This is a genomic window from Bacillus sp. JK106 (genome assembly GCF_053663355.1).
Genome location: NZ_JBSJQC010000002.1, coordinates 59,492 through 511,585 on the forward strand (window position 1 = coordinate 59,492; position 452,094 = coordinate 511,585).

Annotated in this window: 476 protein-coding genes, 1 tRNA gene, 11 pseudogenes, 10 riboswitches and 2 other annotated features (2 of these 500 only partly in view); of the genes and pseudogenes, 312 read left to right on the plus strand and 176 right to left on the minus strand. The window is 46.9% G+C overall.

Translation table 11 applies throughout. The features are described from left to right. The 6 genes and pseudogenes from glpK to ACWJJS_RS05835 form a co-directional block, all read left to right on the plus strand. Nucleotides 1-170 carry the 3' portion of a glycerol kinase GlpK gene (glpK, locus tag ACWJJS_RS05810; protein ID WP_007610291.1) on the plus strand. The gene continues 1,321 nt to the left of window position 1, outside the view, so 170 of the gene's 1,491 nt are visible here — the last part of the coding sequence; its start codon lies beyond the left edge, outside the window; the stop codon is at nt 168-170. A 138-nt stretch (nt 171-308) separates the two neighbouring features. After that, the gene (glpD, locus tag ACWJJS_RS05815; protein WP_003155341.1) at nt 309-1,976 is read left to right on the plus strand and encodes a glycerol-3-phosphate dehydrogenase; all 1,668 of its coding nucleotides are present in this window, start codon (nt 309-311) and stop codon (nt 1,974-1,976) included. Between the two features lie 139 nt (nt 1,977-2,115). Then, on the plus strand, nt 2,116-3,858 hold the full coding sequence (locus tag ACWJJS_RS05820) for a phospho-sugar mutase (protein WP_071392057.1): 1,743 nt from the start codon (nt 2,116-2,118) through the stop codon (nt 3,856-3,858). 145 nt (nt 3,859-4,003) lie between these two features. Beyond that, nucleotides 4,004-5,140, plus strand: coding sequence for a GAF domain-containing sensor histidine kinase (locus ACWJJS_RS05825; protein WP_454023400.1), 1,137 nt, complete (start codon nt 4,004-4,006; stop codon nt 5,138-5,140). Next, nucleotides 5,140-5,787, plus strand: a complete 648-nt coding sequence (locus tag ACWJJS_RS05830; protein ID WP_176283217.1) for a response regulator — start codon at nt 5,140-5,142, stop codon at nt 5,785-5,787. The genes ACWJJS_RS05825 and ACWJJS_RS05830 overlap by 1 nt, the downstream gene beginning before the upstream one ends. Beyond that, nucleotides 5,784-6,307: pseudogene (locus tag ACWJJS_RS05835) on the plus strand (NADPH-dependent FMN reductase). The gene ACWJJS_RS05830 and the pseudogene ACWJJS_RS05835 overlap by 4 nt, the downstream one beginning before the upstream one ends. A gap of 13 nt (nt 6,308-6,320) precedes the next feature. Here ACWJJS_RS05835 and ACWJJS_RS05840 read toward each other — a convergent pair. Further along, the gene (locus tag ACWJJS_RS05840; RefSeq protein WP_454023401.1) at nt 6,321-6,563 is read right to left on the minus strand and encodes a YhdB family protein; all 243 of its coding nucleotides are present in this window, start codon (nt 6,561-6,563) and stop codon (nt 6,321-6,323) included. A 191-nt stretch (nt 6,564-6,754) separates the two neighbouring features. On the opposite strand from ACWJJS_RS05840, the gene ACWJJS_RS05845 reads away from it, so the two are divergent. After that, a complete protein-coding gene (locus ACWJJS_RS05845) occupies nt 6,755-7,078 on the plus strand; it encodes a DUF3889 domain-containing protein (protein ID WP_003155332.1) in 324 nt (107 codons plus the stop codon). Nucleotides 7,079-7,120: 42 nt separating this feature from the next. Here the strand turns inward: ACWJJS_RS05845 and ACWJJS_RS05850 are convergent, their stop codons facing one another. From ACWJJS_RS05850 to ACWJJS_RS05860, 3 genes are all read right to left on the minus strand, one after another. Continuing rightward, nucleotides 7,121-8,566, minus strand: a complete 1,446-nt coding sequence (locus tag ACWJJS_RS05850) for a C40 family peptidase (protein ID WP_077721993.1) — start codon at nt 8,564-8,566, stop codon at nt 7,121-7,123. 179 nt (nt 8,567-8,745) lie between these two features. After that, on the minus strand, nt 8,746-9,180 hold the full coding sequence (gene nsrR / locus ACWJJS_RS05855; RefSeq protein ID WP_007610306.1) for a nitric oxide-sensing transcriptional repressor NsrR: 435 nt from the start codon (nt 9,178-9,180) through the stop codon (nt 8,746-8,748). Nucleotides 9,181-9,314: 134 nt separating this feature from the next. Continuing rightward, complete coding sequence (locus ACWJJS_RS05860) at nt 9,315-10,829, minus strand: mechanosensitive ion channel (protein WP_146276418.1); 1,515 nt, start codon at nt 10,827-10,829, stop codon at nt 9,315-9,317. 169 nt (nt 10,830-10,998) lie between these two features. Here ACWJJS_RS05860 and ACWJJS_RS05865 point away from each other — a divergent pair, with 169 nt between their 5' ends. Then, nucleotides 10,999-12,405 (plus strand): SpoVR family protein, encoded by a 1,407-nt coding sequence (locus ACWJJS_RS05865; RefSeq protein WP_060562081.1) that lies wholly within the window; start codon nt 10,999-11,001, stop codon nt 12,403-12,405. A gap of 37 nt (nt 12,406-12,442) precedes the next feature. Here ACWJJS_RS05865 and ACWJJS_RS05870 read toward each other — a convergent pair whose 3' ends face one another. After that, nucleotides 12,443-13,822: an alkaline phosphatase gene (locus ACWJJS_RS05870; protein WP_077721994.1), complete on the minus strand. Its 1,380-nt coding sequence runs from the start codon at nt 13,820-13,822 to the stop codon at nt 12,443-12,445. A 458-nt stretch (nt 13,823-14,280) separates the two neighbouring features. Here ACWJJS_RS05870 and ACWJJS_RS05875 point away from each other — a divergent pair, with 458 nt between their 5' ends. Continuing rightward, nucleotides 14,281-15,105, plus strand: coding sequence for a C40 family peptidase (locus tag ACWJJS_RS05875; RefSeq protein ID WP_024085067.1), 825 nt, complete (start codon nt 14,281-14,283; stop codon nt 15,103-15,105). A 68-nt stretch (nt 15,106-15,173) separates the two neighbouring features. Here the strand turns inward: ACWJJS_RS05875 and ACWJJS_RS05880 are convergent, their stop codons facing one another. Then, complete coding sequence (locus tag ACWJJS_RS05880) at nt 15,174-16,049, minus strand: LysR family transcriptional regulator (protein WP_003155320.1); 876 nt, start codon at nt 16,047-16,049, stop codon at nt 15,174-15,176. A gap of 109 nt (nt 16,050-16,158) precedes the next feature. On the opposite strand from ACWJJS_RS05880, the gene ACWJJS_RS05885 reads away from it, so the two are divergent. From ACWJJS_RS05885 to ACWJJS_RS05900, 4 genes are all read left to right on the plus strand, one after another. Continuing rightward, complete coding sequence (locus ACWJJS_RS05885) at nt 16,159-17,262, plus strand: citrate synthase/methylcitrate synthase (RefSeq protein ID WP_024085068.1); 1,104 nt, start codon at nt 16,159-16,161, stop codon at nt 17,260-17,262. A gap of 79 nt (nt 17,263-17,341) precedes the next feature. Next, nucleotides 17,342-18,211: an SDR family oxidoreductase gene (locus ACWJJS_RS05890; RefSeq protein ID WP_454023402.1), complete on the plus strand. Its 870-nt coding sequence runs from the start codon at nt 17,342-17,344 to the stop codon at nt 18,209-18,211. 310 nt (nt 18,212-18,521) lie between these two features. Continuing rightward, nucleotides 18,522-19,925, plus strand: a complete 1,404-nt coding sequence (locus ACWJJS_RS05895) for an amino acid permease (RefSeq protein ID WP_454023403.1) — start codon at nt 18,522-18,524, stop codon at nt 19,923-19,925. 114 nt (nt 19,926-20,039) lie between these two features. Next, a complete protein-coding gene (locus tag ACWJJS_RS05900; RefSeq protein ID WP_454023404.1) occupies nt 20,040-21,395 on the plus strand; it encodes a sodium-dependent transporter in 1,356 nt (451 codons plus the stop codon). 36 nt (nt 21,396-21,431) lie between these two features. On the opposite strand, the gene ACWJJS_RS05905 is transcribed toward ACWJJS_RS05900, so the two are convergent. From ACWJJS_RS05905 to sigM, 3 genes are read right to left on the minus strand one after another with little or no spacing between them, the layout of a single operon-like run. Next, complete coding sequence (locus ACWJJS_RS05905) at nt 21,432-21,722, minus strand: anti-sigma-M factor (RefSeq protein ID WP_003155315.1); 291 nt, start codon at nt 21,720-21,722, stop codon at nt 21,432-21,434. Then, nucleotides 21,710-22,786 (minus strand): anti-sigma factor, encoded by a 1,077-nt coding sequence (locus ACWJJS_RS05910; RefSeq protein ID WP_154021541.1) that lies wholly within the window; start codon nt 22,784-22,786, stop codon nt 21,710-21,712. Before ACWJJS_RS05910 ends, ACWJJS_RS05905 begins: the two co-directional genes overlap by 13 nt. Next, nucleotides 22,776-23,267 carry an RNA polymerase sigma factor SigM gene (gene sigM / locus ACWJJS_RS05915; protein ID WP_003155312.1) on the minus strand — a complete coding sequence of 164 codons (492 nt, stop codon included), beginning with the start codon at nt 23,265-23,267 and terminating at the stop codon, nt 22,776-22,778. The genes ACWJJS_RS05910 and sigM overlap by 11 nt, the downstream gene beginning before the upstream one ends. 238 nt (nt 23,268-23,505) lie before the next feature. Here sigM and ACWJJS_RS05920 point away from each other — a divergent pair, with 238 nt between their 5' ends. Then, entirely contained in the window at nt 23,506-24,105 is a 600-nt protein-coding gene (locus ACWJJS_RS05920) for a lysophospholipid acyltransferase family protein (protein WP_003155309.1), read from the plus strand. A gap of 45 nt (nt 24,106-24,150) precedes the next feature. Here the strand turns inward: ACWJJS_RS05920 and ACWJJS_RS05925 are convergent, their stop codons facing one another. Together ACWJJS_RS05925 and ACWJJS_RS05930 are read right to left on the minus strand one after the other, a co-directional pair. Continuing rightward, complete coding sequence (locus tag ACWJJS_RS05925; protein WP_017417354.1) at nt 24,151-25,485, minus strand: hemolysin family protein; 1,335 nt, start codon at nt 25,483-25,485, stop codon at nt 24,151-24,153. Between the two features lie 61 nt (nt 25,486-25,546). Continuing rightward, nucleotides 25,547-25,972: a MerR family transcriptional regulator gene (locus ACWJJS_RS05930; RefSeq protein WP_014304704.1), complete on the minus strand. Its 426-nt coding sequence runs from the start codon at nt 25,970-25,972 to the stop codon at nt 25,547-25,549. Between the two features lie 179 nt (nt 25,973-26,151). Here ACWJJS_RS05930 and ACWJJS_RS05935 point away from each other — a divergent pair, with 179 nt between their 5' ends. From ACWJJS_RS05935 to ACWJJS_RS05945, 3 genes are all read left to right on the plus strand, one after another. Beyond that, nucleotides 26,152-27,336 carry a pyridoxal phosphate-dependent aminotransferase gene (locus ACWJJS_RS05935; RefSeq protein ID WP_070082696.1) on the plus strand — a complete coding sequence of 395 codons (1,185 nt, stop codon included), beginning with the start codon at nt 26,152-26,154 and terminating at the stop codon, nt 27,334-27,336. A gap of 32 nt (nt 27,337-27,368) precedes the next feature. Next, a complete protein-coding gene (locus ACWJJS_RS05940; RefSeq protein ID WP_070081567.1) occupies nt 27,369-28,613 on the plus strand; it encodes a beta-ketoacyl synthase N-terminal-like domain-containing protein in 1,245 nt (414 codons plus the stop codon). 229 nt (nt 28,614-28,842) lie between these two features. Next, entirely contained in the window at nt 28,843-30,231 is a 1,389-nt protein-coding gene (locus ACWJJS_RS05945) for a hemolysin family protein (protein ID WP_454023405.1), read from the plus strand. Between the two features lie 13 nt (nt 30,232-30,244). Here the strand turns inward: ACWJJS_RS05945 and crcB are convergent, their stop codons facing one another. Genes crcB through ACWJJS_RS05960 form a run of 3 tightly spaced genes read right to left on the minus strand, consistent with a single transcriptional unit; the run spans nt 30,245 to nt 31,714 of the window. Further along, a complete protein-coding gene (gene crcB, locus ACWJJS_RS05950; RefSeq protein WP_046341233.1) occupies nt 30,245-30,604 on the minus strand; it encodes a fluoride efflux transporter CrcB in 360 nt (119 codons plus the stop codon). Then, entirely contained in the window at nt 30,601-30,996 is a 396-nt protein-coding gene (locus tag ACWJJS_RS05955; RefSeq protein WP_070081569.1) for a fluoride efflux transporter FluC, read from the minus strand. The genes crcB and ACWJJS_RS05955 overlap by 4 nt, the downstream gene beginning before the upstream one ends. A 1-nt stretch (nt 30,997) precedes the next feature. Next, nucleotides 30,998-31,714: a glycerophosphodiester phosphodiesterase gene (locus ACWJJS_RS05960; RefSeq protein WP_454023406.1), complete on the minus strand. Its 717-nt coding sequence runs from the start codon at nt 31,712-31,714 to the stop codon at nt 30,998-31,000. A 169-nt stretch (nt 31,715-31,883) separates the two neighbouring features. On the opposite strand from ACWJJS_RS05960, the gene ACWJJS_RS05965 reads away from it, so the two are divergent. The 3 genes from ACWJJS_RS05965 (at nt 31,884) to ACWJJS_RS05975 (ending at nt 34,062) form a co-directional block, all read left to right on the plus strand. Further along, nucleotides 31,884-31,988, plus strand: coding sequence for a YhdX family protein (locus tag ACWJJS_RS05965; RefSeq protein ID WP_003155299.1), 105 nt, complete (start codon nt 31,884-31,886; stop codon nt 31,986-31,988). Between the two features lie 163 nt (nt 31,989-32,151). Beyond that, on the plus strand, nt 32,152-33,267 hold the full coding sequence (locus ACWJJS_RS05970) for a mechanosensitive ion channel family protein (protein WP_003155296.1): 1,116 nt from the start codon (nt 32,152-32,154) through the stop codon (nt 33,265-33,267). A 24-nt stretch (nt 33,268-33,291) separates the two neighbouring features. Continuing rightward, complete coding sequence (locus tag ACWJJS_RS05975) at nt 33,292-34,062, plus strand: NAD-dependent protein deacylase (RefSeq protein WP_411859589.1); 771 nt, start codon at nt 33,292-33,294, stop codon at nt 34,060-34,062. A gap of 33 nt (nt 34,063-34,095) precedes the next feature. Here the strand turns inward: ACWJJS_RS05975 and ACWJJS_RS05980 are convergent, their stop codons facing one another. After that, a complete protein-coding gene (locus ACWJJS_RS05980; protein ID WP_025649537.1) occupies nt 34,096-34,944 on the minus strand; it encodes a polysaccharide deacetylase family protein in 849 nt (282 codons plus the stop codon). A gap of 256 nt (nt 34,945-35,200) precedes the next feature. On the opposite strand from ACWJJS_RS05980, the gene dat reads away from it, so the two are divergent. Beyond that, nucleotides 35,201-36,052 (plus strand): D-amino-acid transaminase, encoded by an 852-nt coding sequence (gene dat, locus ACWJJS_RS05985; RefSeq protein WP_077722003.1) that lies wholly within the window; start codon nt 35,201-35,203, stop codon nt 36,050-36,052. 42 nt (nt 36,053-36,094) lie between these two features. Here the strand turns inward: dat and ACWJJS_RS05990 are convergent, their stop codons facing one another. Continuing rightward, nucleotides 36,095-36,679 carry a TetR/AcrR family transcriptional regulator gene (locus ACWJJS_RS05990; RefSeq protein WP_454023407.1) on the minus strand — a complete coding sequence of 195 codons (585 nt, stop codon included), beginning with the start codon at nt 36,677-36,679 and terminating at the stop codon, nt 36,095-36,097. Between the two features lie 108 nt (nt 36,680-36,787). Here ACWJJS_RS05990 and ACWJJS_RS05995 point away from each other — a divergent pair, with 108 nt between their 5' ends. Continuing rightward, on the plus strand, nt 36,788-37,339 hold the full coding sequence (locus ACWJJS_RS05995) for a hypothetical protein (RefSeq protein ID WP_060657740.1): 552 nt from the start codon (nt 36,788-36,790) through the stop codon (nt 37,337-37,339). Between the two features lie 38 nt (nt 37,340-37,377). Here ACWJJS_RS05995 and ACWJJS_RS06000 read toward each other — a convergent pair whose 3' ends face one another. Further along, complete coding sequence (locus tag ACWJJS_RS06000) at nt 37,378-37,878, minus strand: universal stress protein (RefSeq protein WP_003155289.1); 501 nt, start codon at nt 37,876-37,878, stop codon at nt 37,378-37,380. Between the two features lie 421 nt (nt 37,879-38,299). Between ACWJJS_RS06000 and ACWJJS_RS06005 the strand changes: the two genes are divergently transcribed. Then, entirely contained in the window at nt 38,300-40,057 is a 1,758-nt protein-coding gene (locus ACWJJS_RS06005) for an ABC transporter ATP-binding protein (protein WP_071392047.1), read from the plus strand. Continuing rightward, on the plus strand, nt 40,054-42,075 hold the full coding sequence (locus ACWJJS_RS06010; RefSeq protein ID WP_454023408.1) for an ABC transporter ATP-binding protein: 2,022 nt from the start codon (nt 40,054-40,056) through the stop codon (nt 42,073-42,075). Before ACWJJS_RS06005 ends, ACWJJS_RS06010 begins: the two co-directional genes overlap by 4 nt. 40 nt (nt 42,076-42,115) lie before the next feature. On the opposite strand, the gene ACWJJS_RS06015 is transcribed toward ACWJJS_RS06010, so the two are convergent. The 6 genes from ACWJJS_RS06015 to ACWJJS_RS06040 form a co-directional block, all read right to left on the minus strand. Next, nucleotides 42,116-42,736 carry an NAD(P)-dependent oxidoreductase gene (locus ACWJJS_RS06015; RefSeq protein ID WP_003155285.1) on the minus strand — a complete coding sequence of 207 codons (621 nt, stop codon included), beginning with the start codon at nt 42,734-42,736 and terminating at the stop codon, nt 42,116-42,118. 28 nt (nt 42,737-42,764) lie between these two features. Continuing rightward, entirely contained in the window at nt 42,765-42,890 is a 126-nt protein-coding gene (locus ACWJJS_RS06020; protein WP_003155283.1) for a hypothetical protein, read from the minus strand. A 101-nt stretch (nt 42,891-42,991) separates the two neighbouring features. Then, entirely contained in the window at nt 42,992-43,198 is a 207-nt protein-coding gene (locus ACWJJS_RS06025; protein ID WP_003155280.1) for an alpha/beta-type small acid-soluble spore protein, read from the minus strand. A gap of 224 nt (nt 43,199-43,422) precedes the next feature. After that, nucleotides 43,423-43,638 carry a YheE family protein gene (locus ACWJJS_RS06030; protein ID WP_012117190.1) on the minus strand — a complete coding sequence of 72 codons (216 nt, stop codon included), beginning with the start codon at nt 43,636-43,638 and terminating at the stop codon, nt 43,423-43,425. Nucleotides 43,639-43,720: 82 nt separating this feature from the next. Further along, nucleotides 43,721-45,079 (minus strand): YheC/YheD family endospore coat-associated protein, encoded by a 1,359-nt coding sequence (locus ACWJJS_RS06035; protein ID WP_071392045.1) that lies wholly within the window; start codon nt 45,077-45,079, stop codon nt 43,721-43,723. Beyond that, on the minus strand, nt 45,069-46,160 hold the full coding sequence (locus ACWJJS_RS06040) for a YheC/YheD family endospore coat-associated protein (protein WP_033574471.1): 1,092 nt from the start codon (nt 46,158-46,160) through the stop codon (nt 45,069-45,071). Before ACWJJS_RS06040 ends, ACWJJS_RS06035 begins: the two co-directional genes overlap by 11 nt. Nucleotides 46,161-46,397: 237 nt before the next feature. Here ACWJJS_RS06040 and ACWJJS_RS06045 point away from each other — a divergent pair, with 237 nt between their 5' ends. Together ACWJJS_RS06045 and ACWJJS_RS06050 are read left to right on the plus strand one after the other, a co-directional pair. Continuing rightward, the gene (locus tag ACWJJS_RS06045; RefSeq protein ID WP_071392044.1) at nt 46,398-47,531 is read left to right on the plus strand and encodes a DUF445 domain-containing protein; all 1,134 of its coding nucleotides are present in this window, start codon (nt 46,398-46,400) and stop codon (nt 47,529-47,531) included. Nucleotides 47,532-47,616: 85 nt separating this feature from the next. Further along, entirely contained in the window at nt 47,617-47,967 is a 351-nt protein-coding gene (locus ACWJJS_RS06050; protein WP_007409239.1) for a YlbF family regulator, read from the plus strand. A 38-nt stretch (nt 47,968-48,005) separates the two neighbouring features. Here ACWJJS_RS06050 and ACWJJS_RS06055 read toward each other — a convergent pair whose 3' ends face one another. Beyond that, complete coding sequence (locus tag ACWJJS_RS06055) at nt 48,006-49,145, minus strand: DNA alkylation repair protein (RefSeq protein WP_369614354.1); 1,140 nt, start codon at nt 49,143-49,145, stop codon at nt 48,006-48,008. A gap of 383 nt (nt 49,146-49,528) precedes the next feature. Here ACWJJS_RS06055 and ACWJJS_RS06060 point away from each other — a divergent pair, with 383 nt between their 5' ends. The 3 genes from ACWJJS_RS06060 to ACWJJS_RS06070 all read left to right on the plus strand — a co-directional run bounded on the left by ACWJJS_RS06060 (nt 49,529) and on the right by ACWJJS_RS06070 (nt 53,402). After that, the gene (locus ACWJJS_RS06060) at nt 49,529-50,395 is read left to right on the plus strand and encodes a Cof-type HAD-IIB family hydrolase (protein WP_031378450.1); all 867 of its coding nucleotides are present in this window, start codon (nt 49,529-49,531) and stop codon (nt 50,393-50,395) included. A 112-nt stretch (nt 50,396-50,507) separates the two neighbouring features. Further along, nucleotides 50,508-52,010, plus strand: coding sequence for a coproporphyrinogen III oxidase (locus ACWJJS_RS06065; protein ID WP_031378451.1), 1,503 nt, complete (start codon nt 50,508-50,510; stop codon nt 52,008-52,010). A gap of 102 nt (nt 52,011-52,112) precedes the next feature. Then, nucleotides 52,113-53,402 (plus strand): lysine N(6)-hydroxylase/L-ornithine N(5)-oxygenase family protein, encoded by a 1,290-nt coding sequence (locus ACWJJS_RS06070; protein WP_003155267.1) that lies wholly within the window; start codon nt 52,113-52,115, stop codon nt 53,400-53,402. 26 nt (nt 53,403-53,428) lie between these two features. On the opposite strand, the gene ACWJJS_RS06075 is transcribed toward ACWJJS_RS06070, so the two are convergent. The 3 genes from ACWJJS_RS06075 to ACWJJS_RS06085 are packed head-to-tail and all read right to left on the minus strand — an operon-like array spanning nt 53,429 to nt 55,529. Beyond that, nucleotides 53,429-54,643 carry a cation:proton antiporter gene (locus tag ACWJJS_RS06075; RefSeq protein WP_454023409.1) on the minus strand — a complete coding sequence of 405 codons (1,215 nt, stop codon included), beginning with the start codon at nt 54,641-54,643 and terminating at the stop codon, nt 53,429-53,431. A gap of 7 nt (nt 54,644-54,650) precedes the next feature. After that, on the minus strand, nt 54,651-55,148 hold the full coding sequence (locus ACWJJS_RS06080) for a cation:proton antiporter regulatory subunit (protein ID WP_003155265.1): 498 nt from the start codon (nt 55,146-55,148) through the stop codon (nt 54,651-54,653). Nucleotides 55,149-55,175: 27 nt separating this feature from the next. Beyond that, on the minus strand, nt 55,176-55,529 hold the full coding sequence (locus ACWJJS_RS06085) for a hypothetical protein (protein WP_007610381.1): 354 nt from the start codon (nt 55,527-55,529) through the stop codon (nt 55,176-55,178). A gap of 184 nt (nt 55,530-55,713) precedes the next feature. Here ACWJJS_RS06085 and ACWJJS_RS06090 point away from each other — a divergent pair, with 184 nt between their 5' ends. After that, nucleotides 55,714-56,481, plus strand: coding sequence for an enoyl-CoA hydratase (locus ACWJJS_RS06090; protein WP_015239501.1), 768 nt, complete (start codon nt 55,714-55,716; stop codon nt 56,479-56,481). Nucleotides 56,482-56,505: 24 nt separating this feature from the next. Here ACWJJS_RS06090 and ACWJJS_RS06095 read toward each other — a convergent pair whose 3' ends face one another. Further along, the gene (locus ACWJJS_RS06095) at nt 56,506-56,691 is read right to left on the minus strand and encodes a YhzD family protein (RefSeq protein WP_003155259.1); all 186 of its coding nucleotides are present in this window, start codon (nt 56,689-56,691) and stop codon (nt 56,506-56,508) included. A 105-nt stretch (nt 56,692-56,796) separates the two neighbouring features. Between ACWJJS_RS06095 and ACWJJS_RS06100 the strand changes: the two genes are divergently transcribed. The 6 genes from ACWJJS_RS06100 (at nt 56,797) to ACWJJS_RS06125 (ending at nt 64,518) form a co-directional block, all read left to right on the plus strand. Beyond that, on the plus strand, nt 56,797-57,693 hold the full coding sequence (locus tag ACWJJS_RS06100) for an ABC transporter ATP-binding protein (protein WP_003155257.1): 897 nt from the start codon (nt 56,797-56,799) through the stop codon (nt 57,691-57,693). After that, on the plus strand, nt 57,686-58,945 hold the full coding sequence (locus tag ACWJJS_RS06105) for an ABC transporter permease (protein WP_454023410.1): 1,260 nt from the start codon (nt 57,686-57,688) through the stop codon (nt 58,943-58,945). The genes ACWJJS_RS06100 and ACWJJS_RS06105 overlap by 8 nt, the downstream gene beginning before the upstream one ends. 110 nt (nt 58,946-59,055) lie before the next feature. Beyond that, complete coding sequence (locus ACWJJS_RS06110; RefSeq protein WP_102421685.1) at nt 59,056-60,279, plus strand: metallophosphoesterase family protein; 1,224 nt, start codon at nt 59,056-59,058, stop codon at nt 60,277-60,279. Continuing rightward, nucleotides 60,276-63,158: an AAA family ATPase gene (locus ACWJJS_RS06115; protein ID WP_454023411.1), complete on the plus strand. Its 2,883-nt coding sequence runs from the start codon at nt 60,276-60,278 to the stop codon at nt 63,156-63,158. Before ACWJJS_RS06110 ends, ACWJJS_RS06115 begins: the two co-directional genes overlap by 4 nt. Before the next feature lie 73 nt (nt 63,159-63,231). After that, nucleotides 63,232-64,176 (plus strand): 3'-5' exoribonuclease YhaM, encoded by a 945-nt coding sequence (gene yhaM / locus ACWJJS_RS06120; RefSeq protein WP_003155251.1) that lies wholly within the window; start codon nt 63,232-63,234, stop codon nt 64,174-64,176. A gap of 114 nt (nt 64,177-64,290) precedes the next feature. After that, nucleotides 64,291-64,518 carry a sporulation YhaL family protein gene (locus tag ACWJJS_RS06125; protein ID WP_353574848.1) on the plus strand — a complete coding sequence of 76 codons (228 nt, stop codon included), beginning with the start codon at nt 64,291-64,293 and terminating at the stop codon, nt 64,516-64,518. 40 nt (nt 64,519-64,558) lie between these two features. Here the strand turns inward: ACWJJS_RS06125 and ACWJJS_RS06130 are convergent, their stop codons facing one another. After that, the gene (locus ACWJJS_RS06130) at nt 64,559-65,410 is read right to left on the minus strand and encodes a peptidylprolyl isomerase (protein WP_101562859.1); all 852 of its coding nucleotides are present in this window, start codon (nt 65,408-65,410) and stop codon (nt 64,559-64,561) included. A 158-nt stretch (nt 65,411-65,568) separates the two neighbouring features. Between ACWJJS_RS06130 and yhzE1 the strand changes: the two genes are divergently transcribed. Next, complete coding sequence (gene yhzE1 / locus ACWJJS_RS06135; protein WP_017417375.1) at nt 65,569-65,655, plus strand: sporulation protein YhzE1; 87 nt, start codon at nt 65,569-65,571, stop codon at nt 65,653-65,655. A 124-nt stretch (nt 65,656-65,779) separates the two neighbouring features. Continuing rightward, complete coding sequence (gene yhzE2 / locus ACWJJS_RS06140) at nt 65,780-65,866, plus strand: sporulation protein YhzE2 (protein ID WP_003155248.1); 87 nt, start codon at nt 65,780-65,782, stop codon at nt 65,864-65,866. A gap of 56 nt (nt 65,867-65,922) precedes the next feature. Here yhzE2 and ACWJJS_RS06145 read toward each other — a convergent pair whose 3' ends face one another. Both ACWJJS_RS06145 and ACWJJS_RS06150 read right to left on the minus strand, forming a co-directional pair. Continuing rightward, a complete protein-coding gene (locus ACWJJS_RS06145; protein ID WP_003155245.1) occupies nt 65,923-66,141 on the minus strand; it encodes a hypothetical protein in 219 nt (72 codons plus the stop codon). Nucleotides 66,142-66,201: 60 nt separating this feature from the next. After that, nucleotides 66,202-66,732, minus strand: a complete 531-nt coding sequence (locus ACWJJS_RS06150; RefSeq protein WP_007409225.1) for a DUF3267 domain-containing protein — start codon at nt 66,730-66,732, stop codon at nt 66,202-66,204. A gap of 210 nt (nt 66,733-66,942) precedes the next feature. Between ACWJJS_RS06150 and ACWJJS_RS06155 the strand changes: the two genes are divergently transcribed. Further along, entirely contained in the window at nt 66,943-67,284 is a 342-nt protein-coding gene (locus ACWJJS_RS06155) for a YhaI family protein (RefSeq protein WP_003155243.1), read from the plus strand. Here the strand turns inward: ACWJJS_RS06155 and ACWJJS_RS06160 are convergent. Both ACWJJS_RS06160 and ACWJJS_RS06165 read right to left on the minus strand, forming a co-directional pair. Next, entirely contained in the window at nt 67,281-67,892 is a 612-nt protein-coding gene (locus ACWJJS_RS06160; protein WP_454021631.1) for an HTH-type transcriptional regulator Hpr, read from the minus strand. The genes ACWJJS_RS06155 and ACWJJS_RS06160 overlap by 4 nt on opposite strands. A gap of 179 nt (nt 67,893-68,071) precedes the next feature. Beyond that, on the minus strand, nt 68,072-68,428 hold the full coding sequence (locus ACWJJS_RS06165) for a YtxH domain-containing protein (RefSeq protein WP_007409224.1): 357 nt from the start codon (nt 68,426-68,428) through the stop codon (nt 68,072-68,074). Between the two features lie 117 nt (nt 68,429-68,545). Between ACWJJS_RS06165 and ACWJJS_RS06170 the strand changes: the two genes are divergently transcribed. Further along, complete coding sequence (locus ACWJJS_RS06170; protein WP_003155235.1) at nt 68,546-68,737, plus strand: hypothetical protein; 192 nt, start codon at nt 68,546-68,548, stop codon at nt 68,735-68,737. 57 nt (nt 68,738-68,794) lie between these two features. Here ACWJJS_RS06170 and ACWJJS_RS06175 read toward each other — a convergent pair whose 3' ends face one another. The 3 genes from ACWJJS_RS06175 to ACWJJS_RS06185 all read right to left on the minus strand — a co-directional run bounded on the left by ACWJJS_RS06175 (nt 68,795) and on the right by ACWJJS_RS06185 (nt 71,087). Beyond that, a complete protein-coding gene (locus ACWJJS_RS06175) occupies nt 68,795-69,313 on the minus strand; it encodes a tryptophan transporter (protein ID WP_003155234.1) in 519 nt (172 codons plus the stop codon). A gap of 120 nt (nt 69,314-69,433) precedes the next feature. Then, nucleotides 69,434-70,513: a 3-phosphoserine/phosphohydroxythreonine transaminase gene (gene serC, locus ACWJJS_RS06180; protein WP_033574481.1), complete on the minus strand. Its 1,080-nt coding sequence runs from the start codon at nt 70,511-70,513 to the stop codon at nt 69,434-69,436. Between the two features lie 136 nt (nt 70,514-70,649). After that, nucleotides 70,650-71,087 (minus strand): HIT family protein, encoded by a 438-nt coding sequence (locus ACWJJS_RS06185; RefSeq protein WP_057080120.1) that lies wholly within the window; start codon nt 71,085-71,087, stop codon nt 70,650-70,652. A 489-nt stretch (nt 71,088-71,576) separates the two neighbouring features. Between ACWJJS_RS06185 and ecsA the strand changes: the two genes are divergently transcribed. The 3 genes from ecsA to ACWJJS_RS06200 are packed head-to-tail and all read left to right on the plus strand — an operon-like array spanning nt 71,577 to nt 74,286. Beyond that, nucleotides 71,577-72,320, plus strand: a complete 744-nt coding sequence (gene ecsA / locus ACWJJS_RS06190) for an ABC transporter ATP-binding protein EcsA (protein ID WP_003155231.1) — start codon at nt 71,577-71,579, stop codon at nt 72,318-72,320. Next, entirely contained in the window at nt 72,313-73,539 is a 1,227-nt protein-coding gene (locus ACWJJS_RS06195; RefSeq protein ID WP_007409219.1) for an ABC transporter permease, read from the plus strand. Before ecsA ends, ACWJJS_RS06195 begins: the two co-directional genes overlap by 8 nt. Nucleotides 73,540-73,581: 42 nt before the next feature. Beyond that, complete coding sequence (locus ACWJJS_RS06200) at nt 73,582-74,286, plus strand: EcsC family protein (protein ID WP_058906677.1); 705 nt, start codon at nt 73,582-73,584, stop codon at nt 74,284-74,286. Nucleotides 74,287-74,306: 20 nt separating this feature from the next. On the opposite strand, the gene ACWJJS_RS06205 is transcribed toward ACWJJS_RS06200, so the two are convergent. The 3 genes from ACWJJS_RS06205 to hmoB form a co-directional block, all read right to left on the minus strand. After that, entirely contained in the window at nt 74,307-75,494 is a 1,188-nt protein-coding gene (locus ACWJJS_RS06205) for a M20 family metallopeptidase (protein WP_173612616.1), read from the minus strand. Between the two features lie 68 nt (nt 75,495-75,562). After that, nucleotides 75,563-76,948 carry a hypothetical protein gene (locus tag ACWJJS_RS06210; RefSeq protein WP_182068759.1) on the minus strand — a complete coding sequence of 462 codons (1,386 nt, stop codon included), beginning with the start codon at nt 76,946-76,948 and terminating at the stop codon, nt 75,563-75,565. A gap of 118 nt (nt 76,949-77,066) precedes the next feature. Then, the gene (gene hmoB, locus ACWJJS_RS06215) at nt 77,067-77,567 is read right to left on the minus strand and encodes a heme-degrading oxygenase HmoB (RefSeq protein WP_017417382.1); all 501 of its coding nucleotides are present in this window, start codon (nt 77,565-77,567) and stop codon (nt 77,067-77,069) included. Between the two features lie 122 nt (nt 77,568-77,689). Here hmoB and ACWJJS_RS06220 point away from each other — a divergent pair, with 122 nt between their 5' ends. From ACWJJS_RS06220 to ACWJJS_RS06245, 6 genes are all read left to right on the plus strand, one after another. Then, nucleotides 77,690-79,831 (plus strand): transglycosylase domain-containing protein, encoded by a 2,142-nt coding sequence (locus ACWJJS_RS06220; protein WP_033574485.1) that lies wholly within the window; start codon nt 77,690-77,692, stop codon nt 79,829-79,831. A gap of 123 nt (nt 79,832-79,954) precedes the next feature. Continuing rightward, nucleotides 79,955-81,016 (plus strand): uroporphyrinogen decarboxylase, encoded by a 1,062-nt coding sequence (hemE, locus tag ACWJJS_RS06225; protein WP_032875175.1) that lies wholly within the window; start codon nt 79,955-79,957, stop codon nt 81,014-81,016. Nucleotides 81,017-81,091: 75 nt separating this feature from the next. Further along, nucleotides 81,092-82,027: a ferrochelatase gene (hemH, locus tag ACWJJS_RS06230; RefSeq protein ID WP_003155221.1), complete on the plus strand. Its 936-nt coding sequence runs from the start codon at nt 81,092-81,094 to the stop codon at nt 82,025-82,027. 27 nt (nt 82,028-82,054) lie between these two features. Then, nucleotides 82,055-83,488 carry a protoporphyrinogen oxidase gene (hemY, locus tag ACWJJS_RS06235; protein WP_003155220.1) on the plus strand — a complete coding sequence of 478 codons (1,434 nt, stop codon included), beginning with the start codon at nt 82,055-82,057 and terminating at the stop codon, nt 83,486-83,488. 148 nt (nt 83,489-83,636) lie between these two features. Then, nucleotides 83,637-84,209 carry a TetR/AcrR family transcriptional regulator gene (locus ACWJJS_RS06240; RefSeq protein WP_003155219.1) on the plus strand — a complete coding sequence of 191 codons (573 nt, stop codon included), beginning with the start codon at nt 83,637-83,639 and terminating at the stop codon, nt 84,207-84,209. A gap of 74 nt (nt 84,210-84,283) precedes the next feature. Next, nucleotides 84,284-86,617 (plus strand): YhgE/Pip family protein, encoded by a 2,334-nt coding sequence (locus tag ACWJJS_RS06245; protein ID WP_454023412.1) that lies wholly within the window; start codon nt 84,284-84,286, stop codon nt 86,615-86,617. 51 nt (nt 86,618-86,668) lie between these two features. Here the strand turns inward: ACWJJS_RS06245 and fabHB are convergent, their stop codons facing one another. Both fabHB and ACWJJS_RS06255 read right to left on the minus strand, forming a co-directional pair. Continuing rightward, a complete protein-coding gene (gene fabHB / locus ACWJJS_RS06250) occupies nt 86,669-87,646 on the minus strand; it encodes a beta-ketoacyl-ACP synthase III FabHB (RefSeq protein ID WP_003155217.1) in 978 nt (325 codons plus the stop codon). Between the two features lie 137 nt (nt 87,647-87,783). Then, entirely contained in the window at nt 87,784-88,005 is a 222-nt protein-coding gene (locus tag ACWJJS_RS06255; RefSeq protein ID WP_454023413.1) for a hypothetical protein, read from the minus strand. Nucleotides 88,006-88,136: 131 nt separating this feature from the next. Here ACWJJS_RS06255 and ACWJJS_RS06260 point away from each other — a divergent pair, with 131 nt between their 5' ends. Beyond that, nucleotides 88,137-89,168, plus strand: coding sequence for a M42 family metallopeptidase (locus ACWJJS_RS06260; protein WP_015388474.1), 1,032 nt, complete (start codon nt 88,137-88,139; stop codon nt 89,166-89,168). Between the two features lie 40 nt (nt 89,169-89,208). On the opposite strand, the gene ACWJJS_RS06265 is transcribed toward ACWJJS_RS06260, so the two are convergent. Together ACWJJS_RS06265 and yhfH are read right to left on the minus strand one after the other, a co-directional pair. Continuing rightward, on the minus strand, nt 89,209-90,498 hold the full coding sequence (locus ACWJJS_RS06265) for a cation:dicarboxylate symporter family transporter (protein WP_003155211.1): 1,290 nt from the start codon (nt 90,496-90,498) through the stop codon (nt 89,209-89,211). A gap of 234 nt (nt 90,499-90,732) precedes the next feature. Next, nucleotides 90,733-90,873 (minus strand): protein YhfH, encoded by a 141-nt coding sequence (gene yhfH, locus ACWJJS_RS06270; protein ID WP_012117221.1) that lies wholly within the window; start codon nt 90,871-90,873, stop codon nt 90,733-90,735. A 151-nt stretch (nt 90,874-91,024) separates the two neighbouring features. On the opposite strand from yhfH, the gene ACWJJS_RS06275 reads away from it, so the two are divergent. The 4 genes from ACWJJS_RS06275 to ACWJJS_RS06290 all read left to right on the plus strand — a co-directional run bounded on the left by ACWJJS_RS06275 (nt 91,025) and on the right by ACWJJS_RS06290 (nt 95,165). Next, nucleotides 91,025-91,759: an MBL fold metallo-hydrolase gene (locus tag ACWJJS_RS06275; protein ID WP_454023414.1), complete on the plus strand. Its 735-nt coding sequence runs from the start codon at nt 91,025-91,027 to the stop codon at nt 91,757-91,759. A 12-nt stretch (nt 91,760-91,771) separates the two neighbouring features. Next, entirely contained in the window at nt 91,772-92,767 is a 996-nt protein-coding gene (gene lplJ, locus ACWJJS_RS06280; RefSeq protein WP_003155205.1) for a lipoate--protein ligase LplJ, read from the plus strand. Nucleotides 92,768-92,847: 80 nt separating this feature from the next. Beyond that, nucleotides 92,848-93,492, plus strand: a complete 645-nt coding sequence (locus tag ACWJJS_RS06285; RefSeq protein ID WP_454023415.1) for an SDR family oxidoreductase — start codon at nt 92,848-92,850, stop codon at nt 93,490-93,492. A gap of 131 nt (nt 93,493-93,623) precedes the next feature. Continuing rightward, nucleotides 93,624-95,165, plus strand: a complete 1,542-nt coding sequence (locus ACWJJS_RS06290; protein WP_007409202.1) for a fatty acid--CoA ligase family protein — start codon at nt 93,624-93,626, stop codon at nt 95,163-95,165. Between the two features lie 47 nt (nt 95,166-95,212). Here ACWJJS_RS06290 and ACWJJS_RS06295 read toward each other — a convergent pair whose 3' ends face one another. Then, a complete protein-coding gene (locus ACWJJS_RS06295; protein ID WP_063174170.1) occupies nt 95,213-95,608 on the minus strand; it encodes a hypothetical protein in 396 nt (131 codons plus the stop codon). A 154-nt stretch (nt 95,609-95,762) separates the two neighbouring features. Here ACWJJS_RS06295 and ACWJJS_RS06300 point away from each other — a divergent pair, with 154 nt between their 5' ends. Further along, complete coding sequence (locus tag ACWJJS_RS06300) at nt 95,763-97,013, plus strand: M48 family metallopeptidase (protein ID WP_454023416.1); 1,251 nt, start codon at nt 95,763-95,765, stop codon at nt 97,011-97,013. 44 nt (nt 97,014-97,057) lie between these two features. On the opposite strand, the gene ACWJJS_RS06305 is transcribed toward ACWJJS_RS06300, so the two are convergent. Beyond that, the gene (locus ACWJJS_RS06305) at nt 97,058-98,206 is read right to left on the minus strand and encodes a S8 family peptidase (protein WP_077722018.1); all 1,149 of its coding nucleotides are present in this window, start codon (nt 98,204-98,206) and stop codon (nt 97,058-97,060) included. A 487-nt stretch (nt 98,207-98,693) separates the two neighbouring features. Between ACWJJS_RS06305 and ACWJJS_RS06310 the strand changes: the two genes are divergently transcribed. Continuing rightward, nucleotides 98,694-99,572, plus strand: a complete 879-nt coding sequence (locus tag ACWJJS_RS06310; RefSeq protein WP_377803066.1) for an ABC transporter substrate-binding protein — start codon at nt 98,694-98,696, stop codon at nt 99,570-99,572. Between the two features lie 15 nt (nt 99,573-99,587). Here ACWJJS_RS06310 and ACWJJS_RS06315 read toward each other — a convergent pair whose 3' ends face one another. From ACWJJS_RS06315 to ACWJJS_RS06345, 7 genes and pseudogenes are all read right to left on the minus strand, one after another. Further along, complete coding sequence (locus tag ACWJJS_RS06315) at nt 99,588-100,163, minus strand: histidine phosphatase family protein (protein ID WP_007610462.1); 576 nt, start codon at nt 100,161-100,163, stop codon at nt 99,588-99,590. Nucleotides 100,164-100,213: 50 nt separating this feature from the next. Continuing rightward, entirely contained in the window at nt 100,214-101,305 is a 1,092-nt protein-coding gene (locus tag ACWJJS_RS06320; RefSeq protein ID WP_377803067.1) for an acetyl-CoA C-acyltransferase, read from the minus strand. Next, nucleotides 101,293-102,729 (minus strand): acyl-CoA synthetase, encoded by a 1,437-nt coding sequence (locus ACWJJS_RS06325; protein ID WP_369614341.1) that lies wholly within the window; start codon nt 102,727-102,729, stop codon nt 101,293-101,295. The genes ACWJJS_RS06320 and ACWJJS_RS06325 overlap by 13 nt, the downstream gene beginning before the upstream one ends. An 11-nt stretch (nt 102,730-102,740) precedes the next feature. Further along, nucleotides 102,741-103,298: a biotin transporter BioY gene (locus ACWJJS_RS06330; protein ID WP_102421696.1), complete on the minus strand. Its 558-nt coding sequence runs from the start codon at nt 103,296-103,298 to the stop codon at nt 102,741-102,743. Nucleotides 103,299-103,428: 130 nt separating this feature from the next. Continuing rightward, nucleotides 103,429-103,944: a methyl-accepting chemotaxis protein gene (locus ACWJJS_RS06335; protein WP_369719112.1), complete on the minus strand. Its 516-nt coding sequence runs from the start codon at nt 103,942-103,944 to the stop codon at nt 103,429-103,431. Nucleotides 103,945-104,187: 243 nt separating this feature from the next. Beyond that, a pseudogene (locus ACWJJS_RS06340) lies at nt 104,188-104,928 on the minus strand (protoglobin domain-containing protein); the annotation flags it as partial. Next, complete coding sequence (locus tag ACWJJS_RS06345) at nt 104,844-106,367, minus strand: FAD-dependent oxidoreductase (RefSeq protein ID WP_454023417.1); 1,524 nt, start codon at nt 106,365-106,367, stop codon at nt 104,844-104,846. The gene ACWJJS_RS06345 and the pseudogene ACWJJS_RS06340, both read right to left, overlap by 85 nt. A gap of 124 nt (nt 106,368-106,491) precedes the next feature. On the opposite strand from ACWJJS_RS06345, the gene ACWJJS_RS06350 reads away from it, so the two are divergent. Further along, the gene (locus tag ACWJJS_RS06350; RefSeq protein WP_007610477.1) at nt 106,492-107,349 is read left to right on the plus strand and encodes an SDR family oxidoreductase; all 858 of its coding nucleotides are present in this window, start codon (nt 106,492-106,494) and stop codon (nt 107,347-107,349) included. Nucleotides 107,350-107,379: 30 nt separating this feature from the next. On the opposite strand, the gene ACWJJS_RS06355 is transcribed toward ACWJJS_RS06350, so the two are convergent. Then, nucleotides 107,380-107,613, minus strand: a complete 234-nt coding sequence (locus ACWJJS_RS06355; RefSeq protein WP_003155181.1) for an IDEAL domain-containing protein — start codon at nt 107,611-107,613, stop codon at nt 107,380-107,382. 315 nt (nt 107,614-107,928) lie between these two features. Here ACWJJS_RS06355 and ACWJJS_RS06360 point away from each other — a divergent pair, with 315 nt between their 5' ends. From ACWJJS_RS06360 to ACWJJS_RS06370, 3 genes are all read left to right on the plus strand, one after another. Further along, nucleotides 107,929-108,507: a competence protein ComK gene (locus ACWJJS_RS06360; protein ID WP_003155179.1), complete on the plus strand. Its 579-nt coding sequence runs from the start codon at nt 107,929-107,931 to the stop codon at nt 108,505-108,507. 145 nt (nt 108,508-108,652) lie between these two features. Then, a complete protein-coding gene (locus ACWJJS_RS06365) occupies nt 108,653-109,021 on the plus strand; it encodes an iron chaperone (protein WP_032874384.1) in 369 nt (122 codons plus the stop codon). Between the two features lie 26 nt (nt 109,022-109,047). Further along, nucleotides 109,048-109,419, plus strand: coding sequence for an iron chaperone (locus ACWJJS_RS06370; RefSeq protein ID WP_077722024.1), 372 nt, complete (start codon nt 109,048-109,050; stop codon nt 109,417-109,419). Nucleotides 109,420-109,552: 133 nt separating this feature from the next. Here ACWJJS_RS06370 and ACWJJS_RS06375 read toward each other — a convergent pair whose 3' ends face one another. Beyond that, nucleotides 109,553-110,263, minus strand: coding sequence for a YrpD family protein (locus ACWJJS_RS06375; protein WP_003155170.1), 711 nt, complete (start codon nt 110,261-110,263; stop codon nt 109,553-109,555). A gap of 195 nt (nt 110,264-110,458) precedes the next feature. On the opposite strand from ACWJJS_RS06375, the gene ACWJJS_RS06380 reads away from it, so the two are divergent. After that, a complete protein-coding gene (locus ACWJJS_RS06380; RefSeq protein ID WP_003155168.1) occupies nt 110,459-110,728 on the plus strand; it encodes an excalibur calcium-binding domain-containing protein in 270 nt (89 codons plus the stop codon). A gap of 33 nt (nt 110,729-110,761) precedes the next feature. Here ACWJJS_RS06380 and ACWJJS_RS06385 read toward each other — a convergent pair whose 3' ends face one another. From ACWJJS_RS06385 to ACWJJS_RS06400, 4 genes are all read right to left on the minus strand, one after another. Next, the gene (locus tag ACWJJS_RS06385) at nt 110,762-111,079 is read right to left on the minus strand and encodes a YbjQ family protein (RefSeq protein ID WP_003155166.1); all 318 of its coding nucleotides are present in this window, start codon (nt 111,077-111,079) and stop codon (nt 110,762-110,764) included. 40 nt (nt 111,080-111,119) lie between these two features. Beyond that, nucleotides 111,120-112,589, minus strand: coding sequence for a sodium:solute symporter family protein (locus ACWJJS_RS06390; RefSeq protein WP_102421700.1), 1,470 nt, complete (start codon nt 112,587-112,589; stop codon nt 111,120-111,122). Continuing rightward, entirely contained in the window at nt 112,586-112,786 is a 201-nt protein-coding gene (locus ACWJJS_RS06395) for a DUF3311 domain-containing protein (protein ID WP_003155162.1), read from the minus strand. The genes ACWJJS_RS06390 and ACWJJS_RS06395 overlap by 4 nt, the downstream gene beginning before the upstream one ends. A 120-nt stretch (nt 112,787-112,906) precedes the next feature. Beyond that, nucleotides 112,907-113,266 carry a hypothetical protein gene (locus ACWJJS_RS06400; protein WP_012117241.1) on the minus strand — a complete coding sequence of 120 codons (360 nt, stop codon included), beginning with the start codon at nt 113,264-113,266 and terminating at the stop codon, nt 112,907-112,909. A 152-nt stretch (nt 113,267-113,418) separates the two neighbouring features. Between ACWJJS_RS06400 and ACWJJS_RS06405 the strand changes: the two genes are divergently transcribed. From ACWJJS_RS06405 to ACWJJS_RS06420, 4 genes are all read left to right on the plus strand, one after another. Beyond that, entirely contained in the window at nt 113,419-114,045 is a 627-nt protein-coding gene (locus ACWJJS_RS06405) for a TVP38/TMEM64 family protein (RefSeq protein WP_003155159.1), read from the plus strand. Next, nucleotides 114,042-114,557, plus strand: coding sequence for a signal peptidase I (gene lepB, locus ACWJJS_RS06410; protein ID WP_077722026.1), 516 nt, complete (start codon nt 114,042-114,044; stop codon nt 114,555-114,557). Before ACWJJS_RS06405 ends, lepB begins: the two co-directional genes overlap by 4 nt. Before the next feature lie 145 nt (nt 114,558-114,702). Further along, nucleotides 114,703-116,184 (plus strand): monooxygenase, encoded by a 1,482-nt coding sequence (locus ACWJJS_RS06415; RefSeq protein ID WP_454023418.1) that lies wholly within the window; start codon nt 114,703-114,705, stop codon nt 116,182-116,184. A gap of 89 nt (nt 116,185-116,273) precedes the next feature. Then, nucleotides 116,274-116,795, plus strand: coding sequence for a MarR family transcriptional regulator (locus tag ACWJJS_RS06420; RefSeq protein ID WP_012117244.1), 522 nt, complete (start codon nt 116,274-116,276; stop codon nt 116,793-116,795). Nucleotides 116,796-116,831: 36 nt separating this feature from the next. On the opposite strand, the gene ACWJJS_RS06425 is transcribed toward ACWJJS_RS06420, so the two are convergent. The 5 genes from ACWJJS_RS06425 to ACWJJS_RS06445 all read right to left on the minus strand — a co-directional run bounded on the left by ACWJJS_RS06425 (nt 116,832) and on the right by ACWJJS_RS06445 (nt 121,556). Continuing rightward, on the minus strand, nt 116,832-117,989 hold the full coding sequence (locus ACWJJS_RS06425; RefSeq protein ID WP_014304750.1) for an AbrB family transcriptional regulator: 1,158 nt from the start codon (nt 117,987-117,989) through the stop codon (nt 116,832-116,834). Between the two features lie 167 nt (nt 117,990-118,156). Beyond that, nucleotides 118,157-119,353, minus strand: coding sequence for an MFS transporter (locus tag ACWJJS_RS06430; protein ID WP_454023419.1), 1,197 nt, complete (start codon nt 119,351-119,353; stop codon nt 118,157-118,159). Between the two features lie 15 nt (nt 119,354-119,368). After that, nucleotides 119,369-119,989 carry a TetR/AcrR family transcriptional regulator gene (locus ACWJJS_RS06435; RefSeq protein ID WP_070081597.1) on the minus strand — a complete coding sequence of 207 codons (621 nt, stop codon included), beginning with the start codon at nt 119,987-119,989 and terminating at the stop codon, nt 119,369-119,371. 251 nt (nt 119,990-120,240) lie between these two features. Beyond that, entirely contained in the window at nt 120,241-120,768 is a 528-nt protein-coding gene (locus tag ACWJJS_RS06440; protein WP_168237127.1) for a ferritin-like domain-containing protein, read from the minus strand. A 74-nt stretch (nt 120,769-120,842) separates the two neighbouring features. Then, on the minus strand, nt 120,843-121,556 hold the full coding sequence (locus ACWJJS_RS06445; protein WP_077722028.1) for a DUF421 domain-containing protein: 714 nt from the start codon (nt 121,554-121,556) through the stop codon (nt 120,843-120,845). Nucleotides 121,557-121,697: 141 nt separating this feature from the next. Here ACWJJS_RS06445 and addB point away from each other — a divergent pair, with 141 nt between their 5' ends. The 5 genes from addB to ACWJJS_RS06470 all read left to right on the plus strand — a co-directional run bounded on the left by addB (nt 121,698) and on the right by ACWJJS_RS06470 (nt 133,824). Then, entirely contained in the window at nt 121,698-125,198 is a 3,501-nt protein-coding gene (gene addB / locus ACWJJS_RS06450) for a helicase-exonuclease AddAB subunit AddB (protein ID WP_454023420.1), read from the plus strand. After that, nucleotides 125,185-128,889, plus strand: a complete 3,705-nt coding sequence (gene addA / locus ACWJJS_RS06455; RefSeq protein ID WP_454023547.1) for a helicase-exonuclease AddAB subunit AddA — start codon at nt 125,185-125,187, stop codon at nt 128,887-128,889. Before addB ends, addA begins: the two co-directional genes overlap by 14 nt. A gap of 64 nt (nt 128,890-128,953) precedes the next feature. Beyond that, nucleotides 128,954-130,126 (plus strand): exonuclease subunit SbcD, encoded by a 1,173-nt coding sequence (gene sbcD / locus ACWJJS_RS06460; RefSeq protein WP_454023421.1) that lies wholly within the window; start codon nt 128,954-128,956, stop codon nt 130,124-130,126. After that, nucleotides 130,123-133,515 (plus strand): exonuclease subunit SbcC, encoded by a 3,393-nt coding sequence (sbcC, locus tag ACWJJS_RS06465; RefSeq protein ID WP_454023422.1) that lies wholly within the window; start codon nt 130,123-130,125, stop codon nt 133,513-133,515. Before sbcD ends, sbcC begins: the two co-directional genes overlap by 4 nt. A gap of 15 nt (nt 133,516-133,530) precedes the next feature. Beyond that, complete coding sequence (locus ACWJJS_RS06470; RefSeq protein ID WP_070081602.1) at nt 133,531-133,824, plus strand: hypothetical protein; 294 nt, start codon at nt 133,531-133,533, stop codon at nt 133,822-133,824. Between the two features lie 43 nt (nt 133,825-133,867). On the opposite strand, the gene ACWJJS_RS06475 is transcribed toward ACWJJS_RS06470, so the two are convergent. From ACWJJS_RS06475 to ACWJJS_RS06505, 7 genes are all read right to left on the minus strand, one after another. Then, a complete protein-coding gene (locus ACWJJS_RS06475) occupies nt 133,868-134,086 on the minus strand; it encodes a spore germination protein (RefSeq protein ID WP_003155143.1) in 219 nt (72 codons plus the stop codon). A 39-nt stretch (nt 134,087-134,125) separates the two neighbouring features. Further along, on the minus strand, nt 134,126-134,521 hold the full coding sequence (locus tag ACWJJS_RS06480; protein ID WP_070081603.1) for a spore germination protein GerPE: 396 nt from the start codon (nt 134,519-134,521) through the stop codon (nt 134,126-134,128). Next, nucleotides 134,521-134,697: a hypothetical protein gene (locus ACWJJS_RS06485; RefSeq protein WP_003155141.1), complete on the minus strand. Its 177-nt coding sequence runs from the start codon at nt 134,695-134,697 to the stop codon at nt 134,521-134,523. The genes ACWJJS_RS06480 and ACWJJS_RS06485 overlap by 1 nt, the downstream gene beginning before the upstream one ends. Then, nucleotides 134,694-135,311: a spore germination protein GerPC gene (gene gerPC, locus ACWJJS_RS06490; RefSeq protein WP_031378472.1), complete on the minus strand. Its 618-nt coding sequence runs from the start codon at nt 135,309-135,311 to the stop codon at nt 134,694-134,696. The genes ACWJJS_RS06485 and gerPC overlap by 4 nt, the downstream gene beginning before the upstream one ends. 35 nt (nt 135,312-135,346) lie before the next feature. Continuing rightward, nucleotides 135,347-135,583 carry a spore germination protein GerPB gene (locus tag ACWJJS_RS06495; RefSeq protein ID WP_003155138.1) on the minus strand — a complete coding sequence of 79 codons (237 nt, stop codon included), beginning with the start codon at nt 135,581-135,583 and terminating at the stop codon, nt 135,347-135,349. A 12-nt stretch (nt 135,584-135,595) separates the two neighbouring features. After that, complete coding sequence (locus ACWJJS_RS06500) at nt 135,596-135,817, minus strand: spore germination protein (protein WP_003155135.1); 222 nt, start codon at nt 135,815-135,817, stop codon at nt 135,596-135,598. Between the two features lie 189 nt (nt 135,818-136,006). Next, nucleotides 136,007-136,216 carry an aspartyl-phosphate phosphatase Spo0E family protein gene (locus ACWJJS_RS06505; protein ID WP_025649564.1) on the minus strand — a complete coding sequence of 70 codons (210 nt, stop codon included), beginning with the start codon at nt 136,214-136,216 and terminating at the stop codon, nt 136,007-136,009. 217 nt (nt 136,217-136,433) lie between these two features. On the opposite strand from ACWJJS_RS06505, the gene ACWJJS_RS06510 reads away from it, so the two are divergent. Both ACWJJS_RS06510 and ACWJJS_RS06515 read left to right on the plus strand, forming a co-directional pair. Further along, nucleotides 136,434-137,339 (plus strand): fumarylacetoacetate hydrolase family protein, encoded by a 906-nt coding sequence (locus ACWJJS_RS06510; protein ID WP_454022357.1) that lies wholly within the window; start codon nt 136,434-136,436, stop codon nt 137,337-137,339. A gap of 93 nt (nt 137,340-137,432) precedes the next feature. Next, nucleotides 137,433-137,789 (plus strand): YisL family protein, encoded by a 357-nt coding sequence (locus ACWJJS_RS06515; RefSeq protein WP_003155128.1) that lies wholly within the window; start codon nt 137,433-137,435, stop codon nt 137,787-137,789. Nucleotides 137,790-137,825: 36 nt separating this feature from the next. Here the strand turns inward: ACWJJS_RS06515 and ACWJJS_RS06520 are convergent, their stop codons facing one another. Then, on the minus strand, nt 137,826-138,005 hold the full coding sequence (locus tag ACWJJS_RS06520) for a hypothetical protein (protein ID WP_229873590.1): 180 nt from the start codon (nt 138,003-138,005) through the stop codon (nt 137,826-137,828). A 35-nt stretch (nt 138,006-138,040) separates the two neighbouring features. Next, a complete protein-coding gene (locus ACWJJS_RS06525; protein ID WP_454023548.1) occupies nt 138,041-138,583 on the minus strand; it encodes a DUF2777 family protein in 543 nt (180 codons plus the stop codon). A gap of 175 nt (nt 138,584-138,758) precedes the next feature. On the opposite strand from ACWJJS_RS06525, the gene asnB reads away from it, so the two are divergent. Beyond that, nucleotides 138,759-140,600 (plus strand): asparagine synthase (glutamine-hydrolyzing), encoded by a 1,842-nt coding sequence (asnB, locus tag ACWJJS_RS06530; protein WP_165408886.1) that lies wholly within the window; start codon nt 138,759-138,761, stop codon nt 140,598-140,600. Nucleotides 140,601-140,685: 85 nt separating this feature from the next. After that, nucleotides 140,686-141,426, plus strand: a complete 741-nt coding sequence (locus ACWJJS_RS06535) for a squalene/phytoene synthase family protein (protein WP_173612630.1) — start codon at nt 140,686-140,688, stop codon at nt 141,424-141,426. Between the two features lie 35 nt (nt 141,427-141,461). On the opposite strand, the gene ACWJJS_RS06540 is transcribed toward ACWJJS_RS06535, so the two are convergent. After that, entirely contained in the window at nt 141,462-142,829 is a 1,368-nt protein-coding gene (locus ACWJJS_RS06540; protein WP_003155121.1) for an MATE family efflux transporter, read from the minus strand. 122 nt (nt 142,830-142,951) lie between these two features. On the opposite strand from ACWJJS_RS06540, the gene ACWJJS_RS06545 reads away from it, so the two are divergent. From ACWJJS_RS06545 to iolG, 3 genes are all read left to right on the plus strand, one after another. Next, nucleotides 142,952-143,815: an AraC family transcriptional regulator gene (locus ACWJJS_RS06545; protein ID WP_454023423.1), complete on the plus strand. Its 864-nt coding sequence runs from the start codon at nt 142,952-142,954 to the stop codon at nt 143,813-143,815. Nucleotides 143,816-143,850: 35 nt separating this feature from the next. Continuing rightward, entirely contained in the window at nt 143,851-144,873 is a 1,023-nt protein-coding gene (locus ACWJJS_RS06550) for a LacI family DNA-binding transcriptional regulator (protein ID WP_454021907.1), read from the plus strand. A gap of 225 nt (nt 144,874-145,098) precedes the next feature. Beyond that, nucleotides 145,099-146,130, plus strand: a complete 1,032-nt coding sequence (gene iolG, locus ACWJJS_RS06555; RefSeq protein WP_454023424.1) for an inositol 2-dehydrogenase — start codon at nt 145,099-145,101, stop codon at nt 146,128-146,130. Nucleotides 146,131-146,175: 45 nt separating this feature from the next. Here iolG and ACWJJS_RS06560 read toward each other — a convergent pair whose 3' ends face one another. Continuing rightward, nucleotides 146,176-146,670, minus strand: coding sequence for a DinB family protein (locus tag ACWJJS_RS06560; RefSeq protein WP_058906695.1), 495 nt, complete (start codon nt 146,668-146,670; stop codon nt 146,176-146,178). A 54-nt stretch (nt 146,671-146,724) separates the two neighbouring features. Next, complete coding sequence (locus ACWJJS_RS06565; protein ID WP_454023425.1) at nt 146,725-147,333, minus strand: LysE/ArgO family amino acid transporter; 609 nt, start codon at nt 147,331-147,333, stop codon at nt 146,725-146,727. 125 nt (nt 147,334-147,458) lie between these two features. On the opposite strand from ACWJJS_RS06565, the gene pdxR reads away from it, so the two are divergent. Beyond that, complete coding sequence (gene pdxR / locus ACWJJS_RS06570; protein WP_317461365.1) at nt 147,459-148,901, plus strand: MocR-like pyridoxine biosynthesis transcription factor PdxR; 1,443 nt, start codon at nt 147,459-147,461, stop codon at nt 148,899-148,901. Nucleotides 148,902-148,908: 7 nt separating this feature from the next. Here the strand turns inward: pdxR and ACWJJS_RS06575 are convergent, their stop codons facing one another. The 4 genes from ACWJJS_RS06575 to ACWJJS_RS06590 form a co-directional block, all read right to left on the minus strand. Further along, entirely contained in the window at nt 148,909-149,535 is a 627-nt protein-coding gene (locus ACWJJS_RS06575; protein ID WP_317461366.1) for a pentapeptide repeat-containing protein, read from the minus strand. 198 nt (nt 149,536-149,733) lie between these two features. Further along, a complete protein-coding gene (locus ACWJJS_RS06580; RefSeq protein ID WP_007409151.1) occupies nt 149,734-150,174 on the minus strand; it encodes a GNAT family N-acetyltransferase in 441 nt (146 codons plus the stop codon). Nucleotides 150,175-150,255: 81 nt separating this feature from the next. Then, the gene (locus ACWJJS_RS06585) at nt 150,256-152,097 is read right to left on the minus strand and encodes a bifunctional homocysteine S-methyltransferase/methylenetetrahydrofolate reductase (RefSeq protein ID WP_070081610.1); all 1,842 of its coding nucleotides are present in this window, start codon (nt 152,095-152,097) and stop codon (nt 150,256-150,258) included. Between the two features lie 89 nt (nt 152,098-152,186). Then, nucleotides 152,187-152,309: riboswitch (SAM riboswitch) on the minus strand. A gap of 100 nt (nt 152,310-152,409) precedes the next feature. Further along, entirely contained in the window at nt 152,410-152,901 is a 492-nt protein-coding gene (locus ACWJJS_RS06590; RefSeq protein WP_012117263.1) for a YajQ family cyclic di-GMP-binding protein, read from the minus strand. Between the two features lie 99 nt (nt 152,902-153,000). Between ACWJJS_RS06590 and ACWJJS_RS06595 the strand changes: the two genes are divergently transcribed. The 3 genes from ACWJJS_RS06595 (at nt 153,001) to ACWJJS_RS06605 (ending at nt 156,692) form a co-directional block, all read left to right on the plus strand. Beyond that, nucleotides 153,001-153,897 (plus strand): CvfB family protein, encoded by an 897-nt coding sequence (locus ACWJJS_RS06595; protein WP_169539338.1) that lies wholly within the window; start codon nt 153,001-153,003, stop codon nt 153,895-153,897. Nucleotides 153,898-154,068: 171 nt separating this feature from the next. Next, on the plus strand, nt 154,069-155,046 hold the full coding sequence (locus ACWJJS_RS06600; RefSeq protein ID WP_265210065.1) for a BMP family lipoprotein: 978 nt from the start codon (nt 154,069-154,071) through the stop codon (nt 155,044-155,046). Continuing rightward, nucleotides 155,043-156,692, plus strand: a complete 1,650-nt coding sequence (locus ACWJJS_RS06605; RefSeq protein WP_454023426.1) for a methyl-accepting chemotaxis protein — start codon at nt 155,043-155,045, stop codon at nt 156,690-156,692. Before ACWJJS_RS06600 ends, ACWJJS_RS06605 begins: the two co-directional genes overlap by 4 nt. 60 nt (nt 156,693-156,752) lie before the next feature. On the opposite strand, the gene ACWJJS_RS06610 is transcribed toward ACWJJS_RS06605, so the two are convergent. Next, nucleotides 156,753-156,875, minus strand: coding sequence for a hypothetical protein (locus tag ACWJJS_RS06610; RefSeq protein WP_003155105.1), 123 nt, complete (start codon nt 156,873-156,875; stop codon nt 156,753-156,755). A 48-nt stretch (nt 156,876-156,923) separates the two neighbouring features. Further along, nucleotides 156,924-157,775 (minus strand): DegV family protein, encoded by an 852-nt coding sequence (locus ACWJJS_RS06615; protein WP_014304769.1) that lies wholly within the window; start codon nt 157,773-157,775, stop codon nt 156,924-156,926. A 124-nt stretch (nt 157,776-157,899) separates the two neighbouring features. Between ACWJJS_RS06615 and ACWJJS_RS06620 the strand changes: the two genes are divergently transcribed. Then, nucleotides 157,900-158,742, plus strand: coding sequence for a YitT family protein (locus tag ACWJJS_RS06620; RefSeq protein ID WP_003155101.1), 843 nt, complete (start codon nt 157,900-157,902; stop codon nt 158,740-158,742). Between the two features lie 14 nt (nt 158,743-158,756). Further along, on the plus strand, nt 158,757-159,218 hold the full coding sequence (locus tag ACWJJS_RS06625; protein ID WP_003155099.1) for a BsuPI-related putative proteinase inhibitor: 462 nt from the start codon (nt 158,757-158,759) through the stop codon (nt 159,216-159,218). Nucleotides 159,219-159,255: 37 nt separating this feature from the next. On the opposite strand, the gene ACWJJS_RS06630 is transcribed toward ACWJJS_RS06625, so the two are convergent. The 3 genes from ACWJJS_RS06630 to ACWJJS_RS06640 form a co-directional block, all read right to left on the minus strand. Beyond that, a complete protein-coding gene (locus ACWJJS_RS06630; protein WP_353574859.1) occupies nt 159,256-159,453 on the minus strand; it encodes a DUF3813 domain-containing protein in 198 nt (65 codons plus the stop codon). After that, entirely contained in the window at nt 159,453-159,602 is a 150-nt protein-coding gene (locus ACWJJS_RS06635) for a hypothetical protein (RefSeq protein ID WP_003155094.1), read from the minus strand. The genes ACWJJS_RS06630 and ACWJJS_RS06635 overlap by 1 nt, the downstream gene beginning before the upstream one ends. Before the next feature lie 85 nt (nt 159,603-159,687). After that, nucleotides 159,688-160,500, minus strand: coding sequence for a Cof-type HAD-IIB family hydrolase (locus tag ACWJJS_RS06640; protein ID WP_039252027.1), 813 nt, complete (start codon nt 160,498-160,500; stop codon nt 159,688-159,690). Nucleotides 160,501-160,620: 120 nt separating this feature from the next. On the opposite strand from ACWJJS_RS06640, the gene ACWJJS_RS06645 reads away from it, so the two are divergent. Further along, on the plus strand, nt 160,621-161,388 hold the full coding sequence (locus ACWJJS_RS06645) for a prolyl oligopeptidase family serine peptidase (protein WP_077722046.1): 768 nt from the start codon (nt 160,621-160,623) through the stop codon (nt 161,386-161,388). A gap of 62 nt (nt 161,389-161,450) precedes the next feature. Then, nucleotides 161,451-161,759 (plus strand): metal-sulfur cluster assembly factor, encoded by a 309-nt coding sequence (locus tag ACWJJS_RS06650; RefSeq protein ID WP_003155088.1) that lies wholly within the window; start codon nt 161,451-161,453, stop codon nt 161,757-161,759. A gap of 107 nt (nt 161,760-161,866) precedes the next feature. Here ACWJJS_RS06650 and fosB read toward each other — a convergent pair. Next, nucleotides 161,867-162,288, minus strand: a pseudogene (gene fosB / locus ACWJJS_RS06655) (metallothiol transferase FosB). Between the two features lie 341 nt (nt 162,289-162,629). On the opposite strand from fosB, the gene ACWJJS_RS06660 reads away from it, so the two are divergent. The 10 genes from ACWJJS_RS06660 to ACWJJS_RS06705 all read left to right on the plus strand — a co-directional run bounded on the left by ACWJJS_RS06660 (nt 162,630) and on the right by ACWJJS_RS06705 (nt 174,423). Then, on the plus strand, nt 162,630-164,066 hold the full coding sequence (locus ACWJJS_RS06660) for an FAD-binding oxidoreductase (protein WP_454023427.1): 1,437 nt from the start codon (nt 162,630-162,632) through the stop codon (nt 164,064-164,066). Continuing rightward, complete coding sequence (locus ACWJJS_RS06665; RefSeq protein ID WP_176283246.1) at nt 164,063-164,605, plus strand: MFS transporter; 543 nt, start codon at nt 164,063-164,065, stop codon at nt 164,603-164,605. Before ACWJJS_RS06660 ends, ACWJJS_RS06665 begins: the two co-directional genes overlap by 4 nt. Before the next feature lie 166 nt (nt 164,606-164,771). Next, on the plus strand, nt 164,772-165,809 hold the full coding sequence (gene argC, locus ACWJJS_RS06670; RefSeq protein WP_265210068.1) for an N-acetyl-gamma-glutamyl-phosphate reductase: 1,038 nt from the start codon (nt 164,772-164,774) through the stop codon (nt 165,807-165,809). A 22-nt stretch (nt 165,810-165,831) separates the two neighbouring features. Beyond that, a complete protein-coding gene (argJ, locus tag ACWJJS_RS06675) occupies nt 165,832-167,049 on the plus strand; it encodes a bifunctional ornithine acetyltransferase/N-acetylglutamate synthase (protein ID WP_232213419.1) in 1,218 nt (405 codons plus the stop codon). Nucleotides 167,050-167,063: 14 nt separating this feature from the next. Next, nucleotides 167,064-167,840, plus strand: coding sequence for an acetylglutamate kinase (argB, locus tag ACWJJS_RS06680; protein WP_454023428.1), 777 nt, complete (start codon nt 167,064-167,066; stop codon nt 167,838-167,840). Further along, entirely contained in the window at nt 167,837-168,994 is a 1,158-nt protein-coding gene (locus ACWJJS_RS06685; protein WP_070081616.1) for an acetylornithine transaminase, read from the plus strand. Before argB ends, ACWJJS_RS06685 begins: the two co-directional genes overlap by 4 nt. Before the next feature lie 68 nt (nt 168,995-169,062). After that, nucleotides 169,063-170,121, plus strand: coding sequence for a carbamoyl phosphate synthase small subunit (locus tag ACWJJS_RS06690; RefSeq protein WP_156735205.1), 1,059 nt, complete (start codon nt 169,063-169,065; stop codon nt 170,119-170,121). After that, nucleotides 170,114-173,209: a carbamoyl phosphate synthase large subunit gene (locus ACWJJS_RS06695; RefSeq protein ID WP_454023429.1), complete on the plus strand. Its 3,096-nt coding sequence runs from the start codon at nt 170,114-170,116 to the stop codon at nt 173,207-173,209. Before ACWJJS_RS06690 ends, ACWJJS_RS06695 begins: the two co-directional genes overlap by 8 nt. Further along, complete coding sequence (gene argF / locus ACWJJS_RS06700) at nt 173,197-174,168, plus strand: ornithine carbamoyltransferase (protein WP_063174200.1); 972 nt, start codon at nt 173,197-173,199, stop codon at nt 174,166-174,168. Before ACWJJS_RS06695 ends, argF begins: the two co-directional genes overlap by 13 nt. Before the next feature lie 75 nt (nt 174,169-174,243). Continuing rightward, nucleotides 174,244-174,423: a YjzC family protein gene (locus ACWJJS_RS06705; RefSeq protein WP_003155070.1), complete on the plus strand. Its 180-nt coding sequence runs from the start codon at nt 174,244-174,246 to the stop codon at nt 174,421-174,423. A 36-nt stretch (nt 174,424-174,459) separates the two neighbouring features. On the opposite strand, the gene ACWJJS_RS06710 is transcribed toward ACWJJS_RS06705, so the two are convergent. Continuing rightward, nucleotides 174,460-174,645 (minus strand): YjzD family protein, encoded by a 186-nt coding sequence (locus ACWJJS_RS06710; protein WP_032874447.1) that lies wholly within the window; start codon nt 174,643-174,645, stop codon nt 174,460-174,462. Between the two features lie 260 nt (nt 174,646-174,905). On the opposite strand from ACWJJS_RS06710, the gene ACWJJS_RS06715 reads away from it, so the two are divergent. The 4 genes from ACWJJS_RS06715 to ACWJJS_RS06730 all read left to right on the plus strand — a co-directional run bounded on the left by ACWJJS_RS06715 (nt 174,906) and on the right by ACWJJS_RS06730 (nt 177,536). After that, nucleotides 174,906-175,640 carry a lipase family protein gene (locus tag ACWJJS_RS06715; protein WP_070081619.1) on the plus strand — a complete coding sequence of 245 codons (735 nt, stop codon included), beginning with the start codon at nt 174,906-174,908 and terminating at the stop codon, nt 175,638-175,640. A gap of 82 nt (nt 175,641-175,722) precedes the next feature. Further along, nucleotides 175,723-176,289, plus strand: a complete 567-nt coding sequence (locus ACWJJS_RS06720; RefSeq protein ID WP_454023430.1) for a hypothetical protein — start codon at nt 175,723-175,725, stop codon at nt 176,287-176,289. An 89-nt stretch (nt 176,290-176,378) separates the two neighbouring features. Further along, complete coding sequence (locus ACWJJS_RS06725) at nt 176,379-177,332, plus strand: BMP family ABC transporter substrate-binding protein (protein ID WP_070081621.1); 954 nt, start codon at nt 176,379-176,381, stop codon at nt 177,330-177,332. A gap of 12 nt (nt 177,333-177,344) precedes the next feature. Beyond that, entirely contained in the window at nt 177,345-177,536 is a 192-nt protein-coding gene (locus tag ACWJJS_RS06730; RefSeq protein ID WP_003155061.1) for a ComZ family protein, read from the plus strand. Between the two features lie 29 nt (nt 177,537-177,565). On the opposite strand, the gene ACWJJS_RS06735 is transcribed toward ACWJJS_RS06730, so the two are convergent. Beyond that, complete coding sequence (locus ACWJJS_RS06735) at nt 177,566-177,784, minus strand: hypothetical protein (protein ID WP_454023431.1); 219 nt, start codon at nt 177,782-177,784, stop codon at nt 177,566-177,568. A 167-nt stretch (nt 177,785-177,951) separates the two neighbouring features. Between ACWJJS_RS06735 and ACWJJS_RS06740 the strand changes: the two genes are divergently transcribed. The 9 genes from ACWJJS_RS06740 to ACWJJS_RS06780 all read left to right on the plus strand — a co-directional run bounded on the left by ACWJJS_RS06740 (nt 177,952) and on the right by ACWJJS_RS06780 (nt 187,725). Continuing rightward, nucleotides 177,952-178,890: a beta-ketoacyl-ACP synthase III gene (locus ACWJJS_RS06740; protein WP_007409122.1), complete on the plus strand. Its 939-nt coding sequence runs from the start codon at nt 177,952-177,954 to the stop codon at nt 178,888-178,890. A 22-nt stretch (nt 178,891-178,912) separates the two neighbouring features. Then, on the plus strand, nt 178,913-180,151 hold the full coding sequence (gene fabF, locus ACWJJS_RS06745; protein WP_003155056.1) for a beta-ketoacyl-ACP synthase II: 1,239 nt from the start codon (nt 178,913-178,915) through the stop codon (nt 180,149-180,151). 83 nt (nt 180,152-180,234) lie between these two features. Then, on the plus strand, nt 180,235-181,020 hold the full coding sequence (locus tag ACWJJS_RS06750) for a DUF2268 domain-containing protein (RefSeq protein ID WP_012117278.1): 786 nt from the start codon (nt 180,235-180,237) through the stop codon (nt 181,018-181,020). Nucleotides 181,021-181,193: 173 nt separating this feature from the next. Further along, nucleotides 181,194-182,180, plus strand: a complete 987-nt coding sequence (locus ACWJJS_RS06755) for an ABC transporter ATP-binding protein (protein WP_029325950.1) — start codon at nt 181,194-181,196, stop codon at nt 182,178-182,180. Then, nucleotides 182,177-183,166: an ABC transporter ATP-binding protein gene (locus ACWJJS_RS06760; protein WP_025851953.1), complete on the plus strand. Its 990-nt coding sequence runs from the start codon at nt 182,177-182,179 to the stop codon at nt 183,164-183,166. The genes ACWJJS_RS06755 and ACWJJS_RS06760 overlap by 4 nt, the downstream gene beginning before the upstream one ends. A gap of 77 nt (nt 183,167-183,243) precedes the next feature. After that, nucleotides 183,244-184,872, plus strand: coding sequence for a peptide-binding protein (locus tag ACWJJS_RS06765; RefSeq protein ID WP_454023432.1), 1,629 nt, complete (start codon nt 183,244-183,246; stop codon nt 184,870-184,872). A gap of 66 nt (nt 184,873-184,938) precedes the next feature. Then, on the plus strand, nt 184,939-185,889 hold the full coding sequence (locus ACWJJS_RS06770; RefSeq protein WP_003155051.1) for an ABC transporter permease: 951 nt from the start codon (nt 184,939-184,941) through the stop codon (nt 185,887-185,889). 21 nt (nt 185,890-185,910) lie between these two features. Beyond that, the gene (opp4C, locus tag ACWJJS_RS06775; protein ID WP_003155049.1) at nt 185,911-186,825 is read left to right on the plus strand and encodes an oligopeptide ABC transporter permease; all 915 of its coding nucleotides are present in this window, start codon (nt 185,911-185,913) and stop codon (nt 186,823-186,825) included. A gap of 147 nt (nt 186,826-186,972) precedes the next feature. Further along, complete coding sequence (locus ACWJJS_RS06780) at nt 186,973-187,725, plus strand: YjbA family protein (RefSeq protein WP_014304784.1); 753 nt, start codon at nt 186,973-186,975, stop codon at nt 187,723-187,725. Between the two features lie 34 nt (nt 187,726-187,759). Here the strand turns inward: ACWJJS_RS06780 and trpS are convergent, their stop codons facing one another. Then, nucleotides 187,760-188,752 (minus strand): tryptophan--tRNA ligase, encoded by a 993-nt coding sequence (gene trpS, locus ACWJJS_RS06785; RefSeq protein ID WP_454023433.1) that lies wholly within the window; start codon nt 188,750-188,752, stop codon nt 187,760-187,762. A 55-nt stretch (nt 188,753-188,807) separates the two neighbouring features. Further along, nucleotides 188,808-189,019, minus strand: a binding site (T-box leader). A 476-nt stretch (nt 189,020-189,495) separates the two neighbouring features. Between trpS and ACWJJS_RS06790 the strand changes: the two genes are divergently transcribed. The 8 genes from ACWJJS_RS06790 to spx all read left to right on the plus strand — a co-directional run bounded on the left by ACWJJS_RS06790 (nt 189,496) and on the right by spx (nt 197,656). Then, nucleotides 189,496-191,130 carry a peptide ABC transporter substrate-binding protein gene (locus ACWJJS_RS06790; RefSeq protein WP_039062894.1) on the plus strand — a complete coding sequence of 545 codons (1,635 nt, stop codon included), beginning with the start codon at nt 189,496-189,498 and terminating at the stop codon, nt 191,128-191,130. Nucleotides 191,131-191,236: 106 nt separating this feature from the next. Then, nucleotides 191,237-192,172, plus strand: a complete 936-nt coding sequence (locus ACWJJS_RS06795) for an ABC transporter permease (RefSeq protein WP_003155043.1) — start codon at nt 191,237-191,239, stop codon at nt 192,170-192,172. 3 nt (nt 192,173-192,175) lie between these two features. Beyond that, nucleotides 192,176-193,093 carry an oligopeptide ABC transporter permease OppC gene (oppC, locus tag ACWJJS_RS06800; protein ID WP_003155041.1) on the plus strand — a complete coding sequence of 306 codons (918 nt, stop codon included), beginning with the start codon at nt 192,176-192,178 and terminating at the stop codon, nt 193,091-193,093. A 12-nt stretch (nt 193,094-193,105) separates the two neighbouring features. Next, nucleotides 193,106-194,182: an ABC transporter ATP-binding protein gene (locus ACWJJS_RS06805; protein WP_061890535.1), complete on the plus strand. Its 1,077-nt coding sequence runs from the start codon at nt 193,106-193,108 to the stop codon at nt 194,180-194,182. Beyond that, nucleotides 194,175-195,092, plus strand: a complete 918-nt coding sequence (gene oppF, locus ACWJJS_RS06810) for an oligopeptide ABC transporter ATP-binding protein OppF (protein ID WP_017417453.1) — start codon at nt 194,175-194,177, stop codon at nt 195,090-195,092. Before ACWJJS_RS06805 ends, oppF begins: the two co-directional genes overlap by 8 nt. A gap of 106 nt (nt 195,093-195,198) precedes the next feature. After that, nucleotides 195,199-196,395 carry a putative glycoside hydrolase gene (locus tag ACWJJS_RS06815; RefSeq protein WP_454023434.1) on the plus strand — a complete coding sequence of 399 codons (1,197 nt, stop codon included), beginning with the start codon at nt 195,199-195,201 and terminating at the stop codon, nt 196,393-196,395. Between the two features lie 108 nt (nt 196,396-196,503). Then, entirely contained in the window at nt 196,504-197,082 is a 579-nt protein-coding gene (locus ACWJJS_RS06820; protein WP_454023435.1) for a GNAT family N-acetyltransferase, read from the plus strand. 178 nt (nt 197,083-197,260) lie between these two features. Further along, the gene (gene spx / locus ACWJJS_RS06825) at nt 197,261-197,656 is read left to right on the plus strand and encodes a transcriptional regulator Spx (RefSeq protein WP_003155034.1); all 396 of its coding nucleotides are present in this window, start codon (nt 197,261-197,263) and stop codon (nt 197,654-197,656) included. Between the two features lie 57 nt (nt 197,657-197,713). Here spx and ACWJJS_RS06830 read toward each other — a convergent pair whose 3' ends face one another. Further along, on the minus strand, nt 197,714-198,370 hold the full coding sequence (locus tag ACWJJS_RS06830) for a TerC family protein (protein WP_454023436.1): 657 nt from the start codon (nt 198,368-198,370) through the stop codon (nt 197,714-197,716). A 275-nt stretch (nt 198,371-198,645) separates the two neighbouring features. Here ACWJJS_RS06830 and mecA point away from each other — a divergent pair, with 275 nt between their 5' ends. The 3 genes from mecA (at nt 198,646) to pepF (ending at nt 202,670) form a co-directional block, all read left to right on the plus strand. Continuing rightward, nucleotides 198,646-199,302, plus strand: a complete 657-nt coding sequence (gene mecA, locus ACWJJS_RS06835; protein ID WP_003155032.1) for an adaptor protein MecA — start codon at nt 198,646-198,648, stop codon at nt 199,300-199,302. A 150-nt stretch (nt 199,303-199,452) separates the two neighbouring features. Continuing rightward, nucleotides 199,453-200,613: a competence protein CoiA family protein gene (locus ACWJJS_RS06840; RefSeq protein ID WP_454023437.1), complete on the plus strand. Its 1,161-nt coding sequence runs from the start codon at nt 199,453-199,455 to the stop codon at nt 200,611-200,613. Nucleotides 200,614-200,840: 227 nt separating this feature from the next. After that, nucleotides 200,841-202,670 (plus strand): oligoendopeptidase F, encoded by a 1,830-nt coding sequence (gene pepF / locus ACWJJS_RS06845; protein ID WP_003155028.1) that lies wholly within the window; start codon nt 200,841-200,843, stop codon nt 202,668-202,670. Nucleotides 202,671-202,707: 37 nt separating this feature from the next. On the opposite strand, the gene ACWJJS_RS06850 is transcribed toward pepF, so the two are convergent. From ACWJJS_RS06850 to ACWJJS_RS06870, 5 genes are all read right to left on the minus strand, one after another. Further along, a complete protein-coding gene (locus ACWJJS_RS06850; RefSeq protein ID WP_165408905.1) occupies nt 202,708-202,875 on the minus strand; it encodes a hypothetical protein in 168 nt (55 codons plus the stop codon). A 285-nt stretch (nt 202,876-203,160) separates the two neighbouring features. Further along, nucleotides 203,161-204,063 carry a protease adaptor protein SpxH gene (spxH, locus tag ACWJJS_RS06855; protein ID WP_003155024.1) on the minus strand — a complete coding sequence of 301 codons (903 nt, stop codon included), beginning with the start codon at nt 204,061-204,063 and terminating at the stop codon, nt 203,161-203,163. Further along, nucleotides 204,060-204,458: a globin domain-containing protein gene (locus ACWJJS_RS06860; RefSeq protein WP_003155023.1), complete on the minus strand. Its 399-nt coding sequence runs from the start codon at nt 204,456-204,458 to the stop codon at nt 204,060-204,062. The genes spxH and ACWJJS_RS06860 overlap by 4 nt, the downstream gene beginning before the upstream one ends. A gap of 228 nt (nt 204,459-204,686) precedes the next feature. Beyond that, complete coding sequence (locus ACWJJS_RS06865; protein WP_454023438.1) at nt 204,687-205,361, minus strand: lytic transglycosylase domain-containing protein; 675 nt, start codon at nt 205,359-205,361, stop codon at nt 204,687-204,689. Nucleotides 205,362-205,365: 4 nt separating this feature from the next. Then, nucleotides 205,366-205,941, minus strand: a complete 576-nt coding sequence (locus tag ACWJJS_RS06870; RefSeq protein ID WP_146283634.1) for a CYTH domain-containing protein — start codon at nt 205,939-205,941, stop codon at nt 205,366-205,368. 124 nt (nt 205,942-206,065) lie between these two features. Here ACWJJS_RS06870 and ACWJJS_RS06875 point away from each other — a divergent pair, with 124 nt between their 5' ends. From ACWJJS_RS06875 to ACWJJS_RS06890, 4 genes are read left to right on the plus strand one after another with little or no spacing between them, the layout of a single operon-like run. Further along, the gene (locus tag ACWJJS_RS06875) at nt 206,066-206,431 is read left to right on the plus strand and encodes a UPF0738 family protein (protein ID WP_070081630.1); all 366 of its coding nucleotides are present in this window, start codon (nt 206,066-206,068) and stop codon (nt 206,429-206,431) included. A gap of 27 nt (nt 206,432-206,458) precedes the next feature. Next, entirely contained in the window at nt 206,459-207,094 is a 636-nt protein-coding gene (gene yjbM / locus ACWJJS_RS06880; protein ID WP_003155019.1) for a GTP diphosphokinase, read from the plus strand. A gap of 17 nt (nt 207,095-207,111) precedes the next feature. Beyond that, nucleotides 207,112-207,912, plus strand: coding sequence for an NAD kinase (locus ACWJJS_RS06885; protein ID WP_003155018.1), 801 nt, complete (start codon nt 207,112-207,114; stop codon nt 207,910-207,912). 14 nt (nt 207,913-207,926) lie between these two features. Continuing rightward, a complete protein-coding gene (locus ACWJJS_RS06890) occupies nt 207,927-208,820 on the plus strand; it encodes an RluA family pseudouridine synthase (RefSeq protein WP_070081631.1) in 894 nt (297 codons plus the stop codon). A gap of 32 nt (nt 208,821-208,852) precedes the next feature. Here the strand turns inward: ACWJJS_RS06890 and prpE are convergent, their stop codons facing one another. Continuing rightward, nucleotides 208,853-209,602 carry a bis(5'-nucleosyl)-tetraphosphatase PrpE gene (gene prpE / locus ACWJJS_RS06895; protein ID WP_077722060.1) on the minus strand — a complete coding sequence of 250 codons (750 nt, stop codon included), beginning with the start codon at nt 209,600-209,602 and terminating at the stop codon, nt 208,853-208,855. A gap of 227 nt (nt 209,603-209,829) precedes the next feature. Here prpE and ACWJJS_RS06900 point away from each other — a divergent pair, with 227 nt between their 5' ends. From ACWJJS_RS06900 to ACWJJS_RS06945, 10 genes are all read left to right on the plus strand, one after another. Next, a complete protein-coding gene (locus ACWJJS_RS06900; RefSeq protein ID WP_369614318.1) occupies nt 209,830-211,674 on the plus strand; it encodes a monovalent cation:proton antiporter family protein in 1,845 nt (614 codons plus the stop codon). Between the two features lie 53 nt (nt 211,675-211,727). Continuing rightward, nucleotides 211,728-211,836: riboswitch (TPP riboswitch) on the plus strand. A gap of 87 nt (nt 211,837-211,923) precedes the next feature. Continuing rightward, entirely contained in the window at nt 211,924-212,631 is a 708-nt protein-coding gene (gene tenA, locus ACWJJS_RS06905) for a thiaminase II (protein ID WP_454023549.1), read from the plus strand. Further along, nucleotides 212,609-213,226, plus strand: coding sequence for a thiazole tautomerase TenI (gene tenI, locus ACWJJS_RS06910; protein WP_061890947.1), 618 nt, complete (start codon nt 212,609-212,611; stop codon nt 213,224-213,226). The genes tenA and tenI overlap by 23 nt, the downstream gene beginning before the upstream one ends. After that, nucleotides 213,210-214,319 (plus strand): glycine oxidase ThiO, encoded by a 1,110-nt coding sequence (gene thiO / locus ACWJJS_RS06915; protein ID WP_454023439.1) that lies wholly within the window; start codon nt 213,210-213,212, stop codon nt 214,317-214,319. Before tenI ends, thiO begins: the two co-directional genes overlap by 17 nt. Continuing rightward, nucleotides 214,316-214,519 carry a sulfur carrier protein ThiS gene (gene thiS / locus ACWJJS_RS06920; protein ID WP_103695012.1) on the plus strand — a complete coding sequence of 68 codons (204 nt, stop codon included), beginning with the start codon at nt 214,316-214,318 and terminating at the stop codon, nt 214,517-214,519. The genes thiO and thiS overlap by 4 nt, the downstream gene beginning before the upstream one ends. Then, nucleotides 214,516-215,286: a thiazole synthase gene (thiG, locus tag ACWJJS_RS06925; protein WP_088005363.1), complete on the plus strand. Its 771-nt coding sequence runs from the start codon at nt 214,516-214,518 to the stop codon at nt 215,284-215,286. Before thiS ends, thiG begins: the two co-directional genes overlap by 4 nt. Next, a complete protein-coding gene (gene thiF, locus ACWJJS_RS06930; protein WP_003155005.1) occupies nt 215,283-216,293 on the plus strand; it encodes a thiazole biosynthesis adenylyltransferase ThiF in 1,011 nt (336 codons plus the stop codon). Before thiG ends, thiF begins: the two co-directional genes overlap by 4 nt. A gap of 22 nt (nt 216,294-216,315) precedes the next feature. After that, nucleotides 216,316-217,128 (plus strand): bifunctional hydroxymethylpyrimidine kinase/phosphomethylpyrimidine kinase, encoded by an 813-nt coding sequence (thiD, locus tag ACWJJS_RS06935; protein WP_003155003.1) that lies wholly within the window; start codon nt 216,316-216,318, stop codon nt 217,126-217,128. Between the two features lie 130 nt (nt 217,129-217,258). Next, nucleotides 217,259-218,035, plus strand: coding sequence for an enoyl-ACP reductase FabI (gene fabI, locus ACWJJS_RS06940; RefSeq protein ID WP_003155001.1), 777 nt, complete (start codon nt 217,259-217,261; stop codon nt 218,033-218,035). 97 nt (nt 218,036-218,132) lie between these two features. Then, nucleotides 218,133-218,741, plus strand: a complete 609-nt coding sequence (locus tag ACWJJS_RS06945; protein ID WP_025851919.1) for a CotO family spore coat protein — start codon at nt 218,133-218,135, stop codon at nt 218,739-218,741. 58 nt (nt 218,742-218,799) lie between these two features. On the opposite strand, the gene cotZ is transcribed toward ACWJJS_RS06945, so the two are convergent. The 5 genes from cotZ to ACWJJS_RS06970 all read right to left on the minus strand — a co-directional run bounded on the left by cotZ (nt 218,800) and on the right by ACWJJS_RS06970 (nt 221,353). Beyond that, nucleotides 218,800-219,243, minus strand: a complete 444-nt coding sequence (cotZ, locus tag ACWJJS_RS06950; protein WP_003154997.1) for a spore coat protein CotZ — start codon at nt 219,241-219,243, stop codon at nt 218,800-218,802. 145 nt (nt 219,244-219,388) lie between these two features. Then, nucleotides 219,389-219,871 carry a CotY/CotZ family spore coat protein gene (locus ACWJJS_RS06955; protein WP_003154995.1) on the minus strand — a complete coding sequence of 161 codons (483 nt, stop codon included), beginning with the start codon at nt 219,869-219,871 and terminating at the stop codon, nt 219,389-219,391. A gap of 150 nt (nt 219,872-220,021) precedes the next feature. Next, a complete protein-coding gene (locus ACWJJS_RS06960) occupies nt 220,022-220,522 on the minus strand; it encodes a spore coat protein (RefSeq protein ID WP_003154994.1) in 501 nt (166 codons plus the stop codon). A gap of 92 nt (nt 220,523-220,614) precedes the next feature. Then, complete coding sequence (locus ACWJJS_RS06965; RefSeq protein ID WP_070081638.1) at nt 220,615-220,929, minus strand: spore coat protein; 315 nt, start codon at nt 220,927-220,929, stop codon at nt 220,615-220,617. Nucleotides 220,930-220,966: 37 nt separating this feature from the next. Continuing rightward, nucleotides 220,967-221,353 carry a spore coat protein gene (locus tag ACWJJS_RS06970; protein ID WP_003154992.1) on the minus strand — a complete coding sequence of 129 codons (387 nt, stop codon included), beginning with the start codon at nt 221,351-221,353 and terminating at the stop codon, nt 220,967-220,969. Between the two features lie 170 nt (nt 221,354-221,523). On the opposite strand from ACWJJS_RS06970, the gene ACWJJS_RS06975 reads away from it, so the two are divergent. From ACWJJS_RS06975 to ACWJJS_RS06990, 4 genes are all read left to right on the plus strand, one after another. Beyond that, nucleotides 221,524-221,880 carry a DUF1360 domain-containing protein gene (locus ACWJJS_RS06975; protein WP_412838478.1) on the plus strand — a complete coding sequence of 119 codons (357 nt, stop codon included), beginning with the start codon at nt 221,524-221,526 and terminating at the stop codon, nt 221,878-221,880. 287 nt (nt 221,881-222,167) lie between these two features. Further along, a complete protein-coding gene (locus ACWJJS_RS06980) occupies nt 222,168-222,365 on the plus strand; it encodes a hypothetical protein (RefSeq protein WP_070081639.1) in 198 nt (65 codons plus the stop codon). Nucleotides 222,366-222,456: 91 nt separating this feature from the next. Beyond that, on the plus strand, nt 222,457-222,615 hold the full coding sequence (locus ACWJJS_RS06985) for a YjcZ family sporulation protein (protein ID WP_070081640.1): 159 nt from the start codon (nt 222,457-222,459) through the stop codon (nt 222,613-222,615). A 166-nt stretch (nt 222,616-222,781) separates the two neighbouring features. Further along, complete coding sequence (locus tag ACWJJS_RS06990; RefSeq protein WP_003154986.1) at nt 222,782-223,036, plus strand: stage VI sporulation protein F; 255 nt, start codon at nt 222,782-222,784, stop codon at nt 223,034-223,036. 68 nt (nt 223,037-223,104) lie between these two features. Here ACWJJS_RS06990 and ACWJJS_RS06995 read toward each other — a convergent pair whose 3' ends face one another. Continuing rightward, a complete protein-coding gene (locus ACWJJS_RS06995) occupies nt 223,105-225,393 on the minus strand; it encodes an ATP-dependent helicase (protein ID WP_454023440.1) in 2,289 nt (762 codons plus the stop codon). A gap of 120 nt (nt 225,394-225,513) precedes the next feature. On the opposite strand from ACWJJS_RS06995, the gene ACWJJS_RS07000 reads away from it, so the two are divergent. Continuing rightward, on the plus strand, nt 225,514-225,768 hold the full coding sequence (locus ACWJJS_RS07000; protein ID WP_070081642.1) for a hypothetical protein: 255 nt from the start codon (nt 225,514-225,516) through the stop codon (nt 225,766-225,768). A gap of 68 nt (nt 225,769-225,836) precedes the next feature. Further along, nucleotides 225,837-226,586, plus strand: coding sequence for a subclass B1 metallo-beta-lactamase (gene bla / locus ACWJJS_RS07005; RefSeq protein WP_369614314.1), 750 nt, complete (start codon nt 225,837-225,839; stop codon nt 226,584-226,586). Nucleotides 226,587-226,626: 40 nt separating this feature from the next. Here the strand turns inward: bla (ACWJJS_RS07005) and ACWJJS_RS07010 are convergent, their stop codons facing one another. The 6 genes from ACWJJS_RS07010 to ACWJJS_RS07035 form a co-directional block, all read right to left on the minus strand. Continuing rightward, on the minus strand, nt 226,627-227,349 hold the full coding sequence (locus ACWJJS_RS07010; protein ID WP_369614313.1) for an ABC transporter permease: 723 nt from the start codon (nt 227,347-227,349) through the stop codon (nt 226,627-226,629). Next, on the minus strand, nt 227,342-228,079 hold the full coding sequence (locus ACWJJS_RS07015) for an ABC transporter ATP-binding protein (RefSeq protein WP_060675068.1): 738 nt from the start codon (nt 228,077-228,079) through the stop codon (nt 227,342-227,344). Before ACWJJS_RS07015 ends, ACWJJS_RS07010 begins: the two co-directional genes overlap by 8 nt. Then, entirely contained in the window at nt 228,080-228,313 is a 234-nt protein-coding gene (locus ACWJJS_RS07020; RefSeq protein ID WP_003154973.1) for an AbrB/MazE/SpoVT family DNA-binding domain-containing protein, read from the minus strand. 160 nt (nt 228,314-228,473) lie between these two features. Then, a complete protein-coding gene (locus ACWJJS_RS07025) occupies nt 228,474-228,905 on the minus strand; it encodes a GNAT family N-acetyltransferase (RefSeq protein WP_077722072.1) in 432 nt (143 codons plus the stop codon). 4 nt (nt 228,906-228,909) lie between these two features. Beyond that, nucleotides 228,910-229,425, minus strand: coding sequence for a YjcG family protein (locus tag ACWJJS_RS07030; RefSeq protein WP_003154969.1), 516 nt, complete (start codon nt 229,423-229,425; stop codon nt 228,910-228,912). A 25-nt stretch (nt 229,426-229,450) separates the two neighbouring features. After that, entirely contained in the window at nt 229,451-230,173 is a 723-nt protein-coding gene (locus ACWJJS_RS07035; RefSeq protein ID WP_060675072.1) for an esterase family protein, read from the minus strand. A 174-nt stretch (nt 230,174-230,347) separates the two neighbouring features. Next, nucleotides 230,348-230,473, plus strand: a riboswitch (SAM riboswitch). A 69-nt stretch (nt 230,474-230,542) separates the two neighbouring features. Between ACWJJS_RS07035 and ACWJJS_RS07040 the strand changes: the two genes are divergently transcribed. From ACWJJS_RS07040 to ACWJJS_RS07050, 3 genes are all read left to right on the plus strand, one after another. After that, nucleotides 230,543-231,664, plus strand: a complete 1,122-nt coding sequence (locus ACWJJS_RS07040; RefSeq protein ID WP_052585709.1) for a methionine biosynthesis PLP-dependent protein — start codon at nt 230,543-230,545, stop codon at nt 231,662-231,664. Continuing rightward, on the plus strand, nt 231,657-232,832 hold the full coding sequence (gene metC, locus ACWJJS_RS07045; RefSeq protein WP_082997850.1) for a cystathionine beta-lyase: 1,176 nt from the start codon (nt 231,657-231,659) through the stop codon (nt 232,830-232,832). The genes ACWJJS_RS07040 and metC overlap by 8 nt, the downstream gene beginning before the upstream one ends. 137 nt (nt 232,833-232,969) lie before the next feature. After that, nucleotides 232,970-233,042: transfer RNA gene (locus ACWJJS_RS07050), tRNA-Val, on the plus strand. A 288-nt stretch (nt 233,043-233,330) separates the two neighbouring features. On the opposite strand, the gene ACWJJS_RS07055 is transcribed toward ACWJJS_RS07050, so the two are convergent. Together ACWJJS_RS07055 and ACWJJS_RS07060 are read right to left on the minus strand one after the other, a co-directional pair. Next, on the minus strand, nt 233,331-233,621 hold the full coding sequence (locus ACWJJS_RS07055) for a contact-dependent growth inhibition system immunity protein (RefSeq protein WP_015417243.1): 291 nt from the start codon (nt 233,619-233,621) through the stop codon (nt 233,331-233,333). Nucleotides 233,622-233,637: 16 nt separating this feature from the next. Then, nucleotides 233,638-235,521 carry a T7SS effector LXG polymorphic toxin gene (locus ACWJJS_RS07060; protein WP_454023441.1) on the minus strand — a complete coding sequence of 628 codons (1,884 nt, stop codon included), beginning with the start codon at nt 235,519-235,521 and terminating at the stop codon, nt 233,638-233,640. Nucleotides 235,522-236,040: 519 nt separating this feature from the next. Between ACWJJS_RS07060 and ACWJJS_RS07065 the strand changes: the two genes are divergently transcribed. From ACWJJS_RS07065 to ACWJJS_RS07105, 9 genes and pseudogenes are all read left to right on the plus strand, one after another. Then, nucleotides 236,041-236,403 (plus strand): hypothetical protein, encoded by a 363-nt coding sequence (locus ACWJJS_RS07065; RefSeq protein WP_094247046.1) that lies wholly within the window; start codon nt 236,041-236,043, stop codon nt 236,401-236,403. After that, a pseudogene (locus ACWJJS_RS07070) lies at nt 236,403-236,829 on the plus strand (hypothetical protein). Before ACWJJS_RS07065 ends, ACWJJS_RS07070 begins: the two are co-directional and overlap by 1 nt. Nucleotides 236,830-236,839: 10 nt before the next feature. Continuing rightward, nucleotides 236,840-237,010: a hypothetical protein gene (locus ACWJJS_RS07075; RefSeq protein WP_164672394.1), complete on the plus strand. Its 171-nt coding sequence runs from the start codon at nt 236,840-236,842 to the stop codon at nt 237,008-237,010. Between the two features lie 126 nt (nt 237,011-237,136). Continuing rightward, on the plus strand, nt 237,137-237,745 hold the full coding sequence (locus tag ACWJJS_RS07080; RefSeq protein ID WP_454023442.1) for a hypothetical protein: 609 nt from the start codon (nt 237,137-237,139) through the stop codon (nt 237,743-237,745). Nucleotides 237,746-238,003: 258 nt separating this feature from the next. Continuing rightward, nucleotides 238,004-238,131: pseudogene (locus ACWJJS_RS07085) on the plus strand (hypothetical protein). A gap of 13 nt (nt 238,132-238,144) precedes the next feature. Further along, entirely contained in the window at nt 238,145-238,567 is a 423-nt protein-coding gene (locus ACWJJS_RS07090; RefSeq protein WP_254068275.1) for a hypothetical protein, read from the plus strand. A gap of 196 nt (nt 238,568-238,763) precedes the next feature. Further along, nucleotides 238,764-240,092: a Kelch repeat-containing protein gene (locus tag ACWJJS_RS07095; RefSeq protein WP_454021652.1), complete on the plus strand. Its 1,329-nt coding sequence runs from the start codon at nt 238,764-238,766 to the stop codon at nt 240,090-240,092. 320 nt (nt 240,093-240,412) lie between these two features. Next, nucleotides 240,413-241,333 (plus strand): class A beta-lactamase, encoded by a 921-nt coding sequence (bla, locus tag ACWJJS_RS07100; protein ID WP_454023550.1) that lies wholly within the window; start codon nt 240,413-240,415, stop codon nt 241,331-241,333. A gap of 110 nt (nt 241,334-241,443) precedes the next feature. After that, nucleotides 241,444-241,725 carry a putative quinol monooxygenase gene (locus ACWJJS_RS07105; RefSeq protein WP_077722075.1) on the plus strand — a complete coding sequence of 94 codons (282 nt, stop codon included), beginning with the start codon at nt 241,444-241,446 and terminating at the stop codon, nt 241,723-241,725. Between the two features lie 99 nt (nt 241,726-241,824). Here ACWJJS_RS07105 and ACWJJS_RS07110 read toward each other — a convergent pair whose 3' ends face one another. The 9 genes from ACWJJS_RS07110 to lacG form a co-directional block, all read right to left on the minus strand. Next, nucleotides 241,825-243,237 (minus strand): MDR family MFS transporter, encoded by a 1,413-nt coding sequence (locus tag ACWJJS_RS07110; protein WP_454023443.1) that lies wholly within the window; start codon nt 243,235-243,237, stop codon nt 241,825-241,827. Nucleotides 243,238-243,369: 132 nt separating this feature from the next. Next, entirely contained in the window at nt 243,370-243,843 is a 474-nt protein-coding gene (locus ACWJJS_RS07115) for a MarR family transcriptional regulator (protein WP_070081651.1), read from the minus strand. A gap of 285 nt (nt 243,844-244,128) precedes the next feature. Continuing rightward, nucleotides 244,129-245,241, minus strand: a complete 1,113-nt coding sequence (locus ACWJJS_RS07120) for a glycoside hydrolase family 53 protein (protein ID WP_102421798.1) — start codon at nt 245,239-245,241, stop codon at nt 244,129-244,131. Between the two features lie 51 nt (nt 245,242-245,292). Then, a complete protein-coding gene (gene galT, locus ACWJJS_RS07125) occupies nt 245,293-246,792 on the minus strand; it encodes a UDP-glucose--hexose-1-phosphate uridylyltransferase (protein WP_454023444.1) in 1,500 nt (499 codons plus the stop codon). A 1-nt stretch (nt 246,793) separates the two neighbouring features. Beyond that, on the minus strand, nt 246,794-247,786 hold the full coding sequence (galE, locus tag ACWJJS_RS07130) for a UDP-glucose 4-epimerase GalE (RefSeq protein ID WP_454023445.1): 993 nt from the start codon (nt 247,784-247,786) through the stop codon (nt 246,794-246,796). A gap of 3 nt (nt 247,787-247,789) precedes the next feature. Further along, the gene (locus ACWJJS_RS07135; RefSeq protein WP_070081654.1) at nt 247,790-248,959 is read right to left on the minus strand and encodes a galactokinase; all 1,170 of its coding nucleotides are present in this window, start codon (nt 248,957-248,959) and stop codon (nt 247,790-247,792) included. A 15-nt stretch (nt 248,960-248,974) separates the two neighbouring features. Further along, nucleotides 248,975-250,681, minus strand: a complete 1,707-nt coding sequence (locus ACWJJS_RS07140; RefSeq protein WP_454023446.1) for a PTS lactose transporter subunit IIBC — start codon at nt 250,679-250,681, stop codon at nt 248,975-248,977. Nucleotides 250,682-250,692: 11 nt separating this feature from the next. Further along, on the minus strand, nt 250,693-251,007 hold the full coding sequence (locus ACWJJS_RS07145; RefSeq protein ID WP_063636834.1) for a PTS lactose/cellobiose transporter subunit IIA: 315 nt from the start codon (nt 251,005-251,007) through the stop codon (nt 250,693-250,695). Between the two features lie 62 nt (nt 251,008-251,069). Next, a complete protein-coding gene (gene lacG, locus ACWJJS_RS07150) occupies nt 251,070-252,470 on the minus strand; it encodes a 6-phospho-beta-galactosidase (protein WP_454023447.1) in 1,401 nt (466 codons plus the stop codon). Between the two features lie 252 nt (nt 252,471-252,722). On the opposite strand from lacG, the gene ACWJJS_RS07155 reads away from it, so the two are divergent. Next, nucleotides 252,723-253,484, plus strand: a complete 762-nt coding sequence (locus ACWJJS_RS07155; protein ID WP_003154937.1) for a DeoR/GlpR family DNA-binding transcription regulator — start codon at nt 252,723-252,725, stop codon at nt 253,482-253,484. Nucleotides 253,485-253,501: 17 nt separating this feature from the next. Continuing rightward, a complete protein-coding gene (locus ACWJJS_RS07160) occupies nt 253,502-254,185 on the plus strand; it encodes an HAD family hydrolase (RefSeq protein ID WP_182068788.1) in 684 nt (227 codons plus the stop codon). Between the two features lie 188 nt (nt 254,186-254,373). Here the strand turns inward: ACWJJS_RS07160 and ACWJJS_RS07165 are convergent, their stop codons facing one another. Beyond that, complete coding sequence (locus ACWJJS_RS07165; RefSeq protein ID WP_070081658.1) at nt 254,374-254,721, minus strand: DUF3147 family protein; 348 nt, start codon at nt 254,719-254,721, stop codon at nt 254,374-254,376. Continuing rightward, complete coding sequence (locus tag ACWJJS_RS07170) at nt 254,705-255,130, minus strand: MarR family winged helix-turn-helix transcriptional regulator (protein WP_060386880.1); 426 nt, start codon at nt 255,128-255,130, stop codon at nt 254,705-254,707. The genes ACWJJS_RS07165 and ACWJJS_RS07170 overlap by 17 nt, the downstream gene beginning before the upstream one ends. 361 nt (nt 255,131-255,491) lie before the next feature. Between ACWJJS_RS07170 and ACWJJS_RS07175 the strand changes: the two are divergent. Further along, nucleotides 255,492-255,888 (plus strand): annotated as a pseudogene (locus tag ACWJJS_RS07175) (MgtC/SapB family protein); the annotation flags it as partial. A gap of 282 nt (nt 255,889-256,170) precedes the next feature. Here ACWJJS_RS07175 and ACWJJS_RS07180 read toward each other — a convergent pair. The 4 genes from ACWJJS_RS07180 to ACWJJS_RS07195 all read right to left on the minus strand — a co-directional run bounded on the left by ACWJJS_RS07180 (nt 256,171) and on the right by ACWJJS_RS07195 (nt 257,753). Next, nucleotides 256,171-256,353 carry a hypothetical protein gene (locus ACWJJS_RS07180; protein ID WP_071543315.1) on the minus strand — a complete coding sequence of 61 codons (183 nt, stop codon included), beginning with the start codon at nt 256,351-256,353 and terminating at the stop codon, nt 256,171-256,173. 113 nt (nt 256,354-256,466) lie between these two features. Beyond that, nucleotides 256,467-256,640, minus strand: a complete 174-nt coding sequence (locus ACWJJS_RS07185; protein ID WP_012117340.1) for a YjfB family protein — start codon at nt 256,638-256,640, stop codon at nt 256,467-256,469. A 43-nt stretch (nt 256,641-256,683) separates the two neighbouring features. Further along, nucleotides 256,684-257,085 (minus strand): ribosomal maturation YjgA family protein, encoded by a 402-nt coding sequence (locus tag ACWJJS_RS07190; RefSeq protein WP_102421805.1) that lies wholly within the window; start codon nt 257,083-257,085, stop codon nt 256,684-256,686. 98 nt (nt 257,086-257,183) lie between these two features. Then, the gene (locus tag ACWJJS_RS07195; RefSeq protein ID WP_071391972.1) at nt 257,184-257,753 is read right to left on the minus strand and encodes a YjgB family protein; all 570 of its coding nucleotides are present in this window, start codon (nt 257,751-257,753) and stop codon (nt 257,184-257,186) included. A 122-nt stretch (nt 257,754-257,875) separates the two neighbouring features. On the opposite strand from ACWJJS_RS07195, the gene fdhF reads away from it, so the two are divergent. The 4 genes from fdhF to ACWJJS_RS07215 all read left to right on the plus strand — a co-directional run bounded on the left by fdhF (nt 257,876) and on the right by ACWJJS_RS07215 (nt 263,977). Beyond that, a complete protein-coding gene (gene fdhF, locus ACWJJS_RS07200; RefSeq protein ID WP_454023448.1) occupies nt 257,876-260,833 on the plus strand; it encodes a formate dehydrogenase subunit alpha in 2,958 nt (985 codons plus the stop codon). Next, the gene (locus ACWJJS_RS07205; protein ID WP_012117344.1) at nt 260,826-261,368 is read left to right on the plus strand and encodes a DUF1641 domain-containing protein; all 543 of its coding nucleotides are present in this window, start codon (nt 260,826-260,828) and stop codon (nt 261,366-261,368) included. The genes fdhF and ACWJJS_RS07205 overlap by 8 nt, the downstream gene beginning before the upstream one ends. Before the next feature lie 207 nt (nt 261,369-261,575). Then, nucleotides 261,576-262,796, plus strand: coding sequence for a cytochrome P450 (locus tag ACWJJS_RS07210; protein ID WP_454023449.1), 1,221 nt, complete (start codon nt 261,576-261,578; stop codon nt 262,794-262,796). Continuing rightward, complete coding sequence (locus ACWJJS_RS07215; protein ID WP_063636824.1) at nt 262,793-263,977, plus strand: macrolide family glycosyltransferase; 1,185 nt, start codon at nt 262,793-262,795, stop codon at nt 263,975-263,977. Before ACWJJS_RS07210 ends, ACWJJS_RS07215 begins: the two co-directional genes overlap by 4 nt. A 38-nt stretch (nt 263,978-264,015) precedes the next feature. On the opposite strand, the gene ACWJJS_RS07220 is transcribed toward ACWJJS_RS07215, so the two are convergent. Continuing rightward, nucleotides 264,016-264,201, minus strand: a complete 186-nt coding sequence (locus ACWJJS_RS07220; protein WP_003154919.1) for a hypothetical protein — start codon at nt 264,199-264,201, stop codon at nt 264,016-264,018. A 175-nt stretch (nt 264,202-264,376) separates the two neighbouring features. Between ACWJJS_RS07220 and ACWJJS_RS07225 the strand changes: the two genes are divergently transcribed. Next, the gene (locus ACWJJS_RS07225; RefSeq protein WP_063636823.1) at nt 264,377-265,195 is read left to right on the plus strand and encodes a uroporphyrinogen-III synthase; all 819 of its coding nucleotides are present in this window, start codon (nt 264,377-264,379) and stop codon (nt 265,193-265,195) included. A gap of 24 nt (nt 265,196-265,219) precedes the next feature. Here ACWJJS_RS07225 and ACWJJS_RS07230 read toward each other — a convergent pair whose 3' ends face one another. The 3 genes from ACWJJS_RS07230 to ACWJJS_RS07240 are packed head-to-tail and all read right to left on the minus strand — an operon-like array spanning nt 265,220 to nt 267,729. Further along, nucleotides 265,220-265,981: an ABC transporter permease gene (locus ACWJJS_RS07230; RefSeq protein ID WP_017417582.1), complete on the minus strand. Its 762-nt coding sequence runs from the start codon at nt 265,979-265,981 to the stop codon at nt 265,220-265,222. Nucleotide 265,982: 1 nt separating this feature from the next. Then, nucleotides 265,983-266,720: an ABC transporter ATP-binding protein gene (locus tag ACWJJS_RS07235; protein ID WP_003154913.1), complete on the minus strand. Its 738-nt coding sequence runs from the start codon at nt 266,718-266,720 to the stop codon at nt 265,983-265,985. A 25-nt stretch (nt 266,721-266,745) separates the two neighbouring features. Next, on the minus strand, nt 266,746-267,729 hold the full coding sequence (locus ACWJJS_RS07240; protein WP_182068794.1) for a DMT family transporter: 984 nt from the start codon (nt 267,727-267,729) through the stop codon (nt 266,746-266,748). A gap of 129 nt (nt 267,730-267,858) precedes the next feature. Here ACWJJS_RS07240 and ACWJJS_RS07245 point away from each other — a divergent pair, with 129 nt between their 5' ends. From ACWJJS_RS07245 to ACWJJS_RS07280, 8 genes and pseudogenes are all read left to right on the plus strand, one after another. Next, nucleotides 267,859-268,356, plus strand: a complete 498-nt coding sequence (locus ACWJJS_RS07245; protein ID WP_071391968.1) for a cupin domain-containing protein — start codon at nt 267,859-267,861, stop codon at nt 268,354-268,356. Nucleotides 268,357-268,742: 386 nt separating this feature from the next. Beyond that, a complete protein-coding gene (locus tag ACWJJS_RS07250) occupies nt 268,743-269,159 on the plus strand; it encodes a DUF1641 domain-containing protein (RefSeq protein WP_003154908.1) in 417 nt (138 codons plus the stop codon). Nucleotides 269,160-269,198: 39 nt separating this feature from the next. Continuing rightward, complete coding sequence (locus ACWJJS_RS07255) at nt 269,199-270,377, plus strand: NAD(P)/FAD-dependent oxidoreductase (protein ID WP_003154907.1); 1,179 nt, start codon at nt 269,199-269,201, stop codon at nt 270,375-270,377. Nucleotides 270,378-270,563: 186 nt separating this feature from the next. Beyond that, a complete protein-coding gene (uxaC, locus tag ACWJJS_RS07260) occupies nt 270,564-271,961 on the plus strand; it encodes a glucuronate isomerase (RefSeq protein ID WP_172614613.1) in 1,398 nt (465 codons plus the stop codon). A 24-nt stretch (nt 271,962-271,985) separates the two neighbouring features. After that, nucleotides 271,986-273,377 (plus strand): MFS transporter, encoded by a 1,392-nt coding sequence (locus tag ACWJJS_RS07265; RefSeq protein ID WP_049589350.1) that lies wholly within the window; start codon nt 271,986-271,988, stop codon nt 273,375-273,377. A 70-nt stretch (nt 273,378-273,447) separates the two neighbouring features. Beyond that, entirely contained in the window at nt 273,448-274,446 is a 999-nt protein-coding gene (locus ACWJJS_RS07270) for a LacI family DNA-binding transcriptional regulator (RefSeq protein WP_172614614.1), read from the plus strand. A gap of 75 nt (nt 274,447-274,521) precedes the next feature. After that, nucleotides 274,522-275,955, plus strand: a pseudogene (locus tag ACWJJS_RS07275) (tagaturonate reductase); the annotation flags it as partial. Between the two features lie 9 nt (nt 275,956-275,964). After that, entirely contained in the window at nt 275,965-277,458 is a 1,494-nt protein-coding gene (locus tag ACWJJS_RS07280; protein WP_454023551.1) for a UxaA family hydrolase, read from the plus strand. A 33-nt stretch (nt 277,459-277,491) separates the two neighbouring features. On the opposite strand, the gene ACWJJS_RS07285 is transcribed toward ACWJJS_RS07280, so the two are convergent. After that, nucleotides 277,492-278,256, minus strand: a complete 765-nt coding sequence (locus tag ACWJJS_RS07285; protein ID WP_015388360.1) for a sulfite exporter TauE/SafE family protein — start codon at nt 278,254-278,256, stop codon at nt 277,492-277,494. Nucleotides 278,257-278,404: 148 nt separating this feature from the next. After that, nucleotides 278,405-278,872 (minus strand): DinB family protein, encoded by a 468-nt coding sequence (locus ACWJJS_RS07290; RefSeq protein ID WP_017417598.1) that lies wholly within the window; start codon nt 278,870-278,872, stop codon nt 278,405-278,407. 204 nt (nt 278,873-279,076) lie between these two features. Between ACWJJS_RS07290 and ACWJJS_RS07295 the strand changes: the two genes are divergently transcribed. From ACWJJS_RS07295 to ACWJJS_RS07305, 3 genes are all read left to right on the plus strand, one after another. Continuing rightward, on the plus strand, nt 279,077-280,213 hold the full coding sequence (locus tag ACWJJS_RS07295; protein ID WP_087920760.1) for a Rap family tetratricopeptide repeat protein: 1,137 nt from the start codon (nt 279,077-279,079) through the stop codon (nt 280,211-280,213). Further along, the gene (locus ACWJJS_RS07300) at nt 280,203-280,337 is read left to right on the plus strand and encodes a PhrA family phosphatase inhibitor (protein ID WP_003154881.1); all 135 of its coding nucleotides are present in this window, start codon (nt 280,203-280,205) and stop codon (nt 280,335-280,337) included. Before ACWJJS_RS07295 ends, ACWJJS_RS07300 begins: the two co-directional genes overlap by 11 nt. A gap of 141 nt (nt 280,338-280,478) precedes the next feature. Next, nucleotides 280,479-281,432 carry an N-acetylmuramoyl-L-alanine amidase gene (locus ACWJJS_RS07305; protein WP_003154880.1) on the plus strand — a complete coding sequence of 318 codons (954 nt, stop codon included), beginning with the start codon at nt 280,479-280,481 and terminating at the stop codon, nt 281,430-281,432. Between the two features lie 38 nt (nt 281,433-281,470). Here the strand turns inward: ACWJJS_RS07305 and ACWJJS_RS07310 are convergent, their stop codons facing one another. Then, complete coding sequence (locus ACWJJS_RS07310; protein ID WP_007610770.1) at nt 281,471-281,848, minus strand: PH domain-containing protein; 378 nt, start codon at nt 281,846-281,848, stop codon at nt 281,471-281,473. A gap of 109 nt (nt 281,849-281,957) precedes the next feature. Between ACWJJS_RS07310 and ACWJJS_RS07315 the strand changes: the two genes are divergently transcribed. Next, the gene (locus ACWJJS_RS07315; protein WP_102421813.1) at nt 281,958-282,563 is read left to right on the plus strand and encodes a poly-gamma-glutamate hydrolase family protein; all 606 of its coding nucleotides are present in this window, start codon (nt 281,958-281,960) and stop codon (nt 282,561-282,563) included. A 153-nt stretch (nt 282,564-282,716) separates the two neighbouring features. Here ACWJJS_RS07315 and ACWJJS_RS07320 read toward each other — a convergent pair whose 3' ends face one another. Together ACWJJS_RS07320 and xre are read right to left on the minus strand one after the other, a co-directional pair. Then, nucleotides 282,717-283,307, minus strand: a complete 591-nt coding sequence (locus ACWJJS_RS07320) for an ImmA/IrrE family metallo-endopeptidase (RefSeq protein WP_003154873.1) — start codon at nt 283,305-283,307, stop codon at nt 282,717-282,719. A 148-nt stretch (nt 283,308-283,455) separates the two neighbouring features. After that, complete coding sequence (gene xre, locus ACWJJS_RS07325) at nt 283,456-283,794, minus strand: HTH-type transcriptional regulator Xre (protein WP_003154871.1); 339 nt, start codon at nt 283,792-283,794, stop codon at nt 283,456-283,458. Between the two features lie 191 nt (nt 283,795-283,985). On the opposite strand from xre, the gene ACWJJS_RS07330 reads away from it, so the two are divergent. From ACWJJS_RS07330 to ACWJJS_RS07505, 36 genes are all read left to right on the plus strand, one after another. Continuing rightward, complete coding sequence (locus tag ACWJJS_RS07330) at nt 283,986-284,165, plus strand: hypothetical protein (protein ID WP_104843288.1); 180 nt, start codon at nt 283,986-283,988, stop codon at nt 284,163-284,165. Beyond that, nucleotides 284,155-284,982: a phage portal protein gene (locus ACWJJS_RS07335; RefSeq protein WP_167860068.1), complete on the plus strand. Its 828-nt coding sequence runs from the start codon at nt 284,155-284,157 to the stop codon at nt 284,980-284,982. Before ACWJJS_RS07330 ends, ACWJJS_RS07335 begins: the two co-directional genes overlap by 11 nt. Beyond that, nucleotides 284,882-285,682, plus strand: a complete 801-nt coding sequence (locus ACWJJS_RS07340) for an ATP-binding protein (protein WP_167860069.1) — start codon at nt 284,882-284,884, stop codon at nt 285,680-285,682. The genes ACWJJS_RS07335 and ACWJJS_RS07340 overlap by 101 nt, the downstream gene beginning before the upstream one ends. Then, entirely contained in the window at nt 285,682-285,849 is a 168-nt protein-coding gene (locus tag ACWJJS_RS07345) for a hypothetical protein (protein ID WP_095836059.1), read from the plus strand. The genes ACWJJS_RS07340 and ACWJJS_RS07345 overlap by 1 nt, the downstream gene beginning before the upstream one ends. 97 nt (nt 285,850-285,946) lie before the next feature. Beyond that, nucleotides 285,947-286,288: a hypothetical protein gene (locus tag ACWJJS_RS07350; RefSeq protein WP_039251797.1), complete on the plus strand. Its 342-nt coding sequence runs from the start codon at nt 285,947-285,949 to the stop codon at nt 286,286-286,288. Further along, nucleotides 286,278-286,481 (plus strand): XtrA/YqaO family protein, encoded by a 204-nt coding sequence (locus tag ACWJJS_RS07355; RefSeq protein ID WP_003154859.1) that lies wholly within the window; start codon nt 286,278-286,280, stop codon nt 286,479-286,481. Before ACWJJS_RS07350 ends, ACWJJS_RS07355 begins: the two co-directional genes overlap by 11 nt. Before the next feature lie 113 nt (nt 286,482-286,594). Further along, nucleotides 286,595-287,107: a sigma-70 family RNA polymerase sigma factor gene (locus tag ACWJJS_RS07360; protein ID WP_017417605.1), complete on the plus strand. Its 513-nt coding sequence runs from the start codon at nt 286,595-286,597 to the stop codon at nt 287,105-287,107. Between the two features lie 112 nt (nt 287,108-287,219). Then, nucleotides 287,220-288,017 carry a terminase small subunit gene (locus tag ACWJJS_RS07365; RefSeq protein WP_025851819.1) on the plus strand — a complete coding sequence of 266 codons (798 nt, stop codon included), beginning with the start codon at nt 287,220-287,222 and terminating at the stop codon, nt 288,015-288,017. After that, on the plus strand, nt 288,014-289,312 hold the full coding sequence (locus ACWJJS_RS07370; protein ID WP_454023450.1) for a PBSX family phage terminase large subunit: 1,299 nt from the start codon (nt 288,014-288,016) through the stop codon (nt 289,310-289,312). The genes ACWJJS_RS07365 and ACWJJS_RS07370 overlap by 4 nt, the downstream gene beginning before the upstream one ends. A 48-nt stretch (nt 289,313-289,360) precedes the next feature. Further along, nucleotides 289,361-290,752 carry a phage portal protein gene (locus tag ACWJJS_RS07375; protein ID WP_088005490.1) on the plus strand — a complete coding sequence of 464 codons (1,392 nt, stop codon included), beginning with the start codon at nt 289,361-289,363 and terminating at the stop codon, nt 290,750-290,752. Nucleotides 290,753-290,771: 19 nt separating this feature from the next. Beyond that, entirely contained in the window at nt 290,772-291,617 is an 846-nt protein-coding gene (locus ACWJJS_RS07380) for an XkdF-like putative serine protease domain-containing protein (protein WP_454023451.1), read from the plus strand. Nucleotides 291,618-291,643: 26 nt separating this feature from the next. After that, nucleotides 291,644-292,579 carry a phage major capsid protein gene (locus tag ACWJJS_RS07385; RefSeq protein ID WP_007407274.1) on the plus strand — a complete coding sequence of 312 codons (936 nt, stop codon included), beginning with the start codon at nt 291,644-291,646 and terminating at the stop codon, nt 292,577-292,579. 16 nt (nt 292,580-292,595) lie between these two features. Then, on the plus strand, nt 292,596-292,979 hold the full coding sequence (gene yqbG, locus ACWJJS_RS07390; protein ID WP_003154846.1) for a protein YqbG: 384 nt from the start codon (nt 292,596-292,598) through the stop codon (nt 292,977-292,979). Further along, entirely contained in the window at nt 292,976-293,332 is a 357-nt protein-coding gene (locus tag ACWJJS_RS07395) for a DUF3599 family protein (RefSeq protein WP_007610806.1), read from the plus strand. The genes yqbG and ACWJJS_RS07395 overlap by 4 nt, the downstream gene beginning before the upstream one ends. Beyond that, the gene (locus tag ACWJJS_RS07400; protein WP_043867016.1) at nt 293,329-293,832 is read left to right on the plus strand and encodes an HK97 gp10 family phage protein; all 504 of its coding nucleotides are present in this window, start codon (nt 293,329-293,331) and stop codon (nt 293,830-293,832) included. Before ACWJJS_RS07395 ends, ACWJJS_RS07400 begins: the two co-directional genes overlap by 4 nt. After that, nucleotides 293,829-294,275, plus strand: a complete 447-nt coding sequence (locus ACWJJS_RS07405; protein ID WP_454023452.1) for a phage portal protein — start codon at nt 293,829-293,831, stop codon at nt 294,273-294,275. The genes ACWJJS_RS07400 and ACWJJS_RS07405 overlap by 4 nt, the downstream gene beginning before the upstream one ends. After that, nucleotides 294,272-294,481, plus strand: coding sequence for a hypothetical protein (locus ACWJJS_RS07410; protein ID WP_003154839.1), 210 nt, complete (start codon nt 294,272-294,274; stop codon nt 294,479-294,481). Before ACWJJS_RS07405 ends, ACWJJS_RS07410 begins: the two co-directional genes overlap by 4 nt. Continuing rightward, nucleotides 294,481-295,878, plus strand: a complete 1,398-nt coding sequence (locus ACWJJS_RS07415; RefSeq protein ID WP_454023453.1) for a phage tail sheath family protein — start codon at nt 294,481-294,483, stop codon at nt 295,876-295,878. Before ACWJJS_RS07410 ends, ACWJJS_RS07415 begins: the two co-directional genes overlap by 1 nt. Nucleotide 295,879: 1 nt before the next feature. Continuing rightward, nucleotides 295,880-296,323 carry a phage tail tube protein gene (locus ACWJJS_RS07420; protein WP_003154837.1) on the plus strand — a complete coding sequence of 148 codons (444 nt, stop codon included), beginning with the start codon at nt 295,880-295,882 and terminating at the stop codon, nt 296,321-296,323. A gap of 75 nt (nt 296,324-296,398) precedes the next feature. Continuing rightward, nucleotides 296,399-296,845, plus strand: coding sequence for a phage tail assembly chaperone (locus ACWJJS_RS07425; protein ID WP_032874591.1), 447 nt, complete (start codon nt 296,399-296,401; stop codon nt 296,843-296,845). Between the two features lie 41 nt (nt 296,846-296,886). Continuing rightward, nucleotides 296,887-297,039 (plus strand): hypothetical protein, encoded by a 153-nt coding sequence (locus ACWJJS_RS07430; RefSeq protein ID WP_015239684.1) that lies wholly within the window; start codon nt 296,887-296,889, stop codon nt 297,037-297,039. Then, nucleotides 297,027-301,910 carry a transglycosylase SLT domain-containing protein gene (locus ACWJJS_RS07435; RefSeq protein ID WP_454023454.1) on the plus strand — a complete coding sequence of 1,628 codons (4,884 nt, stop codon included), beginning with the start codon at nt 297,027-297,029 and terminating at the stop codon, nt 301,908-301,910. The genes ACWJJS_RS07430 and ACWJJS_RS07435 overlap by 13 nt, the downstream gene beginning before the upstream one ends. Further along, nucleotides 301,903-302,562 (plus strand): LysM peptidoglycan-binding domain-containing protein, encoded by a 660-nt coding sequence (locus ACWJJS_RS07440; RefSeq protein WP_070081677.1) that lies wholly within the window; start codon nt 301,903-301,905, stop codon nt 302,560-302,562. Before ACWJJS_RS07435 ends, ACWJJS_RS07440 begins: the two co-directional genes overlap by 8 nt. A 13-nt stretch (nt 302,563-302,575) precedes the next feature. Beyond that, nucleotides 302,576-303,553, plus strand: coding sequence for an XkdQ/YqbQ family protein (locus tag ACWJJS_RS07445; RefSeq protein WP_039251762.1), 978 nt, complete (start codon nt 302,576-302,578; stop codon nt 303,551-303,553). Then, nucleotides 303,553-303,819: a DUF2577 family protein gene (locus ACWJJS_RS07450; RefSeq protein WP_070081678.1), complete on the plus strand. Its 267-nt coding sequence runs from the start codon at nt 303,553-303,555 to the stop codon at nt 303,817-303,819. The genes ACWJJS_RS07445 and ACWJJS_RS07450 overlap by 1 nt, the downstream gene beginning before the upstream one ends. A 103-nt stretch (nt 303,820-303,922) precedes the next feature. Next, complete coding sequence (locus tag ACWJJS_RS07455) at nt 303,923-304,348, plus strand: DUF2634 domain-containing protein (RefSeq protein WP_454023455.1); 426 nt, start codon at nt 303,923-303,925, stop codon at nt 304,346-304,348. After that, entirely contained in the window at nt 304,341-305,387 is a 1,047-nt protein-coding gene (locus tag ACWJJS_RS07460; RefSeq protein ID WP_070081679.1) for a baseplate J/gp47 family protein, read from the plus strand. Before ACWJJS_RS07455 ends, ACWJJS_RS07460 begins: the two co-directional genes overlap by 8 nt. After that, the gene (locus tag ACWJJS_RS07465) at nt 305,371-305,949 is read left to right on the plus strand and encodes a YmfQ family protein (RefSeq protein WP_007407262.1); all 579 of its coding nucleotides are present in this window, start codon (nt 305,371-305,373) and stop codon (nt 305,947-305,949) included. Before ACWJJS_RS07460 ends, ACWJJS_RS07465 begins: the two co-directional genes overlap by 17 nt. Then, a complete protein-coding gene (locus ACWJJS_RS07470; protein ID WP_003154822.1) occupies nt 305,946-306,218 on the plus strand; it encodes a hypothetical protein in 273 nt (90 codons plus the stop codon). The genes ACWJJS_RS07465 and ACWJJS_RS07470 overlap by 4 nt, the downstream gene beginning before the upstream one ends. 2 nt (nt 306,219-306,220) lie before the next feature. Further along, on the plus strand, nt 306,221-307,843 hold the full coding sequence (locus ACWJJS_RS07475; protein WP_146276585.1) for a pyocin knob domain-containing protein: 1,623 nt from the start codon (nt 306,221-306,223) through the stop codon (nt 307,841-307,843). 12 nt (nt 307,844-307,855) lie between these two features. Next, a complete protein-coding gene (locus ACWJJS_RS07480; protein WP_070081681.1) occupies nt 307,856-308,227 on the plus strand; it encodes an XkdW family protein in 372 nt (123 codons plus the stop codon). Nucleotides 308,228-308,231: 4 nt separating this feature from the next. Further along, nucleotides 308,232-308,429: an XkdX family protein gene (locus ACWJJS_RS07485; RefSeq protein ID WP_003154819.1), complete on the plus strand. Its 198-nt coding sequence runs from the start codon at nt 308,232-308,234 to the stop codon at nt 308,427-308,429. A 56-nt stretch (nt 308,430-308,485) separates the two neighbouring features. Beyond that, nucleotides 308,486-309,247: a phage portal protein gene (locus ACWJJS_RS07490; protein ID WP_146276587.1), complete on the plus strand. Its 762-nt coding sequence runs from the start codon at nt 308,486-308,488 to the stop codon at nt 309,245-309,247. 51 nt (nt 309,248-309,298) lie between these two features. Then, nucleotides 309,299-309,562 (plus strand): hemolysin XhlA family protein, encoded by a 264-nt coding sequence (locus ACWJJS_RS07495; protein WP_146276589.1) that lies wholly within the window; start codon nt 309,299-309,301, stop codon nt 309,560-309,562. A gap of 13 nt (nt 309,563-309,575) precedes the next feature. Then, nucleotides 309,576-309,839 (plus strand): phage holin, encoded by a 264-nt coding sequence (locus ACWJJS_RS07500; RefSeq protein WP_003154813.1) that lies wholly within the window; start codon nt 309,576-309,578, stop codon nt 309,837-309,839. Nucleotides 309,840-309,852: 13 nt separating this feature from the next. Beyond that, a complete protein-coding gene (locus ACWJJS_RS07505; RefSeq protein WP_024085195.1) occupies nt 309,853-310,731 on the plus strand; it encodes an N-acetylmuramoyl-L-alanine amidase in 879 nt (292 codons plus the stop codon). 34 nt (nt 310,732-310,765) lie between these two features. Here the strand turns inward: ACWJJS_RS07505 and ACWJJS_RS07510 are convergent, their stop codons facing one another. From ACWJJS_RS07510 to ACWJJS_RS07535, 6 genes are all read right to left on the minus strand, one after another. After that, nucleotides 310,766-310,891, minus strand: a complete 126-nt coding sequence (locus ACWJJS_RS07510; protein ID WP_003154809.1) for a hypothetical protein — start codon at nt 310,889-310,891, stop codon at nt 310,766-310,768. 96 nt (nt 310,892-310,987) lie between these two features. Beyond that, nucleotides 310,988-311,158 (minus strand): type II toxin-antitoxin system SpoIISB family antitoxin, encoded by a 171-nt coding sequence (locus ACWJJS_RS07515; RefSeq protein ID WP_003154807.1) that lies wholly within the window; start codon nt 311,156-311,158, stop codon nt 310,988-310,990. Beyond that, nucleotides 311,159-311,905, minus strand: a complete 747-nt coding sequence (locus tag ACWJJS_RS07520; RefSeq protein WP_057079950.1) for a type II toxin-antitoxin system SpoIISA family toxin — start codon at nt 311,903-311,905, stop codon at nt 311,159-311,161. It lies immediately after the preceding gene. A gap of 104 nt (nt 311,906-312,009) precedes the next feature. Then, the gene (locus tag ACWJJS_RS07525; RefSeq protein WP_003154805.1) at nt 312,010-313,008 is read right to left on the minus strand and encodes an inorganic phosphate transporter; all 999 of its coding nucleotides are present in this window, start codon (nt 313,006-313,008) and stop codon (nt 312,010-312,012) included. 12 nt (nt 313,009-313,020) lie between these two features. Further along, nucleotides 313,021-313,638, minus strand: a complete 618-nt coding sequence (locus ACWJJS_RS07530) for a DUF47 domain-containing protein (protein ID WP_003154804.1) — start codon at nt 313,636-313,638, stop codon at nt 313,021-313,023. A gap of 285 nt (nt 313,639-313,923) precedes the next feature. Continuing rightward, nucleotides 313,924-315,240, minus strand: a complete 1,317-nt coding sequence (locus ACWJJS_RS07535; RefSeq protein WP_003154801.1) for an APC family permease — start codon at nt 315,238-315,240, stop codon at nt 313,924-313,926. 322 nt (nt 315,241-315,562) lie between these two features. Here ACWJJS_RS07535 and ACWJJS_RS07540 point away from each other — a divergent pair, with 322 nt between their 5' ends. The 3 genes from ACWJJS_RS07540 (at nt 315,563) to ACWJJS_RS07550 (ending at nt 319,818) form a co-directional block, all read left to right on the plus strand. After that, on the plus strand, nt 315,563-316,513 hold the full coding sequence (locus tag ACWJJS_RS07540; protein WP_077722102.1) for a ring-cleaving dioxygenase: 951 nt from the start codon (nt 315,563-315,565) through the stop codon (nt 316,511-316,513). Nucleotides 316,514-316,696: 183 nt separating this feature from the next. Further along, nucleotides 316,697-318,835 carry a glycosyltransferase family 39 protein gene (locus ACWJJS_RS07545; RefSeq protein ID WP_454023456.1) on the plus strand — a complete coding sequence of 713 codons (2,139 nt, stop codon included), beginning with the start codon at nt 316,697-316,699 and terminating at the stop codon, nt 318,833-318,835. A gap of 11 nt (nt 318,836-318,846) precedes the next feature. Next, complete coding sequence (locus ACWJJS_RS07550; protein ID WP_204530487.1) at nt 318,847-319,818, plus strand: glycosyltransferase family 2 protein; 972 nt, start codon at nt 318,847-318,849, stop codon at nt 319,816-319,818. An 86-nt stretch (nt 319,819-319,904) separates the two neighbouring features. Here the strand turns inward: ACWJJS_RS07550 and ACWJJS_RS07555 are convergent, their stop codons facing one another. Continuing rightward, nucleotides 319,905-320,081, minus strand: a complete 177-nt coding sequence (locus ACWJJS_RS07555) for a hypothetical protein (protein ID WP_454023457.1) — start codon at nt 320,079-320,081, stop codon at nt 319,905-319,907. 100 nt (nt 320,082-320,181) lie between these two features. After that, a complete protein-coding gene (gene htrA / locus ACWJJS_RS07560) occupies nt 320,182-321,531 on the minus strand; it encodes a serine protease HtrA (RefSeq protein ID WP_454023458.1) in 1,350 nt (449 codons plus the stop codon). 286 nt (nt 321,532-321,817) lie between these two features. Between htrA and ACWJJS_RS07565 the strand changes: the two genes are divergently transcribed. From ACWJJS_RS07565 to ACWJJS_RS07610, 10 genes are all read left to right on the plus strand, one after another. Further along, nucleotides 321,818-323,377, plus strand: coding sequence for an MFS transporter (locus ACWJJS_RS07565; protein ID WP_454023459.1), 1,560 nt, complete (start codon nt 321,818-321,820; stop codon nt 323,375-323,377). A gap of 155 nt (nt 323,378-323,532) precedes the next feature. Continuing rightward, nucleotides 323,533-324,357: a M55 family metallopeptidase gene (locus ACWJJS_RS07570; protein ID WP_007407248.1), complete on the plus strand. Its 825-nt coding sequence runs from the start codon at nt 323,533-323,535 to the stop codon at nt 324,355-324,357. Nucleotides 324,358-324,371: 14 nt separating this feature from the next. Then, the gene (locus tag ACWJJS_RS07575) at nt 324,372-325,298 is read left to right on the plus strand and encodes an ABC transporter permease (RefSeq protein WP_044053133.1); all 927 of its coding nucleotides are present in this window, start codon (nt 324,372-324,374) and stop codon (nt 325,296-325,298) included. Between the two features lie 5 nt (nt 325,299-325,303). Continuing rightward, the gene (locus ACWJJS_RS07580; RefSeq protein ID WP_003154782.1) at nt 325,304-326,251 is read left to right on the plus strand and encodes an ABC transporter permease; all 948 of its coding nucleotides are present in this window, start codon (nt 325,304-325,306) and stop codon (nt 326,249-326,251) included. 5 nt (nt 326,252-326,256) lie between these two features. After that, nucleotides 326,257-327,285 (plus strand): ABC transporter ATP-binding protein, encoded by a 1,029-nt coding sequence (locus tag ACWJJS_RS07585; protein ID WP_454023460.1) that lies wholly within the window; start codon nt 326,257-326,259, stop codon nt 327,283-327,285. Continuing rightward, the gene (locus ACWJJS_RS07590) at nt 327,282-328,901 is read left to right on the plus strand and encodes a peptide ABC transporter substrate-binding protein (protein WP_454023461.1); all 1,620 of its coding nucleotides are present in this window, start codon (nt 327,282-327,284) and stop codon (nt 328,899-328,901) included. The genes ACWJJS_RS07585 and ACWJJS_RS07590 overlap by 4 nt, the downstream gene beginning before the upstream one ends. A gap of 87 nt (nt 328,902-328,988) precedes the next feature. Beyond that, entirely contained in the window at nt 328,989-329,924 is a 936-nt protein-coding gene (locus tag ACWJJS_RS07595; RefSeq protein ID WP_454023462.1) for a S66 peptidase family protein, read from the plus strand. A gap of 36 nt (nt 329,925-329,960) precedes the next feature. Further along, on the plus strand, nt 329,961-331,028 hold the full coding sequence (locus tag ACWJJS_RS07600) for a dipeptide epimerase (RefSeq protein WP_454023552.1): 1,068 nt from the start codon (nt 329,961-329,963) through the stop codon (nt 331,026-331,028). Further along, nucleotides 331,025-331,924: a C40 family peptidase gene (locus tag ACWJJS_RS07605; protein WP_173612682.1), complete on the plus strand. Its 900-nt coding sequence runs from the start codon at nt 331,025-331,027 to the stop codon at nt 331,922-331,924. The genes ACWJJS_RS07600 and ACWJJS_RS07605 overlap by 4 nt, the downstream gene beginning before the upstream one ends. Nucleotides 331,925-331,927: 3 nt before the next feature. Next, nucleotides 331,928-332,899 carry an ABC transporter ATP-binding protein gene (locus tag ACWJJS_RS07610; protein WP_007610864.1) on the plus strand — a complete coding sequence of 324 codons (972 nt, stop codon included), beginning with the start codon at nt 331,928-331,930 and terminating at the stop codon, nt 332,897-332,899. Nucleotides 332,900-332,925: 26 nt separating this feature from the next. On the opposite strand, the gene ACWJJS_RS07615 is transcribed toward ACWJJS_RS07610, so the two are convergent. Together ACWJJS_RS07615 and ACWJJS_RS07620 are read right to left on the minus strand one after the other, a co-directional pair. Next, nucleotides 332,926-333,975, minus strand: a complete 1,050-nt coding sequence (locus ACWJJS_RS07615) for a lactonase family protein (RefSeq protein ID WP_454023463.1) — start codon at nt 333,973-333,975, stop codon at nt 332,926-332,928. Between the two features lie 70 nt (nt 333,976-334,045). Next, nucleotides 334,046-334,906 carry a dimethylarginine dimethylaminohydrolase family protein gene (locus ACWJJS_RS07620; protein ID WP_454023464.1) on the minus strand — a complete coding sequence of 287 codons (861 nt, stop codon included), beginning with the start codon at nt 334,904-334,906 and terminating at the stop codon, nt 334,046-334,048. Nucleotides 334,907-335,094: 188 nt separating this feature from the next. Between ACWJJS_RS07620 and ACWJJS_RS07625 the strand changes: the two genes are divergently transcribed. From ACWJJS_RS07625 to ACWJJS_RS07660, 8 genes are all read left to right on the plus strand, one after another. Beyond that, a complete protein-coding gene (locus ACWJJS_RS07625) occupies nt 335,095-335,613 on the plus strand; it encodes an acyl-CoA thioesterase (RefSeq protein WP_003154772.1) in 519 nt (172 codons plus the stop codon). Nucleotides 335,614-335,712: 99 nt separating this feature from the next. After that, the gene (locus tag ACWJJS_RS07630; protein ID WP_317461405.1) at nt 335,713-336,258 is read left to right on the plus strand and encodes a GNAT family N-acetyltransferase; all 546 of its coding nucleotides are present in this window, start codon (nt 335,713-335,715) and stop codon (nt 336,256-336,258) included. 12 nt (nt 336,259-336,270) lie between these two features. Further along, nucleotides 336,271-336,379: riboswitch (guanidine-I (ykkC/yxkD leader) on the plus strand. A gap of 66 nt (nt 336,380-336,445) precedes the next feature. After that, nucleotides 336,446-336,784 carry a DMT family transporter gene (locus tag ACWJJS_RS07635; RefSeq protein ID WP_071391946.1) on the plus strand — a complete coding sequence of 113 codons (339 nt, stop codon included), beginning with the start codon at nt 336,446-336,448 and terminating at the stop codon, nt 336,782-336,784. After that, nucleotides 336,784-337,098: a DMT family transporter gene (locus ACWJJS_RS07640; RefSeq protein ID WP_003154765.1), complete on the plus strand. Its 315-nt coding sequence runs from the start codon at nt 336,784-336,786 to the stop codon at nt 337,096-337,098. Before ACWJJS_RS07635 ends, ACWJJS_RS07640 begins: the two co-directional genes overlap by 1 nt. 73 nt (nt 337,099-337,171) lie before the next feature. Then, a complete protein-coding gene (purU, locus tag ACWJJS_RS07645; RefSeq protein ID WP_168237138.1) occupies nt 337,172-338,074 on the plus strand; it encodes a formyltetrahydrofolate deformylase in 903 nt (300 codons plus the stop codon). 86 nt (nt 338,075-338,160) lie between these two features. Next, nucleotides 338,161-338,374, plus strand: a binding site (T-box leader). A 69-nt stretch (nt 338,375-338,443) separates the two neighbouring features. Beyond that, nucleotides 338,444-339,556 carry a glutamate 5-kinase gene (gene proB / locus ACWJJS_RS07650; protein ID WP_198863666.1) on the plus strand — a complete coding sequence of 371 codons (1,113 nt, stop codon included), beginning with the start codon at nt 338,444-338,446 and terminating at the stop codon, nt 339,554-339,556. After that, the gene (proA, locus tag ACWJJS_RS07655) at nt 339,553-340,800 is read left to right on the plus strand and encodes a glutamate-5-semialdehyde dehydrogenase (RefSeq protein ID WP_278071782.1); all 1,248 of its coding nucleotides are present in this window, start codon (nt 339,553-339,555) and stop codon (nt 340,798-340,800) included. Before proB ends, proA begins: the two co-directional genes overlap by 4 nt. Before the next feature lie 113 nt (nt 340,801-340,913). Then, nucleotides 340,914-341,339, plus strand: a complete 426-nt coding sequence (locus tag ACWJJS_RS07660) for an organic hydroperoxide resistance protein (protein WP_070081698.1) — start codon at nt 340,914-340,916, stop codon at nt 341,337-341,339. Nucleotides 341,340-341,366: 27 nt separating this feature from the next. Here ACWJJS_RS07660 and ACWJJS_RS07665 read toward each other — a convergent pair whose 3' ends face one another. After that, nucleotides 341,367-341,813 carry a MarR family winged helix-turn-helix transcriptional regulator gene (locus ACWJJS_RS07665; protein WP_070081699.1) on the minus strand — a complete coding sequence of 149 codons (447 nt, stop codon included), beginning with the start codon at nt 341,811-341,813 and terminating at the stop codon, nt 341,367-341,369. A gap of 137 nt (nt 341,814-341,950) precedes the next feature. Between ACWJJS_RS07665 and ACWJJS_RS07670 the strand changes: the two genes are divergently transcribed. The 4 genes from ACWJJS_RS07670 (at nt 341,951) to ACWJJS_RS07685 (ending at nt 344,740) form a co-directional block, all read left to right on the plus strand. Then, on the plus strand, nt 341,951-342,361 hold the full coding sequence (locus ACWJJS_RS07670; protein WP_003154758.1) for an organic hydroperoxide resistance protein: 411 nt from the start codon (nt 341,951-341,953) through the stop codon (nt 342,359-342,361). 140 nt (nt 342,362-342,501) lie between these two features. Beyond that, a complete protein-coding gene (locus ACWJJS_RS07675; RefSeq protein ID WP_454023465.1) occupies nt 342,502-343,122 on the plus strand; it encodes a hypothetical protein in 621 nt (206 codons plus the stop codon). A gap of 21 nt (nt 343,123-343,143) precedes the next feature. Beyond that, nucleotides 343,144-343,608 (plus strand): hypothetical protein, encoded by a 465-nt coding sequence (locus tag ACWJJS_RS07680; protein WP_167860079.1) that lies wholly within the window; start codon nt 343,144-343,146, stop codon nt 343,606-343,608. Nucleotides 343,609-343,612: 4 nt separating this feature from the next. After that, on the plus strand, nt 343,613-344,740 hold the full coding sequence (locus tag ACWJJS_RS07685; protein ID WP_071391940.1) for a glycosyltransferase: 1,128 nt from the start codon (nt 343,613-343,615) through the stop codon (nt 344,738-344,740). A gap of 20 nt (nt 344,741-344,760) precedes the next feature. Here ACWJJS_RS07685 and ACWJJS_RS07690 read toward each other — a convergent pair whose 3' ends face one another. Further along, nucleotides 344,761-345,813, minus strand: coding sequence for a BclA C-terminal domain-containing protein (locus tag ACWJJS_RS07690; RefSeq protein ID WP_454023466.1), 1,053 nt, complete (start codon nt 345,811-345,813; stop codon nt 344,761-344,763). Between the two features lie 296 nt (nt 345,814-346,109). After that, nucleotides 346,110-347,294 (minus strand): MFS transporter, encoded by a 1,185-nt coding sequence (locus ACWJJS_RS07695; RefSeq protein WP_454023467.1) that lies wholly within the window; start codon nt 347,292-347,294, stop codon nt 346,110-346,112. An 81-nt stretch (nt 347,295-347,375) separates the two neighbouring features. Between ACWJJS_RS07695 and yeiL the strand changes: the two genes are divergently transcribed. Next, nucleotides 347,376-348,047, plus strand: a complete 672-nt coding sequence (yeiL, locus tag ACWJJS_RS07700; protein WP_146276616.1) for a transcriptional regulator YeiL — start codon at nt 347,376-347,378, stop codon at nt 348,045-348,047. A gap of 48 nt (nt 348,048-348,095) precedes the next feature. On the opposite strand, the gene metE is transcribed toward yeiL, so the two are convergent. Further along, nucleotides 348,096-350,384, minus strand: a complete 2,289-nt coding sequence (gene metE, locus ACWJJS_RS07705; protein WP_017417632.1) for a 5-methyltetrahydropteroyltriglutamate--homocysteine S-methyltransferase — start codon at nt 350,382-350,384, stop codon at nt 348,096-348,098. Nucleotides 350,385-350,467: 83 nt separating this feature from the next. Continuing rightward, nucleotides 350,468-350,622, minus strand: a riboswitch (SAM riboswitch). Between the two features lie 139 nt (nt 350,623-350,761). Continuing rightward, entirely contained in the window at nt 350,762-351,721 is a 960-nt protein-coding gene (locus ACWJJS_RS07710; protein WP_025851741.1) for a S8 family peptidase, read from the minus strand. 219 nt (nt 351,722-351,940) lie between these two features. Here ACWJJS_RS07710 and ACWJJS_RS07715 point away from each other — a divergent pair, with 219 nt between their 5' ends. Further along, entirely contained in the window at nt 351,941-352,774 is an 834-nt protein-coding gene (locus tag ACWJJS_RS07715) for an STAS domain-containing protein (RefSeq protein ID WP_146276620.1), read from the plus strand. A gap of 45 nt (nt 352,775-352,819) precedes the next feature. Here the strand turns inward: ACWJJS_RS07715 and ACWJJS_RS07720 are convergent, their stop codons facing one another. The 3 genes from ACWJJS_RS07720 to ACWJJS_RS07730 are packed head-to-tail and all read right to left on the minus strand — an operon-like array spanning nt 352,820 to nt 355,779. Continuing rightward, nucleotides 352,820-353,581, minus strand: coding sequence for an energy-coupling factor transporter transmembrane component T family protein (locus ACWJJS_RS07720; RefSeq protein ID WP_146276622.1), 762 nt, complete (start codon nt 353,579-353,581; stop codon nt 352,820-352,822). Next, nucleotides 353,556-355,193 (minus strand): ABC transporter ATP-binding protein, encoded by a 1,638-nt coding sequence (locus ACWJJS_RS07725; protein ID WP_454023468.1) that lies wholly within the window; start codon nt 355,191-355,193, stop codon nt 353,556-353,558. Before ACWJJS_RS07725 ends, ACWJJS_RS07720 begins: the two co-directional genes overlap by 26 nt. Continuing rightward, nucleotides 355,180-355,779 carry an ECF transporter S component gene (locus tag ACWJJS_RS07730; RefSeq protein ID WP_003154744.1) on the minus strand — a complete coding sequence of 200 codons (600 nt, stop codon included), beginning with the start codon at nt 355,777-355,779 and terminating at the stop codon, nt 355,180-355,182. The genes ACWJJS_RS07725 and ACWJJS_RS07730 overlap by 14 nt, the downstream gene beginning before the upstream one ends. 181 nt (nt 355,780-355,960) lie before the next feature. After that, nucleotides 355,961-356,074, minus strand: a riboswitch (TPP riboswitch). A gap of 148 nt (nt 356,075-356,222) precedes the next feature. Between ACWJJS_RS07730 and ACWJJS_RS07735 the strand changes: the two genes are divergently transcribed. From ACWJJS_RS07735 to mgtE, 3 genes are all read left to right on the plus strand, one after another. Next, the gene (locus tag ACWJJS_RS07735; protein ID WP_182068809.1) at nt 356,223-357,485 is read left to right on the plus strand and encodes a glycoside hydrolase family 18 protein; all 1,263 of its coding nucleotides are present in this window, start codon (nt 356,223-356,225) and stop codon (nt 357,483-357,485) included. A gap of 90 nt (nt 357,486-357,575) precedes the next feature. Further along, a complete protein-coding gene (locus ACWJJS_RS07740) occupies nt 357,576-357,713 on the plus strand; it encodes a transcriptional regulator SplA domain-containing protein (protein ID WP_003154740.1) in 138 nt (45 codons plus the stop codon). Nucleotides 357,714-357,819: 106 nt separating this feature from the next. Next, a riboswitch (M-box (ykoK) riboswitch) is annotated at nt 357,820-357,985 on the plus strand. Nucleotides 357,986-358,219: 234 nt separating this feature from the next. Then, nucleotides 358,220-359,575 (plus strand): magnesium transporter, encoded by a 1,356-nt coding sequence (gene mgtE, locus ACWJJS_RS07745; RefSeq protein ID WP_014304888.1) that lies wholly within the window; start codon nt 358,220-358,222, stop codon nt 359,573-359,575. A 35-nt stretch (nt 359,576-359,610) separates the two neighbouring features. Here mgtE and tnrA read toward each other — a convergent pair whose 3' ends face one another. Further along, nucleotides 359,611-359,943: a MerR family transcriptional regulator TnrA gene (gene tnrA / locus ACWJJS_RS07750; protein ID WP_003154734.1), complete on the minus strand. Its 333-nt coding sequence runs from the start codon at nt 359,941-359,943 to the stop codon at nt 359,611-359,613. Nucleotides 359,944-360,136: 193 nt separating this feature from the next. On the opposite strand from tnrA, the gene ACWJJS_RS07755 reads away from it, so the two are divergent. The 4 genes from ACWJJS_RS07755 to ACWJJS_RS07770 all read left to right on the plus strand — a co-directional run bounded on the left by ACWJJS_RS07755 (nt 360,137) and on the right by ACWJJS_RS07770 (nt 361,903). Further along, nucleotides 360,137-360,292 (plus strand): hypothetical protein, encoded by a 156-nt coding sequence (locus tag ACWJJS_RS07755; protein WP_003154733.1) that lies wholly within the window; start codon nt 360,137-360,139, stop codon nt 360,290-360,292. Between the two features lie 88 nt (nt 360,293-360,380). Continuing rightward, nucleotides 360,381-360,563, plus strand: coding sequence for a stress protein (locus ACWJJS_RS07760; RefSeq protein WP_454023469.1), 183 nt, complete (start codon nt 360,381-360,383; stop codon nt 360,561-360,563). 142 nt (nt 360,564-360,705) lie between these two features. Further along, nucleotides 360,706-361,170 (plus strand): MarR family winged helix-turn-helix transcriptional regulator, encoded by a 465-nt coding sequence (locus ACWJJS_RS07765; protein ID WP_007610911.1) that lies wholly within the window; start codon nt 360,706-360,708, stop codon nt 361,168-361,170. 178 nt (nt 361,171-361,348) lie between these two features. Continuing rightward, complete coding sequence (locus ACWJJS_RS07770) at nt 361,349-361,903, plus strand: YkoP family protein (protein ID WP_003154727.1); 555 nt, start codon at nt 361,349-361,351, stop codon at nt 361,901-361,903. A gap of 9 nt (nt 361,904-361,912) precedes the next feature. Here the strand turns inward: ACWJJS_RS07770 and ACWJJS_RS07775 are convergent, their stop codons facing one another. Further along, the gene (locus tag ACWJJS_RS07775; RefSeq protein ID WP_454023470.1) at nt 361,913-363,748 is read right to left on the minus strand and encodes a DNA ligase D; all 1,836 of its coding nucleotides are present in this window, start codon (nt 363,746-363,748) and stop codon (nt 361,913-361,915) included. Nucleotides 363,749-363,750: 2 nt separating this feature from the next. After that, nucleotides 363,751-364,632, minus strand: a complete 882-nt coding sequence (gene ku, locus ACWJJS_RS07780) for a non-homologous end joining protein Ku (RefSeq protein WP_025851726.1) — start codon at nt 364,630-364,632, stop codon at nt 363,751-363,753. 662 nt (nt 364,633-365,294) lie between these two features. Between ku and ACWJJS_RS07785 the strand changes: the two genes are divergently transcribed. The 4 genes from ACWJJS_RS07785 to ACWJJS_RS07800 all read left to right on the plus strand — a co-directional run bounded on the left by ACWJJS_RS07785 (nt 365,295) and on the right by ACWJJS_RS07800 (nt 369,100). Beyond that, complete coding sequence (locus tag ACWJJS_RS07785; RefSeq protein WP_025851722.1) at nt 365,295-365,864, plus strand: DedA family protein; 570 nt, start codon at nt 365,295-365,297, stop codon at nt 365,862-365,864. 246 nt (nt 365,865-366,110) lie between these two features. Further along, the gene (locus tag ACWJJS_RS07790) at nt 366,111-366,893 is read left to right on the plus strand and encodes a TerC family protein (protein ID WP_025851720.1); all 783 of its coding nucleotides are present in this window, start codon (nt 366,111-366,113) and stop codon (nt 366,891-366,893) included. 276 nt (nt 366,894-367,169) lie between these two features. After that, a complete protein-coding gene (gene sigI, locus ACWJJS_RS07795; protein WP_003154719.1) occupies nt 367,170-367,925 on the plus strand; it encodes an RNA polymerase sigma factor SigI in 756 nt (251 codons plus the stop codon). Next, on the plus strand, nt 367,922-369,100 hold the full coding sequence (locus ACWJJS_RS07800; RefSeq protein WP_070081713.1) for an anti-sigma-I factor RsgI family protein: 1,179 nt from the start codon (nt 367,922-367,924) through the stop codon (nt 369,098-369,100). The genes sigI and ACWJJS_RS07800 overlap by 4 nt, the downstream gene beginning before the upstream one ends. A gap of 6 nt (nt 369,101-369,106) precedes the next feature. Here ACWJJS_RS07800 and ACWJJS_RS07805 read toward each other — a convergent pair whose 3' ends face one another. Further along, nucleotides 369,107-369,301 carry an alpha/beta-type small acid-soluble spore protein gene (locus tag ACWJJS_RS07805; RefSeq protein WP_003154717.1) on the minus strand — a complete coding sequence of 65 codons (195 nt, stop codon included), beginning with the start codon at nt 369,299-369,301 and terminating at the stop codon, nt 369,107-369,109. Between the two features lie 134 nt (nt 369,302-369,435). Next, nucleotides 369,436-370,137 (minus strand): DUF1836 domain-containing protein, encoded by a 702-nt coding sequence (locus ACWJJS_RS07810; RefSeq protein ID WP_025851714.1) that lies wholly within the window; start codon nt 370,135-370,137, stop codon nt 369,436-369,438. 148 nt (nt 370,138-370,285) lie between these two features. Here ACWJJS_RS07810 and htpX point away from each other — a divergent pair, with 148 nt between their 5' ends. The 4 genes from htpX to ACWJJS_RS07830 all read left to right on the plus strand — a co-directional run bounded on the left by htpX (nt 370,286) and on the right by ACWJJS_RS07830 (nt 373,633). Then, nucleotides 370,286-371,179: a protease HtpX gene (htpX, locus tag ACWJJS_RS07815; RefSeq protein ID WP_007407207.1), complete on the plus strand. Its 894-nt coding sequence runs from the start codon at nt 370,286-370,288 to the stop codon at nt 371,177-371,179. A gap of 159 nt (nt 371,180-371,338) precedes the next feature. Next, nucleotides 371,339-372,691 (plus strand): TrkH family potassium uptake protein, encoded by a 1,353-nt coding sequence (locus ACWJJS_RS07820; protein ID WP_032871309.1) that lies wholly within the window; start codon nt 371,339-371,341, stop codon nt 372,689-372,691. Between the two features lie 95 nt (nt 372,692-372,786). Next, on the plus strand, nt 372,787-373,461 hold the full coding sequence (locus ACWJJS_RS07825; RefSeq protein WP_326374949.1) for a DUF421 domain-containing protein: 675 nt from the start codon (nt 372,787-372,789) through the stop codon (nt 373,459-373,461). Between the two features lies 1 nt (nt 373,462). Beyond that, nucleotides 373,463-373,633, plus strand: a complete 171-nt coding sequence (locus tag ACWJJS_RS07830; protein WP_003154711.1) for a hypothetical protein — start codon at nt 373,463-373,465, stop codon at nt 373,631-373,633. A gap of 39 nt (nt 373,634-373,672) precedes the next feature. Here the strand turns inward: ACWJJS_RS07830 and ACWJJS_RS07835 are convergent, their stop codons facing one another. Further along, on the minus strand, nt 373,673-374,695 hold the full coding sequence (locus ACWJJS_RS07835) for an acyltransferase family protein (RefSeq protein ID WP_071391925.1): 1,023 nt from the start codon (nt 374,693-374,695) through the stop codon (nt 373,673-373,675). A gap of 255 nt (nt 374,696-374,950) precedes the next feature. Between ACWJJS_RS07835 and ACWJJS_RS07840 the strand changes: the two genes are divergently transcribed. Further along, nucleotides 374,951-377,170 (plus strand): PAS domain-containing sensor histidine kinase, encoded by a 2,220-nt coding sequence (locus ACWJJS_RS07840; RefSeq protein WP_070081716.1) that lies wholly within the window; start codon nt 374,951-374,953, stop codon nt 377,168-377,170. After that, nucleotides 377,167-377,664 carry a methylated-DNA--[protein]-cysteine S-methyltransferase gene (locus tag ACWJJS_RS07845; RefSeq protein ID WP_077722126.1) on the plus strand — a complete coding sequence of 166 codons (498 nt, stop codon included), beginning with the start codon at nt 377,167-377,169 and terminating at the stop codon, nt 377,662-377,664. Before ACWJJS_RS07840 ends, ACWJJS_RS07845 begins: the two co-directional genes overlap by 4 nt. A 241-nt stretch (nt 377,665-377,905) precedes the next feature. Here the strand turns inward: ACWJJS_RS07845 and mtnA are convergent, their stop codons facing one another. The 3 genes from mtnA to ACWJJS_RS07860 all read right to left on the minus strand — a co-directional run bounded on the left by mtnA (nt 377,906) and on the right by ACWJJS_RS07860 (nt 381,295). Further along, the gene (gene mtnA / locus ACWJJS_RS07850) at nt 377,906-378,967 is read right to left on the minus strand and encodes an S-methyl-5-thioribose-1-phosphate isomerase (protein ID WP_003154704.1); all 1,062 of its coding nucleotides are present in this window, start codon (nt 378,965-378,967) and stop codon (nt 377,906-377,908) included. A 6-nt stretch (nt 378,968-378,973) separates the two neighbouring features. Then, nucleotides 378,974-380,158 carry an S-methyl-5-thioribose kinase gene (mtnK, locus tag ACWJJS_RS07855; RefSeq protein WP_003154703.1) on the minus strand — a complete coding sequence of 395 codons (1,185 nt, stop codon included), beginning with the start codon at nt 380,156-380,158 and terminating at the stop codon, nt 378,974-378,976. A gap of 110 nt (nt 380,159-380,268) precedes the next feature. Then, a riboswitch (SAM riboswitch) is annotated at nt 380,269-380,424 on the minus strand. Between the two features lie 91 nt (nt 380,425-380,515). Then, entirely contained in the window at nt 380,516-381,295 is a 780-nt protein-coding gene (locus ACWJJS_RS07860; protein ID WP_167860087.1) for a carbon-nitrogen family hydrolase, read from the minus strand. Between the two features lie 92 nt (nt 381,296-381,387). Here ACWJJS_RS07860 and ACWJJS_RS07865 point away from each other — a divergent pair, with 92 nt between their 5' ends. From ACWJJS_RS07865 to ACWJJS_RS07890, 6 genes are all read left to right on the plus strand, one after another. Next, entirely contained in the window at nt 381,388-382,560 is a 1,173-nt protein-coding gene (locus ACWJJS_RS07865) for a pyridoxal phosphate-dependent aminotransferase (RefSeq protein WP_094246995.1), read from the plus strand. A gap of 60 nt (nt 382,561-382,620) precedes the next feature. Further along, nucleotides 382,621-382,720, plus strand: a riboswitch (SAM riboswitch). An 81-nt stretch (nt 382,721-382,801) separates the two neighbouring features. Next, on the plus strand, nt 382,802-384,016 hold the full coding sequence (gene mtnW, locus ACWJJS_RS07870) for a 2,3-diketo-5-methylthiopentyl-1-phosphate enolase (RefSeq protein ID WP_146283588.1): 1,215 nt from the start codon (nt 382,802-382,804) through the stop codon (nt 384,014-384,016). Beyond that, entirely contained in the window at nt 384,013-384,717 is a 705-nt protein-coding gene (gene mtnX / locus ACWJJS_RS07875; protein WP_146283587.1) for a 2-hydroxy-3-keto-5-methylthiopentenyl-1-phosphate phosphatase, read from the plus strand. The genes mtnW and mtnX overlap by 4 nt, the downstream gene beginning before the upstream one ends. After that, nucleotides 384,675-385,304: a methylthioribulose 1-phosphate dehydratase gene (locus ACWJJS_RS07880; RefSeq protein WP_069473372.1), complete on the plus strand. Its 630-nt coding sequence runs from the start codon at nt 384,675-384,677 to the stop codon at nt 385,302-385,304. The genes mtnX and ACWJJS_RS07880 overlap by 43 nt, the downstream gene beginning before the upstream one ends. A gap of 15 nt (nt 385,305-385,319) precedes the next feature. Further along, nucleotides 385,320-385,856 carry a 1,2-dihydroxy-3-keto-5-methylthiopentene dioxygenase gene (locus tag ACWJJS_RS07885; protein WP_069473373.1) on the plus strand — a complete coding sequence of 179 codons (537 nt, stop codon included), beginning with the start codon at nt 385,320-385,322 and terminating at the stop codon, nt 385,854-385,856. Between the two features lie 280 nt (nt 385,857-386,136). Then, on the plus strand, nt 386,137-386,397 hold the full coding sequence (locus tag ACWJJS_RS07890; RefSeq protein ID WP_003154690.1) for an aspartyl-phosphate phosphatase Spo0E family protein: 261 nt from the start codon (nt 386,137-386,139) through the stop codon (nt 386,395-386,397). A 210-nt stretch (nt 386,398-386,607) separates the two neighbouring features. On the opposite strand, the gene ACWJJS_RS07895 is transcribed toward ACWJJS_RS07890, so the two are convergent. Further along, entirely contained in the window at nt 386,608-388,125 is a 1,518-nt protein-coding gene (locus ACWJJS_RS07895) for an ATP-binding protein (RefSeq protein ID WP_050556563.1), read from the minus strand. A 198-nt stretch (nt 388,126-388,323) separates the two neighbouring features. Here ACWJJS_RS07895 and ACWJJS_RS07900 point away from each other — a divergent pair, with 198 nt between their 5' ends. Then, on the plus strand, nt 388,324-388,770 hold the full coding sequence (locus ACWJJS_RS07900; RefSeq protein WP_077722130.1) for a MarR family winged helix-turn-helix transcriptional regulator: 447 nt from the start codon (nt 388,324-388,326) through the stop codon (nt 388,768-388,770). Between the two features lie 36 nt (nt 388,771-388,806). On the opposite strand, the gene motB is transcribed toward ACWJJS_RS07900, so the two are convergent. From motB to clpE, 3 genes are all read right to left on the minus strand, one after another. Beyond that, nucleotides 388,807-389,592 carry a flagellar motor protein MotB gene (gene motB, locus ACWJJS_RS07905; RefSeq protein ID WP_069473375.1) on the minus strand — a complete coding sequence of 262 codons (786 nt, stop codon included), beginning with the start codon at nt 389,590-389,592 and terminating at the stop codon, nt 388,807-388,809. After that, entirely contained in the window at nt 389,564-390,379 is an 816-nt protein-coding gene (gene motA, locus ACWJJS_RS07910; RefSeq protein ID WP_003154684.1) for a flagellar motor stator protein MotA, read from the minus strand. The genes motB and motA overlap by 29 nt, the downstream gene beginning before the upstream one ends. A 168-nt stretch (nt 390,380-390,547) precedes the next feature. Then, nucleotides 390,548-392,644 carry an ATP-dependent protease ATP-binding subunit ClpE gene (gene clpE, locus ACWJJS_RS07915; protein ID WP_070081723.1) on the minus strand — a complete coding sequence of 699 codons (2,097 nt, stop codon included), beginning with the start codon at nt 392,642-392,644 and terminating at the stop codon, nt 390,548-390,550. 401 nt (nt 392,645-393,045) lie between these two features. Here clpE and ACWJJS_RS07920 point away from each other — a divergent pair, with 401 nt between their 5' ends. The 6 genes from ACWJJS_RS07920 (at nt 393,046) to queF (ending at nt 397,889) form a co-directional block, all read left to right on the plus strand. Further along, nucleotides 393,046-394,083: a YkvI family membrane protein gene (locus tag ACWJJS_RS07920; protein ID WP_326360039.1), complete on the plus strand. Its 1,038-nt coding sequence runs from the start codon at nt 393,046-393,048 to the stop codon at nt 394,081-394,083. 97 nt (nt 394,084-394,180) lie between these two features. Next, nucleotides 394,181-395,302 carry a hypothetical protein gene (locus ACWJJS_RS07925; RefSeq protein ID WP_257988936.1) on the plus strand — a complete coding sequence of 374 codons (1,122 nt, stop codon included), beginning with the start codon at nt 394,181-394,183 and terminating at the stop codon, nt 395,300-395,302. A 109-nt stretch (nt 395,303-395,411) separates the two neighbouring features. Beyond that, nucleotides 395,412-395,456: riboswitch (PreQ1 riboswitch) on the plus strand. Between the two features lie 96 nt (nt 395,457-395,552). Beyond that, nucleotides 395,553-396,212 (plus strand): 7-cyano-7-deazaguanine synthase QueC, encoded by a 660-nt coding sequence (gene queC, locus ACWJJS_RS07930; RefSeq protein WP_003154679.1) that lies wholly within the window; start codon nt 395,553-395,555, stop codon nt 396,210-396,212. Then, nucleotides 396,213-396,653, plus strand: coding sequence for a 6-carboxytetrahydropterin synthase QueD (queD, locus tag ACWJJS_RS07935; protein ID WP_025650398.1), 441 nt, complete (start codon nt 396,213-396,215; stop codon nt 396,651-396,653). Further along, complete coding sequence (gene queE / locus ACWJJS_RS07940; protein WP_003154676.1) at nt 396,646-397,377, plus strand: 7-carboxy-7-deazaguanine synthase QueE; 732 nt, start codon at nt 396,646-396,648, stop codon at nt 397,375-397,377. Before queD ends, queE begins: the two co-directional genes overlap by 8 nt. A 17-nt stretch (nt 397,378-397,394) precedes the next feature. Further along, entirely contained in the window at nt 397,395-397,889 is a 495-nt protein-coding gene (gene queF / locus ACWJJS_RS07945) for a preQ(1) synthase (protein WP_003154673.1), read from the plus strand. A 221-nt stretch (nt 397,890-398,110) separates the two neighbouring features. On the opposite strand, the pseudogene ACWJJS_RS07950 reads toward queF, so the two are convergent. Next, a pseudogene (locus ACWJJS_RS07950) lies at nt 398,111-398,319 on the minus strand (helix-turn-helix domain-containing protein). A gap of 286 nt (nt 398,320-398,605) precedes the next feature. On the opposite strand from ACWJJS_RS07950, the gene ACWJJS_RS07955 reads away from it, so the two are divergent. The 3 genes and pseudogenes from ACWJJS_RS07955 (at nt 398,606) to ACWJJS_RS07965 (ending at nt 399,912) form a co-directional block, all read left to right on the plus strand. Next, nucleotides 398,606-399,085 (plus strand): GNAT family N-acetyltransferase, encoded by a 480-nt coding sequence (locus tag ACWJJS_RS07955; protein ID WP_454023471.1) that lies wholly within the window; start codon nt 398,606-398,608, stop codon nt 399,083-399,085. A gap of 142 nt (nt 399,086-399,227) precedes the next feature. After that, nucleotides 399,228-399,323, plus strand: a pseudogene (locus ACWJJS_RS07960) (hypothetical protein); the annotation flags it as partial. 313 nt (nt 399,324-399,636) lie between these two features. After that, complete coding sequence (locus ACWJJS_RS07965; RefSeq protein WP_014304904.1) at nt 399,637-399,912, plus strand: DUF3219 family protein; 276 nt, start codon at nt 399,637-399,639, stop codon at nt 399,910-399,912. Between the two features lie 72 nt (nt 399,913-399,984). Here ACWJJS_RS07965 and ACWJJS_RS07970 read toward each other — a convergent pair whose 3' ends face one another. Continuing rightward, nucleotides 399,985-400,170, minus strand: coding sequence for a YkvS family protein (locus ACWJJS_RS07970; RefSeq protein ID WP_003154669.1), 186 nt, complete (start codon nt 400,168-400,170; stop codon nt 399,985-399,987). A 163-nt stretch (nt 400,171-400,333) separates the two neighbouring features. Here ACWJJS_RS07970 and ACWJJS_RS07975 point away from each other — a divergent pair, with 163 nt between their 5' ends. The 6 genes from ACWJJS_RS07975 to ACWJJS_RS08000 all read left to right on the plus strand — a co-directional run bounded on the left by ACWJJS_RS07975 (nt 400,334) and on the right by ACWJJS_RS08000 (nt 406,804). Continuing rightward, nucleotides 400,334-400,528: a hypothetical protein gene (locus ACWJJS_RS07975; protein ID WP_014304905.1), complete on the plus strand. Its 195-nt coding sequence runs from the start codon at nt 400,334-400,336 to the stop codon at nt 400,526-400,528. Between the two features lie 273 nt (nt 400,529-400,801). Next, a complete protein-coding gene (locus ACWJJS_RS07980; RefSeq protein WP_070081729.1) occupies nt 400,802-401,425 on the plus strand; it encodes a cell wall hydrolase in 624 nt (207 codons plus the stop codon). A 115-nt stretch (nt 401,426-401,540) separates the two neighbouring features. Next, complete coding sequence (locus ACWJJS_RS07985; RefSeq protein ID WP_039251635.1) at nt 401,541-402,881, plus strand: polysaccharide biosynthesis protein; 1,341 nt, start codon at nt 401,541-401,543, stop codon at nt 402,879-402,881. Between the two features lie 62 nt (nt 402,882-402,943). Beyond that, nucleotides 402,944-403,438, plus strand: coding sequence for an endospore biogenesis thiol-disulfide oxidoreductase StoA (gene stoA / locus ACWJJS_RS07990; protein WP_039251632.1), 495 nt, complete (start codon nt 402,944-402,946; stop codon nt 403,436-403,438). A 243-nt stretch (nt 403,439-403,681) separates the two neighbouring features. Further along, nucleotides 403,682-405,595, plus strand: coding sequence for a heavy metal translocating P-type ATPase (locus ACWJJS_RS07995; protein WP_454023472.1), 1,914 nt, complete (start codon nt 403,682-403,684; stop codon nt 405,593-405,595). A 114-nt stretch (nt 405,596-405,709) separates the two neighbouring features. After that, nucleotides 405,710-406,804 (plus strand): M24 family metallopeptidase, encoded by a 1,095-nt coding sequence (locus ACWJJS_RS08000; RefSeq protein ID WP_007611047.1) that lies wholly within the window; start codon nt 405,710-405,712, stop codon nt 406,802-406,804. Nucleotides 406,805-406,861: 57 nt separating this feature from the next. On the opposite strand, the gene ACWJJS_RS08005 is transcribed toward ACWJJS_RS08000, so the two are convergent. Further along, entirely contained in the window at nt 406,862-406,987 is a 126-nt protein-coding gene (locus ACWJJS_RS08005) for a hypothetical protein (RefSeq protein ID WP_003154659.1), read from the minus strand. Between the two features lie 97 nt (nt 406,988-407,084). Between ACWJJS_RS08005 and ACWJJS_RS08010 the strand changes: the two genes are divergently transcribed. The 9 genes from ACWJJS_RS08010 to ACWJJS_RS08050 all read left to right on the plus strand — a co-directional run bounded on the left by ACWJJS_RS08010 (nt 407,085) and on the right by ACWJJS_RS08050 (nt 417,856). Then, nucleotides 407,085-408,050 carry a LacI family DNA-binding transcriptional regulator gene (locus ACWJJS_RS08010; protein WP_115996278.1) on the plus strand — a complete coding sequence of 322 codons (966 nt, stop codon included), beginning with the start codon at nt 407,085-407,087 and terminating at the stop codon, nt 408,048-408,050. Nucleotides 408,051-408,100: 50 nt separating this feature from the next. Continuing rightward, entirely contained in the window at nt 408,101-408,967 is an 867-nt protein-coding gene (glcT, locus tag ACWJJS_RS08015) for a glucose PTS transporter transcription antiterminator GlcT (protein ID WP_012117426.1), read from the plus strand. A gap of 230 nt (nt 408,968-409,197) precedes the next feature. Then, nucleotides 409,198-411,294 (plus strand): glucose-specific PTS transporter subunit IIBC, encoded by a 2,097-nt coding sequence (ptsG, locus tag ACWJJS_RS08020; RefSeq protein ID WP_070081734.1) that lies wholly within the window; start codon nt 409,198-409,200, stop codon nt 411,292-411,294. Nucleotides 411,295-411,390: 96 nt separating this feature from the next. Then, a complete protein-coding gene (locus ACWJJS_RS08025) occupies nt 411,391-411,657 on the plus strand; it encodes a phosphocarrier protein HPr (RefSeq protein WP_003154654.1) in 267 nt (88 codons plus the stop codon). Continuing rightward, nucleotides 411,657-413,372: a phosphoenolpyruvate--protein phosphotransferase gene (gene ptsP, locus ACWJJS_RS08030; protein ID WP_007409600.1), complete on the plus strand. Its 1,716-nt coding sequence runs from the start codon at nt 411,657-411,659 to the stop codon at nt 413,370-413,372. Before ACWJJS_RS08025 ends, ptsP begins: the two co-directional genes overlap by 1 nt. A gap of 87 nt (nt 413,373-413,459) precedes the next feature. Continuing rightward, nucleotides 413,460-413,699: a transcriptional regulator SplA domain-containing protein gene (locus ACWJJS_RS08035; RefSeq protein WP_003154646.1), complete on the plus strand. Its 240-nt coding sequence runs from the start codon at nt 413,460-413,462 to the stop codon at nt 413,697-413,699. Nucleotides 413,700-413,785: 86 nt separating this feature from the next. After that, nucleotides 413,786-414,814, plus strand: coding sequence for a spore photoproduct lyase (gene splB, locus ACWJJS_RS08040; protein ID WP_003154644.1), 1,029 nt, complete (start codon nt 413,786-413,788; stop codon nt 414,812-414,814). Between the two features lie 127 nt (nt 414,815-414,941). Then, entirely contained in the window at nt 414,942-416,909 is a 1,968-nt protein-coding gene (locus ACWJJS_RS08045) for a methyl-accepting chemotaxis protein (RefSeq protein ID WP_044053153.1), read from the plus strand. An 80-nt stretch (nt 416,910-416,989) separates the two neighbouring features. Then, nucleotides 416,990-417,856 (plus strand): NAD(P)-dependent oxidoreductase, encoded by an 867-nt coding sequence (locus ACWJJS_RS08050; RefSeq protein WP_003154640.1) that lies wholly within the window; start codon nt 416,990-416,992, stop codon nt 417,854-417,856. Nucleotides 417,857-417,891: 35 nt separating this feature from the next. Here ACWJJS_RS08050 and ACWJJS_RS08055 read toward each other — a convergent pair whose 3' ends face one another. Beyond that, nucleotides 417,892-418,668: a CAP domain-containing protein gene (locus tag ACWJJS_RS08055; RefSeq protein WP_173612706.1), complete on the minus strand. Its 777-nt coding sequence runs from the start codon at nt 418,666-418,668 to the stop codon at nt 417,892-417,894. 339 nt (nt 418,669-419,007) lie between these two features. Here ACWJJS_RS08055 and ACWJJS_RS08060 point away from each other — a divergent pair, with 339 nt between their 5' ends. Together ACWJJS_RS08060 and ACWJJS_RS08065 are read left to right on the plus strand one after the other, a co-directional pair. Continuing rightward, nucleotides 419,008-421,140, plus strand: coding sequence for a peptidoglycan D,D-transpeptidase FtsI family protein (locus ACWJJS_RS08060; protein WP_070081737.1), 2,133 nt, complete (start codon nt 419,008-419,010; stop codon nt 421,138-421,140). Nucleotides 421,141-421,317: 177 nt separating this feature from the next. After that, on the plus strand, nt 421,318-423,138 hold the full coding sequence (locus ACWJJS_RS08065; RefSeq protein ID WP_003154628.1) for a PAS domain-containing protein: 1,821 nt from the start codon (nt 421,318-421,320) through the stop codon (nt 423,136-423,138). On the opposite strand, the pseudogene ACWJJS_RS08070 reads toward ACWJJS_RS08065, so the two are convergent. Both ACWJJS_RS08070 and ACWJJS_RS08075 read right to left on the minus strand, forming a co-directional pair. Next, nucleotides 423,114-424,333, minus strand: a pseudogene (locus tag ACWJJS_RS08070) (aminotransferase A). The gene ACWJJS_RS08065 and the pseudogene ACWJJS_RS08070 sit on opposite strands and share 25 nt — an antisense overlap. A gap of 200 nt (nt 424,334-424,533) precedes the next feature. Then, entirely contained in the window at nt 424,534-424,695 is a 162-nt protein-coding gene (locus tag ACWJJS_RS08075; protein WP_367069849.1) for a hypothetical protein, read from the minus strand. A gap of 188 nt (nt 424,696-424,883) precedes the next feature. On the opposite strand from ACWJJS_RS08075, the gene cheV reads away from it, so the two are divergent. Then, nucleotides 424,884-425,795, plus strand: a complete 912-nt coding sequence (gene cheV / locus ACWJJS_RS08080) for a chemotaxis protein CheV (protein WP_003154623.1) — start codon at nt 424,884-424,886, stop codon at nt 425,793-425,795. A 42-nt stretch (nt 425,796-425,837) separates the two neighbouring features. Here the strand turns inward: cheV and ACWJJS_RS08085 are convergent, their stop codons facing one another. From ACWJJS_RS08085 to ACWJJS_RS08100, 4 genes are all read right to left on the minus strand, one after another. After that, on the minus strand, nt 425,838-426,302 hold the full coding sequence (locus ACWJJS_RS08085; RefSeq protein ID WP_003154622.1) for a YkyB family protein: 465 nt from the start codon (nt 426,300-426,302) through the stop codon (nt 425,838-425,840). Between the two features lie 122 nt (nt 426,303-426,424). Further along, nucleotides 426,425-427,717: an MFS transporter gene (locus tag ACWJJS_RS08090; RefSeq protein WP_172614648.1), complete on the minus strand. Its 1,293-nt coding sequence runs from the start codon at nt 427,715-427,717 to the stop codon at nt 426,425-426,427. Between the two features lie 75 nt (nt 427,718-427,792). Beyond that, complete coding sequence (locus tag ACWJJS_RS08095) at nt 427,793-428,287, minus strand: L,D-transpeptidase family protein (RefSeq protein ID WP_088037173.1); 495 nt, start codon at nt 428,285-428,287, stop codon at nt 427,793-427,795. A 74-nt stretch (nt 428,288-428,361) separates the two neighbouring features. Continuing rightward, nucleotides 428,362-429,225: a metallophosphoesterase gene (locus ACWJJS_RS08100; RefSeq protein WP_077722139.1), complete on the minus strand. Its 864-nt coding sequence runs from the start codon at nt 429,223-429,225 to the stop codon at nt 428,362-428,364. 143 nt (nt 429,226-429,368) lie between these two features. Between ACWJJS_RS08100 and fadH the strand changes: the two genes are divergently transcribed. The 14 genes and pseudogenes from fadH to ACWJJS_RS08170 all read left to right on the plus strand — a co-directional run bounded on the left by fadH (nt 429,369) and on the right by ACWJJS_RS08170 (nt 439,666). Next, complete coding sequence (gene fadH, locus ACWJJS_RS08105) at nt 429,369-430,133, plus strand: 2,4-dienoyl-CoA reductase (protein WP_003154618.1); 765 nt, start codon at nt 429,369-429,371, stop codon at nt 430,131-430,133. Nucleotides 430,134-430,243: 110 nt separating this feature from the next. Further along, a pseudogene (locus tag ACWJJS_RS08110) lies at nt 430,244-430,792 on the plus strand (hypothetical protein). A 144-nt stretch (nt 430,793-430,936) separates the two neighbouring features. Beyond that, complete coding sequence (locus ACWJJS_RS08115; RefSeq protein WP_003154615.1) at nt 430,937-432,157, plus strand: EAL domain-containing protein; 1,221 nt, start codon at nt 430,937-430,939, stop codon at nt 432,155-432,157. 444 nt (nt 432,158-432,601) lie between these two features. Beyond that, nucleotides 432,602-432,841, plus strand: coding sequence for a YkuJ family protein (locus tag ACWJJS_RS08120; RefSeq protein ID WP_003154613.1), 240 nt, complete (start codon nt 432,602-432,604; stop codon nt 432,839-432,841). Nucleotides 432,842-432,963: 122 nt separating this feature from the next. Beyond that, nucleotides 432,964-433,482, plus strand: a complete 519-nt coding sequence (locus tag ACWJJS_RS08125) for a ribonuclease H-like YkuK family protein (protein WP_020955744.1) — start codon at nt 432,964-432,966, stop codon at nt 433,480-433,482. Nucleotides 433,483-433,622: 140 nt separating this feature from the next. Further along, nucleotides 433,623-433,814 (plus strand): antirepressor AbbA, encoded by a 192-nt coding sequence (abbA, locus tag ACWJJS_RS08130; protein WP_007409618.1) that lies wholly within the window; start codon nt 433,623-433,625, stop codon nt 433,812-433,814. Between the two features lie 143 nt (nt 433,815-433,957). After that, nucleotides 433,958-434,401: a cyclic-di-AMP-binding protein CbpB gene (cbpB, locus tag ACWJJS_RS08135; RefSeq protein ID WP_454023473.1), complete on the plus strand. Its 444-nt coding sequence runs from the start codon at nt 433,958-433,960 to the stop codon at nt 434,399-434,401. Nucleotides 434,402-434,541: 140 nt separating this feature from the next. Then, a complete protein-coding gene (ccpC, locus tag ACWJJS_RS08140) occupies nt 434,542-435,423 on the plus strand; it encodes a transcriptional regulator CcpC (protein ID WP_007611101.1) in 882 nt (293 codons plus the stop codon). A 111-nt stretch (nt 435,424-435,534) separates the two neighbouring features. Next, a complete protein-coding gene (locus ACWJJS_RS08145; RefSeq protein WP_003154604.1) occupies nt 435,535-436,008 on the plus strand; it encodes a flavodoxin in 474 nt (157 codons plus the stop codon). Further along, entirely contained in the window at nt 435,998-436,891 is an 894-nt protein-coding gene (locus ACWJJS_RS08150; RefSeq protein ID WP_416406290.1) for a WD40/YVTN/BNR-like repeat-containing protein, read from the plus strand. The genes ACWJJS_RS08145 and ACWJJS_RS08150 overlap by 11 nt, the downstream gene beginning before the upstream one ends. Before the next feature lie 26 nt (nt 436,892-436,917). Beyond that, nucleotides 436,918-437,373, plus strand: a complete 456-nt coding sequence (locus tag ACWJJS_RS08155) for a flavodoxin (protein WP_172614650.1) — start codon at nt 436,918-436,920, stop codon at nt 437,371-437,373. A gap of 81 nt (nt 437,374-437,454) precedes the next feature. After that, nucleotides 437,455-438,165: a 2,3,4,5-tetrahydropyridine-2,6-dicarboxylate N-acetyltransferase gene (gene dapD / locus ACWJJS_RS08160; protein ID WP_007409623.1), complete on the plus strand. Its 711-nt coding sequence runs from the start codon at nt 437,455-437,457 to the stop codon at nt 438,163-438,165. A gap of 70 nt (nt 438,166-438,235) precedes the next feature. Continuing rightward, nucleotides 438,236-439,360, plus strand: coding sequence for an N-acetyldiaminopimelate deacetylase (locus ACWJJS_RS08165; RefSeq protein WP_070081744.1), 1,125 nt, complete (start codon nt 438,236-438,238; stop codon nt 439,358-439,360). Nucleotides 439,361-439,420: 60 nt separating this feature from the next. Beyond that, entirely contained in the window at nt 439,421-439,666 is a 246-nt protein-coding gene (locus ACWJJS_RS08170; protein ID WP_003154596.1) for a YkuS family protein, read from the plus strand. 33 nt (nt 439,667-439,699) lie between these two features. On the opposite strand, the gene ACWJJS_RS08175 is transcribed toward ACWJJS_RS08170, so the two are convergent. Beyond that, a complete protein-coding gene (locus ACWJJS_RS08175; protein WP_060386912.1) occupies nt 439,700-440,506 on the minus strand; it encodes a mechanosensitive ion channel family protein in 807 nt (268 codons plus the stop codon). A 287-nt stretch (nt 440,507-440,793) separates the two neighbouring features. Between ACWJJS_RS08175 and ACWJJS_RS08180 the strand changes: the two genes are divergently transcribed. Both ACWJJS_RS08180 and rok read left to right on the plus strand, forming a co-directional pair. Further along, complete coding sequence (locus ACWJJS_RS08180; protein ID WP_070081745.1) at nt 440,794-441,252, plus strand: redoxin domain-containing protein; 459 nt, start codon at nt 440,794-440,796, stop codon at nt 441,250-441,252. A 451-nt stretch (nt 441,253-441,703) separates the two neighbouring features. Further along, the gene (gene rok, locus ACWJJS_RS08185) at nt 441,704-442,300 is read left to right on the plus strand and encodes a transcriptional regulator Rok (protein ID WP_069473385.1); all 597 of its coding nucleotides are present in this window, start codon (nt 441,704-441,706) and stop codon (nt 442,298-442,300) included. 20 nt (nt 442,301-442,320) lie between these two features. Here rok and ACWJJS_RS08190 read toward each other — a convergent pair whose 3' ends face one another. Further along, entirely contained in the window at nt 442,321-443,313 is a 993-nt protein-coding gene (locus tag ACWJJS_RS08190; RefSeq protein ID WP_369614273.1) for a coiled-coil domain-containing protein, read from the minus strand. Between the two features lie 145 nt (nt 443,314-443,458). Here ACWJJS_RS08190 and ACWJJS_RS08195 point away from each other — a divergent pair, with 145 nt between their 5' ends. From ACWJJS_RS08195 to ACWJJS_RS08245, 11 genes are all read left to right on the plus strand, one after another. Beyond that, nucleotides 443,459-444,061 carry a molybdenum cofactor guanylyltransferase gene (locus tag ACWJJS_RS08195; RefSeq protein WP_369614272.1) on the plus strand — a complete coding sequence of 201 codons (603 nt, stop codon included), beginning with the start codon at nt 443,459-443,461 and terminating at the stop codon, nt 444,059-444,061. 51 nt (nt 444,062-444,112) lie between these two features. Continuing rightward, nucleotides 444,113-445,132, plus strand: a complete 1,020-nt coding sequence (locus ACWJJS_RS08200) for a molybdopterin-synthase adenylyltransferase MoeB (RefSeq protein WP_077722145.1) — start codon at nt 444,113-444,115, stop codon at nt 445,130-445,132. A gap of 17 nt (nt 445,133-445,149) precedes the next feature. Continuing rightward, complete coding sequence (locus tag ACWJJS_RS08205) at nt 445,150-446,442, plus strand: molybdopterin molybdotransferase MoeA (protein WP_063174789.1); 1,293 nt, start codon at nt 445,150-445,152, stop codon at nt 446,440-446,442. Next, nucleotides 446,403-446,924: a molybdopterin-guanine dinucleotide biosynthesis protein B gene (mobB, locus tag ACWJJS_RS08210; RefSeq protein ID WP_369614271.1), complete on the plus strand. Its 522-nt coding sequence runs from the start codon at nt 446,403-446,405 to the stop codon at nt 446,922-446,924. The genes ACWJJS_RS08205 and mobB overlap by 40 nt, the downstream gene beginning before the upstream one ends. Further along, the gene (locus ACWJJS_RS08215) at nt 446,925-447,395 is read left to right on the plus strand and encodes a molybdenum cofactor biosynthesis protein MoaE (protein ID WP_003154579.1); all 471 of its coding nucleotides are present in this window, start codon (nt 446,925-446,927) and stop codon (nt 447,393-447,395) included. After that, the gene (gene moaD, locus ACWJJS_RS08220; RefSeq protein ID WP_007611118.1) at nt 447,392-447,625 is read left to right on the plus strand and encodes a molybdopterin converting factor subunit 1; all 234 of its coding nucleotides are present in this window, start codon (nt 447,392-447,394) and stop codon (nt 447,623-447,625) included. The genes ACWJJS_RS08215 and moaD overlap by 4 nt, the downstream gene beginning before the upstream one ends. A 324-nt stretch (nt 447,626-447,949) precedes the next feature. Then, nucleotides 447,950-448,648: a YIP1 family protein gene (locus ACWJJS_RS08225; RefSeq protein WP_014304928.1), complete on the plus strand. Its 699-nt coding sequence runs from the start codon at nt 447,950-447,952 to the stop codon at nt 448,646-448,648. Between the two features lies 1 nt (nt 448,649). Then, complete coding sequence (locus ACWJJS_RS08230) at nt 448,650-449,786, plus strand: efflux RND transporter periplasmic adaptor subunit (RefSeq protein WP_094246979.1); 1,137 nt, start codon at nt 448,650-448,652, stop codon at nt 449,784-449,786. Then, nucleotides 449,787-450,479: an ABC transporter ATP-binding protein gene (locus ACWJJS_RS08235; protein ID WP_070081750.1), complete on the plus strand. Its 693-nt coding sequence runs from the start codon at nt 449,787-449,789 to the stop codon at nt 450,477-450,479. Then, complete coding sequence (locus ACWJJS_RS08240; protein WP_146283571.1) at nt 450,476-451,669, plus strand: ABC transporter permease; 1,194 nt, start codon at nt 450,476-450,478, stop codon at nt 451,667-451,669. Before ACWJJS_RS08235 ends, ACWJJS_RS08240 begins: the two co-directional genes overlap by 4 nt. 281 nt (nt 451,670-451,950) lie before the next feature. Next, nucleotides 451,951-452,094: the 5' end (the start) of a DeoR/GlpR family DNA-binding transcription regulator gene (locus ACWJJS_RS08245; RefSeq protein WP_014417627.1), read on the plus strand. 612 nt of this gene lie beyond the right edge of the window; the window shows 144 of its 756 coding nt (coding positions 1-144); it begins with the start codon at nt 451,951-451,953; its stop codon lies off the right edge, out of view.

A 452,094-nucleotide genomic window follows, 5' to 3' on the forward strand; every position in this document is an offset into this window, starting at 1 on the left:
GTGCCGCGTATTTGGCCGGAATCGCTGTCGGCTACTGGAAGGACAGCACTGAAATCGCCGATCAGTGGAACCTTGATAAGCAATTCAAACCGGAAATGGAAGATGAAAAACGCGATGAATTGTACGGCGGATGGAAAAAAGCAGTAAATGCAGCTATGGCTTTTAAATAAGATAAAATTATGGTATACTGAAAACAAGTTAATAGGAACGGTCCTGAGATGAGGAGAGACCACAGCACCAAAGTGATGACATGCGCTTTGGCTGTTGTGGTCTCTTTTTCTATACCGTGACAACAAGGAGGAAGCGTAATGATGAATCACCAATTTTCAAGTTTGGAACGGGATCATATGCTGGAAGACATGACTAAAAAAACATACGATCTGTTTATTATAGGCGGAGGTATTACGGGTGCCGGTACGGCGCTTGACGCTGCTTCAAGGGGAATGAAAGTCGCTTTGAGCGAAATGCAGGATTTCGCGGCCGGCACATCAAGCCGATCCACAAAGCTTGTCCACGGCGGTTTGCGTTATCTGAAGCAATTTGAAGTCAAAATGGTGGCTGAAGTCGGTAAGGAACGCGCCATCGTGTACGAAAACGGCCCGCACGTCACGACGCCGGAATGGATGCTGCTGCCGTTTCATAAAGGCGGCACGTTCGGTTCATTCTCTACTTCCATCGGCCTGCGTGTGTATGACTATTTAGCGGGAGTAAAAAAATCAGAGCGCAGAAGCATGCTGTCTGCTAAAGAAACGCTGCAAAAAGAGCCGCTCGTCAAAAAAGACGGCTTAAAAGGCGGAGGCTATTATGTAGAGTACCGGACGGACGATGCGAGACTGACGATTGAAGTCATGAAAGAAGCCGTTAAATTCGGTGCTGAGCCTGTCAACTATTCTAAAGTGAAAGAACTGCTTTATGAAAAAGGAAAAGTTGTCGGCGTTTTAATTGAAGATCTGCTGTCAGGCAAGGAATACAAAGTGTACGCCAAAAAAATCGTCAATGCGACAGGTCCGTGGGTCGACGAACTGAGAGAAAAAGACCACAGCAAAAGCGGAAAACATCTCCAGCACACAAAAGGGGTCCATCTCGTATTCGACCAATCCGTATTCCCGCTTAAACAGGCGGTGTACTTTGATACGCCGGACGGCCGGATGGTGTTCGCCATTCCGCGTGAAGGAAAAACATATGTGGGTACGACCGATACGGTTTACAAACAAAAACTTGAGCACCCGCGCATGACGGTGCAGGATCGCGATTATGTCGTCAGCTCCATCAATTATATGTTCCCGGAACTGAACATTACGGCGGACGATATTGAATCTAGCTGGGCCGGCCTCAGACCGCTTATTCACGAAGAAGGGAAAGACCCGTCTGAGATCTCCCGTAAAGATGAAATCTGGACATCTCAATCAGGCCTGATTACGATCGCCGGAGGAAAACTGACGGGCTACCGTAAAATGGCTGAGCACATTGTCGATCTTGTCCGCGACCGCTTGAAAGAAGAGGGCGGCCAGGACTTCGGCGGCTGCAAGACGAAGACGATGCCGATTTCCGGCGGACATGTCGGCGGCTCTAAAAACTTCGAGTCATTTGTGGAAGCAAAGACAAAAGACGGCTTGAAAATCGGTTTATCACAGGAAACCGCTAAGCAGTTAGCCATCAGATACGGCTCTAACGTTGAAAATGTATTCAGCCGGATTGAAGGCCTGAAAGATGAAGCGGAAAAACGCCAGATTCCGGTTCACATTCTGGCGGAAGCGGCTTACAGCATCGAAGAAGAAATGGCTGCGACACCTGCCGATTTCTTCGTCCGCAGAACGGGAAGACTGTTCTTCGACATCAAATGGGTGCAAACGTATAAAACGGCCGTGATTGATTACATGAGCGACCGATTCCAATGGAATGACGAAACGAAAGAAAAACACACTGAGTGGTTAAATACGCTGCTGCACGACGCGGTTGTTCCGCTCGAACAATAATAACCGGAGGGCTGTGCCGAAAAGGCATGAGCCCTTCTTTTATCTTTTTACATAAAGCATTTGGTTAAGTTATCAAGTGACACGGGCAGCCGCTTCATATTAAAATATGGTCATAAGCTGAAATTATAGGAGGACGAACATGAGTTGGAGTAAGAGTTACGAACGCTGGAATCAGGCCGAACAATTAGATTCAGAATTGAAAAAATTATTGGCGGACGCAGAAGGAAACGAGCAGCTGCTGGAAGATTTTTTCTACAAAAATCTTGAGTTCGGAACAGGAGGCATGAGAGGAGAAATCGGGCCGGGTACGAACAGAATGAACATTTACACGGTCCGCAAAGCATCCGCCGGACTTGCGGCGTATATCGCGAAACAGGGGGAAGACGCGAAAAAAAGAGGGGTTGCGATCGCATACGACTCCCGTCATAAATCTCCTGAGTTTGCGATGGAAGCTGCAAAAACCCTTGCTTCCCAAGGCATTCAAACATACGTATTTGATGAGCTCCGCCCGACGCCTGAGCTGTCTTTTGCGGTGAGAAAGCTGAACGCTTATGCCGGCATCGTCGTGACGGCCAGCCATAACCCGCCTGAATATAACGGATATAAAGTGTACGGCGATGACGGCGCACAGCTGCCGCCGAAAGAAGCGGACATCGTCATTGCGGAAGTGAATGCCATAGAAAATGAATTAACGATTCAAGTTGAAGATGAACAGTCGCTGAAAGAAAAAGGTTTGATTAAAATAATCGGTGAAGAAATTGATAAACCGTATACTGAAAAACTGACTTCCATCTCCGTACATCCCGAGCTTTCGGATGAAGTGGATGTCAGCGTCGTGTTCACTCCGCTGCACGGCACGGCAAATAAACCGGTGCGCCGCGGTCTTGAAGCACTCGGTTACAAAAACGTCACCGTCGTAAAGGAGCAAGAGCTGCCGGACCCGGATTTTTCAACCGTCAAATCGCCGAATCCGGAAGAGCACGCGGCATTCGAATATGCCATTAAGCTCGGAGAAGAACAAAATGCCGATATTCTCGTCGCTACGGACCCGGATGCCGACCGTCTCGGCATTGCCGTAAAAAACAGCGAAGGCAAGTACACAGTGCTGACGGGAAACCAGACAGGCGCGCTTTTATTGCATTACCTGCTTTCCGAGAAGAAAAAACAGGGCACCCTTCCTGAAAACGGTGTCGTCATGAAAACGATTGTCACGAGCGAATTGGGCCGCGCCGTCGCTTCATCGTTCGGATTAGATACGGTTGACACGCTGACAGGCTTCAAATTTATCGGTGAAAAGATCAAAGAATATGAAAAATCAGGCCAATACACGTTCCAGTTTGGGTATGAAGAAAGCTACGGCTACTTAATCGGCGATTTCGCGCGTGACAAAGACGCGATCCAGGCTGCGCTGTTAGCCGTCGAGGTATGCGCCTTTTATAAAAAGCAGGGCATGTCGCTTTATGACGCGCTGCTGTCCATTTTTAAAGAATACGGATATTACCGTGAAGGCTTGAAGTCATTGACGTTAAAAGGAAAACAGGGAGCAGAGCAGATTTCCGCTATCCTGACTTCATTCCGAAACGATCCGCCGAAGCAGATGGCCGGAAAACAAATCACGCAGGCTGAAGACTATTCAACGGGAAAACGGACTGTATTTGCCGATCATCATGAAGAAGATATTGATCTGCCGAAGTCAAATGTCCTGAAATATTTCCTTGAAGACGGCTCTTGGTTCTGCCTTCGTCCATCAGGAACGGAGCCGAAAGTGAAGTTCTATTTCGCCGTGAAGGGAACTTCTTTACAAGACAGCGAACAGCGTCTTGCCGCATTATCTGAAGCAGTCATGAAAACGGTGGATGACATAGTGGAAAAAACGAAATAAACAACAAACCGCCGGAAGCGACATCCGGCGGTTTTTTTATACGCCTCATCCGAAAGTATGAGGAAAATTCATGCTGAAAACAAAGGAATATACAGAAAAGAATTGATATAATATGGATAATTCTGATTGGCCGGAGTGAGGGAAATTGACGAAAACGACGGTAGAAACGTTAAAAACGTTAAAAGCGATTGCGGAAACCTTAAACCAAAACCACGATTTAAAGGAAGCGCTTGATAAAGTGCTCCGCGAACTGCTCAGCCTGACCGGACTGCAGACAGGGTGGATTTTTCTGATTGAGCCGGACGGGTCTTATACGCTCGCCGCATCTGCTTATTTACCGCCGGCTCTCGGTCAGCGGGAAAATGCACTCATGTGCAGCGGGGAATGCTATTGTCTGACCAAATTCAGCAATGGCGGATTGACAAAGGCCGTAAACATAATGAATTGTAAACGGATTGAATTTGCGGAACAGACGACGAACTGCCGCGATACGGAGGGCATTACCCATCATGCGACCGTACCGCTTGAGGACGGCGGCCGGAAGTTCGGTTTATTAAACGTCGCCGCAAGTGAAAAGACATTTTTCAACGAAGAAGAACTGCATCTGCTTGAAGCGGTTGCATTTCAAATCGGAACGGCGATTCAGCGGATGAAATTGGCCGAATTTGAGCAGCAGAACGCCCTGTTGATGGAACGAAGCAGACTTGCGCAAGACCTGCATGATTCCGTCAATCAGATGCTGTTTTCCGTCAGCTTAACGGCAAAAGCCGCAAAGAGCTTTACAGATGATGATCGGCTCCGGCAGATGATTACGTTTATTCAAGAGCTGTCTCAGGATGCGCTAACAGAAATGAGGGCGCTCATTTGGCAGCTGAAGCCGGAAAGCTTAACGAAAGGGCTGTATGCGTCGATCAAAAGCTACGCCGCTCTTATCGGCCTGGAAGCCGTTTGTGAAACGGAGGATGAGCTGGAGCTTACGGATGAACAGGAATACGCGCTTTGGCGGATCGCCCAGGAAGCCTTGAATAACTGTAAAAAGCATGCGGGAACGGACCGGGTTATCATTTCCGCCGTTAAAAAGCCGGGTTACGCTGAGCTTTACATTAGCGACCGTGGAGCGGGCTTCAGCGCTGATGCGCATGCTGTGCTCCCATCGCTCGGCGTGGCCGGCATGAAAGCACGGGCTGAAGCGATCGGAGGCCGCTTTACACTGCAATCCGAGCTTGGCGCCGGAACGATTGTCTCCGTTCGGCTTCCGTTTCGGGACAGGAGGTCTGATTGATGAAAATTGTGATTGCTGATGATCATCATGTTGTCCGCAAAGGACTGCGCTATTTCTTCGCCACTCAGGAAGACATTGAAGTTGTCGGTGAGGCGTCCACCGGTGCTGAAGCGCTTCAGCAAGCTGAAAAGACGGAGCCGGACATCATTCTGATGGATTTATCAATGCCTGATATGGACGGCATAGAAGCGGCAAAAATCGCGGCTGAACGATTTCCGGACATCAGTATCGTCGTTTTGACGAGCTATTCTGATCAGGAGCACGTCATTCCCGCCCTTAAAGCCGGCGCAAAAGCGTATCAGCTGAAAGACGCTCAGCCCGATGATTTAGTGAAAACGCTCCGGGAAGTGTATTCCGGACGTTACCGGCTGTCGGCGGATATTGTGCCTCACGTGCTGACCCATATGGTTCAGGATGATCAGGATAAGGAAAAATATTATCAGCTGACCCCCCGTGAAAAAGATGTTCTTCAAGAAATAGCCAAAGGAAAAAGCAATAAGGAAATTGCGGCGGCCCTGTTTATTTCAGAAAAAACAGTGAAGACCCACGTGTCCAACCTGCTGTCAAAGCTGAATCTTTCCGACCGGACGCAGGCGGCATTGTATGCGGTAAAATATAATGTTTTTGGAAAGGCGGTAAAATCATGAGCATATTAGTGATCAGCGGCACACCGAGAAAAAACGGGCGGACTAGAATTGCCGCTTCTTATATCAGAGATCGGTTTCATACCGATTTTATTGATTTGAGCGAAAGTGAACTGCCGCTTTATAACGGTGAAGAAGAACAGAACGAGCTGTCTTCAGTGCAAAAGTTAAGGCGGCAGGTGAAAAAGTCGGCGGCCGTCGTCTTATTATCTCCCGAGTATCACAGCGGCATGAGCGGCGCTTTAAAAAACGCCATCGATTTTTTAAGCAGCGATCACTGGGCATACAAACCGGTGGCCATCATTGCCGCGGCGGGCGGAGGAAAAGGAGGCATGAACGCGCTGGCGAATATGCGGACGGTCATGCGGGGCGTCTATGCAAATGTCATCCCGAAACAGCTGGTCTTAGACCCGATTCACATCGACATGGAGCGCCGGACCGTACTGAGGATATGGCGGTCAGCCTGAAAGACATGATCGAAGAGCTGAATATGTTCACAAACACAAGAAATCCCGGCGTCTGACGCCGGGATTGTTTTATGTCAGCATGGCTAATTGATCTTCATAAGCGAGTTCTGTCGCATGATCAATATACCCGAGTAGGGAATACAGCTCTTTTTCAAGCACCGCATGATCGTATTCGAAATGATACACGTGCAGAAAGTGCTCAATACGCTTTGATAATAAATCATCTTTGGTACGAACCATCAAAATTAATAAATTGTCCCATTGAGACCGGTGTGTGTAATACAAGGCTTTATCATAATCGGCATGATCCATCTTACGCTTCTCCTTTCAATGAGAAGTTCTCCGTTAGTTTATGCCGCCGAAGCCCGGATGCAACGGGGGAAAACTTGGTGTCCTTATCATTGCGGCATAGCAATATGAGGGAGACATAAAATAAAACCGCATATCCGTCTCTTCTTTGGACACGCTAAGATTGACAAAAAACGACTCAGGAGAACATAAAGATGAAATCCCTTCCATTTGCGCTTGCCCTCTTGTTTTGCGGCATTCTCATTGCCTCTATCGCTGAAAAAGGGCATACAGAACACCTCGATCCGTCAGTTGAAAAATGGGAACAGCTCGCATGGAACCAGCTTGAACGTGAATACAAGGGGGCCGAGCTTACCGATTATTCGTACATGGGCCGTACAAAAGTGAACCGGGAACAGACGAAAGACGTGTTTCGCGTAACGGTGCAAACCGCAAAAGAAACGTTTTCATCCCGTGCTGAAGTGTATTTCCATCCCGTAACAAAACACGTGATCAGCATCAATATTTTCAGACTGTAAAAAAGCTGCACAGCCTTATGCGGCCGTACAGCTTATCAGATATCAGAAGAAACGTTTTGCGCCGAGGTAGCGCTGTTTCCAATAGGAATTGTTCATGCTGGAAATAACGACACCCGAATCGTTGGCATTAATAAACTGGCCGTTCCCGAGATAAATACCGACGTGGGAAGGTCCGGCTTTATAAGTTGAGAAAAAGACAAAGTCACCGACCGCCGGCTGGCTGACTGATGTCATCGTATTCCAGTAGCCTGCGGCTGAAAGTCTGGATACAGAAGTGACCTTATTGAGAACGTAATAAATGAAACCGCTGCAGTCAAAGCCTCTCGGCGTCGTCCCGCCCCATACATACGGTACGCCCAGCTGAGCTTTTGCGGCATCGATCATTACATTAATCTTCGCGCTTGTTGAACCTGTGCCGCCGGACTGATTCGGTGTCGTGTTTGTCTGCTGCCCGGTAATCGTCAGCTTCTGTCCGATTTGTAGAACGTCTGTTTTCAGATTGTTTTTCTCGCGGATCTGCTGGGCGGTTACATTGAACTTTTGGGCGATCACCCATAAAGAATCCCCGCTTTTCACGGTATATGTAGTGGTTTTCCCTGTATTTCCGGACTGGTTCGGAGCTGACGGTGAAGACGAAGAGCCGGAAGAAGACGTTTTGGTCAGCTTCAGCACTTGTCCGACCCGCAGCATGTCTGACGTCAGTTTGTTGATGCTTCTGATTTGCTGAACCGTCATATTGTATGCGTTTGCGATTTTCCAGAGTGAGTCTCCGCTTTTTACTGTATAGGAGGACGTTTGCGTCTGGTTTTTATTTTGGTTTGAATTGTCTTTTGACGGCGTGTTTCCCGAAGAAGACGTTCCTTTTGTTTTCAGGACTTGGTTTACGTAGATCGTATCCGTTTTTAAGTTGTTTAATACTTTGAGTTCCGCAATGGTCATATTGACGCTGTTTGCGATCTTCCATAGGGAATCGCCGAGTTTTACTTTATAGGTCCCGGAAGATGATGACTGATTTTTGCTGCTGTTTGAGCTGCTGCCCGGCGCGGTTTTTTTCTGATCGGTGCTTGAGGAAACTTTCCCCGTCACTTGCAGCTTCTGTCCGGCGCGGATTAAGTCGCTTGTCAGACCGTTCAATTTTTTCAGTTCCTGTACGGACATTTTAAAATCAGATGCGATCAGCCACAGCGAATCGCCGTTTTTCACTGTATAAACGCTTTTAGTCGTGCCGCTGTTCTTTGAAGATGGCTTTTTGCTGCCGGAATCTGATTTGCCGTTAGGGATGGTGAGCGTCTGCCCGATAGAAATAACGGTGGATTTTAGATGATTCGCTGATGTAATGGCATCCACGCTTGTATTGTAGTTTTGGGCAAGCTTCCATAATGAATCTCCGCTTTTAACCTTAATCGTTTGTGCTTCTGCCGGTGTTACAGCTAACGCAGACCCGACGATCGCAGATGCAGTCAAACCGACCGCTACCTTTTTTTTCATAGTGAATCTCCCTTTTCCTGCGATAATTTTTCTATCCCCATTCGTTGCAGCCGCAAGGTGAGGATATCAGTAATGATAATCTTTATATCGGCACTTGTCTGCAATCGTTTATCATATTAATAGAAATAGTCCTTTTTTCTTATGCCGGCATAAAAAAAAGAAGGAATGCGGACATTCCTTCAGCTTCTGAGCAGTCTCATAATCTCCTCTTTGTTTTTGACCAGATCCCTTAACGTATATTTGTCTAAAACGGCCAGGTAAGCTTGCAGGGCTTCATTCAGAAGGTTCTTTAAGTTGCAGGCGGGAGATATGATACAGAGATTTTTTTTGGAGTCAAAGCATTCTACGATGTTAAAGTCGTCTTCTGTATTTCGAACGACTTCTCCAATGTTTATGTCTTCCGGTGTCATTCCTAATCGAATTCCGCCTCCCCGGCCCCGGATCGTTTCGACATACCCGAGCTGGCCGAGACGGTAAATGACTTTCATGAGGTGGTTTTTAGAGATGGAATAAGTATCTGCGATTTCTTTTATGTTGGAAAGTTCGTCGGAATGTCTGGAAGCCAAAAAAATCAAAACGCGTAAAGAGTAATCGGTATAGTTCGTTAATTTCATAGAATGACCTCGAAAAAAGAGATTTTGCTTCTGTTACAGTCTATCATATATGAATCTAAAATGAAAAAAAAGGAATTTGCTCCCTTAACTTTTTAAAAAAAACGTGCGCTCCTTCTGAGCACACGTTTTTTTCGTTAAGACATCGGCGGCTTACGATCGTCAGCCGATTGATGTTTTTCAATTTTGCGATCCAATTTTGCGAGATAACGGGAGGCAAATTCTTTTCCGCCAAGCCCGAATGAAAGTCCGAAGGCAAGCGCGAAACCGCCCAGAATCAGAATAAACGCGGCATTTACGATCGTGTCGGCGACACCGAGCTGATCCAGCGCCATAAAGATTGAGAGAGTGATAATGGTATATTTCGCAAGCGGCGCCAGGAATCTGAATTCCTTTCCGCTCAGCATGCCGGCAAGCAGCCTGCTGACGAGCTGTCCGGCCAAAAGTCCGATTCCGAGAATAAATACAGCGGCCAGAACATTAGGCAGGTAAGCGATAATACCGGTTGCGATAACGACGAGAAATTCGAGATGAACAAGCTGCAGCGCCTCTGCCGTAAAGAGCAGGACGATGATGATCTGAACAATCATGCCGACCGTCTGAGAAAGCGTCAGCTTCGGGGTGCCCGCCTGTTCAAAGCCCATTTTACCGAGAAGAGAGTCGAAACCGGCCCGGTGCAAGAGCCCGGATACAATGCTGTTGACCCATTTTCCGACCCAGATGCCGGCGATGATCAGCACAATACCGATGATGATATTAGGTAGCATTGTGAAGACCGTGTGCAGCATGGCTGACGCCGGTTCAGAAATACCCGCCACATCAAGCCGGTCAAGCGCAGAGATAATCACCGGAATGAAAATCAGCACGTAGACAATCGTTCCGATGATTGCCGACAGGCTCGTATCCTTCAGATAAATAGAAAGCCCCATACGTGCGGCGAGCCTTTCCGTGCCGATACTCGCCAGAAAGTTTGTGACGATATCACGGACGAGACGGGCAACAAGCCAGCCAATTAAAACAATCAGCGCCGCGGCGAATAATTTCGGTATAAAGGACAAAACGCTTTGGATCATATTTGTAAACGGCCCTGATACTCCGCTGATTTGGAGAGCGGACAAGACGCCGGGCAGGAACAAGAGCAAGACGAAGTAAAAAACGATTCGTGAAGCGGCCGTAACGGATCTGCTCATCTCCGCTTCTTCAGACACCATTGTCCATTTTCTGAGCCGGGCGTTTTCAGCGAGTTTCATGCCCGCTTTTTTGACGAGATAGCTGAAAAGCGAAGCGGCCGCCCAGCCCACGAGCAGAATCAAGCCGGCTTTTAAGACGCTCGGCACAGCCGCCGTTATCGCCGACAGCATGCTGACAAAAGGCGAAGCCACGGTTGTCAGATGCAGAATGTTAAAGAATAAAATAAAAACGATGATTAATGCGATAAAATAAATGACTTTACTGATGACTTTTTCTGAGGAATAGCGCGCCGGCTTTTTTTCGGCAAAGAGCCTGTCGTCGATTTTTGTTTTTTGCAGGCCTTTGTATACGGCTTTTTCAATGATTTTGGCAATGCCCCAGCCGATAAGCAGGACGAGCAGTGCAATGATCAGATTCGGGAGTTTGCTGAGATACGTCGTAAGCATGTCTGCTGTATTCAAGTAGAATCGCTCCTTTTCTTTTTGGGGTATGGTGTGTGTTTTACCCACTTATATATAAAGCAAACGGGGCGGATGTGCCGAAAGTTTTCAGTCGGAAACCGGCCTGTTATTTCATCTTTTGAGAGGAGGGGTCATACATTATAAATAAGTCCAAGTAGGGGGGATTCGCTTGAACGCGGAGGAGACAAAAGGTTTACAGCGGGCAATTGAGGAAATAACCGATATTGCGAAGGGTTTCGGCCTTGATTTCTACCCGATGAGATATGAAATTTGCCCGGCTGAAATTATTTATACATTCGGCGCGTACGGCATGCCGACGAGATTCAGCCACTGGAGTTTCGGCAAACAATTTCATAAGATGAAACTCCATTATGATCTCGGTTTGAGCAAAATTTATGAACTTGTCATTAATTCCAACCCTTGCTACGCTTTTTTGCTGGACAGCAATTCGCTGATCCAAAATAAATTAATTGTAGCCCATGTTCTTGCCCATTGTGATTTTTTCAAAAATAACTGCCGCTTTCAAAATACGAACCGGGACATGGTTGAGAGTATGGCGGCTGCGGCGGAGCGGATTAAGCATTATGAAAGAATTCACGGGATAAAAGAGGTGGAGTCCTTTTTAGATGCCATTCTGGCGATTCAGGAGCATATCGATCCGTCGCTTGTCAGGCCGAAGCTGCTGTGGAGCGTCGATGACGAAGAGGAGGACGAAGAAGAAACCGCGGCATCGCCTTACGATGATTTATGGGGAATGGATAAGCCGAAGCAGGTGAAAAAGAAAAAAGGGAAAAAACCGTTTCCGCCCCGGCCGGAAAAAGATATTCTGCTGTTTATCGAGGAACATTCGCGGGAGCTTGAACCGTGGCAGCGTGACATTTTAACCATGATGAGAGAAGAAATGCTGTATTTCTGGCCTCAGCTGGAAACGAAAATCATGAACGAAGGCTGGGCATCCTATTGGCATCAGCGGATCATCCGCGAGCTTGACCTGACTTCAGATGAAGCCATCGAATTTGCGAAGCTGAACGCAGGCGTCGTTCAGCCGTCAAAAACGGGAATCAACCCGTATTATTTAGGGCTGAAAATTTTTGAAGACATCGAAGAGCGTTATGACAACCCGACAGATGAAATGAAAAAAACAGGGGTAAAGCCCGGTTCCGGCCGCGAGAAAATGTTTGAGGTCAGGGAAATTGAATCGGATATCTCATTTATCCGCAATTATTTGACGAAAGATCTCGTCATGCGTGAGGATTTGTATTTATTCCAAAAGCAGGGCAGGGACTATAAAGTGATCGACAAAGAATGGAAGGCCGTGCGCGACCAGCTCGTGAACATGCGGGTCAACGGGGGATTTCCTTATCTGACCGTCAATGACGGGGATTACCTGAAGAATAATGAGCTTTATATTAAACATTGGTATGAGGGAATTGAGCTTGATCTGAAATACTTGGAGAAAGTGCTGCCGTATCTGTACCAGCTGTGGGGCAGGAGCGTGCACATCGAATCTGTTCTTGAAGACAGAGAAGTGATGTTCTCGTATGACGGCAAAGGAGTGCACCGGAGATATCTGTAAAAGAAGAAAGGATGCGGGGAAACCCCCGCATCCTTTTTTATTTTCCGTGTTTCAGGATGTGAAAAATCTTTTTGGCCTGGTCCGTGTTGTTTAAAAGCCCCGTAAATGACTCTCTTCCCGGACCGTATGCGTAAACGGGAACTTCTTCGCCCGTATGATCGCCGGTTGTCCAGCCGCTGTTGGTTTTCGCATTAAAAAGCTTAATGATCGATTTGTAGACGCTCTTGTCAGCATCCTGTTTTGCGGCCGTTTCGATCTGTTTAATTTCAGCTTTTGACCATTTCAGGTCTGTATAACGCGCAAGCACGGAAGATACGGATTTGCCCGCTTTGATTTGGTCAGCCATAAATGCCGGGGTTTTCTTGGCGGCAAGAATCGGTTCAACATGCCAGTTTTTATCGTCATTTGCGCCGATCGTCAATCCGCCGGTGGTATGATCAGCCGTGGCAACGACAAGCGTATGTTTGTCCTTTTTGGCAAATGCGATCGCTGCTTTATACGCTTTTTCAAAATCCTTCATTTCACTCATTGCGCCGACTATATCATTGTCATGTCCCGCCCAGTCTATTTGGCTGCCTTCGACCATTAAGAAGAACCCTTTTTTATTCTTGTTCAGCCTGTCGATCGCCGCCGTTGTCATGTCTTCTAATGAAGGGACGGCGTTTGACCGATCGATTGCTTTATCGAGTCCGCCATCGGCAAACAGGCCGAGAATCTTCTTGTTACGATCTTTTTTCAGCTCCTGTTTTGATGTCACATAGCTGTATCCCGCTTTTTTGAAATCCTTTGTTACATTGCGGTCTTTACGGATAAAGTTTGATTTGCCGCCTCCGAGGAGCACATCGACTTTTTGTTTTCCGTTGATGCGGTCATCAAAGTAGCTGCTTGCGATGTCATCCATATTCTTTCGGGATTTGTTATGGGCTCCGAATGCCGCAGGGGTGGCGTGGGCAATCTCCGAAGTTGCGACAAGTCCGGTGGATTTCCCTCTTTGTTTCGCTTCTTCGAGGACGGATTTGACCCGCTTTCCTTTTTTATCGACTCCGATCGCCGCGTTATACGTTTTCACGCCCGTAGCCATTGCCGTGCCAGCCGCCGCGGAATCGGTAATATTGGAATCAGGATCGTCAGGATAAGTCATCATCATACCGGCGAGATTGGGGTCGAATGCCGTCAGTTTCATACCATCCGAAGGCTTTCCTTTGTTAATGACCGAACGGTAGGCGTTCATATAGGGAGCGCCCATTCCGTCGCCGACCATGAAGATGACGTTTCTGATCTCGTTTTTGTCAGGCTGTTTTTTTGCCGCAGCCTGTTCAGAGTGCTGAAACCCCGCGCCCGCAATCAGACCGGCTGTCAGCACAGATACGGCTGCCGCCGGCAGAAGTTTTGATCGAACCTGTTTAAATAGACTCATTCTCACTCGTCCTCCTTTAATCGTGTCTGCATGTCTAATGGTAGGGGGTGTTTGTAAAGAGCGCCTGTTTCTCCTGTAAATTTCAGGTGAAACATTGTTAGAAATGTAAATTCCGGTGTAACTTATGTTTTCAAGAAAGGGTGAAAACCATTCACTTTTTTGAAAAAGACGAGGATTTTTTTAACATGGAGTTATTTGGAAAGTAAACTGCTTTGTTTTTCCAAAATACGAGGATCACAGGAAAAAAACATGACAAATTGACTCGTTTTTCGTCACGTTTGAAATCAAATTGAAATATTTAATACCCTTAAAAACTTTTTTCAAAAACGAATTAGTAAGAAATTTGTCACGGGAAGTCAAGTCTATTTCTAGTGGAAATTGAACCTTATAATAGGAAACAGATAAAAACTTTAAAAAAGAGACACATAAAATAGATAGAATCATTCGGGGAGGAAAATATGAAAAAGCAACTTGTTACAGCAACAACGGCAGTGGTTTTGGGGACGACTTTGTTTGCGGGCGCGGCGTCTGCGCAAACGATTAAGGTAAAAAAAGGCGATACATTATGGGGACTTTCAAATCGGTATGGAACGTCAATTAATTCCATTAAATCTGAGAACAAATTAAAATCGGATATCATTTACATCGGTCAGACGCTTTCGATCAACGGTAAATCATCTTCAGGTTCAAATTCGGGCAGCAAGTCATCATCGTCTACATATAAAGTCGTAAAAGGCGACAGTCTTTGGAAAATTGCGAATAAATATAAAATGACGGTAAACCAATTAAAAAGTTTAAACGGTTTAAAAACGGACCTGATCCGCATCGGGCAAGTGCTTAAAGTAAAAGGATCAACTTCCGGTTCAGCGTCTTCAGGATCTTCGTCATCAAAGAAGCCTTCATCCAGCCATAATATTGCACAGACGAGCCTGAATGTAAACAAGCTGATTTCTGATGCGCAATCTTTAATCGGCACGCCGTATGTATGGGGCGGAACAACGACTTCCGGCTTTGACTGCAGCGGATTTATCTGGTACCTGTTAAACAAACAGACGAGTGTCGGCAGAACAAGCACTGCGGGATACTGGAGCTCAATGAAGAGCGTGTCCAGCCCGTCAAGAGGAGACTTCGTCTTCTTTACAACATATCAGGCCGGCCCTTCACACATGGGTGTGTACATCGGAAACAACAAGTTCATCCATGCCGGTTCTGACGGCGTCACAACAAGTGATCTGAATAACAGCTACTGGAAGCCGCGCTACCTGGGCGCGAAAAGATTCTAGCAGTGAGAGAAACCCGTTCATCCGAACGGGTTTTTTATTTAGACGGGGCAGAGCTCCATTTGTTTCACCTAAAAATGAAAATGTGATAAAAAATCTAAAAAGGTTTTCTTTTTTTCATTTTCATAGAGGGCGATGGCGTACGCGCCCGCGCTCGGCATCTGGGCGAATTCGCACGGAATTTCAATCATGCTGCCTGCGGCGAGTTCGGACCGTACCGCTGACAGCGGCAGAAATGAGACGCCCAGCCCCTCTTTAATAAATCGTTTCGTAATATGCGTCTGTGTCACCTTCATTGTTCTGACGAAAGGGAACTGTATTCTGACCTGGCGGAGCAAATCATCCCAATAGTCAGGATGGTTATGGGTCAAAAGCAGATATTGTCCGAACAGGTCTTTCACTTCATCCGCCTTCCCTGTCCCAGGTTTTCGGCCGGGTGGCGCGACGAGGACAACTGGGTCATTGTACAGGGGGAGGCAAGTGAGGGAAGATGATTGCACCTTTAAGCAGCTCAGTCCGATATCGGCTGAGCCGTTTCTGATTTGAGAGGCGATTTCTTCCGATTCGAAAATGGTGACCGTCATTTCGGTTTCTTTATTGTCCTCTGTATAACGCTTCATGACAGACGGGAGAACGGTGTCGGCGATAAGCGGCGAAACAGCGAGTGTCAGCGTGTGCGAGTAGCCCTGGCGCACCCTGTGCAGCTCCGCCATGCTGTTTTCATAGTCTTCCAAAAGTCTCATGGCAAACGGCACGTATGCTTTTCCTTCTTCCGTCAATTGTATTTTCCGGCCGCTCCGCTGAAACAGCTTGCAGCTGATTTCTTTCTCTAATAATTTTATATGAACGGTGACGGTCGGCTGAGATAAAAAAAGCGTTTCCGCCGTTTTTCTGAAATTCTCGTATTTTGCCGCGGTGACGAAGGTGTGAAGCCATTTAAAATCCATAGATGCACTCCTCTGATTAAAAGTTTTAATTAATTCCCTTAAAAATATTCATTATTTTTTAAATATTATATTTACTATAATAACAGAAAGAGGATAAGGGGGAATGAAATTGATTTATCGTGGATTGAAAGGGATTACTTGTGCAGAAACGGCGATCAGCCACATTGACGGAGAAAAGGGGCATTTAATATATCGCGGCTATGACGCGAAGGATATCGCATTGCAATTCAGTTTTGAAGAAGCGGCGTATCTCATTTTGAACGGGGCGCTTCCTGATGAGCGGCAATTGCTTGCGTTTCAGGAAGAACTTGCAGCCGAGCGCGGGCTTCCGAAACATTTGATCGGCTTACTGGAAACGCTTCCGGATGAAATGGACGACATGGCGGTGCTGAGAACGGCTGTTTCAGGTTTGGGCACAGATTCATTTACATATCCGCCCAAGCCGGAAGAAGCGATTAAACTGATTGCCGTCACACCGACGATTATTGCGTACAGATACCGCCGTAAACAAGGGCAGGAAGCGCTGTCACCCGAGGCGCGATACGGACACGTTGAAAACTATTTGTATATGCTGACAGGCAGGCAGCCGTCCGCAGCCCAAAAGAAAGCGCTTGAGACGTATATGATTCTGGCGATGGAACACGGGATGAATGCATCGACTTTTTCAGCGAGAGTCACGGTTTCGACTGAATCGGACTTAGTGTCTGCCGTCACTGCCGCACTGGGTACGATGAAAGGGCCGCTGCACGGAGGCGCGCCTTCAGGCGTCACGAAAATGCTTGAAGACATCGGGGAAAAAGAAAATGCAGAAGCGTATTTGACAGCGAAGCTTATGAGGGGAGAACGCCTGATGGGCTTCGGGCACAGGGTGTACAAAACAAAAGACCCGCGGGCGGAAGCGCTGCGCATAAAGGCTGAAGAAGTGGCGGGAAATGATCCGTCGCTTGACTTGGCGCTTTATGTGGAGAAGGAAGCCATCCGCTTGTTAGAGCAATATAAGCCCGGACGGAAGCTGTATACGAATGTGGAGTTTTACGCAGCGGCTGTGATGCAGGCCATTGATGTCGACAATGATTTATTTACGCCGACCTTTTCAGCAAGCAGAATGGCAGGCTGGTGCGCACATGTGCTTGAACAGTCCGCTGACAACATGATTTACAGACCGTCTGCGAAATACACCGGCGCTTTTCCCGAAACGGCTCAGCAGCTTTAATTACCGGCATATTTGTCCGTTTAACTCCCCGCACTGCGTGGTATCGTCTCAGTAATACCAATTGCAGGAGTGTGAGAATATGAATCCGATGGACAGACAGACGGAAGGACAAAAGCCGCAGGTGCAAAACCGCCAGCCCGGCATTGAGTCAGACATGGAGCCAAAACCGCTCTTGGAGGACCCGGATGTAAAAGGATCGGGCAGATTAAAAGGAAAAGTCGCCGTCATCACGGGCGGAGACAGCGGCATCGGCGCAGCGGCTGCGATCGCTTACGCGAAGGAAGGGGCGGATCTTGCCATCCTGTACCTAGACGAACATGCCGATGCCGAGAGAACGAAAAAGCGTGCGGAAGAATACCAGGCCGAATGCCTGTTAATTCCGGGAGACGTCGGTGATGAGGCGCATTGTCAGAAGGCGGTCCGGCAAGTCTTAGATCACTACGGAAAAATAGATATTCTCGTTAATAATGCGGCTGAGCAGCATCCGCAAAACGGGATTCTTGATATTACGGCTGAACAGCTGGAGAAGACATTCCGTACAAACATGTTTTCTATGTTTCATATGACTAAAGCTGTGCTGCCTCATCTCAAAAGAGGGAGCGCCATCATTAATACAACGTCGATTACCGCTTATCAGGGAGACACATCATTGATCGACTATTCGTGCACGAAAGGCGGCATCGTTTCCTTTACGCGTTCAATGGCGATGTCATTGGCCGATCAGGGGATCAGAGTAAATGCGGTGGCCCCCGGGCCGATCTGGACCGCCCTGATTCCGGCAACGTTTACTGAAGAAAAGGTGGAAAAGCACGGTCTGGACACTCCGATGGGAAGACCGGGACAGCCTGCGGAACACACCGGAGCTTACGTGCTTCTGGCTTCAGACGAATCTTCCTATATGACTGGGCAGACCATTCACGTAAATGGCGGCAGGTTTATTTCAACATAATACGCAAGTCTTATCCCGCGCTTTTAAAAAGTGCGGGATTTTTATTTGATTACAAATGGAAGTCTCCAGCCGAATCACTAATGTTAATATTTCACAGCAGAGAATCCGCTGAGTTCTGTTTTATGAAAACTGAAATAATATATAGAATTTTCAAAAAAGTCATTTTCATTTTTATATTTTTCGCTATAATATGATGTAGGAGAAAGGAATGATGTGCTGAAACATTTCATGCGAAAAATAAGAATTTAGTCATTATTGCTATTGTTGTCTGAATATTCTAACATATATTGATTTACAAGGAGTGAAGCAGATGAAGGGGAGCATATTCAGAAAGAAAAGCATTCAGGACCTGCTTGCCGCAACGGGCGGGGAAAAGTCGCTGAAAAGAGAGTTAGGGGCCTTTGATCTGACCCTTCTGGGGATAGGGGCCATCATCGGAACGGGAATTTTTGTATTAACCGGAACAGGCGCTGTCACGGCGGGGCCGGGGCTGACCGTTTCATTTGTCATCGCCGCTCTTGCGTGTTTATTTGCGGCTTTGTCATATGCCGAATTTGCTTCAAGCGTCCCGGTTTCCGGTTCCGTCTACACGTTTACTTATGCGACACTGGGTGAACTTCTCGCATTTATCATCGGATGGGATTTAATCTTGGAATATATGCTCGCCGTCAGCGCGGTTTCGGTCGGCTGGTCCGGCTATTTTCAATCATTCTTGGCGGGCTTCGGCATTCATCTTCCGACTGCATTAACGGCCGCGCCGGGATCTATTAAAGGCACGGTCACATTCTTTAATCTCCCCGCATTTGTTATCGTGCTTGCGATTACATTCCTCCTGTACTTAGGCATTAAGGAATCGAAGCGGGTCAATAATATTATGGTCATTTTGAAGGTTCTGGTTGTTCTATTGTTTATCGCCGTTGCGGCCGTATATGTCAAACCTCACAACTGGCAGCCGTTTATACCGATGGGGTTCGGCGGTGTTTTCAGTGCCGCGGCGCTCGTTTTCTTCTCTTTTATCGGTTTTGACGCCGTCTCTTCCGCCGCTGAAGAAACGAAAAATCCGGCGAAGGATCTGCCGAAAGGAATTATCTTTTCATTAATCGTCTGCACTGTGCTGTATGTGACCGTATCGGCGATTATGACGGGCGTCGTTTCGTTTGCCCGCTTTGAAGGCGTTGACCATCCCGTGTCTCTCGTCCTGCAGATGGCCGGACAGAATTGGGTGGCCGGGATTATTGATATCGGCGCAGTGTTGGGAATGACAACGGTGATGCTCGTCATGCTGTACGGCCAGACGAGGGTGATGTTTGCCATGTCCCGTGACGGTTTGGTGCCGGGGGCGCTTTCAAAAGTCCATCCGAAGCATAAAACGCCGCACGTGGTGACATGGGTGTTCGGCATCCTGTCGGCATTACTCGGCTCACTCGTCCCGCTTGATGAGCTGGCGAAGCTGGTGAACATCGGCACGCTTGCCGCATTTGTCCTGATTTCAGTAGCGGTTATCGTATTGAGAAAGAAACAGCCTGATCTGCCAAGAGCTTTTAAATGTCCGGGGGTTCCCTTTATTCCGATATTATCCATTCTGTTCTGCGTATTTTTGATTATTAACCTTGGCGCCACCACCATATTCCGTTTCTTTATCTGGCTGATCATCGGTCTGGTGATTTATTTCTTATATTCGAGAAAGCATTCGAAATTAAACGGGGATTTGTAAGGAGCGGCACCCGCCGCTCCTTTTTATTTTTCGGAATAATGAAACATATTGAAATGGGCTTAAGTTATCGCAGCGAATAAGGGATAATATAGGGCGGAAGGGAAGTGGAAAGTCGTGTCTGACCAAAAAAGGGTTCAATGGGCCTCAAAAATAGGATTTATTATGGCCGCTGCCGGTTCGGCGATCGGCCTGGGAGCCATTTGGAAGTTCCCTTACGTAGCGGGTACGAACGGAGGAGGCGCTTTTTTTCTTGTATTCGTCCTCTTTACCGTACTTTTAGGCTATCCGCTTTTGCTCGGTGAATTTATTTTCGGAAGACGGAGCCAGACAAATGCGATTGATGCCTACAAACAAGCCGCGCCGAAGTCGGTATGGCACCTCACAGGTTATGTGGGTGTGGCGGCCTGTTTTTTAGTTTTGTCTTTTTACAGTGTTGTCGGCGGGTGGATTTTGCTTTATGTGTTAAAAGCTGTTACGGGTTCTTTATCCGGGCTCACTCAGGAGCAGTACGGAACGGTGTTCGGGACGGTCATTGAAAATCCGATCCAGACTCTCGCCGCGCAGCTTGTATTTATGATCATGACCGTGGCGGTCGTCGCAAAGGGCGTGCAGAAAGGGATTGAACGTGTCAGTGCGGTGCTGATGCCGGTTTTATTCGTGCTGTTTCTATTGCTTGTGCTGCGATCAGTCACGCTCGATCATGCCGTTGAGGGGATTAGATTTTTATTGGTTCCGCACTTTGAAGATTTGACGCCGGAATCCATCCTATATGCTTTAGGACAGGCGTTCTTTACATTAACGCTCGGCGTTTCGGTCATGGTGACATACAGTTCGTATCTGCCGAAAACCCAAAACCTTCCGGGATCGGCGGGTTCCATTGTTGTGATGAATGTGCTCGTCACGCTGTTTGCGGGACTGGCCATTTTTCCGGCGGTTTTTTCGTTCGGCTTTAAACCGGATGAAGGGCCTACACTGCTGTTTACCGTACTGCCGGCTGTGTTTGACCGGCTGCCGTTCGGCTCGCTGTTTTTTATCAGCTTTCTGGCGGTCTTTTTCTTCGCCGCGCTGACTTCGGCCTTTTCGATGGTGGAAATTATCGTAGCGACTGTCGGGAAAGGTGATGAAACGAAAAGGAAGAAGCTGTCGTGGACAAGCGGTCTGCTCATTTTCTTAGTCGGAATTCCGTCCTGTTTATCATACGGTGTGCTCGGTGATGTTCATTTGTTCGGAAAAACGTTTTTTGATCTAGCGGATTTCACAGTGAGCAATGTGCTGATTCCGCTCGGCGCTTTATTAATATCAATCTTCATCCCGCTGAAAATACCGAAGCGGGAGCTGTTCGCCGAGATGAAAAGAGGTTCCGCCATCGGCTATCGTTTCTTTCAGGTGTGGTATTTCCTTCTGAAATATCTCGTGCCGCTGGCTATCATCGTCGTATTGCTGCATTTAATCGGCGTTCTTTCATTTTAAAAAAACAGGCCCCCGTAAAAGGGCCTGTTTTTATGTTTAAAAACCGAATTGCAGATTCGTATCAACGGCAACGATCGTATATACACAAACAATGACGAAAAGGTTGAGGATGACACCGAGCAGTCCCGGGCCCGTCCGTCCTTTTTTAATAAACAGCTCAATGATGCCGAACGGCACGGCGGCCATCGCAAACGGCAGCATCTGATAAGAATAGAAAGTCACATTGCTGATGATTGCCACGTTCAAAAGCAGCAGCGACAAAATCGCGGTACCGACTGATATCCAGCCGAAAACATTATGCTCTTTAAAAATTCTTACCAATTCCATAATTCCACCTCACCGATGTTTGCTGCTTTTACTGTTTTATTTTTCAGCAGACGTTCGATTTCTTTTGTCGGCCCCGTCACGACAGAGCCGTATACGTTCATTCCGTGATGTTCAACATAGTCGATTCGGCTGCCAAGATTCATGTCTTTGCGTTTCGATATTGCATGCGCCCATTTTTTATGGCGGGACATAAATTCAAGGGCATTGATAAATTGTTCACGGTCTGTCTGTCCTTGCGTTTCGAAAGAGGACACCATCTTGGAATCTTTCCCGGGAAATCCTAACGGCTCGGCATAAGGACTGTCTTTCAGATTTTTCTCCGTTTCGACCGCGTTCCATAAAAACTTCACATCGTATTTTTTAAAAGTTGAATATACTTGAGAAGAAGGGTAGGCCCGGTCATAAGAAAGATAGACCTCCGCCACGCTTCCTTCAGGCAATTTTTTCAATGTCTGTCCGGCTTTGTCAATCGTGCGTTCCTTTAAGCCGGAAGGATGGGCAAAATAATGCTTTGCCTGTGCCGCTTCTAGATCATAGTAGTTAACGGCAGGCGATTTGACCGTATCTAAAAACATTTCAATCCGTTCTCCGCCGACGGATTTCGTTTTTGTGCCGATCTGCTTTTGCAGCGGAAACTCTGTATTCATCCCAAACAGCTTCACCTGGCTTTTCAGTCCGGAGGTATCGACGAGTACGTTCGGCATGGTGGTCGCCACCGTCACGGCTGCGGTTTCCATTAATTGATTGCCGGTGCTTTCTTTTCCTCCCAAACCGTAATAGAGGTAGCTTCCCAAAGTGCAAAGCGGCAAAATCATCAAGGTGGAGATGACGGCGAGAACTGAAATCCGCAAATACGATTTGCGTTTTCCGTATGACAAAATGGCCTTCTGTTTTTCCGGGCTGATGCCGACGTCCCATTCCCGGTCGTCCTGCATTTCGCTTTCAATCAACTCCTGATAGACTTCAAGCTTTTCCAGCTCTTCTTCAAAGGCGGCCATTTCCCGGTCGCTCATTTCTCCATTTTTGTATTGGTAAAAACGCTTTTTAAATTCTTCATTCATCATTAACACCTCTATTATAAAGTGCTTTCAGCCGCTGTCTGGCACGAAATAAAACACTTTTAAAATTAGCCTCTGAAATATTCATAATATGGGATGCTTCTTTGTAATTCAGTTCTTTTAAATAATACAGTGTTAAGGCCTCCCGATAATTGTCGGGAAGTTCGGACATATACCCTGTCAGCACTTCCTTGATTTCAATCTGATGAGCCGGGCTTTGAACAGCCGTCTGAAAAAGGCTCCCAATTAAGTCATCGGAAATGGTCACTTCCTTTTTATGTTTTCTGACATAATCTATAAACGCATTTCTCGCCACTTGAAAAAGCCATGGCTTTACTTTGCTGTGGTCGTAGGAGTGAATGTGTATGTATGCCCTCATAAAGGTTTCCTGCAGCAAATCTTCAGCGAGATGCTTGTCTTTTGTCATGGAGAGCAGGAACCGGTAAACATCATTCATATACATTTGGTAAATTTCATCGATCGTCACTGCCTTTTCTCCCCTCTATGTTATACACGCATAAGAAAGGTTTAAAGTTGCACGTTCCATGCAAACGGCTTAAATTCATTTTCACCTCATCAAACACCATTTCTCTATAGTACCCAAAATCCGTCATAAAAGATAGAGATCGGCGGAGGAAAAATATATTTATTAGTACCAGGTAATAAAAAATATTGTTATAATAGAGAGAGAACACTTTTGATCATTACAACAAAGGAAGTGCGTTATGTATAAGTTTTGTGCAAATGCCATCAAATTCATTCTTTCTCTGCGCGGAGGAGTCAAAGTATACAATAAAGAGAATCTTCCGTCTGATAAAGGATTCGTTATCGCGTGCACGCATGCGGGCTGGGTGGACGTCCTCACGCTCGGTGTCGGGATATTGCCCCATCAGATTCATTATATGGCGAAAAAAGAGCTGTTTCAGAAAAAGTGGATCGGAAGTTTTTTAAAGAAGATTCACGCGTTTCCGGTTGATCGTGAAAATCCGGGTCCGAGCAGCATTAAAACGCCGATTAAGCTTCTGAAGGAAGGGAAGATTGTCGGGATTTTTCCGAGCGGCACGAGAACTTCTGAAGACGTCCCGCTGAAAAGAGGGGCCGTGACCATCGCCCAAATGGGGAAAGCGCCGCTCGTTCCGGCCGCATATAAAGGGCCGTCTACGGGAAAAGCGCTGTTTAAAAAGGGAAAAATGCGGCTTATCATCGGCGAGCCGATTTTTTTGGAGGACTTTTCCGATCTTGCGCCGAAGGAGAGGCTTGCGGCCATGACAGAAGAGCTGAATGCCAGAATTAAAGAGCTTGAGAAAAAACTTGAACAACTGTAAATGAAAAAAAGCTTGCCGTCTGTATCAGACGCGCAAGCTTTTTTGTTATGCTTCTTTTTGTTCGGCGGTTTCCAGCAGTTCATCAAACGCCAGTTTTTTCACTTCGATATATGCGACGTGGTGGCCGTCAATTTCATTAATGATAAATTCGCAGCCTTCTTCGATAATCGAGTCGTATTGTTCGACGTCGTATTTCTGGGTAAGGAACCAGCCGCCGATGGTGTCGACCTCGTCATTTTCTAAATGGATGCCGAGGAGTTCGTTCACTTGATCAATCAGAACCTTGCCGTCAAGCATGTAATGGCCGTCGCCGAGTTTGCGGATTTCATTGATTTCATCGATATCAAATTCATCACGGATTTCCCCGACGATTTCTTCAATAATGTCTTCAACGGTGACAAGCCCCGCGGTTCCGCCGTATTCATCCGACAGAATCGCCATATGAACCCGTTCCTTCTGCATTTTTACAAGCAGATCATGAATCGGTGCCGACTCAATCACATGGATGATCGGATTGACAAAATCCGTAATCGGCGAGTCGACTGATACTTCGCCGCTGATGCAGGCGGTCAGCACTTCTTTAATGTTAATAACGCCGATAATATTATCTTTGTCACCCTCTTCGACAGGGTACCGGGTATATTTTTCAATCTGAATGATATCCATCATTTCAGAAATTTTGATATCATGCGGCAGACTGACGATTTCCGTACGCGGAATCATGATTTCTTTTGCAAGTCTGTCGTCAAATTCAAAGATTTTGTTCACATATTTAAATTCAGACTGGTTGATTTCACCGCTTTTATAGCTTTCCGATAAAATGATGCGCAGCTCTTCTTCAGAGTGGGCAAGCTCATTTTCAGACACCGTCTCCAGACCGAACATCTTCGTTAAAAGACGGGCGGAGTTGTTCAGAAGCCAGATAAACGGGAACATGATGCGGTAAAACCAAATGAGCGGTTTCGAAAACAGCATTGAAACGGCTTCCGCTTTCTGGATGGCGACTGTTTTCGGCGCCAATTCTCCCACGACCACGTGTAAGAATGTAATGATCGCGTAGGCGAGAATAAATGAAATAATATGCGATAATGAGCTTGGTACGTTTATCTTTGTGAAAAGCGGATGAAGCAAGCGTTCAATCGTTGATTCGCCTAAGACACCAAGACCGATGGAAGTCAATGTTATGCCGAGCTGGCACGCCGATAAATACTCATCTAAATGCGTGGTCACTTTTTTGACACCGATTGCGGCTTTATTTCCTTCTGCTATAAGCTGGTCAACCCGTGAGCCTCTGATTCTGATTATCGCAAACTCAGATGCTACGAAAAATGCCGTCAGCGCGATTAAAACCGCGACTAAAATCAAATTCACAATGTCCAATTAGAACCTTCACTTCTTTTGGGAAGATGAAGGTAACACCTCCTGTTAGTAAGATAATGGTTTAACTTAACAGCAGCATAAATGATTGAAGCACTGCAAGCTTTTCAGGAGCCAGCCTTTTTTTCAGCTGGGCGCGCTCCTCTGGTTCAAGCTTTTCAAACCGATTCAAGATCCCGGAGATGTTTTGATTCATGTGATCAATTTCCGATGCCAGATTTCCAACATCGTCAGGCAGGGCTGAAGAGGGAAACTGGTTCTCCAGTCGATCTTTTATATCAGACAGGGCCAATCGCTGCTTTTTACAAGCGACTATAAACTTTAACCGATTAAGTGCAAGTGTATCGTAGTAACGATAGTTCGAACAAGACCTGTCAGGCTTTAAAAGCCCGAGGTTTGTGTAGTAATCCACCGTGCGTTTCGTTACACCGGCAAGCTCTGCTAATTCACTGATGCGATAAGTCTCAGCCCCATCTAAATCCCTCCCCAACCATCACGTTATAGTTATGAGAATAGTTTAATATATGAAGGGGAGTTTGCACAAGTTTATTGTTTTCCGTCTTTCTCCTGAAACGGGGCGGCAGGCTGTCTGAAAAAGCGTTGACTGCGCCATGTAAATCTTTCATAATCATTGTAAATAGAAACGGCAGAAAAAGACAGAAGGGACAGATGACAGTGGCCGGTTTATCAAGGGAAGTGACACAGAATCTGGAGAAAGGTTCATGGATACGCAAACTATTTGATGAAGGCGCTCGGCTGAAAAAAGAGTTCGGCGCCGATAAGGTGTTTGACTTTTCGATAGGAAATCCGGTTGCGGAGCCGCCTGAAACATTTAAAAAGGCGCTATGCGAAGCGGCTGAAACAGGACGGCACGGATACATACAAAACCAAGGGCTTCCGGAGGCGAGAGAAAAGGTTGCCCGCTTTTTGTCAGAGCGGTTTCAGACAGAAATTTCCGCCAGGCATACAGTTATGACGGTCGGAGCCGGCGGGGCGCTGAATGTCGCGCTGAAGAGCATTTTAAACCCGGAGGAAGAAGTCATCCTTCTTTCGCCTTATTTTGCGGAATATAAAGCGTATGTTGAAAATTACCGCGGCAGACCCGTCATCTGCCCGCTGACTGACTCATTTGAGATTGATATTGAAGCGGTTAAAGGTGCGATCACCCCCCGTACGAAAGGACTGATCGTCAATACGCCGCATAATCCGACGGGGACTGTGCTCAGCCAGAAAAACCTTAACGAATTGGGCGCCTTATTAAAAGAAGCCGAAGAGCGGAACGGCCAAAGCATATTTATTTTATTTGATGAACCGTACAGCCAGCTGATCTACGGAGAAGAGCAGGCGAATCCGTTTCAGGCGTATCACCGCGTGATTTTAGTCAGTTCGTTCAGTAAAGATCTCGGCATTGCGGGGGAAAGGCTCGGGTATATCTCGGCGGACGCCCAAATGCCTGAGGGCGATCTTCTGACGGATGCATTCGTTTTCTGCAACCGGACGCTCGGCTTTGTGAACGCTCCGGTCATGATGCAGCGCGCCGTGGCGAAAATGGATGATCTTTCGATTGACGCTGAACCTTACAGAAAGCGGAGAGACCTTATGGTGGACATCCTCACAGAAGCCGGCTTCGAATTTGAAATGCCGAAAGGAGGCTTTTTCGTCTTTCCGAAATCACCGATTGAAGACGAGGTGGCGTTCTGCATGCATGCCGCACAGAAATACAAACTATTGATCGTACCTGGCAGCGGATTTGGAAAAAGCGGCTATTTCCGATTATCTTTCAGCGTGCCTTCGGAACAGATCAGATATTCGCGCGATATTTTCAAAGCACTGTATCAAGATTTTTCTTCATAGCTTCCAATATATAAAGATGGGAGAACGGACACATGTCGAGGAGAAATAATGGCACATCAGACATCAGCATTACAGGAATCGGAGTCTTAACCGCGGTCGGACAAGGCAAGGAGGCGTTTCTCGCTGCGCTCATGGAGGGGCGGCACGCCTTTGATGTGATGAAACGCCCCGGCCGGCAGAAAGGCAGTTCGTTTATCGGCGCGGAGCTTAGCGAATTAACGCCGCCGGACGCGCTGTCGAAGCGCTTGTACCGAAGGGCCGCATTATCTGGAAAGACGGCGCTTATCGCTTTATATGAAGCGTGGCATGACGCTCAATTAGACGGCGCTGATCACAGCCGCACCGGTCTGATCATCGGCGGGTCGAATATGACGCAGCGCGAATTGCTGCAGGCCTTTGAGAAAAACGGTGAAACGCCGCAATTTGTAAATCCGACATACGGGCTTTCTTTTATGGATAGTGATTTGTCGGGGCTTTGCACGGAGCAATTCGGGATAAAAGGGCCGGCCTTTACGGTCGGCGGCGCGTCGGCAAGCGGCCAGGCGGCGGTTATCCAGGCTGCTCAAGGAATCATAGGAGGCCTGTTTGACCGGTGCATCGTGATCGGGGCGCTGGCCGATCTGTCGTACATGGAGTGTCACGCTCTCCGTTCTTTGGGAGCGATGGGCACTGATACATACGCTGAACGGCCTGAAGCTGCCTGCCGCCCGTTTGACCGGCATACGGACGGGTTTATATTCGGAGAGGCGTGCGGGGCGATTGTGCTGGAACGCGCTGAATCTGCCGAAGAGAGGGGCGCACGATCGTGGGCCGGCTTAAAGGGCTGGGGGATGGCTTCCGATGCGAACCGCAACCCGAATCCTTCAGCAGAGGGCGAAATGACGGTGATCCGCCAGGCGCTGGAGCGGGCCGGTCTTTCAGCGAAAGAGATCGATTACATCAACCCGCACGGCACCGGTTCGCCGATCGGAGATAAGACTGAATGCCGGGCGCTTTCTGAAAGCGGCCTGTCGCACGCGCGGATTAATGCGACAAAATCGATTACCGGACACGGTCTGAGTGCGGCCGGAACGGTGGAAATCATTGCTGTTCTCTTGCAAATGCGGGAAAACAAGCTTCATCCGATCCGAAACTTAACGGAGCCGATTGACGATTCATTTCAGTGGGTGACCGACGGGCCGAGCGCCCATACCGTACACCATGCGTTAAGCTTAAGCATGGGATTCGGAGGGATTAATACGGCGCTTTGTTTAGAAAATCATTTCCGAAGCAGATAACGGCAGCCTTCTTTTTGAAGGCTGTTTTTATATGATGAAAAATCTGAAAATGATGAAAGAATGGAGTTGTGATACAATAAACTATACAAATGACAATCATGCTTTGACTTAGGAGGTGGCAGGATGGGGCCCTCTGTGTAGTCAATCACCCATTTCGTTCCTCTCGCTTAAGAAAAAACGATGAAATCAGGAGGTGACGTCCTTATCCTTCAATTCGGGATAAGGTGAAATGGACGATATTGACAGTTTGATTTTAATCGGTGTGCTCATTGCGTTAACGGCGTTTTTCGTGGCGAGTGAATTTGCGATCGTCAGAGTGAGGAGATCCAGAATCGATCAGCTCATCTCAGAAGGGAACAGACGGGCGGTGCTCGCAAAGCGTATCATTACGGATCTTGATGAGTATTTATCCGCCTCGCAGCTTGGCATTACACTCACATCCATCGGGCTCGGCGTACTGGGAGAGCCTGCATTTGAGCGGATGCTTCATCCTGTGTTTCAGGGCATGGGGCTTCCGGATTCAGCCGAGCATGTGATTGCTTTTGCTGCGGCGTACGGGCTGATTACGTTTTTACATGTCGTCGTCGGTGAGCTTGCGCCTAAAACGGTTGCGATTCAAAAAGCGGAAAAGCTGACGTTATGGATCGCCGGACCGCTTCGGTTATTTTACGTGTTCATGTTCCCGTTTATTTGGGTGCTGAACGGCTCCGCGAGAATTCTGACCGGTTTGGCCGGATTAAAGCCGGCATCTGAGCATGAAGGCTCCCACTCTGAAGAAGAGCTGCGGATCCTGCTGTCAGAAAGTTTAAAAAACGGAGAAATCAATCCGTCTGAATATACATTTGTGAATAAAATTTTTGATTTTGATAATCGGATCGCCAAGGAAATCATGATCCCGAGAAAAGAAATCGCCGCTGTTTCCACTGATATGGACGTGCCGGAAATGCTTGATATGATGCTGAAAGACAAATATACGCGCTGGCCCGTAACGGACGGGGACAAAGACAGTGTCATCGGCATGATCAATACGAAGCATCTCTTTTCAGATCTGCTGTTTATGACAGAAGATGAAAAAGCGGAAGTATCCATCACGTCTTACGTCCGCCCGGTGATTGAAGTCATCGAGACGATCCCGATACACGACCTGCTGATAAAAATGCAGAGAGAACGGATTCATTTGGCGATATTGTCTGATGAATACGGCGGAACGTCCGGTCTTGTGACGACCGAAGACATACTTGAAGAAATCGTCGGCGATATCAGAGACGAATTTGATGAGGACGAACAGCCGCAGATTCAAAAGCTGTCCGAACGCCATTATGTGCTGGACGGAAAGGTTCGGATCGATCAGGTGAATCATCTTCTCGGCGCAGAGATTGAAGAGGAAGTCGACACGATCGGCGGTCTTGTGCTGAAACGGAATATTGACATTTGTGCGGGTGAGTCGATACAAATCGGGGGATACACTGCCCTCATATTAGAAATGGACGGCCGGTTTATTAAACAGCTTGAACTCAAAGGAGAACAGGGCCGCCCGGGCGGTCAGGGGACAATAAACCGCCCGCTGCCCGTGCCGGAAACGGTCATGCTTCATAACGCAACCTTGAGCGAAAAATAAGCTCAAGGTTTTTTTAAATGGATATCATAACAAAGCCGCACCAGAATGCCAAAAGGCTTCCGGCTGCTGAAACAGCGATGTAGAGCAGGCTTTCCTTTATGCGGTTGTTCATCATCAGCTGCACGGCTTCAATACTGAAGGTGGAAAAGGTCGTAAACGCACCGAAAAAGCCCGTCGCGATGATGACGCCGGCAGAAGGATTATCCAGACCCAATCCGGTGAATATGCCGAGGCCGAAGGAGCCGAGCAGGTTGACCGCAGCCATTCCAAGCGGAATCGGAAAACCTTTTGTTCTTTCTGAAATTGTTTTACCCAGCAGAGACCGTAATACCGCTCCGATACCCGCCGCGATAAGCATCAGGACAATCGTCATGGCGTATCATGCCCCCTTCCCGCTGCGTGAAGGGCAATCCGCCGTCCCCAAAAAATGCCGGCGTATGCAAGGGCAAGACCAGCGAATAAAGTCGCGGCAGCATAACAAAAAGCCGCTGCGGGAGACGATTGCAGCAGAAAAATGGTTTCTTTTGCGAAGGTTGACATCGTCGTGAAACCTCCGCAAAAACCGGTTCCTAAAAAGGCGGTCAAAAGAGGGCGTTTAGCCCGAATGATGAAATAACCCGTAATAAGACCGAGTAAAAGGCTTCCCGCCGCGTTTTCGAGGAAAGTGGCACCCGGGAAAGATCCGCTGTGAATGTGCGCGCTCATTTCAAAGCGGAGCAATGCGCCAAGCGCGCCTCCGATAAAAATTGCGATGTATTGTTTCATATCAGCCATCCTTAGAAATAATATCCGGAAAATCAGTTACAATGCCGTCAACTGCCATCATTTGCAGCTTTTCGGCCGTCTTGTGATTTCTGACCGTCCAGGCAAATACTTTCAGGCCGTGTTTGTGAGCGGTGGAAATCAAGAACCGATTCAGGCGGGTATATTTAATATTGACATAATTTGCGGCTGATTTGTAAGCGGCCAGCTGGCTTTTGGAAAACATCCCGAAGCTGGGTCTTGCAATAATTGCAGTCGGAATGGACGGATACATGTCGTGAAAGGTCTGAATCGACTTGAGACTGAATGATTGAACGATAGGATAGATGGAAAAGGTAAACCTGCTTAACAGCTGGCCGACTGCTTTTTCAAGACCGACTTGAGAAATGTGCCCTTTCAGTTCAATTAAAAAACCGATTTCAGAATGATAACGCTCCAGAACCTCTTCGAGCAGGGGAATCCGCTCCCCTTTAAACTCAGCCCCATACCAGCTGCCGGCGTCCAGAGACTGCAGCTTCTTCAGCGTAAAATCTTTTACAAAACCGGAGCCGTCCGTCGTCCGGTCGACTTTGTCATCATGGATGACGACAATCTGGCCGTCTTTTGTGAGCTGGACGTCAAGCTCAATGAAATCAGCGTTCATTTCGGCAGCGATATCAAATGCCGCAAATGTATTTTCGGGCGCGTAACCGGATGCGCCGCGATGAGCGATGGTATACAAGCTTGTCAGCTCCCCTCATGGGCATTTCTGTTATTATATCAGATTCGTATATGCACAGCGATTCAAACTGGTGAATGTGCAAAACAGTATTTTTTTGGAATAAAGATAGTGCTTTTTTCGGTTTACAATCCGCAGTGATGTTTTATAATGGCAAAAAGGAGGCGAGATCATGGGAAAAGGGAGATTGAAAGTGGAAGAAAGAATTAAGGCCGAAACCGATGCTGAAATCCAAAAAGCGACTCTCCTGAAACAGACACAATCAAAGAAGAAATAGTGCCTGACCCTGTTGTATCTGGCTGAAAGATGAACGAATGTGTGAAAAACCCCGGCTGTGTTCTGATGCCGGGGTTTTTCAGGCTGCCTAAAGACAATAAAACAAGCTGATGTCCGAATGTTTTAGTATAATAGATTTTCGACAAGACAAAGGAGCATATGCCATGATGACACAATTTCAGAGCTTTTTTACTCTTGACCATATTTTGCAGATCAGTATCAGCATCGGAATTTTAGCGGCTTTTCTCGTTTTGAGAAAACTGTTTGTCAAATACTTTTTTCAGCTCATTTACAAATTGGCGAACAAGCCGAAAACCGACATATTCAAACAGATTGCCGTAGCGTTTGACAAGCCGGCCAGATGGTTTTTCGTGGCGCTGGGTCTGTTTTTGGCGATTGAGTATTCGCCGTTTTTAGACGGGCAGATGGACATTGTCAAAAAAATGTACCGCTCTTTGATCATAGCGCTGATCGCCTGGGGGCTTTGCAACCTGACATCGGCGTCTTCGTTTTTATTTCATAAAGTCAATCAGCGCTTTGAGCTGGATATGGATGACATTTTGGCGCCGTTTTTATCCAAGGTGCTGCGCTTTGTTATTCTCGCGCTCAGCGTCAGTGTGATCGCGCAGGAATTCAATTATGATGTAAACGGGTTCGTGGCCGGACTCGGACTTGGCGGCTTGGCCTTCGCGCTTGCGGCTAAAGATACGATCAGCAATTTTTTCGGCGGCATTATCATCATTACGGAAAAGCCGTTTACGATCGGCGACTGGGTCGAGACGTCATCTGTGACGGGGGGCGTTGAAGATATCACATTCCGAAGCACAAGGTTCCGGACGGCGCAGGGGGCGCTTGTTACCGTACCCAATTCAACGCTGTCCATGGAAGCCATCACAAACTGGACGAGGATGACGAAGCGCCAGGTCACGTTTTCCGTTCGTGTTTCTTATGCGACGCCGATTGATCGTTTAGAGCGGTGCATCACAAGGCTTAGAGAAATGCTTCGTGAACATGAAGGCGTGCATGATGATACGATTATGGTTAACTTTGACGTGTTTGCGGACAGCTATTACAATCTGTTTTTCAACTTTTACACAAAGACCATCGTCTGGGCGGAAAGCCTGGACGTGCGGCAGGATATCAACCGTCGGATTATTGATATTTTTGCTGAGGAAGGCGTGGAGTTCGCCTATCCGGGCCAGAATGTATTCGTAAAACAGAAGAGCCACGATGATCCGGTTCATGTGAAGGATCATTCCGGAGAAAAAGAACGGGCATAACAGGCGCCGTTCTTTTTTCATGATATGATAAAAAGAAAAGGCGGTGGAAGAGTGGAAGCGTTTATAACATTGATCAATCAGGCTGAACGTATCCTGGTGCTGACGGGAGCGGGAATGAGCACGGAATCCGGCATTCCCGATTTTCGTTCGGCGGGCGGTATATGGACCGAAGACACCTCCAGAATGGAAGCGATGAGCAGGGAATACTTTGAACGCCGTCCGCGTGAATTCTGGCCTAAATTCAAACAGCTCTTTCAGATGAAAATGAGCGGAAGCTATGAGCCGAATGCCGGCCATACGTATTTGGCGGATCTTGAAAAGCGGGGAAAGCAGGTAGACATTTTCACGCAGAACATTGACGGGCTGCATAAGAAAGCGGGAAGCAGCAGTGTCTATGAGCTTCACGGTTCAATTCAGACCGCCGCATGCCCCCGCTGCGGAGCGCGCTACGGGCTTTCTCATCTGCTGAAGGACGAAGTGCCGGAATGTACGGCCGAAGTCGGTGATCATGCGGTATGCGGCACCGTATTAAAAACGGATGTCGTGCTGTTCGGCGATCTCGTTCAGCATTTTGAAACCCTTTATGAAAAGCTTGATAAAGCCGATCTTCTTCTTGTGATCGGCACTTCGCTTGAAGTGGCGCCGGCAAGGTTTGTCCCTGAGGATGCGGGCCGGATTCCCGGTTTGAAGCAGGTGATCATTAACCTTGAGCCGACATATTGCGACCATTTATTTGATCTTGTCATCCATGAGAAGATCGGTGAATTTGCAAAACGGATCAGCGCTTCGACATAAAAAAAGCCGGATCATATACAGATCCGGCTTTTTTTATTCATGGACGGGAATCATTTGATCCGTCAGAACATCAAAGGAGTAGCCCTGGGCTTTCAGTTTTTGAATCAGGCTCGGTAAAGCGTGCACCGTCGCAGGCAGATCGTGCATTAAAATGACATGCGGCCTGCTCGTATGAACGCTTTCCAAATATGCGAGCTGATTTAATACTTCCGGCACGTACCGTGCGTTTTTGTACTTCCAGTCTTCACTGTCTATCGTCCAGTCCCAGTACACGAATCCGCCTTTTTCGAGATTCTTAATCTGGGCATCCGTCAATGACGGTTTACTGCCGTAAGGCGTGCGGACAAGATCCGTTTTTACTCCAGTGATTGCCTCGAGCGTATCGCGTCCCTGCTGCATTTCGTTCAGCGGCGATGTCGGTGTTTGATAAAACAGGTGATTATCGTGCGTCACGCCGTGCAGGCCGAGCGCGATTCCTTCCTGCTTCGCTCTTTGCACGGAATGCTTATAGGCTTTCATCCGCGGTTCAAGCATAAAAAAAGTGGCCTTTGCGCCATTTGCCTTCAATACATTCAACAGCTGTTCAGTATATGGAGACGGCCCGTCGTCGAAGGTTAAATATACCGTTTTTTTCCCTGGGTCACGCTCTTTCTGCAAATGTTTCATTAAGACGTCGGGAGAATCATTTTTCAGCCGCAGGCTTTCTGCTTCATCCCGAAGCTGCCCGTTTGCGGTCACGGTGACCTGTTTGTTTTTTGCGGCGGAAGCGGAATATCCCATTATGACGATTACCAGAAGCAGTCCGCACAAAACTGCTAAACTCGTAAGTTTAAAAGCTAATGAAAACAGAGAAGGGGAAGCACCTTCTTTTGTGTTGCGCATAACAATCTCTCCAGTAGCATAAGTTTCTGCATAATGCCGATAACAGCGGAGGCTTGCGAAGTGCCATAAGTTAACAGCATATGTATGTCGAATCAAGTATACAGGAACAAAACTGGAAAAGACATAGAAAAGATGTCGAATAATAAGATTTTAAGAAAAAAATAAACTCCGCAGCCGGCTCGTTCAGTATGATAGAATAGTTGACAATAACAGCTGAGAATGCACATCACGGCAGATAACGATTAGGAGGGTTTACATGAAGACATTAGTAAACGGCCAGTTGATTGATCGTGAAGAAGCGGCAGTTGATATTGAGGACCGCGGATATCAATTCGGTGACGGTGTGTATGAGGTCATCAGAGTGTATAACGGCGCCTTATTCGGTCTGCGTGAGCATATCGTCCGTCTTTTCAGAAGCGCCGCAGAAATCGGCATCACCCTGCCGTTCTCCGCAGAGGACATAGAATGGGATCTGCAAAAGCTCGTACAGGAAAACAAACTCATTGACGGCGGGGTCTATATACAGACGACGAGAGGGAAGGCGCCGCGGAAGCACCAGTATGACGAAGGTTTGGAGCCGCAGACGACGGCATACACCTTTTCAGTGAAAAAACCGGAAAATGAACAAAAAGCCGGAGCGCAGGCCATCACGGCGGAAGACAAACGCTGGCTGAGGTGTGACATTAAGAGTCTGAATTTACTGTATAATGTGATGGTAAAACAAAAAGCCTATGAAGCAGGCGCTTATGAAGCGGTGCTGATAAGGGACGGGGCGGTCACGGAAGGAACCTCATCCAATGTATACGCCGTCATAAACGGCACCGTCCGGACGCATCCTGCAAATGAGCTGATTTTAAACGGCATTACGCGGATGAAACTGTTAGAGCTGATGAAAGAAAACGGGATTGAGGTGCGGGAGAAGGCTCTTACCGAAGACGAACTCAGAGATGCGGATGAAATTTTCATCTCGTCAACGACGTCTGAATTAATCCCGATCGTAACCCTTGACGGAAAACCGGTCGGAAGCGGCGCGCCGGGACCTGTAGCCAAAACGATTCAGGAGGCATTTCAGTCGCACATTCAGCAGGAGCTCGGCGTTCAGTCATAAGCTGAAAAAAAGGCCGGAACACATCCGGCCTTTTTGCTTCAGTCAGATAAAAAGAGATTCGATATGCTGAACGAGTACACGGGAGATCTTCTCTTTTGAAAGACGATCAGGTTCAAGCATGGCATGCAGCGCCAATCCGTCGGCGATAGCGTACATTTTCTCCGCTTCGGTTTCTTTATCAAGATTTGGTTTCAGAAGCTTATTTTCATCCAGCCAGTCAATCAGGCCGCGGATATATGCCAAGATCCCGTCCTGCTGGGGTTGAAACTCTTCTCCCTTATGTCTGGCATAAGCTGTGAAAGCGAACCACACCTCCATTTCAGCCATCGTTTCTTCATCTGTCGGGATAATTTCAAGCATCAGACGCACCGCTTTTTCTTTCGGCGGCAGATCTTTCATGGAAACTTCGTTAATTCTGGCGGCCGCTTTTTCTTTTACGAGTGTCATCGCATACCCTAAAAGCTCATCCTGGGTGGTGAAATAGTGCCTCAGCGCGCCTAAAGAAAGACCCGCTTCTTGGGCGATGTTTCTCACTGTCGCTCCTTCCATTCCCCGCTCCAAAATCGTCCGCCAAGTGGCTTCGGCTATTTGTTTTCTTCTTTTTTCATGATCGATTATTTTAGGCATGGTTCCAGTGTAACAGGAAATATTTTTTCTTGCAATTTTGTAATACAGTTGTATTAAATAAAAAGCAGTGATACAATGCATTTTAGAAAACGATAAGGGGGAACCGGATTGAACGCGATTGCTTGGTTGATTGTCATTTGTGAGGCTGCTTTTTGGGCGGCTGTCATCTTCGGATTGGCGGCGCGCTATATATTCAGGCGGCAAAAGCTCGGAATGTTTTTTTTCGCTCTCATTCCTATATTGGATGCCGTACTGTTTCTGGCGGCCGCAGCTGATTTATACAGAGGGGCGGCGGCGACTATGGCGCATGCAGTGGCGGCCGTTTATATCGGAGTGTCTGTCGCCTTCGGAAAAAGCATGATTCAATGGGCGGATGAGCGGTTCCGCTATTATGTGGTAAAGGAAGGGGCAAAACCGGTCAAGCGGTACGGACTGGATTATGCCAAACATTATGCAAAAGGATGGGGAAGACATGTATTAGCATTTGTCATCGGCGGCGTTCTTTTAGCCGGAACGGTATTTCTCATTCAGGACGCTTCCCGCACCGAAGCGCTCAGCGGACTGTTAAAGGGCTGGTCTGTCGTATTGTGCATCGATTTTTTGATCATGGCGAGTTTTTTTGTGATGCCGAAAAAAAGAAAAAACAGCCGGGAGCTGTAAAAAAAGCAGCTTTTGATTAAGCTGCTTTACAGAAAGAATTATTTTACGATCAGCACGGGAATATCGGATTTCGATGACAGTTTTTCACTGACGCTTCCGAATAAAAGTTTTTTCAGCCTGTTCTGGTCCCGGCTCCCCATGACGATCAAATCCGCCGATATACGGTCGGCATGCTCGATAATGGCATCAGCGGGATCACCTTCTAAAATGTCGATATCCCCGTCAATCTGGCTGTCGTTCATCAGCATTCTCGCTTCCGCAACGATTTCTTCCGTACGGTCTTCATAAATCATCGGATCAGGGGAGATTCTTTCCGCCTGGAGCGGGTCAGGAACGCTTGCAATCCCGCCGCCGATATACGTTGCCCCGGCTCCCGGCCTCGGGGGATCAACAATCGTCTGGGTATCTTTTGCATTGTGGGAATGTACGACCGTTAAATCCGCGTGAAACGTTTTTGAAAGGTCTATGGCTTTTTGGAGCGCTTTTTTACTATCATCACTTCCGTCAAAAGCTGCTATCAACCGGTCTGCGTGAAACATCAGCCTCATCCTTTCAGTAAAAAAGGTTTGTTTTACAATACCCGTGCGGCAGAAATGTAAAACCCGCATTGACAAAAAAAGGATTTGTTTATATGATGAAGGAACAATATAGGGAAAAAGGAGGTATGGATCATGTCAAAACTAAAGCTTGTCAACTCATCTTCAGCTGAATACCGGCGTGACTCCCATACAGCTTCCGTTTTCTGAACATTTGCTTAAAAACGGGGCAGTCGCGCATAAACGGCGGGTCTGTACCTTATTTATAATAATAAGAGGCATGGAGCTGAGGCTTCATGTCTTTTTTTATACAAAAAAATGAAAGAAAGACAGGTGTGATGCATGTGGCGGCATTAGCGAAAACAATGAAAAACAATCCGGAAAAGCTTGAGGGCGGCTGATTGATGAAAGGGGATGACGGTATTTGTTTACTGTATTAAAAAAGCTCGCGTGGTTTTTTAAAGCCTATTGGCTGCGCTATACGACAGCGATTGTTCTGTTATTGATTGTGAATGTCATTGAGATGTTTCCGCCTAAACTTCTCGGTAACGCAATAGACGATATGAAGGCGGGCGTGTTTACGAAAAGCGGGATGCTGTTTTACATATGTGTTTTTCTCGCATTAACGGCAGCCGTCTATTTACTGTCTTATTTTTGGATGTATCAGCTTTTCGGCGGGGCGAATGTCATGGAGAAGATTCTCCGATCAAAACTGATGGGAAGGCTTCTTCAAATGTCACCGCCGTTTTACGAGAAATACAGAACGGGCGATTTAATGGCGCGGGGGACAAATGACCTGCAGGCCGTCAGTATGACGACGGGCTTCGGGGTCTTAACGCTCGTTGATTCGACGATGTATATGCTGACGATATTTTTGACAATGGGGCTTCTCATCAGCTGGAAGCTGACATTTGCCGCGATTATTCCGCTGCCGATAATGGCGGCTGCGGTCAGCCTGTACGGAAAAAAGATCCATGAGCGGTTTACGGAAGCGCAGGATGCTTTCGGATCATTAAATGACAAGGTGCTGGAGTCGGTATCCGGCGTCCGGGTCATCCGGGCTTTCGTACAGGAAAAAAATGATGTCAGCCGGTTCGGTGATATGACGGCGGATGTATATGAGAAAAATATGAAGGTGGCGTTTATCGATTCACTTTTTGAACCGACTGTGAAACTTCTCGTCGGCCTCAGCTATCTCATCGGTCTCGGCTACGGCGCTTATCTCGTTTTTCAAAACCGGCTGACGCTGGGAGAGCTGGTATCGTTTAACGTGTACCTTGGAATGATGATCTGGCCGATGTTTGCGATTGGAGAATTAATCAATATCATGCAGCGCGGCAATGCCTCCTTGGATCGTGTCAATGAGACGCTTTCCTATGAGCCTGACGTGATCGGGCCCAAGCGCCCCGCCGGCATCAAGGAGCCCGGGCGTCTTGTTTTTGAACAAGTGACTTTCACGTATCCGAGCGGAGCGGGACCGGCGGTTTCCGATGTATCTTTTTCCGTAGAAAAAGGGCAGACACTCGGCATTGTCGGGAAGACGGGAAGCGGAAAGACGACGATCATTAAGCAGCTGTTGCGTGAATATCCGCCCGGGGCGGGAGCAATCACGTTTACAGGCGTTCCGATTCAGGAGATCCCGCTTGAGGAGCTCCGCGGGTGGATCGGCTATGTGCCGCAGGATCATATTTTATTTTCTAAGACTGTAAAGGAGAATCTGCTTTACGGACGGCAGGATGCAAACGAAGAGGAAATCGGCGGCGCGCTGAAAGATGCGCATTTTGAAAACGATATCGGCATGCTTTCCGACGGGCTTGAGACGCTTGTCGGCGAGAAGGGCGTAGCGCTCTCGGGCGGACAAAAGCAGCGCATATCAATTGCGAGAGCGCTTTTGACCGATCCTGACATTCTCATATTAGATGATTCGCTTTCTGCCGTAGACGCGAAAACGGAAGCCGCCATCATTGACAGCATCCGTAAAAAACGGCGGCATAAAACAACGATTATCACCACCCACCGGCTCTCGGCAGTTGAACACGCAGATCTCATTCTCGTCATGGATGAAGGCCGGGTGTCTGAAAGAGGCACGCACCGGGAGCTATTGGAGCAGAACGGCTGGTATCGAAAACAATATGAGAGGCAGCAGCTGTTCTCTCTTGAAGAAGGGGGGACGGGCGCATGAAGACCGGGAGAAGATTATGGAATTACGCGCTTCAATATAAGAAGCTGCTGATATGGGCGGTCGTCCTGCTCATTATTGCGGTCGGCACTGAGCTGACCGGCCCGTTTATCGGAAAAAAAATGATTGACGACCACATTCTCGGCATTGAAAAAACATGGGTTAAAGCCTCTGCGGACGATCCGGGCGCCGTCAGGTTCCGGGGGCATGATTATGTCAGGGAGGACCGGCTCAAACCGGGGGCGGATAAAACCGGAGAGGCGCACATTTATCAAGTCGGTGCGGGCTACTATTTTGTTGACCGTCCCGTCAGTTTTGACGGAAACCGTTCGGTGGCTGACGGCCGGCTGACAATATCAAACGGTAAAGAAAGCAGGTCATATCCCGCCATTACGTTATCAAGACAGGAGATTTTTGAATTTTACCGTCCGGAAATAAAAGGATTGCTGACGTTGACCGCCATTTACGCCGGACTGCTCATGTTTTCCGTATGTTTTCATTACGGTCAGCATTATCTGCTGCAGATGGGAGCGAACCGGATCATACAGCGCATGAGGCAGGATGTATTTTCACACATTCAGAAAATGCCGATCCGCTACTTTGATAATCTGCCTGCAGGAAAAGTCGTGGCTCGTATTACGAATGACACAGAAGCGGTCAGGGATTTATATGTAACGGTGCTGTCGACATTTATCACAAGCGGCGTTTATATGCTCGGTATCTTTACGGCGCTGTTTATGCTTGATGTCAGGCTGGCCGCCGTTTGTCTTCTGATTATTCCGATTTTAATGATCTGGTCGGTTGTGTACCGCAAATACGCATCCGTCTTCAACCAAAAAATCCGTTCCATTAACAGTGACATCAATGCGAAAATGAACGAGTCCATTCAAGGAATGCCGATTATTCAGGCGTTCCGCCGCGAGAAGGAAACGATGAAGGAATTTGAAGAATTGAATGAAGCTCATTTCCGCTACAAAAACAAAATGCTGTCCTTAAATTCCCTCATGTCCCACAGTCTTGTCAATGTGTTGCGCAATCTGGCGTTTGTCGGGCTGATCTGGTATTTCGGAGGCGCGAGTCTGAGTGCGGCCGGAATTGTTTCGATCGGTGTTTTATATGCATTTGTTGATTATTTAAACCGTTTGTTCCAGCCGGTTACGGGGATTGTCAACCAATTTTCGAAGCTTGAATTGGCCCGTGTCTCTGCCGCCAGAGTATTCGAGCTTTTACAGGAGGAGGAAACGGAAGAAGAAGGCGCTCCCGCAGACAGAAAGGCGGAAGGGACAGTGGAATTCCGCGATGTTTCTTTTGGATATCGAAAGGGAGAAGAGGTGCTGAAACACATCAGCTTTACAGCTGAAAAAGGGGAGACGGTCGCCCTCGTCGGCCATACGGGGTCCGGCAAAAGCTCTATCCTGAATCTTCTGTTCCGTTTTTATGATGCCCAAAAAGGGGATATCCTGCTGGACGGAAAAAGCATATACGGCATGTCAAGACAGGAGCTGAGATCCCATATGGGGATCGTGCTTCAAGATCCGTATCTTTTCTCTGGAACGATCGGCTCCAATGTGACCCTCGATGATCAGCGTATTTCTTTGGAGCAGGCGGAAGAAGCGCTTCGCCAAGTCGGCGCCGCAAGTCTTCTGCAATCTTTGCCGAAGGGCATCAGAGAGCCCGTCACTGAAAAAGGCGGCACACTATCCTCAGGCCAGCGTCAGCTGATTTCTTTTGCAAGAGCGCTTGTGTTCGATCCGGCCATTTTAATTTTGGATGAGGCGACGGCGCACATTGACACCGAAACAGAAGCAGTCATTCAAAAAGCGCTGCAAGTCGTTCAAGAAGGGCGCACGACATTTATTATCGCCCATCGGCTTTCCACGATCAGACACGCAGACCAGATTCTCGTGCTGGAAAAGGGCCGCATCATTGAAAAGGGAAGCCATGACGAATTAATGGCGCAAAAGGGGCAGTACCATCAAATGTATGAATTGCAGAAAGGATCGGCGAAGTCCGCGGTGTAATCGGAAAGGGTGAATCTAAAGAGATTCGCCCTTTTTTCATTCAGTAAGCCAGTCCTACCCGTTTTCTGACAAACTGCGGGCTGATCAGCTCGCGGTACAGAAAATGCGCAGTGTCTCCGACTGTGATTTCGGCGCCGTCTTCAGGAAGGCGATCCTGTTCGAACCGGTAAACTCCGGCAGCGTCTCCGTCAGGAAGGTAGGTAGGGCAGATGATCGTCCAGTCAAGATCCTCTGCCAGCAGCATCTCGTATACGCGGGCGTGTTCCTTTGCGGCTCTTGTTGATTTTCGTTTTGATTCTGCCGATTCAAAACGGTATTGATCAGGCATAAGCCGTGATTGAAGGATACCCGCGGTGCCGATCGTAATCAGACGCTGAACATGATGCCGTTTCATGCCGTCTATTATATGGGTCATAGCGGCTGAAAGGGTATCGTCACCGTCCGTGCCGAGACAGCTCACGACTGTGTCCGCTTTGGAAATCAATCGGCTTACATCTTCCCGCCGCCTCGCATTCCCTGTTATGATCTGTTTTTCAGGAATGGGAAGGACTGTTCCGGCTGATCTGACAAGAGCGAAGATCTCCATGTGTCCATGTTTCTGCGCTTCTTTTATAAAAGCCTGTCCGACTCTTCCCGTTGCTCCGAGTAAAGCGATGTTCATGTAAAAAACCTCCTCGCCGCTCATTATATCATTCAAAGCAGCGGGGAAAAGAATGCCTGTGAATAAACGGGAAATGGTGGGCAACATATTCATTGACCAAAGAAACACTTACGAACTGAAACAGCTCCCAATTGACTGAGGCAATGAATGACATGTTTTCCCTCCTTTTTTCCTAGGGTATGTGAAATAGGAAAAAAGGGTGACGGCATAAAAGAAGACGCGGTATCCCGCGCCTTCTGTAAGCCATTTATTGAGTTATTGTACGCCTTGGCCGCCCATGTTCTGCTGTGCGAAAGATACTAAACGTTTCGTGATTTCTCCTCCGACAGAACCGTTTGCACGAGAAGTTGTTTCTCCGCCAAGGTTTACGCCGAACTCAGAAGCAATTTCGTATTTCATTTGGTCGATTGCTTGAGCAGCGCCGGGTACTAATAGTTGGTTTGAAGAGTTGTTGTTTGCCATTTGTATGATCTCCTTTATTAAGTAGTATGGTTGGGTTTGCTGGAATTGCACCAGCCGATGATTTTCGGAATGAAAACCATTGCCAGCTCGGCTTCACCCAATGCTGTTTGCCGCTTTGTACTACGTATTATGGTGAATCAAACGGCATCTCATTCGGAAAACCGGGTGGTAAATAGCGGAAGGAAAAAGAAAAGCCCAGCCTGATGCGGCTGAGCTTTTAGCTTTCAGTCATATATGTGATAAAGCATTAATTCATGCAGCTCTTTTACGAGCGCCGGCTCTTCTTTTCCCGGATGTGTGTGTCCCCATTCAATGTCACCGGACTTATGGTAAATCCCTTCGTAATGCGTACCCTGCCAGTAAAATGAAATCCGCCATCCGGGCAGTTTCTCTTTTTTGAATAACGGTTTCCAGCTGAAGTGCGAAATCATGACGTTCACGCTCCTTGTGGGAAATGTTGATCTTGTTCATTGTAGCTCATCATTCTGTGCCTGTCCCGGGTAAACCCAAAAAAAGACAGCCTCACCGCCAAAGTTTTTCCGGGGCGGTGATGGACCGTTCTGATAAATAGGACGCGTATTCAAAATTTCTCCGTTTTGTCAGGTAATCGACCGATCTCAGCTTCGGATGGGAAAAAATGCTGCGCCCGGGGCGGGAATTGGCTTCAAACATCCAAACTTTCCCTGAATGATCGACGCCGAGGTCAAAACCGATTTCGCCGATAAAACCTTCAATGTGCTCATTTAACACGCGGCTGACCGCCAAGGCGGCTTTTGAAAGTTTCCGCATCATGCCGACTCTCTCTCGCGGATCGCCGTATAATTCAGCTAACGTCCTGACTTCTCCGCCGGTTGCCAGATGCGTCGTGATGCTGTTTTCACCGGAAATTTTTGCCGCGATGGCCGTCACTGTCCATTTCCCCTCGGCGTTTTTATTCGTGTGCACCCTGAAATCGACGGGGCGTCCATCCAGCCGGATCAGGTCAATGCCTTGCTGAATTAAAAATGCGGACGGGTCATTGTTTTCTTTAAATGATTTCATGAAGGATGCCGCATCTGAATACTCTGCCGTCACCACCGTTTTTTCCTCATTCGTGTGTTTGACAGATAAGCCGGCATCTGTTTTTTCCACCTTGTAAATCCCCGTTCCGAGTGCGCCGTCTGCAGGTTTGATATAGACGGTGTCAAATGTGTTGCATAACGTCTCTAACGCTTCTGCATTCGGGTGCAGGACAGATTTTGGCAGAAGTGAAGCGGTGAGACTGTTTTTTTCCAGAAGCTTATGAATGTCCCATTTATTAAAGAATTGAGGATTAAACCACGGAATCTGATAGTCATTCATCAGCCTCTGTTTTGTCTGCTGTAAAAGCGGAACTCCTTCCGTTTTTCGGCTCGGGAGCCTGTCATATACGACATTCGGAAGCGGGACGGCCGTCCGTTTCCAGCTGTTTTCTTTATAAATCAGCGCTTGGACGGTGCCTTCTTCCCAGTTGATCTGATGAGCCCCGAAAACGAAACAATATCCGTTCGCCTGTTCATGAAGTGAGAGCATCTTGGAAAAGAAGGCTGTACGGTCTCTTAACGGGCGGGACGGCGATGATGTGAACCCGGCTGTGAAAACGCCGATCAGCGGTCCGATGTGCACCGTTTGGCCGTGTATGAGAAAGTCAGCCCGGCTTTTATACGGTATCAACAGCTCCTCAAACAAATCTTCAGAAAGGAGCGCGCTTTTTTCAAGTGATTGAGAAAAGGCTACACGGCATTTGACAACCTTGGTCCCGAAGGCAGCGGATAAAAGCCCTTCCCGTTTCATGGAGGAGGGGAGAAACAGCGTATTTTTGCTTTTTTTATCGATGCCGACAATCATCCCTTTATGATTCACGCGGTAATACTCCTTTCCTGCTTTCCTGTGACTGAAGTTCGCGGAAGCGTCTCAGCGGACCCGTATACAAATCCTCTTTCGCCTCCGGAGCCACGCTTAAAATAGCTTTCCGTCCCGGCTTTGAATTGACATCCAAAAGCCAGATGCGTCCGTCTTTGGCATAACAAATATCGAGCCCCAGCTCAAACAGCGGTCCGAACCGTTCATCAAGGAAATAAGGGACGGATTGGGTGATCGAAAAGACATCATCCAATAAAACGGCCTGCTGCTTTCTCGGAATTTCCTCAAACCATGTGTCAAACTTAATCGGTTCTGATCCTCCGGGCAAATGAGATAAAAGACCGTTCTGATAACCCCTTCTGACCGCTTTTCCGACCGTTTCCCAAACGCCTGACTCCGTTTTGCGCATGAAAATGCGGATGTCGCACGGATGCCGTTCTTTATCCTGGATATTTAAGTAGGATTGAAGCAAATAGCGGTGCTGCAGCACTTTTTTGCACCAAGACTTAAAAGACACGTGATTGGAAAATGATTTTGTTTGTTTGTTTTTTCCGATATAGTAAGTGGCCGTAATTGATTTTTTGCCTGTTTCAAGCAGGATGATGCCTCTGCCTCCCGCGCCGAAAGCGGGCTTAAGTATACATGCTTTTTCCTTGGCTAAGTATGATTGCACCTGTTCATAGCGGCTGACTTCGGCCGTTTCAGGAATATAGGGGCTGATCAGATGATGCTTTTGGAGCGCATCCGTGACCGTCCATTTATCAGGAAGCCCCCGCCCGATAAATTCCGTTTTCGGATATTTTTTCAGCCATTCGACGATCGGTTTGGCTTTTTGCGCTTCAGCGGATTTTCCGTAAAAACAGCGGTCGTAAATATATTCGGGAATATCGATTTCCGTTTCGTTCCACTTTCTGCTTTGCGGGTGATAGACGAGCGCTTTCACGCGCAAAGAATCCGGAAATATATCAAACGGTGTAAAGCGGGCTAAGCGCACATTATATTGAGGCGCTCTTTCAGCCAATTCCCCGGCGTAATCTTCTTCGTGCCGGCGGGATACAGACATAAAACCGAGTGTTGTCATATTATTACTCCCCCTTTATTCAAAAAGCCGCTGATGGAACGGCCCTTCCATCCAATAAATATGCTAAGCGCATCATAAAAGATGATCTACTGTAAAGAGTACGAAACAGCATCTTGCCTTATTCCTCACAAACAACAATTCAGGTTCTTCATTTGCCCGCATGCCCGCCAGCCTCTATAATACGAATAGATATATCATCAAGAAAATAGAACATAAGATGGAGGCAGAAGAAAAGGAATGGGCATAGCAGGAACGTTTCTATTTATGATTGTGATCGGAGCCGCGATCGGCGCGGTGACGAATCATCTTGCCATTCAGATGTTATTTCGTCCGTACCGGCCGTATTACCTGTTCGGAAAACGGGTTCCGTTTACGCCGGGGCTGATCCCGAAAAGACGGGATGAATTGGCAAAACAAATGGGGCTCATGGTGACGAACCATCTTTTAACCCCGGAAGGAATAAAAAAGCGGCTTTTATCAGATACCGTTAAAAACCAGGCGCTTCTTTTCGCCGAACAATTCACGCAAAAAATGGCCGCTTCCGAGATGACGGTGCACGAAGCTTTGGCCGCCGCGGGCATCCGGAATCCGCAGGAAAAGACGGATGCCTGGATTGACCGTTTTACCGATGAAAAACTTTCGGACCTGTACCGGAAATATGAGCACCGCGCCATAAAAGACTGGCTTCCTGATGAGCTGCAGGAAAAGCTGGATGAAAAAATCCCGCTGGCCGCAGATTATATCCTGAAGCGGAGCATCGATTATTTTGAGAGCGAAGAAGGGAAAGACAGGCTCGGAAATATGATTGACGACTTTTTGAATTCCCGGGGGATGCTCGGCGGCATGGTGCAGATGTTCCTCGGCAATTCAAGCTTGGCAGACCGTGTGCTGCCTGAGCTGTTAAAGTTTTTGCGCAATGAGGAAACGAAAAAGCTTCTGGCTGATCTGCTTTCTCAAGAATGGGGCAAGCTCAAATCTTATACACTTTATGAGGCCGATGAAAAGTGGAATGCGAAAGATCTGCTGTTCAGCATGAAAAAGCGGGCTTTGGCCGCACTTCAAACCGCGCCCTTTTTCGAATGCCGGCTCGGTGACATCATCTCCCGTTATGAAGGGGAGATTACGGGGACGTACGCGCCGAAGCTGCTTGATGCGGCACTCGGCAGTATTGCCGCTCATTTGGAGGATGTGCTGAAACGGCTGCGTCTTGAGGAAGTGGTCAAAGAGCAGGTTGATCAGTTTCCCGTTGAACGGCTGGAAGAAATGGTGCTGTCGATTTCCAAGAGAGAATTTAAGATGATAACGTATTTAGGCGGTCTGCTCGGCGGGATAATCGGAGCAATTCAGGCTTTGTTTGTCATTCTTTTCTAAGGAAAACATACGCCGATGATGAAAGTCGCTCCGCAGTCTGTTATAGTGGAGTGGTATGTCCGAAAGGAAGAAAGGAGCGGTTACTATGGCAGTTCATTTTTATGATGCAGCATATGATCTTGAAAAAGCTTTGCGAAACAGTGATGAATACAGCCGTCTGAGAGGGCTTTATGATCAAGTAAACGCAGATGAATCCGCAAAACGCATGTTTGATAACTTCCGCAATGTACAGCTGCAGCTGCAGCAGAAACAGATGTCAGGTGAAGAAATCACTCAGGAAGAGGTAGAGCAGGCACAAAAAACCGTTGCTCTCGTCCAGCAGCATGAATTGATTTCTCAGCTGATGGAAGCGGAACAGCGCATGAGCATGCTGATCGGCGAGTTAAACAAAATCATTATGAAACCTCTTGAAGAGCTTTACGGCAGCCCGCAATAAGCTCCACACCCCTCCATCTATGAAATGGAGGGGTTTTTTTATTCAACAGAAAAATCAAGAGAACCTTTTACTGTTCCGTTAATGATGACAGACAGAGTGTGAATTCCCCGATAATGCTTGCGGGTGGTTAAGTCTTTAAGGGAATGGTGTTTGCTGAAGGCTTTTACGTCTCCGTTAACCATGGCGGACTCCGACATCTTAAACACCTTGCGGCTGCGGTGCCCCCTTTTCTTTACAAAATCAATCGCGTATTCAACCCTGACTTTTTGCCGGGCGGATGAGCGGACCTGAAAAGAAAAATGTATGCTTGTTCCGATGGCGGCCGTTTCCGGATTCAGTGTAAAACGTTCCAATGAAATCCGGGAGGCGTCTTCAAACCCGAAAACCGCAAGCGCCTGTTTGTCTCCTCTTTTTAACAGTGTCCTGCAGGCGTGCTTCAAAATCCAATCCGTGTGCGGACAGCTTCCGAACCGCTCGGCTGCGATCTGTGCCAGAACATCCGGATGTGTTTTGGAGATGTCATTCAGGTTATTCGCCACGCTTTTTCTGACATATAACGAGTCATCCTGCATCAAGCGGTCCAGAACAGGGAGAATCGGAGAAGGGTCGTCAAGAAGAGCCGGAATGGAGATTCCCCACGGCAGGCGCGGTCTTGAGCCTTCGCTGGCAAGCCTTCTGACATGTTCGTCCGGATGCTCCGTCCAGGAAAGGAACTCTTTGAACATCCGCTCCCGGTCAAGCCTGATATACGGGCGGACCGCAAATTCGGAAGTGGAAAAACGAGTGAAAAACTGAAGCGCCTTCATTGATTCTTCCCAGTGATCCGTTCCGTACTGTTGGACATAATCGGGAAAAATAATCCCGGCGAGCCCTGTGAAATGGGGAGCTGTCTCATATAAGACGTCAAGCGCCCGTATGTAATCCTTCGGCAGTGTTTCATATAAAGAGTCTGTGATCCGGCGCATCCGCTGTTTTAACGTCAGTCCGGGCCAATCTTCCTGAAACATCAGCGCCCGGCACTTGTCCCGCTCAAAAGCCGGGTACGCCGATTTGATTCTGTTCAGAAGTGCTTCTGCAAATTCTTCGTTATAAATATCTTTTAATAGAGACATGACAGTCACCGCTTTTTTTCTTTTATTATATGCGAATATATGTTCTCTTTCAACTTTATCATACATTCAGCACAGATATTTCCCCTGATTTTTTTAGTTAAAAAAACCCTTGTTTTTTAACAATATTATTGAGATAATAACTCTGAAAGCGCCTACACTTACAGATGATCTAAGGATACGGTCGCCTATACTGCCTGGTATGTTAAGGGGTAGCAACAGAGAGTAAGTGAAACGAGCGCATCAACGGTCAAATAAGGGGTTCCTGATATATTTCGTAAATAGAAATGCACATTGGGGAGAAGGCAGCAAATCGATCGTATCCCAACAAAACGACAGTTCAAAGTCTGCTTGAGGCAGGCTTTTTTGCTGCGGAGAAAAGGTTGTTCTAAACAAAGAGACAGGGTCATATCCTAATGACAAGTACAGTCATCAAGGAGGGGGACTTCTCTGTGTCAAAACAAATGCTGGCGTTAAATATAGACGGAGCGCTTCTTCGCTCCAACGGCAAACTTCATCAGACGACAAAGGATGCCATCGAATACGTCAAGAAAAAAGGGATTTACGTCACACTGGTCACAAACCGCCATTTTCGCTCCGCTCAAAAAGTGGCGAAAATATTAAAGCTTGATGCAAAATTGATTACCCACAGCGGCGCATACATTTCTGAAAAAATAGATGAGCCGTTTTTTGAAAAGAAAATATCAGAAGATCACACGTTTAATATCGTTCAGGTGCTGGAAAGCTATCAATGCAATATCCGGCTTCTTCACGAAAAATATTCGATCGGAAACAAGAAGAAAGTGAACTCCAATCTGGTCGGGAAAACGATGATTCATCCGTCTGACCCGATTTTTTATCCGGTGCAGTTTGTCGAATCATTAAGTGACCTGCTCCTTGATGAGCCGGTTTCAGCGCCCGTCATTGAAGTGCATGCTGAAGATGGCCTGCAGGCTGATATAACGGATACGATAATGAAAGCATTCCCGGCCGTCGATGTGATCCGCGTCAACGGAGAAAAACTGAACATCGTGCCTAAAGGGGTTTCAAAAGAAAGCGGACTTTCGATGGTCGCCGCTGATCTCGGGCTTTCAATGGAAGAGGTTGTAGCTATCGGCCATCAGGAAGATGATCTGCCGATGATCGAGCTGGCCGGTCTCGGCGTCGCGATGGGGAATGCCTCAAATGAATTAAAAAGAAAAGCGGACTGGGTGACAAGGTCAAATGATGAACAGGGAGTCGCCTATATGATTAAGGAATATTTCCGCATGCAGCACCGCAAAGGCTTTCTCGATAAGTTCCATATGAAACGGCCGTAATCAAGAGCCGCAGACGCGAAACGCCGGTCTGCGGCTTTTTCGCGGATTGATTTTAGCCTGTTCTTTCTGTACACTAAAGAAAGTTTTGAATCTGAAAAATAAGGTGATCACATTGCAAATAAAAATAGACGGCATAACGGATGACAGGCTGCATCGTCCGCTGCAAAACATCGCGAATTTATTTTTTGAAGAGTGTGTTCTTGCGTACGGCGAAACGGAGGCATCCTCTGATCTCGTCATCTCACTTGCCATTTCTCAAGATGCAGACAGCGTGTCGGTATCCGGAGAAATCAAAGGAACCGGCGAAAAGGAACATCACACGAAACCGCTTCTTGCCGGATGGAGCGAAAAAGAAGTATTTAAACAGGTGAAAAACACGCTGTCATATGTCTACTTAAATCTTCTTCAATCACATACGGGCATGACACAAAAATGGGGAATCTTAACCGGCATCAGGCCTACTAAACTTCTTCATAAAAAGCTGCAGAGCGGCCTGACAAAAGAAGAGGCGCATGCCGATCTGAAAAAAGATTATCTGATCCATGATGAAAAAATCAATCTGATGCAGGAGATTGTCGACCGTCAGCTCGCTGCGGTTCCCGATCTGTACCGGGTCAAAGATGAAGTCAGCATATATATCGGCATCCCGTTCTGCCCGACGAAATGCGCCTACTGCACGTTTCCGGCTTATGCCATTCAAGGACAGGCGGGAAGAGTCGGCTCCTTTTTATGGGGGCTTCACTATGAAATGCAGAAAATCGGAGAATGGCTGAAGCGGCATGATATCAAAGTGACGACCATTTATTTCGGCGGCGGCACGCCGACAAGCATTACCGCTGAAGAAATGGATCTTTTATATGAAGAAATGGTCCGCTCTTTCCCGGATGTCGCAAATATCAGGGAGATTACCGTTGAAGCGGGCCGTCCCGACACGATTACGGAGGAAAAGCTTGCCGTTTTAAATAAGTATAAGATTGACAGAATCAGCATCAACCCGCAATCTTATGAAAACGAAACGCTAAAGGCCATCGGCAGACACCATACAGTTGAAGAAACCATCGAAAAATACCATCTTTCCCGCAAACACGGCATGAATAATATCAACATGGACCTGATCATCGGCCTGCCGGGAGAAGGGACGGCTGAGTTCAGGCACAGTCTTGAAGAAACGGAAAAGCTGATGCCTGAATCTTTGACCGTTCATACGCTTTCTTTTAAACGGGCGTCAGAAATGACGAGAAACAAGCATAAGTATAAAGTTGCCGACAGGCAGGAAGTATCCCGCATGATGGATGACGCCGTCCGCTGGACAAAAGAGCACGGCTATACGCCGTACTACTTGTACCGGCAGAAAAACATTCTCGGAAACCTTGAAAATGTCGGCTACTCCTTCCCGGGTCAGGAGAGCATCTACAACATTATGATTATGGAAGAAGTGCAGACGATTATCGGTATCGGCTGCGGCGCGGCAAGCAAATTCATTCATCCGGAAACCGGAAAAATCACGCACTTCGCCAATCCGAAAGACCCGAAATCATATAATGACCGATTCGAGCATTATACAGAAGAGAAAATCAAATACTTAGATGAGATGTTCGTCAAATCTGCATTATAATATCAAAAACGGCACGGAATCAGCGTGCCGTTTTTTTTATGTTTAACCGTCTGTAAAAACGGGAAAAAGTTCATCAGACTGTTATTCGCAAGAGGTGTAATTATGTATGATGTCATAGGAGCGGGAATCGGGCCGTTTAATTTAGGGCTTGCCGCATTGTTAGAGGATATACCCGGAACAGACGCTCTTTTTTTCGATAAAAAGAAAGAATTTGCGTGGCATCCCGGTCTATTAATTAAAGGAACGGATTTACAGGTGGCGTTTCTGGCGGACCTGGTCACGCTCGCCGATCCGAAAAGCCGCTACACGTTTTTAAACTTTCTCCATGAACATGACCGGCTGTACCGGTTTTATACGTTTAATGAATTTGATATTCCGAGACGGGAATTTAACGACTATTTAAGCTGGGCGGCTTCAGAAATCAAATCATGCCGTTTCGGCTCAGAGGTAATCGGCGTGAAAAATGCCGGCGGACATTATGAAGTCAGCGTCAAGAACATTGAGGACGGAAGCATCAGTGTCTATCAGACGAAGCATTTCGTCATGGGGACGGGGTCTGAACCGCTTATTCCCGCAGAGATTGATGACGGAGCGCGTCAGGACACGATGGTCAGCACGGAATATTTGTTCCGGAAAGACGAGCTCGCCGGCGCCGAATCAATTACAGTGGTCGGCTCCGGACAGAGCGCCGCGGAGATCTTTTCTGACTTATTGCATGATGAACAATACCGCCGCAGCCGGCTGCAATGGGTGACACGCTCCGCCGGATTTCGAGAATTGGAAACCGCCAAGCTCGGGCAGGAAATGTTTACACCTGATTATGTGGAATATTTTAACCGCCTGCCTTTTAAAGAACGGCTGAACACACTCCCTGAGCTGGACGGACTGCGCCACGGCATTGATTCTGACACACTTGCCGCCATTTACGATGCCCTGTATCACAGATCGATCAGCGGAGGTTCACCTGACGTGTATATTCAGCCGATGGCGGAGCTTGAAAAAATTGAAAAGCAAAACGGGCGCTGCGTACTGAGCTTTCATCAATGGCAGATGGATGAAACCTTTACGGCCGATTCAGAAAAAGTGATATTGGCGACCGGCTTTAAACCTCATATTCCGGAATGGTTTACGGCAATTGCCCCCGATATTGAATGGGAGGATGAGAAACGGTTTAAAGTGACGGCCGATTCCCGTCTTGTCTTTAAGGACGACAGGCGGCATCACTTTTTCACATTAACGAATCTTGATCATGCTCACGGAACGGGCGCTACGAATTTGAAGCTGTCTGTTTACAGAAACCAAAAAATCATCAATACCATTCTGGGAAAAGAGCATTTCTCCATTAATAAAAAAACGGCTTTTCAGCAATTTCTTCCCGCTCAAAAAAACTGACCTCTTATGAAGAGGTCAGCTTTTTTTTATGATTTCTGCGGCTTCTTTTCAGGCGTCTTCCATTTGAATATGCTGTTCAGCAGGAGATATATCCGCTTCGATTCTTTCGTGAGCAAAGGGCCGAAGATGGCCAGTATCAAAACATATAAGGCGGCGAAAGGTTTAAGTGAAGCGGACAGGCCGCCGGCGATGCCGAGATTTGCGACGATAATGGAGAATTCGCCGCGGGACACAATGGTCAGCCCGATATTGGACGATGCTTTATGAGAAAGCCCCGCCCGGCGTCCGGCGATCATGCCGGCGATAAAGTTTCCGGCAATCGTCAGCAGAACGGCGCCGAGGGCGAGCCATACCGCATCTCCGAGTGAAAACGGATCAATGCTGAGGCCGAAGCTGAAGAAAAACATGGCGCCGAAAAAGTCACGGAACGGCACGACAAGATGCTCAATCCTGTCAGAATGGGCCGTCTCCGAAAATACGAGTCCGAGCAAGAGCGCGCCGATCGCTTCAGCGACATGAATCGTTTCGGAAAAGCCGGCAATGAAAAAGAGCGCGGCGAAAATGACGATGACAAATACCTCGTTTGAACGGATATCAAGCAGCTTGTTCAGCAGAGGCGGCAATTTCCGGGCGGCAATGAAAAACAGCAGCATATATCCGAAAGCGATCACGATTGACATCAGCGCGCCCCCGACAGACGTCGAGTCTCCCAGAACAAGCCCGGAAACGACGGACAAGTAAACCGCCAGAAAGATATCCTCAAACATAATGATGCCGAGAATCAGTTCAGTTTCCGGATTGGCCGTGCGCTTTAAATCGACAAGCACCTTTGCGACAATGGCGCTTGATGATATCGTGATGACGCCCGCCAATACAAGCACTTCCAAAAAGGAAAAGCCCGTGATAAAGCCGTAGATCAGCCCTAAACTGAAATTAATCAGAATATAAATCGTTCCGCCGGCGGCGATTGAACGTCCGGATTTGACTAATTTTCCGACCGAGAATTCAAGCCCGAGGTAAAAGAGGAGGAACAGGACGCCCATCCGTCCGAAAAACTCAATCACTTCCCGGCTTTCGATAAACGTCAGGTCAATGATGCCCGCTTGGGGCGCGTGCGGCCCGACAAGCATTCCTAAAATGATCAGGAAGGGGATGATCGAGAATTTAATTTTATTGGCGATGACACTCGCAATGGCCACAAGAACTAACGCCGTACCGACTTCAAATACGAGATGATCCATAAACAGATCACACTCCGTCTCTGGAGAGGAAGTCTTGGATCAGTTTTTTCAGATGCTTTCTTTCACCTGAGAGGACGAGTGTATCGTTTGCTTCAAGGAGCGAATCAGCGCCCGGGTTTAAAAACTTTTTCTGGTCATGCTTAATGATGGCGATAACCGTCACGTCATAGTTTTGGCGCACATCCAGTTCGCCGAGCGTCCGCCCTGCCGCTTTTGCCCCTTTTTCAACTTTAAACCATTCGATAATCAGATCGCTGAACGCCATTTCAATCGATTCAAGCGCCTGCGGTTTGTACACCATCCCGCCGATAATTGCGGCAATCTGTCTTGCTTCCGCATCATCAAGTGAAATGCTTGCCAGAAGCTCATCAGGGTCGCGGTCATCAAATCTGTAAATTTCCCGCCTGCCGTCATCATGAATGATGATCGTCATTTTTTCATGATTTCTCGTTTCGATTTCGAATTTTTTCCCGATGCCGGGCAGATCGTTTTCTTTAATATTCATAAAAAATCCCTCCGGAATATACTGTTTTTACACCGTAAATACAGATTGGCAATGAGAAATGGTCTGATGCCGGAGGTAATTTGACTGGTATTGTATCGGAATGGCGCATGTCCTTTCCATTGTGGAATCAATGAATTGATCAAGAGGTTTGACAGATAACAGGGAGATCATCCGGGATAACGCACCGTATCCTTTTGACAGGCCTTGCGGAGCGGTTTTGGTTTGAACCGGCGTCTTTGCCGATTCCGTTTCCTGCGGGTAAACCGAAATTTGTACATGGCTGTCTGTTTCTGTCACCAATTGGGAAGGAAGAGCGACATCCGAAGGGGGGAACAGCACCATAAAAAAGCTCAGTAACAAGCTGAGTATCACATATTTCATTATCGGTGTTTTTCCCCCCTTTTGTTTTGTATATCAATTTCACTATATAAAAATGTATGTTCAGTTTCAAATGATATGCATTTTTCGGTATCTGTTGACCTTGAAAAATAGAGGAGTTTCGTTTCGGGGGAAGGAATATATCATTTGAACAAAATATGTAAGCGGATTCAAGGAGGGAGTAAACATGAAGTATATTCGTTATGAAGAAAAGGGAAAGATCGCAGAGATTGTGCTGAACCGGCCTGACAGTTACAACGCGCTGAATGAACAAATGCTCCGGGAATTGGAAAATGCATGCGTTATGGCAGCCGACAGTGAAGCGCTTATCGTCCTCTTGCGGGGGGAAGGCAGGGGATTTTCCGCGGGCGGTGATATCCAGATGATGACGTCTGATCATGATTCAGGAGAATATGAACGGCTCATGAAAATGATTGAATCCATTACGCTGACGCTCTATGATATGAAAAAAATTGTGATAGCCGCCATCCACGGAGCCGCGGCGGGGCTCGGGCTGAGTTTCGCGCTGTGCGCCGATGTGGTGCTCGCCGAAGAAAACGCCCGACTCGCGATGAATTTCATCGGCATCGGATTGGTTCCCGACGGTGGAGGCCATTATTTATTAATGAGACGCGTCGGTGAGATCGAAGCGAAAAAACTGATTTGGAGCGGTGAAAAATTGCCGGCTGAAAAAGCGGTGCGGCTCAAGCTTGCCGACGGGCTGTTCAGCGGCGGCCCTGCGGAGGGGGCACAACCGTATATCGACCGATTGCTGCATGCGCCGCTGTCAGCGATGATTGAAACGAAGGCTATTTATCAGAGCCTTCATATCAGCCGGTTAAAAGACGTTTTGTCTCTTGAACGAAAGGCCCAGGAAAATATGAGAAAAACGGATGATCATAAAGAGGGCATCCGCGCCTTTTTAGAAAAACGGACGCCGCAATTTAACCGGTAAAATACAGAAGCCGGAAAGCTTCTGTTATCTGTGGAATAAAATCAGCTTTCCGGCTTCATTTACCAAGCGGTGAGTACTGTTCTCAAGCTTTTTTTCCTTTAACAAAGCCTCTCCGGCGGCCTTCGCCTCCGCCTCATTATCTGCTTCGATCCGTTCATCCAGCAGCGTTTCTCCCGACGCATGGAATGCGGTCAATACATATTGTCCCATCATGTCACCCCCTTTATAGAATGATATTCTGATAAAGAATTTAAAATCCTCCATTAATTTTTACCCATTATTAGTATATAATGGGTCAAGGAAGGAGTTGGATTCGTGCTTACAATTGAAAATGTAACGAAAACATTCGGCAGCTTTACCGCTGTTGACAATTTGAACCTGCAAATACCTGAAAGGGAAATGTTCGGGCTGCTCGGCGCAAACGGCGCGGGAAAAACGACGACCTTTCGGATGATTTTAGGTCTTTTAAGCCTGACTGACGGGCATATCACCTGGAAAGGGAAGCCGGTCAATTATTCCATCAGTGAAAAAATCGGCTATCTCCCGGAAGAGCGGGGGCTGTATCCGAAAGTAAAGGTGAGTGACCAGCTTGTCTATCTGGCGAGATTAAAAGGAATGAGCAAAAAAGAAGCGGAAAAAGAGCTCATGACATGGCTCGAACGCTTCGGCATTACAGATTACAAGAATAAGAAAGTCGAAGAGCTGTCAAAAGGAAACCAGCAGAAAATCCAGTTTATTTCGGCCGTCCTGCATAAGCCTGAACTGCTGATTCTCGATGAACCTTTCAGCGGTCTTGATCCGGTGAATGTCGAGCTGCTGAAAGAAGCGGTTATTTCTTTGAAAAACAGCGGCGTTTCCATCGTTTTTTCAAGCCACCGAATGGAGCATGTGGAAGAACTTTGCGAGAATTTGTGCATTCTCCAGAAGGGAAAACCCGTCGTTCAAGGCAATCTGAAAGACATTAAGCGGTCTTTCGGCAAAAAAAATGTCACCGTTCATTCAGATGATGACCTCAGCTTTTTAAAAACGCATGAAGGTGTCGTGAAATGGAAGGAAACAAATGACGGAATCAGACTGCAGGTTGCGAATGAACCGGTTTCTCAGGATATTTTCCGGGCGCTGCAAGGGAAAGGTTTTATACGGAAGTTCGAATTGGAAGAGCCGTCACTGCATGATATTTTTATAGAAAAGGTGGGGGCCGTATATGAATAAATTTTGGATTATGCTGTTTCATACATATAAAAACAAAATCGCGACAAAGTCATTCATTATTTCGACCGCCATTACCGTTTTATTAGTATTAGCGGTGACCAACCTGCAATCGATTATTTCCGTGTTTCAATCGGATGACGGCAAGCAGCAAATCGCGGTGATTGATGAAACGGGCGGGCTGTACCCGGCGTTTGCAAAACAGCTTAAAGCGGCGGATACAGACAATGATCTGCAGGCAATGGAGACGAAGGAGTCCGAAAAAGATGCCGTAAAGCGTGTCAAAGACGGTGAATGGGACGGACTGTTTATCATCAGACAAGATCAAAAAGGAACGATAACAGGAGCATACAAGGCGCTGACCATTTCCGATGAATCAGCGTATAAACTGCTCAAGCAGGCTTTAACCCAGACAAAAACCGCTGTCGAAACCGCCAAGCTCGGCATTTCGGCAGAAAAAGTCAGCAGCCTCTACACTCCGCCGGAAGTCAGCAAAGACGCGCTGGAAAAAGGGGCGAAATCTGAGGAAGAGCTCGGTCAGGTAATGGGGCTTGTATACATCATGCTGTTTGTCATCTACTTCTCAGTTATCATGTACGCAAGCATGATTGCGATGGAAGTGGCGACGGAAAAATCGTCCCGCGTCATGGAAATTTTAATTTCAAGCATGCCGCCGATTCAGCAGATGTTTGCCAAACTGTTCGGTATCGCGCTCGTGGGGATCACACAGTTTGCGGTGCTGATTGCAGCGGGTTATCTCTCACTGAAGCTGAACCCTCATAATGATGCGTCGTCGCCGATCAGTGCATTTCTCAATTTTACGGATGTTCCTGTCTCGACGATAGTCTATGCCGTCATTTTCTATTTGCTCGGCTATTTTCTTTACGCGACGCTTGCCGCGTTTCTCGGCAGTGTTGTCAGCCGGATAGAGGACGTACAGCAGACGATTCAGCCGATGGTTTTTTTAGTCGTGGCAGGTTTTATGATCGCCATGTTCGGCATCGGTAATCCTGACGCCGGTTTTATTACCGTTACATCTTACATTCCGTTTTTCACGCCGATGATTATGTTTTTACGCGTCGGGATGCTCGATATCCCGTTTTGGCAGGCTGCGGCCGGGATCACCCTGACACTGGTCACTATCGTGATCTTTGCGGCGGTCGGCGCGAAAATTTACAAAGGCGGCGTATTGATTTACGGAAACGCCAGCGGATTCAAAGCGATCAAACAAGCGCTGCGCATCTCCAAAAAATAAGTGAAACAGCCCGGAACAGCCGGGCTGTTTTTTTATTTTGCAGAACGTGCATTCGTATAAAAACGGTGCTAAAATAAGGGTAATTCAATCTGCAGAAAGGGGAGGGCGAGATGGCTGATCTGACGTTTATTCATGCCGCTGACCTGCATCTGGACAGCCCGTTTTACGGCATTTCGAATCTGCCTGAACCGGTATATGCGCGTATTAAAGAAAGCACATTTCACAGCGTCCGCCGTCTGACGGACGGGGCACTCCGGGAGCAGGCAGATTTCATGCTGCTTTCGGGGGATCTGTTTGACGAAGCCAATAGAAGTTTAAAAGCCCAGCTGTTTTTGAGAAAACAGTTTACGAGATTACAGGAAGCGGATATCCAAGTGTTCGTCATATTCGGCAACCATGATCATTTGGGCGGTAAGTGGACGCCGATTGAATGGCCGGAAAATGTACATATATTCACCTCGGGTACACCGGAGGAAAAGTCTTTCTTTAAAAACGGAGAGCTTGCGGCAAGCATATACGGATGCAGCTATCAGGAAAGAAGCGTAACGGTCAATCAGGCGGCCCGTTACCGGAAAATGACCGGCGCGCCTTATCATATCGGCATGCTCCACGGCATGTTATCAGGAGCGGAAGGGCATGACCCGTACTGCCCGTTTACGAAAGAAGACCTTGAAAAAAGCGGCATGGATTACTGGGCGCTCGGACACATTCATAAACGGCAGGTTCTGTCCGCCCAGCATCCCGCCGCTATTTACCCCGGGAATATTCAAGCCCGGCATTTAAAAGAAACCGGGCCTAAGGGATACTATCTCGTCCGGGCGGCAAACGGTGAGATGTCTTGGGAATTCAAAGAAGCGCATGATGTGTTATGGGAGGAAATTGATCTTGATATCTCCGGAGCTGAACATATGACTTCACTTCTGAAAGCCGCATCGGATACATTCTCCGGCTTGCGCGCGGCGGGCCGCCCGGCATGTGTCAGGCTGGTGCTTCGCGGCGCGGCGCCCCGCTTTTGGACGGAGGCGCCCGCAGGCATCGCAGAGGAGTTTCTTTCCGCTTTACAGGAGGAAGAGGCCGAAGAGGAATGTTTCGTCTGGCCGCTCGCGCTTGAGGATCGGACGGATGATACAGACAGCGTGCCGCCCGATCCGTTTTTTAAAGGGCTGCTTCAGGACATAGAACAATGCGCGGACATGAGCGGTGTATTTGAAGCCCTTGAGCGTCACCCCGTATATCGCCGTCAGATCACTTCATTTACAGATGAAGAGATACTGGATATTAAGCAACAGGCTCAAGCCGTTTTAAGACGCCAGATGAAGGAGATTCAGCGATGAAAATAACGGCGATGCATATTTACCAATACGGAAAATTTTCCGACCGAAGTTTTCAGCTGTCAGATTCTCCCGTGCAAGTGATCTACGGATTAAATGAAGCGGGCAAAACGACATTGATGTCCTTTATCAAAAGCGTGCTGTTCGGTTTTCCGAAATCAAAAAAATACGAACCGAAAAACGGCGGGGTTTACGGCGGCACTGTGGAATTGAAGCATGGCGATCACGGTGCCGTCAAAATCGAACGGACAAAAGGCGCTGCCGAAAAAGTCAGAGTGTATACGGCTTCAGGCGAAATCAAGGACGGAGAATGGCTCAAACAGCTTCTTTCCGATACAGATCGGGCGCTGTACGAAGCGATCTATTCGTTCGATGTATTCGGACTGCAGGAGATTCAAGCTTTTAACCGGGACAAAATCGGCGAGTTTCTCCTGTATTCGAGCTTATTCGGGTCGGAAGCGGCGGCAAAGCTTGACGGGCGGCTGGCAAAAGAACTTGACAGGATGTATAAGCCGAACGGGCGGAACCCCCGCTTAAATCAGGAGTTGGATACATTAAAGCGGCTCAGCGCCCAGCTGAAACAGGCGGAAGCTGCGGAAGCGGGCTATCACAGCCTTCTGGAAGAGAAAAAAAGCGCCGGCGGCCGTTTGCAGGATGCTGAAGCACGATTGAAAGACATAACTGAAGAAATCAAAACAGTAAAATCGGCGATAGAAGCAAAGCCGCTCGCAGACAAAAAAACAGCCTTGGAAAGCGAACTTTCTTCTTATCCGGAAGCATTGAAGCAATTCCCGAAGGACGGGATGCATCAGCTTGAAAAATACGAATCGCATCTCCATCCGAAAGCGGCCCGTCTTGAGGGACTTCGGGCAAAAGCGGCTGAACTCAGGCGGCAGGCTGAGCTGCTCGCTCTAAATGAGGACTTGCTGCAAACAGAGCGGCAGCTGCAGGAGCTTTCCGGCGAGCAGCATATGTACGAATCGCGCGGTGAACAGCTTGCCGCCATCCAATCACAGATCCGGCAGACATCTGCCCGCGTTTCGTCAGGATTGCAGCAGCTCGGAAGACATGAGGAAGACGGCATTCTTTCACTGAACACCGATTATGAATATGAATGGCGGCTGCAGGAAGCCGTGCAGAGCGCCGGACAGGCAAGAGAAAGAAAGACACAGCTTGATGCGATTTTCGAACAAGCGCGGCTGGAGCTGGAAGAAGCCGAACGAAAACATGCCTTGACGGCGGAAAACATTTTGGACCCCGCTGTCAGGAAAGAAAAAGAAGCCGCTTTACAATCATATAAGCAAACAGCTGATACAGAAGGAAACGAATGGCAGGCACATATACAGCAGCTGGAAAAACAGCGCGCCAAACAAAAAAAGCTCTTTCTCGGTGCGGGCATTCTGTTCATTGCGATTTTCGCTATGTTAAAGGAATGGCTGCCCGCCGCCCTTTTTACCGGCGCTCTGCTGCTGTATATGCTGTCCGGCATGCAAAAACCGCTGCCGTCAGAAAGAGGAGGGGCCGGTCACAAGAAAAAGAAACCGACGATCTCCAAAGAAGCGGCTGACCTTCTGCAGGAAGAGCTTTGGCGTGACGGCCGGCACCGGCAGCAGCTGATTGCGGATCAAGCCGTGCTTGAACAGAAAGAAGCGGCATATGAAAGAGTCATCCGCCAATATGAAGAATGGGAGGCGGAAATGGCGCCGTCTGAAAAACAGGCGGAACTTTTTATGAAGGAGCTGGGGTTTTCAGGAAGTCCTTCCCATCTTCTTGACGCATATCATGTGATGAAAGATGTCAAAAAAGAAATCCTTAACAAGCATGAGCTGACCATTGAAGCGGGCCGGCTGCAAAAGCTGCAAAGAGCATTTGAGGACCGGGTCAAAAAGCTGAGTCCTTCAGACGGAAGGGAGCTGTCCGTAAAAGAAAGACTGCGCGTTTTGCTGGTACAGGCGGAACGGGCCCGTGAGGAAGCAAAACGAAAGCAGGCGCTCGAAACGGATCTGCTGCATGCACAAGAGCAAATGCGTGAATTAAACGAAGAAGTCCATTACTACGAACAGCAGGTCAAACAGCTTTTCATGGCGGCAGGCGCAAAAAACCGCGAACACTTTTGTGAACTCGCCAGGCTGAATGAAAGCCGCCGGGAAACAGAGCGGCAGCTGCGCGAAATCAAAACGCACTTGTCCGGCATAGGCGGAAAACAGCTTGAGCCGTTTATGAGCCGCACAGTGTCCGAACTTGAACATACAGTCGTTCAGAAGGAAACAGAGAAAAAAACGCTTGAGGAAAAAAGCGCGCAGCTCCGTGAGCAAACCGCTTTATTAACGGTGAAACAAGAGCAGCTGGAGTCCTCGGGGCTTGTATCCGATTTAAAACAGCAGACAGAAATGCAGAAGGAGCGCGTGAAAAAAACCGCTAAAGAGTGGGCCGCATTACAGACGGTCAGACACATCATCAGGGAAAAAATGGAGCGGCATAAAAAAGTGACGCTTCCCCGTCTGTTAGAAACCGCCGGTGCATTATACGGGCCGCTTACGGACGGACGTTACCATAAATTGTATTTCTCCGAGGCGGATGATTCCATTATGGTCATGCGGAAAGACGGAACGGTGTTTTCAGCAGGCGAACTGTCACAGGCGGCATGCGAGCAGCTTTATGCGGCGATCCGTTTCGCCCTTGCGTCAGAGAGGGAATCTGCGGTATCACTTCCGTTTTTACTTGATGACAGTTTTGTCCATTTTGACAGGCAGCGGCTGCAGCGGCTGTTTGATGTGCTGAATCAGCTCTCAGAAGGCGGGCGGCAGATACTTTATTTCACCTGCCATGAGCATGTCAGCCGGTCTTTTCACAGCGGACAAGTCATGCGGCTCCTGTCATAAAAGAGTTTATTTTCAAAAAAGAGGTATGTGCTATACTGGTATTATGTAAGATATGGAGGGAGCTTTTAATAGAATGGCAAAAGGTATTATGCTGCACGAGGTCGGCGAGCAGGTCGATCAATACTTTCTGATTAAATCTTCGACTAAGGGAATCGCAAGCAACGGAAAACCATTCCTGACGTTAATGCTGCAGGACCAATCGGGAGATATCGAAGCGAAGCTGTGGGATGCCAAACCGACTGATGAAGTAACGTACGCGGCGCAGACGATCGTGAAGGTGATCGGAGATGTCCATCACTATCGCGGACGAAACCAGCTTAAGCTGAGAAACATCCGGCCGGCCGGCGAGAACGAAAATGTCAGTATTGATGATTTTCTGGAAACGGCGCCGATTCCGAAAAATGAAATGATGGAAACCGTCACTCAATACATTTTTGAAATGAAAAATCCAAACATCCAGCGGATCACAAGACATCTGGTCAAAAAATATGCGGCGGAGTTTATGGATTACCCGGCGGCGGCTAAAAACCACCATGAGTTCGTCTCCGGGCTCGCGTATCATGTAGTGTCCATGCTGAACCTGGCAAAAGCGATTGCCGATCTGTATCCGTCTCTTGACCGGGATTTACTGTATGCCGGAGTCATTCTGCATGATCTCGGCAAAGTAAAAGAGCTTTCAGGCCCCGTCTCCACGACGTACACCGTGGAAGGGAATCTGCTCGGGCACATTTCGATCATGGTGACAGAGCTTTCAAAAGCGGCCGAAGAGCTTCAGATTGACGCTGAAGAAGTGCTGATTCTGAAGCATTTGATTTTAAGCCATCACGGAAAAGCGGAATGGGGAAGCCCGAAACCGCCGATGGTGAAAGAAGCGGAAATTCTGCACTACATTGACAATCTGGATGCAAAAATGATCATGATGGACAGAGCGCTGGAACGGGTGAAGCCGGGCGAATACACAGAGCGTGTATTTGCGCTTGAAAACCGTTCTTTCTACAAACCGACGTTCCATCAATAAGATAAAAAGGCCGATTCTCTATGATCGGTCTTTTTTACGTTCAGCTCTCATAACTTGTCTTTATCAAGCATAGCTTAGAATAAAGACTCTGGGTGAAAAAGGGAGGAAACCGACGTGCTATTTTTTCCTTGGTGGGTATACCTTTGCATTATCGGAATTATTTTCAGCGCCTATAAGCTTTTCACAACAGCTAAAGAAGAGGAAAAGCTTGACCAGTCGTTTATTGAAAAGGAAGGAAGGGTGTATATTGAACGGATGGAACAGGAACGCGAGCGCCGTATGGCGGCGCCCGCAAGTGAAAACGCGGATACAGAAGAAAACTCCAATCATTCCATCGCATAAAAAAACTGTGCGGCTCGCCGAGAGCCCGCACAGTTTTTTTTTATTTAGATTCAGAAGAAGTTGAAGTGTTAAACGTGTCTTTTAAGTCTTTGTCTTCCACTTTTACGTCAGCTTTTTTCATGACTTTTTGAATTGCCGCCTGTACAGCTGAGTTGTCGTTTAATTTCTGTTTAAGAACTTCTTCTTTCAGTTCTTTTTTCATGTCATCATATTTGCCGCGTTCTTCTGTCTTTTTGATGATATGATAACCGAATTTTGTTTTGACCGGATCGCTGACTTGTCCGACTTTCAGACCGAATGCAGCTTTGCTGAATGTTTCATCCATTGACTTTTTATCGAACCAGCCAAGGTCGCCGCCGTTGTCTTTTGAGTTGTCAGTTGAATATTCTTTCGCAAGCGTTTCAAACTTCTCGCCTTTTTTCAGCTTTTTCTCCACTTCGTCAGCTGTCTTTTTGTCAGCGACAAGGATGTGGCTCGCACGGATTTTACCTTTTAAGCCGTCGTAATATTCTTTCGTATCAGAGTCAGTCACTTTGATGTTGTCTTTCGCCGCTTTTTGTGCAAGCAGTTCGTACTTCACCTGATCTTTCAGGTAATCTTCGCCGTACTGCTGTTTAAGGGCGCTGTACTGATCGCCGAGCTGCGTTTTGTACTCTTTCAGCTTGTTATCGATTTCTTTATCCGATACTTTGTATTTTTTTGCTAATACTTTTTCTTGTACGAGCTGTGTCAGCACACTTGCGCCCGCGGTTTTTTTCATATTCGTGTAGAGCTCGCCTTTTGTTACATTTCCGGCATCCGTCTTGGCAATCACGTCGTTGTCGCCGCTGCTGCAAGCGCTGAGAGCCAGGACGCTCGTTGCCGTAATAGCTGCTATCGCGATTTTCTTCATTCCTTTAAACACTCCTAATCATCCAAATTAAATTGCATATGCGTATCATAACATATTGTGGCTTTCTGTAAAAAGATTTTAAATAAAGGGCATTCGTCTAGTCAAACTTTTTCCTGATACATACAAATATATTGATCATGAAAAGGAGGTAATGAACCATGGGCGGAGGATATTCAAACGGTTTCGCACTGCTCGTAGTATTGTTCATATTGCTTATCATCGTAGGTGCAGCTTACATTTGTTAAGCGAAACGGATCGCTTTTTCTAAAAGCGGTCCGTTTTCTTACCCGGGCGCCTAATCGTTTCAGAAGTAAATTGCATATGATGTAATTGGAAAAATAAAACGTTTTGTAGGAGGTGCTTTTGGAGATGGGTGAAGTATTTGCAGGCGGTTTTGCATTATTGGTTGTTCTGTTCATCTTATTGATCATCATCGGCGCTTCTTGGCTTTATTAAGAAAAAAATATGGCTGTCGGGGGTCAGACCTCCGTCAGCCATATTTTTTTGCCTGTTTACACAGTAAAGGAGATCTCGACGAATGAAGAGATCAGTAAAATTAAAATAGATACATTAATAAAACGGAATACCTTATCCTGCCGGTCTTCAGGAATCTCTCTGACAAGGCATAATGTATTTGTGAGCCTGTTTATGAAATAAAGAATAAACAGGGCAGCCACGATAAAATAGAATAAAATGATGGGAGATTCCCCCTCTCTCTGAACTGCTCCCATATTACATTACCAAATATTTATTAAAAAAGATAGAATGTAACCTGAAAAATCAGCGGGATATCAAGACTCCGGCACTTTTTTTACTAATATATCAAAACCGTCGGATTCCTGGTCAATCAGACATGATTTGGGCGCTTTGACCAGGTGCAGCGCAAACAGAAGATCAGGCAGGCAATAACCCGCATGAATGCTCGAAATCATATAAAAGTAATGAGCGTGTCTCGGAAATGCCAGTCCGGCATAAAACAATAACGGCGTAATGAATAAAAACGGGCTGATCGTAGAAATCAGCATCGTCGTTTTCGGTATGCCTTTCCAAGTCGGCATCCGCAAGAAGTACATTTTCATTTCCTTTTTTCTTTTTTTACAGATCATCGGCAGGACATGTATGACTTTATGTACAAATAAAGTAACAACGAGCAGAACACAAAAAGCAAACACGTGCCCGTCACTTAAACTGATATTCGGACGCAGCAGCCCGAATGCCAAGAAGTTGCATATAAAAAACAGGATCATAAAACCTACAGCAGTCAATAATAAACGAACCGCACCATAATCTTTGATCAGATTAATGGTTTTCCAGCAATTCATCAGAGTCATCCTTCCGTACAAAGATGGAATACAATCTCAAAATAATTTACTCTCTTCAGGAGAAAAAATCAATCCTTTTTTAAAGAAAAAAAATAACCCCGGAAAGGGAAGAACAGAAGAGCTCGGTGAAACATGGAAATGTACGTTTAACCTTTCTTCTCTATTCATTATCAGCTAAAATAAGATTAAAGATAGAAAGAAGTGAAACGGATGGATTCAATGGATCAGCGTATCGGGCGTTTAGAATATTACATACAATTGCTGGTGAAAACGGTGGATATGGATAAGTACCCTTTTTATGCGATGATGATTGAAAAAGGGCTGACCGAAGAAGAAGGAGAAGAGGTCGGGCGGATCTGCCGCGAATTGGAGGACGAGCTGGAGTCGCAAAAAGCGCAAGGCTTTGTGACGTTTGACAAGCTCCTTGCGCTTTTTGCGGGACAGCTGAACGAAAAATTAGATGTTCATGAAACGATTTTTGCTCTGTATGAGCAGGGGCTTTATACAGCGCTGATGGAAGAATTTATTGAGATTATGAAGCACTTTGATTAACTGTTGATCGGTTCCAGCTCTTCAGCCGTTTCATGGACAGCCGCTTCGTCCGTTTTTTTCTTCAGCCTTCCGTCTTCACTATCAAAATCATTGTTTATGTTTGTCAATGATTTCTCGAATATCTCCATAAAATCTTCGCCGTAAATGTGGCGGATGACACAGGTTAATTCTTCAACTTCCGGAAACTTCCCGAATAAGTGGTAGATCGGCTGTGAGCCTTTAAACACCGCGTTTCTCGACGGGTCAAACTCCTCAAGCAGGCTTTCGAATACATTTTCCCCTTCTTCTGTTAACTGAATGTACGTGTTCCGTTTATCATTCAGCCGCTTGGAAAATTTCAGATATCCCCGTTCTTCAAGCTTTTTTGAAAAGTTAAATGCAGTTGATACGTGCATAACGCCGAATTTGGCGATTTCTGAAATAGAAGCTCCTTTAAGCTGATAGGCAATCCATAATATATGATGCTCATTAATATTAAGGTCGTACGGCTTCAGCCAGTTCTGCCAGTCTTTCTCGATAGATTTCCAGAGCGCTTTGGACAGCTGCGCCATTTTTTGGGTATAGATTAAAGCTTCTTTTAGATCGTAAGGCGGTTCAACACGATTCAATACAGATCACCTGCTTCACATTTTCTTTTCCTCTATTATGCCAATAAAATAAAGATTAATAAAGATGAAAATTTAAGAATTTTATAATAAATTCTTCATCCGTTGCTGGGAAAGGCTTTAAACCGCAAAAAAAAGTGCGGAACGCAATATGTCCGCACTTTTTTTGGTTGTATAGGATATTAGTTTTGTAAGGTTTTCTCCAGCTGTCTGATTTTCTCTTCAATATCAGCGATTTCCTTTTGGAGATCCTGCTGGTGCGGCTTGATTTCCTCCTGCCACCTTTTAATGCTGGTCTGAAGCTCTCCGCCTACGTCTTTAATGACTTCTGCGCTTTCTTTCGCCGTTTGGACAAGCTGGTCCTTAAGCGCCATTCCGTCTTTTTTTAACCGTTTGATTGTGTCCTCAATTGAATTGCAATTTGCTTTGATTTTGCCCCGCAGCTCTTTTCCGGATGAAGGAGCCGAAAGTAACACCGCTGCGCCTCCGATCAATCCGCCTACGAAAAGGCCTGTTAAAAGGGAACGTCCGTCAGCCATTTGAAATCACCCCGTTTTTTTTCTCATAACTTTTATCATTTTTGTTCAGAAGAATAAACTTCTATACATAGCTTGCTTTATTTTAGCATATTTTTTAAGGGAAAAGGAGGGAGAAGGTTGTCTGTCTTTATGATTGTTTTATCTTGTATGGCTCTTGTCTTTGCGGCGGGCGCCGTTTATTACCTGAAACTGCTCGGCCAGGCCGCTTCTTATCCGCCGAAGCGGGTCGTCCGCCAAAAGGCCATCGTCTGCTCAGCAGGAACCGCCCTCACATTGTTCCTTATCTTTTTCACAAAACTTCTCGTATAAAACATGCTGAAACACATTAAAAAACCTCTTCCGGCCGGAAGAGGTTTCGGTATGCGGTTATTTCACCGTTTCAATCATATTGGACCGTTTTAAGATCGTCTGCACAATCGGATGCATAATGATAATGGCGATCGCATTCAGCGCAGCCGCCGGAAGGACGACCGCGAGCACCAAGGCGGTGAATCCGCCCGGCAGGCCGACAATCAGAAGGGCCAGCGCCAGAAAGAGCAAACCGGAGATGAAGGTGCCGGCTATCGTAATGACGGCGGCCGCCGCTGTCTTTACGCTCTTTTTCACCAAAAGCGCCAGCGCGAGAAACAGAAACGCCGTTACCGGTTTTTCAATGATATTCGGAAGCTGTCCGCCCGGAAAAGATGTCGTGAGTGCGGAAATGATTCCCGTTACAATCCCGATCATCAGCACGTTTTGCACACGGGGGAATAACAGAATACCCATAAACATCATCACAAGCATCATATCGGGTTTCATTCCGAATAATACCGGCGGCATAATGGAATGAAGCACCGCTCCGATTGCCGCAAACAGGGCCATAATGACTAATTCTTTTGTTTTCATACTAAGCTCTCCTCTGCTAAGCTTTTTCGCCATCCAATAATATGCTCGTCATTTATTGCGATGGCCGGAAAAATTGATATGCAAACAGTATATCAAAGGAACCGTTATGTTAGAAGAAATTTATTCGTTTTCCTGCTGGAACTTTTTCATAAACTGAGCCAGTTTTTCACAATCAGCCAGGCTGACGGCGTTGTAGATAGACGCCCTGCATCCTCCGACTGAGCGGTGGCCTCCGAGTCCGGTCATTTTAGCCGCTTTCGCTTCTTCAACGAATTTTTTCGTGAGACTGCTGTCGCGGAGGGTGAATGTGACGTTCATGTGAGAACGGCTGTCTTTTGCGGCATGCCCCGCGTAAAACCCGCCGCTTGCGTCGATTGTGCCGTACAGGACGTCGGCCTTTTCCTGATTGCGCCGTTCAGCCGCTTCGACACCTCCGTTTTCAGCCAGCCATTCAAGGACGAGGCTCAGCATATAAATCGCAAATGTAGGCGGCGTATTATACAGTGAATCGGCTTTTGTATGAGTGGAGTATTTCAAAATTTTAGGGACGTTGGCGTTTTCGTTTTCAAGCCATGATTTTTTCATGATGACGACCGTGACGCCGGACGGACCGAGGTTTTTCTGGGCGCCGCCATAGATGACATCAAACGTTTTGACATCAATTTTTCTGCTCAGGATGTCGCTTGACATGTCGGCTACGAGCGGGATCGGTGAATTCGGGAACTCTTTCCACTGCGTTCCGAAAATCGTGTTGTTGGACGTAATATGCAGGTAGGCGCCGTCTTTGATTCCTGTGAGGTCCGCTTCCGGTATGTGGTTATGGTTTGAATCTGCGCTTGTTGCCGTGACGGATGTGTTTCCGAACAGTTTCGCCTCGGCGAGCGCTTTTTCAGACCATGCGCCCGTTACGATGAAGTGAGCCGTTTGCTCCGGCGTTAAAAAGTTCATCGGCAGCATGGAGAATTGAAGGCTTGCGCCGCCTTGAAGAAATAAAATATCATAATCGTCGGGAATATCCATCAGTTCTTTCAGAAGGCTTTTTGCTTTTTGATGCACCGCATCATATTCTTTGCTCCGGTGGGACAGCTCCATGACGGACATGCCGGTGTCATTGAAGTTGACAAATTCTTTCTGTGCTTTTTGCAGCACATCCAGTGGAAGGGCTGCGGGTCCTGCATTGAAATTCGTTGTACGTTCCATGTTTACGATCTCTCCCTGTTTTCCGCTTTAGTGTAAGAAATAATACAATTATCCTATCACAATTTTTTGATTTTTTTGATATGAAAAAATATAATTTTATGTTTTTTGTGTTGCCGGACGCAAAAAAACCTCATCTTTAAGATGAGGCAAGCCGTTTTCTGACGGTTGAAGCGATCTCCTGAAGATCGTCAGGCGCATAGTCTTCGGCGTGGGTCTTCCAGACAGCCCCGAAACCGTCGCCTTTTCCGTAACGCGGAATGATATGCATGTGAAAATGGAACACCGATTGGCCCGCTTTTTCACCGTTGTTATTGAGAATATTCAGCCCGATCGGCTCGAATTCATCGCGGATGGCGCGTGCGATTTTCGGCACCGCTTCAAAATATTCTTTAGAAAGCTCAGGCGTAAACTCGTACACGTTTTCGATATGTGTTTTCGGGATCACGAGCGTATGGCCTTTTGTGACCTGGCTGATATCAAGAAACGCCACAACATGTTCATTTTCGTATACTTTTGAAGACGGAATGTCACCGGCAATGATTTTGCAGAAAATACAATCGTCCGCTTTGTGCATAGATGGGTTTCCTCCCTGAAAAGAAATATATGTATATTCTCATCGTACCACAAAAACGGCCAAAACAAAAAACAGGGTGAACGGCTGCGCGTTCACCCTGATGCAGAAGTACGAGCTTTATCACAGAAAATTAAATATGCCTTTTGTAAGCACCTCATTTGTTTTTAAAATGAAGACTTATGGGTCTGCTTAATCATTCCTGGGACAAACACCTCATTTGATTATTTCATCATGAATGAAGAACATCATCAAAGCAGTGTGTGAAGAAATTGTAAGCACAGGACATGTTGATTTTCATCCAACTGTTCTAAGACGTCTTTTATAAACACCTCATTTTCAGTTGATTAAAGCTGTTTCCTTCTACATACATATGATGTCCGCCAAAACGATAACTATGCACGCTTTTCACGTGAGAAAAAAAGGGAATCGTTTCAAATCAGACTTTATTTTTGGTACTATGAAGAAAAACGAATCAGAAGGGGAGAAATTATGTCTCTGCTATCGGTAAAAGACTTAACCGGCGGTTATACGAGAAACCCGGTCTTAAAAAATGTTTCATTCACCCTTGAGCCGAACCAGATTGTCGGACTCATCGGATTAAACGGCGCGGGCAAAAGCACGACGATCCGGCATATTATCGGATTAATGGACCCGCATAAAGGCTCGATCGAGCTGAACGGCAAGACGTTTTCGGAGGATAAGGAAAGCTACCGCTCGCAATTTACGTACATCCCCGAAACGCCGGTGCTGTATGAAGAACTGACGCTCAAAGAGCATCTGGAGCTGACGGCCATGGCGTACGGCCTTTCCAAAGAAACGCTTGAAAAAAGGCTTCCTCCGCTTCTGAAAGAATTCAGAATGGAAAAAAGGCTGAAATGGTTTCCCGCTCACTTTTCCAAAGGGATGAAGCAGAAGGTCATGATCATGTGCGCGTTTCTCGCGGAGCCTTCGCTTTATATCATTGACGAGCCGTTTCTCGGCCTTGACCCGCTGGCGATCAATGCATTGCTGGAGCGGATGGACGCCGCGAAAAAAGCCGGATCAAGCGTGCTGATGTCAACCCATATCCTGGCTACGGCAGAGCGCTACTGTGATGCTTTCATTATTTTACATAACGGCGAAGTGCGGGCAAGCGGCACACTGGAAGAACTGAGAGAGCAGTTCGGCATGAAAGACGCAGCTCTTGATGACTTGTATATTGAACTGACGAAGGAAGACGCCGGCCATGAATAATATGTCTACTATTTGGCAGTCCCGGCTTGAAGAGCATATAAAGGAAACCAGAATGTATATGAAATATATGCTCAATGATCATCTCGTCATTGTGCTGATCTTTTTTATTGCCGGCGCGGCGAGCTGGTACAGCAAGTGGGTCAAAGACATTCCCGTTCATTTTCCCTCATTTTGGGTGATGGCGGTGCTCTTTTCATTTGTGCTGACCGGTTCATACGTCCGGACGCTTTTAAAGGAAGCGGACCTCGTGTTTCTGCTGCCGCTTGAACCGAAAATGGGGACTTACTTTAAGCATTCATTTAAGTACAGCTATCTGTCACAGCTGTTTCCGCTTATTGCTCTGTCGCTTGTATGCATGCCTCTGTTTTTCGCTGTAAGTCCGGGGGCGTCGCTTGCGTCGTATGCCGCCGTATTTATTCAGATGCTAGCGGTAAAAGCGTGGAATCAGGCCATGGAGTGGCGGATGACGTTTATGAATGACAGAAGCATGAAAATGATGGATGCGGTCATACGCTTTATCTGCAATATGCTGCTTTTATACTTCGTCTTACAGTCGTTTTATGTGTACGCTGCCGCCGTCTACATTGTGATGGCCGGCCTTTATGTGTATTTCACATCGGCCGCAAAACATAAATCATTAAAATGGGAAGCTCATATTGAATATGAATTAAGAAGGAAGCAGCGGTTTTACAGAATCGCCAATCTGTTTACCGATGTGCCTCACCTGAAAAAACAGGCAAAACGCCGGGCGTATCTCGACTTTTTGCTCAGAATGATTCCGTTTGAGCAGCGGAAAACGTTCTCCTATATGTATGCGCGGGCCTTTCTGCGTTCAAATGATTATCTCGGCATTCAGGTCAGGCTCACGATTATTTTTATCCTGATTATTATGCTCGTTTCCGCCAATCCGTGGATCACGGCGGCGTTAACCGTATTTACCGTCTTTATTACGGGAATACAGCTTCTTCCGCTGTTCGGGCATTTTCATCATCTTTCTCTGCAGGAGCTTTACCCGGTCAATCAGAAAGCGAAGCTGCAAAGTTTCTTTTCGCTGATGAAATCGGCATTAACCGTGCAGGCGCTGCTGTTCTGTGCAGCGTCAGCCTATGCCGCGGGAGTCAGCGGGGCGCTGTATGCGGCCGTTGCTTCAGCCGTTCTGATTTTTGTGATCATGCCTTCGTATATGGGCGGAAGATTGAAAAAGTACGGCAAGCTGTAATCAATCGGGTTTTTGAAACCTCAATGAAAGAAGGAGACACAGATGACCGACGATCAGCAGCTGATACAGGAAGCACTGCAATGGAAAGCGCGTTTTTTGCGCAAAGATTCCATGCTTGAACGCTTTTCTAAAGGAATGCAGGCGAAAATAAATGAGCGGATTCCCGATAAAATTCATGCCGTCATCACAGAAAGCATTAAAAAAATGACCGAAGCAACAATGACGGGTTCAAATCTGGTGAAAAGCAAGCGGGATACAAACGGTATGACGCTTGCTGAAAAAGATGCCCTCGCCAGACAAACCATCGCATCGTACCAAAAGGTCGCGGCAGCCGAAGGTATCGGTACGGGGGCCGGCGGAATTTTTTTAGGGATGGCTGATTTTCCTTTGCTGCTATCCATTAAAATGAAATGTCTGTTCGATCTTGCCTCCATTTACGGCTATGATGTGAAAGACAGGGATGAGCGATTGTTCTTGCTGTTTATTTTTCAGCTGGCTTTCTCAAGCGGTGAACAGCGGAAACGCATATACTCAATGATTGAACAGTGGGATTCGAAAAAGCATGATGTCGATTGGAGAGTTTTTCAGCAGGAATACCGCGATTATCTGGACGTGGTGAAATTGTTTCAGCTTTTGCCGGTCGTCGGAGCCGCCGTGGGCGGAGCGGCCAATTATAAACTGCTGTCACAGCTCGGTGAGACGGCAAGGCACGTTTTTCATTTAAGAATCACAACAGCCGGTACGTAATGTACCGGCTGTTTTTTATGTCAGCGGGGGTAGCTTACCGCGGCGCCGATAAGCACCTTGGCGGCCGTCAGCATCGCTTTTTCATTAAAATCAAATTTCGGGTGGTGATGAGGATAAATGGTTTCCGCGTTTTCTAAAGCGGCGCCCGTAAAGAAAAAAGCGCCTTTTGTATGCTGCAGATAATAGGAAAAATCCTCTCCCGCCATCTGCGGCTCTCCTTCAATGACCTTCGTAACGCCGTCTGTTTCCGCTGCGGCTGCCGCCGCGTGCGCCGCTTCTTCAGGATGATTGACGACGGCGGGATAGCCGCGTTTGAAACGATATTCATAGGAAGCGGAGTGCATGGAACAGATTCCTTTTACGACGGCTTCTATTTCTGCTTCGAGCAGGCTGCGCACACTTTCGTCAAATGAGCGGACGGTGCCTGATATGACTGCCTGATCGGCAATCGCATTAAACGGATTTTCAGCGGTGAACGAGCCGGCTGAGATGACGGCCGGCTGCACCGGATTTACCCGCCGGCTGACGATATGCTGAAGAGCCGTGACGATTTGTGAGCCGATTAAAACGGCGTCTTTCGTATCGTGAGGGATCGCGCCGTGGCCGCCTTTGCCGATGACTTTAATCGTAAAGCCGTCAGCGGCGGCCATTACTGGGCCCGGGCGGCATAAGACCGTTCCGACGGGTTCAGTCGCCCATAGGTGTGTGCCGAAAATGGCATCGACATGTTCGAGGCAGCCGTCCTCAATCATTGCTTTTGCTCCGCCGGGAGATAATTCCTCAGCGTGCTGGTGGATCATCACAAATGACCCTTTCAGTTTTTCCCGGTTGCGATACAGCACTTTTCCGGCCGCGAGCAGAGCCGCCGTATGGCCGTCATGCCCGCAGGCGTGCATGACGCCGGGAATTTGTGAAGCATAGGGCACATCTTTTTCATCCTGTATCGGCAAAGCGTCAAAATCAGCTCTGAGTGCCACGACCGGTCCCGGTTCACCGCCTTCAATACAGGCTGTGACACCGTTGCCCCCGACATTCGTCCGGATGGGGACGCCGAGCTTTTCATAAAATGAGGCGATGAACGCCGGTGTTTTTTTCTCCTTAAAGGATGGCTCGGGATTCATGTGAAGGTGACGCCTGATTTCAACCATTTCCTCATACAGCCCGTCAAGCTGAGCGTTTAAGCTTTTTTGAAGTGTCGTTAACGTCAAAAGCGATGCCCCCTCGTTTGCTTTTCCCATGATTGTATAGAAAGTGTCAGAAGATTTCAATCTTTTTGCTACGGGAGAATGATGATGGCGGCGATCGTCGTGACGATAAGTCCGGCCGCAACCGGGATAAAGTTTTTCCTGGCAAGCTCAAACGGGTCAACTTTACAAATAGCCGCAGCGGGAATCAGTGCCCAAGGGACCAATGTTCCGCCCCCGACCCAGATCGCTGAAATCTGGCCCAGCGCCGTTAAAACGGACGGGTCCGTATGAAGCGCGGCGGAAAACAGCTTTGCCATCGAGCCTGCAAGAGATATACCGGAAAACCCAGACCCGTCGAGCCCGGTAATCGCACCGACTGCGGCCAGTGCGATGCCGGCGAATTCTCCGGACATCGGAAAAGAATGGGACAGGGCCAGTCCGAGGTCATTGACGATCCCCGCAGACCCTTTCGGCAGCGGGGTGTTCAAAATATTTTTAAACCCCGCGTCACCGAGATAAAAGAAGGCCGCGATCGGAATGACGGGGCCGAATACTTTAAAGCCGAATTGAAAACCGCCGATAAAATACTCGGTGATCTTTTCTAAATGCCGCTCTTTATATACAATGAAATGAATGATCAGGAGAATGCCGATCGCGGTTCCTCCGACGAGTGCCGTCGCATCGTTTCCTTGGAGGCGGTATACGATCATGCAGATAATATCGGCGAGAAAAACAAGCGGAATGAAAACCGCCAGGATCACCCTGAGTTTTTTCGGCAGATACATACTTGTGTCCAAAGAACCGGAGCTGTCCAAGGAGAGGGGGGCCTTCGTTTTTTTTCGATCCCGCATGATGAGGAAGAAAGCGGTGATTGTCGTCGTTAACCCCATGATCAAAACGAGCGGAATACTTGCCTGCATGACATCGCTCACGGGGATGCCCGCGGCGTCGGCCGTTAATTTCGGGGCCGCCTGAATGACGTAATCGCCCGATAAAGCGAATCCGTGGCCGAACAGGTTCATCGCCATAGCCGCGGCGATCGGAGAAAGGCCCGCCCGGATCGCTGCGGGAAGCAGCACAGCGCCGATCAGCGCCACCCCGGGTGACGGCCAGAAAAAAAGAGAGATGGCAAACATCAGACAGCCGATAACCCAATACGCGACAGCCGGCCCTTTCATCAGCTTTGCAAACGGAGAAATCATCGCTTCATTAATACCGGTTTCGGTCAAAAGGCCGCTCATCGCCACGATAAAACAAATGATGAAAATCGTCGGCAGCAATTCTCCGGCGGCATACGTAAAGCTGTGAAACAGGCTGCTGACCGAAGCGGAGAATGAATGCGTCGTCCATAGCGCAATCACAAAAATGCCGGCGAGTGAAATAAAGGTTGTATCTTTTCTGAGAAGCATAAAAACGATAATGGCCGCGATAAAAGCAACATAAAGCAGATGTACCGAGTAGACGCCGATCCCCAATTGAACCACTCCGTTTATAAATAGGATTGCTACAGGGTATTCATAGGCGGGCGGAAGGTGCAAAGAAGGATGCGTAAAATCGGGACATCAAAAAAGCCGGAGAATCTCCGGCGGTTTTTTAGTCTATTGCGTAATAAGCGGTTACATAAGACGGACGGGAAAAAATAGACGTCGTGTCGATGCCGGCAGATGTTCCGCGTTTTTTATGAGCTTCCTGATAAGAGTTTGACTGCTGCCAATCCTGAAAGGCTTTTTCCTCTTCCCACAGGGTCAAAATGACATACGTATCGCCTTCGAGCGGTCTTAATACGCGGATGGCTTGAAAACCGGGTTCATTTTCCACTTTGCCGGCGCGGTTTTTAAACCGGTTTTCAAACAGCGGACGGCCTTCCTGGGTAACGGCGATGTTGTTGAGGACGGCGTAGCCCGGATTTTTGATTTCCCCGACGCTGTCGATGCTTTCATAGGAATGGGGCGCCTGAAAAACGGTTTCTCCATTTGTTTCATGAATTAAAACCGCATTATCCTCCCCTTGCATCAGCACCATATTCTCACTCGGGTGTTTCTTGGCAATCGTCTTTAAAAAATCGGCTGTCCCGTATGTAATATAAACCTTCATATCAGCCACCTCCTGCTTGCTAGTATATCAAAAGAGTGGTATAAGTTTCTATTGGCGACTCATTCTGACATAATTCGAAACAATATTTCCCATACTACAAGTTAAGAAAGGCGAGGTGACTTATGCTGAAAAAGAAAAAAAGATTCTTTATTCCGGCTGTAATTGCGGCGGCAACCGCTTTTCTCGCGTTAATCGGATACATTATCATTATATTTCTCGGCCATTATGTCATCGATGAAAAGAAATTAATACTGCACGCATCTTCAAAAATCGTCGATCAAAACGGTGATGAAATCGCGAGCCTCTATACGGAAAATCGCGAGCCGGTATCCATTCAGCAGGTTCCGGAAGATGTGAGAGATGCCTTTATCGCCGTTGAAGATAAACGGTTTTACGAACATCACGGCATTGATGTGAAGTCTGTCGGCCGGGCGGTGTTCCGGGACGTTTTAGCAGGCGGCAAGGTGGAGGGCGGAAGCACGATCACCCAGCAGCTGGCGAAAAACATTTTTCTGACTCATGATAAAACATTTTTGCGCAAGACGAAGGAAGTCATTATCGCCATCAATCTTGAGCGTGATTACAGCAAGGACAAGCTGCTTGAAATGTACCTGAACCAGCTTTATTTCGGCCATGGCGTTTACGGCATTCAAGCCGCGTCCCACTACTACTTTAATAAAGAAGTAAAAGATTTAACCGTTGCAGAAGGAGCCGTTCTGGCAGCGATTCCGAAGGCGCCATCTCTTTATTCGCCGATTCAGCATCCGGATAAAAATAAAGAACGCCGCGATACGATTCTTGCAATGATGAACGATCAAGGCTATATCAGCGCCAAGGAAGCCGTCAGAGCCCAGGGCCGGACATTGGGGCTTAATGTCAAGAAAACATCAGAAACGCCTTGGTTTGACAGTTATATCGATCTTGTCATCAAGGAGGCGGAAGACCGTTATTCGATGTCAGGAGAACAGCTGCTTCAAGGCGGCTATACGATCCGGACGTCACTTGATTCCAAGCTGCAGAAAACGGCATATACCCTCATGAAGGAAAGCGGCTATTTTCCGGGGACGGATCAGGCGGCAGAGGGAAGCGCCGTCTTTATTGATAATAAAACCGGAGGCGTGCGCGCGGCGGTCGGCGGACGCGACTATGTGGCAAAAGGATACAACAGGGTTACGGCGAAGCGGCAGCCGGGCTCAACGTTTAAGCCGATTGCCGTATACGGGCCCGCCATGCAGGAAGACAAGTTCAAACCGTATTCGCTTCTCCAAGACAAACTGACGTCCTACGACGGGTATGAACCGAAAAATTATGACGGACAGTACAAGGGGGAAGTGACGATGCAGGATGCGATCACTTACAGCATAAATGCGCCCGCTGTCTGGACATTGAAGCAGATCGGCGTGGATACGGGAAAATCGTATCTTGAGAAAAACGGCATGAACATTTCTGACAACGGACTCGCGATTGCGCTGGGCGGTCTGTCTGAAGGCGTCACTCCGCTTCAGCTTGCCGGAGCTTATCATACCTTTGCGGCAAACGGAATGTATACGAAGCCATTTTTTATAGAGAATATTACGGACGAAGACGGAGAAACGTTATCCGGGCCTAAAAACGGCAAAACGCGCGTCTTCAGCGGACAGACGGCATGGAATATGACGAGAATGCTACAGCAGGTCGTAAAAGAAGGAACCGCTTCACAAGGCAGCTATCAAGGCGACCTGGCGGGGAAAACCGGCACGACCACATTTACCGGCATCCCCGGCGCGACAAAGGACGCCTGGTTTGCGGGATACACTCCCGGACTGACGGGAGCCGTCTGGATGGGCTATGACAAAACGGATAAAACCCATTACCTGAAAGGCGGCAGCCAATACCCGGTCAGACTCTTTAAAGATATCGTCACAAAAGCGGGTGAAAACGGCCGGACATTCAAAAAGCCTGAAAATGTGAAGGAACTGGGCAGCCCGATTGAGCTGGAGGCGGTAAAATCCCTGTCGGCCCGTTATACATTTAAGGCGATGGGACTGATTACGGTTCAATTAAAATGGGATATTCAAAAGGATGATCGGGTTGTTTACCGAATATATGAGAAGAAAGACGGAAAAGACAAGCTTCTGGATTCGGTGAAAGGAAAAGGCAGCTTTGACATACCGTACGCCAATCTGTTTTCAGGGGCTTCATACAAAGTCGTTCCATATAATTCACAGACGAATCAAGAAGGAGAGGGAACGGAATACGTTCAGCCGAAGCTTTTTTCTTCTTAATCATGAATTCGGCGATTTTTTGAACATTAAGCCTCAATTCTATACCATTCAGAAAAAACAAGGTATAGTGTAATGGGCGAAGAACACGAACGTATGGTTGCAGGAGGAAAGGTGGAAATTCAGATGAGTAAACGAGAAGCGTTTAATGATACGTTTTTAAAAGCGGCACGGGGAGAAAAAACAAATCACGTCCCTGTCTGGTACATGAGACAGGCGGGGAGGTCTCAGCCGGAATACCGCAAGCTGAAAGAAAAATACGGCTTAGTCGAAATTACGCATCAGCCCGAGCTGTGCGCGTATGTGACGAGGCTCCCGGTCGAGCAGTACGGAGTGGACGCTGCCATTTTATATAAAGATATTATGACGCCTCTTCCTTATATCGGAGTGGATGTTGAAATAAAAAACGGAATCGGCCCGGTGATCGATCAGCCGGTGCGCTCTGCTGCGGATATTGAAAAGCTCGGCGAACTGAATCCCGAACAGGATGTTCCTTACGTGCTGGAAACGATCCGATTACTCGTAAACGAACAGCTGAATGTTCCGCTCATCGGTTTTTCGGGAGCGCCTTTTACGCTGGCCAGTTATATGATTGAAGGCGGACCTTCTAAAAATTACAACAAAACAAAAGCGTTTATGCACAGTATGCCGCAAGCGTGGCAAATGCTGATGGACAAGCTGGCGGACATGATTATCGTTTATGTAAAAGCGCAGATTAATGCCGGCGCAAAAGCCATTCAGATTTTTGATTCATGGGTCGGCGCGCTGAACCGCGAAGATTACCGGCAGTTTATAAAACCGGTGATGGACAGAATATTCCGGGAGCTTTCAGCAGAGCAAGTTCCGCTGATCATGTTCGGCGTAGGCGCAAGCCACCTGGCCGGGGATTGGCATGACCTTCCTCTTGATGTCGTCGGTCTTGATTGGAGACTCGGCATAGATGACGCCAGAAAACAAGGCATTACAAAAACGGTTCAGGGCAATCTTGATCCGTCGCTTCTTCTTGCGCCTTGGGAAGTCATCGAGAAAAAAGCGAAAGCGATACTTGATCAAGGCATGAAAACGGACGGGTTTATTTTCAATTTAGGGCACGGCGTATTCCCTGATGTCAATCCGGCAACGCTGAAAAAGCTGACGGCGTTTGTACATGAATACTCCGCGGCCCAAAAAACGGAACAATCTTCCTGAGCAGATCGTTGGTTATAAGAAGATTTTCCTGTCAAAATCAAGATAGACAGACCATCAAAAGAGGTGTTTAACTAAATGAGCAGCAAAAAGAAAATGGGACTTCTCGTCATGGCTTACGGAACGCCTTACAAAGAAGAAGACATAGAACGTTATTATACACATATCAGACGCGGAAGAAAGCCTGAGCCGCACATGCTTCAAGACTTAAAAGACAGATATGAAGCGATCGGAGGCATTTCGCCGCTGGCAAAAATCACGCAGGAGCAGGCGGAGAAGCTCGCACAGCGTTTAAATGAAATCCAGGACGACGTAACATTCAAAGTGTACATCGGATTAAAACATATTGAACCGTTTATTGAAGACGCGGTGGCGGACATGCATAAAGACGGCATTACAGAAGCTGTCAGCCTTGTGCTCGCCCCTCATTTTTCAACATTCAGCGTCCAGTCATACAACAAACGCGCGAAAGAAGAAGCGGAGAAGCTCGGCGGCTTGACCATCAAGTCTGTTGAAAGCTGGTATGATGAACCGAAATTCGTTGATTATTGGGTCGGCCAGGTGAAAAAAACGTATGAGTCAATGCCGAAAGAAGAACGGGATGACGCGATGCTGATCGTCTCAGCGCACAGCCTTCCTGAAAAAATTAAAGAATACGGCGATCCGTATCCTGACCAGCTGGAGGAATCCGCAAAACTGATTGCCGAAGGCGCCGGAATTACCGATTACGCAGTCGGCTGGCAAAGCGAAGGGAACACCCCTGATCCGTGGCTCGGGCCGGATGTGCAGGATCTCACGCGCGAGCTGTATCAAAAGCATCCTTATAAAGCATTTGTATACGTGCCCGCAGGCTTCGTTGCCGATCATTTAGAGGTGCTTTACGATAATGATTATGAATGCAAAGCTGTGACCGAAGAAGTCGGCGCAAGCTACTATCGTCCGGCCATGCCGAACGCACAGCCTGAATTTATCGACGCGCTTGCAGCGGTCGTGCTGAAAGAGCTGGACAAATAGAATTAAACGGTAAAGAAGGCGATAAAAATGAGTGGCGATAAAAAACATCTGGTCATCATCGGCGGCGGCATAACGGGATTAGCCGCCGCCTTCTACATGGAAAAAGAAATCAAGGAAAAACAGCTGCCGCTTGAGGTCACCCTGATCGAAGCGGGCCCGAGAGCGGGCGGCAAAATTCAGACGGCGCATAAAGACGGCTACATCATTGAGCGGGGGCCGGATTCTTTTTTGGAAAGGAAAAAAAGCGCGCCGCAGCTCGTTAAGGATTTGGGGCTTGAGCATCTGCTCGTCAACAATGCGACCGGCCAGTCTTACGTGCTCGTCAATGAGACGCTTCATCCGATGCCGAAGGGCGCGGTGATGGGCATTCCGACCAAAATCGCCCCGTTCATCTCCACCGGTTTATTTTCTGTTCCCGGAAAAGCGCGGGCGGCGCTTGACTTTGTCCTGCCTGCGAGCAAACCGAAGGAAGATCAGTCTCTCGGTGAATTTTTCCGCAGACGCGTCGGTGACGAAGTCGTTGAGAATTTAATAGAACCGCTATTATCAGGGATTTATGCCGGAGATATTGATAAGCTGAGCCTCATGTCCACGTTTCCGCAATTCTATCAGACTGAGCAAAAACACAGAAGCCTGATTCTCGGTATGAAAAAATCACGTCCGCAGCCTTCGGGACAGCAGCTGACGGCCAAAAAGCAGGGCCAGTTTTTAACGCTGACGACAGGGCTTCAAACGTTGGTGGAGGAGCTGGAAAAGCAGCTTACGCTGACAAAGGTGATGAAAGGAACGAAAGTCACCCATATCGGCCGCGAGGAGAAAGGATATTCCGTGACGCTTGATAACGGCAAAGTGCTCTATGCGGAAGGATGCATAGTGACAGCACCGCATAAAGCCGCGGCGAAAATGCTTTCTGATCTGCCGGCGGTTTCATGTCTCAAAGACATGCATTCTACGTCCGTTGCCAACGTCGCCTTAGGTTTTCCTGAGGGAGCCGTCAAGATGGAGCATGAAGGTACGGGATTCGTTATCTCAAGAAACAGCGATTTCTCCATCACGGCCTGCACATGGACGAATAAAAAATGGCCGCACGCGGCGCCGGAGGGCAAAACACTTCTCAGGGCGTACGTCGGAAAGGCCGGAGATGAATCCATCGTAGATCTTTCAGATAACGAGATCATTAAAATCGTAATGGAAGATTTGAAAAAAGTAATGAAAATAAATGGCGAACCGGAAATGACCTGTGTGACCCGCTGGAACGAAAGCATGCCGCAATACCATGTCGGCCATAAGGAGCGCATCAAAGAGTTCAGAGATGCGCTGAAAGCTTCCTATCCGGGCGTATACGCGACGGGCGCGTCTTTCGAAGGGGTAGGCATCCCCGACTGTATCGACCAGGGAAAAGCCGCCGTATATGATTCACTGGCTTATTTATTTGAAACGTACCAGCCTCCGTTATCGTAAAACGGAGGTTTTTTTGCATGTTCCCGTTCTGTAAAGGGAACACCAATAAAGAGAAAAAACATTTGAATCTTCTTTGCGACTGTGATAAGTTATCTTATGTACAAAATGACTAAAACGTTCAAACGGTCAATTTAACGAGGTGGGAAACATGTCCGTCGATCGGAAAAAGCTCATTCTGGAAGCGGCAACGAAGTCTTTTACACAATTCGGCTACAAAGCAACGACAATGGATCTGGTGGCAAAGCTTGCAAATGTGGGGAAGGGAACCATCTACACGTTTTTCAAAAACAAAGAAGAACTGTTTGATGATATTTTCACCACTATTTTAAGAGAAATGAAGGAACACGCAGACGAAGCGATGAAACCGGAGCTTTCATTTCACGAAAATGTTCACCGGGCGCTTGTCGCGATTTTGGAATTCAGAAAAACACACCAGCTGACTATTAAAATTTTTCAGGAGAACGCCGAGATTGGTACAATAGCCGTTCAGGATGTCATTGCGAAAATGGAGCGGGCCATTCTGTCATACATTAAAGAAAAGATAGAAACAGCCATTGAAAACGGAAGCATTAAACCGTGTGATCCGGAACTGACCGCTTTTGTGATGCTCAAGCTCTACATCGCGCTGATATTTGACTGGGAAAAAAACCATCCGCCTCTTGAAAAAGAGACGATCGCCGAATTGCTGGAAATGTATGTTGGTCAAGGATTATCTAAATAATAGATGATCCTTCACTTTTTAGGTGCCGTGACCGTTTTGTCAAATGAGTCAGTTTGCGGAAGGAGGCAACAGGGTTGAATACAATAAAAAGCCAGTGGAAAGACATTGTAACGAACAAGAAACTGTTAATCCCCATCATTGCCATATTATTCGTTCCGCTGATCTACAGCGGAGTGTTTTTGAAGGCGTACTGGGACCCGTACGGCACGGTGGATCAGCTGCCGGTTGTCGTTGTCAACCAGGATAAAGGGGCGGACTACGAAGGGAAACATCTTCAGATCGGTGACGATCTTGTGAAAGAGTTAAAGAAAAATGATAATTTTGATTGGCATTTTTCAAACGATCTTGATCAATCGTTAAAGGACTTATTAAATGCTAAATATTATTTATTGGTCGAGATTCCTGAAGATTTTTCTAAAAACGCCAGCACGGTAATGGATAAAAATCCGAAGAAGCTGGATCTGAAATATCATACGAATGCCGGATCAAACTATGTCGGCGCGACAATCGGAGAAAAGGCGATCGACAAGCTGAAAGCCTCCGTGTCGAAAGAAGTGACGGAGCAATACGCAAAAGTCATTTTTGACAATTTTAAAGATATTGCCAAAGGACTCGGCAAAGCCAGCAGCGGCGCCAAGAAAATAGACGACGGCACGAAAAACGCGAAAGACGGCAGCGCCAAGCTGAAGGAAAATTTAGCGAAGCTTACTGAAAGCACCGCCACCATCGGCGATAAAACGCAGCAGCTTGCAGACGGAGCGGCGAAAGTGACAAGCGGAATTCAAACGCTTGACAGCTCTATCGCAAAACTTCAGAGCGCAAGCGCCGAAATTCAAGATAAATCAGGACAGATTGCTTCAGGAGGAGGCCTAGTGGCCAGCGGGCTGAAAACGAGCCTTGACGCACAAAAGCAGCTCCAGCAAAAGCTTCCGGATTTAACGAATGGATTAAGCGCGTTAAACAGCAAGGCGCAGGAAGTGTCGCAAAAAGCGGCGGCATTTGAAGATGCGATCAATTCAGTCAACCTCTCAGATATTGAAAAAGCGGTTGGGGAGCTTGAGCAGACTGAAAAGGAATTGCAGCAGTTTAAGAAAAAGCTTTCTGATCTGAAAAACAGCCTGGATGCCCGGGATGACGCGGTCAAAAAGGTGATTAAGGACAGTGATTTCTTAACGGATGAGCAAAAAGCGAAACTTGTTCAGCTTCTGAATGAGAAGCTTCCGAAGGCTGACCTTCCGGATTTAGACAATATCGTCAGCCAGCTTCCGTCCGGCGGAGATATTCAGCTTCCGGATATGTCAGTCATAAAAAGCGCGCTGGCAGATGTAAAAGCGAAGGCTGATCAGCTGAAAGCACTGCCTCAGTCCACATCGAAACTGTATAACGGCGCGGCGGCGGTACAAGACGCGATTAACCAGCTGACGGCTGGAACTGATAAATTGTACAGCGGAGCGCAGACCGTCTTTGAAAGCCAAAACAAATTGACGGCCGGTATCGGCGAATACAACAGCAAGTTCGGACAGCTTAAATCAGGATCAGAAGCGTTAGTGTCAGGGAGCGGCCAGGTGTCAGGCGGCTTAACGAAACTGCTGGACGCGCAAAACAAAATCCATGACGGCTCGTCCAAAATTGAGCAGGGTCAAGCGTCTCTCGGCACCGGTTTAAGCAAGCTTTTAGACGGCACCGGACAATTATCCAGCCAGCTGAAAGATGCGGCTGATCAAACCGGGGACATTAAGACAGATGACAAAACGTACAGCATGTTTGCCGATCCGGTAAAAACGGACGATAACGCGATTCATTCCGTGCCTAACTACGGTACCGGACTGACGCCTTATATTCTCTCTATGGGCTTGTATGTCGGCGGATTGATGCTGACGGTCGTATTCCCTCTGAGTGAAGTTTCAGGGCGTCCGAGAAACGGTTTTGAATGGTTCCTCAGCAAATTCAGCGTCATTCTGCTCGTCGGACTGATTCAATCCGTAATTGTCGCCACGGTTCTGTTAAAAGGAATCGGGCTTGATGTGGAAAGCACTTGGAGATTCTATCTCTTTACGATGATTACCAGCATCGCGTTCCTGTCGATGATTCAATTATTGGCGACAACGATGGGAAATCCGGGACGCTTTATCGCTGTCATCATTCTGGTGCTCCAGCTCGGGGCAAGCGGAGGAACCTTCCCGCTTGAACTCCTGCCGGGATTCTATCAAGTGATTCACGGGGCACTGCCGATGACATACAGCATCAACGGGTTCCGTGCCGTCATTTCAAATGGCGATTACGGCTATATGTGGCAGCAGGCATCCATTCTGTTGGGCATCGCCGTTGTCATGATCGCGCTGACCATTGTGTATTTTACGGTGCAAAGCAAAAAAGAACACAAAACGGAAGAAGAAATAACAGCATAAGAAAAAGAGGCTCTGAGCAGATGCTCAGGGCCTCTTTTTTTTAGATTTCGATTAAAATCCCCATCTCACCAACAGTCCGGTATACGTCAATCCGCCGCCGAACCCGAACAATACCAGCGTCTGGCCTTCCGACAGTTTTTTTGCTTTCACAGCTTCATCCAAAGCGAGAATAATAGAAACCGATGAAGTGTTGCCGTAATATTCAACGCTTGTCAATGTCCGTTCAAGCGGGAAAGGCAGTTTTTCACAGATGGATTCGATCATCCGCATGTTGGCGCTGTGAGGAACGAACCAATCCAGATCGTCTTTTGAAAAGCCGGCTTTTTCTAAAAGGGCATTGCATTCCTCCGGCACGGTTCTGGCCGCCCATTTATATACTTCGCGCCCGTTTTGCACCATATTTCCTCCGCCTTTAAGCGGCTCGCCGTTTAATTCTGCGCTCAGTCCCGTGCGATACAGCACGTCCGCACTGCCTCCCGCTGTTCCTTGCACGGCTGCCAAAAATCCCGGCGCTGATTCGTCGCGTTCCACCAATAGGGCGCCTGCAGCGTCTCCGAAAAGAACGCAGGTCGTCCGGTCAGTATAATCCGTTACCTTTGATAATGTTTCACCGGCAATGACAATCACTTTTTGATGGGAACCGGCGGTAATTAATGCGTCTGCGAGCTGAAGGCCGTAAGTGAGTCCGGCGCATGTGGCGTTAATATCAAGCGCTCCCGTGTGCGGCCAGCCGAAGTAAGCCTGAACGCGTGCCGCGGTGCTTGGAAACGCATAGTCCGCCGTCGTTGTGGCGACAAGGATCATATCGACATCATCAAGAGTTCCGCTGTATCGTTCTGCAAGGTTTTTCACCGCTTCCACACACAAATCCGATGTGAATTCATGTTCGCCGGCAATGCGTCTTTCCTTCATACCGGTGCGCTGGACGATCCATTCATCAGATGTATCGACGATGCGCTCCAAATCCGCGTTTGTTAATCGGCGTGCCGGAGCATATGTACCGATTGCTGTAATTTTAGATTTTGACATGAAAAAATCACTCCTTTATATCAGATTATAACACCTGATATTATTACTTGGTACTAATTTTAATAAAAAAACCCAAGCAGCATCCGCTGTTTGGGGAGCATGAGAAATTTATTTGTAAAACGGGTTTGTGTGAACGATTACCAATGACGGCAGCAGCGGCGGCATGAATGATGATGCTTCTTTTTGTCTTTCTTCTTTTTTCCTTTCTTCTTTTTACAAGGGTCTTCTTTTTTCTTTTTACAGTGATCTTTTTCTTTTTTACAGCACCAGAAGGCTGCACCAGACCAATCATCCTCAAACCAATCCTCAAACCAATCATTATGAAACCTTTTCCGCTTGTGCGGTTTACGGCTGATCATACATTTCCCTCCTATGCTCATGCTCCCTTCATTCTATGAAAAAAGAGCAGGAAAAGATTGGACGGGTTGTGGATCAAAAGAGTATATTTTAAGAAGAATAAAATTGATAGGAGGAATGACCTGTGACAAATATGAAACATACGATGGAACTGATTAAAGAACTGGTGTCGATTCCGAGTCCGACGGGCAATACATACGAGGTTATCGCCTATACAGAAAGTCTTTTAAAAGAATGGGGCGTCTCCTCTTACAGAAACCGTAAAGGCGGTCTTTTTGTCACAATTCCCGGCCGTGATGACAAGAAACACAGATTGCTGACGGCGCATGTCGATACGCTCGGCGCGATGGTAAAGGAAATAAAGTCGGACGGCCGGCTGAAGATTGACTTGATCGGCGGCTTCCGATATCACTCGATTGAAGGGGAATATTGCGAGATCCAAACTTCTTCCGGCAAAACCTATACAGGCACCATCTTAATGCATCAGACTTCAGTGCACGTCTACAAGGACGCCGGCAAGGCAGAGCGGAATCAGGAGAATATGGAAGTCCGCCTTGATGAGCCTGTCCGGACGAAGGAAGAGACGTCCGATCTCGGCATCAGGGTCGGCGATTTCATCTCATTTGACCCGCGCGTGCAGATTACGCCGAGCGGCTTTATTAAGTCCCGGCATCTTGATGACAAAGCGAGCGTGGCTCTGCTCTTGAATTTAATCCGCCGCATCACGGAAGAGAAAATCGAACTTCCGTATACGACGCATTTTCTGATTTCTAATAATGAAGAAATCGGCTACGGCGGCAATTCCAACATTCCTCCTGAGACCGTCGAATACTTGGCTGTTGATATGGGAGCGATCGGCGACGGCCAGTCTACGGATGAATATACCGTCTCCATTTGCGTGAAGGATGCGAGCGGACCGTACCATTATCAGCTCAGAAAACATCTGGCCGGGCTTGCGGAGCGCTATGGCATTGATTATCAGCTTGATATTTATCCGTATTACGGTTCTGATGCCTCAGCAGCCATCCGTTCGGGCCATGACATCGTTCACGGGCTGATCGGCCCGGGAATTGACGCTTCACACGCTTTTGAACGCACGCATGAATTATCGCTTCTTAATACGGCGAAGCTTTTGCACCGGTACGTTCTATCGCCGATGGCATAAAAAACCCTGCGCGGAAATCATTCCGTGCAGGGTTTTCATTTTAACCTGAAATGGTTGTGTTTTGTTCTGTTTTGGCGAGGCTCATGACCTTCGCGCCTTTAACGGGATCATACTGGCCTTCCCATTTTGACATCACAACGGATGCCAGCGCGTTTCCGGTCAGATTGACGACCGTGCGGGCCATGTCCATAATCCGGTCAACACCGGCGATGAATGCAAGGCCTTCTGCAGGAATGTTGAATGCGCCTAATGTCGCAAGCAGGACGACGAAAGAAGTCCCGGGCACGGCAGCCATTCCTTTGGAAGTGACCATCAAGACAAGCACAAGGGTAATCTGCTGCCAAATGGACAAGTCAATGTGGTATACCTGAGCGAGGAATAAAGCGGCGATAGATTGGTACAGCACAGATCCGTCTAAGTTAAAGGTATATCCGATCGGCACAACAAAGGAAACAATACCTTTCGGACAGCCGATTTTCTCCATTTTTTCCATAACGCGGGGGAGTACGGTTTCGGAGCTTGACGTACTGAACGCTAATAAAATTTCATCCTTCATATAGGCGAGGAATTTGAAAATGTTTACTCCGGCAAGCTTTCCGACGATTCCGAATACAACAATGAGAAAGAAAGCCAAAGCTACATATACTAAACCGACCAGTTTACCGAGTGAAAGCAGGGAACTGAGCCCAAATTTGGAAACGGTAACACCAATCAACGCAAAAACACCAAACGGCGCAACTTTCATGACGAGGTTCACAACATGGAACATCGCATGAGAAACACCTTCAAAGAAGGCCAATACGGGCTTTCCTTTTTCACCGATTGCCGAGATGCCGAGTGCAAACAGCACGGTAAAGCAGATGATGGCAAGCAGATCTCCTTCGGCCAATGATTGGAAGAAGTTTGTCGGTACGATATGCAGGAATGTGTCTGCGATAGATTTGTTATTTTGTTCTTTTTCTGTTTCAACATATTGACTGATATCTGTTTTTTGAGCTTCATGTATATTAACGCCTGTTCCCGGATGAAACAGATTCGCCAAAGCCAGCCCGAGAATAATGGCAAAAGTGGTAATGATCTCAAAATACAAAATCGTTTTGAAGCCTAATTTTCCGACTTGTTTTCCGCTTCCCGCGCCGGCAACGCCGATGATTAAGCTGGAGACGACAATTGGAATCACTATCATTTTGATTAAGCGTAAAAACAAATCGCCGATAGGCTGTAAATATGTTGGAATGGCAGGATTGCCGTACCAGATGACACCGACTACAACCCCTAGTATGAGTCCGACGAAAATTTGCGTCGCTAGTCCAAAGCGTAATTTTTTCATAGATTACCTCCCGAAGAAAAAAGTGCAATAAGTATCTAAAAAGATAGCTATTAGAACAAATTATAATAGAAAAGAAAACAATCCGTCTATAGAAAAATATAGATTGAAAATACTGAATCTTTTAAAACGTACAGATAATTGCTAATAATGGTGAATAACTCCCTATTCAGAAAGTATGATGACGGCCGAAAAAAACGGGCGCCGCACAACTTAGAATTGTGCGGCGCCCTATTGTCACATATCCTTAATTTTCAAGCAGTCATTGCACAAATTAATGTGACACTCATACTGCTCAACAATCTCATTTCCGCATTCTTCGCATTTCTTACCGGGTAAATTTCTGAAAAAATCCGACATCTTTTCCAACATACCCATCCCTCTTTCATTGTTTTGTCTCTACATTGTATTATAACAGTTTCGGAAAATCAACGGCTGTTTTGGCACAATGTTTAAAACATGCAATTTGTACGAAAAATAGGTATATTGGAGGAAAGGATCTTTTTATCATAAACATTCGGAGGGTCATATGAAAGTTACAGTTATTGGATGCTGCGGCGGGTTTCCGGCCGCAAACGAAGCAACTTCAGGCTATCTGTTTCAGTCCGGCGGCTATTCTCTGCTCGTCGATTGCGGAAGCGCCGTATTATCAAAGCTGTTTGCCTATGTTCCGGCAGAAGAGCTTGATGCCGTCATTTTGTCCCATTATCACCATGATCACATCGCTGATATCGGGCCGCTTCAATTTGCCAAACAGGTCGGCTCCTTTCTCGGAAAAGGGACGCATGCACTGCCGATTTACGGGCATGATGCTGATATAGAACAGTTTGAGCGTCTTACATATAAAACGCATACAAAAGGAGTGGCCTATCAGCCGGACCGCCCGCTTTCTGCCGGGCCGTTCACCATTACCTTCCTGAAAACGGTGCATCCGGTCACTTGTTATGCGATGCGGATTACTGACGGTGCAGCTTCTGTTGTGTATACGGCTGATTCAAGCTACCAGGACGCGTTTATCCCGTTTGCGGAAAATGCCGATCTGCTGATCTGCGAGTGCAATTTTTACGCGGACCAGGACGGCACGTCAGCCGGCCATATGAACAGTTTGGAAGCCGGACGTATCGCGGAGGAGGCCGGATCGGGGGAGCTGATTCTCACACATCTGCCTCATTTCGGCGAGCACCGGAAGCTGAAAGAAGAAGCGGAATCCGTGTTCGGGGGCGAAGTGACAATCGCTGCTTCCGGATTGAAGTGGGAGAAATAAAGGAGGAGCACCATGTTATTTATCGACAACCAAAACATAACCGACCCGAGGATCAACCTCGCGATCGAGGAATATTGCGTGAAGCATCTCGACCCTGAACAGACATACCTGCTGTTTTATGTCAATCAGCCGTCGATTATCATCGGGAAGAACCAAAACACAATAGAAGAAATCAATACGAAATACGTAGAAGATAACGGAATCATCGTCGTCCGCAGGCTGTCAGGAGGCGGCGCGGTTTACCATGACCTCGGGAATCTGAATTTCAGTTTTATCACCAAGGATGACGGCGACAGCTTTCACAATTTTAAAAAATTCACCGAACCCGTTATTCAGGCGCTGCGCCAGCTCGGTGTGGAAGCTGAATTAAGCGGCCGAAACGACATCGTCGCGGACGGCAGAAAAATTTCCGGCAACGCTCAATTTTCGACGAAAGGGCGTATTTTCAGCCACGGAACATTAATGCTGGATTCCGCCATTGATCATGTCGTGTCAGCCTTGAAAGTGAAAAAAGACAAAATCGAATCAAAAGGCATTAAGTCAATCAGAAGCCGTGTCGCCAATATCAGCGAGTTTCTTGATGACAAAATGACGGCGGACGAATTCAAAAAGCATCTGCTTCACCATATTTTTAATACAAATGATCTCTCCGAAGTGCCGGAATATAAACTGACCGATGAAGACTGGAAAGCGATCCGGAAGATTTCCGAAGAGCGCTATCAAAACTGGGACTGGAATTTCGGCAGGTCGCCCGCATTCAACCTTCAGCATTCGAAACGTTATCCGGTCGGATCGATTGATCTGCGTCTTGAAGTGAAAAAAGGAATCATTCAGGACTGCAAAATTTTCGGTGATTTCTTCGGTGCGAAAGATGTGAGTGAAGTCGAACAGGCGCTGACCGGAAAACAGTATGACAGAACCGCTATCAGGGAGGCGCTGGCCGGAATCGATCTGAAACAGTATTTCGGCAAAATAGAGCTGGAAGATTTCCTCGAGCTGATTTATTAGAACATTTGCCGAACGCATGATTTGAATCAGCGCCCGTTTTTGTGAAATGATAGAACCATAATGAATGGGGAGGGATCATGATGAAAGTATTTCTCATCGGAGCAAACGGACAGATCGGACAGCGTCTGACCGGGCTGTTTCAAAAAGACGGCACGCATACGCTGCGGGCGATGGTCCGGAAAGAAGAGCAGAAAGAAGCGCTTCAAGCCGCGGGAACAGAAGCCGTTCTTGCAGATTTGGAAGGAAGAACGGAAGACATCGCGAAAGCCGCTGAAGGCTGTGACGCGATTGTGTTTACCGCCGGATCAGGAGGAAGCACCGGATACGATAAGACGCTTTTGATTGATCTTGACGGAGCGGCGAAAGCGATAGAAGCGGCAAAGAAAGCCGGCATCAAGCGGTTCATTATGGTAAGCGCCCTTCAGGCTCATAACCGCGACAATTGGAATGAAGCGCTGAAGCCGTATTATGCCGCAAAGCATTATGCGGATAAAATTCTTGAAGCGAGCGGTCTGACGTATACGATTATCCGGCCGGGCGCGTTATTAAATGATCCCGGCACGGGAAATATCAAAGCCGCGGCCGATTTAGAAAGAGGCTCCATTTCAAGAGACGATGTCGCCAAGACCGTTATCGCATCCCTTGATGAACCGAATACGTATGAAAAAGCGTTCGATCTGACAGCGGGCGGCACGCCGGTCAGTGAAGCGCTGAAACAATTATAGTTTCCGGTTTTACGGCACTCGGGGCTTTTTGCCCTTGAGTGTTTTTCTATATTTTTCTATAATAAAAGTGAACGTTTATTCCGGAGAAATGAATGACTATTCATTCATTACATTTTTAAAGGGGTGGGAAAATGAATCTGGTTTCCAAATTGGAAGAAACGGCATCGCAGAAACCGGAAAAACCAGCTTGTCTGTTTCAAGATCAGTACATGACGTATGAGGAGCTGGCAGGTAAAATCAAAGCATTTGCAAACGGCTTGGAGGACAGGGGACTGAAAAAAGGGGATCATCTCGCGCTGCTGCTCGGAAATACGCCTGACTTTGTTATTGCGTTTTTCGGCGCGTTAAAAGCGGGAATTGTCGTCATACCTGTTAATCCGGCATACACACCTTCAGAAATCGCATACATGCTGAAAAACGGCGATGTCAAAGCGATCGCCGGCATCGACCTATTAATTCCCGTATTTGAAAGCCTGCACGGCTCGCTGCCGCTGCTGGAGCATATCATTATCAGCCAGACAGCAGAGAACGCTCCATCGACAGAAGACCCTCAATTGCGCTTAAAAATGACAACGTTTACAAAAATGCTCCGCCCGGCGGAGCGCAGCAGAACTTATCCGACATTGTCCAAAGACGATACTGCCGTCATTTTATACACCTCAGGGACGACCGGAAAACCGAAAGGCGCCATGCTCACCCATCAGAATCTTTTCTCCAATGCAAATGATGTCGCCGGATACTTAGGAATGAATGAGAAAGACAAAATTGTGGCGGCATTGCCGATGTTTCACGTTTTTTGTTTAACCGTTTGTATGAATGCGCCTCTGATGAGCGGAGCGTGTGTCTTAATTGAGCCGCAATTCAGTCCGGCTTCTGTGTTTAAACTGATTAAAAGCCGTCAGGCAACCATTTTTGCCGGCGTTCCGACGATGTATAACTATCTGTATCAATACGAGCACGGCAAGGCGGAGGATTTTGCGTCCGTCAGACTGTGCATTTCAGGCGGGGCCTCCATGCCGGTCGCTCTGTTGCAGACGTTTGAACAAACCTTTGACGTCACCATTCTGGAGGGGTACGGACTTTCTGAAGCGTCTCCGGTTACTTGTTTTAATCCGTTTGATCGGGGGAGAAAGCCCGGCTCGATCGGGACGAATATTTTACATGTCGAAAATAAAGTCGTCGATACGCTCGGACGCGAATTGCCCGACCATCAAGTGGGAGAATTGATCGTGAAAGGGCCGAATGTGATGAAAGGCTATTACAAGATGCCCGAGGAGACGGAGCACGCGCTGAAAGACGGCTGGCTGTACACGGGTGATTTGGCGAAGCGCGACGAAGACGGTTATTTTTATATCGTCGACAGAAAAAAAGATATGATTCTCGTCGGCGGATACAACGTCTATCCGCGCGAAGTAGAAGAAGTGCTCTACAGCCATGAGGGCATTAAAGAAGCCGTGGTCATCGGCGTTCCTGACGCCAAAACGGGGGAAGCGGTGCATGCTTATATAGTGCCTGGGGACGGTGAGCTGACAGAGCAGGCGGTTTTTGATTACTGTGAAACACATTTGGCAAAATATAAGCGGCCGGCGGAAGTGGTTTTTCTTGATGAGATTCCGAAGAACGCGACCGGGAAGCTGCTGAGAAGGGCGGTCCGGGACATGCTTCCGAAATGACGGACGAAAAGCGAAGCCGGGGGCTTCGCTTTTACATGCTGATCCGGTCAGCTCTGCGATTCTTCCTTAATGATGCTTTGCACAAGCTTCGTATCATGCCGGGTCAGTTTGTAATACGTGTTTTTATGCTTGTACATTATATAATTGCCGCTTTCGAGCCACATGCTGAATGAATCAAAACGGTCTTCATGGTATTTGACCGTTCCGTCGTAATCGGGAGACACGCTTTTGGTCAGTTTGACTTGTTTTCCTTGGTTCAAGATATCGAGCATATCTTTTACATTCTGCCTGTCTTTAATTTTGATTTCTTTTTTTCCGTGCTCTGACAGAATAATCAGATCTGCGTTGCTTGATGGAAACACATCGCCGGTCCGGCTGTATACATAGAAGAAAGCAATAACCAAAAGGGCGATTACTACAATAAACGCGATTATTTTTTTCATATTCATCACTCCGTCTTTTAGTCTTTCCCGCTTCCTGTTGTTCCATTCTTTTCTGTTGTGAAAAGATTAACATCCGTTTCGGAGGCTTGGTTCTATTTATTTGCATTTATGCTTACAATAGGAGTAAGTCATAAGGCTAAGGAGGGAGACTTCCATGCGCAAATGGATAGCGGCAGCGGGACTTGCCTATGTGCTGTACGGCCTTTTTTTCTATTGGTATTTCTTTATGACAGGAGACTCCGCCGTCCCGGAGGCCGTAAAGGGAACAAAAGCCGATCCGTCCTCGTTTATGGACCCGGGCCGCCTGGCTGCCGCTGAAAACTTTTCAAATGTAAAGGATTTTTTATTTTTCATCGGAGCGCCGTTAGATTGGTTTTTATTTTTTCTGCTGCTCATTACGGGGCTTGCCAAAAAAATAAAGCATTGGCTGGAAGCAGCGGTGCGCTTTCGGGTGCTGCAAATCGTAAGCTTCGTATTTGTGATTTCACTCATCGTTACGGCGGCTTCACTTCCGCTAGAGTGGATCGGATATCGGGTTTCGCTTGCGTATCATATTTCGACGCAGACAGCAGCAAGCTGGATAAGAGACCATGTCATTGATTTCTGGATCAGTTTTCCGCTGTTTGCCGTGTGTGTGCTTGTGTTTTACTGGCTGATCACAAAGCATACAAAAAAATGGTGGTTTTACGCTTGGTGTCTTACTGTGCCGTTTACCCTGTTTTTGTTTTTCCTGCAGCCGGTCGTGATTGATCCTTTATACAATGATTTCTATCCGCTGAAAGACAAGGAGCTGGAAAGCAAAATTTTGTCGCTTGCCGACAAGGCCGACATTCCGGCCAGCCATGTGTATGAAGTAAATATGTCGGAGAAAACGAATGCGCTGAATGCGTATGTGACGGGCATCGGTTCGAATAAGCGGATCGTTTTGTGGGATACGACGCTTAACAAACTGAAGGATCGGGAAATTTTGTTCATTATGGGGCATGAGATGGGGCACTATGTCATGAAGCACGTGTACATCGGACTGGCCGGGTATTTGCTGCTGTCATTAGCCGGGTTCTATATCATTGACAAGCTTTATAAGCGGCTGTCCAAATTCTTCGGCCGAATGCTTCATATAAAGGGGCCTGAAGATCTGGCCGCCCTCCCGCTGTTATTGCTGCTCATATCTGTTCTCAGTTTTGCTTCTGATCCGATTACGAATGCCGTCTCCCGGTATCAGGAAAACGCCGCCGACCGTTACGGCATCGAGCTGACCGGAAACCGGGTAGCGGCGATTGAGACGTTTCAGGACTTGGCCGATACGGGACTGAGCCGGGTCAACCCGCCGTTTCTCGTCAAAATTTTCAGAGGGAGCCACCCATCGATCATGGAGCGGATTGAACATGCGGAGGAAGAAAAATAATAAAAAAACCGGCGGGGCCATGCCCGACGCCGGTTTTTTATGTTTTACTGAGCTGCCGCCTGTACGTTGATCAGCCCTTTTCCGTAGTAGAAAGCATCACCAAGTTTTGTAGTGGTGTTTTCTAAACTGCTGCGGACTTGAGTGTTTGTCCAGTTCGGGTGCTTAGAAAGAATCAAAGCAGCCGCTCCGGCAACGTGCGGAGATGCCATTGACGTACCATTGTACGCACCGTATTTGTTTCCAGGAAGCGTGCTTTGGATAGAGACGCCTGGTGCCATGACATCAAGCTCAGAACCTACGCTTGAGAAAGATGCTCTTTGGTTGCTGCTGTTAACAGCGCCTACCGCAATGACAGAAGGGTATTTACCAGGGTAGCCCACTGTGCTTGAGCCGCCGGAAGTGCCTTCGTTACCGGCTGCCGCAACCACTACGACGCCGGAAGCAACGGCTTTGTCAACTGCCGCTTTTAACGCTGCAGAACCAGAAGGTCCGCCGAGGCTCATGTTAATAACGTCCATATTGTTTGCGATCGCCCACTCAATTCCGTTAATGATCCAGCTGTACTGGCCGGAACCGTCAGCGCCGAGAACTTTTACCGCGTAAAGAGATGCGCTTGGCGCAACGCCTAATACACCGACTGAGTTATTAAGAGCCGCAACTGTACCGGCAACGTGAGTTCCGTGAGAGTTGTTGTCTTGGAAAGGATTTGTTTCAGAAGGAACCATGCTGGCTCCGCCTGCTACCTTTAAATCAGGATGAGAAGAATCGATACCGCTGTCGATAACCGCTACTTTAACATTTGATCCGGTGAAGCCTTGAGAGTGCAGAGCAGGGGCTTTAATCTGTGATACGCCGTAAGGCACGGACTGCGCGTACGCCTGTGCAACGTGATCTTCTTCAACGTAAGCGACGCTAGGGTCTTTTTTCAGCTCTTTTACAGCTTTTTCATTTAATGTAGCTGAAGCTGCGTCTACATATTTGAATTGCTTTTGCACTTTCCCGCCTTTTTCAGAAATGACATCTTTTTTCTTGGCGGCGCTCATCGTGCTCATTGTCTGCTTAAATCCGACAATATATTTCTTTTCCCCGTTTGATTTCCCTGCAGCCTGGGCAGAAGTCGTGCTGCCGAACGCCATCGTAAAGATTAACGCTAAAGCAAACAGCAAACTGATCCATACCTTTTTGCCTCTCACTCTTTATCCACTCCTTTTTTCATTTGCAGAATAACCAATAGACAGATTATTCTGTGGATTAATTGTATAGTATGGAATAATATTTTAGTAGACCCAATTTTTTTCAGTTTGTTTTATTTCTATTTAGGTATATCATCTCTCTTTCGTTTAATAGGAACCCGAAATATTTAAATTTTAATGGAAAAAACCGATGGAAGGACATGAGTATTTGTACACAGCCGCAATCGCTCTCTTGTTTACTGGGTCGAACGGTTTGATTCCATTTTTGGAAGCTGCGGCAAAAACAGGATAAATGTCACCTTTTGTTGAATGCAGAAGTCTGATGGAAACGAAAGCGGAATGAAATAAAGCGGCCGGCATGAATCAGTCTTTGGCTTTCTTGACGGAGAAAGCTGTGAAACCATTTTATGAAAATAATGATATTGAATATCATTGATACTTATATTGTCAATGATATAATTGCGGAAAAACGAAAGAGGGGGAACAGATGAAACCAATTTTCAGTATGCTGATGATCTTATCCGTTCTCTTCATAACGGCATGCTCAGAACAGGAACATGAAACCGCCGTCAGGCACGATCTGGGGACCGCGCATGTGGCTGCGCACCCGCATCGCATCGCCGTATTGAATGAGGGCTTTATTGACACCCTCCATGATCTCGGCATAAAGCCGGCGGCCGCGGCGGATAACCGGAAAGAGCGAAACGACGGCAGTCCGTCCGTCGGGCCCCCGTCACATCCCGATTTGAAAAAGATCACTTCGTTAAAACCCGATCTCATCATTGCAGACTCAAGCCTGCACAGGGGGATATACCATGAGCTGACAAAGATCGCTCCGACAATCGCTTTGAAAAATGAAGCTGCGGATTATCAGGATGCGGTTGATGCTGCCCTTACCATTGAAAAGGCGGTCGGTAAAGAGGGCATCATAGAGAAACAATTGTCGGCTCAGGAAGAAAAGCTGAATGACATCAAAAGAAAGCTGGATGCAGAAGGCGGCACGATTTTATTAATTGACGCTGCAAATGGCAGCATTTCCGTAAAGGATGATCAGTTTTTTACGTCCCGGCTTTTGGCGCTCGCAGGGTTTACATATGCGGTCCAGACGGATTCCGGCGGGAAATCAGATGCTATCAAAATGACGCCCGGGCAGCTTTTGCAAATCGATCCTGATTACATCGTACTGTTGGACGGTGAGAAAGAACTCGAAAAAAATCACCTCTGGAAACAGCTGACTGCCGTAAAAAACGGCCACGTTTACCGCGCGGACAGGGCGGCATGGACGGAGCGCCGGAGCATTGACGGTGCGGACGCCATATTACATGATCTGCAGAAAAAAATGCTCGCCAAAAAGGCCCAAAACTGAATTCGGGCCTTTTTGTTATGATTCTGATAGGTGGCTGCTTACATTGTAATCTTTGACGCGCCACTTATTTTCAATTCGTTCGATATTGCTCAGGCACGCATTGACAAGCTTTGCGTTTTGTATGTCGGTATCACCGTCAGAAATAGCGGACAAGAGGGCGTGAATGGCTGCGCCGTGAGCGACGATCAGTACTTTTTGCTCAGGAAACCGCTCCTGAACTTTCACTAAACCGGCAAGCATTCTGTCTGTCAGCTCTTCTGCGGTCTCCATATTCGGGTAGTTTTTATCCGGGTAGCGCTTCGACCGTTCCGGTAAAGACATTCCTTCCGCATCACCGTAGCTCCGTTCTCTGAAATCTTCCATGACGACAATGGGAAGATTCAAAAACCCGTTTATAATGTCAGCCGTTTTTCTGGCCCGTTTCATCGGGCTTGAGACGATGACATCCCATTCGGACCCCTTTAAGTACTCTCCTGTTTCTTTCGCCTGACGCTCTCCCGTCGCATTTAACGGAATATCCGATTTGCCTTGAAGCTTCTTTTGGGCATTCCAATCAGTCTCTCCATGTCTTACTAAACAAACGGCAGTCATAAAGTCTCCACTCCGATCATTTTTTATCGATATCATCTATTATACTGCCGTTACGTTAACACTTCAAAGAGAAGCGCCAGTCCGACTCCGCCTCCGCTGCCGATCGCTGCTGCTGCATAGCGGGCATCAGGGCGTCTTTTTGCTTCATAAAAAAGCCGGGTGACAAGCGCCGCCCCGGAAGCCCCGTACGGATGCCCGACGGCCAGAGCGCCGCCCCGGACATTTATTTTAGAATACGGCACTTGAAGCTGCTGTGAAAAAACGCATATTTTGACGGCAAACGCCTCGTTGATTTCGTATATATCAATATCATCCGGTGACAGGTCCCGTTCCTTCAAAAGCTTTTTGACGGCATAAACCGGAGCTGCTGACGGATAATGCGGATGGACGCCGCTTACCGCGCTTCCGATAAAACGCAATCCCGGCTTTAAACCGAGAGACCGCGCTTTTTGTTCTTCCATCACACAAACTGCCGCCGCCCCGTCAGAAATTCCGCAGCTGTTGGCGGCGGTGACAGAGCCTCCGGACTGAAAGACGGGTTTGGCGCGGGCGATGAGAGGCGCCATGTTCCGCTTTTTCAGCATGTTTTCGTCAGCGGCGAATCCGTGGCAGGGGAGAATTTCCCGGCGGTACAAGCCGTCTTCGTGCGCTTTGACGCTCCGTTCATAGCTGAGAAGGGCATATTCGTCCTGCATCTTTCTCGTTACGCCGTAAGCCTGTGCCGTATACTCGGCCGCTATGCCCATATCAGGATCGCCGATGTGTTCAGGAGAAAAGCGCGCCCGGGATGAGAAAGGGGAACGGCTGCTGCTCTCCGCTCCTCCCGCGATGTATGTGCTCCCCGCGCCGGCTTTAACAAAGTGGCACGCGATTCTCACGGCGTCCAATCCGGAACCGCACTGCCTGTCGATGGCCGTACCGGACACGCTCAAAGGAAGCCCGGCGGCCAAGGCTGACAGCCGGGCGAGGTTCCCGCCGCGGCCCGTCGCGTTTCCGAGCAGGACTTCATCAATGTCTTCGGGCATGTTCCGGCTCAAATGTCGGATCAGCAGAGCTGCCAAATCTTCAGGGAGACAGTCTTTTAACAGGCCGTTTTCCCGGGCGAAAATCGTCCGCTTCGCATCCGTAATTACAGCTTCCATTCCATCATGTCCTTTGCCTGCTTTTGTACGGCGGCACGGGCGATCTTTCCGCCGGCTGTTTCCGGTATTTCTGAAAACAGCCATTTTTTCGGGATTTTATATGCCGCCAGCTGCTCGCGGCACTGTTTCTTCAGTTCCTTTACATTTGCATGTCCGTCGATCACCGCAACGGCGATGCTGCCCCAATAATCATCAGGAATGCCGATGACGGCCGCTTTTCTGACGCCCGGACAGCGGTTGAGCACACGTTCTATCTCTTCCGGGAATACATTCAGGCCGCCTGATACGATCATCCCGTTTTCACGTCCTTCGATATAAAGATAGCCTTCATGATCGATATATCCCATGTCATCAACCGTCATCCAGCCGGAATCATCAGGCTTTGCGCCGTTGATGTATCCGGAAAATTTCATCGGGCTGTTCACAAAAATCTTCCCCGTTTCGCCCGGCATGCAGCGTTCCCCGCCGGGCCGGCGGATTTCGATTGTAACATTTTCAAACGGACGGCCCGCCGCGTCAGGCTTTCGGGCGCTGTCTTCAGGCGATAAGAACGCCACGAAACTCAGCTCAGACGTTCCGTAAAAATCATACAACCGCAAATGGGGATAGCGCTCTGACAGCGCTTGTTTAGACGAAGCGGGCCAGTCTGCACCGGAAGAAATCACCTTGAGCGGTGTATCCGGAAACGCCTCTAGTGAGAGCAGGGCGTCCGTCATTGTCGGAACGGTATATAGAACGTCAGCTTGTCTGAGCCGGTCTTTCATTCCGGCCGGATTGAATTTTCTTTGAAGGAGGACGGTTCCGCCGATAAACAAAGTGCTGACAGCGCCGTATAAAAAGTGTGATGAGCGCAGCGTGCCCGGCACCAGCACTTTGTCATCAGGGGAAATGCCGAATTCACGTTTCGTACAAGAAAAGCTCTCCAGCCACGAACGGTGAGAGCGGGTGAAGGCTTTCGGCTTACCGGTCGATCCCGAGGTGAATCCGGTATAAAAGGGCAGGCCGGCGTTTTTGATAAAAGCGCCTTCCGCTTTTTCCGCCTCGATCAAAGGCCTGCATTCATCCCACAGGATGACAGGCGTTTTGATGCCGTCCAGTCTGCCGCTCAGCCGGCGGTCACAGATGACGAGATCGGTTTTGCTGATGTGCAGCTGGTCCGCGAGTTCCGCCGCCGCCGAGCGGGGATCTAACGGAACCGCCGTGCAGCCGGCATGCGCCGCCCCTGCGAAAAGTTGTAAAAAAGGGATGCCGTTCGGCAGTAATAGTGCAATGTTTTCCGGCTTACCTGAAAGGCTGCCAAGCCAGTTTGCGGTTTGGTTTACTAGCCTGTTCCAAGTTTGATAGTTGATCTGTTCTGTTTCTGTCTGAATCGCGATCTGTTCCGGCGCTTGTCCGGCTGTATCTGAATATGATGATGTAATCATGATGACTAAAATCAGCTTCCTTTCGTCGGCAAAAGCCGGCTAGCTTGAAGAGTTTTTCTGATTCTTACGGCTGCGAATGAGGCTGCGGCCGCTTTAAGCAGATCTCCGGGCACATAGATGAGGCTGAGCTTTACGGCAGTCAAGATATCAATGTGCATTATAAAAGCCTGAACGGGAATGCCGATGACATACAAAAACAGCACGCCGAACAAGAACTGTCTGATAAACAAATGGGGGACAGCAGCTGAGCGAAGGCCTTGGATGCTGAGGCTCAGCAGGAATGCCGCCAGCGGATATGCGATGAGATATCCGGCGCTCGGCCCGAAAAAAACCCCGAAGCCGCCTCTTCCGCCTGAAAGGAGAGGCGCTCCGCATGCCACAATCAGCAAAAAAAGCAATTGGCTTAAAAACGCCGCTTTCGGTTTCAGGATGCTTCCCGATAAGAGCACACCGATCGTCTGGAGCGTAATCGGAACCGGCGTAAAGGATAAGAAAAGCGGCGGGAGCAGCCCCAAAAGTCCCATAATGGCGGTAAACACGGCAATATGCATCATTTCTGTCAATTTCATTATGTATTCCTCCAGCTTATCAAAATATGTTTATACAATAAAGCGAGTCTTTACATATGTCAACTCTATTATATTTTAAGTTAACAATAAACCGACCGGCCCTTTATGAAAAAGGCCGGTCGGTTTATCTTTATTCTTCTGTAAGGATAACAAGTGAATCAACGGATGATGCAACGTGGGAAACGGCGCGGCTGACTTCTTGAAGGCCGCCGAGAAAGGCCTGCAAATCAACGTCGATTTTGCCTGTCTGGTCTTTGCTCGTTTTCATGCTTTGGACGATGTCATCAAACAGACGGTTGATCTGCGTCATTTTTTCTTTCGTTTCGCTTACAAGTCCGTTTACATCTTTAATATGTTTGGACACGATGTTGATTTGTGTATTGGTATTGTTCACAAGCTCTGATACGGTGGAAACGGTTTTTTTCGTATCCTCTGAAAGCTTCCTTACCTCCGTCGCCACAACGGCGAACCCTTTGCCGTGCTCCCCGGCTCTCGCGGATTCTATTGAAGCGTTGAGTGACAGGAGATTCGTTTGCTCGGCGATCCCCGTCACGATGCCGAAGATTTTTTCGATCTGTTGGGCGATGTCATTCAGCTTGTCCATTTCTTCTTCAATCTGCAGAAGGCTGGCGTCGATTTTATTCATCTGCTGCTGCTGGCTTTCAAGCTCTTTTTTCCCGCCGATTGATTTTTCTTCGACATGTACGGAAGTGACGGTGCCGGCTTTTGACGCCTCGGAAATGCCCTCGGATTTATCGACCAGCTCCTGCACGGCTCTGCTCGTTTCTGAAAACAAATCAGCGAGTGATCCGGATGTTTCCTGGATTTTCTGATGAAGACGGGCTTTCTTTTCCTCTTGTTCGTCACGCTGGCAGTTATATTCAGTCTGGAATGCTTCAAGGACGAGCTGCTGTTCAAGATTCAATATTTTCGTCGTCGCTTTGATCGCTTTTAAAAGCTCATGCAAATCCGGGATTGTTGCTTCATATATATTCATCATCGACAGAAGCAGATCCTGAAACGCTCCCATATACCATTTCGGTTCAAGGCCGATCCGCAAGTGGATGGAAGCGATGCGCTGTCTTTTTTCAATGAATTCATCATCAATCGTGCCGGCGAACATCTCATGGATATGACGCCGTAATGTTTTTTTCAGTCGCTCAACCGTGCTGTGGTCGTTAATGATCGTCATTAATGATTTTTCGTGATCCAGATTTCGGTAAAAGGAATCGACGATTGTTGAGATATGTTCTTTAATTAACGGCTGCAGCTCTTCAAGCACATGAAGTTCTTCGTTTCCGAGCCTGACCATTTTCAGCTGTTTTTGGACATCTGCATATTGATTTGAAAGCGCGATGCGTTTTTTTCCATCGGCTTCTGAAAAATATGCTGTTTCTTTTTTGCGGTCTTTTTTAAATAACAATATAAGTTCCCCCAGATATTCTCTTTTTCTTTTTATCGGTTTGGAAGGAACTTGAATGAAGGAATCTGATAAAAATATTTTAATGCGGAAAAAAATAAAACCATTCGTACAGAATGGTTTAGTCAATCTTGGGTGAGACGTTTCAGCGGCTTGATGGCGGGACCTTCGGCAACCCCGCCGTCGGGTGTGAACCGGGACCCGTGACATGGACAGTCCCACGTCCGTTCGCCGTCATTCCATTCAACCTCACAGCCTAAATGGGTGCATGTCGTATCGACAAGATGCAGACAGCCTTTTTCATCTTTATAGGCGCCGGCCCGTTTGCCGTTTACCGTTACGATTTTTCCCTCCCCGGGCCCAAGACTCTCAGGTGAAGCGTCCGGCCTCTCAAGTTTGCCCGAGATAAGGTGTTTGGCCACGTCGGCATTATAGGAAATCAGTTTTTTCAGTCCGGGATCTGCGTGGAAGCGTGACGGAATAAACAGGCCGGAAAACGGGTTCTTTTTGTTTTGGATATGATCAGCCAAAAGCTTCGCGGCGAGCGCTGAGCTTGTCATTCCCCATTTTTTAAAACCGGTCGCCGCCAAAATATGTTCTTCATCGCCTGAGATGGGACCGATGAACGGAATTTTGTCAATGGTGACAAGGTCTTGTGCAGACCAATGATATGGGATGCTTTCAACTCCGATTGTGTCTTCCGCAAATTGTTTCAGCGCTTCGTAATGCCCGGACATTTCTTTTCCTTGGCCTGTTTTGTGGCTTTCACCGCCGACAAGCACCAGTTTTTCACCGTTCAAATCGGTGTATCGCAGTGATCTGGACGGCTTGTCTATGCTGAGATACATCCCGTCCGGATACGCTTGTTTCGGTTTTACCGCGAGTACGTAGGATCTGCTGGCATACATTCTGGCGGCATAAAGCCCGCCTCCGTCATAAAAAGGAAAGTGGGAAGCGCAGACAATGTAGCTGCACTTGATGCCGTGTCTGTTCTTCGTGACCACTTCCGGCTGCGGTTCTTTTTTTATGTCGATCGCAGCCGTCTGTTCAAAAACCCGCGCCCCGTTTTTAACGATCTCTTTCACGAGCGCCGCACCATATAAAAGCGGATGGAATTGCGCCTGATTCTTCATGGCGAGGCCGAGCCTGCAATCAACGGAGACGGGAAGTTCTTTCACAAGCTCGTGTTCAATACCGAGCTTGGTATAAGCTTCCTGCTCACTGCGGATTTTTTTGACGCCTGATTCTGTATTGGTGTAAAGATATGCGTCTTGTTCAATCAGTCTGCAGTCAATCGAAAGGTCCTTGATGATCTGCTTCATGTCTTCCATGGCGCGGAGATGGGCTTCGAAATAGAGCCTTGCGCTGGTCAGGCCGATCTGCTGAATAAGATCGGCATAGATGAAATCATGCTGGGCGGTGATTTTTGCGGTCGTGCCCGCGGTCGTCCCGTTTAAAATCCGGTCTGCTTCAATGACAGCGACACGGAAACCTCTTTTCGTTAGTTCGTATGCCGTTGTCAGACCCGTAATTCCTCCGCCGATAACCGCAACGTCGCATTCCGTATCTTCAGTGAGGGCGGGAAAGGAAGGAATGTCAGCTGTTGCTTGCCAATAGGAAGCCGGTTCCTCGTTTGAAAAAGTAGTCAATTCAGATTTACCTCCTCTGTTGTATATTCTTAATTTTTCCAATATGACTCTGTTCATACATGAAATTCGTATAAGATGCTCAAATTACTCATAATATAGTAATTAATGTAAAGGAGTGATCAAAATGGCAAATCAGAAGAAGAAAACCTTGCCGCCGCAGCATCAAAACCGGCAGCCGGGCTTTGAATATGTAATGGACCCGCGCCCCGTTTTTGACAAACCGAAAGCGGCGAAAAAACTTGAAGGAAAAACGGCGATCATCACGGGCGGAGACAGCGGGATCGGCCGCGCCGTATCCGTTTTATTCGCGAAGGAAGGCGCTAATGTGGTCATCGTTTACTTTGATGAGCATCAGGATGCCGAAGAGACGAAGCAATATGTAGAAAAAGAGGGGGCGAAGTGTCTGCTGATCGCAGGGGATGTCGGCGACGAAGCCTTTTGCAACGATGTCATCCGCCAGGCGGGCCAAGCCTTTCCTTCCATTGACATCCTGGTCAATAACGCGGGTGAGCAGCACGTGCAGCCGGGGATTGAGAAAATCACGAGCCACCAGCTCATCAGAACGTTTCAGACGAATATTTTTTCAATGTTTTACTTAACGAAAGCCGCGCTCCCTCACCTGAAAAAAGGAAGTTCAATCATTAATACGGCCTCCATTACCGCCTATAAAGGCCACAAAACATTGATTGACTATTCAGCGACAAAAGGGGCGATCGTCACGTTTACAAGATCTCTTTCCCAATCTCTTGTCACTCAGGGCATCAGGGTAAACGCAGTGGCGCCGGGGCCGATCTGGACGCCGCTGATCCCGGCGAGCTTCTCGGCGAAGGAAGTGGAAGTCTTCGGCTCAGACGTGCCGATGCAGCGCCCGGGAGAGCCTGTTGAAGTGGCGCCGAGCTATTTGTACTTAGCAAGCGATGATTCTTCCTATGTCACGGGACAGACGATTCATGTGAACGGCGGCACCATCGTAAACGGATAATGTAAAAAAAGCCAATCCATATGGATTGGCTTATTCACTCTGTTTGAGAGCGGCATATTCTTTTGAAAGCGTGAGGAACGCTTCTTTATTTTTATCATCAAGCGCCTTATTAATCTGCATTGTCAGCATGGCGATCCGGCGTTTATACAAGGATTCATCAAGCACCATTTGAATGTAAATATCGGCCATTGTCACATCGAATTCGTTTGCTTTTTCCGTGTTGCGGGACTTCATGAGCTCAGTGTACGACTTTTTCTCTTTCATAAAGAATCCCCCCAATGCCTTTTTTATAGTATATGGATAACGGCCGGAAAAATCAATTAATTTTTATAATCTTTAGACAACTAATACTTGGAAATATATCGACATATCCTGCAAATTGACGAAAAAACGAAAATGATCATTGTATAAATGAGGTGAAATGAAAAAGAAAAATAATATTTAAATAGTAATTTAAGACTAAATTACAGCTTTAAAAGGTGATTTTTAGCTATATTCAAAAAAAACCTGTCGTTTTCCAATAACAGATGATAGATTATTAGTATAAATTTTCAAGAAAAGGATTGGAGGCTGCACATCATGTGCCAGAAAACACACGCACCCTTAGAAAGCTATGAAGTAAATCGTTCAACCATCGCTGTTTTGCCTGAGGAAATAGACGGTAAAATGGGGTCGAAGGTCATTGAAAAAGACTGCATTCTGTATGTCAGCATGAAGCCGATTCACATCATCGACAGAAGCTGCCGCTACTTTGGCTCCAGCTATGCCGGGAGAAAAGCGGGAACATATGAAGCGATTAAAATTTCTCACAAGCCGCCGATTATGGTGGACCCTTCAAATCACATCTTTTTATTCCCTACACTTTCTTCTGCAAGGCCTCAATGCGGCTGGATATCTCATGTGCACGTTAAAGATTTTCAACCGACGGCATTTGATGACACAGCGGTCACGTTCTCAAACGGCAAAACGATGGAACTGGAAGTATCCTATCATTCTTTTGAAAATCAGGTTTACAGAACCGCCTATCTCAGAACCACTTTTCAGGACAGGATGGGCAGTCATATCCCGAAGCGGCAGGAATTCATGCTGTATCCGAAAGAAGAGCGGACAAGAATGATCTACGACTTTATTTTGCGGGAGCTGGGGGAGAGATATTAGAGAAAGCTGTGATGTGAAGGGACGGGCCCTTTCCTTTTAGGAAGGGCTTTTTTCGATTTACATGCCCGGATAGAGTTGTATCGTGTCCGTCTGTTGGCTATGATGATGTAAAGAGTAATGATATTTCATTTTAGGAGAGATGGGCATGGATGTGTTTGCAAAATATATATCAGGAATCGATAACCCGGATCACCGTCTCAAAGCAGAGGAAATTTTGTCGTGGACGGCTGACCAATTTCCGAACTTAGAAGCACAGATCAAGTGGAACAAACCGACATTTACCGATCACGGCACCTATATCATTATGTTTGCCGCGGCAAAAAATCATTTGAGCATTTTACCTGAAAAAGAGACGATGGAGCATTTTGCCGATGACATCGCCCAAGCCGGGTACAGCGCTTCTTCACGCCTGTTCAGAATTCGGTGGACTGATCCGGTGCACTATGATCTGCTTAAGAAGATCATCGAATTTAACATCAAGGAAAAAGCTGAAAATCCGGGGTTTTGGCGCTAGCGGACGTGATGTTGAAGGAGGAAGACATGGACGTTTTCAAAGACTATTTATCAAGTATCGACAGCCCTGATCATCGTCTGCGAATGGAGGAAATCCTGTCGTGGACGGCTGAGCAATTCCCGGGTTTAACACCGCAGATCAAGTGGAACACGCCGATGTTTACCGATCACGGCACGTTTATTATCGGCTTTGCGGCAGCAAAGCATCATGTAAGTGTTTCCCCCGAAGAAGCTGGAATTGCGCATTTTGCCGACGACATTGCCCGTGCCGGCTACAGCGCTACTTCCCGTTTGTTCAGAATTCAATGGACTGAACCGGTGCATTATGAGCTGCTTGAAAGCATGATTCAATTCAATATCCAGGATAAGGCGGACTGCTCAGCGTTTTGGCGGAAATAATGAAAGAAATGTTAAAAAACAACCCTGAGGAGGGCTGTTTTTTTATTAAACGTAATCCGAAAAATAAGGGATTTGCGTATCCGGCAGACCCTCACGAAACGCACGATGACAGAAATCGTGCGTTCAAAATTCTTTATTTGACGACAGACATGCTGACGCTGCTGCCTGACACTGTCAATTTGGCAAAATCCTGTGTATCAATCACAGGGGTGACTGCTTTATTGTCGATCGTGATGTTCGTAAAGGCTGTTGAGAAGTTTGATTTGATGTAAGGGCGCTGATCCTCTGATGTGACCGCAACGGTGGCGAGCGCTTTCCATTTTGAGACAGAGCCTACATTTGTTTGGGCGAGTTCTGAGATGATGCGGCCGGTGTATCCGTCATTATTCGTGCCCCAATATGTGGCGCGGGTATTGCCGTTCAGATTTTTGTAAATGGTCAGCTGTACGGTGCTGCCGGGCCGGAAGCCTTTCGTATAAGTGAATTGGCTTTCTCCTTCCAGATACCGGACCTGGCCTTGTCCCTTTGAACCGACTTTCATGATCGGTTTCCATACATGATAGGTGTCACTGTACTGAAGCCCGATATCAGCCTCTGTGCCTCCGGTAAATCCTGAGTAAATATAGGCTGTCCCATTTGACACCTGAATCGAGCTTGGAAGCTGAATTTTCGTGACGAGAACTGAGCCCGTGCTGTTCAGATAGGCCCTTCCGCCGATTCCTTTACTGAGCTGGGACGCCGCTTCCGCCGTATTTGGACTGATCACCCCCGGAATATCCGCCGTACATGCGCCGAATAGAACGGCTGTAGTGAGAACACCCGCAACAAGCCCTTTTTTCATCATCATTTCTCCTCCTATCATCATAGTCAGATAGCGCTATCAATTCATATTATAAAAGGTTTTGGGAAAAATTCCATAAAAGATATACGGGCGGACATAAATTAAAACTATTTTCCTATTTATCTTGTAAATGGAGATTATTTGAACTATGATATGTTCAGCCATACAAGATGATTCAGGAAAGGGGATAGGATAGAAATGAAAAAGACGGCAGCTGTGCTTTTGTCTTTCGGCCTGGTGTTCGGTTGTTCATACGGAGCGGGGCAGACGGCAGAAGCGAAAACAAAGGTAAAAACGTATCAAAACTGCAAGGCGCTGAATAAGGTGTATAAGGGCGGCGTGGCCAAATCGTCGAAAGTGAAAAACAAGGGCGGCAGAACAAAGTACAAGCCGTATGTATCAAAAGCGCTTTACAATGCAAATAAAAGACTTGACCGGGATAAAGACTATATCGCATGTGAGAAATAAAAAAACAAGCCTCTTTAAAGAGGCTTGTTTTTTTTAAATGGATTCGGCGGTGACGGCGGTTCCGTATCCGATTAATTCGGATGTGTTCTGTCCTGCGGTCAGTTCGAACCGCAGGCCGACGATGGCGTTCGCTCCGAGCTGCTCCGCCTCTCTGATCAGCCGCTCTTTCACCGCTTTTTTGGAGTCTTCCAGCATTTCGGTATAGCTTTTTAATTCGCCGCCGACGACAGATTTTAAGCCTGCAAGCAAGTCTTTTCCGATGTGACGGGACTGGACGATACTGCTTGTCACTAAGCCTTTTACTTCCGTAATCTGTTTTCCGGCGACGGTTTCGGTCGTTGTCATGATCATGCGGCTTTCCCCCTTCATGTGTCTTACCGCTATTTTATCATTAAGCCGCCTTTTCGGCTGCGCTGATTTGTTTTTTTCTGACTGCGGCGCTGACTGCAAACATGACGGCAATGTTCAGAACCAGCGCGATGATGCCTGTATTCATATCCTTAACGATCTGCGGAAGAAACGGAAAGAGGGTTCCGACGGTTGATTCGGTCAGCGTAATGAAGGCCACCGTTCCGACCCCGGCCGTTATGCCGGCAAAAGCGCCGTGGCTTGTGATGAAACGCCGCTTCGGCAGGCTGAATAAGAGGGCGGGGAAAAGCTGGGTGACAAGGCTGTAGCCCATTAAAAGCAAGGTGACGATGGTATTTCCGCCTTTCAGCGTAAAATATACGGATATCAGCGCGATGACGGGTACGGCGTATTTTGCGAGCCGTGAGACTTTTTCGTCAGTCGTGCCGGGCCGAATGGCTTTGTACACGTTTTTGGCGAACAGCGTGCTTGAGGCCATTAATATCATTGAACCGGGCACAAGCGCCGTCAGAATGCCCGCCGATCCGATCAGTCCGACAAACCAGGGATCAAAGGTTTTCACAGACAGCTTTAATAAGGCGAGATCCGTGTCCGCCCCTTTTAAACCGGGCACCTGCAGAATCGCCGCAAATCCGGTAAAGATGACAAACAGCAGGACGAGCTGATAAAGAGGCATGATGATCGCATTTTTCCGAAACACCCGCGGATGCTCCGCCGAATAGGAAGCGGCAAAGGTATGGGGCCACATATAAAAGCCGAGGGCGGTCAGCAAAACCGTTGAGCTGAACCAGGAAACGCTGTGTCCGGTTTCCGGCAGCGTGAGAAAACCGGGTTTTGCGGCGTCAATTTGTTTGAACATCTCCGTAAACCCGCCATAGTAATGAATGGGCAGATAAATGCCTAAATACAGGACGATGCCTAAAATCATGATATCTTTGACGACGGATATCCACGCTGAACCATGGATTCCTGAAATCATCACATAAATTGTGATGGAGACAGCGCCGATCCAGACAGCGGCGGAGGGCGGAATCTGTCCGTATGACGTTGCTGAAACAATTAATCCGAGCCCTTTCAGCTGCAGGACGAGATAGGGGATGAGGGATGCGATGCCGACGAGCGATACGAGAATGCCGAGGAGCGGGCTGTTGTATTTTGAAATGAAAAAATCTGATTGCGACATCAGTTTGTGTTGTTTGGCGTAAGTCCACACGGCTGGCAGAAGCCAATATGACAAAATGTAGGCAAGGCAGCCGTACGCGATAATATAAAAGGCCGGGCCTCCTTTTCCGTAAGCCCATCCGCTTCCGCCGAGGAATGTAAAGGTCGTGTATATTTCTCCCGCCATTAATAAAAAGACAAACATCGTGCCGAAGCCGCGTCCGCCCACCGTCCATTGTTCAAGGTCCATATGTTTTCCTTTTCGGGCCCGGATTCCGAGATATACACAAAACAGGAGCACGGCGGCCATTACGGGAAATGCTGCGTTCATTCCGTCTCACCCGCCTTGTTTTCTTTGTCCAATTTGTAAACGGCGGCCATCAGAACGGAAGTCAGCACCGCCCAGATGACGACATATGCGAGAATGAAAGGCATTCCGAAAACATAAGGCGTCACCCGGTTGGCAAATGGAATGCCGGCGAGAATTCCGAAAAAGGGCAGGGCGGCGAGAACATGAATCAGTTTCATAACATTCCTCCTTTTCATTGAAAACAGCGTGTCCCGATTATAAAGAAAATCATGTCGAATGTATAGTGTGAATAGTCTGAAATTTATCAGCTGAAAAGGAAAAGCAGTCCCGGCTGCTTTTTAAATGGTCGCAAGAGACAGGTAATATTCCAATAAGGCGGTTACCTGTTCCCGTATTCTCGGGTTGAAATAACGGTGTTTTTCTTCATAGCCGTTAATGGTGCATATATAAAGCGTAAATGCTTCGTCTCTTTCCGCTTCGTATATTTTAATTTTACGCTTTCTTAACTCTTTTCGAACATCACTCAAATCCTTTTGTGCTAATTTTAAAGAGCAGCTGATAAGCTGTTTATAGGGTTGTTTTAATTTGAACGGGCACGAATCAAGCGCTTCGAGGTCCCGGTTCAGGATGGCAGCCGCCATGGGCAGAAACAGCCCTTTTTCGATGAGATCGCGGGTGCCGCTCCGAATGTCAGGCATAAATACTCCTTCTTTCTTAAAAAAGAGAACATTTGTTCTTATTTTATACTCGCTTACACGATATTTCAAGTCGGAAAATCTCGTAAACATTTTCGTTTTTTGGAGATAATGTGTAGAATAAGGATAGACAAACTCGTTAAGGAGTATAAACGTTGGAGCAATTTTTATCATATTTGACTGAGGAACAGCTGACGGAATGGTTCCAAAGCTATAGAGCTTTCGGCCCGGCGGCTGCGGCTGTACTGCCTTTTATTGAAGCGTTTCTTCCGTTTTTGCCGCTCGTTGTATTTGTGGTGGCGAATACGAATGCATTTGGTTTGTGGGAAGGTTTTTTTCTGTCATGGCTCGGGTCTGCGTCAGGATCGATGCTGATGTTTTATGCCGTCCGCCGTTTCGGACAGAAGAGAGCTTTCGGTTTCATCCGCAGGCATCAGACCATAAGGCGGATGATGCTCTGGGTTGAGCGGCACGGTTTCGGTCCGCTGTTTATTTTACTTTGCTTCCCCTTTACGCCGTCCGCTGCGGTTCATATCGTTGCCGGTCTGTCACGGGTGGGAGCGCTGCAGTTTATATCAGCAGCCGCTATGGGGAAAATGGTTATGATCTTTATGATCAGTTTTATCGGGTATGATCTTCACGCACTCATTACACAGCCTTTCAGGATGGCGGGCGCCATAATGGTGATCGCGGTGCTGTGGTATGCCGGAAAGCATATCGAACGGCGTTTACAGACGAGAATCAGTCAGCATGAGAAAGACGGAGGGAGACAGGAATCTTGAAAAAACGATTTTGGTTTATAGCCGGCGTGCTTATCGTTGTTTTGGCCATACAATTAAAGAATGCCATTTTTATTGATTATAAAGTCGAAGGAATCAGCATGAATCCGACCTTTAAACAAGGAAATGAGCTGATGGTCAACAAGTTTTCCCATCGTTACAAAACGATCCGCCGTTTCGATATTGTTCTGTTTAAAGGCCCGCACCGCAAAGTGCTGATCAAACGTGTCATCGGGCTCCCCGGCGAGACAATCGCATACAGGGAGGATCAGCTGTATGTGAATGGAAAACGGGTGGCGGAACCGTTTTTAAAACCGTTAAAGTCATCATTGTCCGCCGGGAGCCATGTGACCGGTGATTATACGCTGAAGGAAACGACCGGGCGCAAAAGCATACCGAAGGGACAATACTTTGTTATTGGCGACAACCGCATATACAGCCTCGACAGCCGTCATTTCGGTCCGATTAAGGATAAAGACATTGTCGGAGTCATCAGTGAATCAGACGCCAAGTGAACGGCGTCTTTTTTTCGGAAATGATTGTCAAAAAGCAGAGGAAAGACTATAATGAAAATTGTTACGCGTGAAACAAAAAAGAAGGCGTTTATTTTTTAGTGGTTTTGTTACGTGTGAAACAAAAATACGAAAGAGGGCTGATGAAATGAAAACACAGGCTGCCATTATCGGGGGAGGTCCGGTCGGGCTGATGCTTGCATCAGAACTGGCGCTGGCCGGAGTGAAAACGACTGTCATTGAACGATTGAAGAAGACGGTGCCATATTCCAAAGCGCTTATCATGCATCCGCGCACACTTGAGCTTTTTGCCATGAGAGGCATATTGGAACGCTTTGCGGATCAAGGGACGAAGGTGTCTTCCGGCCATTTTTCCATGCTGGATACACGGCTGGATTTTTCTCGGCTGGATACGAAGCAGAATTATTCGTTAATGCTGCCTCAGGCAGAAACGGAGCGGATTTTGGAGGAGTATGCATCAAGTCTCGGCGCAAATATCATCCGCGGGGCGGAAGCGGTGGCTGTCACCCAGACGGATGACGGAGTGGAGACGGTGTTCCGGGACGAAAGCGGAATCCGCACTCTTCACAGCTTATATGCCGCGGGTACAGACGGAGCGGGGAGCATTGTCCGGAAACAGGCGGGCATCGCTTTTTCGGGCACTGATGCCGACTTAACAGGAACCCTTTGTGATGCCGCTTTGAAACATCCGCCCGAATCTTCCTTTTTTTCAACGTGCCGCCTGGAGGGATCGGTTGTGATTATCCCTCTTACGGACGGACTTTTCCGCGTCCTCATCGTTTCTCCGCACGTCCTGCAAAAGCGGAAGGAAGAGCCGGTCACCGAAAATGAGCTGAAAGAAGACCTGCGGCGGATATGCGGCACTGATTTCGGATTGAGTGATCCGGTATGGATGTCGCGGTTCGGCAATGCCGAGCGTCAGGCTGAGCAGTACCGCTCCGGCCGGGTTTTTGTGGCTGGGGATGCGGCGCACATTCATTTTCCCGCAGGCGGCCAAGGCCTGAATACGGGGCTTCAGGATGCCGTCAATCTCGGCTGGAAGCTGGCGGCGCAAATGAAGGGAAAAGCGGCGCCTCATCTTCTGGACAGCTATCATCAGGAAAGGCACAGCACAGGAAAAGAAGTGCTGCACAATATCAAAACGCAGATCAAGCTCATGGATTTTACCGAGTCGGGGATGGCATTAAGAGAAACGATGACCGCTTTGCTGGATTTTCAGGAGTCCAACCGTTTATTGGCGGGAAAAGTATCCGCGCTTGATCTGCATTATGAACCGGATGCGGAGCTGCCGCCGCATACCCTGAACGGAAAACGCCTGCCGGATATCGAACTGACCCTTCATGACGGGCGGCCGGCCCGGCTGTATGATTTTCTCCGCAAGGGCGGCTTTGTGCTTCTGTCATTAAGAGGGAGCATTCCCGCCGGTATTGATACGGAAAGCGTGGCAGCAGTCAGGGCGGAGCTTGCTGAAACACGTGCCGATTGGAACGACGTCCACACCGTTTTAATCCGGCCGGACGGCCATGCGGCATGGGCAGCCGGCGGCTCGGGACGTGAAGCGGAAGAAGCCGTTCTGGCCGGTTTGGAGAGATGGGGATTATTCATCTGATAACCTTTTTATGCGTCTGTGTGATTGTTTCTTGTGTAACAAAACGTTATAGTAAAAGAAACAATCAATACGGAAGGGTGACTCAGCAGTTGGACAGAAGACAGCCAGACCATGCAAAACACATGATTCTTGAAGGGCTGACAGATATTTTTCACGAGCAGGAGAGGTGCCAGGAGGATATCAGGGCGTCGTTGGCCGGACGGATGGATGAACTCCGTGAAGAAAATGGGAAAAAGTTACAATTGACCTTGACGGAAATTCACATTTTGTCGTGTATCGGAGATCATGAACCGATCAATGTCACGTCAATAGCGGAAAAAATGAAGACGACAAAGCCGACCGTGTCGAGAAGCTGCGCGAAGTTTTTGGAAGCCGGCTTCCTGCGCAGAACCCGGCTGAGCGACAATAAAAAAGAAGTCTATTTCCGGCTGACTCCTGCCGGGAAAGAGCTGCATTCCCTTCATCATGAATATCATGAATTGATAAAAAAGCGGCTCTTGGCGTTTTTAGACCGCTATACAGATGAAGAACTGTTATTTGCTGAACGGCTGTTCCGTGATCTTTCAGCAAACTGGCGGTCTGTAAATGGCGGCGGAGAGCTGTTCAAATAAAAAACACGCATATGGATGCGTGTTTTTTTATTCGGATCATGTTCCTCTTTCTGCCCGGCCTCTTTCGCCGTGTGCCCGTTTCAGCTGAGAAAGGTGGTGCAGCAGCCGATAGAAGGGCGGAAGCATGGCGATGACGAGAACGATCCGGATGACCTGAACCGCGACGACGAAAGTCGAGTCTTCGTGCAGGGTGATCGAAGTCGCCGCCATCTCGGCGATCCCGCCGGGAGAAAAGGCGAGAACAGATGTAATCATGGAGATGCCCGTTAATTTAGAAACTGCAACCGCGCTCAGAATCATAGCGGCGATTAATCCGACGGAAGAAATAAATCCGACGGTCAGCACTCTCGTCACGCCGGTGAACATGCTTTTGTACATTTTTGATCCGATTGTGGCGCCGAGAAAAATTTGTGACAGCTGGTTCGCTTCCGGCGGCCACCAGGCCAGCATGTCTTTGCCCGCCAAGGCGGACACGCCGATTTCCGCAGCAGCAACGCCGATCATGCTGCCGAGCAGCCAAGGGGCGGGAAATTTCAGCCGTTTTGCGCCTTTGCTTGCAAGCCAGGCAGCCAAAATAAATCCGGCCGTTAACAAGACGGGAATAAGGCCCGGATGTGAAGCTCCTGCCGAAACGGCTCCGGCTGATGTCTGAGCCGCACCGTTTTGTTTGGTAAATAAGAAAATGACGAGAAACGGTATTGTCATGACGACCAAAAGGACGCGCGTCAGCTGAATAAGGCTTACAATCGCGGTGTTTGCGCCGACTTCCTGGGCGATCCCGGGCATGGCGGATAAACCGCCCGGCGCCGTGCCTACAAAGCTTGTCATCATGTCCGTCCGGCTGAACCGAAAGAGCACATATCCGGAAACAAGCGCCATCACGATAGAGAAAATCAGCATGAAGCCTACCGGAAGCCAATGCTCCCGTAAAACCGACAGAACGGACAGGTTCAGTTTCTGGCCGAGTTCGATGCCGAGGATCATTTGTCCCGCCGCAAGCCATCTGCGGTGAATCCCTCTTCTGTCAGGCGCCATGAACAGCCAGCGGGGCCTCGTCATGGAGAGGATGCAGCCGGCGGCAAGCGTTCCGAGCATCCAGGCGATCGACATCCCTGTAAGCGAAAGAAGAAACCCCCCTGCCGCACTGATGAGAATAAACCAGATATCTGTAAGGAGATGTTTGTCTTTCTTCAATGAAAACCCTTCTTCCTGAAACATTCATATTAAATTGTTAAGCTCGTTAACCTTACTATTACTATAGTATAGATTTTGAGATAAATAAATAATGAATTATTTCTCATAATCCATTCATTTTTCTTATCACAAACATAAAAAAAGCTCCGGAGATGGGTGAGTGCACCCTACTCCGAAACCTCGCCCGCTTTTCCTTTCCACACAAGCGTCAATCCCAGACCGAGAAATAAAACCACACCTGCGAACAGAAATGGGAAGTGAATATTCATATCAAATAAAATACCGCCCAGAGCCGGGCCGAAAATGGTGCCCAAACTCGTGTATGTTGAGTTCATACCGGCAACAAACCCCTGCTGATTTCCTGCGATCTTCGATAGATAAGTAGTCAGTGCCGGGCGCAGTAAATCAAACGCAAGGAAAATGATGCAGGTGACAGCGAGCACGGGCAAAAACCCTGACATCACCGTAGAAACGAAAGCCAGCACAGCGCCGATGATCAGACAAAGCTGAATGACTTTTTTCTCCCCGAGGAAGTTGACAAGTCTGCCGAACGCGAGCACTTGAATGAGGACCGCCACAATGGAGCTGAACGTAATAATAATAGCGATATCCTTTGGCGTGAAGCCGAATTTATGGTTTGTAAATAAGCTGAATACCGTTTCGTACGCCGACAGCCCGAATGCCAAAACAAAGACGATGATAAAGGCGATCAAGTAGCTTGGGTGAATCGACTTTTTCAAATCTTTTAAGAAGGTTGATTCTTTGGCGCTTTCCATCTGCTTTGCGCGTTCTTCTTTAGTTAACGGCTCTTTCAGCATAAAGACAGAGGAAATCACTGCGATAAATGCAATTCCCGCCGCTAAGAAAAACGGCATACGAACGCCGTGATCGGCAATAAATCCTCCTATGCCGGGCCCGATGATAAACCCTGTGCTGATGGCGGCAGATACATAGCCCATCGCCTTCGATCTTTCCTGCACCGTCGTAATATCTGCGACATACGCTGTAACAGCGGGCATGATAAAAGCGGCACTGATGCCCCCCAGCACCCTTGCGAAATATAAAATGGAGACATGTGTGCCCAATCCGAAGGTCAGTTCGGATAATGCGAACAAAAACAGTCCGGCGAGAATCATGATTTTTCTGCCGAAGCGGTCAACCCATCTCCCCGCAATGGGGGATGCAATTAATTGCGCGACGGCGAAGGCAGCGACAAGGTATCCCATTGTGCTGCCCGTCAAGTGCATCACATTCATAAACAGCGGCATAACGGGAATGATCAATCCGATGCCTAAAAACGCAATAAATATGTTGCTTAATAAGATGATGAGTACAGCCTTTTGTTCTCTGATCGGTTTTTGCATGTTGTTTCTCCTTTGTCAGCTGTCATTCTGTTTATCAGCGTTGATCGACCCGTGAATAAACACGGAGATGGCTTCTTTTTGCAATTCGATTCTTTGCTGAATGGTATCGTTTTTATATAACACATCTAAACCGTAGAAGACGGATAGCAGGATTTTTACTTTTGATTCGACATGAGGAATGGACCAGCTGCCGTCTTGATTTCCCTCTTCTAAGATCTCTCTCATCACATCGTCATATTCAATATCAATTTTGTTGAGCCGCTTTACGACCTCCTCTGACGTAAACGCACTCGCATAAAACTCTTCACTTGCTCTCATAAGCGGGTAATTGATGCTCATCCGGCTCAGCAGCTCCGCAAAGCCCGTCAGCTTTTCGGCAGCATCTTTCAAATCGGATTCCATTTCCCTCCACGTCTCGATCATCACGCGGTGATCCTCTTCCATGATATGAAGAAACAGAAACTCTTTTCCTTTAAAATGGTGATATAGATTGCCTTTACTGATCTCGGCCGCCTCTAAAATATCCCGAATCGATGTTTCTGAATATCCTTTTTTTGCAAATAAGTCACGCGAAGCGGATACGAGCCTGTTCTTCGTCTTTTCGCTCTTTCCGGCACCGCCTTTTGTATTTGTCACTTCACACAGATCCTTTCCGCCTCGTTCATATCGTTGTCCCGGCAAAGCGGGGCTCGGTTCGTTTAAAACCGACCAGTTGGTTTATTTTATTATAAAGGGTTTTTGCTGACTATACAATGAAGAAGTTATCCATTGTTTAGTGGAAGTATAAAAACGGCTCGAAAAATAAACCCCATTCTCTCCTGTTGAAAGAACGGGGTTTGTCAGCCGTCTGAAGACTCCCGGCGGGGGAGCGTGATCTGCCTGAATCATTATTTTCCGGTATTTACCTCGGTGTAGCTTGTGTTCGGCGCGTTTGATAACGTTCCCCCTGTATGGTGGAAAGGAGAGTGGGCAGAGTGGGCAGAGTGGGCCATATCGTATAAAAACCAGACGGCATGACGCTGCTCGTCAAATGCCGTGCGGGCAAATAACCGTTTCGCTTCCGGATGCACCGCTCTATCGGATGCCTGCAAATAAAAATCATTCGTTTTCTGCTCATCATAAAACGCCGCCCTCAGTCCTTCTCTGTATGTGTGCGGACAATGCTCCGTCTGTTTCGGCGTCAACTGTTTTCCGGTAATTGACGTATACAGTGAAGAGAAAGCGTGCATGTGGCGCACTTCTTCCTCTCTGATATGTTCGATTCGTCTTCTGATTTCTGCGGTCGGCGCTTTTTCGGCTAATATTGAGTAGCAAATCACAGCGCTGTATTCACCGTTTATGGATTTTACCAGATCCTTTATAAGCACAGAATCGTCACTGCAGATGGCTGTATAATGAAAAAAATTCTCGTGCATTGGACTCACCCCCGGATGTTTATAGGGTATTATACGGCGGCAGCCCGTGACATGTGCGGATGTCATTCTTATTCTTATTCTTGATCCAGCGGCGATGTAATATGGTCGTCGTATGTGTCGACAAAAAGCCGGCCGTTGCTTCCGCGCACAGCGTATACGACGTCTTCCGGTTTGAGGTTTCTCTTGTCCAATTCTTCTCTCAGCCATTTTTCCGATACGTGGTTTTCTTCCAGATTTTTCATCACCAGCCGGCCGTCCATAATCAGCTCAACGGCAAAGTTCTTTTCATGTCCGGCAAAGATGCCGAGATCCTGTCTTGTAACGGGCGCAAATTCCGGTTTGACCTCCACTGACATGCTGCCGTTTGTTTCAATGATGGCAGTCTGAACCTGAGAAATGTCAAATACATCATTTTCACGAAGCTGCTGGTTCAAGTAGTCGAGGGTATAGCGCATCGTTTTCATATTATGCTCAAGTATTTTTCCGTTTTGAATGATAATGGTCGGTTTGCCCGCAAAGAAACCCCTGGCGGTTCTGTTTTTCATAGAAAGATATGCGACGAGATAAATAATGACCACGAAAATCGTGTAAGCACTGACAGTAAAATGAATCGGCAGTTTTGTATTAAACGACAGATTTGCCGTGATGGCGCCGAGGGAGATGGCCGCAATGAAATCAAAAAGCGTCATCTGTGAAATGGTTTGTTTTCCGAGTATACGGGCGCCGATAAACAGAATGCTGAACGACAGAATCGTTCGCACAATCACTTCGAGATATTCTGACATCATATTTAATCCTTTTTTTCTTTAATTTGGTCAAAAACGATATATTTTAAAACAGTCATCCCGTTTTTACCAGCAGATGAGATTGGTCATTTTCGTCAACTTTCGATAAAATGTAGAAAGATAAAAAGAGAGGGGTCTTCTAATTTGGGTGTTGAGTTTTTAGTAGGCAGATCGGGGAGTGGGAAAACGAGGCTGATTATCGACAGCATTCAAGATGAACTGCGCCGGGAGCCGTTCGGGAAACCGATCATTTTTCTAGTCCCGGATCAAATGACGTTTTTAATGGAATATGAGCTTGCTAAAACGCCGGATATCGGCGGCATGATACGCGCTCAAGTGTTCAGTTTTTCGCGTTTGGCGTGGCGCGTGCTTCAGCATACCGGGGGCATGAACCGCCCGTTTGTGACGACGACGGGTGTGCAGATGCTTTTAAGGAAACTGATTGAAGAACATAAGCACGAGTTTAAAGTGTATCAAAAAGCGAGTGACAAAGCTGGATTCACTGAGCAGGTGGAACGGATGCTGACAGAGTTTAAGCGGTACTGTATTGAGCCTGAAGACGTCCGCCGTATGGCGGAAAGCGGAACGGCGTCAGAATATCGCGGAGAGCGGATGCTGTCTGAAAAACTTCATGATTTAGGGATTTTATATCAGCAGATGGAAAGAAGCCTCGCCGGACACTATTTGCATTCAGAGGACTATTTGACGCTGCTCGCTCAGCAGATTCCTTTGGCGGACGTTGTAAAAGGCGCCCGTGTTTACGTCGACGGATTCTATCAATTTACGCCGCAGGAATTAAGGGTGCTGGAGCAGCTGATCATGCATGCTGAACATGTCACATTCTCGCTGACGGCGGACAGCCCTTCGGCGGAACAGGCACCGGATGAGCTCGATCTGTTCAGAATGACGGGAAGCACATACTATAAGCTTTATCAGACGGCAAAGGAATTGAATGCCGATATTTCCTGCAAGGAACTGCATGGCACGAAGCGGCATCTGCATGTGCCGGAGCTTGCCTGTATAGAGTCGCAGTACGATGTGCGTCCCGCCGCGGCGTATACCGGCGGACAGGAAGCTTTTACCGTCATGCAGGCGCAAAACAGAAGAGCTGAGCTCGAAGGTATTGCCCGGGAAATTCAATCGCTTGTCCGGGACGGAGGATACCGGTACAAAGATATGGCGATTCTCATCCGCCAGCCGGAAGATTATAAAGATTTGCTGAAGGAAGTGTTTGCCGATTACGGGCTTCCTTATTTTATTGACGGAAAAGCTTCTATGCAGCATCACCCGCTTATTGAATTCATCCGTTCAAGCCTGGATGTCGTGAAGGGGAACTGGAGATATGAAGCGGTGTTCCGCTGTGCGAAAACCGAACTGTTATTCCCGCTTGATCAGCCGGAGCAGAACATAAGAGAGCAGGTTGATCAGCTTGAAAATTACTGTATCGCCTACGGCATTAAAGGGGAGCGCTGGACGAACGGCGAGCGGTTTGTATACAGGCGCTTCGTATCGCTCGATGAGGATTTCGCGCAGACGGATCAGGAAATCGAGATGGAACACATGCTGAATGAGACGAGAGAGTGGATAGCTGCACCCCTTGTCCGGCTGCAGAACCGGATGAAAAAAGCGAAAACTGTTCAAAGTATGGCGGAGGCTCTTTATCTCTTTTTGGAAGATACCGATGTTCCCCTGAAGCTGGACCGTAAAAGGCAGCGGGCCGAAGAGGCCGGAAACATGATCGAAGCGCAGCAGCACGGCCAGGCGTGGGATGCCGTTATCCAGCTTCTCGATGAGTTTGCCGGCATGATGGGTGAAGATGAAATATCTTTGGCGCTGTTCCAGCAAATGCTTGAAACGGGAACGGAATCGCTTCATTTTTCTTTAATTCCTCCTGCGCTTGACCAAGTATTTGTAGGGAATATGGATCTCTCAAGAATGTACGGCACGTCCTGCACATTCGTCATCGGGGCCAATGACGGCGTTCTTCCGGCGCGCCCGGATGAAAACGGCGTGCTGTCTGATGATGACCGGGAGTGGCTGAAAGCGGTCGGAGTGGAGCTGTCTTCCGCGGGGCGTGAGCGGCTGCTTGATGAGCATTTTCTCATCTATATGGCGCTGTCGAGTCCGTCTGACCGTCTTTATGTGTCATACCCGATTGCTGATGCGGAAGGAAAAACGCTCCTGCCGTCAATCGTTGTAAACAGGCTTGGCGAGCTGTTTCCCGATCATCAGGAAAAGCTGTCAGCGGCTGATCCCGAGCAGGTAAGCGAAGAAGAGCAGCTTCAGTATCTCGTCAATAAACAGGTGGCTCAGACGTATACGGCAAGTCAGCTCAGGCTGTGGACAAGAGAGTACGAGATCAGTGACGTATGGTGGAGCGCATACAATGTGCTGATGAAAGAGTCTGATCACCGGCGTGCGAAAAAGCTGTTTTCAAGCCTGTTTTTCCGAAATGAGGCGAAGCGTCTTGAACGGCCTGTTTCGCGCCAGCTTTACGGCGAGCATATTAAAGGAAGCGTCTCCCGGATGGAGGCGTTTAATGCCTGCCAGTTTTCTCATTTTGCATCTCACGGGCTGCAATTAAAAGAGCGGCAGTTTTTCAAGCTGGAAGCGCCGGATATCGGCCAGCTGTTTCACTCCAGTCTGAAGCTGATTTCAGACCGGCTTCGTGAGCAGAAGTTGGAATGGCGCGATCTGACGAAAGATCAGTGCCGGCATTTCTCCTATGAAGCGGTGGAACGGCTTGCGCCAAAGCTGCAAAAAGAGATTCTGCTCAGCTCAAACAGACACTTTTATGTGAAGGAAAAACTGCAGAAGATCGTCACGCGTGTTTCTGGCATATTAAGCGAGCATGCGAAGGCGAGCGGTTTCGTCCCGGTCGGTCTTGAACTCGGTTTCGGCGGAAGCGGACCGCTGCCTCCGCTCACTTTCACGCTGAAAAACGGCTGTACGATGGAACTCGTCGGACGGATCGACCGCGTGGATAAAGCGGAAAGTTCAAAAGGCCTGCTGCTGAGAATCGTTGATTATAAATCAAGCGACAGGGGGCTTGATCTGGCTGAGGTGTATTACGGGCTCGCTCTGCAAATGCTCACATATCTTGACTTATCGATTACACATTCTGCGGATTGGCTCGGCATGAAAGCGACCCCGGCAGGCGTTTTGTATTTCCATATCCATGATCCGATGATTCAGGCCAGTCTGCCGATGGGGCTTGATGAAATCGAGCAGGAAATTTTCAAGAAATTTAAAATGAAAGGCCTTCTCCTCGGTGACCGGGAGGCGATCAGCCTGATGGACACGACTTTGGAGGAAGGGCGTTCAAATATCGTCAATGCCGGTTTGAAAAAGGACGGGTCTTTAAGATCCGACTCAGCCGCGGTCAGCGAACAGGATTTTCATCTGCTGACAGACCATGTGCGGCGGACATTTGAACAGGCGGGCGAAGCGATAACGGACGGGCTTGTGTCCATTACCCCGTATAAGCTGAAAGATAAGACGCCTTGTACGTACTGTGCGTTTAAATCGGTGTGCCAGTTTGATGAGTCGCTTAAGGAAAATGAATACCGCAGCCTGAAAGCGGAAAAAGACGGCACCATACTGGATTGGCTGAAAAAGGAGGCAGATGATGATGCAAATTCCTAAACCGAAAGACAGCATATGGACGGATGACCAATGGAGCGCAATCGTTTCTTCCGGCCGCGATATTCTTGTCGCTGCCGCAGCCGGATCAGGTAAAACGGCCGTGCTCGTGGAACGGATGATCAGAAAGATAACCGCGGAGGAAGATCCGGTTGATGTTGACAGGCTCCTTGTGGTGACCTTTACAAACGCCTCAGCAGCGGAGATGAAGCATCGGATCGCGGAAGCATTAGAAAAAGAGCTCGCCAAAAATCCGGGATCTCTGCATATCAGACGGCAGCTCTCTCTATTAAATCGCGCGAGCATTTCGACGCTTCACTCTTTCTGTCTGCAAGTGCTTAAAAAATATTATTATATGATTGATCTTGACCCCGGTTTTCGGATGGCTGACCAGACGGAAGGCGAATTGCTCGGAGACGAAGTGCTTGATGAGCTCTTTGAAGATGAATACGCAAAAGGGAATCAGGCGTTTTTTGAGCTTGCGGACAGATATACGACAGACAGGCATGATCTGGATCTTCAAGACCTTGTCAAACGGGTGTACGAGTATTCCCGGTCGCATCCTGACCCGGAAGCGTGGCTGCAGAGCTTTGTCCGCCTGTATGACGTGACGGAAGAAAGCAAAATGGAAGAGCTTCCGTTTTACCAGTATGTGAGAGAAGATGCGGAAATGGCGCTCTTCGGGGCAAAACAAAAGCTTGAGAAGGCGCTTGAACTGACAAAAGCGCCCGGCGGGCCGGCCCCGCGCGCTGATCATTTTCTGGATGACCTTCAGCAGATAGAAGAGCTGATCAGCTGCCGGCATGACTTCGATGCGCTGTATGAACGGGTTCCCGCAGTCTCATTTAAGCGGGCGAAGCCGGTAAAGGGTGATGAATTTGACAAAGCGCTTTTGGACGAAGCGACCGATTTGCGAAACGGCGCGAAGAAACTGATCGAAAAGTTAAAGACCGATTACTTTACAAGAAGTCCGCAAGATCACTTGAAGAGTTTAACAGATATGAAGCCTGTCATCGAAACGCTCGTTCAGCTCGTGATATCGTACGGAAAACGATTTGAAGCGGCGAAACAAGAAAAATCAATTATTGATTTCTCAGATTTGGAACATTACTGCCTGGCAATTTTAACTGCAGTTGATGAAGAAGGCCGGCGGGTGCCGAGCGAAGCGGCCGTTTATTATCAAGACCAGTTTCATGAAGTTCTGGTTGATGAATATCAAGATACCAATCTTGTGCAGGAGTCTATCCTGCAGCTTGTGAAAAGCGGGGATGAACAGGCGGGAAATCTGTTTATGGTAGGCGACGTCAAACAATCGATCTACCGTTTCAGACTTGCTGAGCCGCTGCTGTTTCTCGGGAAATATAAAAGGTTCACAGAAAGCGGGGAAGGCGCGGGGCAGAAAATTGACCTGAACCAAAATTTCCGCAGCCGTTCCGATATTTTGGACAGTACGAATTTCTTGTTTAAGCAGCTGATGGGCGGAAAAATCGGCGAAGTGGACTACGATGAACAGGCGGCATTGAAGCTCGGCGCATCGTATCCGCCGAATGACGCGGCAAAAACGGAACTGCTGCTGATTGACAGCGCTGATGACGCAAGCAGCTCCGAGGATGCCGAAGACTTTGAAACCGTGCATTGGGAAGCGAAAGCGATAGCCGGGGAGATCCGAAAGCTTGTCTCATCTCCGTTTAAGGTCTATGACGGGAAAACAAAAACACACCGGAATATCCAGTACCGGGATATCGTGATTTTGCTGCGCTCCATGCCGTGGGCGCCGCAATTAATGGAAGAGCTGAAAAACCAGGGCATTCCGGTGTACGCCAATTTGACGTCGGGTTACTTTGAAGCCGTGGAGGTGGCTGCGGCGCTTTCAGTCTTGAAGGTGATTGATAATCCGTATCAGGATATTCCGCTTGCTTCCGTGCTGCGCTCGCCCATCGTCGGCTGTGACGAAAATGAACTTGCGCTGATACGCCTTGAAAAGAAAAAAGCGCCGTTTTATGAAGCGCTGAAAGCATATATAGCGAACGGTGACAGGCATGATGAACTGTATCAAAAACTGAGAACCTTTTATGACAGTCTGCAAAAGTGGCGGTCATTTTCGACGAATCATTCGGTGTCTGAGCTGATTTGGGAAGTATACCGCGATACCGGATATTTTGACTATGCAGGCGGCATGCCCGGCGGAAAGCAGCGCCAGGCCAATCTGCGCGTCTTGTATGACCGGGCGCGCTCGTACGAAGCGACGGCGTTCCGCGGGTTATTCCGCTTTTTGCGGTTTATTGAACGGATGCAGGAGCGCGGCGATGATCTGGGGACCGCCCGTGCGCTCAGCGAGCAGGAGGATGTCGTTCGGCTGATGACGATCCACAGCAGCAAAGGACTTGAATTTCCCGTCGTTTTCACCGCCGGACTCGGCAGAAGTTTTAATATGATGGATCTCAACAAATCATACCTGCTTGATAAAGAGCTCGGTTTCGGCACGAAGTATATTCATCCGGAACTCAGAATCAGCTATCCGACTCTTCCGCTTGTGGCGATGAAGAAAAAGATGCGCAGAGAGCTCTTATCCGAAGAATTGCGCGTATTGTATGTGGCGCTGACCAGAGCGAAGGAAAAGCTGTTTCTCGTCGGTTCCTGCAAAAACCGGGAAAAACAGCTGGCCAAATGGCAGGCCCAAGCAGACCGGGCTGATTGGCTTCTTTCTGAATTCGACCGCTATCAGGCGTCATCTTATTTGGACTTTATCGGGCCGGCGCTCATCCGCCACCGTGACATGGAGGCGCACAGGACGCCGGGACTTTCTTCGACTGAGGATATCTTGCGCGACCCGTCGCGTTTTCACATCCGGATGCTTCAGCAAAGTGAATTGCTGGAAGAGAATCCAAAAGAACGTGCTGAAGAAAAGAGCAAACGTCTCAAAGCGATACAGCAGGGCGAGCCGATTCCTGGTTCGTTTTCATTTGATGATGAGGCGCGCCGTCTGCTTGAATGGGAATATCCGTACCGAGAGCTGACGGCTATCAGAACGAAGCAGTCAGTTTCTGAGCTGAAGAGAAAGCAAGAATACGAAGATGAATACAGCGGCCGCTCTCTCATCAAACCGTCAGGAGACACGCTTTTATACAGGCGTCCCGGTTTTATGATGAAAAAAGGGCTGACAGCCGCCGAAAAAGGGACGGCGATGCATACGGTGATGCAGCACATACCGCTGACGCACGTTCCGACTGCCGAAGAGGCAGAGCGGACGGTCCGGATGCTTTACGAAAAAGAGCTGCTGACAGAAGAGCAGCAGGAAGCCATTGATATAGAAGAAATTGTTCAGTTTTTCGGAACTGAAATCAGTAAAGACCTTCTCGGAGCGCTGCGGATTGACCGGGAAGTGCCGTTCAGTATGGCGCTTCCGGCCGGCGAGGTGTACAAGGATGCCGAAACGGCCGGTGAACCGCTGCTCGTGCAAGGGATTATTGACTGCCTCTACGAAACTGCGGACGGTCTCTATTTGCTGGACTATAAAACAGATCGGATAGAGGGGAAATTCCGGAACGGATTTGAAGGCGCGGCTCCGATTCTGCAAAAAAGATATGAAACACAAATCGAATTGTATACAAAAGCGGTTGAACAAATTACAAAAACGAAAGTAAAAGGGCGTGCGCTCTATTTCTTCGATGGAGGTCACGTTCTTACACTGTAACAAGATCCGAAGCTCCTTTTTGGAGCGGATCTTTTTTTCTATCAAAAAGTGAGGTGAATGCGGTATGCGCATTTTACATACAGCTGACTGGCACCTCGGCAAAACGCTGGAAGGCAGAAGCCGGCTGAGCGAGCAGGCCGAAGTACTGGAAGAGCTGAATACCATTGTCAAGGAAGAAAACATTGATGCGGTCATTATGGCAGGGGATGTATTCGATACGGTCAACCCGCCTGCGCTCGCTGAACAATTGTATTACGAAAGTCTTTCCGCGCTTTCTGACGGCGGAAAACGCCCGGTTGTCGTCATTGCCGGAAACCATGACAATCCCGACAGGCTGGCGGCGGCTTCTCCGTTAACAAATGAGCGCGGTATTCATTTAATCGGCTATCCGCGGACAGAACCCGTCCATATTGAGGTGCCGTCGGCGGACGAGCTGTTAGCCGTAGCCGCGCTGGCATATCCGTCAGAGGCGAGATTAAACGAAGTGCTTTCTGATACGTTTGAGGAAAAGCTTCTTCGCGATCATTACGATGTGAAAATCAGAGAGGCGTTTGCTCACATGTGCGGGCTGTGCCGGAACGATGCCGTGAAAATCGCGGCGAGCCACATTTATGTCGCGGGGGGAAATCAGACCGATTCAGAGCGTCCGATTGAAGTCGGGGGCGCTTACACGGTCGCCGCTGACAGCCTGCCGGCTGATGCGGCTTACGTGGCTCTCGGCCATCTCCACCGTCCGCAAACGATCAAGCGCGCCAAGACGGCTGCCCGTTATTCAGGCTCTCCGCTCGCATACAGCTTTTCGGAAGCCGGTTATGCCAAATCGGTGACGGTGGTAGAAGCGAAGCCCGGCGGAGAAGCGAAGTGGGAAGAGATTTTCCTGTCTTCCGGTAAACCGCTCGTCAAATGGAAAGCGCAGGGGCTGAGCGAGGTTCACGGCTGGCTTGATGAAGGGCGTGACCGGAATGCCTGGATCGATCTTGATATCCATTTGACGGATCAGCTTTCTCTCGAGGAAATTCATCGGCTGAGAAAGGCGCATCCCGGCTTTATCCATATCAGGCCGGTTTTTGAAGAAAAAGAGATCGAAAATGACCGGATTGAAGTGAAACACACATCAATTGAGGATCGATTTAAGAAGTTTTATGAAAAACAAACGGGCGGCGGCGAGCCGGATGAGGAGATGGTCAAGCTGTTTTTAGAGCTTGCGTCAGCAGATGATGAGGAGGATGCGACATGAAGCCGATTCTGTTAACGATAAAAGGGCTCCACAGCTTCAGGGAGGAACAGACCATTGATTTTGCCGGACTGTCAGGAGCCGGGGTGTTCGGGATTTTCGGGCCGACCGGAAGCGGAAAATCGTCGATCCTTGATGCCATGACACTCGCTTTATACGGAAAAGTGGAGCGCGCCGCAAATAATACGCACGGCATCCTGAATCATGCCGAAGATCAGCTCGCCGTCTCATTTACATTCGCGCTTCAATCCGGCCACCGGGTTTCCTACAAGGTCGAGCGCGTTTTTAAGAGAACGGATGAAACGAAAGTAAAAACCGCCCTCTGTCGGCTGATTGAAATCAAAGACGAACAAACGGTGCTGGCCGATAAAGCGAATGAAGTGAACAAAAAGGTAGAGGAGCTTCTTGGCCTGACCATTGACGACTTTACAAGAGCCGTCGTGCTGCCGCAAGGAAAGTTTGCCGAGTTTCTGTCGCTTAAAGGCGCGGAAAGAAGACATATGCTCCAGCGCCTGTTTAATCTGGAACAGTACGGGGACAGGCTTGTCAAAAAATTGCGGCGGCGGGCGCAGGAAGCGGCAGCGAAAAAAAATGAAATGCTGGCCGAACAATCCGGCCTCGGAGACGCAGGAGAAGATGCGCTGAAGCAGGCTGAACAGCAGTTTCACGAAGCGAACGAACGGCTTGAAGCAGCTGAGAAGAAACGGGTCCGGGCAAAAGAGCGTTTTGAAAATCACCAGGAAATTTGGAACTTGCAGACAGAAAGAGATGAATATGAGCGCCGGGAGAAAAAGCTTGAGGAAAGACGCCCGTACATCACGGATTTGACTGAGCGTCTTAAAGAGGCGGAAACAGCTCTCGCCCTTGAGCCGTACGCAGACCGCTGCACCGAAGCCGTCCGCCGGAAGCAGCGAGCCGAACAGGAACACGAACTGGCCAAACGGAAATCAGAGGCGGAAACCGTTTCATTTACCCGGCAAAATGAAGCCTATGAAGCATGGCGGGCCCATAAGGCCGAACAGGAGCCGAAACTTGTCAAGGAAGAAGAGCTGTATCAAAGACTTTCAGCCATTGAACAAAAACTGCTTGAAGCGAAAAAAGAAGCGGAAAAAACAAATGCGGAGCACAGCAAAAAAGAGGAAGAATACGAAGCCGCCTCGAAACAGCTGGCCGCAGTGAAAGACCGCCTGACCCGCGGTCAAAACAGGCAGAATGAGCTGAAAGAAGAGCTGAAAGCAGTTCAAGTGACCGCCGATGAACGGAAAAAATGCCAGACCGCAGCACAGCTGGCGGCAGGCTTTCAGCAGACACAGGAACAAATCACGAAAGAGCGGGCCAATCTGACAACGCAGCTGAAAAACGTGGAGAAGCTCAACGGAGAAAGCGAGTCGCTCACAGCGAAAGCGAAAACGGAAGAGGAAGACATTACGCGCGCTTATCAAACGCTGCAAACCGTTTACCATATGGTCTGTGAAACGGAACGTTCACTGAAAGCCGCAGCCGAACGGGCTGAAAAAACGCAAGCCGATCTCCGCAGGCGCTCAGAGGAAGCGAGAACGGCTGCATTAACAAAAGAATTATCGGAAAAACTGATCGAAGGAAAGCCTTGTCCTGTATGCGGCTCGACGCAGCATGACCGCCCGCGTTCCGCTCATGAAACATTCTCGCCTGATACGGCTGTGCAGGAACATTTGGAGCAGGTGGAAGCGCTGCTTTCTGAGGCGGCGGCTCTTTCTCAGGAAGTGCTGACAGCCAAGGTTGCATTAGAAGAACAGTCGGGACGTTTTACCGAAGAATGTCCGTTTCTGCAAAGCGCCCGGGTTCCGGAGCTGGAAGCCGCTTCTTCCATCAGCGGACGTCCGCTTGATGAAGCGTTCAGCGCCGTCCGCTTGGAATGGAAACAAATGAAACAGGATATGCTGTCGGTAAAAGAGAAGGTCACAAGACTGATCAGCGCGCATCAGCAGACGGTGAAACAAGCTGAGCAGCTTGCCGAACGAATCCGCTACGAGGAAAAAGAAGCCGACCGTCTCAGACATTCATTAGAAGAGCTTGAATCGCTGTCAAAAAGCCGATTGAATCAGTACAACGAAGTCTGCGGTGATATTCCGCCAAACCGGATTGACGCCTGGCAGGCTTCGATAGATGAGAAGGACAGACAGGCAGAAGGATGTGAGAAGCGCATTGAAACAAGCATCGCATTCCTCAAGGAACATGAAGAGGAGAAAGAACGCCTGCAGGAGATGAAGCATCGGCTTGAACGGGAACGGCTCGAGCTTCACTATGCGTCTGAGCGCCTGCAGCAGGTGATTGACGGATATGAACAAGAGCTCGGAACAGCAGCTGAAGAAACATCAATTTCCGCAAAGCTTGAAGCGGTGCGGCAGGAATTACAGCTGTTAAAATCAAAAGAACAGTCCCTATTCGATGCGCTGAAGCAGGCGCAGCAATCGCTGAATGACGCAAAAGGCCGGGAATCAGGGAGTCTCATGTCACTCAGGGATGCTGAGGCCTCTCTTGAGAAAGCGCAAAACGACTGGCGCGTGAGGTCAAAAGACACCGGGTTTACCGAACCGGACCAAGTTAAAAAAAGTCTGCTTCCGCAAGGGCGTGCAGAGGAAATGAAAAAAGAAATTGATGAGTTTCTGGACACCTCCAAACAGCTATCGGCAAATATCAGCCGTGTTACTGATAAATTAGCCGAGCGCCGGATATCGGAGGAAGAATGGACAGCATCCGTTTCTCTGCTGAAGCAGGCAGAGGCTGAGTCAGGCGCCGCCATGGAGGAAAAAGGAGCACAGGCAAAAGCCTACGCGGTTATGCAAAAACAGCATAAGCGCTTTAAAGAGATTGAAGCCGAACTGAAAAGCTGGCAGACACAGATTGACAGGCTTGATAAGCTCCAGTCTGTATGTAAAGGCAATACATTCGTCGAATTTTTAGCGGAAGAACAGCTGGAAAGCGTGGCTCGGGACGCCTCTGCCCGTCTCGGAGCGCTGACAAGGCAGCGGTATGCCATATTAGTCGATTCAGAAGGCGGTTTCGTCATGCGTGATGACGCGAACGGAGGCGTCAAACGGCCCGTATCAAGCCTTTCCGGCGGGGAGACGTTTCTGACATCGCTGTCGCTTGCGCTTGCCTTGTCCGCCCAGATTCAGCTGCGGGGGCAATACCCGCTGCAGTTCTTTTTCTTAGATGAAGGATTCGGGACTCTTGACCAAGGGCTCTTAGACACCGTTGTCACAGCGCTCGAAAAGCTGCAATCGGACAACTTATCCGTCGGAGTGATCAGCCATGTGCAGGAGCTGAGAGCGCGTCTGCCGAAAAAATTAATCGTTCATCCGTCCGAACCGGGCGGGAAAGGCACCCGGGTCACATTGGAGATCATGTAGAAAGGAGAAGGAATTATGGCCGATTCTGCCGAGGGCACATGTGAATTATGCGGCCGCCATCATGTGCGGCTGACGGAGCACCACTTAACGCCTAAGGAAGAAGGCGGGACATTCCTTCCGACCGCAATGCTCTGCATCCCTTGTCATAAACAGATTCACGCGCTCTATACGAATCAGGAGCTTGCGGCAAGGCTCGCGGGAATAGAAGAGCTGCGGCGTGACCCGAAACTCGCGCGGTTTGTGAAATGGATCAGAAAACAGCCGCCGGAAAAGCTTGTAAAAACAAAAAAAGCAAATGAACGAAAATAACGCTGAACCAAAAGCAGCCCTCTTCTGAAAGAGCGGCTGCTTTTTAGGCGTTTCCGACCACATTTTGATCGCTGACATCGGGGTCTATATAGTTTGTCGCATTGACAACGTTGTTTAATAACAGGAAATCTCCGGTATTGCCTGCTCCCGAACCGAGCGCAGATTTAGAAGAGCTTTTTGGAGAAAGGTAAAAGGAATCACCAAAGTTTACGACTCCGCCCGATATGGAATTGATAGCTATAGGTCCGGTAATTGCTGGCATAAACGACACCCTTTATAGAAGTCTCACCGTCATTATATGTCAGAGCTGCTGTGATTGTGAGCTTGGCGTGAAGATCTGCCTAATATGTTTCAGCCGCGAATCTCCCAGAACGATCGACGTCGATCCGATTTGAACCACGGACGCTGACGATACCCCTTGAACTTTCACATTCCTTACTCGAATTGAAGGGTTTTCATGGCAGAATGCGCTTTGGACTCCTGTTTCCGGTAACGGCATGACGGCCGGCTGCCGAAAGATCTGGTATTCTTTTTTGTTAAATGAGCCTTCATCATCTCTGTATACAGCAAGACTACGCTGATCGGCCAATACTTTGATCCGCATATTGATTTCATTCGTATCGCCTGCTTGAAAGACACTCGCAATCCCGACTGAATTGATTTTGGCGTTTCGGAGGCGTGAAATGCGCTTTAACATTATTCCGGCGCCAGCGGCACATAAGGCCCGATAATAAGAGATTCCGGAGGCGTGTCAAAGATGGAGGACAGATAGACGGAATCGGTGTCGCCGATTAATAATAAGGAAGAACTGGATACACCGGTAGACCGGATGTCGCCGACTTCAATATTCCGGTTAATCACTGTAAAAATCATGACGGATCATCACCTTTCATTTCACCAGGTATGTGTTTAATAAAGTGCTCGACGGCCCTGACAATATCACGCTTCACATGTTCGGCAATCTGCTCGGCATATTGCGCGGGCGCCGTATTTTCTTCTTTCGGGACATGGGACAGATAATACTGAATCCGGCTGTCCATCTGCTTTCTGATATCTTCAATAATATGATATTTGTTCGCTTCGTCCAGCCTGCTCTCATACTGAGTTTCGAGCTGCTCTAAAAGCGCGGGGATTTCTTCATTCAGGTACATATCGACGTTTTGACGGATTTGCTGCATTTGCTGGCCCGCCTGTTCCTGCTGCATCATTCCGACCTGCGGAGATGTCTGGCCGACTTCGAAGTTTTGCACGGCATTCGGATCAGTCGGATTCAACCCGATATTCAGCGTTCCTTCCAGCCGTTCAATTTTCAGCTGATCAAATTTATACTCGAGCCGATCGATTCTTGTAGATGGCTGCTGCTTCAGCGTTGAAATTTCATTTTGGAATTCTTTCAGCTGCCGTTCGAGCTCCTGAATCTGCTGCGCCTGCTGCTGGACGAAAGAATTTAAATTCTGCAGGTAGGATGAAACGGATTGATCATACATGACATTCACCTCGCGTCTCGTTTCCTTCATTAAAACTACCGGCTTGGCGGCTGGAGCGGTACAAATGATGAGGTGCCGGGACCTCCCCCTGTTGTTACAGCCTGCTGCCCCGCGGTGACAGGCGGCGCCGGCTCAACATAACTCCCTGTGTTGTACAGATTGGAAAGAGATTTAATTGAACCGGCGCTTCCGATTTGCAGTATGGAGGAATTGCTGACAGATTCTACACGCATGTAATTGATATGGATCGACTGATTGACGTAAAAATTCATACGGCGCCTCCTTTATGCGTTTCCTGCCATCGGCTGATCGATTACATCATTATCGTACACATTCGTTGAATTCCTGTAATTCGTCAGTGTGAGATTGTCTCCGGTATTGAAGCTGCCCGCTCCGGCAAATGTCTTAACCTCTGCTTTTGGAGAAATGGTGATGCAGTCGCCTATATGAACGACTCCGCTCGTACCGACGGCATTAATTTTAAACGCTCCGACAATTGCGGGCATACGAGCACATCCTTTTCGTGAAGATTTTCATGACTGCACTCCAGGAGCTTATCTGGGCTGCCTGCCTAAAATAGCTTATGACAAATGCACATTTTTGTGAGCGGAAAAAACTTTAGACGTAAAAACACCGGCGCTTTACGCATGCCGGGTCTTATACATAAATGATACAGATTTATATACATATCACGTTTATGAGAAAGCCTCTTTTTTTTCGCGGCCGTGCTGAATCTGTGCGGCCGGGTTCGGCCCGCTGTCTTTCGTTTGTTGGATGAGCCCGCCCCGGCACCCGTTTAAAAGGCTGTCCAGCTCCTGGCTGCACCTGATGGTCTCCGTCGCATTGATTCCGAATTTTTGCGCTGTCTCGAATAAAGTTAATCTTTTTTCTTCAATTTTGTTCATCGTGTGATCTCCAATTCTCGATTATTTTGGAAAACATAGGATGATAATAGTATAACCCATTTTGGCCAAGAAGGTTTTATTTCGTCAATATGACTAAAAAAGTGACAATTTTTGATACTCTTTTACACTTATTTTCAGCCTGTTTAAAAGAGGGATTTCCCGCCCGGAGGAAGAATACATAAAGGAATGCCAGATTTAAAAATGATGGGGGATTAACATGAAATTTGCGACAGGGGAACTGAACAGCCGGAAATTTGTCGGTCTGATTATTGATGATAACAAAATTTTAGATCTGCAAAAGGCTGAAAAAAAATTGTTTGAACTTGAGACGATTCCGGGTTCGCTGATCGAGTGCATTCAAAAAGGAGATAAGTTTGTCGCGCATGCCGGACAGCTTGCGGAATGGGCGAAAAAACCGAATGACGAGTCGGGTTCATTTATGTATGCGCTGTCTGACGTAAAGCTTTGCGCGCCTATTCCGAGACCTTCAAAGAACGTGATCTGCATCGGGAAAAATTATCGTGATCATGCCGTTGAAATGGGGAGTGAGGCGGATATACCGGAGCATCCCATGGTTTTTACGAAAGCCCCGGCTGCCGTTACAGGACACGGAGAAACAGTGAAGAGCCACTTGGACGTAACGGAGCAGCTTGATTATGAAGGGGAGCTTGCGGTAATCATATCAAAAAGCGGATCGCACATCTCCAAAGAACATGCGCTTGATCATATATTCGGCTATACAATTGTAAATGATATCACAGCACGCGATCTGCAGAAAAAACATAAACAGTTTTTTATCGGCAAAAGCCTCGATACGACATGCCCGATGGGCCCGGTCATTGTACATAAGTCGGCCGTCAGCGATCCGCAAAGCCTGAAAGTTGAAACGCGGGTGAACGGTGAACTGCGCCAATCAGGATCAACGGGTGACATGATATTTCCGATAGCTGAATTAATCGAGACGCTGTCAAAAGGAATGACGCTTGAAGCCGGTGACATTATAGCGACGGGGACGCCGTCCGGTGTCGGAAAAGGATTTAAGCCGCCGAAATTTTTAAAGCCGGGGGACCGTATTGACATTACAATTGAACCGATCGGCACGCTGTCGAACCAAATCGGATAATTGTGTGTCTTTCGCACGATTGATAATGCTCCGATCGGCTTGTTGTGGTACCATAAGTGAGGCAGATTGATCTGATAGGGGGAATTGAACATAATGACACATTGGCATATTACTTCATGGGTCGTTGCGCTTATCCTGGTGTTTGTCAGCTACGGGCTGTACGGTGCCGGAAAAGCGAAGGGCGCAAAAATTACGCATATGATTCTGCGCTTATTCTACATTATTATTATTCTGACCGGAGCTGAGCTTTTTGTCCGTTTTGCGAATTGGAACGGAGAGTACGCCGGAAAAATGCTGCTCGGCATCATTACCATCGGACTGATGGAAATGCTCGTCATCCGTAAGAAAAAAGGCAAATCAACCGGCGGACTGTGGATCGGTTTTATTATCGTGCTCGTCCTGACGGTGCTGCTCGGCCTTCACTTGCCGATCGGCTTTCACGTATTTTAATCAATCGCTTGAAAAACCCGGATGCATCCGGGTTTTTTAGTTGCGCAACTGTGCCGCTGAATGAGAAATGCCGTGACAGGGGGATGTTGATGAGGCGAAGGAGATGTGCAGGATGCCAAAAGCATCAATCACTCTTGTTGCCGTAAAAGCTACGGCTGTGAAGGGTAAAAGCAAACGCCGTTCGTCAATCAGCGTGAAAAACAAAGCTGGATACATCAGGCAGCACCTATTTAAAAGGTGCCGCCTGTTTGTTACGCGGTGCCGTCTTGTCTTGCCGCTGAATACATAATGGAGCGCCGCCCGTCAGATGCCGTCCATTCAAATCTGTCGTGTTTACCCGAGCTGCCGCGGTGATGCTGCAGGGCGCATTGTGCGTCATCCGCCGAGAAGTGATAAAACGAAACGCCTTCACCGGAAAACAGCGCCTGATTGTAGGAAAATACGCAATCATATACAGACAGGCCGAACCCGTGCAGATGGCTGAGAAACAGCAGAAACGTTTCATCGTCCAGCGAATCGAGCAAGGTTAACAGCGGCCGTTTGACCGCTTTTTCATAACGGATTTCTTCCCCGCCGAGCAGGGGGATGGTGTCTGCGCCGATTTCGGCCGCACCGCCGCAAATCCGTGCCGGCTGCCATCGGCCGTCGTGTTTCATCAATACGGCTGCGTTTCCTAGACTGTCTGCAAGCAGGATATCGCCTTCATCGTTTTCGACGAGGCAGATGCCGTCCTCTATCATCAGTGTGCCGTGCCCCCATTTGTTTTTTTCTGAGAAAAGCTGTTTTCGTTTCATAACCGTGCCGGTCTCCTTTGTTTGTTTCTTCTCTTCCGTTCTTTCCAAATCGGGCTTGTCTCATACAACTCTTAGTGGGACAAATCAACTATCTGAGTTTCTTTGCATAAACTGGGTAAAGTGCTGATAGAAACGAATTTGAAACCGACAGAAACGGGATTGGAGCTGATATCACATGTGTGGAATTGCGGGTTGGGTCGATTTTCAAAAGCAGCTCGTCCAAGAGAAACATATTATGAACAATATGATAGACACTCTTTCAAAACGAGGGCCTGATGATTCAAACGTCTGGGGAGAGCCCCATGTTTTATTCGGACATAAAAGACTTTCGGTCGTTGACATTGAAGGCGGCCGCCAGCCGATGGCCTGCACGCATCAAGAGGAAACGTACACCATCATTTATAATGGCGAGCTGTATAACACGGAGGAATTGCGGAAGGAGCTTCAGGCGAGGGGCCACCGTTTTGAGAGGACCTCTGATACAGAAGTGCTGCTGCACAGCTATATTGAGTGGCGGGAGGAGTGCGTGGACCGCTTGAACGGTATTTTCGCTTTTGCCATCTGGGATGAAAAGCGCAAGCGGCTGTTCGGGGCAAGAGACCGGCTCGGCGTCAAACCGTTTTTTTATAAAGAACACGGCTCTTCCTTTCTGTTTGGATCGGAATTGAAAGCCATCCTTGCTCATCCTGATGTGAAAGCCCGCACAGACAGCGGCGGACTTGCGGAAGTATTCGGACTCGGGCCGTCCAGAACTCCGGGCTGCGGGGTGTTTAAAGGAATTTACGAGGTGCGTCCCGCCCATGCGTTCACTTTCTCAAAGGACGGTTTGTCCATATGGCGTTATTGGAATGTAAAGAGCGAAAAGCATACAGACAGCTTCGATGAAACCGCCGCTCACATTCGGTACTTATTTCAGGATGCAGTGACACGCCAGCTCGTATCTGACGTGCCGGTTTGCACATTTTTATCAGGGGGGCTTGATTCGAGCGCGATAACCGCGATAGCCGCCGCTCATTTTGAGAAACAAGGAAGAGATCCCCTTCATACTTATTCAATTGATTATGAGGAGAACAGCAAATTTTTTAAAGCGAGCGCCTTTCAGCCGAATGATGACGGCCCGTGGATCGATAAAATGACAAATGCATTCGGCACACAGCATCATAAGTGCGTGATTACGCAGGATCAGCTGGTTGAACATCTGGAGGAATCCGTTCTCGTCAGAGACCTGCCGGGCATGGCTGATGTTGATTCATCGCTATTATGGTTCTGCCGGGAAATTAAAAAAGATTTTGTCGTGAGTCTTTCCGGAGAATGCGCGGACGAAATTTTCGGCGGATATCCGTGGTTTCACACCGCGGCAGAAGAAGACGGATTTCCTTGGATGAGGTCGACTGAGGAGAGGGTCACGCTCTTGGATGAAAAGTGGCAAAAACGGCTGAATCTTAGAGAATACGTGAATGCGAGATATGAAGAAACCATTGCGGAAACGCCGCTGTTAGACGGTGAGACGGGAACAGATAAAGCGAGACGGCAGCTGTTCTACTTAAATATGCTTTGGTTTATGACAAATCTGCTCGACCGCAAAGACCGCATGAGCATGGGCGCAAGTCTTGAAGTACGGGTGCCGTTCGCCGACCACAGACTTGTGGAATACGTTTGGAATATTCCTTGGGAAATGAAAATGCATGGCAGCCGGGAAAAAGGCATTTTGCGGAAAGCGCTTGAAGGACTGCTTCCTGAAGATATTTTGTACCGCAAAAAAAGCCCTTATCCGAAAACGCATCACCCGAAATACACGCAGGGGGTCACAGAATGGCTGAAAACGATTTTGCAACAGAAAGATTCCGTGCTTCACACCCTGCTTGACAGAAAGAAGCTGGAAATGCTGCTGGAGACAGAAGGTTCATCTTTTCAGGTGCCGTGGTTCGGCCAACTGATGAAAGGCCCGCAGCTGATCGCCCATCTTGCCCAGATCCATACATGGTTTGAGGCGTACCGTATCGATATAGAAGAATAACAGTGCCGCGACCGGTTTCCGCTGAAGGATATCGGTCTTTTTATTGTGAAACATATGGTACACTAAAAAACAGAGGAGTGATACCATGACCGAATATGAAACATGCGCCCAGCTTGCCGAGGCGCACTTTCCTTTATATAAACGGACTTTCTCATCCCTGCCGCCAAAAAACAGGCGGGCCGCATGGGTGGTGCTTGCTTTGTTTCACGAAGCTGATCGGCTTGATGTGCAGGAACTTGGAGGATTTGAACAGGCGGCACAAGACTTTCTGAACGGGGCACGCGCCGACGGCTTTTTGTGGGAGGCGCTCACCGATGTGCGGCAGCAATTTGCGCTTGAAGAAGAGCCGTTGCGTGAGTTTATCGCCGGCCACATCTCTGACAGAGAAAAAGTAACGTATCAAGAGTTTGATGACCTGCTGATGTACGCGGGCCAAACAGGCGGAGCCCTCGGCCTGCTTCTGCTGCCGGTTTGCGCGCGCCGGAACCAAGAGAAACTCCGCCATGCAGCCGTTTCATTAGGAGCAGCCATTCAGCTGACCCGGGTGCTTCTGGGGGTCCATACGGATGAGCGGGCGAAAAAGCGTCTCCCGCGCCAGGTGATGAAGCAATTCGGCTATACGGAAGAAGAGCTGGAGAGCCATACCGTCAACAAAGCTTTTATGAATGTATGGGAGTACATCGCATTTGAGGCCGAGGCGTATTTCGAGGAGGCGTCTGAAGAGCTGGAGCTGTTTCCGTTATACTCAAGGCCTGCCGTTACCGGTTTGCTGGCACATTACCGGTCAGAGCTCGGTGACATGAGAAAACGGCTTTCGCAAGCATAAAAAAACGCCCGGCTTCTTAACGAAGCTCCGGGCGTTTATGCAATCCCTTTTTGAATCCAAATCCGCGACCGCCATCTTCTGTACATAAGAATGCCTCTGACCCATTCATCCGCGATAAATGAAATCCAGATGCCCATAAGCCCCAATCCGAAATGGATGCCGAACAGATAAGCGAGAGGCAGTCCGATACCCCACATGGAAATCATCGCCATGTAGACGGGGAATTTTGCATCTCCGGCAGCCCGCAGCGAGTTGATGATAATGACATTAAATGAACGGCCGGGCTCAAGAATGATCGTCATGGCGATCAGCATGCTCGCCGTCGCAATAATGTCAGGGCTGCTTGTGAAGATTCCGATCAGCTGCTTTGAAAACAAGGTCATGATCACGGATGTCAAAGCGGCAATGCCAAGCGCCCAGTACAGACTTTTCATGCAGCGGTCATAAGCGTCGTCAAACCGTTTGGCGCCGATATATCTGCCGATCAAAATCTGTGTGCCCTGGCTGATCGCCGTTCCGAACAGCAGGATAAACATGGTGATGTTTTGTGTATAAACCTTTGTTGTAAGCGCCTGAGCGCCCATAATGGCGATAAAATAAGTGACAACCATTTGTGAAATGTTGTAAGACAGCTGTTCGCCGGCAGACGGAATCCCGATTTTCAGGAGTTTCCGCAAGTGCTCTTTATGGACGTGAAAAATCTTTTGCCATGTCAGACCGAGTCCGATGCGTTTTTTGACGATTACAATCATCGCGATCAGCCCGATGATCCGCGCAAAGGACGTTGACATCGCAACACCGGCGACGCCTAACACCGGAAGGCCGAGCGGCCCGAAAATGACAAGAAAGTTTCCGGCAATATTTAAAATATTCATCCCGATCGTAACGAACATCGTATCCTTCGTATGACCGTAGCTTTTTAAAATGGCGCTGAACGTCATAATCAAAGCCTGAATGAAGGACAGCCCGCCGACCACCTGCAAAAAGACTTTGGCATCCGGCATCAATTCATTGGAAAGACCCATCACATGAAGCAGCGGAACGGCCGCAAAAAATATGGCGGCGCTGATGGCGAGACTGATGACAAAGTTCGCTCCTATTGATACATAAGCCACTTCCTGCGCCTCTTTTTTCTGTTTAGATCCTAAAAACTGTGAAATCACAATTGTCGTACCCGTTGCGATAAAGCTGAACATCACGATAATTAAATTTAAAATCTGATTGCTGACACCCACGGCCGCCACGCTGTTGTCAGAGTATTGGCTAAGCATAAGAGTGTCGGCGTTTCCCATAAACATATATAATGAAACCTCAATAAATATCGGCCAAGTCAGCGCGTATAATGAGAGTTTGTGATCAGAGGATTGTTTGAATGCAGCCCGTTTTAAAATCGCTTGTTTCATTTCTTTTAACCCCTTTCCTGAAAAAATCAACGTTTAAAAGTGTACCTCCATTTTCTTATAATAAAAAGGGAGAGAAACGAAACTTCTTGCAAAAATCCGACTTAAAAAGGAGGGCCGGAAATATGTCCTTTCTCGAGTTCACAGTCCCTCCGTTCCCGGTCTTTATCGCTGCGGGAGAAGGAGTGTTCAAAAAAGGCGAAACCCATGTGAGACGGGTCTTCCCGGTGTTTGATCTGCTGTATGTGAAAGAAGGCGTCCTCTACATTACAGAAGACGAAAACGCCTTTTCCGTTGAAGCGGGAGAATACATTCTGCTTTCTCCCGGTCTTGAACATTACGGAACAAAAGGCAGTGAAGAAACGACATCTTATTCGTGGCTTCATTTTGAAGGAGCGGATTATGAGATGACGGAAACAACCGGGAACAACTGGTCGGAGCTGAGGCGAAAAAAAGGGAGCTTTGAAGAGCCGTCCCGCTACCGGCTGTCCCTGCCGCAAAAAGGGAAGGTGAGACGCCCGCAGTTTATGGCCGGGCAATTCAGTGTGCTGACAGATGACAGCGCCGAGAACTCCGACCTGCCGCTCAGAAAGCAGATTCTGTTTGAAGAGCTGCTGCTCCATTTTCAGAAAGAAGCGTTCCAAATCCCGTCCGCAAAGGAAAGAGTCGCATGGGAGGCCGCCCGGTACCTGCAGGAGCACTATCAGGAGAAAACAACCATCAAAGCGCTCTCTTCGGCACTTCATTACAACCAAGACTACGTGACCCGCTGCATGCAGCAGGTGCTCGGCGTCACGCCCGGCCAGTATACGAACAAAGTCAGAATGACGGAGGCGAAACGTCTTTTGTCCGCAACCAATGACAAAATGGGGACGATCGCAGACGCCATCGGCATGGAGGACCCAACCTATTTTTCCAAACTGTTTAAACAGATTGAAGGCATTTCGCCGCTTGAATACCGCAAATTCGTAAGCCGGAAAACGGACTGACCTAATACCAGAGAACAGAAGAGGGATCGGTAAGCATGAAAATGACAATTTACGACGTGGCCGAAAAAGCGGGCGTCTCCATCTCGACCGTCTCGCGGGTCATCAACAATACGGGGAGGATCAGTGACAAAACCCGCCGGATGGTGCTCCGTGTCATGGAGGAGATGGACTATCATCCGAATGTTCACGCATCCGCTTTGACGGGCAAAAAGACGAATATGATCGGCCTGATCACCCCGGACATTTCAAACCCGTTTTTCGGGGAACTGGCGAAAAGCATTGAAGACAGCGCCGGTGTACTTGGGTTTCATATCATTATCTGCAGCACCGATTATCAGCCTGAAAAAGAAACGAAGTATTTTTCGATGCTGCGGCAGAAGCAGGCGGACGGCATTATATTCGCGACGGGACTTGATCATGATGACAGCGTCACGGCGCTTGATGATATTGTGAAATCGGGCATCCCGCTTGCGATGATTACGCAGGATAAACCGCTCGCGCCGATGGACGTCGTCATTATCGATGACTTTCTCGGCGGCTATACGGCGGCTGAGCATCTCATATCTTTAGGCCATGAAAGAATCGCCTGTATCGTCGGAAACGGTTCGACCACGGGTGAAAGAGACAGAATCAAAGGTTTTCAAAAAGCGTTGCGGGAAGCGGGGATGACACTAGATGAATCGCTGATCATACCGACGGAATATTCGCTGGAAAGCGGAAAGCAGGCAGCGGGCGAGCTGTTTGACAGAGACCTTCCGACCGCCGTTTTCGCCTTTAATGATGTCTTGTCATGCGCGGCGATACAGGCGGCGCGCTCCCGGGGCATTCGGGTGCCGGAAGACTTGTCCGTCATCGGCTTTGACAATACCGTTCTCGCTGAAATGACGGCACCGCCGCTCACGACGATTTCTCAGCCCATCCGCGAAATGGGGCGGCGTGTCGTTGAACTTCTCATTGATGAGATTCAAGGGAAGAAAAAAACAAAAAGCAAAATCATTTTATCTCCGGAACTCGTCATCAGGCATTCTACCGCACCGGTAACGCGCCCTCAGCAATAAGGCGCGTTTTTTTCTGTGAAAAACATTGTCAAACGAGCGAAAAGCATTGTAAAATTAAAACAGCTTTGGAGAAAGCGCTTGCGCAAAGACTGCGGATTGCAAGCAAAGAAAGCCAACAGCTTGAGTTATAAATAAAGCGCTTTCAAAATAATAATTTCTGTTTAATAAGGGAAACCGCTTGCGCCATTGCGGCATGCGGCCTCAAGAAAAAAGGAGCGGTGATAGATGACAGATCAAGTCAGATGTGCGGTGCTGGGATTAGGACGATTAGGGTATTTTCATGCGAAGCATTTAGCCGGCGAAGTTCGGGGAGCCGAACTTGCGGCCGTCTGTGACCCGATGAAGGGGAAGGCGGAAGCGTGTGCGAAAGAATTAGGAATCGCCAAATGGACGGAGAGCCCGTATGAACTGCTGGAAGATCACACGATTGACGCCGTCATCATTGTCACGCCGACAAGCACACATGCGGAAATGATCATGAAGGCTGCTGAAGACGGCAAGCATATCTTTGTTGAAAAGCCGCTCACCCTGAGTCTTGAGGAATCGATTAAAGTCATGAAAAAAATCGAAGAAACGGACGTCATCTGCCAGGTCGGTTTTATGAGGCGGTTTGATCCGGCATACGCCGACGCGAAAAGAAGAATCGACGCCGGGGAAATCGGCAGACCCATTTATTATAAAGGATTTACAAGAGATCAAGGCGCACCGCCCGCGGAATTTATCAAACATAGCGGAGGGCTTTTCATTGACTGCTCGATTCATGATTACGACATCGCAAGATATCTCATGAATGCCGAGGTTACGTCCGTGAGCGGGCACGGGAGGGTTTTAAAGCACCCGTTCATGGAGGAGTGCGGCGATGTCGATCAGGCATTAACGTATCTTGAGTTTGATTCAGGCGCGGCCGGCGATGTGGAGGCAAGCCGAAATTCTCCGTACGGCCATGACATCCGCGCCGAAATAATCGGGACGGCGGGAAGCATTTTAGTCGGCACGCTGCGGAACAGCCATGTCACCATTTTAACGGAGTCAGGCAGCAGCTACGAAATTATTCCGGATTTTCAAGCCCGCTTTAAAGACGCTTACCGTCTGGAGCTTGAGCACTTTGCCGAATGTGTGAAAAAAGGGGAAACGCCGATTGTGACAGACATCGATGCCGCGATTAACTTAGAAATCGGGATCGCCGCGACGGAATCTTTTAAAACCGGAAGGCCTGTAAAGCTTACCCCGGGCGCCCCCAACTATGCCGGATTATGATAGATTCGAAGTGAAAAAGCAAAGGCACGGGAGGCCTTTGCTTTTTTATGATTCGTATGAGAAAAAAATGTAGTCAGTCGGCACACCTTTATAGCCCATTTGGTGAAGCATCGCGCTTATATTGCCGCGATGGTATGTGCCGTGGTTCACAATATGCCGGATCACATCGGCATATGTCGTCTGGAGCGTTCCCATGCGCGGATGAGAAATGGAGATCGGGCCTTCCGTGTTCTCCAAGTCTCTTAAAAATTCGCTGTATTCTTTGTCCAGTTCAGTCATTCTATGTTCAACCGCCTCAAAATCTCCGTCAAGCTTTTCAAATTGATCAAACTGCGAGACGATTTGTTCGTAAGTTTCTCCGTAAAGCACGTGAAGCCAAATGTAATCCGCCCGGTATATATGCACAAGCACGGCGTTCACAGTCGGAAAAACACTATCCAGTTTCTGCTGTAAGCTTGCCGCGGGCAGGCTCTTCAGATGCTGAATAACTTGCTCATTTGCCCATCTGTGGTAGTGATACAGCTTTAAAATGTCTGACATTCCAATTCCCCCTCTTCCTACCGGTACATTCAACATGACCTGGCCGAATTCCTTTTATCGAAACAAAAGCGCCGCAAAATAAAAAGCAGCACCCCACATCACCAATGCCGAGCATTGATTCAGGATGCCGAGGAGCCGGCCGCCTGTATCCGCCGTTTGGACGAGCCGTCCCGCGAATGCCAGTCCGGCGAACCATACCCAGGAAACCATGATACAAGCACCGGCAAACAGCCATTTATCAATTCCCGGATAGGCGGCGGAGCTTGTGCCGATGACACTGACAGTATCCAAAATCGCATGCGGGGTCAAAAGGGATACCATGGCGGCCGTGACCGCCTGTTTTTTTGCCGTGAAAACTGTTTTTTTCGCCTGTTCGGCCTGCGGTTTGCTTCTCCAAGTCTGCCAGCCTAAAAAACTGAGAAACAAAAAGCCGCCTATAAGCATGACGGTCTGAAAAACGGGAATCTCTGCAATAATCATTGACACGCCTGCGACGGCCGCGCTGATGAGAATCGTATCGCATACCGCCGCGGCAATCACTGCGGGAAACGCCTGCCACACATGTTTTTGCCAGGCTCCCTGCTGAAAAATAAACACGTTTTGCGCGCCCAATGGCAAAATAAGGCCGAAAGCGAGCATCACTCCGTGAAGAATGGCATTCATATCGTAAAACCCTCCAATCGTCAACTACATCTCATTGTAGCCGCACTGTGTGCTGATGTCTCCGGCCATTTGGCTGGTACTTAAACCAGCCAAATGTATAATAAATAAAGAAGGAGGGATGACGTATGAACAGCTGGCGTCCGGATCGGGAGTCGCACATACCGCTTTATCTCCAGATCGAACAGCATATAAAAGAAAAAATACTTCATGGCGAATGGACCATTGGCACGAAAATTCCCTCACAAAGAAAGCTCGCCGAGGAGCTTCAGGTCAACCGAAGCACAGTGACGGCAGCAGTTGATGAGTTAATCGCCCAAGGTCTTCTGGAAGGAAAAAGAGGGGGAGGCACAAAGGTCGTCAACAATACGTGGAGCATCATGGCAGCGGCTAAGCCCCTTGATTGGAGCACGTACGTTACATCGGGGAGTCATCAGCCGAATTCATCCTTGATTCAGGCCATTAATCAAAACGAGCCGCGTCCGGATCTGATCAGGCTGGGGACGGGTGAGCTGAGTCAAGAGCTGCTGCCTGAGCAGGAGATGGGCGAACTGTTCCGTGAAGCGGGAACTAACATTTTGGCGCTCGGCTATGAAGAACCGAAGGGCAGCCTGCAGCTTCGGCAAAGCGTCGCGGAACATTTGAAAACAAAGGGGATTCACGCGTCCCCGGCATCCATCGTAATCGTCTCAGGCGCGCTGCAGGCGCTTCAGCTCATTTCAATCGGGCTGCTAAAACCAAACTCCGTCATGCTGACTGAAAACCCGTCGTATCTCCATTCCCTGCGTGTGTTTCAATCAGCGGGCGTCAGGCTTAAGGGAGTGCCGATGGATGGGAGCGGAATCAAAACGGATCATCTTCCCGCTTACCGTCGGCAATACGAAGCGGGGCTGCTGTACACCATTCCGTCATTCCATAATCCGACCGGAACGGTAATGTCACTCAAGCGGCGGAAGGAACTCATCGCGCTCGCAAGAAATCACCGTCTGCCTGTCATTGAAGATGACGCATACGGTGATATATGGATCGATAAAGAACCGCCGCCTCCGTTAAAATCCATGGACGGTGAGGGGAATGTACTGTATATCGGCACGCTGTCAAAAACCGTAAGCCCGGGTCTGCGCATCGGATGGGTCGTCGCCCCTGAGCCGGTTGCAGACAGGCTCGCCGATATTAAAATGCAGACGGATTACGGCTCCAGCGCTTTATCTCAATGGGCGGCATGTCAATGGCTGTCAAGCGGCCGCTATGAAGAGCGTCTTTTGCGTCTCAGAAAGGAACTCAAAATCAGGAGAGATGCGGCATTGTGTTTTCTTGAAAGATACGCGGGAGATATTGCGGAGTGGCGGGTGCCGGAGGGGGGCTTTTATATTTGGGTCACCTTTCATAAAGCATTTTCCGTTCAGACGCTTTTCACCCGTGCCTTGGAGTCCGGCGTGCTGATCAATCCGGGAGCTCTCTATCTTCCCGAAGACCGGCAAAGCCTGCGTCTTTCCTATTCGTACGCATCTTTACCGGACTTGGAAAAAGGCATTCAAACGATAGCGGATATTGCCCGCCGTTTCGTTTAATAAAAGATCACGTCACAATGGCGCCGAGCGCTTCTGCGAATGTAACGGCATGAGACGGAGAGATGCGGCATCCTTTCAGCTTATCAAGCGAGACGTGCAGATGATCAAATGTGCACGTGCTGATATCCATATTAAAAAGAGACGTGCCGATGAAGTTTGCGCCGTTCAAATCACAGACGTCAAGATCTGTGTATTCAAGAACGGCATCATTCCACTCACTTTCTGAAAGGCCGCACGAGTCAAAACGGACATGCTTCATATTGGAATAGCTGAAGGAGCTGTAATTTGCGAGGCAGTCTTCAAACCGTACATGACGCATGGCGGAATCCGCCAGATTCAAGCCGAGAAGTTTTGAATGCTGAAACGCCGTTCTATGGATGATGCTTCCGCTGAAATCAGCGTTTGAGACATCGCATTTGTCAAACAGGACATCCGTACATTCCATATGTCTGAAAGAGATATCCGTAAAAACGATGTTTCTGAAAATGACTTTTTCGGCACGCAGGCCGTCCAGTTTGCCGTTTACGATGCCGTTTTCAATGATGACTTCTTTGAGCTCCTCATCCTGAAGCGCTTCAGTGAAAGAAAGCACCGGCAATTCTTTCGGGATTTTCGGTTTTTGGATCGTATTCATCTCATACTCCCTTTTCTAAACATAATAGCTGAAATCGGCAATTGGCAGATATCGCTTTCTGCCTGCCATCCTTGCTATTGCGTAATGTACAAAGGGTATTAAAAAAGCGGGAGGGCGTCAATAGTGTCGCATATAAAAGCAGACGTGACATTCAAGGTAATGCCCTTAGAGACATGTGCCCAAGGGCTTTTGTCTGTTTCAGGCGAGTTCTTTATACATGATCACATGCGGGCCGATGCCGGGTATGTCAAAGGGGCTGCCAGTGCTTTTCCAGCCGAGCTTCTCGTAATATCCCTTCACGTGACATCTGGCGTTGCACCAGACAAGCGCCGCCCCCATATCTGCCAGTTTTCGTTCCGCATAGGCGATTAACGTGCTTCCCGCTTTTTGCGTCCGGTATTCTTCAAGCGTCGCCATGCCGCGCAGCTGGTAGGCGGGCGCCGCCTGTAAAGCCTGCTGGTTCTGCGGGTAGAAAGAAGCGATGCTGATCAATGTCCCGTCGTAAAAACCTCCGAGATGAAATGCTCCTTTGACGCTGTCCTGATCATATTTACAATCCTCAATCGTCTGATGGGGGCGCAGCACGCTGTGTCTGATGGCGTATGTGTCTTCTGCGGTGATGGGTTTTACTTCAACCATAAAAAATCCTCCTTTGCTTGATTCTTTTTCTGTATCGTACCATGAAAAAGCCGCCTGTCATATCAGGCGGCCTCTTCCGCGTCAATGCAAATATACATCAGCCCGCTTTTCATCCTTTTGCTTAATATAAGCTGCAAGCTCTGATGTCAAATCAGAACGGAGAAACGGGGTGATTAAATAAATTCCGTTAAACAGTTCGCACGCCGTGTCGAGAAGCGACTTGGCGATGGCGAGGCCTTCGGCTTTCTGCTTTTGCTTGTCTTCGCCGGCGAGCGCCATTTTTTCCCGGATGCTGTCTGACAGCTTAATGCCCGGGATCTCATGATGAATGAACTCTGCATTGCGGCTGCTCGTTAACGGCATAATTCCGATATACACCGGTGTTTTGAGGTGTTTCGTTTCATGATGAATGTCAATGAGCTGCTGCTCCGAGTAGACAGGCTGGGACACGAAGTAGTCAGCTCCGCACTCGATTTTTTTCTCCAGCCGTTTTACTGCTTTATCAAGATGGCGGACATTCGGATTAAATGCTCCGGCTACGGAAAAGTTCGTTTTCTTGCCGAGCGGTTTCCCTGATAAAGAAATGCCCTCGTTGAATTGCTTAATCAGCCTGATCAAGTCAAAGGACGTTAAATCATAGACGGAGGTAGCCCCCGGAAAGTCGCCGATTTTTGAAGGATCACCCGTGATGGCTAAAATGTCGGTGAGCCCGAGCGTATCCAGCCCCATTAAATGTGACTGAAGGCCGATGATGTTGCGGTCTCTGCATGTAATGTGAACGAGAGAACGGATATCAAGGCGTTCTTTCAGCAATGAACCGCAGGCGGCATTGCTGATCCGCGGTGTCGCCAATGAATTGTCGGCGAGCGTCAGCGCTTCTATGCCGGTTTCTTTTAATTCAGCCGCCGCTTGCAGAAATTTGTCAAAATTCAATTTTTTCGGCGGATCAAGCTCTACGATAATTGACCGTTTTTGAGCGGCGATTTCGTTTAAACCAGGCTCGGTCCGTTCATTCCGGACGGAGATGATTTCTTCTTCCCGTCTGATTTTCACTTCTTTATCAGTGACGGGAGAAAGTCCGCGGACCGCTTCAGCCATGGCTCTGATATGGTTTGGCGTCGTACCGCAGCAGCCGCCGATAATGCGCGCGCCCTGAGTGCGGAACTGTACGGCGCTCTCCCGGAAATAGGCATCGTCCGTATCATACACAAGCCGGCCTTCTTCTAAAGACGGAAGGCTGCTGTTCGGGTAGACCGATAAATAAGCGTCACGGAAAATCGGCACTTCGGTGAGCGCTTCAATCATGTGGTACGGGCCGAGCCGGCAATTGATTCCCGTTATGTCAGCGCCGAGATCGGCAATTGACCTGAGGGCTTCCCGAAGCGGCGTTCCGTCCTGCAGCACGCCCTGTTCGTGCATGGATACGTTCAGCATAATCGGAAGTTCCGTTTCTTTTCTCGCTATCTTCAGCACTTCGCGCGCCTCTTCTAAATCATAGTATGTTTCCAGGAGCAGACCGTCCGGCTCTTCGTGAAGCAATAAATAAAGCTGCTCCCGAAAGCTGCGTTTAATCTCCTCCAGGCTGTAGGCGTTTTTGTTAAAGGTGCGGATGCCGCCCATCGTTCCCAATACATAAGCGCCGTCTGAGGAAGCGCGCGCGATTCTGACCGCCTCCTGATTGATTTTTTTCGTTTCATCCTCAAGTCCGTATCTTGAGAGCTTAATAAAATTTGCGCCGTACGTATTTGTCTGGATGATGTCTGCCCCGGCTTCGACGTAAGCCTTATGTATCCGCTTGATTTCCTCGGGCTTTGATACGTTCAGTTCCTCAAAACATCTGTCAATGCCGTAGGAATAGAGGAGAGTGCCCATCGCGCCGTCTCCGATTAAAATCCGTTCTTTTAAGTCTTGTAATAGTCCCATTGTTTGCCTCCTTCGTCACATTCAGCAAGGAAAAAAGAGAAATAAAAAAAGTCTTCTTAAGAAGAAGACTTTGTAATCATTTGTCTCTCTTCTTATCTTCCAAGCTGTTTTTAGCTTGCTGGATTTAGCACCTTGGTCATGGTTTGGGTTAAACCATTACACCGGTTGCTGAAGCGTCGTCGGGCCAGTCCCTCGGCTTCTCTTGATAAGAACGTTCATATAATTGTCATGGGTTTCCAAAACTTAACTGTGAAAATCCCTTTCTCCAAATTTACCGAAAATAGAGACAATAATCAATAGGAATCACATAATTTATCTAAAATTAATAAATTGAACGTCAATCGGCAGGTCTGCCCCGCGGACGGCTGCAATAATCTGCTGCAGATCATCTTTATTTTTTCCGGTGACGCGCACTTGGTCGTCCTGAATCTGCGACTTGACCTTCAAGCCGGAGTTTTTAATCACAGCGTTGATTTTTTTGGCGTTGTCTTTATCAATGCCCTGTACAAGCTTCGCGCGCTGGCGCACCGTGCCCCCTGAGGCATTTTCGATTTTACCGTATTCAATGTTTTTCGTCGGCACGTCCCGTTTGATCAGCTTGCCGCTCAGCACATCTTTGAGCTGATTCAGTTTAAACTCGTCATCAGAAATCAGGACAAGTTCTTCCTTTTCTAAAGTTACATCGCTTTTCGATCCTTTAAAGTCATAGCGCGTGCCGATTTCTTTCAGCGTCATCTGAATCGCATTCTGCACTTCGGGAAATTCAACTTTGGATACAATATCAAAAGAACTTTCTTTTGCCATGAGAAAACCTCCTATAACATTTCACTTATGAGTTGATTATAGTAGAATAAAGAGAAATGTCCAACTGCATAAAGCATGAATTTATGCATATTGGAAAAAATGAGAAAAACATCAGCCCCATACGGGCGAATCAGGAAGGACGATAACATGAGACCAGGGCAGCAGCTCACGCTTAGTATAGATCACCAAACCGATTTCGGTTATTTTTTAACCGACGGCGAGGATACGGTTCTTTTACATAACAGTGAAATTACAGAGGATATTGAAGACAGAGATGAAGTGGACGTATTTATTTACGTCGATCATCAGGAAAGACTCGCGGCGACGATGAAAAAGCCGCTTATCAGCTTTTATGACTACGGATGGGTGGAAGTGACGGACGCTGTGGAGGATATGGGCGTATTCGTCGACGTCGGTCTGTCAAAAGACGCGCTCGTCGCAACGGAGCACCTGCCTCCGTACAAATCCGTCTGGCCGCAAAAAGGCGACAGACTGTATTGCATGCTGAAGGTGACAAGCCGCGGACGCATGTTTGCCAAGCCGGCGCCTGAGGATATCATCAGTGAATTATTTACGGATGCAGAGGAAGACGTCATGAATAAAGACCTGACAGGCACGGTGTACAGACTGATCGCATCAGGCTCTTTTCTGATAACCGATGAAGGCATCCGCGCGTTTATTCACCCTTCAGAAAGAAAAGAAGAGCCGAGACTCGGCAGCCGCGTGACGGGGCGTGTCATCGAGGTGAAGGAAGACGGCTCCGTCAACATGTCCCTGCTGCCGAGAAAGCAGGATGCGCTTTCGGTTGACGCGGAGGAGATTCTGACCTATCTGAGATCAAGAAACGGCGCGATGCCTTACGGAGACAAAAGCGATCCTGACGATATCCGCGAACGATTTCATTTAAGCAAAGCCGCCTTTAAGCGGGCGCTCGGGCACCTGATGAAAAACGGCAAAGTGTATCAGAAAGACGGCTGGACATACGAAAAACAATAAATTTTCTGCAAAAACATCGGTGAACCAAAACCGGTGTTTTTTATTTTCTCAAAAGCTCCTATATCCCTCATTTGTTTATCAACCTGCCGAACATACATATTTTATTGAAATAAAATATTCTGACATCCGAACCGATATATAACTATAGAAAAAAACAAAAGGAGAGTTTCAATGAGAAAAATGGCGATATTTGCGGCTGTACTGCTGCTTGCGCTCAGCACGGCGGGATGTGCCGGCAAATCCGAGGAGACGGCGGCCGAAAAAACGAAAACAATCGGCATCATGCTGACAGACAACGGCCTCGGCGACCAATCATTTAATGATTCAGGCTTTCAAGGTTTGATGAAAGCAAGAGACGAGCTCGGCATCACATTTGATTACAGAGAAATAAAAGACACCGGTACGTACGAAAAAGGACTGACCCAGCTTGTCCGGGAAGGCAATGATGTTGTTGTGGGGCTCGGTTACAGCATGCAGGCGGATTTAGAAAAGGTCGCCAAAAAATATCCGAAGCAGCGGTTTGTGCTGATTGATTCCGTATCAGACCTGGATAATGTCACCTCCGTCACGTTTAAAGAGGATGAAGGAAGCTTCTTAGCCGGAGCGCTGGCGGCTATGACGAGCAAAACCGGCACGATCGGATTTATCGGCGGTTCAGATGCCGATGTCATTAAACGGTTTAAGAAAGGCTATCTGAAAGGCGCGGAATCAGTCAAACCGAACATCCGCGTGCTGTCGGAAATCAGCGGTACGTTTGATGATGATAAGCTCGGGAAGCGCATCGCCCAAAACATGATCCGAAAAAAAGCCGATGTCCTGTTTACGGCGGCCGGCTTCACGGGTGTCGGCGCACTGAAAGAAGCGGAGGCGCGAAAAGTATACGCCATCGGTGTTGACAGCGATCAATATTACACCGCCGAGCACGCCGTTATCTCTTCTTTAGTGAAAAACGTCGACCATGTCATCTATGAATTGGCGAAAGATTTAAAAGACAACAAGGAGATCAAAAGCGGTGAGATCGTTTACGGACTGAAGGAAAACGGCATGGACTTAGCCAAGATCAGAGTTGTCAAAAACGCAGGCGGGCTGACGAAAAAGATCACGGATATGAAAAACAGTCTGATTGAAAAAGGAGGCGATCTGAAGTGACATTACGGACAAGGCTGCTCGTTAACGCAGCCGTTACGATGATTTGCTTCGCCGCCGTCATCGGCTTTACCATCGTAAACATGATGAAGATTCAGGCTTCAAATGAAGATGAAGTGGACGCGCTGTTAAACGTCCAGGAAGCAAAAGCCGACCTTAATACGTTAAAAGAAAGCATCACCGGCTATTCCTATACGCTCGCAGACGCCCAGAAAGAAGATGTACGAAGCTATATGAAAAGCAGCTCAGACAAACTGGCGGCGCTCAAAAAAACGATGAGGGACGATGCGGACAAAGCCGCTTATGACAAACTCGCCAAAAAATACGAATCATGGCAGGCGGAGGCGGACGCTGCCCTTGATTCGAAAAGCCCGGCTGAAGCGACAAGGACGGCGGCCCGCATCAACGGTCTCCTGAATGATATTTATATGCTGAATCTGAAAAGCCGGGATCACTATGAAGACATGCAGAAGCAGACGGCTGACCAGATTCAGTTTATCGTTTACAGCGCAGCCGTGCTGACCATCGTGATACTTGCCGTCACCGTCATATCTTCCATCAGGCTGACGAAGAGAATTGCAGGGCCGATCCGCCGCATGGCTGAAAATGCCCGCCGTATTGCAGGAGGGCACCTTGCTGTTGAAATGCTTGATTATAAAGGGAAGGACGAACTGAAAGAGCTGAATGACTCATTCGGAATGATGGCTGAACAGCTCCGCACCTTAATTCAGGCGATCGGAGAGGTCGGCCGTGAAGTCGAGACTTTTGCGGAAGGTTTGACGAAGGAAAACCAGACGCTGAAGGACATGACCGAGCAGGTGTCCGTATCGACGGAAGAAATGGCGCAAGGCTCCCAAACCATTTCAGAAGATCTGCAGCATGCGGTGCAATTCATTGAACAAATGGATGATCATTCAAAGGCGAACGCCGAACGTTCAAAACAAACGACGAGAAGCAGCGAAGAGACGATTGCTGCGGTGGCTGCGGGGCGAGGTGCTTTAGCCGAGACCAAGCAAGCCATTGATAAAAGCAATGAGACATCAAAAGAGATTTCCGAAGCCGCCGATCTCTTCATAGAGCATGCGGCAGGCATCAGTATGATGGCGCAGACCGTTTCCGACATTGCGGGCCAGACCAATCTGCTGTCCTTAAACGCCGCAATCGAGGCGGCCAGAGCAGGCGAGGCCGGAAAAGGATTTGCCGTCGTTGCCGAGGAGATACGGAAGCTCGCAGACGGATCAGCCAAAGCGACCGCGCAGATTTTCGATATGGTAAAGCAAATTGAAGACGGCATCACATCCATTACCGGAGCTGTCACGACCGGCGTCGCTTTAGCGGACAGACAGCAGGAGCTGATGGAGAAAACGTCAGAATCATTCGCCCATATTGAACAAAAAGCCGCCCATATTAAGGCGGAGCTTACTCAATTGGACGGACGGATCATCGAATCGAAACAGCTTGGTGAGCAAGTGCTGCATCATGCAGAAAGCATCAGCGCCGTCGTTCAGGAAACGGCTGCAGGAAGCGAAGAGATTTCTGCCTCCGCGCTTGAGCAGCTGTCTTCTTTTCATAAAATGGCGGAAAGCGTCAATAATCTGGTGAGCCTGACAGAGCGGTTAAATGATCAGGTCCGCCGGTTTACTTTGTAACAGACATCCGTGCGCAAAAAACAGCCCTCTTTCTTCTAAGACAAGAGGGCTGTTTTGCTTTTACAGATGGTCCGGTTTTTTGGAATTCTGGTTTTTTCCCGCCTGCCGGTTTTTTTCGGCAAGCCGGTTCTTTTTCTGATTTACGGCGTTATTGTCCAACGGTTTTTTGTCATCATCTTTCATGCGGCAAAGCCTCCCTTCTGTCCGTTAGGATGCCCGCCCGCATTGAAATTATGGCTTCAGGAAAAAAATCGCGAGCGTGCCCGGCCCGGAGTGGGCGCCGATCGCAGAGCCGATTGAATGAAGAATGATCTCTTTCGGATGGAACGCTTCTTCAATCATTTCCTTCATCCCAATCGCTGTCTCTTCATTATCTGCATAGCTGATTCCCACGGTTTGATCTGCCCAATCGCCGCCTTCTTCCTTCATCATTTCTATAATCCGTTTAAACAGTTTCTTCTGTCCGCGCAATTTTTCGAGCGGCACGAGCCTGCCGTCATCCACATGCAGAATCGGTTTGATGTTCAAAAGCCCCCCGACAAAAGCGGACGTTTTTGAAATTCTGCCGCCCCGCGCGAGATAGGCGACGTCATCGACCGTAAATATATGTTTCATCCGTGCGCAAAAGTTCTTTACAGACGTTTCGATTTCTTGTATTGTATTCCCGTTAACACAGAGTGTTTGCGCGTGCATCACCGCGAGGCCGCAGCCCAGTGAAGCGCATTTGGAATCTACAATCCGTAAATCAAAATCGGGAAATTCCTCTTTTACTTCATTGGCGATCATTACGGCCGTCTGATAGGTGCCGGAAAGACCTGAGGAAAAGGCGATGTATATCGCCGGTTCTCCCAGTTCTGCGTATTGTAAAAATACTTTTTTTATCGTATCCGGTGATGCCTGGGATGTTTTCGGAACTTTCCCGTCCCGCATCGCTTGAAAGATATGATCCGCCTGAATGGTGACCGCGTCCTCATATTCGTTTCCGTCAAGTGTTACGTGCAGCGGAATGAACCCGATCCGGTTTTCTTCAATATAAGATTTCGGCAGGTCAGAGGCGCTGTCAGCAATAAGGTGAACTGTCATCATAATTCCCTTCTTTCCGGTTGGTGAGAGTATGCCAACTATATCATATAAATTTGGCAAAATAGTGTTCAAAACTTTATTTTAAGGGAAAAGCTAATAATGAAAATGAGCGGAGGAGCAAGCCATGGTACTAGAACAAGTAAAAAAATTAGCAATCGTCGTCATCGGCGCGTTTCTGTATGCGGCGGGACTGAATTTATTCCTGATACCGGCGAATGTATATGCCAGCGGTTTTACCGGTGTCGCCCAGCTGCTGTCAAGCGTCGTTGATCAATACGCCCCCTTTTATATTTCGACAGGAGTTCTCATGTTCCTCTTAAACATTCCCATCGGTGTGTTAGGGTGGCTGAAAGTCGGCAGATCATTCACCGTATACAGCATATTAAGCGTAGCGCTGACGTCCGTCTTTATGGGGATTCTCCCGGAAATGAGACTGTCACACGATATTCTTCTGAATACCGTATTCGGAGGAGTCATCTCAGCTATCGGCATCGGTTTAACGCTGAAATTCGGCGCTTCGACAGGCGGTCTTGATATCGTGTCGATGGTGCTGGCCAAATGGAAGGATAAACCGGTCGGCACATATTTCTTCATTTTGAACGGGATTATCATTTTGACGGCAGGATTATTGCAAGGATGGGAGAAAGCATTATATACCCTTGTCGCTCTGTATGTCACAACAAGGGTGATTGACGCCATTCACACGCGCCACATGAAACTGACCGCCATGATCGTTACAAAAAAAGCTGATGAAATCAAAGAAGCGATTTACGGGAAAATGGTCCGAGGCATTACGACGGTGCCGGCAAAAGGCGCTTACACAAACGAACAGAAAGAAATGATGATCATCGTCATCACGCGGTACGAATTGTATGACCTTGAGAAAATCGTGAAAGAAGTCGACCCGAAAGCCTTCACAAACATCGTGCAAACGACGGGGATCTTTGGTTTCTTCAGAAAAGACTGATAGGAGCGGATAGAATGAAGTGGCTGTTTGGCCTGTTATTGCCGGTCATTTTATTGATCGGATGCAGCAGTCAATCCGGGCAGAAGGAGCCCGCTGAGGAGGTATCCGGAGAGATGAATGAACAGCAAGCGGAATTAGCCGTAAATCCTGTGCAGACGGATCAGCAGATCGAATTTCAAATGTCTTTAAAAAACAAAAGCGAAAGCCCGATCGATTTCACATTCAGCTCAGGGCAGAAATTCGAACTGACCGTACATGACCAACATCACAAAGAACTGTACCGCTATTCAAAAGACAAAATGTTTACTCAGGCGTTTCAGACCGTGACCTTAATGCCGAATGAAACGTATGACTTTTCAGATGTGTGGAAGAACGTGCCCGGTCCGGGAACATACACGGTGACGGTGACGTTTTTAGGGAAGTCCGATCAGATCGGAAAAAGACTGAAAACGGTAAAAACATTTGAAGTAAAATAAAAAAGCGGCGCCCTCATCTCAAACGGGGCGCCTTTTTTTATTGCAATTTCTCCAGCTGATCCTGAAATTGGTGCAGCTGCTGACGTTCTGCATCCGTCGAATTGGCGTACGCGGAAGACACGGCATTTTTGGCGCGTGAGACAGCTTTTTCCTGGTCGCCGTCCTCGAAACCGTTAGCAATCATGATGGCCTGCTGGACAAATGACTTGGCTTGAGAAAACAGTTCGTTTCTCATTAAAAGTCAACCTGCCTTTCAGCCGAATCTTTTGCTGCATCATGCTGTGCTTCCTCTAATGTAGACCGATATGGAAATCTTGCGTCATGAAGACTGACAGAGTCCTTGCCTTGCTGAATAAACCGTTTTGATTTGTTTCGTTTACCCATTGCAATGTCCCCCTTCCATATTTAGACGAGATGAGTCGTCTGTTTTAGTATGGGCGGAAGGCTTTGTGTTATGAGCGGGAAAACCTCACAGGGAGAAATAGGATTTTAAAAATTCGGCGATTCCGTCCGCTTCATTTGAACCCGTGACGCGATCGGCGGCCTGTTTGACTTCATCCGTGCCGTTTCCCATCGCTACGCCGCACCCGGCAAATCGGAGCATTTCAAGATCGTTGTCTTCGTCGCCGAACGCGATGATCCGTTCTCTCGGCACTTGGTAATAGTCGCTGATTTTCTTCAGGCCGACCGCTTTATTCATCCCGTGTTTAATAATTTCAATCACATGCCAAGGAGCCGCCCATCTTCTGTGGTCAATGACCTCGGCGTGCACATCGGATAAATGCGCGCGTATGTCCGCGACGTCCTCTTCCTTCGCGTGAATCAATACGGACGTCACATCCTCTTTGACCGTTTCGCGCAGATCGCCGAATGTGACATTCGCCGTATTCATATGAAACGCCTCAATTAAATGCTCATCATGATAATGGAAGTACACATCATCAATGATCTCAGCGAGCACATTATGTATTTGGTAGGTCTCTGTAAGTTCGGCAAGCTGTCTGACCACATCGACAGATAAAGACGTGTGGTAGCGTCCCCATGACTCGTCTTTCGGGTGGTGGACAAACGCTCCGTTAAAATTGACAATCGGCGTTGTCAGCCCAAGCTCGTCATAATACATCGAACTGGAACGGAAAGGGCGGCCGGTTGAGATGCAGACATGATGGCCCGCTTCTTTCAGCGTCTGAATCGTCCGTGCCGTTTCAGGGGAAATGGTTTTATCATCTTTTAATAAGGTTCCATCCAGATCTAAGGCGATGAGGTAAGGTTTTGTCTCCATAAATAACTCCTTTTGTCATATAATTTGCTGTTTTTCTCTTATGTACAGTGTAGCTTTTTACCATCTTTATTGTCTACATGTTACACTTATGATTATGGTTATCCTAAGGAGGGAGTCAACGTGATTCTTATTGATCATCAAACCGTATCAGGCATTCCGTTTTTACATATTGTAAAAGAAGAAAATCGGGACCGTCCCGCTCCCCTTGTTTTCTTTATTCACGGTTTTACAAGCGCGAAGGAGCATAATCTTCATTTCGCTTACCTGCTTGCTGAAAAGGGTTTCAGAGCCGTGCTGCCGGAAGCTCTTTACCACGGTGAACGCGCTGAACGGCTGTCAGCAGAAGAGCTCGCTGTCCATTTTTGGGACATTGTCTTAAATGAAATCGAAGAGCTTGACGTGCTGAAAAAGGATTTTGAAGCGCGCGGTCTGATTGAAGACGGGCGGATCGGTCTTGCGGGGACGTCAATGGGCGGAATTACGACATTCGGCGCGATGGCTGCGTATGATTGGGTCAAAGCCGGCGTCAGTCTGATGGGAAGCCCGAACTATACGGCATTTTTTCAGCAGCAGATTGACCACATTCAAAAGCAGGACATCGACATTGACGTCACAAAAGAACAGGTCGATGAACTGTTTGCGCGGCTCAAACCGTTCGATCTCAGTCTGGAACCGGAAAAACTCCGCAGCCGCCCGCTGCTGTTCTGGCACGGCGTTCAAGACAAAGTCGTTCCGTATGCACCGACCCGCGGCTTTTATGAAACGATTAAACCTCATTACAGCAGCCGGCCCGACCATCTTCAGTTTCTGAAAGACGAACGGGCTGATCATAAAGTCCCGAGATATGCCGTTTTAGAAACCGTCGCCTGGTTCGATAAGCATTTATAAAGCACAAAGGTGTTAACAAAACCCGCTTTTACGTTATACTGAGGAAAAAGGAGTGATGGAACGTGGAAGAAGCATTAAAAGAAAACATCATGGGCGCCTTGGAGCAGGTTGTTGACCCTGAGCTCGGCGTCGATATCGTCAATCTCGGCCTTGTATACGACGTTGATATGGATGACGACGGCCTGACGCACGTTACGATGACACTGACATCAATGGGGTGCCCGCTCGCTCCGATCATCGTCGACGAGGTGAAAAAAGCGCTCGCCGACATTCCGGATGTAAAAGAGACGGAAGTCCACATCGTCTGGAATCCGCCGTGGACAAGAGACAAAATGTCACGCTACGCAAAAATCGCATTAGGGATTCAGTAATAAGAAAATGCACCTCGGATTTTAGGTACATCCTAAAATCCGAGGTGCTTTTCTTTTGTCTGCATATAAGCGACAGTGAGGGCTTGTTTTGGATTGCAAACAAACCCTCATATATAAAATTTCATATGAGGTTTATCTTTTTTGTAATAGGACAGTCTGTCTTGGAGTGTACCTGTGTGGAATTCAAATTTATGTCCATCGGGATCAGTAAAATAAATTGACTTTTGATCTTGCTTATCCCTAGGACGCCCATTTAATATATTTACATTTAGATTTTTAACCTTTGATGTATTGCATCAAAATCTTTTGGGTCAATTGTAAAGGCTGTATGCGTATAGGATTTATGTATTTCATTTCTTGGTATATCCGCCTCTAAGTTAAGTGCAAGCCAAAGCCCGTTCAGATCAAAATATGCTGTCTTTTGTCCTTTAACCAGAAGTTGTGCATGAAATACTTTCTCATAAAATTCTATTGATTTTTCCAAATCTGAAACAGAAAAAAGAAGATGATTGATCCCTTTTATGTTCATTTTTCCCACCTCATTTAACATCTTTGTTTTAAACAATCCCTTTGGTAATACATCTGTATATATATCGATTATATACTGACTAAAAATCATTTTTAGGGATTTCTGTGTATTTTTTATGCCCGGTGTTTTCCGGATGACCGTTTTGAACTGTACTAAACATGATTCTGCCGGGGCCCGTTTTGTCTGCTTTGTCGCTGCAGACCGGCGTGCGGAAAGAAGGGCAAGTCACTAAAAAAACCAAGTTTCCCGCCATTCGGGGGTTTTTGCGGTATCGGGTTAAAAAGGAAAAAAACGGACGGAGGCATGATATAATAGACCGGCTGCATGCGAGGGAGGAACCCATGAAGAAAAAATTACTTCTCATTATCCTTAGCATTCTTGTTTATACGGCGCTGTTCGCTGTTTCCGCCTTTCACAAAGAGCCGGAGCGGCAGGCAGGGACAATGACGGATGTCAGCCGTCTCATGCCCGTGAAAATTAAGCAGACGGTCAAAGGAAAAGAGAAAGAAACATTGGTCGAAACGATTAAGGAAGCAAAGAGAAAGCATCTGAAGATCTCAATCGCAGGCGCCCAGCACTCAATGGGCGGCCAGACGTATTATGAAGACGGTATCGTTCTCGACATGACGGGCTACAACAAAATACTCGGTCTCGACCGAAAGAAAAAAATCATCAGAGTGCAGGCGGGAGCGACGTGGAATGATATTCAGCGCTATGTCAATCCGTACGGGCTCGCGGTAAAAGTCATGCAATCGCAAAACATTTTTACGATCGGGGGCTCACTGAGCGCCAACGCCCACGGCCGGGATATCCGGTACGGTTCGCTGATTGATACGGTCAAATCGTTTCATCTTTTAAAGGCGGACGGCAAAGTCATCACCGTTACTCCGAAAGATGACCTGTTTTCAGCCGTCATCGGCGGCTACGGCCTGTTCGGGGTCATCCTTGACGCGGATATTGAGCTGACGGATGATGAGCTTTATGAAATGAAAACGAAACGCATGAACGCTGATACATACAGTCAATATTTTACGCAGCATGTTCAGCGCAACCCCGCCGTGCGCATGCATCTCGCGCGGATCGCAACAGGGGATAAAGGCTTTTTACACGATATGTATGTGACTGATTACACACTCTCAGACAACCAGAAAGAATTAAAGCGGCACAATGAACTGAAAGAAGATGAGCATCCGGCGCTGACGAAATTCGCGCTCGGCCTCTCCCGCCGGTATGACTGGGGAAGAAATTGGTTCTGGTCCACCCAGCAGTCTTATTTTCTCAGCCAAAACGGCGTGAAAGTCTCCAGGAACAATGTCATGCGGTCAGAATCGAAGTTTTTGGAATATGAAAACACGGACAACACCGACGTGCTTCAAGAATACTTCGTGCCCGTCGGCGAATTTGCGCCGTACATTCATGATTTACGCAAGACGCTGTCACATGAAGAGCTCAATCTCGTAAATATTACGATCCGCTACGTGCAAAAAAATGAAAAAGCCGATCTGTCATACGCAAAGGAAGACATGTTTTCACTCGTTCTTTTAATCAATGAAGGGTTTTCAAAAGACAGCCAGGCGAGTACAGCGCGGATTGTCAGAAAAATGACGGATACGGCATTGTGCCACCGCGGCAGTTATTATCTGCCGTATATGCTGTATCAAACGAAAGAGCAGATGCGCGAGGCATATCCGAAAAGCGATATGTTCTTTCAGAAAAAACACAAATATGATCCCGATGACTTGTTTATGAATTATTTTTATCAGAGGTACAAATCATGAAACACAACCATTTAAAATGGCTGATCCTGTCTCAGAGCAGTGTCTTTTTTGCCGGCAGCCTGATCTTTCCGTTTTATATTTTATTTATTAAAAACATCGGTTCCAGCTACACGCAATTCGGTCTCTCATACGGCTTGTTCGGCCTGAGCGGCGCATTGATTCATCCGCTGCTCGGCCGGCTGTCGGCAAGACTGGATCCCCGCTGGTTCCTGATGGCGAATTCGTGGGGGATGGCGGTGCTTCTTCTGACGCTCCCGCATATTACCGGCGTGCACCAGGTTTATGTTGTGCAGGTGCTTTTGGGCCTCTTCGGCGCCATGCAAAAACACGGCGAGAAAATCATGATCGCCGATTACACCGACGGCGGGGAGCGGGGGAAAAAAGTCGGCAGCTATCATTTCTGGACGGCCGTATTTTCCGCTGCCGCCATTATTCTCGGCGGGTTTCTCGCTGATTTCTTTACGGTTTATATTATTTTTTACGCCAGCTCCGTGCAGTTTTTTATAAGCGGGCTGATGATGCTGAAAAAAACAGACTGATCCGATCAGCCTGTTTTTCTTATGAAACCCCCTCGATCGAGAGGGGGTTTTTTGTCAGCGAAAACCGATGGAAAATGAATGAAAAAATATTAAATATACAATTGAATTAATTTTTATTCATGTTATAATGTTAAATAATTTCACAAAAACCAAGAAGGTGAACCCGTTGAAAATAGGTATTATAGGCGCGACTGGTTATGGAGGCGCCGAACTTGTCAGGATTCTTAACCATCACCCTTATACAGAAGATTGTATATTATATTCATCGAGCGACGAAGGGAAAGAATATGCCGCTTCATATCCGCATTTGAGGAATATAGCGTCACAATCACTTCAGCCGCTTCATATAGAAACGATTCGAAACGAAATTGATGTCATGTTTATAGCCGCGCCGCCCGGCGTTTCCGGAGAGTGGTCGCCCAAGCTGGCGGAGGCGGGCATCCCGGTCATTGATCTATCCGGTGATCTGCGGATTCAAAACCCGGCCGTGTATGAAAAGTGGTATAAGCGGAAGGCCGCGCCGAAAGGAACGCTTCAAAGCGCGGTTTACGGTTTAGCCGAACTGCAAAAAGAAGAGATTCAGACTGCTAAGCTGATTGCCAATCCGGGATGTTTTCCGACGGCTGTGCTGCTCGGGCTCGCCCCGCTGGCGAAAAATAAGCTTTTACAAGATTCATTTCTGATTGTTGATGCGAAAACAGGCGTATCCGGTGCCGGCCGAAAAGCATCCATGGGCACTCATTATTCTGAGCTGAATGATAATTTCAAAATTTATAAGGTTAATGAGCATCAGCATACTCCGGAAATTGAACAGCAATTGGCGGCATGGCAGCCCGGCACAGGCCCGATCACGTTTTCCGCTCATTTGGCGCCGATGACAAGGGGCATTATGGCGACGATGTACACGGAGGCCCCTCCGGGTATGTCTGCTGCACAGGTAAGAGAATTGTATTCCGAATTCTACAAAGATTCATATTTTGTCAGAATCAGGCCGGAAGGTGAATTTCCGGCGACGAAAGAGGTATACGGCAGCAATTTTTGTGATATCAGTGTCACCGTGGATGAGAGAACAAACCGTGCCACCATCGTTTCTGTCATAGATAATCTGATGAAAGGCGCCGCAGGGCAGGCGGTTCAAAATTTAAATATCATGAATGGCTGGCAGGAAGAAACGGGACTTACGATGACGCCAGTCTATCCATAGAACGAAAGAGGGATTCGAAAATATGATTCAGCTGAGTGAGGAAATCACGAAAATAAAAGGCGGCGTATCCTCGCCGAAAGGGTTTGAGGCAAAGGGCGTCCACTGCGGTCTGCGCTATTCAAAAAAAGATCTCGGAGCGATTATCAGCGAAGCGCCTGCAGTCAGTGCGGCGGTATATACGCAGAGCCATTTTCAGGCAGCGCCCTTGAAAGTGACGCAAGAGAGCTTAAAAAAAGAGGCCGTGCTTCAGGCGGTTATCGTCAACAGCGCGATTGCCAATGCCTGTACGGGAGACCAAGGATTAAAGGACGCCTATGAAATGCGGGACGGCTTCGCGAGCCAGCTCGGCATTGAGCCGGAGCTTGTTGCGGTTTCGTCAACCGGGGTGATCGGCGAGCTTTTAGACATGAAAAAAATTCAGGCGGGCATTGAACAGCTCGGTCAAGCGCCGTCAGTGTCCGGAGCATTTGAAGAAGCCATTTTGACGACGGATACAGTGACGAAACAGACGTGTTATGAACTGGTGATCGGCGGAGACATCATCACGATCGGCGGAGCGGCGAAAGGCTCCGGCATGATCCACCCCAACATGGCGACAATGCTCGGCTTTGTCACAACGGACGCGGCCGTGGAAGAACAGGCGCTCAAAAACGCGCTCAGAGAGATTACGGATGTTTCATTTAACCAAATCACCGTTGACGGAGAAACATCGACGAATGACATGGTGCTTGTGATGGCGAACGGCTGCGCGGGGAATGATTGCCTGACGGAGCAGCACCCTGACTGGCCGGCATTTAAAAAGGGGTTAAAGCTTGTATGCGAAGACCTTGCCAAAGATATTGCCAGAGACGGTGAAGGAGCGACGAAATTAATTGAAGCCAGAGTCGAAGGCGCGAAAAATAACCTTGAGGCGAATATTATCGCCAAAAAAATCGTCGGCTCAAGCCTTGTGAAGACCGCCGTTTACGGCACTGACGCCAACTGGGGGCGTATCATCGGCGCCATCGGGCACAGTGCGGCAAGTGTAACGGCCGAACAAGTGGAAGTTTTCCTCGGCGGTCAGTGTCTGTTTAAACACAACGAACCTCAGCCGTTTTCGGAAACTGATGCCAAGGAGTACTTATCAGGTGATGAAATTACGATTGCAGTCCGCCTGCAGGAAGGCTCCGGCAGCGGCCGGGCATGGGGCTGTGACTTAACCTATGATTATATCAAAATCAATGCGAGCTATCGCACATAGCAAAGGGGAGCGGCATGAAGAAAACCATCGTTTTTAAGTGCGGCGGCAGTGTAATCCGCGAGTTATCCGCCGATTTTTTTCAAAATGTAAAAGAGCTTATGCAATCGGGCTGGAACCTTGCCGTCGTGCATGGAGGCGGCCCGGACATTTCAAGAATGCTGAAAACATTGCAGATTGAAACGGAATTTGTCGATGGACAGCGGAAAACGACCAAACCGGTGCTGGAAACAGCGGAAATGGTCTTGTCAGGGACGATCAATAAATTTTTCGTAACCGAACTCGCGAAAAACGGGCTGAAAGCCGCGGGAATATCAGGAAAGGACGGCGGTCTCCTTCAAGCATCTTACCTTAATCAAGACAAATACGGAGAAGTCGGCGAAATACAAAAAACCGATCCGTCAATCATTCACGCATTAATGAAAGAAGCCATCATTCCCGTTATCGCTCCGCTTTCCATGACAAGTGATTTCGAAACGCTGAACGTCAATGCAGACGCCGCGGCATCGGCCGTCGCTTCAGCCTTACACGCCGATAAACTTTTATTTGTCACGGATGTCGAAGGAATTATGGACGGAGAGAACAGGCTGGATACTTTGACGCCGCAAGAGATTCAGGCCCTCATCGATGACGGCGTGATTTCAGGAGGGATGATTCCGAAGGTAAACTCGGCATTATCGGCACTGAGTGAAGATGTCGCGGAAGTGATGATCGTAAACGGAAAAGGAGCGTTTTTCACCAATCAAGTCTTCCGAGGAACAAAAATCGTCAAAGAAAAGGAGAGCGTGTCATGAGCAGCCTATTTCAAACCTACAGCCGCTGGCCTATCGATATTAAAAAAGCGAAAGGGACAATCGCAGAGGATGAAAACGGAAAAACGTATCTCGATTTTATTCAGGGCATCGCCGTTTCCAATCTCGGCCATTGTCATGATGCGGTGACAGAAGCGGTGAAAGAACAGCTTGACAGCGTATGGCACGTTTCCAATCTGTTTGAAAATGATCTTCAGGAAAAAGCCGCGGCAAAGCTTGCCGGACATAGCGAGGGGGATCTCGTTTTCTTCTGCAACAGCGGAGCCGAAGCGAATGAAGGCGCCATTAAGCTTGCCCGTAAAGCAACGGGAAAAACAAAAATCGTAACATTCCATCAATCCTTTCACGGACGGACCTATGCGGGGATGGCCGCCACCGGACAAGACAAAATCAAGACCGGTTTCGGACCGATGCTTCAAGGCTTTCACTATCTTCCGTTCAATGATCCGTCGGCATTCAGCACGCTTTCAAAAGAGGATGATATCGCCGCCGTCATGCTTGAGACGGTGCAGGGAGAAGGGGGAGTCAATCCCGCCGATCGGGAATTCATCGAAGCCTTACAGACATTTTGCAAAGACAAACAGGCGCTGCTTATCGCAGACGAGATTCAAACCGGAATCGGCCGGACGGGCAAGGCATTCGGCTATGAGCATTTCGGCATTTCCCCGGACATTATCACTGCTGCGAAAGGGCTTGGAAACGGTTTTCCCGTCGGAGCCGTGATCGGCAAAAAGAAGCTTGGCGACGCCTTTACGCCGGGTACGCATGGTACGACTTTCGGCGGCAATAAGCTCGCCATGGCAGCTGTGAAAGCAACTTTGGACATTGTGTTTCAGCCGGACTTTCTCCAGGCGGCGGCAGACAAAGGCTCTTTTTTAAAAGCGCAGCTGAACCGTGAACTGACAGGGCCTTTTGTAAAAGAAATCCGCGGAAAAGGGTTATTAATCGGCATTGAATGCGCAGGTCCCGTGTCCGGCATCATCGGAGATCTGCAGGAACGCGGGCTTCTCGTGCTTCCGGCCGGACCGAATGTCATCAGGCTGCTCCCGCCGCTTACGGTTTCTGAAGAAGAAATGCTGTCGGCCGTCAGTATGCTGAAAGCAGCGATCGAAGCGCATTCGGCAGTGAAACGGTAATTTTTTTCAATATAAAAGTATAAAAATTCATTTTTTTAATTAATTATTCATCAAGAGGTGGGCTTTAGATGAAAGGCTATTTAGTATTGGAAGACGGAACATCATTCGGCGGTGAACTTGAAAAAGAGGCCCGCTGTGTTGGCGAAGCTGTTTTTTTCACCGGAATGACGGGCTATCAGGAAGTGCTTACAGACCCGTCATATAAGGGGCAGATTATCGTCTTTACGTATCCGCTGATCGGAAACTACGGAATTAATGAAAAAGACCTTGAAAGTAAAATTCCTCAAGTCAAGGCTGTTGCCGTCTATGAAGCGTGTGAACATTTTTCTCACCATGAAGCAGTCTCAAGCTTGAGAGAGTATTTAAATAAATGGAACGTCCCGCTCTTAACCGAAGTGGATACACGGGCCGTCGTCAAAACCATCCGCTCCGGCGGCACGATGAACGCTGCCGTGTCAACAACAGGAGAAATTCCCGCAGCATCCGGAACACAAAACCCGGCGGAGCTGGCGCAGTCTGAAGACATCACTTCAATGGGGAACGGAGACCGGCATATTGCGCTGATTGATTTCGGTTATAAAAAATCAATCGCCTCGTCACTTGTAAAGCGCGGCTGTAAAGTAACGGTCATTCCGTATCAGCAGATGGATGCCGTTTATGACATTCAGCCTGACGGAATCGTGCTCTCAAACGGCCCGGGCGACCCGAAAGCGATTGCGCCGTACATGAACCGGATTACATCTTTACTCAGTGATTTCCCCGCACTCGGCATTTGCCTCGGGCATCAGCTGATTGCCCTGGCTTTCGGAGGAAATACGTATAAGCTGCCGTTCGGCCACAGGGGTGCCAACCATCCCGTCATTGACCGGAAAACGAAACGGGTGTTTATGACAAGCCAGAACCACAGCTATGTCGTCGATGAAGCGTCAATTGACGAAAACGAACTATCGATCAGATTTCATCATGTCAATGATACATCAGTGGAAGGGCTCATTCATAAGCGCCTTCCCGTATTAAGCGTCCAGTTCCACCCTGAAGCTCACCCCGGACCGGCTGAGAGCGAGTGGATATTTGATGAATTTCTAGAGAAAGTGATACCAGCAAGGAGAGAAATCGCTCATGCCTAAAGATACAACCATTTCCAGCATATTAGTCATCGGCTCCGGCCCCATCATCATCGGCCAGGCGGCAGAATTTGATTATTCAGGAACGCAGGGCTGCATGGCTCTGAAAGAAGAAGGATACCGCGTTATTCTAGTCAATAACAACCCGGCAACGATTATGACGGATGAGGCGTTTGCCGATGAAATATATTTTGAACCGCTCACAACCGACAGCATCGAGGCCATTATTGAAAAAGAAAAACCCGACGGTCTGCTTGCCAATTTGGGCGGCCAGACGGCATTGAATTTAGCCGTTAAGCTTGAAGAAGCAGGCGTGCTGAAGAAGCATCACGTCAAGCTCTTAGGAACATCGGTGGAAACCATTCAAAAAGGCGAAGACCGGGAGCAGTTCCGCGCTCTGATGAAAGAGCTCGACCAGCCCGTTCCGGAAAGCGAAATCGTCGATAACGAAGAAGACGCCCTCCGCTTCGCTGAGTCTATCGGATTTCCGGTTATTCTGAGACCGGCGTACACGTTAGGCGGAAAGGGAGGCGGAATCGCGAAAACGAAAGAAGCGTTTCAGATGCTTATTAAACAGGCGCTGTTAGCAAGCCCGATCAGCCAATGCCTCGTCGAAAAAAGCATTGCCGGATTTAAAGAAATCGAATATGAGGTCATGCGCGACAGCAATCATACATGCATCACCGTCTGCAATATGGAAAACATCGATCCCGTCGGCGTGCATACAGGAGACTCTATCGTCGTCGCACCGTCCCAGACGTTAACGGATGAAGAATATCAGATGCTGCGTTCCGCAAGCCTGGCGATAATTTCGGCGCTGGATGTGGTCGGCGGCTGCAACATTCAATTTGCGCTGGATCCGTTCAGCAAACAGTACTATGTCATTGAAGTGAACCCGCGTGTCAGCCGTTCATCGGCCCTCGCGTCAAAAGCAACCGGCTACCCGATTGCCAAAATGGCGGCGAAACTTGCCGTCGGCTATACGCTCGACGAACTGAAAAATCCGCTGACGGGCTCTACTTATGCAAGCTTTGAACCGGCGCTTGATTATGTCATCGTCAAATTCCCGCGCTGGCCGTTTGATAAATTTAAACATGCCGACCGCACGCTCGGAACGAAGATGAAAGCGACGGGAGAGGTCATGGCGATCGAAAGAAATATGGAAGCGGCCATTCAAAAAGCGGCGGCCTCCCTTGAACTGAAAACGATCGGCACCCGCCTGCCTGAACTCGGCGGCTGTACGATCAATCAGCTGTGGGAATTAGCGGTAACGCCGGATGACCGGAGATTTTTCGTCGTCATGGAACTGTTAAGCCGCGGTGAAACGATAGAAGATATCCATGCCAAAACGAAAATTGACCCGTTTTTTCTCCATGTATTCCGAAATATCATCACATTGGAAAACAAGCTGATGGAAGAAGGGGATCATCTGTCTGTCCCGCTTTTAAAGCAGGCGAAGGTAAAAGGCTTCACGGATGTCATGATCGCATCTCTCACGGGAAAAACGGAAGAAGACATCCGTGCTCTCAGAAAGAAATCAGGCATCGTCCCGTCGTTTAAAATCGTAGATACATGCGCCGCTGAATTTGATGCCAAGACGAATTATTTCTACTCCACCTACCTTGGGGAAAGCGACGGAGATGTCAGCCGAAAAGAGAAAAAACGCGCTCTCATCATCGGCTCAGGCCCGATCCGCATCGGTCAGGGAGTGGAATTTGATTACAGCGCCGTCCACGGCGTCCTGACCCTGCAAAAGCTGGGATATGAAACGATTATGATCAATAACAATCCGGAAACAGTAAGCACGGATTATGAAATCGCCGACCGGCTTTACTTTGAACCGCTGACGACAGAACATATTTTAAACGTGGCGGAACATGAAAACATTGATTTTGCCATCGTCCAGTTTGGGGGACAGACCGCGATCAATGCCGCTGAACCGCTGGAAAAAGCGGGCATTCCGCTGCTCGGAACATCCTTTGAAACCCTTGATGCGCTGGAGGATCGGGATCTGTTTTATCAGCTGCTTGATGATCTTGACCTCAAACATGCCAAAGGCGAAACGGCTTATTCAAAAGAAGAAGCAACGGAAAAAGCAAGCCGAATCGGCTACCCCGTGCTGATCCGTCCGTCTTATGTCATCGGGGGCATGGGCATGATCATCGTTCATTCAGAAGCGCAAATGTCAGAGCTCCTGGAAAAAGAAGCGGGCATGCCGTACCCGATTTTGATCGATCAGTACATTACAGGAAAAGAATTGGAGATCGATCTGATTTCCGACGGACATGAAGTATTCGTGCCGACTTACACAGAGCACATTGAACGGGCCGGCGTCCATTCGGGCGACAGTTTTGCGATTCTTCCGGGTCCGTCTGTCACACCTGATATGCAGCGGAATATAAAAGAGGCCGCCGAAAAAATCGCGGTAAAACTGGCTTTTAAAGGCATTATGAACATTCAGTTTGTCATTGATGACAAAGGGGATATTCTCGTTCTTGAAGTGAATCCCCGGGCAAGCCGCACGGTTCCTGTCGTGTCTAAGGTGATGGGGGTGCCGATGATCCCGCTTGCCGCCAGATTGCTGGCCGGCGCTTCCCTTAAAGACATCAAGCCCGAGGTTCAAAATCAGCACGGAACGGCAGTGAAATTCCCGGTTTTTTCTTCTCACGCCATTCAGGATGTGGACGTAAAGCCCGGGCCGGAAATGAAGTCGACCGGAGAAGGCATGTGTGTCGCGTTTGACGCAGAAAGCGCTCTGAAAAAAATCTACGCGCACGTCTGGGAGAAAAAAGGCAGCATCTATCTGGAAGGCTGTGATGCGGAATTGGAACGTCAGGCTCAAGAGGCGGGATTTACCGTATGCAAAGATGCATTCCCGGCATGGGCAGAGCGAAAGGATAAAGCGGTCCATATTAATTTCAATCACTCTGAAGAAGCGCGTAAACAACGGATCGAAGCCATGACGCACGGTGTGACGGTCTTTACTGAACCGGAAACCGTAAAGGCATTTTTAGCAAGCGGCTCCGGCAAACCTCAGCCTGTATCGCTCAAAGATCTTTATCAAAAGGAAGTGGCATCATGCACACAATAAAAGCGGAACACACATTAACCCATTTGTACGGCAAAGATTTTCTTTCATTAAAAGATGTCAGCCCGTCAGACATCAATGCGCTTCTGACAGAAGCTTCATTATTAAAACAACATCCGATACAGCCGATTTTCCAAGGGAAAACATTGGCGATGATTTTTGAAAAATCTTCAACCCGCACACGTGTGTCTTTTGAAGCGGGAATGGCCCAGCTCGGAGGAACGGGACTATTTCTTTCAAGCAGCGACCTGCAGCTTGGGCGGGGGGAGACGGTCGCGGATACGGCGAAGGTGCTGTCAGGCTTCGTTGATGCCATTATGATCCGCACCTTTGAGCATGAAAAAGTCGAAGAGCTTGCTGAGCATGCAGACATTCCCGTCATAAACGGGCTGACCGACCGGTATCACCCGTGCCAGGCACTCGCGGATCTGTTAACGATACAAGAAATAAAAGGAAAATTAAAAGGAGTAAAAGTCGCCTATATCGGTGACGGAAATAATGTCGCGCATTCACTTATGATCGGCTGCGCAAAAATGGGCTGTGACATTGCGGTTGCTTCGCCGAAAGGCTATGAAGCAGAGGAAGAGGCGGTGAATGCCGCGAGAGAAGCGGCGGCTGTTTCCGGAGCGAAAATCACCCTTACCGAAAATCCGCAGGAAGCGGTGCGGGATGCAGACGTGATTTACTCTGACGTCTTCACGAGCATGGGGCAGGAGGAAGAGACGCAGCAGCGGCTGAATGTGTTTGCACCGTATCAAGTCAACGCCTCACTCGTCAGTCTCGCCAAACCCGATTATACATTTTTGCATTGCCTGCCGGCGCATCGGGAAGAAGAGGTCACGTCCGAGATTATCGACGGTCCGAACTCTGCGGTATTCCAGCAGGCGGAAAACCGGCTTCACGCGCAAAAAGCGCTCCTGAAAGCTCTTCTATACAAACAGGATGAACAAAAAAACCGCTGAATCTCATTCAGCGGTTTTTGATATTTCTCCGCATACAAGCGCATACTACATAAAAAAGAAAAAGGAGGAAATGACGTGGGACAGCAGCATCAATTCCGCCCGGGACAAAAAGCGCCGAATAACGGTGTGTACGTTGAAATCGGCGAAACGGGAAGCATGGTCAAAAACCCGCAAAAAATCAAGCTTACGGTGGGAGAAATGTTCCCTGAAACTTCAAACCACAACAGATTGTGGACGTACCAGCGAAAACCGTGAACACAAAAAAACCTGCTGAATAGCAGGTTTTTTTATTTAATGCTGGTTTGCATCCTGTTTGACAGGCATGATCTCCGCAAGAACAAAGACTAGCACCGCAATAACCACGGCAATAACGGATGATTGCTTGAAATTGTACGCCGCGCTGTTCATGGAGGCGATCAAATAACAGGCCATATGTGTTAAAAGGAACGTCCAAATAAAACCGATAACTAACCGCACGTTTCCACCTCGTCCTTCATTTTATTCTACGTTGTATCATACCATACATAAAGCGCGGGCGGAAGGTCATTTTCTCATCAAAAAGCGCGCCTGAAACTGACATGTGCCCGCCTGTCCGGCCGTCTGACGGAAAATTCGGTTCCCGTGCTTGGGATAATAGCCAAAACATAGCAGCAAATAGGAGTTTATCCGATCCGTTTTCATTCTTCTTACATATGATAGCCAATAGAGAGATTAGGAGTAAAAGGAGGCGGGCAGGCATGGGGATAACGGAAAGATTTTTCCAATTCGGATCTGAGCTGAACGTCATCCATCTGCCGTATCGGCCGAACGGCTTCTGTGTCTTTATTCTGGGGGACAGAACCCACTTTGTCAGCCGGGACTCAAGCTTTTGGCTCGAACATGAAGGGAGAAACCGGCTGTTAAATACGCTGCTTGACAGAGGGTACACCATTTTCAACAGCAATTTATACGGACGGCATTGGGGTTCGGAAAAAGCCGCCCTTTACGCCAGACAGCTGATTCATTATGTGCTGAAACAAGAAACCCTCAATCCGAAAATACATTTGCTCGCAGAAGGCATGGGCGCCCTCATCGCCGATCAATTGCTGCAGTCTTCACCGGAGCATATCCGTTCAGCCGCAATGTTAGATCCTTGTCTTGATCTTCAAGCCCATTTTGAATCAGAGAAAGAAAATAAGTTTTTTTATAAGCAGTTTCTGAGGGAAACGGCACAAAGCTTCGGTGTTTCTGAAAAAGAGGCAAGCTCACTGAGCTATCAGACCATTACCGGCTGCCGCACCCGCGTGCCGGTACATATATGGCAAAGAACGACCGGAGCGCCGTACCCGTACACCCTGCATGCGAACGCGTATAAAGAAGCCCGGGAAAAGACCGGAAGCAAGACTGATATCACGTATCACCTGCTTGAGAACCCTGCTCGTATTTACAGAGCCATCTGCCGGTTTTTCCGCAGTCATGAAAAAGACCTGTAATGAATAGAATACAACAGCCATCTCTTTTCAGAGGGCTGTTTGGCTTGTGTGTGAATGAAAAACCGGAAAGGCGGCAGATGTGATGAAAACAGCGCTGATCATTGGAGCAGATGAATTTCTCGGCCTTTCATTTTGCGAACGGTTGATGGATGAGGGTGTGCACGTTGATGTCATTTTGGCAGAACCGGAGGATAAAACGAGGCAGCTGTATTTAGAAGAACGTTTAATGTGGCTCGCGAGAAACGGGCTTTTTCAAATAATAGGTGAAATAGGTGAAAAGGAATACGATCTTATCTGCGTTCAATACGGGAGCGGGTGTCTGCCCGAAGAAAGGGCTGAGCCTTTATATTGGATTGTTTACAGTGAGGATCAAGGAGACTGGGAAAAAAACGGTCAGCGGGATACGGCAAAAGCGATTATCCTTCCTCCCCTTTACGGTCCGTGGACGGAAGAAAAAGAAGATGGCGAAAGCAGGATCTTTTTAGAAGACGCGGTCTGCGGGCTGATGAATAAGCTGGAGGCTGACGGCACAGAAGACGAAAATCAGATTATTACCCTGGAAATAAAAGAAAAAACGCAAAAAACAGAAGCGGAAGAAAAAATTAAAGAATGGAAAAGACAATTTTCATCAATATTCGACATTTTTTAAGAAATACCTTCCATGTTATGTGCATTACCGCTACAATAAACGTATATCAATTATATATGTTATGAGTTTGAAAAGGGGTTGAACATGGCTTGATCACCAGGCTTGTCATGATCTTTTCTGTCCTCCTTTTATTGAGCGGATGCGCACAAACTCCGTTTAAAGGAAAAATTGAGAAGGTCGGAATGCTTTTTCCCGATACCATCAGTGACTTGGTATGGGGCACAAAAGGTTACAAAGGTTTATTAGCGATACAATCTGAATTTAACGTTGACGTTTATTATAAAGAAAATATCAGATCCGATGAAGATATTTTAAAAGCGATAGATGATTTTCATAAAAAAGGAGTCAATCTTTTATACGGGCACGGAAATGAATACGAGGAAATCTTCAATATGATCAGCAAGGATTATCCCGACATGGAATTCGTCGTCGCAAACGGAACGGCGAAAAGCGATAATGTCACAAGCGTTCACCTTATGGGAGAAGCAATGGGCTTTTTCGGGGGAATGACGGCCGCCCATATGTCAAAAACCAATGAGGTAGGTGTCATCGCCTCCTTTCTGTGGCAGCCTGAAGTAGACGGCTTTATCAAAGGGGCGAAATATGAAAAGCCTGATATCACCGTCAATACTGAATTTACGGACCACTGGGATAACGGCAATGAAGCGCTGCATCTTTACGAGAAGTTAAAAGCGGAAGGCACGGATGTTGTATATCCGGCCGGAGACGGGTATAATGTTCCTGTCATTCAGCAAATCAAAAAAGACGGGCTTTACGCCATCGGCTATGTCGCCGAGCAATCGAATCTCGGCAAAAACACGGTGCTGACAAGCACGGTGCAAAACGTAGATAAAGCCTATACATTAATTGCCGAGCAATATAATAAAGGTACGCTCAAGAGCGGAGATCACGACTTTGATTTCAGGGAAGGAGTCGTTGAAATGGGGACGTTCAGCCCGCTGGTGGACAAAGCGTTTCAAGACAAAATCTCAGACCTTGTAAAAACGTATAACCAAACAAATGAACTGCCGTCAAATGAATAGAGGTGGATACACATGCAGCATGAAAAGTCTCTTGAATTTATGCAGATCGCGATGAAATACCTGCCGGAAGCAAAGGCGGAGCTTGAGAAATCCGGCATAGATCTGTCTATGGAAATGATTCAGCCGTTTATGGACCTGTTTACATCGGTCATGGCGGAAGCGTATGAGCTTGGCAGATCTGATGCCGGGGAGCTGAATAAATAAAGAGAGCCACTTTTTCATGAAGTGGCTTTTCACATGATTTTTTTCTTTATGGCGGACACCATCGGCGCAAAGTCTTTAAATACGGGCTTTAATTGATCCAGGGAGTTCATGATGGACCCCAGCTGATTCAACACGTGGTTGTAATCGATCTCTTCTTTGTTTTCAGCCTGAGGCTGCTCCGGGTTTTCTTCCGGCTCTTTATCCCGGTCTCTGGAATCGCCGAACATCATTTTGGAGAAAATATCCATAGTGAAGCCTCCTTTCGTCTTCCTTTTATTCTATGAGGAGCAGCGTCCGATAGTTTAGACGAATATATTGCCAACAGAAAAAAAATAGGGTAGAATTAGTACCTGATACTAATAATTGATCATAACTAATTAGTTTTAAATTCATTATAAAAAAGGAGTCTTTTCCAATGAAAGCTGGAATTCTTGGCGTCGGCCGTTACATCCCGGAAAAAGTGCTGACAAATCATGATCTTGAACAAATGGTAGATACATCGGACGAGTGGATTCGTACGAGAACAGGTATAGAAGAAAGAAGAATTGCCGCGGAAGATATGTATTCATCCGGCATGGCCGCCGAGGCTGCTCAAAAAGCGCTTGATCAGGCCGGCATTTCCGCAGAGGAGCTTGATATGATCCTCGTGGCGACGGTTACTCCTGACCAGTCTTTCCCGACCGTTTCCTGTATGATACAAGAGAAGCTCGGGGCAAAAAAAGCGTGCGCGATGGATATCAGCGCCGCATGTGCGGGTTTTATGTACGGTATCGTAACCGCCAAACAATTCATTGAATCGCAAACATACAAACATGTCCTCGTGGTCGGCGTGGAAAAGCTCTCAAGCATTACCGACTGGGACGACCGTAATACGGCTGTGCTGTTCGGAGACGGAGCCGGAGCGGCGGTCATCGGACCGGTCAGCGACGACAGAGGCATACTGTCATTTGAGCTCGGAGCAGACGGTACAGGCGGTCAGCACTTGTACTTAGATGAAAAAGGGCATACAATCATGCATGGAAGAGAAGTATTCAAATTCGCCGTCCGGCAAATGGGTGAATCGAGTGTAAATGTTATTGAAAAAGCCGGCCTCTCCAAAGAGGACGTAGACTTTTTGATTCCGCATCAGGCAAACATCCGCATCATGGAAGCGGCACGGGAACGTTTGGAGCTTCCGGTTGAAAAGATGTCTAAAACAGTCCATAAATATGGAAACACATCCGCAGCATCCATTCCGATTTCATTAGTAGAGGAACTGGAAGCAGGCAAAATTAAAGACGGCGATGTCATCGTCATGGTCGGTTTCGGCGGAGGATTGACATGGGGCGCCATAGCAATACGCTGGGGACGATAAAAAAAGGTGAGGTGCACACAAGATGAGTAAAAAAAGAGTAGTCGTTACAGGGCTTGGAGCCTTGTCTCCGCTTGGAAACGACGCCGAAACAAGCTGGAAAAATGCAATCGGCGGCGTATCCGGAATCGGACCGATCACACGTGTGGAATCGGACGAGTATCCGGCGAAAGTAGCTGCTGAACTGAAAGATTTCAATATTGAAAATCACATGGATAAAAAAGAAGCGCGAAAAATGGACCGCTTCACGCAATATGCAGTCGTAGCCGCGAAAATGGCCGTTCAAGATGCCGGTCTGAACATCACAGACGAGATCGCGCCGAGAGTCGGCGTTTGGGTCGGATCCGGAATCGGCGGTCTTGAAACGCTTGAATCCCAATTCGAAATCTTCCTGACAAAAGGGCCGAGAAGGGTCAGCCCGTTCTTTGTTCCGATGATGATTCCGGATATGGCGACAGGCCAAATCTCAATCGCTCTCGGAGCAAAAGGAGTCAACTCCTGTACGGTGACGGCATGTGCGACGGGAACGAACTCTATCGGTGACGCGTTTAAAGTCATTCAGCGCGGCGATGCCGATGCGATGATTACGGGCGGAACGGAAGCGCCGCTGACAAGAATGTCATTTGCGGGCTTCAGCGCAAACAAAGCCCTTTCTACAAATCCTGATCCGAAGACGGCAAGCCGCCCGTTTGATAAAAACCGTGACGGCTTTGTCATGGGAGAAGGTGCGGGGATCGTCGTGCTTGAAGAGCTTGAGCATGCCCTTGCCCGCGGTGCGAAAATCTACGGGGAAATTGTCGGCTACGGCTCAACTGGTGACGCCTACCACATTACCGCGCCTGCCCAAGACGGGGAAGGCGGTGCGAGAGCGATGCAGGAAGCAATCAAAGATGCGGGCATCAAGCCTGAAGAAATTGATTACATCAACGCTCACGGCACAAGCACGTACTACAATGATAAATACGAGACAAAAGCCATTAAGACCGTTTTCGGTGATCATGCGTACAAGCTTGCCGTCAGTTCGACAAAATCAATGACGGGTCATTTGTTAGGCGCTGCCGGAGGAATTGAAGCAATCTTCTCCGTCATGGCAATTAAAGACGGCATTATCCCGCCGACGATTAACATCGAAACACCTGATGAAGAGTGTGATTTAGATTATGTACCGGACAAAGCGCGCGAGCAGGATGTCAACATCGTTCTCAGCAACTCGCTCGGCTTCGGCGGACATAATGCCACTTTGATCTTTAAAAAATATCAATAATACAGTTTTTGACCGGCTGCCTGAAAAAGGTGGCCGGTTTTTTTGTGCGTGCATATGATAACAACAAGAGGAGGCGAACAGGTATGAGCGTCAAGCAGACATATCAATGGATGGAAAAGGCGGCATCCGTAAATGACCTGGCCCCGCATCTTTTGCCGCTTTTTTCAGGGGCCGATAAGAAAGAGTGGAAGCCGATACTCGGGATGCTGCAAAACCACGGCATGTTCCGCCATCTGAAGGACGGCGTTAGGACCAGTAAACGGCTGAAAGAAAAAGGATGCTACAGCCATATACAAAAGGAGGAAGCCTATTTAAAGGAGAAGTGGAACGGGCCGGACGTGCCGATCGTAGTTTTGCCCGTTGATGAACGAAACCGGAAAATCCGTCAGGAATTCGGATCAAAATCCGGTCTGGCCTTTCGGGACAAAATGTTCCTCTTTCTATCGTCGGATAGTTCCAATTCAGCTGTATCCGCCCTTATGACACATGAATATAATCACGTCTGCCGGTTAGAACATGTGACAAAGGACGAAAAAGATGAGACATTTCTTGATACAATCATGATGGAGGGGCTGGCAGAATATGCTGTATATGAGCGGTTCGGCTCAAGTCTTACGGCGGAATGGACGTCCTACTATACGCCTGAGCAGCTTGACTTTTTGTTTGAAAAAAGAGTCAAGCCGAACCTCCGCTTAACGAGAGACAGCAGAATGTTTTCCCAGCTGTTATACGGAAAAGGATACTTCCCCTCAATGCTCGGCTATGCCGTCGGATTCAATATAGTAAAAAAATATTTAACCGATCATCAAAAAACAGTAAAAGAAGCATTGGCCATCCCTTCAAAAACCTTTCTGGAAGCAACGCTTTAATAGATTAAAAGAATGGAAATTATTTAAGGATATTACATTTATCCTAAAAAATTCTTGCTTTTGTAATAATGATGTAATAATATACAACTATAAAATTTTTCGACTATTCTATATTTTGTGATAGCGAAACGTATGTTTCCCTCTGCTTCAGCGGAATGAGAAAGGGGCGTATCATGAGCACACTATTAGAAGTGAATAATTTAAAGACCTATTTTTTCAGAAAGAAACAGCCGATACCCGCAGTCGACGGGGTTGATTTTCACATTAACAAAGGCGAAACCGTCGCTCTTGTAGGAGAATCCGGCTCGGGCAAAAGCATCACCTCGCTTTCTATTATGGGACTTGTCCAAGGCTCGGGCGGAAAAATTATGGACGGCTCGATTAAGCTAGAAGGCAGGGACCTGGCCTCCTTCACCGAAAACGAATATTGCAAAATCCGCGGAAATGACGTCTCTATGATCTTTCAGGAGCCCATGACTTCCCTGAATCCGGTGCTGACCATCGGCGAACAAATTACCGAAGTGCTCGAATACCATAAAAAAATGAATAAAAGAGAAGCGGCTAAAAAAGCCGTCGAGCTTCTGGAACTCGTCGGATTCTCCAGAGCGGAACAAGTAATGAAAGAATATCCGCACCGTCTTTCCGGAGGGATGAGACAGAGGGTGATGATCGCCATTGCGCTCAGCTGCAATCCGAAGCTTCTGATCGCTGATGAGCCGACGACGGCGCTTGATGTGACGATACAAGCCCAAGTATTGGAGCTGATGAAAGACCTCTGCAAAAAATTCGATACTTCCATTCTGCTGATCACTCATGATTTAGGTGTGGTTTCCGAAGCCGCCGACAGGGTGATCGTTATGTATTGCGGACAAGTCGTAGAGAGTGCGAGTGTGGAGGACTTATTTTTAAACCCTCTTCATCCGTATACCGAAGGGCTGTTAAACTCCATACCGGTGATAGATGGAGAGATTGATACATTAAAAGCGATCAAAGGCAGTGTCCCGACACCGGATAATCTTCCGGAAGGCTGCCGATTTGCCCCGAGGTGTTCAAAAGCGATGGACAAATGCAAAACAGGGCAGCCGGAGCTGATAACGCATGAAAGCGGCCGTTCTGTAAGATGTTTTTTATATGAGGAAGAGGGTGCCCAATCAAAATGACAGCTGCAGACCAAGAAACGATTTTAGAGCTGAAAGACGTAAAAAAATATTTCCCGATCCGCTCCGGTTTTTTTCAAAGGAAAGTCGGTGATATAAAGGCTGTTGACGGCGTTTCTTTTTCACTGAAGCGCGGGGAGACGCTCGGCATCGTCGGTGAATCAGGATGCGGCAAATCAACGGCGGGAAGGACGATGATCCGTTTATACAAGCCGACAGACGGCCGGATTCTTTTTAAGGGTCAGGATATCTCCGGCTTATCTGAAGAAAAACTGAGAAAAAGCGTCCGCAAAAACATCCAGATGGTCTTCCAAGATCCCTTCGCATCCCTTAACCCAAGGAAAACGTTGCGTTCCATTATTAAAGAGCCGTTCCAGACTCACCATATGTACAGCATGAGCGAGCGGAACGAGCGAGTGGAGGAGCTGCTGGCGAAAGTCGGCCTTCACCCGAGCTTTGCAAACCGCTATCCGCACGAATTTTCCGGAGGCCAGCGCCAGCGGATCGGGATTGCGCGGGCTCTGACGTTGAATCCCGAGCTGATTATTGCGGATGAACCCGTTTCCGCACTCGATGTCTCCATTCAGGCCCAGGTCATCAATCTGATGGAGGAACTGCAGGATGAATTCAACCTGACCTATTTGTTTATTTCTCATGATTTGAGTGTTGTCCGCCATATCAGCGACAGAGTCGGCGTCATGTATCTGGGAAAAATGATGGAGCTGACCGATAAACACGAGCTGTACGGCAATCCGCTTCACCCTTATACGCAAGCGCTTTTGTCTTCAGTGCCCGTCACGAGAAAAAAAGACGCCGTCAAGCGGGAACGAATCATCCTGAAAGGAGAACTGCCAAGCCCGGCAAACCCGCCGAAAGGCTGCGTGTTCCACACGCGGTGCCCGATGGCCAAACCGATCTGCAAGGAACAAATCCCGGCATTTGAAGAAGCCGCTCCCGGCCATTACGTCGCCTGCCATTTATATGCCTGAAATGACAAGCATCGAGAGGGGGTATGCCGGATTACATAACCAGTTTGCTGCATATATATCACAAAGGGGGAATTGATATGAAATTACGTAAAAGCGCACTGATGATGCTAAGTGTTTTTATGGCGCTCGCCATCTTCCTGTCAGCCTGCTCCGGCTCAAAATCCACAAGCACCGAATCCAAACCGGCAGGAAAACCGCAAAAAGGCGGAGATTTGGTTGTCGGGTCAACCGGGGAACCCACACTTTTTAATCCACTTTATTCTACCGATGTTGCAAGTTCTGATATTGAAGGCATGATTTACAGCACATTATTGGAAACTGATGAGAAATTAAACGTCAAGCCGTCGCTGGCTGAAAAAGTAACAGAAGCTGACGGGGGATTAACGTATGATGTAAAACTGAAAAAAGGCGTTAAATTCCATGATGGAAAAGAGCTGACGGCCGATGATGTTGTTTTCACCTACAGCATCCCTCTTAACAAGGATTACAACGGTGAGCGTGGCTCGGGTTTTGAGTCCCTTAAATCCGTGACGAAAAAAGGAAAATATGAAATTCAGTTTAAAATGAAGAAAAAAGATGCCTATTTCTATAATGTCGTTCTCGACAGTTACGGCATTTTGCCAAAACATATATTGGGTAAGGTGCCGGTTGCAGATCTGGGAGAGAATGAATTTAACCGTAAAAATCCAATCGGCTCCGGTCCGTTTAAGTTTGTTGAGTGGAAAAAAGGTGAGTATGTCAAACTGGAAGCAAATGATGATTACTTTGGCGTCAGACCTTACCTTGATACAGTGACAGTCAAAACAATTCCTGATTCTAACGCGGCCGTGGCCCAGTTAAAAGCGGGAGATATTGATTTCTTCGTTGTGCCGGGCACAGATTTTGATACGGTTAAAACGTTTGGAAACGTGAAGGTCAAATCTGATCTTGGCTTAAACTACAGCTATATCGGCTGGAATGAGAAAAAAGAGCTTTTTAAGGACAAAAAAGTGCGTCAGGCATTGACTTACGCTCTTGACAGGCAGGCAATGGTGGATCAAGTGCTGAACGGAGACGGTAAGGTAGCGGATGTTCCTGAGAGTCCGCTGTCATGGAATTATCCGAAGTCTAAAGTGCCGACATTTGATTATAATCCGAAAAAAGCAAAGCAGCTGCTAAAAGAAGCCGGATGGGAAGACCATGACGGTGACGGCTACCTTGATAAAGACGGAAAAAAATTCTCATTTGAAATTAAAACGAATCAAGGCAATAAAATTCGTGAAGATTTAGCTGTTGTCGTTCAGCAGCAATTAAAAGAAGTGGGAATCGAGGCTAAACCGCGAATTGTTGAATTCAGTGCGTTAATCGAACAGACAAGTGCCCCTAATTGGGATTATGACGCTCTTCTTCTCGGATGGAGTCTTGCAACATTCCCGGATCAATTCTCTATCTTCCATTCAAGCCAATCGAAAAACGGGCTGAATAATATCTGGTATAAAAACCCGAAAGTCGATAAGCTGCTTGAAGAAGCGAAGACAATTACAGACAGAAAAGAATACCAAAAGAAGTATGAAGAGATATACAAATTGATAGCTGAAGATCAGCCGTACAGCTTCTTATTCTATTACAATTACCACAGAGCGATGCCGAATAATTTACAAGGCTATGTATTCCACCCTAAAAATGACTTGTACAATATTGAAAAATGGTGGCTGGATCAAAAATAGCAAAAGCCCTGGAGAGGGAAGGAGGTTCCTTTCCTCTCTTATCCTATTTAAAAAGGGGACAAGAATATGGTTACATATATTTTACGGCGAACATTAATGTCCTTGCCGATTCTCTTAGGCATTACAATTTTGTCGTTTGCCATCATGAAGGCAGCGCCGGGAGACCCGATGTCACTTATGATGGACCCTACAATCAGTCAAGCGGACAGGGCGAAATTCATTGAAAAATACGGGTTGAATGATCCGGAACCTGTTCAATATGTGAAATGGCTGGGGAATATGCTGCAAGGGGATTTTGGGACTTCTATCGTCAAGAAAGGCACTCCGGTTTCTGAACTTATCTTATCCCGCTTACCGAATACGATTGTGCTTATGCTTTTCTCAACCCTTGTCGCTCTTCTTATTTCTATTCCATTTGGTGTTCTGTCAGCGAAACGTCCTTATTCAAAATTGGATTACGGGATAACTGTTACTTCATTTTTAGGGCTTGCCATTCCGAATTTTTGGTTCGGTTTGATTTTAATCATGGTTTTATCTGTAAATCTGGGGTGGTTTCCCACTGGCGGAGTAAGCACTTTGAATGCTGACTTTAACATATTTGACCGATTGCATCACTTGATTCTGCCTGCTTTTGTGCTCGCCACGGCAGACATGGCAGGGATAACGAGATACACAAGATCCAGTATGCTTGACGTGTTAAAACAGGATTATATACGAACGGCGCGTGCGAAAGGATTCCGAGATAATAAAGTGATTTTTAAACACGGTTTGAGAAACGGACTTCTTCCTGTCATCACTATTTTTGGTTTGATGATACCGTCATTTATCGGGGGAGCAGTAGTGGTAGAACAGATTTTTACTTGGCCGGGTCTCGGCAAATTGTTTATTGATTCAGCCTTTTCGCGGGATTATCCGGTTATCATGGCCATGACGGTCATTTCAGCTGTTTTGGTTGTAGTGGGGAATTTAATTGCGGACATCTTATATGCGCTGGTTGATCCCCGTATTGAATATTAACAAAGAGAGGTGAGAGGTCAAATGTTACAGCCAAATACCGGCACACCCCCCAGCGAAGTGAAATTAAAGGAAAATATTCAATCCAAACCGGAAACAATGACGAAGATTTTTTTCGAAAAGTTCTTTCAAAATAAACTAGCTGTAATCGGAGCCGTTATATTAACCATCATTATCTTGTCAGCTTTATTCGCTTCGGTAATCGCTCCTTACTCTCCGGAGAGTCAATCTCTCATCAATCGTTTGAAGCCGCCGAGCTTAAAACATCTAATGGGAACTGATAAATTCGGAAGAGACATCTTTACGAGGGTTCTGTACGGGGCACGCGTCTCCTTGCTTGTCGGATTCGCTTCTGTGATCGGCGCGATTACAATCGGGACAGTTGTCGGAGCTGTTGCCGGATATTTTAAAGGGTTTGTCGATGCCGTTCTCATGAGAACCGTTGATATCGTATTATCCATACCTGATATATTTTTGCTTATTACACTTGTTACGATTTTTCAGCCCGGAATGGATAAATTAATTTTAATTTTCTCCCTTACAGGCTGGACAACAACGGCACGCCTTGTCCGAGGGGAGTTTTTATCGCTTCGTTCCAGAGAGTTTGTATTAGCTGCAAAGACGATCGGTACAAAAAATCATCACATCATCTTTTCTCATATATTGCCGAATGCGCTCGGACCGATTATTGTCTCAGCCACATTAAAGGTGGGAACGGTTATTTTGGCGGAATCTACATTAAGTTATCTCGGTTTCGGGATTCAGCCCCCGATCGCAAGCTGGGGCAATATGCTTCAGGATGCACAGAACTTTACGCTTATGATTCAGGCTTGGTGGTACCCGTTATTCCCAGGTTTGTTGATCCTTCTTACCGTATTGTGCTTCAACTTTGTCGGAGACGGGCTGCGTGATGCGCTTGATCCGAAAAATGTAAAATGATCTCCCGGACGGAACGGGAGATTTTTTTGTTGCAATGCAGTCAGAAATCCAGCTTCGTAATACGGAAATCTCATATTGAAATGGAATAATTTATCTATCCCTTGCCTATACTGTGGACAACAGTTTTTATAAAGTGAGGGGTCGAATATGTTATTTCTTCATGATGTATGGGTCAATTGGTTTGAAGGGGAAGAAAACGGCTACAATGTATGCCATTTTCATGAATGGCGGAAGGAAGACACGGTTGAGCTTTTGGATCAGACGCCGCTGCTCAGAGTGCCGTCGGTATTATTTCATTACATAGAAAACGACTTATCAGAGCTTCCGAAAGAGCTGCTTGACCAAGTCCACCAGAAGTCATACGTGCGAAAAAATCACGAGCGGACAAAGCTGGAGTACTGTTTTGTCGTGACAGACGGGATCGGCATCATTGCCGTGGATACGATCGGGTATACCATTCCTGTCAGAAAGAGCCGCCTGATTCCGAGACAGGAGCAGCTTGTTTATGAAATGGTAAAGGATGTAGAACCGGAATCGTTTCAATTTGAGCCGTCGCAATTGGAGTCTTCAAAGGAATATCACATTTTGTCATTGGCGCCGGAGCATGTCAGAGGTCTGACGAGAAAAGAGCGGCAGATCAAGCAGCTGATGTTTATGGCGCTCGACCAGCTGAAAGGGCTGAAAAACCGTGCGGAAATTGTGTATTGGTACACGGAATGGAATCCGCATATGTATGAGCAGATCAAACGGATGAGTTTTGAAGAGATCTGGGACATGCTTTACAATGAAACAATTGAAGGCTGGTCGGATAAACATCTTGCGTTCTGTGAAAATTTGATTAAAGGGCAGCCGTTTTTCGAAAAGCTTTGGGAAATGGAACAGGAATCAAAAGTGAACTAAAAAAAGAGGCGGGGATTCTCCCGCCTCTTTTTTTTTATCTTCTTTTCCGTCCGAGACCCATGGCGTTTTCCATTTTCTTCACCATTTTGCCGGCCGTTTTGTTTGCGCGCGCCGCCCCTTCGTCGAGAATGCGGTCAAGCTCGTCGCTCTCAATTAATTCACGGTAGCGCTCTTGGATCGGTGTCAATGCGCCGATAACGACTTCGGCTAAATCGCTTTTGAATTCACCGTACCCTTTGCCTTCATATTTAGCTTCTAATTCTTCAATTGATGTGTTCCCTAAAATAGAATAGATCGTCAAAAGATTAGAAACGCCCGGTTTGTTTTCTTTATCATACTTTACAATGCCTTCAGAATCAGTCACTGCGCTCTTGATTTTCTTCTCGAGCTGCTTCGGCTCATCAAGCAGCGTGATGAATGCCTTTTGGTTCGGATCTGATTTGCTCATTTTTTTGAGCGGATCAGCCAGTGACATGATGCGCGCGCCTGATTCAGGAATTTTCACCTCAGGAATCGTGAAGATGTCATTGTATTTTTTATTAAAGCGTTCCGCCAGGTTGCGGGTCAGTTCAAGATGCTGTTTTTGGTCTTCTCCGACCGGAACAAGGTCCGTTCCGTACAGTAAAATATCGCCGGCCATCAACGGCGGATAGGTTAACAGTCCGGACACGACGGCTTCTTTGCCCTTTGACTTATCCTTAAATTGCGTCATCCGCTCAAGCTCGCCGATATATGCGACGCATTGGAGCATCCACCCCGCCTGGGCATGAGCGGGAACCTCCGACTGGATAAAGAGGGTCGCTTTCTCGGGATCAAGTCCGACGGCCAGGTAAAGAGCCGCGAGATTGCGGATGTTATTCCGCAGCTCAAGCCGATCCTGCGGAACCGTAATCGCATGCTGATCGACAATACAGAAGTAGCCGTTGTAGTCATGCTGCAAATCAACAAATTGCTTCATTGCGCCGATGTAGTTGCCGAGGGTAACGGAACCGCTCGGCTGAATGCCTGAAAAAATCGTTTTCTTCATAGTTCTTACCTCATTTCTTAAAACATAATAAAAAAAGCCCATTCTTCCCGTAGAAAAAAGGGACGAATGAACCGTGGTGCCACCCTGATTATTCCATTACAATGGAATCGCTCGAGACGTTGGTAACGGAGGCTGCTCCGGCTGGGCCTACTAACGTTCGGTCAGCTGCTCAGAAGTCCATTCCACATCGCCCGTTACCTGCTCCCAGCACCGCAGACTCTCTTCAAACGGATGAAAATGTGTACTAATCTTCATCATCGCAATCACAACAAATGTATTTGATTGGTCTATTATAAATCAATTATAGCCAAATGTCATCAGAGGAATACAAGCTTATTTCCAGTTTGCTTTAGGGGGGGAAATCCTCAAAAAGAACTGAAAATGCTTAAATGATAACGTATATCAACATTTCGTATAACGAATATTATATGTAAAAAGCAATATGAACTGGAAATTACATTAAAAAAATTTAGTTAGGTCATGCTTTAAACTATAGAAGTGTATCACCTTTTTGACAGAAAAACTGACCAAATTTAAATATTTTAAATTGAGAAAATAGTATTGCAATAAATTATTCATTTCATTATAATGAACTTGTTCACTCTATTGTTACAGCTTCTTTACATAAAATAATCAGAAAAGACGGAACACAATTAAAGTTTAGAAAAATATTAAGTTATTTTGTCTGATATTTCTGAGTATTTAGTAGTAAAGGCTGAAAAATTTGATTAGGGGGTTAGTGCATGAAAAAGCGTTGGTCTATTGTAGGTTTGATGCTTATCTTCTCGCTTGTATTAAGTGCGTGCGGCGGATTCAGCGGCGGATCAGGCGGCGGTAAAAAAGACACCAAAGGACAGACTTCACTTAATATCAATATTAAAACCGAGCCGTTCTCACTGCATCCGGGTTTAGCGAATGATTCCGTGTCAGGAGGCGTAATCCGACAGACTTTTGAAGGATTGACACGCGTAAACTCCAAAGGTGAGCCTGAAGAAGGAATGGCATCTAAAATTGAAACAAGCAAAGACGGAAAGACCTATACATTTACGATTCGTGACGGTGCGAAATGGTCTAACGGCGACCCGGTGACGGCGCAGGATTTTGAATATGCATGGAAATGGGCGCTTGACCCGAACAACGAATCACAATACGCTTATCAGCTCTACTACATCAAAGGCGCTGAAGCTGCCAATACAGGAAAAGGCAAGATTGATGATGTAGGCGTAAAAGCCGTAAATGACAAAACATTAAAGGTTGAACTGAATAACCCGACACCTTATTTCACGCAATTAACTTCATTCTATACGTATATGCCGATCAACAAGAAAATCGCGGAAAAACATAAAAACTGGAATACAAACGCGGGCGAAAATTATGTGTCAAACGGCCCGTTCAAAATGACGGCCTGGAAACACAGCGGTTCCATCACGCTCGAAAAGAACGATCAATATTGGGATAAAGACGCTGTGAAATTGAAGAAAATCAATATGGTGATGATTAACAATAACAACACCGAACTGAAAAAATTCCAGGCCGGTGAGCTTGACTGGGCAGGAATGCCGCTCGGCCAGCTTCCGACTGAATCTCTGCCGACATTGAAAAAAGACGGATCTCTTCACGTTGAACCGATCGCAGGCGTGTATTGGTACAAATTCAACACAGAAGAGAAACCGCTGAACAATGTCAACATCCGTAAAGCCCTTGCTTATGCGATCGACCGCTCGTCCATCGTGAAAAATGTAACGCAGGGCGAACAAATCCCGGCCATGGCTGCGGTGCCGCCGTCAATGAAGGGATTCAAGGATAACACAAAAGGTTATTTCAAAGACAATGACGTCAAATCAGCTAAAGAATTCTTAAATAAAGGACTGAAGGAATTAGGCGTCAAGAATGCCTCTGACCTTCCGGCGATCAAACTGTCCTACAATACGGATGACGCGCATGCGAAAATCGCGCAGGCCGTACAGGAAATGTGGAAAAAGAACTTGGGCGTCAAAGTTGAGCTTGATAACTCCGAATGGAATGTTTACATCGACAAGCTGCACAGCCAGAATTACCAAATCGCGCGTATGGGCTGGCTCGGCGATTTCAACGATCCGATCAACTTCCTTGAATTGTTCCGTGATAAAGAAGGCGGAAACAATGATACCGGGTGGGAAGATCCTGAGTTTAAAAAGCTGCTGAACCAATCTCAGCTTGAAACGGATCCGGATAAACGTATCGAAGAGCTGAAAAAAGCAGAAAAGATCTTTATGGACGCAATGCCGGTCGCGCCAGTTTATTTCTATACGGATCCTTGGGTGCAGGATAAAAACCTCAAAAATGTGATCTTGACAGGAACAGGCGAAGTTTACTTCAGAAACGCTTCTTTTGAATAAAAGCCGGTTCTGAAAACAAAAGACCCAAGGTATATGGGGAGGATGTCCCCATATACCTTTCTTACTGATTACGTATAAAATTGTAAAAAACATGGAGGTGTTCACCTTGCTGAAATATATCGGTAAACGATTCATTTACATGATCATCACATTGTTTGTGATTGTGACCGCCACGTTCTTCTTAATGCAGGCAGCGCCGGGCGGACCATTTTCCGGCGAAAGAAAGCTGCCGCCTGAAATTGAAGCAAACTTAAACGAACACTATGGTCTGGACAAGCCTCTTTTCGTTCAATATGTCAGCTACTTAAAATCTGTGGCGATGTGGGACTTCGGGCCTTCTTTTAAATATAAAGGCCAAAGTGTTAATGATTTAATCAATTCAGGCTTCCCCGTCTCATTCACTCTCGGTGCAGAAGCTATTCTCCTCGCTTTAGCGTTCGGTGTGCTTTTCGGGGTGCTTGCTGCCCTGTACCATAATAAATGGCAGGATTATACCATTGCGATTTTAACGATCTTTGGGATCTCAGTTCCGAGCTTTATATTGGCGACGATTTTGCAATATATTTTCTCAATTAAATTAGAACTGTTCCCGGTCGCAGGGTGGGAATCCTGGGCATACACCTTTCTGCCCTCCATTGCGCTCGCTTCCATGCCGATGGCGTTCATTGCCAGACTCTCCCGTTCAAGCATGATTGAAGTGTTAAACAGCGATTACATACGGACTGCAAAAGCTAAAGGACTTTCCCGTCCGTCAGTCACCGTGCGCCATGCGCTGCGAAATGCGCTTTTGCCGGTCGTGACATATATGGGGCCGATGGCGGCATCCATTTTAACGGGAAGTTTCATCATTGAATCCATTTTCGGAATTCCCGGTTTAGGCGCGCATTTTGTAAACAGCATTACAAACCGTGATTATACGGTCATTATGGGAGTTACCGTGTTTTTCAGCGTGCTCCTGCTTTTATGCGTATTAATTGTAGACGTGCTGTACGGATTAATCGATCCGAGAATCAAGCTTTCCAAAGCAAAGAAAGGAGCCTAGACCATGCAGAACATTCCTAAAAATATGTTTGAACCAGCTTCAGCTAATGCCGGCGATGCCGAAAAAATAAATAAAAAAAGCCTTTCCCTCTGGAAAGACGCCATGCTCCGCTTCCGCAGCAATAAGCTTGCGATGGTCGGGTTCGTACTGATCGTTCTTATTATTCTGATGGCGATTTTTGCGCCTATCTTTTCAAGATATGATTATGCCACTACCAATCTATTAAATGCGGATAAAGCGCCGTCGAAAGATCATTGGTTCGGCACGGACGACCTTGGAAGGGATATATTCGTCCGGACATGGGTGGGGGCGCGGATTTCCATCTTTATCGGTGTCGCAGCTGCCGTGCTTGATTTATTGATCGGCGTAATCTGGGGCAGCATTTCCGGATTCCGCGGCGGACGCACAGATGAAGTGATGATGCGCATCGCCGACATTCTGTGGGCTGTTCCTTCATTATTAATGGTTATTTTGCTGATGGTTGTCCTGCCGAAAGGATTGCTCACCATTATCGTCGCCATGACGATCACGGGCTGGATCAATATGGCGAGAATCGTCCGCGGACAGGTGCTGCAATTAAAGAATCAGGAGTATGTGCTTGCTTCACAGACACTCGGTGCCAAAACCGGCCGGCTTTTGTTTAAGCATATCGTCCCGAACGCGATGGGCTCTATCCTCGTAACGATGACACTGACGGTTCCGACGGCGATTTTTACAGAAGCGTTTTTAAGTTATTTGGGCCTCGGCGTACCTGCGCCGCTTGCGAGCTGGGGAACGATGGCCTCAGACGGATTGCCTGCATTAACCTATTACCCTTGGCGTCTGTTCTTCCCTGCCGGCTTTATCTGCCTGGCGATGTTCGGCTTTAACGTTGTCGGCGACGGGTTAAGAGACGCGCTGGATCCTAAGTTACGCAAATAAGGAGTGATATGAGTGACACGTTTGCTAGAAGTAAAAGACTTAGCCATTTCATTTAAAACATACGGCGGAGAGGTACAGGCAATCCGCGGGGTGAATTTCCATTTGAATAAAGGAGAGACGCTGGCGATCGTGGGGGAGTCGGGTTCCGGAAAAAGTGTGACCTCCCAAGCGATTATGAAGCTGATCCCGATGCCGCCGGGCTACTTTAAAAGAGGACAGATTCTTTTTGACGGACGTGATATCGTGCCGATGTCCGAAAAAGAAATGCAGACTATAAGAGGAAAGGACATCGGAATGATTTTTCAAGATCCGATGACCTCTCTGAACCCGACGATGAGAGTCGGCAAACAAATTACGGAAGTGCTTTTCAAACATGAAAAAATCTCAAGTGAAGCGGCGAAAAAGCGCGCCATAGAGCTGCTTGATCTCGTCGGAATTCCGATGCCCGAAAAACGGATCGGCCAATTCCCCCATGAATTTTCAGGCGGGATGAGACAGCGTGTCGTCATCGCGATGGCGCTTGCGGCAAATCCGAAACTGTTAATTGCCGATGAACCGACCACAGCGCTTGATGTGACGATTCAGGCACAGATCCTTGAGCTGATGAAAGATCTGCAAAAGAAAATTGATACGTCTATCATTTTTATCACGCATGATCTCGGCGTTGTCGCCAATGTCGCCGACCGGGTCGCCGTCATGTACGCGGGTCAGGTCGTCGAATCGGGCACGGTGGATGAAATCTTTTATGATCCGCGCCATCCGTATACGTGGGGGCTGCTTGCTTCAATGCCCAGTCTGGACAGCACCGATCAGGAAAAACTGACGGCCATCCCGGGCACGCCGCCTGATCTGACGAATCCTCCGAAAGGGGATGCATTTGCGCTCCGCAGCTCATATGCGATGAAAATTGACTTTGAACAGGAACCGCCGATGTATAAAGTGTCTGATACGCATTTTGTGAAATCGTGGCTTCTGCATCCTGATGCGCCTAAGGTCGAGCCGCCTGAAGCGGTGAAGGCTAAAATCCGTCAGCTTCCGAATACGTATCAACATCCTGTTTTAATGAAGGAAGGTGAAAAAAATGACTGAGAAACTTCTCGAAATCAAACACTTAAAACAGCATTTTTTCACGCAGAAAGGAACGGTAAAAGCCGTAGATGATTTGTCATTTGATATTTATAAAGGCGAAACGCTCGGCCTTGTCGGAGAATCGGGCTGCGGTAAATCAACGACGGGCCGCAGTATTATCCGGCTGTATGAGGCAACCGGAGGGGAAGTTCTCTTTAACGGGGAAAATGTCCACGGGAAAAAATCCCGCAAAAAGCTGCTGGAGTTTAACCGGAAAATGCAGATGATTTTCCAGGATCCGTACGCATCTTTAAATCCGAGAATGACAGTCGCCGACATTATTGCCGAGGGAATAGATATCCACCGCCTGGCAAAAACGAAAAAAGAGCGGATGCAGCGGGTTCACGAACTGCTGGAAACGGTCGGTTTAAATAAAGAGCACGCCAACCGCTACCCGCATGAATTTTCGGGCGGACAGCGCCAGCGTATCGGAATCGCCAGAGCGCTGGCGGTTGATCCGGAGTTTATCATCGCGGACGAACCGATTTCGGCGCTTGACGTCTCCATTCAGGCGCAAGTCGTCAATTTAATGAAAGAATTGCAGAAAGAAAAAGGGCTCACTTACCTGTTTATCGCCCATGATTTATCAATGGTCAAATACATCAGCGACCGCATCGGCGTCATGTATTTCGGAAAATTGGTGGAGCTTGCGCCGGCGGATGAGCTTTACGAAAACCCGCTTCACCCATATACGAAATCATTGCTGTCCGCTATCCCGCTCCCTGATCCGGACTATGAAAGAAATCGCATGCGAAAGAAATACGATCCGGCAGTTCATCAGCTCCAAGAAGGAGAAAAAATGGAATTCAGAGAAGTGAAACCGGGACATTTTGTCATGTGCACAGAAGCTGAATTTAAAACCTATCTATAAACGTATCATCCTCCAAGACTCAGTCTTGGAGGATTTTTTTGCGCACATTCAAGTTTATTAAGCCTGCTCCCGTTTTTCTATAATGGAAAAAAAGGGGGAGATCAGTATGAAAACCATTTTGTGCGCCATTTGTGCGGGACTGTTTATCAGTGCAGCCGCTTATCCGGCCCATGCCGCTGTGAAAGAGGAGCAGCCGCTTGTAAAAATAGCGCTGGCTGAAAAAGAACTGCCGAAATCAAATGCACGGTTCGCTTATCCGTCAGGGCTGCATTTTACACATCCTGATAAGGTGCGGGGCATTTACGTCACAGGACATTCAGCGGGAGGAAGCAAATTCGGGGAGCTGACAGACTTTGTGGACAAAACGGAGCTCAATACAATGGTGATTGATGTCAAGGACGACAACGGAAACCTCACCTTTAAGCCGGACGGCCATTCTGAGTATGCCAAAATCGCCAAGCCGTACATCAAAGACCCAAAAAAGATGATGAAAAAGCTGGAGGAAAAAAAGATTTATCCGATCGCGCGTATTGTCGTATTTAAAGACAGCGAACTCGCGAACAAAAAGCCCGAGTGGTCCTTTAAAGAAAAAAACGGAAGTGTCTGGAAAAACGGCCGCGGCGAATCGTTCGTCAATCCGTTTATGAAAGAAGTATGGGATTACAATGTAAAGATTGCAAAACAAGCCGTAAAGATGGGGTTTCAAGAAATTCAGTTTGATTATGTCCGTTTTCCTGAAGGATTTGAAAAACGTGATGACGAACTGACATACGGACACGGCGATTACGGAAAAACAGCAGACAGCAATGTGCAAAAACGCGTTCACGCCGTCACCGATTTTGTCGGTTATGCGAAGAAAAAACTCAAGCCGTACGGCGCGGATGTGTCGGTTGATATTTTCGGCTATTCAGCCACGCTGCCTGAAGCGCCTGGTATCGGCCAGAATTTCAGCAAAATTTCAGACCAGGTCGATGTCATTTCATCCATGATTTATCCGAGCCATTGGACAAGCTATTTCGGCATTGATAAACCGGATCTTGAGCCCTACAATGTCGTCAAAGAATACGCGAAGGTGGAAAATAAAAAGCTGTCCAAGCTGAAACACCCGCCTGTATCGCGTCCGTGGCTTCAGGATTTCACGGCATCATATCTCGGCAGCGGAAATTATCAAAAGTACGGGAAACGCCAGGTGGAAGACCAGGTTAAAGCGCTGCATGATGAAGGAATTGACGAATTTTTATTGTGGGACGCGGCAAACCGTTATACTAAAAACGTCGATTACACACCATTTAAAAAAAATTGAAACCATGTTAAGGGATCACACGTCTTAATAGATGTAAGATTGTTTAAACAATCGGAAATGGGGTATATCTAAAAGTGTGAAGACAACGAACCCATAAGGAGCAAATGAATGAACTGGTACGAAAAGCTGAGTGAATATTTTCCGATTGAAGAAATGAAATCAAAAGCGCATATGGAAGCTCTGTTAAAGGAGCAAAGCGATGTTTATCATAAAGAAGAGGGGCAGTACCACGTGCTGATGTATGCGGAATTTGACTCTTTCATCTTTATTGATTACCTGTTTGTGTCAAAGAAATCCAGAGGACAAGGCTTCGGAAGCAAGCTGATCGGCAGACTGAAAAAGAAGAACAAGCCGATTCTGCTTGAGGTGGAGCCTGTTGACGAGGATGACATGGATACACAGAAACGCTTGCGTTTTTATCAAAGAGAGCATTTCAAGCACGCGCAGTCAATCGGGTATCGGCGCCGGTCATTGGCTACGAATGAAGTGAACAAAATGGAGATTCTGTACTGGTCACCTAAGACGGAATCAGAAGAAGAAATATTTGAAGCGATGAAACAGACATATGAAAACATTCACACTTATAAAGATGAAAAATGGTACGGAGAATCATACGAAAAAACGGATGAAGTTCTCAAAGTCATTGATGAGAAAAAACAAAAAAACATTTTCGATCAGCTGAGCTAATTGAGAATGGGGAAAAATCCGCCAGCCGTAAATTTGCCGGATTGACACATTTTTTTCTCAGGAGACTGTTCACACTTACTTTTTTATAGTATAATACCTATAAAGATTCCTTTTTTAAAGTCATTTCAATTTGAGAATACAAACATGTTCATCCTACTAATTAGAGGAGTGAAGATTAATGGTTACATTATACACATCACCTAGCTGTACGTCATGCAGAAAAGCAAGAGCTTGGCTTGAAGAGCACGAGATTCCGTTTGTAGAAAGAAACATTTTCTCCGAGCCGTTATCAATTGATGAGATCAAGCAGATTCTGCGTATGACTGAAGACGGTACGGATGAAATTATCTCTACCCGTTCTAAAGTATTCCAGAAACTGAACGTAAATGTTGAATCTATGCCGCTTCAAGACTTATATACTTTGATCAATGAGCATCCGGGACTGCTCCGCCGTCCGATCATCATTGATGAAAAACGTCTGCAAGTCGGCTATAACGAAGATGAAATCAGACGATTCCTGCCAAGAAAAGTGCGTTCTTTCCAATTAAGAGAAGCACAGCGTCTTGCCAACTGATATAAGCTTACGATAAGCATGGAAAAAGCCCAAAACCATCGCGGTTTGGGCTTTTTGTTATTTTTCAGTCTGCTGGTAAATCATACTGGCGAGGATAACAAAAACGACGGTCAAAATCGGCAGCATCATCTGTATCATGCCGTGTTCTGCCATGAAAAATGACAGCTTGCTGTCTCCGGCAATCATTTCACCGCCGGTAAATGCGAGAAGGCCGCTCCCGGCATACATCAATAAAGGCATTTTTTCCATGGCGGTATGAACGAGCTTACTGCCCCAAATAATAATCGGCACCGAGATGAAGAGACCGATCACTACTAGTGTCAGCTCACCGTGAGAAGCGCCGGCTACTGCGATGACATTGTCAAGCGACATAAAGATATCAGCCAGAACGATTGTGCGGATGGCTTTCCAAAGAGAAGAACTGCTTTTTACATGCTGCGCATCTTTCTTCTCAATCAGAAGCTGATAGCCGAGATACAATAAAAATACCCCGCCTGCGCATTGTAAAAAAGGAACATTCAATAAATAGACCGCAGCGCTCGTCAGAACGATTCTCAAGACGACTGCAATAAATGTTCCGAAGATGATCGCTTGCTGTCTTTGTTTATGGGCCAGATTCCGGCTGGCCATCGCGATGACGACGGCATTGTCACCGCCGAGAATAAGGTCAATCCCGATAATAAGCAGAAGGGACAGCAGGTAATCGTGCGGCATGGTAACACCTCGCTTATAGATCGATTGCTTGTACAGCTAATATATGAAGCAGTGCGCTATTTATGATGGGAACCGGGAGAAAGCCTGTTTTTCAGTGTGAAAATGCTTTTTTATTTCTTTTATAACTGTTTTATCATAAAATAGAAATATAAAGAATTTGCGCTGTCTTCTATAAGGTTAAGATGTGGACGGAATGGGTAAAGTGTAGTAAAGTACTATTCATCGGGAGCTTAGATGTCCCTTCAACATCTTATAAAGAAGGGAAGGTTGGCAAAATGGAAATAGAAAGAATTAATGAGCATACTGTAAAATTTTATATGTCTTATGGTGATATTGAAGATCGCGGTTTTGACAGAGAAGAAATCTGGTACAATCGCGAGCGCAGTGAAGAACTGTTCTGGGAAGTCATGGATGAAGTGCATGATGAAGAGGAATTCGCTGTCGAGGGTCCTCTTTGGATTCAGGTTCAGGCATTGGACAAAGGACTGGAAATAATCGTAACAAAAGCCCAGCTTTCCAAGGACGGACAAAAACTCGAACTGCCGATCCCGGAAGATAAAAAACAAGAGCCGGCAGATGAAAATCTCGATGCTTTACTTGATGATTTCCAGAAAGAAGAGCAGGCCGAGAGCCGGGAAGATAAGGAGCAAAAGCTTCAGTTCACTTTGCGGTTCGATGATTTTGAGGATCTCATCTCGCTATCAAAATTGAATCTTAACGGAATCAAAACGACCTTGTATTCGTTTGAAGACCGATATTATTTATATGCAGATTTTTATGAGCAAACTGATGAAGAGGTTGAAAATCAGCTAAGCATCCTGTTGGAGTACGCGCACGAATCATCAGTCAGCATTCACCGTCTTGAAGAATACGGCAAATTGGTGATCGCTGATCATGCGTTATATACAATAAAAAAACACTTTGCATCATAACAAACCGATTTCTCTCAGCAGAAATCGGTTTTTTTTGTTCTGAATGACAGGATGAACGGCTGAAAACCGTATAACGGCTCTCATCCGCAAACAGGATTATGCCTTCTTCCTGCTGAATACAACAAGATTCAGGAAAGGAGAAGATGCAACATGTTCAGTGCTGTGACTGCCGACGGACGGCTCATTCAGCTGGCCGGAAGCTATTCAAAGGAAAAAGCGGCGGAGCTGAGAAAGAAACGCTGGTTCTGCCCCGTTTGCAAAAGTGAGCTTGATATCAAACTGGGACGGGAGAAACTGCCGCACTTCGCTCATAAAAAAAGCAGGCTGTGTCCCGGGGAATCCGAACCTGAAAGCGAATACCATCTGGAAGGAAAAAGACAGCTTTTTCTCTGGCTGAAGACACAAAGGTGCTGCGTCAGCCTGGAACCGTATCTGACTTCCGCTGGACTGCGGCCTGACTTGACGGCAGAAAGCGGAGAAGAGAGGCGGGCTTTTGAATTTCAATGTGCGAACCTTTCGGCGGACTCTTTAAAGAGCCGGACGGCAGGCCTGAAAAACGCCGGGTACCGGCCGGTCTGGATCATCGGGGCAAAACGGTTAAAACGGATGGCTGCACAATTTTTCCGGCTTTCTGCTTTTCACTGGCAGTTCTTTGAAGTCAATTCATTTTCCTCCTTAATGTTTTACTGCCCCGACGCCCGCTCCTTTTACAAGCTGCATTCCATCACTCCGTTTTACACCGGCTATTCTTATGCCGGCTTAACCACAATCCCTCTTCACAAAGCAAACCTGAAAGACATTTGTCATCCGGAAGGGCGGCACAGCGTCAGACTTTCCTCGTGGGGGCGTGCCGTTGCCGGATTCCGCAGCAAAGGCGGGCGGTTTTTATCTGAAGATGCCGGTCTTATCCGGCGTCTTTTTTACGAAAGACATCAGGTTGCATTTCCATTTCTCCCCTCTGAAGTGTTTATTCCCGTTTCAGCAGGCTTTGTGTTTGCAAGTCCCGTTTTTGTGTGGCAGGGCCATTTATACTTGCGGCTTGCGGAACTTTTTGAAAAAGGCGCTCCGATCCGATTATCCGGCATGGTTCATGATTTACGGCAAAAAATCAGGCATAAGGAGATCCGGATGCGGTATGGTTCACAAGACAGCCTTATCGGAATGGCGGTAAAACAATATGCTGATTTCTTATGCTTGCAGGATTTTTTAAGGGAAATTGAGAATGAAGTATATATGCCCTCATCTCAGCAGAAGCGCCCTCAAACGGCAGAAGAGCTGCGCCGGCGGGACCTGCTCTTTTTTGGGGAATGAGAATGCTTCATTTCGTTCACCCTAACGTCAAGGTGGTGGCGAATGTGAGGGGCGTACAAGCATTTTGTTTTCGTTTTTTCACTGTATTATTGGTATGCTCGGTCTTATATGCCGCATATGATTTGACAAAAGGCAGTGAAAAGCCGGAAGATAATCACAACACAAGTTTTTGGAGAAACAATCGTTTTTTCAATTGGCTTGAAGTAAAGAAAACGAGGGGGATCACCATGACTGAGGAAAATAAAGCAGCACAGCTGCCTGACAGAAGTGAAGTAAAGGCAGAGCATACATGGAGACTAGAGGATATTTTTCCTAGTGATGAGGCCTGGAATAAAGAATTTCAAGCAGTTAAAGAATTAATTCCGAATTTATCTTCTTTTAAAGGCACGCTTGCTCATTCGGCTGATAATTTATACGCGGCGCTTACAGCACAGGATGAAGTGACGAACCGCCTTGGGAAACTTTATGCATACGCGCATATGCGCTCAGACCAGGATACGGGAAATTCTTTCTACCAAGGGCTGAACGACAAAGCCGCAAGCCTGTATTCTCAGGCTGCCAGCGCGACTGCTTACATTGAACCGGAAATTTTGGCGATTCAGGAAGACAAGCTGCACCAGTTTATTCTGGAAAAAGAGGAGCTTAAGCTTTACTCCCATGCAATTGAAGAAATTACAAAACAGCGTCCGCACGTGCTGAGCGAACAAGAAGAGGCCCTGCTTGCGGAAGCCTCTGAAGCGCTGTCGTCACCTTCCAATACATTCAGTGTTTTAAATAACGCCGATATTACGTTTCCGTCGATTAAGGATGAAAACGGCAAGGAAACTCAAATCACACACGGCAACTTTATTAATTTCCTGGAAAGCAGCAATCGTGAAGTCCGCAAAAACGCATTTGAAGCCGTATATAAAACATACGGACAGTATAAAAACACGATGGCGACTACACTCAGCGGCACTGTGAAAAAAGATAATTTTTACGCCCGTGTGAAAAAATATAAATCAGCACGGGAAGCGGCGTTATCCAATAACAGCATTCCTGAAGAAGTTTACGATAACCTTATCAAAACGATCAATAAACATCTTCCGTTATTACACCGTTACATTGACCTGCGGAAAAAGGTGCTCGGTCTTGATGAAGTCCATATTTATGATCTGTACACACCGCTTGTAAAAGATTCGGGAATGAAGGTCACATATGAGGAAGCGAAAGATTATATGCTCAAAGGACTTGCTCCGCTGGGCGAGGAATACGCGTCTATTTTAAAAGAAGGACTTGAAAACCGCTGGGTCGATGTATACGAAAACAAAGGAAAACGCAGCGGTGCTTATTCGTCCGGTACATACGGCACGAATCCGTACATCTTAATGAACTGGCATGATAATGTCAATAATCTGTTTACGCTCGTTCACGAGTTCGGCCATTCCGTGCACAGCTACTATACGAGAAAATATCAGCCGTATCCGTACGGTAACTACAGCATTTTTGTCGCTGAAGTCGCTTCAACGACTAATGAAGCGCTGCTCGGTGAATATATGCTGAACAGCTTAAAGGATGAAAAACAGCGTCTGTACCTGCTCAACCACATGCTTGAAGGGTTCAGAGGCACAGTGTTCAGACAGACGATGTTCGCTGAATTTGAGCATCTGATTCATACGAAAGCGCAGGAAGGCGAGCCGCTAACGCCTGAACTGCTGAACGAACTTTATTATGATCTGAATAAAAAGTATTTCGGTGACAACATGGTGATTGATAAAGAAATCAGTCTGGAATGGTCAAGAATTCCGCATTTCTATTACAATTATTATGTGTATCAATATGCGACAGGCTACAGTGCGGCCCAAGCGCTGAGCAGCCAGATCTTAAAAGAAGGCAAGCCTGCGGTGGAGCGCTATACCGAATTCTTAAAAGCGGGAAGCTCGGAATATCCGATCGACATACTGAAAAAAGCGGGGGTCGATATGACATCGCCTGAACCGATCGAGGCGGCCTGCAAAATGTTTGAAGAGAAACTGAACGAAATGGAAGAGCTTCTTTCGAAAGTGAACCCTTCGTAATTCAAAAAAGCCTGTGCATTAGATGCGCAGGCTTTTTCTAAAACCCCTTAAACGTTTTTCGGTGATTCAGCCGGTACAAGGCAAACAATATGGACAGAAACAGCAGGGGAGATGTAATGTAAATCGGCAGCATGTGCATCATGGCCAGCAGGTTTAAAAAGAAGAAAAACATAATCATTCCGATGATCAATACGGTGCGGAGCATTGATTTCCCTCCTTGTTTATGATTGATATATTCTATGAAAACAAGCAGTCAGTTATGTTTTGTGACAAAAATATGAACATTAATCTTATGGCTTGTCAAAACTCGACAAGATTTGATATGATAAGGATGTGAAATTGATCACAAACAAACATTACCCCTTTGTTTGACCGTGAAAAATTTCTCCCATCCCCTTTGTTGTCGTTAAGACATATGAAACCGCGCTTATCCCGGCGCGGTTTCTTTATTTGCACAAAAAAAGCCGGCTCCGTAAGGAATCAGCTTTTTTTAATGATCACAACAGGTGACATCCTCCTGGGTGCCGGCCAGAGATTTCCAAAACAGACCGTGCTTTGCTTCCACTCTGGCGACCTTTTTGGCGAATGCCAGTTTTTTCATTTCTTTTTCAACTTCTTCTAGACTCAAATCATAAACGAGTGCGATTTCTTTCGATGCGACAAACCGGAAATATTCAATAAAACATTCCAAAGGCGGCGTTTCAGAAGGCTTCGGTTCATCCCCGAGCATTTCGAATAGGATCTCTTCGTATACGTCATAAGAATAGTTGCCGGGAACCTTCAGCCCTTCATCATCATGCAGGCTGTTAAAGAACGTCAATGTCGGGTTGACGGTGACGTCCATTTCCGCCGCTATTTTCATATCGCACTGAAGCGCTTTTACCGCGCTTTGCGAATGGAGGTCGCGCTTGAATTCTTCAACATCCAATTTCGTCTTTTCAGCAATTTCTAAAAGAACGTCTTCATCCGTAATATTCTGCTTGGAGACAAACAGGCTTTCCTGCATGCTGCGGAGAAACAGAATACCCGCTTTTCTTCCCTGCAGTTCGGCCGCTTTTAAAGCGAGTGCGGCAAGGTAGGGCGATGAAAGAGGCTGATCCTGCTCAAGCCAAAGGCTTCCGTCACAGGGCATCCCGGAACGGTTCGCAATTTTTTCCCAAGCTTCGGCAAGGAGGTGTTTTTTCCGCTTTTGCTTATTCAGCGATGTAATGCTCGCGGACACAATGATCCGCAGCGTAAAAAAACGTCCGTATTTGATTTTTAATTTTTTTATGGCGGGCTCCAGCGACCAGCATTCAGGACATAAAGGGTCGACAAACATGTAAATTTCGAGCGGTTTTTTTGGATGTCCGTGGCAATGGGCGAAGTATTGCTCATGCTGATAATTCGTCAATATGATCGATCCTCCGCTTCTGACTGGTTTACCATATGCCTGGCCGTCAGTTCCAGACGCCCGTACAGAAATTCACGAATATCGCCCTCCAGCCCGACCTGATCCATCGCTTTGCTCATACAGCTTAGCCACGCATCAGCCCTCTCGTCCGTAATCGGAAAGGGGAGATGCCTTGCCCTGAGCATGGGATGTCCGTGCTCTTCAGTATAAAGAGGAGGTCCGCCCAAATACTGGGTTAAAAATTGCTTTTGTTTTCTGGCCGTTTCAGTCAAATCACTTGGAAATATCGGCTTCAGCAAGGGATGAGACGAGACACGCTCATAAAAAGTATCAACAAGTTGCGATAGAAGTTCCTCTCCAATCGCTTCATATGGTGCGTTAAACGATTGTCCCATGTTGACTACTCCTTTATATGGCTAATAGGAATCATAATTCCCATTGCGAATTTATCTTTCAGTTTTACTATCTTTAGTTACTGTATATTTTAGCAATAACATTTTATTTCTACAAACAAAGTGCCTTTCTGTCAGGCGCTTGTATTTCATATCATATCACATCGCCTTCATTCATGTGTAAGATTTCACTCCGCAAAAAAACCAGAGGGCGAAGGAAGCCTCTCTGGTTTACGCGTAATACTGCCGGGTTATGTTTTTGACATATTGCTGTGTTTCCTTAAACGGCGGAATGCCTCCGTACCGATCTACGTTGCCGGGGCCTGCGTTGTAGGCGGCTAACGCGAGAGATACATTTCCGTCGTATTTCGTGAGCATCTGCTTTAAGTACTTTGTGCCGCCCTCAGCGTTCTGGACGGGATCAAGCGGGTTTGACACCCCGAGTGATTCTGCCGTGGAAGGCATGAGCTGCATCAGTCCCATTGCCCCCGTACCGCTGACAGCTTTCGGATTAAAGCCTGATTCCTGTTTAATAACCGCGCGGATCAGCTTTTCGTCCACTCCGTATTTTTCGGCCGCTTTCTGAATGGCGCTGTCTATTGAAAAGTTTCCGGTGCTGATATCAGAAGCCGCATCCGGAGACTTTATGCCCGGGGAAGCTGCCTCGGAACCGGATGAAACGGGAATTCTCGGTGAATATGAAGCGTGAGCGGTCCGCACACCGTTTAAAATCCCTGATTCCGGCTGCTGCCGGACGGCTGTGTCCGTATACTGGCTGAGCAGCGCGCTGAAATTGGCAAGCGGGCTTTCTGAAGATTGTCCGCCTGAATCCGTGCTTGTATGAGAGATTGATTGCAGCGCCATTGACTGCAGCTGGAGAAGGGCCGCCCAATTCGTTATATTCACTGTGTCATTCCACCTTTTTTTGTTTCTGTTCATAAAAACGCTGGATTTTATTTTTCGTGATCCGCTCTGGGATGCCGAATTGCTTGAGCAATTGTTCAAACGCCCGTTTTCCTTCATCCCAGTCAGCAGCCTCGAATTCCAATTCAAAGTCTTCTTTCTCTAAATATCGGCTGTGATCTAAAATGATTAAGCCTTTTTCTGATTCTTTTTCCGCGCGTGCGGTCGACAGCGTCCCGAAATAGCAAATGTGTTCTGAACGGATTCCTAGACCGTCCAGCTGCCGTTTGACGGGGCCATCCGGAATCTTGAAGACGTCAAGATCCGGTGCCGCAGCAAGCTGTTGGTGCGTTTCCAGCAGACCGACCGCGGCAGGTTCTTTTAAAGTCAGAACGAACGAGCCGTCTTTTTCTCGGATGCGGAGTGCTGATTTTTTTTGTTTCAGGGAAAAATCTTTCGTGTCGAAATAATGATTGACCTGCTGTTTAAAATCATGTTCTTTCATGCAGAGTGCTTCACTCAGCTTCAGAAATTCTGATTTTGTCAGCAGGTTTTTGAATTCAATTTCTATTTCTTGGGTCATGACAGTCTTCCTTTCAGGACGAAAAATTGTATAATTCCCATTATCTCTTTAGAGGTTACGTTTATCAATATCGACCTTGATATGATAAAATAAATGCTGTACTTTGTTAAAAAAGGAGAACATTATGCAAAAGAGAATTGAAATCCAGAATGCATCATTAACAGAAGACGCGCTCCGCTTGAAGTGCGGAGAAGACTTAAGCGGAGCGGAACGCAAAGCCTCAGGTCAAATGCTTGTTGATTCCGATCACTTTGCTTTTGTATACATACTTGAATCAGCTGACTCTTTTGAATATGTCATTATAAAAGAACATGTCTGGCCGGATCTGAAAGAAGCCTTAGACCAAGGAAAACCGGCGGTCCTTGAGGCCGGCGGAAAAACGGTTGAACTTTCAGGGCTGCATGAAGAACTCGATTATCTTCTTGAAAATATTAAAGATAATGCAAACTACGGAGATATGGAAGAAAAAGTGAAAAACGTATTTCTTTAGAACAGGTTCGGAATTGGGGGATGTACGATGGATGACAAACAATGGGAGCAATTTCTAGCGCCATACCGCCAGGCTGTTGAAGAATTAAAGGTGAAGCTGAAAGGCGTCAGAACCCTTTATGAGTATGAAGATGACCACTCACCGATTGAGTTTGTGACAGGCCGCGTGAAGCCGGTGGCGAGCATACTTGAAAAAGCGAGACGAAAAAGCATACCGCTTCATCAGATTGAAACGATGCAGGATATCGCGGGGCTGCGTATTATGTGCCAATTTGTCGATGATATCCAGATCGTCAAAAATATGCTGTTTGCCAGAAAAGATTTTACCGTTGTCGATAAGCGGGATTACATAGCAGAGCATAAGGAAAGCGGATATCGGTCTTACCACCTTGTCGTTTTATATCCTTTACAAACAACGTCCGGTGAAAAGCACGTTCTTGTGGAGATACAGATTCGGACGCTTGCCATGAACTTTTGGGCAACCATTGAGCATTCACTGAATTACAAATACAGCGGGAACATTCCCGAAAAAGTAAAGCTGAGGCTGCAGCGGGCCTCAGAAGCCGCATCCCGGCTCGATGAAGAAATGTCAGAAATCCGCGGAGAAATCCAGGAAGCCCAAGCCGCGTTCTCGCGAAAGAAAAAAGCGGGAGACCGCCAGTAGGAAAGGAGGGGAATGGCATGAAATTTGCCGTTTCTTCAAAAGGAGACGAGGTTTCAGATACACTGAAAAGCAAAATACAGGCGTATTTACTCGATTTTGATATGACCTTGGATGAAAAAGAGCCGGAAATCGTTATTTCCGTCGGCGGTGACGGAACGCTTCTTTACGCATTTCACAGGTACAGCGACCGTCTTGATAAAACGGCTTTTGTCGGAGTTCACACGGGGCATTTGGGTTTTTATGCCGATTGGGTTCCGCAGGAGATAGAAAAGCTCGTTCTGGCCATTGCCAAAACGCCGTATCATACCGTGGAGTATCCCCTTCTTGAGGTGATTGTCACTTATCATGATGAAGAGCGTGAGGAGCGGTATCTGGCTTTGAACGAATGTACAATCAAAAGCATAGAAGGCAGTCTCGTCGCTGACGTGGAAATTAAAGGCCAGCTGTTTGAAACGTTCAGGGGAGACGGTTTATGTCTGTCCACGCCTTCCGGAAGCACGGCTTATAATAAGGCGTTAGGCGGCGCGATCATCCACCCTTCCATCAGGGCGATTCAGCTTGCGGAAATGGCATCCATCAACAACAGAGTGTTCAGGACTGTCGGCTCGCCGCTTTTGCTTCCCGATCATCATAACTGTGTCATCAAACCGAGAAACGACGTCGACTTTCAAGTCACAATTGATCATTTAACCTTGCTGCATAAGGATGTCAAGTCCATTCTATGCCGTGTGGCAAATGAAAAAGTCAGATTTGCAAGATTCCGCCCTTTTCCGTTTTGGAAAAGGGTGCAGGATTCCTTTATCGGAAAAGGCGAATAGAAAGAGGAAACGGATTGGACAACTTTTTTATCCAAAAGAACATGACTGCCCGGGAAGCCGGCATGACGGTAAAAGAATATACGGCGCAGCTCGGCATTTCAAAGCGGCTTCTCGCTGACATTAAATTCGGCGGGGGAGACCTGCTTGTGAACGGAGAGCATGTAACCGTCCGCACCGTGTTAGCGGAGGGAGACGTGCTTAAGATTGAATTTCCGAAGGAGCATGTGAGTGAAACGCTTTTGCCTGAGCCGGTTCCGCTTGATATTCTTTATGAAGATGACCATGTGCTTGTGGTCAATAAACAGCCGTATGTCTCCTCAATTCCATCAAGAGAACACCCGTCGGAAAGCATCGCTAACGGAGTGATCAGCCACTACCGAAAAAGCGGCGTGCCATCAACGGTTCATCTTGTCACCCGCCTTGACAGGGATACATCGGGGGCGATGCTCATCGCCAAACATCGGCTTTCCCATTCTCTTTTGTCGGCAGCGCAGAAAAAGGGGCTTGTCAGCAGGCGGTATCTCGCTGTCGTACACGGGATCATGCTGCAGAAGGAAGGAACGGTGGACGCGCCCATCGGAAGAAAACACGACAGTATTATTGAGCGGATGGTAACGCCGGATGGACAACGAGCGGTGACGCATTTTCAAACGGAAAAAGCGGGACATGCGTTTACGCTTGCAGCCCTGCGGCTGGAAACGGGGCGGACGCATCAAATCCGGGTGCACATGAGCTACCTCGGCCATCCGTTAGTCGGTGATACACTGTACGGCGGAAAAAATGAGGGAATTGCCCGGCAGGCTCTTCACAGTGAGCGGCTTTCATTCGTACACCCCATGACCGGAGAAACGCTCGTTTTTCACGCCCCGGTGCCTGACGATATGAAAACATTAATTGAACACATGTAAAGCCCGAACCGTTTATCGGTTTCGGGCTTTTTTCATGCCTGCCTGCCGTGATCCTCGCGAAATCGTGAAGCATCATAGGGCATTGAGCTTTCCACAGAGACGGTTTCATGCTCCGGAAAACGAAAGCCTGTCAGCTGATTGCCGAAGACGCACCCTGTATCAATGTTGATCGTACGGTTGACGATCCGGGGGCGTTTTACCGGGGTATGGCCGTACACAACCCACGCTTTACCTTCATAGTCGGCAGCCCAGTCTCTTCTGACGGGTCTGCCGTCGGGATGCGTTTCACCCGTAATATCGCCGTACAGAACAAATTCTTTTACCTTACGCGAGTATTTACCGATATCGTCAGCTTTTATGCCGGCGTGAGCGACAACGAGATCGCCATTATGTAAAATATCATAAAGCGGCGCTGACTCATATAATCGGATAAATTGTCCGGAGACTTCCGTTCTGTCGGCGGGAGACAGCTCTTTCAGTTCGGCTGCCGTCGTTTCCAGTCCGTGCATCACTTTTACGGGGTTTCCTTTTAAGTAACGATACAGTTTGTTGCAATGATTTCCCGGGACATAACGGACGGCTCCTTTTTCATATGCTTTTGCCACAAAACGCATCACTTCTACGGATTTTGGGCCTCTGTCCGTTAAATCCCCCGCAAAGACAAGCGTTCTGCCTTCAGAATGGACGGGCGTTCCGTCTTTCACTTCATATCCGAGCTTTTGCATTAAGGCGATCATTTCGTCATAACATCCGTGTATATCGCTGATGATGTCGTAAGCCATTCGTGTCAGCCTCCTTATTAACGGTTTTTTATTTATTATGGGGCTAATTCCTATACCTAATTACGCTGTTTTTGCACAAATTAAAAAAGAATTAAAGAAATAAAGCCTTATCACTTTTTTTTCGCGTTCAGCCTTGTTAGAATATGCGTTATGTTTTTAAAAAAAAGTAAGGTTTCGCCCGCTTAAAGCGGGCTTTTATAACCCTTGTTTTAAGGAGGTATTTACAAATGGAACACACATCAGTCGCATCTTTAGTCGTCGTTTTGATCGTCGCTTTTTTGACGCCGCTCCTTTTACATCGGTTTAAGCTCAGCATCCCCGTCGTCGTCGCGGAGATCATCATGGGGCTTATTATCGGAAAAAGCGGCCTGAATCTTGTCGTTCAGGGAGACACGTGGCTGGAGACGCTGTCTGTTCTCGGCTTTATCTTTTTAATGTTTTTAAGCGGCTTGGAAATTGATTTTTCTTCATTTGAGAAAGGGAAGAAAAAACAATTCCTTCCGAACGGCAAGGAAGCGCCCAACACGTTTTCTGCCGCACTGATTATCTTTTTCGGCATCTTTATTTTATCATTGCTGCTGTCCTATGCCTTTGTATTAGCCGGTTTTATACAAAACGCATTTTTAATGACGCTTATTATTTCGACGATATCACTCGGTGTGGTGGTCCCGACTTTAAAAGAAGAACGGATCATGAACTCCAATATCGGCCAGATTATCCTGCTTGTCGCCGTTATCGCGGACTTGGCTACAATGATTCTGCTCGCTTTCTTCTCTTCTCTTTACGGAGAAGACAGCGGAAATATGTGGCTTCTGTTGATTCTCTTTGCCGCGGGGGTCGTGCTGTATTTCTTCGGCAGGATCTTTAAACATCGTTCATTTGTGCAGTCGATGTCTAAAGGCACTGTGCAGATCGGCACGAGAGCCATTTTCACACTGATTATCGTGCTTGTCGCTTTATCGGAATCTCTCGGGGCGGAAAATATTCTCGGCGCGTTTTTGGCAGGCGTTCTGGTATCGCTTCTGTCTCCGAATAAAGAAATGGTGGAACAGCTGGATTCCTTCGGCTACGGGTTTTTAATTCCGATCTTTTTCGTCATGGTCGGGGTGAAATTGGACATTTGGACGCTTTTCCAAGATCCGAAAACATTAACGATGATTCCGCTTCTTCTGCTTGCGCTGTTTATCAGCAAAATGTTCCCGGTGTTTTATTTAAAGAAATGGTACGACAAAAGAACCGTGTTTGCTTCGGGCTTTTTGCTGACGTCCACGCTGTCGCTTGTTATCGCGGCGGCTACGATCGGAGAAAGGCTCCACATTATCAGCGCCAATATGTCCGGCGCGCTGACTTTAGTTGCGGTTATTGCCAGCATCATCACGCCGATCGGCTTTAAGAAATTATTCAAACGGCAAAGCGCGCCGCAGGAAAAAAAGCGCATTACATTTATCGGCGCCAATCAAATGACGCTCCCGGTTACGCTGGAATTGCCAGAGGAGGAATATGAAGTACGGGTCGTCCATGTGTATCAGGAAAATGCCGGGGAAACGCTTGCGGAATCCGTTTTTTCAGTTGACACGATTTCTGATTACGAGCCCGGCACGCTTGAGTCGCACGGTATTTTTAAAACGGATATTCTTGTCGTGGCGACGGGAAATGAAGATGTGAACGCTGAAATCGCCTTACTAGCGAAAGAGAAAGGGACTGAGCGTATCATCGCAAGCGTCGGCTCGGTTGAGCATGAAACAAAACTGAAAGAAGAGGGCATCAGTATTTTTTCTATCCTTATGTCTACAAAAACGCTGCTGCGCGCGTTAATTGAGGCGCCGGGCGTGATGAGCCTCCTGACGAATGAGGAGTCTTCGTTATATCAGATCAATCTGGAAAACCCGGCGTATAACGGCATCATTCTGCGGGAATTTCCGCTGATGGGCGATGTGATTTTCGTCCGGATTTTCAGAGGTGTGGACAGCATCGTTCCGCACGGAGACACGCGGCTGAAAACAGGAGACCGTCTCATCGTCACGGGCTCGCGCAACTACGTGTCGGAACTGAGAAAAATCCTTGAAGCTTGACCAAATTGCAATTCGTGATAATATAGAAGGCATAACAAATAAATCATTAATCGTATGACCACTAGGGGTGTCCTTCATAAGGGCTGAGATAAAAGTGAGACTTTTAGACCCTCATAACTTGAACAGGTTCAGACCTGCGTAGGGAAGTGGAGCGGTATTTTTTTGGGGTTCCTTTTATCCATTTAAATTCCAAACCACTTTTCCGATGCGGGAAAGTGGTTTTTTTATTTTATCAGGGGGGAAGACATGATGACATTTTCTGAAGAATGCAGACAGGCGGCTGCCGAATGGTGGGACGGAAGTTTTGTTCATCCGTTTGTAACGGGAATCGGTGACGGAAGCCTGCCGATTGACCGTTTCAGCTATTACGTGCTGCAAGATTCCTACTATTTGACGCATTTTGCAAAAGTTCAGGCGTTCGGCGCCGCATATGCCGAAGACTTGTTTACGACGGGCAGGATGGCGGGCCACGCTCAAGGGACATATGAAGCGGAAATGGCGCTGCACCGCGAGTTTACGGAGCTTTTAGGAATTACGGAAGAAGAGCGTGCGGCATTTAAACCGGCACCGACCGCCTATTCTTATACGTCTCATATGTACAGATCGGTGATGAGCGGCAATTTTGGAGAAATATTAGCTGCGCTTCTGCCCTGTTATTGGCTTTATTATGAAGTCGGCGAACACTTAAAAGAGTGCAAACCGGAGCATCCGATTTATGAAAAATGGGTCGGTACATACGGCGGAGACTGGTTCAGACAGCAGGTCGAAGAACAGATCAGCCGTTTTGATGAGATTGCTGAAAACAGCACAGAGGAAATCCGTGCAAAAATGAAAGAGAATTTTGTGATTTCAAGCTATTATGAATATCAATTTTGGGGAATGGCTTATCAAAAAGAAGGCTGGTCCGAGAAGGACGGAAAAGAGGTGGAATCCTTTGGAGCTGCACGCGGTAACTGATAATCGCAAACCCGTTGCCGAGCTGGCCGAGGATATTCTATCGATTCAGCGCGAAGTGAGCTTTATCCATATCCGTGAGCGGGATAAAACAGCGGGAGAGATCATGCAGCTTTTGTCCCTTTTGAAAAAGGGCGGTGCGGATAAGGACAAATTGATCATCAATGACAGGGCGGATATCGCGCTTTTTGCCAACATACACCGTGTTCAGCTTCCGTCCCGCAGCTTTTCCGTAAAACAGGTGCGAAGCAGATTTCCCCATCTTCATATCGGACGTTCGGTTCATTCGCTGGAAGAAGCCATCCAAGCTGAAAAGGAAGATGCGGATTATGTGGTGTTCGGCCATATATTTGAAACCGAATGTAAACAAGGACTTGAAGCAAGAGGCATCAGCCTGCTTTCAGAGATCAAACGCACGCTTTCCATCCCCGTTATCGCAATCGGCGGAATGACACTGCAGACGATCGGACACACAAAGCAGGCGAAGCCGGACGGAATTGCCGTCATGTCAGGCATTTTCTCAGCTGAAAATCCTGAGGAGGCGGCAAAACGGTATGCACGCGCGGTAAGGGAGGCCGATTATGAAGAAACACTATGATACGGCGGTGATCGGCGGCGGAATTATCGGGTGCGCCATTTCTTATGAGCTGGCGAAGACGCAGCAGAACGTTGTCTTGTTTGAAGGCGGAGAAGTCGGCCGAAAAACGACAAGCGCTGCCGCGGGAATGCTGGGCGCTCATGCGGAATGTGAAAAACGGGATGCGTTTTTTGATTTTGCCATGCACAGTCAAAGGCTGTATGAAGCGGCGGGGCAAGAGCTTGAGGAAGTTTGCGGCATTGACATCAGGCGCCATAACGGCGGAATGCTTAAACTGGCGTATACCGAAGAAGATATCGCCCGTTTACGGAAGATGGATGATCTGCCTTCCGTCACTTGGCTTTCAGCGGAAGATGCCCTTGAAAAAGAGCCTTACGCTTCAAAAGACATTCTCGGCGCCAGTTTTATAAAAGACGATGTCCATGTCGAACCGTACTATGTTTGCAAAGCGTATGCAAAAGGGGCGCGGCGCTATGGCGCTCACATATATGAGCATACACAAGCCACCTCCGTAAAACGGGTGAACGGAGAATACTGCATCACAACGTCCGGCGGGGATGTTTATGCTGACAAAGTCGCAGTTGCAAGCGGTGTATGGAGCGGCCGGTTTTTCAGCCAGCTCGGCTTGGGACAGCCTTTTTTTCCTGTGAAAGGAGAATGCCTTTCCGTGTGGAATGACGATACCCCGCTGACCAAAACCCTTTACCATGATCATTGTTATGTCGTCCCGAGAAAAAGCGGCCGGCTTGTCATCGGCGCCACGATGAAACAGGGTGACTGGAGCGATACGCCTGACATCGGAGGAATTGAGGCCGTCATTGCAAAAGCGAAAACCATGCTTCCCGCCATCGAACATATGAAAATAGACCGGTTTTGGGCGGGGCTCAGGCCGGGAACAAGAGACGGCAAGCCGTTTATCGGGCAACACCCTGAAGACAGCGGCATCATCTTCGCCGCCGGCCATTTTCGGAACGGCATCCTGTTGGCGCCGGCAACGGCTGAAATGGTGCGGGATATGATCATGGAAAGACAGATTAAACAGGAATGGGAAGAAGCGTTTCGAATCGATCGCAAGGAGGCTGTTCATATATGATCCTTCAGCTGAACGGAAAACAAATTGATTGGAATCGAAAAGAGGGGACGGTTCAGGATTTGCTTGAATTGTACCAGCTTGACCAAAGAATCGTAGTTGTGGAGAGAAATAAAGAAATCATTGAAAAAAAGAATTATGAAAATACAAGTTTGTGTGACCGCGATGTCATAGAAATTGTCCATTTTGTAGGAGGCGGATGAGGATGTTAACAATAGGCGGAAAACAGTTTCGGTCAAGATTGCTGTTAGGAACGGGAAAATATCCGAGTTTTGAGATTCAGAAAGAGGCGGTGGCCGTCTCGGAATCAGATATTTTAACCTTTGCGGTGCGGCGGATGAACATCTTTGAAGAGTCTCAGCCTAACTTTCTCGAACAGCTTGATTTGTCTAAATACACGCTTCTGCCGAATACGGCCGGCGCCGCAACGGCTGAAGAGGCGGTCCGAATCGCAAGGCTTGCCAAAGCTTCAGGGCTTTGTGACATGATAAAAGTAGAAGTCATCGGATGCAGCCGGTCACTTTTGCCTGATCCGGTTGAAACGCTGAAAGCATCAGAACAGCTGCTCGAAGAGGGATTTATCGTGCTTCCGTATACGTCGGATGATGTCGTGCTCGCAAGACGTCTTGAGGAGCTCGGGGTGCATGCCATTATGCCGGGCGCTTCGCCGATCGGTTCCGGTCAGGGAATTTTAAATCCGCTGAATCTTTCTTTTATCATTGAACAGGCGAAGGTGCCGGTCATTGTCGATGCCGGCGTCGGATCTTCAAAAGACGCCGCCTACGCGATGGAGCTCGGGGCTGACGGCGTGCTGTTAAATACCGCTGTGTCAGGCGCAGATGATCCGGTCAAAATGGCCAGGGCGATGAAGCTTGCCGTAGAAGCGGGCCGTCTTTCTTATGAAGCCGGGAGAATTCCGGTGAAAGATTACGGAACTGCAAGCAGTCCGCGAGACGGTCTTCCGGTATGACGGACAGATATTCCAGACAGGAGCTGTTTCAGCCGATCGGTCCCACCGGCCAAGAGAAGCTCCGGTCGTCTCATGCCGTGATTATCGGCGCGGGTGCGCTTGGGACGGCAAGTGCGGAGATGCTTGTCAGAGCAGGGGTCGGGAAGGTAACGATCGCTGACAGAGATTATGTGGAGTGGAGTAATCTCCAGCGCCAGCAGCTTTATACCGAAGACGATGTCAGACAGGAAATGCCGAAAGCCGCGGCGGCTGAAAAACGGCTTCGGTCTATAAATAGCGATGTAGAGGTCGAGGGATTTGTCATGGATGTCACTGCGGAAAATGCACCCGGATTGATTCGTGACGCCTCCCTCATCGTGGATGCCGCCGACAACTTTGAAACGAGACTGATTGTGAACGATGCGGCTGTGCAGAAAGGGATTCCCTTTCTGTACGGCGCCTGTGTCGGCAGCTACGGGCTCTCTTTTACCGTCATTCCCGGTGTCACGCCGTGCCTTCACTGTCTGCTTGAGACATTGCCTTTAGGCGGTATGACATGCGATACGGCGGGAATCATCAGCCCGGCTGTATTGCAGACGGCCGTTTTTCAGGCAGCAGATGCGCTGAAGCTGTTAACGGGCGGATCTATCGAGCATGTTCTCCGTTCCTTTGATTTATGGAAAAATGAACGGTCAGAAATAAACGTCGCCCGTCTTAAGTCGGCTGATTGTCCAAGCTGCGGCACAAACGATTTTCCGTTTTTATCCTATGAAAATCAGACAAAAGCGGCGGTTCTGTGCGGGCGGAACACGGTGCAGATCAGAACGGGGATTTCCGAACAGTTTGATCTGCAAAATCTTGCGGGGCAGCTCAGACGGGCAGGGCTTGATGTTTCAGCCAACCCGTATTTAATTTCGTTTTGCACAGACAATTTCAAGATGGTACTGTTTCGTGACGGCAGAGCATTAATACACGGCACAAGTGATATCAGCAGAGCGAAATCTTTTTATCATAAATGGATCGGATAATGTGAAAGGAGCGAAAAACATCATGAGCATATGCAAAGCATTGACGATTGCCGGATCAGACTCAGGAGGCGGCGCCGGTATACAGGCGGATCTCAAAACCTTTCAGGAGCTCGGCGTTTTCGGGATGTCAGCCCTGACAGCGGTAACCGCCCAGAACACGTTGGGCGTTCACGGCATTTATCCGCTCACCCGGGAGGCGCTGGGCAGCCAGATTGACGCGGTGGCGGAAGATTTGCGGCCTGATGCTGTAAAAACAGGAATGCTGTGGAGCGCGGAAATGATTGCGGAAATTGCGGAAAAAACGGATCAGTACGGGCTTGATCATCTCATCACCGATCCCGTCATGATTGCCAAAGGAGGCGCTTCCCTGCTGCGTGAGGAATCTCAGGCCGCGTTAAAAGAGCTGTTAATTCCGCGCAGCTATGCGGTGACGCCGAATGTTCCGGAAGCTGAGGTATTGACGGGGATGGAAATCCGCACGTTTGAGGACCGGAAAAAAGCGGCCGAACGCCTTTGCAAGCTTGGGGCAAAGCATGTCATCATAAAAGGCGGACATCAGCCTGAACAGGGGAGAATCGTTGATTTATTATTTGACGGTTCGTCTTTTACCCAAATCAGCCACGCTTATATTGACACGAAACACACCCACGGAACAGGCTGCACGTTCGCAGCCGCGCTGACGGCAGAAACGGCAAAGGGGAAAAACATTCAGACCGCGTTTGAGACAGCTGTCAATTTTGTGCGGGAAGCCGTGGAACATACACTCGGCATCGGAGCGGGACACGGCCCGACCAATCATTTTGCCTTTAAAAGGAACAGTCTGCAGACGAGATAAAAAAGAGACCGCTTCAACATCCGCGGTCTTTTTCCCATGCTTTCAATCTGGACAAGGTTATGATATGATAAAAATTAAGATCAGGTACTAAAACTATGTCTTTAAGACGATTACAGGAGGCTTTATACATATGAATTTCTCACTTGAAGGCCGCAACATCGTTGTGATGGGCGTTGCCAATAAACGCAGTATCGCATGGGGAATCGCCCGTTCGCTGCATGAAGCCGGAGCGCGCCTCATTTTCACTTACGCGGGAGAGCGCTTGGAAAAATCAGTTCATGACCTTGCGGCTACATTAGAAAGAAATGATTCCATCATCCTTCCGTGTGATGTGACAAATGACGCTGAGATCGAAACTTGCTTTGCAAGCATTAAAGAGCAGGTCGGCGTGATTCACGGCATCGCGCACTGCATCGCGTTCGCAAACAAAGAAGAGCTTGTCGGCGAATATTTAAATACGAACCGCGAAGGATTCCTGCTTGCGCATAACATCAGTTCTTACTCTCTGACAGCGGTCGCAAAAGCGGCGCGTCCGATTATGACTGAAGGCGGAAGCATCGTTACACTCACTTACCTCGGCGGAGAGCGCGTCGTTTCAAACTATAACGTAATGGGTGTGGCAAAAGCGTCTCTTGATGCGAGCGTGAGATATTTAGCCGCTGACTTAGGAAAAGAAAACATCCGCGTCAACAGCATTTCAGCAGGGCCGATCCGTACGCTGTCTGCAAAAGGAATCAGTGATTTCAACTCTATCCTGAAAGAAATTGAAGAGCGTGCGCCGCTGCGCCGCACGACAACACCTGAAGAAGTGGGCGACACGGCTGCATTCTTGTTCAGTGACCTGTCAAGAGGCATCACGGGCGAAAATCTTCATGTTGATTCAGGATTCCATATTACCGCACGTTAAATAACAAGCAGTCCCTTTCAGGGATTGCTTTTTTCTTTCTTCTGATTTTAATCATTCCGTCATATAAATAAAACATGACAGAATCGGAGGGATGAAGATGTCAAAACAAAACAGAAACGCGGAAAAAAAACCGCTCATGTATATTGTTCAGGCGGATTATTCAGACACGCAATCATCAATGCAGGACATATTAATCAAAAAAAGGAAAGCGCCGCAGCCGCCGGAAGAAGAGCCGATGCATGGAAAGCGGGAGGAAGAATGTAAAACTCAGCCTGAAGGAGCAGTGGCTGTCGAACCAGAAAAGCAAGTACTTGAACAGCACAGCCGCTCAGAAGAAGCCGTTCAAGAAGTTCCGGCGCAAGCGGAGCAGGACACTGCCAAGCCTGAAGCCGCTAAAAAAGAGCCTGAAGCCGCTGAAAAAGAGCCTGAAGCGGTTCACAATGCCGCCCCAGAGGAAAAGGTCCCGCCAAAGCGCGTGAAAAAGCCGATGAGCAGAATGTCCATTCTTGAAAAAATTGATTTCTTAACGAAGCTGCCGCATAATATGCCGCGGACCCTTTGTCTGATAGAAGCCAACGGGAAAACCTACAGAGGCGTAATCGTCGGAAGAAAAAATAATGCGATCTTCCTGCGGACGACAAGCAACGGAGCGCCGGCAGAACTCGCAATAGACGATATCACCTCGCTGCATCCGCTTGGATTTTAACCATACAAAAAGCTGCCTGAATTCTTTAATCCGGCAGCTTATTTTTATGCTTTTTGATTTAAGAATGTGTGCGGTTGATCAGTCTCGGGTTCAGGCAATTGATGGCGCAGAAGCTATGGAGATCGACTTCAACGCAATAGTTCGTTTTTTCTAAACGGAATACATCGCAGAGAGAGTCTTTATCTGTAAAATCAAGAATGTGCTTATGCTCGTCAAAAGCAATAAGCAGGCTTAATGTGGCACAGCCGTCACAGACCCTTTCAACTCTGAAAAAAACGGTGTTAAAACACGGACCGTTATCCAGCTCGCCGACATTTCCGAATGCGGTAAACGGTGATGATTTAGAAGTGAAAAGTACAAACGGCACTGTATCGCCTAATGAAAAACCCGGCGATAAAAGGTTGGAATAGCATCCGGCCGGGCAATCTTCCTCGACCGCATTTTGCAGGTCTTCAATATTTTCTACCGCTTCACGCACACAGTATGTTGTATGCTTGCTCATAATATCCCTCCTGACTTCACGTTTTATATACCGGATTAAACGATATCGGAGAGTCAGCCGCCCGGAAGTCCGGGCGGGCTGATGATTGCATCTGTAATAGAAGGTTGGAAGGGGATTCTTCTTTAGGAAAGATGCGAATCAATGACTATCCGTGATGCTTTTTCTCTTTGTGCGGCTCAGGCCGGTCAACAAGCTCCGGTGAAAGGCATTGAATGGCGCTGAAGCAGCTCAGATCAACTTCAATGCAAAAATCTGTTTTTTCTAAACCGAAGAAATCCGGGTCACAAGGATGGCAGACGCTGAGGGTGTCGCCGTGCACATCTACGGGGCGCAATACTGAAAGCGTTGCGCAGCAATCACAAACTCTTTCTGCCCGGAAGAAAATAGACTCGAAGCACTGGCTGTCATCCGCAAATCCTCCGACGTTCCCGAATGTGGAGAACAAACCGCCTTTTTTATCAAACAAGAGAAACGGGATGGTATCTTTACCGGTAACCGTCGGGCTTAACAGATTGGTATAGCATCCAGTCGGGCATTGTTCTTCAACAGCCTCTTGTTCTGCTAAAATCTTCTCGACTGCATCGCATACACAACTTTCATCTCGGCCATGGTGTTTTCCGCAGCTCATGGATTTCAGCTCCTTCTTTTAGGGTATTTGACTTTTGTCTTTAACAACATATGTACGCGAGCCTCACTTGGTGTGGGTGAACGTCTATATATTCATCATATGCGGAGAAAATAAGAAAAAGCAGAGCATTTTTAGCTCTGCTTTTTCTTTTTAGAGGACAAGGGTGATGACTAAGACGGCAATCAGTAAATTTGTCGCTGTTGAGATCAACACTGCGATATCGGCATCTACTGTTGTCACGTTTACGCCGCGGGAGTTTTCGATGAGCAATTTTTGACGGTTGATTTGTTTGTTAGCTGTTAGCTGCAATAAGTCTTGTGCGACCAATTCAGCGATGACTCCGTCAGCAATTGAAGTGAGAGTGGCCGTTACGACTGCTGCATTAATCGCTGTCATGACTGAAGCGACTGCTTGAACGTCTGTTGACGTTACGTTAATATCACAAGAGTCTCTGATAATAATCGCTTCTTCAGAAACTTGTTTGTTGATATTCGCCTGAGCCAGGTCTTGGTCAAGGAAGGCATTATCTTCGCCAAATCCATGTCCGTTACAGCAAACACTGCATCTTCTTCCTTCTTTTTCTTCTTTTTCTTCTCGCGGATGTTCGCATTCAGGATCAAGTGCAACCCAAGAGTATGGTCTGCTTTCCATATCTATTCCTCCTTTTCTTTTACTATTATTAAATGAGCCGGCCCCTTATTTTGACTCAGGCATCTATCCTGATAAAAATCACTATTTTTTAGTTATTGACCGGGATTTTGGCGTCTTTGCCGGAGCTGTTCGATTAATTGTTCTCTGCGGGTTTGCGGATTTGTCTGCTGTTCTTGCGCTTTTTCCTGCTCTTTTTTCTGTTTCTGGCTTTCAAGAAAAGCTTCTGTTTTTGCCTGCATGTCTTTGACTAATGCGATCAGCATTTCTTTTTCTTCATCAGGGATATCCCGCATTTTATCCTTTGTCACGCCGTGTTTTTTGAAGACATTGCTGACAAGCACCTTTAAAAGCGGATCCACTTCTGGTAGATTTTCGAGTTCTTTTTTTAATTTTTCGTTATCTGCCATTTGTTCTCACCTCTATTTAAATATTTGAAAAGAAAGGTTAAAGGATGTCTAGTTCAGCAAAAAGTATATTTAATAATTGAAACAAAATTTGTACAAAGGCCATGATATCGTCTGCTGTCAGTGTGATTTTAATATTGCGGCTGTTCAGGACTTGAATGACGGTCCTCTTTTTTATTTGGCAATCATCCAGGATCAGCAGTTCGGTTGCGATTTGGTCGGCTGTGTCTTCATCTGCGATCGCGAGCTGTGTCGCGAGGATAATCGCCGTAGTAACTGAGGCTTGTATAGAAAGAGCGGCCGTTATATGTGTTGTATCTATTGTGACATTTTCGCAATCAATCACTTCGATCGTCTGCTCGAATTCGTTGGATAATTGTTCGTATATTTGCGGTTGCAGTGTTTCGACTTTTTCTTCAAACGACATAACCTTCACTCCTTTCTCATTCATACTCTATATAATGCAAATGAAACGCCGAGCGGAATAAGAAAAACAACTAAACCGCACCTATTTTTTTACCGGACAAGGTGCGATTCATGAAGATCAGGGTTTTCGCATATGTATAAAGAGGTCAAGTTTTGAAAAGGAGTGAACAGGTGGTTATCAATTGGCTTTCATTTATTCTGTTATCGTTTGCCGTTTTCCGGCTGGCCAGGCTTTTCGTATTTGACACCATTATGGCGCCGCTTCGGAGCCTTTTTCACGAGGAAAAAACAGAAACCGCACCCGACGGCACGATAGAAACCTACATTGTCATAAAAGGAAAAGGCATCAGGGCATTTATCGGTGAACTTCTCAGCTGCTACTGGTGTACGGGCGTATGGTGCGCCGCCTTTTTAATTGCGGCGCAGATTGTGATCCCCGAGGCCGCGCAATGGCTGATTTTGCTGTTAGCCATAGCCGGCGCGTCCGGGATCATTGAAGCTGCGGTTTCTCGTCTTCTGCAGGAATAAGGCGGTTCCACCAGCAACTTACCGTCACTTTCGGCATAAACTGGCATATATGACATAAGGAAAGGAAGGATCACCATGAATCAATCAAGCAAACCTTCCCAACACTCTCCATACAAATCAACTGTGCATCAGCCTTACGAAAAAAAAATTAAGAAAAAAGGCTGCGGCTGCGGCCAAAAGAAAAAACCGAAATAGCCGTTTTCTAAAAAACCGGAGCTTCCGGTTTTTTTTGTTTTATGCCGAACGCCTGCCTCTGTCCGGCATAGATCATAGGAGGAGGGGATGTTATGAATATATTTGAATCATTCATAAACGGTAAATACCGCCGGCACAATCAAAATCAGCGGGAGCATGACAACTATATCTTATCTATTGAAAAACAGCTGTCTGAGTTTGATGAAGCGGGATCGCGCTTTGAGGAATGGATAGATGTGTTTGCCGCCGAAACAGAAGCGAAATTGAAGAAAAATGAGCATTCTCACTAAAATGAATGAAATCCGCACCGGCCCTATGCATTTATCCAAGCCAAACAAGTCGGCTCACATAGAGTATAGAGAGTAAAGGAGGTGCTTAGATATGGGATTCGGATATGGCGGATTCGGCGGCGGCTACGGTTACGGCGGCTGCGGCGGATACGGAGGCGGCTATGTCGGAGGCGGCTACGGCTCAACATTTGTTCTTGTTGTCGTATTGTTCATCCTTCTGATCATTGTCGGTGCATCCTTTTTTGGCTAAACCTTAGCAAGACTTTGGATAAGCGCGGGACCGTTCAGTCCCGTGCTTCCCTGATGTATGAAGGAGTATAGAGACGGGGCACTCTGAATTTTTTCCTTGTCTTACGGGCACATGTTCCGCTCTTTATTCATACAATATCGTATTACTCCACAAAAGGAGGCACACCATGGATAATCAATTTTTCAAAAATATTGAGAAGAAAACAGGCGTCAGCATGAAGGATGTCATGAACCTTGCAGGATCATTGCAAAATGCCAATTTCAAAGATGAAAACACGGTGAGAGGCGTCATTCAGAAGGTGTCCCAGCTGGCTAACAAGCGTGTTCCGAAAGAATTGGAAGACAAAATCGTTCAATCGATTACAAGCGGTAAAGAGAAACTTGATTTTGGCACCATTTCTAAAATGTTGAACAATAAATAGGCGTCAGCCGGCCTTGCTAAAAAGGCCTTTTTATGTGAGAAAAACCCGGCAGTGATCTGCCGGGTTCTTTATATCCTGAGTGCGCTCCGTCTGTCCGTCCGGAGAAGGGGCTCGAGAAATCTTGAGCTGCGCGCTGTTTTTCCCCGCCTGTACGCGGGACAAGATACATATAAATGCTGCATGGCCCTTGTCATGGCGACATACAGAAGCCGTCTTTCTTCTTCGAGCGGAGCGGGATCGCCCTGTCTCGCCGTCTCAAGCGCGAAGTCATGGGGGATCGAGCCGTCAGCCGCGCCTAAAATATAGACCGTATTGAATTCAAGACCTTTAGAGCGGTGAATGGTCAGCAGTTCGACGCCGTTTTCCTCGGTTTTCTGATTCTCAGCGGCGCGCATATGATCGACATGCGCAAGAAAATCGGGAATGGTTTTGAATTTTTTGGCGGCCACTTTGACATCCCTGAGATCATCAGAGCCTTTTTCCAGTTTGTTTCCCTCATTGCCCCGTTTTTTTAAATACTCGGAAAAACCCATTTTGCTTTCTGCAAAGGTGATGGCTTCAACCGGCTTCATTGTCCGGATGCTTGCGAAAAACGGAACGATCTGCTTGATCTTCCCTATTTGAAAAGGCTTCAGGTCAGGCAGTTTCGTCAGTGCCTTAATCATCGTGCAATCTTCCGTGATTGACAGCGCCTTTAACGTTTGCAGGGCGGATTGCTTTAAAAATAAGGCGGGCAGCAGGTCTTTCACCGCATCCGTATCATCTTCATTCTGACTCGCATATAAGTAGGCGAGGATCTGGCGTACGATTCTGCGGCTGTAGAACGTCTGCACGCCACGGTCGGCATGATAAGGAATCGATGATTGGTGCAGTCTTTCATAAATGGCCCGTCCGGCGCTGTTTGTTCGGTAAAGCACGGCGAAATCGTCAGGACTCGCCCCGTTTTGAATTTTCTCTTTCATATCCGAAACGATCATGGTCGCTTCTTCTTCTTCATCGTAAGGATAAAATATCACGGGATTGTGAACGCCGTCTTTGACGGCAGAAAGTGTTTTTTCATACCGTTTTTTATTTTTCTTTACGACGGCATGAGCGCTTGAGACGATCGGATGCGGCGAGCGGTAATTTGCCGTTAAGTAAATGGTCTTTGCTGCCGGATAATCTTTCTGAAAATCTAAAATGAAAGACGGGCTGCTGCCGCGGAACGCATAAATGGATTGGTCGTCATCACCCACGCAGCACAGGTTATTCTCCGGGCTTGCGATCATTTGCATAATGTTGTACTGGACAGGATTGATATCTTGAAACTCATCAATCAAAATATGAGAAAATCTGTTTTGGTACTGCGCGAGAATATCAGGCCGGCTTTGAAACAGTTCATAACAGCCTTGGGCCATGTCATCAAAATCAAATTGCCGTTTTTTCCGCTTCTGCTGTTCGTAACGTTCGTAGAGCCGGTACACTTTTTTCTCCCAGTCGTCCGCAAGCGGAATGGTCTCATGGGGGAGATATGTGTTTTTCCAGCAGCCGATAAGCTGTAGCGCCTGGTCGACGGGAAACTCTTTTTCATCCAAATTTTCTTCATAAAGCGCCTTTTTCACATATTGCTCTTTTTGCCACTCCATTTTTAAAAGCTGGCTGCCGTTCCATTTTGAAGAATCATAATGATAGAGTATTTTATAGAAAAAACTGTGGAATGTTCCGGTCACGAGACGGGAGACTTTTCCGGCTGCCAGCCCGTACTCATTCGCCATCCGCTCTTTCATTTCGGCGACGGCTTTTGTCGTAAAGGTCACAAGCAGCATATTCTCAGGTGAAATGCCGAGGTGTTCAATCATATGGGCGGCGCGGGCTGTCAGCACCCTCGTTTTTCCGCTTCCCGCTCCGGCGAGCACCAGCAGGGGCCCGTCCGTTTCAGTAACTGCCCGCATCTGTTCGCGGTTCAGGCCGATGCCGGGGAACAAAGATGTATCAGCTGCCTCGGATGTTGGTGAAAACGGTTCGGCCGCAGGCACTTTTTTCGGGCTTTTCCATTCTGAGACGATCGGTTTCGGATTCTCTGAAATCGCTTTTCCTTTCGGCAGGCGGAACATGCCTGCCTCCTTATACTCTTCTTTTTCTTTCTCCTCCGCTTGTGGTTCCTCGGCCGCACATGCTTTTTCACAGGCGGTGAAGTCTCCCTTTTGCCGATGATAAAATGCCGGCTGCTCTAAAATCGAAAGCCGCATCAAGACGGGCTGGTCACAATGTGCGCAAAAAATATTTCCTTTCTGAGCTTCTTCAAAAAGGAATTGGTAATGTTCTCTAGAATATGTATGTAAATGTATCGTTCGGTTATTCAGTCGGGCGCATTTCAAAAAGGGGTCCTCCCATTAAAAGGTGTTCATCCATTTGATAGACAAAGAATATCATAACAAAAGAACCGCGTTTCAAAAAGTAAGATTAAGGGAAATAAAAAGCGAAGGGGAGGGGTACATATGATTTATGCAGGACGGATTCAAAACCAGCAGTATTCTCAATACGCAAACCGGGCAGCGGGTTATAAGCCTGATTACGCCGGTATTACGAAAGCGGCCGCCCTCGCCAATGACAGGGTGTACAGAGAGGTGGAGCGCCGCCAGGAAAACACCGCAGCCGCAGCAAAGAAAGTGCATGAAGAAAAACGTAAGCGCTCTCTTTCCCGTCTGCCGCAAATTATGGGAAAAGGCCGGTTGATAAATCAATACGTGTGAAAAAGCCCGGAAATGTCCGGGTTTTTTTGAGCCGTATATATGAAAGATGCGGAAAGGAATGATTCAATTTGAGAAAGCTTTCATTATTAATTGCGGGGTTATTTCTATTCGGCCTCTTTACTGCCGGAATGAAACCGGCACACGCGGCGGAGAGCTCCGCAGCAAAAGATGTCACTCTTACACAGCTGGCGCCGCATGTCTGGATGCATACAAGCATCGGTACGGCAGACGGAAGTCCCGTCCCTGCGAACGGATTGCTTCTTGAAACTTCCAAAGGAATCGTACTGATTGATACTCCGTGGAATGACAGTCTCACAGAGCAATTAATGACAGAAATAAAACAGCGGTTTCCCGGCAAAAGGATGACCGATGCCATTGTGACACACGCCCATGACGATCGCATCGGCGGGCTGAACATACTGTACAAATACGGTGTAAAGGTGCACAGCACGAAGCTGACCGCCGACTTCGCCCGGCAGCAGGGATATCACCGGCCGCTCGGAGATTTGAAAAACGTGACAAAGCTGCAGTTTGGCGATATGAAAATTGAAACGTTTTATCCGGGAAAAGGGCATACGGAAGACAATATTACCGTCTGGCTGCCTGAGGATAAGCTCTTATTCGGCGGTTGTTTAATCAAGGCTTTAGAAACAAAGGAAATCGTGCCAACTCCGGGCTTTTATCCGGATCAGTGGCCGCGCGCCGTCCGCAAAGTCATGAAAAGATATCAGGACATCAGCATTGTCGTTCCGGGCCATGGCAGTCCGGGGGATGACCGTCTGCTGCCGCATACGATAAGCCTTCTGAAAGAAACGTAAAAAAGAAGACCGGCGCTCCCATTACGGAGTGCCGGCTTTTTTATCTCTTCCTGATTTTTATAAAACTGAGGAAAGCAAGTGCAAGCGCCAAAACGGTATATCCCGCTATCGGCCAAATATGCTGATGAAAGGAAGAATAATCTCCGGATATGACTTCCTGGGCCAGCTCGATCGAGTGAACAAACGGTAAGGCATAAGCGATATGTTTGAATGTGTCACCGAGCAGGCTCACCTCCATCCAAGCTCCGCCCAGAAATTGCACGAGTGTAATATAAATCGTTCCGATACCTGAAATTTGTTTGTCCGTAAACACAGCCCCTAAACATAAACCGAAGAAAACGGACATCATCGCAATCGGCAGCAAGACAGCGATACCTGCGAGAAGATTCATCCACTCGGCGGATAAACCGGCAGCCGCAGCTGCGATAAAACAAATGATGATTTGTAAAATGGCTAACGGCAGCATCGGCATTGCGTAACCGATAACATAATCGGCTGTTTTTAAAGGGGAAGCAAACAAACGGGTCAAAAGGGCGGTCTGTTTGTCTTTTGCGATCAGCAATGCAGAGAACATCGTAAGGAAAGCGAAACCGAAAACAATGAGTCCGGGTGCTAAATGCTGAATTTTAAAGGTATCAAGCGGCGCATTTTTTTCAATCGCCGTAAACAGAAACAATAGAATAACAGGCAGTGCGATTCCAAGAATGATAGATAAGGGATCACGAAAAATCTCTTTGCGGTTGCGAATGGCGAAATCAAGCATAAAGACCCGCCTCTCCGTCACAAATCGCTAAAAAGGCATCTTCAAATGTGGCTGAATGAGTTTGTTTTTTCAGATCCTCCGCCGTGCCCAGTGCTTTTAATGTCCCATTTTCTAAAATGCAAATACGATCTGCCAGTGCTTCAGCCTCTTCTAAATAGTGTGTCGTTAAAATAATCGTCATGTCTCCCTTTAATGTCTCAAGATTTTTCCACAACTCGCGGCGTGAACGGACGTCCAGCCCTAATGTCGGCTCATCTAAGAAATAAATATCCGGTTTTGTAATCATGCCCATTGCGATGCTGAGGCGGCGCTGCATTCCTCCTGATAAGGTTTTGGTTTTTGCTCTTTCTTTCTCTTTTAATTGAAACAATTCGAGCATCTCATCTGTTCTTTTTTTTGCTTCTTTTTTCGGAATTCCGTAGACTCCGGCTATAAACTCTAAGTTTTCCCGTACGGTTAGATGAGGAGCGATGGCTGTTTCCTGCGGGGACATGTTCAATTTCGGTTTTATTTTATCCAAATCAGTCAAAATACTGTGTCCAAGCACTGATGCATCACCCTCATCCGGAGAGAGGAGTCCGCAAAGCATACTGATTAATGTCGTTTTTCCGGCTCCGTTCTCACCGAGTAAAGCGAAAAATTCCCCTTTCTCAACTGAGAACTCAAGACGGTCAACGGCGGCGGTTTCTTTATAATGTTTCGTTAATTGCTTCAGCTCAATCGCGTGCATTTACTCGTCCTCGCTATCTGCGTCGATTTGCTTAGCGTTTAAAATATCTTTTGCAAACTCGAAAAAGAGTTCTTGTTTAACAAGTGCGATACCTTGCTGGTCATCCCCAAGCATAAGCAGTGAATCCCCCGGATTTATATCGAAAACATCTCTTGCTTCTTTAGGAATGACAATCTGTCCTTTTGTGCCCACTTTAACAGTCCCGAATATGTGTTTTCCTTTTGGTGCCGTCATGTTTATCCCTCCGAAATATGAATTGTATTTTTTGTATGAATTGTAATACTTAGTATACTAAACATACATTAACCTTCCATAAAATGCAATAAATTTCATGAAATAGTATGATTTTCATAAAAAAAGCACTCCTGCCATATCAACAGGAGTGCTTTTGATTTTATTGTTTGTATTCCTTTATCATTTCCAGATGGGGGATGCCCGCATCGAGAAATTCTTCGCCGGATGTGACGCGGTATCCTTGTTTTTCGTAAAACGGAACCGCCTGCGTCTGCGCATGTAAGATAAAGCTGCCGGCACCCTTGGCTGCAGCCGCTTTTTCAAGCGCCTGCATCATGATGGCCCCGACGCCTAAAGAACGATGGCTTTTCATTACGCAGATGCGCTCTAATTTTCCATGCCCGTCTTTCAAGCGCCATCTGCCGGCTCCGACCGGCTGGCCGCCGTCATATATGACTATATGCTCTGACGTGTCTTCGAATTGATCAATCTCTTCTTCTTCCGGAACGTGCTGTTCTTTCACAAAGACCTCTTTTCTGACGAAAAAAGCGTCGTTCAGCTGTTTTTCAGTTTTTACGATGATGGATTCCAAGCAGTTATTCTCCTCCGCCTAATAAAAATGTTTCGTACACAGTCCATGAGCCGTTATCCAGCTGATAGAGCAGGTGAAAACGGTCGATGACTTCTTCGTGGGAAATGTCTTGCATTTTCAGCTGTCCGAGTACGTCGGAATGTTCATCTGACGACAGCTTCTGGCCGACCGTGACATGCGGAACGAAGCTGTATTCCGGCTCGCCGGATAATGCTCCTGAGTAGCATTTCTCACTCAGAGATTTTAATTCCTCTGTCGGCTCTGCTTTCATATATATCACATTATTCACAGGAGAAAACGAGCTGTATTTTGTGATTTTCAGAACGAGCGGATGCGACTCTTTCGCCGTCTGTCTCAGCTGTGATACGACCTGCTCGATTTCCTGTTCTGTCGCTTCAAACGGATCTCTTACCGTCAGATGCGGCGGAATGAGCGCGTAGCTCGGGTCGTAGCGTTTCCGGTACGAATTTGCGAGATCCTGTAATTTTTTTGATGGAAATAAAACAATACCGTATTTCATGAAAGTTCCCTCCTTAAATGAATGGTTACAGCATTTTTTTCAGCGCCGGCGTGATGAGCGGCTGCCAGTATGTCCATTTATGATCCCCGTCAAAGGTTTCATACGTGTATTCAGACTGTTTGCTTTCCAGCAGCTGTTTGAGCTCTTCGTTCGGCGCGGTGAAATCAAGCACCTGGCCGTCCGTCGTGTGGACGGCGGTTTCTTTTTCTCCGATTTGATGATAAACGGAAATCTGTTTGAGATCCTCCGACTGCCGGACGGCATCCAGCACGTGCCCGTCAACATACGGAGACTGCATGATGACGTTTCCAAACATGTTCGGATAGTCAATCGCCGTCATGAGCGAGACGGTTCCGCCGAGGGAATCCCCGATCATGGTGCGGCCGTATCCGACTTGATAAGTCGGGTATTCTTTGTCGATAAAAGGAACGAGCTCATTTGCGATAAACCGTTTATATGAGGCGAACTTAGAGCCTTCGGGATGGTATGTGTTTCTTCGCTCCCGCACATTTTTATATGGGACGCCGATAATGATGCAGCGGTCAATTTCCCCTTTTGACATAAGCTCTTCCGCCTGACGCCCGATTCTCCCTAATCTGAAATAATCATGGCCGTCCTGAGCGATGACCGTATGATATTTATACAGGGGGGAGAAGGTGGCGGGCAGATAGACCAAAACGGTCATTTCCTCTTCAAGCTCATGGGAGAAAAGTGTTTTCTCATGAATGATTCCGTTTTTTGATGCCACTTCGCATTCCTCCAGGCCGCGTCTTGTCTTGATGGTTTTTTCCTATTGTACCATGAATTATTAGAAATTTCTTTCTTCAGATGCACTTCTTGCGAGAGTTCAGATAAATAAAAAGTTGTTGAAATCCATTTTATAGTGCGTTAATATAGAACAATCAGAAAATACAAAACAATATTCTTATCACGAGAGGTGGAGGGACTGGCCCTTTGAAACCTCAGCAACCGGTTTGCTTTGCCGCGGGAAGGCAAAGTGCCAAGGTGCTAAATCCAGCAAGCGATTCACATGCTTGGAAGATAAGAGGAAGAGAAAAGCTCCTTCTTCTTATGAAGAGGGGGCTTTTTTATTTTTGAAAAAGGATGGTGCTTACTGATGACGCAGCATGTTGAAACAAAATTAGCCCAAATTGGAAATAGAAGCGAAGAAGCAACGGGAACGGTCAGTCCGCCGATTTATCTGTCCACCGCTTACCGCCATAGAGGAATAGGAGAATCTACAGGTTTTGATTACGTGCGCACGAAAAACCCGACACGCCAGCTCGTCGAAGACGCCATCGCCGTGTTGGAAAACGGTGCGAGAGGATTTGCTTTCAGCTCGGGAATGGCAGCCATTCAAACCATTATGGCTTTATTTAAAAGCGGGGATGAATTGATTGTATCCTCCGATTTATACGGAGGCACGTACCGTTTGTTTGAAAACGAATGGAGAAAATACGGCTTAAGCTTTATTTATGATGATTTCAGCGATGAAGACTGTTTACGCTCCAAAATAACGGAAAACACGAAAGCGGTATTTGTTGAAACGCCGACAAACCCGTTAATGCAGGAGGCGGACATTGAAAAAATCGCCCGGATTACGAAAGAAGCCGGCCTGCTTTTAATTGTGGATAATACGTTTTATACTCCGGTGCTCCAGCGCCCGCTTGAACTGGGAGCGGACATCGTCATTCACAGCGCCACAAAATATTTAGCGGGGCACAATGACCTCCTTGCCGGTCTGGCTGTCGTTAAGGATGAAGAGCTCGGCGACATCATGTTTAATCACCAAAATGCGATCGGCGCCGTTCTCCCGCCGTTTGATTCGTGGCTTTTAATGAGAGGGATGAAAACACTCGGACTCAGAATGCGCCGTCATGAAGAAAACGCCCGTGAACTTGCAGAATTTTTAGAACAGGAAGAGGAAATCGCCGACGTGTTATATCCCGGAAAAGGCGGGATGCTGTCTTTCCGGCTGCAAAAAGAGGAATGGGTCAATCCGTTTTTAAAGGCGCTGAAAACGATCTGTTTCGCAGAAAGTCTCGGCGGGGTGGAAAGCTTTATTACATACCCCGCGACACAGACGCACATGGACATTCCGGAAGATATCCGTATCGCAAACGGCGTCTGCAACCGCCTGCTGCGTTTTTCAGTGGGCATTGAACATGCAGAAGATTTGAAGCGGGATGTAAAGCAGGCATTACAGCAAGTAAAAGAGGGGGCCGTGTCATATGAGTAATCACAATTGGACGCTGGAAACCCAGCTCGTGCACAATCCATTTAAAACAGACGGAGCCACCGGAGCCGTCAGCGTGCCGATCCAGCATGCTTCCACATTCCATCAGTCTTCATTTGAAGAATTCGGGACATATGATTACAGCCGCTCCGGCACACCGACAAGAACAGCGCTTGAAGAAACGATCGCAGGTCTTGAAGGCGGAACGAGAGGTTTTGCTTTCAGCTCCGGTATGGCGGCGATTTCGACGGCATTTCTGCTCTTATCCCAAGGCGACCATGTTCTCGTCACGGAGGATGTGTACGGCGGAACATTCCGCATGGTGACTGAGGTTCTGTCCCGTTTCGGAATCGAACATACCTTTGTCGATATGACGGACACAGAAGCGGTCGCCCGCGCCATCCGTCCGAACACGAAAGCCATTTATATGGAAACACCGTCAAACCCGACGCTCGGCATCACGGATATTAAGGGCGTCGTCAAACTGGCAAAGGATCACGGCTGTCTGACATACCTTGACAATACATTCATGACACCTGCTCTGCAGCGTCCGCTTGATCTCGGTGTAGATATCGTGCTTCACAGTGCGACGAAATTTTTAAGCGGCCACAGTGACGTGCTGTCAGGCCTTGCTGCCGTAAAGGATGAAGAGCTCGGCAATCAGCTGTATAAGCTGCAAAACTCGTTTGGAGCGGTGCTCGGCGTTCAGGACTGCTGGCTCGTATTGAGAGGCTTAAAAACATTGCAGGTCAGACTGGAAAAAGCGAGCCGGACGGCTGAGCGGCTGGCTGCCTATTTTAACGGGCATCCCGCCGTCAAAAACGTTTACTATCCCGGCCTTGCCGGACACCCGGGAGCCGATACCCATAAACGTCAAGCGAGCGGAGCGGGCGCCGTCCTGTCCTTTGAATTGGAAAGCAAAGAAGCCGTCAAAAAGCTGGTCGAAAACGTATCGCTTCCGGTATTTGCCGTCAGCCTCGGCGCCGTTGAATCCATTCTCTCATACCCTGCAGCCATGTCGCATGCCGCCATGCCGAAAGCAGAGAGGGAGAAACGCGGCATCACAGACGGCCTTCTGCGCCTGAGCGTCGGAGTCGAAAACGCCGAAGATTTAGAACGCGACTTCGAACAGGCATTGAAAAAAATAACCCCCGCCCAAGTGAGATCATAAACGAAAAGGGCGCCGTCAATTTTGCGACGCGCCCTTTTTTATTTTAGATAAAAAAAGTGTTGACGAATGAGAAATCAGGATATATAATTATAAATGTCAGAGAGACAACAACATACCCAGCAACACATACATATCATGATTCCGTAGCTCAGCTGGGAGAGCGCTACCTTGACAGGGTAGAGGTCGCTGGTTCGAGCCCAGTCGGAATCATAGCCAAAACCCTTGCGTAGCAAGGGTTTTTTACTTTCTTTTAATATAGCCGGTTTATCAAATTCGTAAGTTGTTCGCAAACTGTTGGCGAACTTGATTTTTTGGCTCGAAATTTATTGGCCGTATCTCTTTTTAGGATCAAAATAGTTGAAAAGTTCAACTAGTGATGCCGTCAAGTAGATCCAAACCGCACTGTCGGTATTGCATTTCTATCCGGATAAAAAAGCCAAAAAATCGGTATCAATATAAAAAGGCCCTCTCATAAAATGGGGGCCTTTCAGTGTTCTTTTAAATAGCCTCTTTTAGTTGTTCTATTACACTTTTCAACCATTCTATAGGTGGTAAGCCAATTGTCGGGAAATATATTTCTGCATTACACTTTATAATGTCTTCCTTTTCTTCTTTAGTTAGATCGCTATTTAGAAACTCTTCGCAATACTTTACTGTAAATAGCAAACCTTCTTTACTAATTTCCTCAATAAATTCGTCTAAGGCGTGTTCAGGGGATTGGATATCTTGATGAAATGTTGCACCTAAAAAATTTTCTAATTCATCTAAGAAATCATACCTTTCATCCATGATACTTCCTCTCTTTCTATTTGGTTGGATATCCTGTAAGGATAAAGTTACCGTTATTATCTTTTTTGAGTACTATTTTTGCGTTTGTAACGTTTTCTACTAGTTCTGAATTTCTTGATACACTTCTGCCGATTATTTCTCCATCGCCCTTGTATCTTAACATTAATTTAGGTTTTTTAGGATCATCAATCCAATTTTCGATTTTCTTTATATTTTTTGGATCGTTTAAAACTGAATTAGCAATTCTTTCAGCGGTAGCCCTATCTTTAAAAGTAGATGAAGCTGTAATATGTGGGTTAGGATCAGTTTGCAGTCTTTCTATTAATTCTTTATCTGTTTTCCCAACATGCCTTTCTATAAGGTGTCCGCCTTTTGCCTCATGAGCAGCTAAGCCACCGCCTGGTGCGAGAGGGGTACTATCACCTTGTTTGACATTACCTATGGCCGTGTTGTTAGAAGTTTCAGATTTTCTGAGCACACTCTCTTTCTGATCTTCAATAATACTTTTCAACAAAGGAGTATTCTTCACATTGTGAGTATTTTCAATATCCTGTGCTATTCCGGCAAGCGCGGGTTGGTACTTGTTTTTTGAAACGGAATTAATATAGTCTTTTCCTTTTTCAATCCCGGTTTTCACATGTTTTGCAGCCGCTTTTTCACCGGCTTCCAATACGTTATCCACTTTGGCGGCGCCTGTTTTGGCGAGCTTGCTTGATACTTTTACAGCTGAGCCGGAACCTTTGAGCCCGACGATGCTCCCGATGGCGTAAGTGATGTAATGGGATCTTGAATACGCATCCCCGTTAACCATTTTATCATTCCACGAATCCGCCAGGTTTGTCCATATGATTTTTGCGTAGGAGGGTGTGTTCAATACAGCCGATATGGTTTTAGCGACTTTTTGTTCATCGGAGAGATGGTAAAAATCCCATGCGCCGACAGCGAGATCTTTGACGCCTGTTATGGTGTCTTTTCCCACATCATAAAGGCCGACGCCTATTCCTTTGACGATATCCCAAGCCGTTTCTCCGACTTCTTCGAGCTGTTTTGCTTGTTCAAGCTGCATCACATATTCCACCTGAGCGGGTTCAAGGTTTTCATAGCCGATCTTCTTCGCGATTTCCAAATACTCATCCGGATCGGTGACACCATCGGCCAGCTTTTTCTTCAGATCCTTGATTTCACGCTCTTTCGCCTCTTCCTTTTTAATCGTCAAATAAGCATCCGAATGTCTTGCAATCTCGCCTTTTTTCTTATGGGTGTCGCTTTCACGGTACGCCTTGGCGTTGTAGTGAAGCGGCGTGGCGTTTTTTCCTTTGCCCGTAGCGTTTTGAAGCTGCTCAAAGTCGGCTTGGATGAACTGTTCGTTCGCTTCGGTTTCTGCGTATTCTTTCGTAAGATCGTGATCAAGTTTGCCGAGTTTATGTATCGTTTCGCTTCTTTTTTTGTCAGCTGAAGACAGCTTTTGATCCGTGCTTTCCGTTGAAAACAGATCAAGCGAGATGATGTCTTCGATCTCTCTGAGGATGGACCCCATGTCCTTTTTTTGCCCTTCCATCATCGCCTTTGATTTGCTGAGGGCGTGGGTGAGCTCGTGCTCCAGAAATGATTCCTCCACATGTGAACTGGAAAGTCCGGCATCTTCGACCTTGCCGGGAAGGCTTGTGAGAAATGCGATTTTCATGTCGATCAGATCAAGCCAGCTGTCTGTGACGCCGGCGTGGTCTTGGAAAAAGGCTTTGATGTTGTCAGCGCCCCGGCCTGAAAAGTCGCTGTCACCGAGGTCAGCCATACCTTGAAACGCTTTTTTTAGATTGACCATCTGGCCGCGCAGTTCTTTGTATTCACTCGCACGCTGTTTGGCGGCGGCGAGGAGGGTGGTTGCTTCGAAAACTCTCATGACCATATCCTTTCATACGAAATACTTTAACAAGATATTACCATGGAAGAATGAAGGAAAAGCCAAATAAGTATTTTGAAAGTGCAAAATGATTAATTTGTTCTGGGTAAATTTACTTATTTTAAGATCGGGAATTGGGGTAGAGTTAGCTTTGGGTTGAATCGGTTGTTAGAACATCATGTGACGCACCTCCTTTGAAAAGCATACACACATATTAGAGGGCTGAAATTCACCCGAATGAATTGGGATACGGCGGCCCAAACGGCTTTCCGCATGGAACCAACCTGGGCAACTGGTCAACAGCTTTAAAAACTTCATCTTAACAGGGAAGTGCGGCGGGCATTGGGAATATAAAGGAATATAGGCTTACAGCAATGAAGGATGTATGAAAATCCGTCAGACGGCGAAGGAAAGGCAATCTCCATGTGTTGTGACAGTTCGAATGCGGGTGTATGGAACTTCCCATTCATCCGAGTTATGTCAGAGGGACGAAAAGACTTTTTTTGAGGAGGAAGCGGAATGATTGAATTTACACGGCCATCGCCTATGAAGAAAACATGCACGATGCACCCGGGAAAGGAATCTGTCAGAGCGGTTTCGTTTACTGATTTTAACGGCAATTCTGTAACAGTAACCCTTTGTCAAATGTGTCTGGCTGAATTAAAAATGAAAGCCGCGACTGAATACAGGAGCATGACAGAGGAGCGGGCCAAACTGAATCGTTTCAAGATTGGTGATCATGTGTATTTAGAGCATTTGGGAGTCGTCAGCGAGATAAAAAACATGGAAGGCGTTCAAGTGGCAAACAGGACAGACGCAGACGGAGTCCGGAAGGCTACCCCTAAGGAAATCGCAGAATACAAAAAACAGGGGAAGCATTAATTAAAAAACTATTCAAGTCAATCATTCTATCAGCAGTACTTACGGAGAGCGGCGGCCGTTGCGCCGTCTGCCCGCCGCATGGTCCAGCTGGCAAAATGAATTCGGGTGGAGCGGCCGGCCATGTATACCGCGACATACAAGGCCGGCGCCTCCACTGTGGACTGGAAAGCCGAGAAAAAAGGATCAAGAACACTTTATTACACGGCCGGCGTATACAAGAAGCGCAGTGGCAGTGGGCTGACTGATACGAATTTAGTGCAACGGGGTAGCTTCAGAACGGCAACGCCTCTGAAATCATTCAACGTGAAAACGATCCGGAATAAGACCGGGAAAGGAACCTATGTCATTCAGTTGGACTGTTATTCTGATTCCGGCAAGAGGAACTATATCGGAACATTTGAATCAGCTAAATTTCAAATCAAATAAGGGGGATTCGATGGCGCTGAGAATAGTTTTTCTGCTGATGGGGTTAGGATTCTGGTTTTATTTTCAGTACGAATATAGGCCGGACATGAAAGCGAACATCACATTAATAGGTGCAATCATTGCATTCACGGCCCCGGCGTTTTTTCAAGATATTGATAAATATACGGAGAAAAAGAGGTGATTATTGCTGGCTTCTAGGTTCTGTTCCCATAAGGAATAGGATATCACTAACCTTGGTCACTTCCTAAAAAAAGTGAATCTTTTTAATAATTCTCTTCGTAAGAATGTACAGAGGTGGTGTGACATTATGATAGATGTTGAAAATGAACTGTTCAAGCTTTATCAGGAAGTGAGTAGGGTTAAGAAATTTAAATACTTTTATATTGATTCACCCTTTTTAAAAGAAGAAGAAGAAAAAGTCCAAAAGAATAGGATTTTTGTTGTACTAATTTGTAAATTAATATTTTATTTAATCGCTTTAATATTATGTGTTTTTGTCTTATATCATTACCTTCAGGGAAAAACGTTCTTAATTGGATTAGTAGCTAGCTCCTGGGTTTGTTTAATTATCGCTTTTTTTAGTATAAGGAAGGCCTTAACTAAGTTTGCATTGTTATCTGGCTATAGTAAAATCTATCTTTTAAGAAGAGCAAAAATTTATGAAGCTTTTAAAGAACATCTGGAAACTCGTAAATTTAATATAAACCAAATAGAGAAGTATCTTTTACCTTATTTGAAATCAAGTAATGAAGATAGACAAGCAGGTTCTGTAACAACTTTTTTAAAAATTATCATTCCTACTATTTTTGTTTCAATGATTACCAGTTTTTTACACTTATTATTAATAGTGCTGTTGAAGAGACATATTTTAGACAAGAAGAATTTAATCAAGCCATGTGGCTATGGGTTATATTAGGGATTAGTACAATTGTATTAGGATCTATGGTTTTTACAACAATACATTCTTTTCACAACAAATCAAGTTATAATAAAAATTACAAATTGCTGGAAACACTTTTTATAATTATCTATTAGAAAAAGGTAAGCGATCTATAAAAAAACCAAAGAGAAGATCTTAATATCTAAGTCCAAGACGGAAAGCCTGCGTACACTGAACTTACAGCATTAGCGCTGTTTGTTTGGTGTCCGTTTTTTATTTGAGCGGAGGGATGACATGAAGCAGAAAAAGAACAAGCCCAATAATAACACGCAGAGCGCTCAGATCGTTTCTGGCAACAAATGATGAGCACGAACATGCAAATACTTAAACGAGGCAAGGGCGGCGCATTTAAGCGCAAATAAGGGAGGAATCAGAATGCAGGATTTAATCATTGAGTACAAACGAGCATTAAGAGAAATAAGAAAAATGTACCGGCTCTACAAAGATACGGCTGAAGTCAATCTGACGGCTGAACAGATCAACGACAAAAAGATGATCAGTAGCATGATCAGCGATATTGCATTCACTCTTGAATGGCTGCAGAACGGAAGACAGCCCGGCGCCCGCCGAGGTGCTGACAGAAGAGACGCATATCAAAGGACGATTCTTACTGATCCTCGCTTAATTGATGCGCTGCCAGAAGAATACGCAATCGTTCAAGAAGCTGAGGGAGAGGTAAGTGTTGGGATAAGGAAAGAATTGCTGACGCCCTTTTTTAAAGTGGAAGATTGTTGGTCAGCTGTTGTCCAAACAGATGCAAGCGGGTGCGCTGGCGGCTATCTATCCCAATCCGAATAAAAAGGTAAAGAATTTGGATTGCTGGTGGTAATGTTCCGAAAAACGGAAAAATGCGTATAGAAGGTTTCAGGTCTATAAAAAGGTAGGTAGCTGAACTAATACTTTACAAAGTAAAGATCAAAGATCATTCTTTATAAATAAATTTAAAAATTTACCGATAATAGTATTGTTCTTTTCTAGATTAACTTTTCGGAGAGTGATTTTTTTGAAGAAAAACATACTTATAGTTTTGTTTCTTATTTTTTTAAGTGCGTTACTCACTACTACTGCATCAGTAGAAGCTCAAAATGCAGATCAAACTGAAGTGAAAACTTGGGAAGGTAAAGAGGATTTACCAAAGGAACTATCTCTTTTTAGTACTGCGGTTATTGACGGTAAAATCTATGTAATTGGTGGTAATAATAACGGCAAAGTTCAAAACCAAATTTATGTATATGATCCTAAACAAAATAAATGGATTGAAAAAGTTTCTATGAATGAAGGGAGAGAAGGTGCAGCTATTGCAGTTGTTGATCATAAAATCTATGTAATCGGAGGTTATGGCGAGGATAATTCTGGTTCGAAGACCTATTTAAAAACTGTTGAAGTATATGACATTAACACAGATTCATGGACAAAAGGTATAGAATTACCTAAACCTCTAACGGGATCATCTGCAACAGTTATAGGGAAGGATATTTATTTAATAGGTGGATTTAATCCTAGTGAAGGTCCAACTTCCAACACTTATATTTACAATACTGATACTAAAACCTGGTCTGAAAAAAGTTCTCTGCCGATTCCATTAAGAGCTTTAAGCACAGCAACAGTAAAAGAGAAAATTTATGCTATTGGTGGCGAAAATAAAAGTGGTTTTAGTAATAGCATTTTTGAGTATGATCCCAAAACTGATAATTGGACCTTTAAATACTCTTTGAGGGATAAATTAAGCTATATAGCTTCTACGGTTTACAATAATAAAATTTATTTAATGGGAGGATCAGATTCAAGTAAAAAAGCATCAAATAGTTCAGTAATTTATGACCCTGTTGCAAATACAGTTAACGATTTTCAAAATCTAACCAGTTCTCGAGTAGCTGCAGGTGCGGCGACAATAAAAAATAATATTTTTATTATCGGGGGAACTACTAAAGGTGGCTCTATTGCTGTAGATACATCAGGTATGGTGAAAACAGTTCAGGTGTATACAGAGAAAAACCCAGATGACAACTTGGGAGATCCGAGTTCTGGTGGCAATATTCCTGAGGAAGGGCACGCTGATCGAGCTATCCTTACTATAACAATGACAAACGGACTTGAAAAAGAATTTGATCTTTCGATGGAAGAGTTAAATAGTTTCGTTAACTGGTACGATCAAAAAGACTCGGGAACAGGCCCTTCTAGATACGAGGTGGACAAACACGACAATAATATTGGTCCGTTTGAGAACAGAAAAGATCATGTTATTTTTAAGAATATCCTTACTTTTGAAGTGAATGAGTATTCAACGAATAAAAGCAGTAATCAGAGTAACAAAACCTCTTAACAAAAAACAGATTTACATAAAATCACCTCAAATTATTTGTTAAATGGTTAATGCTCTTTTGAGCCGAGGATCTTTCCTGTTAGAGTATTATCTATTAATCTAACGTTAAATTGCGGGCTTTGACCGCCTTCGTGGGGGGCAGTAAACATTTCTGCTCGATTGATTGACTCTGGTTGTTTACCGTCAGCGAGTGTTTTAATTGAAAATTTCAGCTGCTTTCCTAACTGTCACGGAAAACATCTCACAGGAAATATATTGACTTTCATCCTGTTTGTAATGTTAATTAGAAGATGTATACAAAAACATTATAATGAGGAGGCCTGAGTGTGAAAAATAAAGCGAGAATACAAGTTGGACTATGCATTGGACTTTTATGTTTAAGCTTTACCGGTTTCAGCCCTTTATTCGGCTCTACGCACGCTGAAGCAAAATCCATAGAAGACACAAAAATGACAAGCTGTACAACGAACAAAAAATTTGTTCAGCTTGAGAAAAAATTTGATGCCAGGCTTGGGGTTTATGCGATTGATACGGGTTCAAACAAGACAATCGCCTATCGGCCGAATGAACGGTTTGCTTACGCATCAACCTATAAAGTTTTGGCTGCAGCTGCTGTTCTGAAGAAAAGCTCAAATGAAAAACTTAATGCCATCATCCGCTACAGTAAAGACGATTTAGTTACATATTCTCCAATCACAGAAAAACACCTGGATACAGGCATGAGCCTGAAAGAAATCTCAGAAGCCGCTGTCCGTTACAGCGATAATACTGCCGGGAACCTATTGCTGCAGCAGCTTGGCGGCCCTAAAGGTTTCGAAAAATCACTGAAACAGATCGGGGATCATGTAACGAAAGCGGATCGATTCGAGACGGATCTAAACTCTGCGATTCCCGGGGATCGTCGTGACACAAGCACAGCAAAGGCACTGGCAACTGATCTTAAAGCGTTCACTTTAGGTAACACTCTCACGACTGACAAGCGCACGATCTTAACGGATTGGATGCGGGGCAACGCTACCGGCGACGAACTGATTCGGGCAGGCGCTCCTGCAGGATGGGAAGTCGGCGATAAATCCGGAGCCGGAAGTTACGGGACGCGAAACGACATTGCGATCGTGTGGCCGCCTGACAGAGCTCCAATCGTTTTGGCAATCCTGTCAAACCGATTTACGGAAGATGCCGATTATCATAATGCTCTTATCGCTGAGGCTGCAAAAGTCGCTCTTAATGATCTTAAATAAACATTGCCGTTCATTTTTTATGGACGGTTTCTTATATGTTGAGAATGCGGTATGCCGGTTTCGATGTTATAATGTAAAGCCATAAAATGATGGGAAGAGGGGGAGTTTCGATGCATTACATAACGGCATGCTTAAAAATCATCAGTGATAAAGACCTTAATGAAATAATGAAGGAATTCAAAAAACTTGAGGAAGAAACGAACAAAGAAGAAGGCTGTATTCAGTTCCATGCTCATCCGCTTGAACCATCAGAACGCAAAATTATGCTTTGGGAGATTTGGGAAAACGAAGAAGCTGTTAAAGTCCATTTTACGAAAAAACACACAAAAGACGTTCAAAAACAAGAATTAACGGAAGTAGAATGGTTAATGAAAAGCAATGTGAGTGAGTAAAAGGCTTTGTCTGTTGTTGGCCGACTCTGCCGGTAACAATCATCAGTTTCATTCATTAAAACCCTTGCTGCGCAAGGGTTTTTTACTTTGAAAAGTTCTTTATATCGCAGTCTTTTTATGGGTAAGGAACAGACTTGGAATGAAGATGGCCGCAAGGATGATGACGGATACTAAGAATCCGGCATGGTAGCCTTTTAAACTGTTCGGAATCGTTGGCTGCAATCCTTGTATGACAGTTGCGGTAACGGTTGCAATCACAGCTGACCCAAAGCTGGAACCGAGGTTTTCAATCATATGAATACCGACACCTGCTTCCGGAAGCTGTTTGCTGTCAAGACCTGTATAAGCGTCACTCATTAATGGGAGCATAATTCCTCCAAAACTGGTGCCGCGGATAAATAATACGACGGAAATCCAAATCATACTTGTGTTATCGGTGATAAAAATAAGCGGGATAGATCCGATCAGCGAAAGAACAAGACTGACCGTAACCACGTATTTCGCACCGATCTTATCAATCATTTTTCCGATCAGCGGACGAGTCACGAGCATTCCGACTCCTTGAGGGATTAAAGCGAGTGCTGCTCCGACTGCCGTGAACTGACGAATGTTTTGAAAAAACAGCGGAAGGATTAACATCGGCCCCATGATGGCAATATTCGCTAAGAACAACCCAATTGAAGAAGCTAAGAAGCTCTTGTTTGCAAACAAATTCATAGGCAGCACGGTTTGGTTTTTCTTGATCAGATTATATACAAGATAAATGACTGCTGAAACAAGACCGATGCCCGCCCATAAAATGGTGTCGCTATTGTTAAATGATGCATGATCCGTCGCTTTCGTAATACCGTACATCATTGCCGCGCTCATTAATGATAAATTGATAATCCCGAAAATATCGAGTTTACGATCTTTGTTGAATGGTTCAAAGTCTGGAATGGTTTTCATCATAAGCGGTGCGGCAATCAAAGTGATGAACACGTTGATGTAAAAAATCCAATGCCATGAAGCGCCTTGGACGATGAAGCCTCCGATGACAGGTCCTAAGATCGGGCCGAAGATCATAGGGGTGCTGACAATTGCCATCACTTTTCCCAGGTTTTCCGGACCTGCCGTTTTAACCAAGAGTGTTGACATAAGCGGAGTGATAATGCCGGCGCTGAATCCTTGAAGCAAACGGAAGAAGATGAAGCTGGAAACGTCACGGCTCATTCCCGCAAAAACAGAAATGACACCAAAGGCGATGACTGAGCCGATGAAGATTTTCTTACCGTTATATTTATTCATAAGCCAGCCGGATACGGGTACTGCAATCGCAAGTGCTAACATATAGCCTGTAACGGACCACTGAATGGTATCCAATGTTGTGTTGAAGTCATTGGTCAGTTTGGCGATGGCGATGTTTACCATCGTAGAGTCAAGCATTGGAGCAATTGCTCCCAGTGCAATAGCCCAGGCGGCTGTGAGAACTTCTTTTGGCAGCCGAAGTTCCTTTCTTTTATGTGTTGACATATTATTCTCCTCTCAAAATTGCTGTATTTGTTTCCTTGTCAACAAAATAATAGAGTGATTTTGTTTCTTTGTCAACAATAAGAGAGATATAAAAAGGCAGCCCGTTTTCATGGAGCGGGGCTGCCTATGGTTTTATTCCGATTTGATGTCTGCACCAAGTTTCTTTATTTCTGAATCCAAATGCCTGCTGTATGTTTCCACGAAGCTCAGCATTGTGTCAAATTGTTCATCAGTTACTTGTTCAAACACGATTTTGTCCCGTTCTTGAAACTCTTTGTGCAATTCCTCGTGAATTTTATAAATGACTTTTCCTTGCTCGGTAAGCCTGAAATAGATTTCTTTCTTGTTAAGCGGCTTCTGATAGCTTTCGATAAGGCCTTTATTGATAAGCTTCTTCGTTAATTTACTTATAGCGCCTCTTGTCATATAAAGGGACTCCGCAAGTTTTGTCACATTGGCGTCTTCAATTTTTTCGATGAATTCGATGCAATGCACTTCAGAAGGTTTATGCCCCTTGAGGCTTTCTTCCATCTTCAGCCTATTCAGCCACACCATCTTGTTAAAAAAGTCCCTGAAATCCGTGAGGAGCTGTTCTTTTTTGTCCATGGCCCGTCCTCCTGCTCGGTGGTGCTTACACAATATTATAAAATGTTTGTTTCTTTTTCAACAATCGTAAAGTTATTATTTAGGAACTGAGAGATAGTGCGCAGAAATAAGAAGGAGGGGGAACAGAAGAAGTTTTTTATTTAAAAAGCGGCTTTTTAACCGAAACGTGGTTTTTCGGGTATGTTTCTTTTCGTATTCGTTACTTGCTCTTTTTCATAACAGGCCAACTCTGCAGCCTTACAAAAAAGCAGGCTGAGAAAAGAGCCTGCTTTAGAATTGCATCAATCATTTTCCTGTTGCGGCGTCATGAAAAGCGTCAATTGCGGTTGTGTATTTCAAGACGTTTTTAGACACTTTGGCGGTTGCGCCTAATGGATACGCGTCTGACAGAACGCTGGAGTGAGCTTCGGGTTCCCAGTAAAATACGCCGGTTCCTTTGCCGTTCGGAACGGCTTTCACCAGTTTTATGGTGTCTTTTATGGTCCAGTAGGAATCTTTCGGATTATTTTCATCTCCGCCCAGTTCAACCACCATGACTTCCTTGTTATAGCGTGAGGCGATATCATTCAAATTAGATGATAAATGGCCGGTGAGCTCCCAGTACGGCTTACCTTCCCAATAGGGATAGAACGAAACGCCGATGATGTCGGTTTTTCCTCCGTTTTTAAAGAATTGATCAAACCACCATCTGAATAGGCTGTTGTCCGTGCCGTGTGCCAAATGGCTGATTACCTTGGTGGCCGGGCTGACGGATTTCACGGCGTCATAGCCTTTGTTCAGTAAGCCGGTCAATTTGCTGAAATCGCTCGTGCTGCCGTCGGGCAGTAAAATTCCTGAATTCATTTCATTTCCTACTTGCACCCAATCAGGGGAGATGCCGTGATTTTTAAGTTCTTTCATGACATCGTACGTATGGTTATACACGGCTGCCTGCAGCTGGCTGTTTGAATAGCCGGTCCATTGGTTCGGCTTGATCTGGTGGCCGGGATCAGCGAACACGTCACTGTAATGGAAGTCTACCATTACTTTCATTCCTAACGCTTTTGCCCTTTTGGCCCCCGCAAGTACGCCCGCTTTGTCACTATAGCCGAGCATGGTCCATGTTGTGCCGTCTTTCAGCCAATAATAGCTGCTTGGCGGATTCACAAACACTCTCAGTCTCACGGCATTTATTCCGTGATCTTTAAGAATCTGCAAGGCATCTTTCTGTTTCCCGCCGTCATCCAGCCAGCGCACACCTTCATCCTCCATTTGTTTCAGCCATCCTATATCCGCGCCATAGGCAAACGGGGCATCCGCTTTTGCTTTAGGAGACTTCTCAAAGAATGTAAAAGCGGTGAAAATGAGAGAAAGACAGATTGCGTTTACAAATACACGTTTCAATCGGTTTTTGAACATCACAATACCTCCTGATAAAAAAGATTGTTGATTGATTTCACTCTGAATGTTTCAGCTGCCATTCTCCAATAACGTCGTGAAACGCTGAAACGCCTGAATTCCTTCGGGTGTCATTTTAAAAACGCCTGCATCGGTCAGCGCGCGTAAAAATACATTCGCGGTTTCTTTTTGTAAAACAGCGGCTGCATTTTCCGGTGTCACGTCTTTATCCGCTTTGATGTTTTCGGCCCACGGAAGATGAATGTCTTTGATGTCATGAGGTTCATTCAGTAAATACTTTTTCACTTCTGCCAGCTCATCTTTCAGGCGGGGAGGTAAAACGGCGAGCCCCATCACTTCAATCAGACCGATATTTTCTTTTTTAATGTGATGGACGTCTTGATGCGGGTGAAAAATGCCATCCGGATAATCTTCGGAGGTGCGGTTGTTTCTGAGAGCGAGATCGATTTCAAAATCCGTTCCCCTGCGCCTGGCAATCGGGGTGACGGTATTATGGGGTTCATTTGTCTTTGCGATGATGCTGACGGTTTCGTCTGAATATTCCCGCCACTTTTCAAAAACATACGCAGCGGCATCTGTCAGCAAATCCGGATCTTTTGCGCGAAGGCGGATCACTGATACCGGCCACTTCACGGTTTCGGCCTGAACGTCTGGAAAATGACGCATATGAAAAGGGTAGAGGGAACCCGCTTTTGCCATCGGAAACTCATGGGCGCCGCCTTGATAATGATCGTGAGAAAGAATGGAACCTCCTACGATCGGCAAGTCTGCGTTTGATCCCGCGAAATAATGCGGGAAAATTTCCGTAATGGCCAGAAGCCTTCTGAAGCTGTCGCGGCTGATGTTCATCGGCTTGTGCACGCTTGAAAGAAAGATGGCATGCTCGCTGTAATACGCATAAGGAGAGTATTGAAACCCCCACTGTTCTCCCGCTAAGTCAAGCCTGATGATGCGGTGGTTTGAACGGGCGGGGTGATGCGGTGTTCCGGCATACCCCTCGTTTTCCATACAGAGCAGGCATTTCGGATACCGGTTTTCCGGACTGTTTTTTACCGCGGCGATGTCTTTGGGGTCTTTTTCGGGCTTTGATAGATTAATGGTGATGTCCAATTCCCCAAAAGGTGTTATTGAGCGGTACACGATATTTTTTCGAATGGCCCGCGTCTTAATATAGTCGTTGTTTTGGCTCAGTCGGTAAAAATAATCTGTTGCTTTTTTCGGGCAATCTGATAACAATTCGCTGAAGGCGGCATTGATCAGAGAAGGGGCCGGTGTGATCACGTCCATGATTCTGCTTCCCAGCATGTCTTTTTCAGCAGGCGTATCGTTTATGATTGACCGTTTTACTGCGTCTTTCACCATTTCGTCCACATAGTGAAGCTTGTTTTGTTTCTTGATATGTTTCGGTTCTGCATAATCCGTCAGTCCGAGCAGATCGAGAAGTCTGTTTCTTGTATAAATCACATCTGTTTCATTTATGTCGCCTAAGACAGTGCTTTCTTTCAGAAACCCTGCCACTGATTCAAAAACGTCAATGACCGCCGCCTCCATTTCATTTGTCCTTGTATCCGTTAGGATGATGCCGATGCCAATTCCATGCTGACGCAATGATTTCCGATATGTCCGTTTGTTTCGGATTCCAGCCGAGAATGTTCCGCGCTTTATCGCTGGAAGCGATGAGGGCGCTTGGATCACCGGGTCTTCTTGCAGCCGCTCTTACTTTTATGTCTCTTTCGGTCACTTGCCGGGCCGCTTCCGCCATTTCTGATACGGAAAACCCGCTGCTTGAGCCTAAATTGAAAATGCCGCTGTCTCCGCCGTTTTGCAAATATTCCAGAGCGAGAATATGGGCATCGATTAAATCGGAAACATGAACATAATCGCGAATGCACGTGCCGTCTTTTGTATCATAGTCAGTGCCGAATATCAAAACCTCCTCGCGCTGACCGAGCGCGGTTTGTAAAAGGATAGGGATAAGGTGGGTTTCCGGATGATGATCTTCTCCGATGGAACCGTCCGTTTTCGCGCCGGCAACGTTAAAATACCGAAGCGAGACATATTTTATGCCGCAGGCGGTTTCACACCACTTCAGCATTTTTTCTGCCATGAGTTTTGATTCGCCGTATGCGCTTTCCGGCTTTTCCGGCATGTCTTCTGTGATGGGCGCTTTTGCAGGTTCGCCGTAAACAGCGGCGGATGAAGAAAACACAATGTGTTTCACCCCGAATTCCTGCATGGCCTCCAGCGTAATTTGCGTACCGTACACATTATTATTGAAATATGAAAGAGGGTCTTTCATTGATTCGCCGACAAGGGATTGAGCGGCAAAATGGAGAACGCCCGTTACGTTCTCCTTCGCAAACACAGAGCGAAGAAACGGTTTGTCACGGATATCTCCATGGTAAAAAACGGCTTTTTCATGAACGGCTTTCCGGTGGCCTGTCTGGAGATTATCCACAGCTATCGTTTTAAATCCTTTGTTTACTAATTGATCAACCGCATGAGAACCGATATAGCCGGCTCCGCCGAGAACGAGAATCGCCATGATTTATTTTCCCCTCCATTCAGCCGCGCCATCGCTTATATCCGCGATGTAGAAAGAAGCTTCAAGACCTGTCCTGCTGCGGTAGTGAGATGAAACGGCCCGGATAAAGCCGGCGGTTTCTTCACTTTCCACAATGGCTATGGCGCAGCCGCCGAACCCCGCGCCCGTCATCCGCGCTCCGAGTGCTCCTTCTTTCCAGGCTGCTTCAGCGAGCGCGTCTAATTCGTCACCGGTCACTTCATAATCATCGCGTAACGAACGGTGGGACGCATTCATCAGCTCCCCGAACGTTTTCAAATCATTCGATTTAAGAGCTTCCGCCGCTGAGAGGGTCCGCTCGTTTTCATTGACCGCGTGCCGGGCTCTTTTACGCAAAGTTTCACAGGAGAGAAGGGGTTCGAGTTTGTTGAATTCTTCTCCCGTCAATTCCGCAAGTGATGCGATATTCCGATATTGCCGCAGTTCCGTGAGAGCCGCGTCGCATTCGCTGCGGCGTTCATTATACTTTGAAGCCGCCAGCTCCCGGCGTTTGTTCGTATTCATAATGACGATTTTATATCCGTTAAAAGCAGCCGGAATCATTTCGTGCTCAAGCTTATCGCAGTTTAAAAGAATGGCCATGTTCTTTTTGCCTTTTTGCACTGCGAATTGATCCATAATCCCTGAATTCACGCCGATAAATTCATTTTCGACTCTTTTTCCGATAAGCGCCAGTTCAGTATCGGAAACATCCAAGCTGAATAACTTTCTTAAAATGGAACCGGTTAACATTTCAATGGAAGCAGAGGAGCTTAAACCGGCTCCGTTTGGAATCGTACCGTGAAAAAGAATATCCATTCCGCTGTCTATTTGGCCGCCGGCTTCAAGAAGGTAATGGATCATCCCCTTCGGATAATTGGCCCAGCCGTCTTCTTTTTTGTATGCTGTGGCGGAAAGATCAAGGCAGACAATGCCGCTGTCAGGAAAGTTTTCTGAGTATAACCGGATCTGGTGATCTTCGCGTTTTGCGCATACGGCATATGTTCCGATCGTGATCGCGCAGGGAAGAACGTGACCGCCTATATAATCCGTATGTTCCCCGATCAGGTTGATCCGGCCGGGTGCGAAAAACAGTTCTCCGTTGCTTCTCTTGAAAATGTCTTCGAATCTCGATTTCAAAAGTTTGGCATCCATGATAAACCTCCGATTCTATTTTGGGGTATGCTCCAGTATGAACTGAATGGCTTTTTGTGAATTTCTGGTGAGGCTGATATATTCCGCTCCTTTCGTTGCGATGAGTTTCACATGCAGGCGGTCCGCATCTTCTTTAATGTCATCATAATAAGAGCCGACTTGCGGAGCCAAAATGATCATATCGAAGTCTTTCATGATGTCGTAATGGGATCCGTAGGCGCCTGCTGAGGCGGTGATCGGCACGTTGTATTCTTCGGCTCCTTCTGTCAGTGCGTTCGCAAGCATGGCGCTCGTTCCCGCTCCGGCGCACAGCACTAACACATTGGTGCCGTGTTCCAAGGCGGATGAGGATTCCTGAAAATTTGTGCTGATGACGGAAGCCGCGTCTTCTGAGGCGCCGGCTATTACGGGCTGTATCTCCCGGGATTTTTGCGGCGCGGTTTCAGGCTCGGTGTGTTGGGTTTCTTCCGCCGCTAATACTTTGTCATAAGCTTTACAGAATGGCAGGTATATCAGGAAATCGACAATGATTAATACAGCCGTCAGAACAAAAGCCGAGAGCCCCATGCCGGTTCCGAGAATCAAGCCGGCGGGCGCCGGGGTGGCCCACGGAAGAACATACATAAAACTGTTCATTCCGATGACATCCACGAAAAATTTAAACAGACAGACATTCACCATCGGCGTTACAACAAACGGAATGAAAAAATAAGGATTTAAAATGATCGGCGCAGCAAAGAGAAGAGGTTCGTTTACTGCGAAAGACACCGGAACTGCGGATGCTTTTCCGACTGCTTTCAATTGCTTGGATTTTGCGAAAAGCAGAAAGATAAACGGAACAACAAGGGTTGCGCCGGTTCCTCCCATTGTGCCGACGAAGTTCCCGAGTCCGACGGTCAGCACGTTGGACGCCTGCTCACTGGCATTATGAAGCTGCAGGTTCGCCTCCACATTTGCGTAAATAATAGCTGCGATGGCCGGCTCCACAATAGATGGTCCGTGAACGCCGACAAACCAGAACAGCGCCGTCATTCCCCAAATGACACAAATCCCGAGATAACCGTCTGCGGCGGTAAAAAACGGCGATAAGAGAGAGGAGAGAGCCTCTGCAAAAGATACGTTCAGCGTATTCCTGATCAATAAATCAACGATCACCATGGCCAAAACGGAAAAAGCGAACGGAAAAACATCTTTAAATGTTTGTGAAATGGTACCCGGCACTTCTTTAGGCATTTTAATCGTAATATTTTTCAGCACGCAGAATCTGTAAACGTTCACCGCTATGAAAGCGGATACAAAAGCGGCTAAAAGACCTTTTGTGCCGAGATATTCCGTGGAGAATCCGCCGTCGATTTGAGTGACGCTTAAAATGAGAAACCCGACGACTGAAGCAAGCATCGCTGAAACGGGGTTGATCCCTTTGTTTTTCGGCATTTTTCGGTTCATTGATTCACTCAGGCACTTCGCACTTGTTGCCGCAACGATCAGGCCGAGGGCGCCCATTGAAAAGTTATAAACTTTCCAAAGCCATTCAGAAACACTTTTAGGCCAAGTGAAACCCAACACTTCCGGCACAGCGGCGGTGAGGATGAAAATGCTGGCGAATAAAATAACCGGCATGGCAGTTAAGAAGCCGTCGCGGATCGCACCTAAATAAATGTTTCTTGAGATTTTTTCAAAAAACGGTTTTCCCTTTTCGATTTGCTTGATGATACCGTTCATTTTTCCACTCCTTATCGGCGGCTTCGGTAGAGTTCTATAAAATCCTGAATAAGATCACGGAGCAAAAGGGTTGTCATCAAGTGGTCCTGACCGTGAACGAAAATAAACCCTAATTCCATGTCCTTGCCGTCAGCTTCTTCAGCTAACATTTTCGTTTGCGCATTGTGGGCGAGGGTTAAATTTTCATCGGCGCTTTTCAATGCTGCTTCCGTGTTTTCGAAGTTTCCGCCACGGACTTCTTTCAGGACTTTCAATAAAGTGCTTCTGGCGTCGCCGGCATAGGCGACGATTTCAAAACCGAGCATCTGCAATTCTTCCTTTGTCATGAAAAAACCTCCTAAAGACGGCACACATGATGAAAAGAGACTCTTTTCACCATGTATGATCGTTAAATGATTGTTTTTGTTTCACTTACAAGTTTGTACCAGTAGGCCGATTCTTTCGGATACCGTTTTTGGGTGTCGAAGTCGACGTAAAAAAGACCGTAACGTTTGTTGTAGCCGTTGGTCCATGAAAATAAATCCATTAAGGACCATAAGAAGTACCCCTTTACATTGACTCCGTCGGTAATCGCTTTACTGACGGCTTCTAAATATACTTTTAAGTAGTCGATCCTTGCCTTATCCATAATGATGCCGTCTTCAAACTCATCTTTATAGCCCATGCCGTTTTCGGTAATGTAAATTTTGTTATATTGCGGATAGTCCCGTTTGATGCGCATCAGCATGTCATACATGCCTTCAGGGTAAATGAGCCAGTCCCAATCGGTCCGCTTCAGGCCTTCTTTGTAAATTCGTTCGCCGATTCCTTTTACTTTATAGACCGAAGTGCCCTTATCGCCCGTTCCGTTATGGTGAATAACGGTTTCTCCGTCGTACGCTTTGACGAAATGGCATTGATAATGATTGATGCCGAGATAATCATTGCGCGTCGAGGCTTTTTTCATCACGTCAAAGTCACTGTCTGAAAACTCGTATGAAGCGCCGTTTGCCTCACAGATTTCATCCAGAGCACGCATGGTTTCCTCAGAATAATAGCCGAGGTAGGTGGCATCGAGGAGGAATCTCACTGATAACGCGTCATCCAGAAAACAGGCGTGGCGGTCTTCTTCTGTGCCGCTGGCGGGATATTTTGTTTCCAATGAATGGACGACCCCGATTTCTCCCGGATAACCGCCGTCTTTAAAAAGATTGACGGTCATCGCATGCGCTACCATCATGTGATGGAGGCATTGAATGACTTTTGTGATATCACTTTTAATAGATGGCGGGAAAACCCCGAGTAAATACTGGTTGGTGGCTGTGGGATAAATTTCGTTAAACGTGCTCCAATATCTGATTTCGCTGAATTCTTTAAAGCAAAACTCCGCATAGCTGACGAACGCTTTTATTGCAGCGCGGTTGAGGAAATCTCCCTGATCAAATAATCCTTTCGGTGTATCGAAATGATGCAGCGTGACAAAAGGGGTGACGCTGCGTTTATGGCACTCTGAGAAAATACGATGATAGTAGTCAACACCTTCCTGATTGATTTTGCCCGTGCCGTCAGGGAAAATTCTCGTCCAGGCTATAGAAAGGCGGATGCCGTTTATTCCGAATTTTTCACATAGTTTAATATCTTCCGGAAACTGGCGGTAAAAATCACTTGCCGGATCAGGGCTGAATCTTCCCTGTTTTTCAAGAAATTCATCCCAGGCCACAGGCCCTTTGCCGCCTTCTTTTGTGGCGCCTTCCGCTTGATATGCCGCAGTCGCTCCGCCGAAAATAAAGTCATGAGGTAATTTGAGCATTACTGAATCCTCCTTCGCCAATGTGTGAATTGTAGTTTATTAATGTTTGTAATTGTTATCTTTTGTTTAATAGTAAACGCATACATTTTTGTTGTCAATAGCTTCATAAAGAAATAACATCTGTATTTATAGGGGTTATGTAAGTTTGTCGTTGTTTTTTATGTTGATTGTGTTGTTTATTAGTGTTTGTTTTTGTTGACCGGATTGCCGCAGTATGTTAGATTGTGTGTAAAGTTGAGGGGATGATTGAACATGTTAAAAAAAGAGCGACTTTTAAAAATCATCGATATTGTAAACTCGCGGGGGTTTATTACGGTGAGTGATATTATCGATGAACTGGAAGTTTCTGATATGACAGTGAGAAGAGATCTGGACGAGCTGGATAAGGCCGGAAAAATCGTACGTATTCACGGAGGCGCACAGAGCATATCTTATTCCATTGATCACGAATTATCGCATAATGAAAAACTGGGTGTTCAAATGGAGGAGAAGGGGAAGATCGCGGAACTCGCAGCTTCCTATGTAAATGACGGCGATACCGTTTTTTTAGGGCCCGGCACGACGATTGAACTTTTAGCGAAACACCTGCTGCATAAGCGAATCAGGATTATCACAAACAACTATCCCGTATTTGATATTTTGAAACATGGCGACACTGCGGATACCATCCTGATTGGCGGCGACTTCCGAAAAAATACCGGTGCCTTCGTCGGCCCCATCGTGAACGGCAATCTGCAGAAATTCAATTTTACGAAGGCTTTCATCAGCGCCAACGGCATACATAATGATGAGATTTCTTCTTACAGCATTGAAGAAGGGGAAGCTCACCAAATCGCGCTGAATAATTCGCGGACGAAATTTTTGCTGGCGGATAATAAAAAATTCAACCGGGAAGATTTTTACGTGTTCTATAACTTGCACGATATGGACTATCTGATTACGGATGATAAAGTCATGAAAGATGTTCAAATTCATTACGAGCAATATGTAGATGTCAAAATCGCAAAAAAATAAAAAAGGCGGGCGGTTCGATGAAAGGGGTTATTTTTGATTTCAACGGCACGATGTTTCAAGATTCGCATCTGCACGAAAAAGCATGGTTTTTCATGGTGAAAAAATACGCACCGAAAACCATTTCTGATGAAGACATTTTCGTTAACATTCACGGGAGAACAAACAGTGAAATCCTGACGTATTTTATTTCCGGCGATTTAACAAATGAAGAAATCAAGAAGCTGTCTTTTGAAAAAGAAGCCTACTACAGAGAATTATGCCTTGAAAACAAAGACGAGTTAAAGCTGACGAAGGGACTGACCGGCGTATTGAACCATCTGAAAAAATCGGAAACACCGATGACCATCGCCACGGCTACGGTAAAGGAAAATGTCGAGTTTTACTTTGACGTCTTTCATTTGGATCAGTGGTTTGATTTTGACAAAGTCACGTTTGATGACGGGAGCTTCCCCGGAAAACCGGCGCCGGATATTTTTCTCATCGCATCGGAAAAATTAGGCCTCAAACCTGAAGAATGCTTAGTCATTGAAGATGCCTTTTCAGGGCTCACAGCGGCGAAAAAAGCAGGTGCGGGCAAGATTATGGCCATTGACCCGCTCGGAAAAAACCGCGCGCTATTTGAAGAAAAACAGCTGGCGGAAGACGGGATACTGACAGACTTCACCTCGTTTTTTGAGGTGATTGCCGGACATTCTGTTTGAGAGATCAGCCGGTTTTCACACGGGTATGGCCGTACAGATGCGGACTCCGTTCGCAACACGGGATGTTTTTGTGTTTGGCGCTTCTCGTGAAGAAAAGAGTTTCGCTTTTTATTCGGAGTCACTTTTAAGACAGGGATATCCCTGTCTTTTTAATTCCTCGTATTTCTTCCAAAGAAGCGCTAAGGTGCCTATTGCTGACTGTTTATATGTTTCACGATAAAATCCTGAGCATACAAGAAAACCAGCCATCCTGTAAGTCCAAGCCCTGATGCGGCAATGAAAGACAGTGAATGGCGAAGGGCGATGCCGATAATGACCAGCATAATGACTGTAGAGGGGATGCCGGAAGCCACGCTGAATGCAAAATGACTTAATGTCTCCTTCGTTTCGCCTTGGATGTACAGCCAAACCATGCTCAGCATACTGACAATTGGTAAAGCCGCTATAATACCTCCATAACTCGGGCTTCTTCTTGATATTTCAGTGATAACCCCAATAATAGCAGCGGAGACAATGATTTTAACGATCGTAAACATCTTCAGCACGCTCCTTCATCAAACTGAATGCTTTTAAGACAAGTGTTCGTTCTTCATTATTCATGTTGTCAAAAAGAAGCTGTTTAAGCTTTTCTTCATCAAGACCGGAATGCCGGTAAAGGACATCCGCCCCCAAACTGGTAAGTTTTAAAATGACTTTCCTCTCATCTTCAACACTTCTGGTTTTATAAACATACTTTTTCTTCAGTAACCGCTTTATATGTTCCGAAGCGGTATTATGCGATACTTGAATCGCTTCGGCAATGTCTTTTATTCCGACTGCCTTCTCTTTTTGAATGACTTGCAGAATCCGTACACCTTGGTGAGTGATTTTTTCATGGTGCTGATAACGGAGCCGATAGTAAATATCTGTCCAGAGGTCATTTAATCGTATAATTTCGTTAGACATCATAAGCCACCTTTTATCGTTTATTAAGATTATATCTTATGTTACGATATATTTTCGCGGATTGAAAGCAATTTTTGAGCTGAGGGAGCGGCATTCGTTCTGTTTTTAGAAGATTGGAAGAGACAAGCGGCCGCAGCTTCAACGAATAAACTTATTTAATATACTCTCAATAAGTCATTTTCCTTATTTTAAGAAACGGCAGCTTAATACCTTCCGCATATAAATAAGAGCACTGACAATATGATAAAGAACCAAAGTATATATTCAAATGCAGTTTTTTTCAGCAGGGCAGTCCTGTGCTGATTGAAAAAGATACGGGGGATAAAAAGCGGGTAAGAAGATAAGGAAAGGAGAGAGACGGATGGAACTTGATTTTGTGATTCGTCTGGCGGTTGCGGGTCTGCTTGGGGCTCTTATTGGATTGGAGAGAGAATTCAGGGCGAAGGAAGCCGGTTTGAGGACGCATTTTTTAGTGGCCGTCGGCAGCGCCTTGATGATGATCGTTTCCAAATACGGCTTTTTTGATTTGTTATCCAACAGCCATACGTCCTTTGATCCGAGCCGGGTGGCGGCGCAGGTCGTCAGCGGTGTCGGATTTTTAGGAGCCGGCACGATTATTTTGCAGCGGCATGTCGTGCGGGGGCTTACGACGGCAGCGGGGATTTGGGCTACGTCGGGGATCGGGCTGACGATCGGGGCAGGTATGTATGTCATTGGCATCAGCGGCACGATTTTGGCGTTAATCGGGCTTGAACTGTTAAATTTTCTGTTTAAACCGGCGGCGCATTCTTTGTCTGTCAGTTTCAGGATTGAAGAGAAAGCCGTCATGCATGATATTTTAACTTCTCTTGAGGAAAAAGGAATTCTGATTACGTCCTATGAATTGAATAAGGCGGTGCTTGAAGTGAAGGGAAGGGTGAAATGCAAAAGCGGGAAAGCAGCGGTAATGGAAAAAGTTCAAGCCCTCCCGTATATCCTGTCGGTCAAAGTTGAATAGCAGACAGGGAAGCCTCCTGTCTGCAGTCATTTCTTTTCAAACATTAATACCAAGGATAGAACGGGATATACGGCCGCGGATAGTATGGGTATGGTCTGGGGTAATAATAAGGCGGCCGCGGATAGTATGGATATGGTCTAGGGTAATAATAAGGCGGCCGCGGATAATGATATGGCACCCGTTCGTGGCTCTCGGCTGTGTATTCATGATCGAAAGGATCGTACAAGAGGAAAACCTCCTTTTCAAATGTTGGTTCCGTTTACCTTATTCCTGTATGCCCGGTACGGTGTATGTACAATGGGCAAAAAAAAGACGCCGGTTATCATCCGGCATCTTTTTTTACACTTTCACATCAATTGAATGGCCGGCAGTCGGGTGCTGGGACGGCAGCATTTTCACTGTTTCTTCCGCCGCAGCCTGTGCATGCTGCATGACCGTTTTTGTTAAAGCGATATTTACATTCTGCGCCAGAGATGCCTGATGCATTGCGATTGATAACGCAGGGATATCCATAGCTTCCACCTCCTTATCCCTTCATATCGGCGGCGTGCTCCGATTATGAAGAGGGCTGGCGGTTTCTTTTTACGGCCCATTCTAAAAGTGCGGCAGCGCAAACCCCGAGGGTATAGGCGAAAATGTCACTCCAGACAAATTGCCAGCCGAGGATCAGCCCGCCGAGCGTGCTGCTTCTGACCGCGTCAATCCACGGCGCGTGATACAGCTGGCTGCATTCAATCAGACAGCAAAACGAGAGGCTCAAAATTGCGGCTGTTTCCGTCCGGATGTGCCGAAACAAAAGCCCGAATCCTGTAAAAATCATGGCCGCCCACAGGGCATCTCCTAAATAAGCGTTTATGATGCCGGGCAATAGGGCGGTGATGTATGAGGTTCTGGACAGCAAACCGAGGGCGATGATAAAAACGGTACATATTCCGTATGTCAATGGATGTCTATTCACTTCACACTGTTCCCCTTTTTTTGTACTCCCATGTATTGTAAGGAACGACGGAGAAGCTGTCTATGAAAAAAACGGCCCGGAAGGCCGCTTTTTTTGCGTTATCTGGCTTTTAGGTTGACATGATCTGCTTTTTGATCACTGCCGATGACGAAGCGGAGCTCATACTGCCCCGTATGGTAGACGTAATCTGTTTCGCCCGTTTTTGGCACTGTCAGGATTTTGTCAGCGCTGCCGATTTGTTTGCTTAAGACGTCAGGTGTGACGCTGCCGAGGTTTAAGCGCCGCTCGACCCCCGTTCCGAAATAGCGTATTTCCGAGATTTTTCCGTTTTTATGATAGGAAAATCCGTAGCCGGGGTTTCCCATGTTCCAGCTGTATAAATCAAATGGATTGCGGCTGTCTGCTTTTTGTTCCGGCTCGCCGATTTTATCGTAAACGTCCTGTCTTGTGCTTTGGTTGATTTTCAGGCCTTTCACATTTTGCGGCATTTCCCCTTTAAATGCCGATTGGTAAAGGCTGTTCACCAGTTCTTGTGCACGCTGGTTTTCCGTTTTTGAAGCGGCTGCGGCATGGACGGGCTGTGTATCCGAAAATGCTTCTGCTCCGAAAGCGCATCCCGTGAGCATCACTGCCGACAATCCCGTGACGAGTGTTTTTTTCTTCAACATGTGAACGCCTCCTTTTTACCGCTCATACCCGTATGTTTCCTGAGATAAACGAGATGTTTTAGTGAAAGGCCGGTTGGGAATCATAGAGGATGTATAGAGGGGTACAGAAAGGGGAAAAGAAAATGGCTGATACAAAGAAAGTTACAATCAATGGGGTTGAAATGGAAGCGCCGGACGGCCAAACCGTTTTGCAGCTTTTGAACAATAGTTCAATTGACGTGCCGCACGTGTGTTATCACCCGAGTCTCGGGCCGATTGAAACGTGCGATACCTGTATCGTCAATGTTAACGGGGAACTGGTGCGTTCGTGTTCTGCGCAAATAAAGGACGGAGATGTCATCGATACGCTTTCGTCCGATGTAAAAAAAGCGCAGGTTATCGGCATGGACAACATTTTGCACAACCATGAATTGTACTGTACGGTCTGTGATTACAACAATGGGAGCTGCGAAGTACATAATACCGTAAAGGAAATGAAAATCAATCATCAAAGCATTCCGTTCGATCAAAAACCGTATCCTAAAGATGAATCAAATCCGTTTTACCGATATGATCCCGATCAGTGCATTTTGTGCGGACGCTGCGTCGAAGCCTGTCAGGACGTACAGGTAACCGAAACGTTAAGCATTGATTGGGAGCGGAAACGCCCGCGGGTCATTTGGGATCAGGATGTGCCGATCAATGAATCATCATGTGTTTCCTGCGGACATTGTTCGACGGTATGTCCGTGCAATGCCATGATGGAAAAAGGCATGGAAGGCGAAGCTGGGTATTTAACAGGCATTAACCAAGAGACGCTTCGGCCGATGATTGACATCACAAAAGGCGTCGAAACCGGATACGGATCAATTTTAGCCATATCGGATATGGAATCGGCCATGCGGGATGAAAGAATCAAGAAAACGAAAACCGTATGCACATACTGCGGTGTCGGCTGCAGTTTTGATATATGGACGAAAGGAAGAGACATTTTAAAGGTCGAGCCTCAGGCTGAGGCGCCCGCAAATGGAATTTCGACGTGTGTGAAAGGGAAATTCGGCTGGGATTTCGTCAATAGTGAAAAGCGCCTTACCAAACCGCTTATCCGGGAAGGAGACTCGTTTCGGGAGGCGGAATGGGATGAAGCGCTGCAGCTGATCGCTGATAAATTTACCGATATAAAAGAACATTTCGGCCCGGACGCGCTTGCTTTTATCACATCTTCCAAGTGCACGAATGAAGAATCATACGTGATGCAGAAGCTTGCAAGAGCCGTTATCGGAACAAATAATGTCGACAACTGCTCACGCTACTGCCAGTCTCCCGCCACGGCCGGATTGTTCAGAACGGTCGGATACGGCGGCGATTCAGGATCAATTACAGATATAGAAAAAGCTGAGCTCGTGCTGATTATCGGTTCAAATACATCTGAGTCTCACCCCGTCCTGTCCACACGCATTAAACGTTCTCATAAGCTGCACGGGCAGAAGCTCGTCGTTGCTGACTTGCGAAAACACGAAATGGCCGAGCGCTCCGACGTGTTTTTCCAGCCGCGTGCCGGATCAGATATTGTCTGGCTGAATGCCGTATCGAAATATCTGCTTGATCACGATTTGGCGGATACTGCATTTCTGAAGGAGAGAGTGAACGGATTAGATGAATTCGTGAAAAGCCTTGAACCTTATACGATGGAATATGCGGAAAAACATACCGGTGTGGACAAGGATACCTTAATTAAAGTGGCCCGGATGATTCATGAAGCCAAAAGTGTATGCGCACTGTGGGCGATGGGGGTCACCCAGCATATCGGAGGAAGTGATACGAGCACGGCCATTTCCAACATGCTTCTTGTGACCGGAAATTACGGAAAGCCCGGCGCAGGCTCATATCCACTTCGGGGCCATAATAACGTGCAGGGAGCCAGTGATTTCGGCAGTATGCCTGACAGCTTCCCCGGCTATGAAAAAGTAACGGATGAAAAAGCCCGCAAAAAGTATGAACAGGGCTGGGGAACAGACCTGCCGAAAGAAATCGGAATGACAAATCATGAAATGATCGAGGGCATCCACTCGGGAAAACTGAAGTGTATGTATGTAAAAGGGGAAGAAATGGGGCTTGTCGACTCCAATATCAACCATGTTCATGCCGCCTTTGAAAAGCTTGATTTCTTCGTTGTGCAGGATATTTTTCTCTCGCGGACGGCCGAGTTCGCCGATGTGGTGCTCCCGGCAAGCCCGAGCCTTGAAAAAGAAGGAACGTTTACGAATACGGAACGGAGGGTGCAGCGCCTTTACGAAGTGTTTGAACCGCTGGGCGATTCAAAGCCTGATTGGCAGATCATTACGGACATCGCCAACCGGCTGGGCGCTGATTGGCGCTATGAACATCCGGCAGACATTATGGAAGAAGCGGCAATGCTTTCGCCGCTCTACGCAGGCGTCACTTACGAACGTCTCGAAGGCTACAATTCACTGCAATGGCCGGTTGCAGCGGACGGAACCGATTCACCGCTTTTATTTACGGACAAGTTCCCGTTTTCAGACGGCAAAGCGATTCTATATCCCGTTCAGTGGACCGAGCCGAAAGAATTTGGTGAAGAATATGATATCCATGTGAATAACGGGCGGCTGCTCGAGCATTTTCACGAAGGGAATCTGACTTACCGATCAAAAGGAATATCCGAAAAAACACCGAGTGTGTTCCTTGAGGTCTCGCCCGAACTCGCCGAAGAAAGAGGGCTGGAAGACGGAACGCTTGTCCGTCTGACATCACCGTACGGAAATGTGAAAGTCAAATGCGTCATCACAGACAGGGTAAAAGGCAAACAAGTCTATCTCCCGATGAACGATTCAAAAGACGCCCCCATTAACCTTTTGACAAGCAGCTATGCGGATAAGGATACGGATACACCGGCTTATAAAGAAACATCAGCGAAGATGGAGATTTTGAAAAAAGAAGGCGTTAATCCGCTTCCGAAAATCAATTTCCGTTACGGAAACCCGCAGCCGCAGATCGGTGTCCGGGTTGATCGGAAATGGGCGCGTCAAGATTATGTGTTTCCGGGAGACGCCGTAAAAAGGGGGAAACAGCAAAATGGCTAAAGCAATCAGCGGCATCCGAAAACAGACCGTCACAGAAGAAGACAAACGAAAAAAGGACTTAGAAGAGATCGAGACGGCTCTTTTACGAAATAAAGACGCGATTTTGGAATCTTTGCACATTCTTCAGCACATGAACGAGCGCGGCGTTTTGGCGCTTCTGCGCGGGCTCTTCGGCCAAGGAGACAAAGTGATGGATATCCTGGTGAAGAAGGCGAATACGCCGGAAACGGCCAATATGCTGAAAAATCTCCTGCTGTTAAGCGGCGTTCTCGGCATGCTCGATGTAAAACAGCTTGAGCCGTTTATCGTTAAAATCAATGCGGGCGTCACAAAGGCCGTCGAAGAAAAAGACAGCGGCAGGAAGACGGGGTATTTTGATATCGTCCGCGCTTTAAAAGACCCGGAAATCAACAAGGCCGTCACTCTGCTGTTTTCTTTTCTGAAAGGCATGGGCGCTGATACGGACGATATGGAAAGAAATACGCAGCCTCCTGAAGACCAAAAGCAGCACCAGAAACCGCAGACGAATGAGTGAGCATTTCTCCCGAGCCTGGCCGAAGGCTCGGGTTTTTTGTGCACTTCTGCTGTTTTCTTGGGAGAAATTTCACCTCCGGATTCATGACTTTTGTTGTGTTATGTTAATAGTTAAGGTTATGAATAGAAAAAAATTGAAAATATGTGCTAGGATAAAATTCAAGGTACGTCAACTATTCAAATATGAAACAATCAGGAGTGATGTAACATGAGTAAGCTGAGGAGCACGAGACAAGCCATCCAAAGAACCCTGATGAAAGGAAAAAACGGCCTGGACGTATACAACCCTTTTCCTTGGTATGAAAAAATGAGACGGGAAAGCCCTATATACTTTGATGAAGAAACGAAGGTTTGGAGTGTGTTTTTATACGATGATGTCAAAAAAGTCATCAGTGATAAAGAGACGTTCTCAAGCCGCATGACTGATGTGAAAAGCTCGATTGCAAAGTCCATGCTGAATATGGACCCGCCGAAACATACCCAAATCAGATCTGCCGTCAATCGCGCTTTCACTCCCCGCGTCTTGAAGGAATGGGAGCCGAGAATTAAAGACATTACCGATCATCTCCTGAAACAGGCAAAGAACAAAGGGCGGATTGATATCGTTAAAGATCTCTCTTACCCTTTGCCGGTCATGGTGATTTCAGAATTATTAGACGTTCCGTCCGAACGTATGGATCAGTTTAAAAAATGGTCGGATATTCTCGTCAGCATGCCGAAAGATGCGAGTCCTGAAGCGGCGGAGAAAAATCAGCAGGAACGTGACCAATGTGAGGCGGAGCTGGCGGCGTTTTTTGCGGGAATAATAGAAAGCAAACGAAAACAGCCCGGCCAAGATATTATTTCTATTTTGATAAAAGAGGAAGAAGAGGGAGAGAAGCTCACGCCAGAAGATCTGATCCCGTTTTGCAATCTGCTTTTAGTGGCGGGAAATGAAACAACGACTAATCTCATTTCAAATGCGGTTTACAGCATATTAGAGACGCCCGGCCTTTATGAAGAGCTGAGACAGGACCCTTCTCTCATCGCGCAAACGGTGGAAGAAACGCTGCGTTTTCGCGCTCCCGCTCCGTTTGTCAGAAGGACGGTCCGGCACGACACTGAGCTGCGCGGACGCCGCTTGAAAAGCGGAGAGATCGTTCTCTGCTATGTTGCATCTGCCAACCGTGATGAAAACAAATTTGAGAAGGCGGGCGTATTTGATATTCATCGCCAATCGAATCCGCACCTTTCCTTCGGATTCGGCGTACACTTCTGCTTAGGCGCTCCGCTTGCCAGACTTGAAGCGGAAGCCGCGCTGAAAGGAATTGTAAAAACCTTTTCACACCTTGAGCCCGTCCGGATTGAACCGATCCGAAACAGTGTCATGTACGGGCTGGAGTCTTTAGAAGCGGAGATAAACGAAAATGAGGGAGAGGAAAAAAGATGAGAAAAACACACATCGCCATTATTAATGTGGCCGCTCACGGTCATGTCAATCCCACGCTGCCTGTGGCCGAGGAACTTGTCAATCGCGGGTATAAAGTGACATTCGCTACGACTGAGGAATTTGAAGCTTCCGTTGCCAAAACGGGTGCTATTCCCGTTTTATACCGCACAAGCATAAAGGCGGACCCGAAGACGATAAAAGAACGGGTAAATAAAAGTGACGCGTTTGTAATGTTTCTGGAAGAAGCGGTTGAAGTGCTTCCGCAGCTGGAAGAGCTGTACAAAGACGACCTTCCTGACATCGTCCTGTTTGATTTTTTAGCGCTTGCCGGAAAATTGTTTGCGGATAATGGCGGCATCCCGGCCGTAAAGTTCTGCCCAAGCTATGCAATGAATGAGTATTTTCAATTAGGAAGAGACGAAGAAACGATGGAAGCGGCCAAACAGGCGATAGAAGAATATCAGGAGAAAATTGAAAATGAACAAGTGAAACGGATGACAATGGAAGAATTTTTCATGCCTGAAAAATTGAATATCGTCTTTATGCCAAGGGCCTTTCAGCCGAAACAGGAAACCTTTGATGAACGATTCTGTTTTGCGGGTCCGTCTCTTGGAGAACGCACAAATACGGGAAGTCTGGAAATTGATGCAGCCGATGACCGTCCGCTTATGCTCATCTCACTGGGAACGGCGTTTAACGCCTGGCCTGAATTTTACCGGATGTGTATTGACGCGTTTCGGGACTCGGACTGGCGGGTTATTATGTCAGTCGGCACAACAATTGATCCGGAAAGTTTTTCGGATGTGCCCGATCACTTTATCATCCGCCAGCACGTTCCGCAGCTTGATGTGCTGGAGAAAGCAAAGCTGTTCGTATCTCACGGCGGGATGAACAGTACAATGGAGGCGATGAATGCGGGTGTTCCGCTCGTTGTCGTTCCGCAAATGCACGAACAAGAGGTTACCGCAAAGCGTGTGGATGAATTGGGGCTTGGCGTGCATCTGCCCCCGAAAGAAGTCACTGTGGCCCGTCTGCAAAAAGACGTTCAGAACGTATACGGCGATAAAAACATCCTCAGCCGCGTGAAAAGCATGCAGGAGAAAATAAAAGAAACCGGCGGTCCAAAACAGGCTGTTTGCGCCATTGAAGAATTTTTGGAAAAGGCGTCCGTCGAAAATTGATTAGGAAAACAGGCAGCACCGGACGGCTGCCTGTTTTGTTATATATTTTTCTTCATGCCGCATCTCCGGCATTCCCTCAAAAATTTTCCGCCCTTCACTGAACTTTTAAACAGCGTGTAATCGCAATTGTCACATCGGCCGCTGTGAACATCAGGATATTCATTGAACTCATAAATGACCGAAGTATCGTATCCTTTTGTCTCGAACTCTTTTTTTGTTTCCATGATTGAAAGTCCCTCCGCGAATCAAATCGTTCTGCCCGGTTAATGATACAGCAACTGCACGGGGGATTCAACGGGAGCATAGCTTGATTTTCCCGGCTGATTGCGTAACAATAATAGAAATAAATGACGGCCTGCCATAGGGCGCCCGGCATCTGAAGGGAAGAAGAAAACAGCGATGGGAAAAGGATTGAACGGGAAACGGATTGCCATCGGCGGTTCGAGGAAAACAGAAGAGATCACAAAATTAATAGAAAAGCAGGGCGGAACGGCAGTCATCCGTTCCCTCCAAGGAACCGTATACCTGGCGGAGGATCAAATGGAACCCGACGTAAGAACATTTGCCGAGCAAAAAGCCGACTGGGTGATATTCACCACAGGCATCGGTACGGAAACGTTATTGTCGGTATCGGAAAAAATCGGTCTGAAAGAAGAATTTTTAGCGGCCGTTCATGAAGCGAAAATCGGCTGCAGAGGCTATAAAACATATGCGGCCTTAAAAAAGCTCGGCATCACACCGCATGCCTCAGATGAAGACGGTACAACAAGAGGGCTGATCCGCTCCTTGGAACGATTTGACTTTAAAGATAAAAAAGTCATGATACAGCTTCATGGCGAGAAAGCGCCGGTTTTAACGGAGTTCCTTGAGAAAAACGGAGCGGAGGTATTCCCTGTTCTGCCGTATCAGCATATTCCGCCTGAAAGAGAGACGGTCGATAAACTGCTGGGAGAGCTGTTAAACGGAGAGGTCGATGCCGTATGTTTTACGACAGCCATTCAAGTGCGCTCTCTCTTTGATTATGCAAAAGAAAAAGGATCCGCAAAGGAATTGCAGCAGGCATTCGAAAAACACGTGCTTGCCGCCGCAGTCGGCAAAGTGACGGCTGAAGCGATCCGGGATGAAGGGGTAAAGAGGGTCCTTGCTCCGGACATTGAGCGGATGGGAGCGATGATTATTGAATTATCCCGTTACTATGAATCTCTGACCTTGTCATGAACCACCATTCAGCAGGGAAAAAGCTTACGCTTCCCTGCTGAATTTTTTTAATTGCCAGTGTTCCGTGAAAAGGGAAGGATATGTCAAGGCGCTGAGTATGATACATGTAAGAAGAGCGGAGGCCATCGTTGTAAAAACGATCAGCAGCTGAAAGCGCACCGCCTGTATCGGATCAGCCCCCGCTAAAATCTGCCCCGTCATCATGCCGGGAAGCTGAACGAGACCCAATGTTTTCTGGCTTTCAAGCGTCGGGATCATACTGAGCTTCATACTGGACGTCAATATCTGCCGGACGGCCTGCTTAGGCGTTCCTCCAAGAGAGAGAATCAGCAGGATTTCTTCTTTCCGCAGGTCTGCTTCCGAACTGATCCGGCTTAAAAACAGGCTTGAGAGCACCATGGAGTTTCCGATGACCATGCCGCTTATCGGAATGACATATCTTGAAGTGAACGGAATGATGTGAAGGGTCAGTAAAAGTCCCTGCGTCACGGTTTCCGCGATTGCCAGTGTCAGAAAAACGCGCCAAAATGAGCCGATCCGCATTTTTTTCCGTTTGGCGACATTGTGCGAAGCGGCCGTGAGCATGAGAAGCACCATTAATATGATAAATATCGGGTGATCACCGCGAAAAATCAGCGACAGCACATAGCCGATGATGAGAAGCTGAATGACGGCCCTGACGGTTGCGACGATCATATCCTTTTCGACGCCGGCTTTAAAAGATTTAGACAGGAATAAAGCGATAATGACAAATATACTTGTTAGTAACAGTGAAAGATCATTCATATCAGCACCCGCTCCCTTGTAAAAGCGCCCGGGCCTTTTCGTGTTTCGGTTCCTTAAAGAACGTTTTCGTTTCCGCGGTCTCTAAAAGCCGTCCCTCAGCCATAAACCATACCGTATCGGATAATCGTTCCGCTTGTTCAAGGTTATGGGTGATCCACAGGATTGTCAGCTGTTTTTGCCGATGGAGTTTCGTAATCAGTTTCTCAATGGTGAGAACGGATGAGGGGTCGAGCGCCGAGGTGATTTCATCCAGCAGCAGGATGGACGGCAGTCCGGCGAGAGTTCGCGCTAATGAGAGCTTCTGCCGCTGACCTCCGGATAATTCCTTTGCATTCCGATCCAGAAGCCCGCGCGGAAGGTCTGTAAAATCTGCGAGCTCTTCAGGGGTATAGTGCTGCGCCCCGTGGAGTTTTTCTGCGAGCAGAAGGTTGTCCCGCACCGTGCCCTCCGTGACGGGAGCTGATTGAAATGCAAGGCCCGCGGTTTTTCTGAGCTCCCTGATATCCCAGCGCCTTATTTCTTTTCCGAATACAAGCACTTCCCCTTCATCAGGTGTATTCATCAGATTGCAAAGTGACAGCAATGTGCTTTTTCCCGCGCCGGAAGGCCCTATCAACGCCGTGATAGAACCTTTTTGAATATGTCCGGTTACACGGCTCAGGACATCAAAGGACGTATTGTTTTGTTCAAAGCGTTTGCCGGCTGACAGAAAAGATATTGCCGGAATTTCTTCTTTCATATAGGATGACACCTTTCGTAAAAAATCAGGAACCGGTGAGATTGGCTGACGTTTGCTCCGCCGTTTTCTGGTCTGTCTGCCGGGAAGCGAATGTATGCATGACCATTCCCCCAATAATAATGAACAGTCCGGCAAATGAAAGAAGTGACGGAAACGCTGCGGATAAAAAGACGATTTCGCCGATCAGTGCAAAAAGAACCTCTCCGGACTGCGTCGCTTCAACAGCAGCGAGCTTCTGCGGCTCATTCCTCACCATATCGGTGGCGCGGAAAAATAATACTGTTGCGATAACGCCCGAGCTGAGTGCGACGATAAAGGATTGGAATGTCTGTCCCATTGAGGGAAGCCCGTCTCTATACCAGCCGAAAGCGGCGATCAAAAGCCAAAACGGAAGGCTTGCGAGCGTCATGCCGAGCACCCGCTGAAACGTATCGAGTTTTCCGCCGTATTGTTCCAGCATTTTGCGGTTGCCGAGCGGATAGGCAAAAGCCGCGATGACGACCGGCGCCACGCTGAATAGTATCGTGCGGCCGGACAGAGAACCCGCATGCTGAAGCTGAATCAGCCCGGCTCCGATCAGGATGATGACGGAAGTAACCAGCGAAATCAGCGGGATCTTTTGTCTGACGGAAACCGGGCCCGCCGGTGAATTTTTTGTTTCGTAGAAAAACGGCGACAGAAGCACACCCGCGACAATTGTAATCTGCCACGTGCCGGCGATCAGCCAGCCAGGCCCATATGCCGCCGCAAACGTAATCGGGGCATAAAAAAGCACGAACCCGGTAAAACTCCACTTCAGCCAAAAAAACGGTTTTTTCCGGATTTCATGCCAGAGCGGCGCCCATTTTCCTTTCGCATAAACGATCAAAAATAAAAACGGAATCATAAAAAGAAAACGCAGGGAAGAGCTCCACATCCAGCTTCCGCCGGAAAGCTCCATCGCCCTGTTTAAAATAAATGTGACTGCAAAAAACAGAGATGCCAATATTCCGATCACGATGGCTTTCATTAAATCCCTCATTTTGACACATATTTTTTTATACTATACTATTCACCGGCAGGCTTCGCAATGGAATATGAGAAAATAGCGTTTTAATAAATGATGAATGGGAAACAGACATATACGGAGGTGAACACAATGCAGAAAGAGGATATTCAAGTGCTTTATTTCGAAGATGACGGCCGCATTCCGAATAACCCGAATCTTCCGCTTGTTATTTATAAAGCGGTATTTAATGAAGAAACGGTACAGAAAGCAGAGTCCGTCCTCAGCCGGCACGATTGGTCGAACAGCTGGACGGGCGGAGTATTTCCGTATCATCATTTTCACAGCACCACGCACGAAGTTCTTGTCGCGGTAAAAGGAACCGCGGTTTTGAGGTTCGGCGGGGAACAAGGGGCGGACGCCGTTCTTCAAACGGGAGACGCAGCGGTCATTCCGGCCGGCACCGGACATAAAAAACTGTCGGGCAGTTCTGATTTTACCGTGATCGGGGCTTATCCGGGCGGCCGGCAGTACGATACAAAAACGGAGAAAAATGATAGAACTTCAGAAGAAATCAGCCGCGTCCCGCTCCCGGAATGTGACCCCTTTACGGGAAAATCGGGCCCGCTTTTAAAATTGTGGGAAAAATGACAGGGGAAAAGCGGACGGTCTGTAAAAAAATAGCCTAAAAGAAACGTTATTACACCCCCGCCATATAAATAATTTCATAAACGAAACAATTCACGTTCAAATTTTGTTCAAAAAGTGTTATTATATAAGAGTAAATCAAATTGGGGTTTTTTATGTTTGCTATTTTCAGAGAGGAAAAAGAAATTTTGACTTATTCAATTGTTTTTGTTGATATAAAAATAATACTGGATATGGCAAAGTGAAAAACTGGGTAGTAAACATTTATTTTTGTAAATGATTGTGCATGAATTCACAATCTTGCTTTTTCATGCTTTTCTGCATGAAGGGGGAAAGGCTACCCTTTCCAAAAAAATCAGCATACTGCTTATAGTAAAGGAGAATCGGATATGCCAGAAACAATCGATCAAACAAATGCATCTGTCAGCCAAGGCCAACGCGATCTTATTGATCAGCTGCTAAAACCTGAAGTTCAAGAATCACTGACTGTTTTAGTGGATCAGCTTCCAAAACTGACTGAGTTAGTAAATATTTTAACGAAGTCTTATGATTTTGCACAGTCTGTAGCGACAGACGAAGTATTGAAGAGCGATACAGTGGGTGCGCTTACAGAAATTCTTGAGCCGGTGAAAGAAACAGCGAAAGAAGTTGCGGCTACTGCGATCGAAGCAAAAGACCGCGCGGATGCAAGCAATGAAACGATCGGACTTTTCGGCCTGCTGCGCATGCTGAAAGATCCTCAAGCTCAAAAGCTGTTCCGTTTTGCTAACAGCTATCTTGAAATCATGAACGAAAAACAAAAATAATCTCAGATTCAAATTGATATAAAGGACGGAGGATATACGATGTCAAAACATATTGTCATTTTAGGCGCTGGTTACGGCGGAGTTCTTTCTGCTTTAACCGTTCGCAAACATTACAGTAAAGATGAAGCACGCGTAACCGTTGTGAACAAATACCCGACTCACCAAATCATTACGGAACTGCACCGCCTTGCAGCAGGCAACGTGTCTGAACAGGCTGTTGCTATGCCGCTTGAAAAACTTCTGAAAGGAAAAGACGTCGACATTAAAATCGCAGAAGTCAATTCTTTCTCAGTTGATAAGAAAGAAGTTGCCCTTTCTGACGGTTCTAAGCTGACTTATGACGCGCTTGTTGTCGGACTTGGTTCTGTTACGGCTTATTTCGGCATTCCTGGACTTGAAGAAAACAGCATGGTGCTGAAATCTGCTGCTGATGCCAACAAAGTATACAAACACGTGGAAGACCGTGTGCGTGAATACTCTAAAACGAAAAACGAAGCTGATGCAACAATCCTTATCGGCGGCGGCGGCTTAACAGGCGTCGAGCTTGTCGGTGAGCTTGCTGACATCATGCCGAACCTTACGAAAAAATACGGCGTAGATCCGAAAGAAATCAAACTGAAATTAGTAGAAGCAGGTCCGAAAATTCTTCCTGTTCTTCCTGATGACCTTATCGAACGCGCGACAAAAAGCCTTGAAAAACGCGGCGTTGAGTTCTTAACAGGTCTTCCTGTTACAAATGTTGAAGGAAACGTTATTGATCTGAAAGACGGTTCAAAAGTCGTTGCCAACACATTTGTATGGACAGGCGGCGTACAAGGCAACCCGTTAGTCGGCGAATCCGGCCTTGAAGTGAACCGCGGCCGTGCGACGGTTAACGATTTCTTACAATCTACTTCTCACGAAGATGTATTCGTTGTCGGAGACAGCGCTGTATACTTTGCGCCGGACGGCCGTCCGTACCCGCCGACAGCGCAAATCGCTTGGCAGATGGGTGAACTTGTCGGTTACAACCTGTTCGCTTACTTAGAAGGAAAAACGCTTGAAACATTCAAGCCTGTAAACTCTGGTACGCTTGCAAGCCTTGGACGTAAAGACGCGGTTGCCATCATCGGAGCGAACTCTACTCCGCTGAAAGGCCTTCCGGCATCTTTAATGAAAGAAGCAAGTAACGTACGTTATTTAACACATATCAAAGGATTATTCAGCCTCGCTTACTAATCCTTAAGATCACACAGAAGACATTGCCGGACTTTCTCGGCAGTGTCTTTTTTTGTATGAAAATGTTAACGGATACAATTTTCTGAAAAATAAAATAAAAATGATTGATATGTGAGAAAGAGGAAGCTAAAATAAAAAAGAACCATTTTGTTAACGTTAACATTTTTTAAGAGGGAGGATGAGAGTGTGAAAGCTTTTATGGGTGATGACTTTTTACTGGATAGTAAAACGGCCGTAAAGCTGTACCGGGAATACGCAGAAAACATGCCGATCATTGATTATCACTGTCACTTAAGCCCAAAGGAAATCTATGAAAATAAAACCTTCGCAACCATTACGGAGGCATGGCTTTACGGTGACCACTACAAGTGGCGGATCATGAGGGCCAACGGCATTGAAGAGCGCTGCATTACCGGAAACGCTTCAGATGAAGAGAAGTTTTTCGCCTGGGCAAAAACGGTGCCGATGGCGATAGGCAATCCGCTGTACTGCTGGACGCATTTAGAGCTGCAGCGCTGGTTCGGCATTTATGACGTATTGAATGAAAAAACGGCCGCGGCAATTTGGAAAAAAACGAATGAGCTCCTGCAGGGAGACGGGTTTGGCGCAAGGGATCTCATTCTGAAATCAAATGTCAAAGTCATTTGCACAACCGACGATCCTGCCGATGCGCTGACATACCACGAACTGTTGAAAGAAAGTGATTTTCCGGTTCAAGTGCTGCCCGGATTTCGGCCTGACAAAGGACTGGACATCAGCAGCCCGGGTTTTGCCGATTGGGTCCGGTCGCTGGAGAGCGCTTCCGGAATGGCTGTCACCACCTACCAATCGTATTTGGATGCGTTGGAATCCCGCGTCCGCTTCTTTCACAGTGCCGGGGGAAGAGTGTCGGATCACGCATTAGATCAAATGGTTTATGCCGAGACGACCGAAGAGGAAGCGGCCCGGATTTTTGCCGCCGGATTAAGCGGAGAGCATGTGTCTTTTGAAGATGAAAAGAAATTCAAAACACGGACGCTGCAATATCTTTGCGGTCTTTACGCCGAACTGGACTGGGCGATGCAGTTCCATATTAACGCGTTAAGAAATACCAATACAAATAAGTTCAGCAGCCTCGGTCCTGATACGGGATATGACTCGATTAATGATGAACGTATCGCAAAACCGCTTGCCCGGCTGTTAGATTCCGCCGAAAAAAAGCGGCAATTGCCTAAAACGATTTTGTATTCTCTGAATCCGAATGACAACTATATTATCGCCAGCATGATCAACAGCTTTCAGGATGGGAAAACACCGGGGAAAATTCAATTCGGCACAGCCTGGTGGTTCAATGACACGAAGGATGGAATGCTTCAACAAATGAAAGCGTTATCAAACACAGGCCTGTTCAGCCGTTTTATCGGGATGCTGACGGATTCAAGAAGTTTCCTGTCCTATCCCCGCCATGAATACTTCAGGCGGCTTGTCTGCACGCTGATCGGCGGCTGGGCGGAACAAGGCGAAGCGCCCTGCGATATGGAGCTTTTAGGGAGGATTGTCGAGGGAATTTGTTACCGGAATGCTGAGGAATATTTCCGCTTTTAAAAAATGGAATGAAAGAGGTGGCCTATGAGTAATGTGCCTGTCGTGACAGCACCTGCCGCAAAAGTGAAGGAGCATAAGCTGAGTCTGAAAGAAAAAGTATCCTATGGTTTCGGAGATTTTGGGAACGGATTTATGTTTGATCTCGGGCAGATCTATTTGCTGAAGTTTTTCACAGATGTCGCAGGCATTCCGGCAGCGTTCGCCGGCAGTATTTTTTTGGTCAGCAAGCTGTTTGCGGCTTTGACTGATCCGATTGTCGGCTCGGCCATTGACTACAGAAAAAAGATCGGACCCCGGGGGAAATTCAGGCCGTACTTATTATTCGGAAGTATTATTCTTGCGGTCATGACCGTATTGATTTTTGTGTCACCGGACGTGAGTGTCACCTGGAAGCTTGTGTACGCCTATGCTTCTTACATGCTGTGGGGGGTCGCTTATTCTTTCGTCAATATTCCGTACGGCTCCCTCGGTGCAGCCATTACACAGGATGCGGAGGACAGAACGGCGCTTTCCGCATTCCGCCAGATCGGCTCTCTCGGCGCGCTGCTCATTACAAGTGTCATCGTCATCCCGATTCTCGTTCATTTTGATAACGTTCACATCGGCTACCCGGCAGTTATGGGAATGATGGCCGTAATCGGAATCGCGGGATTTATGATCTGCTACCGAAACTGCAAAGAAAGAATTATCGTCCGTGAAGCGCCGAAAGAAAAGCTGTCCGTCATGTCGGTTTTCAAATGCTTTATCGGCAACAAACCGCTTCTGACTGTCGTTTTCATGACGATTTTCTCAATATCGGCATACAACATTAAATCCGCTATGCTTGTTTACTTCGCCCAATACAATCTCAACAATGCGGAGCTGATGTCCTACATGAGTTTTATCATCATCGGTTCTTCATTTTTAGGTGTGTTGTTTATGCCGAAACTCGTCAAACGCTTCGGAAAAAAGCAAACAGTGATGATCGGTTTTGCCGTCAGCGCCGCGGCTGATGCGCTGAATTTCTGTCTCCCGTCAAATGTATATATCTTTACGGCGTTAGCGAGCATTGCTTTTATCGGGATCAGCATACCAAACGGCATTACGTGGGCGCTTGTGTCGGACATTATTGATTACGGAGAGTGGAAGACGGGTGAACGGAAGGAGGCGACGACATATTCGCTTTTTAACTTCTCCAGAAAACTCGCCCAATCTTTATCAGGTTTTCTTTCAGGCATCGGGCTGAGCGTTATCGGCTATATCCCGAATGCATCTCAGACAAAAGGCACGTTAATCGGGATTAAAGGGCTTCTGCTGCTGTACCCGGCTTTCGCTTTAGCGTGCGCCATGCTGATTATCGGTTTAATGTATAAACTGACGGACCGGCAGCATGCCGAGCTCGTTCAGGACTTACATCATGCAAAACCTCAACTTTAGTGATTTTATGGACTGTCCGTTAATGGTACAATAGAAATAAATGCCAGCATACAGAAAGAAAGGAAAAACGATGGTAACCATAAAAGATATCGCAAAACTCGCCAACGTATCCCACACAACCGTATCCCGGGCACTTAACGGCAGCCCCCACATTAAAGAGCATACAAAACAGAAAATATTAGAGCTCGCTTCACAGCTGAATTACACACCGAATGTAAATGCAAAAAGCCTTGCCATGCAAAAGTCCCATACGATCGGACTGTTTTTTACAAGCATCACCAACGGAACCTCACACAGCTTTTTTTCCGATACCATCAAAGGTGTAAACCGCACAATCAGTGAGGAATACAATTTGTTCGTCCGCGCGATTGACGATCTGAAAAGCTTTGAAACCATTACGCCCATGAGATATGACGGAATCATTTTAATGAGCCAAAGCGACAGTGATAATTCATTTATTTATCATATCCGCGAGAAAAACATCCCGCTCGTCGTGCTGAACCGGGACATTGATGACCGGAGCATCACGAATATCCTGTCAAACGATAAAGAAGGCTCCAGACAGGCGGTCGACTGCCTGATCGCAAACGGACACAGAGATATCGCGATCATTGAGGGAAAGGAAGGATTCAGGTCAACTTCTCAGCGGAAAGAAGGCTATTTGACATCTTTAATTGATCATTCTATCCCGATTAAGCATGAATACAGTGTAAAAGGCCGCTATGATATGGAAAGCGGCAGTCAGGCGATGGAAAAACTCTTGGCGCTTCAATCACCGCCTACGGCTGTTTTTTGTTCAAACGATGATATGGCGATCGGGGCGATGAATACCATTTTCGCCAAAGGCCTGAACGTTCCGGAAGATATATCCGTTATCGGGTTTGATGACATCGGCATTTCCCAATACATGACGCCGAGGCTTTCGACAGTAAAACGCCCGGTTGAAAAAATCAGCATACTCGGCGCAGAGAAGATTTTGGCGCTTATCACCGACCCGGATACGGCGGCGGAAAAAATATACGAAAACACCGAGGTGATGATAAGAGATTCAATTAAAAAACTCACATAACGGCCCGTCTGAATATCCGGGTTTTCGTACGGGGAAATGTTAACGTGTGCATGAATGCAGAAGGAGGCGGACAGCTTGCGGCAGCTGAATAAAAAGATGTGCGGTGAATACATTCAATATCCTGAAAAAGTCCTTCAGTTCGGCGAAGGCAACTTTTTGCGGGCCTTCGCTGACTGGCAGATCGATCAATTGAATCAATTGACGGATTTTAACGGAAGCGTGGTCGCCGTACAGCCGAGAGGCTCTGAGAAAATAAAACGTTTAAACGAACAGGACGGTTTGTTTACGCTTTTTTTGCAGGGGATAAAGGACGGAAAACCGGCTGAAGAACACACGATCGTCAAATCCATCAGCCGCGGCATTGATCTTTTTTCTGACTATGATTCCTTTAAACGGCTGGCAGCACAAGAGGATCTTCGTTTTATCATCTCCAATACGACAGAAGCGGGAATTACGTTTGAGAAAGGCGACCGGCTTGAGGATAGACCTCAAAAAACATTCCCTGGGAAATTAGCGGCGTTCCTTTATTTCCGCTATAAGGCATTTGCGGGTGACGCCGAGAAAGGGTGCATTGTGCTTCCATGTGAACTGGTCGAAGAAAACGGACGGAAACTGAAGGCGGCCGTGCTTCAATATGCCGGGCTGTGGGAGCTGGAGCCTGATTTTACTCAATGGATTCATGATGCGAACATCTTCTGCAATACCCTCGTGGATCGGATTGTTCCGGGATTTCCTGTTGATACCGCGGAAGAACTTACCGATTTTCTCGGATACGAAGACCGTCTGCTTGTGGTCGGTGAGCATTATTATTTGTGGGTGATAGAAGGGCCGGAACAGCTTCAGAATGAGCTTCCTTTTGCTGATGCCGGGCTGAACGCACTGATCACGTCTGACCTTACGCCTTACAGGACAAAAAAGGTGAGAATCTTAAACGGCGCTCATACGGCATTGGCGCCAGTGGCTTTATTATACGGACTGCTAACCGTCCGGGAAGCGGCTGAGCACGAGGTGACGGGCAGATTCATCGAAGAGCTGATCAATGAAGAAATCCTTCCCGTGCTGCAAATGGAGGGTGTCACCCAGTATGCGGCAGATGTGTTACACCGGTTTAAAAACCCTTATATCCAACATTATCTGCAAAGCATCACCCTTAACGCCGCCGCGAAATTCAAAACAAGAAACCTGCCGACGCTGAAGGCTTATATCGAACAGGAGGGCCGGCTTCCTGAGAGGCTGGTATTTTCATTCAGCGCCATGATCTATTCATACTGGAACGGGCTGAACAAACCGGCAGATGGCGAGGAGGTTCTGAACCGTTTTCAAATGGCGCGGTCCCGTTGCAAAGATGATATGTTTCAAGCGGCATTTTCTATATTAGGAGAAGAGCGATTGTGGGGAAAGAATCTGAACCATCTTCCGGGGCTGACTGAACGAACGGCTTTTTTTCTCTCTGTCATTCATAAGCGGGGGATGAAGCATGCGTTACATGAATGCTGCGGCAATAAGGGGGGAAGTGAAATGAAAGAGGTCATAAAAATCCATAAAAACGATAACGTGCTTCTCGCTATGCGCCATTTTAACAAAGGGGAGCGGCTGCATACAGACGGACTGACGATTGAAGTGAAGGACCTTGTAAAGCGGGGGCATAAAATCGCGCTGCAAACCATTGAAGAAAACGGCAGCATCATTAAATACGGTTTTTCGATCGGGCGTGCGACAAGGCGGATTTCGGCCGGCGAGCATATTCATACCCATAATCTGCAAACGAATTTATCCGATGTGCAAGAATACACGTATTCACCGCGCTTCGAGGACAATCCTTTTACAAATGAGAACCGGACATTTCAAGGCTACAAAAGAGAAAATGGTACATCCGGCGTTCGGAATGAACTGTGGATCGTGCCTACAGTCGGCTGCGTAAACGGCGTCGCTGAGAAAATCCTGCAGCGCTTCGTAAAAGAGGCGAAAGACATTGCCCCCTTTGACAATGTGCTGGTTTTAAAACACCAATACGGCTGCTCCCAGCTTGGCGATGATCATGAGAATACGAAACAAATACTGATTAACGCCATTCGCCATCCAAATGCGGGCGGTGTGCTGGTTTTAGGGCTGGGCTGTGAAAATAATGAGCTGGCGGCAATTAAGGAAACGCTTTCTGAAGTGAACGGAGATCGGTTGAAATTTCTCGAATCACAGGCTGTCACAGATGAAATTGAAGCGGGGACAGCGCTTCTTAAAGAGATACACCTTGCGGCAAAGGGAGATAAACGTGAGGAGATTCCGCTGTCAGAATTGAGCATCGGATTGAAATGCGGCGGGTCGGACGGTTTTTCCGGCATCACCGCAAACCCTTTATTAGGGAGATTTTCAGATTACTTGATTGCACAGGGAGGGAGCACGGTCTTAACGGAGGTGCCTGAGATGTTCGGCGCTGAGACGATTCTCATGCAGCGTGCGGCGAGTGAAGAAGTGTTTCATAAAACAGTCCGATTGATCAATGATTTCAAGCAATATTTTATGAAGCACGAGCAGCCGATTTATGAAAACCCGTCACCAGGGAATAAGGAAGGCGGCATTTCAACGCTCGAAGACAAGTCGCTCGGCTGCACCCAAAAAGCCGGTCTTGCACCGGTTTCTGATGTGCTGACATACGGTGAAACACTGAAAACAAAGGGATTGACACTGCTCAGTGCGCCCGGCAATGATTTAATCGCTTCTTCAGCGCTCGCCGCGGCTGGCTGTCACATCGTGTTGTTTACAACCGGAAGAGGCACGCCGTTCGGCACATTTGTCCCGACTGTGAAAGTATCAACAAATACCGATTTATTTCAATCAAAACCGCATTGGATTGATTACAACGCGGGGAGATTGGCGGAAGATGAAACAACAGAAGATCACATTGTAAGAGATTTTATTCAATACATTATTAACGTTGCAAGCGGACAATTCGTCAATAACGAAAAAAACGATTTTCGGGAGCTTGCAATCTTTAAGTCCGGTGTGACGTTATAAGAGAAAAGGCGATCTGACAACAGACCGCCTTTTTTAGATTAATTTTATCCCGCTGATTAAAATAATCGCCGCCATCACAAACTGCAGCGGGCGCGGTGAGAATTTCGGCGAAAAGAAGCTGCCGAGAAGCACACCCGGCACAGAGCCGATCAACAGATTCAATACAAGCAGGTAATCGACGCTTCCGAAGCTTGCGTTTAACAGACCGGCAACAGTTACGAGCAGAAAGGCATGTGCGATATCCGTTCCCACCACTTCTGCCGTTTTCATTCTGAACAGGTATAACATGGCGATCGCAAATAATGAGCCGGACCCAATAGATGTCAGGCCGACGATGAAGCCGAAAATGACGCCGATCAGTATCATGAGTGTCCGCTTTTCTTCAAGTGTTTTTTGCTGCCAGCGGTTCGGCCGCAGTTTTTTATCGAAAAAAAGGCGGGCGATAATGGAAATAGCGACAAGGGTCAGCACGTAGCCGAGCGCCTGTTTGATAATCTGCTCCTGATGCTGGTGAAAAGCGGGAAACAAGTGAAGAATACCGATGGCGGCTGTTGCGCTGGGAATGCTCCCGAGCGCCAAGTAGCCGACAAGTTTAAATTGAACGGTGCGCTGCTTCCAATGAGAAACGACACCGAACAGTTTGGTGATGGAATTATATAAAAGGTCAGTGCCGACGGCGATTGAGGGGTTGATCCCTAAAACGATCAGTAAAGGAGTCAAAAGCGCCGCTCCTCCCACACCCGTCAATCCGACCAGCGTTCCGACAAAGAAACCCATAAACACAATGCTTACAGTCATCTGTGTGCCTCCTGAATAATCCTACTATTTTTATCAGATTATATATGATTAAGAGGCGGTAATCAATTAAATTTTCGGAAAATTTTATACAGAACAAAAAAATCCGCCTGCCTGCTGTTATTTCGCAGATCGGCGGATGATGGCCGGATTATGATTTTTGCTGATAAAACGGAAGTTCCGTGTGGCCCATTTCTCTGACATACACGAAAAGATTGCCTTTATGATGAATTTCATGCTCCATGGCAAGCTGAAGGAGAGCCGCGCCGGTTATTTTTCTGCCGAAAGAGGCAGTCAGGTCAATTTCGCGGTTCAGCTGCTCTTCAGTCAGCTGTGACAGGATGTTTGTCGTTTTTTCAGTACATGCTTCAGCCAGTTTGACGAGGTCTGTTTCCGCTTCTTCTTTCGGTTTGTTCTGGATAGCTGATCCGTTTCCGTCGTTAATGACGTTTGCAAACATAAGAAAAGAATAAACGATGTGTTTTACAAGTTCCTGAGCGGACATTGATGTCTCCGCCGGCTTGTAGTCGTAATGCTCGCGGCTGATTTTTTCCGCCAGCTCAATCGTCACGTTTCGATGTGACAGAAAGTGGCTGACCAATTGATTTTGTGCTGTCATGTGAAAACCCCCATTTAATACAGAATAAAAGCTGCAAGGATATGCTATATCAACGGCACGGAAGAAACAAGCAATAAGCTTGTGATGAAGATAAATCGTTGCGGATATCCGAAATTCGACAATTGCGGTCTTTTTGCGTTCTTCTTTTTCTAGCAATTATGATAAAATATGACATATCTCGGTCATTCCAAAAGGGGGGATTTATTGAGGATGAAGCAGACTATTCCGTCCTCTTTTGTCGGGCTCAAAATTAATGAATGGTATACCCATATCCGGCAGTTTCACGTCCTTGAGGCGGAGCGCGTCAAACGTGAAGTAGAGAGAGAGATTGAGGATATGGAAGAAGATCAGGATCTGCTGCTGTATTATTCATTAATGGAATTCAGACACCGCGTCATGCTGGATTACATCAAGCCCTTAAAGGAGGACCCTTCTCAGCCTGAGTTTTCAGAATTATTGGAAGACATTGAAGGCAACCAGTATAAACTGACAGGACTGCTTGATTACTACTTTAATTTTTTTCGAGGAATGTACGAATTTAAACAGAAAATGTTCCTAAACGCCATGATGTATTACAAACGGGCTGAAAAAAACCTTGCACTCGTTTCTGATGACATCGAGAAAGCTGAGTTTGCTTTTAAAATGGCCGAGATTTTTTACAACCTGAAACAAACCTACGTCTCCATGAGTTATGCCGTTCAAGCCCTTGAAACGTACCAATCGTATGAGACGTACAACGTCCGCAGAATCCAATGTGAATTCGTTATTGCAGGGAATTATGATGACATGCAGTATCCAGAAAGAGCATTGCCCCACTTAGAACTTGCTTTAGATCTTGCAAAACAAGAAGGCAATCCCCGTCTTATCAGTTCAGCCTTATATAATCTCGGAAACTGTTACGAAAAAATGGGAGACCTCTCTAAAGCAGCCGAATATTTTGAGACATCCGTTTCCATTTGCAGGTCAGAAAAGTTCGATAATCTTCCGCATTCTATTTACTCATTAACACAGGTTCTTTATAAACAGAACACTACAGCCGAAGCAGAGAAGCAATATCGCCTCGGGCTCAGTATCGCCCGCGAATACAATGATGAATTGTTTGTCAATCTGTTCCAATTTTTGCATGCGTTATACGGCAAGGAAATGGATAACGCATCCGTCAGGCACACGTTTGATTTTCTGGAAGAACACATGCTGTATCCGTATGTGGAAGAATTGGCGCATGACGCTGCCAAATTTTACATGAAACACGGACAGCCTGAAAAAGCGCTCACGTTTTATGAAAAAATGGTGCACGCCCAAAAACAAATCCAGAGAGGAGATTGTCTATATGAAATCTAAACTATTGTCAGGATTGCTGCTTGTTGCTGTCGGGTTCAGCTTTACACAGGTGATCGGCCATGAAAGCCATTTGGAAAACCAAGCGGACGGCACATTCCATATTGCCGCGCGCAACCAAACATAACATAAAGACCCTTCTTTGGAAGGGTCTTATTTTTTGCATGCGTATCCATTCCATTTTTATCCGAATGCAGGGTCTATATACTCAGTTATCTGTCCTACGAATGCCACCTATTGATGAAAAAGGCATAAGGAGAGATGAAGAGTGGGGATTGAAGTGAAAAAACGGCTCGTATCGGCTGATAAATATGCGTTAAAATGTCCGAATCCGATGACGCCGGAGTATATTACCATTCATAACACGGCAAACGACGCATCCGCCGCTAATGAAATCAGCTATATGACGGGAAACAGCGAATCAACGAGCTATCATTTTGCGGTTGATGACAAAGAAGTGATCCAGGGAATTCCGTTGGACCGGAATGCCTGGCATTCGGGAGACGGCACGAACGGCACCGGAAACCGAAAGTCGATTGCTATAGAAATCTGTTACAGCAAGTCAGGCGGCGAACGGTACAGAGCCGCAGAAGAACTGGCGATTGCGTTTGCGGCGCAGCTTTTGAAAGAACGGGGCTGGGGGATTGACAGAATCAGAAAGCATCAGGACTGGAACGGAAAGTACTGCCCGCACCGCATTTTGTCTGAAGGCCGCTGGGATGAAGTGAAGGCGAAGATTGAAAAGAAATTAAGCGGAAGTATGCCGGCGAAAAAAGCCTCTATTTCTTCTTCTGCGTCTGAATACCATGTGAAAAAAGGCGACACCTTATCGGAAATCGCCGCATCGCACGGTGTCAGCGTAAAATCGCTGCAAAGCATCAACCATATCACCGATCCGAATCACATTACAGTCGGACAAGTGATCAAGCTCGCTCAGACTGGTTCTTCTTCAAAAAGTCAGGCTGTGTCTTCCTATCCGCTTCCATCCGGTGTGATCAAAGTGACGAAACCGCTGACGAAAGGGACAAACGTAAAACAAGTGCAAAACGCTTTATCCGCTCTTTATTTTTATCCCGATAAAGGAGCAAAAAATCATGGGGCGGACGGCGTTTACGGCCCGAAAACGGCAAATGCCGTAAAACGTTTTCAATCCGTCAGCGGATTAACGGCAGACGGAATTTACGGCCCGAAAACGAAGGCGAAAATTGAAGAAAAACTGTAATCAAGAAAACGGAAGCTCCCCGGGCTTCCGTTTTCTTCTTACATACAAACTGCGGCAAGGGCCTTTTGAATATCATAAATGCTTTCATCTTTTTTAAACTGCTTTGAGACAGCGGGAAGTTCCGCGCCTGAAATCCAAATTTTCAGCTCTGAATCAAGGTCAAAGCGGCCGGCGGTTTCTACGCTGAATCTGGAAATGCTCTTGTACGGAATGGATTGAATCTCCGTTTTCTTCCCCGTTAGTCCCTGTTTATCAACAAGAATAAGACGCTTATCCGTAAAGACAATGATATCTCGGACAAGCTTAAATGCGGCGTTGACATTCTCGCCTTCCAGCAAAATACGGGCCAGTTCTGCTTTTGCTTCAGCCGTCGATATTGTCGACGCATTGCCCAGCAATCCGTTGATGAACCCCATAATATCTCCCCCCTGATACGTATTCTATCAAATCATACTATAAAAAGGTTTCCATTCCCAGATGAGTAAAGTAAACTGGTGCTGACTGGAAAAGGAGAGCATGTTACACATGAAAGACAGATATGACAATTTCGCAGCCCTTTCCGCTGCTGAATCGGAATACAGAATTATTTATGAAGAAAAAGAGGGAAGTAAATGTATCGTCCTCGCACCCCACGGCGGCAGGATTGAGCCGGGTGTCAGTGAGCTGGTGCAGGCATTTTCTGACCAAAGCTCAATTTATTTATTTGAAGGGACGAAGCGGTGCGATAACCGTTCTCTCCACTTGACAAGCACACGCTTTGACGAGCCTCTGGCTTTAGAAAAAGTGACCGCCCATCATTACGCATTGGCTTTTCACGGGTATTATGATCTGAAAAAGGCAAATACACTCGTCGGGGGCGCGGATCTGGAAAAAGCAAGACTGATTTGTGATCTGCTGCGTGAAGCGGGGTTTGATGCCGAGCTGACAGAGAAGAATGATCGGCTGGCAGGTGTAAATCCCGGCAACATTGTCAATCGGACAAAAAGGAAAATGGGACTGCAATTGGAAGTGAGCACGGCGCAGAGACACGCGCTGTTCAGCAATTTTGGCTGCCGGGGAGAAAAATATACGCCAACCGATCTGTTTTTTCGGTATGTAGAAACCGTGAAGGCCGGTTTTTATGATAAATGAACAGGGGCCCGTTCTTACATTCACTGGAGCTAGGCGGCGCATGAAGTGCTTGGCGGGCAGCACGGTGATTACAGCGTCATGATGCAAAAACCTTTCCTCCGATGTCAAAATGATGACATTCTGCCGGCTGCGTTTTAAGCCGGCGGAGAATCGCTAATTTTCAATAAAATACGGCGTTTTTTCTTCAGCGGCATGCAAGTGTGTCTGTCCGCTTCCATAATACACATTCGGCCGCTTGTCGGATAACAGACAAGCGAGCCGCTTCTGAAATTGAATACCTGCTTTACGCCGTTCAAACAGCTCGAGCCTTTTTTCCGCAAATGATGCCGTCACCCGGAAAGCGGCTGCGATTAAAATAACGGCGTGGCTCCTCCGCTGGGGAAGCTCCATGTTTAACAGCATAAAGGTCGGCACACAGAAGTGGTACATAAAATGGTTGGCCTGAAATTCCTGCAGTTCCCTGAACAGCTTGTTCATATGAAAATGGTTCCCGGTATGCTTCAGCACATGGCACAGTTCGTGCGCAAAATCCTGCCATTGCTCTTCGGGTGACTTTTTTTGATTCAGGACGATGCTGTACATGCCGTCCCGCTTCAGCATCATACTGTGCGTATCTTCAAAATGAATCCAAATGTCAAGCTCCTTGGCAATCATCTGCATATCAATATGGAGAGGGGCGGTCATTCCCATGCGGCAATATAAGTTTTTGACGTATTCCTCAAGATGTGTTAAAAAATCGCCCAATTGAATACACCCTTTCGAACATATGTTCTTTTTTAAGCGAGAAAGAAAAGCCCTGATCGGACTTTGAATCAATTCCCTTTTCTTTTAAAAATAAACATTCAGCTTTTATATCGGCTGAACGTTAAGCAGTTTAAAGGAAAAGAGCGGATTATTTATGTTTCGGCCTGCGGTTTTTCTCTTTTTCTTTTAAATAATTAATGAATTCAATGGCCTGCTGCTTGCTTTCCGGGGAAAAGTCCTGCATGTCCCGATATGCGATCTGCAGGTCGGGATCGGCAAACATGTCTTCATCTGAAGGTTCTTTTCCGGTTAACAAATAATCAGTCGACACTTTGAAATAATCCGCAAGCTTTTGCAGCGTGTCGTAATCGGGTTCAGATCGGCCGTTTTCATAATGAGAATATCTGGCGCGCGAGACACCGATATGATTTGCGACTTCTTCCTGCGTTTTCTTACCTCTGAGACTCTTTAATCTTCCGCCTATCATCCGAAATGACCTCTCTTTTTTCAACACCCTAAGTTACTTATGATTATAGATACAAAATGTATCAAAAGAAAGGGATGATAAAAAAAGTATCAAAAAGGTCTTGATGATACGAAATGTATCGTATATAATCAACATCATAGGGATACAAAATGTATCAAAATACGATAAGAAATTGATCAGGAGGGTGAGAGATGCAGGCGATAATCATCCGTTTCAGCAGCAATCCGGCTGACCAGAGATGTTTAGGAAAAGCAGGCGGTTCGATATCTTTTACCGCTTGCGGACTACCGGTATTCCGATTTGATAACCGATTGCAGTATGAACGCTATATAGGTCTGAAGAAAAATGGAGATGTCCCTTATGAATCGTAAAAGCTGCCCGTTTTTCATCTATTCCGGATTATTGAATTCAGAACATTATGACAAAATAGGGTCCGCCATTTGGCTGTTTTTATGGTTCATCAGCTCAACGACAAAGGAACATGTAAAAGACGGCGTAAAGTGGGGGATCGTCCTCGGACATAAGCCCGTAAAAGCAAGAGAAATGGCCGATGTATTCGCGGTCAGCGAAAAAACCGTCAGGCGGTGGCTCGAGAGCTTGGAACAGCATGATTATATCAAAACCGTCCGCGCCCCTTACGGACTCATCGTCTCCGTAAAGCACTCGAAAAGATTCACGCCGAAAAAGACATTGACCCGTCCGGAAGTTACAGACCGGACAATATCGGCGGATCACCGGGACAAAAATGTCCGGAGAGAAATAGATATAACAAAAAATCATACTGCTGAAGAAGCGATTAACGAAATTGCCGCCCATTTTATCAGATTAAGGTCTGCGCAGGAGGGGCGGAGCGTATACCCGTCGCCCCGGGATTATCAGGCCATCGCCCGTATTGTTTCCCTCGGTGCGTCAGCACAAGAAGCAATCAAATGGCTCGGCGAATGCTTTACCGCTTTTGAACAGCGGCGCACCTCTTCAGCTGAAACGATCAAGGCTTTCAGCTATTGCGCCAAGTTTATGGAAGACCGCTTGAATGCACGAATTGCGGGAAGGACAATCACAACAAAAAAAGAGAGGAATACGATACATGACAAAACGAACGATCGAGCAGATACTGGCCGACCTGAAAAACGGAAAACGTCCATTACTGGCGGACAGACCGGAAGAATCAGACGAAAGCCGCTTTGACTGCCCGCTCTGTAAAGATCAGGGCGGTTATCTCAAAAACCAGCTGGGCATGGAAGTGTGGGTGAAGTGCCGCTGCGCCGCCGAACGAAAAGTAGAACGCATTCTCGGCGCAAGTGAAATTACAGATGCCTTTCGGAAGCTGGATTTCAAAGGATTTATCACGCGGGGCAAGCCTCAGGCAGTCGTCGACGCATATGAGTGCGCCCTTGAATATGTTGAGAACTTCGACAAGGTGAAAAACTGCCGGAAAAACAGCATTGCCCTTTTAGGGCGTCCGGGATCGGGAAAAACCCATCTTTTGACCGCTCTCAGCAATTATGTCATGAGACAGAAGCAGACACCGGTGCTGTATTTTCCTTTTGTTGAGGGCTTTACGGATTTAAAAAATGATTTTGATCTGCTTGATGCAAAGCTTGGCCGTATGAAACAGGCGGATGTGCTTTTTATTGACGATCTGTTCAAACCGCTGAACGGAAAACCCCGGGCGACCGATTGGCAGATTGAACAAATGTACGCCGTCGTGAATTACCGCTATTTAAATCATAAGCCGGTTCTTATCTCGAGCGAGCTGGCCTGTGACGGATTGGTGCAGGTTGATGAAGCCTTGGGCACAAGAATTTATGAGATGTGCAGCGATTATTTAGTCATCATTAACGGCAATTCATTTGACGTAAACCACAGATTAGAGGGGGCGAGATAATGTGTAAGCTGTGCGGGCCGAAGAAGGTCATTGTGATGGAAACGGGTTTCGGCGCTGTCTTTCACCCTTGCCCGAACTGCAAAACAGGCACTGATTTAACGCCGGTCATTAAACGGCTTGAACGAATGGTTCAAGACGCAAAAGCGAGGCTTGATGCACGTGTGTAAATATATCAAATGGCTTTTTTGCCTGCTGTTCAGGGCAAAACGGATAGAAAAGCAAATTGAAGCATGGCATGAGGCTGATGGAAAGTGAGGATCACCATTGCAAGAAAAACACAGCCCCGCTCCATGGCGGGCCGTACACAGCGGAGAAGAAAAACCCATTTACATTTATTCCGCTTACAGCGAAGCGGATAAAGAGAAGTTCCCTTATTCAAACGGAAGGCTCATCGCGGCCGTTTTCAACTTAAGTTCATACTCACAGCAGATCAACGCGGCATTGATGGCGAAAGCCCCGGAACTCTTTGAGGCGGCCGAGACGGCTCTCCGCCTGCTCCGGGGAGAAAGTTCTGAAGAAAAAGAAGCGTTCATAAATAAGCTCGGAAGCCTCATACATGAAGTGAACATTTTGAAAAAGACGGAGGACGTAAAACATGAATCCTAAAAAACTGACTGACATTGAACATACAACATTAAAAAGCCAGCTGGAAGAAGGCAAGGTTCGGGTGATTATAGTAGACGGACTGAAGAAGGAAGCATGGCTCGCCGAAGCGCCGGAGCACGGCAAAACGCTTGTCGAAACGCGAAAAGGGGATCTGGCCCGGGTCGAATATGAAATCGGCTTTAAATTGAATTAATCGAAAAAAACAGAATACGTCCAAGACGGAAAGCCTGCGGACACTGATCAATCGCGCACATGCTGCGCATTGGTTGGTGTCCTTTTTTTGTTCCGAAAAAGAGGAGGATCTACATGGAAGACTTACTATTTGAATATAAACGCACGCTGAAAGAGACGAAAAAGTGGTACAAGCAGCTGGAGGCAGCCGATGAAACGGTGCTTACTTCAGAAGAACTGAAAGATAAAAAAATCATCAGAACGATTATTACAGATTTGGAGTATGTCATCGAATGGCTTGAAAAAGGCCGGCAGCCCGGCATAAGAAGAGCGATAGACCGCAGAGACGCTTATCAGAGAATGCTCATTAAAGATCCGAGAATCATAGAAACCTATTCGCAGGCGCTGATGTTTGAACCGTCCGCAAATGTGACTGAAGAAGACAGAATCAGACTGCGGGACGCATTAGCCGTTTTAACGGATAGAGAAAAAGAAATGCTGCTGCTCCACAAAGCGGAATGCTTTTCGTATGAACGGATCGCCGCCTTGCTGAATGTAAAGAAATCAACCGTACAAACGACGGTCAAACGGGCGCTTCTGAAAATTCAAAAACAGCAGGAACAAAGAAATCAATCGCCTGCTTCATAAGTTGTCATACGTTTGCCACCTAGAAGTGAATAGTAGATCACAAAAAGCGGCCCGATTAGAAGCCGCTTTTTATTATAGACAATCATGTCGGAGGTGGCGGTGATGCCGTAGCATGAAAAACGCAAAAAGAGAACAGGCATTTACAATCTATCAGTCTCATAAAGGCCGCATCACAAATCGCGCCCTTGCCGGCAAATCAGGCGTATCCGCAAGAACGATCGGCAGATGGAAAAAAGAAGGGCGCTGGGACGAGGCGCTTAATAAGAACGCGGAAAGCGGCGGAAAAAACACCCCGGGCGAAGGTGATGAGTTAAACGAACGCCAGCGGCTGTTTTGTCTTTATTATGTGAAAAGCTTTAACGCCACCCAATCTGCGATAAAAGCCGGGTATTCACCGGAAAGCGCGCATGTGACGGGAAGCAGGCTGTTAAAAAACGAAAAAGTCGCTAAAGAAATCAGCCGCATGAAAAAGGAAATGGTCAATAAAGTGTTTGTCGAAGCGATGGACGTTCTTCAAGTCTATGTGAAAATCGCTTTCGCCGACATTACCGATTATGTAACCTTCGGAAAAAAAGAGGTTCAGGCCTTCGGAAAATCAGGGCCGCTCTTTGACGAAAATGATAATCCGATTATGCAGGAGATCAGCTACGTTGACGTTAAAGATTCGCACCTTCTGGACGGAACCATCGTCACGGAAGCAAAACTCGGGAAAGAAGGCATTGCAATAAAGCTTGCCGACAAGATGAAGGCTCTTGAAAAGCTGTCCTTGTACTTTGACCTTTTCCCCGATCAATTTAAACAAAAAATCGAAAATGAAAAATTAAAGCTGGCTCAGCAGAAGATGGAAAAAACAGAAGACAGCCAAAAGCCGATTGACATTGTCATTACGCGGAAAGAGGAACGGTCATGATTGAAAAAGCGGTCAACCCGCGCTTTGAAGATTATTTGTTCAATTGGAATGAAACGTACCAATTTCTCGTTGGAGGCTACGGCTCGTCAAAAAGCTATCATACCGCGCTGAAAATCATCCTGAAGCTGCTTCGTGAAAAGCGGACGGCCCTTGTCGTGCGGGAAGTTTTCGATACGCACAGAGATTCTACGTTTGCCTTGTTTGAAGACATTATCGGGGAGCTTGAGCTGGGACATGCCGTAAAGGCCGTTTCTTCGCCGATGCAGCTGAGATTTTCAAACGGAAGCCGGATTATGTTTAAAGGGATGGACAACCCGGCCAAATTGAAATCCATTCATCATATTTCACTGATTTGGATTGAAGAATGCTCTGAAGTGAAGTATGAAGGCTTTAAGGAGCTGATCGGCCGTCTGCGCCATCCCGAGCTTTCGCTTCATATGATATGCACCACAAATCCCGTCGGCACCTCCAATTGGACGTACCGGCATTTTTTTCGTGATGAGCAAAACAAACGGTTCGTATTGGATGATCAGACACTGTATGAAAAAGGCACCGTCGTTAAGGGAGATACGTATTATCACCATTCCACAGCGTGCGATAATCTGTTTTTGCCGAAAAGCTATATTAAGCAGCTGGACAGCTTACGGCATTACGATCCTGATTTGTACCGGATCGCCCGCAAAGGACGGTTCGGCGTCAACGGCATCCGCGTGTTTCCGCAGTTTCAGGTCATGGAGCACAACGAAGTAACGGAGCGGATTGCTTCCATCAGGCGCCCCCTGTTTCGGACGGGCATGGATTTCGGTTTTGAAGAGTCATACAATGCGGTCATCCGGCTTGCCGTCGATCCGGATCAAAAAGAGCTTTATATTTTCTGGGAGTATTACAAAAACAAAATGACCGATGATCAGACAGCTGAGGAGCTTCAGGAATTGGCGGATCAAAAAGAGCTGATCAAAGCGGATTCGGCTGAGCCGAAAAGCATCCAATATTTCCGCAGGCAGGGATTTTGCATGGTTGCGGCCAAAAAGTTTCCGGGCTCAAGACTTCAGTATACAAAAAAGCTGAAACGGTTCAGACACATCTATTGCTCAGACAGCTGTGAAAATACGATCCGCGAATTGCAGAACTTAACGTACGCAAAAAACAAAAACGGTGCTCTGCCGGAAGATGAGTTTTCAATTGATCCCCACACACTTTCAGCCATTTGGTATGCGCTGGATGACTATGACGCGGCGGATCTGAAAGATGCATCACAAAAACGGAGACGTCCGAATCGGGAAAGGAGGAGATAGGCGTTGCCTAACTATCAAAACGTTAGAGCCACCGTCTTTAAATCAAAAATGGCCGCGCCGCAGGCAAGGCAGATGAACGAAGATCAATTTGCCGATCTGTACGGCGAAGACATCATTTCACCGCCCTATAATCTCATTGAACTGAAAACAATCGCCGAATACTCGACGATTCTTCAGCAGTGCATTGACGCGTATCGGGTCAATATTACGGGTTTTGGGTTCGATGTGGAATATACCTTTGATGTAAATAGCCCAGATTGCTCACCGTCTAAAAAGGCCCGGGCCGAAAAAAACTGGATGAAGCTGGAGAGCTTTTACAAATGTCTTCATTTTGATGAATCGGCCGAGACGGTCCTCGGATATGCGATAGAAGACCGCGAAAAAACGGGCAACGGTTTTCTCGAAGTGCTTCGGGACGGCGCGGGAAAACCGGCGGGGATTGAATATCTGGATGTGAAACATATGCGCGTCTGCGGTGTGACTGATCCCGTTGAAGTTACATTTTCATATGAAGAAAACGGCGCATCCAAAACGATTAAAAGGCAAAAACGGTTCCGTAAATATGTTCAGATGCTGAACGGACGGAAAGTGTTTTTTAAGGAATACGGCGATCCCCGCATGATGGACATGAGAACCGGTGAATACGTAAAGACCCTGTCTGAAGAATACCGGGCAAATGAAGCCATTCACTTAAAAATCGGCAGCGGTACTTACGGCATTCCGCGCTGGGTCGGCAATATCGTCAATCTGTACGGCGCCCGGAAAGCGGAAGAACTGAATTTTATGTATTTCAAGCAGGGCCGTCACGTGCCGGCCGCCATTACGGTTGAAAACGGCATGCTGTCAGAAACCTCGTACAAAGAGCTTCAGGATTATATGAATGACCTGGAAGGGGTGGAAAACGCCCACAAATTTCTGCTGATTGAGGCGGAAGGCATTGCGAAGGAAAAAGACCTTCACGGAGGCGAAGACATTACGCCCGTGTCTGTGGAAATTAAATCACTTGCGGAAATTCTGCAGGATGATGCGCTGTTTCTTGAATATGACGACAAAAGCAGAAATAAACTCCGTTCCGCTTTCCGTCTCCCGCCGCTTTATACGGGAGAGGCGCAGGAATACAACAAAGCCACAGCCGATACGGCACGGAAAATAACGGAGGAGCAGGTGTTTCAGCCGGAGCGGAAAACGCTGATTAATAAGCTCAACACGTTATTTTTGCCTGAACTGGGTCTCCACGATGTACAGCTCACATTAAAAGGGCCTGATTTTCGCGATCCGCTTGAAATTGCGAAGGTGCTTACGCCATTTATTTCCGCCGGCGCGGTCTCTCCTAATGACCTCCGTGATCTGGCGGGAAGAGTGCTCGGCAAGACGCTTGAGGAATGGCCTGAAGAGTACTACAGCAGGCCGGTGCTGAAAGGGAAAAAGGAGCAATCCTGAAAGGGGGTGAAAACATCTCGTGCCGAGAGAATTGAGAAATGCCGTCATCAGTTTTGTGAGCTATGTCGATAAGGCGGCGAACCAAACGGAATTCTTTTTTACAAAATCAGCCGGAGGCCTTCCGTCATTTGAAAAAAAGGTGCAGGTGTTTACAAAAAACGAATCGGATGAGCAGAAGCTTGTTTACGGCATCGTTTACGAGCCGGATGTCCCCGATGCACATGGCGATTATATGACGGCTGAAGAGATTGAAAAGGCCGCTCACGGTTTTTTGGCGGACGCCCGCAACATCGATACAAATCATAACTTTGAAGGCGGGACCGGCGAGGTGGTGGAGTCGTACGTCGCCCCGGATGACTTTGAAATCGGGAATGCTGTGATCCGGAAAGGATCTTGGGTGCTTGTCACCAAAGCTTCCGATGAAGTATGGGATCAGATTAAAGCCGGTATCATTACGGGCTACAGCATGGCGGGAACCGCTGACGTTTACGAAGAGCCGGCAGAAAAGCAAGCCGGCTTATTCGGCGCGGTCAAGCAATTTCTCGACCGTGACCGCAAATCAAGAAACCGCAAGGGAGAGGACTTGAACAAGATGAGAAAAGAAGACGTAAGAGAATCGATTGAACACGCGCTGCACCCGCTTTTAAAGCGGCTTGACAATTTGGACCAAAACACGGAAGACAAAGACGGGGCGGCTGCGCCGTCTGATGAAGAAAAGCTGAAAACGCTTGTTGAGGACATGCTGGCGCCGATTATTAAACGCATTGAAGCGCTTGAAAAAGTAAGAGGCGCATCAAAGCAGCCGGAAGAAGAGACGGGCGGGCAAGAGCCTGTTAAAAAATCCATTTGGAGCGGACTGCTTTAAGCCCAGTCAGAAGGAGGAACTGTAGAGTGAGAAATCAAGATATCATCAGAAAGGCGGAAATGTCACTTTCCGCTTTAAAAAGCGGCGGTTTAATGAACCCCGCACAAGCTTCAGCATTTATCCGCATGGTGCAGAACACGCCGACCATTTTCAGCGAATCGCGTGTGATTCAAATGGAAAATGACTCGCAGAAATTTGAAAAAATCGGTTTCGGCCAGCGTATTCTGCGTGCCGCTGAGGAAGGAAAAGCTTTAACTGACGATCAGCTGACCGTCCCGGCAACAAGTACGGTGCAGCTGAATACGAAAGAAGTCATTGCGGAAATTAATATCACCTATGACACGCTTGAAAACAATATTGAAAAAGACGGCCTGCAGCAGACGATCATGCAGATTTTGGCGGAGCGGGCGGCAGTCGATATTGAGGAGCTTGTCGTAAACGGCGATACATCTTCTTCTGATCCGTACTTGGCACAGCTTGACGGAATCCGTAAGCAGACTGTATCTCACGTCATTGACGGAAACGGGGAAGAGCTGTCCAGAGCGACATTTAAAAAAGGCTTAAAAGCCATTCCGGCAAAATATTTGCGCCTGCCTCAGGAATTCAGATTTTACACATCTCAAGGCATGGAGATTGAATGGAAAGACCGTGTGGCTGACCGTCAGACCAATCTGGGAGATCTTGCGGTGCAGGGCGGTTTGTCTTCAGCATTCGGCGTTCCGGTCAAAGGAGTGTCCAATCTGCAGCCGTACTCAGTCGGAGAAGGTGATTCCCAGTACGATGCGTCTGACATCATTCTGACTCACCCGAAAAATATCATTCTCGGTTTTTCACGGAATATCCGAATCGAAGTAGATAAAGATATTCGCAGCCGCAAATTTATTATCGTACTGACGGCTAAACTTGACAGCAAATTTGAAGAAGAAGATGCAAGCGCCAAAATCGTAAACGTTAAAGAATAAGACGGGGGTGGCAGTTATGTTAATTCAGCCGTCTGACGTTGTTTCATATTCAGTTTATGATCAAGTCAAAAACAGGCCGGAGCCGCTTCTTATACAGGACATTCTGGAGGCGGAGGCGGAAGCGGCCAGAATGGCGGGGCATTCGTTCACTGACCCTGTTTACTCACCGCTTCCCGAAAAGATTAAGCTTGCGTTATTAAAGCTTTCTCAATATTTTGCGCTGATCAACCAGAATGAAGCAGCCGCTTCCGCCTATCAATCTGAAAAGATAGGCGACTACTCGTATACGGTGGCAGGTGAAGGCGGAATCAGAAAACCGGCGGTGCACCATCTGCTCTGTGAATATATCGCGCCGGGTTATTCCCCGGTTTCTGCACACGCAAAGGTGAGACCTTTATGAGCTACGAACGGCTGCTCACTGACAGATGCGATATTTATCATGAGACGGTGTCAGTTCCGAAGGCCGGACGCTTCGGGATTCCCGCCGAAAAGCTCCAGCCTGTCTTTTCTTATCCGGAAGTGCCCGATGCTGAAGACGTGCCGTGTCTGTTTGTTGAAAAACAGCAGCAGCTTATTCAGCTTGAGCCTGATCATAAGGTATATCAGCGGTTTCTCGTTCATTTTCCGAAAGAGGCCGTTGTGCGTGTCAATGACAAAATCATTTGGGAAGGCCAGGCGTATATTCTGGAAATGCCGAAGAAAGCAAGACAGCACCATTGGGAGGTTATCGCTGTGAGAGATGACAGACTATGAACATAAAAAACCTTGAACAATGGAATCGGTCGCTGCAAAAGGCATCATCCGGAGAATTTGCCCGTCAGGCAGGCGAATGGCTGGAACAGTCAGGAGAGGATTTTCTCGACTTGGTACGGGAGGAGCTTATTCATTCGGGAGGGATTGATACAGAAAGCCTGCTGTCTTCTTTCCGAAAAGGAGCGCAGGATCATGTATGGATCATTGAAAACGGGGGACTGACCCTTGAAATCGGCACCAATGTAGAGTATGCCTCATTCATAAATGACGGACATTGGACCGTCTCAGATGAAAATGTCAGATGGGTGCCCGGGTATTTTCAAGGCTCCCGGTTCATCTATGATCCGTCAGCTTCAACGGGAATGGCGCTCAAAAAACAGTGGATCAGCGGAAATGGGTTTTGGGACAAAGCCCTTCTTTTGTATGAAACACTCTTCGCCGAATCGCTGGATAAGCGTTTCAATCAGTGGCTTAACACGTTGGGGGGAGATATCGGATGAATCGCGAAACCGGTTCAATCGCCGCTTTTTTGTATCAGCAATGCGGCGTACCCGTATATGAAAATGAACTGCCTGAACAATTTCAGGTGCCGTCACTTTACATCCCGCCCCCGTATGCTTTTGACGAGAATGACACAGTCTCCACCTTTAAGAAGACATACAGTCTGAATGTGAAGCTGTTCCATGCCGACTCGGTGCAGGCGCTCTATGCAGCCGACCGGATCGCCGATGCGGTGAGAGAATCAAGACAGCTGATTCCGCTGCTTACGGAATCAGGGGAGGATACCAATGATTTCGTCCGCATCAGCCGTATCGAAACAAGAGTCGGAGACAAAGGCGAGGCAGTGATCACCATCCGCTGGACGAGCCGCTACTACTATCAGAAACAAACATCTCCCGCACTGCGGGATGTGGACATTAACAGCGGGGTGAAAGAAAAGTGAAACAATATAAAAAGAAAAACGCCGCAACTGCGGAACGAGCGGTTCTTTATGACACGGCGGATTTAACAAAGCACGCGAAGGAGCTTTTCGGCGTAAAACCCGAGATTCTCCAGGGGGCTTTATTCGGCGTGAAGCAAAAACAAATGACAAAAGCGCAAGCCAAGTCTTACATTGAAGCATTTTTAACCAAGGAGGTCATGCAATAATGAACGGCGGAACATTTACGCAAGGAAAAGAAAAAGAACGTGCCGGAATCTATTTTAACTTTAAAACAACCGCCCAGGAGCGGGTATCGATCGGTGAACGCGGGATTGTCGCCCTTCCCGTCGCATCCGGCTGGGGGGAAGCGAAAACATTCGTTTCCATTTCAAGCGTTGAAGATTTGAATAAAAAAGTGGGGCTCAGTATTGAAGATCCGTCACTGATTCTGCTTCGTGAGGCGAAAAAGAAAGCAAAAACCGTTTTGATGTACCGTCTGACAGAGGGAATCAGAGCGAGCGCAGATCTTTCGCAAGGTGTTAAAGCAGCCGCTTTGTACGGGGGTTCAAAAGGAAATGACATCATCATCCGCATCAGTGAAAATGTCCTTGATCAGACCGCTTTCGATGTGACCACTTACATGGATGAAGCGGAAGTTGACAAACAAACGGTGAAAAAAGCCGAAGAATTAAAAGCAAACGGCTATGTCACATTTACGGGAACGGGCGAACTGTCGGCTTCCATCCCGCTGACAGGCACTGAGGAAGAATCCGGGGAAACGTTAAACCCGCAGGCAGGCATCCGTCTCGCGGGAGGAACTGATAAAGCACCGGTCAACTCAGACTATACGGATTTTTTAGCTGCGGCTGAAACGGAGAATTTCGATGTCATCGCTCTTCCTGTCGCGGAAAACGATCAGCTGAAAGCGACATTTGCCGCATTCATTAAACGCCTTCGCGATGCACAGGGACAGAAAGTGCAAGGGGTAACCGCCCATTACAGCGGAGATTATGAAGGCATTATCAATGTGACTGAAGGTGTGCTGCTGGAAGACGGAACTGAGATTAAAGCTGAAGATGCGACCGCCTGGGTGGCAGGCGCAAGTGCCAGCGCCGCATTTAATCAATCCTTAACATTCGTTGAATACGAAGGCGCCGTCGATGTGCTGCACCGCCTGACTCATGATGAAGTGATCGAACGTCTTTCCAAAGGTGAATTCCTTTTCTCTTATGATGTCCGTGATAAGTCAGTCAGCGTTGAAAAAGATATCAACTCATTGGTGACATTTACGGCAGAGAAAAATAAAAAGTTCGCGAAAAACAAAATCGTCCGTGTGCTTGATGCGGTGAATAACGATTTGACACGTGAACTGAAAGCCTTAATTAAATCGAAAAAAGGCACGGGCAGCGATCTTCCAGCGACAAACGACGGCCTTCAATTCGTCAAAACGATGATTATTCAATATTTGACAACGCTTCAGGATGCGGGCGGCATCGCAAACTTTGATTCAGACAAAGACATTACAATCGGACTGAATGAAGACCGCGACGGCTTTTTAATCGATCTCGCCGTACAGCCTGTGGATGCGGCAGAAAAATTCTACTTTAATGTGGAGGTAAACTAAGATGGCATTAAAAGCGCAAAACACGATTTCAGGAAAAGAAGGCCGTTTATTTCTCGACGGAGAAGAGATGGCGCATATTAAAACGTTTGAAGCAAACGTGGAAAAAAACAAATCAGAAGTAAACATCATGGGCCGCCGTATGACGGGACATAAAACAACAGGCGCCAACGGAACGGGCACGGCAACATTCTATAAGGTCACATCCAAATTCGCCGTGCTTATGATGGATTACGTGAAAAAAGGCAGCGACCCGTATTTTACGCTGCAAGCCGTTCTTGACGACAAATCATCGGGCCGCGGAACAGAACGCGTCACCCTGTATGACGTCAACTTTGATTCTGCAAAAATCGCCGGACTGGACGTAGACTCAGAAGCGCTCGAAGAAGAAGTGCCGTTTACCTTTGAAGATTTCGATGTGCCGGAAAAGCTTTCTGAAACGTTTTAATCAGGATCATTATGAGTGAAACAGGCCTTTTACAGGCCTGTTTTTTATAAAAAAAAGAGTAAGGGAGTTTTCATCATGAGCGAAAAAAACGAACAAGTATTTGATCTGTCATTCTTTATGCCGGGTAAAACAGTCGAGGCTGAGGAGATTCGGGTTCCGCTTTCAAAGCGTTTTGTCGATAAAAAAGGAAACATCGTGCCTTTTATTTTTAAAGCCATTACGACTGAGCGCATTGACGAACTGGAGAAGGAAAGCACGACATATAAAAATGTGAAGGGCAGAGGCCGCGTAAAAGACTTAGACAGCCAGCGCTTCTATGCGCGGATCGCGGTTGAATCTACGATTTACCCTGATTTCCGGTCTAAGGAGCTCCGCGACGCTTACAAAACGGCAGATCCGGTCGAAGTGGCAAAACGCGTTCTTTCAGTCGGCGGTGAGTATGCAAATTGGCTGAATAAAGCGATTGAGATCAACGGTTTTGAAGATGAATTAGAAGATCTGGAGCAAGAAGCAAAAAACTGATAAAAGATGGGAATAAGGAAGCCGTGTATCTCTATTACGCGATGCATGAGCTTCATTATTCTCCATCAGAACTGAAAGAGTTATATGAAGCACCGAGACATTTTAAGGCGCTGTTGTACGGTTTAATCGGTTACAAGCTGGACATTCTTGAAAAACAAGCGAAGAAAGGGGGAGCGACATCATGGCAAAGCTGACCGCCCGTTTTGAATTGGAAGATCGGGTTTCAAAGAAAATAAGGAAAATCCAAAATGGCTTCAGAGCGTTTGAGAAATACAGGAAAATGACAAAACGCCAAAGTGAAATTGATATACGCAAAGAGAGTAAATCTGTTTTAAGAACAATTGACCGCATCCAGCGCTCTATGAAAAGAAAGCTGGGCGCACAAATGATCTCTATTTCAGCTGAAGACGGAGCCAGTGCCGTCATTCAAAAGGTGCAAGCCCAATTAGCGGGTCTGCCTGCGTCTTTAACCGTTAAAATAGGAGCAAAAGACAGCGCGACAGCGGCATTTGAGAGATTGCGGGATCTGGCTGCCGGTTTTAAAGGATTTACCGTTTCACTGTATGCGTCAGACGAAGTGACTCCTGCCATGGAACGTATCAAACGCTACATGCAATCTGCGTTAAAGAACGGGTACTCTGTCACTATACGCGTCATAGATCACGTCATGAAAACAGTCGGCCGAATTTCAGCGGGGATTGATTCGCTGACGGGGAAAAACAATGTCATTCAATTATCGTTAAACGAAAAGGTGACAGCACAGCTGGCTGCAATGCAAAAGAATATGCCGGACGTCGGAAAAGCTTCTGCATCTGCTGCTCCTGCTTCGCCGAAAAATGATTTTTCAATGCTTGACTCCATTGCAGACACCTTCATGAAAAAAGTCAATGACATCGCATCCAAATTTTATCCGGAAACAATCATAGCGGAACTGGATAAATTCGCTGCAAGCTTTATGAAGAAAGCGGACGAAATCGCGAGCAAATTCAGCCCGGAGACAATATTAGCAGAGCTGGATAAGTTCACGACCTCATTCATGGGGAAAGTGGATGAAATCGCAAGCAAATTCAGCCCGGCAACGATATTAGCCGAACTGGACAAGTTCACGACGTCATTCATGGGAAAAGTGGACGAGATTGCAAGCAAATTCAGCCCGGAGACGATATTAGCCGAGCTGGACAAGTTCACGACGTCATTCATGGGGAAAGTGGACGAGATTGCAAGCAAATTCAGCCCGGCAACGATATTAGCCGAACTGGACAAGTTCACGACCTCATTCATGGGGAAAGTGGATGAAATCGCGAGCAAATTCAGCCCGGCAACGATATTAGCCGAGCTGGACAAGTTCACAACCTCATTCATGGGAAAAGTGGACGAGATTGCAAGCAAATTCAGCCCGGCAACGATATTAGCCGAACTGGACAAGTTCACGACCTCATTCATGGGGAAAGTGGATGAAATCGCAAGCAAATTCAGTCCGGCAACGATATTAGCAGAGCTGGATAAATTCACTGATTCGTTTATGAAAAAGGTAGACGGAATCGTGAGTAAATTCAGTCCGGAAGCCATATTGAAAGAACTGGATAAATTCACTGATTCATTTATGAAAAAGGTTGATGACGTTGTCAGCAAATTCAGTCCGGAGACCATATTGAAAGAGCTGGATCATTTTACTGATTCGTTTATGAAGAAAGTCGACGACGTTGTCGGTAAATTCAGTCCTGATAAGCTAATCGACCGCGCCGAACAATTTGTAAATGACACGATTGACCGAATTTCTGAGAAATTCGATTTTCTCAATCCGGATAAGATTCTGGAAAAAGTGGAGCAGTTTACATCATCACTGTTCGGAGGCATTGATAAAAAGTTCGGCAAGTTCAGCCCTGATGCGATCATCGAAAAAGCCGAGGCATTTGTTGATAAAATTGTCAGCAAGATTGCCAAGAAATTTGAGAAATTCAGCCCGGACAAAATCATCGAAAAAGCCGGGGAATTAATAGAAAAAATATTTTCAGGAATCGCTGAAAAATTAGGCAAACTCAATATCGGCGGATTATTAGGAGGCGGCACGAAAAAAGAAAAGAGTAAGGGGAGCCTTTCTGCCGGCGGCACCAACAGCCCGAAGCGTCCTGAGCTGACAAAGGGTCCGCAGCGCACGGGACCATCACCGAAATCTTCAGGAAGGTCAGCCAAAAAAACCGGCGGGGCTTTGGGGGGCTGCTGCTGCTGTACCGGAGTGACGAGGGGCAAAAGCAGTAAAGTCGAAGGGCGGAATAAATCTTCGAAAAGAGGTTCCTCCGTAAAGGAAAGCAAACAGGCATCCGTAAACACGCCGAAAACAAAAGGGGCAGGTAAAGGCATCGGCGGGCTTTTGAAAGGCTTAGGAGATTCAAAGGCGCTGAAAGGCGGTATGAAAGGGTTAAAAGGTGCCGCTAAAGGAATTCCCGGCATAGGTGAATTGTTATCACTTACTGATTTAGCCGGCATCAATAAAGATAATGCAGGAGAGAAGGTCGGCTCAGCAGGCGGCGGTCTTGCAGGAGCCGCGGCCGGAGCGGCAATCGGCAGCGTTGTTCCCGGAGTGGGCACATTAATCGGCGGCGCGGTAGGCGGCATCGCCGGCAGTCTAGGCGGTTCCAGCTTGGGAGAGGCCTTTGATTCAGGGGCTTTGAAAGACACATGGAATGATATTTCCGAAGCGGCGCAAAGTGCTTGGACAACAATACAAGATACTTGGGGAAGCGTTTCATCCTGGTTCATGGAAAATGTATGGACGCCGGTTTCATCAGCTGTCGCCGGAGTGGCGACAAGCATCTGGTCAAATATCGTGAATGCGTGGACGACGATTCAAGAGATTTTCAGCACGGTGTCATCCTGGTTCATGGAGAATGTATGGACGCCGGTTTCAACGGCTGTCGTCGGAGTGGCGACAAGCATCTGGTCAAATATCGTGAATGCATGGACGACGATTCAAGGTGTCTTCAGCACAGTATCCGGCTGGTTTATGAGCACTGTCTGGGAGCCCGTAAAATCGGCTGTCGTCGGAGTAGCGACGTCCATTTGGAGTAAAATCACAGGAGCTTGGGATAAAATTAAATCTGTTTTCAGTACGGTATCCGGCTGGTTCATGGATATTGTCTGGAACCCGGTGAAAAACATGGTGGAAAAAGTCGGAAAAGGAATATCAGACGCTTTCACGACTGCTTTAGATACGGTAAAGGATATATGGAAAGGGTTAAGCGGCTGGTTTGAGAAACATATAAAAGAACCTCTTGTAAAAGTGGGAACAGCCATATCAGATGCTTTTTCTGCAGCATTCGACTGGGTGAAAAAGATTTGGGATAAAACCGGCGGCAAATTGATTTCAGGCGTAATGGACTTTGTCACAGGAGGCGGCGGAGATAAAAAGAAAAAAACGGACAAAAACGCCACGGGCGGCTACATTACAAAGCCGACCATTTCCTGGATCGGTGAAGCCGGTAAAGAATTTGTCATCCCCGTCGACAACAATCGCGGCCGCGGGAAGATGCTGCTTTCACAAGCTGCGTCTAAGCTCGGCATGCGTGTTGTCGATGATATGGGTGCGGCTTCGGCTCAGTCTTCCGCTGTGCCGGCGGGAGCGGGCGGTGTTTCTTCTTCTGCATCTGTATCGGCCGCAGTGTCTGTAGAGGCATCCGGACTTGGCGGGACGGCTTCATCACTCGGCAAACAGTTTACTGAAGGCTTTGACAGCGGAATCAGCAATAAATCGGTGGATATGGACGGCTGGAAGGAGAAAAACATCGGAACGCCGTTCAATGCCCTCATTTCGTCTTCACCCGGTTACGGAAAGCAAGTCGCTGCGGGCTATGCCAAAGGTCAGAATACATCGCCGACGGGCACCGATTCGTTTTTAAAAACAAAGGTGAAAACACCTTATCAATCGGCGGTTAATCAATCGTCATCATGGGGCGCCGCCACAGTGAAAGGATATTCGGCCGGACAGAATGCAAAAGATACGGGAACGTCGCAATACGTAAGCACACATATCAATAAACCGTTTGTTCAATCAAGAGATTCCGCGAACGGCTGGGGATCAGGCCTGATCGGACACTTCGTATCAGGAATGACTGCAAAAGGAAGCGAAGTCAAACAGGCGGCCAAAGATATGGCCAAAAAAGTAGAGGACGCATTCAGGGAAGAGCTTGATATTCACTCTCCTTCCCGTGTCATGATGAGTCTCGGACGCTTTGCTTCAGTCGGCGTCGTCAAAGGCCTCAGCTCAGTTGACGTGAAAAAATACGCCGAAAAACAGGCAGGCTCGCTTGCAGCAGCCTTTTCCGGCATGGGTGCAGCGGGAGGAAGCGTCAAAGAATGGCTTTTGGCCGCAATGAAAGCAACCAATACGCCGATCAGCTGGCTTCCGGGATTAATGACGATCGCACAGCATGAGTCAGGCGGCAACCCTAATTCCATTAATCTATGGGACAGCAACGCCAAAGCCGGACACCCGTCACAGGGGCTTATGCAAACGATTCCGAGCACCTTTGAAGATCACAAAGCGCCGGGCATGAATGATATCAGAAATCCAATCCACAACGCCGCTGCCGCTATCGGCTATATTAAAAGCCGATACGGCTCGATCAGCAATGTCCCCGGGATTAAAAGTATGGCTCATGGCGGCCCTTACGTCGGTTATGCCAATGGGGGTCTGATTACCAAGGAGCAGATCGCCCGTGTCGGCGAAGGGAACAAACGGGAGTGGATCATCCCTGAAGAGCGGGGCATCCGCGGCCGTTATCTGCTGCAAAAAGCGGCTCAGGCGCTCGGCATGGAAGTGTCCGATCCGTCCCAGACGGAACCGGCGGCGCTTTCAGCCGGCACGGTATCCGCAGCCGTTAAAGGCGGCGGACAAACCGTTCAAAAAACGGGAACAAAAGAAATTAAAATCGAATTCAGCGGCGATCAGCATTTCCATAACGGACAGGACGCCGACAGCCTCGCCGCCAAAATCAAACAGGCGCTGATTGATGAACTGCAAAAAGACATTTATACCGGAGCAAAGGGGGCCGTTGCTTTTGACTAAATCTGTTTACGAATTTTGGCTGTCTCAGGGGAAGGACAAGCTCCGGCTTCCCGTTCTCCCTGAAGCGATTGATATCGCAAACAGCGTGCAGAATGATTCCGTGAAAGTCACCGGACTTGGAGAGGTGACGTTTATCGAAGAACCGGGAGCGAAAGAAATTTCGTTCTCTTCTTTTTTTCCGAAACGGTACAGCCCGATTGTCGAATATCAAAGCATTCCTTCACCGGAAAAAGCCATTTCAGCCATTGAAACATGGATGAAAGCGAAAAAACCCGTTCAGTTTTTGATTACAGGGACAAAAATCAATGTCACATGCAGTATTGAAAGCTTTAATTACAGCGAAGGTGACAATGAAATCGGCGACCGGAATTTTGATATCGTACTGAAAGAATATAAAACCGCTTCGCCAAGAAAAATCAAACAAAAGAAAAAAACGAAAGCGAAGCGCCCGTCCAAAGCTTCACCCAAAACATATACCGTCAAAAAAGGGGATACGCTTTGGGACATCGCCGGCAGGTTTTACGGAAAACACACAGAGTGGCGGAAAATCTGGAACGCGAATAAAACCGCCATGATTAAGCGCAGCAAACGGAATATCCGGCAGCCGGGGCATTGGATCTTCCCGGGGCAGAAGCTGAAGATACCGCAATGAAACGGGTGAAAAGATGATTGAACTATTTGTCATAAAAGAAACGGAGTGGCTCGAGCTTGTCACAGAAAGCGTAACGCTGGAAGGACACAGATATCAGGCGCCCCGCTCCATCGAAGCGACGATTGTCGTAAAGCAGGGCAGCCAGACGTATTACGGCGTATCAGAAGGGGATACGGTTTTGTTCAAATGGAACGGAAAAGAGCTGTTCCGCGGCATTGTTTTTGCAAGAACGCCCGATGAGCATACCGTCGCCTTCACCGCATACGATATGCTCCAATACCTTGTGAAAAACCAGGACGTTTACGTGTTTTCCAACAAGCGCGCCGATCAAATATTAAAAAGGATCGCCAGCGATTTTCAAATTCCCGTCACATCCATTGCGAACACAGGCCATACCATTAAATCACTCGTTTTTAAAAATGATACAAGCCTTTACGATATGATGCTAAAAGCGTTAAAGCAGACAAAAAGCCAGACGGGGCGCAATTATCAGCTCTATTCAGAAAAAGGCAGGCTCGGCTTGCGTGAATGGCCGGAGCCGTCTGACATATGGGTGCTGGAAACAGGAGTTAATATTACAGGGTATCAATACAGCACCTCAATTGATGACACCGCAACCCGTGTCGTCATGCGGCTGCAAAAAGACAATAAAACGATAAAGGCTTCCGCCTCAGACAGCGCCGGCATGAAAACATTCGGCGTTTTGCAGTATACCGAAACGGTTTCTGACGACATTAACGAAGCCCAGCTGAAACAGCGCGCAAAAGTGAAGCAGGCTGAGAAAAAAGGCATTAAAAAAGAGCTGAAAAATATACAGGCGATCGGTATTCCTGGGTTGGAAAGCGGATTGCCTGTCTATATTTCAATTCCGGAAATCGGGCTGAAGAAAACCTATTATGTAGATACGGACCGCCATGAATTCCAAGGAACAAAACATACCATGACGATTGACGTCACGGAGAAAAATTCACTTCCGGAGGGGACATCCTGATGAGATTAAGTGATGCCATTAAACATTTAGCCGTCGGAGCGGTTGACGCCGAAGCGCCGGTGGAGCTGATCCCGGCCGAAGTGACCTCCGTTTCGCCGCTCGAGCTGAAACTGAAAGATCACGACAAACTTTTGATTCCGTCTGATGCACTCATTGTGCCGAAGCGGCTGAGATCCGGAGAAGATGATCAGCTCCAGGCGGGAGATCGGGTGATGACCGCCGCTTTAACAGGAGGACAGTCTTTCTTTGTACTGGACAAAATTTAACCTGCATCCGGACGGAGATATACGAGAATATCAGCCTATTAAAGCCGCTTCATCTGCCGAAGAGGGCTTTTTTACATGAACAAATCTAAAAGGAGCGGGTGCAATGGCCCTGACACCGGAAATCGAATTTGAAGATTTGGAGGATGCGAGTGAGGCCGTTGAGACTTCACAAACCTACCGAATTGATTTTGAAAACAACCGGATTACCAATGAACTGATAAACGGACTGGACGCAATCAGACAATTCGTCTATATCGCTCTTCACACAGAACGGTATATATATTCGGTTTTCAGCCATGATATCGGAAACGAACTTCAGGAAGTGCTTTCAGATCAGAACACGACGGATGCTTATAAAAAAATGGAGATTCCAAGACTGATAGAAGAAGCCTTGCTGTATGATGACCGGATTTTGGCCGTTACCAATTTTGAGATTGAGAAAAAAGATGATGCCTTCATCGTCTCTTTTACCGTTGAAACTGATGAGGGCATGCTTGAGATAGAGGAGGTGCTGGGTGAGGATGTTTGAAGCTCAGACGTTTGACGACATTATGGACAGAATGCTGGCGCGCGTTACGGCGGACATTGATACGAGAGAAGGCAGCGTCATTTACAATGCGCTCGCGCCTGCGGCCGCTGAGCTCGCAAAGTCTTATATTTGGCTGGATACCGTGCTGGAGCTCGTGTTTTCCGATACGGCTCAGGGAGAATTTCTGGACAGGCGTGCTGCTGAAGCGGGAATTGAACGAACACCTGCCACAAAAGCGGTCAGAGCCGGAGAATTCACAGCGGGCATCACCATTCCGCCAGGCTCCCGTTTCTTCGTTGATAACCTGTATTTTCAATATACGGGGGATGGAACGCTTGAATGTGAAACAGCCGGTGAAGCGGGCAATGCCGGCATTTCAGGGCAAAACCTGCTGCCGCTTGATACGATACCCGGGCTTGAGAAAGCAGTCGTGCGCGATATATTGATTCCCGGCCGTGAGGAAGAAGACGACAACAGCTTAAGGGCGCGCTATTTTACCCGTGTCCGCCGGGAAGCAGTCAGCGCAAATAAACAGCATTATAAACAATGGGCCGAAGAGGTTGACGGCGTCGGCAGGGCGAAAATCTTTCCGCTTTGGAACGGAGACGGAACGGTGAAAGTTGTCATCACAAATGCGAATTTGGAACCGGCATCAGATATTCTGATCAAAAAAGTAAAGGATTATATTGATCCGGACGAAGGGCAGGGAGAAGGACAGGCGCCGATCGGAGCGGCAGTAACGGTGGAAAGCGCCGTATGGAAAGAAATCGAAATCTCCGCTTCCGTGCTGCCTGAGCTGAACAGCTCGATCGATGACGTAAAAGCGGAGATTGAAAAAGGCGTCCTGAATTTATTTAAGAAAATGGCCTTCGAAGAAAACACCGTCCGTTTATCACAAATTAACAACATCGTTTATAACTCGGCATCCGTCAGTGACTACGCCGATATCAAAATGAACGGTGCGGCGGAAAACCTCGTGCTCAGTGACGTGGAAATTCCTAAACTCAAAGAGGTGAGAATCCTTGAGCAGACTCGATGAGATGACGGCGTACCTCCCGCCGTTTTTAACCCGATTAAAAGAGATGGCACAACTGCTTGAGGCGGAAGCTCCTGAGTTTGAGCGGCAGAATAACGATATTTTCGATTTGACCGATCAGCTCTTTATCACGACGGCGACATGGGGGCTTGACCGCTGGGAAAAAATATTAAAAATACCGCGGGAATCAGGTGACACGGAGGATATGAGACGGCTCAGGCTGATTTCGAAGATGTCGAATATTCCGCCCATCACCCATCAAGCGATCGAGCAGGCGCTAAACCGTTTTTTAAAACATCCGTCAGCTTATGTTCGGATGTTCCCGGGGCAGTATCGTTTTTATGCCGATATCGGGCTTGATGACCTGCAGCACATGAACGAGCTGATTGAAACGCTTGAAAAAATCAAACCCGCTCATTTGGCGTATACACTGAGAGCCGCATTAAACGAAACACTGGAAATCAAAGACCGGGTCATTCTCAACAATCGGAGATACCGAAAAGTCAGTGAACTGAAGGTCGGTTATTCCGTCACACTCAACAATAACGAGGTGGTCTTACCATGATATCAGCCGCTTACAGACAGCGTGCCGCAGCCGATCTGAAAAACAGGATCACAAAAGTGCTGTTAAACGGCAAAGAAACTCCGATTGCGGACATTTCCGTAAAAGATGCCGCAGTCACCGTTCTCACACGCAGGGAAGAAGACGTCAAACACATTGAAACCGTGCAGATGCTTGACGAAACAGGAAGCGTCATTACAGAACGAAAAACAAATTTAGATCTCAGCAATAACAGAACGCTTGATTTAAGATTTACCTTTGAGGTGGTGTAACGATGGCTTACGAAGAAAAAACAGACTGGCTTCCGGACGATCCGATTAATGAAGATGATGTCAACCGCTGGGAAAAAGGCATAAAAGACGCCCACACGGATCTGGCGGCCCATAAAAACGACATGAACAACCCGCACAAAACGACAAAGGCGCAAATCGGCCTCGGAAACGTGGACAACGTCCAGCAGGCAGCAAAAAAAGATTTCGACCAGCACAATCAAGATCTGGACCGGCATGTGACGAAAGAAGAGCGGGCTGTTTGGAACGGTGCTCAGCTTTCTAAAATCACAAAAGATAATGGCTCCGCTTTTATTAATATCTCTGACGGACAGGATTTTCATCAGACCGCTGCCAGCCAGAATAAGACCTTTACTTTCTCAGCAGCTGCAACTGGAATAAATACCCCGCCTAAACCGTCAGAGGGTATATACCTTTATTCTTCAAAGAATAACGGAGAGGCGGTCGCTTTCTCAGATGACGGGGGATTTTGGAGAAAAACACTGAAAAACGGCATCTGGACGGAATGGATGCCATTTGAAACAGCTGCCGGAGCACAAGCAAAAGTAAATGAGCATGCCGACAAAACAGATCTTCATGTAACCAAATCTGACAAAGACAAATGGAATGCAGGGCAGTTATTCAATCTGACTGACAATGACGGGAATGCTAAAACGGTAACGGAAACAAACTTAGACAATATAAAAACGTCCGGCATCTACTATATATCAGTTCAGCATACGGAAAATAAGCCTGCGGAATACGGACAATTAATTGTCATGCAAAGAACCCGCGGAGCATCACCGACTTTTGTCCAAATGTTTATAGACACAGTGGCCGCCGGAAATCCCATATACGTCCGAAGTTTCAGCACTAAAGGCGTATGGTCGGAATGGAGCCAACAAGAAACAGATTCAGGCTCTCAAGCAAAAGTAGACGCTCACGCCAATAAAAAAGATATTCATGTCACACAGGCGGATAAAGATATGTGGAACGGCGCACAGCTTTCGAAAATAACAAACGATAACGGCGGCTATCTTCTGACAATTGGTGATGATGATAACTTTCTTGAAAAAATCGTTAAAAACGGCAGGGCGTTCGGCACCTTTTATTCAACCGGCAAAGCGGCAAACAGTCCGAGCAACGCTTCAACCCGCGGCATGTTTCATTTTACCTCTCTTGACAGTGAGGGGAAAGGAACGTTTGGGTATGTCCTTGCCGTCGATTATAAAAATAATATGTTCACGAACTATTTGGATTTGAACTTGGGCTGGCAGGGCTGGCGTCGCCTCGTTACCGAACTTGATACTGAGAATGTACCTTGGATAAATGTTCCTTATAAAAATGGGGCTAAATCAGGAGACAGGCCGCTTCAATACCGCAAAGTGGGAAACACCCTTCACCTGAACGGACACGTTCTTACGGACAGAGAAGTGGTGTTCGGGAGTGTGCCGTCCTCTTGTGCGCCGGCCAAAGGCGTTGTGACTATGGTTGCAGCCAGCGGCACCACCGGTTACAGCAAATTTATTATCTATTCTAATGGAGATATGAAGCTGACGGGAATTATGGCCAATATAGAAAATAACGTGAACGGCTATTATATTGACCTTGTTTTGGCACTCACGTAAAGGAGCGAGAATATGAAATTAATATTTCCGTATGACAATGACAACATTTATACAGGCACTCCGGTTGAGCTTTATCCGGATTCTGAGACAGGAGATTATATGATGCCGCCTAACGCTGCGGACTTTCCGCCGGAAATAAACGGCGAAGGCATGTGGCGCCCATTTTTTGATGAAGAGAAACATGAATGGGTGGAAACCGCTGACGAAGCATATAAAGAGAGCTTAAAAAAAGATACGGCTCCCGATTCAAACCAGCTTGCGGGCCTCGGCGGACAGCTGGCGAATGAGAAATTGGCCAGAAAAGCAGCCGAACAAGCGCAGCAGTCACTCGGCAGGCAATTAGCGTCTTTAAAACTGGAACTCTTACACGTAAAAGGAGAATGAAAAAATGAAAAAGCTTAACTTTTGGGTTTACGCCTTGTTTTATGAGTGGGCCTCAACAGAAATGGTAAAACAGGCTATGGGCTATGATGACTGCTCTGCCGAAGATCTGGCTGAAGGTGTGGCCGCGAAGTATATCACGCCTGAGGAATTTCAAGAAATAACGGGTGAAACATACGAAAACTATAAAAATGCTGTGTCATAAGCCAAACGGCTTTTTTTATTTGTCATTTTTAATAAATGAGAAAAGGAGGACGGCCGATGAAAAAGCATTCATTTGAATTTCCCGCCGATCAACTTGGCAGGCCCGGCGCCGTAAAAGCTTATCGCGGTAACAAAAACGATTATGTCACACCGATTGCTGATTTGTCCGGAATGGCAGAGCTTCTTACCAATACGCCGCTAGAAGCGATTGAAGTCTACAGCCAATTCGGACAAGACCGTTTAGGAGCCGTCTTAATAGACAGAGCACAGGGGTGGGCTTATTCGGACCGCAGCGGAACTCTTTTTATCGAAGAGAGCGAGGATAACAATTCGTGGACAGCTTCACATTCTGTCGCAGTAAAAGGCGGAGTGCTGACCGCTTCGGGGTGGGTCTGCCTGACAAAAAGATATTACCGGTTCCGTTTTGAAAATGGAAATCAAAAACAGTCCGAATTTGTTTTATACCAATCTGTCGGTTCGGGCGGTGATATGGCGTTTTCATATACAGACGTGATTTTTCATGAAAATGCAGCAGAGGCGGGCGAGGGAAGCATCTTCTCAGCGGGCGCTTGGAAAAAACTTCTCGTCGAAATCACCGGCACGGCTGAGTCGGGCCATGTCGCGTTTTGGGGGAGATCCATCTCGGGAAAAAATGTGCCGATCAGAGGAATCAGGTCTGATGACGGGACATCAGCCGCCGGTACGTCAGGCACAGAAGAAGTGTGGTCATTTGATATTGCCGGCTTTAAGGAAATCCTCATGGAAATCAAAAGCATTTCCGGCGGGAGCCTTTCTGTCAAAGGCACGGCATTTTCTTAAGAATGAAGCTTCCGAAGGGAGGTGAGAACAATGTAAGAGGGGGGAGCGGAAGTGCTTCTGGATGAACAAGCGGTGCAAAAAGAATTCGCAGGCATCAAAGGTGAACAAAAGGTGCTTGAACAGCGGGTAGCCGTATTAGAGCGGGTATCAGACCGGCAGGGTCAGCAAATCATGACGCTGAATGAAAAACTGAACAAAATTGACGAAAACACAACATGGATTAAGCGGACCATTACAGGAGCGATCGTGACAGCAATCTGCACGGGCGTCATTGGCGGAGCCATCGCCATCATGTACAATCTGCTGCAAAAGTAAGGGGGAAACCGATATGAAATTTGCGGACAAAGGCACGGTCGTCAGGACGGTGCTTCTTTTGCTTGCTTTATTGAACCAAACTTTGCTGATGTTCGGCAAATCGCCGCTGAATATTCAGGAGGACCAGGTCAGCCAGCTTGCAGATACGCTGTATGCCGCCGGGTCGGCCGTTTTTACAATCATAACGACTGCCGCCGCCTGGTTTAAAAACAATTATGTTACAGCAAAAGGGAAAAAACAGCAGGCTTTATTAAAAATAAACAATTTATCGAAATAGGAGAGATGAGAATATGGTAAAAATCACACAGGATTTTATCCCGGCAGGAAACAATAACCGCCCAGGCTATGCAATGACACCGATTTACATTACGGTGCACAATACAGCCAATACCGCAGTCGGAGCTAACGCCAAAAGTCACGCAAGCTATGTGAAAAATCCCGATACACCGACAAGCTGGCATTTCACAGTCGATGATACGGAAATTTATCAGCATCTTCCGCTGAACGAAAACGGCTGGCATGCCGGTGACGGAAACGGGGACGGCAACCGTAAATCCATCGGTATTGAAATTTGTGAAAACGCAGACGGCAACTTTTCACAGGCCGTGGCAAACGCCCAATGGCTCATCCGCACATTAATGACGTCGCACGGCATCCCGCTTGCGAATGTCGTTGCGCACAAGCATTGGTCAGGAAAGCTTTGTCCGAGAAGACTGCTGGATACATGGGATGAGTTTAAAGCGGGAATCGGTTCTGAGGAAAGACAGACGTATACCGTCCAAAAAGGAGATACGCTGTCGGCGATCGCGCGGAAATTCGGCGTCAGCGTGGCCGATCTGCAGAAATGGAATAACATCGCTGACCCGAACCTGATTAAAGTCGGACAAGTGCTGATCGTCAGCCCGCCGGTTGAAGCACTGTATTCTCTTCCGGACGAGGTGATCAAGCTGACAGAGCCGTACACGTCCGGTGAAAAGGTATACCAGGTGCAAAACGCGCTCGCCGCGCTTTATTTCTATCCTGAAAAAGGAGCTGTCAATAACGGCATTGACGGTATCTACGGTCCGAAAACGGCAGATGCCGTGGCCCGCTTCCAATCTGTAAACGGACTGACGTCTGACGGCGTCTACGGTCCCGCTGTAAAAGCGAAAATTCTGATGCAGCTTTAACAAAAAAGGCTGAGTCCCGTTCACATTGCGGGATTCAGCCTTTTTTCTTTTTCAACCGGTTCAATAGCCCGAGATTCCTCGCCCGCATCCTCAGCGAATAAGCGGAAAGCCCGAAGCGTCCGTAATCCACAAACTTTACACGCCTGACAATTTTCTTCACATCATCACCTGTCGCATCTCTTTGTTGGTTTTATTATATGAAAGATAAGGAAAAAAGGAATAAGGACAAGAGCCGTGTCTCCTGTCCTTAGTGTAATCAAGCTTTTTTTTGTTTATACTTGTCAATCAGCCGCTCGTTTTCTTTGAAAATTCTGGCGGTATGAGGGCTGACCTGGTAACTTGCGATACTTGTCATTGAACGTTTTTTAAACATTTTGAACGGTTTCGCTCTTTGTTCCGGCTGCCCGTTTTGAAATGCCTGCTCCATTTAACCGTCACCTTCCTCTTCTATTGGCAGCATTAAATCATAAATGCTCGTTAGCGATGTGAAAAGCAAATAATCGAATTCCGTCAACAGGTTTTCCGACGTGAGTTTGATCACGTAATGGCGGTTCTGGACTGTAAACGGAATAAGCACAAGCCTGCCTTTTTGATCATAGTAGACGTCTTTACGGTTAAGACGGGACTGAACGTCCGCCGCATCAGGCATATGCTCCGTCAAGCGGTCCTTATCCGATTGTGCGGAATAGTCGCACAAGGAAGCCGTGACATTCATTTTTTCTCCATAAGCGGCCAGCAGTCTGCTGATGCCTTCCGCATAAGCTTCTGTACTTCCATAATATACATGGATCGGTTCATTTTTCAACAGATATTGATAGGTTTTCAGTTTTTCAAGATAGGAGTGAAGCATTTCGTTATTTTCTTCTAAAATTTCCCGCGTATCCGTCTCTAATTCATTGCCGGCGAGCTTTTTGATATACGCGCTCAAAAAGATAAACGCATCAATAAGGGCAAAGCAGACGGCAACAATCAAATATTGTCTCCATGCGGCAAAGAGCGATTCGGGATCATATGTCCAATAGACCATGGCGCCTACTACAAATAGTAAATACCACGTTTTACGGATGGCAAACATTTTTTCTTTTACCTTTGCCTCATACCGCCAGGATGCGTACACATATAAAATGAGTGCGGCCGCCATCGTCCACACCATGATCTGAAAAAACAAAAGCATGAGCATCCCTCACAATTCGAAAAATGGTCTGCTATGTTCATTCTATGTCATGACATCATTTTCCTGTCACAAAAAAAACCGCTTCTGTAAAGAAGCGGATGTCATCAGAAAAAGAGATCTAAGATGAAAAAGGCGATGGCGCCGAGTGTACCTGCAATCGGCAGGGTGATGACCCATGTAATAAGCATCCGTTTAGCCGTTCCCCAGTTTACGCCTTTTACGCGGTGGGAAGCGCCCACACCGAGAATGGAAGACGAAATGACGTGCGTCGTGCTGACAGGGAGATGAATAAACGTGGCCCCGAAAATAATGGCTGCGCCGGTTAAGTCGGCAGATACGCCGTTTACCGGACGGATTTTCATAATTTTTCCGCCGACGGTTTTAATGATTTTCCAGCCGCCGATGGATGTGCCGAGACCCATTGCCAGGGCACAAGAGAGCTGCACCCAAAAAGGAATGGCATCACTTTTATGTAAATTGGCCGTCATAAGCGCCATCGTAATGATACCCATCGCTTTTTGCGCGTCGTTCGTTCCGTGTGTATAGGACTGAATGGCAGCCGTCAAAATCTGCACTCTGCGGAAGCGTTTATTTGTTTTCGCCAGATTGCTGTCTTTAAAAATCAGCTTCACGATCGAATATACGATAAAGCCGAGAACAAAGGCGATAATCGGCGATAAAATAAGTGCTTCGATAATCTTAATGAACCCTTTATAATTAAGCGTCGCAAAACCTGACGCTGCAATGGCCGCTCCGGCGATCGCTCCGATAATCGCATGTGAAGAGCTGCTCGGAATGCCGAAATACCATGTGATCAAGTTCCAGGCGATTGCGGCGAGTAGAGCCGCCAGAATGACAACTGACCCGTTGTCTAATGTATAAGGATTCACAATGTCCTTCGTAATGGTTTTCGCCACACCGGTAAATGTCATCGCTCCGAGAAAGTTCATGATGGCGGCCATGACGATTGCGTGCCGCGGCTTCAGCGCTTTTGTCGAAACTGAGGTGGCGATTGCGTTTGCGGTATCGTGAAATCCGTTAATGAAGTCAAATACCAAAGCGCATATGACAATTAATATCGTTAAAAGTAATAGAGTATCCATTATAACCCCTCGTTACGCGTTTTTCATAATAATGGTTTCAAGGTTATTGGCAACGCTTTGGCAAGAGTCGGCAATTTCCTCAAGCGTTTCGTAAATCTCGCGGTACTGAATCACTTTAATCGGATCGGTTTCTGTGCCGAACAGATTTTTTAATGATTTACGGTGCAGGTTATCACAGCTGTGCTCGTATTCCTTAATTTTAATGGCGTGAGGGTGAATGTCCTTCAATCGGTTTTCTGCAAGCAGCTCAATCGTGATTAAAATTTCCTTCGCGCACTCTCTGATGTATCCGCTGAACTTATCGATATGCTCATCTGAAGAAGTGATCGAGAAAATCTCCATCATTGCAGAAAAATGTTCGATTCCGTCAAGCACGTCATCGAGGCTGTTTGTCAGCTCAAGGATGTCTTCACGTTCAATGGGAGTGATAAAAGCTTTGTTCAGCTCTTTAATCATGACATGAACATGATTATCTCCTTTTGTTTCAAACTCTTTTAACGTATCGGCAAATTCCTTTAAAGTCGTCTGGTTCGTCACTTTAAAGTTGACAAAGTATTCTGCGGTTTCGTCTATGTTTTTTGCGATTTCTGTTAAAAGGAGTGAGAACTTATCTTTTTTTCTTTTTATCATTAAAAACCCTCCATTGTTTGAATGAGACAATGCACACATCAAATTATTATATAGCCTTTTGTCGAAAAAAAACAGATAAAGTCGAAAAAAACGCCTCTTGATTTTTTCGTAAAAACGTGTCTCATCCTGTTTTTCTTATGTTACCCACTTCGCCAAAAAAACGTAACATACTTCGAATTCAGACATCTTGCTTAAAAAGTATAACAAAAGATGTGAATTTGCTGTCAACTTTTGCACGTGATTTTGCCAGAAAAAAAACGGCTCCTGTAAAAGGAACCGTTTTTGTCAGTTTTTTCTGCCGTTTTTCAGCCAAAAATAAAGCGGCAGCCCGGCGAGGCCGATCAAGAGGGACAGCGCGCAGCTCAGTGTATCTGTAATGATCGTGCTGATCAGCACAAACAGTGAACCCGCGATGGCCAAAACAGGAATGATCGGATACAAAGGCACGCTGTAGGCGCGCGGTTTTCCGCCGCTTTTTTTTCTGAGAATAAACACGGCGAAAAAAGCCATGACGTAAAAAATATAAATCATGAAAATAGAGATTTCAGACAGCTTATCGGGATTGCTGGCGATCATGAAAATAATGGCCAGCGCGATCTGAAATGACACGGCAATCCACGGAGTGCGGAACGTCGGATGCACCCGCGAAATCTGTCCGGCAAACGGCAGCTGTTTCCGTTCCGCCATCGCAAACGAGACACGCGGAAAAGCGAGAATCTTTCCGTTTAAACAGCCGAAGATGCTGACGATGATTCCGACGCTGATCAATTTTCCCCCGATGTCGCCAAACAGCATTCCGGCAGCGGTGCCGGTCGCATTTTCACCGAGTTTGACGATGTCGGTCGCAGGAAGAATGTGCAGCAGCGCAAAGTTAATGAAAAGATAAATGGCGGTGACGACCAAAAGTCCGCCCGTCATCGCTCTCGGGAGCAGCTTTTCCGGATTTTTCATTTCGCCGCCGAGTGCCGCAAGCAGAATCCATCCGTCATAAGCAAACAAGGTGGCCAGTATGGCAGCGCCGAAATTCATTTCCGACATGCTGCTTGTGACGGCTGTGAAAATATGCTGATCGCCTTTCCAAAGGCCGAACACGATCATGCAGATAATCGGAATCAATTTGCCGACAGTCGTAATTCCCTGTACGATGCCGCCATATTTCGTTCCGATAATGTTAATGATGCTTAAAAACAAAACGGCTGAAATTCCGATCAATTTAGACCAGCCGGAATCCCAATTGAACAAGTGCGCCATCAAAGAGCCGAAATACAAGCCGATTGCTCCGATAATGGCGGGGCCGTAAATGATAATTTGAACCCATCCGCACAAAAAGCCCCAAAATTCGCCGTACACTTCTTCGAGATATGTATAAAGTCCGCCCGTTTTCGGAATCTGAGTGCCGATTTCCGCAACGGTCAAGCCGCCGGCAAGCGTCAAAATGCCTCCTAACAGCCACGCGATAAGCGCGGTTTTCGCATCACCGGAGTAGGCAAGCACGGCGCCTGGTTTCATAAATACGCCGGAACCGATGATGGTGCCGATAACAAGTGAGAGGGCGATGGTAAGGCCGATCTCTTTTTTAAGTCCGTTCTCTTCAATCTGCATATCCTTTCCCTCCAGATGTAAAATCGTCATGCTGAAAAAACTATTTTCCATATTGTAAACCCTAATTGCTGAAACACGAATAAAATAAATTTTCTGATTTTAGTGTTTTGCCTAAAAGAGAGAGGTTTCTGCTTTTGAGAAGGAAAAAATTCGGTTTTAAAAGCGAACATTAATGGTTTTTTAATTTCAAAAGTTCGTTATTTTGAGAGCGGCAGTCTGCAGACCGTCTGTGAAGCAGATGGGTTGACTTTACGATCCGGATAACATAAATTGTATATATAAAATATCTCGAAATCGAGATAATTGACTGGAGGATAATATAATGAAAGTTAATGGAATACACCATGTATCAGCATTGACGGCTGATGCGCAGAAAAATTTAGATTTTTATCGAAATATCCTGGGGCTGAAGCTTGTGAAAAAATCGGTAAACCAGGATGAACCGACGATGTATCACTTATTTTACGGTGATGAATCAGCCAATCCGGGATCGGAATTGACGTTTTTCGAGATTCCGCGGATCGCGCCGTTCCATGCGGGGACAAACAGTATTTCTTCAATCGGCCTGCGTGTTCCGGATGCACAAGCGCTTCAATATTGGAAAAAACGATTTGAAGAGCATCAGGTCTCTCACAGTGAGATCGTGAAAATAGCGGGCAGGGACACACTCGCTTTTCAGGATCATGAAGGACAGCGGCTTGTGCTGACAGCTGACGAAAAAGGAAAAGACATCGGTGAAGCGGTGAAGCAAAGCGGCATACCGGAAGAATATTCTTTCCGCGGTCTTGGTCCCGTTGAATTAACCGTCCCGTACGCAGAACCGACGCTGCGTGTGTTAACCGATGTGCTGGGCTTCACTGAAATCGGGAAAGAAACACATGAAGACCGGGGCACGGTTACGGTGCTCGAATCCGGAAACGGTGGCGCGCGTACAGAAGTCCATCTCATTGAAAGAAACGATCTTCCGCGCGAGCGTCCGGGAAAAGGCAGCGTGCACCATGTGGCCTTCCGTGTTCAGAATGAGGAGGAGCTTGCTTTATGGCACCGCATCATTACGAAAGAAGGTTTCAGCAACTCAGGCATTGTAGAGCGTTATTATTTCAAAGCGCTGTACTTCCGGGAACCGAACGGAATTCTGTTTGAATTGTCAACGGACGGTCCTGGATTTATGGTTGATGAAAAACCTGAGGAGCTAGGCAAAACGGTTGCGCTCCCGCCTTATCTCGAACACCGCCGTTCTGAAATAGAAGCGCGGCTGAAACCGATTCAGTAAATCAGAAATAATGAAAGATGCCTTCCGGCTTGACGGGGGCATCTTTTTTTTGCTTTTTTACCCGTTTTGTCATTCTTTTTACCTATTTGTAAACGGCAAAATAATTGTCTTTGTTTATTAATAAATTTTTCACATTTGGTTGTTACACTTGTTCAAAGTTAAACAAAAGGAGTGAAAACACAGGTGAAAATGAAAAAACGCGAGATAGACGCGGTCTTAATCCTCATTTTACTCGCTTCCGCATTCTTGAATATGTACAACATCTGGAATGACGATACGGTGAATCCTTATTACACCGCAGCGGTCACGAGTATGCTTCAAAGCTTTCATAATTTCTTTTACGCTTCATTTGACGCAGCCGGATTTATCACGGTAGATAAACCGCCTGTTACATACCAGATTCAAACGATCAGCGCGCTGATATTCGGTATGCACGGGTGGAGTGTCATCCTGCCTCAGGCATTGGCGGGGGTAGGTTCAGTTCTATTCATGTACTTATTAATAAAGCCGACGTTCGGAAAAACGGCGGCGCGCATCGCTTCGTTTGTCATGGCGTGTACACCGATTGCTGTAGCCGTAGCGCGCACAAACAATGTCGATGCGTTGCTGGTCTTTTTCCTCTTGTTCGCCACATGGCTTCTCTTTAAAGCGATTCGAAAAGGAAAACTGATCTGGCTTTTGGCGGCATTTTTTGTCGTCGGAGTAGGCTTTAACACAAAAATGCTTCAGGCTTATATGATCTTACCGGCCTTCTTGCTGTTCTATATGATGGCGGCAAATACCACGATTAAGAAAAAAATCATTTCACTGGTAAGCGCGCTGGCCGTATTAGCAGCCGTTTCATTGTCATGGCCGCTCATTGTTGACAATATTCCTGCCGGAAAAAGGCCATATGTCGGAAGCAGCCAGACAAACTCCGTATTGGAATTGGCTTTCGGATATAACGGGATTCAGCGGCTGACGGGGCAAAGTTCCGGCGGCCAGGGCGGGCCCGACGGAAACGCATCGAAAGAGATGTCTTCTTCCGGCGGTTCTTCACAAATGCAAAAACCGCCCGGCCAGTCAGCAAGCGGAGACAAATCACAAACCGGCAGTATGACGGCACCTCCATCTAACGGCCAAATGCCAAGCGGCGGTCAAGGAGGCCCTCCAAGCGGCGGAGACGGCGGCAATGGCGGTCCTGGCGGAGGAAAAAGCGGTACAGGCACCGGCTCGAAAATGCAGTCAGGTTCAGGAATGTTCGGTACGGGAACCCCCGGTCCGCTGAGACTCTTCCAACAAGAATTATCAGATCAGATCAGCTGGCTCCTGCCGTTTGCGATTTTTGGATTGGCCGGTTTATTGATCGCCGGGGCGAGAGAAAGAAGAAGATTATCAGCAGAACAGAAGGAAACGATCTTTTGGGCAGCGTGGCTTGTGCCGATTGCCGGATTCTTCAGTGTGGCGGAATTTTTCCACCATTATTATCTCATTATGCTGGCGCCTCCGATTGCTGCTCTTACCGGTGCGGGATGGGTCGCCCTCGTTCATCTGTACCGCGAGCAGACAGGCTGGAAAACTTGGCTTCTGCCGGCCGCTATTTTTGTGACAACCGGATTTGAGCTGTTTATCCTCAGAAACTACAATGATCAAATCGGCGCGGGCTGGAGCATCGGAGCAGGTGTTATCGGCGCAGTGGCTGCAATCGCCCTGTTCGTGTTCAAACAGCGTCAAAAACCGCTCAGTTACTATGTTTCACTTGCAGCCCTTCTCGTCTTGATGGGGATGCCGATTTATTGGGCGAGCACACCGCTTCTGTACGGAGGCAACAGCTCATTGCCTGAAACAGGCCCTCAGCTTGCGTCAGCAAGCGGAAAAGGCATGGGAATGGATAACGCATCTGTCAATACAAAACTGATCAACTATTTAGAGAAGCATAACGCCGGAGCGGACTATCTATTTGCTACAACCGATTCCAACACAGCGGCGCCTTACATTATAAAAACGAAAAAAGCGGTCATGGCGATCGGCGGATTCAGCGGGTCTGACCCGGCCATTACGCTGACTCAATTTAAAAAGCTCGTAAAAGAAGGGAAAGTAAAATACTTCTTAACATCCGGAATGGGCAAAGGTGGAAACAACGATATTGTTGAATGGGTTGAGAAAAACGGAAAGAAAGTATCTTCAGACAAATGGCAATCAAGCACAGATCAGAAAACGAAAAATCATGATGCAGCTGATACAAAAAGCAGCAAGGCCGCGGGTAAAAACAGCCGGATGAGCGGCGGGCCGGGCGGAATGAATCAGTCAGCTTCACTATACGAACTGCAATCTGATGAATAGGAGGAAAAAACATGAGCAGACATATTCAATATTCAATAGTCGTCCCGGTTTATAACGAGGAACTCGTCATTCAGACAACCTATCAGCGCCTGAAAGAAGTCATGGATCAAACAAAAGAGAATTATGAATTGATCTTTGTCAATGATGGAAGCAAAGACCGCAGTATTGAGATTTTAAGAGAGCAAAGTCTGATTGATCCGAGAGTGAAAATTATTGATTTTTCCAGAAACTTCGGACATCAGATCGCGATCACAGCGGGTATGGATTATGCAGAGGGGAATGCAATCGCCGTCATTGACGCCGATTTGCAGGACCCTCCTGAATTAATCCTTGATATGATTGAGCAGTGGAAAGAAGGCTACGATGTGGTGTACGCCGTCAGAACGAAACGAAAGGGAGAAACCTTTTTCAAGAAACAGACGGCTTCTCTGTTTTACCGGCTGCTGCGGAGCGTGACTGATATTGATATTCCGCTCGACACCGGGGATTTCCGCCTGCTGGACAGAAAAGTCTGTGATGAGATGAAAAGATTAAAAGAAAAAAACCCTTTTGTCAGAGGACTCGTCAGCTGGGTCGGCTTTAAGCAGACTGCTGTAGAATATGAACGAGATGAGCGGCTTGCGGGGGAAACGAAATACCCGCTTAAAAAAATGCTGAAGCTTTCCATGGACGGGATCACAACGTTCTCTCATAAACCGCTCAAGGCGGCAAGCTATGCGGGAATGCTCATGTCCGGAGCGGGTTTTCTCTATATGTTTATCGTTTTATACATGAAGCTTTTTACAGACAGCACCATTACGGGCTGGTCCTCTCTGATTGTGATACAGCTGTTATTCAGCGGCATCGTTCTATTAATGCTCGGAATGATCGGCGAATATATCGGAAGGATTTATGACGAAGCAAAAGACCGTCCGCTCTATATCGTGCAAAAAGCGTACGGTATGAAAAACGAAAAGATTTATCGGGACCAGCATATGTCTTAACAAACACCCTGTCCGGCCAGCGGACAGGGTGTTTTTATGTAAAATAAAAACCGCGGGATGACAGAATGTCCCGCGGCTTTTTTCATTCATCTGCGGCCGGTCTGCGTGTGCAGAGCGCGCATGATCAGTCCGGTTCCCGAAAGGTTCAGTAAAATGCTTGCACCAAGCGTCATTCCCCAAGCAGTGTTTTGCTGAGGAAGCTGAATGCTCAGCTGCAGCAAGATCAGGCCGGTAACGACCAGCAAAAGTCCGGTTTGTTTCATGTGTATGTATCCTCCTTTGTACACTGAGTCATACGGCTGATCCAGGCCTAAAGTTTCAGCTGTATATAAAAAAATCCAAGGCGGCTGCCTTGGATTTTTGTTAAGAAGATGTTTCTTCTTTTTGAGTCAGTTTCATTTTTTTCGTCATTTCCTTGCCGTTTCTGATAATCTTCACGTCAACGGTGCTGTCGACTTTTGTATTCTTGTAGAGAATATTGCGAAGTTCGCTGCCCGTGTCAGTTTCTTTCCCTTTTAAGCTGATAATGATGTCTTCTGCTTTTAATCCGGCTTTGGCTGCAGGTGATCCCTGCGCCACTTCGCGAATATAAACGCCTTTATTCAGCTGTTTGCCGAAGAGGCCGAGTGTGCCTTCCTGATAGTTTTGCGGCACTTGTTCCAAGTCGATCATGCTCACGCCGATATAAGGGCGCTCCACCTGTCCTTTCGTGAGAAGCTCTTCGGCGATCGGTTTTACATCGTTGCTCGGAATGGCAAAGCCGATGCCTTCTACATCATTTTCGCTGATTTTCATGCTGTTGATGCCGATGATTTTGCCGTCTGTATTCAAGAGCGGTCCGCCGCTGTTTCCGGGATTGATGGCGGCATCGGTTTGGATGACGTTGATGCTTGACTCACCGGCTGACGTGGAGATCGAGACGGTTCTGTTTAAGCCGCTCACGATGCCCTGTGTGACGGTGCGGGAAAGGTCTTTTCCGAGCGGATCACCGATGGCGATGACGGATTCACCCGTTCTGAGAGCGGATGAACTGCCGAAGCTTGCCGTTTTTGTTACGTGTTTATCACTGATTTCTAAAACGGCCAAGTCTGTCAGAGAGTCGCTGCCGACGAGTTTAGCTGTTACATCGGTGCCGTCATATAATGACACTTTAAGGGAAGAGGCGCCTTCGACCACGTGGTTATTCGTAATGATATACGCTTTGCCGTTCGCTTTCTTAAAAATAACGCCTGAACCCGATCCCGTTTCCGCATCATCACCCGACGAATTAGAGTTTGAATCCGAGCTTGAACCGAATCCGAATAAATCGGAACTGCTTTGCTGCTTTTGCAGATTGGTGATTCCGACGATCGCCGGTGAAATGTCTTCCACCATATTCGAAATGCTGCTTGAATTTGCCGATGAGCTGTTTGCCGATTTGCCGCTGCCGGATTCAGAAGATGTCTGCTTAGCGGTTACCGATGACGTTTCCTGAGCGGGAGCCGGATTGGAAGTATCTTGAGTCTGATGGTCTCCAAGCGGCGTAAATGTATAGATGCCGAGGGCGAGCCCTCCGCCGATCACTCCGCCGAGAAGCGGTCTGAACCAGCCGAAGCTTCGTTTTTTCTTGTCCTCGTCCGGCGCGGAATATCCGGCCGGCTGTGGGTGTTCTTTTACTAAAAGGACTTCCTGTTCTTTTTGGTCTGTCCGATTTTCATCACGATAGTTATCCATCATGTTCACTCCGTTTCTCTATTTCATCATAGCATGATTTGCCTATTATTACTGACTCCATCTTAAACAAAAAGTGTGGGATAATAATGAAAAGATTGTGGGAAATTGTGAAAAAGACGAAATCGGACGGCGGCGCTTTATATTGACAATTTCCATCGGATTTGAAATAATAATGAGATATTATGTTCAATTCTTCACATGAAAAGATATGAAAAATTCTGTCAAGCTAATGGGGGAAATCTGTTAGCTTTTTCACTTTGTCAAATATTAAGAAAGGAGCTGTCAAATGAAAGAAAAACATCACTGGATCATTTCTCTGCTTGCTGTGCTGGCGGTCGGGCCGGGGCTGATGTCGAATACCGCTCTTTCGGCTGTCCAAAGCCTTGTCCGGCAGACGGTCGGCGGGGAAAACTTTGACTCTCTTCATCCGATTATTATCGGTAATATGGCATTTGCCTTATTCGTGCCGGCGGGGCCGTATTTAAGAAAAAGATTCGGCTCCCGGCCTGTCTATATGATTTCGATGGCCGCGGGTGTCATCGGAGCGCTGCTTGCTGCTGTGACAAATGATATTTATCCGCTCGCCGCGGGCCGTTTTTTACAGGGAGCTGCGGCGGGCACTATGCTGATGATTATGATTCCGATGCTGGTGCTTTCGTTTCCGATTGAACGCCGGAATTACGCATTATTTGTGTTAATCGGCGGATTTTACGGGTCCGTCATTATGGGGACCGTTTTAGGCACGGCGGCGGCAAGCGCCGGCCATTGGCATTGGCTGTTCGGCATTTTTGGCCTGCTGTCTTTTTTCGGCCTCATTTTCAGTTATATGTGGCTGCGGGATGACGCTCATAAAAATACTGAAAAATCTCCATTTGACGGCATCGGTTTTCTGTTAGCGGGTGTATCAGCCGTGCTGACCGCCTATACATTTATTCATCTGCCGAAATGGGGCTTTTCATCATGGCAGACATTGGCGGGATTTGGAGGAAGCATCGTCATTCTTCTGATCTTGCTGATCATGCAGTACAGAAACGAACATGCGCTGATTTCGATTAAACTTATGCTGATTCCAAAGCCGATTCTGGGTGTTTTCATGATCGCTGCGGGCAGTATTTCCATAGCGGTCAGTCTTTCTGCATTTCACGGGGAGCTTCAGACCGCATATCACATGTCACAAACTCAACAGATATTCCTATATGCGAGCCTTTTGGGAGGCGTGGCCATCGCCGCTGTTATCAGTGCATTAGCATATGATAAAGTCGGTCCGGGCATGCTCGGCATAACAGGCTCTGTTATACTGGTGTTCGTGAATTTCCAATGGATGACGGCGGATCATCATATACCCCTTATTCTATTTGCTGGGCTTTTCGTGATGCTGGCGGCCGGGACAGGGCTTATCGTAGCAGCCGGACTGATGGGCGCCGCGTTGGGCGGACCGCTTCCGGAACTGGTAAAACGCATGACGGCCGTTCAGTTTTTAAGGCTGTTCATTTATATGGGCGCACCTGTTTTAATAGGGTATTTTACGAAAAGAGATGCTTCCGGCATGCTTCGGGGCGCGCGCGGCACACAATCGCCGCATGACCTGCTGATGGGGACATACAGCGATTTGTTTCTTATTGCTTTCATCTTAAGCTTGCTTTTAGTGTGTTTATCATTTGTCATGAATGCGACCGGCATGGGACATAAGCTGGCGCATAAACCGCATGCCGTCTGTAAGCAGGCGGCTGAAGAGCCTTCGCCGCAGGCTCCTGGACCGATCAGGCATCAGGTCATTCCCGATCGCGAATACAGAAGTGCGGTCAGACAGTTTCGGGGTCACCCTATAAACAAAAACGGTATGTAACTTTTTCTACCAGCAAACCCTTTTCCCGGTGAAAAGGGTTTGTTTTTTCCCATAATGGCAGAATGGTATATTGCATGTTTCATCCTTTTTTAATATAATTTGTTAGAATATTCATAATTTAATATCGAAATTTTAAGTAAAAAAGGAGGCATTACATGAAACTGTATCTATCTGTGGATATGGAAGGGATTTCCGGACTGCCTGATGAAACATTTGTCAATTCCCGCATGCACAATTATGAGCGCGGCAGGGTTCTGATGACCGAAGAAGCAAACTGGTGCATCGCAGAAGCGTTTAATAACGGATGCACGGAAGTGACCGTGAATGACAGCCACTCAAAGATGAATAATCTGCTCGCGGAAAAGCTTCACCCTGAGGCAGAGCTGATTACGGGGGATGTCAAGCCGTTTTCCATGATGCAGGGGCTTGATGAATCGTATTCAGGTGTGATGTTTATCGGCTATCATGCGAGAGCGTCGATGCCGGGCGTCATGTCGCACAGCATGATATTCGGCGTCCGCCACTTTTACATAAATGATAAGCCGGTCGGTGAACTGGGGTTAAATGCCTATCTCGCCGGATTTTACGATGTACCGGTCATCATGGCTGCCGGAGATGATTGCGCCGCAAAAGAGGCGGAGGAGCTGATCCCAAATGTGACGACTGCCGCCGTCAAACAAACCATTTCAAGAACTGCGGTCAAATGCCTGTCCCCTCAAAAAGCCGGACGGCTCCTGACGGAAAAAACAGCCTATGCGCTCAAAAATAAAGATAAGGTCAAACCGCTGACTCCGCCTGAAAGACCTGTATTAGGCATTGAATTTGCCAATTACGGACAGGCTGAATGGGCCCATTTAATGCCGGGCACAGAAATCATCCCGGGAACGACAATCGTTCAATTTCAGGCAAAAGACATGCCGGAAGCCTATCAGGCCATGCTCGTCATGACAGAACTCGCCATGAGAACAACATTCTGTTAAAGGGGTGAACGGCATTGCTGCGGTATTTTATCAAACGTTTTATCGCCATGATTATGACCGTCCTCGTCATCACCACTCTGACATTTGTCATGATGAAAGTGATACCCGGCTCGCCTTTTAACGAAGAGCGGGGCACAAACGAAGCGGTCCAGCGAAATCTTGAATCCTACTACCATCTGAACGAACCTCTTATCACTCAATACGCCATCTATCTAAAATCCATTCTTACCTTTGATTTCGGTCCTTCAATCAAAAAACCGTCAGACAGTGTAAACGCCATGCTTGAACGCGGATTTCCGGTTTCCTTCGAGCTTGGGATAACGGCGATCATCATCGCTGTGATTTCCGGACTCGCGCTCGGCATAACGGCCGCTCTCAGGCGCGGCGGCTTTCTCGATTATGCGGCCATGAGCCTTGCGGTGCTCGGGATTTCCATTCCGAATTTTATTATGGCTACGCTGCTGATTCAGCAATTTGCGGTTCATCTGAAATGGTTTCCGGCAGCTACCTGGACGAGTCCCGTTCACATGGTTCTGCCGACTGTTGCGCTTGCCGTCGGTCCCATGGCCATTATCGCGCGGCTGACAAGATCAAGCATGGCCGAAGTGCTGACTCAGGATTACATCCGCACGGCAAAAGCAAAGGGGCTTTCTCCCGTCAAAATTGTGATCAAACACGCATTGAAAAACGCTCTTATGCCTGTTGTGACAGTGCTCGGGACGCTTGCCGCAAGTATTTTAACGGGCAGTTTCGTCATCGAGAAAATTTTTGCCATACCGGGAATGGGCAAATATTTCGTAGAAAGCATCAATCAGCGTGATTACCCGGTCATCATGGGAACGACCGTATTTTACAGTGTGATTCTGATCGTCCTGCTGTTTCTGGTTGATTTGGCATACGGCCTGTTAGATCCGCGCATAAAACTTCATAAGAAAGGGTGATCCTGATGAATCTCCCGCAAGAAACGGTAAAACACACAGAAGTGCCTGATGACTGGTTTCAGCCGGGCGCGGAAAGAAAGGGTGAAACCGAGTCGGTCAAGCGTCCGAGCCTGTCTTACAGTCAGGATGCGTGGCGGCGGCTTAAAAAGAACAAATTGGCGATGGCCGGACTTGTGATATTATGCTGCCTGTTTCTATCGGCTGTGTTCGGCCCGCTGATATCACCGCACAGCGTGACGAGGCAGACGCTCGCCGAGCAGAATCTTCCGCCGTCTTTTTCACACTGGTTCGGAACCGATGAACTTGGCCGGGACGTGTTTACAAGAACGTGGTACGGAGCGAGAATCTCTTTATTTGTCGGTGTGATGGCGGCACTGATCGACTTTTTGATCGGCGTTATCTACGGAGGCGTCGCCGGCTACAAAGGGGGCCGGACAGACAGCGCCATGATGAGAATCATCGAGGTTCTCTACGGTTTGCCTTATCTGCTCGTTGTCATTTTGTTAATGGTGCTGATGGGGCCGGGGCTCAGTTCCATTATCGTCGCTCTGACAGTGACGGGATGGGTCGGCATGGCGCGGATTGTGAGAGGGCAGGTGCTGAGGATGAAGCATGATGAACACGTATTGGCATCGAAAACATTTGGAGCGAAAACATTTCGGATCATTAAGAAAAATCTGCTGCCGAATACGATGGGAGCCATTATTGTCCAAATGACGCTGACGGTGCCGGCGGCGATTTTTGCGGAATCATTTTTAAGTTTTCTCGGACTCGGCATTCAGGCGCCGTTTGCAAGCTGGGGAGTCATGGCAAATGACGGGCTGCCGGCGATTTTATCAGGCCATTGGTGGCGGCTGTTTTTTCCCGCTTTTTTCATTTCCTTAACGATGTACGCGTTTAACGTGCTTGGAGACGGCTTGCAGGACGCGTTAGACCCGAAACTGAGGAGGTAGGAAAAATGGCGCAGCAAGTTCTTTCCGTTCAAAATCTGCATGTTACTTTTTCAACATACGGAGGCACTGTAAAAGCCGTAAGAGGCGTCAGCTTCGATTTATATAAAGGTGAAACGTTTGCGATCGTCGGTGAATCGGGATGCGGAAAAAGCGTGACGTCACAAGCCGTGATGGGTCTTCTTCCGAAACATTCGGCAAAGATTGAATCCGGAAGCATACAATTTAAACAGAAAGACCTTTGCCGAATGTCGGATCGGGAAATGCGGGGAATCCGGGGGCGCGATATTTCTATGATTTTTCAGGACCCGATGACGGCGCTCAATCCGACTTTGACCATAGGGGATCAGCTTTCAGAAGCGCTGTTTGAACACCGCGCCATGACAAGAAAACAAGCTGAATCCGAGGTTCTCGCCATGCTGGATCTGGTCGGTATCCCGGACTCGAAATCCCGCCTGAAGCAGTACCCCCACCAATTAAGCGGGGGCATGCGGCAGCGGATCGTGATCGCGATGGCTCTGATCTGCGAGCCGGAAATTATGATCGCCGATGAACCGACAACGGCTCTTGATGTGACGATTCAAGCACAAATCCTTGAATTATTTAAGAAGATTCAAAGAAAAACAGGCGTGTCTATTATTCTGATCACCCATGATCTCGGCGTCGTCGCTCAGACCGCCGACAGAGTCGCCGTCATGTATGCGGGGAAAATCGCCGAAATCGGCACGAGGCATGATATTTTTTACCGCCCGGCTCATCCATACACAAAGGGGCTGCTTCGTTCAGTGCCGCGGCTGGATATGGAAGATAGTGAGCTTTCGCCGATTGACGGGACGCCGCCTGATTTATTCGATCCGCCGCCGGGCTGCCCGTTTGCCGCCCGCTGCCCGGACAGGATGATCGTCTGTGAAAAGGTATACCCGGCAACAACCGTGAAATCCAAAAGCCATATCGTCAACTGCTGGCTTCAGGATCACCGTGCAGAGCGGCTGAAGCAGCAGCTGACGGCAGCAGAGGAAAAAGGGGGATTGAAATGAAAAAGAGATGGGCGATTGGTGTGATTGCTGTTGTTTCGTTTGCTCTGATGGGCTGTACAGCCAATGAACAGGCGGGGACAGAACCCGGCAAAGCAAAAGAACAGGGGGGTGAGACGGTGCTGCGGCTCAATAACGAAAATGAGCCGACCTCACTTGATCCGCCGATCGGATTTAATAATGTTTCCTGGCAGCCGCTGAATAACATCATGGAAGGATTGACGAGGCTCGGAAAAGATAATAAGCCCGAACCGGCCATGGCGGAAAGCTGGGAGGTGTCCGCTGATAAGCTGACATATACCTTCAATATCCGTGATAACGCCGAATGGACAAATGGCGATCCCGTCACGGCGGAAGACTTCGTGTACGCCTGGAAGCGGATGCTCGATCCGAAAACGGGCGCATCTTCCGCTTTTCTCGGCTACATGATCAAAGGCGGAGAAGAATTTAACAGCGGAAAAGGCAAACAAGAAGGCGTGAAAGTCACGGCAAAGGATAAAAAAACGCTTGTCGTCACATTGGCGGCCCCGCAGGATTATTTTTTGAGCGTCGTGTCCAATCCGGCGTATTTCCCGATTAATGAGAAGGTCGCCAAGGCTGATCCGAAATGGTTCACTGAAGCAAAAACTTTTGTCGGCAACGGGCCGTTCAAACTGACGGAATGGAAGCATGACGACAGCATGACGATGGTCAAAAACGAGACGTATTGGGATAAAAAGACGGTGAAACTGGATAAAGTCACATGGGCGATGGTCAGTGACCGGAATACCGACTATCAGATGTTCCAGTCGGGGGATTTGGATACTGCCTTTGTGCCGGCAGAGCTGAGCGAGCAGCTGATGGGAGGAAAAAATGTCCGCACGTGGGATCAGGCCGGACTCTATTTCTATCGTTTTAACGTTAAAATGGAGCCGTTTCAAAATGAAAAGATCAGAAAAGCGTTCGCGGCAGCGATTAATCAGAAAGAAATCACGGATTATGTGACCAAAAACAGTGAAAAGCCGGCACATGCCTTTGTATCCCCGGGATTTACTCAGCCTGACGGGAAAGATTTCCGCGAAGCGGGCGGCAGTTTACTAACTCCGGATGAATCAGAAGCCAAAAAACTGCTGGAAAAAGGCATGGCAGAAGAGCATTATGACAAGCTGCCCGCCGTTACATTGACATACAGCACAAAACCGGAGCATAAGAAAATAGCGGAAGCGATTCAGCAGAAGCTCAAAAGTGTGCTCGGTATAGACGTTAAGCTCGCCAATATGGAATGGAACGTCTTTTTAGAAGAGCAGAAAGGACTGAAGTTCCAGTTCTCTCAAAGCTCATTTTTACCGGATTACGCAGATCCGATCAGTTTTCTTGAGGCTTTCCAAACGGATAATTCCATGAACCGCACCGGCTGGGGCAGCGCGGCATACGACGGCTGCATCAAGCAGGCAAAACAGGAAGCCGATGCCAAAAAACGTTTTGCGCTCATGCATAAAGCGGAAAAGCTGCTCATGAACGAGGTTCCGATCATTCCGATTTACTTTTACAATCAGGTGCATCTGCAGAACAGCGGCGTGAAGGGCATTGTCCGGCACCCCGTCGGGTACATTGATCTGAAATGGGCGGAAAAGTCCTGATCTTACAGCGGAAACATATGCCGCTCTTTTGCCGTTAAAGGAGCGGCGTGTTTCACTTTTCAATCCGGAAAGGAGATTGAAAAAGTCATGAACCATAAACCGAAAGCACTGCAAAAAGGCGACACGGTCGGTGTGATTGCACCCGCAAGCCCGCCTGAGAGCGGGACGCTGCAAACCGCGCTTCTGTTTTTAGAGAATGAGCTTGGCCTTCAAGTGAAACTCGGCCGGGCGCTGAAGACCCGTCACGGCTATTTGGCGGGAGAAGACCGGGCGCGCCTCAATGATCTCCATGATATGTTTAGTGATCAGAATGTCAAAGCGGTGATATGCGCGTGCGGAGGATTCGGCACGGGCCGCATAGCCGCCGACATCGATTTCGGCTTAATCCGCCGCAATCCGAAAATTTTCTGGGGATACAGCGATATTACGTTTTTACATACCGCCATTCATCAAAATACGGGGCTCGTCACATTTCACGGCCCGATGCTGAGCACGGATGTCGGGCTTGAAGATGCTGATCCCCTGACAAAAGCGTCGTATCATCAGATTTTTACAGAAACGGAATTCACCTATACAGAGGACATTTCTCCGCTGGAGGTGCTGACAGGCGGAAGGGCCGAGGGAGAGCTTGCGGGCGGCAATCTGTCGCTCATTACGTCCACACTCGGCACGCCGTTTGAAATTGATACGAAAGACAAATTGCTGTTTATCGAGGATATTGATGAGGAGCCGTATCAAATCGACAGAATGCTGAATCAATTAAAGATGGCCGGAAAACTGTCAGACGCAGCCGGAATCCTGGTCTGTGATTTTCACCAATGCGAACCGAAGCATAAAGAAAAGTCGCTTACTTTAGAGCAAGTGCTGAACGATTACATTGTCAAATCAGGGAAGCCCGCGCTCAAAGGCTTTAAAATCGGCCATTGTTCACCGAGCTTCGCCGTTCCGATCGGAGCCCGCGCAGTTATGGATACGGCGGCCAAAGCGGTAACGATTGAATCGGGGGTTTCCGGAAGGGAGTGATCAGGCGTGAGGATTACAGATATTCAAACGGGACGGATGTCCGTGCAGCTGAAAAAGCCGTTTAAGACCGCTTTGCGCACGGTTTACAATGCTGAATCGGTCATTGTGAAGCTCACATTTGACAACGGTCTGACCGGCTGGGGCGAGGCGCCGCCGACGGTTGTCATTACAGGCGACAGCACGGACGGTATTGAAAGCGCCGTCCGCGATGTGCTGAAGCCTGCTCTCTTGGGGCGGAGCCTTTCCGGCATGGAAGCTGTTTTGTATGATATCAGCCGGCTGTTGGAAAGAAATCAAAGCGCAAAAGCCGCGGTGGATATGGCTGTATATGACGGATGGGCGCAAATGCACGGACAGCCGCTTTACCGGCTTCTCGGCGGCTATCGGAATACACTGGAAACAGATTTTACCGTCAGCGTCAATTCTCCTGAGGAGATGGCGGGGGATGCAGACCGCTATGTGAACAAGGGATTTCATATTTTAAAGATAAAAGTCGGCATAGGTGACATATCGGACGATGTTGCCCGGATTCAGGCGATCAGATCACGTGTCGGCGGTAACGTCAAACTGAGATTGGACGCCAACCAAGGCTGGACGCCGAAAGAAGCCGTGACTGCGATCCGAAAGATGGAAGACGCCGGCCTCGGCATTGAGCTGGTCGAGCAGCCTGTTCATAAAGACGATATCGCCGGGCTGAAGCAGGTCACCGATGCCGTAGACACGCCGATTATGGCGGATGAGAGCGTCTTTACCCCCCGTCAGGCCTTTTGCGTGCTGCAGACGAGAAGCGCCGATTTAATCAATATTAAGCTGATGAAAGCGGGCGGCATAAAGCAGGCGGAAACAATCAATGCGATGGCCGAAACATGCGGCGTGGAATGCATGGTCGGCAGCATGATTGAGACCAAGCTCGGCATCACCGCCGCGGCTCATTTTGCCGCGGGCAAACGGAATGTGACAAGGTTTGATTTTGATGCGCCGCTTATGCTGAAAGATGATTTGATTAAAGGCGGCATCACATACAGCGGCAGTCAGATTACGATTCCCGATGAACCGGGTCTCGGCATTATCGGTGTGTCGATACAAGAGGAGGCGAAAAGATGAGAGCAGCCGTTTTTGCGGCGGCAGCCAACGTATGGACGCTGCCGTCATCTCCCCGTTCGTATGATGCGCCGATGCTTGAAAACCCGCCGCAGATCAGAAAATGGTTAGCGTCTATGGGATATGAAGAGCGGCTGCAATTATGTACAGACAACCTTGTCCAAACGCAAGCGCTTTTCGGGGAAGAGGTGATCATTCTCAAAGAGGAAGGGGAATGGGCTTTTGTTGCCGTTCCCGGCCAGCCTTCAAACAAGGATGCGCGCGGATATCCGGGCTGGATGAAAAAAAGCCAGCTTTCAAAAGACGGCTTTTATACATCTTCCCCCGCCGTATGGATTACCAAACCGACAGCTTTTTTATATCACACAAACGGCGAACCGGACTTGGAAGTAAGTTTCTTAACGCGTCTTCCGGCATCAGGACGTGAGAACGGCTTTTTTCGGGTTGTGACGCCTCTCGGAGAACGGTTCGTAAATGAAGCTGACGCAGACGAGTGCCGGCATACGGAAGGACGGGCAGCCGATGTCATCGAAACGGGCATGATGTTTCTCGGGCTTCCGTATTTATGGGGAGGACTGAGCGGTTTCGGGTTTGACTGTTCCGGGTTTATGTATTCGATATTTAAAGCAAACGGCTATACCCTTCCCCGTGATGCAAAGGACCAAGCAAAAGCCGGGTGCGGCGCGGCGGTAAACGATATCCGGCCGGCTGACCTTTTGTTTTTCGCCTATGGAGAAGGAAAAGGCGCGATTCACCATGTCGGGTTGGCGCTGGGAGACGGCCGAATGCTGCACTCCCCGAAAACGGGAAAAACAATCGAAGTGCTGTCTTTGGAAGGAACGATCTATGAAAAAGAATTATGCACCGTACGCCGCTGTATAAGCGAAAAGGGGGAATAGAAAATGACGGCATCTCCGCTCCTTGAAGTCAGCGGGCTGAAAATGCATTTTGACGCAGGAAGAAAGAAAGCCGTAAAAGCAGTCGACGGTGTCAGTTTTCACATTAAAAGAGGGGAAACATTCGGACTTGTCGGAGAATCGGGATGCGGTAAATCGACGCTCGGAAGAGTTATTCTCCGTCTGTATGACCCGACGGCCGGTTCGGTATCATATGAAGGGACGGATATACACCGTGCCGCGGCAGAACAGCGGTCGGTCTTCTTCCGCAAGCTGCAGATGATTTTCCAAGACCCTTACGCCTCGTTAAATCCGCGCCTGACCGTAAGGGAAATTATTATGGAGCCGATGGAAATCCACAATCTTTACAATACAAGAAAAGCCCGTCTGATGATGGCGGATGAACTGCTTGAAGCTGTCGGGCTCCATCCCGATTTCGGCAGCCGGTATCCCCACGAATTCAGCGGCGGACAGAGGCAGAGAATCGGAATTGCCAGAGCGCTCTCTCTGCATCCTGAATTTATCGTGGCGGATGAGCCGATTTCCGCGCTGGATGTGTCGGTACAGGCTCAGGTCGTCAACCTATTAAAAAGGCTTCAGAAAGAGAAAGGGCTGACATTTTTATTCATCGCCCACGATTTATCAATGGTCAAGCATATCAGCGACCGGATCGGCGTGATGTATTTGGGCCGCATGATGGAAATTACAGAAAGCGCTGCGCTTTACCGGGAACCGCTTCACCCTTATACGAAGGCGCTTTTATCCTCAATCCCGATTCCTGATCCGCTTCTTGAGGACAAGCGTGAACGGATTATTCTGAAAGGGGAGCTGCCGAGCCCCCTTAACCCGCCGAGCGGCTGTGTATTCAGGACGCGGTGTCCTGAAGCGATGGAGCTCTGCGGTAAGATAACGCCTGAGCTTGAAGAAGTGAAGGCGGGGCGTTTTGTCGCCTGCCATTTATACAAAAAAGAAAGCTGACAATATAATGTCAGCTTTCTTTTTGATTAAACCTGATGCAGAAATGACACGCAGACCGGATACGGAACCGGAATGTCAGATTGAAGCAGAGTCAATTTGCCTGTTTCCGGATCGCGTTCAAACAAAACCAGATTTCCCGTTTCTTCGTTTGACGCGACAAGGAATGTCTCGGAAGGGTCAAACGCGAAATCACGCGGCCAGTTGCCTTCTGTCGGCACCCATTCAATAAGAGACAATTCACCGGAATATTGGTTGATCTTAAAGATGGCGATGCTGTCATGTCCGCGGTTGGCGGCATAAAGAAATCTGCCGTCTTTAGATATGCGGATTGCGCTGCCTTGCGATTTGTCCGTAAAGCCTTCAGGCAAAGCGGAAATGACCTGCAGCTCTCTGAATTCACCTAAGGTCGGGTTGTATTCAAGCGCGATGACTTCATTGCTGATTTCCGTCATGACATAGGCGTATTTTTCCGCCGGATGGAAAACGATGTGGCGCGGCCCTGAACCCGGTGCGAAAGAGTGAGTTTTCACCTCTGTGAGCGAACCGTTTTTCATTTGGTACGTATACAGCGTATCCGTCCCTAAATCGACGGCTGCAATGTAGTTATGCTCTGGTGTATAGCCTGCGAAATGGGTATGCGGTTTCTCTTGTCTTTCATGAGGACCTGTTCCCGTATGAGCGGCTTCGGCAGCCGGCTCCTGCAGACTTCCATCCTCATTGACGGGAAAGGCGTGCACTTTTCCGCTGTGGTAATTAGCGGTTAACACATATTCATTTTTATCATCAATGCTGACGTGGCATGGAGAAGGGCCTTCAATCAGCTGGTGGTTTACAAACGTTAATTCCCCGCTGTTCTGATGAATCTGATAGGCTGCGACGCCGCCTTTTCCGTCTGCCTTTTCAATGGAATACAGCATGCTGTTATCAGAATTCGGAGTGACGTATGTCGGGTTGCCGAGCTTTGCTGCCAGCTTCGGCCGGCTGAGCCTTTTCGCTTCTGTATCAAGTTCAAAACAATAAATGCCTTCGCTTCCGCCTTTTGTATATGTTCCCGCGTATCCTATGTACTTAGCCATTCGGTTTCCCCCTTTAGAGTCTTGTCTTCTCTATATTAACGTATCTTGAAGGAAACTGCCTTGTAAATGTTTAAGATGTTCTGACAAGCGGCAAGGTGCAGCAGCGGAAGGAACCGCCTGATTTGATAATTTCGGAAAACTCGGTTTCGATGACCGTATAACCTCTTTTTCTGAGCTCGCGGTTCGTATGACGGTGCTGCGGCAGGCTGATAATTGTCTGATTCCCGATGGACAGGATATTCGGGCCGAGCGTGAATTGCTCTTCTTCAGGCACTTCTATCATCTCAAAACGTTCGGCGAGAAGATCAATTTCTTTCTGCCGCAAGCCATTTTTGCAGTATAGCGCCTCCGTTTCCGAGATCATATTAAATACACAGTCCAAATGTAAGAAATCCTCCTTGAGAGGGATCGGCACAACATTCATCTCCGGCAGCGCCTCCCGCAGCTCCCGGACAGCCGCTTTATCCGTGCGCTTGCTCAGCCCGGCGTAAACGGTGCCGTCTGCGATCAAGATGTCGCCGCCTTCAATGTTCGCTTTTTTCAGTTGCGTATAAGGGATTTTCTTATCGTCAAGCAGGTCTTGAAACACTTTTTCTTCTCCCTGCCGGACTGAAGCCGCCATGTTTGAAATAAACGCCGTCTCGCCTAAGACAAATCCGATATCCCGGGTGAATACCTGCTCAGGCAATGCGGGATCGGCAGGCAGCAGGACGACTTCAATCTGATGAGATCTTAAAATGTCAATAAACTCACTATGCTGTTTGAGGGCAACGGGTATGTTAATATTTTCTTGTTGGAAATGTTTCTGCGTTCCGTTAATAATATCCTTGATGGTCATGTGTTCCGGCCGGCATAAGATGACTGTCTGCAAAGCATCAAACTCACTGCGGCAAGCCGGTTTCCGCGTGGATTTGGGAATGGATACGTCCATGTGATATCCTCCTATCGGTATTCAATGTGCGTTTATTATTCCCGGATGTGATGAATAATGAAACATTTCTGATAGAATATCTAACCAACTTAATATTTAAAATTTTAGACAAAACGATCAAAGTATTGTTTAATAGGGTACAGATGAAATGTCAAAACGACCAGACACCAAAGGGGAGTTTAAATCATATGAAGTTGCCAGAATCAAGATTTTGCAAAGAAACAAGGGTTGTCAAGACAAGCAGGGTTTTTCCGCTTGATACGAATAATCACAATACGCTGTTTGGCGGAAAGCTGATGAGCTATATTGATGATATCGCTTCAATTTCCGCGGCCCGCCACTGCCGGTGTGAAACAGTCACGGCCTCAATGGATTCTGTAGATTTTTTGCGCCCGATCGGCCAACAGGATTCCGTATGTCTTGAATCTTACGTCACGTGGGTCGGCACATCCTCTATGGAGGTGTTTGTCAAAGTCATTAAAGAACACCTGATGACGGGTGAACGCGAGCTTGCGGCAACGTCGTTTCTGACATTCGTCGCGCTCGATTCAAATGGGAAATCGGTGCCCGTTCCGCGAATCGTGCCGGAAACCGAGGAAGAAATCATGCTTCACAATACGGCCGTACAGCGCGCCGGAGAACGAAAAAACCGCTTAAAACACAGCAAGGCCCTGGCCGAGGCGCTCGGAACAGATAAGCCTTGGTAATCGTCAAACCGCTTTTTTAAAAAGCGGTTTTTTTATGCTGAAAAAGGACTTTTCCTGCCGGGTCCATAATTTATTACAGGGAAAGGAGACGTGGCGTGCATGATGAAACATAAGTCTTCCGGCACCATCCTGACAACCGGGCGTATCCGTCTGCGGACTATGCGGGATGACGATGAAGACAATTTGTACGGGCTGTTTACCGACAGAGAGGTCATGAAATATTATCCTTCTCTTAAAAGCAGACGGGAAACGAAGGAATGGATTGCCTGGAACAAACGATTGGCCGCAGGATACGGCGTCAGTCTTTGGATCGCAGAGGATAAAGAGACGGGCGCATTTCTCGGTCAATGCGGAATCGTTCCGCAGACGATAAGCGGAAACACTTTGATGGAAATCGGCTATATGTTTGCCCGCCGCCGCTGGGGCTGCGGCTATGCGACAGAGGCGGCGAACGCCTGTCTGGACTACGGTTTTCATACGCAGCAATACGGACGCATAGCGGCGCTGATTGATCCGGAAAACGCTGCCTCCGTCCGCGTCGCGGAAAAAATCGGCATGGTGCCCGGTGAGACCGTTACCAAATGGGGGAGGCGGCTGACGGTATTTGACATCACATCTGACGTTGAACGTTTCGGCGAAATGTAGTATGATACGAACAGACATGTTTTCTAGGGTTCCGCATGTTCATACATGGCCTGGTCCGAGAGAAAACACATATGCGGACATATCCCGCATATGCACACGGAGGGAAAAAAGCCCGGGAGAGTCAATCTCATGTGAGACGACTATTCCGGGCTTTTTGTATTGTCCGGAAACAGAAAGGATGAAGAACATGAAATGGGGTTTAGTGGTCATAGCGGCCGTATTTGAAGTGGTATGGGTCACCGGCCTGAAACATGCTGATTCAGCACTGACGTGGAGCGGTACGATTACGGGAATCATCATCAGTTTTTATCTATTAATCAAGGCGACGGACAGCCTGCCCGTAGGAACGGTATATGCGGTCTTTACCGGACTCGGGACAGCGGGCACCGTGCTCAGTGAAATCCTGCTTTTCAAAGAACAGGCCGATCCGGTGAAAATCGTGCTGATCGGCGTTTTGCTGATCGGTGTCATCGGATTAAAGCTGGTCACACAGGATAAGCCTGAGACGAAGGAGGAGAAGGCGTAATGCATTGGATCAGCCTGATAGCCGCGGGTCTTTGTGAAATGCTCGGGGTCATTTTAATGAATCAATTTCAAAAAGAAAAGAAAGTCAAGTGGATTCTCTTCATAATCGTCGGATTTGCGGCTTCTTTTTCCCTGCTTTCTTATGCGATGGAGACGATTGCGATGGGCACGGCCTATGCGATCTGGACCGGTATCGGCACGGCGGGCGGCGCACTAGCCGGCATTCTTTTCTACGGCGAGCAGAAGGATGCGAAGCGCATCTTTTTCATTGCGCTTATTTTGTGCGCAGCCGTAGGGCTGAAAATTCTTTCGTAAATTGATTTTTATCAAATTTTCAGTATAATCTATAATAAGTTACGAATTATGAAGATACGAGGGATTAAAACAGATGAATTCATATATGACACAGCGGCTGAAAGAATACCGCCGCGGGAATGAGGAAAAAGGGCGCCTGCTTGTCAGCTGCCCCGATCAGCCGGGAATTGTATCGGCTGTGTCCGCGTTTTTGTTTGAACACGGCGCGAATATTATTGAATCAAATCAATATACGACTGACCCTGAAGGCGGACGTTTTTTTCTCAGGATCGAATTCGACTGCAAGGGCATTCGTGAGAAAAAAGAGGATTTAAAGCAGGCGTTCGCCTCAATCGCCCAGACATTCAACATGACATGGAGCCTCTCTCTGGCAAGTGAGCTGAAGCGAGTGGCGATCTTTGTATCCAAAGAGCTGCACTGCCTTCATGAACTCATTTGGGAATGGCAAAGCGGCAATATGATGGCCGAAATTGCGGTCGTCATCAGCAACCATGAAGAGGCGAAAGAAGTGGTCGAGCCGCTGAATATTCCGTTCCATTACATGAAAGCTAACAAAGACATCCGCGCCGAAGTTGAGCGGCGCCAGCTTGAACTGCTGGAGCAGTATAAGATTGATGTGATCGTTCTTGCCCGCTACATGCAGATTTTGACGTCTGAATTTGTATCTGCCCATCCGAATCGGATTATTAACATCCACCATTCATTTCTGCCGGCCTTTATCGGCGCTAATCCGTATAAACGGGCTTATGAGCGCGGAGTGAAATTAATCGGCGCGACCTCTCACTATGTGACGGACGATCTTGACGAAGGGCCGATTATTGAACAGGATATTGAACGCGTCGATCACAGAGATCACGCAGAGGATCTGAAGAATATCGGCAGAACGATTGAGCGGAGCGTGTTGGCAAGAGCCGTAAAATGGCATCTGGAAGACCGCGTCATCGTTCACGGAAACAAAACGATCGTATTTAATTAATGACGGTCCGCCGGGGAGGCGGGCTGTTTTTTATGGATGAAAATGTCTTGACAAGAACCTGTTTTCTTTGCATAATATAAAAAAATCATTGAGCGTTGAAGAGGATCAGTACGCAGAACTTTCTGTGACAGAGAGCAAAATGGCCCGCTGAAACATTTTGCCGCATGAAACCTGCCGAACCTGCCTTGGAGTCCTGAGGGGAAAACTCAGGCGCGATAACCTGGCGTTACAGGAAAGCGGGACGCGTGAAAAACGCGTTCAAACAAGGTGGTACCACGGAAAGCCCATTTCGTCCTTATTTTTCAGGACGGAATGGGCTTTTTTTATTGACGAGAGCCGGTTTGGATTGATTGCCACGGAGGAGAAACGATGAAAAAACAAAGAATTGTTGTGAAAATCGGGAGCAGCTCGCTCACCAACAGTAACGGAAGTATTGATGAAGCAAAAATCAAGGAACATACGGAAGCCATTTCTTTATTAAAAGAAAACGGGCATGAAGTGATCCTCATTACCTCAGGCGCGGTGGCAGCGGGTTTTTCCGCTCTCGGCTATCCGTCGCGACCCGTTACGATAAAAGGAAAGCAGGCAGCTGCCGCAGTCGGCCAGACGCTTTTAATGCAGCAATATATGGACCATTTAAAAAGATACGGTCTGACGCCGGCACAAATTTTATTAACAAGAAATGATTTCTCAAAAAGAGAGCGGTACAGAAATGCCTATGCCACCGTAATGGAACTGTTGGAGCGCGGCGTCGTGCCGATTATTAATGAGAATGATTCCACATCAGTCGAAGAGCTGACGTTCGGTGATAACGACATGCTGTCGGCGCTTGTAAGCGGTTTGATTCATGCAGACCAATTAATGATTCTCACAGACATTAACGGGCTGTACGATGCCAATCCGAATGAAAACCCGGACGCAAAGCGGTTTGACTATCTGAATGACATCACACCTGAATTGCTCGGATATGCCGGGTCAGCAGGCTCAAAGGTCGGCACCGGAGGCATGAAGTCAAAACTTCTCGCCGCTCAGACCGCATTGTCGCTCGGGGTGAAGGTGTTTATCGGAACCGGCTCCGGACGTGAAAAACTGATGGTGATTTTAGACGGAAAAGGCGACGGCACTTATATCGGCGATAAAGATCTGTCCTCAGTGAATAATACACGGCAATGGATCATGTTTCATTCTCCGATATCAGGGGAAATCATCATTGATGGGGGAGCGGAGCAGGCGATGATCCATAACGGGTCAAGTCTACTCCCGGCCGGCGTCGCCGATGTCTGCGGCAGTTTTCCGAAAGGAGCCGTAGTGGAAGTCAGAGGGCCCGGCGGCATTATCGGCAAAGGGCAGACGCAGTACTCATCCGATGAAATTTTAGAAGCCAAAGGGAAGCGGAGCGACCAGCTTTCAGGAACGAAGCAGGTGGAAGTGATTCACAGAGATGATTGGGTGAATTTATTTGACGAGGGGGAAAACAAATGAGTGAAGTATTGCAAAAAGCAGCCTTGGCAAAAGAAGCCGCTGCCGAAATGGTCATGAAAACGACGGCTGAAAAAAACGAAGCGCTCCAATGTATCGCAGACGGACTCAGAAATGAACGGCAGCTGATTTTAACAGAGAATCAGAAAGATATTGAAGCAGGACGGAAAAGAGGATTGACACCTGACATTATTGACAGGCTGACGCTTGATGAAAAACGCCTGCTCGATATCGCGGACGCTGTGGAACTGTTAATCGGTCTTGAAGATCCCGTCGGTGAATCATTGGAGACCATTCAAAAAGAGAATGGATTATTCATTGAAAAAATCCGCGTGCCTCTCGGAGTAGTAGGCATGATCTATGAAGCCAGACCGAACGTTACCGTAGACGCGGCCACACTCTGTCTGAAAACCGGAAACGCGGTTGTGCTCAGAGGAAGTTCTTCCGCCATCCACAGCAACATAGCGCTTGTCAGTGTGATGAAGCGCGCACTTGGGCTGTCAAAGCTTCCGATTGATGCCGTTCAGCTCATAGAAGATACAAGCAAAGAAACCGCCAAACAGCTCTTTACATTAAATGACGGGCTGGATGTATTGATCCCGCGCGGCGGTAAAAATTTAATTGATCTTGTGGTCAGGGAATCAACCGTACCCGTTTTAGAAACCGGAGCGGGCAATTGCCACGTGTACATAGATGAGTCAGCAGATCCTCAAATGGCAAGCGAGGTCGTCATCAATGCCAAAACACAGCGTCCTTCGGTCTGCAATGCGATTGAATCTCTTTTGATTCATGAAAAATGGGCCGAAGAACACGGACGAAAGCTGCTGAATCAGCTGACAGAAAAAGGGGTGGAGCTCCGAGGAGATCAGGTGATTTGCGGGCTGGAGCCTCAAGCGAAACAAGCAGAAGAAGCCGATTGGGGAGCGGAGTACCTGGCGCCGATTCTCAGTGTGAAAACGGTGCAGGACGTACAGGAGGCGGTCCGCCACATTCAGCAGTACGGCACAAACCATTCAGAAGCCATTCTGACGGAGAACGCCGAGCATGCGGCTTACTTCCAGACCGCCGTCGACGCCGCCGCCGTGTATCATAATGCTTCAACCCGGTTTACGGACGGTTTTGAATTCGGATACGGAGCCGAGATCGGCATCAGCACGCAAAAGCTTCACGCGAGAGGGCCGATGGGACTTCCGGCGTTAACATCTACAAAAATCATCATCAAAGGAAACGGACAAATCCGGGTATAATCTTTTAAGCTTATCCTTCAAAAAGGGTAAGCTTTTTTTATGCGGAAAGATTGACGGCTTCTATTATATTTTGTAAAATTAAGTTGTACACAATATAATAGAGGTGAATTTACATGACAAAACCATTATTTACTGCAACCGTTTCAGCCGCAGGCGGACGTGAAGGGAAAGTCACGTCTTCTGACGGGGCGCTGAATCTTGATGTTGCCATGCCGGGAACGCCAAGAGCAAAAAAGCTCGAACAAGCTACAAACCCTGAACAGCTGTTTGCCGCAGGATATTCAGCCTGCTTTGACAGCGCTCTTCAACTCGTAGCAAGAAAAGAGCGTCTGAGTATTGAAACAGAGGTCACTGCGCATGTCAGTCTGCTGAAAGATGAAAGAGACCAAGGATATAAACTCGGCGTTACGCTTGAGGTTAAAGCTTCCGGCATTGAGAAACCGGAGCTTGAAGCCCTTATCCAAAAAGCGCACGGTGTCTGCCCGTATTCAAAAGCGACAGCGGGAAATATTGAAGTGAAGCTTCTGGCAGCAGAATAAAAATAAGGATGCCCATTCGGGGCATCCTTATTTTTTGCCGTGCAGCGTTTTCAAAACCTCATAAAGCGACTGTTTTACCTGCTTTAATTCCTCTTTTGACAGTCCCGTCTGTTCCAGCATGGCAATGGGGATATCCGCCGCTGTATTCTGCAAGGCCCGTCCTTCATCTGTGAGCCTGATCGTCACGGATCGCTCGTCTTCAGCCGACCGCTTTCTCATGATGATTCCGTGCTGCTCCATCCGTTTCAGCATCGGTGTCAGCGTTCCGGAATCCAGGTGCAAAAGCTCACCCATCCGTTTCACATTCAGTTCTTCGTGCTCCCATAATAAAAGCAGCGTCAAATACTGGGGATAAGTTACGTTGAGCTTATCAAGCAGCGGTTTGTACCGTTTCGTCATTTCCCTTGAGCTTGCGTACAGCAAAAAACAAAGCTGATTCTCCAGTTTCATATGTTCAAAATCTTTTTCTGCCATTACTTCTTTCACCAACTCTTTTTTGTTAACGTTACCCCTATTGTAGCCGAAAAACGGCCCATTTCCTATTGCAATCATGTTTAAAAATATGAGCAGGGGCAATATATACAGTAAGTACAATGAGGAGGCTGATAATAATGGCATTATTTACTTCAAAAGCGACCGCAGTCGGCGGACGAGCAGGACATATTAAATCCGAAGACGGGGTGCTGGATTTTGACATCATCATGCCGAATGCAAAAAAAGACGGAGAAACCGGCACAAACCCTGAACAGCTCTTTGCGGCAGGATATGCCGCCTGCTTCGGGGGAGCGCTTGAGCTCGCCGCCCAAAAACAAAAAATCGACATGACCTCTGAAATTGAAGGACAGGTCAGCCTTTTAAAAGATGAGAGTGACGGTGGTTACAAAATCGGTGTAACGCTCGTCATTGATACAAAAGATCTTGATAAAGAAACGGCGGAGAAGCTAGTGCACGCCGCTCACGAGTTCTGTCCGTATTCAAAAGCAACAAGAGGAAATGTAGACGTCAAACTTGAATTGAAATAAAGAAACGAACGAATATCCCGGATTTCATATCCGGGATATTTTATTAACGAAAACATCAGTAATGATCTCTTCCCTCCCGGAATAAGAATACGATATAGCACTTTTGCATAATGACACCAAGAGAAAAGAGGGAGAAATCGATGTCTCTTCCAAACATACCGAACATCACCCCCGACATTACACTCTCCAGATGTGAGACCCTGAACCTCCTTCTTTCATCCGTGGCTATGGAAGAAATCGGACTATCCCATATTCTGCAGGCGGAAGCGGAAAGGATTCAAATGTTTCTCAGCGCTTCCGGCGATCCCTCCTTAGGGGAATTATCATCAATCAATAGAAGCACTGAACGGCTCCTGCGCACCGTCATGAAATCACAACTCCTTTTGCAGATGAAGCTTGAAGACATTATCTACTTACAGGATGCTGAAGCCTGTATAGACCCGGACGATCCAAGTAATCCGAGTGATCCAGACGATCCTGATGACCCGTGGAATCCGGATGATCCAAGTAATCCGAGTGATCCTGATGACCCGTGGAATCCGGATGATCCAAGTAATCCGAGTGATCCTGATGACCCGTGGAATCCTGATGACCCAAGTAATCCGAGTGATCCGGGCGATCCTGATGACCCGTGGAATCCGGACGATCCCAGTGATCCGGAAGATCCGTGTGACGACCTGTTTTACGGCCGCATTGGCTGCTGTGAGTGCGGGGATTGTGAGGACTGCGATTGGAAGAAAAAAGGCGGGGAGCGTTCATAAAAAAAGAGACGGGTGAAGCATATGCCGTATCCAAGCATCTCAAAAGCGAAACAGACATCTTTTGAAGCCTTGCATTGTCTCACGATGGCGCTGTTAAATATATTATCTGTGACCGTGGATAAAAGAAGGGGTTCAAATTACAAAGAAGAAATCAGGCTGTTCTCCGCATTGTGCCGCTGGCAGATGGAAACAGGCGGCCGGCTGTTTTTAATGATCAGCTTGGAAGAAGAGCAGAAGCAGATGTATGAGCGGCACTTTCATGAAATGAAGACAGTGACGGAACGAACGAAAAAATTCATTTGTGAAAGCCCGCGCGAATTCCGGGCGCATCCCATTACGAAGCGGGCTGTCAGGCAGCTTCAGGAATGGGATGCAGAATCAACTGCCGAACCTGCCGTCAGATGGGTGCGGCCTGTCATCATAACGATGAACGGCACTCCTGAACGGCCTTGGTTCAATCAACAACTCCAAAATCGGGAAAGGTGAGAAAATGAGCGGAAATGCTGAATGTAAACTGACTCTTTGCATGATTGTGAAAAACGAGGAGAGATACATCTCCCGTTGTTTATCAAGTGTACAAGACATCGCTGATGAGATCGTCATCGCAGACACCGGATCACAAGATAATACAAAAGATATATGCAAAAGCTTTCAGGCAAGAGTGTTTGATTTCGAATGGGAGAATGATTTCGCAAAGGCCAGAAATTACGCCCTGCAGCATGCCGAAGGGGATTGGATTTTAGTGCTTGACGCGGATGAAGAGCTCGATCAGGAGACGGGCCGTTTTTTAACTTCGCTGCTTCATGACGGATTACCGAGCCGGGGACTTTTGAAAATCATCAATTATACGGGGAAGCAGCTCGATGAAAACGAAGCGTTTGAAAGCATGCAGCCGAGGCTGTTCCGCAATCATAAAGGCCTTCTGTATCAAGGCAGAATTCACGAGAATATCTCGGCTCCCAATGAGGAAGAAAACAATGCTTTTTTCACGCTCCCATGTGTGATTCATCACTACGGCTACTTGGAGCAGGAAGAAAAAATCAAACAAAAACATAAACGGAATATCAGCATATTAAATGAAGAACTTTCAGAGGAAAATCCTGATCCGTGGCTAGTCTATCATTTGGCAAGTGAATGTTACAGAATAAAAGACTACGAAAAAGCATTACATCTTGTCAACGGCTCAATATTTCAATTTTTAAGTGAGAAACGAATGCCTCCGTCTCTTCTGTATTTTCTAAAATATACAATATTGCTTGAGCTCAAGCGATATGAAGAAGCCGAACAAGGGATTGAAAAAGTGCTCAAGCTTTATCCTGATTACAGCAATCTTCATTATTATAAAGGCCTTGTATTATATCATTTGGAAAAGTACAGAGCCGCAATCAAAGCATTTGAAGCCGGAACGCAGGTTGAAGGAGAAAACGCTGATCACTTCATTTTAAAAGGTGCCGGCGATTTCAGAGCTTTTTATTATATGGCGAAATGCCATGCTGCATTAAACCATGATATGACGGCCATCGCTTACGCCAAAAAATCCGTGAAGTTCAATCCGCAATTTAAACCCGCGCAAGAACTTCTGTCTCAATTAAAAAAGGATCAGCGGACAAACGCCTGATCCTTTTTTTGCATGTTCCATTAAGATAATCGAATAATGTTTAAAGCTGCGCCGGCACTTCCTCCAAGCAATGTGGCCGCACCCAATAATCCGAACAGCTGGAGCTGAATGGTGCTGCCTGCTGTCAAAGTCACAATAAAGGAGTTATTGAAGTTTGCCAAAGACGCGACCGGGGCAATAATCGAACTTGCAGCCGGAGTGCCGTTGATTAAGATGCGCGAACTTACTAGCAGGCCGGCCGTTAAATTAATATGGTAGGAAATATAGTACCGTCCTGCCGGAGCAACGGTGAATACAGTATTTGCGGCATTAGCGGTAATATCCGCTGAGAGGTTTTGTTCATTCGGTAAGGAAATGGCCGTGCCGCCGTTAATAACCGCGACAACACCGCCGCCCGTATTGCTCGCATAGCCGGAAGTGGCTGTCAGACTTGTTCCGGTGCTTCCCGGAGGCCCTGTAATGCCGGTAGCCCCGGTAACACCGGTAGGTCCTGTGGAGCCAGTAGCGCCGGTGCTTCCCGCCGCAGCTAAAAGTGTATAGTCAGCTGAGGTTTCAGGGGTTCCCGACGGGCTGTTTACGTTTGCGACATAAGAGCTGCCGTTATACAAGACAACCTGTCCGGTCGTGTAAGTAGGGGCGGTCAGCGGATTAAAAGCAACAATCCCTTGAAGACCCGCACCGGTGACCCCTGTCGGCCCGATCGGTCCGGTTGGCCCCGTCGCTCCGGCCGTGCCGATTGCTCCCGTCGGCCCCGTGGCACCAGTCGGCCCCGCCAGTGTAGGGATATTTGAGATACTGTCCAATTTTGAACCGAGAAGAAGCTCCTGTTTCATTAAGCTGTCAAGCGTATCCCGGACGCTCTCATTCAGATTAAGAATATCCGCAAGACTTGACGGGGGTCCTGTTAATCCGGGAATCGTTCCGAGCGCGTACTGGATTTTTTCCCCTTCCGCATTCAGAATATGTGCCATTCCCAGCTCTTCCATGGCAATTGACGAAAGAAGAAGGTTAATGGTATCGTCTCTGGAAAGTGTAACGACAGGGGTGATATTGGGCAAATTAGGCTGTGACACAATGTCCCTCCTTATGAGTTGGCTGAAAATCATTTTATTACGAACAAAGTTCCCCCAAATGAGCGTAAGCAGTACTGTATCATTATATTCACTGATTCTGTCCAAGTTTCTGAATGGATTCCCTTAATAAACCAATTAAGCATACAAAAATAAACCTGCAATTGAGCAGGTTATACCACTGTTTTTGATTTCATCATATATGAAGGAAATACTTTAAATATAGAGAAAATACATCGCACAGCATTCGCAAATCGTCAAAATGACAGCGGGACATGTGATCGTCTATAAAGCGATGGCTATATATCTTGTGCGTTTCCTGCAAAAACGCTCTTTTTCATTTCAAGTTTTCTGTATAAAAGGGCGAGAAGCATGGACGGTATCGTACAAACAATCATTCCGATAAAGGCATACCGGGGTTCAATTTCATATAAAAAACCTCCGAAAATAGTAAATACCGCAGTGCTCCAGCTGAGAGCAAGCGCTGAATATATGCCTTGGGCTTTCGGGATTTGCGCGGGTGAAATATTTTTAATTAAGTATTTCATAAATGCATAGTGTCCCATCGCGAATGAACAGGCATGCAGCGTCTGCGCAATACAGAAAATGATGACATGCGGGAAGGCAAATACGAGTATCCAGCGTACGGTAGCACCAAGCGCCGCCAGGGCGAGCAAAGAGCCTGCCGTAAATTGATGAAAGTATCGGTCAGCGATTGCAAAGAAGATAATCTCCGCGATAACGGCGATGTTGATGATGATTCCGATGGCATATGCGGGTGCATCGATTTCCTGCAAAAAGAGATAACCGTAATTGTAGTAAGATGCATGTGCCGCCTGCAGTAAGATAACGATTGCGAGCACCAGACCGAAATATTTGATGCGAAATAAGGCAAACATGCCCTCTTTTCTTGCACGGTCTGTTTCCGGCCGTTTTGAAAGAACAGCTGGCGCATGCATAAAGCTGAGGCATGCGAATATCAGGGCGCCCAAAAGCAGTGCCCATAAAATCACTTGGTCTCCGAATATACCTGTAAAGACGGACAGGATGACGCCGGCTGAAACAAAACCCGCAGAACCCCACTGTCGGCTTGTCCCATAAGCCTTTAATTCGTTATGCTGTACAAGGACGCCGCAAGCGCTGTCTAAAGCAGGCATTAAAGCCGGGTAAAACACATGCAGCACTAATGTGACAAGAAGCAGGCTTTGAAAAGAATCAGCGGGAATATAACATAAAAGTGCGAGAAGCGTCCCGATTCTGGCGCCGTTTAATAAGGCTTTGCTGCTGAATTTTCCTGATAAATAAGGGAAGAAAAATAATGTGGAAATCCCTCTTGCCGCCAGGCCCAGACTCATAATGAAACTGGCTTCGGATACGGAAACCCCTTTTATATGCACCATCCATCCCGTCCAATAGGGCAGAAAAACACCCCATGTCATAAAAAAACTAAAAAAATGCAGACTCATCCAGCGATATGCTTTCATTCCCGTTCCTCCTTTCATTGGCATGTTATCATGTAAGGACATAAAGACAATATGAGATATCTCATATTTTTGGGGTGGACGATGGAAATTTATAAAGGCGAGAAAAAGCGGCATCAGTTAGAAAAACACTCAATCGCGCATTTATTCTCTTTCCCCGCTGAAGAGTTTATGGAAGTGCGCGAATATGAGCGGGACGAATGGATTATTCAAGAGGGCAGGAGACCTGACTTCCTGTTTTACGTGATTGAAGGAAAAGCGAAAATATATGTAACCCACCAAAACGGGAAAGTTTCTTTAATTAATTTTATCAACAAAAATGATTACATCGGAGAGATGGAACTATTACATGAAGGGTATTACACAAAAGGAATTCAAGCCTCAGCGAAGACTGTTTGTTTTGCTCTGCCTATTTACCACTGCCGCGCGCAATTGCTGCAGGATGCGAAATTCCTGCGTGAGCTGGCTAAGTTTTTAAGTGCTAAGGCAACGCTTATGGCTTCGAAATATTCACAAAGTCTGGCGTTCCCGCTTGAAAACCGGCTTGCTGATTTTATTTTGCAGACGGCTTATAAAGGGGTTTATAAAGAGAAGCACGTAACGGTCTGTGATTATTTGGGTGTATCTTACCGTCATCTCTTGCATGTGCTGACGCAATTCTGCCAAAAAGGGTATTTGCAAAAAGAAGGGCGGGGCTATCAAATGAAGCAGTATGATTCATTGTACGAACTTGCAGAAGCGCTGCAGAATAAGTAGCACGCCCAGAAAAAACAGCCATCCGCAAATTACGGATGGCTGTTTTCATTATACAAGCTGAGCTTGTTTTTTTCGTGCCTGTTTCGCGGCGTCGACCATATTTTTTAATGCCGCAACGGTTTCTTCCTGCTGTCTTGTTTTCAGTCCGCAGTCCGGGTTTACCCAGAAGCGGTCAGTCGGACACACTTCAAGCGCGTCATCAATAATTTGATAGATTTCTTCAGTTGCCGGCACACGCGGGCTGTGAATGTCGTATACACCGAGTCCGAGGCCTTTCACGTAAGGATGTTCTTTCAGGTACTCTAAAAATCCTCCGTGGCTTCTGCTGTGTTCGATTGTAATGACATCCGCGTCAAGATCATTGATCGTATCTACGATATCTTCAAAGTTGCTGTAACACATATGCGTATGAATCTGCGTCTCGTTTCGCACAGAAGATGTCGTTAACCGGAATGCTTCTGCGGCCCAAGTTAAATATTCATCCCAATCCTGCGTTTTTAACGGCAGTCCTTCGCGGAGCGCGGGTTCATCCACTTGGATAATCTGAATACCGGCATCTTCAAGCGCTTTTACTTCTTTTCTGAGCGCAAGCCCGATCTGGAAGGCGATTTCTTTTCTTGAAATATCCACACGCGGGAATGACCAGTTTAAGATGGTGACAGGTCCCGTCAGCATGCCTTTCATGTGTTTTTCAGTCAGCGATTGGGCGTAGACCGTATCTTTTACCGTCATCGGTTCGATAAATTCGACATCTCCGAAAATGACAGGCGGACGTACGCAGCGTGAACCGTAAGACTGGACCCACGCATATTTCGTAAAGGCGAACCCGGCCAGTTTTTCACCGAAGTATTCGACCATATCCGTCCGCTCAAATTCTCCGTGAACGAGCACGTCTAAGCCGATTTCTTCCTGAATGTCAACCCAGCGCTTCGTTTCCGCATTAATAAAGGCTTGGTACTGTTCATCCGTCCAATCTTTTTTCCGCCATTTTTGCCGTGCGCTCCGCACCTCGGCAGATTGAGGGAAGCTTCCGATTGTCGTCGTCGGCAGAAGAGGAAGACCGAGTGATTCATTCTGCAGCGCCAATCGTTCTTCAAAGCTTGCCGGACGGGAGAAGTCTTTTTCCGTCAGCTGATTCAGCTCTTCTTTTTGAGCTGAGTTCGCTCCTGTTGCGAATGCTTTTAAAGCCTTAAGTGCCGCTTTTGATTCTTCGATCTGCTCACTGACGGCCGCTTTGCCGGACAGAAGCCCTTCTTTTAAGACGCCGAGTTCCGCCAGTTTTTCTTTAGCGTATGACAGGCCGTTCAGCAAATCCTTTTCAAGATGCTCGTCAGGGTGTTTCGCCACCGGCACGTGCAGAAGGCTGCTTGAAGGCTGAATCCATAACTCCTCAACATCAGCGTGGCTGAGGATATCCAAAGCCGCATCAAGGCGTTCTTCAACATCAATTTTCCAAATGTTCCGGCCGTCGACCACACCGGCTGCCAGCACTTTATCTTTCGGGAAGCCGTGCTTTTTCAATTGCTCAAGGTTTCTGCCTTTATCATGCACGAAATCAAGTCCGATTCCCTGTACAGGATAAGAAACGAGTTCTTCATATGCATCAACCGAATCAAAGTATGTCTGCAGGAGGACATTCAGCCCTGAGAGCTCTTTTGTGATCGCTTCATAGAGGTCTTTGGCGGCGCGGACGTCTTCAGAAGAAGCTGTCACAAGGGCAGGCTCATCAATCTGAACCCATTTGACGCCTTCTGCTTCAAGTTCTTTCAGAAGCTGCACATAAAGAGGAACAAGGCGTTTTTGAATCGCTTTCGCTTCTGATTCTTCGTATCCTTTCGCAAGCGTGACGAATGTATACGGACCGACGATGACAGGTTTCGTTTCCGCTCCGAATTCTTCTTTAATCCGGCGGTAGTCATCAAGCTGTTTATTTCTCGTCAGACGGAATTCAATACTTTCGTCATATTCAGGAACGATGTAATGGTAGTTGGTATTGAACCATTTCGTCATTTCACTGGAAACGGCGTCTTTTACACCGCGGGCAATCGCAAAGTATGTATCAACGGGATCCGTGATGCTGCGGAATCTCTCCGGAATCCAGTTAAAGCTGACGGCGGTATCAAGCACATGGTCATAATGGGTGAAATCAGAGACCGGCACGATATCGATATGTTGGTCAAGCTGGGTTTTGACAGCTGATAAGAATAAGCCGTCAAGCTCTTTAAGAAACGTTTCTTTATCAGTGTTTCCTTTCCAATAAGCCTCAAGTGCTTTTTTCCATTCTCTGTTCAAGCCGATTCTCGGAAAACCGAGGTTCGAAGTTTTGATTGTTGTCATTAAGTCTCCTCCTTTAAGTGAGATGTAACAAAAAAGCCTCTTTCTCATGAGAGAAAGAGGCTTTAACTTCAAAATGCAAGCCTCTCTTATCTCTCAGATCACGTCTGATGGAATTAGCACCGTGCCTTATGAGACAATTGTCTCGGCGCAAAAATCACGCGCCCCATTTCACAATGGAATTACGGTCGGTTGCTGTTGGGGTCAAAAGGCCAATCCCTCGCCCAACTCTCGATAAGAGAAAGTATTTCAATTTTTTTGAAAAGTTACATCATTTGTTGGTTATCTTATCAGCTTATTCAGATCACTGTCAATAGAAAATCTCACAATTTAAAAATTGGTGATGTGACAAACTGATCAATCATTATACGAGAAAAATATCAGAAAGACAGCAGCTGTGCCTGTTCGGCTCTTTCCATCAGCACTTCAGGCGCGTCTAAATACAGAAATCCGTTCCCGGCCAATGTTTTGGCGATGTCCAAAGGAAGGGTCCGCCGCACGAGCTGGGCGTAGACTTCAGCCTCAGAAAGCGTCCGCTGAAACGCGTCCTGTTCAAGCCCTTTTATTAAGGCAAGCGCTCCGCTCACATGCGGGGCGGCCATTGAAGTGCCCGTCAGCTTCCCGTATTTATGGTTGGGAAGGGTGGAGAGAATATTTTCTCCCGGAGCCACCAGGTCAATCTCTTTATTAGCGTTTGAAAATTCAGACGATTTACGGGCGATTGAGACTGATCCGACTGCGATCACTTCGTTGTAAGCGGCCGGATACGACAGTTCCTCTGTACGCTCGTCTCCGTCGCCTTCGTTTCCTGCCGCGCAAACGACCAGAACACCGCTGTTTACCGCATTTGTGACGGCTTCTTTCAATTCAGGCACATCGTTCGGCCCGCCGAGTGACATGGAAATAATGTCCGCCTTTTGTTCAACGGCGTAGTTGATGCCGTTAATGATCCATTCGTATTTGCCGCTGCCGTTTTGACCGCCGAGAACTTTAACGATTAAAAGGCTTGCTTCCGGCGCGACACCCGAAATTCCGCCGTTTGAATCATTGGCGGCAATCGTTCCGGAAACGTGTGTCCCGTGTCCGTTGTAATCGGAAATCACGTCTTCTTTGCCTCCGTCATCATCGGTGAAGTTTTTCCCGCCGACAATCCGGTCTTTCAAATCAGGATGATTGATGTCGCAGCCTGTGTCAAGCACCGCGATTTTAATATCCTTGCCTTTAAACCCTTTTGCCCACAACTCTGGCGCCTTAATCACTTTAATCCCCTCAGGAAGCTCGTTCACATCCATGATCTGTTCATCCGTGACATAAGGAATCAAATGCATTTCACCATTCATAAAAAAGCCCTCCTTTTTTATGCTTGCGAGTGGATACAAGGGTGTTGCTACTATTTTATGGCAGAGCATGCCGGCCGGAAAGAGTCATTTGAAGCATTTTCATAAAAAAGGCGTAATCTATCGTACTAAAAAATTTCAAATAAATGGATAGTTTAACAGCTTTCATTTTCATTCATGACCCGCTGACGCTATAATTGGAAATGGGAAAGGAGAAGAGATATGAAGATAAGTGAAGCATTATACAGCTATTTTTCAGAACAAGTGGATCAAATTGCGAAAGAGTGGATCGAAACGATGGAAGATTCGGATCCTAATTCGATTTATTCTTTGACAAATCCCGTCATCACAGAAGAACTGACGGAGCAGGATAAAGAATTTTACCGGCATATTAATAAAATGTATATCATGCCGGAAAAAGAATTTTTAGAAGAGTTCGAGCGGTGGGTGATTGAGCTTGCGAAAGACCAGAAGCATCTGGATACTCCCGTCCAGTATGTGGTCCGTGAATTCATGAGAAACCGGAGACTATACATCAGTTATTATGATGCGTTTGCCGATAAACATGAATCTTCGTTTGCTCAGGGAGAAAGGAAGAAATGGGAGAATTTAATTGCACAAGTATTTGATTTTACGATTTACACGTTTGTCGATCATGCTGAGCATAACTCAAAAATGCAGCTGAATGCGCAAAGAGAAATGATTTTGGAGTTAAGCTCGCCGGTTATCACGCTGAGCAAACGGACGGCGCTGCTGCCGCTTGTCGGCGATATTGACACGGAGCGCGCCAAATTCATTCTTGAGAATACGCTGAGCACATGTGCAAAACGGCTGATTGAACATCTGTTAATTGACCTGTCGGGTGTAGTGGTTGTCGATACGATGGTGGCGCATCAGATTTTTAAATTAATTGAGGCGCTGAAATTGATCGGCGTCACGTCCACTTTATCCGGAATCAGGCCGGAAATCGCTCAAACCGCCGTACAGCTCGGCATTAATTTCTCAGATATTACGGTCAAGTCCAATCTCGCTCAGGCTCTCAATTATCATCAATAACATACATAACAAAACAGGCTGCCGAATCACTCCGGCGGCCTGTTTTTATACAAACAACAATGAAATGAGCCAGCTTGCGCCGAATAACAGAAGCACGAGCAGGAAAAAGCACCAGTCGGCGCGGCGCACAGTAACAGTTCTGTAAAACGTGCGGTTTCGGCTCCCCGTAAAGCCTTTAGATTCCATCGCGATCGCCGTGCGTTCCGCCTTTCTGATTGCGCCTGCCAATAGCGGAATGGTGAAGCGCCTGAAGGCGGAGAGCTTTTCTTTCAGCCCGGAATCAGACGCCGCACCCCTGATTCTGTGCGCCTGCCGGATGATCAGGATTTCATCTTTCAGAAGAGGGAGAAACCGGAATCCCGCGATAACGCCGTATGCAAGCTTGGGCGGCAGCTTACACTGCTGAATCAGACTGAGCATGAACAGAATCGGATCGGTTGTAAAAAGAAACATCATCGACAAAGCAGAAAAACATAAAATACGAAACGCGATAGAAATCCCGAGCGCCGCATTATCACTGTTGACGGCAATCGGCCCGAGCTTAAACAGCAGATTGCTTCCGGTTGTCGGGACGTTTCCGAATACGGCGGCAGTCCATAAAGAACCGAAGGCCAGAATGACAAACGGAATCGTGAACAGCAGCCATTTTTTCAGCGGCACACGCCCCGCTGAGAGGACGCCTCCCGCAATGATGATATAAAACAAAGCAGGGGTGTACGGATTATAAATAAACGACAGCATAATGACGCATAACAATACAGCCGCCGCCTTTATTGACGGGTTAACAGCCTCCAGCCGCAAGTTCATTTCTCCGCCTCCTGTCGTGTTTCATCCATTCATACCGCAGCGGCAAAGCCAAATGTGCCTGCTCGGCGATCCCGATGTTATCAGAAAACAAAGCGTCGGGAGTTCCCCGGAATACCAGTTTCGTGCCGCAGAGCACAAGGATCGTGTCGGCATAATCCGAGACGAGTTCCATATCGTGTGTCACCATCAAAACAGCCGTTCCTTCCTTTTGAATCTCACGGAGCATTTGCATACACTCCCGCGCCGTTTTGGCATCCTGTCCGAAAGTCGGTTCATCAAGCATCAAAACGTTCACATTGTGCATAAGCATCGTCGCGACGCTGAGCCGGCGTTTTTGTCCTTGGCTTAAAGAAAACGGATGCTGTGAGGCATGGCGTCTCAGGCCGAATCGGGTTAACAGCTGAAGAGCTTTCTCCTTTGCGGCTCTGTTGCTTTCAAAACCGAACATCAGCTCTTGAATGACGGAATCTGTGACAAACTGGTGTTCAGGATTCTGGAAAACATATCCGATCTGCCGCCGCAGCTCTTTTTCAGAATAGGAATCAATCGGTCTGCCGCCTATTTTGATGTCTCCGCCCAGCGGACGGATGAGCTTGGCCGCGGCAGAAAGGAGCGTGGATTTTCCTGTTCCGTTAGGGCCGGCAATCGCGGTGATTGAACCTTTTTTTACGGAAAAGCTCACATCCTGAAAAATGACGTCTGCTCCTCTTGAGAATGACAGCCCGTGAACGCTCAGCGCGTCTTCTGCCGAAAGCGCAACGGGCCTGGGTTCAGGCAGAGATGGTACAGGTTCGTGAAACAGATTTTCTTTACACAATGTAAAAGGAATGCTGACGTGCTCCTGCAATGAGATCACACGCGGAATCGGAATGCCGAGCTGCATCAGCTCTTCAATCTTGGTTTCAAAGATAACATCCGTCTCTCCGTCCATCACCTTCTGACCCGTTTCGTCAAGCACAATCGTCCTGTCCATCCACGGCGCCCAGTGATCAAGCTGATGTTCGATAACGAGAAGGCCGAAGCCTTTTTTTGCTTGAAGATCTTTGATCAGCCGCACTAATTCACGTGCGGAATATGGATCAAGCTGTGCCGTCGGTTCGTCCAAAATAATGAGTTCCGGTTCCATCGCAATAATACAGGCAAGCGCCACTTTTTGTTTTGAACCGCCTGACAGCGAAGCGATCGCTCGCGTTTTCAGATGAGTGATCTCTAATTTTTCTAAAACGTCATCGATAATCGCGTCCATATCTTCTTTTGTATATTGCAAATTTTCCAGACCGAAGGCGATTTCATCTTCAACCGATAGCATGCAAAACTGCTGGTCCGGATCTTGAAACACGACGCCGATGGATCTGGCGGCGGGTTCTGTCAGATGTGAAAGAGGTGTTCCGTATAAAGAAACGGTTCCTGATTGAACCCCATCGCATGCTTCCGGGTACAGACCGTTTAAACAGAGAGCGAGCGAGCTTTTGCCGCATCCGCTCGGCCCGAGCAATAAAGCCCGCTCTCCTTTGCGGAGCTGAAAGGACACGTTTTGAAAAATCGGCTTTTCATCCTGATCATAAGAAAAGGTAAGACAGCTGGCCGATAGAAGGGGTTCAGATGCCTGCATCTTGGTTCACCTGTTTCTTTTTCTTCTTGAATTGTTTTCCGAGCGCCATGCCGTTCAGCACTCCTGTGTAAGCCAGCGCATCACTGATTGCTTTGCCGAGAAGGCCGGCAAGAAGCGCACCTGAGACCAGACGGATGAGAAGCATGACGGCTAATAAACCCGGATTCAAAACAGAGTATCCGGAAACGAACAAGTCATAAATGAAGCTTGTCACAGAAGACCCCATACCGGATAAAAGAAGCACGGGCAGGGTATACACCCGCCAGCGTGTCGCTAAAAAGACCGCTTCCGCACCGATTCCCTGTGCGATCCCGATCAGAATCACCATCGGTCCTGACGGATTTCCGAGTAAGCACTCCACAAACGCGGCGATGATTTCAGAAACGAGAGCCGCTCCCGGTTTTTGAATAATGTACGCGGCAATCACAGAGACGATAAACCAGATACCGTAAATCGGTTCATAACTCATCCGGCCGAAAAATCCTGCCGCTATATTGCTTGCATGAGTTGATACTAAATAAATGACAGCAAATACAACACTGATGACGGACATGACGACAATTTCTCTCATTTTCCAATTTTTCATTGTGATCTCCTGCTTTCTTATCGGATAGTTGTTTGTATGAAGAGTTGATTTTACGAAAGACGATTGATCGTAAGTTTCATATTGCGGTGTCCTCCCCCGTTTTTTAATGAAAAATAAAAAACTGCATATCCGAGGGAATATGCAGCAGCAGAACGAAAACGCATGGGGAAAAACCCTGCGCTCCGGTCAATCTGCACTTCCCCACGCTGGTATTATCCAGATCGGGTTATAAGGGATCAAAACACGCCTGCCGCATGTTTTATCTCAGCCGATAACAGCACCCCTAGTGCGTTTCCTATACAGTTTTTTATGATGACATCATCATAGTTGATCATGTCTGATTTGTAAACAGCCTTTCTCCGAACAGAGTTTGGAATCGGACCGGAGGATCATTCATAAAGATAAGAAGACCCCTTTTGATCAAAAGGAAACGGAGGACATCTATGTTTGTTCATACAGTGCAGTCTGGCGACTCGTTATTTTCCATCAGCAGAAAGTACGGATATCCTGTTGACAGCATCAGAAGCGTCAACGGGCTTGAGGAAACGAATATCGTGCCGGGACAGGCGCTTTTAATCCCCATTAATGAATATACGGTTCAGCCGAATGATACGTATGCCGTTATCGCAGGTAAGGCTTATGTGCCGCAGATGAAGCTGATGCAGGCAAACCCGGATATTCCGCCGAACCGGCTGCGGACGGGTATGAAAGTGAAGATCCCTGATATCTCTAACTATCTTGCGGGAACCCTGCAATTTTATGTCATTCGGACGCCTGAAGCGGATAGAGAGCTCATTAATGATTTTGCGCCGTATTCTTCGGCGATTTCTTTGTTTGAATATCATTTCGGCCCGAACGGAGATATCATGAACGATTTAAACGACAGAACCGCAATAGAAACCACATGGCAGAACAGAGTGCGCCCGCTTGCCGTCATTACGAATCTGACAGAAGGGGGATTCAGTCCGGAATTAGCCCATCAAGTGCTGCAAAATCCGGCGGCAAGAACGAATCTCGTCAACAATATCGTCTCCTTAACCGTAAGAAAGGGATACGGCGGTGTAAATATCGATTTTGAACGGGTCAGAGAAGCTGACAGGGATCTCTTCACAGGATTTCTCCGGCAGTTAAAAACCCGGCTTTCAGAGCATCAGCTCGCGTTAACGATATCGGTTCCGGCGAAAACAAGTGATGCAGTGCCGTGGCTGAGGGGATATGATTACGGCGGAATCGGAGCCGTCGTCGATTATATGTTCATTATGGCGTACGACTGGCACCACGCCGGCAGTGAGCCGGGACCCGTGGCGCCTTTAACAGAGGTCAGGCAAACGATCAATTTTGCCATCAGCAGGGTGCCGAGAAGAAAAGTGATTCTCGGTGTTCCGCTGTACGGGTATGATTGGGTGATTCCGTACCGTCCGGGAACGATCGGATCCGCCATCTCCAATCAGCGCGCCATGGAAACGGCGATGAAGCATCAATCAATGATCCGTTATTCCCAGCAGGAGCGTTCCCCTTACTTCCGGTATACTGATGAAAATGGAAGAACGCATGAAGTGTGGTTTGAGGATGTACGGAGCATGAGTGAAAAAATGGTTCTCGTTCGGGAGTTCGGACTGCAGGCGATCGGCGCGTGGCAATTAACGCTCGGTTTCAAACCGGGCCCGTGGCTGCTTAGGAACTTTTTCACGATCCGAAAAATATAGCTGCATGTCCCGCCCCGCAAGTGATTTTTTCTTTCCTATGATAACGGAGCTTCTTTTGGACAATCTAAAATTGAAAAGGAGGTCTGTCATATGAAGAAAAGGGAAGAGCAGTATATCAACGAGGCTGAGTATGTACCGCACCCGACGAAAGAAGGGGAATACGCGCTCATGCTGCATGAATCCTATCATTTCCTTTCAGAAGAGGATGAAAGCGATTTGCCGGAATAAGGGTTTTATGCCTTTATTCCGTTTATTTTATAGGCATGTGCTGAAATCACAAATTTAAGGTTGACACATTCCTTTTTTTTCTGTAATCTCAGTGTGTCAATTCAAATAAGAACTTCGTTAGGTGAGGCTCCTGTATGGAGATACGCTGCTGCCCAAAAATGTCCAAAGACGCCAATGGGTCAACAGGAATCATCGACATAAGGTGATTCTTAACGCAGCTGGATGGCTGTCCTATGCCATACAGTGCTAAAGCTCTACGATTGGAGGCCCCGCACGTTTATTTGCCGTGCTTGTTTTCGCCTTCATATCGGAAGGTTTTTTTTATGCCTCAAAACGTACACGACTGAGCATGATAAGGAGGTGCGGAGTATGGATTCTCCCCATTCGAGTATGTCAGAAGAAGTACCCATATACAGCCAGATAACCAGTGACGACATGATGAGGAGACAAACCGCCGCACTTCCCTTGACGGACGGCGCGTCTCCGTAAAGGAGGTACGAGTCCCGATGGTCCAAAACATGACCTATGACGAACTCATATTACGCATTATCATTTTATTGCGGGACGGAAAAATAAAAGAATTCCGAAACATGATAGATGAGCTTCAGCCCTATGACATGGCATTTTTATTTAAAGAAATGCCGGAAAAGCACCGGGCCCGCTATCTGTCATATATGACGGTTGATGACATCACCGACATGATCGGAGAGCTGGAGCGGGAATTTCAGCTTGCCGTTTTGCATAAAGTCGGTAAAACGAAAGCCACTCTCGCAATGAATAAAATGGATAACGACGATCTCGCCGCATTGCTGGAAGAGATGGATGAAGAACTGAAAGAACAGCTTTTATCCAGTATGGAGGCTGAGGAATCAAAGGCCGTACAGCTTTTGATGAACTATCCGCAAGAATCGGCGGGCCGGATGATGACGAACCGCTTCGTCTGGATTCCGCAGCATTATACAGTAAAAGATGCGGTTGTGAAGCTGAAAAGCTTTGCGGAAATCGCAGAATCAATTAACTACTTGTACGTGATTAATGACAGCAAGCAGCTTGTCGGGGTGCTCTCTTACAGAGATTTAATTCTCGGCGAGCCTGACGATAAAGTGCAGGATCTTATGTTTACGCGTGTCATCTCGGCCGGGGTGCTCCAAGACCAGGAAGAAGTCGCCCGGCTGATCCAGCGGTATGACTTTTTAGCCATTCCCATCGTGGAAGAAAATAATGTGCTTGTCGGTATTGTCACTGTCGATGATATTATCGACGTCGTGATCAAAGAAGCCGATGAAGATTACGAAAAATTCGCAGCCTCCGGTAAGGCGATTACATTTGATACGAAAGCATACGTGGCGGCGTACAGACGTTTGCCGTGGCTCATTCTGCTTTTGTTTATCGGATTGATTTCCGGAAGCATTCTGAATTATTTTGAAGATACATTGCAAAAAGTAGTCGCCCTCGCGTTTTTCATGCCGATGATCGCGGGAACGACGGGTAATACAGGCACACAGTCACTCGCCGTCGTCATCAGAGGACTGGCTAAAGAAGAAATGAATAAAAAAACCATCTTTAAACTGATTTTCCGTGAATTAAGAACCGGTATCTACATCGGCATCGTCTGTGCGATCGCGATAACGATTGTCGCAACCGTCTGGCAGAAAGACTTAACGCTCGGTTTTGTCGTCGGTTCATCGCTGCTTGCAACGTTGATTATCGGTACGATGGCCGGAACGATCGTCCCTATTATTCTTCATAAACTGAACATTGACCCGGCGATTGCGTCAGGCCCGCTGATTACGACACTGAACGATATTTTGTCCTTATTAATTTATTTCGGCATTGCAACTGCATTTCTTCATGCTTTATAAAAAAAGTCCGTCTCACAGGAGGCGGACTTTTTTGATCAGCGGTTTTTATACTTAAAATGAGCATTAAGCTGTCCTTCCAGCATTTTTTTGCGGAGCTGCGGGTCGTTTTTGAGAGCCTGTTCTTTTTTCCGCATGTCTTTTAAAATCTCGGCCGTCTGCACGCCGTCTTCCCGTTTGTTGGCAATATCCATCAGCCGCTCAACGTCCGCGAAGGAATACTTTCTCGTTCCCCGTGATGATCGCTGCGGGTAGATTAATTTCCGTTCTTCATAGTATCTGATCTGTCTGACTGACAATCCGGTTAATTCGCTTACAATGCCGATCGAGATTACTTTTTTATCTTTGTAAGATTGTTCGTCTGTCGTCATTTTTCCACCCCTGGATGTCTTTTACTCATATTATATAAGAAAAAAAGAGAAAAAACCTGACGCTTGTCAGGTTTTCTGACGCGGAATAGAAAATTTTAGAAAAAAAGCGGCAGAAAAATTGACAAGGTTAATGCATGGTCCTGTGCCCCGTTTTATGCTTATTATACAGATACAATGAGGAGGAAGGATAGGAATGGAGAAAGAAAAAGCGGTTTCGCTGGCAAAAGAAATCATTGAATTAGATATGAAACGAGATGAAATGCTGGAGGCGTTCATGCAGCTTGCCGGGGAACACGCTTTTCCGCTGCTCAGAGCCGTCCAGAACGGACTTTACCGAAAAACATCATAATCTACAGAAGTTTTACAATGGCTTTATACATCTTTGATATAAAAGCGTTATTCTGATCATAGAATAACGGAAAACAAAGGAGGCCGTCATGAGTCGTTTGCTTCAAAATGCATTGGACAAAGAGAGAAACCATTATTCCAAAAAGCTTCTGCAGATCGGAGTCTATACGAAAGAAATACTCAATTCCATGACAATTACGGAGCTGAGAAAGGAATACGCGTATTTTTTTCGGAACATGCCCTATAAAGAACGGAACCCTTATACAAATTAAATGATGTATAAGGGTATTTTTTTATATAAAAAAGAAGGAATTCTGAAAAACGGCACGAATAGAATATAAAACAAAGAACGACTCTTATGAATTGTAAGGGTTTACATTATTTTTTTATAAAAATCTTAAATACGGGGTAGATATGATGAGATTATCATTTAACGAAGAAGAAGTGATGCGTTCGATGAATTTGTACAAAGTTTTTGCAAGGGCTTTCAAGAGTGTGTCTGAACACAGCATCCGCGACAGTAAAGAACACGGTTTTAATCCGACTGAATTTGCCGTTTTGGAGCTGCTCTATACGAGAGGACCGCAAAAGCTTCAGCAAATCGGGTCGCGTCTTTTGCTTGTCAGCGGGAATGTCACCTATGTCATCGACAAGCTTGAAAGAAACGGGTTTTTGGTCAGAGAACAAGACCCGAAGGACAAACGGTCTGTTTACGCCCATTTAACTGATAAAGGAAACGAGTATTTGGATAAAATTTATCCGATTCATTCATTGAGAATTGCGAGAGCGTTTTCAGGACTTATGCCTGAGGAACAGGAACAGCTGATAGCCTTACTGAAAAAAGCGGGAATTCACAGCCAGCATTTGCTTTTCCGTTAAAAGAAAGCGGATACAGACACTCTTCTTCATGAAGAGTGTTTTTTTCTGTTTCGGACAGTAGAGCCTGAAGCGGTTTTTGCATAAGCTGATACAGGGCGGCATCATTATTTACCAATCATAATGTGACATGCCCCATGCCAAAATATGAGGGTGCTTTGAATATAAAGAAGGTGAACATGTGAGAAGCTGTCTGCTGTCTATATGGTACTTACTTGATCCGCTTTATTTCTTCTTTACCCGGCTGACGCTGATTGATAAACGGCAATCGAATGTATTCCGCGTCCGTTTGACTAGATATAAAGGAAAAGAAGTCATCCTGAGCGACGGAACCAGAATTAAAAAAAACGACGTGTTAGTTAAGATTCATCTTCATAATGTCAAACTCCTGAAAGAGCTGCAGCCTATTGAAAGCGCGGTCAGAAGGGGGATTATGCTATATCAGAAGGTATATCAATCCATGCCTCATTTAGCGGATTATATTAACCAGCATAAACGGAAAGACGAGATTAAGGGAGTCGTCGGCATTACAATGCTTCATAAAGGAGCGGCGAGACTCGGTTTTGATGTGATAAAACCGTCCAGCGGCTGCTACAGGCTGTTTAAGAAAGCGGCCCATCTTCCGATTTTATACTTTACTGCAAAACAGCTCACCCTCAAAAACATTCCTTACTCCTGCTATTTATTTATTTCCAAAGAAAAATTGATGTGCACGTATCAGACTGAAAAGAGCTGACAAAAAGCGTCAGCTCTTTCTCTTGATTTGCTCAAGCACGATTGAAAGCGGGCCGTCCTGCGGATTCCGGTAAAAATCATAAAACGGATCTCCCTCTGTCCTGACGCGGTTCACTACTGTATCGATCGTATAATCATCAGGTGTTAAAGAGGAGTTGACTTCGTTCCAATAAAGGGGAGCCGCAACCGTTCCCAATTCGTTGCCCCGGGTCGAATAGGGGGCGATAATGGTTTTCCCTTCGGCATGCTGCAAATAATCTAGGTAGAGCCTGCCGTTTCGGTTTTTGATAAACCGCTCTGTCGTAAAAAGATCCGGGCGCGTCCTGACGCAATAATCGGCGATGAGCATTGTGAACGCACGGGTTTCTTCATAGGTGAATGCTTCCGGTGAAAGCGGGATGTAGAGCTGAATGCCTTTATTTCCGGAGAGCTTCGGGAATGACGTCATGCTGAATGAGTCAAACAGCTGTTTCAGCACATGCGCAGCCTCCACTGCCATAGGAAAATCATTCCTTGACGGAGGATCAAGATCAATGACGATTTCTGCGGGCCTTTCAGAATGCACTTTCTGAAACGGAACGTGAAATTCAAGCGCCAGCTGATTAGCCAGCCATAGAAGTGACGGTATGCTGCTGCATACGATGTGCTCGTGGCTCCCGTCAAACACGCTTGAGACAAAGTCCGGCGTGTAGTCCGGTTTGTTTTTTTGAAAAAAAGATTCGCCAGGCGCGCCGTGCGGATAACGGATCACCGTGACGGCCCGATCTTTAAGAAAGGGCATAAGAAAATCGCTCATTTTCACCATATAACTAAGGAAATCTGCTTTCGTTTTTTCATGTTTTTTAAAAACGATCTTATCCAGGCTTGTGAACTGCAGCTTCGGCGGCAGCGTTTTAGAGCGGAGGATAAGCTGCTGATACGTGCATTCCGTCCAATCCATTTCAAACTGAAAAGAAACAAAAGATACTTCACGCAGCGTGTCCTGCAATATGGTTAAATACTGCACGGTCATGCAGATAGAAGGCTCAAGTGTATACTCACCGCTTTTTTGTTTTTTTCCGTGGGTCTCCATAATGGTTCTGACGGCGTTTTTTTCTTCCGCCTGCATGCCATGGGAAACGGAAGCGATCGGGACGACGGTGCCGCCTTTTAAAACAGAGGCCGTCACATACCCGTTCTTCGGATTGAATCCGGTTAATAGCACGTGAGCCGTTTTCATATGTTTATACTTCTGCCAGTCGGGAGACCGTTTATTTTCCGACCAGCCGCTGGAAGCCCTTTTGGCTACGATACCTTCTCCGTCATGGCGGACGACCTTGTCCCAAAGCGCATTAAAGTCAGTGTGCTCCGGAATGTATTGAATCGCTTCTTCCGCTAAGTGATGAGGGCAGGCGGGAAGATTTGCTTCTTTAAGCAGCTTGGAAAGGGCGCGCTTCCGTTTCACATACGGTAATGAGACGGTGCCGGCGCCTTCCAGAACGAGGAGATCAAATGCCAGAAAGCGGCACGGCCGTCTATCAGCGGTGCTTTCAATTGCTTCCGTCCGTTTTAAACGTCCGCGGATTTGAAGATGCTCAAAGTCCGCTCTGTACGGATTGATTAAATAGACAAGCTCTCCGTCAAGCGTAATGGGGAACCTGTCTTTCATGTGCTGAAAACACCGGGCCGCAAAAGCCGTGATTTCCGGAAATTGATTCGTCAGCGTCTGTCCGTTTCTGCTGGTTAATGTAACACCGCTTTCGTCTATGCGGAGAAGACAGCGGAATCCGTCATACTTTACCTCATAGCGCCACTCGCTGCCTTCAGGCGGTACAGAGGTCAGAATCGGCTGCATCGTCAGCACCATGATTAAGACGTTCCGGCTTTTTGTCTGGTCGTCTTCTGCTTTTTGCCTCCGCCGCCTGCTGACGCTGTGTCTTTTGTCCGTGCCGGTGCAGCCTGTTCGCGATTCGGCCGCTTCGTCCGGTCAATGCTTGCCTGAAGCGCGCTGACAAGATCAATGACATCTTCTCGCGGGCCGGCAGGAGCAGGTGTCACACCCGCTTCTTCATGTTCGAGCTTATCGTTAATTTTGGCGAGAAGGGCTTTCCGGTATGTGTCTTCATATTGTTCTGGGTCAAACTCGGTTGTCAGCTCATTAATTAACGTAATCGCCGTCTGCAGCTCTTTTTCATTAATGGCTGTCTGCTCAGGAACGCCCGGCACATGTCCGGCATTTCTGACTTCATCCGGATAATGAATGGATTCCATCACGATACAGTTGTCATACACGCGAAGAATCGCAAGCTGCTGTTTAGAGCGGATCGTAATGGAGGCAATCCCGATTTTACCCGTCGTCCTCAGCGCTTCCCGCAGAAGTGTATAGGCTTTTGTGCCGTTATCTCCCGGCCCGACATAATATGATCGGTTAAAATAAATCGGATCAATTTCCTGCAGCTGGACAAAGTCAACAATCTCAACCGCTTTTTCTTCATGTTCCTGTTTTACGTCTTTCAAGTCTTCGTCTGTCATAATGACGTATTTCCCTTTTACATACTCATAGCCTTTCACGATTTCATCAGGCTCCAGACTCTTTTCACATCCGGTGCAGATTTTTTCGTATTTAATCGGCGCATGGTCTTCTTTATGAAGACTGCGGAATTTTATATCTTTATCTTCAGTGGCCGCAAAGAGCTTGACCGGGATATTGACGAGGCCGAAACTGATCGAACCCTTCCACATCGTGTGCATGAATAAAAACTCCTTTTTGTCTTTATTGTGGATAAACGGGTCCGTTCCATGTGTAGCAACTTATGGGTGATGCGGCGCTTCATGGAGCGGCTGTTCCATTTCCTCATGCGGTAATGCCCGGCTGAAAAGGAAATCGCATTCTTATTCATCTATTTACAATCAGTGAATCGGTAAGTTCTTTAAAGCGCTGAAGTCCCCGAAAATCATCAATGATAATCAAAAAGAGTATACAGAATCATTCCCCGGGAAATGCCCACACATTTCCATGTAGTGACTGAGAGTTTCCCGCTCCCATAAAACAGATTCGGTGGCAAAGATCCCGGCAAAACGCACTGCCCATATGAACTGAATCCCGGTCAGCCGCCGCTTACCGCGAAGGGTAACTTTTCCAGAGATCTTAAGTGATGTAACCGCCGCCAGACGAGCAATCAGGAGAAAGGCGGGATGTTGTATTGCGCATGTCATTCCCTCCCGCTATACCGATCTGAAACGACTCGCATTTATAACGGGCATGTCTAAAAGATATTTCAGCCTCAAGGTTTTGTGTTAAAATCATTCTTAAGTTTCAGAATATAGACGTAAGCCGGGAGTGATAGATCATCGAAGATTTCATCATATCAATAATTGAAGCGTTTAAAAGCTTATCTTACGCCGGAATTTTTTTGGCGCTCAGTATAGAATTCATCCCGGCGGAAATTGTTCTTCCGCTTGCGGGCTATTGGGTCTCAAAAGGGGATATGACGCTTGCCGGAGCCGTGTTTGCCGGTTCGCTCGGCGGTGTTTCAGGTCCGCTTGTCTTATATGGGATCGGCAGGCTGGGCGGTCGGCCGTTTTTGCTGAAATATGGAAAGTGCATATGGATAAAACCCGAATCCCTGCAGAAATCAGATGATTTCTTTCAGAAGCACGGAGGTTTGGTAGCGTTCAGCGGCCGTTTTATACCGGGGGTCAGGACGCTGATTTCTTTGCCGTGCGGCATTGCAAAGATGAATATCTGGGTGTTCTCTCTATATACATATGCAGCGATGCTGCCGATTACATTTGCTTACGTATACCTCGGAATGAAACTCGGGGAAAATTGGAAAAGCGTCGGTTCCATTCTCGATCAATATATGCTTCCGCTAGGTATATTCATTGTGTTGCTTCTCGTTCTTTGGATGTTTTTGAAGAGAAGAAAACAGCGGATCAAAACAGAAAAAATTTCTCAATTTGTTAAAAAAGTTAAGCGTTGACAAATGATGAAACAGGCTTTATTATGAGCGTATAAACAAATATTTCTTGAAATCCCAAAGGGGAGTAGCGTCCGGATATTCCGGAAACAAAGTCGTCAATTCATGGATCATATCCATCGGCTTTGTTGGCATGCCAATCATTCATGTCTAGCAAGACCTTTGCCTTATATCGGCAAAGGTCTTTTTTGCGTAAAAAAACCGCCGGTATAAGCTCGGATGATAGAAAAAAGAAACGGAGGGAATGGATTGGACTTTGCATTATTATTGGAGTATGGATGGGTTCTTCTTGTTTTAATCGGGCTGGAAGGGATTTTGGCGGCGGATAACGCGCTGGTGATGGCTGTGATGGTGAAGCATCTTCCAGAAAAACAAAGGAAGAAGGCTTTATTTTACGGATTGGCGGGCGCATTTATTTTGCGTTTCGGGTCGCTGTTCGCTATTTCTTTTCTGGTGAATGTTTGGCAGGTCCAGGCCGTCGGCGCTTTATATCTGTTTTACATTGCGGTCAGCCATTTGCTGAAGCGGTATGTATTCAAAGATAACGCCGGTCAGAAAAAGCAGAAAGAAAGCGGGTTTTGGCAGACTGTCTTGAAAGTGGAGCTCGCAGACATCGCTTTTGCCGTTGACTCCATTTTAGCGGCGGTCGCGCTTGCCGTAACGCTTCCGGGGACACGGCTTCCCGCCATCGGCGGCTTGGACGGCGGTCAGTTTCTCGTTATTTTAGCCGGCGGCGTAATCGGTTTAATCATTATGCGTTTTGCGGCATCAATGTTCGTATCCTTACTGAAAACCAGGCCGGGCCTTGAAACGGCGGCATTTGTGATTGTCGGATGGGTAGGCGTGAAGCTCGCTCTTTATACGTTGGCCCATGAGGAACTCGGTATAATTCCGGCAGATGTCATCCATTCGGCGGCCTGGAAAATCATTTTCTGGGCGGTTCTGGCTGCCATTGCGGTTTGCGGATGGTTTATGTCAGGAGCAAAACAAACAGAGTCCGGCGCGGCATCGGAAAAAAGAGAACACGCGTAAAATGATCAAAAAGGGAGTCTGGCTTTTTAAAAAGCAGGTTCCCTTTTTTGTTTGAAACGCTTACATTTAAGACATATGATAACAATTTTATAACAGCATTGTTACAAAAAACACAGAGAAAACCCCCTTAATTCTGCATGGGGGCACGAAATCATGTATAGTACGTCTTATTGGCTTGTCATAATTGAGACAAATGAAATCGATTTCTCTTTTTCTTCCTTTGCGAATCCCTACTAAATTAGCTATGATTATGAGTAGTTATAGGGAGGAACTGAGGTGAAACCAGTGCTTAGCCTTTTGTTTAAATTGGGAAAAAAGAAGCAAACGCTTGAAACATCTGTTGAAAAAATACAAAAAGGCGACAAAGATCTGCAGAACGATTTAATACAGCAATATAAGCCTTTTATCGCGAAGACGGTTTCATCCGTTTGTAAACGATATATAGATGAAAAAGACGACGAATTCAGCATCGGGCTGATCGCGTTTAACGAAGCCATTGAAAAGTATTCGGCTGAAAAAGGTAATTCGCTGCTTGCATTTGCAGAGCTGATTATAAAAAGAAAAGTGATAGACTATATCAGAAAAGAAGCAAGAACCGCTCAGCATATCAATATGGATGTGCAGGAAGGCGACGACCAGGAATCTTCGCAGAGCCTTATCGAAGCGGAGCTTTCCATTGATGAATACCGCAAACAGATAGAGCAGGAACAGCGCCGGGAAGAAATTCTTTTTTTTCAGAAGCAGCTGAAAGAATACGGCCTGTCTTTTAAAGAGCTGCTGGAACAATCGCCGAAGCATACAGATGCGAGGCAGAATGCGATTAAGGTAGCCTATACGCTTGTTGAAAATGAAGAGCTGGCGTCCATTTTGCACCAGAAAAAACAGCTTCCTGTCAAACAGCTGGAGCAGCTCGTATCGGTCAGCAGAAAAACGATCGAACGGAACCGAAAATATATCATCGCCATGAGTATTATTATTACAGGTGATTATATTTATTTAAAAGATTATCTTAAAGGGGTGTTGCACTCATGAGAAGAGGGATCATAGTAGAGAAAAATAAAAAATTCGTCACGTTGCTAACCCCTGACGGACAATTTTTAAAAACAAAAAATGATCACCGCACTTGTGAAATCGGAGAGGAAATTACGTTCGAAGGCGAAACGCGTATGGGAAGAAGGGCCAGCTTTTTTGATTTTCTGAAACTGCGCCCTTTTAAATTGGGAGTGTTTACGATGACTGCTATTATTTTGTTTATTTTAATTTTGCTCCCGGTTTTTTCTGATAACAAAGCTTACGCGTATATGACGCTTGACATTAATCCCAGCATTGAAATGGCTTTAAACAGCAAATATGAAGTCATTGAACTGACACCGCTGAACCATGACGCCAAACAGGTCATCAGTGATATCGGAGATTGGAAAAGCAGCGATTTTAAGGAAGTCATCAGTAATATTATTACCGATTGCAGCAAGCATGGATATGTAAAGGAATCAAAAGAGATTTTAATTTCCACGGTTTATGAAAATACAGATGACAATACATATAAAAAAGGCGTTAAAAAACAGCTGGCTGACATGACTGAAAAATATAAGGGCACCTACCAGGTCCAATCGCTTGAATCTGATATGGAAACAAGAGAAAAAGCAAAACAGGAAGGGATGTCAACAGGCAGCTACATAAGAAGAAACGAAAAGAAAACAGAAGAAAAACAGTCTGAAAAGCAAACCGACAGCAATGAAACAGATCAGAAAGATACCGAAACAGACGCTGATCAAAGCAAGCAGCCGGACACAGAAAAGCCGGCGGCTGATGAAAAGACAGCTCCTGATGAAGAAAAGGCAGCAGAGAAGCCGGAAAACAATGAAACAGCGCCCGGCACGGAAGAAGCGAAGCCGGACAGTCAGGACGGCAGTCAGCAAACCGACAAAAATGCAGCTTCCGGATCAGAAGAAAACACACAGAAGGAACAAGATGGGGAAACAGAGCAGCCCCCAACACAAAATCCTCAGGAAAACGGAAATGACAAAGAGCCTAAGCAAAAGTATTACAATCATTACTGGAATCAGCGGAATCATGATCGCAATGAACATTGGGACTCCTATCGGCATCATGAAGATTCGTCAGACCGCAGGAATCCGAACGGCTACCGGCACGGAAAGGAGAATGCCGAAAAATATCAAAATTCGCCGAGAAGTCCCGGCGAATAAGCTGCATTATTGATTTTTCCCGTTTAATTGTGATTGAGCCTGCTGTACAAGACGTTTTGTCATTTCCCCGCCTACAGAGCCGTTTGCGCGTGCTGCTGTATCAGAGCTAAGGTTCACGCCGAATTCTTGAGCCACTTCGTATTTAAATTGGTCAAGTGCCTGCTCAGCCCCTGGAACTAAGAGTTTATTTCTGCTCGCCATCTTTTTCATCTCCTTTTCTCTGGCAAGATGTGTTTACGCATTTTAGTTTCAAACGGAACGGTATTGATTATGCTGGCAATTGTTGTACAGCAAAAAACCCCGGCGCAGACACCGGGGCGAAGAAGCGTTATGAATTATAATAAATGGCTGGTCATTTTGTAGGCTGAGGCTTGAATATGGAAAGTCAAAACGGAGAGCACCGTGACCGCGATGATGGATCTGATATCGTTCCATTGTCCGCTTCCGAGTTCTTTAAAGCAGCCTTTGAGCTTGTCCGTCTGCTCTTCGACGAGCTCCTGCAGGCTCGTTTCCTTCATCGGCGGGTTTGCCTTATGATGAAGATAATCAATCACTTGGGCGCAGCTTTCATAGTAGCTGATCGGGCTGATGACGTCGTCTGATCTGTCTGTGATCGTGTTAAAAGCGATTTTTAATATGCCGCGTATATGTTCGAAGTCATAAATTGATTTTAAATCACGTACAATGAGAAGGATGACAGCTTGTTCAATTGTATATTTTTTGCCGAGTAAGGGGTGGCCGATTAAATCTTTAATATCGCGTTTCACCCAGTTTTGGACGGCGGTTGATTTTAAAGACGTCAGCTCGCACAGATTTCCCAGCTCGACAATCTCGTTAGTTGAAAGCCCGTATTCCTTTTTCTCTTTTTTTCGTTCGAATCTCGTCAGAAATTCAGGGATATGCAGACGGCTTTCCGCTTCATCCAATGTCATATCCGCTGATTGCAATAAGATTTGGAGAGGAGTTGCGTCTCCTTGGCCTTTTAACGCGTAAAGAAGCCGGACCATATCAGTTCGGGTCAGTTTAAACGTGTTCATGGTTCACCTCTGATTGATTACGTGTTCACTTTCTAATATCACTGAGAATTACATTAACATCATACGTCGAAATTGTTGCATTTTCAAACAGATCATTTATAATTTAATTAAATAAGTTCTTTTGATCTTAAAAAAGACGGAGGTAATTATGGCGAAAAGAATATTTCTGTTTATTTTAACGAACCTTTTGGTCATTACGACAATCGGAATTGTGCTTACGATTATTACAAGCGTTACCGGTGTCGGCTCGTATATACAAAATGGCCGCATTGATCTGATGGCATTGCTCGTGTTCAGTCTTGTCGTCGGTTTTGTCGGTTCTTTTATTTCTCTCGGAATGTCCAGATGGATGGCCAAAACGATGATGGGCGTCCGGGTGTTAAATCCGAAGAAACAGTCACTCAGCTATGAAGAACAGCAATTGGTTGACCGTGTGCACAGATTGTCCCGTGCCGCAGGGATGACGAAAATGCCTGAAGTCGGCATTTATCATTCCCCGGAAGTCAATGCTTTTGCGACCGGACCTTCTAAGCGCCGTTCGCTTGTCGCGGTTTCTTCAGGTTTATTGCAGCAGATGGATGATGCTGCGGTGGAAGGGGTTCTTGCCCATGAAGTCGCACACATCACAAACGGTGATATGGTCACGATGACGCTGCTGCAGGGAATCGTCAATACGTTCGTCGTATTCCTTTCCCGAATCGCGGCATGGGTTGCAAGCCGCTTTGTCAAAGAAGACCTCGCACCGGTCGTGCATTTTATCGCGATGATCGTATTTCAGATTATCTTTTCCATTCTCGGCAGTCTTGTCGTCTTCGCCTACTCGCGGCACAGAGAGTTTCACGCTGACCGCGGCGGTGCAGACCTTGCCGGCAAGGATAAAATGATTCACGCTCTGCGTACGCTGAAGTCTTATACAGGACATGTGAATGAAGAAGACCAGACGGCGGTGCAGACGTTAAAAATTAACGGCAAAAAGCATTCGTCACTGTTCTCCACACACCCTGATCTCGATGAGCGTATCCGCAGGCTGGAAGCAAAATAATAAACAAAACCTCTGACAATCGTTTCAGAGGTTTTTTTGTTTAAAGATCGGCAAATTACATAAGGTAATGAAAAATCTTTCTAAAAAGACCTTTAAAAATTCTCCCAATATCATTAGAATAATTACGTACTACATTTGAGAGGCAGAAGGAACTATCTTATGAAATTAAAACTGAAAAAATTCATACAGATCTTGTCGCCTGCACAGCTGATTGCATTATATTATTTTCTTGCTGTGACGGTGGCATTTATTTTGCTAAGTCTGCCGGCCGCCCACAAACAAGGGGCCAGCTGGTCGTTTATAGACGCGCTGTTTACGGCTGTCAGCTCAGTCAGTGTCACCGGTTTAACGGTCGTCAACACGGCTGATACATTCAGCACGGCCGGGATTGTCATTTTGGCTTTCGTGCTTCAATTCGGCGGAATCGGCATTATGACGCTCGGAACATTCGTCTGGCTCATTATGGGCAAACGGATCGGTCTTAGGGAACGGAAGCTCATCATGGTGGATCAGAACCAATCGCAGTTTTCCGGTATCGTCAACCTGATGAAGCAAGTGCTGTTTTTGATTTTATTAATCGAGTTTTTAGGCGGCATCATCTTAGGAACATATTTTTTAACGTATTATGATTCGTTTGAACAGGCGTACTTGCACGGATTCTTTGCGAGTGTCAGCGCCACGACAAACGGCGGTTTTGATATTACGGGAAATTCACTCGTCCCGTTCAGACATGACTATTTCGTGCAGTTTATTACGATGCTTCTGATTATTTTCGGTGCGATCGGTTTTCCGGTGCTCGTAGAAGTAAAGGACTTTTTGTTTTCAAAACAGCGCAGATACTCATTCACGCTGTTTACGAAAATTACGACCGTTACGTTCGGAATGCTCGTTTTGTTCGGAGCCGTGGGCATTTACGCGCTTGAAGCAAGCCATGTTATGAAGGGGAAAAGCTGGCATGATGTTTTATTTTTATGTCTCTTTCAATCAACCGCTACACGAAGCGGCGGGCTTGCGACAATTGATATCAGCCAGCTGTCAGCGCCGACATTATTTTTCATCTGTGCCCTCATGTTTATCGGCGCATCACCGAGCTCGGTCGGCGGCGGAATCCGTACGACGACGTTTGCGCTTAACCTTCTTGCTCTGTTTCATTTTGCCAGAGGGAATAAAGCGGTCAAGGTCTTTAAACGCGAGCTTCATCAGGCTGATGTCATGAAGTCGCTGGTCGTTACGATGATGGCGATTCTGCTCGTGTTCGGGTCGACGCTGATTCTGGCCGTGACGGAGACAAACCAGACGCTGCTCGGACTGCTTTTTGAAGTGTGTTCCGCTTTCGGAACGACCGGCCTGTCGCTCGGGATTACTCCGCATTTAAGCGACATCGGAAAATGTGTGATCATGATTGTGATGTTTATCGGCCGGATCGGCATTTTGACGTTCCTTTATTTGATCGGCCGAAAAGAAATCGAAGCAAATTATCATTATCCGAAGGAAAGAATGATTATCGGCTGACACCGCTTTTCAGAAAGCGGTGTTTTTTTATTGCCGTAAAATGGATGAGTGGAAACAGTTTCTTTGGAGATTCTACTTGTAAAGAGGTGACGTCATTGTTTGCCGTATTTTGGAAGTCGGTAGTTATGATAGCGGTCGGTACCTTTTTATTGCGGATCGCCGGACGGAAATCAATCAGCCAGCTGTCGGTGACCCAAACAGTCATCATGATTTCGATCGGTTCGATTATTATTCAGCCGTTTATTGAACATAATTTATGGGAAACTATTTTCGCGGCGGCGATTTTTATTGCGGTACTGATCCTGATGGAATATTTAGAAATCAAATCAAGCTTTTTTGAGTTTTTATTTTCAGGAAAAACCGTCGCCGTTGTCAGAAACGGAAAAATCATCCCGGAAAACTTAAAAAAAATGCGTTTTACCGAAGACCAGCTGTCAATGAGGATCAGGCAGGAAGGCCTCGGAGACATTCAAGATTTTAAATATGTGCTGCTTGAGCCGAACGGACAGATCGGCTATGAACTCATTGATGAGGCCAAACACGTGACAGTGCGCGACTTAAAAAAAATGCTTAATGAATTCAAAACAGATTTGCTGACAGAAGGAGGAAATCAAATGAAACGCAAAGCAGCGAAGAATGAAGCTTTGACCAACAACAACACACCGACTGAGAGCATGGATAAAAATGCATACAAAACACAATACGACGGTGATCCCGGACTGAGAGGCGCAAACCGCAAATCAAAACACGGCAAACAAGGAGGCGAGTAACATGACGAAAAAAAACCGCCACAGCAAAGACATGCAAAACCATAAAAAGCCGATGGACCCTAAATTGCTTGAAGAAGAGTTTTCAAGCGAGCTCGGTGATTATAACGCCGGAAAATGGATTGAAACGCTTGAACAGACGAAGCCGAAGAAAAAAGAAGACGGCAAAAAATAAAAAATACCTCTTAAGCGATAACGCTTAAGAGGTATTTTATTATTTCGAATAAGCACCGTTTCTTGTTCCTTTCACCGCTTCAAGCAAGCCTGTTATCCGCAGCTCAATAAACGGCTGTGCAGCCGTTTTCACCGCATTGCTGGAGAGAATGGACGTAAGAGCGGCCGTTAACATTAAGAGTATGACTAAATTCTGATAATCAGACAAGTGATCTTCAAGCCCGATCTGCCGCAGCGTTTTTATAATGAATCCATGCAGCAGATACACGTAAAACGTTCTCGTACCCCATTTCGTAAAGAAATAACGCTTTTGCGGAACGAGCGCCAAAAAGCTGAAAGTGGCGGCAAAGGCCAAAACATACCAGCCGATCCGTGACAGACCGCTCAACAGCGACACTGTGCCGAATGTAGAATAAGGCTCCGATCCGAACAGCCACGAGTAATCAAAATCAATGCACCAGCATAAGAGGAAAACAATCCCCAGTACGCCCGCGGCAATCTGCCTGCCCCTTTTAGCCCGAAGTAAATCAAAGTGCTGTTTTTTCAAATAAAACCCGACGAGGAACATCGGAAGAAAGACAAACGTCCGTGAAAGACTCAGCGTGCTGCTGATAAAATCAAGATACCCAATCATGACGGCAAGCCCGCAGCTCACACCAAGCGCCCACATTTTCGGCAGCTTCGTAAAGGGATAAAGCAGCAGATTCCAAAAGAATAAGCTGACTAAAAACCAGAGAGACCATTGCGGATCAATCGGATTGACGCTTGTCATGCTTTCATCCTGAATCAAGTAGTAAAAAACCGAGTAAATGCCCTGAAAAATCAGGTACGGAATAATCAGCTTCACAGCCAGCTTCTTCACATAACCTTTCCGCTTAAAGTTTTTTGCGAAATAGCCGGAAACCAGGATAAAGGCCGGCATATGAAAAGTATAAATGAATTTGTAGAGATGGAGCATAAACTCATTTCCGTTAATAAATGACCGGAGGATATGGCCGAACACCACCAGAAAAATCAAGATAAACTTGGCGTTGTCAAAGTAACTGTCTCGCGATTTTGTCATAGCATCACCTTCTCTTCAAAAATCATCCACTGCATGATTATTTCCTGTTGGTGTTCATTTTAAAATAAAAAACAAAAAATTGAAGGAGGAAAAAAGGGATTGTTAGGATGATGTAACGGGGAGGTAAGGATCGTAGAAAAAGACTTTAACTTGTCATATCATTGAAATTTTCTGAAATGTATAGGGCGAATGAAGGAAGATGAGGTATTTTGTAGAAATATTGAGGGATAGGTTTTTGAAGAAGGAGTGTACTGAATGGCTGAAACTCTGGATTTGCAAACAAACGAGTCGCTGAAAGAGCAGCTGAAGAGGATGAAAGAGGAAAATGACCGCCTGAAGAGTGAATTGAACCGGTATCATGTGATTATGAATAACACGCTTGATGCCATTTTTATATGCCGTAAGGAAATGAAAATCGTCCAGGCGAACGAGGCTGCGGCCCGGATGATGCAGATTGAGGCAGAGAGCCTTATTAACCGCTCCGTCCTGGACTTTTTATATTCCGTGCCTCAGGAAGAACTGAATAAGGCCGTGAAAAGGTTTTTAAAAAAAGGCCATCTGTGGAAAGAGGTGCCGATTAAGCTTGACAGCGGCGCGACGAAATACATTGAATTCCTCGCCAGAGACGGAATTGGGGAGGATTATTTTTTTGTGGTGATGAGGGACATCTCCTCTAAAAAAATATTAGAGCGCGAATTCTCCATGAACGAGCAGCTGTTTAAAGATTTGTTTGACAGGGCTGTCGACGGCATCGTGCTGTTTGATAAGGACGGCGGGTTTATTGATGCGAACCTCTCTTTTTGCAAAAGCTTTGAGATCGGCCAGAATGAATTGTCCCATCTGTCGCTCCGCCATTTTACCGACGGAGAAAACAAAAAGCATCTGAAAGAAATCTGGGAAACCCTCCGCAGAAAAGGAAACGCCAAAGGAGAACTGCCCGTCAAGCTTCGGTCCGGCGAAGAGAAGCTGTTTGAATTTACGATTACGTCCAACTTAATCAGCGGGTTCTACATGTCCATTATGAGAGACATAACAGAGAAACGGCTGATGGAATTGAAACTCTTTAAAAGCGAAGAGCGATTCCGCGAAATTTTTGAAAACGCCATGGACGCGATTGTCATTTGGTCTGATGACGGAAAGATTGCCAAAGCAAACGAATCGGCGTGCCGCATTTTCGAACTGCCGATGGATAAGCTGGTGGAGACGAATTTATGTACGTTTATCGTTGATCCGCAGAAAAAATACAAGCAGATTAAGAAGAAATATGAAAAATACGGGGAAATCCGTGAAGAGATGCTGTTTCAGATGGCAAACGGCCAATACAAAGAGCTTGAGTTCACATCAAAACGAACCATACTTGAAGGTCAGCATTTAACCATTTTAAGAAATGTCAGCGATCGTAAGCGGATGGAAAAAGAATTGCGGGAAAGCGAGCTGAAATTCAGAAAAGTATTCAACGGCTCAATGGACGGCAAGGTCTTATTTGACAACCAATTCCGTATTATTGACGCGAATCCTCTCGCAAGCCGTATACTCGGCATGCCGGATGAGGAGCTGAGAGCGTACACCGTTCCGGATATTCTTTCTTTATTTGATATTGAAAACGCGGGTGTTCCCGCCAGAAAGATTGATTTAGAAGGAATGGATAATGAAATCCCCTTCCTGTTAAGCAGCAGTGACAGCCGCAAACTGGAATTCTCCTTCAAAAGAAATATCATTCAAAATATGAATCTGGCCATCTTTAAAGATGTCACAGAGGCCAAAGAGCTTGAAGAGAGGCTGCGGAAATCCGACACTCTTCATGTTGTAGGGGAGCTGGCGGCGGGCATCGCCCACGAAATCAGAAACCCGATGACGGCGCTGAAAGGGTTCATTCAGCTTCTTCAAGGAAGCATTGAAGGCGAATATTCTCTGTACTTTAACGTCATTACCTCAGAATTAAAACGCATCGAGTCTATCATCACTGAATTTTTAATTTTAGCGAAACCTCAGGCGATATTATATGAAGAAAAAGACGTGACGCAGATTATGAAAGACACGGCTGATCTTTTGAATGCCCAGGCCAATCTTGTCAATGTGCAGATTCATCTGAACCTGACCGGAAACATCCCGCCGATTTACTGTGAACCGAATCAATTAAAACAGGTGTTTATCAATATTTTAAAAAACGCCATTGAAGTCATGCCGGGCGGCGGCAATATCTATGTGACCATCCAGCCTTCTGATCAAGACCACATTTTGATTTCTTTTCAAGATGAAGGAACAGGTATTTCCGAAGACAAATTAAAACGTCTGGGCGAGCCATTTTACACGACAAAAGACAGGGGAACGGGCCTCGGTCTGATGGTCAGCTATAAAATCATCGAAGAACATCAGGGACGCATTCATGTGGAAAGTGAAGAAGGGAAGGGCACGGTTTTTCATTTGACGCTTCCGATCCGGCAGAATACCGAAGAAAGAAGGAGCGGGGAATGATCTGTTTTACAAGTGTAAAAGCGCCGTTTGGAACCGTTATCGTAACAGAGGAAGAGGGCTTTATTACCGGCCTGTTTCTCACCGGGGAAGATTTTCAGGAATGGCAAAAAGACGCGCCCGGCGTAAAGCCGTGCGAAACCGCTTTGCTGTCGGAGGCGAAACAGCAGCTGGCATCATATTTTTCAGGAGAAAGAAAGCAATTCTCTCTGCCTCTGAGACAAAAAGGCACACCCTTTCAGGAAAGGGTATGGAACGCGCTGACGATGATTCCTTACGGAGAATCCCGAAGCTACGGCGATATGGCTGAAGCGATCGGAAAACCGAAAGCGGTGCGCGCCATCGGACAAGCCAATAAACGAAACCGGCTGCCGATTTTTGTCCCGTGCCATCGGGTAATCGGCAAAAACAGCGCCTTAACGGGATACGCGGGCACGAAGACGGATGTAAAAGCGGTGCTGCTGAACATCGAACAAATATCCTATAAAGAAAAATAAAACATATGGCACGTTCCGTTTTTTCGCGTCCGACATATCATTTTATTAAGTGAAAAAAGTTGGTCTGGTGAAAAAGGAGGACGAAGCCTGATGAAAATGAGCCGTCCGCAAAAGATAGCCGGTTATGCAGAGCTGTTTTTTAAAATGCATCTCATTACAGCCGCCCAAAAAGATGAAGTGATTACATTGTGCAGACAAAAAAACCGCTGACATTGCCTGAGGCAACATCATCAGCGGTTTTTCAGCTCAACTGGCAGTCAGCGAATAATTGTTCAATTTCTTCCGTGTAAGAACCGGTCACAATTCCTTTCTCGGTGATTATGCCTGAAATCAGGCTGCCCGGTGTGATGTCAAAGGCCGGATTGAAGACCGGCACATCTTCGGGAGCGGTGCGTATGCCTGAGATCTGTCTGACTTCATCCGGATCTCTTTCTTCAATCGGAATCTGATCGCCGTTTTCAATCTGCAAGTCAAAGGTCGAAAGCGGTGCGGCCACAAAAAACGGAATCTGAAAGGCGTTTGCCAAAATAGCGAGGCCGTACGTTCCGATTTTATTGGCCGTATCTCCGTTTTTAGCAATTCTGTCAGCGCCGACAATGACTGCTGAAATATGTTTTTCCTTCATTGTATGGGCGGCCATGCTGTCCGTAATGAGTGTGACATCAATTCCGCCCTGCATCAGCTCCCACGCCGTCAGCCGTGATCCTTGGAGAACGGGTCTTGTTTCACATGCGTAGATATGAAGGCCGAGGTCTTTTTGTTTCGCTAAGTAAAAGGGAGCAAGCGCCGTACCGTACCGGCTTGTAGCAATCGAGCCCGCATTGCAGATGGTCATGATCTGGTCGCCTTTTTTAAAAAGGTGCAGCGCATTTTGGCCGATCATTCGGCAAGTTTCTTCATCCTCAATCTGAATTTGAATGGCTTCATGAACGAGTGTTGTCTTCGCTTCATTGATTGAAATCGCATCCCTGATGGAATCCGTCAGTCTGTCAAGCGCCCACGCGAGGTTGACGGCAGTGGGCCTCGAACTGTTTAAATACGCTTTGACATCCGCGAACTGACGTCGGAAATCTGAAAGGTCGCGGGCTTCAAATGACTTGGCGGAGAGCGCGAGTCCGAACGCCGCGGTTATACCGATGGCCGGGGCGCCCCTTACTTTCAGCGTGACAATCGCGTCGAATACATCTTCCTTTGTTTCAAGTTCCACATATTCAGTGACGTCGGGAAGCTTTTGCTGATTTAAAATGCGGATGTAGGTTTCTTTCCATTCCACAGAACGGGGGATGGCAAATTCATTGGTCATGCTGCATCATTCCTTTACACGGAGCTTAAATTGGTCCAGAACCTCGGTGATATGCTTCAGTTCTTTTCTGTTTTCGATATAATAGGCGCCGATCTCAAGCGCCAGCTTCTTCCGTTCGATTCGTTTGTCAAACGGAGTGATTTCATCTAAGTCAGCCACATGGGCGAGTCCGATCGTGCGCCGGATCAATTCGCATCCCGCAAAACCGACCGCTTCTTCAAACGCGTTTTTCAGTGTGTCTTCCAGCAGGTGTCTGCGGGAAGGCAGGCAGTCTTTCTCCCATGCTTCACTGAATGTTTTCACAAATGTATCCCATACGGCGGCAGTATGGTCATATAACGGCTGTCTGTCGTCACCGTCGCGGCTGAGGGCGTTTAACAGCAGATTGGCGATAAATTGGCCGATGTCAAACCCGATCGGTCCGAAGAAAGCAAACTCGGGATCAATCACCTTTGTTTCATGTTCATCGGCGAAGATGCTTCCCGTGTGCAGATCGCCGTGAACCAATGTTTCCGCGGAATTCAGAAAGATGGCTTTCAATTCGTCAGCGCCTTCTTTCAGCCGGGAATTGTTCCAAACTTTTTCTGCGTATGGGCGCAGCTCCTCTTCAAAATCGTTTGTCTCATGGTCGAGAAACGGTTCTGTAAACACAAGCCTTTCTGTAATATTGCAAAGCTCAGGATTTGTAAACTGCTTTGCGAGCTGCTGCTTTACTTTCGCATCGAGCGCATAATCGGATGAGTAAAAAAGCGTTTTCCCTAAAAATTCACCGATATGAACCGATAAGTTCGGATAATGCTGCCCTTCCAGCAGCCCTTTTCTTGAAATCTGCAAATGTGAGAGGTCTTCCATTACCGTGACGGCCATTTCAGTATCGGAATAGTAAACGGCCGGAACGAGGTGCGGCACGTGTTCGCCCTGGCGGATGAGGGCGCTGCTTTCGATTCTCGCCCGATCAATTGTAAGCGGCCAGCTTTCACCGACGACTTTCGCGTAAGGAATCGCCTGTTTGATAATCAGTCCTTTTTGGTTTTCTTTATCGTAAACATGGAAGACGTAATTTAAATTGCCGTCGCCGATTTCACGGCATGTCAGAGTGCTTTTGCTTTGGAATAAGCCGAGCTTGACAGCTAACGCGGCGGCGGAGCTTTCTGTTAATTGTTCATAAAGACTTGTTTTAGTTGCTGACATGGATTTACCCTCCAATTATGTAGTGGCAGTAAGAGATCGTGACGGAGAATACGCCCGAAAAAAAAGCCTCCTTCTCTGAAAGAGAAGGAGGCTGAAACAGTGCAGTCCGCCTCTTATCTCTCAGATAACATCTGATGGAATTAGCACCGTGCCTTATGAGACAATCGTCTCGGCGCAAAATGTACGCGCCCCATTTCACAATGGAATTACGGTCGGTTGCTGTTGGGGTCAAAAGGCCAATTCCCTCGCCCAACTCTCGATAAGAGAAAATATATTGATTTGTATCACAATTCGGATTAATCAGTTGATGAAAATATTAGCAGGTGCCGGATATTCTTGTCAACGTTTTTTTGAAAATTAATATAAATCACGCCGCAAGTCTTGGAAAACCGGAATGGTTCCGCGGACGGCCGCGCTTTCTGACACATCAATTTCCGCCCGGACTGAGCCTTCCGTCCGGTCTCCTTCGGCTAAAATCCGGCCCCACGGGTCAATAATCAGGCTGTGGCCGGCAAATTCATTATCGGGATTGGACCCCGTGCAGTTAGAGGCTGCGACAAAACATTGGTTTTCAATTGCTCTGGCGATAAGCAGGCTTCGCCAATGATCAAGGCGGGGCAGAGGCCATTCCGCAGAGATAAACAGGACATTCGCGCCCTGGGACGTATGCTTTCTGATCCATTCGGGGAAACGGATATCATAGCAGATCAGCCCGGCGCACTTGACACCGTCAAGCTCAAAGGAACCGTCGCTGTTTCCTGCTGACAAGTAAAGGTGTTCATCCATCAGCTGAAACAGATGGGCTTTCTGATACCGCTTCACGATCTGTCCGCTGTTATCGGCGATGTACATGGTGTTATAGACATCTTCGCCTTCTTTGACCGCAAAAGATCCGGCAACGAGGTGTACGTTGTATGTTTTTGCCGTTTCTTTAAGCCACTGTTTCGAAACTTTGCCGTTTTCATCCGCCAGCTGGTCTAGCCGTGTGAGATCATAGCCGGTCGTCCACAACTCAGGAAGCACGATTACATCCGCATGGCGGCTTTCTTGCTCAATCAAAGATTCTGCTTTTTTAAAATTTTCTGAAGGATTTCCGTATGAAATATCAAATTGCAAACAGGAAACGGTCCATTTCATTTTTTAACACCTCAAGTTTCTCTTTACTTTTTTTATTTAACCATATATGATGATGGACTATCATTTCAAGACATTTTTAGAAGGTGAAAAATATGAACTTTGAAATCTCAGATGTACTCAAACAGCTGCCGGAACAATTTTTCGCATCATTGGTGCAAAAAGTGAATCAAAAGCTGAAAGAAGGCAGAGACGTCATCAATTTAGGGCAGGGAAACCCTGATCAGCCGACGCCTCAGCATATCGTTGAAGAAATGAAGCGTGCCGTCGAAAGGCCGGAAAATCATAAATACTCCTCATTCCGGGGCGCTTACAGCTTCAAAAAAGCAGCCGCTGCATTTTATGAAAGGGAGTACGGGGTCACGCTTGATCCGGAAACGGAAGTCGCCGTGCTGTTCGGAGGCAAGGCGGGACTTGTTGAGCTTCCGCAATGTCTTTTAAACCCGGGAGATACCATTCTGGTGCCTGATCCCGGATATCCTGATTACTGGTCGGGCGTCGCCCTTGCGAAAGCGAAAATGGAAATGATGCCGCTGACGGAAGAAAGAGGGTTTCTCCCTGATTACAGCGTAATTCCTGAAAAGGTGCGGAGCGAGGCGAAGATGCTGTATCTCAATTATCCGAATAATCCGACCGGCGCTGTGGCGACTGAGGCGTTTTTTGAGGAGACGGTCGGTTTTGCGGAACAAAACGGCATTTGTGTCGTTCATGATTTCGCGTACGGAGCCGTCGGTTTTGACGGGCATAAACCGCTGAGCTTTTTGCAGACGGAAGGCGCAAAAGAGACGGGAATCGAAATCTATACCTTGTCCAAAACGTATAATATGGCGGGCTGGCGGGTCGGATTTGCCGTCGGAAACGCTTCTGTTATCGAAGCGATCAACCTTTATCAGGATCATATGTTTGTCAGCCTGTTTCCCGCGGCGCAGCAGGCGGCGGCAGCCGCTCTTTTAGCGGATCAGGCATGCGTCGCAGCGCAAAATGACAGATATGAATCAAGACGCAATGCATGGATTAAAGCCTGCCGCGGTATCGGCTGGGATGTGACGGCTCCGGCGGGCTCCTTTTTTGCATGGCTCCCTGTGCCCGACGGTTATACGTCACAGTCGTTTTCAGATCTGCTGCTCGAGAAAGCGGATGTCGCCGTCGCTGCCGGAAACGGGTTCGGAAAATGGGGGGAAGGCTATATAAGAGTCGGTCTTCTGACAAGTGAAGAAAGACTTAAAGAAGCTGCGGAACGGATCGGGAAACTGAATCTTTTCACCTGAAAAAGCATTGACATATCAGGATAACAATGCGATAATTCAAAATACTTTATAAAATCATTATTCTTATCAAGAGCAGGCAGAGGGACGAGCCCGATGAAGCCCGGCAACCGACTGATAAAGCACGGTGCTAATTCTTGCAGCAGGAGCTGAGAGATAAGATTCGGACATAACACGAAGCCTCTTTCTGCTCATACGGAAGAGGTTTTTTTATGTTTTGTGAAAGAAAGAGAGGCGTTCACGCATGAGCGAAGTATTGGCAACATATCTTCTGACAAACACAACGGACAGTGAAAAGCGGGCGGAACAGATTGCGGCGGGGCTGACGGTAGGCTCCTGGACTGACCTGCCCCTGGTGAAGCAGGAACAGCTCAGAAAACATAAAGGCCGGGTCGTAAAAGTTGAGGAGAAAGAAGGAACCTCAGAAAACGAAACACAATCCGTCATCACTATCGCCTATCCTGAGGCGAACTTTTCAAGAGATATTCCGGCCGTCCTGACGACGGTATTCGGAAAGCTGTCACTGGACGGAAAAATAAAATTGACTGATCTTGAATTTTCCGAAGGGTTTAAACGCTCCCTTCCCGGGCCGAAATTCGGTATATACGGCATCCGCAAACTGCTGGGCGAATTTGAAAGACCGCTTCTGATGAGCATATTTAAAGGCGTGATCGGACGGGATCTCGCCGACATTAAAGAACAGCTCAGACAGCAGGCGCTCGGCGGCGTGGATCTGATTAAAGATGACGAAATTTTCTTTGAAAATGAACTGGCTCCGTTTGAAACCCGCATTATCGCAGGAAAACAAGTCCTGAAGGAAACCCGGGAGGAGACGGGGCATAAAACGCTGTATGCCGTAAACCTTACGGGAAGGACCGCTGAACTGCGGGATAAAGCGAGGCGCGCGGCAGAACTCGGGGCGGACGCGCTTTTATTGAATGTGTTCGCTTACGGTTTAGATGTGATGCAGAGCCTTGCCGAAGACAGGGAAATCCCGCTTCCGATCATGGCGCATCCGGCAGTCAGCGGCGCGTTCACATCATCTCCCGTTTACGGCTTGTCGCATGCGCTTTTGCTCGGCAAGCTGAACCGCTATTGCGGCGCTGATTTCAGCTTATTTCCGTCACCTTACGGATCCGTTGCTCTTCCGAAGGAGTCCGCGCTTGCAATCCATGATGAATGTGTAAAAGACGATGTCTTTCATCCGTCGTTTGCCGTCCCGTCAGCAGGCATTCACCCCGGTATGGTGCCATTGTTGATGCGCGATTTCGGCATCGATCACATCATCAATGCCGGCGGTGGCATTCACGGCCATCCGAAAGGAGCCGAGGGCGGCGGAAAAGCGTTCCGCGCCATCATTGATGCGGTGCTTGAAGCGCAGCCGATTGAAGAAAAAGCCGCGTCGTGCAAAGATCTTCAGCTCGCATTAGACAAATGGGGAAGGGTGGAAGCCGTATGACCCGCACACCGCTGATTATTTGTGATTTCGACGGCACGGTCACCATGAACGACAACATTGTCAGCATGATGAAAGAATTCGCGCCTCCTGAGTGGCTTGAATTAAAAGACGGTGTTCTGTCTAAAAGCATATCAATCCAAGAAGGGGTCGGCCGGATGTTCGGACTGCTGCCGAGCAGCTTAAAAGAAGAACTGACCGGCTTTATTCTGAAGGATGCGAAAATACGGGACGGCTTTTTGGATTTTGTCTCGTTTGTCCGGTCAAACGGCCTCCCGTTTTATATCGTAAGCGGAGGAATGGACTTTTTTGTGCATCCGCTTTTGGAAGGGATCGTAGAAAAGGAGCGGATTTTCTGCAATCATGCATCCTTTGACAATGAATATATTCATATAGACTGGCCGCACGCCTGTGACGGAGGCTGCACCAATCAATGCGGCTGCTGCAAACCGTCAGTCATCCGGAAGCTGTCCGATCAGCAGAAATTTCTCATTATGATCGGTGATTCGGTCACGGATGTCGAGGCTGCAAAGTTATCCGATATGTGTTTTGCGAGAGATTATCTTTTGACTGAATGCAAAGAACTCGGCCTCCGGCATCTGCCTTTTCAAGATTTTCATGAGGTGAGAACAGGCATTGAAAACATCGGGGAGGTGCAGGCATGGCTGCAAAAGAAGAACGCTGGCGCGAACTTGCCGAGGTAAAGCGCGAGCTGGCCGAAAGAGACTGGTTCCCGGCAACGAGCGGGAATCTTTCCATCAAAGTATCCGACGCGCCGCTGACTTTCCTCGTTACGGCGAGCGGAAAAGACAAACGAAAAGAAACAGACGAAGATTTTCTCTTAATCGATGAGAACGGGAAGCCCGCTGAGACCGGCCATTCTTTAAAACCTTCAGCGGAAACGCTTCTCCATACTTACTTATACCAAAAGACAGACGCAGGCTGCTGTCTGCATGTCCATACCGTCAATAATAATGTCATCTCAGAGCTTTACGGGGATGAAAAACAAATCACTTTTCAGGGGCAGGAGATGATTAAGGCGCTCGGATTATGGGAGGAAAACGCGTCCGTGACCGTTCCGATCATTGACAACCCGGCGCACATCCCGGCATTAGCCGAAAGCTTCGCGCACCATGCGGACGCCGGCTCAGGCGCGGTGTTAATCCGCAATCACGGCATTACGGCATGGGGGCGGACCGCATTTGAAGCGAAAAGGGTGCTGGAAGCCTATGAATTTTTATTCAGCTGCCACCTCAAGCTTCTGTCACTTCGGCCGCAGCTAGTAAAATAAAAGGAGGAATAGAAAATGGCGACCATCAGAATTCATGACGAAAAGAATACGCTCATTGAAAAACAGGAAGAAGTAGCGCGCTTCTTAGACGAACAAGAGGTGATCTATGAGCAGTGGAACATTGAAAAACTTCCGTCTGAGCTTTCGGAGAAATACAATCTGACAGAAGATGAAAAAGAAAGGATTCTCGCAGTGTTTGACAAGGAGATTCAGGATATTTCAGCCCGGCGCGGATATCAGTCTCAGGATGTCATTTCTTTATCAGATACCACGCCGAATCTTGATGAATTATTAAAAAATTTCCAAAGAGAACATCACCACACGGATGATGAAGTCCGCTTTATCGTCAGCGGACACGGCATCTTCGTCATTCAAGGCAAAGACGGCACATTTTTCGACGTCCGTTTAAATCCGGGAGATTTGATTTCAGTTCCGGAGAACATCCGCCACTACTTTACGCTTCAGGAAGACCGCCGGGTCGTCGCAATCCGAATTTTCGTGACGACAGAGGGCTGGGTGCCGATTTACGAAAATGAAAGTGTGCAAAACTGATAGACGCCCGAACCTCTCATGCCCCCGCCGGCATGAGAGGTTTTTTATTGTAATATAAAGTCAGCTGTGGCTGTTTTTTAAATCTTGAATATGCCGCATTCTGTTTATATCATTACCTGAATGGGTATTATTCTCGTATTCATGCTAAAGATTCCAATATGAAATGAAAAAATAAGTTATTTAGTAAAAAAATGTTTACAAATAAAGTATAATCTGTAATAATGCTCAATAACCCAATCAAACTTGTTTCCTATTCTTTTAGCGGTGAGGGGTGAAGTGAATGGGCAGTTATTCTGAACAAGAAAAATTGCTTGTATCTATTGATAAAAAAAGAAAAATGATGATAGATGCGGCTAACAGGCAAGGGTTTACAGGATATGACACGATCAGGCACAGCCAGGAACTGGACTGTCTGATGAACGCGTATCAGCAGCTGGTAAACCGTGATCGTACACATCACCAAGGAATACAGGGCCTTGTGAAGAAAATAGGCTTGTTCTCCCGCGGTGACGTCATGCCTGCATATGAAGCAAACAAATGATTGATGATAAAACAGATAACGAAGACTGAATGCGCTTCCTGATCAAGCGCCGCATCCGAAAGATGACCGCGTACAGTCAGCAGATTTTTCCGCTGGCACGGCTCACGAAGCGCCTCGTACTATCTGCCGGCTATGATGCCGTTCCTCTGGTATATCCTCTTACACATATTCTTCTTTAAATAAAAAACACCCCGATCCAGGGTGTTTTTTTCATCGTGAAGCGGCAGGGAGGGTAATGGTGACCTCTGTCCCCTTATCGACTTCGCTTTGAATGTCAATCGAACCGCCGTACATCAGCATGATTCGTTTACATACGACAAGGCCGAGGCCGGTGCCTTTTTCCTTTGACGTTACAAACGGAAGAAAAATGTGTTCAAGCATATCTTCAGAAATGCCCATTCCGTTGTCGGCCACCTTAATGACTGCTTTATGGTCGCGGGCTTCTAAATAGATGGACAGCCGGCCGCCTTCCTGCATGGATTCCAGTGCGTTTTTTGCGACATTTAAAATCACCTGTTTAATATGGTCTTTCGTACAGTTGACCTTGAGCGGCCGATTGACGAGAATCTCCACATTCACTTCCACATTATACAGATTCCCTTCAGAATAAATAATCGGCATAATCTCATCAAGAATATCCTGCAGCGAGTTCACTTCCAACCGTTCAGCAGTAGGTTTACCGAGCACTAAAAACTCACTGACAATCTGATTGATCCGTTTAATCTCCTGCTCAATAATTGAGAAATACAGCTGATCTTCCTCCGATTTGTATTTTTTCTGCAAAAGCTGAATGAAGCCGCTGATCCCTGTAAGCGGGTTGCGGATTTCATGGGCGGTGCTGGCGGCAAGCGTTCCGATCAGCTCCAATTTCTGCGCTTCATTTTGAGCGCGCTCCAGCTGGGTCTTGCGCTTAAGCAGATAATATTGAACGAGGATGAACAGAATATTCAGCAGCACGGCAATACTGGACATCGGCAGCAGCACGCTTTTGGTCAGCTCGTTCAGCTCAACCGGTTTCGGATAAACATTGATATTCCAATTAATATCATCCAGATAGCCGCTGACCGGTTGCACCCCTTCTGATTGATCAGCCCGTCCGCTGGCAAATATCACTTTATTCTGATTGGTTGCCTTGACATAAACGTCAGGGCTCAGCATATTGATCATATTTCTCAAATAATCGACTTGAATGGCGGCTACTAAATAATCCGTGACTTCCCGTTTTGCGTCTAACACCGGCACGCAGATCGTGAAGATGCGCTGGCCTGTAATTCTGCTGGAGTAGTCATTTGTGATAACCGTTTTTTTCGTCTTTTTCGCCTTCGTAAAATACGGTCTGTCGGCCAAATTCACCTTTGATTTCAGATCAGTCGTGCTTGCGATGACATCACCTTTGGAATTCAGCATATACAGACCGCTGAATCTGGGTTCATCCTCAAAAGCCTGATCGAGAATATCAATGATCTTTTCTTCATTGACAGGCTTATCGACAGCGATCGCAAGTGTTGTCATCCGGGCTTTTGTTTCACCGATTAAATAATTGAGCTTATTGCGGTGAAGGTTGAGCATCATACTGGCTTCCTGTATGTGTTTATCGGCTATTTTCTGCTTTTCTTTTTCATAAATGAAAAAGCTGATAATAAGTGCCGGGATGATCACCAATATGAGATAAAGTTTGATCTTTCCCCGGGCACCTTTAAATGTATTCACTCTGCATCGCTCCAACATTACACTTGAATAGAGGTATTATATCATTTTTATACTTCTTTAATAAGAAAAAATAACCAAAATGATAGAAAAACAAATTATTTTATTAAGGCCAGACAAAAAGAAGAGAAATTTTGGAAACATTTTTGTTGACATTTTTCATTTTGTTTATTAATGTTTCTCTGTAACGGTTTCTTTTGTAAAAGGATGATTGAATGTATGACGGATAAAACAGAAAACTCATTGAAATTATTTATTGTACTGTCACGTGCGTACCGATCTATTAACGACCATATGAATAAACATATTCATAAGCACGGTCTGAACCCGACGGAATTTGCGGTGCTTGAGCTGCTGTACCACAAAGGCAACCAGCCGCTTCAGCAGATCGGCGACAAAATTTTATTAGCGAGCGGAAGTATTACATACGTTGTTGACAAATTAGAGAAAAAAGAACTTCTCATCAGAAAAGCCTCGCCGACTGACAGAAGAGTGACTTTCGCACAAATTTCCGAAAAGGGAATCCGTCTTTTGGACGATATTTTCCCTAATCATGCTGAAGAAATTAAAGAAATGATCAGTGTGCTGAGTGATGAAGAGATAGAAATGTGTACGGAAATGCTGAAAAGAGTGGGGTTAAACGCTAAACATTTTCATCAGAAATAAAAAAAGGAAGCCGTTTGAAAGGCTTCCTTTTTTATATTACTGATTTTGGTCAGTCGCGGCGTTTCTAGGCTGTATCAATACCTCGACGCGCCTGTTTTTGCTGCGCCCTTCAGCGGTTTTGTTCGACACGGCCGGTTTATACTCTCCGAAACCTTTGGCGCTGAATACTTTTGCGTCAAGTTTCGGGTTTTCCGTGAGAATAGCCATGAAGTTGACGGCCCGCATGACGCTTAAATGCCAGTTAGATTGATATTGTGAGTTTTTAATCGGCACATTGTCCGTATGTCCGCTGATGATAATGTTCCTCGGCGGATTCAGCACAAGGAGATTCGAGATTTCCTTGGCAAGCGGAATATCTTCCTGACGGATATCCGCCCGTCCGGAATCAAAAAAGATACTGTCTTTAATGGTAATTAAGAGCCCTTCTTTAGTCATCTTTGTTTCCAGCTGAGTTTCAAGCTTTTTGTTTTTTATAAATTGATTGACTTGCTTTTGCACGCCTTCAAGTTCTTCGCGGTCGGCTGCTTCTCTTTCTTTCTTTTTCTGTTCTTTATCTTTTTCCTTGTCTTTTTTTAACTGATCAATGCCGTCTTTTTCGTTTTCAGGAGGGGTGACGCTTGAATATTCAAGAACACCCGTGCCTCCGGTAAACACGGCGTTAAATGATTTAGACAGCATTTGGAATTTCGCCGCATCGACCGAGCTCATGGCGAACAATACAATGAACAGAGCCAAAAGAAGGGTGAGCAAATCCGCATACGGGATCAGCCAAGACTCATCCACATGCTCGTCATCATGCTTCTTCTTCTTTTTTCTCGCCATTGTTTGCCTCTCCTTCTTGTTCAGCGACTTTTGCGCGTTCATTCGCAGGAAGATACATGAGAAGTTTTTGTTCGATCACTTTCGGGGCCTGTCCTTCAAGCACTGACAGAACGCCTTCGATCATGATTTCACGCAGTTTGACTTCCTGCTTTGATTTGCGTTTCAGTTTGTTGGCGAAGGGATGCCAAAGTACATACCCTGTGAAAATCCCGAGAAGGGTGGCGACAAACGCCGCACTGATGGCATGTCCGAGCGCCTCGGTATTGTTCATGTTGGAAAGAGCGGCGATAAGGCCGATGACCGCACCCAAAACGCCGAGTGTCGGCGCATATGTGCCGGCTTGTGTAAAGATGGCTGCGCCGGCCTGGTGTCTGTCTTCCATCGCTTCAACTTCCTCAGTCATAATATCTCTGATAAATTCTGCGCTTTGTCCGTCAACCGCCATGCTCAGGCCGTTTTTCAAAAATGCGTCATCCACGTCTTCAATGCTTGCTTCTAATGCGAGCAGACCTTCACGTCTGGCGATTTGCGCCCATTGAGAGAACATAGGAATTAATTGCGCAATTGTCAGCTGTTTGTTTTCTTTAAACAGCACTTTAAAAAGGGCAGGCACTTTTTTGATTTCTTTTCCGGGGAATGCGATGATCACCGCAGAAATCGTACCGAACAAAATAATCAGAATAGCTGCCGGGTTAGCGAGTGCGCTTAAGCTGACCCCTTTCAGCACCATGCCCACGCTTAAAGCAATCACGGCGAGGATGATACCGATAATCGATGTTTTATCCATAGTTTTCACCAAATCCTTTATACTAGCTTTCTATGGTTAATATCGGTGGCAGTGCATGGAACTTTAGGGTGATTGAGAAATTGTTCCCGAATTCTTCACAGTTTCTCTCTTCCGGCATGGAGAAATAACAAAAAAGCGGCTCCCCGCGAGGAGGGAACCGCTTTTTTGTTATTGTGCCCGGACTTTGATGCCGTCCTCTTCCATTACGACATGGAAGGCTTTGATTTCGTTGTCATCCAATAGAAGATCTGTCATTTCGTCCTCGATCAATTCTTGGATGGTTCTTCTGAGCGGGCGTGCTCCGAAAGCGGGGTGGTAGCCGATTTCAGCGATTTTTTCTTTCGCATCATCGGTGACGCTCAGGCTGATGCCGCGCTCTTTTAATGTGTCTTCAAGCTCTGTGAGAAGCAGGCTGACGATTTTCACGAGATGTTCTTTTTTTAGGGATTGGAATTCAATAATGCTGTCAAACCGGTTTAAAAACTCCGGTTTGAAGAACGCGCTCAGTGAATCAATCAGCGTTTGTTCTTCCATGACGCTCTCTTCAGATTGGAATCCGACTTTCACCTGTTTTTCGCCGGTTCCAGCGTTGCTAGTCATAATCAAAACGGTATCTTTGAAGCTGACCGTTCTGCCCTGGCTGTCTGTCAGACGTCCGTCCTCCATAATCTGCAGAAACATATGCTGGACATCAGGGTGGGCTTTTTCAATCTCATCGAGCAGCACGATGCTGTACGGATTGCGGCGCACTTTTTCCGTTAATTGACCGGCTTCATCGTGTCCGACATATCCCGGCGGTGAACCGATAATTTTTGATACGGCGTGTTTTTCCATGTATTCACTCATATCGAGACGGATAATGGAATCTTTTGTACCGAACAGTTCATCTGCGAGTGTCTTTGATAACTCGGTTTTTCCGACTCCGGTCGGTCCGACAAAGAGGAAGGAGCCGACAGGTCTGTTTTTGGATTTTAAGCCGGCGCGGCTTCGTCTGACCGCTTTCGCCACTTTTTTCACGGCTTTTTCCTGACCGATGACACGCTGATGAAGATGCTCTTCAAGTTCCTTCATTTTGACTTGTTCATCAGCCTGGAGTTTTCCGACCGGAATGCCTGTTTTCTGTTCAATGATGGCTTGAATATGCTCCGCCCCGATTTCAGGTGAAGAGGTCGGTGTTTCATGCGCCAGCTGCTTTTCCAATGCCGCTTCTTCATCACGCAGTTTCGCGGCAAGCTCATAATTTTCTTCATGAAGCGCTTTTGTTTTCTCCGCGTCAATTGCTTTGAGTCTCTCAGCCGCATCTTCTTCATTTACGGTATCAAGCTCCAGGTTCGCCTTAGAGCCGGCTTCATCTAATAAGTCGATCGCCTTATCCGGCAGGTGGCGGTCCTGAATGTAACGGGATGAAAGCGTAACACAGGCGTTTATCGCTTCATTGCTGAATGTGACGCCGTGATATTTCTCGTATTTATCTTTAATGCCTTCCAGAATGCTGATGGCTTGTTCTATTGTAGGCTCGTGAACCATGACAGGCTGGAAGCGTCTTTCAAGCGCCGCATCTTTTTCAATCTGGCGGTACTCTTTCAGCGTTGTCGCCCCGATGACCTGCAGCTCGCCTCTGGCAAGCGCCGGTTTCAGGATGTTCCCGGCATCCATTGATCCCTCGGCAGAGCCGGCGCCTACGAGAAGGTGAATCTCATCAATGAACAAGATGACATTTTTCCGTTCTTTTAATTCGTTCATTAATTGTTTCATTCTTTCTTCAAACTGGCCTCTGATCCCTGTATTGGCGACGAGAGAAGCGACGTCAAGCAGGTAAAGCTCTTTGTTTTTCAATTTGTTCGGCACATCGCCTTCAGCGATTTTAAGCGCGAGGCCTTCTGCAATAGCCGTTTTACCGACGCCCGGTTCACCGATCAGCACCGGATTGTTTTTATTCCGGCGGTTCAAAATTTCAATTACGCGCGCCACTTCATTATCGCGGCCGATCACAGGGTCAATCAGACCTGCTTTTGCGCCGTTTGTGACGTTTTGAGCGAGCTCGTCGAGCAGGCCTTTTTCAGGGCCGGCCTGCTGTTTATTTTGATTGGGAGCGAAACCTTGCTCAAACGGGAATCCGAATGATTGCGGCCCCATGCTCATAGACGGTTTTCGGGTTAATTCTGTATAACATGTTTCACATAAAACGAATTGTTTTTGAATGGAATTGACTTGCATGTTCAGGCGAATCGTCGCCTCGTTTTTCTGACAATGTTGACAACGCATTTGCCAAAACCTCCTCGAAAAATGTTTGATCATCTTTGACCAAATGGGTTAGAAAATAAGGCCGAAACTTTGACCTTCTTTGATTATTAGTATACTCTGACCTTCTTTGACTTTCAAGTATTTTGTTTCAAACCCCGAAAAATAAATGTTTACAGCATGATAAGTGATATTCGTGAGGTTTGATTATTTTTGACCAATATAGTCGGAAAGGAAATGAAATGCTTTGACCTTTCTTGATGAAGAGTATACGCCGGCCCTTTTTTTCTTTCAATATTTTTGCTTAGAGGAGAGAGCTGAATCTGTTTTTTCCGGGGAAGGACGATTTGTTCGTCTTTTCGGGAGACTTGTCTCATAAGCATATATAAAGGCCTGGACAAATCTGCGCTTAGCCGGAGGGTGAAATGGGACAAACAAAAGGTTCTGCAAGTCAGCTTGCATTTGTATACGTAGGCACGGTTGTAGGAGCCGGTTTTGCCACGGGACGGGAAATCGTTGAGTTTTTTCTGAAGTTCGGCTGGATCGGTCTGTTCGGTATCGTGGTAAGCGGTCTGATGTTTACATATTTAGGCGCCAAAATCATGATTATTTCCAAACGGATTCATGCAGCATCTTATCAGGAATTGAACACATATTTATTCGGCCAGTCCATCGGCCGCGCCGTGAACATGTTTATGATGTTTATATTGCTGGGAGTGACCTCTGTCATGCTGTCCGGAGCTGGAGCGCTATTTCATGAACAGCTTGGCTGGCCCGCACAAGCGGGGATCCTTCTGACGATCGTACTGAGCCTTGCCGTCATGACAAGCGGTGTTAAAGGTGTGTTCGGCGTCAATATATTGGTGGTGCCGCTTTTAATTTCTTTCTCTTTTATCGTGACAGCTGATTCATTTGTATTTACAAGCACGAGAAACGCGGACGAATGGGTATGGCCTGACAAGTGGAACTGGCTTTTGTCCGCCGTCTCTTACGGCGCGTTAAATTTATCGCTCGCCCAAGCCGTCCTTGTGCCGCTTGCGAACGAAATGTCTTCAGAGAAGGTGATCAGAAGGGGAGCTTATATAGGCGGCGTTCTGTTGACACTGGTGCTTGCCGCGAGCTTTTTATCATTATCGGTGCTGCCGGATGTGCTGGAGTTTGACATTCCGATGGCTCAAGTTGTCTATTCGTATTCGCGTTCGCTTCATATCATTTATTTGTTTATTATTTTCGGGGAAGTGTTTACGTCGGTTATCGGCAATTTATACGGATTGGAAAAACAATTAAACAGTTTTCTTCATATAAAAAGTACATATATTTACGGCGGCATTTTGGCGTTTGCTTTCATTATCAGCCAAATCGGTTACGGGCAGCTGATTTCCACCGTTTATCCGGTGTTTGGGTATGTGAGTCTCGCTTTCATCGGCGCATTGATTTGCAAAAAAATCCCGAAAGAAAAATAAGGATATAAGGAAAATGTCTGTATTTTTTGGGAATTCCCCTTCTTTTTTCCTGCCATTTCTGTATAATGAATTGGGAAATGATGGGGAGGAGTAAGAGATGAAGGATCGACGTGTATTATTGGGATTTATTTTTATTTGTATCGGCATTGCGTTTTTTTTACAGAAGGCGGGAGTTATACATATATCCGCAGGTTCGGCGTGGCCGTTTCTTTTCATTATAATGTCCGCAGGATTTCACGCCGGATTTATTTTTGCGAAAAAAACGCCTGAACAGGCGGGACTGCTCGTTCCCGGCGGTATGTTTCTTGTGCTGGGCTGCCTGTTTTGTTTTGAGACCGCAACGGGATGGACGTATTCAGGCGTGACGTGGCCTGTTTATATATGGGCGCCTGCTCTCGGTCTGTTTGAGCTGTGGTATTTCGGCGGGAGAAAGATCGGCGTATTGATTCCTGCTTTCATCCTGACAGCCGCGGGAGCACTATGCTTTGCCGGTATGCTGATGACGGGGCTGTGGCCGCTTTTGATCATCGCAGCCGGGCTTTTGTTTCACGCCGCTGCCTTTATGCAGCCGAAAAAAAGATCGGGCCTTCTTATTCCGGGCGGCATTTTGCTTGTGACGGGCGGCTTGTTATGGTTTGAAACGCTGACGGATTGGACATACGCAAATGTGACATCGCCTGTCTACCTCTTTGCCGTTGCGTTCGGGCTGTTTGAAGCCTGGCTGTTCGGCAGAAGGCAAAGAGGGCTTTTGACTGCTGCTGCGGTTCTGTGCGCCGCGGGCATTTTCGGCATATTCACCAATGCAAATGAAGTCATCAGCGAACGCGGCTGGCCCGTTCTCATTCTGTTGCTGGGCGCCGCTTTTCACATTCCGATTTTCGGCCCGAAACCTGTCAAAAACGCGGGGCTTCTCGTACCGGGCGGCATCTTATTGATTACGGGGTTCTTGTTTGTCTTTGAAACGGCAACCAATTGGTTCTACTCCGATGTGACATGGCCTGTTTACCTGTTGGCAACGGCATTCGGTTTATTTGAGCTGTGGCTGTTCGGCGGGAAACAGAAGGCGCTGCTCATCCCGGTTGCGGTGCTGACCTTGACAGCACTTTGCTTTATGATGACGTATCAGCCGATCATTCCGGTTTCTGTTTTCTGGCCTGCTTTATTTGTTCTGATCGGGATTGCGCTGATGGTATTTCCGGGGAAAAAACGCGGGGCTTAAATCCGCTTTTGCAGCCTGACACAGGTTTCAGGCTGTTTTTTTATTGTCACGGGAAACAATATTATGGTATGATAGCAAAAGTGAAAAAAAGAAGAAAATCCGTATTGATGCGGGAGAGGTTCTAGCTACACCCTCTATAAAAAACTAAGGACGAGCTGTATCCTTGGATACGGTTTTTTTATGTTTTTTAGGGCGCCTTCTCCGAAAAAGGCGCTTTTTTTATGGAATGATAGATAAGGGAGAGAAAGACATGAAAAAAGAAAAAGCAGTTGTGGTGTTCAGCGGAGGCCAAGACAGCACGACTTGTTTATTATGGGCTTTGCAAAACTTTGAAGAAGTGGAAACTGTTACATTCCATTATAATCAGCGTCACCAAGAAGAAATCGATGTGGCAAAATCGATTGCCGAAAAGCTCGGTGTCAAAAACCACTTGCTTGATATGTCTCTTTTAAATCAGCTTGCGCCGAATGCGCTGACAAGAGATGATATCGAAATTGAAGCGAAGGACGGGGAATTGCCGACAACCTTTGTACCGGGACGCAACCTTGTATTTTTATCCTTTGCATCGATTCTTGCATATCAAATCGGTGCGCGCCACATTATCACCGGTGTTTGCGAGACTGATTTCAGCGGCTACCCGGACTGCCGTGACGAGTTTGTCAAATCCTGCAATGTCACCGTCAATTTGGCGATGGAAAAGCCGTTCGTCATTCATACGCCGCTTATGTGGCTGAACAAAGCAGAAACGTGGAAACTTGCGGATGAGCTCGGCGCGCTTGATTTTGTAAAGAATAACACACTGACTTGCTATAACGGCATCATTGCGGACGGATGCGGCGAATGCCCGGCATGTCTGCTCCGTAATAAAGGATATGATGAATATATGAAAATGAAAGGAGAGCGGAACTAATTGCTTTCTCAAATTTACCCGCAGGTTCAGCATCCTTATTCGTTTGAGTTGAATAAGGATATGCACATTTCAGCCGCGCACTTTATTCCCCGCGAAAGCGCAGGAGCGTGCAGCAGAGTCCACGGGCACACGTATACAGTAAATATTACAGTTGCGGGGGATGAACTGGACGATTCAGGCTTTCTCGTGAATTTCAGCGTGCTGAAGAAATTGGTGCACGGCGCTTATGACCATACATTGCTGAATGACCATGAGGAATTTTCTGAAGATGACAGATATTCACTGCCGACGACCGAGGTCGTGGCCAAAACGATTTATGATAAGGTGCAGTCCTACCTCGAAACACTGGAGAATCAGCCGGTCTGCGTGCAGGTTTTTGTCAGGGAAACCCCGACAAGCTATTGCGTATACCGCCCGAAAAAAGGTGATAGGAATGGCTAAAGGAATTCCGGTATTAGAAATTTTCGGACCGACGATACAAGGGGAGGGCATGGTTATCGGCCAGAAAACCATGTTCGTCCGCACGGCGGGCTGCGACTACTCCTGCAGCTGGTGCGACTCCGCTTTTACATGGGACGGCTCAGCCAAAAAAGATATCCGCTGGATGACAGCGGAAGACATTTACCGCGAGCTGAGAGAAATCGGCGGAGACGCCTTTTCTCATGTCACCATCTCAGGAGGAAACCCGGCGCTGTTAAAGCAGCTTGACGCGCTGATTCTGCTGCTGAAAGAGCACGGGGTGCGCGCCGCTTTAGAAACGCAGGGAACGGTCTATCAGGATTGGTTCACAATGATTAACGACCTGACGATTTCACCGAAGCCGCCAAGTTCGGGGATGACAACCGATTTTGCAAAGCTCGATCACATTGTGTCTTCGCTTGATGCGGCAGAAAGGCTTAACGCGGTCAGCTTAAAGGTCGTCATTTTTAATGATGAAGATCTGCAATTCGCGAAAACCGTGCACAAGCGGTATCCGAATATTCCGTTTTACCTTCAGGTCGGAAACGATAACGTCCATACGACGGACGACCGGGCATTGATCGCACATCTGCTCGGAAAATACGAAACACTTGTTGATAAGGTTTCTGCCGATTCGGATCTGAATCTCGTCAGAGTCCTGCCTCAGCTGCATACATTGCTTTGGGGCAATAAACGGGGAGTTTAATAGAAAGGGAGATTTATATGACAAGAAAAGAATCAGAATTAGAAGGAGTTACGCTCCTGGGGAATCAAGGGACAAACTATTTATTTGAATATGCGCCGGAGGTTTTGGAATCATTTCCGAATAAACACGTGAACCGTGATTATTTCGTTAAATTCAACTGCCCGGAATTTACGTCGCTTTGCCCGAAAACGGGACAGCCGGATTTTGCAACCATCTACATCAGCTATATTCCGGACGAAAAAATGGTGGAAAGCAAATCGCTGAAGCTGTATCTTTTCAGCTTCCGCAACCACGGAGATTTCCACGAGGACTGCATGAACATCATCATGAATGATTTGATCGAATTAATGGACCCCCGCTACATTGAAGTATGGGGCAAATTCACGCCAAGAGGCGGAATCTCCATTGACCCGTATACAAACTACGGCAGACCGGGAACAAAATATGAAAAAATGGCCGAACATCGGATGATGAATCATGATATGTATCCGGAGACGATTGACAACCGTTAATTTCAGACGGAGTACGGACTCGGAATATAACCTAAATACCCCCGGTTGCGGTCCGAAGTGTGAAACGGAGTGAGGTCACGGTAAAACCCGAAGATTTAGCGTCAGTTTTAGACGGAAATGTGAGCGAGTCACAGCGAAGTGTGACCCGACTGTGACCCGAAGAAGCCATAGTGTGACCACGATCCCTGTCTTTTAGGCGGGGATTTTTCAATACGTTCTATTTATTCAGCGTCCTCAATTTCGAATAGCTCATCGACTTCTACGTCGAGCGCTTTCGCAATCGAAAAAACGTGCCAGTCTTCGTGGCGACTATTCTTATCGAAGCGCGATATCGAACCTTGTGCACACCAGATGCTTCCGAAAGTCTTACCTGCGTCCACCCTTTCGCCTTCATAACGGCGTTTAGGCGCGGCGCTGCATTTAGTTTCATTTTGACCACCTCTGCGACCATTATAAGTCTCTTTAAAAGAGCAAGTATAGTCTATTCAGTTTATTTCTAAGATTGCTTACGCTCAGGTATAAAAATATATAAAATGCAATTCACCTAATGGGTGAAAACGAAAGCAATTGCAATAAGAGCAGTTGCTTTTTTTAGCCGGGCAGCATTCCTGTAATAAATAAAAATTTAATTTACGGAAGAAACATGGCTGTTAGCACAACAGAAAATTATAAAAAAGATATAATAGTTCTAAATAACATCAACTTGGAGGGAAAAAATGAAGTTAGAAATACGATTAGCAAGTGCAGAAGAATATCAGATTGTGCATAAAATTATGTTAGAGGCATTTGAAGAATATAGATTTTTTGAAGTTCCCTCTAGTGCATTAAATGAACCGTTAGATCATCTATTAAATGCAATGAAACAAGGATTAGAAAAAGCATTGTTGTGCTTTGTAGATGGGGAACCAGTTGCTTCTTCTAGAATCACATTAAAAGATACCTCGATATATTTTTCAAGATTATCCGTTACATCACACGCAAGAGGAAAAGGGATAGCGAAAGCAATATTATTATGGATTGAGAATTATGCTATTGAAAATAAAAAAAAGAAAATAGAATGCCGTGTTCGTGCATCATTACCAAAAAATATAAGCTTGTACGAAAGAATGGGTTACATAGTTTATAAAGAAGAAACGGTTACCAACCCTAATGTTTATGAAGTTAAAACAGTAGTAATGGAAAAACCTATACTTTAGAAACTAGGTGAACTTCTTGTAACAAATGAACTGCAAATTGGATAATTTGTGAAGTAATACACTTAACAATCGGGTGCATTTGCATATTATATATGTCTAATATGTATGACCCCTTATTTTAAATGTAGTCTTGATTACAGCAGGACGATGTGATAACTGCGACTATATGCTATTCAAAAGTTCGGTGAAGAATGGGAAGTTTCCTCGGGAGTGCCGGCGGTCTCGGAATATAACCTAAATACCCCCGGCTTTTAAGCGGGGGTATTTTTCGTCTCTGCCACGCAGCCAAAAAGGTGCATGATATTCGCACAGAACTTCTATAAGGGAAAGAGAGATCATTTGGAGAAAAGAAAAAGACGAGTAAACCCGGGGGGAGTGTACTCGCCGCTTCAATACGTGACGGGTGCTGGATGGCAGCTCGTCTGTTTCATTATAAAATAGGGAACGTATGTTTGTAAAGGCCTGCGCTGTTTTTTCTTATTCGGAGCGGATCAATTGTAAAGGAATGGCCAGCATGGTAGCATGTCCTGTAAAAAGAAGGAGTGTTCGTTATGGAGCCGTTAGAGTTAAACGGTGTAAGGCTGAAAATGTATGATTGTAAAGAAAGTGCGGGTAAAAACGGCCGTATGATTTCATTCGTATTGAAGGTGACCTCTGAAACGTATCATGATATTGCCGTCCTTTTGTACGAAAAAACATTTGACATCAAGGCGCCCGAGCGTGGGCTTGAATTCCGCGGTAAAATAACCAACTACTATACATCCGTCACAAATCTTTACAATAAAGATGAGACCGGTGATTTTTTTGTGGAAATGACCGAGATCTGAATTCATTTGAAAAAGCTGCCGGGCGGCAGCTTTTGTGCGGGATATGTAAATGGTTCGGATTGTTCGGGGGGTTTAATAGGAGTCTCTGATGATTTTATAATTCTTATGGTTGACGACAGTGAGGGAATCTAATTCAAGGTCACGATAATTATCCATGATGGTTACATCAACGATGACGGAGTTTTCATTTACTTTTTCAACAATACCGGTTAATCCGTTTTTAAATTCAATGACGTTTCCAACCTTAGCAATTTTCACGAGCTTCCTCTCCTTTATCATAAATCCTGTTTGAAAATATTTTGCAGTATTTTCTTTAAGAAGTAAAGCGATATGGGTATCAGCCCGCTCAATCATTGTCCCGGCGGGGGAAAGATGGTATATTGTTTTTCGGGAAAAAGCCGAGAAAAGGAGGCTGTATTCGTTGCTGCCTGAGGAAATTTCAGAACGTATCAACCAAATGCGCACCGGTGAAATCAAAGAATTCAGGGTGCAGAAAGAACATTTTCTTGCATTTCGAGCAGTTTTATCGAAGCAGGAAGATTTTAAGCATTTCCGCGGTATTGCCCAGCAGGGCGGAGATGTTATCTTCCAGTATTTAGAACAGCCAAGAAGCTGACGGCTCCTCGCCCTTGAGGAGTCTTTTTTTGGGTTCAGTTTCTCATTTCATCTGGCTGTAACAGATGTAAACAAAATGTAAAATCCCTCCGATGGATACTTTTACTGCTATTTGGTTAATGTTGTGAAAATGACGGCTGTTTTCCTGCCAATAACAAGGCTGTTAACAAAATTCTTCCATTATAAAAGCTGATTGGGAGCACTGGAAAATCTTTAAACGTGAATTTGCGCACAGCTCTTGTTAAGGTAGTGAAGTATTTAAGGAGGAAATCGTATGACGACAAAATTTGCTGCCTTGGCTGTCTTTTTTCTATGTTTTATGCCTGCATCAAAAATTGAACATACAGAAGCTCTGTTTACTTTTGCGAAGAAGCCAAAGCAAGAACCCAGCACCCTGGTTGCTGATTTAAATAAAAAAAGCCCGGTTCCGAAGCTTTCAAAAACGGATCATAAGCATTCTATCCAACCGATAAAGCTTTCATCTCACCAAGAGATGAAAGCAAAACCGGAAGAGACGGCTTATCAGCCGCCGAAAAAAACGTATTCCCGCGCTGACAGACAACTCCTGTCACGTCTCGTTCACGCAGAAGCGAAAGGTGAATCTTATAAAGGGAAGGTTGCCGTAGCCAGCGTAGTGCTGAACCGCACTGAAAAAAACGGTTTCCCGGATACCATTCGGGGCGTGATCTATCAAAGGAATGCATTTGAACCGGTAGCAAACGGAAGCATTAATCAAAAGCCGGATAAGGATTCCATCGCCGCTGCAAATGAGGCGCTTGACCATCCGGGCAGAGAAACGAACGCGTTGTTTTTCTACAATCCGAAAACGGCATCTGATCACTGGATCCGTTCCCGAAAAATTATCGAACGGATCGGCAGACACGTATTTGCGATGTAAGCATAGCGGGATCAAAAATATCCCCGCTATGCTTTTTTCAATTTTGAGAAATCGAAAATATTTTCAGAACTTGTCTCATATGATGATGGAAGAACGTGAGACAAGGAGAGACACCATGAATCGATTTGTGAAAGGGATCATTCTTTTATCCATCGCCGCCTTTTTCGCGGAATGTCTGGAATTTGTCGTGAATATGATACTGGCGCGGGAGCTTGGCGAGCATGGGATGGGGCTTTACATGAGCATTCTGCCCACCATCTTTTTAATTATCGTGATCGCCAGTCTGGAGCTTCCGATCTCTATTTCAAAATTCATCGCGGAATCCAATCAGAAGCTGCATGAAAGCATGCTCCGGCATGCCTTCAGAATGACCGCCGTTTTTACCGCGTTTTCAACCGCGGCCGCAAGCGTCGCGCTGCCGTTCATTCCTGTATTCGATACGTATCACCCCTTTATTAAAGGGATTGTCATCGGGCTGATTCCAGTCGTCGCTTTTACATCCATCGCCAGAGGTTATTTTATGGGTGTGCAGCAAATGGGAAAAATCGCGGTTGCGAATGTCTTGAAAAAAATCATTCAAGTGCTTTGTCTGTTTATCTTTTTTCAATGGTACTCTTTTGAAATTGATATGGCCGTGCTCATTTCGTTATTTGTGCTGGTCGCAAGCGATGTTGTGGTGTTCGTTTACTTGTATACGCAGTTTATTTTGGCGCGGAGGGCGCTTTCCGGCCATCAGCACATCCATCTTCGCGGGAAAGACGTGAGGAAACGCCTCCTGGCCGTATCCATCCCGACAACGGGACTTCGTATATTTCATGCGGTGACAAACGCAGTTGAACCCTTCTTGGTTAAAGGAGCGCTGCTGGCGTCCGGGGCAGCCGGGACAGCCGCGATTGATCAATACGGCATGCTTGCCGGTGTAGCGATGACAATCGGTTCGTTTCCCGCATTTATCGCCCATTCGCTGATGGTCGTCATGATTCCCAGCATTTCAGAAGCGTATGCGCTGTCCCAATATGATATTGTGCTGAAACGGCTGAGACAAGCGATTTTTATTACATTCGGCTACGGCATTCCGGCGGTCTGGGTCATGTTTCAGTTCGCGGGCCCGCTGACCCATTTGTTTTTTCAGTCTCCGGAAGCGCAGTATTATTTGCAGCTTTTGTGGCCGTTTTTTCTTTTTCATCTGTTTGTGATGCCGCTTCAAGCCTGTCTGATCGGCATCGGCCACGTGAAAACGGCGTTTTATCATAACGTATGGAGCAGCATTGTAGGGCTTTCGATGATGTATGTGCTCGGTTCTATGCCGGAATTGCAAATGCTCGGCATTATACTCGGTATGAATACCGGCATGATTCTTCTGACAAGTTTACATTACGCGACGATCTGCAAAGACCTCGGTGTCTCCGTGTTTTTGACGGGCGGCGGAAGAACAGCGCCCCGGATCGAAAGCTGAAAAGGCTGATACATTTCAATAAGGAAGGGCAAGCTATCCGAAACGCGTGAAAGGAAGATCATATGCATAAAACCCGCCTAATTGTATGTGCAGTCCTTTTGATAGCTGCCGCCGTCTGGATGCCTGAAGCAAAAGCCTCATCAGAAAAACAGGCAGTTCCCGCCGTGTTTCTGATGAAGACGATTGAAGGAGACGAAATATCGATTCCGAATAAAGGGCAGAAAACGATTTTACATTTTTGGACATCGTGGTGTCCGCCGTGCAAAAAAGAACTGCCGCAATTCCAAACCTATTTTGAACAGCATCAGTCTGATGATGTAAGCCTTGTAACGGTAAATTTGATGAATGCCGAGCGAAATAAAAATACCGTTCAAAACTTTGTCACTCAGCACCATCTCACATTCCCGATTGTTCTTGACACGAAAGGCGAGCTTATGAAGGAATACGATGTCATGACGATTCCCACGTCATTTCTGCTGAATGAAAAAGGAGAAATCGAAAAAAAGATCGTCGGTCCGATGACCGCCTCACAATTAAAAGAATGGTCAGAGAATTAAAAAGGCGCGGGAGGAATTCCTCCCGCACCTTTTTTTGCATATAATGAACAGCTGAAGAAACACTAATGATAATTATTATCAAAAAGAAATTAAAACAATTATAATTGAAATCTTCCGCCGGCATGCTATAATAAAGAAAACACTGCGATAACACTGTGAAAATGCTGCCTGTCAGGCGGCTGTTTTACTTTTATCGGGGAATTGAAGATGATTTGCGTTCTCAATTAGAGAGGAGAATTCATAATGAATGAACAAGTGATGACACAAACCCATTCACAACAGCAGATACAAGAAGAGCGGGCCGGAAAAAAGTGGATCCAGCATGCAGAACTCATTGCGGCGCTCGTATCCGGCGTCCTTATTCTTGCGGCCTGGTTTTTTACCGAAACAAAAGGCCTGTCCGTCACTTTGTATATCCTTGCCTTCCTGATCGGGGGATTTGCAAAAGCGAAAGAGGGAATTGAGGATACCATTGAGACGAAGGCGTTAAATGTGGAACTGCTGATGATTTTTGCGGCTGTCGGCTCCGCCCTGATCGGTTATTGGGCGGAAGGCGCTGTTCTTATCTTTATTTTTTCGTTAAGCGGCGCGCTCGAAACATATACGATGAATAAAAGCAGCCGTGATTTAACATCTTTGATGAAACTGGAACCGGAGGAAGCGACCCTGCTTGCGGACGGACGGGAAAAGCGGGTGCCGGCTGCTGAACTTAAGAGCGGTGACATGATCGTCATTAAGCCGGGCGAACGCGTAGCGGCAGACGGGATCATTGAGTCTGGCGTGACGAGCCTCGATGAATCGGCGCTGACGGGTGAAGCGATGCCGGCGGAAAAAACAGCAGGAGATTCTGTGTTTACAGGAACGGTAAACGGAAACGGCTCCTTAACGGTCCGTGTGACGAAAACAAATGAACAGTCTTTATTCAGAAAAATCATCCGGCTGGTGGAATCAGCCCAAAACAGCGTGTCACCGGCTCAGGCATTTATTGAGCGATTCGAAAGTGTCTATGTCAAAGGCGTGCTGTTAGCCGTGGCTGTGCTTTTATTCGTTCCTCATTTCGCTTTAGGCTGGAGCTGGAGTGAAACCTTTTACCGGGCGATGGTGTTTATGGTGGTCGCCTCCCCGTGCGCGCTTGTCGCTTCTATTATGCCCGCTGCGCTTTCCCTTATCTCAAATGGGGCCCGCAACGGATTATTGGTTAAAGGAAGTGTGTTTTTAGAGCAGCTGGGAAGCGTACGGATGATCGCATTTGACAAAACCGGCACGGTCACAAAGGGACAGCCGGCAGTCGCGGCATTTCAAGCAGCGGAACATGTGAGTGAAGATGAGATCATGCAGGCGGTGTATGCGATAGAAAAGCAATCAAGCCACCCGCTTGCAAAAGCGATAGCTGAATTTGCCGAAAGCCGGGGCGCCGCGCCCGCAGGCCATCTATCGATTGACGAGACGTCGGGATTCGGCGTTCAGGCTGAAATAGAAGGCGTCAAATGGATGGTCGGAAAAGCGGGATTTGCAGGCGAACATGCGGCAGATGCTTTTTTGCAGACATCGGGAAAAGAATTAAAGGATAAAGGCTTTACACTGGTCTTTGTTAAAAAAGATGACCGGATTGCAGGCTGCTTCGCCTTAAAGGATCAAATCCGCCCTGAAGCCAAAGCCGTGATGGCTGAGCTTGAATCACTGGGCATTCAAACAGCCATGCTCACCGGCGATCAGTCTGAAACTGCGGCTGCCATCGCGAAAGAGGCGGGCATGACGACGGTTGTTGCCGATTGTCTGCCGGACCAAAAGGCAAAAGAAGTGAAGAAGCTGAAAGAAACGTACGGCACAATCGCCATGGTCGGAGACGGCATTAATGACGCGCCCGCTCTGAAAACCGCTGACGTCGGTATTGCGATGGGCGGGGGCACGGACGTGGCTCTAGAAACGGCTGACTTAGTCCTTATGAAAAATGATCTTCACAAGCTTGTGAAAATGTGCAGACTCTCAAGGAAAATGAACCGGATTATTAAGCAGAATATTGTTTTCTCGCTCTCGGTCATCTGCCTTTTGATCTGCGCCAACTTTCTGCAGGTGATGGAACTGCCGTTTGGCGTAATCGGGCATGAGGGGAGCACGATTCTGGTCATACTGAACGGACTGAGATTATTAAAATAAAGATGACAGCCGCACATCGGGCGGCTGTTTTTTTAAATGTTCGTTCACAGCATAAACGCCGGAAAACTGATAGAATGAATAAAGAGTCACTTTGGTAAGGAGGAAAAGCAAAAAATGAACAGATTAGAACGTGTTTCATCTTGGCTGAAAAAAGAAGGACATGATGCGGCGTTTATACATACAAAGGAAAACGTATTTTATTTAACTGATTTTTACACGGACCCGCATGAGCGGTTAATGGGATTGTTCCTGTTTCAGGAACAGGAGCCGTTTTTCGTTTGTCCGGGAATGGAAGCCGGACAAGCCCGAAGCGCCGGATGGGAGCATGGTATTATCGGCTACGGCGATCACGAAGATCCGTGGGAGCTGATCAAAGCCGAGCTCACAAAACGAAATGTGCGGCTTGATTCCATCGCGGTTGAAAAGGATTCGATCTCTCTTTCCCGCTCAGAACAGCTCAAACAAGCTTCTGGGGGCGCGGCATTTGTTTCGGCGGAAGAAACGCTCAACCAATTCCGCCTCGTAAAAGATGAGAAGGAAATCAGCATTCTCAGGGAAGCGGCAAAACTCGCGGATTACGGAGTTGAAGTCGGTGTCGCGGCGCTTAAAGAGGGTGTGAGTGAAACCGAAGTACTCGCGCAGATTGAGTTTGAGCTGAAGAAAAAAGGTGTGCAGGGCATGTCATTTTCAACGATGGTGCTGTTCGGGGAAAAATCAGGCCAGCCCCATGGGAATCCGGGTGCAGACCGGTTGAAAAAAGGCGATTTCGTTCTGTTTGATCTGGGCGTTATTCTTGACGGCTACTGTTCAGACATTACGAGAACATTCGCATACCAATCAATCAGCCCGAAACAGGAAGAGATTTACGAAACGGTGCTTAAAGCTGAACAGGCGGCGCTTCAATTAAGCAAACCCGGCGTCAGAATCGGCGATCTTGATTTAAAAGCCCGCGGCATTATTGAAAAAGCCGGATACGGAGACTATTTCCCGCACCGCCTCGGCCACGGACTCGGGATTTCGGTTCACGAATATCCATCAATGAGCAGCGCGAACGACACACTCCTCAAAGAAGGCATGGTGTACACGATAGAACCGGGGATTTACGTGCCGGATGTCGGCGGCGTGCGCATAGAAGACGATGTGTTTGTCACAAAAGACGGCGCCGAAGCATTAACGCAGTATCCGAAAGAATTAACGATTCTGAAATAGAAAGCTTTGTGATAAAAAAGGACGGTTCTGGAACGCAGCGTCCTTTTTTATCACCTTTTAAATGAAAAAATCATCAAAATGCTGAAATGGTTTGATGTCATGCTTTTCATTCAGGGGCCGCAGGGCAAGGTAACTGCCGCCGAGTATGGCCAGACACAAACCGATTAAGCAAAGAATCCCCATCGCTGTTCTTCTCCTTTCAAACGAATAGGATGTATCTGTTTCTAGCTTACTGTATGAAACGCATTCCAGATCAAGGGGAAAAAAGAAAGGGGACGCCATGGCTACGATCAGAGACATTGCCGGCGCTGCCGGGGTTTCCGTTACAACGGTATCAAGAGTTTTAAATGATCATCCTTATGTAAGTAAGGACAAAAGAAAAAGAGTGAAAAAAGCGATGCAATCGCTCGGATACACGCGCAACATTCATGCTGTGCATTTATCCAAAGGTTTTTCCGATATGATCGGCGTTGTGCTTCCGTCGGTGAATCTTCCGTATTTTGCAGACCTTGTTGCAGGTATTGCCGAGGCTGCCGAAGCGTCAGGCGTGCATCTTTCTTTATACCAGACAGATTATCAGCAGCAAAAAGAACGTTTTGCTTTATCACAATTACAGGAGCGCCAAGTGGACGGCCTGATTATCTGCTCCAAAGCAATTCCTGATGAGCATCTGCTTACCGTGAAAGAACCGCTCATCCTCTGCCAGTACACTGATGCGGCGGGGCTTTCCTCCATCAGTAATCCGCATCGGGAAGCATTTCGGCACGGTCTGGATTATCTGATCGAAAAGGGACACCGGAAAATAGCGATCAGCCTGGCCAGAAAAAAGGGAAAAAACAGTCAAGTCCGCATCGCCGCATACAAAGAGGCGCTGAAGAAGATCGGGCAGCCTTACAGGGAAGAGCTGGTTGTGGAAAAGGTGCTGACGCTGCTTGACGGGAAAGCCCTTTTTCATAGATGGAAGAGCTGGGATGACAAACCGACTGCGCTGTTTGCGGCGAATGATCAAGTATCCGCAGGTCTTTACCTTGAAGCCAAGGCAAACGGGACGCGCATCCCGGAAGAGCTTGCGATTTTGAGCATCGACAACCATGATATCAGCAAGATGTTAGGTATTTCCACAATAGATATACAAACGAAAGAAATGGGAAAGCAGGCTTTTCACATGCTTGAGAACCGGATCAACGGCGGGCCTCCGGGAAGGAAAGTTCTTGATTACCGCCTTATTGAACGATCAACCGTCTAAAAAAAGAATTGACGCGCTTTCCGTTCGTTTTGTACGATATGAGGTATTGAATGACAAAGGAGCTGAGGATCATGAAGGGGTCCTTTACAGTTGAAAAGGTATTAAATAACAATGTGCTCATCGCAACACATGATAGATACAGTGAGGTCGTCTTAATCGGAAAAGGGATCGGCTTTGGAAAAAAACAAGCGGATGTTATTGAAGATAAAGGGTATGACAAGATGTTCATCTTAAAGGATGAAAAAGAACAAAAACAATTTAAAAAGCTCCTCGGTTATGTGGACGAGACACTTGTCGACATCTCCAATGACGTCATTTATCATATCAAGAAGCGGACAAGCCAACCGTTAAATGAGCATATCCATATTGCGCTGACTGACCATATCGCCTTTGCGGTAAAGCGGCTGCAGCAGGGTTTTGACATTAAAAACCCGTTTCTCATGGAAACCGAAACGCTTTATCCGGAAGAATTCCAAATTGCCCGTGAAGTCGTCGGCATGATTAATGAAAAGACGGGAATCTGCCTTCCGGAAGGAGAGATCGGCTTTATCGCTCTGCATATCCATTCCGCCCTGACGAATCGGCCCCTTTCAGAGGTCAATCAGCATTCACAGCTGATGTCCCGGCTCGTTCAGGTGATTGAGGAATCTTTCCAGATGAAAGTGAATAAAGAAAGCGTCCACTATTTGCGGCTGATCCGGCATATCAGATTTACCATAGACAGGATTAATCGGGAAGAGCAGACAAAAGAACCAGAAAAGTTAATGTTATTATTGAAAAATGAATACCCGCTATGCTACAATACTGCTTGGAAACTGATAAAAATCTTGCAGCAAATACTGAAAAAACCAGTTCATGAGGCGGAAGCGGTTTATCTCACGCTTCATTTGTACCGATTAACCAATAAAATTTCATAATTTCAGTTGAAACCTTAAAAACGTGTCACTGATTCGATCAGGCATGAGTGATTGAGGGTAAAAAACGGGAAGAACGATCCCGTTATTTTGCACACCCTTTTTACTCATGCCTTTTTTGTTGTGTAAAAGGGCAAATGTAAACGGTTAAACTGAAGACTTGCGCCAGTGAATTCGTTGTCATGAATTTTCGCTGTAAGGTCACACTAGCTAACAGAGGAGGTACATCTTTTATGTTTAAAGCATTATTCGGCGTTCTCCAGAAAATCGGCCGTGCTCTTATGCTTCCGGTTGCGATTTTACCGGCTGCGGGGATCTTGCTTGCGTTAGGGAATGCCATGCAGAACAAAGATATGATTCAAGTCATGCATTTCTTAAGCAATGATAACGTTCAGCTTGTGGCGAACGTCATGGAAAGCGCCGGCCAAATCGTATTTGACAACCTGCCGCTTCTTTTTGCAGTAGGGGTTGCGATCGGTCTTGCCAACGGAGACGGTGTTGCCGGAATCGCGGCCATTATCGGATACCTGGTCATGAACGTATCCATGAGCGCCGTGCTTATGGCGAACGGCAGTATTCCGTCTGACAAAATTGAACGGGCAAAGTTTTTTGCGGAAAACCATCCGGCCTATATTAACATGCTGGGGATACCCACTTTGGCGACGGGCGTGTTCGGCGGTATTATCGTCGGGGTCCTGGCCGCGTTATTGTTCAACAAGTTTTATAAAATTGAACTTCCGCAGTACCTCGGATTCTTTGCGGGTAAGCGGTTCGTCCCGATTATCACATCAATTTCCGCATTAATTCTCGGACTTATTATGTTAGTGATCTGGCCTCCGATCCAGCACGGTCTGAATTCCTTCTCCACGGGTCTTGTGGAAGCGAATCCAACCTTGGCGGCCTTTATTTTCGGGATGATTGAGCGGTCATTGATTCCGTTCGGTCTTCATCACATTTTCTACTCGCCGTTCTGGTATGAATTTTTCAGCTATAAAGATGCCGCAGGAGACATCATCCGCGGAGATCAGCGGATTTTTATGGCTCAGATCAAAGACGGCGTACAGCTGACGGCGGGAACATTTATGACGGGGAAATATCCGTTTATGATGTTCGGTCTTCCGGCGGCGGCGCTTGCAATCTATCATGAAGCGAAGCCTGAAAAGAAAAAACTTGTAGCCGGAATCATGGGTTCTGCCGCTCTGACAAGTTTCTTAACGGGAATTACCGAGCCGCTTGAATTCTCATTCTTATTTGTGGCTCCTATCCTGTTTGCGATTCACTGCGTATTCGCGGGACTTTCCTTTATGGTTATGCAGCTGCTGCATGTAAAAATCGGTATGACGTTCTCAGGCGGTCTGATTGACTACTTCCTGTTCGGAATTCTGCCTAACCGGACGGCTTGGTGGCTTGTCATTCCGGTCGGCTTAGGACTAGCACTCATTTACTACTTCGGTTTCCGGTTTGCGATCAGAAAGTTCAATCTGAAAACGCCGGGCCGTGAAGAAGAGGCTGCGGATGAAGGTGCGGGCGCCTCAGGCGAAGCCGGCGACCTTCCTTATGAAATCCTGCAGGCAATGGGTGACCAGGAAAACATTAAGCACCTTGACGCTTGTATCACGAGACTCCGCGTTACGGTCAACGACCAGAAGAAAGTGGATAAGACTCGTTTGAAACAGCTTGGCGCCTCAGGCGTTCTTGAAGTCGGAAACAACATTCAGGCCATTTTCGGCCCGCGTTCTGACGGTTTAAAAACACAGATGCAGGATATTATCGCCGGACGCACGCCGCGTCCTGAACCGAAAGTATCCGCGCAAGAAGAAGTCAGCCAGCAGGTTGAAGAGGTTATCGCAGATCCGCTCCGAAACGAGCAGGGTGAAGAAGTGTTCGCTTCTCCGATCACCGGCGAAATCCATCCGATTACCGATGTGCCTGACCAGGTGTTCTCAGGAAAAATGATGGGTGACGGTTTTGCGATTCTTCCTGAAGAAGGAATCGTCGTATCGCCTGTCCGCGGAAAAGTGCTGAATGTTTTCCCGACAAAACATGCGATCGGTCTTCAGTCTGACGGCGGAAGAGAGATCCTGATTCATTTCGGAATCGACACAGTCAGTCTGAAAGGCGAAGGATTCACTTCTTTTGTTTCTGAGGGTGACCGGGTTGAACCGGGGCAAAAGCTGCTTGAAGTTGATCTTGAAGCGGTTAAACCTCATGTTCCTTCATTAATGACACCGATTGTCTTTACAAATCTTGCCGAGGGTGAAGCGATTTCCCTTTCGGCCGAAGGTACCGTAAAACGGGAACAAAAAGATATTGTGAAAATCGGAAAATAATCATATAAATACGCCGTGCTTGTCAGATGACAAGTACGGCTGTATGATATAATATTGTGTAGTAAAATAGCTTTAATTTAAAGGAGAATGATAATCATGGCACAAAAAACATTTAAAGTAACAGCAGATTCCGGAATCCACGCTCGTCCTGCGACAGTTCTTGTACAGACTGCAAGCAAATACGATGCTGACGTAAACTTAGAATATAACGGCAAAACAGTAAACCTTAAGTCAATCATGGGCGTTATGTCTCTAGGTATCGCTAAAGGCGCTGAAATCACAATTTCCGCTTCAGGCGCTGACGAAAACGATGCTCTTAACGCTTTAGAAGAAACAATGAAAAGCGAAGGACTCGGCGAGTAATGCAAGAATTAAAAGGAATAGGCGCTTCAGCCGGAATTGCGATTGCGAAAGCATACCGGCTTGAAGAGCCGGACTTAACGGTTGAAAAGAAAAACATTGCTGATGCTGCGGCTGAAGTAAGCCGTTTTGATGAAGCGATTGTACGTTCTAAAGAAGAGCTTGAAAAAATTAAAGAGCATGCTTTAAAAGAACTGGGACAAGACAAAGCTGACATTTTCTCCGCGCACCTTTTAGTTCTGAGTGATCCTGAGCTGTTGAACCCGGTAAAGGAGAAAATCAGCACAGATTCAGTCAATGCTGAATTCGCTTTGAAAGAAACAGCTTCCATGTTCGTTACTATGTTTGAATCAATGGATAACGAATACATGAAAGAGCGTGCTGCGGATATCCGTGACGTAACAAAACGTGTGACGGGGCACCTGCTGGGCGTGGAAATTCCGAACCCGAGCATGATTTCAGAAGAGGTTGTTATCGTGGCTGAAGATTTGACACCGTCTGATACGGCGCAATTAAACCGCCAGTTTGTAAAAGGTTTTACAACTGATATCGGCGGACGCACTTCACACTCCGCGATCATGGCCCGTTCGCTTGAAATTCCGGCTGTTGTCGGCACAAAAGCGGCTACAGGGACAATTGAAAACGGTGTTACGGTGATCGTAGACGGCATCGATGGTGATGTGATCATCGATCCTTCCAGTGAAACGTTAAAGAAATATGAAGAAAAGCACAGTGCTTACCTGGCGCAAAAAGCTGAGTGGGCGAAGCTCGTCAATGAACCGACTGTTTCAAAAGACGGCCATCATGTAGAGCTTGCCGCAAACATCGGCACACCTGACGATGTAAAAGGCGTTCTTGAAAACGGAGGAGAAGCTGTAGGGCTTTACCGTACGGAATTCCTTTACATGGGACGCGACCAGCTTCCGACAGAAGACGAGCAATTTGACGCTTATAAAACGGTTCTTGAGCGTATGGAAGGAAAATCAGTTGTCGTGCGGACATTGGATATCGGCGGCGACAAAGAGCTTCCTTACCTGCAGCTCCCTAAAGAAATGAACCCGTTCTTAGGCTACAGAGCCATCCGCCTTTGCCTTGAAGAGCAAGAAATCTTCAGAACTCAGCTTCGAGCGCTGCTTCGTGCAAGTACATACGGAAACTTAAAAATCATGTTCCCGATGATTGCGACAGTAAACGAGTTTAAACAGGCGAAAGCGATTCTTCTCGAAGAAAAAGAAAAACTCGTCGAAGCCGGCGTAGCGGTTTCTGACGATATTGAAGTCGGTATGATGGTAGAGATTCCGTCTACAGCCGTTATCGCAGATCAGTTTGCTACAGAAGTTGACTTCTTCAGTATCGGAACAAATGACTTGATCCAATACACGATGGCTGCTGACCGCATGAACGAGCGCGTAGCTTATCTGTATCAGCCATACAATCCGGCGATTCTCCGTCTGATCACCCTTGTTATTGAAGCCGCTCACAAAGAGGGCAAATGGGTCGGCATGTGCGGAGAAATGGCGGGAGACGAAATTGCGATTCCGATTCTTCTCGGCTTAGGCTTAGATGAGTTCTCAATGAGCGCTACATCCATCCTTCCGGCAAGAACGCAGATCAGCAAGCTTTCTAAAAAAGAAGCTGAATCATTCAAAGAAACAATCTTGTCTATGAGCACGACAGAAGAGGTTGTCGCATTCGTTAAAGAAACATTCAATAAGTAATACAACAGCCAGTCGGTGTAAGCCGTCTGGTTTTTTTCATATTCGGAAAAAAGGGGGGAACAATAACGATCAACAGGAGGGATTATCATGACAAAATCATTTGCAGCGGGGGATACGGTCTATGTGATTTACCGCAATCCGCATGCCGCCAATGTTGCCCATATTAAAGAGGCGGAGATCGTCCATCACCCATATCATGAGGGAGAACTGTCTCTGTTTTTATACGAAACCTATCATCCGCTGGCCGAAGATGACGCGGTCTTTTCGACATATGAGGAAGCGGAAGCGCTTTACAGCGAGCTTTTTGAAGAAGACCGGTACCATTGATCAAAGGAAATGTTTACAACGCATATTCACTCTCTTTTAAACGGAAAGTAACAACATGAGAAAATGTAAAAAGGGAGTGTCAGTTCATGCTGAAGCCGTTTGTGCCCCAGCTTGTTTATATAGAACCGAGAGCGCTCGAATACCCGTTAGGACAAGAGCTGAAGAATAAGTTTGAAAACATGGGGCTTGAGATCAGAGAAACAACATCGCATAATCAAGTCCGGAATATTCCGGGGAAAAATCACTTGCAGCAATACCGGAACGCGAAATCAACATTGGTAATCGGCGTCCGGAAAACACTGAAATTCGATTCTTCAAAGCCGTCCGCCGAATATGCCATTCCATTTGCGACGGGCTGTATGGGGCATTGCCACTATTGCTACCTGCAGACGACGATGGGATCAAAGCCTTACATCCGGACATATGTCAATGTGGAAGAGATTCTGGATCAGGCTGATGAGTATATGAAAGAACGGGCGCCGGAATTTACAAGATTTGAAGCCTCTTGTACGTCTGATATCGTAGGAATCGATCATCTGACACATACATTAAAAAGAGCCATTGAACATTTCGGACAAAGCGAATTGGGACAGCTCAGATTCGTGACTAAATTTCACCACGTCGATCATTTGCTTGATGCAAAACATAACGGAAAGACTAGGTTCAGATTCAGCATCAATGCCGATTATGTCATTAAGAACTTTGAACCGGGAACTTCTCCGCTCGACAAACGGATCGAAGCCGCCGTCAAAGTCGCTAAAGCGGGCTATCCGCTCGGTTTCATCGTGGCGCCGATTTATATTCACGATGGCTGGGAGGAAGGCTATAAGGAGCTGTTTGAGAAATTGGATGCGGCGCTTGATGAAGACGTTCGGCATGACATCACATTTGAACTGATCCAGCATCGTTTTACAAAACCGGCCAAACGGGTGATTGAGAAGAACTATCCGAAAACAAAGCTTGAGCTTGATGAAGAAAAGCGCAGGTACAAATGGGGACGCTATGGAATCGGCAAATATATATACCAAAAAGACGAAGAACATGCCTTAAGGGAAACACTCGAATCTTATATCGAAACCTATTTTCCGAAAGCAAAAATCGAATATTTTACGTAAGGCGGAGCTGTCGGCATGACGGCTCTTTTTTTTGCTGCGCCAAATGACGGAAATGTTTGATATTTATTTCAAGATTTATTCATTTTCTTGGCCGAAAGACCGATATAACTCTCAGGAGGGGATGGTTATGTTTAAAAAAATGCATATCAAAATTGCTGTGTTTGTCTCGGCAATGCTTATTGTAACGGTTGTTTTTTTAACGGTTTCTTCATATTTGACATTAAAGCCGATGATGACGGAGGAAGCAAAACGTACGACAGAGAATGTCACCAATTCACTCGGTCAGAACATTGAGCTTCAGCTGAAAAATGATGAGACCGTATTAATGAGATTAGCAGACGGTGAATTGTCCCGGTCTTTTCTATCAGATGGGAAGAAAGAAACCGCGCGGCTTTTTAACGATGAGTTAAAACAGATCGGACAGAATGACAAATATGTCGCGCTTGCGTACGTCGGAACCGCAAACAAACAAATGTTTACATATCCAAAGGCCGATTTTGCCAAAGACTATGATCCGACAAATCGAACGTGGTATAAGATGGCGGCTGAAAAACCCGATAAGGTTGTCTGGACTGACCCTTATAAAGATGCAGTGACGGGAGACATGATCGTGACGGCGTCAAAAGCCATTCAAAACAGCGGAACCGTCGTCGGAGTGGCGAGCTTAGATTTGAAGCTGTCCTCTATTCAGAGCATGGTCAACGAGCAAAAGGTTCCGTATAAAGGATTTGCCTTTTTAGCGGATGAAAACGGCTCTCTTCTGGCCCATCCGGCAAAACAGGGAAAAAATATTTCGGAAGATCAGACGTTAAAAGACATCACTGCGGACAAAGAAGGCATCAAAGAGCTGCAGGGGAACATGGTCGTCTACCAAACGGTAAAAGAAACAGGGTGGAAAGTCGGAACGCAGTTTGAAAAAGATCAGCTGATGGGAGTAGCCGACAAAATGAACACGGTGAGCATTTTTATGTCACTGATCGCCCTTGTGATTACGATCGGACTCAGCTATTTCCTAGCAAAAACGATAACCGGGCCGATTCAGCAGCTGATCGCAAAAACAAATTCAGTCTCAGCGGGAGATTTAACCGTCCGCGCTCAGACGAAATCAAAAGATGAAGTAGGCGAGTTAACAAAAGACTTTAACCAAATGGTTGAAAATATGAAAGAGATGGTCGAACAGGTCAAGGCCTCCTCAGAAAATGTGTCTGATACATCTGACCAACTAACCGTCATCTCACAGGAGACAAATGAAACGAGCGGACAAATCGCAAAAGCGATAGAGGAAGTCGCCGCCGGAGCGACAGAGCAAGCGTCAGAGGTTGAGACGATCAACGAAAAATCGGAAAATCTCTCAGTCAAAATAAAAGGAATCGCAGATCGCGCAGGCAGCATAAAACAACTCTCAAAGTCTTCAGAGGATGCCAGCTACAAAGGATTGGACGCGCTCGGGCAGCTGCTGATGAAGTCAAACGAAGCCAATTCAGAAACGAAAAAAGTAGAGGCAATGCTGAATGACCTGGAAGAACAAACGAAAAACATAGAAGAAGTCGTGACGGCAATATCCGCTATTTCAGACCAGACGAATCTCTTGGCGCTGAATGCGAGCATAGAAGCCGCAAGAGCGGGAGAAAGCGGACGGGGCTTTGCCGTCGTCGCTGAAGAAGTCCGCAAGCTTGCTGAACAATCAGCTCTTTCTTCCGGCCATATCAGTGAGACGGTCCGTCTGATTCAATCTGAGACAAAAGAAGCGTCACACGCGATGATTGAGGCAAGCAGAATGAATGATGAACAAAACAGCGCCATTCATGAAACGGGTGAGGTTCTCAATCTGATCACGACGGAAATGCAGTCTCTCGTTCAAGGGATAGATCATATTTACAATGACATTCAAAAAATGAGTGAAGAACAAGCCGCGATTCAAGAAGCGATTCAAAGCATCTCCGCCATTTCTCAAGAATCTGCGGCAGCGGCGGAAGAAGTGAATGCTTCTACTGATGAACAGCTCGTTACGCTTGAAAAAGTGAAGCAATCGACTGATATGTTAAAGAGCGCAAGCGAAGATCTGATCAGCGCCATTTCTAAATTCACCTTGTGACGCGGTCTCTATCAGCCTATAATATGGTAATATAGACATGAAAGAGTGATATATGAATCGCATCAGGGGAGGAAAGCGCAGTGAACAAAACGGTCGGATTTATCGGTTTGGGCGTCATGGGAAACAGTATGGCATCGCACATTTTAGAAGCGGGCTATCCTGTTTTAGTCTACACGCGGACGAAACAAAAAGCGGAAGAGATTCTGAATAAGGGAGCGGTCTGGCAGGAGACGGTCAAAGACCTTTCGGAAAAAGCAGACATCATTATTACCATGGTCGGCTATCCGAGTGATGTCGAGGAAATCTATCTCGGCGAAAACGGCATTCTCCGTCATGCAAAAGAAGGGGCGTTTGTCATTGACATGACGACATCAAAACCGTCTCTGGCGAAGAAAATAGCGGAGAAAGCCAAAGAAAAATCCATTCACGCCTTGGATGCACCCGTTTCCGGCGGAGACATCGGCGCGAGGAACGGAACGCTTGCCATTATGGCCGGAGGAGAAAAAGAAGCGTTTGAAGCATGCCTGCCGCTTTTCTCCGTTATGGGGGAAAACATTCAGTATCAAGGACCGGCTGGCAGCGGCCAGCATACGAAAATGTGCAATCAGATCGCGATTGCAGCGGGGATGGTCGGAGTGGCTGAAGCGATGGCTTACGCGGAAAAATCCGGTCTGAACCCGGAACAAGTGCTGAAAAGCATTACAACCGGAGCGGCTGGCAGCTGGTCATTGTCAAACCTCGCTCCCCGTATGCTGAAAGGCGATTTTGCGCCCGGATTTTACGTGAAACACTTTATTAAAGACATGGGCATTGCCCTTGAAGAAGCGGAGCTGATGGGAGAAGAAATGCCCGGATTGGCGCTTGCCAAATCATTGTACGACAAGCTTTCCGCGCAAGGTGAAGAAAACAGCGGAACTCAAAGTATTTATAAGCTTTGGGTGAAATAAAAAAGATTGCCCGCCGGGGCAATCTTTTTTATTATTTATTTTCCGATAAATTGCTGTGTCCAGATGTTACCTGATTCTACATAACCGACACCGATTTGAGTGAACTCAGGATTCATGATGTTCTTTCTGTGGCCTTCACTGTTCATCCAAGCTTTAACGACAGCTTCAGGAGTCGTCTGCCCTTTGGCGATATTTTCACCGGCAGTTTTATAAGTGATTCCGAAAGACTTCATCATATCGAAAGGTGAGCCGTAAGTCGGACTTTGGTGATCGAAATAGTTTTTGTCTTTCATATCTTGTGATTTTGCGTGAGCTGATTTGCTTAATTTTTCATCAATCTGCAGAGGTTTTAAGCCTTGCTTTTGTCTCTCTGCATTTGTCAATTCAACGACTTTCTTTTCGTACGCACTGACAGATGAAGGAGTTTTCTCGCTGCTGTTGTTTGTGTTATCTGTCTGCTTTGCATTGTCAGCCGTCTGGTTTTGATCGGCTTTCGGTTTTTCGGCAGCTGCCGGAGCCGTTTTTGCCGGTGTTTCTTTTTGTACATCCTTAACTGTCATGTCAGAATGCTTGGCGTGTTTTTGCAGCAGCTGAGTCAGTTCTTTCTCATTTTTAACGTTCAGCTGTTTCGCGCTCGTTTTCATATGTAGTTTTTCAACAGCCTCTTGAAGAGTCAGATGCTGTACGGTGTTTCCTTTTTTCACAGTAACGACGTGCTGGCATGACAGCTCTTTGGCAGATGCCTGCTGAATGCCTCCGAATGTAATCAAACTGACTGCCGCGGCGGCAGATAAGAGAAATGCTTTTTTCATAAGTTTATAGCCTCCCAGAGAAGTTGTTTTTTCTACATGAAAAATCTTATCACAGCTTTTTTGTCATAATGCAGGCAGCCATTTCCTTTGACAACAAACGTTTGTCATAATTGTAATTGAGCACAGAAAAATGGCTTTATATCAGTAAAAACGATCTGTATTTATTTTTTAAAATCCGTTACATCTCTTCAAATTATTTGAAGTGTTAGATATATTTTAAGATAATTTGATCTTGACAGTTTTTTTTACCCGTTTTCGCTGTAACAACTTTTACAAAAATGTTACAATTAAAATCTGTTTATGTAAATATATTCAATGATTTGAGAGGTGTAACAGAAAGTGGCTGAAGTCGCGCGCGAACCAAAGAAAAAAACGAAACGTTACAGAGCGCTGAGAATGAATCTCTATTTTTTGATTGTTTTTCTTCTCTTTACTGCACTGATTTTTAAACTCGGCATCGTCCAGATTGTCGAAGGGGATAAACACCGCCAGGATGCAGAGAAGGCAAATGCAAAAACCGCCTATTATCCGACACCGCGGGGAAAAATGTATGACAAGCGGAACAGGGTAGCGGTTGATAACCAGGCTGTGCCTGAAATTGTATACGTTTCTACCTCAAAAACCTCGGCAAAGGACAAATTGAAAACGGCAAAAAATCTCGCCGCACTGATCCATATTGATACTGAATTTATGAAGGATCGAAATATCATTGATTACTGGCTTGCCGCACATCCGAAGAAGGCGGAAAAGCTTATGAAGGATTCAGAAAACAGCCTGAAATCCCAAGAAGTATACAAACGCCAGATTGAACGCGTCCCGAAGCAGGAGATTGACGCGATCAAAAAAGATAAAAAAGAGCTGCAAATTGCGGCGATTTATACGCGTTTTTCAAGCGGCAACGCCTATCAGCCGCAAGTCGTCAAATCAATGGACCCGAATAAGCTGAACGGAAACGGAAACAGCGGTTCACTGCTTGACGAGCATGACAACAACAAGCAAAAACCGAAAAGCGACCTGACATATGAAGAAGTTTCCGTCGTATCCGAGCACTTGAAAGAGCTCCCCGGCATTGACGTAATCAATGACTGGACGCGGAAATATCCGTACGACAAAACACTGTACTCTCTGTTCGGCGGTGTGACGACACCGGAACAGGGATTGTTGGGCGAACGGAAAGATTACTATGTCACAAGAGGCTACTCACTGAATGACCGGGTGGGTAAAAGCTACATTGAATATCAGTATGAAGACTATTTAAACGCACATAAAGAAAAAGTAGAGTATGTGGAAAACAGCAAAGGTGAAGTCGTCAGCCAAAAGCCCGTCGATGAAGGCAGCAGAGGCTACGATCTGCAGCTCTCGCTCGATATGGAATTACAGTCGAAAGTCGAAAAAGTCATTGAAAAAGAGCTGAGAAGAAGCCGCGCTGCAGGCAACTATATGGTTGACAGAGGGTTTGCCGTCATGATGGATCCGAACAACGGGGATATTCTCTCAATGGCGGGGAAACGCATCGATCTCGAAACGAATAAAACACAGGATTTTGCGATCGGAGCATTTACGACCCAATATGAGATGGGCTCTTCTGTTAAAGGAGCGACTGTTCTTGCGGGTTACCAAAGCGGCCTCCCGCATTATAAAACGTTTGTCGATGCACCGCTTAAGTTTAAAGACGGCACGGAAAAGCGCTCGTGGACACAAATGGGGACCATTACTGAGCTGACCGCGCTGCAAAGAAGTTCAAACATATATATGTTTCATGTGGCCATGCATATCGCGGGCATTACTTACGTTCCGCACGGCACGCTGCCGGCCGGATTAGATGATATTAAAAAAATGCGCAACTACTACGCTCAATTCGGTTTGGGTGTGAAGACCGGGATTGATCTTCCGCAGGAATCAGCGGGCATGCAGTCAAATCCGCAAATGGTCGGGGGATTGCTGCTTGACTTTGCGATCGGACAGTTTGATACGTATACGCCGCTTCAAATGGCTCAATATATTTCAGCCATCGCAAACGGCGGGTATCGCGTCCAGCCGCGGATCGTCACAAGCATTCATGAACCGGACAGCAAAAACAAGATTGGAAAAGCGATTGAACAGCGCGATATTAAAATTTTGAACAAAGTAAATAACAGCCCGAGCGATTTTGACCAAGTTCATAAAGGAATGAAGTTGGTCACAAGCTCACCTCAAGGAACGGCTTATTCAACATTCCAAGGTTCCGGCGCCGATGTTTCCGGAAAAACGGGAACCGCGCAGACGCACTATTACGGCACGAACAAAAACTGGTGGGGGCAAGAGACGTATAACCTGACCTTTGTCGGCTATTATCCGTCAGAACATCCACGAGTGGCATTCAGCGTCGTCGTTCCGTCTGTTCGAGATGATAAAGATCATATCAGTAAAAACATTGCCAAAGGAGCAGTTGACGCTTACAAAGAACTTGAAAAGAAATACAATAAAAAATAACAAATGAAAGGGCGGCCGAACATATCGTGCGCCCTTTCTTTCATTCAGGAAAATTGACGTTCACAATAAGAATAGAAGGAGAATGCTCATTTTTTAGCGAATCAATCTAGTGGAATTTCTTTTTATATCAGTCCGTGTCCAGCCTGCAGTGCGAGTATAATGCAAAGGAGGGATTCTGTGGAACAGGATACTCAGCATGTCAAACAGTTTCAATCGAAAACCGATCTTCATGCCGTTTTGACGTCTAACGGGCGTATTATGTATATTTCTGCAAACTGCAAATCGTATTTCAGTTATTCTCAGGAAGAGATGATCGGGTCATTTCTCAAAACGTTCCTGCATGAAGAAGATCAATTTTTGGTTGAAAGTTACTTCTATAATGAGCATCATTTGATGCCTTGCACCTTTCGTCTTATTAAAAAAGATCATACCATCGTATGGCTTGAAGCGGGTGTGGAAATTGTCACACCGCAAATGGAGGGGACGGATCGGGAAATCATCCTCAAAATCAAGGTGCTTGAGGAGAAGACGCCCCGCCGGCCTTATATGTATGAACAAAAGAAGCAAAAGGCAGAACAACAGTCTGAAGATGCGGCTGGAAACGGCGAATTCGAGCGTCTTGTCGAAATGCTGCCGAATCCTTTATATGTCAGCATCAACGGCACAATCGCCTACGCCAACAACGCGATGCTTGCCATGCTGGGAGCCGAAAGCAAAGACGAGGTAATCGGCAGGCGCTCTTATGAGTTTATTGAAGAAGAGTATCACGACATTGTGAAAAACCGAATTGTGCGGATGCAAAAAGGAATGGAAGTCGGAATGATCGAACAGACGTGGAGAAGGCTCGACGGCACGCCCGTTCATTTAGAAGTGAAGGCGGCACCGACGACATATAAAAATCAGCGGGCGGAATTGCTGCTTCTGATTGATATTTCTTCACGGAAAAAATTCCAAACGATTCTGCAAAAAAGCAGAGAACGTTATCAGCTCCTCATTCAGAATTCAATTGACACGATCGCCGTGATTCACAATGATAAGTGGGTATTCATGAATGAATCGGGCATTTCGCTGTTTGAGGCTGAAACATATGAAGATTTAATCGGGAAAAACGTCTATGATCAGCTTCATCCCTGTGATCATGACGGCGTGAAACAGCGGATCCAAAATATTATCAACCGAAAGACCGAGTCAGAAATTATTAAGCAATCGTGGTTTACCTTTAAAAACCGGCTGATCTACACGGAAATGGTCTGCATTCCGACGACGTTTTTCGGAGAAACGGCCGTGCAGGTCATTCTGCGTGACATTTCTGAGCGGAAGCAGACGGAGGAATTAATGCTGAAGTCGGAAAAGCTGTCTATCGCAGGGCAGCTGGCAGCGGGGATCGCTCACGAAATCCGCAATCCGCTGACGGCGATCAAAGGATTTTTACAGCTCATGAAGCCGACGATGGAGGAAAACGAACATTACTTTGAAATTGTGTTTTCTGAACTGAGCAGAATCGAATTAATTTTAAGTGAGCTTTTAATGCTTGCCAAACCTCAGCAAAACGCCGTGAAAGAGCGTGTAAACTTAAAGAAAATTATAAGTGAAGTGACCGCTCTTTTAGAGACGCAGGCGAATCTTAAAGGGATTTTTATCAAAACGGATTACGAACATGACAGCATGTATATTAACGGTGATCAAAATCAGCTGAAACAGGTGTTTATCAATCTGATTAAAAATGCCGTTGAGTCGATGCCGGATGGGGGAACGGTTCACATCATCATGACAGAAGATGAGTATTCCGTTAATGTGACGGTGAAAGACGAGGGTGACGGGATACCGGAAAACGTGCTGAAACGAATAGGCGAACCGTTTCTGACAACGAAAGAAAAAGGAACCGGCCTGGGGCTGATGGTCACATTCAACCTTATTAAAAACCATCAGGGAGCCATCCAAGTAGACAGCAAACCGGACAGAGGCACGGCCTTTCACATTACATTCCCGAAACAATAAAAAAACAACGGCGTTATGCCGTTGTTTAAATAGTCTGCATGGATTCTCTCGTTTTTAAAATAAATGCTTCCAGCCGGTCCAAGCCTTCTCTCAATGTATCCAGTGAATATGCGAATGACAGCCTCACATACCCTTCACCCAATTTTGAAAACGAGCTGCCGGGCACAAGAGCCACACCTGCATCCTCTAAAAGAGCCATACTAAAATCAAACGATGACATTCCGAATGACTTAATGGAAGGGAAGATATAAAATGCGCCTGACGGCTTTACGACGTCAAGCCCCATTGAAACAAGACGGTCATATACATAGTCAAGCCGCTTTTTATACTGTTCTCTCATAATAAGCGCATCATCAACACCGTTTGTCACCGCTTCAAGAGCCGCTTTCTGAGAGATTGAAGACGCGCATGTCACACTGTATTGGTGAACTTTTAAGATGTGCTTGGCAATTTCTTTCGGTGCGAAAATGAAACCGATTCTCCAGCCCGTCATGCTGTGTGATTTTGACAGGCCGTTGATGACGATCGTCTGGTCTCTCAAATAAGACGCGATCGAATAATGCGGTCTGTCATAGGTTAATTCGCTGTAAATCTCATCAGACAGGACAAAAACATTTCTGCCCTTCAGGACGGCTGCGATGTTTTGCAGCTCTTCCTCAGACAATGTCACTCCGGTCGGATTTGACGGATAAGGAAGAATGACGCATTTTGTTTTTGGTGTCAGCGATTCTTCAATGAGCCGCGCCGTCAGCTTAAATCCGTGAGTCGTCGTATCTACATGGACCGGAACGGCGCCCGACATGCGGATGATCGGTTCGTAGCCCGGATATATCGGGCCGGGGAGAATAACTTCATCGCCTGGAGATAAAATCGTCCGCAAAGACGCGTCAATCGCTTGGCTTGCCCCGGTTGTGACAATGATTTCAGTTTCAGCTTCATAATTCAAATCAGCTTTTTTCTTCATATAAAGCTGTACGGCCTGTCTCAGCTCATGGCCGCCCGCGTTCGGAGTATATGCCGTTGCGTTCTCGTCGATTGCCTTTTTGGCAGCCGCTTTGACATGGTGCGGCGTGAAGAAATCCGGCTGGCCGATCGTAAGCGAAATGACATTGTCGTGCTGAGCTACAAGATTTGAGAATTTGCGAATTCCTGAAATTTCAATTTCTTTTACATTCGGATTAAGCAAATGTTCCATAATTCATCACCTTATACTATATATTGAGTTTATCCTATTTTACCACTAGCTGAGCATTTGTCATCTTTTTATTAAACTATCCCGAGTATATGTCCGATATGTGAAAACATACCTTCTTTCAGAAAAAAATAAGACAACCAGCTGAAATGATTGTCTTCATTGTATCATGATCTATCTATTGTGATATGTGGCGAATGTCATTAATACCCGTATTCAAAGCTGACGTCTTCCCGCCATAAGATGTATGGAGCAGGCTTGTCGGGACGATCTTCCGCCTCTTTTTTCATTTGCAGGTAAGCCGTTTTGCTGATATCTTCTAACACCGTCATTTGATCTTGGTCGAATATGACTACTGTACCCATTTATTACACCCTTCTTCCTGAAAAATCCTTGACTATTTTACCACTCGATGTCAAAAAGTCAATGGGATATCAGAAAAAAGCATCTTTTTATAAAGAGTTCATGGCCAGTTGGCCCGAATACATTCACTTTTTCCGTTTACAGCCGATATATACAGTACAATACTGAATGCGGATAGCGAGGGATTGAATTGTCTTTACAACAATACGATATTTTATTGGATTCAGGCACAAACGAATTAGAAATCGTCAAATTTGAAGTAGGCGTCAATACATTTGGCATAAATGTGATGAAAGTCCGGGAAATCATTCAGCCGGTAGATGTCACATCTGTGCCTCAGTCTCATAAAGACGTAGAAGGGATGATTAAGCTGAGAGGCGAAATTCTTCCCGTCATCAGTCTGTATACCTTTTTCGGCGTTGATGCCGAAGGAGCAAAAGACGATAAATATATCGTAACGGAATTCAACAAGCGGAAAATCGTCTTTCACGTCGGTTCCGTTTCACAAATCCACAGGGTGTCCTGGGAGGCGATTGAAAAGCCGACTTCCCTGAACCAGGGCATGGAGCGGCACTTAACGGGAATCATCAAACTGGAAGACACGATGATCTTTCTGCCTGATTATGAAAAGATCATTTACGATATTGAATCAGCATCCGGTGTTGAGACTTATCATGTCCATCAGGAAGGATTTGATGAAAGACGGGCGGGTAAAAAACTGATTATCGTTGAAGACTCGCCGCTTCTGATGCGTCTTTTGACGGATGAGCTGACTGAGGCGGGGTACAGTGAAATCGTTGCGTTTGAAAACGGAAAAGAAGCGTATGATTACGTCGTGGAACTGACGGATAACGGAGCAAACCTGTCAGATCATATTGACATGATTATCAGTGACATTGAGATGCCGAAAATGGACGGGCATCGTTTGACGAAGCTCCTTAAGGATAACCCGCAAAGCTCTGATGTGCCGATTATGATTTTCTCGTCCCTCATTACGGACGACCTGCGCCACCGGGGCGAAGTAGTCGGAGCGGATGAACAGATCAGCAAGCCTGAAATCAGCGAGCTCATTAAAAAAGTGGATACGTACGTGATTGAATAGAAAAAAGCCGATGCATGACGCATCGGCTTTTTTGCGGCGGAATTAAAAATAACTCTCACCAAGTTTTTTAAATACGGGTTTATGATAAGCGGGCTGCTGCCTGTTGGCGGCAAGCGGTTTTTCCTTTAAGCCCACATATTTTTGCAATACGTTTTTCGCTTTTGTCAAAGACATTTGTGCTTTAGGATTGCGGTACGATTGATTTAACGTACCTAAATGCGGAAGATGCTGGAAGTCTTCTTTTGTTGGAGGCATGTGAAAATAGTAGTCTCCGATAGAGATAAGTACGTCTGACTGCTGTTGGCTAAACCTGGGATTATTTGAAAAGTGAAGCCCTATTTTTTTCCCTTTGCCTTCTTTCACAAGCTTTTGTAATGCCCGTTTTTTCAGCAGATAAAGGTATTTAGGGTTGGGGGCGGTTTTTGCATGGCGGTTCACAGTATAAACAGCTTTTGAAAGATTCTCGATGGTTGGCTGCAGCTCTTTCGAATAAGCGTGGTCGTCCATTATTTCTCTCCTTTGCATTGATCAAGTTCATATATAGATTATACTTTTTTAGCGTTGAAATGCAAATATTGATTATAAAAATACGCCTTTTTCTGATGAAAAGGGCGCATTTTTTTCCTTTATTAGACAGGTTTCGCATGTTTTTCGGAATCAGCCTTTAATGATTGCTGTACATCGACCTCTGCTGCCTCGGCGCTGTATTTCGGAAGAGCGATAAAATAGAACACAAATACCGCTAAAATCACAATTCCCATGCCGTAATAAAGGTAATCAATATTGGCAACGAATTTCGGAAATAACAGGGCAACCAATCCGAGTGTAATCGATTGGGCAAACATCATAAAAGGATCCTGCCAGCCGCTGACCCGGCCCATTATTTTCGGATGAACGATTTTCGGCATCCAGCCCCCGATGGCGATATTGACGGGGCCGATGCACATGCCGAGGGTGAAAGCCGCCGCATAATAAATCCACAGCTTATCCGTATAGCCGAGGACAAAAATGAGCAGTCCGGCTGCCAAAATAGGAATCGACATCAAATGATGCGGTTTGACTTTTTTTGCGATCATCGTTCCGATCACACTTCCTGCAAGCAGGCCGAAGCCGAGTGCGACGGTGAAGATGGAAGTATGTGATTCGTAATGATCAGGCGCAAGTCCGTATTTCATCGTAAACATCGGCAGTACGGCAAAGCCGCCGTTGACAAAACCAAAGATAAAAAAGCCGAAAATAAGGGAAGCAAGCAATTTGTTTTTAACAATATATACGATCCCTTCCTTAAAATCAGCGACCGAGTCTTTCAGAAACGAATCTCTCCATTTAAAAGGGCCGTTCGGCTGACGGGCTTCTTTCGGAATGCGGCAGGCGCGGATCAGAAAGCCTGATACAATAAAGCTGACAAAATCAAGGATAATGGCTCCGTGAATACCGATCGTTTTATACATAAACGCGCCCATACCGACGCCGAATACCATAAAGATGCTGAACAGGATCTGGTTAAGTCCCGCCGCTTTCGCATAATGCTCCTTAGGCAGAATAGCTTGTACAAGGCTGGCTTCCGCCGGGAAAAAGAACTTGGTCACGGCGCTTCTGATGAACAAAATACAGAACACGAGAGGGATGCTCCCGGTGTATAATGCGGCAAACAATATGATCGTCAGTCCGGCTCTGATCCAGTCACAATTCTCTGCGACCTTTTTCCTGTCAAGCCGGTCAGCTGCGACACCGACAATCAGAAATACGAAAACTGTCGGCAGTGAATACATCAGCTCAGCCAAAGTTGTGTATGCCGGCTGGTTTGAAAAATGGTCCAGCAAGTAAAAAGCGAAAGCCATATTACCTACAGTCGTTCCCATTTGAGAAGCGAGTGCTGCGAAAAAGAGACGGACAAAATTGCGATTTTTAAATATATCCATAAACACGCTCCTTACCCTAAAGGTCCCACTGTAATATATTATCATCAGCTCGTTCCATTAACAAATAAGATCTTTCTATCTTATAATCGTCACCCTTGTTCCATTAGGAACGGTAGCCGCAAGTTCAGTGACGTCCTGATTATACATCCGGATGCAGCCTTTTGATACCGCTTTGCCGATGGAGGAAGGATTATTTGTTCCGTGAATGCCGTAATGAATTTTAGAGAGGCTGAGCCAATAAGCGCCGAACGGGCCGCCGGGCTTAGGCTGGCGGTTCACAATGTAAAATTCTCCGGTCGGCGTGGTCGTCAATATTTTTCCGACTGCGATGGGGTACGTACGGATGAGCCTGCCAAGGCGGTATAACTCCAGTTTCTTCGCTCCGATATACACGACAATGGAATAGGGGATGGTGGATGGGTCGGGAAGATTCGGTATGATAATATGCTGTCCCGCGTATATGACCGATTGGATTGAGGGATTTGCCTGAAGGAGAGCAGCAGTGCTTATTCTGAAGTCTTGCGCAATGCTTGAGATGGTTTCTCCTTGTTTCACTTGATATGTCAGCAGTTTCATCACCCTCCTTTTTGCTCTTTTCCATATACATATTACGGAGGGGGTGTCTGTGCATCGGGATAAAAGTCTTATTTTTGTACGGTTTTCAATGTGAACAGCGTGATTTCCGGTCTGGCTAAAAATCGATACGGCAGTCTTGTCGTACCGAGCCCGCGATTAACGTAGACGGTTGTGTCATGCAGCGTATACATGCCGTCGGTATACGTTTTTCCGTATGGAGGCGTAATGAGAGGGCCGAAAAACGGGAGCTGGACCTGGCCGCCGTGAGTGTGTCCCGACAGCTGGAGGTTTACGGGATATCCGCCGATCTTGAGAGCGGCATCAGGCTCGTGGACGATTAAAATGGAAAACGCATCTTCGGAAAGGCGGGACAGGGTGCCTTCATAATCGGGTTTTCCGAGCATTACATCATCCAAAAACGCGAGTTCAATCCGGCTTCCGTCTGTCAGCTGCACCTGACGGCAGCCATTTCGAAGCACTTGAAAATCAGCCGCTTCCATCAGAGCCTTGTACGTGTTCGTACCGTAGCCTCCGTGGTCATGGTTTCCGTAAACACAAAGTTTGCCGAAGGGAGCTTCCAGATTTTGCAGCACGGCGAGTGCTTGCTGGTGATCATTAAATAAATGCGGCTTATCAATTAAATCTCCCGTAAAGATGAGCAGATCGGGTTTCAGCTGATTGATCTTTTCCGCTGCTTTATTCAAGTCACCGGATGTAAACACATCACTGAGATGCGTATCGCTGAATTGAACGATTTTAAAATTGTCAAAGCCGCGGGGGATCAGGCGGCTGGTGATTGTATGACGGGTGATCTCAATCATGCGCGGTTCAATATACCGGGCATAGCCGTAACCTCCGCAAGCCGTTGCGAGAGTTGCACCCAAAATGCCGAATCCTCTTTTTAAAAATGTTCTTCTCGTCATTTTCTCCATATGTAAAACCAACCTTTGTCAGAGTTGTTCTATTATATCATCAGCCTGGCTGAAAAATCCCTTCTCAGCATGTAATGACGCGGAAAGACATCTATGATAAAATTATGAATGATTATTCATTCAATAAAAGGGGTGGGTTTGTTATGGATAAGAAAGCGGTAATCATTACAGGCGGTTCAAGCGGCATGGGAAAAGCAATGGCGAAAAAACAGGCTGAATTAGGATGGCATGTCATGGTGACAGGGAGGAACCATGAAGCACTTGAGGAAACAAAAAAAGAAATTGAGACCTTTGAGGGGCAGGTCGCCTGTTTTCAAATGGATGTCCGTTCTGATTCCGCCGCTTCAGACATGATTACAGAAGCGAAAAAAGTCTTTGGCCGGCTCGATGCGCTGATTAACAATGCGGCCGGCAATTTTATTTGCCCGGCAGAGAAGCTGACGCCCAATGGATGGAAAGCTGTTATTGAGATTGTTTTAAACGGCACATTTTTCTGCAGCCAAGCCGCGGCAAGGCATTGGATCGAGCAGGAGCAGAAGGGCGTCATCTTAAATATGGCCGCTACATACGCATGGGGAGCGGGAGCGGGTGTCGTTCATTCCGCTGCAGCCAAAGCGGGGGTATTGTCACTGACAAGAACGCTGGCCGTTGAATGGGGGAGCAAATACGGCATCCGGACAAACGCGATAGCCCCCGGCCCGATTGAACGGACAGGCGGTGCGGAGAAGCTGTTTGAATCGGAAAAAGCGGTGTCCCGCACTATGAACAGTGTGCCGCTCGGCCGTCTGGGGACACCGGAGGAAATCGCCGCTTTGGCAGCGTTTTTGCTATCCGATGAAGCATCCTATATAAACGGGGATTGTATCACAATGGACGGGGGGCAATGGCTGAATCCTTACCCGTTTTAATTTACATGACATATTTTGCGAAGCAAGCGAACGTTAAAGGTGAACGTTCGCTTGTTTTATTTTTCTATTCAAAATTATGATATAATTTTTAAAGATTAAGAGGTGAATAAGTGAAGAAATTATTAAAATGGTTCGTTGTACTATTTGTAAGCAGTTGCGTTATCATCTTTAATATTTGGCACTTTATCATTTGCGCTTTTACTCCGGAGTATTATCAAAATACCAATCTTACATCTGATGAAATAATCAGATTTGAAAAGCTATATCATATAGATTTTCCTGATGAAACGAAATTTATTAAAGCCAGGGAGTATTTGAGTGGGCTCGGAGGCGATACATCGGCTGTATGATATGTGTCTCTGCCAACCAAGCTGGCGGAAACAATTTTATCTGATTATACGTATATGCCAATAAATCATACTGATCATGCCGGTTCAATGTATGGAGTTGACGTTTCCAAGAGTGCTGGCGGGTTAACAACTCTTACATTTGGCACTTTAGATAAAAAAGGAACTTTCTTTCAGTTGAAACATGATGATGATTGGATATTTAACAGCACTGATTGGAGCCATTATTTTTGGACAGCCGCCGGTTATCATGCTCTTATATTTATCCTTTTATTTGTGATTGTGAAACAAATGAATAACGTCCTTAATTAACCGGTCTGAAGAGTGATCTTAAAAAGTTTTCCCCTTTTATTTTAAACTGCTGCCATACTGCCTCCTTTTTCCCCCTAATCTAAACATTTGTGGTGCTGATATAATTGTGTATAATCAGACAAAGATAGAGAAGCAGGTGATAACATGTTGGACCCACTTGATATACTGACGAATATTGATGATGTCATTCCGTATTACCAAGCGATTTTTAACGCTGAGGAACAAAGAGTCGTAGGCTACGAAGTGCTTGGGCGGATTTTGGCAGATGCGGAGATTGAGAGCCTCGGGCCGTTTTTCTTAGATTCCGGCATTCCGGAAGAATATAAGCTTGAGGTCGATGACAGAGTCATCAGGCAGGCGCTGGAGCGGTTTAAAGAAGCTGATCGCGATCTGTTGATTTTTATCAATCAGGATGCGAATGTATTGATGCTTGACCACGGAGAAAGCTTTCTTGAGCTTTTGAAAGAATACGAAGAGCAGGGCATTGAATTGAACCGTATTGTGCTTGAGATCACCGAGCACAATTTCGAAGGCGACATTGAACAGCTGTACCATATGCTTGCCTACTATCGTACATACGGCATTAAAATCGCGGTGGACAATATAGGTAAGGAGAGCAGCAACCTGGACAGAATCGCGCTCCTTTCACCGGACCTTCTGAAAATAGATTTGCAGGCGCTGAAGGTATCTCAGCCGTCACCATCATATGAGCATGTGCTGTACAGCATTTCATTGCTGGCGAGAAAAATCGGCGCCGCGCTGCTGTATGAAGATATAGAAGCTGATTTTCAGCTCCAGTACGCATGGAGAAACGGAGGCCGATTTTTTCAAGGCTATTATCTGCAGGCGCCGAGCGGCGATTTTATAGACCGGAGCCTGTTAAAAGCACGCTTGAAAACGGAGTTTCAGCAATTTATCACGAGAGAAAAAAAGAAGCTGGAGACAGTATACGAACACTCTGAGAATTTTTATAAGCGGGTCAATCAGGCAGTTTCCGAGCTGAAGAAAACCCATCAGGCGGACGATGAGTTTATTAAAAAACTGGCGGAAAACCTGACCGACTGCTGTTTCAGAATTTATATGTGTGATGAAGAAGGCTATCAGCTGACGGGAAATGTGTTCAAGCAGTCCGGCGAATGGCTTTATCAGCCTGAATACGTGGAGAAAAACTGGAGCTGGCGTCCGTACTTTTTAGAAAACATTATGAAGATGCGGAATTCAAGAAAAGGCTTTTTCAGTGACCTGTACAGTGATATTGAGACGGGTGAGATGATCAGAACCTTTTCATACCCGATGGATGACAATATGTATTTATTTATCGATCTGCCTTACTCTTATTTATATGAACAGGACGGGTTACTTTAAAGCGGCTGCTGTATGCCGCTTTTTTTTATAAATGTGAAAAAGTTTTAAAAAACGATTGACAATGATAGTGATAATCATTATCATTTAGTTATAGAGAGAAGTTACTCTCTGTTCCCCAACCCCTCTATCAGATCAAGATCCGAAAAAGCTTGGCGCTACCCCCGCCAAGTTTTTTTATGCTGTCTCCTCATAAAAAGGCTTCTCCTCACATACATCTGACAATGGCGGCTCAAAAAGCGAAAAATTATTTTTGAAAGGTGTATGACATTCCGAAAAAAGCTTCAAACTATTCGAAAACACAGTTTTCCCGTTTATTTTCTTATTGAAAATCCAGCGGGAAAATGCCATCCCGGTCTACTTTATGGTATGATGCTCTGTAGGACTTGTATTATAATAAATACTTGTTGATTTGAAGTTGTTTTTTGAAAGGAGTCTTTTTTTAGAATGTCACAATTAATGGGTATCATCACGCGGCTGCAAAGTCTGCAAGAAACAGCGGAAGCGGCTAACGAGCCGATGCAGCGTTATTTTGAAGTTAACGGCGAAAAAATTTGCAGTGTTAAATATTTCGAAAAAAATCAAACGTTTGAACTGACGGTTTTCCAAAAAGGTGAAAAACCTAACACGTATCCGTTTGATAACATTGACATGATTTCTATTGAAATTTTTGAGCTCCTTCAGTAATGTGATTTGATTTTTCAGGCTGACCAAGCTTCCGGTCTTCCGCAAGCGGAGCTTTATTAAATCATGCAAAGGAACGTGCTTGTTCGTTTGGTTGTAGACTCTGGAAAGAGGAGTGTCCGTACATGGCTGATTCTTTTCTGTTTTATAATCTTTCTGAGGCACAGATGACCTTTCAAGACGTGACGGAGCGGCTGAAACGCTTTGTCAATAAAGACCCCCGTTCAGCATACGTGCTGTCTGTAGGGACTGATTCACAAGTTTACCGCGACTTCACAAAGTTTATTACGGCTATACACTTGCACCGTACAGGCAAGGGAGCTTGGGGCTGTTTGAAAAATCACGATCTTGCAAGACCGATACATAGCCTTCGCGAAAAAATCTCGCTGGAAACCGCGTTCAGCCAGGAGATGGCTGCGCATATCCTCGACGGCCGTCTTATGGAACTGACAGATTTGCTCTTGCCTTTTGCGGATGAAGGGGCGGATCTTTCATTTGAAGTGCATCTGGATATCGGTCAAAAAGGGCTGACAAAAGAATTGATACAAGAAATGACCGGCCGCATTACCTCGATGGGCATTGAAGCGAAAATCAAGCCCGATTCCTGCACAGCATTCAGTTATGCCAATCGTTACACAAAATAATATTTCATACAGAATCCGCAAAATGTCGAATTATGCGGTTGACGATTTTTTTCTGTTTACTTATTCTAGCGGTAGAGCTGAAAGCAAATTTCACCTTGCTTTCGGAGGTATTCAGTTAAAAATAGGGGGCCTGATTACGTATGAGTCTTATCGGTGAACGATTTACGGAAGAAGAACAGAAACTTCTGCTGAATATCCTGATCAATCAAGAATATGCCATTGAGCTTTTGACCAGCGAAATCAACGATATAGAAGCAGGGTCAAAAAGCGTTGATGGAACCACTTATAAAAAACTCGTAACGCTCTATGACCGTTTTCGGAACGAAAATTAATCAGCGGCCTATAAATTGATACTCGATTGCAAAGAGTATCTTTTTTATTGACGGAAACTTTTCGACAAAAAATGATAATGTTTATATTATTGCAATATAGGGAATACATGCTTTGATGAAAAATGTAAAGGGGTCGAAGTGACATGATTAGCTTACAATCAGATCAGCTTCTTGATGCAACAGTCGGACAATTTATGATCGAGGCGGATAAAGTGGCGCACGTTCAAGTCGGAAACAACCTTGAGCATGCTCTATTAGTGCTGACGAAAACCGGCTATACCGCCATTCCCGTCCTTGACGCTTCGTACCGTCTGCACGGTTTGATCGGGACAAATATGATTATGAACAGCATTTTCGGACTTGAACGGATCGAGTTTGAGAAGCTGGATCAAATTACGGTTGAGGAAGTCATGCTGAAAGACATTCCCCGTCTCCACGTCAATGATCCGATTATCAAAGGGTTCAGCATGGTCATTAACAACGGCTTTGTCTGCGTTGAAAATGATGAAGGCGTCTTTGAAGGCATTTTCACGAGAAGAGTCGTATTAAAGCAGTTGAGCAGTCATATCAGATCATTGAATAAGTAGGCTCGCACGATCAGCCTATTTGTTCTTTCGCATGCCAGAAAAAGAAAACGCATACATATGAGTGGCGCTTGCCTCGGCAGCCTTTATTTGATTAGAATGGTAGATAAGAAATATGAAAAGGCATTGAAAAGGAGGACGACATGCAGCTTCAAGAGCTTCATATGCTCGTAGTTTTAGCTGAGGAATTAAACATGAGGAAGGCTGCCGAACGGTTATTCGTGTCACAGCCGGCTCTGTCCCAGCGATTGCAGACCATTGAAAAAGCCTGGGGAACAAAGATCTTTCTTAGGTCTCAAAAAGGACTTACGGTAACGCCGGCAGGAGAAAAAATCATACAATTTGCAAATGACGTCACGGATCGGCAAGAAAGAATCAGAGAAAACATTGATGAACTTGAGGGTGAGATTCACGGCACATTAAAGCTTGCCGTCGCCTCGATTATCGGGCAGCACTGGCTTCCGAAAGTGTTAAAAACATATGTGGAACGATATCCGAATGCAAAGGTCTCTCTCATTACAGGGTGGAGCAGCGAAATGCTGAAAAGTCTGTATGAAGATCAGGTACATATCGGCATTATCCGGGGAAATCCGGAATGGAAAGGCCGGAAAGATTATTTAATGACCGATCATTTATATTTGGTCGATACGGAAATTTCCTGTATTGATGATATTGCCCATACCGATCGGCCGTTTATTCAATTCAAAAGTGACAGTACATATTTTCAGGAAATTCAGCATTGGTGGCATCAAAAATTCAAAACTTCGCCGAAACAGACCATCCTTGTCGATCAGATTGAAACGTGCAAGCAGATGGCGCTGCACGGGATCGGTTATGCCATTCTGCCGTCAGTCACCTTAGAAGAGGAAGACAAAGTAAATAAAATGCCCCTGCTTGATACAAAGGATCATCCCATCGGCCGTGACACATGGCTGCTCGGTTATGAGCCGGCATTTGAATTAAAACAGGTGCAGGCTTTTGTTTCTGTCATTAAAGATATGCTGAAGCAGGAACGCCCATTTTAGAAAGACAGCAATCATGCTGTCTTTTTTTATTTTTTATTGACAATGAAAATCATTATCATTTAAAGTGTTATATATGTTAATGAAAATCATTATCAATTACGGGGTGATCATATGCAGAAAGCATTAATGATATACGCAAGCATGTCGGGGAATACAGAGGATATTGCCGGCATTATAAAAGAAACACTGAGCGGGCATCAGATAGCGGTTGACTGTCTTGATATGGACGAAGCAGATGCGGATTCTCTCAAAGCATATGATTATGTTTTTGTCGGCACATACACATGGGGGGATGGTGATCTTCCTTACGAAGCGGAAGATTTTTACGAAGATATTCTGCACAGCCAGCTCAACGGACTGAAAACGGCCTGTTTCGGTTCAGGCGATCACGCCTACCCGAAGTTTTGCGAAGCGGTCACGCTGTTTTGCGATGCGTTTGAACAGGCCGGAGCCAATTTATACCCGGAAACGCTGAAAATTGAGCTGGCGCCCGAGACGGCTGAAGATCAAGAATGCTGCAAAGAATTTGTCCGCGGTTTTCTTGCATGGGCCGCTCACCACGGAGACCGGTGCCATGTTTCATAAAGGCGCGACGGCTGTCATGGCATCAGTATCTTCGGGATTTTTTGTGGCTGTGAAAGGCGAAGGTATTTTTCATTTTTCGGCGGAAGAAGGCTGGAAAAGACTATTCCGAGTGAAAAGCAGGATTCATGTGCTGACTTATATAGGGCCCTACATATTCGCAGCTGGAGAAAAAGGCGCCGTCCTCAGATCGGCCGATCAAGGAAAGACTTGGACGGCCTCCCGATTTCCGACCGGCGCCTCCGTATGGGCCGTTGCCGGACGGAATGACGGATTTGTCTGTGCGCACGGCACATACTGCCTCTACTTATCTGATGATTTCGGCGTCACTTGGCATGTGGCTAAGCCCTTTTCACAATTAAAGGAGCCGCCTGTCATCCGTTCGCTTTGTTTACACGGTCAGACGATTTATATCGGCACCCGGATTCATATGAATCATGGCGGCATTTGGGCGTATGATCTGACGGAAGGCCGCATCCGGCGTATAAGCCGCGAAAGGCAGCGCATGACGGCTTCAATGATGATGTATCAGAATGACTGGCTCATTGCAGCAAAGGGCGCTGCAAAGGGAGAACGGGGGGAGGTTGCCGTTCGAAACGTGCGGACGCAAGAGGAGTTTGCCATTACAGCCGGGGACGCTGTAAGGGAAAAGTCATTTCTCGACGTTTCTGAGGATAACGGGACTATTTATGTCACATCGTCACAGGGCGAAAGCGGATTTTCGCGTATTTATCAAGCTGATCTTGCCGCCGGTGAATTAAAGTGGTTTGATACGATCCGCGGTCACGGATGGCGGGTGGCCAACCGGGAAGAAAACTTTTTTTGCGCGGGCCTTTACGAAAGTAAGTTTGTCAGACCGTATGAGGCGGTTCGGCTCGCACATTAGTTTTTATGCATAAAGGAGAGACGAAGATGGGGAATGTATTGCTTGTTTACGCTACAATGTCAGGAAACACCGAGGCGATGGCGGATTTAATTGAAAAAGGGCTGATCGAAGCACAAGCCTCCGTAGACAGATATGAAGCGATGGATATTCATGCCGAACTTTTTAATGATTACGAGTATATTTTATTAGGCACATATACGTGGGGAGACGGGGATCTTCCTGATGAAATGCTCGATATTGCTGAAGATATGGAAAACCTGGAGCTTACGGGAAAAACATTTGCTTTGTTCGGTTCCGGAGATACGTCCTATGAGTTTTTTTGCGGAGCGGTTGACGAATTGGAAAAAGTAATCACGGCCCGCGGCGGGCGGGTGGTGCTGCCGCCGGTCAAAATTGAAAACAATCCTGAGGGCAGTGAGGAAGAAGAGCTCCGGGAATTCGGAAGACAGTTTGCCGCGCTGTGCAGCCAGCCGGCAGAATAAAGGCTTGTTCCTTTTTTTCTTGTCTTTGTATCCTTCCTTTGTTACAGTAATGAGGTAGAAAATCAGAGGAGGACAATACATATGAAAATGATGGATGCAAATGAAATTATTTCATTTATTCAAAATAGTACAAAATCAACGCCTGTAAAAGTGTATGTAAAAGGCGATCTTGAAGGAATCAGCTTTGGCGATTCCGCTAAAACATTCCTGAACGGCCAATCCGGCGTCGTTTTTGGCGAGTGGGCTGAAATTAAAAGCGCAATCGAAGAGAACAAAGATAAAATTGAGGATTACGTCATTGAGAATGACCGCCGCAACTCTGCGATCCCGATGCTTGATTTAAAAGATGTGAAAGCGAGAATCGAGCCCGGCGCTATTATCCGCGACCAAGTCGAAATCGGCGACAATGCCGTTATCATGATGGGTGCATCTATTAATATCGGTTCAGTCATCGGCGAAGGTACGATGATTGATATGAACGTTGTTCTCGGAGGACGCGCGACTGTCGGCAAAAACTGCCACATCGGAGCGGGTTCTGTATTAGCGGGCGTTATTGAGCCGCCTAGCGCTAAGCCTGTTGTCGTAGAAGACGACGTTGTGATCGGCGCAAATGCGGTGGTGCTTGAAGGCGTAACAATCGGTAAAGGCGCGGTTGTCGCCGCCGGAGCCATCGTTGTAAATGACGTCGAGCCATATACCGTTGTAGCGGGAACACCAGCGAAAAAAATCAAAGATATCGATGAAAAAACAAAAGGAAAAACAGAAATCAAACAGGAATTACGCCAGCTGTAAGGAATGGTTTGATAGAATGGGCGTGGATGATAAAATCCACGCCTTATTCTTATCTCAAGGAGGAATACATATGGAAAAAGAGCGGCTCATTGCCATCCGAAGAGATCTGCACCGCATTCCGGAGATCGGCTTTCAGGAATATAAAACCCAGCAGTACCTGCTGAATCTATTAAACCAATATCCGGAAGAAAGAATTGAAATCGAAACTTGGAGAACCGGCATCTTTGTCAAAGTCAACGGCACGGCTCCGGAAAAAATGCTCGCCTACAGAGCGGATATAGACGCTCTGTCGATTGAAGAGCAGACGGGGCTTCCGTTTGCATCTGAGCACCCCGGTTTTATGCACGCATGCGGCCACGATATGCACATGACCATCGCGCTCGGCATTATTGATCATTTTGTCCATCATCCCGTCAAACATGATCTGCTCTTTTTATTCCAGCCGGCTGAAGAAGGACCGGGCGGAGCGGCACCGATGCTTGAAAGCGATGTGCTGAAAAAATGGACGCCGGATTTGATCACCGCCCTCCATATAGCACCTGAGCTGCCGGTCGGCACCATTTCCACCAAAAGCGGATTGCTGTTTGCCAATACGAGCGAGCTTGTCATCGATCTTGAGGGGAAAGGCGGACATGCGGCATATCCGCATACAGCAGACGACATGGTCGTTGCCGCGAGCACGCTTGTCACGCAGCTCCAAACAGTCATATCCAGAAATACGGATCCGCTTGACAGCGCTGTAATTACTGTCGGAACGATTACCGGGGGCACGGCGCAAAATATCATCGCAGAGCATGCTCATTTGGAGGGAACCATCCGGACGCTTTCCGAGGAATCAATGCGTATGGTGAAAAAGCGGATTGAAGAGCTTGTCAAAGGAATTGAAATCGGCTTCCGATGCAAAGGAAAAGTCACGTATCCGTCCGTTTATCATCAAGTTTATAATACAAGCGGCCTGACCGAAGAATTTATGCAATTTGTCAGCGATCATCAGCTTGCTGACGTGAAAACGGCGAAAGAAGCGATGACCGGAGAAGATTTCGGATATATGCTGAAAAAATATCCCGGCTTTATGTTCTGGCTGGGGGCCGATTCATCCCACGGGCTTCATCACGCAAAGCTGAACCCGGATGAAGATGCGATGGAAACCGCGGTAAATGTCATGGTCGGATATTTTTCGAAGTATGCCAATTAAATCCGAAAAGAAGAATAATCTAACAAAAATTGAGCATTCTACATAACGGAGGTGTTCAATATGACGAAAAAAATTGGAATTGAACAATCTTTATCGGATGTAGAACAGGCGTTAAAACAAAAAGGATATGACGTAGTGATGATGAAGACTCCTGAGGATGCGAAGAATTGTGACTGCTGTGTCGTAACCGGACTTGACAGCAATGTTCAAGGAATTGCTGATACGTCAACTCAGGCTCCCGTCATTACGGCTTCCGGAATGACCGCCGACGAAATCTGCAGCGAAGTGGAAAAAAAATTTCATTAAAAAGAAAAAACCGAAGCTTACGCTTCGGTTTTTCTATTCGGCGGAAGCGGCGTTTTTAAAACGGTCAAGCGCGATTTTTATTTCTCTCCGCAGTACGCGTTCAACCCGCCATTGCTCCATATTTTCTGTTTTGGCAATGATTCTGATCACCATTTCTGACGTGCTTAAATCTTGAACCCCGATGACGTCCGGCCCTTCCTTAATCTGCGGGAGCTCAGCGGCTGCTTTGTCACACGCGGTTTGAAGGATTTGAATGGTTTCATCAAGATTTTTTTCAAGCGGCACTTTAATATCGACAAGCGCCTGCATCGTTCCGCGGGAATGGTTGCTCACATTCGTGATGCCCCGGTTGGGAAGATAGTGAAGCGTGCCGTCAAAGCTCCGGATTTGCGTCGTACGGAGACCGACCTGCTCGACAATGCCGCTGTAGCCGGCAACCGTAATATAATCACCGACGTCAATCTGTTTTTCCAAAAGGATAAAAAATCCGGTGACGATGTCACTGACAAGCCCCTGAGCCCCGAAGCCGACTGCGAGACCGACCACGCCGGCGCCGGCAATGAGAGCGCTCGGATTGTAGTGAAATAAATCCAAAATCATCACAATAAAAACGAATATCAGGATGTATCCATACACATTGAGCGCGAGGCTTCGCAAAGTATAAGCGCGGCCCGTGGAGAGGTTGTTTTGTTGCTCGAATTTCTGAAACAGATGCTTGATCAGCTTTTTTCCTGCCGTCCGGAAAATAAAGTACGCTAAAATAATGAGAGCCAGCTTTATGATGAAAATCCCGGCAGATGTGAGAAGCCCGGCCCAATCAAAGTGTTTTAAATCAATCATAGTGATGTCTTCCTTTCAAGTCTATTGCGGAAAAAGCTAAAAGTGATATACCCGTTTTTTAAATAAGATAAACCTTTTCATAGAAACCAGTTATTACATTTATGGTTTGTTCATATTGCCCCGGTTTCAATATCTTCATTTTTGTGAAGATATGTACTAAAGAATCTCCACACTCATTTTAACATGGTGATTCAGCCAAATCATATCCTTTGGAGAGAAAACAGGAGGACGTTGCCCGGCGGACTGAAAGCCCCGGCAAAAAACTTTTTCATAAGGAGGGAAATGAGATGAAATTACATCAGCAAATGCCTGAATTGCCCGGCGCTAAAGCATGGATTAACAGAGAAGTCACGAAGGAACAGCTGGTCGGCGGAAAGCCGGCACTGATTCACTTCTGGTCCGCCAGCTGCCGCATGTGTAAAGAAGCGATGCCTGAGGTGAACGGGTTTCGTGATAAATATAAAGATCAGCTGAATGTGTTGGCCGTCCACACGCCCCGTTCCGAAGACGATCTTGATCTTGAGAAAATCAAGAAAACAGCGGCTGAGCACGATATCTCTCAGCCGATTTACGTCGATAGCGATCATACGCTGACTGACGTATTTGAAAATGAATATGTGCCGGCTTATTACGTTTTTGATAAAAACGGACAGCTCCGCCATTTTCAAGCGGGAGAGAGCGGGATGAAAATGCTTGAAAAACGCATCAGCCGGGTACTTTCAGAAACGGAGCAGGCTTCTGAGTAATCGGGACAATCTCCGTCGGACTATTGTCTCGGTTCTGCAAACCCTTTGCCGTTAGGTAACAGGGTTTTTTTGTGTCTATTGGATAAAAAATTCCAATATGACATGTGTGGCTTAAAAAATAAGAGAAACAGCGGTAAACACGCTGTACCGCTTGTTTTATCCATATCATTATCTTTTACATATTATAGTCGAAAATTGTAGATATCACGCTAATTTTCATTAAACAAGTAATTTCAAGTTATATTTTGAAATGGTTGAATAAATTGGAACTTTGTCCAGAATCCCCTATATGATAAGGGATTTTTGTATATAAAGTACCATTTTCAGAAAATAAGCAATTTTTCATAGAGTAAATAAAATAGTAAAATGATAAAATAATAGTTGATAAAATTACTTTTGTAATCTAATATCTTAATAAAAGCGTTTAAATTTTTGACAGGGGGTTTTACACATGTTTAATGAAAGAGAAGCGCTGCGCTTACGTTTAGAACAATTGAACGAAGCAGAGGTAAAAGTCATTCGTGAATATCAAATAGAACGTGATAAAATATATGCAAAACTGAGAGAATTAGACAATACAGGCAGCCTGTCCGATACAAAAAAAGAGTTTCGTCCGGAGAAAAAAAGTGACTCCCTCCCGGTGCTTGCAGAGCTTGCAGCACAGGAAATGAGAAGCTATCAAAAGCCGCAGACACAGCCTCAATCCTCCCAGCAGCAGATGCAGTCTATTACGTCTCTTCCCGCAGGCATTCCAGACGGTTCTACAAGAAGAAGAAGAGGGACGGCGAGACCGGGATCAAAAGCGGCAAAACTGCGCGAAGCAGCGATTAAAACATTGAAACGCCACAATGCAGCGATCAAAAGTTCCGAACTGCAAAAGGAAATTGAAAAGGAAAGCGGCCTTGAAATTCCTAATATGACAACATTTATGCAAAGCTTAATTAAAATGTATCCGGAAGTGAAAAAACCATACCGCGGCCAATATATTCTTGAGGGAGAAATTTCTCAGGAAACAGCAGAAACGGCAAATGATACGGCTGCTGAATAAAACAGTAAAAACTGCTTGCGTTACTCAAGCAGTTTTTTTGCGCTTTCCCGCTTATTCTGCGGAAGTGACGCATCTTTTTCAGGCTTTTTTTCAAGCTTGACAACATATTTTTGGAAAGGCTTTTCGCCGTCAGTGCGTTCTTTCAACGCATCCAGTTTTTCATCAAACGACTGATCGCGGGACTCTGATTGTACAAATTGTTTTTGCAGGGAGATGACTTGTTCGGTAACGGCTGTAAGCAAGTCTTCTGCCTGAACAGTCTCTTTGGAAACGGAAGGAATTTCCAGAGTTTGTTCCGCCGGTTCCGCCGTGCGGCTGTCAATATCAGCAAAATGGCCGGCAATCCAAGCATCACTTTCGTCCAGCTGCCGTTTATACGAAAGAATGGTTTCTTGAAATAACTTTTCTTTCGTTTTTTCTATTTCTACAAGCCGTTCTTTTGTTTCTAGTATTCGATCTCTCATATGATTAATTTCTATTTTAATATGTTTGAGCTGGTATTCTTTTTCTATCATTTGTGTTTGGAGCCGGCTATTTTCGTCTGCAGCGGCATGATAACGCTGTTTCATATCTTCGTGAGAAGTCCGTTCGGTTTGAACGGCGGTCTCAAGTGAGCGGATGCGGGTATGTAAGTTTTTATTTTCTTCTTCAAATTTTATATTTGTAAGATGCAGACGATGCTTTTCTTCCATCTCATTTTTCCGCCGAAACGTTTCCTGCTGAAGCAGTTCTTGCAGAATGACGATTTTATCGAGCAGCCCGGCTCTGATTTCATGCAAAGAACGCTCCGTGTCACTTGTCTGTTTGTGTTTTTGAGCCATGGCTTCCAATTCGTCAGAAAGCTTGTGAAGCCGCTCTTTAATATTGGCGTTTTCCTCCTGAAGCTTATTGTTTTTTTGATGGAAGTAGCTTGCTTCAAATTCCGAAATTATTTTTCTGCATCTGGAAAGTTCGGATTTCAAGTAAAGGTTCTCTTGAGAAGTGTCGTGGAAAAACGGACCTGATATTTTCATAAGAACCATCTCCCTCATGATGTTAACACTACAATATGGGAAAGGAACAACGGCTATTCCTCTTAATTAAACAGACAAGCACCGTAATATTGTATTTCGGCTGAGGCGTTTGCTATGCTTTTATATAGAATGGGAGAGAGATGACATGAAACGGGTGAATGTAATATTAGCGGGGGGAGCTTCCCGAAGATTCGGAGAACCGAAAGCTTTTGCAAAGTGGAAGGGCGGCATGTTTTATGAACAGGCGAAAAAAGCCTTCGGCGGCGGAGAAACGGTGATTATCAGCCGCCCTGAGCATATAAAAAAGTTCTTATCAAACAGGGAGCGGCATGTTTTTGCCGATGAGCCGCTGTTTCGGGGAATGGGCCCGCTTGCCGGCATATATACGGCAATGGAACAAACGGAAGGCGAAACATATACGGTCATATCCTGTGACACGCCGCTCGTGACAAGAAAAACGATGGCTGCGCTTGAAAAGAAGCTGACCGGAAACCTGGATGCTGTCATACCGGTTTGTGAAAACAGAGAGCAGCCCCTCTTGGCGGTTTACCATAAACGGGTGCAGGATGTGCTTTTTGATCAGCTGACACAAAACAAACTGAAAATGACAGACACGCTGAAACGGCTGTCTGTCTGTTATGTGCAGGCTGAAGACATCGGCGCCGGGCCGGAGGAGTTCGCTAATGTCAACACACGGGATGATTACACCAGACTTTTGGCGCATGTCGAGTCTTCAAATCAGGACTGATCGGGAAGAAACATGGTATGATGGAAATAAAAATGCAAGGGGACAACACAGATGGAAGAGCGCTATTCGCGGCAGACAAGATTTAAGCCGATAGGGGAAAAAGGGCAGCAGGCGCTGGCTGACAGCAGTGTCCTGATTGTCGGAGCCGGAGCCCTCGGAACAGCCGCGGCAGAGGGCCTGGCAAGAGCCGGAGCGGGCCGTATGGCGATTATTGACCGGGATTATGTGGAATGGAGCAATTTACAAAGACAGCAGCTGTATACAGAAGAAGACGCGAGACAGCGCCTGCCGAAAGCAATGGCGGCCAAGGCGCGTCTTTTAGAGGTAAACAGTGATATACATATCGATGCTTACGCGGCGGAAGGTACGGCGGAAACACTTGAACCGCTGATCGAACAAGCGGATTGCATCGTGGATGCGACAGATAATTTTGAAACGAGAATGGTCATCAATGATCTGGCGCAGAAAACGAAAACACCTTGGATTTACGGTGCCTGTGTCAGCAGTCAGGGAATGTGCATGACGATTATTCCGGGGGTTACGCCGTGTTTATCCTGCCTGTTTGAGCAAATGCCCGTGGGCGGAGCGACATGTGATACAGCAGGCATCATACCTCCGGCGGTTCATATCGTCTCCGCTTATCAGCAGGCTGAGGCGCTGAAATTGCTGACAGGAAATCATGCGGCGGTAAATCGGCGCTTTTTCACGTTTGACGTGTGGAATAACACCAATATGAGCATAAATGTGGATCAGATCAAACGGGATCATTGCCCTTCCTGCGGCGCGGAGCCCGTATATCCGTATCTGCAGCCTGAAAACAGGCCGAAAGCAAGCGTGCTGTGCGGAAGAGACACCGTTCAAATCAGATCGGAAGCCTTAAAGAGGCTGGATAAAGAAGAGCTTGTCAAACGTCTGAAGCAGATCGGTAAAGTGGAAGCAAATGAATTTTTGCTGCACATGGCGTACGAGCGCTTCAGAATCGTTATTTTTCAGGACGGACGGGCTCTGATTCACGGTACAAACGATATAAAAGAAGCGAATTCAGTTCTGGCCAGAGTGATCGGACTGTAGAAAGGGGATGTATTGCGATGCTTGAAAAAAGAACGCCGATTCAGGTGGACGAAGCAGTCCGCCGGGTGAGCCGGTATAAAAAAAAGGGGGATACCGAATGGGTGGCGCTTGAGGACAGTCTCCACCGCTATTTGGCGGAGGATGTTAAGGCGGATCATGATGTGCCGGCTTTTAACCGTTCTCCGTATGACGGGTTTGCCATCAGGGCGAGCGATTCAAAAACGGCTTCCCGTGACAATGCCGTCACCTTTGAAGTCATTGACCATATCGGAGCCGGCGCCGTGTCAGAAAAAGAACTCGGGCCTTATGAAGCGGTCCGCATTATGACGGGGGCGCAGATTCCCAAAGGCGCGGATGCCGTAGTGATGCTTGAGCTGACAAAAACGTTTTCTGAAAACGGCACGAATTACATGTCAGTGAAACGCCCTTTTCATGCGGGGGATAATATTTCATATCAAGGAGAAGATGCGAAAAAAGGCAGCTCGCTATTAAAAAAAGGGACGAAAATCACGCCGGGCGTAACCGCTCTTTTAGCAACCTTCGGCTATGCTTCCGTTCCCGTGGTCAGAAAGCCGGTTGTCGGCATTATCGCAACGGGAACCGAGCTTCTTCATGTCAGCGATCCGCTTGAGCCGGGGAAAATCCGCAACAGCAACGCTGCCATGGTGTATGCCCAGGTCATTGAAGCGGGTGCGGTACCGCTGAACTTAGGGAAAATTTCCGATGATTTTGATGACAGCTATGCTGCGGTGAAGGAAGCTATGAAAAAAGTTGATTTTCTGATCACGACCGGCGGCGTGTCAGTCGGCGATTTTGATTTTCTTCCGGACATTTATAATAAGCTCGGAGCGGAAGTTCTTTTTAACAAAGTGGCAATGCGCCCGGGGAGCGTGACAACTGTCGCCCGGGCCGATGACATGCTGCTGTTCGGCCTTTCAGGCAATCCGTCCGCATGTTATGTCGGATTCACCCTGTTTGTCAAACCGATGATTCAGACGTGGCTTCTGAATGAAAAACCTCATTCCGGATGGGCGGAAGCCGTGTTAACAAACGACTTTCCGAAGCCGAATCCATTTACGAGATTTGTGAGGGCGTTTGTTTATCATAAGGACGGAAAAATGATGGCGTCACCGGTCGGTCTCGACAAATCAAGCTCAGTCACATCTCTTGCCGAAGCAAACGCGTTTATCCTTCTGCCGGGAGGAACGAGGGGATATGAAGCGGGCCGGACGGTTCACGCGCTCCTCATCCGTGATGAGAATGGAAGTGAATGGCCGTGGTCAATTCTTTCCCGATCGTCCAGATCGTAGGTTTTCAAAACAGCGGTAAAACAACGTTTATTGAACGTGTGCTGAAAGCTGCGCCGAAAGAGTGCGATATTGGATGTTTAAAACATCACGGACATGGCGGAGAACCGGAACCTTTTTCTGACGGAAAAGACTCGGAGCGTTTTTCAAAAGCCGGAGCCGCGGTTACGGCAGTAGAAGGGGACGGCGTCCTGCAGCTTACGGCGCGAAAAAAATGGGATCTGGCGGGTTTGATCAGTCTGTATGAATGTCTGGGAATTGACGGTCTTCTCATAGAGGGATTTAAACATGCGCCGCATCCGAAAATCATTATGATCAAAAACAGCGAAGATTGGCAAAAGCTGAAGCATTTGGAGCGCGTGATCGCGGTTGTCAGCAGAAATACGGAGCATATGCCGGCAGATGCGGGCAAGCCCGTATTCCATTCGGACGATCCGGCTGCCATTATGTTTGTGCTTTCGCAGCTGAAAGGGGAATCTGCTTAAATGGAACGTTTTCAAATTACAAGGGAACCTATCATTGCGGAAAATATCGTAAAAAAAGTTGAAAAGCGTGAAGCCGGCGCCATCACAACGTTTATCGGCACGGTCAGAGAGTGGACTGCAGGACGGCGGACAGTGCGTCTAGAATATGAAGCGTATGAACCGATGGCTGTTCAAATGCTTTCTCAAATCGGCAGTGAAATCAGCGCGAAATGGGAAGGAGCCGAAGCTGCAATCACTCACCGTGTCGGCGTCCTTGATATCGGTGAAGCAGCGGTCGTAATCGCCGTGTCTTCTCCGCACAGAAAGGCGGCATATGAGGCGAATGAATATGCAATTGAACGGATAAAACAGATTGTGCCCATATGGAAAAAGGAAATCTGGGAAGACGGGGAAGAATGGATAGGCGATCAGCTGGAAACAACGCCCTATCCGAACGGAAAACCGGATTTGGATAAAGGGGAATCGCGATGATTAAAGTATTATTATTTGCCGGGCTTGCGGAGCAGGCGGGAACACCGGTCATTGAACTTGACGAAAAAGAGACGGCGGCGTCTGCTGTAAAAACGCTGTTAAAGGAACGGTACGGCCTTCAGACGATTGACAATGCCATGATCGCAATCAATGAAACATATGTAAAAGACAACAGCACCGTAACAGAAGGTGATACCATTGCCTTTATCCCTCCTGTAAGCGGAGGGTGAAAAAAGAGCCGGGTGTGCATCATTGCCATCCGGCTCTTTTTGTATATAGGCGCTGAATTTCAGAGAATATTTAAATGGGATTTAAAGGGTTTTGCAATTGAGGCGGTTTTCACTGCATGAATAGGCTGATAACAGTGCCTTTACGAGGTTTTGAGCCACCCGTCATACCGATCTGACGATGCTTTTTTTTACATAATTATGGAACGTAAAGCTGAGAATTTGTGTTACAATTTAGCATAAATACGCAAACGGCAAAAAAATTGAAACTTCTCTCAGCCTAAAGCGTACGTATAAACAGAATAATACATAGGAGGCATCAGCAATATGGAACCAAACCTGGAAAAAAGCAATGCGGCAGTAACGGAAAAGCCGTCAATTTTCGGCGTCATTACAAGTCCTGTTGTGCAGTTTAAAAGATTAAAAGAAAAGCCGGTCATCGGCATTCCTCTCCTGATTGTCATCATTCTCATCGCGGCCGGCAGTATTTTGCGCGGGCTCGGAATGAATTATGAAGAACTGCTGAACAGCTCATCTCTTGACGGATTGACCGATGATCAGATTGAAATGACCAAAACCATTGCGAAATTCGGCTCGATTTTCGGAGGGATTTTCGGAGGCATTATCGGTCTCTTTATCGTTCCGCTTATTTATTGGCTGTGCGTCAAAATTTCAGGCGGCGTGACAACTTATAAAAAAATGCTCTCACTCGGCCTCTTTACTGCATTTATTACTAACATCGGCTTAGTCATTAACGGACTTGTCATTTATTTTACCGGTGCGGGCTCACTGTACCCTGTCACATCTTTGGCGAGTGTCATACCGGCCGGAGACGGCGTATCGGTCTTTTTAAGCGCGATCGATATTTTCAGCATCTGGAGCTATATTCTGCTCGCTTTGGGACTTCGCTATACAGGCGGTATTTCGAAAAAAGCGGCCTGGACTTCCGCGATTGTCCTGTTTGTTATTATGCTTTTGGTTTCGGCAGTCGGAGGACTGTTAAGTTCAGTGACAGCAGGTGTATAACATGAAAAAAATTTGGATCGGAATCGGCATCGCCGTAATTGTTGCAGTATTCATCGGTATCAATATTTATAAGTCTGCCGCTCCCGCGGGCGGCAGCGCCGGAAAAAAAATCGAAACCGGAACCATGGAAAACAGAGAAATCTCATCTACGGTTATGGTTCCGGGAACACTTAAATTCTCTAAAGAACAGTATGTTTTTTATGAAGCAGATAAAGGAACTCTTGATAAAGTGAAAGTAAAAGAAGGCGACAAAGTAAAAAAAGGGTCGTCGTTAGTCACTTATACAAATGAGCAGCTCAACCTTGATAAAGAACAAAATGAGTTGACAGAACAATCAAAACGGATGCAAATCGAACAAGTTGAAAAAAAACTCAGAGCATTAAACAGCAAGGAACAAGATCTGGCAAAACAAGTGGGAGAAGCGGAAGCCAAAAAACAAATTGAATCCGAACGGACTGATCTGCAGCTTCAGCAAAAAACGGCGGAAATCGAATTAAAGCAATCTGATTTGCAAAAGCAGTCTCTTGAAAATCAAGTGTCGAATCTCAATGTTAAGAGTGAGATGGACGGGACGGTTATCTCGGTAAATCAAGAAGCGGCTTCTAAAAAATCGGATATTCAAGAACCGGTTATACATATAGGAGACCCGGAACACCTGGTCGTTGCCGGCAATTTGTCCGAATACGACACGCTGAAAGTGAAAAAGGGCCAAAGCGTTACAATCACCTCAGACGCCATCCCCGGCAAAACGTGGAAAGGGAGAGTGGCGGCTGTCGGCCTCGTTCCGGATCAAAAGTCAAGCGCTGCTTCGGGGGAAAGCACGGAACAAGCCGTCCAGTATCCGTTTCAGGTTAAGCTGATCGGAAACCTTCCGGAAGGCAAGCCGGGATTTAAATTAATTATGAACATTGAAACCGACAAACGGAAAGCCGATACGCTGCCGTCCTCCGCAGTCAAAAAAGACGGAGATGAGCACTGGGTCTTTACGGTAAAAGACGGGAAGGCCAAACGCGTGAAAGTTAAAGTCGGCGATACCGCAAATCAGCTTACGGAGATAAAAGAGGGGCTTTCAAAGGATGATAAAGTCATTCTGAATCCGGCTGACGGTTTGACTGACGGAACGGATGTGAAAGCATAGATGATTCAGCTTTCAAAGGTGAAAAAAAGCTATCAGATTGGCAAGGAGACGTTTGATGTTCTCCGTTCAATCGACCTGACGATTGAAGAAGGAGAATATGTGTCAATTATGGGACCGTCGGGATCGGGAAAATCTACGATTATGAATATCATCGGCTGTCTGGACAGACCGACGTCCGGCAGTTACAGGCTTGCGGGCGAAGATGTTTCTTCATGCACCGAAAAAGAGCTTGCGGCGGTCCGGAACAAATCAATCGGATTTGTCTTTCAGCAGTTTCAGCTGCTGCCGCGATTGAATGCAAGAAAAAATGTCGAACTCCCCATGATCTATGCCGGTATCGGCAAAAAAGAGCGTGAGGAACGGGCTGAGCACGCGCTGGAAAAAGTCGGTTTGGCGGATCGGATGCGTCACATGCCGAATGAGCTGTCCGGCGGCCAGAAGCAGCGTGTCGCGATTGCAAGAGCCATCGTGAACGAACCGAAGCTCATTTTAGCTGATGAACCGACCGGCGCGCTGGATACGAAAACAAGCATTTCCATTATGGAGCAGTTCACAGAGCTTAATGCAGAGGGCGTGACTGTGGTGCTTGTCACTCATGAGCCTGAAGTGGCGGACTGTACAAACAGAGTGATTTTCGTCCGTGACGGCATGATCGTTTCCCGCGATTCTGAGCAGAGGAGAGTGGGGGAATGAGCCTGTCAGAAAATCTCCGGATGGCCCTCAGTTCCGTAAGAGCTCACAAGCTGAGATCGATTCTGACAATGCTCGGAATCATTATCGGCGTCGGTTCAGTAATCGTTGTTGTGGCTGTCGGCCAGGGCGGAGAGCAAATGCTGAAGCAATCCATCAGCGGGCCGGGCAATACGATTGAATTGTTTTACCTGCCGAGTGATGAAGAATTAACAGCCAATCCGAACGCCTTACAGCAAGCGAGTTTTACAGAAGAAGATATTAATGGATTAAAAGGAGTGGACGGCGTAAAGCAGGTTGTCGCTTCCGCGGTAAAATCCATGACGGCCCGTTACCATGAAGAAGACACGGATATTACGCTGAACGGCATTAACAGCGGCTACTTGGACGTAAAAAAGCTGGACGTTCAAGATGGACGGACATTTACGGACAATGATTTTCTTTCCGGGAAAAGAGCGGGAATCATCTCGAAAAAAATGGCTGAAAAGCTGTTCGGGAAAACGTCTCCGCTCGGAAAAATCGTCTGGGCCGGCGGACAGCCCGTAGAAGTAATCGGCGTACTGAAAGAAGAGAGCGGCTTTTTATCGTTAGGACTCAGTGAAATGTATGTGCCGTTCAACATGCTGAAAACGTCTTTCGGTACTAACGACTACAGCAACGTTTCCGTTCAGACGGAGTCCGCTGATCAAATCAAAACAACAGGAAAAGAAGCGGCCCGTCTCTTAAATGACAATCACGGTACAAAAGAGGCCTATCAAGTCATGAATATGGAAGAAATCGCGGCGGGAATCGGTCAGGTCACAACCGTTATGACGACGATCATCGGTTCGATCGCCGGTATTTCTCTCGTTGTCGGCGGGATCGGGGTCATGAATATTATGCTCGTATCAGTGACGGAACGGACAAGAGAAATCGGCATCCGCAAATCGCTCGGTGCCACGAGAGGACAGATTCTGACACAATTCTTAATTGAATCTGTTGTGCTTACTTTAATCGGCGGCTTAATCGGAATCGGTCTCGGCTACGGGGGAGCATCACTCGTTTCCCTTATCGCAGGCTGGCCGTCGCTCGTTTCCTGGCAGGTGGTTTGTATCGGCGTGCTGTTCAGTATGCTGATCGGTGTCATTTTCGGCATGCTGCCCGCCAACAAAGCATCACGCTTAGATCCGATTGAAGCGTTACGGTATGAATAACCGGCGCCCCATGCAGTCTGCATGGGGTTTTTTGTGTTTTAATGATTGAATGAATATAATAGACTTTTTTCATTTATGATAAAAAGAAAATGTCATACAATTGTCCCCCTTTTTGTCGAATTTACAGTTTACAAACCCTATGTACATACGTTAATATGAACAAATGTGAAAGATTTTGATAGTTATTGAATGAATTTGAGTGATTTTAGTTGCTTGAAGTAAAAAAAGCGTTTACAATTATCTTGCAGCCGAAATGAATACGTTTTCAAAGGAGGCGGAATATGCTCACTCCTGAAAGGTATCAGCTGATTATGGATCAGATTGAAAAGCGAGATGTGGTGAAGATTCAAGAGCTGATAAGCATGACAAACGCTTCTGAATCAACGATCAGAAGAGATTTATCAACACTTGAAGAGCGCGGGTTT

What these genes read in the sequence shown, in the direction of transcription:
- glpD (WP_003155341.1), top strand. Translation starts at nt 309, where the DNA reads ATGATGAATCACCAATTTTCAAGTTTGGAACGGGATCATATGCTGGAA.
- ACWJJS_RS05820 (WP_071392057.1), top strand. Translation starts at nt 2,116, where the DNA reads ATGAGTTGGAGTAAGAGTTACGAACGCTGGAATCAGGCCGAACAATTA.
- ACWJJS_RS05830 (WP_176283217.1), top strand. Translation starts at nt 5,140, where the DNA reads ATGAAAATTGTGATTGCTGATGATCATCATGTTGTCCGCAAAGGACTG.
- ACWJJS_RS05840 (WP_454023401.1), bottom strand. Translation starts at nt 6,563, where the DNA reads ATGGATCATGCCGATTATGATAAAGCCTTGTATTACACACACCGGTCT.
- ACWJJS_RS05845 (WP_003155332.1), top strand. Translation starts at nt 6,755, where the DNA reads ATGAAATCCCTTCCATTTGCGCTTGCCCTCTTGTTTTGCGGCATTCTC.
- ACWJJS_RS05850 (WP_077721993.1), bottom strand. Translation starts at nt 8,566, where the DNA reads ATGAAAAAAAAGGTAGCGGTCGGTTTGACTGCATCTGCGATCGTCGGG.
- nsrR (WP_007610306.1), bottom strand. Translation starts at nt 9,180, where the DNA reads ATGAAATTAACGAACTATACCGATTACTCTTTACGCGTTTTGATTTTT.
- ACWJJS_RS05870 (WP_077721994.1), bottom strand. Translation starts at nt 13,822, where the DNA reads ATGAGTCTATTTAAACAGGTTCGATCAAAACTTCTGCCGGCGGCAGCC.
- ACWJJS_RS05875 (WP_024085067.1), top strand. Translation starts at nt 14,281, where the DNA reads ATGAAAAAGCAACTTGTTACAGCAACAACGGCAGTGGTTTTGGGGACG.
- ACWJJS_RS05880 (WP_003155320.1), bottom strand. Translation starts at nt 16,049, where the DNA reads ATGGATTTTAAATGGCTTCACACCTTCGTCACCGCGGCAAAATACGAG.
- ACWJJS_RS05890 (WP_454023402.1), top strand. Translation starts at nt 17,342, where the DNA reads ATGAATCCGATGGACAGACAGACGGAAGGACAAAAGCCGCAGGTGCAA.
- ACWJJS_RS05895 (WP_454023403.1), top strand. Translation starts at nt 18,522, where the DNA reads ATGAAGGGGAGCATATTCAGAAAGAAAAGCATTCAGGACCTGCTTGCC.
- ACWJJS_RS05905 (WP_003155315.1), bottom strand. Translation starts at nt 21,722, where the DNA reads ATGGAATTGGTAAGAATTTTTAAAGAGCATAATGTTTTCGGCTGGATA.
- ACWJJS_RS05910 (WP_154021541.1), bottom strand. Translation starts at nt 22,786, where the DNA reads ATGATGAATGAAGAATTTAAAAAGCGTTTTTACCAATACAAAAATGGA.
- ACWJJS_RS05920 (WP_003155309.1), top strand. Translation starts at nt 23,506, where the DNA reads ATGTATAAGTTTTGTGCAAATGCCATCAAATTCATTCTTTCTCTGCGC.
- ACWJJS_RS05935 (WP_070082696.1), top strand. Translation starts at nt 26,152, where the DNA reads ATGACAGTGGCCGGTTTATCAAGGGAAGTGACACAGAATCTGGAGAAA.
- ACWJJS_RS05940 (WP_070081567.1), top strand. Translation starts at nt 27,369, where the DNA reads ATGTCGAGGAGAAATAATGGCACATCAGACATCAGCATTACAGGAATC.
- ACWJJS_RS05945 (WP_454023405.1), top strand. Translation starts at nt 28,843, where the DNA reads ATGGACGATATTGACAGTTTGATTTTAATCGGTGTGCTCATTGCGTTA.
- crcB (WP_046341233.1), bottom strand. Translation starts at nt 30,604, where the DNA reads ATGACGATTGTCCTGATGCTTATCGCGGCGGGTATCGGAGCGGTATTA.
- ACWJJS_RS05955 (WP_070081569.1), bottom strand. Translation starts at nt 30,996, where the DNA reads ATGAAACAATACATCGCAATTTTTATCGGAGGCGCGCTTGGCGCATTG.
- ACWJJS_RS05965 (WP_003155299.1), top strand. Translation starts at nt 31,884, where the DNA reads ATGGGAAAAGGGAGATTGAAAGTGGAAGAAAGAATTAAGGCCGAAACC.
- ACWJJS_RS05970 (WP_003155296.1), top strand. Translation starts at nt 32,152, where the DNA reads ATGATGACACAATTTCAGAGCTTTTTTACTCTTGACCATATTTTGCAG.
- ACWJJS_RS05975 (WP_411859589.1), top strand. Translation starts at nt 33,292, where the DNA reads ATGATAAAAAGAAAAGGCGGTGGAAGAGTGGAAGCGTTTATAACATTG.
- ACWJJS_RS05980 (WP_025649537.1), bottom strand. Translation starts at nt 34,944, where the DNA reads ATGCGCAACACAAAAGAAGGTGCTTCCCCTTCTCTGTTTTCATTAGCT.
- dat (WP_077722003.1), top strand. Translation starts at nt 35,201, where the DNA reads ATGAAGACATTAGTAAACGGCCAGTTGATTGATCGTGAAGAAGCGGCA.
- ACWJJS_RS05990 (WP_454023407.1), bottom strand. Translation starts at nt 36,679, where the DNA reads ATGCCTAAAATAATCGATCATGAAAAAAGAAGAAAACAAATAGCCGAA.
- ACWJJS_RS06000 (WP_003155289.1), bottom strand. Translation starts at nt 37,878, where the DNA reads ATGTTTCACGCAGACCGGTTGATAGCAGCTTTTGACGGAAGTGATGAT.
- ACWJJS_RS06010 (WP_454023408.1), top strand. Translation starts at nt 40,054, where the DNA reads ATGAAGACCGGGAGAAGATTATGGAATTACGCGCTTCAATATAAGAAG.
- ACWJJS_RS06015 (WP_003155285.1), bottom strand. Translation starts at nt 42,736, where the DNA reads ATGAACATCGCTTTACTCGGAGCAACGGGAAGAGTCGGACAGGCTTTT.
- ACWJJS_RS06020 (WP_003155283.1), bottom strand. Translation starts at nt 42,890, where the DNA reads ATGTCATTCATTGCCTCAGTCAATTGGGAGCTGTTTCAGTTCGTAAGT.
- ACWJJS_RS06025 (WP_003155280.1), bottom strand. Translation starts at nt 43,198, where the DNA reads ATGGCAAACAACAACTCTTCAAACCAACTATTAGTACCCGGCGCTGCT.
- ACWJJS_RS06040 (WP_033574471.1), bottom strand. Translation starts at nt 46,160, where the DNA reads ATGACAACACTCGGTTTTATGTCTGTATCCCGCCGGCACGAAGAAGAT.
- ACWJJS_RS06045 (WP_071392044.1), top strand. Translation starts at nt 46,398, where the DNA reads ATGGGCATAGCAGGAACGTTTCTATTTATGATTGTGATCGGAGCCGCG.
- ACWJJS_RS06050 (WP_007409239.1), top strand. Translation starts at nt 47,617, where the DNA reads ATGGCAGTTCATTTTTATGATGCAGCATATGATCTTGAAAAAGCTTTG.
- ACWJJS_RS06055 (WP_369614354.1), bottom strand. Translation starts at nt 49,145, where the DNA reads ATGTATGATAAAGTTGAAAGAGAACATATATTCGCATATAATAAAAGA.
- ACWJJS_RS06070 (WP_003155267.1), top strand. Translation starts at nt 52,113, where the DNA reads ATGTATGATGTCATAGGAGCGGGAATCGGGCCGTTTAATTTAGGGCTT.
- ACWJJS_RS06075 (WP_454023409.1), bottom strand. Translation starts at nt 54,643, where the DNA reads ATGGATCATCTCGTATTTGAAGTCGGTACGGCGTTAGTTCTTGTGGCC.
- ACWJJS_RS06080 (WP_003155265.1), bottom strand. Translation starts at nt 55,148, where the DNA reads ATGAATATTAAAGAAAACGATCTGCCCGGCATCGGGAAAAAATTCGAA.
- ACWJJS_RS06085 (WP_007610381.1), bottom strand. Translation starts at nt 55,529, where the DNA reads ATGAAATATGTGATACTCAGCTTGTTACTGAGCTTTTTTATGGTGCTG.
- ACWJJS_RS06090 (WP_015239501.1), top strand. Translation starts at nt 55,714, where the DNA reads ATGAAGTATATTCGTTATGAAGAAAAGGGAAAGATCGCAGAGATTGTG.
- ACWJJS_RS06095 (WP_003155259.1), bottom strand. Translation starts at nt 56,691, where the DNA reads ATGGGACAATATGTATTGACCGCATTCCATGCGTCGGGAGAAACGCTG.
- ACWJJS_RS06105 (WP_454023410.1), top strand. Translation starts at nt 57,686, where the DNA reads ATGAATAAATTTTGGATTATGCTGTTTCATACATATAAAAACAAAATC.
- ACWJJS_RS06110 (WP_102421685.1), top strand. Translation starts at nt 59,056, where the DNA reads ATGGCTGATCTGACGTTTATTCATGCCGCTGACCTGCATCTGGACAGC.
- ACWJJS_RS06115 (WP_454023411.1), top strand. Translation starts at nt 60,276, where the DNA reads ATGAAAATAACGGCGATGCATATTTACCAATACGGAAAATTTTCCGAC.
- yhaM (WP_003155251.1), top strand. Translation starts at nt 63,232, where the DNA reads ATGGCAAAAGGTATTATGCTGCACGAGGTCGGCGAGCAGGTCGATCAA.
- ACWJJS_RS06130 (WP_101562859.1), bottom strand. Translation starts at nt 65,410, where the DNA reads ATGAAGAAAATCGCGATAGCAGCTATTACGGCAACGAGCGTCCTGGCT.
- yhzE1 (WP_017417375.1), top strand. Translation starts at nt 65,569, where the DNA reads ATGGGCGGAGGATATTCAAACGGTTTCGCACTGCTCGTAGTATTGTTC.
- yhzE2 (WP_003155248.1), top strand. Translation starts at nt 65,780, where the DNA reads ATGGGTGAAGTATTTGCAGGCGGTTTTGCATTATTGGTTGTTCTGTTC.
- ACWJJS_RS06145 (WP_003155245.1), bottom strand. Translation starts at nt 66,141, where the DNA reads ATGGGAGCAGTTCAGAGAGAGGGGGAATCTCCCATCATTTTATTCTAT.
- ACWJJS_RS06150 (WP_007409225.1), bottom strand. Translation starts at nt 66,732, where the DNA reads ATGAATTGCTGGAAAACCATTAATCTGATCAAAGATTATGGTGCGGTT.
- ACWJJS_RS06155 (WP_003155243.1), top strand. Translation starts at nt 66,943, where the DNA reads ATGGATTCAATGGATCAGCGTATCGGGCGTTTAGAATATTACATACAA.
- ACWJJS_RS06165 (WP_007409224.1), bottom strand. Translation starts at nt 68,428, where the DNA reads ATGGCTGACGGACGTTCCCTTTTAACAGGCCTTTTCGTAGGCGGATTG.
- ACWJJS_RS06175 (WP_003155234.1), bottom strand. Translation starts at nt 69,313, where the DNA reads ATGAAAACAAAAGAATTAGTCATTATGGCCCTGTTTGCGGCAATCGGA.
- serC (WP_033574481.1), bottom strand. Translation starts at nt 70,513, where the DNA reads ATGGAACGTACAACGAATTTCAATGCAGGACCCGCAGCCCTTCCACTG.
- ACWJJS_RS06185 (WP_057080120.1), bottom strand. Translation starts at nt 71,087, where the DNA reads ATGCACAAAGCGGACGATTGTATTTTCTGCAAAATCATTGCCGGTGAC.
- ecsA (WP_003155231.1), top strand. Translation starts at nt 71,577, where the DNA reads ATGTCTCTGCTATCGGTAAAAGACTTAACCGGCGGTTATACGAGAAAC.
- ACWJJS_RS06195 (WP_007409219.1), top strand. Translation starts at nt 72,313, where the DNA reads ATGAATAATATGTCTACTATTTGGCAGTCCCGGCTTGAAGAGCATATA.
- ACWJJS_RS06200 (WP_058906677.1), top strand. Translation starts at nt 73,582, where the DNA reads ATGACCGACGATCAGCAGCTGATACAGGAAGCACTGCAATGGAAAGCG.
- hmoB (WP_017417382.1), bottom strand. Translation starts at nt 77,567, where the DNA reads ATGAAGGTTTATATTACATACGGGACAGCCGATTTTTTAAAGACGATT.
- ACWJJS_RS06220 (WP_033574485.1), top strand. Translation starts at nt 77,690, where the DNA reads ATGCTGAAAAAGAAAAAAAGATTCTTTATTCCGGCTGTAATTGCGGCG.
- hemE (WP_032875175.1), top strand. Translation starts at nt 79,955, where the DNA reads ATGAGTAAACGAGAAGCGTTTAATGATACGTTTTTAAAAGCGGCACGG.
- hemH (WP_003155221.1), top strand. Translation starts at nt 81,092, where the DNA reads ATGAGCAGCAAAAAGAAAATGGGACTTCTCGTCATGGCTTACGGAACG.
- hemY (WP_003155220.1), top strand. Translation starts at nt 82,055, where the DNA reads ATGAGTGGCGATAAAAAACATCTGGTCATCATCGGCGGCGGCATAACG.
- ACWJJS_RS06240 (WP_003155219.1), top strand. Translation starts at nt 83,637, where the DNA reads ATGTCCGTCGATCGGAAAAAGCTCATTCTGGAAGCGGCAACGAAGTCT.
- fabHB (WP_003155217.1), bottom strand. Translation starts at nt 87,646, where the DNA reads ATGTCAAAATCTAAAATTACAGCAATCGGTACATATGCTCCGGCACGC.
- ACWJJS_RS06255 (WP_454023413.1), bottom strand. Translation starts at nt 88,005, where the DNA reads ATGATCAGCCGTAAACCGCACAAGCGGAAAAGGTTTCATAATGATTGG.
- ACWJJS_RS06260 (WP_015388474.1), top strand. Translation starts at nt 88,137, where the DNA reads ATGAAACATACGATGGAACTGATTAAAGAACTGGTGTCGATTCCGAGT.
- ACWJJS_RS06265 (WP_003155211.1), bottom strand. Translation starts at nt 90,498, where the DNA reads ATGAAAAAATTACGCTTTGGACTAGCGACGCAAATTTTCGTCGGACTC.
- yhfH (WP_012117221.1), bottom strand. Translation starts at nt 90,873, where the DNA reads ATGGGTATGTTGGAAAAGATGTCGGATTTTTTCAGAAATTTACCCGGT.
- ACWJJS_RS06275 (WP_454023414.1), top strand. Translation starts at nt 91,025, where the DNA reads ATGAAAGTTACAGTTATTGGATGCTGCGGCGGGTTTCCGGCCGCAAAC.
- lplJ (WP_003155205.1), top strand. Translation starts at nt 91,772, where the DNA reads ATGTTATTTATCGACAACCAAAACATAACCGACCCGAGGATCAACCTC.
- ACWJJS_RS06285 (WP_454023415.1), top strand. Translation starts at nt 92,848, where the DNA reads ATGAAAGTATTTCTCATCGGAGCAAACGGACAGATCGGACAGCGTCTG.
- ACWJJS_RS06290 (WP_007409202.1), top strand. Translation starts at nt 93,624, where the DNA reads ATGAATCTGGTTTCCAAATTGGAAGAAACGGCATCGCAGAAACCGGAA.
- ACWJJS_RS06295 (WP_063174170.1), bottom strand. Translation starts at nt 95,608, where the DNA reads ATGAAAAAAATAATCGCGTTTATTGTAGTAATCGCCCTTTTGGTTATT.
- ACWJJS_RS06300 (WP_454023416.1), top strand. Translation starts at nt 95,763, where the DNA reads ATGCGCAAATGGATAGCGGCAGCGGGACTTGCCTATGTGCTGTACGGC.
- ACWJJS_RS06310 (WP_377803066.1), top strand. Translation starts at nt 98,694, where the DNA reads ATGAAACCAATTTTCAGTATGCTGATGATCTTATCCGTTCTCTTCATA.
- ACWJJS_RS06315 (WP_007610462.1), bottom strand. Translation starts at nt 100,163, where the DNA reads ATGACTGCCGTTTGTTTAGTAAGACATGGAGAGACTGATTGGAATGCC.
- ACWJJS_RS06320 (WP_377803067.1), bottom strand. Translation starts at nt 101,305, where the DNA reads ATGGAAGCTGTAATTACGGATGCGAAGCGGACGATTTTCGCCCGGGAA.
- ACWJJS_RS06325 (WP_369614341.1), bottom strand. Translation starts at nt 102,729, where the DNA reads ATGATTACATCATCATATTCAGATACAGCCGGACAAGCGCCGGAACAG.
- ACWJJS_RS06330 (WP_102421696.1), bottom strand. Translation starts at nt 103,298, where the DNA reads ATGAAATTGACAGAAATGATGCATATTGCCGTGTTTACCGCCATTATG.
- ACWJJS_RS06335 (WP_369719112.1), bottom strand. Translation starts at nt 103,944, where the DNA reads ATGAATAAAATCGACGCCAGCCTTCTGCAGATTGAAGAAGAAATGGAC.
- ACWJJS_RS06350 (WP_007610477.1), top strand. Translation starts at nt 106,492, where the DNA reads ATGGCAAATCAGAAGAAGAAAACCTTGCCGCCGCAGCATCAAAACCGG.
- ACWJJS_RS06355 (WP_003155181.1), bottom strand. Translation starts at nt 107,613, where the DNA reads ATGAAAGAGAAAAAGTCGTACACTGAGCTCATGAAGTCCCGCAACACG.
- ACWJJS_RS06360 (WP_003155179.1), top strand. Translation starts at nt 107,929, where the DNA reads ATGTGCCAGAAAACACACGCACCCTTAGAAAGCTATGAAGTAAATCGT.
- ACWJJS_RS06365 (WP_032874384.1), top strand. Translation starts at nt 108,653, where the DNA reads ATGGATGTGTTTGCAAAATATATATCAGGAATCGATAACCCGGATCAC.
- ACWJJS_RS06370 (WP_077722024.1), top strand. Translation starts at nt 109,048, where the DNA reads ATGGACGTTTTCAAAGACTATTTATCAAGTATCGACAGCCCTGATCAT.
- ACWJJS_RS06375 (WP_003155170.1), bottom strand. Translation starts at nt 110,263, where the DNA reads ATGATGAAAAAAGGGCTTGTTGCGGGTGTTCTCACTACAGCCGTTCTA.
- ACWJJS_RS06380 (WP_003155168.1), top strand. Translation starts at nt 110,459, where the DNA reads ATGAAAAAGACGGCAGCTGTGCTTTTGTCTTTCGGCCTGGTGTTCGGT.
- ACWJJS_RS06385 (WP_003155166.1), bottom strand. Translation starts at nt 111,079, where the DNA reads ATGATCATGACAACGACCGAAACCGTCGCCGGAAAACAGATTACGGAA.
- ACWJJS_RS06390 (WP_102421700.1), bottom strand. Translation starts at nt 112,589, where the DNA reads ATGAACGCAGCATTTCCCGTAATGGCCGCCGTGCTCCTGTTTTGTGTA.
- ACWJJS_RS06395 (WP_003155162.1), bottom strand. Translation starts at nt 112,786, where the DNA reads ATGAAACTGATTCATGTTCTCGCCGCCCTGCCCTTTTTCGGAATTCTC.
- ACWJJS_RS06400 (WP_012117241.1), bottom strand. Translation starts at nt 113,266, where the DNA reads ATGCCTGACATTCGGAGCGGCACCCGCGATCTCATCGAAAAAGGGCTG.
- ACWJJS_RS06415 (WP_454023418.1), top strand. Translation starts at nt 114,703, where the DNA reads ATGAAAACACAGGCTGCCATTATCGGGGGAGGTCCGGTCGGGCTGATG.
- ACWJJS_RS06430 (WP_454023419.1), bottom strand. Translation starts at nt 119,353, where the DNA reads ATGCAAAAACCGATCAGAGAACAAAAGGCTGTACTCATCATCTTATTA.
- ACWJJS_RS06440 (WP_168237127.1), bottom strand. Translation starts at nt 120,768, where the DNA reads ATGCACGAGAATTTTTTTCATTATACAGCCATCTGCAGTGACGATTCT.
- ACWJJS_RS06445 (WP_077722028.1), bottom strand. Translation starts at nt 121,556, where the DNA reads ATGATGTCAGAATATCTCGAAGTGATTGTGCGAACGATTCTGTCGTTC.
- addA (WP_454023547.1), top strand. Translation starts at nt 125,185, where the DNA reads ATGCAAATTCCTAAACCGAAAGACAGCATATGGACGGATGACCAATGG.
- sbcD (WP_454023421.1), top strand. Translation starts at nt 128,954, where the DNA reads ATGCGCATTTTACATACAGCTGACTGGCACCTCGGCAAAACGCTGGAA.
- sbcC (WP_454023422.1), top strand. Translation starts at nt 130,123, where the DNA reads ATGAAGCCGATTCTGTTAACGATAAAAGGGCTCCACAGCTTCAGGGAG.
- ACWJJS_RS06470 (WP_070081602.1), top strand. Translation starts at nt 133,531, where the DNA reads ATGGCCGATTCTGCCGAGGGCACATGTGAATTATGCGGCCGCCATCAT.
- ACWJJS_RS06475 (WP_003155143.1), bottom strand. Translation starts at nt 134,086, where the DNA reads ATGCCAGCAATTACCGGACCTATAGCTATCAATTCCATATCGGGCGGA.
- ACWJJS_RS06480 (WP_070081603.1), bottom strand. Translation starts at nt 134,521, where the DNA reads ATGTTAAAGCGCATTTCACGCCTCCGAAACGCCAAAATCAATTCAGTC.
- ACWJJS_RS06485 (WP_003155141.1), bottom strand. Translation starts at nt 134,697, where the DNA reads ATGATTTTTACAGTGATTAACCGGAATATTGAAGTCGGCGACATCCGG.
- gerPC (WP_031378472.1), bottom strand. Translation starts at nt 135,311, where the DNA reads ATGTATGATCAATCCGTTTCATCCTACCTGCAGAATTTAAATTCTTTC.
- ACWJJS_RS06495 (WP_003155138.1), bottom strand. Translation starts at nt 135,583, where the DNA reads ATGAATTTTTACGTCAATCAGTCGATCCATATCAATTACATGCGTGTA.
- ACWJJS_RS06500 (WP_003155135.1), bottom strand. Translation starts at nt 135,817, where the DNA reads ATGCCCGCAATTGTCGGAGCGTTTAAAATTAATGCCGTCGGTACGAGC.
- ACWJJS_RS06505 (WP_025649564.1), bottom strand. Translation starts at nt 136,216, where the DNA reads ATGAACAAAATTGAAGAAAAAAGATTAACTTTATTCGAGACAGCGCAA.
- ACWJJS_RS06510 (WP_454022357.1), top strand. Translation starts at nt 136,434, where the DNA reads ATGAAATTTGCGACAGGGGAACTGAACAGCCGGAAATTTGTCGGTCTG.
- ACWJJS_RS06515 (WP_003155128.1), top strand. Translation starts at nt 137,433, where the DNA reads ATGACACATTGGCATATTACTTCATGGGTCGTTGCGCTTATCCTGGTG.
- ACWJJS_RS06520 (WP_229873590.1), bottom strand. Translation starts at nt 138,005, where the DNA reads ATGTATCCAGCTTTGTTTTTCACGCTGATTGACGAACGGCGTTTGCTT.
- ACWJJS_RS06525 (WP_454023548.1), bottom strand. Translation starts at nt 138,583, where the DNA reads ATGAAACGAAAACAGCTTTTCTCAGAAAAAAACAAATGGGGGCACGGC.
- asnB (WP_165408886.1), top strand. Translation starts at nt 138,759, where the DNA reads ATGTGTGGAATTGCGGGTTGGGTCGATTTTCAAAAGCAGCTCGTCCAA.
- ACWJJS_RS06535 (WP_173612630.1), top strand. Translation starts at nt 140,686, where the DNA reads ATGACCGAATATGAAACATGCGCCCAGCTTGCCGAGGCGCACTTTCCT.
- ACWJJS_RS06540 (WP_003155121.1), bottom strand. Translation starts at nt 142,829, where the DNA reads ATGAAACAAGCGATTTTAAAACGGGCTGCATTCAAACAATCCTCTGAT.
- ACWJJS_RS06545 (WP_454023423.1), top strand. Translation starts at nt 142,952, where the DNA reads ATGTCCTTTCTCGAGTTCACAGTCCCTCCGTTCCCGGTCTTTATCGCT.
- ACWJJS_RS06550 (WP_454021907.1), top strand. Translation starts at nt 143,851, where the DNA reads ATGAAAATGACAATTTACGACGTGGCCGAAAAAGCGGGCGTCTCCATC.
- iolG (WP_454023424.1), top strand. Translation starts at nt 145,099, where the DNA reads ATGACAGATCAAGTCAGATGTGCGGTGCTGGGATTAGGACGATTAGGG.
- ACWJJS_RS06560 (WP_058906695.1), bottom strand. Translation starts at nt 146,670, where the DNA reads ATGTCAGACATTTTAAAGCTGTATCACTACCACAGATGGGCAAATGAG.
- ACWJJS_RS06565 (WP_454023425.1), bottom strand. Translation starts at nt 147,333, where the DNA reads ATGAATGCCATTCTTCACGGAGTGATGCTCGCTTTCGGCCTTATTTTG.
- pdxR (WP_317461365.1), top strand. Translation starts at nt 147,459, where the DNA reads ATGAACAGCTGGCGTCCGGATCGGGAGTCGCACATACCGCTTTATCTC.
- ACWJJS_RS06575 (WP_317461366.1), bottom strand. Translation starts at nt 149,535, where the DNA reads ATGAATACGATCCAAAAACCGAAAATCCCGAAAGAATTGCCGGTGCTT.
- ACWJJS_RS06580 (WP_007409151.1), bottom strand. Translation starts at nt 150,174, where the DNA reads ATGGTTGAAGTAAAACCCATCACCGCAGAAGACACATACGCCATCAGA.
- ACWJJS_RS06585 (WP_070081610.1), bottom strand. Translation starts at nt 152,097, where the DNA reads ATGGGACTATTACAAGACTTAAAAGAACGGATTTTAATCGGAGACGGC.
- ACWJJS_RS06590 (WP_012117263.1), bottom strand. Translation starts at nt 152,901, where the DNA reads ATGGCAAAAGAAAGTTCTTTTGATATTGTATCCAAAGTTGAATTTCCC.
- ACWJJS_RS06595 (WP_169539338.1), top strand. Translation starts at nt 153,001, where the DNA reads ATGAGAAAAACATCAGCCCCATACGGGCGAATCAGGAAGGACGATAAC.
- ACWJJS_RS06600 (WP_265210065.1), top strand. Translation starts at nt 154,069, where the DNA reads ATGAGAAAAATGGCGATATTTGCGGCTGTACTGCTGCTTGCGCTCAGC.
- ACWJJS_RS06610 (WP_003155105.1), bottom strand. Translation starts at nt 156,875, where the DNA reads ATGAAAGATGATGACAAAAAACCGTTGGACAATAACGCCGTAAATCAG.
- ACWJJS_RS06615 (WP_014304769.1), bottom strand. Translation starts at nt 157,775, where the DNA reads ATGACAGTTCACCTTATTGCTGACAGCGCCTCTGACCTGCCGAAATCT.
- ACWJJS_RS06620 (WP_003155101.1), top strand. Translation starts at nt 157,900, where the DNA reads ATGGTACTAGAACAAGTAAAAAAATTAGCAATCGTCGTCATCGGCGCG.
- ACWJJS_RS06625 (WP_003155099.1), top strand. Translation starts at nt 158,757, where the DNA reads ATGAAGTGGCTGTTTGGCCTGTTATTGCCGGTCATTTTATTGATCGGA.
- ACWJJS_RS06630 (WP_353574859.1), bottom strand. Translation starts at nt 159,453, where the DNA reads ATGAGAAACGAACTGTTTTCTCAAGCCAAGTCATTTGTCCAGCAGGCC.
- ACWJJS_RS06635 (WP_003155094.1), bottom strand. Translation starts at nt 159,602, where the DNA reads ATGGGTAAACGAAACAAATCAAAACGGTTTATTCAGCAAGGCAAGGAC.
- ACWJJS_RS06640 (WP_039252027.1), bottom strand. Translation starts at nt 160,500, where the DNA reads ATGGAGACAAAACCTTACCTCATCGCCTTAGATCTGGATGGAACCTTA.
- ACWJJS_RS06660 (WP_454023427.1), top strand. Translation starts at nt 162,630, where the DNA reads ATGAAGAAAAAATTACTTCTCATTATCCTTAGCATTCTTGTTTATACG.
- ACWJJS_RS06665 (WP_176283246.1), top strand. Translation starts at nt 164,063, where the DNA reads ATGAAACACAACCATTTAAAATGGCTGATCCTGTCTCAGAGCAGTGTC.
- argJ (WP_232213419.1), top strand. Translation starts at nt 165,832, where the DNA reads ATGATTCAGCTGAGTGAGGAAATCACGAAAATAAAAGGCGGCGTATCC.
- argB (WP_454023428.1), top strand. Translation starts at nt 167,064, where the DNA reads ATGAAGAAAACCATCGTTTTTAAGTGCGGCGGCAGTGTAATCCGCGAG.
- ACWJJS_RS06685 (WP_070081616.1), top strand. Translation starts at nt 167,837, where the DNA reads ATGAGCAGCCTATTTCAAACCTACAGCCGCTGGCCTATCGATATTAAA.
- ACWJJS_RS06690 (WP_156735205.1), top strand. Translation starts at nt 169,063, where the DNA reads ATGAAAGGCTATTTAGTATTGGAAGACGGAACATCATTCGGCGGTGAA.
- ACWJJS_RS06695 (WP_454023429.1), top strand. Translation starts at nt 170,114, where the DNA reads ATGCCTAAAGATACAACCATTTCCAGCATATTAGTCATCGGCTCCGGC.
- argF (WP_063174200.1), top strand. Translation starts at nt 173,197, where the DNA reads ATGCACACAATAAAAGCGGAACACACATTAACCCATTTGTACGGCAAA.
- ACWJJS_RS06715 (WP_070081619.1), top strand. Translation starts at nt 174,906, where the DNA reads ATGGGGATAACGGAAAGATTTTTCCAATTCGGATCTGAGCTGAACGTC.
- ACWJJS_RS06720 (WP_454023430.1), top strand. Translation starts at nt 175,723, where the DNA reads ATGAAAACAGCGCTGATCATTGGAGCAGATGAATTTCTCGGCCTTTCA.
- ACWJJS_RS06730 (WP_003155061.1), top strand. Translation starts at nt 177,345, where the DNA reads ATGCAGCATGAAAAGTCTCTTGAATTTATGCAGATCGCGATGAAATAC.
- ACWJJS_RS06735 (WP_454023431.1), bottom strand. Translation starts at nt 177,784, where the DNA reads ATGGATATTTTCTCCAAAATGATGTTCGGCGATTCCAGAGACCGGGAT.
- ACWJJS_RS06740 (WP_007409122.1), top strand. Translation starts at nt 177,952, where the DNA reads ATGAAAGCTGGAATTCTTGGCGTCGGCCGTTACATCCCGGAAAAAGTG.
- fabF (WP_003155056.1), top strand. Translation starts at nt 178,913, where the DNA reads ATGAGTAAAAAAAGAGTAGTCGTTACAGGGCTTGGAGCCTTGTCTCCG.
- ACWJJS_RS06750 (WP_012117278.1), top strand. Translation starts at nt 180,235, where the DNA reads ATGAGCGTCAAGCAGACATATCAATGGATGGAAAAGGCGGCATCCGTA.
- ACWJJS_RS06755 (WP_029325950.1), top strand. Translation starts at nt 181,194, where the DNA reads ATGAGCACACTATTAGAAGTGAATAATTTAAAGACCTATTTTTTCAGA.
- ACWJJS_RS06760 (WP_025851953.1), top strand. Translation starts at nt 182,177, where the DNA reads ATGACAGCTGCAGACCAAGAAACGATTTTAGAGCTGAAAGACGTAAAA.
- ACWJJS_RS06765 (WP_454023432.1), top strand. Translation starts at nt 183,244, where the DNA reads ATGAAATTACGTAAAAGCGCACTGATGATGCTAAGTGTTTTTATGGCG.
- ACWJJS_RS06770 (WP_003155051.1), top strand. Translation starts at nt 184,939, where the DNA reads ATGGTTACATATATTTTACGGCGAACATTAATGTCCTTGCCGATTCTC.
- opp4C (WP_003155049.1), top strand. Translation starts at nt 185,911, where the DNA reads ATGTTACAGCCAAATACCGGCACACCCCCCAGCGAAGTGAAATTAAAG.
- ACWJJS_RS06780 (WP_014304784.1), top strand. Translation starts at nt 186,973, where the DNA reads ATGTTATTTCTTCATGATGTATGGGTCAATTGGTTTGAAGGGGAAGAA.
- trpS (WP_454023433.1), bottom strand. Translation starts at nt 188,752, where the DNA reads ATGAAGAAAACGATTTTTTCAGGCATTCAGCCGAGCGGTTCCGTTACC.
- ACWJJS_RS06790 (WP_039062894.1), top strand. Translation starts at nt 189,496, where the DNA reads ATGAAAAAGCGTTGGTCTATTGTAGGTTTGATGCTTATCTTCTCGCTT.
- oppC (WP_003155041.1), top strand. Translation starts at nt 192,176, where the DNA reads ATGCAGAACATTCCTAAAAATATGTTTGAACCAGCTTCAGCTAATGCC.
- oppF (WP_017417453.1), top strand. Translation starts at nt 194,175, where the DNA reads ATGACTGAGAAACTTCTCGAAATCAAACACTTAAAACAGCATTTTTTC.
- ACWJJS_RS06815 (WP_454023434.1), top strand. Translation starts at nt 195,199, where the DNA reads ATGAAAACCATTTTGTGCGCCATTTGTGCGGGACTGTTTATCAGTGCA.
- ACWJJS_RS06820 (WP_454023435.1), top strand. Translation starts at nt 196,504, where the DNA reads ATGAACTGGTACGAAAAGCTGAGTGAATATTTTCCGATTGAAGAAATG.
- spx (WP_003155034.1), top strand. Translation starts at nt 197,261, where the DNA reads ATGGTTACATTATACACATCACCTAGCTGTACGTCATGCAGAAAAGCA.
- ACWJJS_RS06830 (WP_454023436.1), bottom strand. Translation starts at nt 198,370, where the DNA reads ATGCCGCACGATTACCTGCTGTCCCTTCTGCTTATTATCGGGATTGAC.
- mecA (WP_003155032.1), top strand. Translation starts at nt 198,646, where the DNA reads ATGGAAATAGAAAGAATTAATGAGCATACTGTAAAATTTTATATGTCT.
- ACWJJS_RS06840 (WP_454023437.1), top strand. Translation starts at nt 199,453, where the DNA reads ATGTTCAGTGCTGTGACTGCCGACGGACGGCTCATTCAGCTGGCCGGA.
- pepF (WP_003155028.1), top strand. Translation starts at nt 200,841, where the DNA reads ATGACTGAGGAAAATAAAGCAGCACAGCTGCCTGACAGAAGTGAAGTA.
- ACWJJS_RS06850 (WP_165408905.1), bottom strand. Translation starts at nt 202,875, where the DNA reads ATGCTCCGCACCGTATTGATCATCGGAATGATTATGTTTTTCTTCTTT.
- ACWJJS_RS06860 (WP_003155023.1), bottom strand. Translation starts at nt 204,458, where the DNA reads ATGGGACAATCGTTTAACGCACCATATGAAGCGATTGGAGAGGAACTT.
- ACWJJS_RS06870 (WP_146283634.1), bottom strand. Translation starts at nt 205,941, where the DNA reads ATGACCCAAGAAATAGAAATTGAATTCAAAAACCTGCTGACAAAATCA.
- ACWJJS_RS06875 (WP_070081630.1), top strand. Translation starts at nt 206,066, where the DNA reads ATGCAAAAGAGAATTGAAATCCAGAATGCATCATTAACAGAAGACGCG.
- yjbM (WP_003155019.1), top strand. Translation starts at nt 206,459, where the DNA reads ATGGATGACAAACAATGGGAGCAATTTCTAGCGCCATACCGCCAGGCT.
- ACWJJS_RS06885 (WP_003155018.1), top strand. Translation starts at nt 207,112, where the DNA reads ATGAAATTTGCCGTTTCTTCAAAAGGAGACGAGGTTTCAGATACACTG.
- prpE (WP_077722060.1), bottom strand. Translation starts at nt 209,602, where the DNA reads ATGGCTTACGACATCATCAGCGATATACACGGATGTTATGACGAAATG.
- ACWJJS_RS06900 (WP_369614318.1), top strand. Translation starts at nt 209,830, where the DNA reads ATGGAACACACATCAGTCGCATCTTTAGTCGTCGTTTTGATCGTCGCT.
- tenA (WP_454023549.1), top strand. Translation starts at nt 211,924, where the DNA reads ATGACATTTTCTGAAGAATGCAGACAGGCGGCTGCCGAATGGTGGGAC.
- thiO (WP_454023439.1), top strand. Translation starts at nt 213,210, where the DNA reads ATGAAGAAACACTATGATACGGCGGTGATCGGCGGCGGAATTATCGGG.
- thiS (WP_103695012.1), top strand. Translation starts at nt 214,316, where the DNA reads ATGATCCTTCAGCTGAACGGAAAACAAATTGATTGGAATCGAAAAGAG.
- thiG (WP_088005363.1), top strand. Translation starts at nt 214,516, where the DNA reads ATGAGGATGTTAACAATAGGCGGAAAACAGTTTCGGTCAAGATTGCTG.
- thiF (WP_003155005.1), top strand. Translation starts at nt 215,283, where the DNA reads ATGACGGACAGATATTCCAGACAGGAGCTGTTTCAGCCGATCGGTCCC.
- thiD (WP_003155003.1), top strand. Translation starts at nt 216,316, where the DNA reads ATGAGCATATGCAAAGCATTGACGATTGCCGGATCAGACTCAGGAGGC.
- fabI (WP_003155001.1), top strand. Translation starts at nt 217,259, where the DNA reads ATGAATTTCTCACTTGAAGGCCGCAACATCGTTGTGATGGGCGTTGCC.
- ACWJJS_RS06945 (WP_025851919.1), top strand. Translation starts at nt 218,133, where the DNA reads ATGTCAAAACAAAACAGAAACGCGGAAAAAAAACCGCTCATGTATATT.
- cotZ (WP_003154997.1), bottom strand. Translation starts at nt 219,243, where the DNA reads ATGAGCAAGCATACAACATACTGTGTGCGTGAAGCGGTAGAAAATATT.
- ACWJJS_RS06955 (WP_003154995.1), bottom strand. Translation starts at nt 219,871, where the DNA reads ATGAGCTGCGGAAAACACCATGGCCGAGATGAAAGTTGTGTATGCGAT.
- ACWJJS_RS06960 (WP_003154994.1), bottom strand. Translation starts at nt 220,522, where the DNA reads ATGGAAAGCAGACCATACTCTTGGGTTGCACTTGATCCTGAATGCGAA.
- ACWJJS_RS06965 (WP_070081638.1), bottom strand. Translation starts at nt 220,929, where the DNA reads ATGGCAGATAACGAAAAATTAAAAAAAGAACTCGAAAATCTACCAGAA.
- ACWJJS_RS06970 (WP_003154992.1), bottom strand. Translation starts at nt 221,353, where the DNA reads ATGTCGTTTGAAGAAAAAGTCGAAACACTGCAACCGCAAATATACGAA.
- ACWJJS_RS06980 (WP_070081639.1), top strand. Translation starts at nt 222,168, where the DNA reads ATGAATATATTTGAATCATTCATAAACGGTAAATACCGCCGGCACAAT.
- ACWJJS_RS06985 (WP_070081640.1), top strand. Translation starts at nt 222,457, where the DNA reads ATGGGATTCGGATATGGCGGATTCGGCGGCGGCTACGGTTACGGCGGC.
- ACWJJS_RS06990 (WP_003154986.1), top strand. Translation starts at nt 222,782, where the DNA reads ATGGATAATCAATTTTTCAAAAATATTGAGAAGAAAACAGGCGTCAGC.
- ACWJJS_RS07000 (WP_070081642.1), top strand. Translation starts at nt 225,514, where the DNA reads ATGATTTATGCAGGACGGATTCAAAACCAGCAGTATTCTCAATACGCA.
- ACWJJS_RS07010 (WP_369614313.1), bottom strand. Translation starts at nt 227,349, where the DNA reads ATGCTTGATTTCGCCATTCGCAACCGCAAAGAGATTTTTCGTGATCCC.
- ACWJJS_RS07015 (WP_060675068.1), bottom strand. Translation starts at nt 228,079, where the DNA reads ATGCACGCGATTGAGCTGAAGCAATTAACGAAACATTATAAAGAAACC.
- ACWJJS_RS07020 (WP_003154973.1), bottom strand. Translation starts at nt 228,313, where the DNA reads ATGACGGCACCAAAAGGAAAACACATATTCGGGACTGTTAAAGTGGGC.
- ACWJJS_RS07030 (WP_003154969.1), bottom strand. Translation starts at nt 229,425, where the DNA reads ATGAAATACGGTATTGTTTTATTTCCATCAAAAAAATTACAGGATCTC.
- ACWJJS_RS07040 (WP_052585709.1), top strand. Translation starts at nt 230,543, where the DNA reads ATGACGCAGCATGTTGAAACAAAATTAGCCCAAATTGGAAATAGAAGC.
- metC (WP_082997850.1), top strand. Translation starts at nt 231,657, where the DNA reads ATGAGTAATCACAATTGGACGCTGGAAACCCAGCTCGTGCACAATCCA.
- ACWJJS_RS07055 (WP_015417243.1), bottom strand. Translation starts at nt 233,621, where the DNA reads ATGGATGAAAGGTATGATTTCTTAGATGAATTAGAAAATTTTTTAGGT.
- ACWJJS_RS07060 (WP_454023441.1), bottom strand. Translation starts at nt 235,521, where the DNA reads ATGAGAGTTTTCGAAGCAACCACCCTCCTCGCCGCCGCCAAACAGCGT.
- ACWJJS_RS07065 (WP_094247046.1), top strand. Translation starts at nt 236,041, where the DNA reads ATGATTGAATTTACACGGCCATCGCCTATGAAGAAAACATGCACGATG.
- ACWJJS_RS07075 (WP_164672394.1), top strand. Translation starts at nt 236,840, where the DNA reads ATGGCGCTGAGAATAGTTTTTCTGCTGATGGGGTTAGGATTCTGGTTT.
- ACWJJS_RS07080 (WP_454023442.1), top strand. Translation starts at nt 237,137, where the DNA reads ATGATAGATGTTGAAAATGAACTGTTCAAGCTTTATCAGGAAGTGAGT.
- ACWJJS_RS07090 (WP_254068275.1), top strand. Translation starts at nt 238,145, where the DNA reads ATGCAGGATTTAATCATTGAGTACAAACGAGCATTAAGAGAAATAAGA.
- ACWJJS_RS07105 (WP_077722075.1), top strand. Translation starts at nt 241,444, where the DNA reads ATGCATTACATAACGGCATGCTTAAAAATCATCAGTGATAAAGACCTT.
- ACWJJS_RS07110 (WP_454023443.1), bottom strand. Translation starts at nt 243,237, where the DNA reads ATGTCAACACATAAAAGAAAGGAACTTCGGCTGCCAAAAGAAGTTCTC.
- ACWJJS_RS07115 (WP_070081651.1), bottom strand. Translation starts at nt 243,843, where the DNA reads ATGGACAAAAAAGAACAGCTCCTCACGGATTTCAGGGACTTTTTTAAC.
- ACWJJS_RS07120 (WP_102421798.1), bottom strand. Translation starts at nt 245,241, where the DNA reads ATGTTCAAAAACCGATTGAAACGTGTATTTGTAAACGCAATCTGTCTT.
- galT (WP_454023444.1), bottom strand. Translation starts at nt 246,792, where the DNA reads ATGGAGGCGGCGGTCATTGACGTTTTTGAATCAGTGGCAGGGTTTCTG.
- galE (WP_454023445.1), bottom strand. Translation starts at nt 247,786, where the DNA reads ATGGCGATTCTCGTTCTCGGCGGAGCCGGCTATATCGGTTCTCATGCG.
- ACWJJS_RS07135 (WP_070081654.1), bottom strand. Translation starts at nt 248,959, where the DNA reads ATGGATGCCAAACTTTTGAAATCGAGATTCGAAGACATTTTCAAGAGA.
- ACWJJS_RS07140 (WP_454023446.1), bottom strand. Translation starts at nt 250,681, where the DNA reads ATGAACGGTATCATCAAGCAAATCGAAAAGGGAAAACCGTTTTTTGAA.
- ACWJJS_RS07145 (WP_063636834.1), bottom strand. Translation starts at nt 251,007, where the DNA reads ATGACAAAGGAAGAATTGCAGATGCTCGGTTTTGAAATCGTCGCCTAT.
- lacG (WP_454023447.1), bottom strand. Translation starts at nt 252,470, where the DNA reads ATGCTCAAATTACCTCATGACTTTATTTTCGGCGGAGCGACTGCGGCA.
- ACWJJS_RS07155 (WP_003154937.1), top strand. Translation starts at nt 252,723, where the DNA reads ATGTTAAAAAAAGAGCGACTTTTAAAAATCATCGATATTGTAAACTCG.
- ACWJJS_RS07160 (WP_182068788.1), top strand. Translation starts at nt 253,502, where the DNA reads ATGAAAGGGGTTATTTTTGATTTCAACGGCACGATGTTTCAAGATTCG.
- ACWJJS_RS07165 (WP_070081658.1), bottom strand. Translation starts at nt 254,721, where the DNA reads ATGTTTACGATCGTTAAAATCATTGTCTCCGCTGCTATTATTGGGGTT.
- ACWJJS_RS07170 (WP_060386880.1), bottom strand. Translation starts at nt 255,130, where the DNA reads ATGTCTAACGAAATTATACGATTAAATGACCTCTGGACAGATATTTAC.
- ACWJJS_RS07185 (WP_012117340.1), bottom strand. Translation starts at nt 256,640, where the DNA reads ATGGATATCCCTGCGTTATCAATCGCAATGCATCAGGCATCTCTGGCG.
- ACWJJS_RS07195 (WP_071391972.1), bottom strand. Translation starts at nt 257,753, where the DNA reads ATGTTGAAGAAAAAAACACTCGTCACGGGATTGTCGGCAGTGATGCTC.
- fdhF (WP_454023448.1), top strand. Translation starts at nt 257,876, where the DNA reads ATGGCTGATACAAAGAAAGTTACAATCAATGGGGTTGAAATGGAAGCG.
- ACWJJS_RS07205 (WP_012117344.1), top strand. Translation starts at nt 260,826, where the DNA reads ATGGCTAAAGCAATCAGCGGCATCCGAAAACAGACCGTCACAGAAGAA.
- ACWJJS_RS07210 (WP_454023449.1), top strand. Translation starts at nt 261,576, where the DNA reads ATGAGTAAGCTGAGGAGCACGAGACAAGCCATCCAAAGAACCCTGATG.
- ACWJJS_RS07215 (WP_063636824.1), top strand. Translation starts at nt 262,793, where the DNA reads ATGAGAAAAACACACATCGCCATTATTAATGTGGCCGCTCACGGTCAT.
- ACWJJS_RS07220 (WP_003154919.1), bottom strand. Translation starts at nt 264,201, where the DNA reads ATGGAAACAAAAAAAGAGTTCGAGACAAAAGGATACGATACTTCGGTC.
- ACWJJS_RS07225 (WP_063636823.1), top strand. Translation starts at nt 264,377, where the DNA reads ATGGGAAAAGGATTGAACGGGAAACGGATTGCCATCGGCGGTTCGAGG.
- ACWJJS_RS07230 (WP_017417582.1), bottom strand. Translation starts at nt 265,981, where the DNA reads ATGAATGATCTTTCACTGTTACTAACAAGTATATTTGTCATTATCGCT.
- ACWJJS_RS07235 (WP_003154913.1), bottom strand. Translation starts at nt 266,720, where the DNA reads ATGAAAGAAGAAATTCCGGCAATATCTTTTCTGTCAGCCGGCAAACGC.
- ACWJJS_RS07240 (WP_182068794.1), bottom strand. Translation starts at nt 267,729, where the DNA reads ATGAAAGCCATCGTGATCGGAATATTGGCATCTCTGTTTTTTGCAGTC.
- ACWJJS_RS07245 (WP_071391968.1), top strand. Translation starts at nt 267,859, where the DNA reads ATGCAGAAAGAGGATATTCAAGTGCTTTATTTCGAAGATGACGGCCGC.
- ACWJJS_RS07250 (WP_003154908.1), top strand. Translation starts at nt 268,743, where the DNA reads ATGCCAGAAACAATCGATCAAACAAATGCATCTGTCAGCCAAGGCCAA.
- ACWJJS_RS07255 (WP_003154907.1), top strand. Translation starts at nt 269,199, where the DNA reads ATGTCAAAACATATTGTCATTTTAGGCGCTGGTTACGGCGGAGTTCTT.
- ACWJJS_RS07265 (WP_049589350.1), top strand. Translation starts at nt 271,986, where the DNA reads ATGAGTAATGTGCCTGTCGTGACAGCACCTGCCGCAAAAGTGAAGGAG.
- ACWJJS_RS07270 (WP_172614614.1), top strand. Translation starts at nt 273,448, where the DNA reads ATGGTAACCATAAAAGATATCGCAAAACTCGCCAACGTATCCCACACA.
- ACWJJS_RS07280 (WP_454023551.1), top strand. Translation starts at nt 275,965, where the DNA reads ATGAAAGAGGTCATAAAAATCCATAAAAACGATAACGTGCTTCTCGCT.
- ACWJJS_RS07285 (WP_015388360.1), bottom strand. Translation starts at nt 278,256, where the DNA reads ATGACTGTAAGCATTGTGTTTATGGGTTTCTTTGTCGGAACGCTGGTC.
- ACWJJS_RS07290 (WP_017417598.1), bottom strand. Translation starts at nt 278,872, where the DNA reads ATGACAGCACAAAATCAATTGGTCAGCCACTTTCTGTCACATCGAAAC.
- ACWJJS_RS07300 (WP_003154881.1), top strand. Translation starts at nt 280,203, where the DNA reads ATGAAATCTAAACTATTGTCAGGATTGCTGCTTGTTGCTGTCGGGTTC.
- ACWJJS_RS07310 (WP_007610770.1), bottom strand. Translation starts at nt 281,848, where the DNA reads ATGGGGTTCATCAACGGATTGCTGGGCAATGCGTCGACAATATCGACG.
- ACWJJS_RS07315 (WP_102421813.1), top strand. Translation starts at nt 281,958, where the DNA reads ATGAAAGACAGATATGACAATTTCGCAGCCCTTTCCGCTGCTGAATCG.
- xre (WP_003154871.1), bottom strand. Translation starts at nt 283,794, where the DNA reads ATGATAGGCGGAAGATTAAAGAGTCTCAGAGGTAAGAAAACGCAGGAA.
- ACWJJS_RS07330 (WP_104843288.1), top strand. Translation starts at nt 283,986, where the DNA reads ATGCAGGCGATAATCATCCGTTTCAGCAGCAATCCGGCTGACCAGAGA.
- ACWJJS_RS07335 (WP_167860068.1), top strand. Translation starts at nt 284,155, where the DNA reads ATGAATCGTAAAAGCTGCCCGTTTTTCATCTATTCCGGATTATTGAAT.
- ACWJJS_RS07340 (WP_167860069.1), top strand. Translation starts at nt 284,882, where the DNA reads ATGACAAAACGAACGATCGAGCAGATACTGGCCGACCTGAAAAACGGA.
- ACWJJS_RS07345 (WP_095836059.1), top strand. Translation starts at nt 285,682, where the DNA reads ATGTGTAAGCTGTGCGGGCCGAAGAAGGTCATTGTGATGGAAACGGGT.
- ACWJJS_RS07355 (WP_003154859.1), top strand. Translation starts at nt 286,278, where the DNA reads ATGAATCCTAAAAAACTGACTGACATTGAACATACAACATTAAAAAGC.
- ACWJJS_RS07360 (WP_017417605.1), top strand. Translation starts at nt 286,595, where the DNA reads ATGGAAGACTTACTATTTGAATATAAACGCACGCTGAAAGAGACGAAA.
- ACWJJS_RS07365 (WP_025851819.1), top strand. Translation starts at nt 287,220, where the DNA reads ATGAAAAACGCAAAAAGAGAACAGGCATTTACAATCTATCAGTCTCAT.
- ACWJJS_RS07370 (WP_454023450.1), top strand. Translation starts at nt 288,014, where the DNA reads ATGATTGAAAAAGCGGTCAACCCGCGCTTTGAAGATTATTTGTTCAAT.
- ACWJJS_RS07375 (WP_088005490.1), top strand. Translation starts at nt 289,361, where the DNA reads ATGGCCGCGCCGCAGGCAAGGCAGATGAACGAAGATCAATTTGCCGAT.
- yqbG (WP_003154846.1), top strand. Translation starts at nt 292,596, where the DNA reads ATGTTAATTCAGCCGTCTGACGTTGTTTCATATTCAGTTTATGATCAA.
- ACWJJS_RS07395 (WP_007610806.1), top strand. Translation starts at nt 292,976, where the DNA reads ATGAGCTACGAACGGCTGCTCACTGACAGATGCGATATTTATCATGAG.
- ACWJJS_RS07400 (WP_043867016.1), top strand. Translation starts at nt 293,329, where the DNA reads ATGAACATAAAAAACCTTGAACAATGGAATCGGTCGCTGCAAAAGGCA.
- ACWJJS_RS07405 (WP_454023452.1), top strand. Translation starts at nt 293,829, where the DNA reads ATGAATCGCGAAACCGGTTCAATCGCCGCTTTTTTGTATCAGCAATGC.
- ACWJJS_RS07415 (WP_454023453.1), top strand. Translation starts at nt 294,481, where the DNA reads ATGAACGGCGGAACATTTACGCAAGGAAAAGAAAAAGAACGTGCCGGA.
- ACWJJS_RS07420 (WP_003154837.1), top strand. Translation starts at nt 295,880, where the DNA reads ATGGCATTAAAAGCGCAAAACACGATTTCAGGAAAAGAAGGCCGTTTA.
- ACWJJS_RS07425 (WP_032874591.1), top strand. Translation starts at nt 296,399, where the DNA reads ATGAGCGAAAAAAACGAACAAGTATTTGATCTGTCATTCTTTATGCCG.
- ACWJJS_RS07430 (WP_015239684.1), top strand. Translation starts at nt 296,887, where the DNA reads ATGCATGAGCTTCATTATTCTCCATCAGAACTGAAAGAGTTATATGAA.
- ACWJJS_RS07435 (WP_454023454.1), top strand. Translation starts at nt 297,027, where the DNA reads ATGGCAAAGCTGACCGCCCGTTTTGAATTGGAAGATCGGGTTTCAAAG.
- ACWJJS_RS07445 (WP_039251762.1), top strand. Translation starts at nt 302,576, where the DNA reads ATGATTGAACTATTTGTCATAAAAGAAACGGAGTGGCTCGAGCTTGTC.
- ACWJJS_RS07450 (WP_070081678.1), top strand. Translation starts at nt 303,553, where the DNA reads ATGAGATTAAGTGATGCCATTAAACATTTAGCCGTCGGAGCGGTTGAC.
- ACWJJS_RS07455 (WP_454023455.1), top strand. Translation starts at nt 303,923, where the DNA reads ATGGCCCTGACACCGGAAATCGAATTTGAAGATTTGGAGGATGCGAGT.
- ACWJJS_RS07460 (WP_070081679.1), top strand. Translation starts at nt 304,341, where the DNA reads ATGTTTGAAGCTCAGACGTTTGACGACATTATGGACAGAATGCTGGCG.
- ACWJJS_RS07470 (WP_003154822.1), top strand. Translation starts at nt 305,946, where the DNA reads ATGATATCAGCCGCTTACAGACAGCGTGCCGCAGCCGATCTGAAAAAC.
- ACWJJS_RS07475 (WP_146276585.1), top strand. Translation starts at nt 306,221, where the DNA reads ATGGCTTACGAAGAAAAAACAGACTGGCTTCCGGACGATCCGATTAAT.
- ACWJJS_RS07480 (WP_070081681.1), top strand. Translation starts at nt 307,856, where the DNA reads ATGAAATTAATATTTCCGTATGACAATGACAACATTTATACAGGCACT.
- ACWJJS_RS07485 (WP_003154819.1), top strand. Translation starts at nt 308,232, where the DNA reads ATGAAAAAGCTTAACTTTTGGGTTTACGCCTTGTTTTATGAGTGGGCC.
- ACWJJS_RS07490 (WP_146276587.1), top strand. Translation starts at nt 308,486, where the DNA reads ATGAAAAAGCATTCATTTGAATTTCCCGCCGATCAACTTGGCAGGCCC.
- ACWJJS_RS07500 (WP_003154813.1), top strand. Translation starts at nt 309,576, where the DNA reads ATGAAATTTGCGGACAAAGGCACGGTCGTCAGGACGGTGCTTCTTTTG.
- ACWJJS_RS07505 (WP_024085195.1), top strand. Translation starts at nt 309,853, where the DNA reads ATGGTAAAAATCACACAGGATTTTATCCCGGCAGGAAACAATAACCGC.
- ACWJJS_RS07515 (WP_003154807.1), bottom strand. Translation starts at nt 311,158, where the DNA reads ATGGAGCAGGCATTTCAAAACGGGCAGCCGGAACAAAGAGCGAAACCG.
- ACWJJS_RS07520 (WP_057079950.1), bottom strand. Translation starts at nt 311,905, where the DNA reads ATGCTTTTGTTTTTTCAGATCATGGTGTGGACGATGGCGGCCGCACTC.
- ACWJJS_RS07525 (WP_003154805.1), bottom strand. Translation starts at nt 313,008, where the DNA reads ATGGATACTCTATTACTTTTAACGATATTAATTGTCATATGCGCTTTG.
- ACWJJS_RS07530 (WP_003154804.1), bottom strand. Translation starts at nt 313,638, where the DNA reads ATGATAAAAAGAAAAAAAGATAAGTTCTCACTCCTTTTAACAGAAATC.
- ACWJJS_RS07535 (WP_003154801.1), bottom strand. Translation starts at nt 315,240, where the DNA reads ATGCAGATTGAAGAGAACGGACTTAAAAAAGAGATCGGCCTTACCATC.
- ACWJJS_RS07540 (WP_077722102.1), top strand. Translation starts at nt 315,563, where the DNA reads ATGAAAGTTAATGGAATACACCATGTATCAGCATTGACGGCTGATGCG.
- ACWJJS_RS07550 (WP_204530487.1), top strand. Translation starts at nt 318,847, where the DNA reads ATGAGCAGACATATTCAATATTCAATAGTCGTCCCGGTTTATAACGAG.
- ACWJJS_RS07555 (WP_454023457.1), bottom strand. Translation starts at nt 320,081, where the DNA reads ATGAAACAAACCGGACTTTTGCTGGTCGTTACCGGCCTGATCTTGCTG.
- htrA (WP_454023458.1), bottom strand. Translation starts at nt 321,531, where the DNA reads ATGGATAACTATCGTGATGAAAATCGGACAGACCAAAAAGAACAGGAA.
- ACWJJS_RS07565 (WP_454023459.1), top strand. Translation starts at nt 321,818, where the DNA reads ATGAAAGAAAAACATCACTGGATCATTTCTCTGCTTGCTGTGCTGGCG.
- ACWJJS_RS07570 (WP_007407248.1), top strand. Translation starts at nt 323,533, where the DNA reads ATGAAACTGTATCTATCTGTGGATATGGAAGGGATTTCCGGACTGCCT.
- ACWJJS_RS07580 (WP_003154782.1), top strand. Translation starts at nt 325,304, where the DNA reads ATGAATCTCCCGCAAGAAACGGTAAAACACACAGAAGTGCCTGATGAC.
- ACWJJS_RS07585 (WP_454023460.1), top strand. Translation starts at nt 326,257, where the DNA reads ATGGCGCAGCAAGTTCTTTCCGTTCAAAATCTGCATGTTACTTTTTCA.
- ACWJJS_RS07590 (WP_454023461.1), top strand. Translation starts at nt 327,282, where the DNA reads ATGAAAAAGAGATGGGCGATTGGTGTGATTGCTGTTGTTTCGTTTGCT.
- ACWJJS_RS07595 (WP_454023462.1), top strand. Translation starts at nt 328,989, where the DNA reads ATGAACCATAAACCGAAAGCACTGCAAAAAGGCGACACGGTCGGTGTG.
- ACWJJS_RS07600 (WP_454023552.1), top strand. Translation starts at nt 329,961, where the DNA reads ATGTCCGTGCAGCTGAAAAAGCCGTTTAAGACCGCTTTGCGCACGGTT.
- ACWJJS_RS07605 (WP_173612682.1), top strand. Translation starts at nt 331,025, where the DNA reads ATGAGAGCAGCCGTTTTTGCGGCGGCAGCCAACGTATGGACGCTGCCG.
- ACWJJS_RS07610 (WP_007610864.1), top strand. Translation starts at nt 331,928, where the DNA reads ATGACGGCATCTCCGCTCCTTGAAGTCAGCGGGCTGAAAATGCATTTT.
- ACWJJS_RS07615 (WP_454023463.1), bottom strand. Translation starts at nt 333,975, where the DNA reads ATGGCTAAGTACATAGGATACGCGGGAACATATACAAAAGGCGGAAGC.
- ACWJJS_RS07620 (WP_454023464.1), bottom strand. Translation starts at nt 334,906, where the DNA reads ATGGACGTATCCATTCCCAAATCCACGCGGAAACCGGCTTGCCGCAGT.
- ACWJJS_RS07625 (WP_003154772.1), top strand. Translation starts at nt 335,095, where the DNA reads ATGAAGTTGCCAGAATCAAGATTTTGCAAAGAAACAAGGGTTGTCAAG.
- ACWJJS_RS07630 (WP_317461405.1), top strand. Translation starts at nt 335,713, where the DNA reads ATGATGAAACATAAGTCTTCCGGCACCATCCTGACAACCGGGCGTATC.
- ACWJJS_RS07635 (WP_071391946.1), top strand. Translation starts at nt 336,446, where the DNA reads ATGAAATGGGGTTTAGTGGTCATAGCGGCCGTATTTGAAGTGGTATGG.
- ACWJJS_RS07640 (WP_003154765.1), top strand. Translation starts at nt 336,784, where the DNA reads ATGCATTGGATCAGCCTGATAGCCGCGGGTCTTTGTGAAATGCTCGGG.
- purU (WP_168237138.1), top strand. Translation starts at nt 337,172, where the DNA reads ATGAATTCATATATGACACAGCGGCTGAAAGAATACCGCCGCGGGAAT.
- proB (WP_198863666.1), top strand. Translation starts at nt 338,444, where the DNA reads ATGAAAAAACAAAGAATTGTTGTGAAAATCGGGAGCAGCTCGCTCACC.
- proA (WP_278071782.1), top strand. Translation starts at nt 339,553, where the DNA reads ATGAGTGAAGTATTGCAAAAAGCAGCCTTGGCAAAAGAAGCCGCTGCC.
- ACWJJS_RS07660 (WP_070081698.1), top strand. Translation starts at nt 340,914, where the DNA reads ATGACAAAACCATTATTTACTGCAACCGTTTCAGCCGCAGGCGGACGT.
- ACWJJS_RS07665 (WP_070081699.1), bottom strand. Translation starts at nt 341,813, where the DNA reads ATGGCAGAAAAAGATTTTGAACATATGAAACTGGAGAATCAGCTTTGT.
- ACWJJS_RS07670 (WP_003154758.1), top strand. Translation starts at nt 341,951, where the DNA reads ATGGCATTATTTACTTCAAAAGCGACCGCAGTCGGCGGACGAGCAGGA.
- ACWJJS_RS07675 (WP_454023465.1), top strand. Translation starts at nt 342,502, where the DNA reads ATGTCTCTTCCAAACATACCGAACATCACCCCCGACATTACACTCTCC.
- ACWJJS_RS07680 (WP_167860079.1), top strand. Translation starts at nt 343,144, where the DNA reads ATGCCGTATCCAAGCATCTCAAAAGCGAAACAGACATCTTTTGAAGCC.
- ACWJJS_RS07685 (WP_071391940.1), top strand. Translation starts at nt 343,613, where the DNA reads ATGAGCGGAAATGCTGAATGTAAACTGACTCTTTGCATGATTGTGAAA.
- ACWJJS_RS07695 (WP_454023467.1), bottom strand. Translation starts at nt 347,294, where the DNA reads ATGAAAGCATATCGCTGGATGAGTCTGCATTTTTTTAGTTTTTTTATG.
- yeiL (WP_146276616.1), top strand. Translation starts at nt 347,376, where the DNA reads ATGGAAATTTATAAAGGCGAGAAAAAGCGGCATCAGTTAGAAAAACAC.
- metE (WP_017417632.1), bottom strand. Translation starts at nt 350,384, where the DNA reads ATGACAACAATCAAAACTTCGAACCTCGGTTTTCCGAGAATCGGCTTG.
- ACWJJS_RS07710 (WP_025851741.1), bottom strand. Translation starts at nt 351,721, where the DNA reads ATGAATGGTGAAATGCATTTGATTCCTTATGTCACGGATGAACAGATC.
- ACWJJS_RS07715 (WP_146276620.1), top strand. Translation starts at nt 351,941, where the DNA reads ATGAAGATAAGTGAAGCATTATACAGCTATTTTTCAGAACAAGTGGAT.
- ACWJJS_RS07720 (WP_146276622.1), bottom strand. Translation starts at nt 353,581, where the DNA reads ATGAACTTGCGGCTGGAGGCTGTTAACCCGTCAATAAAGGCGGCGGCT.
- ACWJJS_RS07725 (WP_454023468.1), bottom strand. Translation starts at nt 355,193, where the DNA reads ATGCAGGCATCTGAACCCCTTCTATCGGCCAGCTGTCTTACCTTTTCT.
- ACWJJS_RS07730 (WP_003154744.1), bottom strand. Translation starts at nt 355,779, where the DNA reads ATGAAAAATTGGAAAATGAGAGAAATTGTCGTCATGTCCGTCATCAGT.
- ACWJJS_RS07735 (WP_182068809.1), top strand. Translation starts at nt 356,223, where the DNA reads ATGTTTGTTCATACAGTGCAGTCTGGCGACTCGTTATTTTCCATCAGC.
- ACWJJS_RS07740 (WP_003154740.1), top strand. Translation starts at nt 357,576, where the DNA reads ATGAAGAAAAGGGAAGAGCAGTATATCAACGAGGCTGAGTATGTACCG.
- mgtE (WP_014304888.1), top strand. Translation starts at nt 358,220, where the DNA reads ATGGTCCAAAACATGACCTATGACGAACTCATATTACGCATTATCATT.
- tnrA (WP_003154734.1), bottom strand. Translation starts at nt 359,943, where the DNA reads ATGACGACAGACGAACAATCTTACAAAGATAAAAAAGTAATCTCGATC.
- ACWJJS_RS07755 (WP_003154733.1), top strand. Translation starts at nt 360,137, where the DNA reads ATGGAGAAAGAAAAAGCGGTTTCGCTGGCAAAAGAAATCATTGAATTA.
- ACWJJS_RS07760 (WP_454023469.1), top strand. Translation starts at nt 360,381, where the DNA reads ATGAGTCGTTTGCTTCAAAATGCATTGGACAAAGAGAGAAACCATTAT.
- ACWJJS_RS07765 (WP_007610911.1), top strand. Translation starts at nt 360,706, where the DNA reads ATGATGAGATTATCATTTAACGAAGAAGAAGTGATGCGTTCGATGAAT.
- ACWJJS_RS07775 (WP_454023470.1), bottom strand. Translation starts at nt 363,748, where the DNA reads ATGGTGCTGACGATGCAGCCGATTCTGACCTCTGTACCGCCTGAAGGC.
- ku (WP_025851726.1), bottom strand. Translation starts at nt 364,632, where the DNA reads ATGCACACGATGTGGAAGGGTTCGATCAGTTTCGGCCTCGTCAATATC.
- ACWJJS_RS07800 (WP_070081713.1), top strand. Translation starts at nt 367,922, where the DNA reads ATGAGAAGAGGGATCATAGTAGAGAAAAATAAAAAATTCGTCACGTTG.
- ACWJJS_RS07805 (WP_003154717.1), bottom strand. Translation starts at nt 369,301, where the DNA reads ATGGCGAGCAGAAATAAACTCTTAGTTCCAGGGGCTGAGCAGGCACTT.
- ACWJJS_RS07810 (WP_025851714.1), bottom strand. Translation starts at nt 370,137, where the DNA reads ATGAACACGTTTAAACTGACCCGAACTGATATGGTCCGGCTTCTTTAC.
- htpX (WP_007407207.1), top strand. Translation starts at nt 370,286, where the DNA reads ATGGCGAAAAGAATATTTCTGTTTATTTTAACGAACCTTTTGGTCATT.
- ACWJJS_RS07820 (WP_032871309.1), top strand. Translation starts at nt 371,339, where the DNA reads ATGAAATTAAAACTGAAAAAATTCATACAGATCTTGTCGCCTGCACAG.
- ACWJJS_RS07830 (WP_003154711.1), top strand. Translation starts at nt 373,463, where the DNA reads ATGACGAAAAAAAACCGCCACAGCAAAGACATGCAAAACCATAAAAAG.
- ACWJJS_RS07835 (WP_071391925.1), bottom strand. Translation starts at nt 374,695, where the DNA reads ATGACAAAATCGCGAGACAGTTACTTTGACAACGCCAAGTTTATCTTG.
- ACWJJS_RS07840 (WP_070081716.1), top strand. Translation starts at nt 374,951, where the DNA reads ATGGCTGAAACTCTGGATTTGCAAACAAACGAGTCGCTGAAAGAGCAG.
- ACWJJS_RS07845 (WP_077722126.1), top strand. Translation starts at nt 377,167, where the DNA reads ATGATCTGTTTTACAAGTGTAAAAGCGCCGTTTGGAACCGTTATCGTA.
- mtnA (WP_003154704.1), bottom strand. Translation starts at nt 378,967, where the DNA reads ATGACCAATGAATTTGCCATCCCCCGTTCTGTGGAATGGAAAGAAACC.
- mtnK (WP_003154703.1), bottom strand. Translation starts at nt 380,158, where the DNA reads ATGTCAGCAACTAAAACAAGTCTTTATGAACAATTAACAGAAAGCTCC.
- ACWJJS_RS07860 (WP_167860087.1), bottom strand. Translation starts at nt 381,295, where the DNA reads ATGAAATGGACCGTTTCCTGTTTGCAATTTGATATTTCATACGGAAAT.
- ACWJJS_RS07865 (WP_094246995.1), top strand. Translation starts at nt 381,388, where the DNA reads ATGAACTTTGAAATCTCAGATGTACTCAAACAGCTGCCGGAACAATTT.
- mtnW (WP_146283588.1), top strand. Translation starts at nt 382,802, where the DNA reads ATGAGCGAAGTATTGGCAACATATCTTCTGACAAACACAACGGACAGT.
- mtnX (WP_146283587.1), top strand. Translation starts at nt 384,013, where the DNA reads ATGACCCGCACACCGCTGATTATTTGTGATTTCGACGGCACGGTCACC.
- ACWJJS_RS07880 (WP_069473372.1), top strand. Translation starts at nt 384,675, where the DNA reads ATGGCTGCAAAAGAAGAACGCTGGCGCGAACTTGCCGAGGTAAAGCGC.
- ACWJJS_RS07885 (WP_069473373.1), top strand. Translation starts at nt 385,320, where the DNA reads ATGGCGACCATCAGAATTCATGACGAAAAGAATACGCTCATTGAAAAA.
- ACWJJS_RS07890 (WP_003154690.1), top strand. Translation starts at nt 386,137, where the DNA reads ATGGGCAGTTATTCTGAACAAGAAAAATTGCTTGTATCTATTGATAAA.
- ACWJJS_RS07895 (WP_050556563.1), bottom strand. Translation starts at nt 388,125, where the DNA reads ATGTTGGAGCGATGCAGAGTGAATACATTTAAAGGTGCCCGGGGAAAG.
- ACWJJS_RS07900 (WP_077722130.1), top strand. Translation starts at nt 388,324, where the DNA reads ATGACGGATAAAACAGAAAACTCATTGAAATTATTTATTGTACTGTCA.
- motB (WP_069473375.1), bottom strand. Translation starts at nt 389,592, where the DNA reads ATGGCGAGAAAAAAGAAGAAGAAGCATGATGACGAGCATGTGGATGAG.
- motA (WP_003154684.1), bottom strand. Translation starts at nt 390,379, where the DNA reads ATGGATAAAACATCGATTATCGGTATCATCCTCGCCGTGATTGCTTTA.
- clpE (WP_070081723.1), bottom strand. Translation starts at nt 392,644, where the DNA reads ATGCGTTGTCAACATTGTCAGAAAAACGAGGCGACGATTCGCCTGAAC.
- ACWJJS_RS07920 (WP_326360039.1), top strand. Translation starts at nt 393,046, where the DNA reads ATGGGACAAACAAAAGGTTCTGCAAGTCAGCTTGCATTTGTATACGTA.
- ACWJJS_RS07925 (WP_257988936.1), top strand. Translation starts at nt 394,181, where the DNA reads ATGAAGGATCGACGTGTATTATTGGGATTTATTTTTATTTGTATCGGC.
- queC (WP_003154679.1), top strand. Translation starts at nt 395,553, where the DNA reads ATGAAAAAAGAAAAAGCAGTTGTGGTGTTCAGCGGAGGCCAAGACAGC.
- queE (WP_003154676.1), top strand. Translation starts at nt 396,646, where the DNA reads ATGGCTAAAGGAATTCCGGTATTAGAAATTTTCGGACCGACGATACAA.
- queF (WP_003154673.1), top strand. Translation starts at nt 397,395, where the DNA reads ATGACAAGAAAAGAATCAGAATTAGAAGGAGTTACGCTCCTGGGGAAT.
- ACWJJS_RS07955 (WP_454023471.1), top strand. Translation starts at nt 398,606, where the DNA reads ATGAAGTTAGAAATACGATTAGCAAGTGCAGAAGAATATCAGATTGTG.
- ACWJJS_RS07965 (WP_014304904.1), top strand. Translation starts at nt 399,637, where the DNA reads ATGGAGCCGTTAGAGTTAAACGGTGTAAGGCTGAAAATGTATGATTGT.
- ACWJJS_RS07980 (WP_070081729.1), top strand. Translation starts at nt 400,802, where the DNA reads ATGACGACAAAATTTGCTGCCTTGGCTGTCTTTTTTCTATGTTTTATG.
- ACWJJS_RS07985 (WP_039251635.1), top strand. Translation starts at nt 401,541, where the DNA reads ATGAATCGATTTGTGAAAGGGATCATTCTTTTATCCATCGCCGCCTTT.
- stoA (WP_039251632.1), top strand. Translation starts at nt 402,944, where the DNA reads ATGCATAAAACCCGCCTAATTGTATGTGCAGTCCTTTTGATAGCTGCC.
- ACWJJS_RS07995 (WP_454023472.1), top strand. Translation starts at nt 403,682, where the DNA reads ATGAATGAACAAGTGATGACACAAACCCATTCACAACAGCAGATACAA.
- ACWJJS_RS08000 (WP_007611047.1), top strand. Translation starts at nt 405,710, where the DNA reads ATGAACAGATTAGAACGTGTTTCATCTTGGCTGAAAAAAGAAGGACAT.
- ACWJJS_RS08005 (WP_003154659.1), bottom strand. Translation starts at nt 406,987, where the DNA reads ATGGGGATTCTTTGCTTAATCGGTTTGTGTCTGGCCATACTCGGCGGC.
- ACWJJS_RS08010 (WP_115996278.1), top strand. Translation starts at nt 407,085, where the DNA reads ATGGCTACGATCAGAGACATTGCCGGCGCTGCCGGGGTTTCCGTTACA.
- glcT (WP_012117426.1), top strand. Translation starts at nt 408,101, where the DNA reads ATGACAAAGGAGCTGAGGATCATGAAGGGGTCCTTTACAGTTGAAAAG.
- ptsG (WP_070081734.1), top strand. Translation starts at nt 409,198, where the DNA reads ATGTTTAAAGCATTATTCGGCGTTCTCCAGAAAATCGGCCGTGCTCTT.
- ACWJJS_RS08025 (WP_003154654.1), top strand. Translation starts at nt 411,391, where the DNA reads ATGGCACAAAAAACATTTAAAGTAACAGCAGATTCCGGAATCCACGCT.
- ptsP (WP_007409600.1), top strand. Translation starts at nt 411,657, where the DNA reads ATGCAAGAATTAAAAGGAATAGGCGCTTCAGCCGGAATTGCGATTGCG.
- ACWJJS_RS08035 (WP_003154646.1), top strand. Translation starts at nt 413,460, where the DNA reads ATGACAAAATCATTTGCAGCGGGGGATACGGTCTATGTGATTTACCGC.
- splB (WP_003154644.1), top strand. Translation starts at nt 413,786, where the DNA reads ATGCTGAAGCCGTTTGTGCCCCAGCTTGTTTATATAGAACCGAGAGCG.
- ACWJJS_RS08045 (WP_044053153.1), top strand. Translation starts at nt 414,942, where the DNA reads ATGTTTAAAAAAATGCATATCAAAATTGCTGTGTTTGTCTCGGCAATG.
- ACWJJS_RS08055 (WP_173612706.1), bottom strand. Translation starts at nt 418,668, where the DNA reads ATGAAAAAAGCATTTCTCTTATCTGCCGCCGCGGCAGTCAGTTTGATT.
- ACWJJS_RS08075 (WP_367069849.1), bottom strand. Translation starts at nt 424,695, where the DNA reads ATGGGTACAGTAGTCATATTCGACCAAGATCAAATGACGGTGTTAGAA.
- ACWJJS_RS08085 (WP_003154622.1), bottom strand. Translation starts at nt 426,302, where the DNA reads ATGGACGACCACGCTTATTCGAAAGAGCTGCAGCCAACCATCGAGAAT.
- ACWJJS_RS08090 (WP_172614648.1), bottom strand. Translation starts at nt 427,717, where the DNA reads ATGGATATATTTAAAAATCGCAATTTTGTCCGTCTCTTTTTCGCAGCA.
- ACWJJS_RS08100 (WP_077722139.1), bottom strand. Translation starts at nt 429,225, where the DNA reads ATGGAGAAAATGACGAGAAGAACATTTTTAAAAAGAGGATTCGGCATT.
- fadH (WP_003154618.1), top strand. Translation starts at nt 429,369, where the DNA reads ATGGATAAGAAAGCGGTAATCATTACAGGCGGTTCAAGCGGCATGGGA.
- ACWJJS_RS08115 (WP_003154615.1), top strand. Translation starts at nt 430,937, where the DNA reads ATGTTGGACCCACTTGATATACTGACGAATATTGATGATGTCATTCCG.
- ACWJJS_RS08120 (WP_003154613.1), top strand. Translation starts at nt 432,602, where the DNA reads ATGTCACAATTAATGGGTATCATCACGCGGCTGCAAAGTCTGCAAGAA.
- ACWJJS_RS08125 (WP_020955744.1), top strand. Translation starts at nt 432,964, where the DNA reads ATGGCTGATTCTTTTCTGTTTTATAATCTTTCTGAGGCACAGATGACC.
- abbA (WP_007409618.1), top strand. Translation starts at nt 433,623, where the DNA reads ATGAGTCTTATCGGTGAACGATTTACGGAAGAAGAACAGAAACTTCTG.
- cbpB (WP_454023473.1), top strand. Translation starts at nt 433,958, where the DNA reads ATGATTAGCTTACAATCAGATCAGCTTCTTGATGCAACAGTCGGACAA.
- ccpC (WP_007611101.1), top strand. Translation starts at nt 434,542, where the DNA reads ATGCAGCTTCAAGAGCTTCATATGCTCGTAGTTTTAGCTGAGGAATTA.
- ACWJJS_RS08145 (WP_003154604.1), top strand. Translation starts at nt 435,535, where the DNA reads ATGCAGAAAGCATTAATGATATACGCAAGCATGTCGGGGAATACAGAG.
- ACWJJS_RS08150 (WP_416406290.1), top strand. Translation starts at nt 435,998, where the DNA reads ATGTTTCATAAAGGCGCGACGGCTGTCATGGCATCAGTATCTTCGGGA.
- ACWJJS_RS08155 (WP_172614650.1), top strand. Translation starts at nt 436,918, where the DNA reads ATGGGGAATGTATTGCTTGTTTACGCTACAATGTCAGGAAACACCGAG.
- dapD (WP_007409623.1), top strand. Translation starts at nt 437,455, where the DNA reads ATGAAAATGATGGATGCAAATGAAATTATTTCATTTATTCAAAATAGT.
- ACWJJS_RS08165 (WP_070081744.1), top strand. Translation starts at nt 438,236, where the DNA reads ATGGAAAAAGAGCGGCTCATTGCCATCCGAAGAGATCTGCACCGCATT.
- ACWJJS_RS08170 (WP_003154596.1), top strand. Translation starts at nt 439,421, where the DNA reads ATGACGAAAAAAATTGGAATTGAACAATCTTTATCGGATGTAGAACAG.
- ACWJJS_RS08175 (WP_060386912.1), bottom strand. Translation starts at nt 440,506, where the DNA reads ATGATTGATTTAAAACACTTTGATTGGGCCGGGCTTCTCACATCTGCC.
- ACWJJS_RS08180 (WP_070081745.1), top strand. Translation starts at nt 440,794, where the DNA reads ATGAAATTACATCAGCAAATGCCTGAATTGCCCGGCGCTAAAGCATGG.
- rok (WP_069473385.1), top strand. Translation starts at nt 441,704, where the DNA reads ATGTTTAATGAAAGAGAAGCGCTGCGCTTACGTTTAGAACAATTGAAC.
- ACWJJS_RS08190 (WP_369614273.1), bottom strand. Translation starts at nt 443,313, where the DNA reads ATGAAAATATCAGGTCCGTTTTTCCACGACACTTCTCAAGAGAACCTT.
- ACWJJS_RS08195 (WP_369614272.1), top strand. Translation starts at nt 443,459, where the DNA reads ATGAAACGGGTGAATGTAATATTAGCGGGGGGAGCTTCCCGAAGATTC.
- ACWJJS_RS08200 (WP_077722145.1), top strand. Translation starts at nt 444,113, where the DNA reads ATGGAAGAGCGCTATTCGCGGCAGACAAGATTTAAGCCGATAGGGGAA.
- ACWJJS_RS08205 (WP_063174789.1), top strand. Translation starts at nt 445,150, where the DNA reads ATGCTTGAAAAAAGAACGCCGATTCAGGTGGACGAAGCAGTCCGCCGG.
- mobB (WP_369614271.1), top strand. Translation starts at nt 446,403, where the DNA reads ATGGCCGTGGTCAATTCTTTCCCGATCGTCCAGATCGTAGGTTTTCAA.
- ACWJJS_RS08215 (WP_003154579.1), top strand. Translation starts at nt 446,925, where the DNA reads ATGGAACGTTTTCAAATTACAAGGGAACCTATCATTGCGGAAAATATC.
- moaD (WP_007611118.1), top strand. Translation starts at nt 447,392, where the DNA reads ATGATTAAAGTATTATTATTTGCCGGGCTTGCGGAGCAGGCGGGAACA.
- ACWJJS_RS08225 (WP_014304928.1), top strand. Translation starts at nt 447,950, where the DNA reads ATGGAACCAAACCTGGAAAAAAGCAATGCGGCAGTAACGGAAAAGCCG.
- ACWJJS_RS08230 (WP_094246979.1), top strand. Translation starts at nt 448,650, where the DNA reads ATGAAAAAAATTTGGATCGGAATCGGCATCGCCGTAATTGTTGCAGTA.
- ACWJJS_RS08235 (WP_070081750.1), top strand. Translation starts at nt 449,787, where the DNA reads ATGATTCAGCTTTCAAAGGTGAAAAAAAGCTATCAGATTGGCAAGGAG.
- ACWJJS_RS08240 (WP_146283571.1), top strand. Translation starts at nt 450,476, where the DNA reads ATGAGCCTGTCAGAAAATCTCCGGATGGCCCTCAGTTCCGTAAGAGCT.